The organism is Paenibacillus sp. MAH-35 (assembly GCF_058135425.1).
Genome location: NZ_JBYUPU010000002.1, coordinates 1 through 443,042, shown reverse-complemented (window position 1 = coordinate 443,042; position 443,042 = coordinate 1). Strand labels below are relative to the sequence as shown.

Sequence of the window (443,042 nt, the reverse complement as noted above, 5' to 3'; positions counted from 1 at the left end):
TTGTTTGAGATTCCTTTTTGGGCCGATTACACGCCAAAGTGACTGTAAAAATAAGTTATTAATGTTCTTTGTTTACTAATAAATGAAAACTTAACGTTCTATGTTACTGTTTTTGCAACGCTAGTGCGATTAGGACCTCTTATTTTTCACTTATTAGGTTCTTACTTGGAGATAGAAGCGGTTTTCACCCCTTATTTCAGCGAACTTGTCGGGAAAACGGCTCTATCGGCGGAAATAAAGGATGCAAACCGCTCTTATTTTCATCGTGAGCCTGAAAATCGAGCGGATGAGGGGTACAAACCACCTTTATCTGGTTCCGTACGTCTGGTCGCCTGTCTGGCCTCCCCGTCTTTCCCGATACAGCTGGTCGCGCCTGACTGACCTCTCGCGTCTGTCCCACACATCGGTTCGCACCGACTCCCCTCCTGCCTCTCATCTGTCCTCGCCCGGCTGGTCGCGCCCGACTGCCTCCCGCAAATGAAGATTCGTACGCAAGCCGCTCCGCTTCCACTACAATGCCCTAATGCAAATGGTACGACTTAACGCGATCCGCCTACCTTGCTGAGCACCGGGCGCCTTACCCGGCAGACGCCGCTTGCTCGCGCCACAGCTCCCGGTACATCCCTGGCTGCGACAGCAGATCGGCATGGCGGCCTGCTTGCACGATCCGCCCATCGCACAGCACGATCACCTCGTCCGACCGCTGCGCGATATCGAGACGATGCGTAATGAAGATCAGGGTAGTCCCCTGCATCGTCCGGATCATCCGCTCCAGCAGCCGGCGTTCGGTGCCGGGATCGAGCGCGGAAGTCGCTTCATCGAGGATCAGGATCGCGGGCTTGCGAAGCAGCGCTCTCGCGATGCTGATCCGCTGCCGCTCTCCGCCGGACAGCTGCACCGCTTGCTCGCCAACCGGTGTCCGCAGCCCTTCGGGCAGGCGGGAGAGCCACTCCTCCAGCTCTGCGGTGCGGATAGCCTCCTGCAGAGCGGCCGCGCCGGTTTCTCCGCTACCATAGACGATATTGTCCGCGATCGTCCCGCTTCGAAGCATTATATCCTGCGTGACAACCAAGATATGACGTCTCAGCCAATCCGAATCCAGTGAAGCGAGAGATAGGCCGTTCAGCCGGATCTCCCCCGATTCCGGCGTTTGCAGCCGAAGCAGCAGATCCGCAAGCGTCGATTTGCCCGACCCCCGAGGACCGACGATCGACACGATGGAACCGGGCGCAGCGCGAAAGTTTATATCTTCAAGCGTCGGCTTGCCGTCATAGCGGAACGCAAGCCGCTTTACCTCCAGCTCAACAGGCCCTTGCGGCACAAGGCCCGGCGGTGCCTCCTCCGCTGTAAAGGCAATCTCCTTGACCCGTCCCACGGAAGGCCATATTTTCACGACAGCCATCACCATCTCGATCATCGAGATGCCGAACGGCCGCAGCCAATTATAGACCGCGATAAAAGCGATCAGCGCTCCGACAGTGATCTGACCGTGCAGCGCAAGCTGGCCGCCGGCCGCGTACATCAGAACGAGGATGCATGCGTTCAACGAGGCATGGAACATACGGATGCGGTGGTCGGCGAGAACCGTTCGCCGGGTATGTTCCCATTCCCGATCCAGACCCTTCTGCACGTCTGCCAGCGCCCGCTGTTCTAGCCCGGAAGCTTTGAGGAACGCGGCTCCGGATACGATTTCCCGCAGCTTATCGGAAACGAGCGACTGGTGGCGTGCCGTTTCCGCCGCTTTTCGCTTCACCTGCCGGCTTAGCACGGTCACCAGAATGGCTAGTCCCGCCCATAGCGTCAGCACGAGGGCCGCAAGGCCGGGGGCGATCCCGAATAAAATCGCCGACCCGGAAACGATGGTTACGATATGAAACAGCATGAAGCCCAGGTGTCCGTCCACGATATCCCCGATCGAACGGGTATCGTCCAGCAGGCGGGTCAGCAAATCGCCGGTCCGGTATCCGCGTATTCGGTCCATCGGTTGGTGAATAATGCCGTGAAACAAGTCCGCACGTCCGCGGGAGGCCAACCGGAGTATAAACCTTCCCCATACGACCTCCATAACGACCAGCAAACTTCCAACGATCGGTGCGGCTACCATCGCCGCAGTGACGATTAACAGCAGATTCCAATTGTGTTCAGGCAGCACACGCTCCAGCACGTATTTCGTTAGGAGCGGGGGGATCATATACAGCAGGCTGCCGATTACATTTTTCATCACGATCAGCAGCAGATTCCGCCAATAGGGCAGCAGGTGCTTCCTGGCATATGCCGCAGCGCCGGACATGTTACCGGACCACGGGGGCAAGCCTGTGCTCATGCCGGACACCTCCTTCAGCTTTGGCTTCGGCGGGCTTTGTCTCCGTGCTCCCATCCTCGCCGTCGCCCTGCTCCAGTTCTTCCCGCCACAGCCTGGCATACAGTCCTTGAAGGCGGAGAAGCTGTTCATGCGAGCCTTGCTCCACCAATTGTCCCCGATCCAGCACGAGTATCCGATCGGCAAGGGCCGCTCCCCGCAGCCGGTGTGTGACGCTGACCCTTGTAATGCCGGCGGCATGAATGTCGAGCGCCTGGTAGACGAGGGATTCGCTAATCGGGTCGAGCGAGGAGGTCGCTTCGTCCAGCAGCAGGATGTCGGGCTGCTTGATCATCGTGCGCACGAGACTCATCAGTTGCCGCTGACCGCCGGAGAGCCGTCCGCCGTTCTGGCCGATATCCGTATCGTAGCCGGCTTCAAGCCCTGCCACGATCGAGTCTGCGCCGAACGCCCGAATCCATCTGTCCAGCGTATCGTGATCCGTTTCGCCCAAGTAGGTTAAATTGTTGTACAGGCTATCCTTGAACCAGGTCCCTTCCTGCATGACGTAACCGATCCGGCTTCGCAGACAGGATGCGTCCAGCTCGCTGATCGCGAAGCCGCCGATGCGGATATGACCCGCTGCAGGCTCCTGCAGCCGTAGCAGCAGTCTCAGCAGCGTGCTTTTCCCGGCGCCGGTCGGCCCGACGATCGCGATATGTTCGCCGGGGGCGATCGTGAAGCTTACATTGCGCAGCAAATCGCCGCGGTCTGCCGTAACGGATACGCCCGAGAACGAGACCGGCAGGTGCCGGCAGCCGGAAAGCCGCAGCAAGCCGTCCTGCAAGCCGGGTTCCACAGGCAAGCGCAAATAGTCCAATAATCCATGAATCCGCACCTTGATATCGGTAAAGCTGACATATAATCCAAAAAATGAACGTACTGGAGCGTTAATCGCCGGAATATAGGCGATAATCGTGACGAGCTGGCCGACGGAAGCTTGTCCGTGGATCATCTGCCACCCGGCAAACAGGAAGATAAGAGCCGGCGCCAAGGAATCGGGAATACGCGGAAACATCCGGTACACGTTGTCGAGTATGCCTTCCTGGTATTTCAAATCCCCCCATCGCTCCTGTTCGGCCAAGACGGCTTCATGCTCCTTGCGCTCGGTTCCGTACAGTTTGATTTGCTTGACCGTCTCCAGTTTCTCCAGCAAGTTATGCCTGAGGCGGGCTTCGTGAATCACGAGTTGTTGTCTGGCGGCGCCTCGCTTCTTGCCATATACGTGAACCGGGATGAATAAAAGGAAGTAGGCGGCTAGCAACACAACCGCGAGCGGGCAGTTCCAACTGGCGATAACCCCCACCGCCACCCCGGCGAGTACGAGCTCCTGAACGAAGCCGGGCAAGGTGGACAGGCCGAATTGCTGAACGGCCTTCGTATCTTGGATGCAGCGCTGAAGAAGCTCGCCCCGCGGCGTACTTGTGAAAAAGCCGGATGATGCGCGCAGCACGGCAGCCAATGTTTCGCCGGTCAACTGGTAGGACAGCCGAATCATCGTTTTTGAAGAGACGTAAGCGCGCAGCGTAACGCTAAGCTCGGTCACCAGCAAGGTACCCAGCAGGAGGAGGGAAAGCATGGACGACCCTTCCCCGCCGTACAGAGTAATCCGGTCGATGAGCCGTCCGATCAGCAGTGGAGCCGCTGCTCCGCATACGGCCGCTGTCATCGTCAACAGCGTTACGAGCAGAAGCGCTGCTTTGGAACGGCCAAACTGTTTGACGAAGAAGCGCAGCCAATCCGGAATGTGAAACAAACGATCGATCACCTGCCCGAGAAGAAAGTGAACTAATCGTAGCACTGCAGATTTTGAAGGGTCAAACGGTAAAAACAAATGTTCGCGTTTTAAGATTGTCCGTGGGGAATGGGGACGGCGGCATTTTCTGAAAACGGGCGCTCCCGGTTGCTCCGAATAGCTCGAGTTTACTCAAAAAACGAGGATATAGCCGATTGCCTGATGGGGTGCGGATTTTGCCCCAGAACCAATCTCGAACATCATTTCCGTGTTCCGGTCGGCCGGAGTGCACTCTTTCTACAAGGCTTATTGTAAAGTATTCTAAAATATCCTATTGTTAGGATTGAACTATTTTCCCTGGGGGGTGCCTGATTTGTTATCCGACATCCGAAATGAGTTTGAGGACGATTATACGAATAATCATCTGCATGACCTTCCTTTTTTTATTAAATATTGTTGGACGGATATCCATTTCCAGATGAATTTCCACTCCCATTACGGGTACGAATTGTTTTTCCTGCACGAAGGTTCAGGCAACTATGTGAATGACGGCTACATTTATCCGTTCCAGGGCAATGATCTGATCATCATCGAGCCGCACCAGATCCATAAAGCTTCTCCGGATTTTGGAAAGCGCTTTACTCGCACGGTCGTGAACTTCCTGCCGGAGTTTCTGAACCCCGATTCCAAGCAATTGGTGGCGGATTTATTCGGCAAGGAATGCAAGCCCGAGTACAGACAGATCAGTCTCTGCCAGGAAAAACATGCTCCTATCTACGCCCTGCTCGAACAAATGCATACGGAGTACAAGTCCAGGCATACCCGATTTGATCAAATGTTAAGTATATTGTTAAACCGGCTGTTGCAAGAAATTCACCGGTTGTTCTTCAGCAATTCTCCCTCTGGCGGGAGGCCGCCCGATCGAGCCAACTCGGTCGTCAATCAAGTGATCCACTACTTAACGCACCATTACGCGGACGAGATTCCGCTGGAGGATTTAGCTAAGAAGTTCTATATTTCTCCCTACCATTTGTGCCGCATATTCAAGAAAACGACAGGGGAGACGATCAGTCGATTCATTTTGTACACCCGGATTCATCAGGCCAAACAAGAACTTATTTTTTCCGACAGCTCCATCTTGGAGATTGCGACTAGAGTAGGCTTTAACAGCTATTCTTATTTCGGTCTGGTGTTCAAACAGAACGAAGGGATGACCCCGAAGGAATACAGAAAAAAATTTAAGCAATCGAGGTACCTCTGATGGAAGGCGATGCCTGAAAATAAAGGGCGGAACCCGTCCGAACGACGAATTCCGCTGAAGGGAAACTATGGAGTTACTGTGCTTTTTTCTGCTCCAGATCTTTGTTGATCGCTTCTTCCGCTTCTCTCAAAGCGGTGTTGATATCTTTGTTGTTCAGAACGACTTCTTTGAACTTGCTTCGCACAATGTTGAAAGCGGCCGGGTCGTATTTCGTAATGGAAGGTCGCGCGACGGCGAACTTGTTTTTGATAATGGCGTCTTTGTTTTTGCCTTTCAACAAATCGTTCTCCAGGCCGTATTCCTTCTTGACCCGGTCCGTGCTCAGCACGCTAGGTCTTCCCAGCCTGGCTTCTGCTACCTGTACTTCTTCGGATAAAATATGGGCGATTGCCATAAAAGCCTGATCCTTGTGCTTGCTCGTCTCTGAAATTCCGAGAAAGGGAGCAAACATCTGGATCGTCCTTCCCGGCGCTTCTTGGAAGGAGGGCAGGGTGGCGACATCCCAATTAAGTCCGTTTTTCATCGCATCGGGCAAAGCGCCAAACATAAGCGTAGAAGCAAACATGGCTAAATTTTTGTCTTTGAGAAACAGGGTGCTTGCTCGTCCTCCGTAATCGGCCGGCTGCGGCGTCGCGCCGTCTATCGCATACACTTGCTTCAAGCCTTCGAACAACCTTTTCCACTTCTCCGTATTAACCGCGGCTTTCATCGTCACAGCATCCACAACGGGCAGAGACAACTGGTTATTCGGAATGAGGATATGTTCCGAGAAATCGAGCCCCCGGTATTGAATACCGCCGTCCACCCTCGTTACTTTTCGGGACAGCTCGATCGCTTCCTCCCAGGTCATTCCGTCCTTCGGGTAAGGGACGCCAAATTTGTCGAAGATGTCCTTATTGTAGTAAAGCACCGCTACATTGTGTCCGCGGGGAAGCGCCAATAACCTCGCATCTCCCGTGTACGCCCGCACCTCGTCCATCACCGCCGGGTCGATGCTGCTCAGATTGAAATCCAACTTTTTGACAAGCGGCCTCATATCATGGAGCACCTTCAGTTCGCTGTAGACCGGAATATCCCCGCTGCTGTCGCCCATAATAATGTCCGGTACGGTTCCGGCCGCGATCAGGTCCTCGATGTAGGAGCCTTTCTCCTTTTTGACCACCTTCATCGTAATAAAAGGATATTTGGTCTGGATCGGGTTGATAATAGCCGATTGCATCAGCTCATCACCCATGCTGCTGTTGAAAATAGTCAGTGTTACCGGTTCCGTACTTACGGCCGCTGCCGCCTCTTTCACTGGCTCTTCCTTGCCTCCGCCCGTATTCGAGTTTGTTCCGCCCGCACATCCCAGCACAGTCGCCAACGTCAGCATCACGACCGAGCCTTGCGCCACCCTTTTCGTTGCCTCTCTCACTTAAAACCCTCCTCTACGGTTTGTAGTCCGATTATACATAGGGAGAGTTCTTTCATTCTCTTTCGGTATTGATCCAAACTCTAATAATATTGCTGCTTTCCAGCCGGAACGTTTTATTTTAAACGAAATTTCCTCTATGTCCTTCAAGATGAATGTGCTAAAGTAAAGGTCAAATTGATGTACGGAAGGCGGGTGGGGGATATGAACGGCATGATCAAGTATATGGCGGAGGTCGTACGCACCATTAAATTTACACATGTGCTGAACGGGACGGGTCTGTCCTTTTTTGGATATACGGATCAGCACATCCTTCAGCCTGCAGGTCGAAGCCGTTAGGTCGAGATATCCCTGACGCTCTTCTCATCTGAAGCTATGGAGTGCTGCTCTATAGCTTTTTCATTTTCTTAGGAAAAGGATGAGAATGGTGGAACGGACAAAACTTGCGGCGAATATACCGTTATTTTACGTGTACTCTTTCTTGAATTCGTTTATATTGGACCGTGCGATCTGGATGCTCTTCCTCGTCTCTCAAGGCTTCTCGCTGACGGAAATTGCGCTGATCGAGTCGGCGTACCACTGCACGATTTTCCTGCTTGAAGTGCCGGCCGGTTATGTAGCGGATCGTTACGGCAAACGAGTCAGCTTGCTTATGGCCGAAGTGGCGGGGATCATGTCGTCGGGCCTGCTGCTTGCGGGTGGGCACGCATCCATACTTGTGGCAGGGTTTATCCTGGGCGGTCTGGTCGGCACGTTCCGGTCGGGAGCGACGAGCGCCTTGATCTACGAGACGTTGAAGCAGCTCGGCAAAGAAAAACATTTCAAACGGTACAACTCCCAGCTGTCTGCCGTCATGCTGGTCACTTTGGGGATTAGCGGCGTGGCGGGCGGCGCCTTGTCGGATATCGGATGGGCGTGGGTGTACGCCGGTAAAATCCTTTTAAGCGCATTAACCTTCGCGGTCGTGTACGTTTTGACCGAACCCCTGGATTCCGCCGAAGGTGCGGGAGAGGGAAAAGAAGCCTACTCGTTTATAAAGCAGCTTCGGCTGGCCTACGAGTTCGGGAGGACGAATTTGTCGTTCGCTTCCCTTTGCTTGTACGGGGCCGTCCTTTATTCCATGTCGTGGTCGGTCGCGTTCTACAGCCAGGTTGTCTTCCAGTCGGTCGGTCTGAGCAATCAGCGGATCGGGCTGGTCAACGGGCTGGAAACTTGGCTGTCTGCGGCGGTTGCCGCTGTAGCGTTTATAGGGGAACGCCGGCTTGGCCAAAGGGGGACGATTGTCGTTGCCGGTGTCGGCTTTATAATCTCGTTGTGCTTGTTCTCGATGTCCGGGGATGCGAAGTCGGCGGTTGCTTGCTTTTTCCTAATGGCAGTAGTGATCAGCTACCTGGAGCCTTTGATGGAGGCTTATCTGAATGAGCTGCTCCCTTCCCCGATCCGGGCGACGATGCTGTCGGTATTCAGCATGATGATCTCGGTCGGCATGATGATCACCTTTTCGGTTATCGGGTTTTTGGCGGATCGGACGAATGTGTCGACTGCGCTGCAAGAAGTATTGATCGTATGGGTACCGGTGTGCCTTGTTTGTATCGGTTGGGCGGTTAAACGGACGGGGAAGCGGAGCGGGAGTGAGTGAGGGTCCGGGTGCGGGACGGCGAGGCTGTCGTGATTGAAGGCGGCCTAGTAGCGCGGGTGAGCGAATAGTATGATTTTTACAATTACTCTTAGAAGATGAGGTGATCGTATCCGATGCTGTACCATTTTAGCGAAGACAGGGCGATCGAGCTGTTCATTCCGAGGGAGAAGCAGAACCGTCCCGGCTTCCCAGCCGTCGTCTGGGCGATTGACGAGGAACACGAGTTCAGCTATTACTTTCCCAGAAATTGCCCGAGGATCGTATGCCGCAGGTCGCCCCAGACCAGCCCGGGCAATGTGGAGCGTTTTTTCGGGAGCTCTCCGGCGGAGATCATTGTAACGGTAGAGAGCGACTGGTATGCGAGAATCCGGGACCAGACGATGTACCGGTATGCGTTTGAGGAGGAAGGATTCGAACTGATGGACCGGACGGCCGGGTATTACATTAACCCGCATACGGTGAAGCCGGTCGGCATGAAGCCGATGAATCATCTCATCGAAAAGCTGCTGGAGCGCGGGATCGAATTGAGATTTACGAGCAGCCTCGTTCCTTTGCGAGAAGCGATCCTGGCCTCGGATTTTGAAGGGTTCGGGATTCATCGGTTTCAGTATGCTAAACAATAACGGATCTGGAGTCTTAGATTCAGCCGCGCAGCGTTCTGGATGAGGTGACGGGAAGGCGCGGGCGTACGTTTTTGTTCGTCAGCCGGTATATCGCAAAGAAGTACACGGCGTCCAGCACGAAAATGAACACATACAAAACGCCGAGCAGCACCGATTGCGGATATAAGGAGAAAAACAGCAAAGAAGCCAGCGTCGTCCCCATCCATTTCAAGGCGGCGATTGGAACGGATTGCCCGCGTCTACCTTGATTGGCCAGCATCGCAAGAAAGAGGACGGACATCAGGAAATTAAGGCCGAATGCCGCATACTTTCCTTCCAAGTCGTCGAACTCCACCGTCACGGCCCAGACCAGAATGAAGGCTGCTCCTAACGACAGGCCGATTGCGGAGTAGCTTAGGGCGGGTTTCAAACGGCCGAATAGGTCGGACTGCGGACGGGCGTAGCGGATATACTGGAGCCAGATAATCAAGTCCAAAGCCAGCCAGATCCAGTTGAAAATCAGCTGCACGGGCGGATGCGGATATACGAAAGAAAACAAAAACTCCCACCCGAGATTGCCGCACAAAGCGGCGAAAGGAACACCGCACGTCCGGTCCCGGTACCCCCGATAGATGATGAACAGATAGGCGGCCGTCCAGCAGACGCCGCTCCCTACAAGCAGCAGCAGTTCCACAATCGGCGGCAGCAGATGCGCTTGATCCACAGTTCCGCCTCCTTTCCCTGGCGTTTCGAGAAGTTCCCTCCATTGTATGGGGACAAGACCGCGTTTATTCCAGCCTCTTGTCCTCCGCTATTCCAGAACATACAATTTAACTAAGAGCAGCACTTATGGCTGTATTTTAACTTTGCATCGGATCACTCATCTTGTCTGAAAGGGAGGTCGCTGCCGGAGTGAACAGGCTGACAAAGCCCATAATGCTGGTCCTTCTGACGTTATTGTTCAGCAATGCCTTGCTGTGGCTCCAGAAAGCCATGATTTTGAATCCGAACCCGTATACGAACGGATATACCATCAGTTATACAACGTTAATTGTGGCGTATGGTTTTGCGATCGAATGGATTGGGAATGAAAGAAAGTACATACGGGTCCGTAAAGGTTTACTGGGCTTATCTTTAGGGATGCTGGTATTTAATTATGTTCCTCTTCTGACGCTGCACAGTACGATAGGGGTGCCCGTGATCAGCATCTTTACGGAACCGATGACGTTCCCTGCCGGGAGAGTTATCGTAGGCATTGGGACCGGGATGGTGGCTGCCCGTTCCTTGTTAAGCAGCAGTCCGAGATCCGCTTGATCCTGGAACGGAACCGAACCGTCTATACCGGCTCTAAATGTCCATGTTTTTACTCCTTTTATGGTATAATGGGAGTAGAAAAGTCGTTAGCCGCGGGAGTTGAGACGATGACCGACCTTTTGGAGCCAACCGTAGATTTTGTATTCAAACAAGTCTTTGGAAGCGAAGATAATAAAGACGAGGTTTTGCTCAACTTCCTGAACGAAGTGCTGCGCGAAACCGAGCCCAAGCCGTTTGTCAGCCTGACGCTGCTAAATCCGCAAATGGACAAAGATGCGCTGACCGACAAGCAAGCGATACTGGATGTCCGTGCTCAAAATGAAGACGGCAAGCAAGTGAACTTGGAAATCCAAGTAACCAATAAATATGACATGCCGAAACGAAGTCTCTACTACTCGGCGAAAATGTATGAAGAGCAGCTTTCGGAAGGCCAAATGTACAAGGATTTGAAAAAGGTGATTTCGATTAATATTTTGACGTTTAATCAGGTACCGAATGAACGTTTTCATAATACGTATCACTTACGCGAAGATCATACCGGCGAGCTGCTGATCGATGATATCGAGATTCATTTCATGGAGCTGCCGAAGCTGGGCCTGAGAATTAACAAGATGGATGACCGGCTGGTCAAGTGGCTGATGTTCATCAACGGCGCGCCGAAAGACAGATGGGAGGAACTGGCAATGGATACACCGGGCTTAAAGAAGGCGATGACCACGCTCGAATTTTTGAGCCAGAACAAGGAAGCGCGAATGCTTTACGAGATGCGTAAAAAAGCGCTTCTCGACGAACGGTCCGCGCTGGATTATGCGGAGACGCGAGGCCGGGAGGAAGGCAAACTGGAAGGCAAACTGGAAGGCAAACTGGAAGGCAAACTGGAGATTGCGGCAAGTATGCTGAAGAAAGGTTTGTCGGTGACGCTTATTGCGGAAGTAACAGGCTTGTCCGCAGCGGAGATCGAGACGTTGAACGAGCGGATTCATTAGAATATACTCTTCCGATGAGCGGAAGGGAAGATCAGAGCGGGGGCTCTGGTCTTTTTTATAGCCTTGTATTAGAGACGCGAAGATCATACCGGCGAGCTGCTGATCGATGATATCGAGATTCATTTCATGGAGCTGCCGAAGCTGGGCCTGAGAACTAACAAGATGGATGACCGGCTGGTCAAATGGCTGATGTTCATCAACGGCGCGCCGAAAGACAGATGGGAGGAACTGGCAATGGATACACCGGGCTTAAAGAAGGCGATGACCACGCTCGAATTTTTGAGCCAGAACAAGGAAGCGCGAATGCTTTACGAGATGCGTAAAAAAGCGCTTCTCGACGAACGGTCCGCGCTGGATTATGCGGAGACGCGAGGCCGGGAGGAAGGCAAACTGGAAGGCAAACTGGAAGGCAAACTGGAGATTGCGGCAAGTATGCTGAAGAAAGGTTTGTCGGTGACGCTTATTGCGGAAGTAACAGGCTTGTCCGCAGCGGAGATCGAGACGTTGAACGAGCGGATTCATTAGAATATACTCTTCCGATGAGCGGAAGGGAAGATCAGAGCGGGGGCTCTGGTCTTTTTTTAATATGTTTAAATTCTTCACCGTACGAAAGCGGGTAAAGGGCCCTTACTTGTCGAGTCAGCTAGTGTTGCAAGTTGCTTATCGTTACTTCTCGTGGACGTTCGGCTCTCTGTCCTGCCTAGTTGGGAGGAGGGGGAACCAAATAGGAGCGGTTTGCAGCTTTTATTTGGTCCGAAAACCGGTTTGGGCGCGGAATAAGAGCGGTTTGAAGCTGTTAATATCCTTGAAAAAGGCGCAGACCCCTTCAGGTGGCGGAAATAAGGGGTGCAAATCGCCTCTTTTAGTCTCTTTCATCGCAAGACACTGAAAATAGAATGTGCCAAAGACGCTTATAGGGTTAGGTAGCTCGTATGCCTGTAGTCTCAGCGATCCCCAACCCGATCGGTTTGCAAGAAACGGGTTTACGGGCTTCATTCGGTGTCGGGTTGTTGCGAATTGAGATATTCTGAACCAAGAAAGCTGCCTCTTACGCAGAGTCATGCATCGTGGAAAGGCTTCGTTTAGTCGTTTAGAAGCTGTTCTTACAAGCCGATCGTCCTCTTATGCCCCTTATACGAGCCTGCGCCGGGGAAGCCGGAACGGGCGAGCTCCATGAACGTTGGTGAAAATCCGTATGCAGTCAGCTCGGATATCGGGACCATCCGCATATCGGTAATCGGAGTTGTCTCCAGCTCGTTAGTGGGCATTCGCAGCTCCCCTTCTGCCTCACGCAGCAGAAACGTAATGTGCACGATTGGCGGATCGGCTTCGGGCAAATCGCACAAATACAGCAGCTTGTCCACTTGAACCGACAGCCCCGTTTCTTCCGCCATTTCTCGAACGATGGCATGCTCCAGCGTTTCCCCGGCTTCGGCCTTTCCTCCCGGCAGCGACCAGTCGCGCGATCCGACCTGCTGCTTCACGAGCAGGATCTGTTCATCTTCCATCAGCACACCTGTCACGCGGACACGAAATCCATAACGGTCCATAGGTTCTCCTCCTTAAATTCAACTCCTGTTTGACACTACATCCTATCACAGGGGAGGACGGTGGGCAATGGGTCATGAGGTTGATAAAGCCCAGTCGGAATGTAGAAAGTGGAAAATAAGTATTGCTTTTAAGGGTAATTCGTATTACTATTCAAAGTAACAGAAGTGACTTCGTAAAGTAACAAAAGTTACTTCTTGAAGTAAGAGGAGGAGAGCGACATGATGGATGATTTGCAGCTGAACGTGCCGCTGCTGCGCCGCAGAGTACCGAACTTAACCGCCGCAGCCAAAGCGGTCGGGCTTCGTCCCGCTACCGTATCCAACTTGTGCACGGGCAAAATTCCGGTCGGACGCGCGGAGGTGCGAACCTTGGCCGTTCTGGCGGCGCTGGCGGGTTGTACGCTGGATGAGCTGATTATACGGGGCGCGGGTGCAGGCGTGCTGGAAACCGGGATCAAAGTGCTTGACTTGTTCGCTCCACTTGTGCGGGGGGGAACGATAGGCATCGTGTCCCGGCCGGGTATGGGGCAGTTGGTCATGTTGTCCGAATTGTTCCGCCGGTTTGGCAAGCAGCGCGGATACGCCACCGTATTTTGGCGGCCGAGCGATGACAGCAAAGGAATAAGCGACGTTATCGAGGAAGCGGAGGTTACCGGCGCTACGGCGGATGAAGTGTACGAGGCCGTCTCCACATTTCGGGAAAACCGCGACGTTATCCTGGGAGCGGACCGCTCGGTCGTATTGTCGGGCGAGCTGATGAAGCTGCGAGAACGGCTTCAAGAAGCGGGGGCAAGGCCGGTGACGATCATTTTGGTTGATGCCCGGGGGGATTCCGTAGATGAAGAGGCTCCTTATGGTCCGCTCGATACGCTGTGGAAATTCAATGCGGATATGGCGGCACGCCGGATGTTCCCGGCCGTCGACCCGATTTTCTCGACTTCGACCGTGATGGAGGGAGCGCAGCTTGAGGCTGTACATCTGACGATCCAGCAGCGGGCTCGGAAAATGCTTCGCCGGTACCGGGAGCTGCGCTCTTTGGTCGCGGCATGGGGGGCGGAGAAGCTGCCTGAGGTGGAGCTGGCGACATACCGGCGCGGGGAGCGGCTGGAGACGTTTTTGTCGCAGCCGTTTTATGTGGCAGAGCCCGTTACCAACCGGAGCGGCGAGTGGACTTCGCTGCCGGATACGCTCGACAGTGTCCGGCGCATCCTGGATGGAGAGGCGGATGAGCTGGAGCTTCAGAGCCTAGCTTACATCGGACGGCTGATGCCGGACCCCGGGGTGTCTTCCCGATAGGGTGAACAAACGGATGTTTTGTTTCGGTTAAGCGGTCCTGATAAGGCTGCCGGCAAGAAAGCCGGCAGCCAGAATACGTGCGGATGCGCTGAACAGTTGGCGGTGCCAGCCGGCAACCTGTACCCGTTCAACTCTGATATCCCCTCTCGTAAACGGCATTAAAGGCGTACACGCCGTGCTTCCCCACGGAGCGATCCGATAAACCCGCAGAGGCGGCATGTTAATCCGTGCCGGCATTCCCCGAGCTTTCAGGATAGCGCTTACTCGCCGCCGCTGCCATGCGGTATTGCTGAGGGGTGAGCAGATAACGTTTTTTGAAGCACCGGCAAAAATAAGCCGGGTTCGGAAAGCCTGACTGTTTGCCCGCCTGATCGATCGAGATGGATGTATGGGCAAGCAGCAAGCAAGCCTCGTCCAGTCTTCTGCGCGTTATATATTCGGTGATCGTTACGCCTGCGAAGCTTCGAAACAGATTGGACAAATAGCTGCCGGACAGATGGATGTCGGCGGATAATTTCTCCAGCGAGTAGTGTTCCTTGTAATGCTGCTCGATCCATGCCTTAATTTTCTCCATATGGTGCGATTGACGATTCTGAGCCTTGCAGTCTTCCCCGGGAGGGTGGCGGCCGTCGAACAGACGCGTCTTTAGATAAGACATAAACTGGGTTCCATAAATCAGAAACTGCTCCTTCCTCTCCAGGGCGGGGACGATGGACAACGTATGATCGATCGAGCCGAGCAGGGCGGTAAACTCCCCGTCCTGTTCCGGGCTTAGCTGGACAACCTGCTCCCCCGCCCGCGATTTCTCCAGGTAGGCGACGAAGCTCTCGATAGAAGGATACATCCGGAGGTACGGATACAGCAGCGAAAGGTTAATTTTAAGGACGGAACGAAGCCGGGGACTTTCGAAACGGGTGAGATGAACCTGATACGGCTGGATGTAGACAAGCGTGCGCGGCTTCAGCAGAAACAGCCGGTCGTTCAGTATGATTCTTCCTTCGCCTTCGTGAATGTACAGAAACTCCATGCCTTCATGCGCGTGGTAATATTCGTCCGGACAGCGCCGCATCCACGTTTTGTAGGAGAAAAAGTATAAATTATGATCGAATATCAGATGCGACTGTGTAAAATTGCGATTCATCTTATCATTTCGCCCCTTTGCACAAAGAATCATCTTCCTCTTCATTATAGATTAGGAATATTTTTACTGCAAACGTTTTCATAATCAGAACAATACAGTGCAACTATCCCGTAACCTCGGTCAACCGACGGCGTGATATGATGATTCCGAATTGGTAGTTACCCAAAGGGGGAGAATCATGTGTCCAAAAAGCTGCTGTCCGTATTGCCGCTTGGCGCGATGCTGCTGGCGTCCGCTTGCGGAGCGAAAGACGGAAGTTTGCCGGCAAATAGCGACGTTCCCGCAGTGAGTCAAAAGGAACCTGTGACGCTTTCCGTCTTTTTCCCTTATCCGGCGGATTGGCCCGAAGAAGATTTTATGAGCACCTTCGGCCAGCCCATCATGAAGAAGTTCCCGCATGTCACGATCAAGTATATCGCCGGGGGCAAAATTCCGGAGCTGCTGGCTGCCGGGGAAACGATTGACATTATTTACGCCTCGATCGGCGCCACCCCTCCCTTTCTGCTCGAAAACAAGCTGGAATACGACATCAGTCCCCAGATCAAGAAGTACGGCTATAATCTGAATCATCTGGAACCGACGATGATCGATACGGCGAGGCAGCTGGCCGGAGGCGGCATCTACGGCTTGCCGGTGTACGTCCCTCCCTCGACGATTTACTACAATAAAGACCTCTTCGATAAATTCGGTGTAGCGTACCCGAAGAGCGGCATCACCTGGGACGAATTGTTCGAGCTTAGCAAAAGCTTGACACGATCCGACGGAGGAGTCGACTATACCGGTTTTGCTTCCTCCTACGGCCATCTGGCCATGATGAACCAGATGTCGATCCCGCTGGTCCGTACGGACACGAAAAAATCCGCCTTCGATACCGATGACAGATGGAAAACGTTCTCCGAGAACTTGATCCGTTTCTACAAAATTCCGGGATATGCCCACATCAAATCCAACCAGATTTCCGAACCGCACGAGCGCAACCGCTTTTTCAAAGACCGTACGGCAGCGATGTTCCTGTCGATGACCGCTTTGCACAGCCCGAAGGAGCTGGGAGATCTGAACTGGAACCTGGCCCCGTTCCCCGTGTTCAAGGAAAAGCCCGATACAGGGCCGCAAGCGTACCCCACCTACTTCTATGTGACCTCGATGAGCAAGTCCAAAGACCAGGCGTTTGAAGTCATCGCCTTCCTGACGACCGAGGAATACCAATCCCAGCAGCTAAGAGACGGCAAATTTTTAACAACACTAAACAACAAGGCGTTGCGTCTGCAGTTCGGCCAGAACAATCCCATCTATGCGGGCAAAAACGTTCAAGCTTTTCAACCGGACAAATATGCGCCTGCAGGCTCCGTGAACAAATACAACGGAACGCACCAAGGGGAATACAACAACGTCATCCGGGACGCCGTTCATAACGGCAAGGACATCAATACCGCGCTCCGGGAAGCGGCGGAAAGAATCAACAAAAAAATCGAAGAGACGGAGGCCGCTGCCGCAACTAAGTGACCGCCGTGGACCCGCATTCTACGCAAAAAAGTTTCTGACCTGTATAGATCCGGCCGTATGATACGTTCTATAGGAGGAAGAACAACCTTATACGTGCAGGGAGGATGTCTGACATGCTTAGCCCGTTCATAAACCGCATCGGAAGCGTATTTGTCCCGGTCCAAGATATCGAGAAAGCGCGCGACTGGTATTGCCGCATACTGAACTTGCCGGTGGACGAGGCGCCGATCCACTTCGGTCACCTCTGTCCGCTTCCGATGGATGCCCCGGGACTTATTCTCGATACGATGCCAATGTGGGGCGGCAAGGAGCCCGGCGGCCCGCCGTCGTTTCAGACACCGGCCTTTACGCTGCTGACTGACGATATTGAGGCTGCCTACGGATATATGCACGACCAGGGCGCGGAACGGGTCACCGAGATCATGGATGGCCGCTGGTTCGCTTTCCGCGACCCGGACGGCAACCTGCTGATGGCCTGCAAACGATAAACCGGTTAGCCATTCGGCCGTATGTATTGGAAAAGTTAGCAGAGGGCGGTGTCCCCAAAACGACTCGCATAACATGGAGCCTCCCGATATCCAAACGAAAGGACCTCACTTTCCACTGTACGTGGAGGCGGAGGTCCTTTTTCTCAAGGGAAACCGGCTCTGAACAGGACCCGCCAAAACGCAAAATGACTTCGGAAACAGCCCCCTTCTGTTTTTCGCCTGGAATCGCATCCGTCACCGAAACGATAATCATATTTCATTTCATTGTTGCATAAATATACACTATCATGTATTATTATTTGTGAGGTGAACGGTTATGAAAATAGCTTTCGACAACATGCTTCCCGATCAGGGGAAAGTGGCTGCTCTTATACAAGCTTGCGGACTTGAACAAACATGGGATGCGGGACGGTTCTTCGATACGACCCCGGACCTGTGCCGCTTCGTGTCGGCCTACGACTCCGAAGAACTCGTCGGCATCGGACGAATGGTGCATGACGCGGATGACGGCGGCAACAGCAGGCTCGATATTGTCGTTCTGCCCGATTATCGCAGACGCGACATCGTCGATACGATTTTTAAGCTGCTGAAAACCCGCAGGTCTATGTCGCCAGACAGGTATAGCCGCTTCGTTTCAGGATAGATCCGCCTGCACGGGACCATACGGGCTCCCGTGTTTTTTGCTTTGCTTCGCAGGCGAATTGTTGTATAGTTGTTTTAACGCGAAAGCGGAAAGCCGTTTTCTGCGCAGCAGCAATACCGGCCAGATCAACAGGCAGCCGGATCTACCGCACATCCGCAAATGATGGGGACCCGCAAAAGTTCCGGACTCCGCTTAGGAGCACCTTTACTTTGCCGGGGGTTCGTAGCGGTCGCTCATCCTTGGAAGTACGTCGAAAGACGTTTTTCTTCATTTATAGGATGATTTGCCAATTCGTACAGGAGGTACACTCGGAGATGGATGAACTAAAGCTGAAAGTGCTTGAACTGCTGAAGGAGGACGCGCGTCGTACCCCGGACCTCGTAGCCACAATGCTCGGTGTCGATGTCGAAGAGGTTCAGCGAGCGATTAAGGAGATGGAAGCCGAGCATATTATCGTCAAATACGCTACCGTCGTGAATTGGAGCAAGGTCGACGACGAGAAAGTAACAGCGCTGATCGAGGTGCAAATTACCCCCGAGCGCGGCCGCGGATTTGACGCAATTGCCGAACGCATCTATCTCCACCCCGAAGTGAAATCCGTCTATCTGATGTCGGGCGCGTACGACCTGCTCGTTGAGGTTGAAGGGAAAAATTTGAAGGAAGTGGCGTCGTTCGTTTCCTCCAAATTGTCGCCGATCGAAAGCGTCCTTTCCACGAAAACTCATTTTATACTTAAAAAATATAAGCAGGACGGCATCATCTTCGAGGAGCATGTCGAAGATTACCGGCTGCACATTTCCCCATAAATTCCATAAAGGAAGAGTCCAATGATTAAACAAGAGCAATCCACCATAGAGAAGTACCGGGAATCCGGTTCGGTAAAACGGTTTTTGAATCCGCTGGTCGACGATATGCCGCCTTCGGGCATCCGGAAATATTTCGATCTGGCCAGCGGCAACAAAGAGATTATCTCGCTTGGCGTAGGCGAGCCCGACTTCGTCACCCCTTGGCATGTCAGGGAAGCGGCTGTCGCTTCGCTCGAGAGAGGGCGCACGACGTATACGCCCAATGCCGGCCTGCTGGAGCTGAGAGAAGCGATCGCCGAATATTTGCATACCCAGTTTGCCGTCACTTACGAGCCCAGGAACGAAGTGATGGTGACGATCGGCGGCAGCGAAGCGATCGACCTGGCTCTTCGCTCGTTTATTTGTCCCGGCGACGAGGTGCTTGTACCGGAACCTTGCTACATTCCGTATGCGCCGATTACCGCGATATCGGGCGGAGTCCCGGTCGGAATCGAGACGTTCGCCAAGGACAACTTCAGGCTGACGCCGGAAGCGCTGAAGGCCAAAATTACGCCGCGTTCCAAAGTACTTATTTTATGTTACCCGAGTAATCCGACGGGCGGCATTATGACCTATGAGGATCTGCTGCCGATCGCCAAAATTGTCGAGGAGCACGATCTTCTCGTCATCTCCGACGAAATCTACGCCGAGCTGACTTACGGCTCCAAGCATGTGTCCATCGCCTCGCTGCCCGGGATGAAGGACCGCACCATTCTCGTGAGCGGCTTCTCCAAAGCGTTTGCGATGACCGGCTGGAGGATGGGATACGCTTGCGGACACCAGGATCTGATCTCCGCCATGCTGAAAATTCACCAGTACACCGTGATGTGCGCACCGGTCATGGGTCAGATCGCCGCCTATGAAGCGCTTACCCGCGGCATGGAGGAGAAGGACCGGATGATGGAGTCGTACAATCAGCGGCGCCGCCTGGTCGTCAAAGGATTCCGCGACATCGGACTCGAATGCCATGAACCGCAAGGAGCGTTTTACGTATTTCCGTCGATTACTTCGACCGGACTCTCTTCGGACGAGTTCTGCGAGCGGCTGTTGCGGGAAGGCAAAGTGGCGACCGTAGCCGGGCATGTGTTCGGACTCGGCGGCGAAGGATTCATCCGCTGCTCGTATGCCACGTCCGTCTCTCAATTGCAGGAAGCGATCCATCGGATCGACGGTTTTCTTCGCAAATTAAACGGTTGATGCGTAAGCGGGTACAGCGTCGGGCCAAGCTTGCGTTCCGATGCGGCTCTTACGGGTGCAAAGCCGAAGGCTAAGGTGCAGTCTGACTCCGACTTCCTGCTTAGTGTTGTTCTATTGTTAAAACATTACACTTTCCCTCTTCATTTGGTATAATGGAAATATCTCGCATTCAGCAGGTGACAGGGAGGGTTAGCTGTGATAGCTGCGGACATCGGAACAGACGGGGCGTCGCAGGACGCTCGTGTCATCATCGAGAAGTATCAACCGGCGCGGCGGGCAATCCGAGAAAGACGCAAGTCCCCGTCACAGGCTGCGTCTGCCGCGATTGCGCTGGAAGCCGAAATTACGAGCTTGCGCAGAAGGATGGAGGATGCTTTCGTACGCTGCGAAAGCTTAACCTCCGACGATGTGATGACCGTAAGCCGGATTTTGGACGATAAAATCAACGACTATATGAGAATGATGCAGAAGAACTAGGGAAACCTGGTTCTTTTTTTGTTCGGCGCTTCTAGATGCGGTAAGACTTGCGGAACTCCGACGGGCTAATGCCGTACGTCGCCGTAAAAACCCGGCTTAAGTAAAAGCCGTTCTGGTAGCCGCATTGGATCGCGATCTTCTCCAGCGTTTGCTCGGTTTCGATCAGCAGGCTGCGCGCCCGTTTCATCCGAAGTGCGGTCAGATACGCGATCGGCGACTGGCCGACGGCGGCCTGAAACCGGCGGGAGAATTGAGACTGGCTCAGGCACGCGTGGTCCGCAAGCTCCTTCAGCGAGATCGGCTCGTAAGCGTGATTCTGGATGTACAGGGCGGCCGTCCGAATCGCCAGGTCTTTCGTGTAACGAAGGGACTGCTCATCCTGCCGCTCCGCTGCGTACAGAAACAACATGTCGGTGACCAGATGCTGCCTGTAGGCGAAATTGTCGCGCGTTTCTTTATTGGACATCTCCCGTACACAGTCGAAAGTAGAGGAATATCGGTTAATGCGGTGAAACGATATTTTGCCGTAAGGAAGCTGAGGTCCGGGCTCCATCGGTTGTCCGGCCGCATTTCTCCAGCTGAATTCGGCGAACAGAAACGACAGCGGTTTGTCCGACTTGCGGTGCAGCTTTACATTCGGAGGGCACAAGAGGACATCCCCGAACTTAGCCATCCCCGCCTCGTCCCCGATCCGGTAATGGAAGCTTCCTTCGTCCGCGGCCAAAATCACCCAGTGCTCATAAATATCCTCCGGCATCAAAAAGGGACGCTTGGTCAAGCTGTAGTACCAGCGGACCAGCTCCACCTGAAACGACTGCTCCATCTCCGCTTGCCTCCCTTCCGCACAAAAAAGGATATGAAAGATAAGAAGTTGATGCATGTAAAACAGGAAACCTATCCTTTATTATGATATCAAGAAATGCGAAAATAAGATATGTAAAGGGAGTGCGGAAGATGAGAATGGAGAGCTTTCTTACGTATGAGCAGTTGAACGATTATCGCGAGAACGGGTATCTGGTGCTCCGGTCGGTTTTCTCCGAAAAGGAGACGGCGGTTTGGCGTCAGGAGTGCGAGCGGCTGATCAGTCTGGACGACTACATCTACCCGGACAACCTGCGGGTTGGTTACCGGAAAATGCCGGACGGCACGTCTGTTATCGAGAAATACGATCCGGTGCACGATCTGTCTCCCGTGTTTGGCGATCTGGCGCAGGACGAGAGAATTTTGTCGCCGCTGCGGGACCTGTATCTGGATGAGCCGCTGCTGTTTAAAGATAAGCTGATTTTCAAGCTGCCCGGCGTAGCGGGTTATACGATGCATCAGGATGCCGCGTGGTGGCAAGGTTTTCCGATGGAGGGGCTGATCTCCGTTATGGTGGCGATCGACGGAGCGACGGAAGAGAACGGCGGACTCGAGCTGTTTCCCGGCTATCATGACCGGCTCCGTTCGACTCCGGGCGTGCTGCGCAATATGAATCAGGAAGAAATTGCCGAGATCGACCTGTCCAAAGGCCAAATCGTCGAGACGCATCCGGGCGATCTAATCCTGTTCCATTCGTTCACTCCGCACAGAAGCGGTCCGAATACGGCGAGCGTAAGCCGCCGCCAGCTGTATTTAACGTACTCGCCCTCGAAAAACGGGCAGCTGTACAAAGCGCACTACCAGCACTTTTACCGGTATGCGACGGTCGGCCGGGACGAGAAAAGCCTCAAGAACGTCTATTTCAAATAAACGGATTTCGGTCCGCTCCAGACTTCCGGTTCGCCGGAGGAAGGGGCGGATTTTTTGTCGCAGACGAAGCTTGATGAAGACGTGGCCCCGGCCGGACGGCAGCCGTCCTCCAACTTTCGTTTAGCGGTTCCCCGTGCTATCATAGAACAAGAAGTTTTTTCAGAACGAGTGGAGGGGAAAGAGAGATGAAAGCGAAATTCCGGAGGGCGGGTCTGCTGGCTGCGGCTCTAATGATCGTGGCGGCGCTGATGACCGCATGCGGAGGGCCGAAGGCGGATATTTCCGTCTTTATGATGTTCCCGCAAAATTCGCCGTTTAACAAACAGGACGAGCTCAAAAATGCACTTCAGGCCAAGCTGGGGGAAACTCCGACCGTGACGTTCAGCGTCAGTCCGATCTTCGAGCCGCAGAAGATGATCGTGGAGCTCGCCGCGGGCGATCATGGCATTTTCGTTCTGCCCAAAGATCAATTCGACGCATTCAAACAGGAAGACGGGATGATCGATCTCGGCGATACGCTTAAGAAGGAAGATTTCCCTGAAGGCGTACACAACGGGACGCTGGTCGGCATTCCGCTGAAAGATACGAAACTGTTGAAGGATGCCGGCTACAAAGGCGAAGAAGTGGTCGCGTTCATCACCGTTCGCGTCAAGGACAAGGAAGTGAAAGCGAAGCAGGTTTTGAAAGCGATGGCGGAGAAATAGACGGGACGCGTTGGATGAACCTGGGGGGGAAGGGCTGTCCCGACAGTGTTCGCTTGATATAGCAACATTCTCATTTCCGAACGAGAGGACCTCAATTTCCACACTAAAGTGGAAGCTGGGGTCTTTTTTCTTAAGGAAAATCGATTCTAAGCGGGCTCAAGAAATCGCAAAATGACTTTTGGAACAGCCTCTTTTTGTGGTACCCGCTGATGCAGCGTCATTTTGTCAAAGGTGCGATGCTGGGTTCGTGGAAGGAGTAAGGGCCGGTTCCGGTGAAAGGTATGTAGGAGCAGTCGGCAGATCGGGTTTGTTCTCGGTGCTTCAAGGCTGGAGGACGAGCGTCCCGGAGAGATCGCGGTCTTCCTGCAAGGCGCCGCCGGCGATCTGAAGCCGCGCCATAGTGCGGAGGGCGGCCGCTTCAAGGTATGCTCGACCGCGGAGATGCAAGCCGCAGGCGACGAATTGGCGAGCGAGGTGCGCCGTCTCCTGACGGATGGGACGTTTGCCGGGATCGAAGGTCCGTTCTGTTCGGAGCTGGCCAGCATCGACTTGTCCGCAGGGGCTCCCGACGAGCGGAAGATGGCCCAGTTGCTCAGCGGGGAGGCGGGCGAATTTTATCGCCGCGCGGCGGAGCGGACGATCAAGGCGGAGCAAAGGGGCGTCGTGAAGACGAAGCTTCCGCTGTATGTGCAAACCTGGAAACTGTCGGATCGGGTTGTGCTCGCAGCGCTGGAAAGCGAAATCCCGACCGAATATTCGCTCATGCTGAAGCGCGGCTGCCCGGACCGGAAGCTGATCGTGCTCGGCTACTCCAACGGCGTTTATTCGTACATCCCGACCCGCCGCATTCTCAAGGAGGGCGGATACGAAGCGGATCACCCGTTCACGATCGGCTTCAAGAGCCGCTTTGTACCCGAGACGGAGGAGCTGATTTTGCAGGAAGTGAGCCGGCAGATGAATGCAGGAAGTACGGATCAGCGGCAGTGAGCGATAACAACTAGGCATGGATAGAGTTAAGCGCTTGGGCGACTGGGCGCCTTTTGCCGGTGCGCAGCTAGTCCTTGCGGCCCGGCTCTCAAGGCGAACCGGAATTCCGGAATCGACATATGGAGAGCACATTTTAGGGGGAATCAGGAGGGAGACTCGGCGGGTTCGGTTTTCATAACGAGGATCCGCATATTAGGGTCGTATGGGGGAGCGGAGAAAGGCTGACGGCACGCATGGCATTTGTACGAGATGTATTGTAAACCCGCCGGATATAGCCTATAATCGATCCGTAAGCAAGATGTCCGCAAACGTTTCGCCGCTGCGGAATGAATCGCTGTCAACAGGTGCCCGGAAGCCAGCATGCGACCGGGTTAAAAGGGAAGTCGGTGCAAGTCCGACACGGTCCCGCCACTGTGATATAGAAGCTTCCTCCACTAGGCCACTGTCTGACGCAGACGGGAAGGCGGAAGAAGCGGCGCTTGAGTATCGGGCGCATTCTATGAGTCAGGAGACCTGCCTGTTGCGTTTATGCACTGCTTCCTTCGAGGAAAAGGAGCCGGCAACATTCGGGAATTTCATGTATTCGTGCGGATGCGCGATTACCCGTGTTTGCTGCCCCCCTCCGGTCTAGGACGGGGGGTTTCTGTTGTGAGTCGGGTCGGAGGAATCGGGGGAACGTTCGTGCAAGGAGAGTAACTGTAAAGGAGAGGGAGCAACCATGAAGAAGCTGATCATGCTTCTGCTGTCCGTCACGCTTGCGTTCGCGCTCGCGGCATGCGGTCAAAAGCAAGAAGTGGGCGTCAAGGAGCCGGCACCGGCAACCGGAGGTTCGGCTGCAACCGGCGCGGAAGCCGCAGGCAAAAAGACTTCCTACCCGCTTACGATCAAGGACGACTCCGGCAAGGAGTTTACGTTCGCGAAGGCGCCGGAACGCATCGTATCGCTGTCTCCGACCGAGACGGAGGTGCTGTTCGCGCTGGGGCTCGGCAGCAAGATCGCAGGCGTGTCGAATCTCGACGATTACCCGGAGGAAGCGAAAAGCAAGCCGAAAATGGGCGATCTGCAAGGAAATCCGGAAGCGATAATCGCAGCTAACCCGGATATCGTATTCGCCGGGCTGTCGCTGAACAAAAATTCGGTGGCGAAGCTGAACGAGCTGAAGTTGAATTTGTTCCAGACGAACCCGAAAACGATTGACGCCGCGATCGAGCGCGTTCTTCTGTTCGGACAAATTACAGATACCCAGGCGCAGGCGGAAAAAGTCGCCGAACAGATGAAGAAGGAAAAGCAGCAGGTCGCGGACGCTCTGAAAGGGCTGAAGGAAGACCAGAAGAAGAAAGTATATATCGAATTTTCCCCCGGCTGGACGGTCGGCAAAGGCGAATTCATGGACGACCTGATCACGCTGGCTGGCGGCGTCAACGTCGCTTCCGACCTGCAGGGCTGGAAGCAGATCAGCGAAGAGAAGATCATCCAGTCCAATCCGGACGTCATCTTGTTCGCCAAAGGCGTTCCCGATCTGGAGAAAACGATCCGCAGCCGCGGAGGCTGGGACAAAATCAATGCGATTAAAAACAGTAAGGTGATCGGGCTGGACGACAGTCTGCTGGCGCGCCCGGGACCTCGCATCACGAAGGCGCTTGCGGATGTCGCCAAAGCGATATATCCCGATCTGGTGAAATAAATGAAGAAGAAGCTGCTGTTATGGGGAGGGGCCGGCATCGTGCTCCTTCTTCTTTCCGTCGTAGTCAGCTTGTCGCTTGGCTCTGCGCGGATTCCGATTCCTCATGTGTGGGGAATTTTGCTGAAGCAGGTGCCGTGGCTCGGGGAATCGGTTCCGGTCATCTGGCCTGAATCGTCGGAGCAGATTATTATGAAGGTTCGTCTGCCGCGTATTGTGCTGGGCGTACTTATCGGAGCGGCGCTGTCGATCGCCGGGGCGGGGTTTCAGGGCGTATTGCGCAACCCGCTGGCCGATCCGTATACGCTCGGCGTCGCTTCGGGCTCGTCGGTCGGAGCAGCGTTTCTTATTTTATTCGGGCTTCATTATGCCTTATTCGGCATTTGGACGATTCCAATCGTCGCTTTTATTACCGGCAGCATTACATTAGGGATCGTGTTCCGGCTCGCCGGAATACAAGGGAAGTTCCGCACGGAGACGGTAATTTTGTCAGGTGTGGTCGTTTCGTCCTTTTTAAGCGCGCTCGTTTCCTTTATGGTGGCGATGTCCGCGAACAAGGTCGTCAATGAAATCCTGTTCTGGCTGATGGGCAGTCTCGCTTTGCGGGGCTGGCCATATACGTCAGTCGTTGCGCTATACCTCGTGATCGGCGCCGTTTTCCTGATTCCTTACGGCCGTTCGCTGAATCTGTTCGCGCTTGGCGAGCGGCATGCCGCCCATCTGGGGGTCCAGGTGGACCGGACGAAGCGGAACGTCCTGATCGTCTCGACGATGCTGACGGCCGTAGCCGTATCGGTGTGCGGTGTCATCGGCTTCGTCGGTCTGATTACGCCTCATCTGGTCCGGCTGCTGGTCGGTCCCGATTATCGGCTGCTAATTCCGTTATCGCTCCTGTTCGGGGGGATCTACGTCTTGTGGGCCGATACGCTCGCCCGGATGGTGCTGAGTCCGACGGAAATTCCGCTCGGCGTCGTGACGGCTTTTCTCGGGGCCCCGTTTTTCGCCTATCTGCTCTCCAGACAAAAGAAGACGATGAAAGGTTGATCGTATGATCGAGGTAAAAGGAATATCCAAGTCGTTCGACAGCCGCGCCGTCTTGGAGGAAGTGTCGTTTGCCGTGAAGGAAGGGGAGACGTTCGGTATTATCGGGCCGAATGGGAGCGGGAAATCGACGCTGCTGAAGCTGATATCCGGAGTGGAGCGGGCCGATTCGGGCGAGATCCGGCTGGACGGCAAGCCGCTTGGTTCGTTTGCCCGCAAGGAGCTTGCCCGGTGGCTGGCCGTATTGCAGCAGGATGCGCTGCCTCCGATCGGCTTTTCGGTGCGCGAAGTGCTCGAGATGGGGCGGTTTCCGTTTCAAAATTGGCTCGGGGACGAGCCGGACGATTTTTCCGGCCTGATCGACGCCATTTTGGCGAAGCTGCAGCTGGAGCCTTTCGCCGACCGGTCGCTCGAATATTTGAGCGGCGGCGAACGGCAGCGAGTGGCGCTCGGCAAAGTGATGGCCCAGCAGCCGCGGCTGCTGCTGCTCGACGAGCCGACCACATTTCTGGATATCGGCTACCAGGTGCAGATGATGGACACGGTTCGCCGCTGGCAATCCGAGCAGCCGCTCACCGTCGTGGCCGTTCTGCACGATTTGAATCTGGCCGCTCAATATTGCGACAGGCTGATGCTGATCCATCGCGGCGGCATCGTCAAGATCGGCACGCCCTGGGAAGTGATGGAGCGGGAGCTGATCGCCATGGTGTACGGCACCGAGCCGATCATCACGGCGCATCCGGTGTCCGGATCGCCTCAATTGCTGCTGCAGCCTGGTATGCCGGAAGCGGACATGGAGCAGCAGCGCAAGCACGTTTTGCCATTCCAATAACCGGCAACGGGAGGAGACGAACACACCATGGAATCGCAGCAATTATTGGAACAGACGGTTAGTCGTATACGCGCGGCGGACGAGGCCGCGAAGCAAGCGGCCGCGCATAAGCTGGACCGGCTGACGAAGCCGCCCGGCAGCCTGGGCAAGCTCGAGGAGATCGCCAAGCAGATCGCGGGCATCACGGGAGAGCTGAACCCGGATTTGTCGAAGAAAGCGGTCGTTGTCATGGCCGGAGACCATGGGGTTTGCGCCGAAGGCGTCAGCGCATTTCCGGCCGAGGTCACGCCTCAGATGGTGATGAACTTTCTGAACGGCGGAGCGGCGGTGAATGTGCTGGCCCGCCATACTGGAGCGGACGTCGTCTGTGTGGACATCGGCGTGAACGCCGAGCTGAGCCATCCGGGGCTGGTCAGCCGGAAGGTGAAGATGGGGACGGACAACATGGCAGTTGGGCCGGCCATGAGCCGGGAAGAAGCGGTCCGGGCGGTAGCGGTCGGGATCGACATCGTGAACGGGCTGGCGGAACGCGGCTACCGGATGTTCGCGACGGGCGAGATGGGTATCGGCAACACGACGCCGAGCTCGGCGCTGCTCGTAGCGCTGACCGGCACCGACGTCAAAACCGCTGTAGGCCGCGGTACCGGCATCGGCGACGAAGGGATGCGGCGCAAGCGCGACGTGATCCGGAAGGCGCTGGAGGCGAACCGCCCGGACGCAGGCGATCCGCTTGATGTGCTGGCGAAGGTCGGCGGCTTGGAGATCGCCGGTCTGGTCGGCGTCATTCTCGGCGCGGCGGTGAACCGCTGTCCGGTCGTCGTAGACGGATTTATCTCGTCCGCCGCAGCCCTGGTCGCCTCGCGGCTGGCCCCGTTGGCGGCGCCGTACATGATCCCGTCCCACTTGTCCCAGGAGCAGGGACACCGGGTACTGATGGAGCATATCGGCCTGCGGCCGATACTGCAGATGGATATGAGACTGGGCGAAGGCACCGGCGCGGTGATGGCGTTCCCGGTCGTGGAAGCGGCGATGAAGCTGATGAACGAGATGGCGACGTTCGAGAGCGCCGGCGTGTCGGAGAACTGAGCGGACGGAGACGGAGGATTCGGCATGAAAGTATTGGTTACGGGCGGGGCCCGGAGCGGAAAAAGCTCCTTCGCGGAACGATATGCCGCCCATCTCGGGAATAGCGGCATCTATATCGCGACGGCGCAGCCGTTCGACGAGGAGATGGCGGACCGGCTGGCGCTGCACCGGGAACGCCGGGACGAGTCGGGGTTTGCCTGGCAAACCGTCGAGGAGCCGCTCGAGGTGGCGGACTATTTGCGCCGGTACGAGCCGCGCGGCGGGGAAGTCGTACTGATCGACTGCCTGACGCTGTGGCTGGCGAACTGGCTGTTCCGTTACGAGCAGGAAGCCGACATGGAGAAACGCGTCGGCGAGCGGATCGACGAGCTGGCGGAAGCCGTGCGCCACTGCCCGGGCACCGTGCTGCTCGTGACGAACGAGGTCGGCAGCGGCATCGTGCCGGAGTACAAGCTGGGCCGCGTCTACCGCGATCTCGCGGGGCGGATGAACCAGCGGATCGCCGGGGTCAGCGGCGAAGTATTCCTCGTCACAAGCGGCATCCCGGTCGAGCTGAAGCGGCTGGCCTTCCGGTTCGAGTAACACATTGGGTGCGGAGCGGTTTGCGCCGCGCGGGCGAGAAGTGCGGCACGGTCGTGGAATAAGAGTCTCAAACGAGGCTGGCGATTCATTGTGGACAACCAAGTGGAAAGGGAAAAGATTACCTTCTGGCGAGTTTTGTCGAGAATCCCCTACCTTACAATCCTTATTCAATCAAGGGATTCCGGACAACCTGTCTGAGCAGAAGAAGGTAACTTTTCACTTGGAACGGCCTGCTAACACTTCTATACAATGAATCGACCCTGGCGGACAGACGACAGACAGACGACCGACAGACGACAGACGAACACCCCGATAGTATGATAGACGGACTGATAGTCTGGTAGACCGAAGACGGCGGATTGACGGACTTATAGCGTGACGGATAGACGTATTGGCGGATCGGACCGGCAGGCTGACTGAATGGTTGGATGGTTGTTTGTCAAGGGCGGACGTCGGAGCGATGCGCGGAACAGGGGGAATGAAGGTGCTGCTGTTTTCATGGCAAGAAACGGCTTGGATGGTGATCGCCGCTATCGTGGTGGATTGGATCGTTGGTGATCCGCGCTGGCCTACGCATCCGGTCATATGGATCGGCAGGTTGATTTCCCGGCTGGAGAAACAGCTGAGGCGCGGAGAAATGAAACAGCAAGTATCCGCTCCCAAGAAGTTTGAGGAATCGTCCCAGCACATTCCCACCCCCCAGGGGTCTGAGCAATCCCTACAGCACGCCACCGCCCCACGGGAGTCTGCTGCATCGGAACAGCACGCCAATGCGACCGGGGAGTACGCTGCGCCGGCACCTGCGGCCGTATCCGAGCAAGCGCAGGCCGCTCCTTCGGATCGGCGCCGGCTGCGTCTTCAAGGTGTCGCTTTGACTGTTTTGACGGTCGGGGCGGCTTTTTCCATTATGTTCGTGATCGTGAAGCTATGTTTGCTGATTCATCCCTGGCTCGGGTATGCGGTCAACGTCTGGTTCATCTCGACGACGATCGCCGTCAAAGGGCTGAAGGATGCTGCCATGCTGGTATATCGTCCGCTCAGCGAAGGCAACATGGAGGATGCGCGCAAATATGTCGGCTACATCGTCGGGCGCGATACGACGCGGCTGGACGAGCCGGAAATTGTCCGGGCGACGGTCGAGACCGTATCGGAGAATACGGTGGACGCCTTCGTCTCGCCGATCGTCTTCGCTCTGCTGGGCGGCGCACCGCTTGCGATGCTGTACCGGGCGGCGAACACGCTCGATTCGATGGTCGGCTACAAAAACGCGAAATATTTGTATTTCGGCTGGGCTTCGGCCCGGCTGGACGATGTGCTCAATTACATACCGGCGCGGCTGACCGGCCTGATGATCGTTTGCGTTTGCGCATTCGGCAAAGGTTTGTCGGCGGCCCGAGCGGCCAAATCGGTCGTAACGTTCGCGTCGCGCCACCCGAGCCCGAACAGCGGCATCCCGGAATCGGCCGTAGCCGGAGCGATCGGAATCGAGCTCGGCGGGGTCAACCGCTACGGGGACGTCGTCAGCGACCGTGCCCGCATGGGCTGGCCGCTCCGCGAGCGAAGCCGGGGAGATATTGTGCTCACGATCCGATTATGTTATGGGGTAAGTTATCTGGTTGCAGGAGGGCTGTTATGCGCAGTGGTCGCAACAATGTATGGGTAACGGAGCTGGGAGCTTGCGCGTCGGCGTTTCAGTTTTTGACGCGGCTGCCGGTGCGGATGAAGCTGGATTATACAGACGAGCTGTTCCGGCGGAGCACCGTCTATTACCCGGTAGTCGGCCTCGTGCTCGGTGCAATGCTGGCCGCTGCGGCATGGCTGCTCGAACTGCTGCTCCCTTCGGCGCCAACTGCGGTTATCGTGCTGGGACTATGGGTGGCGGTAACCGGAGCGCTGCACCTGGATGGCTTGATGGATTCCGCCGACGGGTTGCTCAGTCACCGTTCGAGGGAACGGATGCTGGAAATTATGAAGGACAGCCGGGTAGGCGCCATGGGCGTTGTGGCCGGCGTTCTGATGCTGCTTATGAAGTTTTCGCTGCTGGTCACGATGGCGGCGTACTCGGACAAGTGGCTGGCCTTCCTGATCGTTGCCCCGATGTGGGGGCGGTGGTTCATCGTGTGGGCAATTGCCGGCTGGCCTTACGCGAGGGAAGGACAAGGGCTCGGAAGTTTATTTACTTCCGTATCCCGTTCTCAGGCTCAGGTTGCCTCGCTTCCTGCGATCGCGGGGAGCTTGGTCGTGCTGCTCGCCTTCCGTTTCCCCTGGTGGGAAGCGCTGGGGTATACAGCGGGACTCGTCGTAATCGCGGGAGCGCTCGGTTATGCGTTGGCTCGATCGATGGCGCGCAAATTGGGCGGGCTGACCGGCGATACGTACGGAGCATTGGTTGAACTGCTGGAGTGCGCGGTGCTGCTGCTGGCTGTAGCCGCGATGAATTGGTAGAGCAGGGGGAGAGAGTATGCTGGAACGATACGGACACGGGGGAGATTTGACGACGGCGGAATCGCTTTATGGACTGCCGGTGGACGGATTCCTCGATTTTAGCTCCAATATGAACCCGTTTGGCCCTCCGGAAGCGGTCGGGAAACTGCTGGCGGAACGCTGGCGGGAGCTCGCCCGTTATCCCGATCCGGCGGTGCGGGAATTGCGCCGTACGCTTGCGGATAAGTACGGAATACCCGAAGCGAGCATTCTGGTCGGCAATGGGGCCGCCGAACTGATCGACCTGACCGTACGGGCGCTCAAGCCCCGATCTGTCGGTCTCGCACGACCGTCCTTTTCGGAATACGAGGAAGCGGTGCGGAAAATCGGCGGCGGGATTGTCGACATCCCGCTATCCCCGGATAACGGATTCGCTTTAAGCGAGACGGCGATCCGTCAGGCGGCCGCTTCCGCCGACCTGCTCCTGCTGGGTCATCCGAACAATCCGACCGGCAAATTGGCGGACCCGGCTATGCTCCACAGGCTCGTTCAGGACCGGATTCCGCTCGTGCTGGACGAAGCGTTCGTCGATTTCGCGCCGGACGAGCATGCAGTCAGTCTGATCCGGCTGGCCTCGGCAACCAATGGGCTCTATGTACTCCGCTCGATGACGAAATTTTATGCGATACCCGGCATCCGGCTCGGATTTATGGTCGCGCATCCGGAGGAGATCCGGGCGATGAAGGAGCTCCAGGTGCAATGGAGCGTCAATACGATGGCCCAGTGGATCGGTCAGGCCGTGCTTGCCGAGCGCGAGTATGCCGAGCGGACCCGGCGATGGCTGGCGGACGAGCGGACGCGGCTGATGAAGGAGCTGCAATCGCTCGGATTGCACGTGTTTCCTAGCGACGTTAACTTTCTGCTCGTCTCCATTCCGGAAAGCTTGGGGACAGACGTCAAAACGCTCCAGAGCCGTATGGGACAATTAGGGGTGCTGATCCGGGACGCTTCGTTATTCCCGGGTTTGAATGACTCGTACTTTCGCGTGGCGGTCCGTCTCCGGGAGGACAATGAGACGTTAATCAAGCGTCTTGCCCAAGCGCTGCGGATAAACGGAGAGACTGCGGCCCATGAAGCTCCGCCAGCCGAAACGGAACATTCAGGCACTCCCATGTCCGGAGACTCGGCACCGCTTGCGCCTACGATCATGTTCCAGGGCACCTCCTCCGATGCGGGCAAAAGCATTCTGACGACGGCGTTGTGCCGCATCCTGCTGCAGGACGGCTGGCAGGTTGCCCCGTTCAAGTCGCAGAACATGTCGCTGAACTCGTACGTGACCCCGGACGGCAAAGAAATCGGCCGCGCTCAAGGGATGCAGGCCGACGCCTGCCGCATCGCGGCGACGACCGACATGAACCCGATTCTGCTGAAGCCGAAAAAGGACATGGTATCCCAGGTTGTCGTGCACGGCAAGCCGCTGCGCGATTATGACGCTAGGACGTACCGGGAGAAATATTTGGGCGAAGCGCAGGAGATCGTCAAGGAAGCGCTGGGGCGGATGCGCCGCCGCTACGACGTTGTCGTCATCGAAGGGGCAGGGAGCCCGGCGGAAGTGAATTTGAAAGACCGCGATATCGTCAACATGAGACTGGCCGGTTGGGCGGATGCGCCTGTGCTGCTGATCGCCGACATTGACCGGGGCGGCGTATTCGCATCGCTCGTCGGTACGCTGGACATTTTGACGCCGGAAGAGCGGGATCGCGTCAAAGGATTCGTCATTAACAAATTCCGCGGCGACGTCTCCTTGCTGAAGCCGGGACTCGATTGGCTGGAGCGCCGTACCGGCAAGCCGGTGCTGGGTGTAATCCCATACTTGCCGGATCTCGGCCTGGAGGATGAGGACTCGGCCTCGCTCGATGCGAAGCGGCCATCCGGACCGAAGCGGGAAGGGCAGGTCGATGTGGCTGTGCTGCGTCTGCCGCGGTTGTCCAACTTTACCGACTTCGATCCGTTGTTCGAGGAGCCGGATGTTCACATCCGGTACGTCTCCGGCGTATCCGACTGGGGAGAACCGGACGCCGTAATCATACCTGGCAGCAAAAACACGGTGGACGACTTGAAGTATTTGCGGGAAAGCGGCTTGGAGGCGTGCATCCGCCGTCATGTGCAACAGGGAGGCAGGCTGGTCGGCATCTGCGCCGGCTACCAGATGCTCGGCCGCCGTCTGCTCGACCCGGAGCGGATCGAATCGGATACCGGAGAGCTGCCGGGCATCGGGCTATTTCCGTCGGAGACGACGTTTACGCCGGATAAACGAACCGAGCGGGTCAGCGGGTCGGCGAATTGGCCGGGAGCCGGGAGCGGGGCTCTTCCCGTCGAAGGCTACGAGATTCATATGGGCCGGACGGTATTTGTGGAGGATGTCCGGCGTCCGTTCTCCATCCGGATTCACGATGCGCCCGAGCTTGCCGCATCGTACCATGAAGACGGCGCGATGTCGGAGGACGGGAAAGTGTGGGGCACGTACGTCCACGGCATTTTGCACAACGACGAGCTTCGGCGCGCCTGGATCAACGAGATCCGGGCGGACCAAGACTGGCCGCCGCTCGAAGGACAGCTCCGGTTCCACAGCAAGCGCGAGGCCGCCTTTGACCGGCTGGCCGATCATGTCAGGAGCCATTTGGATATGGCCCGAATCTATGCGATGATAGAAGGAAGCGACGAAGGGAGCGGAAACGAATGAGAATTTATACAAGAACAGGCGACAAAGGGCAGACAGGCGTTATCGGAGGACGCGTCGACAAGGACGACGTCCGGGTGGAGGCGTACGGCACGACGGATGAGCTGAACTGCTTCGTCGGGCAGACGATCAGCGTGATGACCAGCGGCACGATGGACGACCTGAAAGCCGACCTCGAGCTGGTCCAGCAGGAGCTGTTCGACTGCGGATCGGACCTCGCTCTGCTCAAGCCGGAGCTGCGTCCTTACAAAGTGAACGCGGAGATGGTCGACCGGCTGGAGACGTGGATCGACAAGTACGATGCGGAGACCCCGGATATTACCCGGTTCATCCTGCCAGGGGGCTCGCAGGCATCGGCGCTGCTGCACGTCTGCCGGACCGTCTGTCGCCGAGCGGAGCGGAGAGTCGTTACCTTGTCCAAGCAGGCGGAGATTAATGAAGAGGTGCGCAGATATTTGAACCGGCTGTCCGATTTCTTCTTCACGGTAGCCCGCACGGCCAATTTCCGGGAAGGCGTGCCGGATGTCGAATACGAACGAAGCCCCGAAGTATTCCGCCGCAAGTCCAAATGAGCTATTACGAGCCGCTTGCCTACATCGTGCCGTCCGAAGAGGACGGCATGATGCTGAAAAACATTCTCCGCAACCGGATGCAGCTGTCCCGCAAGCTGCTGTCCCGTCTGAAGCTGACGCCGGAAGGGATTACGGTCAACGGAGAGCGAAAGTATACGTCGGTGCGCGTCAAGACCGGGGATGTGGTCGAGGTTCGTATGGAGGAAGAAGAGTCTGAGGACATTTTGCCGCAGGATATCGAATTCGGGGTGATCCACGAGGACGAGCATCTGCTGATCGTCAACAAGCCGGCCGGGATGATCGTTCACCCGACACACGGTCACTACATGAATACGCTGGCCAATGCGGTCGTTCATTATTGGCGGCAGCGGGGGGAGAAAGTAAGGTTCCGGCCGGTGCACCGGCTGGACCGCGAGACGTCGGGCGTGCTTGCGATCGCCAAAAACCCGTATGCCCATCAGTTTATTTCCGAGCAGATGCAGCACGGAGCCGTGGACAAATGGTATATGGCCGTCGTGCGCGGCAACGTGCGGGAAAACGGAGGGACGATCGAAGGCCCGATCGACCGCGATCCCGAATCGCCGCATGTCCGGATCGTCACGCCGACCGGTTATCCGTCGGTTACGCATTATGAGGTACTGGAACGGTACGGGGAAGCGGCAACTCTCGTCCGGCTGAAGCTGGAGACGGGGCGCACGCATCAGATCCGCGTCCATATGAATCATATCGGCCATCCGCTTCTTGGAGACGAGATGTACGGGACGGACGAAGAAGGGCGGCGGGTTGCGGCCTATTCCGCAGATTCTAACGAAACAGCCGAGGGAGAGACCCTCGGCCGTCATGCGCTCCATGCTTCCACGCTCGGCTTCGAGCATCCGTCCGGGCGCGGACCGGTACGGTTCGAAGCTGCTCTGCCGCCGGACTTGACCGGGCTTCTCGCCCGGCTAAGGTCCGGTCATTTGGAATGAAGATCGCCTTTGTGCAATTTATTGCCTTTGCCGCCCTGGGTGTCGTCCCTCGAGCCGACATCCTGCTGGCGCACGGTAGAGCCGCCGCATCCGGCTGTAATGGCAGTTAGGAGCAGCAAGGCGGCGGTAGTCGCGGCGATCGTTTTGAAGCCCATTTTCAAGTTCATGGCGTGTCCTCCCCGATTGGATGTCTCTTCCTTCGCATACGTTCCAACATCTGTCGAAAATTATCCGCTGCTTGGCGGGTTTCTTTATGGTTTTTGTGTCAAGCGACTCTTTATTGTTTGTCCGATTCATGTATAATTAGAAAGGCTATTTGAGACTGGAAGGGGAAAACTGATGAGTACACGGATAACCGCCTATTTGTACCCGAAATGCGGAACGTGCCGGGACGCTTTGAAATCGCTCCGGAACAAAGGCGCAGAGCCGGACGAAGTCGTCAATATTTTCGAGACGGCGCCTTCGGCGGAACGGCTGACCGAGATGATCGGCAAAAGCGGGCTTCCTTTAAAGAAGTTTTTTAATACGTCCGGAGAAGTGTACAAGGAAATGAACCTGAAGGACAAGCTGCCGGGAATGAACGAGGAAGAGATGATTGCGCTGCTCGCCTCGAACGGCCGGTTGATTAAACGTCCGATCATTTACGACGGGGAGCATGTAACGGTCGGTTACAAAGAAGACGAATACGAGCGTGTCTGGAACCGCGTATAAGAGAGAGAAAAGGGGGCGGCTCGTTGAAGCGACAGACGAAACAAAATTGGAGTGTACGCCGGGCGCCGGGGGCGGTCGGTACGTTTTTGCTCGCACGAATCAAAGCGCTGCTTCGGTTTTTGCAGCTCGGGAAGAAAAGCGGGGCTTTGCTCAGCATGGCCATCGCTACGGCAATCTACACTTGGTTTTATCAATGGGAGTTTGCGCTGGGCGTGACGATTATGGTGCTCGTCCATGAGCTCGGTCATGTGGTGGCCGCCCGGCAGAAGGGGATTCCGGTGACCGCTCCTTTTTTTATCCCGTTTCTGGGCGCGCTGATCATGCTGAAGCGCAATCCCCGCGATGCGGAGACGGAAGCCTATGTGGCGATGGGAGGCCCTCTGCTCGGTACGATCGGAGCCTTTGTGTCGTTTCTGATCGGACTGGTGTCGGGTCATGCGATGTTTTATGCGATTGCGTATATCGGGTTTACGCTGAACCTGATCAATCTGCTGCCGATCCATCCGCTGGACGGCGGACGCATCGCTTCCACGGTAACCAGGTGGCTTTGGGTAGCAGGTGCGGTCGGCGGCTTGTTTGTCGTTATTTATTTGCGGTCGTATTTGTTTTTTTTCCTGTGGCTGCTGTTCGTATGGGACTTGTTCTCGAAGTATGTGATGTACCGGGGCAGGACGGCGGACTATTCGGTCTGGGGAAAGATCGAAGTGCCGTACGAGGAAATCCCGGGCGAAGATTGGATGCTGAAGCCGTTCCGGGAAAACGTAGAGCTTCCTTACCGCGCCTACTCGGATATGGAGGGGAAGCTGTGGGTCGAGATCGAGTGGGAAGAAGCAGGCGCCGTGAAGCCTGTGAAAATGCTTGAGCAGGGACTGATCCGGTCCGTTACCGGGTTAAAGGTCGAACGGCGCTGGCGGCAGTCGCCCAAGATGGTGGTGCTCCGCTACCAGATCGACTACGAGCCTCACGAGAATGAGAATTACTACAAAGTGCCGAATGCGGTACGCTGGAAATTCGGCCTCGGATATGGTGCTTTGGCGATTGCGTTGTTCTTTATGCTCGATCTGGTGCAAAATTTGATGGCTTCCGAAGGCGGCTTCTTCCAATCGTTAAGAAAGTAAACGGTAAACGTCATAAAGAATTCAGCCGAGCGCTTGTCCGATTTCTTCGGGCTGCCTTATTAATCATTGTAGCGAAGTTTCGCCAAAGAGCGTTTCTTCGATTTGGGACGATCTGCCCGATAGAACGGGGTCAGAATAACAGCAGGCCTGACTGCGGGATGTTGCAACAGCTGCTACGTTAGGGGTTGGGAATATGAAACGAATCGGATCAAGCCGGCTGCAGTTACTCGGGTCGGCTATTTTTTCGGAAGTAGCGGAATGGAAGAGGGAAGCTGCCGACAAAGGACTTGATATTATCGATCTCGGCATCGGCAGCCCGGACCGGCCTCCCTCCGCGCGAGTGATGGAAGCGTTGGCGAAGGCGGCCTCGAATCCCGGCAACTACGGTTATCCGACCTCGGAAGGGTCGCTGGCGTTCCGGAGCGCCGTCTCCCGATGGTACGACTACCGGTTCGGGGTCCGGCTCGATCCCGAGTCGGAAGTGACGACGCTGATGGGGTCCCAGGACGGTTTGGCGCACCTGGCGATGGCTGTCGCCGATCCGGGCGATGTGGCGATTGTGCCGGACCCGGGTTACCCGATCTATTCGGCTTCTCTTGTGCTCGCCGGTGTGACGCCTTATTTGCTGCCGCTTCGCGCGGACAACGGCTTTCTCCCGCGTCTGAACGAGATTCCGGAGGAGACGGCGGCGTGCGCCAAGTTCATTCTGCTTAATTATCCGGGCAATCCGCTGGCGGCGGTGGCGGATTTCGCATTTTTTGAGGAGCTTGTCGAGTATGCGAGACGGCGCGATCTGCTGATCGTGCACGATGCGGCGTATTCCGAGATGGCGTTCGACGGTTTTCGGCCGCGAAGCGTGTTGGAAGTTCCCGGCGCCAAAGATATCGCCGTCGAATTCCATTCGATGTCGAAAAGCTTCAACATGGCCGGCTGCCGGCTCGCTTTTCTTGTTGGCAACAAGGAGGCGGTACAGGCGCTGCGCACGCTGAAGTCGAATATCGATTACGGTGTGTTCGCGGCGGTTCAGGAAGCGGGCATTGCGGCGCTCGACGACCATGCCTCAGGTTCCGGCTGGGAGGTCGCTTCCGTTTACGAGCGGCGACGGGATATTATGGTGGAGGGGCTTCGCTCTGTAGGCTGGGATGTGCCGAAGCCAAAAGCGACAATGTTCATCTGGGCGCCGATTCCGGCAGGCTGGACATCTCGACAAATTTCCCGGGAAATGCTGCTTTCCGCAGGCGTTGTCGTTATTCCGGGAGACGCGTTCGGCGAGCAGGGACAAGGCTTTGTCCGAATTGCGCTCGTGCAGGAAGAGGATCGGCTCGCGGAGGCGGTACGCCGAATCGGTCGTTTTTTGCACGAACGGGGAGGCCGTCCATAATGTGCGAGCGTGAAAAGATGGAGCGAATCGGAACGTGTCGAACGTGAAAAGTAGGCATCGCCAGTACGGATCATCCAAGGATGACTAAGGGCGGATGAACGGGCGCCGTGTGCGGTGCGGGACAAGCCTTGTTCCAGCTGATGCTGGGGCAAGGCTTTGTTGGTGTTGTGCGCAGCAGACGGCAGGCATATTCCGGGAATTTCGCCGGTCGGCGGCAGTCAGGATGTATTCCTTCGTGCGAACCAGGAGCCGAAATTTGAGAGCCGAGAGCCAAGAGCCAAGAGCCAAGAGCCGAGAGCCGAGAGCCGAGAGCCGAGAGCCAAGAGCCAAGAGCCAAGAGCCAAGAGCCAAGAGCCAAGAGCCAAGAGCCAAGAGCCAAGAGCCAAGAGCCAAGAGCCAAACCCAAACTCAAACCCAAACCCAACCCGCAATCTCCAATCTGAACCCCAAACCTCGCACCCCAAACCTTGCACCCCAAACCTTGCACCCCAAACCTTGCACCCCAAACCTTGCACCCCAAACCTTGCACCCCAAACCTCGCACCCCAAACCTCGAACCCCAACCCCAACCCCAACCCCAACCCCAACCCCAAAAAACCAAAGCCAAAAGCACAGTAACCGGCTTCCTTTAAGCCTTTCTTTGCTAACCTCTCGGCGTCAGCGCACACATAGCCGGCCGGGTAGTTGCATAGCAGGATAACGACGATGGCCCGGCAGTTCCATGTAACCACGAAGCGGATAAGGGTGGTTTGTACCCTATTTTGCTCAAAACCTGCTTGGACGGATGAATAAGAGATGTTAGAAGCTCTAATAATCTGCGAAAATGGTGATAACGCGCCCAGTTGGTTGAAATAAGAGGTACAAACCGTTTCTATTCCTATCCATCCTCTTCATAAGCCGAATATAGGGTACTAAAAGCTCTTATTTGGTTGCAGAGCCAGCACGGATACGATTTCAGCGAGGCTGAACATGCCCGGCTCACATAAAAGCAGCCGTTTATGCAGGTTCCATGCGTCCTGCCCCCGCGCATTGGCTTCGTGCAAGCAACTATTATGGCACGCCATCTTGCCTTTCCTTCAACGCTCAGCCTTTTCATATATAAGGTAGGTCTACTTGATATGAGGGACTAGGAGCGATTGGTTGGTTGTATTGTCTATTATGAAGTATCGACCTAGCAGATCGAGCGCGGAACAAGCGTAAATTTGAATCTCACCAGGTGCAAATTATCACGCCCAAGTAAAATGAGGCCCGAACGACAGACTACAGACTACCAGATCACCAGATCACCAGATCGCCAGATTACTAAATCACCAGACTACCAGATCACCTAATCCGCTGCGTGCCGATGCCCGACAACCCGCTTTTTTTAGTCACCCAGCCGCTTTGACCCGCTGCGCTGTCCGCCTCCATCCATCTCCCCTTAGCCCTCAGCTACTGATCAGATGCGTTCCACGAGGACGCGCTCCCTTCATTCCGACACAACAGACGGTTGTCTGCAGCCGGGCATGGTTAGAAATTTGGGATTGATAAACAAATGGAAAAAAGCTAATATAGATTGTGAAGAACGTTGTTCTGTATATGAGAACTCAATCGCCGGATAATGGAGTAACTGTATAGTTTAATCCAGAAGATGAACAGCGAATGGGGACATAGGCTTGGTGACAGGCCCGAATGCAGTCAGGACGGACAGAAGCACCTCTTCGTCGGCAACATTTACGAATTTACGTGAACATTGTTCTTTATACAAGAACATACTAACCCCCGAAGCTGGCGCGATATGCCTCGTATTCAGGACGGGCTGCGGCCTATTATCGGCTGCGGGCGTTCCAAGCTTAACGATATCCAATAAAACGTAGCGGAGATGACGAGATTGAAAGAGATCGCAAACGGAGTATGGCCTACGATGATCACCCCTTTCACGGAAGACAAGCAAGTCGATTACAACGGATTGGAGCAGCTGATCGAATGGTATATCAGCCAAGGCGTAGACGGGCTTTTTGCGGTATGCCAATCGAGCGAGATGTTTTTCCTCAGCTTGGAGGAGCGCGTGAAGATGGCCCGGTTCGTCAAGGAGAAAGCGGGTAACCGGGTTCCGGTAATCGCCTCGGGGCACGTCTCGGACGACCTGGAAGGGCAGATCGAGGAAATCAGGCAAATCGCCGCAACCGGCATCGATGCGTTCGTGATCGTCACGAACCGGTTTGCCAAGGAAGAGGAGTCCGACGAGGTGTGGATCAGCCGCGCCCAGACGATTCTCGAGAACGTTCCGGGTGTCAGCTTTGGCCTTTACGAGTGCCCGTATCCGTACAAACGGCTTCTGAGCCCTCAGGTGCTGAGCTGGTGCGCCTCGACCGGCCGGTTTTTGTTCCTGAAAGATACGTCGTGCAGCGAAACGGAGATCGAAGCGAAGCTGGGAGCCGTCAAAGGCAGCAGCCTGAAACTGTTCAACGCCAATACGGCGACGCTGCTCGCCTCGCTTAGACTGGGAGCGGCCGGATTCAGCGGCGTGATGGCGAATATGCATCCGGACCTGTACGTATGGCTGACACGCAATTGGAGCGCCGAACCGCAAAAAGCCGAAACGCTTCAAGCTTTTCTAAGCACCGCTTCGTTAATCGAGCTGCAGATCTATCCGGTGAACGCGAAATATTACCAGCAGCAGCTCGGCCTGCCGATCGCTTTGACCTGCCGGAGCAAAGACGCGTCAACCTTTACGGCGACACGCAAGCTTGAGGTGAACCAGCTCGCAGCCACGGAACAGGCGATTCGGGAACATGTCTCGTTGCCGCGTCCGGTTTACGCCAAAGCTTAAGACGCACTTATAGTGCGAGTTCAAAAAGTCCGGTTTTCAGCACCGAGAAGATGGGATGAAGCTAGGAAATGAGGAGCGTAGTGACAGCTACGTGAGCACCGGAAGTTCCGGCTGAATTCCATATTCGAGGTCGAGCGGGCTTCCTGATCTGCTTCGTGATCAAAAGTGGACTTTTTGAACAACCACTTATACTCATGCATCATTCATTAACGGTATGAAGGAAGGGGCAGACGCATGAATTTTCACAGCAACGATAAGATCGTCTTTATAGGAGACAGCATTACCGATAAAGGAAGAAAAACCGATCCGCTGAAGCTGGGCGGGGGATACGTGCGGCTGCTCCACGATTACTTCGCAACGAACTGCCCGGAGCTGAACTTGACGGTGATCAACGAGGGGACGAGCGGCAACCGGGTAACCGATCTGCAGAAACGCTGGACGCTGGACGTGCTTGATCATCAACCCGACTGGCTGTCGGTGTCGATCGGCATTAACGACGTGTGGCGGCAGCTCGATTCCCCGGATGCGGAGCAAGTACTGCCGGACCGGTTCGAAGCGGTGTACCGCGAGCTGCTTCGGCAAGTCAAGGAGAAGTGCGATAGTCGGCTTATCCTGATGCAGCCTACGATCATCAAGGAGATTCCCGACTCGACAGGCAACCGGATGCTGCAGCCGTACGTAGCTATTGTGAACCGGTTGGCCGCCGAGTTCGGCGCCGTATTGGTGCCGACCCATGAAGCGTTTATCGGCTTCCTCCGGCGGGGAACGGGCAAGGCGCTGACGACGGACGGCGTGCATATGACGACGTTGGGTGATATGCTGATGGCGACGACGTGGCTGAATACGATGCAGGAAGCGGGAGCCCAGGCAGCGGCACTTGTTTCACAAGGTTAACAAGCGGCAATTCCGATCGTAAAGTGTCTTATCGTCAGAAACAAACCTCCAACTTCATCCCGCTGCAAAGTCCGGGTAAGGTGCGCCTTGGAAGATGCGGGCGCATGCCCAGCCTTCACTTACGTCCGACTTTGCAGAAACGGAGAAGTTGGAGGTTTCGTCATTTAAAGCTTCTTCCCTTACACAAGCTTCGCAAAATAGTCCACGCAAGCGCGGATCGTACGTTCCCGCCCCAGCGGCCCCCAAGCGTCCCATTCGACGCTGTCCGGAATATAGACCTGCCGCTGCTTCATCGCACGCAGTTCCTGCCAGAGCGGATCATCATTCAGCTTCTCCACCGCCTCCGGATCGCTCCATACGACGAGAAGACGCTCCGGGTCCATCCGGGCCAGCTCCTCCAGCGCATGTGGCTTATAGGAGAAGCCGGAAGTGAGCTCGCAAGGTTCGAACCCGAGTCCCCGGTAGAGCAGGTCGGTAAACGAGTGGGACGAGCCGCTGTACAGCCGCAGATCGTCCGGCATGACCCGGATGACCGCCCATTTGCCTTGGCGGGTGAACGGCAGAAGGGCGTCCCGCGCTTTCTCTTCGATCCGCGACATCCGCCGGGAGATCCGCTCAGCTTCGTTTTCCTTGCCGACCATCGACGCGATCTCGTTCATATAGCCGGTCCAGTTTAAAGCGCCGGGGACACGCCTTCGCTTTTTTTGAAGACACGGCTGAAATACAGCTCGTCCTGGAAGCCGACGCTTCGCGCCACCTCTTTAAGCGTACGGTCCGGCCAGGCGAGGAGCTCCTTAGCTTTCCGAACCCGCAGCTGCGACAAATAACCGCCGGGAGTCAGACCGGTCGTCCGCTTGAACGCGCGGCAAAACGAACGGGGCGTCAGTCCCGCGAGCTGCGGAAGCTGGCGAACGTCGATCGCCTACATATAACTGCGCTCCATATAGTCGACCGTGCGCTGAATAGCCGGGCAGTCGGAGCTTACATACCGGTCCATCTCCTCTTGCAGCGTATACAGCAGCTCCTGAAATAACGACTGGCGTTTCATCGCCGCCGACCGCCGGAGGTCGCCGCGGGTGATCGGATAGTCGTGCCGTTTGACGGAAGTCATCGTGCAGGAGACGGTATGTGAGACGTTCATTGCGGGCTCCTTCGCAGGTCCATAGTGAAATCGAAGATTCTCAACCCTAGCCTCGATTGAGAATCATTATCATAAATTATAAAGCGGACGGCTCTGCGAATCAACCGGGAGTTTGTGAGAAGATAGGCTCCGTCACTTGGAGGAACATACACAAAACAAACGCTTTTAACCCGGATCACGCGTGAATCGGAGCTGGAGTATCGATAACAGAACCGTAAAGACACAAAAAAATCGGCTCGTAAAGACCCGAGCCGAAAGGGATTCCTCTAGCAGAATGCAGCATCATTCTCCAACACGTCGATAATCTGGTGCTGCCCGTTCGGCGACCAGCTCATACGGACCCAGTTCGGGATGAAATGGACATGGCTATGTTCAACCTCCACGGCGTTATGCCAGGTTGCTTCCTTAAGCAGCTCGCTGTCCGCCGCCGAATCCTGGTAGACCAGTAAGTAGTCCGTTTCAAAAGGTGTCAAGCTGTCCAGCGTCACGTCCTTGATCCTCTGGTTCCGCGGCACGCAGTTGCCCGGCTGCAATCCCAGATTGGCGTACAGCAGCTCGCTCAAGGGATGGTCCACGCTCCCTTGAATCCGAATGATCCCGTGCTGCAGCCGGATAAAGGAAATTGTTTTATTGCCGACGGAGTGAGCGAGCCGTTCCCTCGCCGTCTTTACCCGGTCGGCAAGCTGACGGCAGATCTGTCTCGCTTCCGTCTCCCTGCCTACCAATTCGGCTAACCGCATATAGACCTTTTGCCAGTCCATACTGGGATGAAGGACGACTGTAGGCGCGATCCGCTTCAACCGTTCATAGAGGGGCAGGTGCCTGGCATCGGCCAGGATGACATCCGGGTGAAATTCCCGCATTTGCTCCAGTTGAACTTCCACCGGCAGCTCGTCTTCGCCTTTTCGCATGCACAGGTACCCGTCCAGCTCAAAGGCGTCCTCGATGCCCAAAGAATGCAAGCAATCCTTGTACAGAAAACAGGAAGCGGATGCAACCTTCAACTGTCTTCTTTTCATATACAGCGTCGGCGATAAGCCCACCGTTTTTTTGAACATCCGGCTGAAATAAAACTCGCTGCCTATGCCGACAGCGCTGGCGGCCGTTTTGACCGAGTAGCCGTTCTGCTCCAGCAGCTGCTTGGCCGAATCGATACGGATTTGGTTCAAATATTCAAAGGGGGACATGTTTCTCGCTTTCTTAAAGCTCCTCGAATACGAGGTAGGCGTAAGGCCTGCGAGGTTCGACAGCGTCTCCAGCTTGATCTTCTCCCCGTAATGCTTATGCATATAGCTTAGCGTCCGGTCAATGGGAACCGCCGCTTTCCCGCTTGCCTCCTGCTTACCAAGCTGCTCATTCCATTCGTACAGCAATCGCTGGAAGTTCAGCTGCAGTTCGGCGTCGGCTCCCCCGCACCGTTTGCTCTCCTCGTACAGGCGCTCCATGTCATCCGGCACCGGCCTCAGCATGACGGAAAACAGCCTGCTCGAAGGTTGTACCGTCGTCCGGGGCGTACAGCTCCATCCCCCTTTGCGCCGGATAAAGGCCATCTCACGGACGGCGAGGAGATACACTTCCAGAACGTCCGATTCTTGCAGCACCTCGAACGTCAGACCGGGTGTCAGCCGGATGCATTGTCCCGGTTTAAGGGGAACGGTTTGAAGCTCGGTATAGAGATGGCCTTCGCCCTGCATCACCACGACCAGCAGCTCGCCGGGACTTGTCTTTGTTTGCAGCGTGTTCCGTTTGTGATACCGGCGTTTGCGGATCGAAGACAAATAGACGGAAGCGAATGCGGAGCCGGAAGCCGGAAGCATGAAAAATTCCCCCTTTGCAACTCGGGAAAGTGAGAATGAGAATTGTTATCACAAATTATAAAGGCTCATTCTCGACTTGAAAAGGGGTTAGGCGATTATTTATCGATAATCGTCAGCAGATTTTCCGCAGGCGTCCGCTTCTGTGCGGCAGGAATGATGGCCGGATATCCGATATGCAGAATCCCGACGATTTTCTCCTCCGGCAAAATGCCGATCGCTTCCCGGAAATTCGTTTCATAGTTATAACGATTCGTTTTCCACACGACGCCGACGCCTTGTTCCCATGCGGCGAGCTGAAAGTTTTGGATGAGCGCGCAGGCGGCCGCGTAGTCTTCATCCCACTGCTTTTGACGCGTATCCTCCTTCAGCACCACGACGAGATGAGCGGGCACCTCCAGAAAATAATCCCGCTTGCGCTTCCCGTATCGTTCCCGGTCTTCGCCCGAGTAGGTTTGCAGCATCGCATCCGCCAAAGCTGCCCGCCCTTCCCCTTTGTACAAGAGAAAACGCCAAGGCTGTCTGTTCTCATGATTCGGCGCCCAAATCGCTACATTCAACAGCTCCAGCAGCAATTCGTCCGGAACCGGGTCGTCCTTAAACAGTCGGATCGTTCTTCTTTCCTTAATGATCTTGGCGATCGGACCGGCTTGAGTCCAGTTACATTCGGATAAGCTCATCTGCAATCTCCCCTCTCGTTTCGCGTTGCGCCCTCTGTGCTTCGTTCGCCTTGAAGGCGTCGGTATGCCGCCCCTTTCCTCTCGGTATGCACAGCGGTGTGCCGTAGAACGGATCGTGCAGCACTTCGCATTCCATGCCGAACACATGCCGGACCAGCTCGGGATGGATCACGTCCTCCGGTTTGCCTTGCGCATAGACGGTCTTATCCTTGACCGCCACCAGATGATGCGCGTAGCGGCAAGCGAGGTTCAAGTCATGCAGCACCATGACGATCGTACGCTGCTCTCTTTCATTCAGCTCAAACAACAGATCCAAAATATCCACTTGATGCGCCATATCCAAATACGTGGTCGGCTCATCCAGCAAAATCGTCTCCGTGCCCTGAGCGAGCGTCATTGCAATCCAGGCCCGCTGCCGCTGGCCGCCCGACAAGGAGTCCACCGCGCTGCCCGCCAGCTCCGCCATTTTGGTTACGCGCATGGCCTCCCGTACATGGCGCTCGTCGTCCTCCGACCACGTCTTCAGCCAGTTCTGGTACGGATACCGCCCTTGTTTCACAAGCTGAAACACCGTCAGTCCCTCCGGCGCAATCGGCCCCTGCGGCAGGATCGACAAGCTTTTGGCAATCTCCTTGGTCGGGATGCGGGAGATCAGCTTGCCGTCCAGAATAATGTCTCCTTTGGCCGGTTTTAACAGGCGGGCCATCGAACGGAGCAGCGTCGACTTGCCGCAGCCGTTCGCGCCGATGAACACGGTAATTTTGCCTTTTGGAATCGACAGGTTCAGCCCTTCAATAATGCTCTTGTCCCCGTAAGTCAAAAGCAGCTCCTTGGTCTCCAGAATATTCACAGCCACCGCTCCCATCATGAATTCCGTTTCGTGTACAGCAAATAAATGAAGAATGGCGCTCCGACGGCAGAGGTGAATACCCCGACCGGAATATCAAGCGGCAGGAACAACGTGCGCCCGACAAGATCCGCCAGCACGACCACCGTACCGCCGAGCAAGGCGGAGACGGGCAGCACGTTTTCAAAGCTGGAGCCGACCAGCTTCCGGGCCATGTGCGGCGCGATCAGACCGACGAAACCGATGCCGCCCGCGACGGAAACGGCCGAACCGGCCAGCGCCACACTGATCAGCAGCAGAAGCAGGCGATTACGTTCCACCGCGCTGCCGGCGTTGGCCGCGAGATCGTCCCCGAGCTGTCCGATGTTGACATGCCGGGCCATCAGGAATACGAGCGGGAGCAGCACCGCCGTCCAGGGCAGCACGGTGAGCACATTTTCCCAGTTCGAGGCATACACCGAGCCCGTCAGCCACAGATACACCTGCGCCGGATCATTCGTCGGACTGAACACGATCATCATGGTGGTCGCGGCCGACATCAAAGCGGCCATCCCGACGCCGACCAGTACGAGCCGAACCGGCGTAACCCCTTTTTTCCAGGCGAGAACGTAGAGGATGACGGACACGACAGCCGCCCCCAGCATCGCCGCAACCGGCAGCCAGCGGATACTGAAGGTGCCAAGGAAATACGTCAGGAACGTCACCGCTCCGACGGAAGCCCCGCCTGTGACGCCGATAATATCCGGCGAAGCCAGCGGATTGCGAATAATGCCTTGCAGAATCGCGCCTGCCGCCGCCAGGGAAGCGCCGACCAGCATCGCTACAATAATGCGGGGAAGACGGATTTTCTGAATCACCATCGTATGGTCTTCCGCCCCCATGCCGAAGAGGCTGCGAATGACATTCAGGGGAGAAATCACCATTTCCCCGAGCCCGGTGCTGATAATCGCTGCGGCGATACAAGCAAGGAGCAGCAAGAGCGTGATACGAAGAGATTTCCGGTGCACCAGAAAAGAGACGGCGCCTCCCTTGAACCGGACGGTGTTATATGGCTTCATGATTGGGCCAGCCCCCTCCGCGCGATGTAGACGAAGAACGGAACGCCGATGATCGCAGTCATCACCCCGACCGGCATCTCCTCCGGAATCGCAATAAACCGTGCGCCGATGTCAGCCAGCATCAGCAGAATCGCGCCGAGCACCCCGCAATACGGAATGACCCACCGGTGATCCAGGCCGCCGAAAAACCGCGAAATATGCGGGATGACAATACCGATAAAACCGATCGGACCCGCAACCGATACCGAGCAGCCCGCTAGTACGACAATGAAGAGGCCTGCCAGGGATTTGACGAGCACGGTCTTTTGCCCCAGGCCTTTGGCGGTTTCTTCCCCCATCTGCAGCACATTCATATCTTTGGAAATCAGCCAGGCGGCCACCCAGGCGGCGGCCATATACGGCAGCACCGTGATGAGGAAATCGGGGGAGCGCCCGGCGATCGTCCCCGTCAGCCAGAAGAGTACGGTACCGATCCCCTGCTGATTCAAGACGAGAACGGCTTGGGTGAAGGAGGAGAACAGCGCCGTCATCGCAGCGCCGGCCAGTACGATCTTAAGCGGCGTCAGACCGTCCCTCCCGATCGAACCCAGCATATAAACCGTGACAGCGCCCAGCGCCGCCCCGATAAAAGCGGTCCACATCAGCACCTGCAGCGACGACACGGAGAAAGTAACCGCCGCCAGCACAACCAGGAAGGAGGCGCCCGCATTCACCCCCAGCACGCTTGGCGAAGCCAGCGGATTGCGGGTGAGTGTCTGCATCAGCGCCCCGGCAATCGCCAGACTGGCTCCGACGGCAGACGCAATGCAAGCCCTCGGCAGTCTGGTCGTGCGCAGTATAATTTGCTCATTCACATTCTCATCATAGTGAACAATCGACGCCCATGCGGCCGACCATTCGTATCGCGTGGAGCCAAAAAGAATGCTCGCGACGAAGCAGCCGAGCAAAATAAGGACGAAAACCGACAGCCAGCCGGCTCTCCATAAGTTGGTTTGATTAAGGTTCATCTTGATGATCTCCCTACGCTCATAAAGGAATGAACGATCCTGCCGCTCATTCCTCTACGTATTTCCTTATTTAATGTCGAAATATGTATACAGGTCGGCCAGCATCGATTGAGCGGCCATCGAGCCTCCCGCCAGGTTCCACGTAATCGTATCGACCTTGAAGTACTTGCCGTTTTTGACGCCCTTCAGATTTTTCCAGAGCGGGTGCGAGGTCCAGTCGTTTTGCGATTTCTCGACCGACGGCTCTTCCGAGTTAAGCCTTGTAATATCGAAAATGTAGTCCCCGTCCAGCTGCGACATCTGCTCCTTGGTCGTCAAATTCAGAACTGCCTTGCCCGGCTCGAGAATTTGCGCTTTCGGACGCCCTATGCCCAATTCTTTGAAGATGGTGCCGGCAAATCCGGTTGCGTAGAAGCGGGCGCTGCCGTCTCTCTCAAAGCGGACGATGGACACTTCCGTCTTCGCCAGCTTGTCGCCTGCTTTCTGTTTAAATTCAGCAACCTTCTTATCCCAATCCGCGAGAATTTTGTCGCCTTCTTCCTTTATGTACAGCGCGTCGGCGGCATATTTCACATTCGCCTTCCAGTCGAAAATCTCTTCGGTCATAATCGTCGGCGCGATGCTGCTCAGCTGCGGGTAAATTTTCTCATGACGGGTTTTCGTCCCGATAATCAGATCCGGCTTCAGCCCAATGATCGCTTCGATGTTCGGCTGCGTTTCTTCCCCGAGATCCTTCACCCCGTCCATTTTGGCTCGGAGATAGTTGTACCATGGCTTTTCTTCCCAGGATTGCACCGAGCCTACCGGTTTTACGCCCAGATGAGCGGTAATATCCGTCATGCCGTTGAAAAGAACGACAACCCGTTCGGGCTTTTTCTTGAGCGTTGCGGTCCCCATCGCATGCTTAATCGTTTTTTCTCCCCCGTCCGTTTGAGGCGCGGCAGCTTCCGGCTGAGCGGAAGGGCCGCTAGCGCTTCCGTTCGTTGTCGTTGACGATGTGCCGCAGGCCGCCAGTGCCAGCGTCATCACCAGGGCAAGCATCAGATGTACAGCTCTCATTCTCTTTCTTCCTCCTTGTTCAGCAAGGCAACCCCAGCTGATGATCGAGTCATCTCTATAGGAATGCGAATGCCAAGCAATATGTAATTGATAATAATAATCAATATCATTATAAACGGCGAAATTTAGATTTGTACATGTCCGCTTTTATCCGTTTCGTTGCCTTATTTTATCCGTATGCGATCGGCAATGGAGGGATTTCCCGCTGCCGGGCTGCGGCTGGACGGGAATGTATCGCTCGGGAACGGCTTGCGTGCGGACCGCTTGGCCGTGATCGGCCGGCACATCGGTCTGTCCCGGGGCGCTCCCTCAGGCTTGGTTCCGGCTTTGCACCAAGGGCGCAACGGGCAATAGCGTCCATGTAAAACGGGCAATCGCGTATATGGCAATGAGGACGGCGCTCCTTTATATTGTTAATGAGATTGATAATCCTTATCATAAATTACTTAGTTGAGCTTGTCCGGGAGACGGAGAGGCGGAATACCGAATGGCGGTTGGAGGGGTTCATCTAGCGTGGCAAGCCTAATCACAAGCCGCAAAGCCAAACTGCTCGTGCTGCTCGCTCTCCTGACGCTTATGCTTGCCGGCATGCTGGCGAGTATGACGCTGGGCATTCAGCGGTTCAGCTTATCTGTATGGTGGGAGGCTTTATTTCATTTTAATGGGACTAACGATCACCTGATGATCCGGACTGTCAAGCTGCCGTCCGCGTTGATCGGCGCGGCAGTCGGAGCCAGTCTCGCCGTGGCGGGAGCGCTTATGCAGGTGCTGACCAAAAACCCGCTCGCTTCGCCGTCCGTGCTTGGTGTTAATGCCGGCGCGGTCCTGTTTATCGTTATGGCGATTACGGTCTGGGGCAGCGGTATGGCTCTCGGCACGCTCATCTGGATCGCTTCCAGCCCCAGGCGGTCCGCATCTACCAGAAAGATACGTTCGCAGGCGTCATCTTGAAAGATATCGGCTTGGCCCGTCCGGCGGCGCAGGACAAGGAGCAGTTCATGGAAGTGATCACGAAGGAACGGATCGCGGATATGGACGGGGACATTATGTACTATTTTAATGCGGACTACACGGATGAGAAGGGCGACACGAAAAATCAGGTAGAGTGGATGAAGGACCCGCTGTACAAAAACCTGAACGTCGCCAAAACCAACATGGCGTTTAAGGTGGAAGAGGTCATATGGAACTTGTCCGGCGGCATCCGCTCGGCGAATTTGCTGATTGACGATCTGACGAAATATGCGGATAAGCTGTAAGGCAGACAAGGGATGAGAGAAACGGACCGCAGCGGGTCCTTTTTTTGGTGTATGGAGATTTAGGATTGGAGTTGCCGGTGGATAAGGGATGCATATGGTTTGGGACCGCGGAATCACCGGTTCATCCATCGTAAAGCGGAAGCGTGACTTCCGTTATTTCCGGAACGCATACAACTTTCACACTATAGCGGAAGTTTAGTTTCCGTTAATTCGGATATTTAGGGGGATAGAGGCGGCTATGCGGCAAATAACGGAACAAAAAGTTCCGCTATGCGTCGATTTTCTGCTGCCAACAGCAAATAACGGAAACAAAACTTCCGGAAGCGGTTTGTTTCACCATACGCTCAGCCCAAGCAGTTGGTCCTTAACCGATCCATGCGTCAAACCTCCCGCTGGGTGACTGGGTGATGCCCCTACTAATTCGCGTGGTTAAGCAGCCGTTTGCAGGGGGGGAAGTATGTGACTCTTACCGGAAGGCGGCTGCTGCCGCTATGACCCGGAAGCGGCAACCGAAACCGGGCGGGCGACCGAAGCGAAGATACCTATTCCCGCTTCCCCCATGCACTAACGTGAGATTTGCCCGCTTCAATTTCCCGTAGGAATTGCTGTTCTTTTTTTCTCTCTTTTCCGAAAATAATCTCCTTTCTCTGCTATAATATAGGGGGTAAACGGCACGGCAGACGAGCAGGTTCGAACATGCCAACCGTTGCCTTCCGAACCTGCCTATCAATTTGCGAAAGGTTGAACGAACTTATGAAAGTGGTAGAGCACAAGGACGTGGCATACGGCCCGTATGAGAGAAACGTGCTGGATGCGTATCTGGTATCGCGCGAAGACGGAAAGCCGACTCCGGTATTGATTTTCTTCCATGGCGGCGGATACGTGCACGGAGACAAGTCGGTTTTTCTATCGACGGCTCTTATGAAGGAATGTCTGGAGGCCGGAATCTCCGTTGTCACGTGCAATTATCGGTTCATTACGACCGATCCGTTCCCGGCTCCGATGGAGGACGGTACGCGGGCGATCCAGTTCGTCCGGAATAAAGCTGCGGAGTGGAAGATCGATCCGGATAAGATTGCTTCGTCCGGTTCGTCGGCCGGGGGGCACATCGCCTTGTGGAATGCGCTGAAAGGAAATCTCGCGAAGCCGGACAGCGAAGATCCGGTGGAGCGGACGTCCTCGGCCGTGTGCGCCTTCATCGGATACGGCACGCAAGTGTCCAAGGACCAGCGGTTTTATGAGGGGATATACGAAGGTCCGCATATTCAGCCGAATATCGCGATGTTTTACGGCATTCCTTCGGTCGACGAGCTGTATCGTCCGGACGTACTGAAGCTGGCGGAGGAAGCGTCGGCGATTAATTTCATGTCAGAGGCGGCGCCCCCGATCGTTATGATTTACGATTTCGTGTTCGATTTGCCGCGCATTCCGGCGGAAGCGCCTGTCGGCGAAGTGATTCACCATCCGATGCACGGTTACGTGCTGAAGCAGCGGTATGACGAGTATGGCATTCCGTTCGTATTTCGCCATACGGCCGATCCGGTGCGCCCCGGCGAACTGGTCGACTTTCTGCTGGAGCATTTCGGGTAACTTTAGGAAGGATCGGGGTCGCGCTTGCGGCTTAGGCAGATTCGTTGGAGCATGGAACCCGGAGCGGAGCGGCAGGTCCGCTCCGACTATGCTCAGGTTGCTGCCGTTCCTGTTCTGGTTCCTATTTTGATTCCTGTTCTGATACCTTGTTCGTGCTCTTGCTCTTGCTCCTGTTACCGAAACCGGTACCGGCTCCGGTTCGTCAGCGCTCTGGCGAAACTTTGCCGGCCGTTCCCGGATTTTCGTATCCGCCGGCTGTATACCTCGCCATCCGATCACCGTATCGTGCCGATCTTGTCAGGACCCCGCAACCTCCGCCGGATTTCCGGACGATTCCGCTCCTCTTGTTGTCCGAGGCGACTTGCCTCAATCTCCTCCCTCACGTACCAATACTCGCCCCCTGCTGCCTAAATTCGCTTGGCGTTAGACCGGTCTCCCGTTTAAAGTGATTGCTCAAATAGTGGACGCTCGTATAGCCGAGCCGATCGGCGAGCGCTTCCAGCTTTTCGCCTCTTAGAAGCGCCTGCTTCGTTTGCCTGAGCCGCTCCTTGATCAGGTACGACTTCGGATTGGTCCCGATTTCCGAGCTGAACAGCTTGGCAAAATGGCTCGGGTGGTAACCGCACAGGCCGGCCAGCTCAGCAACCGACCAGTTTTTGCCGGGCTGGTCTCTCATAGCCCCAAGTGCGGCTTCGATCTTGCCGCTCCGCCTCGGAGTATGGCTGCGGTCGGCGAAATGCCGGATTGTAAAGGCCAGCAGCTCCATCAGCAGCGCCCGGAGCACGTACGGATAGCCAGGCTGCTCCTGCGTATATTCGTTGACGATCCGCTGCAGCAGAGGCTGCATGCCGGGAACGGTGAACCGGTGAGGCACGGTCACATGGCCGAAGCCTTCCGCATATACGCCGTACTCCTGCGCCTTGCCCGACATATCGAGCGCTGCATCGTGCCTCAGACCGCCCGCCGGGTGTACGGGAGAAGGGGAGTCGGCATGCCAGGCGAAGTGCAGGCTGTAATAGTCGGTTCCCGGGTCGGCCCGCAATATATGCGGACTGTCCGTGCCGTAGAACACGCAGTCCCCCGGATGCACCTCATACGGATCAGGTCCCAACTGCAGATCCGCTCGGCCCGACACGACATAATAAAACTGGCAGTCCGGGATCAGGCGCGGTCCCCATTGTTGGGCCGAGTCGGTAACCGATCTGGAGGCGAAATTGACGCTTGGGGTCGTGCCCCACAGATTCCCGATATTCATGCGGTTTCCTCCCCACTAGCGGCTATATGGAATAATTGCAAATAATCGGTGGGACAGTTGCAAATACACCGGAGCTGTTCTGCTATAAGCTTAGCGTGTACGGATATTCGATGTAAAGCGGGTGGGGAAGCGATGTTAACGGAAGCGCAGCTGGCGGAATTTGAAACGAACGGTTATTTGAAAGGAGCCGTCATTCTAAGCGACGACGAGGTGGAGCGGCTTCGAGAGGAATTGGACCTGGTCATCGAGGGGAAAACGGTCAGGCGCCCTGTCCTGAACCACAACATGCTCGGGAAGACGTCCCTGTACGACAACATGAAGATGAGCGTCAATGAAAAGGTTGTCCAGATCGTCAACATCTGGATGGCGAGCGATTTGTTTTTCCGGCATGCCTGTCATCCGGTGCTTACGGAGGAAATCGCCCAGCTGTGCAAAACCGGTACGGTTCGCATCTGGCACGATCAGGTCCAGTATAAGCCGCCGGTATCCGGAGGCCCGACGGGCTGGCATCAGGATCATCCGCTGTGGCCGATCATCCAGCCTGCGGATCTTGTCAGCGCCTGGGTTGCGCTCGACGATGCCGTTATCGAGAACGGCTGCATGTGGATGGTGCCGGGAAGTCACAAGTGGGGCAATCATATGAAGCATCTGGCCAGCACGAAGGAGTTCAAGCCGTCCCATAAGCAGCCGGAGCTGCTGCCCACGGACGCCGTTATCCAAGCCGTTCCGTTCGAGATCAAGAAGGGACAGGTCGGCTACCACCACTGCCTGACCTGGCACGGCAGTCCGCATAACCGCTCGCAGATGAAGCGAAGAGCGATCGCGGTGCACTACATGCCCGGACATACCCGGTATGAGCCCGCTGCGGGTCATGTCATGCACGAGTACGTCGAGGTGAAGCCAGGAGAGATACTGGCCGGGGAGCATTTTCCGGTCGTTTATAGCAAATAAATAGATAGCCGAATATCCCTGAGATCGGGTACATGTCGAACTGCGACTTCGTACCCGGTCATTTTGGGCGTTCTGTAGCTGGAAAGGAGGTGATAACGACAAAATATTGACAATATTATTATTAAAATGACAGTAAAATACCAAAAATTAACTTTAAAAATGGAAGATTCCGGTGGTATAATGAAAGCGAATACACCTTCCGATATATGCGCGCAATGGGAAATGATTCCGATAGGGGCAGTCCATATGGAAGTTATGCGGTTTCTACTTTTTTCATCATTGGAATGGCTTGCTCTGTTTATACTGACATTTGCGATGTTTAAGTTTCCGTACCGCGGATTTTGGGGTCAATTAATTTTATGTTCTTTTTTGTTGTCTTTACTTTCTTATGTTTTGTTCGATGTATTAAATATGAGACCTGTTGCGCCCGCGTTCCAATTACCTCTTGTCATTTTATGCACCTGGCAAATATTCCGCGTACATCTGTTTTATGCGGCAATAGTGACTACCTATGGTTATGTTGCCTATTCTTTTCTACAAAGCTTGTACATATTGGTTTGGAAGATATCCGGATTCACATTTGAAGAGACGCTAGCTTTACCGAACGGCTACTATCTTCAATACCTAACCATCCTATCAGCTTTAATCATTGGATGGGTTATCTATAAACGGAGATTGGGCTTTACATTTGTGCCGGATTTTGAACACGTTCGAGTCGAGTTTCGTGGTATTAATTTATGGCTCTTGGTTTTGGTTATTTTAGGGAATCTTCAAGTAGCGTCATATAGTCTTATTGCCCAAAGAAGTGTGGAGACAGTCTTTTTGTCGGGAGTGGTTTTGTTAGTGCTACTCTACTTCGCACGAAAGAAGGAGTATTCGCATGATTGAGGTTTGGGCCGGAAAGCTTGCACGGACGATTAAAAGCGCCAATGAACAACAAACGGCTCACGAAGCTGTACTCAAATATGCTCTTACAATTGTAATAAATTTTGTAATACCCGTCTGTGCCTCTTTGCTCATTGGCTGGATAACAGGTCAGTTTTTGGGTACGTTACTTTCTTTAACGGCCTTTACTCTGCTTCGTGCGGTATCGGGCGGCTTTCATTTTAAGTCGGCTAATGTTTGCATGATAGTCACAACCTGCATAATATCGATCCCTCCTCACATCACCATCCCGGGACTATGGGTTCCGGTATTTACATCAATTAGTTTTATTCTTGCAGTCTTGCTTGCACCTGCAAATATACGTGGATATGCACGAATGCCTGAGAAGTATTTTCCTATTATGAAAGTACTTTCGCTCCTCATCATTGGGTCTAATTATATATGGAGTTCTTCCCTTTTAGCAGTCGTTTTTTTCATTCAGGGTATTCTGTTGCTGCCACTAAGAAGGGAGGTGAAGTCATGACATCTTATTTGGCTAAAGCAGTATCGTATGTGCTGGAGAGAATCGCGGTCTATTTTGTACAAACGGCATCTCCGCTACACACTCACCGCCCTGAAGTACCAGAGCAATTGAAATAGTAGTCTTCATCGGCTGCCCAACTCCATGTCGGGCAGCCAATTCTCTTAACGGAGCGAATCTATGATCTATCCTGTAACGAAAGATCCCGCGAATGCCGGTGAAATCATATATTTGGATATAAAGGACGTTGTCTTTGTCGAGAGCGACAATCGTAGCGTTATTTTTCATACGATCGACGGGACATTCTATCCGTTAATTCCGAAAATCATTACGCTGGAATCGCATCTGGTTCCGATCGGATTTCGCAAGCTGGACCGGACGAATCTGGTGAATATCCACAAAATACGAGGGTTCGATGAGCATCGGGCGGTCGTTTTTTTTGAGCCTGAATTTACAAATAACAGTAAATTTGCAACAATCTCGAATTTTGAGAAAAATCAAGTCCGCAAACAGCTCCGGGAGTGGATCGACACGAACAACAAGGAAGCTTCTGACCCTTCCTCCTAGGCTGTGCCTACTCCAAACCAGAACCAACCCCTTTGTTCCAATTCTGTTCAAATGTAATAGGAGAGAATTATTTAACATAAAATGTAAAATTGTCATATGACAAAATCGTGACATCTGTCACTATCTATTCGCAAAATACTGCTATACTATGTGAAATAGGTATCAATTCCATCGCTGAATAACTAACTGAGTCAAACGAACCAAGGGGAGAGGACCGCTTCCAACCTGTCGGATTTGAGGAAGTCTTTCCGAACTGCTCCTCGTGAACTCCTTCCAGTGGGACGTTTGGCCGGTAATTGCTGCTTGTGAGACCAACTCATCGGGTAGAGCGAACCGCTCATGCTTCGATGAGTTTTGTTGGGTTCACATTTTTTTTCGTTTCAGAGCGGGGCTGTTCTGTTATCCTCCTTGCTCGGATCAACGGGATTCTCTTGCTCTATTCAGAACTTGGGGGAATGGTATGCGCAACTGCTTTCAGAAAGTATTTGTAGTGGGCCTGGCTTTGCTATTGGTTTTCCATATGATGCCCGGGGCGCTGCCGCTGGCCAATGCGGCAACGCTTGATGCGGAAGCTCCGGTCATTACCACACAGCCGCAGGACCAGTCGGTGAACGAGGGGGGCAGCGTCACCTTAAGCGTGTATGCGACTGTCAGCCAAGGAACGCTAAGTTACCAATGGTACCGGAATACGTCCCCCGTTTATGGCGGATTTGCGGTAAACGGAGCGACGAGTGCAACGCTTACGAAAACGATGGCGGGAGTCGGGGACGATTATTACTACGTCGTCGTGACGAATACGGACTTCAGCGCAACGGTAAACCAAACGTCTGTGGTAACGAGTAGCATCGTAAAAGTTACCGTTAACGCGCTGACGCATGCGGCGGCGCCGACGATTACGACGCAGCCGCAGGACCAGTCGGTGAACGAGGGGGGCAGCGTCACCTTAAGCGTGTATGCGAGTGTCAGCCAAGGAACGCTAAGTTACCAATGGTACCGGAATACGTCCCCCGTTTATGGCGGATTTGCGGTAAACGGAGCGACGAGTGCAACGCTTACGAAAACGATGGCTGGGGTCGGAGACGATTATTACTATGTGGTCGTGACGAATACGGACTCGGCCGCGACGGGCAACAAGACGTCCACAGCAACGAGCGGCCTCGCCAAAGTAACCGTTAACGCGCTGACGCATGCGGCCGCGCCGACGATTACGACGCAGCCGCAGGACCAGTCGGTGAACGAGGGGGGCAGCGTCACCTTAAGCGTGTATGCGACTGTCAGCCAAGGAACGCTAAGTTACCAATGGTACCGGAATACGTCCCCCGTTTATGGCGGATTTGCGGTAAATGGAGCGACGAGTGCAACGCTAACGAAAACGATGGCCGGGGTCGGAGACGATTATTACTATGTGATCGTGACGAATACGGACTCGGCCGCGACGGGCAACAAGATGTCCACAGCAACGAGCGGCCTCGCCAAAGTAACCGTTAACGCGCTGACGCATGCGGCCGCGCCGACGATTACGACGCAGCCGCAAGGCCGGACGTTAAACGAGGGCGACAGCTACTCCTTGAATGCGGCGGCCACCGTCAGCCAAGGGGTGCTCAGCTATCAGTGGTACCGCAATTCCGTGAACGATACGAATGGAGCGGCGCCAGTCCTGGGTGCGACAAGCAGCAGTTACCTCGTCCCGACACCGGGCGGTGCGGAAGGTTACTTCTATGTAATGGTGACGAACACCGACTCGAGCGCTACCGGAAGACAGACGGAAACGGCCGTGAGCGACGTTGTCAAGATCACGGTCATTCCGGTTCCGAAAGCGGCGAATGCCGCCGGGAACAGCTTGACGGCTTCCCGGACGACCGTATGGGCAGGAGAGACGGTTATGCTGCAGGCGACCGGCGATCGTCAGGATATGCCGGGAACGACGGCCGGCGACGAACGTTACATTCCAACGGGCTGGTCCTCGACGGACGGTACGTCCGGAACATTCCATTTGAACGCCAACCGCTATCTGGCTTCCTATACGACCGGATCAGAAGGCAATCATACCGTGACTGCGGCCTTTCAGAAGCAAACGTGGAACGGATCGGCATGGACGAATGCAGCCGGTTCGACCGATTCGAAGACGGCGGGTATCACAGTGAACGCGTTACCGACCTATACGATCGAGGCCATTGGCAACCAGACGGCTGCGGTATTGAAGCAAGGCTATACAGCCGGCACGCAGGAGAGCAAATCGATCGGGATCAAGAACACCGGCAACGCGAATTTGGTCAATCTCCGTGCGGTGTTCAGCGGCGGGAACAGCAGCGATTTTGTACTCACACAGCCTGCATCGACGCTGAATAGCGGAGCGTCCACCAGCTTTACGGTGCAAGCGAAGGACGGTTTGGCGGCAGGCATGTATACGGCAACGGTTACCGTTATGGCGAACAGTATGACGAATGTGACGTTTACCGTCACCCAGCAGGTGAACCCGGATACGCCGGCGGCGCCGACGGGCGTTCAGGCTGTTGCCGGTGACGGGCAAGCCACCCTTACCTTTACTCCTCCAACGGACGACGGGGGCAGTGCCATTACCGGGTATGAGGTAATCGTATCGCCGGGAGGACGTATCGTAACGGGAGCTTCCAGCCCGATTACGATCACGGGTTTGTCCAACGATACGAGCTATACGTTTGCGGTACGGGCATTGAATAGCGCGGGTGAAGGTACGCTTTCGGCCGCATCCAATGCTGTCGTGCCGACTTCGTCTTCTAGTGAAGAAAGTCCGGCTCAGGAGGAGACCGTTACATCCGTTACGCCTCCGGTCGGGGAGCCGAAAGGGAAGGGAGCGACGATCCTTGTCAACGGCAAGCCGGAACAGGCGGGTATCGTAGAGACTACGGTCCGTAACGGTCAGACCGTTCTAACGATAACGCTTGATCCGAAAAGTCTGGAGAACGAGCTGACGACGGAACAACGGCCGATCATCACCCTATCCGTGGACGGGAAACCTGGTGTAGTCATCGGCGAACTGAACGGCCAATTGGTGAGAACGTTGGCGAACCGGCAGGCCGTAATCGAGATCCGAACCGGCCGGACGACGTATATCCTGCCTGTGGAACGTCTCGGTATCGATGCCCTGTCGGCTGAGATCGGGGAGACGGTTGCTATGGAGGATATCCGGATTCAGATCGAAATTTCCGAGCCTGCGGCGGAGATGCTGCAAGTTGTGGAAGCGGCGGCCGCTCAAGGAGGCTTCCACCTGGTACTGCCGCCGATCGACTATACGATCAGAGCCGTACATGGTGACAGTTCGATCCCGGTATCGTCCTTCGACGCGTATGTGGAGCGGCAGATTGCCCTGCCTGACGGCGTCGACCCGAATAAGATCACTACGGCAGTCGTTATCGGCCCGGATGGAAAGGTCCGTCACGTGCCTACCCGAATCGTGGTGAAGGACGGCAAGTATTATGCGGTGATCCGCAGCTTGACCAACAGCACCTATGCGCTGATCTGGAATCCGTTGGAGTTCGAGGATGCGGCCAACCATTGGGCGATAGCCGCGGTCAACGATATGGGGTCGCGGTTGATCGTGAGCGGAGTCGGCGGCAACCGGTTTCGTCCGGATCAAGATATTACGCGTGCGGAGTTTGCCGCCATCATGGTCCGGGGGCTGGGAATAGAGCAAGGAAAGGATGACGCATCCTTTACAGACGTAACTGCAGCTTCGTGGTACAGCGGTGCGGTTCAGACGGCATATGGGCACGATCTGATTAGCGGGTTCGAAGACGGTTCGTTCCGCCCGGATGACAAGATCACCCGGGAACAAGCGATGGTCATAATTGCGAAAGCGATGGAACTTACCGGTCTAGCCGAATCGGTTTCGTCCGCCGATCCGGAGCAGTTGCTGAAGCCATTTATCGATACAGAGGATGTGTCGGAATGGGCGAGAAGCGGGGTAACAGCCGGATTGCAGGCGGGAATCGTGACCGGCAGAGACGGCGGCCTGTTGGCGCCTCAGGCGTTTATCTCCAAAGCGGAGGCGGCTGTTATCGTTCGGCGGCTTCTGCAGAAATCCGAATTAATCGACTAAAGTTCTAAAAGAGGTATCCTGCAACCGACTATGGTTTTAGGGTACCTCTTTTTTCTATCTTATTAACAACAAGCTCCCTCTTACGCAGGGTCATGCAGTCTTTGGTTAAGGCCTGCTTGTCACTCCTATTCGGCCTAATCGGAGATATCAATATGCAGCAAAACCGAATCAATCCGGCAGAAGAAAGCGGCTGAAGAAACAACTATAATGACCCTAGACAGTCGGTTACGCCATAAGCGGCGGCGATGAGCAAAGTCTGGGGCACGTAAAAAGGAGGAGATGCAGTTACAACAATCTCAGCGGTTCATATCTGTTGCTTGTTTCTTCTGTAGACATTGGGGGACATTCCGTATTGCTTGCAAAACAACGTATAGAAGTAGCTCAGGGAGTTGAAGCCGATGTCGAAACAAATCGCGGCGATCTCGTCCGTGCTGACCGTTAGCCTACTCGCTGCAGCCCGAAGCCGTCTTTCATTGATCCACTCCGTTGGCGTCTTACCGAGGTGCTTTTTCATCGTGCGGCACAGATGCTCCGTGCTGACGGGGGACAATCGCTGCATTCTCGTCAGTCCTTCGGCAAGACTGTTCTCGTTGTCCATCTCCTCCAGCAATTCAGAGAGCCATCTCGGCCCTGTCATGTCCGTCTGCTCCATCTGCGGGTAGAAGAAACGGAGCAGCATCTCCATCAGGAAGGCTCGGACCGGAGTCGTATCGGTGGATGGGGAATGGGTGAGCATCGCGACAGTTCGTTTGTACAAGCCGAGCGTCTGCTCTATATCCTCGGGCGACACGGATAGCATCGGAGGCAACGGGGACTCATTAAACCGCTCCGATTTGAAGCCCGAGCCGAGATAATCGAAAGCGTGCATGATGGTGCTCGCACGGAAATTGACGTTCATGTAGCAAATGTCGCCGCTTCCGTTTTTCTCGAAGCTGTGAACGTCATGCGGTCTGACGAAGGCCATGGTCCCCGCCGGAAGCACCTGTCTGATGTTGTTGACGACGTGCGTGACGGTGCCGGCTGCAACCAAGAAAATTTCGTAGAAATCGTGAGTATGCGGAATCGACCAGTAACCGAATCTGGGCGGCAAGGCGAAGCGGGCGTCTTCATAAGGCTCCATAATGTGCTGTGTGTGTAAAGTAAGAATGGACATACGGTCCCCCCTTGTTACAAGATCACGTTCCATTTATTCCGATTATATGGAACGGTTACCTGCAATTCAACTGTTTTTAAAGTGCTCTGTAAGCGTTGTCCTCCGTTGCCGTGCGGCGGAACAGACCGTTCGCACCGTGATCTCTTCATGCAAGGATGGTGCTAACTGAAAAGTAAAGGGGAGAATCTTAACAATGTCTTTTGTAAAAACCATATTCGTTTCCTGCTTTGCCGCCCTGCTGATTCTGGCCGCGACGGGCTGCTCCAGTTCCGGAAAAGGGACGAACGATCCATCCGTCCAGACAAATGAAGCGGCAAAGCCGGTCACCTTGACTATGTATTTCAAATGCTTTGCCGTAAGCGACGACGATTTTGCCCGGGATTTCGCCGGTCCTGTCTCCCGAAAATATCCGCATATTACTCTTCAGAAGATCGACTGTACGGACGCCAACCAGTTCAATCAGATGATCGTCGCGAAGGAGTTGCCGGATATTATCGACGATGGTATTACGAATATGCCGATTCTGCTCGATATGGATGTGCCAACCGATTTGAACGAGCTGGTCCGCAAGTACGAATTCGACCTTGGTGCGATTACGCCGCAAATATTGCAATTTTTCAAGCAGTTTGGACAGAACGGGGAGTTGTACAGTCTGCCGAGAACGCAAAACGTATTCGCCACCTACTATAACAAAGACCTGTTCGACAAGTTCGGCGTGGCCTATCCGGTCGACGGCATGACCTGGGATCAATATATCGAGCTGGCGAAGAGGCTGACCGTCGTTGAGAGGGATAGCCGCTACTACGGCTTGCAGATGGGCTATTTCAACCGGCTGCAAACCCAGCTGTCGCTCCCTTTCACCGATCCGGCTACAGGCAAGGCGCTGATCCAGCAGCATGAGGGCTGGCGCAGCATGTTTAGCGTCTTTCAGACCATCTTCAGCATACCGAACAATCGTCCGCCCTCCGCAGGCGTGCTGTATCATGGGTTGAACCGGTTTACGAAGGACCGTAATGTCGCGATTTTACCCGACATCTTCATCGGTCAGGCGATGGATCAATTCAACAAAGAAGGCATCGGCTGGGATATCGCTTCCTTCCCCGTTTTCGCCGACAAGCCCAAGACGGGCATCGGGGTATTCGCCAACGGCTTCGTCATTCCAAAGACGAGCAAGCACAAGGAAGAAGCGTTCCAGGCAATCGCACACCTGCTGTCGCCGGAGGTTCAGGCCGAAGCGACCCGAAACGGGAATATGACGGTACTGGATCGCAAGGATATCAAGCAGAATTTTCTGGCAAACTCTGCGGTCTACCGCGGCAAAAACATTCCGGCGTTTTATTACAACAACGTAGCCGAGCCGTATATTACTACGAAATATGATCTGGTCGCCTCCAACGCGTACACCGAGGCGCTGCGCCAATTCATCTTCGGTAGTAAAGACCTGAACACCGTACTGCGCGAGGCGGAAGAGGCGGCCAACAAGGCAATCGCATCCGAAAGGGCTAAGTAGGCCGTGAAACGGGGACCGGGCCTTCGACTGGTCGTGCTCGCGGCGCTGGTTGCGTTGATCCTGGTGTATGGCACCGTATGGTTCTACAGGCTGACAGCCAATCCATCCGTCTCCCGGACGGACCCCATTCCCTATCAAAAGGAGGCAAACGATATGAAAGACCGAACGGCTGATTACGCCAACATGCTGGTGTCGGAAGTGAACGAGTTGAAAGCAAGTACCCGCATCTTTCTAAGCTCCCCCAGTCTGCTGCGGCTGGACGATGGCAGCTTGCTCGTTACCCACGATTATTCCGGACCGAATTCGCCTCATCGCAAAACGTCGGTGTATCGTTCGACCGACAACGGCAGAACGTGGGAGCATCTCGTTATGTTGGACGGCATTTACTGGGCCAGCCTGTTTGCGCACGCGGGAAGTGTCTATTTGCTCGGGACGTCCGGCCCGCTCGAATCGATCGTCATCCGCAAAAGCGACGACGGGGGAACGTCCTGGACGACGGCTGACGATGCGAGCAGCGGTCTGCTGTTTCCGGGCGGCAGCACCGGCTCCTCGGCTTACCATACGGCCCCCACGCCTGTCCTGCGGGCGAATGGCCGCCTGTACAAAGCGTTCGAGAGCAACAAACCTTACGTTTGGCCGCAAAATTTCAAGGCGCTGGTCATCTCCGCCCCCGAGCACTCCGACCTGCTTGATGCGGCCAGCTGGACAAAAACGAACGAACTTGCCTTCAATCCGGCCTGGCTGCCGCCAGCTTGGTCGGCCAGCCGGCCCGGATGGCTGGAGGGCAATATGGTGCAAGCGCCGAACGGGGACATCCTGAACGTGATTCGTCTCAATTCCGAACCCGTCGTGGATAAGGCGGCTGTCATCCATCTATCCTCGGACAACGCCAACATCAGCTTCGATCCTGCCGAAGGATTCATCGATTTTCCCGGCGGCATGCACAAATTCACCATACGCTATGATGCGGAGAGCCGCTTGTATGCCGCACTTGTCAACGACAACAGTTACCCGTTCGCCGTTCAGCAGCGAAACCGGCTGTCGCTGTATACGTCGTCCGACCTGCTTCACTGGAACTTCGCCAAGCTGCTGATCCGTGACGATTCGCAGCTGCCGGTCCCCTACTCGATCGCAAAGGTCGGCTTCCAGTACGCGGATTGGCACTGGGACGGCGACGATATTATCTTCGTCGCCCGCACATCCTATGACGGCGCCGACACGTACCATAACGCTAACCGGATCACGTTCCATCGGCTGAAGAATGCGCGGTATGCTTTGGATTTGCCGCACGGCTATTGGAAATTCGACGATATAACGGGCACGGCCGCTACGGACAGCTCGACGTACGAGGCGCACGGAACGGTTCAGGGGGCGGCTTGGACGGATGGCTACCGGAACGGTGGGCTTCATTTCGACGGCGTGGATGACCATGTGCTTTTGCCCAATACGCTGGTGACGAATTTGCAGGGGGCGCCGGCCGTTACGATCGCAGGCTGGTTTCGAAACGACAGTCTGCCCCCGCCCGGGCAAACGGGCAACTGGCTGCTCGGCGTCCCTGTCGGGCAGACATCGGCGGGGGCCGAAGTATGGATGGTCGGAAACCGGATACGCGTAGGAGGAAGGAGCACGCCGAACGAAGACTATAAGTACGCGGACTTTCCGTTCACGATCTCCGGAGAGTGGCATCACGCTGCCGGGGTGATCGATTATGAGCATAACGTTATCCGGCTGTATCTGGACGGAATAGAGCAGAAGCCGCTGTCCGGCAAGACACCGGTATTCGGCAGCCGCTCCTTCGCGCCGCAAATGCCCGGATATGCTTCCACGATAGGCAGCAGCCCATTCGGCGGCGGTTTTTTCGCAGGGGTGCTTGACGAGATGAGCATTTACGGCAGAGCCCTCGACCCGCGCGAAATCCGGCATCTTGTCTATGACGGACTGGCGGGCTATTGGCCGCTGGATGGAGCGTCGACGGGCCTGCATTCCGATCTTTCCAGCTTCGGCAATGACGCTAAGCGAATGGGCGGTGCCGGTATCCCGGGCTACCCGGAACGCGGAGTGAGACTGGACGGCGTCATGGACTACGCCGCTCTCGGCTACAAGCCGTCCGCCGGGCTGAACGGCGCCCCTGCTATTACGATAGCCGGCTGGTTCCGTGACGGAAACGTAGCCGATTCGAACCCGAAGTGGCTGTTCGGCACTCGGATTCACGGCGCAACCGCAGGCGCGGAAATGACCTTGACGGCAACAGCCATCCGCGTTGCCGGCAGAAGCGACAGCGCCGACAGTTTCCAGACGAAATCGTTCCCGTACGTCCGCGATTCGGAATGGCATCATGCCGTCGGCATTCTCGACTTCGCAGGCAATGCGATCCGGCTGTATGTGGACGGCGTCGAGCTGTCGCCGTCAGACGGTGGTTCCGTCTCCTTCCGCAGCCGTTCATACAAGCGACTAGTGCCTTCGCAAGCGGACTCGATCGGCCGTAGCCCCGGCGATAACGGATATTTCGGGGGCGAGTTGGGCCACTTCTTCGTCTTCGGCAAGACACTGTCGCCGAAGGAAATCGAATTTATGTACCAAAGCCAGAAGCGACGGTTCTACGAAGTACCTTGAGGCGTGTACCGTTTTCCAGCGGCATCCTACTATCGGAAATGTCTAAATCCATATCTTTATAGATCGCGCAGTCAATGTTTCCTTTACCCTGCCTGCCAGTATGCTATAATTGGCGAGAGTGCTAGTGGGACAAGGAGAGTTGAGAGAATGACCGATCGTAAAGTGCTGCTGGTCGACGGAATGGCGTTATTGTTTCGGGCCTATTATGCCAGCTCGTACAGCGGCTATATTAAGCGGACAAGTGCCGGATTGCCAACCAATGCCGTGCACGGATTCGTCAAATATTTGATGGATGCCGTCAAGCGGTTCCGCCCGACACATGTCGTCTGCTGCTGGGATATGGGGAGTACTACATTTCGAACTGAACAATATTCCCTTTATATACCCGATTGAAAATGGGATTATTTGAATCGGTAGGTTTCTTAAATGTATTTGATTTAATCCCATTTTCATTTGGGAATATTCGAGCGATTTCAACAAGAAAAAAAAGCTTCTGTTGCATATCGGAGGTGCGAAATGACCAATCTTCCTGTTAGTGGAGATACACATGATCAAGAAAGACGCTCAGTTCTTGCATTTTCTAATCTGGTACCGGCAGACTTATTTTTAATTCGGGAAGAGAATGGTGGGGACTATGGAGTTGATCGTATTCTCGAACTTCGGTTCTCTGGAAAGGCCATAACTAACTTCCGTGCCCATTCACAATTGAAAAGCGTTTTAAATGGCCATCGTAATACAGATGGCTCTTTAAGTTTTCCAGTTCCTATTAAGACTTTGAATTATTTGTTGAATCAACCAAACTCCCTCTTTTTTGTGTATGTCGAGAATGAAAACGTATTTCATTGGGCGTGGGCGACTGACATTGCAAAGGCTGCTGATCATGAGGGTATAGATATAAAAACTACTTCACAGAATACGTTTTCGTACCGGTTTCGTTCAGTTCTTGATCGAAGTGCTTTTGAAAATATACACAGTACCCTTTTCAAGCTCGGGACTGCGTTTCGAAACTTAACTGAGCATATATCGTCTTCTTTGCCCGATTCTACAGTAACTACTTCTTTAGACCTTTCAACAGGAAAACTGAGAACAACTGACGAAACAATTAAATTAATTAAACAATATGGAATCTCTTTGGCGAATACAGGACATTACTACACGATTGACCGAATGTTATTAGAAATTTCGGCATCTGCTAAAAGTGACCCTGAACTAGGTGTGATAGTGAGTTACATCAAGCTCCACAAGGGAGAGTATGCTGATGCTTTTTCTTGGTTACCAAGGGGTAAAAAGTTGGAAAATCTCTCTACCGATATGAGGGCCACTGCTAATTTTATTCACTTAAGCTTAAACTATTTACTAGGCATTACTGATCAAGATTACTATAAGCAAAAGGTGAATGATCTTGAAAATGATACCCAGAACTCAATTCTTGGACTACAACTGCGTTTAGAACGGCAGAGAGAAGCTTTTTTTTGGATAGATAAAACAGATCAAGAAAAATACGAAGCGGCGGAAAGTTCATTACGAGATACAATAGCATCACTAAAAAAATTAAACGAAAATAGCGAAGTGCTAAAATCAAAATTAAACTTAATTGAATGGGAGATTCAAGGCAACAAACTGCTAACAGGACTATCCCATTCTTTCGCTTTAGTAAGCGTCAGGGAGAAGTTGGGATTTCCGATACCAAATGAAGAGCGTGTTCGTATGGCGCGTGAACATATTGAAGCACAAACTAAGTGGATGAAACGATTTTTCGAATTAGATAAAGCCGGATGGCCTAGTGTTTCTTTCCAAGCTACAGCCAAACTTTCATTGGCAAGTCTTCAAATGCAGTTTATGGCTCATTTTAGAGCTTTGATATTGGATGCTGATGATTCATCTAAAACTGTTCTTCAGAAAATGAAGCAGGATCTGGAGGCTAGTATTAATAATCTTGAAGCCGAGGGATTTTTGCATGAAGTATTGCGCGGGAAGTTGTTATTAGCAGAGTGTGTACTTGGTCTTGGGAATTCCGAGGAAGCAATGAAAATAGCGAGCGAAACAAAAGAACAAGCAGAAATGTACGAAGTGACGGATATGACAAAAAGTTTGAGTAATTTTTTAGAAGGAAATGCGTTGTTTAACCTAAGGGAACGAATTGTAGAGAAAGGAACAATAACAGAATATTTGGCTGGCATGAAAGACGATGATGTGCAGGTCTTGCTACGCCAAATATTTGACTTTATGGGTTTGCCACATGACCGTAAAGAGTACGTTGAGCGTGAAATAACGTGGTTGAAAGCAGATGCTGCTGAGAATTTGTCTTGGTGCAAGTATCTGCAGGTTCTACAGGATCTTAGTCATACAAGAAGTATGCAGACACTGTATAGTACTGATCCAGATCGTAAGTATAGCTGTTCACTACTTGGTTTTCGATCAAATGAGTCTGGTAAAGATCGGGAATATCTACTGAGCGAATTTAAACGGCTAAGATGTTCAAGCTGTGAAAAAAGAAAACCTGGAATCAATCAATAGTGTATTACTGGACGTTGAATCAATACTAAATCATCGCAATATCTATAAAGAATGGGAGTGGACCAGGTTGCAATCACAAAATAAAGTGCTATTGGTTGATGGGATGGCTCTTCTTTTTAGAGCCTTTTATGCGACTTCTTATTCCGGCTACATTCGTAAAACAAGTAACGGATTACCTACCAATGCTGTTTATGGATTTATACAATATTTCTTTGATGCAATAAACAATTTTACTCCAACTCACGTAATTTGTTGTTGGGATATGGGCAGTAGTACTTTTCGTACCGAGAGCTATAGCCAATACAAACAAAATAGGTTGGAAGCTCCACTTGAACTTTTACCGCAATTCGACTTAGTTAAAGAAGTAGTAGCCGAAATGGGTGTACCCAATATTGGTATAACTGGGTACGAGGCAGATGATTGCATTGGTACTTTGGCTAATAAACTACAGGGTGACTCTGAAGTGTTTATTTTAACTGGAGACCACGACATGCTTCAGTTAATAACAGAACAGGTCAAAGTTGTAATCATGAATAAGGGTCGATCTAATTATACTGTGTATGATTTAGAGACACTTTTTACTGCAAAGCAACTAACACCCATGCAGGTTATTGATTTAAAGGCGTTTATGGGAGATACGAGTGATAATTATCCTGGGGTTAAAGGTATAGGTGAAAAGACTGCCCTTAAGCTTTTGGCTGAGTATAAATCTGTAGAAGGTTGTCTCGAATGCCTTGAAAAACTTCCGGCAAGTATCAAGAAGAAAATCGAAGAAAATTTGGATATGTTACATCTTTCAAGAGATCTGGCTCGAATCCGAATTGATGTGCCTATTGAATGTAATCTAAGTGATTGTCTATGGGATCTACGCCATGATGCTGCCTCAAGGAAATTTGAAGAATTGGAGTTTGGCGGTCTTGTTAAGATACTCGGTGAGGCAGTTAATATTTGAAGATTGACTATTGATATATTTTATCGACATAAAAGCTCGATGTTTTGTCGTATTAAAGGAGTTCTTATTGTGTTTGTCGAATTGTTCATATAGATAATTGAGTGTGAAAATTGTGCTGTAACTGTAAGAAGGAGGAAGTAAAATGTCAGCAACTAGCCTAAAACAGAAGAAATTATCAAAGCGTACAGTATACGCTGTGGACTTGTTCTGTGGAGCTGGTGGGTTGACGCATGGTCTGGTGAATTCCGGAATAAATGTTAAACTAGGAGTAGATATTGATCCAGCATGTAGCTACCCATATACCTCAAATAATAAAGCTAAATTTGAATTAAAGTCAGTTGAAGAGCTACAGGCAAGTGACATTAAAGCTAATTTCCGTAAGAATGGTATAAATTTACTGGCTGGGTGTGCGCCATGTCAAACATTCTCAACTTACAACCGTAAGGCTGATCAAGATGATGAGAGATGGTGGTTACTTTTACAATTTTCAAGACTAGTAAGAGAAACTGAGCCTGAACTAGTTACTATGGAAAATGTCCCTGAGCTAATAAAACAAGAAGTGTTTGGTAATTTCGTAAAGGAACTACAAGATATAGGCTATTTTGTTAGTTATCAGATTGTTAATTGTGCAGACTATGGTTTACCTCAACAGAGACGGCGTTTGGTACTTTTGGCTTCCAGATTAGGCGATATTCAATTACTTCAACCAGATGATTTTGAGATTACACCAAAAACTGTTCGTGAAGCAATTGGAGACTTGCCTCCGATTAATGCTGGGGAAATTTATGATAAGGACCCTCTGCACCAGTCATCTTCTTTATCAGACAAGAACTTGGAACGCATACAAGCTTCTAGGCCAGGTGGCACTTGGCGGGACTGGGGGGAGCATTTAGTTGCAGAATGTCATAAAAAGGGCTCAGGCAAAAGTTATCCAAGTGTATACGGGCGAATGGTATGGGATGAGCCTGCTCCGACAATGACAACTCAGTTTTTCGGATTCGGGAATGGACGATTCGGGCATCCTGAGCAAGATAGAGCAATTTCACTTAGAGAGGGAGCTGTTTTACAGAGTTTTCCTAAAGAATATAAGTTTGTTTCACCTGGAGAGCCGATAGCAATTAAGACAGTAGGGCGTCTAATAGGTAATGCGGTTCCTGTAAAGCTAGGAGAAATAATAGGTTTCAGTATACGTGCGCATTTGAAAGAAAACGAAATGCAAATTAAAGTGAAACGGAACGAAGAAAAGGACAAAATGAATCAAGGGCGGAGGTAATTATGGTGTCAAATCAATTCAAAATTACTATCAGCCTTAATGTTTTAAACCATCTTGGTATTAATTTGTATAGTAATATTGCATCAGTACTTGCAGAAACTGTTGCCAATGCGTGGGATGCCGATGCTAAGGCAGTAGATATTGATATAGATAAGGAAAGTAATATAATAACCATTTTTGATGATGGTCATGGTATGACGAAAACAGATATTAATCAAAAGTTTCTTAAAGTTGGTTACCCACGTCGGGAAACAGAAGAAGGACGGTTATCACAGGAACTAAAACGACCTGTAATGGGGCGAAAAGGAATTGGTAAGTTATCACTCTTTTCAATTGCTGATACTATAGAAGTGTTTTCTATTCGAGATGGAGAGAAAAGTGCATTGCAGATGTCGTTGCCAGAACTCAAAGAACAGATAAAGGGAACTGGGGAAGCTGGCGGTACATACAATCCTCGCGAACTTAGCACAGATGTAATTGACTGGACTAACGGAACGAAAATAATACTGCGTGATTTGAGACAAAAGCGAGTTTTCGAAACTTCGTTAAGGAAAAAATTAGCAAGAAGATTTAGTGTAATTGGAGAAAAGAATGATTTTTCTGTAATCGTAAATAAAACTCCAATCAGCATAGCGGATAGAGATTACTTTAACAAATTAGAAAACATATGGACATATGGTCATGTTGACCTACCTAGAAGTATTGTTCCAACTGAAAACTTGCCTGATGTTACTACTAAAAATGGTAATAGTATTACTGGATGGATTGGTACGGTTAAAGAAACTTCTGACTTGAAAGATGGCTCTGAAAGTCTAAACCAAATTGTAGTTATGGTGAGAAATAAACTTGCACAGGAAGATATTTTATCAGAAATAAATGAAACAGGCATTTACAGTTCCTACATTATCGGAGAGATACATGCAGATTTTCTGGATGATGATGACCTAGAGGATATAGCTACAAGTAGTCGCCAACACATAATAGAAGATGATCCACGCTATATTGAACTGAGAGAATGGGTGAAAGAACAGCTTAAGAAAATTCAAAGTAGATGGTCTAGTTTAAGAAATCAAAAAGGTAAAGATGAAGCATTAAAGAATCCTGCTTTAAATCAGTGGTTTAAGACATTATCTCCTGATTACAAAGCCTCAGCGACAAAGTTGTTTGGGCGTATCAATCAGATGACTGTTGATTCGAGTGAAGATCGAGGGACATTGTTTAGTCATGCTGTTCTAGCATTTGAAAGTTTAAAGTACCGAGATAATCTTGATGCTTTAGATAAGATATCCGTTGAGAATTTACAAGCTTTAAGTGAAGTTTTTGGCAGGCTTGATGATTTAGAGGCATCTCTCTATTATCAAATTGTTAAAGAACGAATAGAGGTAATACGGGTATTGGAAGAACGTGTTGATGCTAATGATTTGGAAAAAGTTATCCAGGAACATCTCTTTAATCATTTATGGCTGTTAGACCCTTCATGGGAAAGAGCAACGGATTCAGAATATATGGAGCAGCGCATGGACAAAGTCTTTGGAGCTTTGGATGCTGAATTAACCGAGGAAGAAAAAAGGGCAAGGCTGGATATTAGATATAAAAGCGTTTCTGGAAAACATGTGATTATTGAATTAAAACGTCCCGACCGAATCGTGGATTATTGGGAGTTGGGTAGGCAGATTGATAAATATAGGGGTGCAATGCAAAAAATTCTTGATGAAACCAATACCAAGGAACCTCTTGAGTTTATATGTGTACTAGGCAAGCCTCTAAGGGGATGGGAGGACTCACGTAAAAGAGAGGAAGACATCACTAAACTTAAGAGTCAGGATGCTCGAGTAGTCCTTTATCCAGAATTGATTAGTAATGCTATGAAAGCTTATCAAAGCTATTTGAGTAAAAGTAAGGTGGCTGGACAAGTTTTCGATTTGATGAGAAATATTCAGTCGGGATTACGGGCAGACTCAGAAACAGGCTTGACCTCAAAAGATGAACAATCATCAGCAGCAAATTCGGTGTAACCCAACATCCAATATTTCTTGAAAGCTCTACTGAAGGTTACAGAACCATTTTTTGTTCGATGATCACTGTAGGGACAGGTTTCAGGCGGCTGTCCATTGCGCGCAGCTTCTCTCCCTCTACAAAACGCCCCTATAAATGCTTTGTTTTTTGTAGATGGAAACATCTTAATCACTCCGTGTACATATTTTTATTGGGTACTTATAGAATGCCAACATCTTACCAATTTTATGCAATATTTTACGGCTTAGTACAGCACTTTAACTAAACATAATCATCACTCAACGGTGGTAAGATTTTGTACATCCATTGTTCGATTCCATGTAAAAAGCCGACCGCCTGGGTTGGCTTTTTACATAGAGAAATGGGGATTATCCTCAATTTGAAAGGGAAAATTGGGGGGCTTTCCGAAACAGGAATGTGCATATGTAACTTATAAGAGACAAAATTAAGCTGTTCGGAGGCGCGTTAGATGAATGACAGAAATAACAATCAAAATATATACCTTCAGAGTATCCCAGATCCAGGTCAACTTGTTGAGGTTAGGAGACGTCACTGGGTTGTAAGCCAGGTTCAGAAGTCTTCATTCTCAACTGATTTAAGTAGGCATCAGCATTTAATAACCCTCGCTTCTTTGGAAGAAGATTCTCTTGGGGAAGAACTTCAAATCATTTGGCAGGTAGAACCTGGTGCAAAAGTTGTGGAAAAGGCGGGTCTTCCTCAGATTACAGGATGGGATACTAACGAAAGGCTCGAAGCATTCCTTGATGCTGTGAGGTGGGGGGCAGCAACTAGTGCAGATAGGTCCTTTCTACAGGCACCATTTCGTAGTGGGATATCAATAGAAGAGTATCAATTAGATCCTCTTGTAAGGGCTGTTGATATGGCTCGTGTTAACCTATTAATTGCAGATGACGTAGGTTTAGGTAAGACAATTGAAGCTGGATTGGTAATACAAGAGCTTCTAATCCGTCATAGAGCGCGGACTGTTTTTATTGTTTGCCCTGCTTCCCTTCAGGTTAAATGGCAAACTGAAATGCAGGAAAAATTCGGTCTTGAGTTTCGAATTGTTGATACTGAATATATTAAACAACTCCGCCGCGAGCGCGGAATCCATGCGAATCCATGGACTTCCTTTCCGCGACTTATTTCGTCTATGGACTGGATGAAAAGTGGTGAAGGTTTACGTCTGCTCAAGGACATTCTTTCTCCTCAAATAACCTATCCACGCAAATTTGATATTTTGGTTGTGGACGAAGCACATAATATAGTGCCATCGGCTTCAAGTCAGTATGCACTTGAAAGCCAACGAACAAAACTAATACGCACCATATCTCCACATTTTTCACATCACTTATTTCTGAGTGCGACTCCGCATAACGGATACCAAGAGTCCTTTACTTCATTACTTGAGCTATTGGACGATCAACGATTTGCGAGAACAATAATGCCTGATGAAAAGCAACTTCAACGGGTAATGGTTCGCCGTCTTAAAAGTGACATTGTAGATAGTAAAGGTCAGCCTGTTTTTCCTGTTCGAAAGCTAGAGTGTCTTGAAATTGACTACTCGCATGAGGAGAGAAACATTCATCAACTACTGAGAGAATATATGACTAGTAGATCGAATAGTGTTCGTGGTACTCGTTATGAGTATGGGACAGATTTCATTCATACATTACTTAAAAAGAGACTATTTTCTTCTCCTATGGCTTTTGCAACAACACTAGAGAAGCACAGAGACACTCTTAATAAAGGGTGGACAAGCCCTGCTAAAGAATCATTAGATAACCGTATTCTTCGAAAGGCGATCATGCGCACGGAAGAAGAATATTCGGATGACGCACAAGCTGAACAGCTCTACAATGAGGCGATAGAAGTAGCAAGTGAGCTTACAGTTCCCTTAACAGTAAGACAGATTGAAATGTTAGATCGCCTTTCTAGCTGGGCTGATAAATTTAAAAACCGTTTGGATTCTAAAGCAAAAGCAATACTTAGTTGGCTGGATACTCATCTTAAGCATGATGGGAGATTGAATAATAAACGGGTTATACTATTTACAGAGTATCGTGCCACACATTCATGGTTACACCAAATTCTAGCTACTCACGGTTATGGTGGGGATAGGCTTATGTTTCTTCATGGGAGTATGCTCCCCGATGAACGAGAAATTGTTAAGGCAGCCTTCCAAGCGGACCCACATATATCACCCGTTCGGATACTTTTGGCAACCGATGCTGCTTCTGAAGGTATAGACTTGCAAAATCATTGTAATTATCTTATTCATGTCGAGATTCCATGGAATCCGAACGTGATGGAGCAGCGTAACGGGAGAATTGATCGACACGGACAGAAGGAAAAAGAAGTATACATTTGGCATCCAGTTGGAAAGGGCTTTAGATCTGAAGGTTCACATGGAAAGATTAGAGTTGGTGAGGTTACTGGTGACCACGAATATCTAATGCGTGCTGTTCTGAAAATTGATAGGATTCGGGAGGACCTTGGTACAGTTGGTCCAGTTATCGCATCACAAATAGAAGAAGCGATGCTTGGGAGACGCAATTCAATGGATACAAGTATCGCAGAGACTAAAGCAGCTCAAGCCCGTCGTTTTGTTGCTGCTGAAAGAAGGATGGAAGAAAAAATATCTCGCCTTCATGCGCGGCTAATGGAGTCAAAAGAGGAGTATCATCTCTCACCTGAAAATATTGAAAGAGCAGTGGAAATAGCTTTAGAAATTGCTGAAAAGCCTGGACTAAAACCGATTACTCTACCGGGTATTTCGAATGGGAGAACTTTTGAGGTGCCTATATTACCTGGATCGTGGGGGAGGGCGACTATTGGTCTTAACCACCCCCATACAGGTACACGTCGCCCAATAACATTTGACCATAACGTTGCAAAGGGAAGAGACGATGTCGTACTTGCCCATTTGAATCATAAACTCGTCCAGATGAGTCTGCGCCTATTACGTGAGGAATTGTGGAAATTAGATGACGTTAAGCAACTCCATCGTGTATCGTTTCGCTCAGTTCCTGACAGGGATTTTATAACACCAGTTGTCACGGTTTGGTCGCGACTAGTTATAATCGGTGGTAATCATCAGCGGCTCCATGAAGAATTAACATTATCAGGAGGGGAACTAGGAAGAAGTGGATTCTCTAGAATAACACAATTGGGTAAATTAGAATCATTAATTAAACAATCGACTTCTTTGGTACCATCTGAATCGTTATTTAATTTGCTTAAAGAAAAATATGAAAGTCAAGAAAAACCTATTTTATCAACTGTTGAGGCTAGATCGCGTGATAGATTAAAGTATCTAGAAAAAACCTTAAACCGAAGGAAAGATGGAGAAATTAAGGATGTTTTAACAGTTCTTGATGACTTGGAGAAGAGCATAAAAAGTGAATTGAAAGATCAGGGGCCTCAGCAAATTGAGATGCAACTTTGGCCAGAGGATCAAAGAAATCAGCTTCGTCGAGATATAGATGCACTTAAGGAGCGACTCAAACGTATTCCAAATGAGAGAAAAAGTGAAGCTGTTGCAATAGAAAATAGATATAAAAATATAGTTGATCGAACGTTTCCGGTCGCGGTTGTATTTCTTGTGCCAGAATCGGAATTTGGAAGGAATGAAACAGTGTGAGTAGACATACAGAGTGGCTGTCGCTAATAGAAATATCGGGCCCGTTTTTAACGGTCCCTCTTTTAGAAAAAGTATTTCCGCAAGGAATGGAGTCGTTAGAAACACCAAGAAGAGCACGTCTTCGCTCGGCTTATGATGAATGGCGTGAAGCTATTGACGATCAAGATTCGTTGCTAGCCGAGCTTCATAGTGAATGGATATGGACAGTACTTACTGAACTTTTAGAATATGATAGTTATTCTTTGATTTCAAACTCTGAGTTATCTTTGCCTTTTAGCATAAGCTCTCCGGAGAAAATTGGACTATTTATGCCTAAGTGGATTGTTAAGAGTAATCAAGATGAAATCCCTAGGTGCTTTATCACAAGCCTTCCTCCAGAAACCAGTCTCGAGACGATCCAGCATGATGATGGTTGGCCAAATTCTGTTATTGAGAGAATGACTTTATTATGTAGATCCTTTGGTGTTAGACTCGGTCTTGTTACCAACGGTGAGAGATGGGTATTGATAAACGCTCCTGTGGGTGAGACATCTAGTCATGTATCGTGGTATTCACGACTTTGGTTTCAAGAGCCAATAACGTTAAAGGCTTTCCAGTCATTATTAGGAGTACGTCGCTGCTTTGGTCCTCAGGATGAAACGTTAGATGCTCTATTGGAAGAATCGTTGAAATATCAGGATGATGTGACGGATACCTTAGGTGAACAAGTTCGTCGTGCTGTTGAAGTGTTAATACAATGTCTAGATAAAGCTGATCAAGATCGTAACCGAGAGTTGTTACATGAGGTAGCCACGACCGAACTCTATGAAGCTGGACTTACTGTCATGATGAGACTAGTGTTCTTGCTCTGCGCAGAAGAAAGAGGTTTATTGCTATTAGGTGATCACTACTACGATCAACACTATGCAATTTCAACATTACGTAGCCAATTAGTGGAAGAGGCTGATCGTCATGGGCCTGAAATGTTGGAGCGGCGGTATGATGCTTGGGCACGAATACTAGCTGTATTTCGTATGGTCTTTGGAGGGGTTGACCATGAATCTCTTCGAATGCCGGCTCTAGGTAGTTCTTTATTTGACCCAGATAGGTTTCCTTTTTTAGAGGGTAGGCCAAAAGAAACCAAATGGCTTGATTCAGAAGCGAAACCTTTACCGATTGATAACAGAACTGTGCTTCTATTGTTAGAATCATTACAAATACTGCAGCAACATGGTGGAGCGTTACTGTTATCATATCGAGCGTTAGATGTGGAACAAATAGGTCATGTATATGAGGGCTTGCTTGAGCAAACTGTCACACGATTACCAGAAGTGACTTTGGGCTTAATTGGTTCGCAAAAGTCGAAATATCCTAATGTATCGTTGCGTGAACTTGAAATGGAATTAGCAAAAGGAGAACGGAATTTCTTAAGACTAGTTACAGGAGCAACAGGTCGTAGCGAGGCCGCTATTAGGAATGCCATTAACAGGTCGACTGATGAGGCTCTAACAAGTAAACTGCTTGTGGTGTGCGGAGGTGATGTCACACTAGCAAAACGAATTTTACCATTTATGCACTTGATTCGAACAGATGCCTGGAATGATCCTATTGTGTACCTAGCTAATGCTTTTGTAGTTAATATTGGAGTGGATCGCCGAGACTCTGGGACCCACTATACCCCAAACATACTTACAGAAGAAATTGTAGTCAATACATTAGAATCAATAGTTTATACGGGCCCATTGGAAGGTAAACGGAGAGAGGAATGGGAAATAAAATCACCTCAAGACATCCTTAATCTTAAAATATGTGACCCAACAATGGGTTCAGGTGCATTTCTAGTTCAAGCATGTCGATGGCTATCAGAACGATTAGTTGAATCATGGTCTATTGCAGAGAAAAAGGGGCAAGTCATTACAATTGAAGGTGAAATTCGTAATTCATTAGAAATGTTTGATCCTATACCTACACAACCTGACGAGCGATTGATTATCGCTAAACGGTTGATTGCAGAGAAATGTCTATACGGTGTTGATTTAAATCCTATGGCTGTAGAATTAGCAAAACTTTCGATTTGGCTAATTACAATGGCTAAAGGTCGTCCATTTGGTTTTCTAGACCATAATCTTCGGAATGGTGATAGTTTACTGGGGATTCATAACCTGGAACAGTTATTTAACTTAAGTTTGATTCCGACTAACGTACAACAAATCCAAATATTCCAGCAAAAGGTTGAAAAAGCTTTGAAGGAAGCCATTGAACTACGCCAACAGTTACGGAAAGTATCAATCAGAGATATTAGTGATGTTGCATACATGTTTCAAGTTAATCAGGAATCTCGTAAGAAACTTGAAGTGATTCAACTTGTGGCAGATGCAATGGTCGCAGAGGCGTTAAGATGGGGGAATAATGCTACACAATTTGAAGCTGCGATAGGGTCATTTGTAACTAATATAGTAGGATATTTAGATGGAAGTTCTGATTTAGATATGTCAGTTTATAAAGATTTAATAAAAGAATTTACATTTGAGTCAACTGAGGGGACATTCCAAAGAAAACCGTTTCATTGGCCGTTAGAGTTCCCAGAGGTGTTTGTTGCACATAAAGGATTTGATGCAATTGTAGGTAATCCCCCCTTTCTATGGGGAAGTCGTATTAGTTCCCGACTTGGCGAAAGATATCGCGACTGGCTACTCAGTCTCCATGAAGATGTAAATGGTAATGCAGATCTTTGCACTCATTTCTTTAGAAGAATAAACAACTTAATTGGGGTGGGAAGCTTTGGGTTAATTGGGACAAACTCAATTTGCCAAACAGATAATCGTACAGCCGGCTTAGTTCCGATACTTTCGGAAGGAAGTTCTATAATTTGGGCAATTTCAGACATGCCTTGGCCAGGTAGAGCAGTTATTCATATCTCTAAGATAGTAATTTATAAAGGAAAGTACAATGGTGTTTGTAGACTAGATGGAAAAGAAGTGGATTACATTTCTAGTTATCTAGATGATAGGCTGAATAAAGTTGATCCTTTTCGTCTCTCACAACAAAGTAGAAAAGGCTATAAGGGAGTTGACACCGGAGGCCTTGGATTTGTATTAACAGATAATGAATTGTTGGAGTTAAGCCAAAGTAGTCCTTCTTCCCTTGATCACGTTTGGCCTTTATTGAACGGAAATGATTTTTTGAGACATCATGAACAAAAGCCAACACGAATGATAATAAATTTTTCAAATATGACCGAAGTTGAAGCTCGTAAGTATCCCATGTTAATGGAAATAGTAGAGGACAGGGTTTTCCCATACAGACAGACGGTTAAACGAAAAGCGAGAAAACTTAACTGGTGGCTATATAATGAAGCATGTACTGGTTTATATACTTCGATATCAAAATTGGATAAAGTTTTAGTAAACTGTGTTGTTTCAAAGCATATTTGTTTTTCATTCATGCCCACAAGGATAGTTTTTACAAATGCCTTAAATGTTTTCTCAACGAACAAGTTTGAAGATTTTGCTATACTTCAGAGTTCTTTTCATGATTATTGGGCACGATATTACGGGTCTTCTTTACGAATTGATAATAGATATAATCCAACTGATTGTTTTGAAACCTTCCCGTTCCCAGAAATTAATCATACCTTAGGTGATATCGGTTTAAGATATTATGAATACCGAAGTCAACTAATGAAAAAGAGGAAAGAAGGTCTAACAGAAATTTATAACCTATTTCATGATCCTAACAATACCGACAAAGATATAGTATTCTTGCGAGAATTACACATAGAATTGGATACCATAGTTGCTAATGCGTACGGTTGGAATGATGTTAATATAGCTCATGGATTCTTCGAAACAAAACAAGGGATACGCTTTACTATTCCGAGTAAGGTTCGTAGTAGCGTTCATGAACGATTACTTGAACTAAATCATCTGATATATAAAAAAGAAGCAGAGGAGAAATCAAGTATTTCTAAGAAAGGCGTTTTTAAAACAACCAAAAGAAAGAAACTATTGGAGGATCAGCTTGATCTCTTTGACTAATCTGTTCTTTTTGGACTTCATAGCAAGGAACTAATAATTTGGGGGGATGCAGAGTGAGTGAAGAAAGTAGAAAGATATTTAAATCAGAAACCTCACAAATAAAACCAGCTAATGCCTGGGTAGTACAGCTTAGCGAAAGCCAAAATTTACGGGAATTCTCTATTTCTATCAACATAAGTCGGTCTGAAACAAATGGAATAAATCAAGGGGATATGTTTATCGTAATACTGGGGGAAGAAAGAACCATTATTTTCGCAAGAGTTTATCGGAAGCGTTCTACTTCACAGGAAACGATCATTTTCTTTGACGGTGTGATGCGGGCGAATAACAATAATATATCTGCAGAAATAGCTATGAACCTTATAAGAGATGAACTCATCGTCAGATTAGATTGGGGTGTTTTCGAAAAAAACTTAAAAAATTTGTGTGGAATAGAGATTGCTTCTTTTCCGACTATATCTGGTAATTCACCCAAGGAGCAGGCTTATATCCGTGATCTATTGCAAATTGCAGTTATGGATGACTTGCTTGGCCCCGCTGGTGGCCCTGAGGAAGAAATCGTTGGTATGAGCGTTCGTGATCGTTATCTTGTAGGGAGGCTTGCACCCCAAGAAACACGTGTAGAAGAAGCAGACGACTTGTCAAATGCGAGCGGGCGAATCGATAATGAAGATTCAGATGGCGAAATTGATGCCTCAACTAATCAGTCTCTAGTTCCTTCTTCAATTGGGTTCACATTCTGTATTGAGGGGTCTGTTAAGGAAGTTGAACTTATTGCTAGTTGGGGAAGATATGAGCGTGCAGAAAGTAATAAGATTAATGGAAAGACTGGAAAGCCTCTTCGTGCGTGGAAACGGATACCTTCGGGTGGAACTAGGATAATTGAAATAAGGGATAGCACTATTAAGCCATTACAAATAGATGTTGATTGCCCTAATGTTGTTATTCAAGGCATGATAAGTAACCCACTTGAAAATGGGGATAGATTGGTAACGTTATTCCTAATAAACAATCAAATCAGTCCGGCACAAAACCAAGATCAAGCTTGGTTATTTCAACCAGAGTTACTAGTGCGAGAGCCCCAAAATAAAGCTATCTTTAGACGACGGCCGATCCTTCAAGTTGAGGATTTTGACGAAGAACGTGAATCATTGGAAATGGTATACCGTCATCAAGTAGAATTTGCTGTTGGACATGGTATATCAGTACATGCTACTCCTGCAGATGGGGGTAGTGAAAGAGCGGTTCAGATCAGTACCAAAGTTATACCTGACTATGAAGTTCCTATCACTGAAACGCCTGGTCTTGAACCGGAGGATCGATCGGCAATGCGTGAAATGGTGGAGTCTGGGTATCTTGATATGGAGCTTTTGGCTGAATTAGATGGCAAGGACCTAGAAAGTGCCTTGAATATTCTTGCCAATGATTATGGCGTATGGATTCATGAGCAAAGAGAACGAATAGCTAATTCTGTAAAAGGGTACGAAGAATCTGGAGTAGATGCAATGGATCGCTGCGATCTTATTTTAGAGAGATTGCGAGAGGGCATAGCTGTTCTTAAATCAAATTCACTAGCGTTGGATGCGTTTCGTTTTGCTAATCGAGCAATGGCTACTCAACGTATTCATAGCATTTATGCACTTTCAAAGCGGCGCGGCGAGACTACGAATCTAGACGAAATCAATATTCGTAAAAATCGATCTTGGCGCCCATTCCAGTTGGCTTTTATATTATTGTCGATCCCTGCTTTGGCTGACCCTACTCACCGTGATCGTACAGAGCCGCTAGAGGCTTATGCTGATTTGTTATGGTTTCCAACCGGCGGTGGGAAAACGGAGGCTTACCTTGGAGTGGCTGCCTTTACCTTGGCTATACGGAGATTACAAGGTAATCTAGGAGGATTCGATTCAGGCCGTGGACTAGCAGTAATTATGAGGTACACACTTCGACTATTAACCTTGCAGCAGTTTCAACGTGCGACAGCATTAATTTGTGCAATGGAGGTACTCCGACGAAAGGAAACGAAAATGTGGGGGACACAACCTTTTACCATTGGTTTGTGGGTTGGGCAAAAAGTAACCCCAAACACTACAAAGGAAAGCCATGATGCAATAGAAAAGGAACGTGATGGAAAGTTTCGAGGTGGCTCAACTCCTGCTCAACTTACTAGTTGTCCATGGTGCGGATCCGAAATTGCGCCTGGTCGTGATATTCGCGTAGATCTTGATACCGGAAGAACATTAATTTTCTGTGGGGACAAGTATGGTCGATGTGATTTCAGCCAGGTGAAATCTAAAAACTTAGGTCTACCAGTCCTGGTTGTAGATGAGGAGATATATCGCCAACCGCCTTCTATGTTGATCGCTACTGTAGATAAGTTTGCTATGATGGCCTGGAAAGGTCAGGTTCGAACCCTCTTTGGTCGAGTAACTCAGGAATGCCAGCGTCATGGACTATTATGGCCAGATGCTGATTGTAATGGGAATCATAAGAAAAAAGGTTACCTATCAGCTACTTCCGTAAAAAATGTGTTATCAGTTCGACCGCCTGACTTAATCATTCAAGATGAATTTCATCTTATTAGTGGGCCTTTAGGGACAATGGTAGGACTTTATGAAACAGTTGTCGATGAATCATGCACTTGGGAAATGAATGGTAAAAAGGTACGGCCGAAAGTTATTGCATCCACTGCCACAGTAAGAAAAGCTCAAGAACAAATGAATAACGTATTTCTGCGCCAAGTATCAATTTTTCCGCCACATGGCCTAAATGTAGAAGATAATTTCTTCTCCATTCAAAGGTCTGTAGAAAAGAAACCAGGTCGCTGTTATATGGGTATCTGTTCACCGGGAAGTTCGCGTCCAGCCGTATTGATTCGGATTTATGTTGCAATGCTTACCGCGGCGCAATCACTTTATAATCACTTTGATCAAGCTGCGGATCCTTATATGACTGTGGTTGGATATTTTAATTCTCTTAGGGAATTGGGTGGAATGAGAAGGCTTGCTGAAGACGATGTTCAGACCCGTTCCTATCGGGTAGAGATGAGCGATGTCGAAAGGCCTGGCTTGAGTCAAAGATCTGTAAAGAATGTAGATGAGCTTACTTCACGAGTATCAAGTAAAGAGATTCCTAAGAAACTTGATCAATTAGAAGTGAAGTTCAAATCATCATGGGAAAAAGGCGAGACTCGTGCCATAGACATAGTGCTTGCGACTAACATGCTTTCGGTTGGTGTCGACGTAAATCGTCTTGGTTTAATGGTCGTTAATGGCCAACCGAAGAGTACCGCTGAATACATTCAGGCTACCAGCCGGGTAGGTCGTTTGTTCCCTGGTTTAGTTTGTACTGTACTTACATGGTCTCGGCCTCGGGATCTCTCACACTATGAGACATTCGAGCATTATCACGCCACCTTTTATAAACATGTTGAAGCTCAATCAGTTACTCCATTTGCTCCTCGAGCCTTGGATAGAGGATTGACAGGGACTATGGTAAGTCTTTTGCGGATGAATCACAGTGTCCTAAACCCAAATGTGGGAGCACAACATCTCGATAATCACACCAAGCCAGAAGCGGAATATGTAAAACAAATTGTAAAGAATAGGGCATGGAAAGTGAAGAATGAAGAAGCAATGAATAATGCATTTCAGATGTCATCCGAAAGAATTGATATTTGGGCAAGAGAGGCTGCTAGGCCGGGTCGACGACTAGGATACGAGAAAGAATACGGTCAGGGTGACCTTGTGGCTTTGCTGAAGAAACCAGGGGTACTTGCATGGGATAATGTAACTGTTCCTATGTCTTTGCGGGAGGTTGAACCGGGTGTTCAATTAATCATGGATATAGCAAATCTTCCTGACCCACCAAATTGGAGGCTGAAAGAAGGAGATAGTACTGGTGAAGGAGGAAATAGAAGATGAGTACTTATCGAGTGGGAGCAGTCCGACCTTCTCAGCTATTGTGGACCTACGGACCAGGAGCATTAATAGACTTACCTAACTTATCAGTAATAACAATGGGTTTGGATCGTTGGAATGTTGAGAATTGTGCACCTATTGAAGAGGCCAGATTGCTTGCTGCCGTAAGACGCAGACTGGGGCAGCAAGTTGAACGATTGCGTGTCCCGCCATTTCTAAGAGACGAAAACGCAGACCCGATGTCTGCTGAGGGAAAGATTGGTGTACCAGTTAGGCCATTCCCACGCTGGTTAAGATGTGTAAAATGCGGGTTGTTGGCAGAATACGATTCAGGTTTATTTAGAATAAAGCCAAATCCCTATCGCCCAGAGCAAACCCACTTTATTCATGAAAATTGTGAGAAGGGTAAAAAATCGGATGCCGTACCGGCCCGCTTTTTGCTAGCTTGTAGAAATGGACATCTTGATGATTTCCCTTGGCGTTGGTTTGTACATGGTGGTCCATCAGATTGTAGAGGGACATTAAGGTTCTTCGAAACAGGTGCATCGTTACAGACTGAAAACCTTTGGGTAAAATGTGATGGCCCATGTGAATCCTCAAGATCTCTAGTTCATGCCTTTGGTAAAGAAGCACAAGAAAATTTACCAGCTTGTCGTGGACGGCATCCCCATCTTGATACATACGATGAATCATGTGATGAAGATCCGAGGGCTGTATTGCTTGGAGCTACAAATAGCTGGTTCCCCATTACATTGTCAGTGCTAGCGATACCCATTCAAAATAACCTATTAAATCAACTTGTATCTGATGGTTGGGAAGATTTTATCGATGTCGAAAGCCTTGATGAATTAAGAGGGACTATCAGAACGCTCTCCAGAAGGGGGAGCTTACCTGGAATAAGTGAGTATGATCCTCAGGAAGTATGGCAGGAAATTCAAAATAAGAAAAACGGACAATCTCTTGAGGAGGATGTATCGGAACTGGATATAAAGGTTCCAGAGTGGAACGTTTTAACATCAACATCACCTCCAAGTGATTGGCCACAATTCTTAAGTAATAGAACAGACCCTCCAGCGAGATACCGGAATAAAATATCAAATGTATTATTATTAGAGAGACTAAGAGAAGTAAATGCACTTCTTGGATACACAAGAGTGGAAGCTCCGGAGGAAAGCATTGATACTGATGATCAACCGACAATGGCAAGTTTATGTCGCGGACGTCCGGAATGGGTACCAGCAAGTGAAGTACATGGCGAAGGGATATTCATACAGTTTGATGAAAATGAGATTAGAGCTTGGGAAAACCGCGGAACTGTAAAAGAACGAAATAGTAGTTTAGAAATGGGACATCAAGGTTGGCGGAATGCAAGGAAATTAGATCCTGATGCCGGATACCCTGGGATCAGGTACGCGATGTTACATTCTTTCGCGCATCTGTTGATTCGTGAGCTTGCTCTTGAATGCGGATATAATGCAGCCAGTATTAGAGAGCGAATATACGCGAGTGATGATTTGGAAAAGCCAATGGCTGGGGTTCTATTGTATACTGCAGCGGCTGACTCTGACGGCACATTAGGAGGGCTTGTAGAGTTGGGCAAAACAGAAAACCTTGGGAGAATTATTGATCAAGCATTGTCAAGATCTGAGATTTGCTCATCGGATCCATTGTGTTCGGAGCATGACCCAAGTCAAGATAGAACTCTTCATGCTGCATCATGTCATGCATGCGCATTTGTAGCAGAGACTTCTTGTGAACGGGGGAACCGATATCTCGATAGAGCGCTCCTTGTTAATACATTAGAGTGTAGCGAAGCTGCATTCTTTAAAAGGGAAGTACAATAGATGAATGAAATTTTTCGGATTGTTGCAGAGCTAGGGATGAAACTTCATCCAGAGCGGATTGATGCTATTGCGACAAAAATTGAAACATTAGGTTCGTTTAAAGATTTCTCGAAGTCGAAATCTAGCTTTGGACCTAATGTTGACAGCATGTTGATTCAAAGATTTGAACGTGCTTGGCAGAATTCTAGTCATGTCAAGCCTGCTGAGTTATCTATAGCACTACGTAGTTCATCTTACACTTCAAGTATGCACAATATGAAGAGTTCATCAGAATTAGTTTGGACAGGCCCATCCACCGGGATTGTACCTGTTAGACATACTGAGCAAGTATTGTGTCAAGTAATTAGGTCTGCGACAAAGAAACTATATATTGTCAGTTACGTTGCTCATAAAGTCGAATCAATTGTTCGTGAATTAAGTAAGGCAGCTGACAGAGGGGTTAGTATCAATTTTATTTTAGAATCTTCTACTGAGCATGGAGGAACAGTAAGTTTCGATTCCGTGGGAGTTATGAAAAAAACAATCTCGACAGCAAATGTTTATGTATGGAAAAAGAACGATCAAGCAGTAGGGGCAGTCCATGCAAAATGTGGTGTTGCTGATGGCAAGCTCTCATTTATTACTAGTGCTAATTTTACTTCCGCTGCAATGGAAAAAAACATGGAACTAGGGGTTTTAGTGAAAGGGGGGCACATTCCAGAAAATCTAGAGCGACATATAGAGGCACTTATTTATACTGGTGCTGTACAAAAAGTTTAATCAAATGATTTTGCTCAGAAAGAAAAGAGTGCCAAAAGTCCCATAGGACTTAATCGACACTCTAAGGGCCAACTAATAATTGAGTTGGCCCTAGCCCTATCCTCGTTCGCTCCCCGCGGCTTCCTTAAAGCGTATGACAAAATTTCGATTTTCGACGTTGAAACGAGAGTTTTGATTAAAGGATTCTTCCCGATTGTATTTGAAAAAACCGGGTATGCGTAGAATTTCACGTTCCGAAGAATTGACATTAAGAACGATAAATATTTCGTAGGCATCTTTCTTCTCTTCACCGAATGCGACTTCTTCCTTACTAATATGGAATTGCTTATCTAGACCAGTGCTAGCCTTGACCTCTACGTACTTCAACTGACCTTTCTTATTTATGTAACGGATATCATGTTTTTCGCCATCGTTGCCATATTCATTGTTTCTGGCTCTGCGACCGTTTTCAGATACCCATTCCACATTTTCTTTTCCATATTCTTCACAAAGGGCTAGGTAAACGTAAGCTTCTCCGAGAAACCCGATTTCATCGTTTTTAGCATGGTTATGTAGTGGCATCGCACGGCTGCTAGGTTCTCTTTTATTAGAAGGTCCTGTTTGGTTTTTTTCAATTCGATTTGTTTTCACAGTCTTAATAGTACTATTAGGTTTTTCAAGCTGCATTGACTCAAACAGATTAGCATACGTCGGCGTACTTAAAGCACCTTTATTGTCTGAACCAGGTACATCCTGGGTTGAAACGCCGCGATGAGGCGATGAGTTTGACGTGAGATAGTTATTTACGAGCTCCGTTACTTTGCCGAAATACAGAAGGCTAGCCTGCTCCCTTTTCTCTGCAAAAGCTTCAAATTGAACTTGGGTAACGCCGTGTTGACGTAATTGTTCCCATAACCCCTCGCGGTTACGATAATATTCTGCTTGGAGATCCATTTCTTCAATCGATTTAAGCTCGGTTAGATCAATTTGGCACTGTTCTTTTAAGAAATTTTCAAAAGCTGAGTAAGCATCAAAGCTAACTGAGTTATGTATATTGAATGCTCCCCAGTATGAGTAGTGATCTCTTAACTCGATAAAACGTTGCTGCTCTTGAACAGTACCTTGCAAAAGGCGTCTGTGTAATAATGAAAGAAAACCACTGCGATGCTCCATCTTTAAGCTGTCAAGTGTTGTGAGGTAGTAACTCTTCAGATTAGCCTCGGTAGTAGTAAATGTATTAAAGTCGTGAGTGTCAATCCCAACAGTTTGGAACAATCGAATCAATAGTGGTGCACTGTGCACAGAACTTGGCTCCTCATAGTCAATTCCAGTCCAAAATGGATGAATAAACTCAGGGTCAAGCTTCGTTGCGGATGCAATTGAGTAAAAGAAATTTTCCTCTCGTTCGATATCTAAAGTGCTAATATTTACATCAAGTGCCCTAAGTACAGCCAACCAAAAATTACGTGTTGGGTCTGTAGTTATACCTAATAAATTACGCGCTTTGAGAAGTTTCACGAGTTGCTCGTCATCTAATTCCCTTCTTAGCAGTTCTTCTCGTTGCACCGTTTTTTTAGAATACAGTTCTCTATAGTCCTTGCGGTTCTCTTCTACTCTAAGTACGCCAGCGATGATTTCAGCAATAACTTCGTTGAATTTAAAATCATCACGAAGATCTTGCATGTTTTCATGTTCATCAAAGGGTAGTTTTAGGTAAATCTGATAGCTATTATCTGTTGTTATATATTCATAATCCTTAATAAAGAAGGAATGCGCTTGACTATGATGGGTAAAAGAAGCACGGATATCCGTGCACAAAAAAATACTTAATTTCTTAATTCGATCAAGTTCGATATGTTTATTATCCTTGTCGAGGCGGTAGGCGTAAACGAATGGCTTGAACTCTTCAAAGTCCGGCTGAAATTTATCATGTAGTGGGTGGAGTAACGGTTTATCAGCCAACTTAAAGCGAAGTCCAACGAGAGGCTTTACACCTAATACTGATAAGACCTGTTGGTTTCCCGATCTGCGCTCAAGATCTAGTAACGGGAAATGTTTCATGATTTCTTCACAGTAGGTACGATTCTCCACATAATATGCTTCCGAGACAGGGTAGTATAATTTCTTTCCATTCTTCTTTGCTAAAACCTTCCCTTCTTTAACGAATTGAAGATAAGAAGGATTAGTTTTGTCTACTTTTGATTTGTTCATTATGATTTGCTTATATATGCCTCTCGCTTTGGCTCCATTTGGATCAATAACCGGAAGATTTAAAAGTATCGTATATATTGTCTCTGAAGAGAAATGCCGCAGGTCATGACCAACACCGAGCTTCATTAGCAACGCCTCAACTTGTTCAGAAAGAATGTTAGCGGCTGAAAGAAACCCTTGATTTACATCAAATGCCGGCACCTCAATTAAGGGAGAGAACTCAGAACCAATAACCTTTGACAGACAACAGAACCGTGTATCGACCTTAATTCCTTGTGCATTCTCGATCCATTTAGTAGTCTGAAGTTTCCATACAAAGTATGATTTGATTTGGTTAGCATATAAGTACCGAGAGTTAACCTTGCGTTGGATGGGTATTGATGCACGAGCGTTTCGATTCATTTCCCTGCCTTCGTTAATTAATTTAAGAGCTTGGGGATCTTTAAGCAACCATACTAGGATAGAAGCAAAAGGGGCTTTTTCCAATATCTCGTCCAACCTATCGGCGCTTTCTACGTTTATTACAGTTCGCCAAGATTTAACGTTCCATAGATCTTCAAAGTGAGTGAAAAGTTCTCCTTCGAGTGAGATCGGGTAAGGAATATGTCGGAACATATCTCGTTCATAATCCTCATCCGTAATCTGCCTGACTGTAAAGCGCGGGAATTCGGCTACCCCAATCCAACTTAGATAGTATTTTATCTCTGATTTATCATAATGATCCAATCCCAGTTTCTTGGGAGATCCTACAAAAAGGTTGTTGTCTACATTTTCTAATAGCTGCTCAGTAACAAAACAGTTGTAGTCCTTACCGAAGTAAAGTTCACTGGCATTATAGATATTGCCTAAACGGTTCAATAAAGGGACATTAAGGCCAGATGGGAAGTCCTCATTGTTTTTACGAGACTTGTAAATATCATAAAGAAAGAGAAGAAGTTCGCTAATATAGTTCTTTTGATTCGCTTTGTCCTTGGCAGCTAATTCCCGGGTCTGGGTGATGGTTCTACGCAGGACGCTTTCTAAGTTATATTCTTGCACATTAAATATGTTAAGTGCATTTGTTAGTGCTCTTGCGCCTTGAACGTTGCAGACCCGTTGTAAAGCTTTATATAACCCATCATGCATGAATTGGATTGAGACAAAACTGGGCACATTCATATTTCGATTCTCCGGAGGGAGAAAGAGTTCGGCATCAGAGCTAATTTCATCGCCGTTCTGATCGATAAAAATGCAAAGTAACTGCCTATACTCGAGACTTTTTAACTGGTCCCTGTAATCTTGCATTAAATAATAGATGCATCTAGCTCGGTTATTCACATCCCATTGTTTCGAAACTTTGTTTATTGCAGTGAACATAAAATTATGATCATACGTGAATAGTTTTAGTTTTGAAAGGAGCTTGATAACCTTTATTTCTTTGGTGTGTATGGTAAGACCTGGAAAATGGTCGCTTGGGAGGAAATCAGCATACGGATTACGAAAATAAAAGGGCATCTGATCATAAGAATAGTATGTTCCACTGATTACGGGGAATAGCTTATTCTGTTTGATCTTTTCAAGCAGTTTTTGATCAAACTCCATATTTATCAGATTTTGATCCATGTTTTCCTCGAAAGTAAGAAGCTTTAATGCTTCCCAAGAAACGTTTGATGATCTATTGGCGATCTCAAGAGCAGTATCAATCATTAATTGGATTAATTCATCTAAAACATATGCGTTCGCGGGTGACTCTGTTAGATAATTCCGGTTTCCGGTCAATTCAAAAGTCCCATGCATGATTGCAGGAAAGGGTAGTCTGACATTGGTTTTAAAGAACGAATAGAGTAAATGTGTATCATCATCTAACGTGTCGGTAAAGGCGATCTTCACCTCGAAGTTTTTCTGCTCAAATACTCCTGCTCGTTTACGAAGGTTCCATGTTTTTTCGCGGATTACCTTTCCATCTTCCTCTAAGCTAATTTTGACTTGCTGATCACTTTGCACTGTCTTGGACATTACGATCTGGCGACCGGAACTTCTGACAACAATGTGTTCTAAATGTTGTAGGAAAAGCAAGACCTCCATATCTAGTTCATCGATTTGCTCCTGAATATCCTTTTTTGTTTCTTCCTTGATAGACAGCACTATATAAGTATCATACCTATTATAAGTATGATAATAATCCGTTCTCCATTTGGGAGTGAGCAAAGTAGCTATTGGGTGACTCTCATTTGACTTCTCTGTAAGCAGAGTTTGAATCGAAGGGTGATCTTTAATTAGTTGCTCTAAGTACGTTACTGCATTAGTACGTGAGAATTCTATGGATAAACCTTCACTTTTTATGTAAATGCTATTTGCCCAACTGAGTACTGATCGGAAACCAGTGCCTTTGTGGCCAATCTTATTCTGTTGAGTAGATTTCGGACTGAGATATGAATAGAGAAGCGATTGAACGCCGCCCTCAGAAAACGGATTACCGTTATTAGCGATTATAAGTTGAGTGTCTGTCAACTCGATGTATGCTGTCTTATCTATGGCAATTTCCGACTCATCATCGGCATTCTGCAGCATCTCTAAAAATTGCCGCCCGTTATAATCTTTGATTTTTTCCACTTCGTTGTTGTAGTCACTAACAATTCGTGCTGGTGTTTGAATGTAAGTACTTCTAATGTTCTCAAGCTCATGATCAATGAATTGTTTCATTTTCGAAAGTTTATCATTACTAAGTTGATTAATCATTATTCCCTCACCCAAATTCTTCTAACTTATTTTTTTCATAATTATACCAAGGGTTTTGACTACTAGAACAGCATTATTTACTGGCATTAACAAAGACGATCTGCAGATTCTGGGTGTGCTGCGGAAAGCATCCGAGAAACATCCTGATGGGGGATTGATCTTCAACCAGATTTCGATTTAGAACCAATACAACATTCTAAAGGGATTCGTGAACGATTTGAAGAATGTTTACTTCTAGAATGTAGACGGAGGTCAATACGCTCACGGTAAGAATCTGGGGCTCTCACAATAACTAATAGCATTGGGGTGCTAGTATGTCTTTATTGAGTGTATATGTGACTTCTAAATCTCAATTCCAAACCTATTTGTAAAGGAGAATGGGAAATGATTTTCGAAATAACTGAGAAAATGGTCATTAAGATTAGAGAGTGGGACACATGCGTAGCATCTGATGTAACAGGGGGGAAATTTGCTTATACATTTATTCCAACAAGCATTGGGCTGGTTATCAAAGTTCAATGTGATATTTGTAAAAGAGAACTGGATCTTACTGAGGGGTGGGGTTAAGAAAAGGGATAGTATTTCGGGTATTGGAATGAACAGGGTGTATTTTCCAAATAACACATGCTATAATATGGATGTTTCGGGTGAAACAAGTGAACCTTATCAAAAAAAGCGATTCTCGAGAGTATTCAAATCTTACTCGGTGGATCGCTTTTTTGGTTACAATTGGATTAAATGACGGAGACCAAAGAGCTGCTTTTGATAAGGTTGGATACCCTGAAGCACTCGCTGCGGCAAATACCATTCTAAATATATCGGGGTTGAAAGGACATAGCATCGGGGTTGAAAGGACATAGCATCGGGGTTGATAGGACATAGTATCGGGGTTAAAGGCCATTATATTGGTGATGACAGAACATGAATGCAAGAAATCTATTCAAGACCTTTTGTATGAGCTTTCACAGGAGCTCAAAGATAAACCTTACGATCATTTTCTTCAAGCGAAAATAAGGGCGTACAGGATTCTTTGAAAATTTGATTGAATTCATGCTCATATACCAAATGGCCAGTTTATTAATTGCGGAGTAGAATGTATGTTTCGCGACGGAGTAGAATGTATTGAATCGATGAACCATCAGACTATATTCATCCGCCCAAAACTTGTAAATCCCCCTCATTGGCAACTATATAGAGTGTAACAACGATAATTAGGTTGAATAAGGGGGTAATATGGAATGTGAGGTAAGAGAAAATAACAAAGAATATTAAGTTCAAACTAGAAGTATCCTAGGACTTTTCCAATAATCATCCGGAACTTCTATATGGCTGATCCTATATTTAAGCATGGAATTTACTCAACGCGAATTTGTATATACCAGAGATCAGGAGATTGGTAATAAATATGCAGTATTCAGTCACCTATATAAAAATATTGTGACTAAGCGTGATCACTGAAAAAGCGATCGTCGGGAAAGTGGTTAACCTTGTTCTCGATCGCTTTTAATAAAGTATTGATAAAAGTTTCAATGCCGACGGTCAAATCTGGCTGAAGGCTGGGGATAAGATAAGAAACGAGACGCTCTTCTGATTTGGAGTATCTTGCACATACTACTGGCACAGCTATTGAACAACGTGCAAGCCCACCAATTTACTCAAAATCATATATCTCACAATAACCTGTCTTTGCAGACTCCTTTTTATTAACAAATTGTTGTATGGAAGATATATTAGATTGTGCACTGTTTCTTTCGTTATCTATTCTAGAGAAAAACGAACTTGGGTCCCCTGAAAATGCTGTCCTTAGAGCTGCTTCCACATGTTTCATTCTACCTTTACCCGTATTTAGCTGATTTTTAAAAGGAATATCACTAGCGGCGCTCCATTCAAAAAATTTGTGAAGCGAATCTTGAAGTGCGTCATTTTTTTTCTTCAAATCAAGCTTTTCTTCTTTGAGAGACGATGTTAATCTTTCTAGCTCACTGATTTGCCTTTCTAATTTTTCGATCAAGCGAATATGTGACCGTAATTGTTCTTCCAGGGGTTTTAGTTGCAATTTTAGTTGATGTATATTCGACTTGTTAGTTTCAACTAAATAATCAGTGTTCGGAATGATTAATTGACGCTTACTTGGTTTTGCTGCTGTTTTGGACAAAAGTTTGTTTGCTTCATCAATCATTTGTCGACCTTGGTATTGTGGCTTTCTCCAGAAGTCGTCGCTAAGTTTGATATTCTTATAGGTTTTCTCTGAAAGTTCGCCAGTGGAACTGTCTACCAGTTGGTAATACAACTTTTCTGTAAAAATAGGGTGTTTTTTATTATATAACTCCAATGCAAAATCTCTTACATTGCTGTACTCAATTTCGCCGTTTATCTTATATTCATCCAGGTATAACGAGATTATTTCTTGGATAACATCCTTAGCATACATTCTAGTTTTATTTGCCATCTATTTCACCATACTTCTTTCCATGTTAAATAAAAGTGAAGCGCGTTTAAAAATTTCATCGTCGATTTTCTTTTGTGTAGAAAGAATCTTTTCAGCGATCTCTGGATTAAGTTCCTCTTCAAACACGAATCGATTCAAGTCCTTTAGAAACGAGAAGAGTCCTGCAATGGTATGATCACATTCGGATATAAAAGCTTTTAGTTCCTCCGCATTATTTTCAAACTCTTGGACAGTAAGTCTCCAATAGTCACAATGAAAGCAGTGAGTTCTACAAAGTTGCTTCGGATCAGTACAATATCCCAATTTGAGTGGCTTCTTAGTCGACGTAGCTGGCGATCGGAGTATGAATTTTTTCTTAAATGCTGAGTCAAGTCGAACTGATAGTGTGAAGCTATCCTTAAAGGCATCTTCATTAATATTAACTTTAGATATTTTCATTCCTAACATGAAATGTTGCATTAATTTGCGCGTTTCTACCTCAATCCAAAATTCTTGGTGGTTTTGATAATTAGCCTGTGTCTCCAGAAGCAGATGTCCACCAAATCGAGCAATTTCGGGCTTGCTCCAGCCCTGGGCTAGCATATTAATAAATGCAATGTGCCTGGAATCAATGGGTCGTACTCTTATGAGGTCGGCATTTTGATCAGAATAGTCTTTTTCTTTTGATTTCTTACCCACCGGTGGAAGATGAGAATAACTGAGGCCATATTTTCGATGGACAATGTTTGAATAAAACCTCTCTATCAAGTATTGAAGGTCAGGAGAGAGAAATGATTCATTCGACCTCTTTCGTTTATAACTACTTTCGCCAGCCGGTAACGTTAAATCATATACTTTTCGGGAAATTAAGGTCTTTCTGGTCGCATGGTTATATCTTTCGATTAATTCTCCATATTCTACAATTAACCCCTCAATGTCGGGTGGGATTTGTATATTATCGATTATTTGCTTTCTTCTTATATTTCGCTTGTACGAGTTATCTCCTTTGAGTCTGGGAAGCTTAAGATAGCACTTTTCATCTTCATAAATTAAACAATTTGGAGAAATAGCGCAAAACTCAAATGGTCTTAGCGGAATAACTGTTGTAATCCTCCACCATAGTAGCAGAGGGAAGTAATGAAGGTATTCTTTCTGATCAGCGTCTTCTACTTTGAAATAATCATCTACAATGCTTGAAAATCTGAGAATGTCTATTCCGCTGGGAATAATTCTAGTTTTACTCTCAGGCTTCAGATTATTTAATAACCTGTACAGTGCTTCTGTATATTGATCGACTGTGGGGAAGTTATTGTAAAAAGACAAAAAGTTGAGTACAGAAGAAACAATCTGGTGCTTAGAACTATCTGCTAAAGGTAAACTCTTAATATGTTCTGTATAAGATTCGACCTCGCTGATAAGAAAAATATGGGTACGAATTAAAGTATCTCTAACATGAAAAAAGTAAGTCTGCACCGAGGCGGCAGTTAGCCGATCATTTATTAGGCGGTCAAGAGCCCAACATTTTAATGCGATTTTTAGTTCATCTGCTTTGATATGTCTATAAAATCCCATCTCGCTCATAAAGGTGAAGTCGATGTCTTCAGAACTACCACGAATAGGATTAAACAATCCCCAGTAGTCATCCGAAAAGTTAATTTGCTTATGGAGTGTATTTTCTTGAAAAGAACGTTCGTTCAATTCTCGCATCAGAAGTTTTGCTTCTTTAATTGATTGCTGATGATTGAATATATCTGCCGTTTCAAGATCAATGTCAATATTTACTGATTGGGCGGCAGCCAGCTTTGTAAGGTTCATGAATATACCTCTGTCAGTTTTATTGTTTGATAAGCACGTAGAGAACCAATTTCTTGTAGTTTCTTATTGAGACCAATGGCGAACATTGAAACTTCCTGTTTTCCATACTTATCCTGGGCATATCTCAATAAATCCAAATCCAGTTCAAGCCAATTAGCCAAACGTGTTAATTCGGCTTCGGGTAGTTGTTCTGACAATGCATTTTCGATCGACTGTATTTTTCTGAATATTCGTTCGACTAGAGAAGAAATTGCATAAAAGTGGGGGATAGATAGCGGGCATCCTCCACAATCCCTACCCGGAAATTTACACTGTGATTCAGAAACGATACACTGATGATGTTCTTCCTTACTCGGCAATTGGCGAGTAACTATTTTGCGATAAAGTAAGTGGACCTCTTCTGGAGACATTTCTTTAATTAATTTTTCGATAATGTCCTTGTATTCCGCATGTTGCTCAATAAAGTCTCTTGATGCTTGAATGTTAAAATCATGCATCGTGTTTAAGAATCCTGCTGTTTCTTCGAGTTTGTAAATGCTGCCGAGATTATCTTTGACTTCCTTAATGCGGTTTGTCTGAACAGATTCTGAATCGGGTAGTCCAAATAACAGATTAGAAATAACATCAGGTATATGGCCGAACATATCTCTATCAAATAAATGCAGGGCAATTACGTCCATACGCTCTTGAGGAATCTGATTATAAATATCCGTAGTTTCAATGTCTGCGTGACTTCGTAAAATTCTGAGATATTCTGTATCTTTATCGTTACCGTAGAAAGCTTGTACACATTGAACCAAACTGATAACTGTCCGGTTCATAGCTCTATTAGAGAAAGAAAATGTATCCTTATCGCGGTATTCTTGGAAAAATGCATTTAATGCTCTTTGTTTAAGCATCTTTCCGTTCTCATTACATATTCCCGATATGATCGTAAGGGAATCATTGTTGAATGCCGCTGTTCTCAATTCGCATATAGCTAATGCGGTTGCTAAAGGACGCTCAACTTCTGAGGCGCAGAAAAAGTTTCTTTCCACTTGAGTCTTCGAAACAATCATAGGTGTGCATTTTAACCGGAAAATAATCTTCTTGACGTCCACGTCACTCAAATCATTGTCATATAGCCACTGCAAATTTTTTATTTCGGTTCCTTCCAGACTTATTCTTGGAATAAGCTGACAATCACTGTGCCTCCATGCGTTATTCAGGTGTACCAGCATATAAAGCCACATTGAATCGTAGCCGTTATATTGTTTCATATTTTTCTTTTCAGCAAGCTTGAGTGCTTGTGAGACTGCGGATTTCTTGTGGGTGATTAGATCATTGACATATGTAAAGAATGACTCAAATTCAAAATAGTTGTATACTTTCTTCTCTCTGTTCTCACGTTGAAGTTTGCGTGGATTGATCAGAGCTTCAAGCTGAAAAGGGCTTTTTGATTGCCTGAGCATAAAAACTTTGTGGACGAAGAGAAGAAATTGATACATCTCTTCACGTGCTCTTCTCACAATCTGTTTATTATTCAACAGTAATAAATTAAGTTCTTTTGAAGAATATTCAAAGATCTCTTTATCTAATAATTGGGTTAATGCTTCTACAACACGAATTAGACACCATATTTCACCTGCCACATCGTAAGCGAGGCTTTGCCTAGAACGAAGAAACTCGGCAGCATATTCTTTCCATAATTGTTCAGTTATAGTGTTTCTATTTGAAAAAGACAAATCGTTGATTTTTATTCGACGAATATATTCACTAAATGGGTCGCTATGGTTAGCCTCGATATATATGGCATTCTTAACGGTAATAAACTTGTGATATTCTTTTACATCACTTTTGAAATAAAGGTATTTACCCAAACCAAACTGGTCGTTTTCTCCTTTAAATATAGTCGAAAGGAGAGCAGGTAATTCGATCCTTCTAATTCTCTTTGTAACAGGTAATTGGTCAGGATTAAGATCAGGATACTCTGTTAATATTTTCGGATAAGTCATATAATCTTTGCTTAGACGCTTGTATTCTTGTTGCTGTAGTTTTACTAGGGCATTAACTTGTTCTTTCTCAAAAAACAATGCACGCCCAATATTCTTCGAGGGGGCGAGAGTCTTATCCTGAATTAGATTTTTAAAGTATCGACCCGATAATTGTAAGGTGTGCATAGAAACTTTATATGAAAGATACTTCTCCTTGTCGTATTGAGGTCCAGGTCTTCTCGGTTTGAACGTTTGGTGTACTTCCAGAAGTGCACTTTTCTTAACGAACCTTGCGTTCCTTTGAATTTCGCCAAAGCAAAAAATTTGTAGTTGTGGCCTTCTTTGAAGCCAGCTTGAAAAACCGGAATTATCCTTCTGTCCAACAAGTTCTTGAGCTTGGGCAAGGGTTATGTAATCCTGCTGTAGAATCTCCAGATCCTTTCGTTTGAAGAAATAACGTTGATCAGATATTCCATAATAGTTTTCAGGTAGCTCGTGTATTATGAAAAAATCCTCTTCTTGGGTAAAATTCACATTTAATTGCTCACGATTTTCGAGATACTTATAAAAGATAAGGCTTGATAAACCTAGCATGTTGAACATACTTTTGCACAGAATGAAAGTCTTTTCAAAATCAGCTTTTTCATTGATAAAAGATTCTACCGATTCTTCAGACACATAGGTACGAAGAGGTCTATCGGTTGAGCGTGAAACAAGCTTCAATTTTCCTAACTCAATCAGGCGATTAGCCTTTCTTTTTCCGATCCCATGTCTTCTATTCAATTCTCCTAGTGTGATCATTGCCTCAATTCCTTTATTTTCATTTTTTCAATAAACTCTTTGCTTGCTTCTGCATTTATTACAGCATTTGCAAGTTGTCCGATTGCGCGTTCCATCTTTTGTTTAGCGGTTAGTTGATCTAAATAATCAGCAACGGTTGTATCGTCTGCATCTCCACGAGCATTGGCAGTTTCACGCACACTCATGCTAAGATCGTCTAAACAAATATTTGTGAAAACCCCTCGTAATGTGTGTGTGTTAAAGGGCTTAGAGGTTAAATAGGTGTAATCGTCAAAGCGTTCCTGAGCCAATAGTACCTTCAAGTATTTTTCAACTATTCTCTTAAACAAATTTTCATATCCTTTACCAGTTAAGGGTCTTCCCAAGCGATTGATAAATAATGCATCCTTAACAAGTGGATTTACTTCTTTAGTAAACGACTCTAGCCAAGCGAGGTGTTCCCTATAAACATTGATTAAGTACTCACTTGGCAACAAATCCTGTGGTCGTTCCTTTTTAACTTCTTCTTTGGCTGTATTTTTTTTATGTGCAAACAAGTGACTCTGTCGATCCTCGATATTAATAACAAGCGATTTACCAATTTGCATTACACTGCTTGTTGTTAAGTTGACAACTTCTCCTCTCCGCAAACCGCCGAATGCTTGAGTGGCCAAGCCTAGTGAGATAGTTTTACCCCACTTCATACTTCTCGCTGTGTCAATAAATTCTACTAAAATCTGTTGTCTATTTTCACCAAAGTCCCGGAGTCCTTTTCTTGCAGGCCTCTTTTGTTCATTACTTCTTTTTCTTGTAAATGGGGATGCTTCCACCAAATGCCCCTTTTCATTTCGGTAAGTTGGAATAATAAGATTCTGGGAAACAACTCCCTGTCTCTGAAAAAATGAATAAAAATGGGTGAGGATATTTTCCTTTCTGTCGACAGTATCTCTCTTAACGCGTTGGCCTCTGTTGTTTGTTTGGTCATCTTGGTGATCGAGGAATCGCGAACCATGAATAAAGTTAAGTCCAAATAAGCCTTGATCGAAAAGTTCAGAAAAATCCGAATCACGTGAGATAGTCTTTTCACGTACATAGTTTAAAAATTGACAAACTAAACTAGCTGCCTGTCTTTCACGTTCCATGGACATCGTAGTGCTTCGATAATTCTGCAAAAAATCGGTAACAGAATGAGGGATTTCTATCCCGTTTCGGTCAATAGTTGCAATAGTGTACACTCTAGAATTATCTAAATTGGTTTGCCTGTATATAAACTTACCTATTGTAGAAGAAGAATATTTGTTCAATATATTGCTCTCCTTTATTTAATAAAATGAACTGCCAAATTAATTTAGGAGTAAGAGAACAAAAAACGCATGAGGAAAAAAGACGGTCTCTTTCGAGTTCCGTTCTTATTTTCTTCATGCGTCGCGTGACCTGAAGTTGTACCGCTAAAGTCTCCCATAGGGTAAAAATGACCGTAGCTACTTCCATATGAAATTAATTGAAATAATTCAATCTAACTGGTAATGGTATAGATATAGGTCTTAAAATCAAAAGGTCCTCGAACTTCGTTCTGCGGAGTGCTGCCTCGCACCGAGGCTACGCCCTCTACAATATTATACACCATTCATAATCCTTTTCAATATATATTCCCAATTCATAATTTAGTGGGATAAATTCATTCTATTATTCGCTTGATACATATGGTAATTTATTAATAAGTATCGCACTCAAGTGAATTTTCCCTATGAAGGGGTATATAACGAGGCGTACAAAGGCAACCGCGAGGCTCCTCCGGAAGATTTGATTCCGCAATTCGATCTCGTGAAGGAAGTCGTGGACAGCTTCGGCGTACCGAATGTCGGCCTGCACGGTTATGAAGCGGACGATTGCATCGGGACGCTGGCTCAGCATTATGCGGACGACCAGACGCATGTTTTCGTCCTGACCGGCGATCACGACCTGCTGCAGGTCGTCTCCGAACGGGTTCACGTCATCATTATGAAGAAGGGCGCGTCCAACTATGCGGTGTACGATCTGGCCGGGCTTCTCGAAGAGCGGGGCTTGACGCCGCGGCAGATCATCGAGCTGAAAGGCTTGACGGGCGACACCAGCGACAACTACCCGGGCGTCAAAGGGATCGGGGAGAAGACGGCGCTGAAGCTGCTCGCGGAATACGGCGATATTGACGGGATTTTAGCCAATCTCGCGGCTGTATCGGCCAGCATCCGGGGCAAAATCGAAGCATCGCTCGACATGCTGCACCTGTGCCGGGATCTGGCGACGATCCGCTGCGACGTGCCGGTCAGCTGCCCGATCGACTCGTGCCTCTGGGCGCCGGATTTCCACCGGCTGCGCGCCAAGTTCGAGGAGCTGGAGTTTAAAGGACTCGCCCAGCAAATCGGCTAGATGATCTTGCAACGGGCTTCATTCCAAGCTACACTACGATAAGATAGTTTACGAGTTGGCAGAATCGCTATTTTCCATCACACAGGAGGAATAAAACCGATGCCGGATATGCTTGTCAAATTGTACGACCTTCCTGAGAAAACAACGATTATCAATCAGCTGGCCGAGTCCGGAATCGTTATCCGCCGCGGTTTGGCCCCGGAGAAGCATATCGTCAAGGCGTGGGTGCTGAAGACGTTCCGGGCGCATTGGGAGAGCGAAGTCGACGTGGCGTTCTCGCGTTCGCCGGTTTCCTGCTTTATCGCGACGAAGGACGACAAGGTCGTCGGCTTTGGCTGCTACGAAGCGACCTGCAAAAACTACTTCGGCCCGACCGGCGTAGACCCGGAGATGAGAGGCCAAGGCGTAGGCAAAGCGCTGCTGCTGGCGTGCATGCACGCTTTGCATGACGAAGGCTATGCGTATGCGATCATCGGCGGCGCGGGTCCGACCGAATTTTACAACAAGACGATTGGGGCGATCCCGATCGAAGGTTCGGTTCCGGGGGCCTATCGGGGAATGCTTAGGTAAACTCGGAAGCAGAACGGAAAAAAGCAGTTGGGCGATGAGGTTCGCTCAGCTGCTTTTTTTGTTGTATGGGTCTGTCACCCGGACCGGTTTTTACAACCAGAAGTCGAGTTGACTCCTGTATTCGAACTTTTGTGTATGAAAAATCATATAAAATGAATCAATTTGCGTCTGATTCGACGATTCTATATGAAAAATCATATAAACAACTCGGGTTGGCTGGGCGTTGCAGGTCCAATCTACTAGATATCGGTGGTACAGTTAACGACGACCCATTTTTTACAGCTCCAGGGTATCAAAGATTAAGATAGTTGTTATCGCCTTGCAACTTAAGGGGCAACACCCGATCCGCGCATCCTATCATACCAAACTCCGCAAAGTAGACCGATACCAGTTTTGCCGGAACGTGCGGGGAGTTTCGCCGATCTCCCGCTTGAAGATCGTGCAGAACTGCGCATCGTTTGAGAATCCGCACTCCATGGCGACGGAGGTGATCGAAAGCTCCGTATGCCGCAGCAGGCTGCGTGCCTTCTCCAGCCGTTTGCTCATCAAATAATGAACCGGCGAGACGCCGAACTTTTTCTTGAACAGGTGACGGAAGTGGTGGTAGCTGTATCCGGCTATATCGGCGAGCTCCTCCACCGTTATTTTCTGATTGAAATTTTCGTCCATAAAGGTGCGGGCATACAGCAGATTGTCGTCGGGACGGTTCAATTCGCCGGTCGTAACGGACCGGAGATGTTCGATTACGATCTCGCTTGTCCGCAAATTGAGCTTCTGGGCGAAGTAGACGTGCTTCTCCTGCATCTCCCCCCTCATATTGTGCAGTAGACTCAGGAGCGCGCGGTCCGGGTGATCCTGAAACAATCCCTGCTGGAGCGGGGGAAGCTCCCGGCTCTCGGTACTGAAGCCGATATAGATCACTTCGGTTTCCTCGATCCTTCTCTCGTCATGAGGCATACCCGGAGGGATCAGCGTATAGGTGTTCGGCTTGTACCGGTAATCGACCTCGCCCAGACGCGTCGAGCCTGCACCCGACACATCATAGACGAGCTCGTAGCACCGATGCCGATGGATCGGCATGTAGCTGTCCGCCTCCCGCATGCCGTGAAAAATAAAATCCATTTGTGCGAGCATAGGCCGTTCCTCCTTCCGATTCCAGGTGAGATAGCCAAATCGTATAAACAATGCGCCGAATCGTGAAAAACTATGAAGCCGCCGCTGGTGTAAGATGGATGTGGGTTGTAGGGTATAGGCAACACCAAGGGAGGAAAAACATTGATCGATTATCCGAAATTGACTCAAGAGCAGCTGCTGCAGCGGCTGACTCATCCGAAACGCAAGGTGAGGATGGTGCTGGACACCGATACGTATAACGAAATCGATGACCAGTTCGCCGTCGTCTACGCGATGAAATCGCCGAATCAGCTGCAGGTGGAAGCGATGTACGCAGCGCCGTTCCACAACGTATTGTCGGAAGGGCCGGGGGACGGGATGGAGAAAAGCTACCAGGAGCTGCTGAAGATCGCGTCCCATCTCCCCGAGATGACCGGACTCCCGATCTATCGCGGATCGACAGCGTACTTGCCGGGTCCGGAAACTCCGGTGGACAGCGAAGCGGCCCGGGATCTGGTGGCACGGGCGATGGCGAGCTCCGAAGACGACCCGCTGTATGTTGCAGCGATCGGAGCGATCACGAATGTCGCGTCCGCCATCCTGATGGAGCCTCGTATTATCGGTAAAATCGTTGTCGTATGGCTTGGAGGTCATGCCCTGTATTGGCCGAACACCCGGGAGTTTAATATGCACCAGGACTTGCACGCGTCCCGCATCGTCCTGAACAGCGGCGTCCCGCTCGTGCTCGTTCCCTGCAAAGGTGTAGCGTCCCATCTGCAAACGACGCTGTCGGAAGTAAGGGACTACGTGAAGGATCAGGGAGCGATCGGCCAGTACCTGTACGAGACGTTCGAGCACTGCAGTCCGAACCACTTCGGCTACTCCCGCGTCATCTGGGATATCTCGGCCATCGCTTATCTGATCAACGAGACTTGGCTGCCCAGCGATCTGGTGCACAGTCCGCTGTTGTCCGAAGACTGCCGCTGGAGCTTCGACGCGTCCCGGCACTTTATCCGTTACGTCCATTATATTCACAGGGACCGGGTTTTCCAAGATTTGTTTCAGAAGCTGAAGGAATCCCATTAACCACCAGAGGTTATGGAGCCATGTCCAAACTAACCTTTACGAAGATGGCGTGGACGATGGACATCCAGCTCGCTTACAGCCGGGACGAGTGAGTGTGTGCCGTTTACGGGCGACAGCATCGCCGCCAAAGTAGAGTGGAAGGGAAAGCCCGACTTGAGCAAGCTCGAACGCAAGGTTATTCGAGTCAAGGTGCGGGCGCGGAATGCCAAACTGTATTCGTTCTTTTTTCCGAATGGGGCGTATACGGGCGAGTATTGGAAGTTCAAAGAAATCTCTTGTCTCGATCCGCTGCAGTTTGATTTGTAGAAGGCGCGAAGAGCGGATGCAGACCGGGCGAGATCGGGTCGGTAGCTAGCCACTGGTTTGGGAGCGGAACGAGGCACTCAGCGACCAAGCCGACGGCGGTTTATTCGTCCGCCGCCGGGTCGTCATGCGTATCATGCTGGCCGGGATAGCCTCCGCGGTCCACCCCTTCGTGCAGGAGGCGGTTCTCGTACGTGAAGGCGCTTTGCGTACGCTGGTCTCTGCGCCAAGGCGAGCTTTTGCCCAGCGATTCGGTCAGCAGATCGGCCCCGTATGGACCTTCGGGAAACTCCTCGGCGCTCAGATCGTTGCGCTGCGATTCGACAGTGGCCAGATCCCGGTATTGACGCGGACGCTCCGTAACGAATCCGTTCTCGACCGGCTTGTTATCTTCTTCGGACATAACAAATCCCTCCTCGTACACAGGTTACTTCCAGTGTGCCTCGGGAGGGTGCTTTTTATGTGCTTGGGGGACGGGTGGCTCAGGCAGTTGGCTGTCGGCTGGCCGATAGTGCTGCGTATTGTTGGGATAAGAGCGGGAGCGGCTGTCGGCGGGTGGGTCTGCCGCCAAACCCGAATTAGCGGATGTTTGGGAGGCTGTCGATTCAATGTGGACAAAACCAAGTGGAAAGGGAAAAGATTACCTTCTGGCGAGTTTTGTCTGGAATCCCCTACCTTACATCCTTATTAAATCGAGGGATTCCGGACAACCTGTTTGAGCAGAAGAAGGTAACTTTTCACTTGGAACGGCCTGCTAACACTTCTACACAATGAATCGACAGCCTCGTTACTTGGTCAGATGTATCGCAGCGCAAGCCCTGCCGCACATCGCCCCCGCCGCGCCGATCATCAGACGTGCACACCGTGCCCCGCACACCAAGCACCGCCCGCCGCGCACCAAGACCCTGCCCCCTGCACATCCCGTACCGTATCACGCGCACCCAGACCCTGTCCCCGCACATCACACACCGCACGTCGTGCCCCAGCCCCCACCACCGATCACCGGACATACCGCACTCCGCGCATCAGTCACCTCGTCCCACACATCACATCCCGCCTGTCGCGCCCCCAGCGCCCCGCACACCCGGTCTTCGCACCGGATCGCAAAGAAGGCCGGAAGCAGCAACGTTTCCGCTTCTGCCGTCCGGCCTTCTTTATCCAGCATGCCCGGGGGAGGCCCCGGTTCTTTTGCCGAGCTAGTGCCTCTAGGCCAGTTGCTGCGACTTCAACCTAGATATCGGTAAAGTTGATCATCCCGACCACTTCCACGAGGAAATCGCGAAGGTCTTCCGCGTCCTCCTCGGACAGCTTGTAGATATGCTCCAAGTAACCGGGTTCGTCCAGATCGTCGGGGCCGATGATCGCCGTTTTGCCGGACTGGATATCGGTGATGAGCTGTTTGCCGTAGAATCGGCTGGTCGTCGTAATGGCCAGATCGAAGCGCTGCATCGAAGGCGAGATGAAGCAGACGAACCGGGTTTTGGTTTCCTCGGAATGGTCGTATAAGAAATCGAATGAGTTCGCGGACATGCGGACCTCCGTTATCGTATTTGTCGTACTTCGATTATACATGAACCCCCACCTTCCGGCAAAAAAAGACGAGCCGGCCTGTCCCTCCAAGGCTCGTCCCAAAATCCCCGGCAGCGGCAGGATCTCCAACTGCACCGCACCAGGCTCGTCCCGCCAGATTCTGCCGAATGGCTGCCTGCTCCCGCTTGCTGCCTTTTGCTGACGCTTGATTTAGCAAACTGCCGCCCAATCCGCGCACTCCCGCTTGATTGGATTGCGACAAACGGCCGCGCCTTGCCGCGCGGGTTACGCCGTTTCCCGCTCACGCCCTGATTAGCCGATAATGAGATCCTCTTTCGGATACCGGTACTTCTCCTTCGGTTTCTTGGAACGGAACATGTACAGCAGGATGAGGATGCCGATCCGCCCGATAAACATAAGCAGCGCGATCAGCAGCTTGCCCGGATTCGACAATTCCGACGTAATCCCGGTAGACAGACCGGACGTTCCGAAGGCGGAACAGATTTCGAAAATAATTTTGTTCAGCGAAAAATGCTGACGCTCCAGCGCATCGAGAATCATAATACTGCCGATGACGAGCATCGTGCCGGCGCTAAAGACGACGAAGCTTTTCGTCACGTCGTCCTGACCGATCGACCGCTTGAATACCCGCACCTCGTTGCGTCCGAGCGCGTACGTAAACAGCGTAAGCAGGATGACGGCGAACGTCGTCGTCCGAATGCCTCCCCCGACGCTCGAAGGGCTCGCCCCGATGAACATCAGGATGGACAGCAGAAACTGGGTCGGGGTAGCGAATTCAGTCACATCCATCGTAGCGAGACCTCCGCTTCGCGTCGAAACGGAATTAAACAGCGAGTAAAACAGCTTCTCGTGCCAGGCCATGCCGACGAAGGAAACGCTGCTCTCGATAATCCAGATGCCGGCCGCCCCGGCGACGATCAGGATCAGGAACATCGACACGGTCACTTTCGTATACAGCGAGAACCGGAATCCTTTGCGCCGGATCAAATATTCCCGAAACTCGATCAGCACCGGGAAACCGATCGCCCCGAGAAAGAGCAGCAGCATCGTAATCGCTTGTACGAAGTAGTCGTCGCTGAACGATTTCATCGAATCGCCGAACAGATCGAAGCCGGCGTTCGTATACGAGGAGACGGAGTGGAACAATCCTACGTAAAAGGAATGGACCCAGCCCTCGGTATAACCGGCCAGGCGGAAATAGATGCCCAGAATGACCGTGCCCACCGCTTCGAACATCAGAGCCAGCATCAGAACCGCTTGCATAAGCTGGACGAGCCCCGCCAGATTGTACCGGTTCTGGTCGAGCATGATCAGCCTCCGGTGGGTCAGCGTAATGCTCCGGCCCAGGATGATATATAGAAATGTGCCCAGTGTCATGATGCCGATTCCGCCGAACTGCAGGATGGCCATAAGGACGAAGGTGCCGAATGTGCTGAACGTATCGGCTGTGCTTACTACGGTCAGCCCGGTGACGCTGATCCCGCTTGCGGCCGTGAATAAAGCGTCCATGGGCGATAAGCGGACTCCCGGCTTCAAGCTGATCGGCAGCATCAGAAGCAAGGTGGAGACGACCGTCGCAGCCAAGTAACAAACGATGATAAATTGCGCAGGTGTTAAACCGGACAATCGCCGGCCGGCCCATTTTTTCATTGTGCGACCTCCAGTATTTCCAATAACGTTCATTGTACTATATTTGCAGACAAATGCCATCATTTGCCGAATGACACTCTTGTAAAATTAGGGTGAATATGGTAATATGAAAGTGAATCGAATAGACGGCCGGAGGAAGCACCTCTTCTACTTTTACGTGGAAGGGGTGCTTTTTGTTTTGCCGTATAATGAAGGGGGAACTGGGATGAACCTCGTTTTTTTGAACAGCTTTGAGAAAGTAACGGAGCTGGAAGGCATCGTAAGCGCACAAGTGTCGATCGCGGAGGAGTTCGGGGAGTGGCGGGTATGGTGGCATGAGAAGGGAGACCAGACGATCCCGTTCCAGGAAAGCTGGTATACCGGGATGGCATGGGACGAGATGATCGGCGAGTTCCGGAGACGGATCGGGGAGAAGCGGCGCGACGGATACCGTCCGCTGATCGAGCCCGATGAGGGGCGTCAGCAGACGTACGGCGGACGTTCGGTCTTTGTTCGCAAGCTGGAGCTGTACGGAGAGAGACACTCCGACCCTGAACTATACGAGTCGCTTCGCAAGTGGCGGAGCAAGCAGGCGGCCAGCGAAGGGAAATCGGCCTTCATCGTGGCGTCCAACCGGATGCTGGCGATGATCAGCGCGTTCCTTCCGCAGACGGCGGAGGAGCTGCAGCAGATCCCGGGTTTCGGCGAACAAAAGTCGGCCATGTACGGAGAGCACGTGCTTGCGCTGACTGTCGGATTGGCTCGCACTATCTCTTTCCCGTTGGACTGGGTCGATGAGGCGATTGGCGTTCAGGAAGTGGAGCAGTGGATGCAGGAGCGCCAGGAGGAGCGGAGAAAAGGGGAACAAGCGAAGAAGGAATTGAAGCAAACGCTGCTGCAATCCGTAGCCGAAGGGAAAACGTTAAGCGAGCTGGAGCCGCTCGTCTCCTTAAGCCGGAGGGAGCTGATGACCCGGATCGAGGATCTGGATAAGGAAGGGTATGAGCTGGAGCCGCTGATCGAAGCCGAGCTTGCCGCCGTGCCGGTGGACGTCGTGGAACAAGCATGGCAGCTGTTCGATTCTTCGGGCGACCGTTACTTGCGGCCGGTGCTGAAGCGTCTGTACGATGAGAAGTCGCTGGATGACGAAGCGCTCAGCCGGGCTTACGAGTGGCTTCGCCTGCTCCGGCTCCGGTATCGGAAGACGAAGAGCGGCGCTGTCAAGGAGGAGGAAGCCGCAGCCGAACAGACCGCCTGAATGAAAATGAAGCGGCTTACTTATTAAAAAAAACCGTCCGGTCCTCAAAACGGGCCCCGGGCGGTCTTGTTTCCTGCTTTCGCTGCCTGCTGACAGCGGGAAGGACGTTCAGAACCAGTCCTTCTTCTTGAAAATGAAAACCATCGACGAGCCGACGGCCAGCATACCTGCCAGCACGATGTAATAAGCATAAGGCGATTTCAACTCGGGCATGTACTCGAAGTTCATCCCATATATACCGGTAATAATTGTTAACGGCATAAAGATCGTCGTCAGCGCCGTGAAAATCCGCATGATTTCGTTCGCCCGGTTGGACAGGCTCGACTGGTAAGCTTCTCGCAAGTTGCCCATCAGATCGCGGAATGTCTCGAACGTCTCGGTGATTTTTACGGCGTTTTCGTGGATATCCCCGAAATATTTCTGCAGTTGGTCGTCGATCAGGCGAAGCTCTTTGCGGTTCAGCGCCCAGATGACGTCCCTTTGCGGAGCGAGCATTTTTTTGAGCCATAATATTTCGCTTCGCAGTCCGATAATTTCGTTCAGATGCGTTTTTTTCGTATGCATGAGGATATCTTCCTCAAGCGATTCGATCTTCGCTTCGATCCGGTCTCCGACGATAAAATAGTTGTCGACGACCATATCGACCAGATGATACAGGAAGCGGTCGGGCGAATTAACTTCCTCCTCCCATAAGACCGGCTTGATCGAGCGGATTTCGTTTATTTTTTGCCGGGTGACGGTGATGATGGCATGTTTGAACAAGTAGATGTTCAAGGCGCGCAGAAAAATTTCCTCATCGTCATACCGGATGCTGTTTATAACGATAAAATAGTGCGAGTCGTACAATTCGATTTTGGGCCGCTGCTCTTCTTCGATCAAGCTGTCTTCGACGGCCAGATCGTGCAGTTGAAAGAGCGGCTGGAGAATTTCCAGATCCTCGACGTTAGCATCGATCCAATAAAAGCCGTTAGCCGGCGGGATCAAGGCTGTAGCGATATCTTCAATTTGAGTAAACAATCCGTTTTGCACCAGACGTACCTTCATCTGTCTCACCCCATTAGCAGTGTTCCCCGGTTTGCGGGTTGTCACCATGCAGCTTGCCTGAAAACGTCAAAAAGACATCGGTCGCAGGTGCGGGCGGGAGCAGGCTGCAGAAGAAGCAGCACTTTCCGCGTCCGCTGCGGACGCCATGCCAAATAAAGACGATTGCCGGCAATGCAGGCCGTTAATTCTCAGAAATGGCCAACAAGACGCAGCAAACGAACTGCTTTAGCTGCTCGGAAGCGACAGGGGTACGTCCGGAAACGGTCCGGGCGTCTACCGAAGCAATCGACACATCGGCGCAAGAGCCGACTGCCGCTTCGAGCTATTCAGTTGATTCGTTGTCGGTCCGGGTCGGTCCACGTCCATGCGTCGTTCACCCCTTTGGCGGTAATTGGATTCCGTCGGGGAATCCTTGTCTAGTATAACGCTATGGGCGTCCAAGGCACAAGATGCAACGTGCGGGAACGGACGCTTTTTGTGCAAGCCGGCCGGAGGACAGTGATCGAACCGGCTTTCTAAGGCTGGCTCCAGACTTGCCGCCTTGAGCTTTTACAGTGTATGGCGCCGGATCGGAGGCGGTGCTTCGCCGTACCTGGGTGTCAGCTGCTTCCGCGGTTGGGGGATTAGCAAGAACGTCTTGACGAAATGCGTGCGATCGGATACATTAGTACTATGTAACCATAACCAAATAGCTTTGAAACTCTTATCAAGAGTAGGTGGAGGGACCAGCCCTATGAAGCCCGGCAACCGACAGATCCGTCAGCAGACGGGGACGCACGGTGCTAATTCTTGCGGGAACATGTTTGATGTTTCTGGGAGATGAGAGAGGACATGCGAGCACTTGCGAAACGGTGGCCTTTCTTCATCACGAAGAAAGGCCTTTTTATCGTTGCGGGAAAGCAATCTTTGCCAAGCCGGATGGCGAGGAATTACGCTTTTACCGATGATCCGGATCTTTCGCACAGCATCGACCGTTGCTGCTTCGTTCACCCGTCTCTCGATCGGAAGTTACTTACTATTCATGAAGGAGTGATCGGAATGCCCATCAAAATACCTGACCATCTGCCGGCTAAAGAAGTGCTGATCGAGGAGAACATATTCGTGATGGACGAAAGCGTGGCGTTTCAGCAGGACATCCGGCCATTGAAAATAGCGATACTCAATCTGATGCCGACGAAGGAGACGACCGAAACGCAAATCTTGCGGTTGATCGGCAACACGCCGCTCCAGGTCGAATTCGTTCTGCTGCATCCGAAAACCCATACATCCAAAAATACGAGCGCCGAGCATCTCGAGACGTTTTACAAAACGTTCGACGACGTCAAGGGCGACTACTTCGACGGCATGATTATTACCGGCGCACCGGTCGAGCAGCTTGATTTCGAAGACGTGAACTACTGGTCCGAACTGCAGCAAATTATGGAATGGACCAAGACGAACGTCACTTCGACCATGTATATTTGTTGGGCTTCGCAAGCCGGACTGTACCACCATTTCGGGGTGCCGAAATATCCGGTCGACCACAAGGTGTTCGGGGTATTCCCGCACACGACCAGCACGAAACATGTGAAGCTGCTGCGCGGCTTCGACGAGCTGTTTTTCGTCCCCCAATCGCGCCATACGGAAGTGCGCAAGGAAGATATCGAGAAGGTGCCGGAGCTGGATATTTTGTCCGAATCGGAGGAAGCGGGCATTTATCTGGTCGCGACCAAAGACGGCAAACATATTTTTGTAACGGGCCATTCCGAATACGACTCCTGTACGTTAAAATGGGAGTATGACCGCGACGTGGCCAAAGGGCTGGAGATCGAGGTGCCTAGAAACTATTTCCCGAAAGACGATCCGACGCGCGAACCGCTGGTTACTTGGAGAGCTCATGCCAACCTGCTGTTCTCGAACTGGCTCAACTACTACGTGTACCAGGAAACGCCGTATGACCTGAGCGCGCTCCAAGGCCGCCATTCGGACGAGGAACGGATAGCTTCCCGGGCCTAAGCCGAGAGCGGACCGAACGGACTGAACTACCAAGGAAGTAAGCCTCGCCGGCTTGCCATATAGCTATGCCGCAACAGACGGGCGCGAACGAGACGGAACTGGGATCCTCCGGAACCGCCTCTCTTTTGCCCATAATTCCCATTATGCCTAGGAGGATAATAGAGTATGAAAATAGAAAGCGTTTTGGCTCAAATCGGCTCGTTGTCGGAGCCTGGAACCGGTGCCGTCAGCTTCCCGATTTATCAGGCGACCGCGTTCCGCCACCCGCGTCTGGGACAAAGCACGGGCTTTGACTACTCGCGTTCGAAAAACCCGACCCGGGCCGTGCTGGAGCAAGCGATCGCGGAGCTGGAGCAGGGAGACGTCGGCTTTGCCTGTTCCAGCGGGATGGCCGCGCTACAAACCGTATTCGCCTTGTTCAGCCAAGGCGACCATCTGATTGTATCGCTTGACCTGTACGGAGGTACATACCGGCTCATCGAGAAGGTGATGGGACGGTTCGGCGTATCCGCCACCTATGTGGATACGAACGATCTGGATGCGCTGGAAAGCGCCAGCCGGCCGAATACGAAGGCGGTGCTGATCGAGACCCCGACCAATCCGCTTATGATGATTACAGATCTGGAGAAAGTGTGCGGCTGGGCAAAAGCGAAAGGGTATGTCGCGATCGTCGACAATACGCTGCTTACCCCGTTTTTCCAGCGGCCGATCGAGCTTGGGGCGGATATTATCGTGCACAGCGCGACCAAATATTTGGGCGGGCACAATGACGTGCTGGCCGGTCTGATCGTCACCAAGGGCAAGGAGCTGTCCGAGCAAGTGGCGTTCCTGCATAACTCGATCGGGGCGGTGCTCAACCCGCAGGATTCGTGGCTGCTTATGCGCGGCATGAAGACGCTGGCGCTCCGGATGGAGCGTCATCAATACAACGCGACGAAGATCGCCGAGTTTTTGCAGGCTCATCCGATGGTCGAGCAGGTGTACTACCCGGCTTTGCCGTCGCATCCCGGCTATGAAGTTCAAAGCAGACAGTCCAGCGGCAATACCGGCATTTTCTCGTTCCGGATGAAAGATGCCCGGACGATCGAGCCGATTTTGCGCCATATCCAGCTGATCGCTTTCGCGGAAAGTCTGGGCGGAGTCGAGTCGCTGATGACATACCCGGCCGTGCAGACCCATGCGGACATTCCCGAAGAAATCCGCAGACAAGTCGGCGTGGACGACCGGCTTCTCCGTTTCTCCGTGGGTATCGAGCATGTGGACGACTTGATCGGGGATTTGTCGAACGCGTTCGATGCGGCTCAGGCCGAGCTTGTGTAAATTGTAAACCGGAGGGGCCCGTGGATCGGGCTCCTTTTTTGGTCCGGTTACGGCCTGTATTTCGCCGAAATTGTGTGGTAATATGTCAGTATTGTACCCATAGACCGGTATTTTGCGATCAACCATTTGGGGGTTCCCATGGCCTTCGTGCACAATGTTAAGCAGCATCTCAAAGCCGCACTCCGTCTGCCGCTGCCCGACCGGCTGTTGAAATATTTCCCCCCGTCATTCACCGTCAGGGACCCGGTATTGTCGCTGGTAAGCGGAGCCCGCCGCAAAAACAAAAGGTGTGCGCTGATCCTCGTGAAGCTCGAAGGCGCCCTGTCGATTCTGGAGACGGTATCCACCGAGTGGTTCCGCACTTTACAGCAAGCCGTCCAGCACACGATGATTACCGTTCTGCCGCTGTTTTTCCGGGAATCGGATATGATCGGCGCGAAGCATTGGCATGACGAGTTTCTGCTGTTCGTCCAGCTGCCGGATTCGGTTCAGCAAGACAGCTTGCTTAAAACAACCCGGCAGTTCCGGCTGGAACTGGAGCACCGGATCGGTTCGCTGTACGCGGCGGACGGCGCCTGGAACGGACGGATTCGTCTGGTAGCGGGCTGCATGTTACTTTCCCCGGATATCCCCGATACGGAAACGGCTGTGTCGACGGCCTACCAATACGCATCTTCGGCCGCGAGCGGACGTCTGCCGGAAGATTACGGCGCCACCCGTCTGCAACTGATCGCGCTGACCCGCGATGAGAATATTCACGTGCTGGCGCAGCCGATTATGAATTTGGAGAACGGCGAAGTCTCCGGGTGGGAGTTTTTGACGCGCGGACCGCACGATACGCCTTTTCATTCCCCGGGCGATCTGTTTGAGTACGCCCATCAGGCCGGATTTCTTCCCAGGCTGGAGCAGCTTGTGTTCAAAAAGGTGTTTCAGGAACTGACGCGCAGAGCGCTGAAGGAAACGGTTTTTCTGAACATTACGGCCGTCTCGCTGGGCCAGCGCGCCTTTCTGGACGCTCTGCTGCTCACGCTGGAACAGTATCCGGCAGTCCGGCCCGGACAGATCGTGCTGGAGATTACCGAACGGTATAAAGTTCAGGACTACGACCATCTCTCCGGCCTGGTGCGGGAGTACCGGGCGCTCGGATTCCGGTTTGCCGTGGACGACGCGGGAACGGGGTTTTCCAGTTTACAGTCGATTTCTGAGATTATTCCTGATATGATCAAGATCGACCGTTCGCTGATCCGCGACATCGATACGGTGGCTGTCAAGCAAGTGATGCTGCGTACGATCCTGTACATGGCGGAGCATATTAACTGTCAAGTTATAGCGGAGGGCGTAGAGCGGCAGGAAGAAGCTCACGTTCTGTTCAAGCATAGGGTTGGGATGGGACAAGGCTACTATTTTGCCAAGCCGGCTCCGCTTCAGCACGATTCGGAGCAGCTTCACCTGCAGCGGCTGAAGGAGAAAATCATGACCCAGCGTCAAGTGAGCAGCGCCTGACCTTAACGTCCGACAGGGCAACGGCATAGTCCCCGGATTCCATGGGAGGCGTACTCGGCAAGCCTAACTTCATGGAGACGGGGTTTTTCTTTTTAGGATTTATGTAAATAATTGGAAAGGATGGGGTGGGTATGGCGAGTAGGCCTAGCCGGGCCACGCTTTCGAAACGGATGGACGATATGGTGCGAACGATCCGCGACGATATCGTATCCGGCAAACTGAACGTGGGCGATTTTTTGCCGTCGGAGCGGGAGCTCGGCAAAGTGTACTGCATCAGCAACAAATCGGTTCGCCAATGTCTCGACGCTCTCGTGTCCGAAGGCCTGATCGAGAAAATTCCGAAGGTCGGCAACCGGATCGCCGGCGTATCGGACGGCAACTCCGTAACGATTCGTTTCGGCTGCCACCAGACGACGATCGAAGAAGCCGATCTGGGCACCCTGATCTCCAAATTCCACAAGCTGTATCCGCGTATCCGGGTTCAGCCGATGATGCTGGAACATTATGTGAGTATCCGCCAATCGCTTGAGAGCGGGATTATGGACGTCGTCACGGTGAATATTCCGAATTTTAATGAGATGATCGAGCATGACGCCTTGCATTTGCTGGAAGACCAGCGGCCCAGCGGCGACATCTACCCGTATCTGAACAAAGCGTTTACCCATGAAGGACGGCAATCCGTGCAGCCGTTCCTGTTCTCCCCGGTCGTATTGTGCTATAACCGGAAGCATTTTCAGGAAAACCATCTGCACGAGCCCGACAGCAGCTGGACCTGGGACGATTTGAAGCAAGCCGCGGCGAAGCTGTCGGTTCCCAGCGAACGTTACGGATTTTACTTCTTCCTGCTGTCCTGCAACCGTTGGCCGGTATTTCTGCTCCAGAGCGGGATGCGGCTGCCGCCCGAAGACGAACCGATCCGGCTGTACGGCTCGCCTTGGATGGAGGCGCTTCGGCTGTGCCGGGATACGCTGCTCAGTCAGACGAACCTTCCGTTTTTCTACGAGGAGGCAGATGCGGAGAAGCTGTTCCTGCAGCAGAAGGTGTCGATGATCATGACGACCTATTTCGGCTTGAACGAGCTGAGGAAAGCCGACTTCGAATACGACATCGCTCCGGTTCCATCCTTCGAAAATCCGAAAACGCTGCTCGTCTCGATCGGTCTCGGGATCAACGTCAAGTCCGAGCAGAAGGAAGCGGCCCAGACCTTTATCGACTTTATGACCTCTTACCAGGCCCAGCTGTCGATCCGCCAGCGGACTCTCAGCATCCCGGCCTTGAAGCCTGCCGCCGAGTGGATGGGACCGGAGACGATGTACCGGCCGATCAGGTATCCGATGCACCGCGATATTGTGCCGACCTACAGGATGTACACCGATCTGAACGTAACGTTCGAGATGCTGGTGACGATCATCAACGAGATGAAGCTGTACTGGTCGGGACTCGAATCCGAGCAGGCGGCTTGCGCCAAAATTGACGTAGCCCTGGAAGAGCTGCGCCGAAAAAAACGGCAGGAAGCATAAACAACCGGTCCTCGATCAGGCCGGTTTTTTTGCGGGCCAAAAGCGGCGTAAAGCGCCAGGCGACAACGTTCGACAGTCCGCATTCACTAAAACAATCGGAATAATAAGAGACACATTCTAACTTCTAATTCGAATTTTGTGAGTTACGCATAAGTTACAATCAGCACTTGGAAGCGATTTATTTCTTGACAAAGTCGTTTTTGATCCGTTATTATGAAGTTATTCAGAGTTAGTTGTGAGTCAAAAACGACATTAGAAAGCGGGAACAGCATGAATCGAATTGCCTTGTTGCCCGGTGCCGACATCTGGGAAAGTATTGTAACCGACAAATACTTGAACCAGCTTCGCCAAATGGGAGAACTCGTCGTCAATACGCTTCCCGGCGCGCCCTCGAAGGAACGAGTTGCCGAATTGATCCGCGATGCGGACTTTGCGATCACGTCCTGGGGATGCCCCGCCTTTGATGCCGATGTTCTGCGAGACGCTGGACGTCTGAAGCTGGTAGCTCATGCGGCCGGTACCGTGAAAGGAATTGTAACCCCGGAGCTGATCGAACGCGGCATACGTGTTAGCAGCGCCAATGATGCGCTCGGAGTCGGCGTAGCGGAAACCGCGCTCGCGCTTACGATCACATCACTCAAGCGGATGTGGGAGCTATCCCAAAGCACCCGGGAAGGGACTTGGGAGGAAGGCAAGGAGCATATCCGGGAAATGTTCGATATTACGATCGGCGTCGTAGGCGCCGGTAAAGCCGGAAGGCATTATATTCGTCTGCTTCAACAGTTCGAGGTCGATATCGTCCTGTACGATCCGATCGTCTCCGTCCAGGAAGCCGTAGAACTGGGCTGCCGCAAGGTCGAATTCGAAGAGCTGCTGGCAGTATCCGACGTCATCTCAATCCATGCTCCGTCGATCCCGGAGACGAACCATATGTTCAATGCGAAGGCGTTCTCGATTATGAAAGACGATGCGGTTCTGATTAACACCGCACGCGGGAGCCTCGTTCACGAATACGAGTTGGCGGCCGAACTGGCCAAAGGGCGATTCACGGCATGCATCGACGTCACCGAACCGGAGCCGCCGAGTCTGGACCACCCGTTCCGCAAGCTGCCGAACGTCATCTTGATCCCGCATATCGCTGGCGCGGTCAACAATGGCAAGCAGCGTATGGCGAGACACGCCGTCGAAGAAATTCGGCGCTTTATCGCCGATCAGCCGCTCGAAGGCGAAGTGAACCTGCAGAACCTTCACGTCATTGCCTAGTTTTCCCAGCGTGACAGGAATTGATCTTGATCCTGTCATCGCCTTACAATTCAAGTGGAAGCGTTTGCTGGCCGAATGCCAAGGAAACTAGTGGAGAATTCTATTCAGGAGGTGAGGCGAGACCGTCGATCACGGAATGGGCCTAACGGCCGGAAACCGTCTGAATTTGAATGAATGGGCACGATGAAGGGGATCAGTCGCCAACGTTTTTTACAAAATACCGGAGCTGCTGCGGCATCATATCGGAGGAGGAATTCCATTCCATGAAAACTTTGAAAGTATTAGGGGCGGTCGTAATCGCCAGCACGATGGTACTTACCGCTTGCGGTGCGAAAGAAGAGCAGAAGCCTGCTGCCGGCGGGGATAACGCATCGGCTGGCAACGCGACTAACAATCAGAAGCTGGATCTTCGTTGGTTCCTGTTCGCGCCTGCAACGGCGAACTTGCCTTCGGCCGATAAAGACTTCGTCAAGAAGACGATCGAAGAGAAGTTCAATGTCAATTTGAAAGTAGAATATTTGCCGTTCGGTACAGACTATGATACGAAAATCAACGTAATCATGACCGGCGGAGATCATCCGGACATGTTCCTGGCTAACGGTGCAGCGAGCCAAAAGTTCGCGGTTGACGGATTGCTGGCAGATCAGAGCAAATTTGTAACCAAGCAAACGATGCCCAACTATTTCAAATGGATTACGGAAGACGAAATTAAAAACTACCAGTTGAAGGGCATCACGCATTCCCGTTCGCCAATGCCGTTCCAACGCGGGACGTATGGTTCGTTCTATATCCGGAAAGACTGGCTCGACAAGTTCGGCCTGCAGCTTCCAAAGTCGTATGACGAGCTGATGACGGCGATGAAGAAGTTTTCGCACGAAGATCCGGACGGCAACGGCAAGAAGGATACGTACGGATTCAGCGCGGCTGCTGCCGGCAACCGGATTCCGCTTGACTTCCCGGCTTGGATCAAAAACGGACTTGTAGCCGACTTTATGATCGACGAGAAGAACCTGGAATTCGTAGAAGTGCAAAGCGATGCGAAGGTACAGCAGGTTATTACGGATATTAAAGAAATGATCGCAGCAGGCGTAGTCGATCCGGACTGGTTCGTTAACAAAACGCCTCAGCATTTCGACAAAGCGGCTCAAGGCAAAGTCGGCGTAGTGTTCGCAACCGACCGCAATATCGCTCTGGACTCCGTTCCTACAAGCATTCAAGCGCGTACGAAGCTGATCGACCCGAAAGCCGATTGGCAGCCGATCTTCCCGTTCAAGGATCAGCCGTACGGCTGGAAGCAAGGTACCCCAGGGGGAGCAAGCCCGTTCCTGTTCTCGAAAGCTGTAGCCGACAAAAACCCGGAAAAAGTTCAACGCTCCGTTCAAATTCTCGACTGGCTCGCCAGCGAAGAAGGCTACCTGATGACTCACTACGGTCAAGAAGGCAAGCACTATAAGAAAGAAGGCAAGAAAATTACGATCGACCCGGCCGCTTACGAAGCCGACGTTACGAAAAACGGCAACTTCCTGGACATCTGGAGATTCTTCACGAACTTCGACGATCCGACCGTTCATGGCCTCGAGATCATCGATCCGCGCGTATCCGACCGCGACCGTGCCGTACTCAAGTTCGTTCAAGAGATTCCGAAGCATAAGGGAGAGCCTGTAACTCTGGCTCCGCCTCAAGGCATGAATATCGGCGACTATCGTAAAGAAATGGCTCGTCTGCAAATGGTTTCTCTAATGGACGACAAGGACGCATCGAACTGGCCGAAATACCGGGAAGAACTGATGACCAAGTACAAAGGAAAAGAGATCTTCCAAGCGTATGTCGACCAAGTCAACTCAGTAAGACCGGCTGACAAGCAATTGAAGCCGTTCAAATAAAAAAAGTGTGTTTTGATTCGAAACGTGCTTTGCAAAGCTATCCAAACCCATAACCCATGCAAGGAGGCCGTCCCGATCCGGGACGGCTTCTTTGCGTCGTAAGCCGCGTTTTTGCGTCCGCACCTGTCGATGAATTGCCAAGTTTCATTCTGTTTTTCCGGTGGGCGATATGGTACGATAGAATTACATGCGAAGGAGTGATTAGGATGAGCCGGATCGACCGCATATTAGACAAAGTGCTGGCGGGGGGACGACTGGATTTGGAGGATGGGCTCGCGCTGTACGACTCCGACGAGATCGAGAAGATGGGCGCGGCCGCCAACCAGATCATGCTGAGATTTCATCCGGATCCGGTTGCGACGTTTGTGATCGGGCGGAACGTTAACTATACGAACATTTGCGATGTATACTGCCGGTTTTGCGCGTTTTACCGGGCGCCTGGCTCCAAGGAAGGCTACGTCCTGCCGGACGAGACGATCTTCCAGAAAATTCAGGAGACGATCGATGTCGGGGGAACGGAAATATTGATGCAGGGCGGCACGAATCCGAATTTGCCGTTCAGCTATTATACGAATATTTTAAAGGAAATCAAGAAACGGTTTCCGGATATTACGATGCATTCCTTCTCTCCGGCCGAGATCTGGAAGATGAAGGAGGTTTCCGAAGGCTTGTCGCTGGAGGATGTCGTCCGACAAATTCACGAAGCCGGCCTCGACTCGCTGCCGGGCGGCGGAGCGGAGATTCTGGACGACCGGACGCGCCGCAAGATCAGCCGTCTGAAGGGCAGTTGGACCGAATGGATGGACGTCATGAGGACGGCGCACAAGATCGGGATGAACACGACGGCTACGATGGTCATCGGATTCGGGGAATCGATGGAAGAGCGCGTGCTGCACATGCTGCGCGTCCGCGAAGCCCAGGACGAATGCATTAATAATAAATACCCGTCGCCGGGCTTCCTGGCGTTCATCTCGTGGACGTTCCAGCCGGACAACACGAACCTGAAAGCCGAGAAGCTGGGAGCCGACGCGTACTTGAAAAACGTGGCGATCAGCCGCCTGATGCTCGACAACATCCCGAACTTCCAATCGTCGTGGGTAACGATGGGGCCGGAGGTCGGCAAGCAGTCGCTCCATTTCGGCTGCAACGATTTCGGCAGCACGATGATCGAGGAGAACGTCGTATCGGCCGCAGGCACGACGCACAAGGTCAACATCGGCTCGACGCTCGACCTGATCCGCCAAGCAGGCAAAATCCCGGCGCAGCGCAATACGAAGTATGAGATTTTGCGCGTGTTCGACGATGCGAATGCGAAGGTTGAGAACGATTTTGTGATGCAGAACTAGGTTTGGAGTTGAGGTAAATATTTCATACGATTAACGGGCATGTACTAGGCTGTCGATTCAATGTGGACAACCAAGTGGAAAGGGAAAAGATTACCTTCTTAACACTTCTACACAATGAATCGACAGCCTCATGTACTACACTTAATGGTGTATTTACCCTGTAATCTACAATAGTAACTACAACGTTTGTCTATCATTAATCCACTTGCATGGATTAGTATGGATAAGCGGATAATATAGATAAGGATAATAATAAAATCCTTGTTTATATTACGAATATCACACGAATTACCAAATTACACAATGAAATCCACAAAAACTGGACTCCTAAGGAGTCCTTTTCTTGTCCAGTTTCGGATTTTTACTTTCGCTTTAATCAACGGATTTACATAAACGTTGTGCCGATCTTCCCCGACCACATATGGCTGCATAACCTTATAAAAGGCCTTTCGTTGTTTCGGGGTTACCCCCAACTCTACTAATCCTACATGCTGAATCATGCTCTCACCATCGTACACTCCAACAAGCCAACCAAATTCATCTTTACGCCAGCCAGTCAAGACCACATCTACATACGTCCAGTTAATGATCTTCTGCCAGCTCGGGCTTCGCTGCCCAGCTACATATACGGATTCCTTACGTTTAGCGACAATCCCCTCCATTTGCCTCGATACGATCTCCTGGAATAACCTTTCGCCCTCAAGCTCAATGTAAGGCACAACGCTGATTCGTGGATTCCCAAAATCTACTCCAGCGAGCAGTTCCTTGCGCCTCATCAAGGGCCAGCCGTGTAAATCCTCACCCTTGTACCGAAGGATGTCGAACACCATGTAGTTCGCTGGCTGTGTAGCAGTCAAGCGTAGTATCTTATTAGCCTTTTGTGCAGCGAAGCGCTCCATGACCGTTTCGAAGTCGATCAGCCCAGACTCGCGATTCACGCAAGCGACTTCGCCGTCTAGGATAATGTCGTCCTGCACGATGTCGCACAATTCCGGGTATTGTCGCGTACATTCGTTGTTGTGGCGTGTATAGAGCCGAGTCGCATTGTCTTGGCGCGACAAAATAAGCCGGTGACCATCGATCTTCGGCTCATAAATATGATCCGGGCTGTTGAAGGGAGAGCATGCAGTTTCTAAGAGCATGGGGGATATAAACATATAAAGACACCTCTACCTTAATTGTATCAGTGTCTTCACCTAATATAGACCGGAAAGTGTTGGGATAACCAACAATCTCCACAATATAACCTGTAGTCATCCGAATCATTTGAACGTCACTCCATAATACCTAAATTGCACCCGCCCATCCTTTCAATTTTCACTGACTTTTGCTCGTTGTTGTCGAGAAGTTGGTAATTTAACGTGGAAGGACGCACGAGTTCAATAAAATAATCCCCTGGCGATACTTCCTTACCGTCTGTTCCAGTGTGGTCCCATGTAAATGATGCTATAAAAGCAAACGAACTTGGAATTACCCCCGAAAAATGCGGCAAAGTCCGACTATATACAACCTCATTGCTGTCCATTGACCGAACTTGAAAAGTAAGTTCAATTGGACTAACCGATATATCTTCTTTCATATTGTTGTGGATTTGTGCAAAGAAAGATTGATCATTTTGATAACCACCCCCGGGCGAAATAAATAACGGGACACTTGGAGCGCAATTAGATACCAGTTCTCCCATTTTTTTTTAGCTTCCACTCGATCGTAGTCTTTCCTTGATAAATATCGATTTTTTGCATCCAATTCGTCGATTCCGACCCAGGCTCATATTGGATCGATGCACCCATTTCTTCAGTAAAAAGTCTTAGTGGGATATAGGCTTTATTATTGTAATTGATCAGACCATTATCTCCGGTGACATCAATAGATTTTACCTCACTTCCGTTGTGGATTGTAACAATACTCGGAAAAAGAGTTCCTTGGATCGGTGAAGATGGAACCGCCGCCGTTAGAAGTATCAAAATAACTCCACACCATAATCCGGACATCCATTTGCTCATCATTAAGCTCAGTGTCGCCCGGACCGCCATCGTTCTATATCCGGCATGTCGAAATACCGGAGGATGCCGGGCAGGATGATGCCTTCGCTGTCCAACGGATCGTACTCACGCGAACGAACGAAGTCGGCGATGCTGCTTATCCCGTTCACAGTTTCGACCTGCTTCAACCGGTCGTCCAGGATCGCGGCCAATGCTGCGTACATGCCGAACCGTCCGTCCGCATACAGCCGGATGTCGGGATTCTCTCCGCCGCTGAGCGACTCAACAAGATCGAGGGCGCGCACGACGTCGAACGTCCGCAGTGCGGCCAAGCTGTCATCCAGCCAATACAGATCGGTGACAAACTTATGGACCGTGCCGAAAAAATCGTGCATGCCGCCGGCCGCCGTAACGCCGTTCGGCATAACCGCTCCATCGCCGGATACGTCGAGGACGAATACCGCCCGGCCGGCCTTGCACGTTTCGCGAATCCAGCGAAGACGCGGCCCGATGCTTTTCGTACCGCGCGCCCACAGGCCGATCGTGACAGACGATGCCGGCCCCGCGCATTCGCTTGAACGGAATAGCAACCCATGATTGAATAACGACGTCTGGCTCCACCACAGGATACGTTCGACGCTGAGCTCCTCGTCCAGCTTGCCGAGTACGGCTCTTCGCGGATTAAGCGGACAGGGCGAGCGCCCGCCGTATACCCGCTCGCGCAGCCAGACGAGCGCCCGCTCCTTCCTTGCCGGCTCCGGCATCGCGGTTGAAGCTTCTTCCAGAAGGGCAAGCCGGCCGCAGTTCGCCTCATGGATGGCGTGCGCATCGCCTCTGTCGCCGCGCAGTTGCCCGCTTTTCGTGCACCCAAGCAGCTCCGGGGAAATCGGTTGTATCCCTTCCCACGAGCAAACGGGCGGCTTGCCCAACAGATGTTTGCTGAAAAAAACAGCCGCCGCTTTCGCCATAGGAGGCGAATACGTATGGACGCAGGCGTCTTCGAAATATTCCAGACCCGCTTCTCCGCAGCTGCCGTACATGTCCCAAAACCGTCTCGTACGCTCAACCGTCCTGCGGGTTCCTTCGATCGGGAAGAAATCGTACTCCGCCGCCAAGACGAGCGCGGGTCGCGGCGCCATAGCCATCAGCAGGTCTTCGTGATCGAAGCCAAGCTTCGTAAGGCCTGGCCATATTTGCTCCGCGTCTTGCGCCTGTCCCGCGTACATATAGGATTCGCGATTCATAATGAAGGCAGCGGGCGCAGCAGCCGCGATGCGGGGGTCGCACAGCATCATCATGCTTGTCTGCATCCCGCCTCCGGAGCAGCCGGTGACGCCGATTTTCGCCGGATCGACCTCCGGCCGCGTGCAGAGATAATCGACCGCGCGCATCGCGTCGTGAAGGAAGTAGCGGGCCGAGCAGTCGCCGAGCGGCAAGCTTTGCCTGCCGGCGTATTCGTGCTCTCGCGTGGAGGCGGCAACCCTGGTGTCGCTCGTATCGCGGTCGTAATAGCTGAGCCGCTCGCCCTGGCCGATCGGATCGATCGTCAGTACGATCAGACCGGCGCGGACGAGATGCTGCGAGACGATCTGATACACGTCGCCCTGCTTGGCCATAGGGTTGTGCCCGCACAAGTGCAGCACCGCCGCGGAAGGCGCGCCGGTTCCCGCAGGAATGTACAAGTTTGCCGTCACCCAATGGTTAGGCCTCGACTGGAATATTACCTTGTCGATCGTATAGCCGTCGCGCTGTAAAGTACCGGTAAGGATCGGATCGAGCGGGCAATCGCTCGGCGGAAGGCCGCCAAGCGATTGAATAAACGCGCTCCTCATCCTGCTTTTGCGCCGTTCCAGCTGCTCCAGGGTAACAACCTCGTCCCGGGCCCGGTCCCCCGCTGCGAAAGCTTCCGCCGAACGGCTGTAAACATGCCGCTTCAACTGATCTTTGACATCGTAGATGCCCAGCTTACCATGTTCCAAGTCGTTTACGTTCATCGGAATTCCTCCCATGCAGCAATCGGTTCTTTTCTTCCTTGCCACGCGTAACCGAAAATAAGTTTCGATTCATATTGGGGCCTCCCCGCACTTATTTCTTCATCTCGCTCTCCACATATTTCTCCGCTTGCTCCTGGGCGCTGCGAATCGCGCTGTTCAGGTCGGTCTCGCCCGTGACGAGCTTCAGCACATTCGGAGTCAGGAACGACAATATTTTCGTATCGTAGATGCTTTTGTACGCCATCGGAGCCAAGTTGTTGTAATAGACGGCGCCCCAGTTTTTCCCTTTGTGCTGGCTTTCCGTGCCGATTGCTTTTTTGATCGTATCGTCATTCAGTACAGTCATATAACCTTGCTTGGAGAAGTTCATCTGCATCTCGGCCGACGTCATATATTTAATGACTTCCATCGCAGCGTCTTTATTTTTCGACGTTTTCGTGATCGCGAAGGTTTTCGGATTCGCCTGCGAGCCCAGTTTCGGCTTGTCTTTCAGGACCGGAAGCGAGACGAGGTCCCAATCGATGTCCTTGACGTGCTGAGGGCCGTCGAACGGAAACTGCGAGTTGAACACCATCATCGCCAGCTCTTGCGAGGCTGTCATCTCGGTGTAATACGGCACCTTTTTCTTCGCTGTGGCCCATTCCTTGTAGCCGGAAGTCGCCTGATTCAGGAAATACGTCTCCAGCGCCAGCCGCCACCGTTCGTCGGTCAGCATCGGTTTCTTGCTCTGCGGGTCGTAGAGCGGCATCGAATACTGGCTCATATTGAGAATATGGGCGGGGGATGCCGAGTACCCCATATAGGAGACGCCGCCTTCGCTGCGGGTCAGTTTCCGGTTCAGCTCGCCGACCTCGTCCCACGTCATGCCGTCTTTCGGATACGGAATGCCGAACTTGTCGAAGATGCCTTTGTTGTAAAACATCACCTGAACCAGATTCGTCACCGGCAGGAAGTACAGTTTGCCGTCGCCCATCGTCTTGATCCCGTCGATCAGCGTCGAATCGAACTTGGTCAGATCGACGCCGTGTTTCTTGATCAGCTCGGTCATATCGAGCTTCATATCAAGCCCGAACAGCGGGTCCGGCATGCCGTTAATGCCTGCGATAATAATATCCACGTGCTGACCGGCTACGATGAGATCTTGCAGGGTCGTGCCTTTCGCCGCCTGAATGTATTTGATCGTATAGTTGGGGAATTTTTGCTTAATGAAAGCGCCGTACGACTGGTTGAATACTTCCTCCGAAGCTCCGCCCTGATCTTGAATGACAAGCTCGACAGGCTCTTGGCTAACTTGTTCTTCGACAGGCGGTTTGGCCGTCTCCTTGCCGCCGTTCCCGTTGCCTTCGCTCGTCGTATTGCCTCCGCACGCGGTCATCAGACCTGCTCCTACCAGAACGCTGATTGCTGTCGTCCAACCCTTTTTACTCATGACTGGCACCCCTTATCGTTGTCGTCGAATGAATTCGTTCGGGAGGTCCCATTTCAGCCGTTGACCGGCATCGGGCCCGGACCCTATAATAAAATAGAATGGAAATCGATTACTGCATCGCTTGAATACCGCTAGGAGGAACGCTTATGATAAACCTCTTCGTTCCGCTGTCGCTGAAGTGGAATTCCTTATTTGTCAGACTGCTTTCTTCCTTCCTGCTGCTGATCGTGCTGCTGCTTTCGTTTAATCTGTTCTCGTTCACTTTTTTCAAAACGAACGTTCACCGGGATATCGTCAGCTACAATATGCTGGGCTTGGCCAAATCGGTCGACAGCTACGAGAAGCATTTCAACCTGATCGAGTTTAATCTGATGCAGCTCGGCATGAGCCGGCCCGTTACGGCTTTGGGCAAAAGTCCGGACGTCTACGACTACACGCTGGCGGCCCAGGCGATCGAGCAAATGAAAACGCTAACCGGCAATCCGCTGTTGTTTCTGAACAATATTGTCATCTACAATCCCGACCGGTCTTACTTTCTGGAGAAAAACGGGACCGGTGGCATGCCGGATCTGTTCACGAAGCAATACGCGAGCGATCGTTACGGTGCGGATTTCTGGGTGCAACAATGGAAGAGCGGCAGTTCTGCGTTCCGCTTGTACCCTGCGGCCGGCTTTTATTCCACTTCGCCGATCAACGGCATCTCCGATAAAGGGATGCTGTTTCCCATCCTGATGAAATCCGGATCGTATGCGATTGTTGCTTTTCTCGACGCAGGAAAGCTGTTCGAACGGTTCCATGTCTCTCCGAACAATCAGTTCCTCATTCTGGGCCCGGACGGCCAGCCGCTGTTTCAGCACGGTGCGCCGTGGGAGATGAATACGCTTGCGCAGTCTTTCAGCTCCGGAGAAGGGCACGTGAAGAGCGGCGATAACTACTTGTTTTACAGAAAAGGCGCCGATACCGGCTTCACCTATATCAATATCGTTCCGTTCGCTCATATCGCGGGTCAAGTGTCCCGGCTTAACGTAGTGCTCGTTTCCGTTCTGGGGAGCGCGCTTCTTATCGGATTTTTCCTGGCGGTCGTGCTCAGTCTCAAGTTCAACAGTCCGATCCGCAAGATGATCTCCGGCTTTCAGAAATCGGGCTCTCCGCAGCCATCGAAGACCAATATTCGCGAGCTGGATTGGATTAGCGATAAAATATCCGATATCGTGCGCTCCGAGCGTGAAATCCGCACCGATCTCGATCAGAAGAACGATCTGCTCAAATCGTACGGCTACTTGAGCAAGGTGAAAAACATGCATCAGCAAAGCTTGAACGAGCTGATCGACACTGATAAACCGTTCCGGCTGATCCTATTTCGGCTTACATTCACGGACCGGTTCGACGGGCTGTCCGCCGAAGAACGCGAGAAGGCGTTCTATTATATCCGGGAGCTGATCGCTCTGCAGCTCGGCGAAGGCTTCGCGGAATCGACCACGCTGCAAGTGGAACGCGACCAGGTGCTTACCCTCGTGAGCGGCGAAGTGGATACCGGCGAGATTCTGAACGTATTGAACCGCCTCAAGCATATCGCGGACCGGGACCAGACGTTTTTCCTGATGACGATAGCGGTTCCCCCGTTGTCATGCCGTCCCGGTGAATTCGCATCGGCGTATGAGCAGGCCTGCCTCATGCTTCTGGAACGGCGGCTGGCCTGCGAGACGCAGATCGTCACGAAACGTTCGTCTGCCGTCCCCGATTTGCTGATCGCTCCGGCAGACGATCAGGAACTGTCGATCCAACTGCAGGCCGGCGAGCGGGACCGCGTCTTCGAACTGCTCGGCAAATGCATGCGCAGGCTGGAGGAGAAACATGCGAGCGCGCATCGGTTCGCTTTGTTCGCACAAGAAATATCGTCCAAGATCGAGAAAACGCTGCTGTTTTATCAGCTCGATACGAAAATTTTCATGGAGCGTCATTCGCCCTTCGACCGGATCGGGAAGTGTACCGGAATCGGCCAGCTGGAGCGCCTGCTCGCGGATATGACCGAGGAAGCCTGCATGCTGGTCCAGGAAAAGAAAGCGCGCCAGGACCCGGTGAAAGACTTCGTTCTGGAATACATCATGACGCACTACCGTCAGGATCTGTCGCTGGAGACGGTCGCCGATCAGCTGCAAATGTCGCGCAGTTATTTATCCACCTATTTCCGGGACAAAACCGGCATGACCTTCACCGATTACTTGAACGCGCTCCGGATGAGCAAAGCCAAGGAGCTGCTTAGCTCCGGCGAAGACGTCCGGATTGGCGAAGTGGCGGGGGAGATCGGTTACCGGAACGTCAATTCATTTATCCGCATGTTCAAGAAAATATATGGCGTTACGCCGGGCGAATACCGCCGGATCGCGCTGCAAGACCGGATCGGCCAAGGGTAAGCGCCGATGGTACCCGGGCGCGGCTCCCAGCTCGCGGCTGCCGCTTCTGCCTGGAATCGGCAGCCGTCAGCCTGCGGGTCGGGCATTGTCCACGGCGCTTACGGCGCCGGGGCGCCCCTGTAGCGGTCGTACTGCCGCTGCTTCGCCTCCAGAACGCGATCCAGACCCAGTGAGGCAACCGTAGCGTTGAACCGCTCCCAGTCGATCTTCTCCGGTCCGGTAATGAAACGGGCCAAAGCCGATTCGACATAGGCGCGCAGCGGGGCGCCGTACAGCCCGTCCGTCTCTTTCTCCTCGGGAGTGGGAAGCGTCAGCGATATGGCCGGGATCAGATAGGGCTTCACTTTCTTGGCCTGCCCCGCGCCGACCGGATCGGATTCGAGCATCGCCTGCGGCTGAAGCGACAACGGTCCCTTGTCTGCGCGAATCCACGGCAGCGTCGGCATCGCCCCTAACGATCGGAGCAGCCGGGTCAAGTCCAGCCCGCCCGGATGGTTGGTCGCATATTCGGTAAACCGCGGCTTGCCGTCCGCCATCGTATAGCTGAGCCCTTCGACTCCGAAATTAACGATCCGGCTGCCTTCCTCGCTCGCATAGATGTAATCGAGCCAGCGGATCGCGAGTTCCTGATTCGGGCTGCTGCTCGATATGCCGAACCAGGAGCTGACCGGACCGTATATCTCATAAAATCCGCTGCCGTCCTTTGCCTTAGGCGGCGCGGTCATCACCCATTCCGCATGCGGATCGCCCGCCTGGCGATTGCCGAGCTCGTATTTGGGCCGCAGATTCAGGAAGCCGTTAAGCGCGCCTACACGTCCCGCCGATACCTCGGACAGAAACGAATCCATCGATCTCGTCAAAAAGTCCGGCGCCAGCAACCCCTCGGCATATAACTTGCGCCACCATTCCACCAGTTCTTTCGTTTCCGGCTCCAGCCACTCATACTTCACGGTGCCGTCCGCATCCGGGTAGAACCCGTCGCTATAAAACAGATGGCCGCCGACGGCGCTTCCGAACAGCTTCAACCCTTTCAGCCCCAAATCCGGCAGTAGCGGTATTTCGTCCTGAAGACCGTTGCCGTTCGGGTCGTTCTCCTTAAACGCTTTCAAGACGGCGTACCATTCGTCCAGGGTGGACGGTTCCTGCAGCCCAAGCCGGTCCAGCCAATCTTTGCGGATCATCAGTCCGTACGGATCGGTGTAGGCGACACCGGTCACCACGGATGCAAGCGCATACAGTTTTCCGTCCGCAAGCCGCAGCTTTTTGTCGATTTCCGGATTATCCCGCAAGAAGGCGGCTATGTTGGGAGCATGTGCAGCGATCAGATCGTCCAGCGGAACGACCGTCCCCTTGCCGGCCAATGTGACCGGATCGCTATCCGGGATGTAGAAAATATCCGGCAAATCGGTGCCTTTCGACAGCCTCAACCGGATCGAATCGCCGAATTGTTCTCTGGGAAGCACTTCCCAATCAATTTGAACGCCGGTCTGTTTCTCGATTTCCTGCCATACCGGCAACTGATCCGTATAGCTGTTGCCCGTAAAGTAATTGTCGTTGGTCGCCACACGGAGAACGGGTTTTCCGCCGGACACCGGTCCGGGTGAGGTAATAACGTCTTCCAGTTTGACCGGGGACTCTTGCCGGCAGCCTGATCCAACGGTCAGGACAGATGCGATAGCGATCGCTGCCGCGATGTGCCTTCTGCTTCTCATGGAATAAGCCCCTTCCGATCGTTGAATATCCCGAAGGATGCTCAAAATCTGTGCTGCAAAGTCGTTCGCCTGGCTTGTAATTGTCCCTATCGTACAATAACCGGGGACGATTCGCGACTTCTTTTTCCTCCTTTCCCTTTACCGTTTTTGCGAACTTCTTGAGCAGACAGGGCTTTCCGCTACGTCCGTGCAAACGGACGATGCCAGCTACATTGAATGTAACTGGCACCGGTACGGCTGTATATCGCATTTTCGTCTTATTATCGCTGCATTGTCGCTTTTTCCGACGATCCGCATATAATCGAACGATCGGCATAGTCCAGAATACGCCGGCCGGGAGTGACTACCGTCCCGCTCCCATAACCTCGTCCAACGTCGGCATGCCGTCCTGCGCGCCGAACTTCGTAACCGACAGCGAAGCGGATTTGCCCGCAAAGGAGACGGCTTGATGGAGCGTCCATCCGAGAGCGAGTCCGTAGCTTAAGGCGGCGTTAAACGAATCGCCTGCGCCGGTCGTATCGACGACTGGAACAGTTAAAGCCGGAACCGTCACAAGAGAGCCGCTGTCGTCCACATACGAGCTTCCTGCCGCTCCGCGGGTGACAACGAGCTTATGGCCATGACGCCGTTCCCAATCGGTCATGCTTTGCTGCCAGGCGGCTTCCGAATCGGGCTCTACGCCACTCAGAGCGGCAAATTCGGTCTCGTTGGGCGTCAATAGATCGACCAGCCGAAGCAGCTCATCCGGCAGCGGTTTGGCCGGAGCAGGGTTCAGCACCGTCTTTACTCCTGCGGAACGGGCGATCGTGAGTGCTTGACGTACACTCTCCAGTGGAATTTCCAGCTGGACGAGCAGCAGATCGGCTTGCCGGATAAGCGATTCGCAGGAGGAGACTTGATCCGCTGAGCAATGTTCGTTAGCTCCGGCTACGATGGCGATACAATTATCTTGATGGGTATGGAAAATAGTGGCCGTACCCGTAGATACGCCTTCCAATACAGAGATATGCTCCGTATTCACTCCATGGCGTTTCATTTGACCGATAATCTGATCGCCGAACGGATCGCCGCCTACGGCACCGATCATGTCGATCTGAGCGCCCAGGCGGGAACAACCGACGGCTTGATTGGCGCCTTTGCCCCCGGGAATATAGTGAATACTTTGGGCTTGAACGGTTTCCCCGACCTTCGGCATTTGTTCCATAGAAATGACGAGGTCCATATTTAAGCTTCCGACGATAACGATACGCGGAGTTTTGACCGGCATCGGGCTTCCCCCTTGTGTAGGTTCTATTAGGTCCTAATCGATAGCAATTCCCTAATCAGAATAACGAATCGTCCCGCTTCGTGATATCTCGATGTGGGGGATTTTTTTATACGATCCGGCTATATTGAATCATTCTGCAAGGCATTTACCCGCAAAAAAGAGCCCCGGCCCGGAACGTAATTCCGTTAGCCGGAGCTTGCAGGTATACTTAACCGCCGAATCCGTAGGTAGGCAAACCTTTAACAGCGGACCGGTAGACGAAAAGTCCGCCAGCGAGCGGCTGAGTCGCCAGACTTGTCTCTGAAATGCCGGTTCTTGCGGAGGTGATGTACAGCTCATCCAGATCGGGACCGGCGAACGAACACGAGCTGGATTGCTCGGCCGGGACGTCCACTTTCAGCAAAAGCTCGCCTGTGGCGGGGTTCCATCTGCGGATGCCGTATCCTCCCCACAGGGCGACCCAGATCATCCCTTCCTCGTCGCAGGTCATCCCGTCCGGGACGGCGCCCGGTTCCGTTACTTCCACGACTACCCGGGGATTGCTGATCTCTCCGGTGGCCAGGTCATAGTCGTAGGCCATCACTTTTTTCGTAGGGGAGTCGATATAATACATCGTGCGGTTGTCCGGGCTCCAGGCAAGTCCGTTCGAGCACGATACGTTTTCCAGTACGGTACGGATCGTCAGATCCGGTTCCAGGCAATACAGGGCGCCTTGTCCGGGCGTTCCGTCCAACGACATCGTGCCGGCCCAGAATCGTCCGGCGGCGTCGCATTTCCCGTCGTTGAACCGGGTGTTCGGCTTGCGACCTTCCGGATTGCCGAGAAAAATCAGTTCTCCGGTTGCCGGATCGCAGGCGTAAAATCCGTCCTCCAAAACGATGACCGTCCCGCCCGATCTGCGCGGCACGACCGCACCGATTCTGGAAGGAACCGATATGGATGCGACCGTTTTTTGCGCGGCTACATCGTATGTATGCAACGTTTTTTCTTCGATATTGACCCAGTACAGGCAGCCGTTACGCTCGTCCCAGCTCGGTCCTTCTCCCAACGCCGCTTTGGCGTCCACTGCGAGTTCCGCTTGCGACATCCTGATATCCTCCCTAAGGCATATTTCCTACATTATACACTGTTTCGTCCGCTTGTGGTCATCAATTCGTCGGATCATCAGATAACCGCTGTTCAGGTGCCAAATTGTTGTTTGTATATCTCCTTTGCTCCAGCCATATACTTTTAGAAAGCCGTATTGGATCGGCCGCTGTATGTAAGGCTTCGGGTACGAAGCTGTTCGTATTACCGGTCGCAAGAAGGGAGTGAGTCAGGTGGAGCTGTTTGCCGTTACGCTATCGAAAGATTGGGCGTCCTACATCGACAAGCTGTACGTCAAGCTGTCGTTTGCCGCCCGGGATTTACATAGGAAGGGTCATCCGGTGCGGATCGAATGCGATACGTTCAAGACGCATACGACGCTGCGGTGCGTGGCGGAGCTGCCCGAATTCTGCCTCGACGAGTCGGGAACGGCGGTATTCCGGATGGCAGCCGATACGCTGGCCTCCTATATTTTGGACGAGATGGAGCCGCGTCTGCTGCGCGAGATCATCACGGGACCGTACCGATATACCGAAGAGGAAGAAATAACGTCCATCGAGCAATATTGCAAGCAGCTGCTGGGCGAGCCCGAGCCAAGCGAAAGTCTGCCCAAGCCGCGGCAGCGGACGCAGCATAAAATAGCCGATGCTTTGTTCGCCTATCTGGAAGAGCATAACCGGCTGCATCTGCTCGGCTTCATCCGGTTCCGGCTGGCCGACTATACCAGCGAGCTCCGCGAGGTGGCGGAGTACGCGATTGACGAATACATTATGGATATGCAGTATCAGGAGTTTATTTCGCTGCTGAAATATTTTGTATACATTCAGGAAACGAAAATTCCGGTCGCTCATCTGATGCATCACGGCGGCAGCGACTTTACGATGTACAACGAGCAGATGAAACCGATCAATACTTCCGAGTTCGAAGGGTTCACCATGGAACTCATCGACAAGGAGATTAATTTCGAGGATATGATCGTGAGCACGCTCATCTCGGTATCGCCACAAAAAATCGTCATTCATACCCGGGAGCCGGAAGAGCAGATTGTCAAGACGATTATGCAAATCTTTGAGAACCGGGCGATGGTGTGCACGTATTGCAAAGTGTGCGGAACTGTCCTGAGCGGAATGAACAAAGACCAGTCTTATCCGTAACCGGGACGCGGAGCGTTCCGGATTGGCGGCCATTGACACACCGGTACAGATCTTGTATCATGAGTGCATATAAAACCGATAGAAGCAATGACCAAAGACATGAATCCCTGCAAGACTGTCCAGAGAGAGGAGACTCGCGCTGCAATCTCCTTCTGTTCGACCAGCGGATTTACCCCTTTGCAGCTTTGGCTCGAACCCGCGACAGGCGCGGCAGTAGAATCCAGCGTCTCATCCCCGTTACCGGATGCCATAAGGTTTCGTCTGCCAAGACCGGCAGCGAAGCGAATTAGGGTGGAACCACGAGAACAAACACGCTCGTCCCTTGCGGGATCAGCGTGTTTTTTGTTGTTTCGCCAAGTCCAACAACCGGTCCCTAACCGGGCACAAGCAGGAGGAAAACGAAAATGTCGATCAAGATCACCTTGCCGGACGGAGCGGTCCGGGAATACGCAGCCGGGAGCACCATCGAAGACGTAGCGGGATCGATCAGCTCTGGACTGAAAAAAAACGCGGTAGCCGGTAAAGTGGACGGCAAAGTCGTCGACTTGAACCACAAGCTGGAAGGCGATGCGAAAATAGAAATCGTGACGCTCGATTCCGACGACGGACTCGAAGTGTACCGCCACAGTACGGCGCACTTGATGGCGCAGGCGCTTAAGCGGATATACGGCGATAAGGGCGTGAAGCTCGGCATCGGTCCGGTTATCGAAGACGGCTTTTACTACGATATCGATCTGGAGCAGCCGGTCTCCTCGGAAGATCTGGAGAAGATCGAGAAGGAAATGGAGAAGATCACCCAGGAGAACTTGCCGATCGTCCGCCGCGAAGTAAGCCGCGAAGAAGCGATCCGCATCTTCGAAGAGATGGAAGACCCGCTGAAGCTGGAGCTTATCCGCGATCTGCCCCAGGATTCGGTCATTACGATTTACGATCAGGGCGAGTTTTTCGATTTGTGTCGGGGGCCGCACTTACCTTCGACCGGACGGATCAAGGCGTTTAAGCTGCTCAGCGTAGCAGGCGCTTACTGGCGCGGAGATTCCAAAAACAAAATGCTTCAGCGCATCTACGGGACCGCATTTCCGAAAAAGGCGCAGCTGGACGAGCATCTCGTATTGCTCGAGGAAGCGAAGAAACGCGACCATCGCCGGATCGGCAAAGATTTGAAGATGTTTACGTTCTCCAAGGAAGTCGGCCAAGGATTGCCGCTGTGGCTGCCCAAAGGCGCGAAGCTCCGCCGTCTGATCGAACGGTACATCGTCGATCTGGAAGAGTCGCTTGGTTACGACCATGTGTATACGCCGGTGCTCGGCAGCGTCGAATTGTACAAAATATCGGGCCACTGGGAGCACTATCAGGAAGATATGTTCCCGAAAATGGAGCTGGACAACGAGGAGCTCGTCCTTCGTCCGATGAACTGCCCGCACCATATGATGATTTACAAAAGCGATCTGAGAAGCTACCGCGATCTGCCGATCCGCGTAGCCGAGCTGGGCACGATGCACCGCTACGAGATGTCGGGCGCCCTGACCGGTCTTCACCGCGTACGCGCCATGACGCTGAACGACGCCCACATCTTCTGCCGTCCGGATCAGATCAAGGAAGAGTTTGCGCGCGTCATCGGCCTGATCCGTCAAGTGTACGAAGACTTCGGCATCAAAGACTACCGCTTCCGTCTGTCGTACCGAGATCCGAACGACACCGAGAAATATTTCCCGGACGACGCGATGTGGGAAATGTCCCAGCGCATGCTGAAGGAAGTCGTCGAGGAGATGAACCTTCCTTACTTCGAAGCGGAAGGCGAAGCGGCGTTTTACGGACCGAAGCTCGACGTGCAGATCCGCACCGCGCTTAAAAAGGAAGAAACGCTGTCGACCGCGCAGCTTGATTTCCTGCTGCCGGAGCGGTTCGGCCTCGAATATGTCGGCGAAGACGGCAACAAGCACCGTCCGGTTGTCATTCACCGCGGGATCGTGAGCACGATGGAGCGAATGACGGCGTTCCTCCTGGAAAACTTCGTAGGCGCACTGCCGACCTGGCTGTCCCCGGTTCAGGCCGTGGTCATCCCGGTATCCGACAAATTCGACGACTACGCGAAGCAAACGGTTGAGCGTCTGCTTGCCGCCGGCGTCCGCGCCGAAGCGGATCTGCGCAACGAGAAGCTCGGTTACAAAATCCGCGAGGCGCAGCTCGAGAAGACGCCTTATATGCTCGTTGTCGGCGAGAATGAAGTGAACAACGGAACGCTCTCCGTACGCAAGCGCGGCGAAGGCGATATCGGGGCTCATGCGACCGATGCCGTAGTCGCTATGATCACCGAAGAAATTCGCAGCAAAAAAGCTTAATGAGGTTGTTCACGCACTTAATAATACAGGCAATGACCAAAGACATGAATGCCGGCAAAGCTTCCCAGAGAGAGGGGAACAGGTGAGAGCCCCTCAAGCCGCAGCCGGACATTTACCGCTTTGCAGCCGCTATGGCCAACGGACGGACCGCTCTTTAGGGCCCCGTCTCATTAGCTGCAGCCGCCTCATCCCCGTTACCGGATGCCGTAAGGTAACGCACGCTTGCCGGTGAAGGAAGCGGCGGTACGAACTTAGGGTGGAACCACGAGACACGCGCTCGTCCCTTTCCGAGGGATGGGCGTGTTTTTTTGTTCTCATAAACCAATAGGAGGAATATCAAATGTCGATTCAAGTGGAATTGCCGGACGGGTCTGTAAGGGAGTATGCGCCCGGTACGACTGTCGCTGAAGTGGCCGGGTCGATCAGCTCTTCCTTAAAGAAGCTTGCAGTTGCCGGTAAAGTAGACGGCAAATTAGTGGATTTGAGCTGCAGGCTTGAAAGCAGCGCGAAGGTTGAGATTATTGCGCTGGATAGTGCCGAAGGACTCGAGGTCTATCGTCACAGTACGGCGCATCTGATGGCGCAGGCGCTCAAGCGGATCTACGGGAACAAGGAAGTCAAGCTGGGGATCGGCCCGGTTATCCAGGACGGCTTTTATTACGATGTCGATCTGGCCGAACCGTTGTCCTCAGACGCTCTCGGGAAGATCGAAGCGGAGATGGCGAGCATCGTCCGGGAAAACTTGCCGATCGAGCGCAGGGAAGTAAGCCGGGAAGAAGCGCTGCGAATATTCGGCGAGCTGGAGGACCAGCTGAAGCTGGAGCTGATCCGCGATCTTCCGGAAGACGCGGTCATCACGGTGTATGCCCAAGGGGAGTTTATCGACCTGTGCCGGGGGCCGCACTTGCCATCTACGGGGCGGATCAAGGCGTTCAAGCTGCAAAGCGTGGCGGGCGCATACTGGCGCGGAGACGCGAACAACAAGATGCTGCAGCGTATTTACGGAACGTCGTTCCCGAAACAGGAACAATTGGATGAGCACCTTGCGATGCTCGAAGAGGCGAAGAAGCGGGATCACCGCAAGCTTGGCAAAGAGCTCGGTCTGTTTATGTTTTCCGAGGAAGCTCCGGGCATGCCGTTTTATATGCCGAAGGGGGCGGTGATCCGCAACGAGCTGGAGCAGTATTCGCGGCGCCTGCAGGCGGAGCACGGTTATGAAGAGGTGCGCACTCCGTTTATGATGAACCGGCGGATGTGGGAAGAGTCGGGACACTGGGACCATTACCGCGACAATATGTACTTCTGCGAAGTTGACGATACGACGTTCGCCTTGAAGCCGATGAACTGCCCGGGTCATATGATCATCTACAAAGGCGCGATGCATTCGTACCGGGATTTGCCGATCCGGATGTCCGAGTTCGGCCAAGTGCACCGGCACGAGTTTTCCGGCAGTTTGAGCGGTATGATGCGGGTGAGAACGTTTTGTCAAGACGATGCCCATATTTTCGCCCGGCCGGACCAGATCGAAGACGAGATCGGGAAGGTGATCGATCTGATCGGCCATATGTATCAAGCGTTCGGTTTTGAATATACGATGGAGCTGTCCACGAGACCCGAGCAGTCCATGGGCTCGGAGGAACTCTGGGAGCAGGCGGAGTCGGCGCTCCGCAGCGTTCTGGATAAGCGGAACGTCCCATACCGGCTGAATGAAGGCGACGGCGCTTTTTACGGGCCGAAGATCGATTTCCATGTCCGCGACGCGATTAAGCGGAGCTGGCAGTGTGCGACGATCCAGCTCGATTTTCAAATGCCGGAGAAGTTCGACCTCACTTATGTGGACGAATCGAACCGCAAGATTCGCCCTGTCGTCATTCACCGTGCGGTGTACGGCTCGATGGACCGGTTCATTGGCATATTGACGGAGCATTACGCCGGAGCTTTCCCGGTGTGGCTGTCGCCGGTGCAGGCGGTCGTTATTCCGGTGTCGGATAAATATAACGATTATGCTGGGGAGACGGTGCAGCGGATGCGGTCGGCGGGCATTCGGGCCGAGTCGGACTTGCGCGGCGAGAAGTTGGGTTACAAGATCCGGGAGGCCCAGCTTCAGAAAATCCCTTACATGCTCGTCGTAGGCGAGAACGAGGAACGCGACGTTACAGTCTCGGTCCGCAAGCGGGACGGAAGCGACCTCGGCTGCTTCCCGGCTGATGTTGTTCCCGGCATGATCCAGGAGGATGTGCTGCACAAAAGATAACGGAAACGGATTTTTCGCATAGGCTGATCCGGATCGGGGCATCCTCTTCTTTGTAAGGGGAGGTAACCCATATCATGTTATCATCGAAAGTACGACTGTCCAGACGATTTTGGGCGGCGCTGCTGATGGCGCTGCTGCTGGCAGTAGGAGGGACGATGGAAAGCCGGTCGGACGGCGGATACGCCCGGTCCGCAGCAGCCCGGGCCAGCTTATCAGCCGGCATCGGCGCCGCAGCGCCGCCGGAGGAACAGACCGGCCAGCCGGATGACCCGGCGCAAACAGCGGCGGCTTCCGCTTCCGCGTCTTCCAGCGACACGGTTATCGAACGATTGTCGAAGCTCAAGTCCCGGCAAGAGCTGATCGAAAAAAATAAACAGTTCCCGATGCTTCACGCCGATCCGTCCCAGTTTCTGGAGACGGTTGAGGTTGTAGCTACCGGCTATTACGCCGGAGTCGAATCGACCGGCAAACGTCCCGGACATCCGCAATACGGCATTACGTACTCCGGCGTCAAGGTGCAGCAGGGCGTGCTGTCGACGATCGCCGCCGATCCGAAGGTGTTCCCCTTGGGAACGATTCTGTACATCCCCGGATACGGATATGGCATCGTAGCCGACACCGGCTCTGCGATCAAAGGCTTTAAGATCGACTTGTATTACAAGACGAAAGATCAGATTTACAAAGAATGGGGCAAAAAAACGGTTAACGTATTTGTCGTCAAACGGGGCGAAGGACGCGTCCGGGAAGAAACTTTACAGCAATGGAACGACATCTGGTCCGAGGTTTCCACTCGAAAAGTGAGTTCTATTGCCTTATAATGCAAGATTTAGAAGAAACGGATACTCCGCGTGTCGAAAACGGGATATTCGTTTCTTTTATTTTTACCTATAATATGCTAAAATGTTCCATACGGAAAGCGCATTCATCGCTGCTGGACTATTCCTTTTTTTCTATAGGAGATGATCCTGATGTGGACGAGCTTGATTCAAACGGACCAAAGCAGCAAGGAGCAGCAAGATGCATTGCTGATGGATGTTTACAAGCAGATGTTCATCGTAACGTATTCGATTATGCGCAACAAGTCAGAAGCGATGGATGCCGTTCAGGAATCTTGGGTCAAAATTTTGCGCAAGCTCGACACGCTGCGCGACCGGGATAAGCTGATGCAGTGGGCCAAAGTAATCGCAACCAACACCGCCTATAACATGATCAAGCGTAAAGTTGCCGTTTCGCTTTGTTCGCCGGAGGAGGACGGGATGGTCCTGGCTTCATCCGAAGGGGTTGAAGACCGGGTGCTGCGCAACATTATTTTCGAGGAAATTGCCAAGCTGGAGGAGAAGACGAGACAAATTTTAACATACAAATTTTATTACGATTTGAAAGACAAGGAGATCGCGGAGCGGATGGATTTGCCGCTCGGCACCGTCAAAGCCCGCATCCACCGCGGCAAGGAGCAGCTGAGGGCGATGCTGAACGACCCGATGCTGAAGCCGGACTGAGGTTTAGGACTTCGGCTGATCCCTTACATAATTTCTGCCCCTCCATCAAATAATACAATACGTGGAGGTGAGTGGACATGGCGAAAAACAACAGAAACAACCAACAAAACCAGCAAAATCAGCAAAACAATAACGCTGAGTTTGCTGAAGAAGTAACTGCGCGCGCTAACAACAAAAACGCAAAAAACAACGCGAACGCAAACGCAAACCGCGAGTAAACATACGACAGCAAAAGGTTGTCCCCGAGATCTAGCGATCCGGGGACGGCCTTTTTTTGTTTCTTATTCCAGATCGACGTTAGCCATCAATCCCCCGCCGCAACACGACCTTCGCCAAGTATCATATCCGTCTCGAGACCGAGAACGATTTCAATCCGCCGACTCTATATTTCCCGCTCGAATTCTCATACAATGAAAGTACGGAAAAGGGTGACAAACCCAAAGCATGGAGGAATGTATCATGAGAAGCGACTTTTGGAGCAAGGCGATCGGCGGTTTCGTGCTGATCGGGATCGGCGTTTTGTTTCTGCTGAACCAGATCGACATTATCGATATGGACCTGGGATACATCATTTCGCATTTCTGGCCGTTGGTGCTGATCTTTATCGGACTGAGTGGCATTCTTTCGCAGCGCAGCCTCCATCGGGGCGGCGGAGGAGGGTTCATATGGGGACTGTTCATGATCGCCCTGGGACTCGTATTCCTGAACAACAATTTCGGATGGATTCCCGGCTTCGGCATCTCCGATCTGATCAAGTTTGCGATTCCCGTCATTCTGATTCTGGTGGGACTCCGGATCTTGTTCCGCAGACGCGAGCCGCAGCAGGAGCCGCCCTACACGCCCAAAGACTGGCAGCCGTACTCCAGTCTGGATCAACAGGATGCTCCCGATCCCCGGATGAACGAGCCGCGCGAACATGCCGATCCGTCGTTCGCCCCTCCGCCCCCGCCTCCTCCGCCGGCCTGGTCCGACGACCGCGATGAGCGGCGCAGAGCCAGACGGGACTGGAGACAGCAGAAGCGGGATTGGAAGCATGAGTGGAAACACGAGTGGAAAGAAAACTTCGGCCACCACGACTACAGCTGCTCCGGCAAAGGGGTCGACAACCGTCACAATTTTATCGGCGACATCCATATCGGAAGCGATTATTGGCAACTGAAGCCGCTTAACATCTCCCATTTCGTAGGAGATACCGTGATCGACCTGACGCGTGCGGACATTCCGTTCGGCGATACGACGATCAACATATCCGCCTTTGTCGGCGACGTAAAAGTGTTCGTGCCCAATGACGTGCAGGTGGGCGTCAGCGTCCGGATCTCGGCCTTTATCGGGGATATGAGCGTGTTCAACCGCCGCGAAGGCGGGCTGTTCCGCAATATGAACGAAGAAACGGTCCAATATCGGGATGCCGAGAAGCGGATTCGGATCAACGTCAGCACATTCGTCGGAGATGTGAGGGTGAAGCGGGTCGGATGAATCGGTTAAGCAGATCGAGCAATATCAAATGGCAGTTGTTAAGTTATTTTCTGGCGGCGCTCGCGATCGTAACGGGCGGAATGGGCGCAGGCTGGCTCCTGTGGCGCGATGCGCTCTCGGACAACAATATTTGGGTTGAATACGTGTTATTGCTGGTAGCGTCGGGCATAGCGATCTGTTATATGATCGTCACCCGGTATCAGCGCAAAATCGATACGCTGCATCTGGCCATCCTGCAACTGGCCAGCGGCAACTTGGGAGAAAGGATCCGTCCTCTGGGCATGGATCCGTTCGACCGTATATACAATGATTTTAACGTGATGGCTTCATCGCTCGAGAAGAGGGTCAAGCTGCTGCAGAAGGTCGGAGAAGAAAACGTGATGCTCCAGGCGGAGTCGAACGAGGCGGCGGTGATCGAGGAACGGAAGCGGCTTGCCCGGGATTTGCACGATACGGTCAGCCAGCAAATGTTCGCGATCCATATGTCCGCCTCTTCGCTCGCCAAGATGGTGCAGCGCGGGCAGACCGAATCGGTGGCGCCAATTCTGGAGCAGCTGGTTACGATGTCGAATTTGACGCAGAAGCAGCTCCGGGGGATGATCGCCCAGCTGAGGCCGATCGAGCTGGAGGGCAAACGGCTGTCCGAAGCGCTCGACAAATGGTTTCCCGATTATTGCAGGCAAAACGGGCTGCAGGGCAGCATCGATATCCGGCTGGACGGGCCGCTCTCCGACGGCATCGAGCACCAGCTGTTCCTGATCGTCCAGGAAGGGATGGCCAATGTGGTCAAGCACGCGTCGGCGCGCCACGTCGAGCTGGCGCTTCACGATAACGGCAATCAGTACGTGCTGCAGATGAACGATGACGGCCAAGGTTTCTCCAGCGATTCGATCCGCATGAACTCCTACGGACTGTCGACGATGCGGGAGCGGGCGCAGAAGCTGGGAGGAGAGATGGACATCTGGAGCAAGAGCGGGGCCGGAACCCGGATCAAGATCAGCATCCCTAAATTTATGGATGAGGATGAATCCGGCGGCGGGCAATCTGAAACGGAACAGGAGCAATCGGAATGACGGACCAGATGAAAATTATGATTGTCGACGATCACGATATGGTAAGGCTCGGATTGAAGACGTATTTATCGCTGGAGGGCGATTTCGTTATTACCGGCGAAGCGGCGAACGGCAGAGACGCACTGACGAGGCTGAAGGAGACAAGCGAGGAAAATCTGCCCGATCTGATCCTGATGGATCTGATGATGCCGATTATGGACGGAGTTGAAACGACACGGGAAGTCACCCGGCTTTATCCGGCGATTAAAGTTATCTTGCTGACCAGCTTCCTGGAGGATGAGAAAGTGCTTCAGGCCGTAGAAGCCGGTGCGGTTACCTACGTGCTGAAGACCGTTTCCTCCGACGAGCTCGCACACGTCGTCCGCAGTTCGCTGCGCGGCCTGCAAGTGATGAATGCCGAGGTGTCCCAGGCGCTGACCCGGGGATTGCGCCAAAGATCGACCCAGTCCGGACAAGACAACGGCGAAGGGCTGACCAGCCGGGAGAAGGAAGTGTTGCTGCTCATCGCGGACGGCAAGTCGAACAAAGATATTTCCGAGGAGCTGCACATCAGCATCAAAACGGTAAAAACGCATGTCAGCAACCTCCTTATGAAGTGCGAGGTGGAGGACCGTACGCAGCTGGCCATCTATGCCCACCGGAAAGGATGGAGCGGCAATCCCGACGCTTAGATGGAAGAAGGGATAAATTTTGCCGGTTTGGCCCAAGCTATTGGAAAAAGCGAAGGAGCCAGCCATGAAGCCGATACCATCCGCTCTTGAGAGCCGTACGGACCATTTCGATCATGTCAGGGACCATGTCCAGCAGTTTCAATTTACGCTCGGAGGCAACTGGGATTACACGCAGGGATGCTTCGACCGGGCGCTGGACGAAGAGCACAAAGTATGGCTGCGCTTGCCGTTCGAGGTGACCCGCGGCCGTCTGGAAGGCGCAGAGACCTCCAATCCGGGGACGATGATTTTGATGGGCACGCCGTTTGTGCTGAAACATATTTACAACGAAGGACTCGATTCGGAAGCGGTCCCGCGTACATACGGGGCGCTGATCGACCAGTTTCAGGACCCGGTCGACAAGGACGCGAGCGTGGAAGAACATTGGGTGACTCAAGCGAAGGAGCTGCTTCGCGAGGTGGAACAGGGGCTGGTATAGCCCCTTTTCGGCGTTTTCAGGTTTATCGTTTCTCGTTGTGACAAGATCCCTAGGGTACACGGCTTTTTTAGATTCCTTTTAGTTTGTTTTAAGGTTCGTTTAAGGTTGCGGGTGCAATATATAGACATAAGGAACAGCACCACACGTTAACCGCCAGGGAGAACGAATCCGGAGGAGGAGATCTACAATGGACAACAACAAACGCGATTACAGCGACTTCTTCAAGCCGCAGGACGATACCCCTAACCGCAGCGCCCATGACGACGGGCAGAACGATCATAAAACCGAGAAGCCTTCGTACTACTATTCGTACGGACCTTTCAAATCGATTCCCGAAGAGCAGGGAGAGACGACGACCGCTTCATCCGAGCGGGGAACGTCGCAGGTGGAGATAACGGCGCCGCGCCCGGTGCGTCCGTACTTCGGTTATTCGCCCGAACAGGACCGCCACATGCAGTCCGTCGCTCCGTCGCAAAACCAGTGGGAGTACAATAACGCCAAGAAAAAATCTTCCTTCAAGTCGTACTTCTCGGCTTTTATGGCTGGAGCCGTACTTGTAGGGGGTCTGATGTTCGCATCCGACAAAATGGATCTGTTCGGCGGCTCCGGGGCGATCCCGACCGTGAATGGCAGTGGTTCTGGTATCGTGAACAAAGCGAACGGAAGCGGCGGCAACGGAGGAGCGACTACCGCAGCGCTCGATTCGGTCGTACGGCCGGGGAACATCTCCGAGATCGTCAACTATGCGAGCCCGGCTGTCGTTAAGATCAACACGTACGTCAAAGCGAGCAATCGTTCGAGAAGCAGCACGAACAACGATATTTTCAACTTCTTCTTCGGGGATGGCCAGCGTCAACAGCAGCCTAATAATAACGGCAATCAGCGCCAGTCCGCAGGAATGGGCTCCGGCTTTATTTTCGACAAGGAAGGCTATATTTTGACGAACGAGCATGTCCTGAACGGGGCCGACGAAATCGAAGTCGAGGTTCAAGGCTACAGCGAGCCGTTTAAAGCGAAGCTGCTCGGGTCGGAATACAGTCTGGACCTGGCCGTGCTCAAGATCGAGAAGAAGGACGGCAAAGACTTCAGCTTCCTGGAAATGGGCAGCTCCGATGATATCGCCGTAGGCGAATGGGTCGTGGCGATCGGCAACCCGTACGGCTTCGACCATACGGTAACCGTAGGCGTGCTGAGCGCGAAGGAACGCCCGATCGATATCCCGGACAGCCAGGGTACGCGCGAATACAAACATTTGCTGCAAACCGACGCTTCGATCAACCCGGGCAACTCCGGTGGCCCTCTGCTCAATCTGAAAGGGCAAGTTGTCGGGATCAACACGGCGGTCAGCGCCCAGGCGCAAGGAATCGGCTTCGCCATTCCGACCAGCACGGTCACCTCGGTGCTGGAGAACTTGAAAAACAACGTGAAAATTCCGATTCCTTATGTCGGCGTCGGCATCCAGGACATTCAGCCGAACTGGGTGCAGGAATTCAAGCTTGAAAATACGGACGGCGTCATCGTAGGCTCCATTACGCAAGGCGGACCTGCCGAGAAAGCGGATATTCAACCGGGCGACGTCATTATCGACATCAACGGCGAGAAGGTTCAAAACGTCGAGAAATTCCGGGAGAAAATCAAAAGCATGAAAGTCGGCGATAAAGTGACGATGACGATCGTGCGGAGCGGATCGAAACTGACGACCGCCGTGACGCTCGGCGACATGAACAAATAATCCCGGATACGCGGGCGATGCGAGGGGAAGCAGGTCGGGACGAACGAACGTTCCGCTGCTTTCCTTTTTTTGATGCGGCCGTTTGCGTTCGTATTCGGGCGTATTATACGATAGAAGGATAAGAAGCTATTGGATGGGCAGGAGGGTGAGCCGCTTGAGAGAGCATATTTTGGTTATAGACGATGACGATAAAATTACATCGATGCTGCGCCGGTCGCTTGCGTTCGAAGGGTATTCGGTCGTAACGGCGAACAACGGGGCGGAAGGACTGAAGCAGATGCTGGCTCTGGAGCCGAATCTGCTCATCCTGGACGTGATGATGCCGCATATGGACGGATGGGAAGTATGCCGCCGCGTACGCGAGGGCGGGAGTCAGGTGCCGATTCTGATGCTGACGGCGAAGGACGAGATTGCCGACCGGGTGAAGGGGCTCGATCTCGGCGCCGATGATTATCTGGTGAAGCCGTTTGCCCTGGAGGAGCTGCTGGCCCGGGTCCGTTCCTTGCTGCGCCGCCGCGGAGGGGCTGAGGAACAGCGGACGAATCGAATCCAGTACGATGATATTTTGCTGGATCTGGACACCCGGGAGGTATTCCGCGCGGAGCGGCTCGTCGAGCTGACGACCAAGGAGTTCGAGCTGCTGCATCTGTTCATGCAAAATCCGAAGCGGGTGCTGTCGCGGGATACGATTATGGAGAAAATATGGGGCTACGACTACAGCGGCGAGTCGAACGTGCTTGAGGTATACATCGCCCTGCTGCGCCAAAAGCTGGAGGAGCACGGGGAGAAGCGGATCATTCAGACGGTTCGGGGAGCGGGCTACGTGCTGAGAGGGGAATGACGGATGTCGATACGTCTGCGGTTGACGCTTTGGTATTCGGGTATATTGGCTGCTACTATTCTCGTATTCGGGGTTGCCCTGTATACGTTTTTGTCCTATAAAATGCGAACCGACTTGCGAAACGAATTGGTCATTCAGGCCCAAGAAGTGAATCGGGAAATCCGTGGATTCGGTTTCCTTTACAGCTTGCCGGATCTTCGCGAATTCAAGTCTTCCGGTATTTACATGCAGAGCATATCTATCCAGGGCCAAGTCAAACGATCGAGCAATTTGAACAGCAACTTGCCTTATTCAGAAGAAAACATCAATTTGGCACTGCAAGGCAAAGGGTCGTACCAGATGATCCAAATCGGCCAATTCAAGTTGCTAATGTATTATAGTCCGCTTGTGCTCGAAGGCTCTTTGGTAGGTGTTTTGCAGGTGGCGACCCAAGTCGATGATGTGGAGCAGTTTTTGAATAATCTGAAGCTTATCCTTATTTTTGTTGGGTTAATGGCCATTTTTCTCGCTGCTTCGGCCGGCTGGTTTTTGTCCCGCAAGGCGCTGAAGCCGATCGAAAACGTCATCACCGCCGCGAACGCGATCGAGAAAAGCGCCGACTTGGACAAGCGGATCGACTATAACGGGCCGAAGGATGAGATCGGCCGGCTGACGGATACGATTAACGGCATGTTGTCGCGTATCCAGATTATGTATTCGGAGCTGGATGACGCTTACCGGGCGCAGCGGCGGTTCGTGTCGGACGCTTCGCATGAGCTGCGTACGCCGCTTACGACGATTCGCGGCAATGTCGATTTTCTTGAGAAAATGTGGAAGGCGTTGCCGGCGATTGAGGGCAGGAGACCGGATGGCGATCTTCCGGCCCGACCGGCCGGAGAGGAAAGCGTGGAGCTTTCGCTGGAAGCGATGCACGACATCGCCTCAGAGGCGGAGCGGATGAGCCGGCTCGTCAACGATATGCTGTCCCTGGCGCGGGCCGATGCGGGGTTTTCGATGAACCGGGAAACGGTCGAGCTAAAGCCGCTAGTGGACGAGGTCATCCGCCGGGCGCAGTTTTTGCCGCGCACCGCGGAGTGGGTGATCGGCGATCTGGAGCCGCTGGAGGGCGCCGCCGTAAGCGGCAACAAAGATTATTTGCAGCAGCTGATGTTTATCCTGATTGAGAATGCGTTCAAATATACTGATGAAGGCAAGGTCGAACTTGATGCTTTGCGGATGGGCGGGCAAGTCGGACTCCGGATCAGCGATACGGGAATCGGAATGGATAAGGACGAGATCCCGCATATTTTCGAACGGTTTTACCGGGCCGATCCGTCCCGCGGCAAGAAGGCCGGCACCGGCCTCGGCCTCTCGATCGCCAAATGGATTATCGATCAACACGGCGGGTCGATCGAGGTGAAGACGCGCAAGGACGAAGGGACCACATTTGTCGTCTGGCTGCCGCTGCTCGGTTCACTTCCCTCTACGGAATGAATGCGATATAATAGATGGAATATTTGACTTCCCGGACTATCCGGTGCGAAAGCAGGCGATGACTGATGGAAGTGTTGAAAATATCTCCGAGAGGCTATTGTTACGGTGTCGTAGACGCCATGGTGCTGGCCCGTCAGACGGCCCGCAACCTCGATTTGCCCCGGCCGATCTATATATTGGGTATGATTGTGCATAATAGTCATGTAACCGAAGCTTTTGAGGACGACGGTATCATTACGCTTGATGGGGAGAACCGTCTTGAAATATTGGACCAAATCGATAAAGGTACGGTTATTTTTACCGCTCACGGAGTATCGCCCGAAGTACGCCGCCGCGCTAGAGAGAAAGGATTAACCGTCGTCGATGCGACTTGTCCCGACGTCACGAAGACGCATGACCTGATTCGCGAGAAGACGGAGCAGGGGTACAAGATTATTTATATCGGCAAAAAAGGGCATCCCGAGCCGGAAGGCGCGATCGGCATCGCTCCGGAGCATGTGCATCTGATCGAGAAGGAAGAGGAAATCGACCGGCTTGAGCTTAGCGCCGACCGGATCATCATTACGAACCAGACGACGATGAGCCAGTGGGACATCCGTCACATCATGAGCCGGCTGATCGGGAAATTTCCGCAGGCCGAGATTCACAACGAAATTTGTCTCGCTACCCAGGTTCGCCAGGAGGCGGTCGCGGAGCAGGCGAAGGAGGCCGACCTCGTCATCGTCGTCGGCGACCCGCGCAGCAACAACTCCAACCGGCTCGCGCAAGTATCGGAGGAAATTGCCGGAACGAAAGCGTACCGGGTATCCGACGTATCGGAGATCCAGAAGGAATGGCTGCTCGGCATTCGCAAAGTCGGCGTAACCTCGGGCGCTTCGACGCCAACCCCGATTACGAAGGAAGTCATTACGTATCTGGAACAGTTCGATCCGGAAGCTCCCGAGACATGGGAAATCAAGCGGACGATCAATAAGAGCAAGCTGCTGCCGCCGGTCAAAGTAAACACCAAAGAATAGGATGATGAGCCGTGCCGGAGCAAGTCAAGCGTCGAACAACAACCGATAACAATACGTTTCTGCGCAAGTATGTTCGGGGACTGGGCCGCTGGTTCAAGTACCAGTACTTGCTGCTGACGCGCGCAAAAGGCGGGGCCGCGATCGTGGCCATGGGGTTCTCGATCGGCCTCGCGATAGAGATGTTCACGCTGCCTACGTTCGGGCTTGCGTTTTTCCTCATCTTCCCGCTCGTTTACTTGCTTCGGGCTAGTCTCGCCGCAGCTTTGATCGGCTTTGTATTCGGTAAAATCATCTACATTCCGGTCGCTTTCCTGAATGCGAAGGTCGGCGGACTTCTGGTACCGGACCGGTTCGACGAATGGCTTGCCGTGCTGCCACATTGGATCGGCAAGGCGCTGGCCGTCAACGCGAAGCTGATCGCCGGGGGGATCGTCGACGGGGCGATATTGGCGGCAGTGCTGTATATGCCGCTCAAATATGTGCTGGAGTTATTCGCCAGGAAGCGTACCGAGCGGCGTAAGATGCGCCGGGATCAGCTTGCGCTGGTGTTGAAGGAAACGAATCGTTAACTTGTTTTGGATAGAATTGAATGCAAAAACGCCGAAGACTTGTGCTGACGGCGTTTTTTTGATGAGATCAGAATATTATGTTCTTCACCGTATTAAAGCGAAGATGAGCCCCTAATGTAAGCTAAACCATGCTCTGACGGACATGGTGAGGCTGTCGATTCAATGTGGACAACCAAGTGGAAAGGGAAAAGATTACCTTCTGGCGAGTTTTGTCTGGAATCCCCTACCTTACAATCCTTATTCAATCAAGGGATTCCGGACAACCTGTCTGAGCAGAAGAAGGTAACTTTTCACTTGGAACGGCCTTTCTAACACCTCTACTCAATGAATCGACAGCCTCATGGTGGAGGTTATTTCGCTAAAAAACAGTTTTTTTAAATGTAACGGTCACCACAGCGCTTATTTACTCCGAACCGCCTCTAAAAGTAACATTTCCCAGCAAATAGTTGCATCCATGTCCGTTAGAAAACAAATGGATCGAAATTCACCGTAATAACGACCGGTGTGTCCGTTAGAGTTCTTGTTCTCTGCCAGAAAGTTTAAGTTCTTTACCGCGCTAATTATGAAGGGGAAGGGGTTTCCTCACTTGGCGTTAGATTAGAGAACGTATACTACTCAGGTTCGATGACTAACGAATCGGATCGTGCTTATGGCTGAAAAACGACGTTATTCCAGACGTAACGAATCTGGGCATCGTTATCGAACCGAAAGTGGAAAACCATACAAGAGTTCGAATACGCTGCGTTTAGAAGCTTTTCTTATTGAGAATCCGTTCTGATTCCGATACCGATTCTTTCGTGCGATGGTGGCTGCGCAGAGACCCTGCCGTTACTCCCTTCTGCGTAAGACGACGACGATAGTTGCTAGAAGGTGAAGATGAAACGACGGATTCTGTGGATAAATGAAGTGAAAACTGTGGACGTAATGTGGACAAGTGAATAATTCCGGGGATAAGTGGCCGATTCGCTCCATTTTTCAACAAAAATCCATTCACATGTTGATAAGTTTTTTGAATTTGTGCGCAATTATATGAATTCGTCTCTACCTTCGCGGAAGCGGCATTCCTAACATGCTTCAGACCGGTTGAAAGTAAGCGGTCGGAGAAGTCTCGTTTCCGTTTGGCGTAAAGGAAACAACCTCTTTCAAGTAGTCCATCGGTAGAATGTGCAAGAGGAAGAAGGGAGCTCTTGAAGTGAATAGCTGAGCTGGGATGCGAATTCTGCGCACAAAGTCATTTACCCTTTGAAGAATAAACGCTCCGGGAAAAAGGGGGTTGACGGAAAGCCTGTTTATCTTGTATAGTTGCTTTAACGATTAAAAGCATAAAAGCTTAAAAGCGAATACGCGTTGAAGCGTCTAAGTGCGAATAAGCTTGCCGAATCCGGCATTTCGGACGGACACAAAGACAACCAGGGGAGAGGGATTTATTATGATCGCAATTGCATCCAACAAAGTTTCCGACGAGCGCATCGCCGAGATTGTCCAGCATATCGAGAAGCACGGCGTGCAAGCACACGTATCCAAAGGAACGGACCAGACCGTTATCGGCATTATCGGCAAAGCCGACCCGAAGCTCGCTGAACAGCTCCGCCAAATGTCCGGAATCGACAACGTCATCAAGATCTCCAAGTCCTACAAGCTGGCGAGCCGCGATTTCCATCCGGACAATACGGTCATCGAGATGAAAGGCGTACGCATCGGCGGCGGCGAGCTCGTCGTGATGGGCGGACCTTGCGCGGTGGAGACGCCGGAGCAGATCGACGAGATCGCCCGTCTCGTGAAGGCGGCAGGCGGTCAAGTGCTGCGCGGCGGCGCGTTCAAGCCGAGAACCGGTCCTTACAGCTTCCAAGGCGTGGGCGTGGAAGGACTCGAGATGATGGCGGAAGCAGGACGGAAGCACGGGCTGCTGACGATCACCGAGGTAATGACTCCCGAATATGTCGATGTATGCGCAGAACACGCGGACATTCTCCAGGTCGGAACACGCAATATGCAAAACTTCGACTTGCTTCGCAAGCTGGGCACGATCCAGACGCCGGTGCTGCTGAAGCGCGGATTCAGCGCCACTTACGACGAGTTCCTGAACGCAGCGGAATACATTCTCGCAGGCGGCAACCCGAACGTGATGCTTTGCGAGCGCGGCATCCGCACGTTTGAGACGTACACCCGGAACACGCTCGATCTGACCGCGATTCCGGTATTGCAGCAGCTCAGCCATCTTCCGGTCATTTCCGACCCGAGCCACGGCACCGGACGCCGCGAGCTGGTCGAGACGATGTGCAAAGCTTCGGTAGCGGCAGGCGCAGACGGCTTGATCGTCGAGATGCATACCGATCCGGACAATTCGATGACAGGAGACGGCGTACAGTCGCTGTTCCCGGATCAATTCGCGAAACTGCTTCAGGATCTTGAGAAGCTGGCACCGCTGTGCGGCAAAACGTTCGAAACGAAAAAAGAACCGATTCACGCTTAATAGCGGCCCGAATAACAAGAAACCTCCAATACCACGGTACGACTGTGGATTGGAGGTTTTTTCTGCGCTGCCTGCATACGGAAGCAATCACGTATTGACCGTAATAATTGGAGCGGAGGCGGTCGGCGGCGTCAGAGTGGAATCGGCCGCAGAAGCTACGAATTGAACGACGACCGGAGAGGTGGAACTGATCTGGTCTCCGTCCGCAATCTCGATCTGGCTGGTCGTAATCGTCGAGAGTCCGTTTTGCTGCAGCACACCGTTGATATACAAGTTGTAGTAGCCGAGGTTGTCGGGGAAGGCAGTAACCGACGTACCGGTGTCATCCACAAAAGCGGTGGCAAGTATGGTCAAGGTCGTATCGTCCAGCGTTCCGGCGGAAGCCAGGGCGACATATTGGGAGGAGGAGGCGGTGACAGTCGTGTCGACATCGCCTCCGGATAACGTCGGCTGGCTGGAAGTGGCGGTAATTGACAGTTTGATCAGGCTGGCTGGCATAGGTTCACCCCCTTTCCGAAGTTTACGTTTGCGTATGGGGCTGCGCTTTGATGTGCGGCGTTTTCTTTTTTTGCTTGATTTGCCCGTTATCCGTATGAACTGAAGCACGATCGGGGCGCCTTCCGGAGGAAGCTCCTTGCTTAGAAACGTAAGCTTGCCGTCCCGGACCGTATACATGCAATCCGGCTGGATGACCCCGTTCACGTATAAACTGATGTAAGAGACCCGCCTCGGGTCGCGAATCCGGTTCGCCTGGAACGAAGGGCTTGCATCCTTGTTCGTATACACTCTCCGGCAGCCGTCCGATACAGCGCAATAATAACAGCTTCTGGCTGTCCATCTCCGCTTCAGCGTTGTCACCCCCACTCGGTTCAAACCGTATGTAAGCAGCGTCACTACCATTCATATAGTGGATGCAAAAGCTGCTCAAACGGTATGGACGCTAATCCGGCCCCGTTAAACATTTTTGGAGTTTGACGAAAATGTGAACGGAAACGCTTTCGATGTAAACATACCTGACATGAGATTAAAAAATACCTTACATAAGTATTGACGCTGTTTTTGTCGAGTCGTATAATAAGGACCATAAACAATCCAAAACTTGAACAATGACCGGTGGAAATGCGGAGAATGTTCGGAAATAGGGAGGCTTTTAACATGTCTGTCCAAAATGTGCTCCATCTGATTAAGGAAAAAAATATCGAATGGGTCGATTTCCGGTTTATCGGATTGTCGGGAAAAGCTCAACACATCAGCTTGCCGGCGAGCGAGGTGGACGAAGCTACTTTCCAAAACGGAGTCGCTTTTGACGGTTCTTCCATCCCGGGTTTCCGCGGAATCGCAGAATCTGACATGGTTATGATGCCGGATACCGAGACGGCTTACGTAGATCCTTTCACCGCACATCCTACGTTGATCATTATGTGTGACATCCATACGCCGGACGGCGAACGTTATGACCGCGACCCGCGTTCGATCGCCCAGAAGGCTGAAGAATATTTGCAGAAGTCCGGTGTAGGCACGACGGCGTTTTTCGCACCGGAATCCGAATTCTTTATTTTTGACGATGTCCGTTTCGAAAACGGCATGAACAAATCGTACTTCGAGGTGGATTCCGAGGAAGCGGCATGGAACTCCGGCCGCAAGGAAGAAGGCGGCAACCTGGGCTTCAAAGTGCCGGTCAAAGGCGGATACGTTCCGGTCGCACCGATGGATAAGCAGCAAGATATCCGCAGTGAAATGTGCCGGTTGATGGCAGAAGCGGGCCTTCGCATCGAGCGCCATCATCACGAAGTGGCGACTGCCGGCCAAGCCGAGATCAACTTCCGTTTCGATACGCTGACCAAGACGGCAGACAATCTGCTTAAATATAAATATATCGTGCACAACACCGCTCACCAGTACGGCAAAGTGGCAACGTTTATGCCGAAGCCGCTGTTCGGCGACAATGGGTCCGGCATGCACGTTCATATGTCGATTTTTGACGGCGATACTCCTTTGTTCTATGAAAAAGGCGCTTATGCTAACCTGAGCGAAATGGCGATGTATTACATCGGCGGCGTGCTGCACCATGCTCCGGCTCTGATCGCCCTGACGAACCCGAGCACCAACTCGTTCAAACGTCTCGTTCCTGGCTACGAAGCTCCGGTTAACCTTGTATTCTCCAAAGGCAACCGTTCCGCAGCGGTCCGGATTCCGATCGCAGCCGTTACGCCGAAAGGATGCCGCATCGAGTTCCGTACGCCGGACTCCACAGCGAACCCGTACCTGGCTTTCGCCGCTATGCTGCTGGCCGGTCTGGACGGCATTCAGAACAAGATCGACCCTCGCAAGCTGGGTTACGGTCCGTTCGATACGAACATTTACGAGCTGTCGGATGCAGAGAAAAACGAAATCCGCAGCGTACCGGCAACGCTCGACGACGCGCTGGACGCGCTCGAAGCCGACAATGAGTTTTTGACGCAAGGCGGCGTATTCTCCAAGGACTTCATCAATAACTATATCGAATACAAGCGCGGCGAAGCCAAATCGGTCAACATCCGCATTCATCCTCAAGAATATTCGTTGTACTTCGACTGCTAATCGTATTGTCGCTTTTTGCCTCCGGCGGGTTTCCGCCGGGGGTTTTCGCTTTTTGTGCTTCACGGTGAAGCAGGAGCAAGCGGCAAGCGATGTTGCGGCAGAAAGGCCGCATATTTCCAGCCCGGCCGGCTAACAATAACGGGAGCAGCTGTGAGCGAAGGAGGGGATTGGCTTGTTCGAACCGCAAAACGATCGGGCGCAGCGTACCGAAAAGTTCGCCACCGACGATGGGTGGATGGAGGACCTGGATGCATCCGAAGATAGAGATGTTATATCGGATAACGAGGCTTACGATAATGCCGAGACGTTTGGCGAGGTGCTGCGGCAATATGCGGATACGGTAGCTTTCGTGAATGTGCTGTATCCGGATCAGATGGACGTCGGCGAAGCCGAAGAAGCGTTCGAGGACGGATTGGCCGGGGAAGACGACGAAGGCGGCGAAAACGGGACGGAACGAGGCTGATGCAGCTGGAAGATGCGTTCCGAATCCGAAATGACTGGAGAAACAAGCGAAAGCCGGGCGGAGATAACGGCCAGTACCGTTATTCGTCCGGTTTTTTTGGTGTTTTGGAATGAAACCGTTTGCCGTTGCCAGACTGCCAAAACACACCCTGCTGACCAGAGACCCGAGTCGTATCCGTTACTGGACTAAGGTCCTGCTGGAAAAACAATCCCTGGTCCGATTTTCCGGAAGCCGTAATTCTCTAAGATAAAGAAGGAGAGAGACAACATACAAAAAGATAAAAAAATAAAAGAAGGATAGGGTGGAGTTGTTATGAAAGCATTAAAGATGGTAAAGAAAACGGTAGTAGTCGGAGGATTGGCGGCGGCGATGATGTTCGGCACAGCGGTGTCCGGCTTCGGAGGTTCGGCATTTGCGGCCGAAGTGAAGTCGCAAGTAAACTATCAACAAGTAGTCGATCAAAACTTATCGTTTGTGATCGGTCATGTCGCTTCGATCGCCGACCGGGAAGATTATTCGATTCGCGATGCGCTTAGCCAGGGGCAAAGCCTCGTTCAAGCTTCCGGACTGACCAGTCAGGAACTGCTGAACCGGCTCGTAGAGTCGATGAACCAGTCGATTGATTTTGCGGCACGCAACGACAAGGACATCGAGAAGGACGACTTGAACCGGATCAAGTCCGAAGCGGCCGGCAAGCTGTCCACGATCATTAATACGAACGGATACGACGATACGAAATATAGCAAGGTAGATTACGATAAAATAGTAAAAAGAGAGCTGTCGTCCGTCGTTATCCTCGTCTCGGCTTATGCCGACAAGCAGGACAGTGTGATCCGCGATGCGCTGCAGGAAGGCAAAACACTCGTAGAAGCTTCGGGCCTGAAGCACGGGGAACTGCTCGACAAGCTGAAAGCTTCGATCAGCCAGTCGATTGATTTTGCAGCCAAAAACGACAAGACGACAACGAAGGAACAGCTGAATGAAATCAAGTCGAAAGCGGCCTCCGAATTGTCCAAAATCATCTCGACGAACGGTTATGACGATTCGACGTATGACGCTGTCGAGACCGATTATACCAAGCTGGCGGAGAAGGAGCTGTCCTATACGGTTATCCGCGTATCCGCTTATGCCGACAAGAAGGACAGCGAGATCCGCGATGCGCTGCGGCAAGGTAAAACGCTCGTCGAGGCATCGGGCCTGAAGCACGGGGAATTGCTTGACAAGCTGACCGCATCGCTGAACCAATCGATCGATTTTGCAGCCAAAAACGATAAATCGGTTGAAGCGGAAGAGATAAGCCGAATCAAATCCGAAGCGGCGGGCAAGCTGTCGAAAATCATTACAACGAACGGATACGACGATCGTGCGGCGGCCGCCAAGGTCGATTACAAGAAGCTGGTGGAAAAAGAGCTGTCATATACAGCCATTCGCGTGTCGGCTCAAGCCGATAAGGATTACAGCACAATCGTCGATGCGCTGCAAAATGGCAAAACGCTCGTAGAAGCATCCGGACTGAAGCATGAAGACTTGCTGAAGCAGCTGATCGAGTCGCTGAATCAATCGATCGATTTCGCAGCCAAAAACGATAAGACGGTCACAGCCGAAGAGCTGAACCGGATCAAATCCGAGGCAACGGGCAAGCTGTCGACGATCCTGTCGACGAGCGGCGGCTACACAGGTTAATCGCAACGATATAACAGACGTCAAAGACGCTGCCAAAACCACCATAGGGGTGGGGATGGAGGCGTCTTTTTCTGTGCTGCTCTTATTCCGGATCAATGCATAAAGGCAGAAGGGAATTGCTGGAGAATTCCTCTTGTCATCACGTCGGCCATGTCGAGCGCCTGCGCCTGAATCGAATCGCCCAAGGCGACATTTTCCGCATAGTTTTTGGCTAAACGGGAGGACACTTCTTGGGTAAGCAGCTTCAAATGCTCATTCATCATGGTTTGCCATTCCGCTTTGGACCAATACGGATTAATGTGGCTTAAGAAGATTGCGATCTCGTCTGCGTTGGCGAACCAGCGCTTGTTTGCATCGGCGGCCGCCTCGGTATTGCCGGCTTGAAGTGCCTTTACGAGCTCGGCGGCTATCGTGAGATGGGCCCGTAGCAGTTCGGCGAACCGGGACGCTATAGCCGGTCCGTACAAAGGTTGAAGCGCGGCTCCGAAATCGTCGGCGTTTCTAAGAAGCCGCTTCGTCGTCTCGGCTTCGTCCGGAAGGCGGTCAATGATGCTGTTGATCGTAAGTCGCGTCCAGAACACATGCTGTTCCCACAAAGCCCGGAGGTTCTGGTTAAGCTCGACCGCCGCCGGTGTCCAGACCAGCGCAGGGGCCTGCCTGAAAGCGTAAGGATAATAGATTGGGGAATAATCGTACCTATTCACGCCGTATCTCCTTTGCATATTCTTCTGCAGTATATAGCCGATCACCCATTTTCGTGCATGCGCATTGCCTTGTTTCTTATCCGTATAAAAATAGTAATCGGGAAAGGTTTGACAAAAGAAAATTCCGTGTATATACTGTGTATATTAATATATAGAGTATACACATTCATTTGAACCTAAGAAAGAGGGATAACCGTGAAGAAAAAGCTCGTGTCCGCCGCTTTATGCGCCGTAATGGCTGTATCGATCTCCGTATCGGCCTATGCAAACGAAGGAGACCCGGCTGCCGTCTGGTACGAAAGCAGCTCGCAAAGTCTCGTCCAAAAAGGAATTTATAAAGCGGATGCCGATTATGAAGCAACCGTACCGGTTAAGCAATTTATCGATTACGCTCTATCGGCGATTACTTATCAGCACGGCTCGGAATCGATGAGACGGCAAATTGCGGAGAGCTGGGTCCGCGAGGATGAGCTTGCTAATCAAGAAGCCCCGATCAAGCGCGGGGAAATTGCCCGCATCCTGGTCCGCGCTCTCGGCAAGGAAGACGGAGAGAACAGCTTGACCGACTATACGGCGTCGGCTTATAAGCTCGGCCTGTTGACTGGGTATCCGGACGGAAGTTTACGGGAGAACCGGGAAGCTACCCTGGCGGAAGTTTCCGTGATGCTGGACAACTACAAGAAGGTGAGCGGAGCAAGTATCACTAACACGGGCGTCGCTCCGATCTCCGTCAAAGATTTTATGAGAAACCCCGGCAGTTTCGGCTACGAGATGTCCCCTGACGGCAACTATATTTCTTACAAAGCCGAATGGGAGAAGCGCTCCAATGTGTTCGTCAGGAAGATGGACGGAAGCAGCGAGCCGGTCCGGGTAACGAGCTCGTCGGACCGCGATATCGCCGCGTTTTTCTGGAAAGGCGATCAAGTGTTGTATATGAAAGATCAAGGCGGGGACGAGAACTTCCATATCTATTCCTCCAGCTTCGGAGGAAGCGAGGAGAAGGACCTGACTCCGTACAAAGGTGTCAAGGTCACGCCGCTTAGCATGCTGTCGAACGTCAAGGATGAGATCCTGATCATGATGAATAAAGAAGAGCCGACCCGGATGGACGTGTATAAGCTTCATGTGAAGACCGGGGAAACGAAGCTGGTCGCCAAAAACCCGGGAGCGGTTCAGACGTGGATCGCCGATCATAGCGGCGCGATCCGGCTTGCGGTAGCGACGGACGGCGTAGTCGGCGCGGTTCTGTACCGTGATACGGAGGAGGAAGAGTTTAAGCCTTTCATCTCGCTTGAAGCGGGAGAAACGATATTTCCGATCGCCTTCACGAAAGACAATCAATCGATCTACGCGTTGTCCAACAAAGGCCGGGATAAGATCGAGCTGGTGAAACTGGATTTGAAGGCAAACGAAAACGTGCTGTTCTCGAATCCGGATGTCGATATTACGGGCGCCTACTACGATTCGAAGCGCGATCAGCTGCTTTACACCGCTTATATGACGGATAAGCTGTACTATCAATTTTTCGATGAGGCGTTCGAAGCACAGTTCAGGAAGGTTCAATCGAAGCTGAAAGTTAGCGAAAGCGAAGTTGGAATTACGGATTACAATGAGGATATGACCAAGTTTATCGTGGCGATGTCGAGCGACAAAACTTACGGAACTTATTATTACTACGATTCCGTCACGGATCAGCTGACCGAACTTGCGAACCTGAGTCCATGGCTCAAGCCGGACCAGCTTGCCGACATGCACCCGATCTCGTATACCAGCCGGGACGGGCTGACGATTAACGGCTATTTGACGCTGCCCCGCAACAAAAAGGCGGAGAACCTTCCATTGATCGTCAATCCGCACGGAGGACCGTGGCTGCGCGACGTATGGGGCTACAATCCGGAAGTACAGCTGCTGGCCAACCGCGGATATGCCGTGCTTCAAGTGAACTTCAGATCGTCGACCGGGTATGGCAAAGCGTTTTTGGATGCGGGAGATAAAGAATGGGGCCTGAAAATTCAGGACGATATCACCGACGGCGTACAATGGGCGATTCAACAAGGAATTGCCGATCCGGAGCGTATCGGAATATATGGCGCTTCCTTTGGCGGATATGCAACCTTGGCAGGAATTACGTTTACGCCGGACCTGTATGCGGCGGCTGTAGATTATGTGGGCGTATCTAATATTTTCACGCTGCTGGAGACGCTGCCTCCTTACTGGGAGTCGATGCGCAATATGTTTTACGAAAGAGTCGGGCATCCGGAGAAGGACAAGGAGCTGCTTAAGGCCGCATCGCCGGTATTCCATGCCGACCGTATCGTCACTCCGCTGTTCGTGGCCCAAGGCGCTAACGACCCTCGCGTCAATAAAGCCGAGTCCGACCAGATCGTGGAAGCGCTCCGGAACCGGGGCGTGGAAGTGGAATACATGGTGAAGGAAAACGAAGGCCACGGCTTCTACAACGAGGAAAACAAAATTGATTTTTACAGCGCGATGGTCCGTTTTTTTGACAGCCACCTGAAGGCGGAGTAAGGCTGGCGGGATTGAACCGAATTACGGCGGCGGCTTTCGGGCGGCGGACGTTGTGCGTACGATTTATATAGAAAGGGCGGTTCCTTACGGGGGACCGCCTTTTTCGGTTCCTTTTTGCCTAAAGAATCGTTGAAAGTCATTTTTTTGTAACAATTTGGTTGTAATCTAAAGGGTAAGTGTGTGGAGGAGGGAGCTTATGGGAGAACTTTGGGCGGAAAACGAGGCGGTGCACTTGCTGAGCAGGGCAACCTTCCACGTATCGCCGGAAGATGTGCAGGCGGCACTTGCTCTCGGAAAAGAAGAAACGGTGCGTCGGCTGATCGCAGGGGAACCCATTCACGGTGAAAAGGTTCAACTGCCGCCGATCGAAGAAGTTATGGCGGACGGTAAAGAACTGAAGGCGGACAACATCACCGATCAGCAAACGTACTGGCTGTACCGGATGACGGTAAGCGGAGAGCCGCTCGTGGAAAAAATGACGCTGTTTTGGCACAACCATTTTGCCACGTCGTACCGGAAGGTGGACTACACGGAGCTTATACGAAACCAAAACGATCTGTTCCGCTCGCTGGCGCTGGGCAACTTCCGCAAATTGGTGCTTCAGATCGGACAAGACCCGGCGATGATGCTTTGGCTCGATTCCAACAGTAATAAGAAAGGCACGCCGAACGAAAATTACGCCCGCGAAGTGATGGAGTTGTTCACGCTTGGGATCGGCAATTATACAGAGGAAGATGTTCGGGAAGCGGCGCGTGCCTTTACTGGCTGGCATTTTGAACGTAAGGACGCGAAAGTGCAATTTTACAAGAAAAATCATGATGACGGTTTGAAGAAGGTTCTAGGCGAGACAGGCAACTTCAATGAACAAACGGTTGTAGATGTTTTGTTCCGGCAGGAGGCGCTTGCTCCTTATATGGCGCGTAAGCTGCTCGAATATTTCGGCACCGCGAGCCCGCCCGAAGCATGGGTGAACGAGGTGGCAGCAGACTTTGCCGCGAAGGAAACGATAGGAGAAGTGCTTCAATCGCTTTTTCTGTCGGACGAGTTCTATAAACCGGAATATCGGCTCACGATTGTAAAGTCGCCCGCGGAGTACGTAGCCGGTATTATCAAGGCGCTTGATCTCCCGATCTCCAAAAGCTTCATTAATACGATGCGCAAAATGGGGCAGGAGCTTTATATGCCGCCTGATGTGAACGGTTGGGAAGGCGGCGCAGACTGGCTGATCGCGAGTTCGCTGCTGGCGCGTTCCCAATTTGCCGAATCGATCGCCAGCCGCGTCAAAAACGCCATGTACCAATCGGAAGCATATACGCCCGTACGTAAAGATCAGGCTGAAGCTTGGGTAGACCTGTGGAGCCGCAATACCGGACTGTGGGGACTCGGAGAACGAAGCCGGGGCGTGCTGGCCAAATATGCGGACGATACATTCGTACATGCTTCCACCAATACAAGCGGAATGCGCGGACTGCTTCAATTGATACTGGTTTGTCCGGAAGCCCAGATGAAGTGAAACGGGCGGTTAGCCTTGTTGCAAATCCGAAGGGGAGCCTAAGAAGGAGGCGATATTCATGAAAATGTCCAGAAGGGAGTTTATCGTGAGAGGATCGGCTCTGTTCGCCACGCTCGGGCTGGGAGGACCGCTGCTGTTCTCTCCGTCCGGCGAAGCGCAGGTCCTTGAACCTAATAAAGAAGAGGGCGGCGAATCTACCGTGCTGGTCGTTATTCAGTTGTCCGGCGGCAACGACGGGATCAATACGCTTATCCCGTACGGTCAGGGCGTATACTACGATTCCCGCTCGACGCTCGCTCTGAAGGAGAGCGAGGTGCTGCATCTCGACGGGAAGTCCGGGCTTCATCCGAGTCTGCAAGGACTGCACCGGATGTACGAGGCCGGGAAGCTGGCGATCGTCCAGGGCGTCGGATATCCGAATCCCGACCGGTCGCATTTCCGTTCGATGGATATCTGGCAAACGGCTGAGCCGGACAAGTTCATTAAGGAAGGCTGGCTCGGCCGTTACGTCGAATCGTCGCTCGGCGGCAACCGCAATCCGCTGAAGGCGATTCAGATCGGAAATATCGCCAATAAGGCGTTCGAGTCGGCTACCGTGAACGCGCCGGTCATCCAATCGATCGAATCGTACCAATTGCTGCTCGACCCCAAAGCGCCGAAGATTGAATTTAACCGGCTCGCCCAGTCGTTTCTCGATATGTACGATCCGAAGCGCCAAGGGGTTCATCTGCAGGTCGCCTGCAGGAGGGGCGCGGAAGCTTACGAAAGCGTAGTGGCGATCCAAGAACTCGCATCGGCTTACAAACACAAAGTGGAGTATCCGAAAACGGCAATCGCCAAAGATTTGAAGGTGGCCGCCCAACTGCTCGCCGGAGGGTCCGGCACCCGCGTCTTCTACACGCAGCTAGGCGGCTTCGATGATCACGCGGACGAGAAGGAGCAGCATGCCAAGCTGCTCCAGGAGCTGGACGAGGCGGTTACCGCCTTTTACTCCGATCTGGAGGAGCAAGGTCTCGCGGGCAAGGTGGTTACACTCGCGTTCTCCGAGTTCGGGCGCCGGGTGAAGGAGAACGGAAGCGGCGGCACCGATCATGGCACGGCCGGACCGGTATTCGTCATGGGAGGCGGGGTGAAGGGCGGGATGTACGGCGTATATCCGAGCCTGGAACGACTCGATGCCCACGGGGATTTGAAGCATGAGGTCGATTTCCGCTCGGTGTATTATACGCTCGTAGACCGCTGGCTGCAGGGAGATGCGAAAAGCACGCTTGGCAAGTCGTACGAGACGCTCGGATTTTTGGCGTAAGCAGCGGACAAGCAAAAGGAGCACCGGCGAGAAAGGTGCTCCTTTTTTGTGTATGCAAATGGTTAACACTCCATGGTACAGCGCAGTAGCGAAACGATTGCGTCTTGCAATCTTACAGCCAGTCCTCGCATTCCTCGGTCCAATTGCCGGGGGTCAGGACAGGCTTGCGAAGAAATACGCTCGGCACATGCTTGTTATAATCGCTGATCCGGTTATTAATCGTGTTGAGCCGTTCGGCGAAATCTTCGGGGAGCGCATGTGCGGTCTCGGCCAGCAGTTGCTCCAGTCCGGCGCGAATGTCATGCTGCAGCTTCAGCCATAGCGGAAAATCGCAGGCATTTTTGCATTCGGTATAAAACGGATCGAAATCGTTCGTATCGGCTGTACGGTGCGGTTGATATTGAAGATCGGTTAAGGCTTCCATCCGGTTCCCTCCTCATACACATAAGAACTTCCGCGGTTGATTTCATTATAACCCGCCGGCTGCCGTCCGAACGATTCCCGGTATGGCGAATTAAAGACAACTTTATGTCCGATTTATGAAATGAAGGATATGCGGCTTTAGAGTGATTTATGCCCTGAACGTCCAGCCCTGACCGCCGACTGTGTATAGCACCGCCTCCGGCAGTGCATCCTAACGGTTGGAACGGCAGGAGGTGAATTCCATTGGCGAGCGAACATGTCAAGCAGCAGGCGCAGAAAATTGTCGAGAGCTGCGGCAAGCTGCAAAATATGACGACCGATGAAGCGATCCGCAACGAGTTATCGAAAATCAAGCAATGCTGCCAGTCGATCGAAAGCCAGATCTGACAGCAGAGGCGGTTTGACGACGATCAGTCGGAGGATGGCAGACGGCGACGGAAGATGACTGACGGAAGACGAAAGAGCAAGGACGAAAGACGAAAGAGCAAGGACGGATGACGAAAGACGAAGAAGCCCGCGGGACATGTGTCCCCCGGGTTTTTTCGTAATATAATTGCATCCTCTGCATAAAGGTGGTGGGAAAGTAACAAATAAGGGTGGTTTGACACGCTAACACGAAGCTTGCCAACCAGAAGCTTGCCAACCAGAAGCCCGCGCCAACCGAAGCTCGCCACATGACGGCCCGTCTAACCGAAAGTGACCCGGAACTCCACGCCTTCCGCCGTATTAACGGCCGTAACGGAAGCTTGATGCAGATCGGCGATCCTTTTCACGATGGCGAGTCCAAGTCCGAATTCGCCGTGTTGGCCCTTGCGGAATTCTCCGAACAATCCGGCCAGCAAGTCCGGCTCGATGGGAGGGCCGTCGTTGCGGACCTTGAACAAACCTCCCCCGCCCCCCGGTCCGACGGCTTCGGTCGATACCGAGATGCCGGAAGCGGCATAGCGGATCTGATTATCCAACATATTTTCCAGCGCGATCGTCCACTGCTCCCGGTCCCCCCGCACGGTAAGCGGATCAAGCCGCAGCGACCATTCCAGCTCCGGCCGCTTCCAGCGAAGACGTTCGACGACCTCCTCCGCCAAACGGTCGAGGCGGACCGTTTCCAGCCGCACCTGTTTTTGAGTCGACAAGTAGTCCAGCTTGGTCAGATAAAGCAGTGAGCGAATCCGCTTCTCCAGCCGTTCCGCCTCCTGATCGATCACGTCGACGGACGTCTGCAGGTCGCCCTTCGGGTAGATGCCGTCCTGAATCGACTGCGCATAGCTGCGAATGACCATGACCGGCGTTTTCAGCTCATGAGAAATATGCTGTAAAAACGACTGCTTCGTCTCGTCCTGCCGGAGAAGCTGCCGGCGGGTTTGCTCCATGGAGACCGCGAGCCGGCCGATCTCGTCCTTGCGGTCCAGTTCGATCGGCTCTTTCCAGTTCCGGTCGGCGATATGTTTGACGTAGCTTTCGAGCTTTACGAGCGGGCGCGACAAATATTTGGCCAGCCACAAAGCCGGAATCCAGCTGAACAGCATAATCAGCCCGAGGATGAGAAAAAGCCGGAACGACAGCTCGCGGACAAGCTTGTTGCGGTGAGCGTCCCACATGTACGACATGACGTATAGCTTCGTTCCCCTGTACGATTCGGAACGGATGACATAAAACAAATTCTCGTTATTCAGCGCATGCGAGTAACGCTGGATCTGCGACGTCTGCGACCGGGCTTCGGCAATCAGCTGCTGGCGGAAATCGGCGGTCAACGTCGCGAGGTTCGGCGCCATCTTGCCGTCGTCGGTGATTAGCACATGCCGGACGGTGCGGATATTGAGCTGCTGCTGGTCGCGCTCGACCGTATTCGAGCCTTCGAGCCACCGGTCCGCCAAGCGGTCCTGCTGCCTTCCCGCAAACAAAGAATTTTGAGCGTCTTCGATCGTATTGTAAATTTCTCTTGTAAAAAAATCGCCGAGAAACAGCGGGATCACGACCAGAATGAGCAGCGTAATTCCCGACGTAATGCCGGCGATGACGAGCCAGATTTGTACAAACAGCGGTTTGTTTTTCAAGTTCACAGCTGCACCATCCTGTACCCGTAACCGTATATCGTCTCGAGGCGAAGCTCGGGCAGCTTCTTGCGGATTCGGCGGACGAGATCGTCGACGACCCGGTCGGTGCCGAAATAGTCCTCGCCCCATACCTGGTTCAGCAGCTGTTCGCGGGCAAACGCTTGTCCCGGGTTGCGGGCCATGAACAGGACGAAGTCGAACTCTTTGGACGTCAGCTCGATATTCTCGTCCCGGAGGTAGACCAGTCTTCTGCTCTCGTCGATCCGGTAAGGGGCGATCTCGATTGCGCTTCCGATAACCGGCTGCCCACGGGATCGGGGTAGAGGCAGACTGTAAATGCGCTCAAGCAGCTTGCGCGTCCGGATCACCAGTTCCCTCGGCAAAAACGGCTTCGCCAAATAGTCGTCGCTGCCCATCTCCAGCCCGATGACCCGATCGAGATCCGCGTCCCTCGCCGATATAAAAATAACGGGAATACCCGGAGAATCGGCCTTAATCGCGCGTATAAGCTGGAACCCGTCCAGATCGGGGAGCATGATATCCAAAATCCACAGGTGAGGTCTCAGGGAAATGGCGGCAAGAGCGTCTTCCCCGTTGTAGAAGCTGTGTACGTGCCAGCCTTCCTTTTGCAAATAGGTGGTGAGCACCTGGTTCAAGTTCTGTTCGTCCTCTACGAGATGGATGCGGAACGACATAGGGAACCTTCTCCTTCCGGGCGTTGGCTGCTTTCATTATAACATGGAAAAGGGACGCTTTCGGGCGTCCCCACTCCTAATCGAATTTACAGCAATGAGACCGACGCTCCGCCGGATTTAGGCGCTTTCCAGCTTTGCGTCTGAGCTTCGCTTTGGCTGCCGCTGTCGTTTTGCGAGCCGGCTTTGCCGCGTTCCTTCATTTTTGGCGCTTGCGGCTGAACCTGCTGGCCGGTTGCTTTCGTTTTCAACTCCGCCACCTTGGCGGCAAGCTGTGTATTGGACTGCTTCACATCTTCGAGAAGCTTCGCCAGAGCGGCGCGGATGCCGTCGGCATTATCCGCCTTGATCGCGTCGGTCAGCTCCTGGCGGTTAGCCCGCGATGCTTGCGCAGCGGCGGGGTCTCCCTCAAGCGCCGTGCCCGGAACGATTTTTTTGATGTCTTTGCCCAAAGACATCGCTCCGTCCTTCATCTGCTCGCGAAGCTGCTCCTTGGTTAATTCGCCGCTTTCGAGCTTTTGTTTGAGCTCGTCCTGCTTGGCTTTCATCTGCTCTTTCAGTTCGTCCCTTTGCGCTTGCAAAGCGTCGTGTACGCCTTGATCCTGAAGCAGCGTTTGCAGCTCCTGATTGAGCGTTCCCTGCTCCGTCAAAGCCGCCTTCCAGCTGTCCAGCGTATCCGGCGCATATTTCTCTGCCAGCAGCTCCATATATTTATGCTGATTAACGGAATCGCCGCCGATCAAATGTTTGCCGCCTTTCTGGATTGCGAAACCTTCGTGACCGAAGCCGCCGCGTCCTTTGCCGAAGCTTTTAGGGTCCTTACCGCCCGGCTTGGCCGGTGCCGTGCTGTTCGTTCCTGACGTTGAGCCGGAAGAATCGGATTGGCCGTTCTGCTCGGCGGCGTATGCGGCTGCCGGAATAAGCAAGGCTAGTGCCAGTGTGGCGGGAAGTATCGTCTTTTTCCAGTTCGTCAACAGTTTCATTGTCGTTCCTCCTTGTAGTTCGTATAGGTGTTCCGTAGACTACACTCACAGCATACAGGCAAATTGAGGGAGAAAAATGAAAAGATTGTGGGAAATTGTGAAAAGAAAAAAACGAGCCGGGCTGGCCGGTTTTGCTTGCGTCATTTGCTTATTTTCTACCTTATTAGCATTTTCCACTTCCTGAAATGCCTACTGCTGCAACGGTTTTGAGGTTTTCGCAAGGAGAGTGGCGAAAAAACGAACGATGTTGAAAACGCTTTATTTACTACCGGCGAAAGCGCTCTATAATGGGGGATATGCGACCGAAGTTGCATACAGGGGGAAGCAGGAACTACCGATAACGGGTTCCGAAGCCATGTTAAAAAGGAGGAGTCGGGTATATGGCGGGAATGAAAAAAGCTCCGCTTGTGCTGGCGATGTCGCTGGCCGCATCGATCGTAGCGGGGTGCGGAGGCAAAACCGAGGAAGTTAAGCAGCCGGCGGCAGGGGGAACGGCGGAGCCGAAGCCAAACGCGGCGGCAGCCGATTACGGGGATACCGGGGGAATCAAGCTGCCGATCGTCAGTACGCCAACTACGCTGACGTGGATGCTGGTCAGCGATAATCCGAACTTGGGCGATTCGATGGTCGTGAAAGAAATCGAGAAACGTACGGGCATTAAATTGGATATTCAGGCGTATTCAGCCCAGACGTTTAAAGACAAGCTGAAGGTCGTGGTCGCTTCCGGCAAGCTTCCGGATATTTTCCACGGACAGACGCAGGCGGAAATTAATAAGATGGGCGGTCAGGGAGCGCTGACGCCGATCAACTCCTACTTGAATCAGCTGCCTAACTTCAAGAAGCTGTATGTCGATACGGCGGAGAACAACTGGATCATGAAATCGTGGTCGGACGAGAAAAACAATATGTATTCTTGGCCGATCTACGGGCTCAACCGTGACGTCAACCACGGCTTCCTGTACCGCAAAGATATTTTCGACAAGATCAACATTAAAGAGTGGACGAATACGGACGAGTTTTACGCAGCGCTTAAGCAGTTGAAGGCGGCTTATCCGCAGTCTTACCCGTACGCCTCGAAGACGAAGGAAAACATATTCCGCGACTGGGCCTACGGCTGGGGCATCGGCGGCTCGGGCAGCCCGGCCTATTACGACGAGAAGGCGAAAACATGGAAGCTTGCGTTCACGTCGCCCGAATACAAAAATATGATCGACTTCATGAAGAAGCTGTACGACGAAGGACTGATGGACCCTGAATTTATAACCGATACCGACGCTTCCTGGACGGCCAAAATGACGACGAATAACAAATCGTTCGTAACGTTCGACTGGATCGGACGTCTGGATGCGTTCGCGAACCAGGTGAAGTCGCAAATTCCGGAATACAACCTGCGTTACGGCAATCCGGTCGGACCTACAGGCAATATCCGCAGCCTGCCGAAAATAAGCAACTTCGGCATCGTCGTGCCAAACGGCAAAAACAAAGAAATCGCCCTGAAGCTGCTCGACTATTTGACCAGCCCGTCGGGATCGTCGCTTGTCACAATGGGCATCGAGGGCCAAACGTTTAATCTGGCGAACGGCAAGCCGGTATATCCCGAGCTGAAAGATGTGGCCAATGTCGACATCAAGGCGCTCGAATCGAAATACGGCATGTGGCTGGAAGGGATGTACCTGCGTCCGGACAAACGGAGCGTATACTACAACTTCACGGAGAAGGAGCAGGAAGCGCAGGACAAAATCGTCAAGGCGAAAAAATTCGAAGCGGCCGATCCGGAGCTGAAGTTTACGGACGAGGAAACGAAAACGCTCGCAGAGCTCCGGGTTGCCATCGACAAGGCGGCGAACGAGTTCAGCACGAAATACGTCATGAAAAAAGAATTCGGCGAGGCGCAATGGAACGAATGGCTGCAAACGGCCGAAAAGCTCGGCGCGAAAAAGTTTATCGACGCCTACAATGCTGCGCAGAAACGGTACGACGAGACGAAGTAAGAGCAATTCTGCTGCGCTGACCGTTCGAAGGATTTCAAGGTCGAGACGTTTCGGTCCGAAGCGGCGGCTTGCGCTTAGCAGAACGGCATGCTTTTCAATGAAATCAGATACAGTCGGTCAGCGGCACCCGGATGGCGGCAATCGCCGGTTATAAGGTCAGACTTCGATCATGTTTCTTTTTCCATGCTCTGACTTTGTACGAATCCGGGTGTCCTGTTCTTGACCTGGGAGGAAGCCCATGCAAACGACACAGCCCGAGCTGGCTAGAGGGCGGAAGCAGAGCGCCCGGCACTCCCGGCTCGTTTCGGCTTGGCGGCATATGAAACGGGACCGGCAGCTCCTGATCTTATTTATTCCTTGCATCGTGTTTTACGCGTTGTTCCGGTACGGCCCGCTGTACGGACTTATCATCGCTTTTAAAGATTACAACGTCTATCAGGGCATACTCGGCAGCGAGTGGGTGGGACTGGAGCATTTCCGGAAGTTTTTTCACAGCCCCGACTTCTGGCTCTTGTTCAAAAACACGTTCCTGCTTGGCGTGTTCACGCTTTTCTGGGCATTTCCGTTCCCGATCCTGTTCGCGGTGATGCTGAACGAGGTGCGGAGCGTCAAATTCAAAAAGACAGTGCAAACGTTCAGCTATTTGCCGGCGTTTCTGTCCGTCGTCATTGTCAGCTCGATGATTATCGACTTTTTGTCCCCGACGCACGGCCTCGTTAACGAAGCACTAAAGGCGCTGGGATTGGAAGCGAAATATTTCCTCGCCGCTCCCGAATGGTTCCGGAGCATCTACGTCTCGTCCGAAATCTGGCAGCATATGGGCTACGAAGCGATCATCTACCTCGCGGCCATCGCCAGCATCGATCCGACGCTGTACGAAGCGGCGCGGGTGGATGGAGCAAGCCGGTTCCAGATGATGCGCTACATTACGATTCCGAGCATCATGCCGACCATACTGATCATGTTCATTATCAAATCGGGCTCGATGTTCCGGATCGGCTACGAGAAGGTGCTGCTGCTGTATAATCCGATGACCTACGAGGTGGCGGACGTATTCTCTACCTACGTCTACCGCAAAGGGCTGCTCGAGACGAACTACAGCTACGCGGCGGCGGTAGGGCTGTTCGAATCGGTGATCGCCCTGATCATGCTGCTGCTGTCGAATCGGATCAGCAAGCGGGCGGGAGGTCGGGGATTATGGTAAAAGGGGGAGCGCTAAGGCAGCGGTTTACGCCGTTTGATGCGGTGCTGGTCGTTGTATTAAGTCTTGTGGCGATCGTTACGGTATACCCGGTGCTGTTCATCGTGGCCGTCTCCTTTAGCGATACGGCGTACATCGTGCAAAACAAAGTGTTTTTGTGGCCGAAAGGGTTTAATATCGAGGCGTATAAGCAAATACTGGAAAACCCGAAAATCCCTCGCGCGTATTGGAATACGATCGTGTATACGGGGCTCGGGACGCTGATCAATCTGCTAATGACAGCCATCGCGGCATATCCTTTATCGAGACCCACCTTTTTCGGCAGAAAATGGTTTATGATCGCGATCGTGTTGACGATGTTTTTGACCGGGGGGATTATTCCGACTTATCTGATCGTGCAGAAGCTGCATCTGATCGATACGATGTGGGCGATCCTGCTGCCGAACGCCATTTGGACGATCGAGCTGTTGATCCTCAAAAGCTTCTTCGAATCGATGTCTCCGAGCTTGCGGGAATCGGCGGTTATCGACGGAGCCTCGGAATACCGCATTTTGGGCAGCATTATGATTCCGCTTTCGAAGCCGGCGCTTGCTTCCATCGGTTTGTTTTATTTTATGGGTCACTGGAACAGCTTCTTTATCCCGATGATTTATTTGAACGACACGTCGCTGTATCCGCTCCAGGTTGTGCTGCGCGACATGCTGTTTTTCGATACGGCACGCGAGACGGGGTTGATCGACCAGGCGACGCTCACGCCCCAGGCGTTAAAAAACGCGACGATTTTTATCTCCATGATTCCGGTGCTCCTCATCTATCCGTTCGCCCAGCGATATTTTGCCAAAGGGATCATGCTCGGCTCGGAGAAGGGATAACCGAGCTGCTGTCGAATATAGCGGAGAAGACGACGACTCGGGTTATCCCCGCGTAGGAATGGGGTGGCGCTTTGACCAAGCTCAGGATGATGAGAGTCAACAAAGGGCTTCTGCAAATCTTCTTAGCGCTGCTGCTTGTAGGGACGATCATGTTCGTATCCAACTATCTGGTATACAAAAATTCGCTCTCCGGAATCTATAATCAGGTCAGTGAAAACAACAAGCTGGTTGTTAAAAATATGATCCGCGTGTTCGACGACAGCTTCAAAGATATTAACGAACTTATATATGCGATCCAGTTGCTCCCGTACAACGCCTGGGAGGCGGAAGGCGAAGGCGCGCTGTCCATGCCGGATGCGTATATGACCTATACGAATATTAGGCTGCTGCTCTCCCCGATCGAATATATCGAGGAAGTGATCGTTTACCATCCAAGCTCGGATCTCGCGATCACGGCCGCCGGCACGATCCGGCTGTCGGAGTTGATCCGCAACGCCTACGGCAATTCGACTTACAGCGCCGACTACTGGAAGCTCCAGGCGAACGCCAAACATCCGCTGCGGGTATATCCGGCCGGCTGGTACGAGGATTCCGGACAATTCGGAGGAATGCGGCAGAAGCTCATTCCGGTGCTCGGCAGCAATCAGACGTCCAATATGAACGTCCTGATTTTTCTGAACAACGAGAAGCTGATGCAGCATGTCAACCAGCAGGCGATGATGCAGGGCACGTCGCTGATCGTAATGGATCAGGACCGCAATATCGTGCTGAATACAGAGGACAATTGGGATCTGGTCGACATGCTGGGCGAGCTTAGCATCGGAACCAAGCCGGAGGAGACGCTGACAAAGAAAGATTACGAGTACAACTTGTTCAAGTCCGACTATAACGGGTTTTTGTACATTAATAAATCGCCGTACCGGTTTGCCAATATGGAAGCGGTCACGGAAGTGAACCGGAACATTATGGCCGTGGCAATCGCCTGCGCGATTGTGCTGTCGGTGCTGCTCAGCTTTTATTTGTACCGGCCGGTGCGCAGCATCGTCAAGCTGGTCGGTCTGAGGGACCAGCGCGAAGCAGGCGCCGATTATCGGATTATCCGCAGCGGGATTGCGAAAATTCAGGAGGAAAACGTCCTGATCAAATCGCAGATGGATGTGTTTCTTGCAGAAATGCGCAAATCCGCCTTTTACAGCGCGCTTCTGGACGATTCTCCTTCCCGGGAAACCGAGCTGAGAATGCAGCAATATTTTGCGGAGTTTTATAAGGAGCCGAGTTTTGTGCTTGCCGTTATCGATCTTCGGAGGATAGGAGAGCGGGGGCAGGCGGAATCGATGAGACTGGAGGAGAAAGCGAAACGTTTGGAAAACGGGCTGCGCTTAGCTTTACGGAGGAGCGTTTGCGTATTCCCGATGACTGGACGCAGGCTGGTGGCGGTAATCGGACTCGCAGACGGAGCATCCCGCGATGCAGCGGTGAGGCAGTTGTCCAGCTTCGCTACGAAGGCGCAGCCGGATTGGTTGGGGGAAGATACAGCCGAGGCGGCGGTTTGTTGTGTCAGCCGCTTGTACGTTTCGGAGGCAGGCAACGTGCATAAAGCGTATCGCGAAGCGGAGGATGGCTTTTTATACCGCAACGTCCATTTGGACCGTCCGGTAATTGACGTTCAGACGATTCGTTATACGTGGAGGGTGCACGTCCCGTTATACGATATCGAGAAGGCGGCGCATTATCTTGTGACAGGAAATGAGACCGAATGCTGCCGGATGCTGAGCGACATTTTTGCGTGCAACGCGGAAAAGGAAATCCACTACCATCAGCTCGTGCCCGTTGCCAAAACGATGTTTTACAGGATGCTAAAATTGATGGAGACGGGGGAGGCGGAAACGTCCGAGATCATCGCCCTGGAGGCCGACTTTAACCGCAAGCTGCAATACTCCTATCGGCAGGAAGACATCCAAAAGGCGCTAATCGGAGCGGTTAAATTCATAGCGTCCAAAGCGAACCACGGCCCCAAAAGCAAACTCGACGCCGCATCCGTCGCCCAATATATCGAGCAGCATTACAGCGAAAACCTCCATCTCGACCATATGGCGGAGAAGCTGGAGACGACCCCGAAATATTTTTCCAACTACTTCAAAAAAACGTTCGGCATCAATTTTGTCGAATACGTAAACAAAGTTCGCCTGTCCCATGCGAAAGAGATGTTGAAGCACACCGATCTGCCCGTAGCCGACATTGGAGAGAAAACCGGCTATCTGAACTCCTCCACGTTTACGAGCACGTTCAAAAAGTATTACGGCATCTCTCCGAGCGAATACCGCCGCAACAAGCAGACTGATCCAGTCCCTTTGCAAAAAGCGAAGCAATGAACACTAATGTATACGACCACGAGGCCGGAGTTCGTTCCGGTCTTTAATTAAAACACCCATTGCATAGGGTCAACTTGTGATTTGTAAATTGTAAAAACGTGCTCACAAAGGAGATATCCATGCCAGCCTTCCAGCATGAAGAAGTAACAATGAAAGAGATGCAAGACGCTATGGCCTCAGGCGCCGGGAATGCCACGGTTGAAAGCAGTGGTAAAATAAAAAGTCCGGCCCCTGGCAGCCGAATTGGTACACCCGAACAGCTCCGACATAGCCGACGCTTCTTCGAGGCCGATCCGGTCCGCCAGTTCGCGGCCGAACAAAAAATGAGTGCAGATGTTGGCGTCGGGCTTTCGGCTCCTTTAACCTGATGAGGCGTTTACCCGTATCGTATCAGGATAACGGAACGAGCTTCAAGGCGTTGCCTGAGTATATTTTGGCAAGAACGTCATCCGGCAGATTGAGCGACCCAAGCACTTCCTGATGAACGTTATCGAAATAGTCGCGGCCGTACAAGATGCGGTCCTGGAATTCAAGTATAAACTCTCTCGCGAATTCCGGATCACGGCTGAACGCTCTCGCTCCCGAGCCTGCAGATATATCGCAGTACAGGTTCGGGTATTTGCGCAGCATTTCGCCAACCTTGCCGCCCGGCTGGACTTTTCCCGTCGGATAGGCGACTTTGTCGTACTGGTCGTCGCCGGATATGTGTGCCCAGAAACCGGGAGCATGGCCAAGGAAATACGTGTCCGGACAAGCCTTGACAGCGCGCTCGAAGGTGTCGATGCCGCCGCCGTACCACCAGTTCGGACGGGGGTACGTTGACCCTGTAGCGAACTCGTAGTCGATATGTACCGTAACCGGCAGCCCTTTCTCCCCGCAGAAACGGAATAGCCGGATCGCGTCCGGATTGTCGTACATCATGCGCAGCTTGATCTCGCCATATACGCGGACGCCGTACAGCCGGATCGCATGATCGAGTTTGTCGATCGCATCAGGACGGCGCGGATCGGGCGCGTAGCCTAAAATGAATTTGTCCGGATACTGCTCCGCATACCGGACGCAGCGGCGGAACGATATCGGGCCGTCTGGCAGCGATGCGTCGGGGACCTGTTTTTTGTATGTCGGGCTGTATTCGTCATCCGGGCATTCCCAGCTAAGCAGCCAGGTTTTGTCGATGTTGTATTGCTTCATATTGTCCAAATACCGTTCGATATCATACCCATACCAGTCCGGATGATTATGGCAGTCGATAATCATGGATCGTAACCTCGCTTTATCGGTGGTGGTGTTGGCATTTTACTAATCCTGATTAAGCAACAAAAATCTTGTTAGCTACTATGAAGTTTGCAGCATCAACGTTGTTGTTAGAAGCTTCATTGCTTTTAACAGTCGCACTTCTGTTCGTTGTTAATACTGCAACATTAAAGAACCCGTAGCTGCTAGTAGAGTATAAATATTTGCCCGTCCAAGACGCCATATTGACGCTAGACTCAACAAATAGATTTACATTGCCAAACATGGAGTCGCCCCGAACAATGGCCGATGACCCAGACACAGTTACATTCGACAATCTAATATTTACAGCTGGCGAATATGTTGCGAACTTTGGCTCAACTAAAGGTGAATTAACTACTATACTGCCGCCACCGTTAAAGGTAATGTTATTGCAACCAACCATAAATCTATTGCTTATAGTTAAAGTGACACCGGCGTTAATAGTGAAAATAATGTTCTGAATATTATTCAGTACCGAGAAATCATAACTTGCTGAAATAGTTAAGTTGCTGGTTAAGTTAATTACACCATTCCAGTTAGAACCAAGTATCCGAATAGCCTCTACCAAATCAGATAAACTCTGCACAGCGTTATTGGCACCAAAAGCGTTACTGGCACCCAAACCTATACCCTTATTTCCTGGACGTGATGTGTCCATATAGATTGGTAGCTTAACAACATTCTCACCTTGCAATCCTACTTGCTTAATATTTCGTAAGTCAGACACATAGAATCCATTTATTGCTTTATATGTTGGCACATTAGATATTTTGAGAAACGCTGTGTTAGTGTACTGGTCGTAAGGAACACCATCTAATAGATTAAACAGTGAATTATCTCTATAGTACGATGAACCCTGTAAGTGTACATAATGACCCTTATCGCTAGACATACCGCAACTGTAAATAACTGACGTACCTGAACGTAATTGCATGCTGCGGATGTTACCCCAGTTGTATACATCTAACTTACAGTTGTAGACAATCCAATCATGCATCATAATATCATTCGGGCCTTCGATATGTGGTGTAAATATCGAAATGCGGCCGCCAAATAGCATATACGGTGCACCCCACCCCTCTGTTACTGTGTCATAGATAGATACGTCAGCATTTACTGCTGTGAGCGCTGAAGTTAAACCCTGCTTAGATACCGGTAATGCACTATGACTGTAAACTAAACCGTCTGTTACAGAACTAGCTGCTGTAGATACTTGTCTATTAATATAACCTTCTCTAATAACTACTGAACCAGTTGATCCACCCAAGTAAAGTCCTTGATTGTGCGCTAAGATACGTGGTCTGTTGAATACTAAATTCCAAGCTGTGCAGCAAGTAATGCCTACTTTTGGAGACAGATCGTCTGGATTATAGTCACCCCACGACGCTTGATTCTGAGGCCTAGCCCATGATCCAAGCGTTCCGATCGCTACATTAATATTTCCAGACTCAGTACCAAATGCGTTAAGGCCGATCCTTGTTTTGCGTCTGGTAACTAAGTTAAATCTGTACTCACAGCCACGTACCATAGAGTGCGTGTTAATATTTGCTGAGTAGTCGAAGAACTCTGTACTGTCTGAAATCAACACCCAACTATTGTTTACATACTTGAACATCGGTGTGTACAGTGCAGCTACCTCTAAGTTATCGCCATCGTAGAATAATGTGGCTCTATTTTTTTGAGTCATCACCTCTGGTCTTGCAAAATAATTCAAGTTACCTTCACAGGTTATAGTGCCTTTACACGGTAGACGCAGCGGGTTTGTATAGCGGTAGCATCCGCGAGGAAAGTGAAATGTCAATGATGGTATTGCATGTTGTAAGGCATTAGGGTCTGTTGTTCCGACTTCTGGATTGAAGTGGTGATTAAAACAGTTGTATAAAGCTTGGTAATCATCTTTAACACCATCACCTACAGCTCCAAACCATTTAACATTAATAGCAGCGTTGTCAGTTACCCTTACCCAGCCATTAAAGCAAATGCCACCATCATTTTTGTTAGATTTAGTTGAGTCGTATACAAACTCACCGCCACCTTCTAAAATACCTTGCGCAACATCATAATGCTTTACGAAAACCCTAGAGCCGTTAGCTGGATTAGAAATAGCTAGCATCTCGCTAATATCTAGTAATCCACTATTGATTTCTTGTTGGTTTATACCTGTTGAATCTTTAATGGCACTCGCTGGATGCGCTCCAGCCGTATCACGACCTGTCAGCTCGTTATGGGTTACAAGCTCAAGCTTCGCCGCTATTCCTGGGGGAATTTTGCCCTTGCTGTTAGACCCTTCGTATACGGCACCAGCAACCGATAAACCCTCTTCCCCGTAAGCCGTTAACGATCCCGGGAGTATGCTGCCCGCCGCTAAGGCCGCCCCAGCTATGCCGAGCGACGACAGCATTGCTCTTCTCGTGAGCAATGGCGGTTTGCCGCTGGAATCCAAACCCTTATCTTCTTGTATTTCATCCATTTCTCGCCGTTCCATCAAGTATGCCGCCTCCCATTTTCAATTGGATTTTTATACCTGTATGCGAAATGTATGCGATTACAGTCATTGTAGACGGTTCTTTTTAGAATAACTCGCCAAAATCGATCGTTTGATGAGACAAAAATGTTTTTCTCCGCCGCTAAACAGGCATCGCGTGCAGCCTACGGAACTTCGAGGGATTCATCCGCTCATATTTCGTAAACACGCCGACGCCGACTTGATCTCGCTCTTTTTCAAATGGCGTCGTCCAACCTTTCAGGGAAAGCTCCATCTGGAATGAATCCGACGTAGTACGCGGAGCCCAATCCCAAACACATTGCCAATGTCCGTTCTTCAAAAAAACAGCATATCTCCATACGGGGGTCGGATGGACAAATTCCAGCGAATGCGGATTTCTTCGAAAGAAGGTCGGATGAATGCGGACGCCATATTACTGGACACTGCCTTCCATTCGGGTCAGTTTGTTGGTCATCTCGAACATCTCATCCCACATCCATCTGTCGCAGGCTGCACGCGATGCCCGTTTAGCGGTGGCAAAAAACATTTTTTTTGACGCATCAAACGAGCATTTTTGGCGAGTTATTCTGAAAAGATCCGTCTACAATGGCTGTAATCGCATACATTCGCATACCGGTATAGAAGCGATTACCAACTTGAAAGTGCTTTTTAAACTAAATAACGAAAAGGGTGTCATTCATGCTAAAGCCATCGATTGCGCTCGGAACGGCGGGACTGCTGCTTGTACTCACCGCCTGCTCCGGATCGGGCACGCCGGATGCCAGCAAAGAGGCGGGGGGGACTCCTGCCCAGCACGAGAAAAAAGAACCGATCACGCTTTACTTTTACAACGTCGGCGACAACTTCAACCCCGAAGGCTACTTCGAGGAAAAGTTCGGCAAAACGATCAAGGAGAAATTCCCTCACATTACTCCAGTGCTGATCCCTACCACGACCGGAGCGCTTGACAAGCAGATCGCGACGAACCAGTCGATCGACGTCATTTTCGGCTCTGTCGGCCTCGTCTACAACAGCATCTTTTTGAACGAAATGCAGTACGATATCGAACCGCTCGTCAAAAAATACAGGACGGATTTAAGCCGCTTCGAGCCGCAGGCGCTCGAGATGATCCGGCAAATGAGCGGCGGTAAGCTGTACGCGCTGCCTTTCGACACCGCAGCTTCCGTCATTTACTACAACAAAAACTTATTCGACAAGTTTGGCGTCCCCTACCCGAAGGACGGCATGACCTGGGACGAGCTGTACAACATGTCGGTCAAGCTGACGCGCAACGAAGGCGGCGTCCAATATTACGGCTTCACGATTTCGCCGAATCATTACTTTTTGCGCAACCAAATGTCGCTCAACTTCGTCGATCCGCAAACACTGCAAGTGTCGCTGACGAACGACAACGTCAAAAGCCTTATGGACAACATCGCCCGCTTTTATCAAATTCCCGGCTTCAATCCGGATAAGGCAAAGATGGACAGCTTGACCAAAATGTTTTTCAAGGATCAAGTGTCGGCGATGTGGACGCCGGTGGCCGGTCTGCATGTCGAGGATGCCCTGGCCCCACTCAACTGGGATATCGTCTCGTACCCGAAGATGAACGGCTTTGGGCCACAGCCTTATCCGGTCTTCATGTTCCTGAACGTCGGCAGCAAATACAAGGATGACGCGTACCAGGTGATGGACTTTTTGTCCTCCGAGACGTTTCTAACAGAGAAGGCGAAGGCGGCGACGTTCATCCCGTCGCTGAACAGCGCTAACATTTCGAAAGTATTCGGCCAGGACGCCCCTCTGTACAAAGGGCGCAATGTCGCCGCGATCCCGCTGAAAGATATGGCGAAGCCGTCTCCCCAGAGCAAATATTACTCTGCTGCGACGGCGCAGCTAACGAACGCCTTGCGCGGCATTTTGTACGAGAGCAAAGACGTCAATACGGCGCTTCGGGATGCCGAAGAAGCGGTGAAGAAAACGATCGAGGCGGACAAAAAGAAGTAGCTGCGGAGGCCGAAGGTCGGCGGAAGCGGTTTGAACGGAAAGCGGAAAACAAACATGCCGGAATGGTACCCGGAAACGGGCTCCGGCCGGTATGTTTGTTCTTTCGGGAGAAAAGCGCGGCCAATTGTACCCATTTGCATCCGAAAAAGAGGAAATCCGGCGCTAGCGTCGAACATATTGGCTTTGGCTTTGGAGAATTCTCCACCATTACGTAGATAACACGTTTCTTCGATTGTCGGTCCATGCAGCATCGCGCCATTGGCCATTTATTTGAACGATAATGAGTGTCGCTACACTACTCATGGACATTCAAATTGGTCTATTATTTTTTGAACGCGCTTACATATCATTATGCTGCATCGTAACTCGAACGACGTGTCATGCGCCACGTTCCAGTAGAATCGTTTTCAAAGCACGGCTGCCCTGTATGACAGTCTCGCCTGGAGTACATGTTCAATCGCATGCCTGTGAAGGAAAGCGTTTCGCTTAGATGGCAGGTACTTTGGCAAAATGATTCACGACTTTGCGGACGCCGCGGATCATCTCGTCGATAAATTGATGCAATACGGTCACAGGAGTATCTCATCGGAAGATGCGGAGGAATGTGTATGACCACGTTTCCTTTTCTTTGGGAGGACCACTTGCGCCTCGTCTCGTTTCGCAAAGGCGGACTGCCGTTATTTATCCGGCACTATCATAACGCCATAGGCTACTCGAACCATCATCATGAATTTGTGGAAATTTCGCTGATTACTCGCGGACATGGAACCGAGATCATCAATGGGGTCAAGCACCCCCTGAAGCAAGGAAGCATCTCTTTGCTGCTCCCGTATCAATTGCACGCGCTGGAATTCGATGAGAACCAACCAGACGGTCTGCACAAGATCAGCGTCATGTTCGATATGCAGTTGCTATTCCAGACTGATTTCGCTGAAGTCGGCAGATGGATTGTCCAGTTGTCGGACAACATGACTCCGTTTTATGAGCTGGCGCCCGCCGCCTATGAAGCGATTGCCGCTGTGTTGACTGTATTGAACAACGAGTACAACGCCGATCCCGAACCGATGGGCAAGCAGGGGTTTATGCGTCTCCAGCTGTTGGTAGCGATCTACTTGTACTTTCGCCACCATCCCGGCTTCGCCTCGATGGAGCAGCCTTCTCCCGCGCAGCCGACTGAATGGGATTATGTCAAATACGTCCATACGCATTTCCTGGAGGAACAGTTGTCGCTGGAAAACGTTGCACAGCATTTTGGCGTCAACGTGAATGTGTTTCGCCATGCGTTCAAACGTCTCGTCGGCAAAAATTTTCTGGAATATTTGCACGAGTTGCGCGTACGCCGAGCAACCGGCCTGCTCAGCGCCACAAATATGTCGGTGGTGGAAATTGCCTACGAAGTCGGCTTCTCTTCCTTGCGCTCGTTTATCCGTGTCTTCAAAGAAACAACCGGCTTGAGCGCAACCGACTACCGCAAACAGCACACACGTGTGGACGAATAGCACAAAAAAGATGGTGGAACATTCTACTTGGATTACCCCGACAAGAATCTGGCAATTATCCCTGTCGAGGATTGGAGCAACAGACATTTCGACGGATTTTCCATTGACGTCAGCAAACTTATGATCGATAACTAAAATGATTTTGGTTCCTGCTTTTTCACCGATAATCGTTTGGCTGGCCTCATCCCAACGGATGCTAAGTCCTAGCTTCTCGAAAATCGGGCGGAAAGGGACGACCAGCGTACCTTCATCCGTAATAAAAGGCGATATCTCAAAAGTAACAGGTACAGCATCGAGTATAACTTTTATTTGATTCTGGGTTTGCTCTTTTTGAACCTCTTTCGTGATGACGCCTTTTTTCGCGAGGTTATCCAGAATGACAGTCGCTTCCTCGTTAAGTGGATTATTGTCAACGATTACGGTTTTTAAGTTTCGGATCGTTTCCAATACGGCAATATCCTGAATATTATTGTTATCCAGATACAAATGCTCCAACGTCGGATGGTTTCTCAATGGTTCCAATTCTTGAATCTGATTGCTGCTCACTAGCAGCCACTTCAGTTTTGCCCCCGTCACCGGCGATAAATCTATAATTTGATTATCGCTTGCAAGGAGGTCTATTAGCTTTGTTAAATTAGCTATTGGGTCTTGTTATTATCAATCACAAGCTTCTGAAGATTATGTAAGCTGCTTATCGGAGAGAGGTCGTGTATCTGATTTTTCGGCTGCTTGCTTTAACTCTGCATGAATAGCTTTTTCCAGTATTCCATCCTTAATAATCGATTCCGCAAATAATGGTTTTGGCGTTAAAATAATCAACATGATACTAAATGCCAATAATCCACTGAAAATTTTCCGCATATTGATTCTCTCCCAATTTTTAAATCTCCTTCAACTACACTAATATACCAATTAATAGCAAAACTATAGATGAATTATTACTAAAAGGGTCTATTGGGAGTGAATTAACAAAGTCCGGTCCCAGGGAAATCGGCGCAGAGCTTTTTGAACAATCTGGGGGATAAGTTTTTATTTTATCTCTCATAGAGACGGGGTCTAATGGCGCGGTTTCCGCCGATTGCAAAGAAGGTCAATATATATAACAAGGTTTTGATTATATTGTCATTGGTGCAGGAACAACAGTTATGCGCCAAAGAGGCTGTCTGTCGGAGTACTCCGTCGGAGGTCTTTTTTCCGTTATGCTTTCCTTTTATCAGTATTCCTGATGAATCCTATAAGATCACTCTAATTGACCGATACCGCCTGTAGTGGTAGGGTTCAAGAGGGAAGTATAATTTAGATAAGAATACTTGGAATTTATTTCAGTGGATGTTAGGCGAGGTGTATACGTTTGGAACTTCGAGTCACGAACAGTCCCTTTAGTCAGGAGCAGGCCGAACTGCTTAACCGGCTGCTGCCGACGCTGACGGAAGCGCAGCGCAATTGGTTGAGCGGCTACCTCACGGCCTTTCAGGCGGCAGGTTCATCGGCCGTATCGAGTACGGCAGTGTCTGCGGCTGCAACCGGCAGCGGAGCGGCTGTTTCCAAAGAAGCGACCGTGATCTACGGATCGCAGACCGGCAACTGCGCGGGGCTAGCCAAGAAATTCGCCAAAAGGCTGGAGGAGCAAGGCTTCCGGGCTTCGCTCTCCTCGATGAGCGATTTTAAGACGAACGGCTTAAAGAAGGTTGAAAACCTGTTCATTCTGGTCAGCACTCATGGGGAAGGAGACGCTCCGGACAACGCCGTTACCTTTTACGAATTTCTTCATAGCAAAAGAGCGCCGCGGCTGGAAGGTCTCCGCTTCTCCGTGCTGGCGCTTGGGGATACGTCCTACGAGTTTTTTTGCCAGACGGGCAAAGACTTTGACAAACAACTGGAAGAGCTGGGCGGCCAGCGGCTTGTTCCGCGTGTCGATTGCGACGTCGATTTCGGCGAGAGCGCAGCAGAATGGATGAATGCCGTCCTCGCGAAGCTCGGCGAGTCGGCGGCTGCGCCGATTCAGTCCAGCGCAGGTTCGGTGGTTGCCGATACGGAATCGGAATATTCGCGATCGAATCCATTCCAATCGGAAGTGCTCGATAATCTGAACTTAAACGGCCGTGGATCGCAGCGCGAGACCCGCCATATCGAGTTGTCGCTGGAAGGCTCGAATCTGCGGTACGAGCCGGGCGACAGCCTGGGCGTCTATCCGGAGAACAATCCTAAGCTCGTCGACGACTTGATCGAAGCGATGGGCTGGAACGCGGACGAAGCCGTACCCGTAAACAAAAACGGCGAAACACGGCCGCTGCGCGATGCGCTGCTTCGTCATTACGAAATTACCGTGTTGACGAAACCGCTGCTGGCGCAGGCACTGCAGCTTACCGCAAATGACGGGCTGAAGGAACTGCTGGAGGCGGGACGAGAGCAGGAGCTTAAGGCGTATATCGCTGATCGGGATTTGCTCGACCTGGTGCAAGATCATTCGCTGAAAGGCGTGCCGGCCGGCGAGTTCGTTTCCATTTTGCGCAAAATTCCGCCGCGGCTGTACTCGATCGCCAGCAGCCAAGCCGCAACTCCGGACGAAGTGCACGTTACGGTCCGAGCGGTGCGTTACGAAGCGCATGGGCGCGTCCGCCACGGCGTCTGCTCCGTTCAGCTTGCCGATCGGGTAGAGCCGGGCGATACGCTGCCGGTATTTATTCAGCACAACCCGAATTTCAAGCTTCCTGAAAATCCGGATACGCCGATCATTATGATCGGTCCGGGAACCGGCGTCGCGCCGTTCCGGGCGTTTATGGCTGAGCGCCAGGAAACGGGCGCGGCAGGAAAATCGTGGCTGTTCTACGGCGACCAGCGGTTCTCCACCGACTTTCTGTACCAGACCGAATGGCAGCGTCTGCTGAAGGATGGCGTGCTGACACGGATGGATGTGGCGTTCTCCCGCGATACCGAACGCAAAGTGTATGTGCAGCACCGGATGATGGAGAAGAGCCGGGAGCTGTACGCATGGCTGCAGGAAGGCGCGCATGTATACGTATGCGGCGATGAGAAGAAGATGGCCCACGACGTCCATGCCGCTTTGGCGACGATCCTTGAGCAGCACGGGGATTTGAGCCCGGAGGAAGCCGAATCGTATTTGATCCGTATGCAGCAGCAGAAACGTTACCAGCGGGACGTTTATTAAAATAGGCTGGGGGTAGTCGCAGCCTCGTTATAGAACAATTGCGAGAGGAGATGGCATGTCATGTCGGACAACAATTTGCTTTCGCCAAAAAGTGCGCCGCACAGCGAAGTAGAGCATATTAAACGGGAAAGCAATTATTTGCGCGGAAGCCTCGAAGAGACGCTTCAAGACGTCATCACGGGATCGATTCCCGAAGACGACAATCGATTGATGAAATTCCACGGCAGTTACATGCAGGACGATCGGGACTTGCGGAACGAGCGGCAGAAGCAAAAGCTGGAGCCGGCTTATCAGTTCATGCTGCGCGTACGCGCGGCAGGGGGCGTCGTTACGCCGGAACAATGGCTCATGCTGGATCGTCTGGCGGAGGAGGTTGCCGGCTCGACGATTCGCTTGACGACGCGTCAATCGTTCCAGCTGCACGGTATTATTAAATGGAACCTGAAAAAAACGATCCGCGAAGTGAACGACGCCCTGCTAAGCACGTTGGCCGCCTGCGGCGACGTGAACCGCAACGTGATGTGCAACCCGAACCCGTACCAGTCGGACGTTCATGCTGAGGTGTACGAGTGCGCGCGGCAAGTGAGTGAACATTTAAACCCGCGGACGAGAGCTTATTACGAAATTTGGCTCGACGGCGAGAAAGTGGTGGACAGCCAGGATACCGAGGCCGAACAGGAGCCGATCTACGGACCGGTTTACTTGCCGCGCAAGTTTAAAATCGGCGTAGCGGTTCCGCCGTCCAACGACGTGGACGTCTTCTCGCAAGATTTGGGCTTTGTCGCCATTGTCGAGGACGGACAGCTGCAAGGCTTCAACGTCTCGGTAGGCGGCGGGATGGGGATGACGCACGGCGATCCGAAAACGTATCCGCAGGTCGGTCAAGTGATCGGATTTTGCAAGCCGGAGCAGATTGTCGACGTGGCCGAGAAAACCGTGACGATTCAGCGCGATTACGGCGACCGCGCGGTGCGGAAGCATGCCCGGTTCAAATATACGATCGACGACCGCGGCATCGACTGGTTTATCCAGGAATTGACGAATCGTCTTGGATGGAAGCTCGAAGAGGCGCGCCCGTACCGGTTCGACCATAGCGGCGACCGTTACGGCTGGGTGAAGGGCAGCAATGGCAAATGGCATTACACATTGTTCATCCAGAACGGACGGATCAAGGACGAGGAAGGCTACCCGCTCATGACCGGTTTGCGGGAAATCGCCAAAGTGCATTCGGGGGATTACCGGCTCACGGCGAACCAGAACCTCATTATCGGCAACGTATCGGCCCAGAAAAAGAAAAAGATCGAGGAAATGATCAAGGAATATGGGCTGAACGACGGCAAACAGCATTCGGCGCTGCGAAGAAATTCAATGGCATGCGTAGCCCTACCGACTTGCGGGCTGGCGATGGCTGAGTCGGAACGTTACCTGCCTTCCCTGATCGACAAGATCGAGCCGATGCTGGACGAAGCCGGCTTGCGCGAAGAGGAGATCGTCATCCGGATGACCGGCTGCCCGAACGGCTGCGCCCGGCCGATGCTGGCGGAGATCGCCTTTATCGGCAAAGCGCCGGGCAAGTACAATATGTACTTGGGCGGCGGATTCGCAGGCAACCGGCTGAACAAGCTGTATAAGGAAAATATCGGTGAGGCGGACATCTTGGATTCGCTGCAGCCGATCGTGCACCGTTACGCGAAGGAGCGAAACGAAGGCGAGCATTTCGGCGATTTCGTCATACGTACCGGGTACGTGAAAGAAGTCAGCTGCGGGCAAGAGTTCCATTCGTGACCGCCCGGTTGTGTTGTAAACCATACTCAGACCGTTTCGAGTTTATGTGAGCTTCACTCAGAACCGATTATCCTCGAGAAAAAGGACCTCGGCCTCCCACTTTGCTGTGGAAGCCTGAGGTCCTTTCGTTTAATTTATCGGAAAGTGTATCGCGGAAGTGGCTCTAAATCTCGGTAAACGCCAGCGTCAAAGACGCCGGTAGGCGTTTATCCTTGTAATATCAGAATCTTCAAGTGCTCCACCGTACAAAAGTAAAATGGGGGTTCCCTTACTTGCGTTGTTGCCGTTTATGAGCTTAGAGCGGTTAAGCGGCTTATGCGGTGAGGCCCGGTGGTCGTTCACTCAGATGGGGTTGTTCTGGGTTTCGTCAGCGCCAGGGCCACCCCCGGTCTTTCCGTTCTCTCCCCCGCAGCATCGTAACGGACATCACAGCAGCTTACAACCGGAAAAAGCGCAAGTTGGAAGCGTAACGGACATCAGAGCCGCTTACGATGGCCGTAGTCCCCTTTTTTAGCAGAATGACTGCCCGATACGTGCCGTGGTGACCGTTACAATGAAAAAAGTGCGCCGATTTGACGAATAAGCGGCCGTGATGTCCGTTAGAAAGTCATGTGGTGCTTCTGGTGGGGCTCGGCTCCATCGTCGCTACGATGAGGGCTTGCTCCAGGTTAACACCTCGAAGCTGCCAACTAAACGTGGTTGACCACCGTCATGCGACGCCGAGCACCGCGTGCTGGGAGCTTCGTGCGGTGGTTCCCTTGCGGCTTTGAATATGCGAGGATTTCCCCATGCGACTTCAAACTCCTGTGGTAGGGTAGGTATAGATTGAAGCTCTCTGTCAGGTGCTTCTTCTTCTTCGATAGTCGCTGGGGATTTCCTTTTCTAAGAGGATGATAGGCGAATTCACCGGTATCCAAGAAACGAAAGCCGTAAAAAAGAAGAAAAAGCTAACGATCGGAAGCAAACGCACGATGACGTCGGAGATGTGTCAACTATATTTGTTTGACCTGCAAAGAGAACGAGGAAATTCCGCTCAGCGTAGTGCGTGACTTTGATGCCATGGATGATGGAGATCCGGAAGTTCCGCCGCAATTTGCTTGCGAAGGTTGTGGAGGGGAGATGTACCCTGAACATTACAAAGGGGTGCACAGTTACGATTACCGGATCGAAGAACGGTTGAGGTTGAATCAAGTGGAAGGCAGCTCGTAAGAGATCAAAGGGAATGGGTACTGGAGCGGAAAGTTTGGGTGTGAATATGGCATGAATCTTGCCAAAATCACACTCGGGCCGCATTTGAAGTCGTGTTGTAACCGCCAAACCTAAACAAGACAACACGACTGAGGGCGAGCGGCTGGAGCCCGGTCCCCATTCCCTCCCACGCGCTAATGTATGGGTTTGCACGTCAAAGGACCGTCAGGGTGCTTTCCCCCTGACGGTTTTTCTTGACATTGGGACGTTCCCACGTCTTCAAAATTGGAAGTAAATAAACGTGTTCTGCTCGCCCTTCAGGAACAGGATGAGGAACGCCGCCACGGCGGTGTACAGGATCGCGCGTACCGGTGCCGGAAAATATTTGTGCCACCACACTCCCAGCCCGGTGCGATGCTTGTGAAGGAAATACTCAAGGATATGGAGCACGAACAATCCGATAACGATGCCGAGGAACAAGTAGTGACCGTCGAAGTTGAACGCCTGAGGCGTCAGCATCCGCTTGATCAGCGACAGCGCGGTTCTTAGCCCTTCGGCGCGGAACAGCACCCAAGCGATACAGGTGATATGGAAAAAGACGATGATGGCTATAAACTGGTAGATCCGGCTTTTGTCCAGAAAGCTGAGCCCCAGCTTTTCCTTCAGCATCATGTACAGCTTGTGCACCGTGGCCAATGCGCCGTAGAACATCCCCCAGGCGACGAACGTCCAGGACGCCCCGTGCCAGATGCCGGAGATCGTCATGGCGATGAACAGGTTCGTGAACTGCCGTACCTCGCCATTGCGCGAGCCGCCGAGCGGAATATAGATGTAGTCCTTGATCCAGTTGGACAGCGTAATATGCCAGCGGCGCCAAAACTCCGTCGGATTTTTGCTCAAATACGGGGTTCGAAAGTTGACGGCCAGTTCCAGGCCGAAGAAATACGCGATCCCGAGCGCCATCTCGCTGTAGGCCGAGAAGTCGAAGAAGATCTGGAACGCGAACAAGTAAGCGGCGATCCAGCCTTCGGCTCCGGTCAAGTTGGCGGTGTTCTGAAAAAACGAATCGACGTGCGGTGTCAAATAGTCGGCGAGTACGACTTTTTTGAATATGCCGAGCGACAAAAAGAACGCCCCTAGCCGCCAATTGTCCGCGCTAAAGCGGATTTTGCGCAAGTTGTCGATCTGGGGCATAAATTCGCTCCCCCGCATAATCGGTCCGGCGACCAAGTGGGCGTAAAACGAGATGAATACCCAGAAATGGAACACCGACTGGGCGGGCTCCCACCGTTTTTTATAGACGTCGACAAGGTAAGCGATCATCTGGAACGTGTAGAACGAAATCCCGATCGGAAGTACGATTTTGAGCAGAAACGAGTTCTCCGTCAGCAGGGATACGCCCAGCCCCTTTTCCACCGAGCGGATGAGAAACGTCGTATATTTAAAGAATAGCAGATTCGCTACGTTGACGATAATCGAAAACCAAAGGAAAAAGCGGCTGTACGATCCGCGCAGCGCTTTGGAGCAATAATACGTGAAGGCGGTCATCGCCAAAAACAAAATCAGGTTGCCGACCCCGGCCACGATATAAAAGACGATGTTCGCTACCGTCAGCATCGGAATCCGCCAGCGCGGAAACGCATAAAACAGCACCAGCGAGACGATCATCAGCGAGAAAAACTCGGGAGTATGGAAGAGCATGGTCGTTCTCCTATCCGATCATAATGTCTATTGGTTCAAATACGGCCACAGCACGTCGGCCAGCTTGGCGTTGCCTTCCGGAGTAAAGTGCGTGTGATCGGAAAAAAAGTCGCCTTCGATGACGCCCTCCAGGTTTATATACGTAACCGGCTTGTCCGCCATCATCCGGCCGATCGCGTCCAGGTTTGCCTTGTACCCTGGTTTTTCGACCGAGCTTCCCATCAGATCGTGATTCGTCCCGCTAAGCACTATCCAAGTTTTTTTGCCTTGCTGACGTTCAATGATTTTGTTCAGGAAATAAGCGTCAATGTTGTTATCGGTCAAATCGAACGGCTTGTCCGTAAAGCTTGCAACGAGGAGCGGATCCTGCAGAAACTCGTTGTAATTCAGCCCTTGCGACTCCTGCCACTCCTTCTTAATATACCAGGCGCGGGAATCGTCGAGAGCATCGTCGGGAATCGGCCGGTTCGTAAAGTTCAGCCAGGCGTGATTCAGGTTTTGCCGGAAATAATCTTTGTACCTCATCAGCGACAACTGCGGCAGCCATTCTTCGTGCAGAGCGCGCTGAAAAAACTTGTACGGATCGTCGGGCGTTTTGAAGTCCGAGCTTTTGAGCTGTGGCAGCACACGTTCATAGGCGGCGCGGTCTAGTACGCGAAGATGCTCGCCCAGCCAAAATACCGAGCGCGGATAAGGATCCCTCGGAATGAAGGAGGCGTATCGGATGTTGAACAGCAGCTTGTCGGTAGAGATGCCGAACTTGTCCAGCTTCAGCAGCATCGTGTAGAAATCCCCGATCTGCATGGCGGGGAACGACAGGTTGTAGATCGTAGGAGCTCCCGGCTTTTGCTGAAGAAATACGTTGACAGCCTGATTGGAGCTGCCAGGACTTCCGTAGAAGACCGAGTCTCCGAGCATGACGATATAATCGCTGCGGTCGTTCCGGTCGATATCCCGTTTGACCTGTTGAAGCACGGCGTCAATGTCGTGCATGTTGTTGTTGTCCAGCATCAGCTTGTAATCCATCCGATTGCTATAAACGTCGGAAAGCGAGAAAGCGTATGGCAGCAACAGCTGTACGGCGATGAAGTAGACAATGAAGTATTTGACGGCTTTCATATCAATTGGTTTCACCCGTTTCCGAAGTCAATATACCTATTTTGTCCGAACATCGATTAGACGTCAACTGTCGACGAAAAGTTTCCTTTTTCATGCAAAAAATAGCCGAAATATGCGAAATGTTCGAGATGCGGCGAATGAAAGCGCAGCGGGATCGCCGAGCGGCTTTCGACAAAGGGAACAAGCGGTTTCTGGAGAGAGGGGATTGCGTAAGAGGTCCCATCGAATGTATAATAATATCCATTCGTAAGTATAACACGCGCGATGAAGAAGAGAAGTAAGCACGACGAAAACGTCAGAGAGCCGGTGGAAGGTGCGAACCGGTGTGGACGTCTTGCCGAATGGACTTCTGAGCGTCCGGACCGAACCGTTGCGGGGATTCCCCCTGAACGTTTAGGCTCCGGCGGGACGCCTACCCGATATCCAGGGGCACGGTATCGACAATGCATGACGCTTGGCAGACTATGGCGCCGGCGCTCTCCGACATTGCTCCGTACCGCTAAAGTGAGTTTGCTCATGAGGCAAACTAATTAAAGGTGGCACCGCGGGCTTTCCGTCCTTTTTATGGGGATGGAAGGCTCTTTTTGTTTTTTAAATAAGCGGTCAAATCGACTTCGGGAGTCGTTTGCTGTATAAAAAAGCAGCGGGACGGCTGCCGGAGAAACCGGAAGGGAGTGTGATCGCAAATGAGCGATGGTTGGTGGCGGATGGTTCCGGACAAACGGAACGGACGGAAGAGATATGCAAGACCAGGCGCAAAGCGGCTAAGCCGCCATATCGGAAGAGGCATATACAAATGGAGGGATTTCAATGACTAGAACGAGTATGATATCGGGCATTCGTCCGACGGGAGAGCTGCATGTAGGGAACTATTACGGGGCGCTGAAAGGGCTTGTGGAGGCGCAGGAGCGGTATGAGGCGCGTTATTTTATCGCCGATCTGCATTCGCTGACGACGCATCCGAAGCCGGACCAGCTGCGCTCCTATGTGATCGAGACGGCGCGCAACTATGTCGCAGGAGGCGTCGATCCGCAGCGGTGCACGTTGTATGTGCAATCGTCGCTGGCGGCGGAAATATGCGAGCTGCACACGTATTTGAGTATGGTGATGCCGCTTGGCGAGCTGATGAGAGTGCCGACGTTTAAGGAGAAGGCGAAGCGGCATCCGGACAATATCAATTACGGGCTCGTCGGATACCCGGTCCTGATGGCGGCGGACATCCTGCTGTTCAAGACGGAGCGGGTCATGGTCGGAGAAGACCAGCTCGTCCATCTGGAGATTGCGCGGACGATCGCCCGGCGGTTCAATCAACTGTATGGGGACGTATTCCCGGAAGCGCAGCCGATATTTGAAAATGCGGGCCGGGTTCCGTCGCTTGCCGGAAGCGGGAAAATGAGCAAATCGGACGGCGCTGCGACTTACATCAGTCTGAAGGACGACGGGACGGCGATCGGGGAGAAGGTGCGCAGGACGGTATCCGATCCGTTGCGCGTTTACCGCGAGGAGCCGGGGCATCCGACCGTAGAAGGCTGCAACGTGTTTCACCTGCACTCGTACTTTACCGGCGAGGCGGAGCGGGAGACGATTGCGGAGCAGTGCCGGCGCGCCGAGATCGGCTGTGTCGCCTGCAAAAGGCAGTTGGCCGCCAATCTGAACGCGGTCGTCGAGCCGTTCCGGCTCCGGCACGCCCGTTTAAGCGAAGCGGACGCTATCGAGGTGCTTCGGATCGGACGCGATAAAGCGAGAGAGAAGGCGCAAAGCGTGATCGCCGAGGTGCGCCAGGCGATTGGATTGCTGATGGTGTAGGCATGTGGAGGTTGACTTCCGTTATGCGGCGCGCTCCCCACAGTTTTCACGCGGTGCGGAAAGCGGCGGTGATCCAGCGGTAATCGTACGCCGTTAAGCCTAGGGGAGCTGGCGCTGCGCGGGCAGCAGCAACAGTGATGGGGCCGGGCAAACGGGGCAGATGCCGCCTGTCCGCTGCATACCCGCCTCTGTCCGCTGCCGGGCTGTACCAGGCTAGGCTGCGCTGCGCGTCGGGGAAGCGGTGTCAGCCGCCCGCGTGGAAGACGACGGTGCGGACCGGCTCGTACATCGGCGTGCGGCCTAGATGGCTGCGGTACAGGACGATCCGGTCGGCGATCCATGCGAGCGCGGAGCCGTCCGCGTCGTCCGGGCGGAACAGTGCCGCCGGCGCCTCTTCCAGTGCCGGAGCATCGCCGGTATATTGCCGCGCCAACGTAATATGTGGCGAGTAGGGACGTTTTTCCGGAGGGTAGCCGAGCGCGGCCATCTGCCCTTCAACGTCTGCCTGAAGCCGCCGCAGCTGCTCCATTCCGCCGTCCAGACCGGCCCACAGCACACGGGGGGAATGCGGGAGTCCGAACGTGCCGGCGCCGTGCAGACGAAGCGGGAACGGGTTGCTGCGCGCAGCAACCTTCTCCAGCTCCGTCTCGATGGCGGGGATGGAGGCCGGAGGGACGTCGCCGATAAACGTCAGCGTCAGATGCAAATCTTCAGGGTGCACCCATTTCTTGTACGACTGAACCTGTCTCAGCCGGTCCATCGCGTCTGCCGCCTTGTTTTGAAGAGCGGCAGGCAGCGGAACGGCGATAAACAGCCTGTGCATTTCGGATGCTGCGATGATGCTCACCTCTTTTTCTGGCATAGTAGCCCTAGTTTGGCGTACGTTCATAAGGAGTATACCCTCAAGTGCCCGGGAGTGCATCAGACGCCCGGACGGAGAACAAATTTTTTCATTTTAAGACAACTTTCGGACAATTTCGCCCGGCTGTATTGAACGGCTTCGCGAATACTGCTATCATAGCCATATTACACAAACGGAAAAGGTGTGGTAACTGTGACGAAACGGGCATACAACTTTAACGCCGGACCGGCTGCGCTGCCTCTGGACGTACTCCAGCAAGCGCAAGCGGAGTTCGTCGATTATCGCGGAATCGGCATGTCGATTATGGAAATCTCCCACAGGAGCAAAGAATACGAGCAAGTCAACGATGAAGCTCAATCGCTCATGAAGGAACTGCTTGGCGTACCGAACGGGTATGAAGTGCTGTTTCTCCAAGGAGGAGCCAGCACGCAATTCGCCATGATCCCGATGAACTACTTGCAGCAAGGCCAAGCGGCCGGTTATGTACTGACCGGAAGCTGGGCGGACAAAGCGCTGAAGGAAGCGAAAGGCATCGGCGAGACGTATGTGGCCGGTACCGGCGAAGCAAGCGGATTCCGCCGAATCCCGGCTCCGAATGAGATTGAGGTTCGCCCGAACGCCGCCTACATTCATATTACGTCGAACGAGACGATTGCCGGCTCCCAATACGCGGAATACCCGGATATCGGCAGCGTGCCGCTGATCGCGGACTTGTCGAGCGATATTTTGTGCCGTCCGGTGGACGTGTCGAAGTTCGACTTTCTGTATGCCGGCGCCCAGAAAAACCTGGGACCGTCCGGGGTTACGGTCGTCATCGCGAAGGAAGACATGCTGAAGGATTCGCCCAAGGGGCTGCCTACGATGCTTCGTTACGATACGCACGCCAAAAGCAAGTCGCTGTATAACACGCCGCCGGTTTACTCCGTCTATATCGTAAGCCTCGTATTGAAGTGGATTAAAGGGCTCGGTGGACTGGAAGCGATGGAGCGGTTGAATCACGACAAAACGAAGCTGATCTACGACGCAATCGATGGCAGCGGCGGCTTCTTCGAGGGGCTTGTCGATCCGGGCAATCGTTCGCTCATGAACATCACGTTCGCGCTCGGCAGCGACGAGCTGGAGAAGAAGTTTATCCAGGAAGCGGAAGCGGCCGGATTCGTCGGCCTGAAGGGTCACCGCGACGTCGGCCATATGCGCGCCTCCACATACAACGCGGTACCGTACGAAAGCTGCAAGGCGCTGGCCGAGTTTATGCAGGAGTTCCAGCGTCAACACGGATAAAGGATGGCCGGGTAAGCCGGACAGCCGGGCTGTAGAACGCAAAAAAGCCTGCGAGGATGCGCAGGCTTTTTGCGTTTTTGGTTTTTGGCCACCCATGTAATAGCTTCTTTATTTTCTGAAGAGGTGCCCCAAAGGGTTTGCATGACACGATAACGTAGATGTAAGACCCTACGAAAAGAGATAAGAGTCTTTGGCGAGACTGTCGATTCATTATGAACAACCGAGTGGAAAGTGAAAAGATTGCCTTCTGGCGAGTTTTGTCTGGAACCCCAAACCTTAAAATCCTTTAAAATCAAGGGATTCCGGACAACCTGTCTGAGCAGAAGAAGGAAACTTTTTACTTGGAACGGCCAGTTAACAATTCTACACATTTAATCGACAGTCTCTTTGGCAGCTTCTATTTTCAGTCCATTCGCGAAACAGGAGTGAATAAGGGCGGTTTGTACCCCTTATTTCAACCAACTGATGGGGTGTACAGCCTTTTCGCGGATTTTAGAAGCTTCAAACCGCTCTTATTTCGTATCCAAGCAGGTTTTTGAACAAAATAAAGGGTACAGACCACTCCTATTTGGTTCCCTCTCGCCCATTAACGAAAGGCCCTCAAATTCCACTGGTAAGTGGAGGATGAGGGCCTTTTCTCGAAGAAGCCAGTTCTAAGTGAGGCTCGAAAATACGACTCTGCTGAAAATATAGGAGTTGTTGCAGTGGCACCCGAAAACGTAAAAAAGGAGCGGTCTCAAAAGTCATGTTGCCACTAGCTTTTCTTATATCAAATAGTATACCCGATCATGGAACGAATGGATACGACCGCGAACGCACAGACGAGCCTTATGGTGGACTCCTCATTTCCCGCCGCCGTCCCTCGTCCCGGAGGCGAGCACTTGCTGCTTGTATTCGCTCGGGGTGTATCCCGTATGTTTTTTGAACTGCGTGCAGAAGTGCGGATAGCTGGCGAAGCCGATTTCTTCACAGAGCATATAGTTTTTCAGCTCCGGTCTCTGCAGCAGCTGCTTGGCCCGCTCGATCCGCAGGCCGGTCAGATGGTCGATAAACGTCGTGCCTGTGTTGACCTTGAACAGATGGCTGAAATAGCTCGGATTCATATGAATATGTTCGGCTACTTTGGCGAGCGTCAAGTTATCGTGCAGATGGCTTCGCATGTAGTCGAGCGCCTTGCCGATATCCTCATGCATCGCCGGGACCGCAGGGGAGATCAGCGCAGGCGAGGTGTCGCGGCCGAGCACTTTGTCCAGACCGTCGAGCCAGGCGTTTAGCGTCCCGTTGTCGCTCAGCTCGTTCCAGTCGCTGCGGGTCAGCGGCACACCGGACGTCTCCAGCAGGGCGAGCGTCTGACGGCGAAGCTTGCCCGGCTCGGGCCGATCGCTCTCCGCATAGTGGCGGAGCACCTGCAAGCTGCCCGGGACGTCCGCCCGGTGAGGCTGGCGCCACTTCGCGAGCAGCTCGGCTTCCACCTTCGGCCATGCGGCCCCCGACGATCGGACAGCCGGCTTGCTTTCGTAAGCATAATACGGAGCTTCCCTGCCGGGCATATAAAAGGAAAGCTCCGAGGCGGCTTCGGCCTCGTGCAGCATCTCCCGCAAGCTCTCGCGCGACGAACGGGAAGAGCTGATCCCGACTACGGCTTCGGCAGAGTAATATTTGGCGAAAAACCGGCTCAGCCGGGTGACGATATGCTGGACGTCCGACTCCGATTGGGATCTGCTGCCGGAGACGGCGAGCGTGCGGATCAGGTAAACGCCGCCGGTGGCGTCAGGGAGCGCCGTCCCTCCGCCGCAATCGGCCGCTACTTCCTGAACGGCTTGGAATAAAGAATATTTGACCAAGGGAACATCGGTTTCGGGGTATCGGGCCAAAAGACGCTTCATATGGAGCGCTGTTACATACATCACCTGAAGCTGGCTCGGCTGACCAGACGGAGCGCCCGAAGCGCCCGAAGCCGAAGCGGCTTGATCCCGCCCTTCCGTGGTTCCCGGCCCCGGCCCCGGCTTGGCGTACGGAAACAAATACGCCCAATGCGATTCCGCGATATGGCTGCCCCGCTGCAAATCAAGCAGAAGCGCATGCCGGATGTCCCAAGCGTGCCGGCTCAGCACCTGATCGGCGAACCGGACCCGGAGGCGGCTCTCGCGCTCCGCCCGGATCGTGTCCCGGCAATTCGCCAGCATCCGCTCCACATCCTGGACGAGCACCGGCGTCTTGAGCACATAAGCGAGCGCGCCCGCATTCAGCGCCTCCTGAGCGTAAGCGAAGTCTGGATGCGCAGTCAGAATCGCGAAGCGGAGTCCCGGGAAATCCTGCTTGGCCGAAACGATCATCTCCAGCCCGCTCATCACCGGCATCGAGATGTCGATCAATGCCAGATCGGGGCTGTAGGCGGCGCACTTCTCCAGAGCCTGCCTGCCGTTCGACGCCTCCGCCACAACCTTCATGCCGAGCCGCTCCCAGCCGATCTCCTCGCGCAGCGTGCTCAGCACCATATACTCATCGTCTACGATTAATACCCGAATGTCCGGCGACGGTTCGGTCCGGTCAAGCTGCATGCTGCGTCCCCTCCTCATACGGAATGATGATTTCTACCGTCGTTCCTCCGCTGTCGACACTATGAATACGCAGTCCGTAGCCTTCGCCGTAATACAGCCGCAGTCTTTCGTGAATGCTGAACAGTCCGAGATGGTAATACCCGGCGCGAGCGCCGTCCGGTTTCGTTTGCAGGAGCAGACTGCGCCGGTTTTCCGGTATGCCGATTCCGTCGTCGGAGACGCGCAGCACGAGCCGCTCGCCGTCCCGTTCCCCGGTCACGACGATGGAACCGAGGTCGCCTTTGGGTAAAATTCCGTGGAAAATCGCATTCTCCACAAGTGGCTGGAGCGTAAACTTCGGAATCGGGACATACCTCATCATCTCGTCGATATCGAAGTCGAGGATGAATTGGCCGGGATACCGGAACTCCATAATCGAAGCGTACCGCTTCACCCCTTCCAGCTCCTCGTCGAACGGAACGAACTCTTCGACCTTATCCAGATGAAAATGCAGCAGCGAGGACAAATTCGTAATCATCGTATCCACTTCCTGCGTCCGTCCGCGCTTGGCGAGGTAGCTGATCGAATTGAGCGTATTGTACAGGAAATGCGGCTGGATTTGCGTCTGCAGCACCTTCAGCTCGTACATCTTTTTCTTGATCTCGGCTTGGACGACCGAGTCCATAAGCTGGCTGATTTTGGCGACCATCCGGTTAAAGGCGACGGCCAGTATGCCGAATTCGTCGTTCCGCCGACTATCGATCTGCGTCTGAAAATCGCCCGCGCTTACCTTTTTCATCTGAGGGACGAGCTGTTTAAGCGGTTTGATCATATAACGGGCCAAATAATACGACACGACGATCGACAACACGAGCCCGGCGAGGCCGATCAGTATCGAAAACGCCTTCATAAAAGCTAGCGATTTGGCCAAAAAGCTGTCGTTCAAAATAAGGATGACCTGCCAGCCCCAGATGTTGCCGTTCGCCCGGGAGATGTGCAGCGGGTTCCTTTGCTCGTCCTCCGCCTGCCACGCGTTCACGTTATGTTCGAGCGAATCGGCGGGGAGCCCGGACAGCGAATACGATTTGGCGAACACATCGTACTTTACGTAAGGAGACCGGACCGAGATCGGACGGTTCGCCCGGCTTAGCAGCAGAAGCGATTCCTTGGAGCCCAAGTATTCGTCCTCGTAAGGGGCAAGAATCGATTCCAGATCCAGATCGGCAGCGAGGATCGCCGGAGACTCGCCTTCCGCCATCGGGATTTTGACCGCGACTGTGACGGTATAATCCGATACCGGGGAGAAATAAGGTTCGGTCCACACGACCGGCGAATCGCCAGCCGTCAGGCCGAGATGCACGCTGCGGATATTTTCCGAGGAGGCGATATCCCATAGCGCCCCGGACGTGCCGAGCACTTGTCCGTCCGAGCTGAACACGTACAAATTTTTAATATCCTTCCACTGCAGCCGGTACTGCTCCAGCAGCTGTACCGTCCCATCGGGCTCCAGTCCCGCCAGCCGCCGGTCCCGGGCGATGAACTGCAAATCTTTTTGCAAATTTTTCATGAATTGATTGAGGAAATAATCGGTCCGCTTGAGCGCATGGGTGACGTAGGACGTCTGCTGGCTCGCGAACTGGCCGGATACGTAATGCTGGGAGACGGCGACGAGCAGCAGCACGAGCAGCGATATGGAGATGAAGCAAAACGTAAACAATTTAACCGACAAGCTGCCGAACAGACCGCGGATCATGGGCATCCCCCCGTCTCGATTCTATTAAAAATTATAGCACGCTCCGCTGAACCCGTTATTCCGATCCTCCCAAAAAAAACGAAAGTTTCGCCAAACAATCCGAAAGCTCCGGCAAGCCGGCATGCGGTACAATCCAATCATCGCAACCAAAGATGGAGGACAATACGATGAAGACGATTGCGGAAAGCGGACGCGGTGCGGCGATAGCCGGGCGCTCGGTGCCACGCCTGCTTCGCGTCATATGGAAGTACAAGTACCGGTATTTGCTCATCGCCCCGGGACTGCTGTACATTCTGATTTTCAAATACGGCTCCTTGTACGGCGTATCGATCGCGTTTCTCGATTACTCGCCGTTTCTGGGCATAACCGGCAGCGATTGGGTCGGGCTCAAATGGTTCCGGGTATTTTGGGAAAGTCCGGATTTCTGGAAGGTGACGGGCAATACGATCGTCATCAGCCTGATGAAAATCGCGTTCGGAATGACGCCCGACATTATACTCGCCCTGCTGCTTAACGAAGTGGGACGCTCCTGGTTTAAGCGCACGATCCAGACACTCACGTACATGCCGCACTTCTTATCGTGGGTGATCATTTACGGAATCTTGATCGCGTTTCTGTCCCCGACGTCGGGGCTGATCAACTTTACGCTCAAGGAATGGGGATATCAGCCGGTTCAATTTTTGACCTCGAACGACTGGTTTCGCTGGATTATCATTTTCTCCGACATCTGGAAAGACATCGGTTGGGGCGCTATCATTTACTTGGCTGCGCTGACGGCGATCGATCAGCAGCTGTACGAAGCGGCAAAGATCGACGGAGCCGGGAGATGGAAACAAACGTGGCACATTACGCTGCCGGGCATCCGCAATGTCATCGTTCTGCTGCTGATCCTGAAAATGGGCACGATTCTGGACGCGGGCTTCACGCAAATATACGCGATGTACAACCCGCTCGTGTACGACACGGCCGATATTATCGATACGTGGGTGTACCGCAAAGGCATTATCGACAACAACTTCAGTCTGGCTACGGCGGTTGGGCTGTTCAAATCGGTAATCGGGCTGCTGCTGGTGCTGGGGGCGAACAGGCTGGCCAAAAAATTCGGAGATTCCGGAATCTGGTGAGGAGGAGTGCAGATGAGACGTTCTGCCGGAGAAATCGGCTTTCAAACCTTTAACTATATCGTGCTTACGCTGCTCGGCCTTGTCGCGCTGTTTCCGGTATTTTACGTATTAGTCGTCTCCTTGACTCCTTATATCGAATTAGTGCGCAACGGCGGGTTCGTCGTGTTCCCGAAAGTGGTGACGTTCCAGGCGTACGCAGAGCTGCTTCAGGATACGAAAATCATGAGGGCGCTCGCCAATTCGGCGTATGTGACGATCGTTTCGACCGCGATCGGAGTCGCGCTGTCGATGATGCTCGCTTACGGGCTGTCGAGCAGGTCGATGCCGGGGCGAAACGCCATCCTGCTGCTGCTGCTCATCACCATGATGTTCCAGGGCGGCATGATTCCGCAATATATGCTGGTCAAATCACTGGGGCTGTTGAACAGCTATTGGGCGCTTATTTTTTCGGGCACCGTAAGCGTCTTCAACGTGCTCGTCATGAAAAGCTTTATCGAAAATTTGCCGCAAAATCTCGAGGAGGCGGCTCTGATCGACGGTTCGACGGAAATCGGCTACTTGTTTAAAATCGTGCTGCCGTTATCCATGCCGATTATCGCCACCATCTCTTTGTTTTATGCGGTCAGTCACTGGAATTCGTTTTTCGAGGCGATTCTGTACATCTCCGATACGGGCAAGCATCCGCTGCAGGCCGTGCTGCGCTCGATGCTGAACACGCCGGACCCTTCGGAGATGGGCGATATGACGATTGTCGTGCCGACGGAGTCGGTCAAGATGGCGGCGGTGATCATCTCGATTATCCCGGTGCTCGTCATCTATCCGTTTCTGCAAAATTACTTTACAAAAGGGGTGCTGCTCGGCTCGGTCAAAGGGTAGTCGCCCAATTAACGGCCCTATGGCCGGTAGGCAATGAGCAATGCGGGAAAGCACGGAGCAAAGCGATAACAGGGAGGATTCCAGATGAAAAAGTGGGGTTACGGAGTATTGGCGCTCGCTCTTGCCGGAGCGACGGCCGCTTGCGGGAAGGAAGAAAACGCGGCGCAGCAGTCTGCGGGGGAAGCGGGGAAGCCGGTAGCGATCGAGGTTGAGCGGTGGGTATCGGTATCGGTGGACGTGCCACCGCCCGAACAGGACGTAGTGCTGCAGACGATCCGGAAGGATCTCGGCATCGACTTGAAGTATGCGTTCTCGAGCGGAAAGTCGGACGAGTGGAGGGCGAAGCTCGGGGCAAGGATCGCCGCGAACGATTTGCCGGAAGCGATATTGTTTTTCAACATGGCGGATTACCGGAAAGCCCAGGAGCAGGGGTATCTGCTGCCGATGAACGAGGTGCTGAAGCCGAATGCGCTGCCGCCCAACCTGAAGTATGCAACCAAGGAAATGCTGTACACCATCTCCGATAAAAACGGCGTCTATCATGGCATTCCGGCGCGTCCGCCGACGATGACGAACAGCTTGTTCATCCGTAAAGACTGGCTCGACCGGCTGAACCTGAAGATGCCCACGACGACGGATGAGCTGAAGGCGGTTATGCAGGCGTTTGCAGGCAACGACCCTGACGGGAACGGCAAAAAAGATACGTTCGGCTTCTCCGCCTCCGGCTCCTCCATGAACGGCCAGCCGTTCTGGCAGTTGTTGTCGGCTTTTACGGGCGACGTGCGCGGCTCATTTTGGGTCGATCAGGCCGGCAAGCTGAAGGGCGGTCCGGTCAGCGGCGAATTCCGCCACTATTTGCAATATATGAACGAGCTGATGAAATCGGGTGCGATCGATCCGGATCTGGCGACGAACAATCTCGACCGGGTGACGCAGAAGGCGGAGCAGGGACAGATCGGTATTTTCCATAATACGGGCTACCCGAACGCCATCGTGCAAAATATGAAAAAGCTGAACCCGCAGGCGGAGGTTGTGCTGCTGCCTCCGATAACCGGTCCTGCCGGAAAAGCGTCGAACAACGGCAAAACGAACTCGCCGAACGGTATATTGAGCCTGACCGTGAAGTTGAAGGACCAGCCGGAGAAAGTGAACAAAATGATCGAGCTGGCGAATTGGATGAACGGGCAACAGGGAGCGAGGCTGCTTACGTTCGGCATCGAAGGGTTGAATCATAAGAAGACGAATGGGGTTATTACGGAGTTCATCGCCGGCAGCCAGAGCAACTACTTGTCCGCCTATTCGATTATGGGCGAGCCTGCAATCAAGACGGCTCCCGAGACGGTCAAGGTGTTTTACCCCGACGCGTTCTTGTACGAGCAGCAGATGAAGCTGATCGGGGACAACCCGGAGATCGGCGGCATTTTCGCGATGGGGCAGGCGAAGGAGCCGACGCAATACGCGGCAGACCTGTCCAAATATGTGACGGAAATGATGTTGAAGTTCATCTACGGCAACGTGCCGCTGGACGACAAAAACTGGGATGAATACGTGAACGCGTATTTGACGAAATACAAAGGCCAGCAGTATCTGGATGAGATCAAACGGGAGCTGACCGCAAACGGTTATTTGAAGTAGTTCAGCTGATCGAGGCGTCACGGACCGGCGCCGCTTTCTCCGGCGGCAGCCGGTTGTGCCATAGGCCCTTTGACGGGCCAATTTAAATCGAAGAGGTGGATGCTGTTGGACAAGAAGGAGCAAGCCGTTAACCCGTTGGTGCGCAAGGAACGAGAGGAGCCGGGAGGCCTTGCGGGGATAGCCCGCGTCAATCGCCGGCAAGTGCTGACGACGCTGGGCGCGGCGGGTGTGCTGACCGTGGCGGGAGGGCTGCTGTCCGGTGGAATTGCAAGCGCGCTGGAAGCCGGCGCATCGGCTGGAGCTATGGGGAACGGAGCGGCAGGAAAAAAGCCGGGAAACGGTAACGGTAACGGGAGCCCTCATGCAGCGATTGAGGAGCTGCGGGAAGAGCTGGAGGCGCGTATGCGCAGCGAAGCGATCTTGACGGCCGTTAACTTAAGCTGGTACGGAGCGGCAGGCGACGGCATAACCGACGACACGGCGGCATGGAACGCCGCTATGGCGGACGTCCCGGCTGGAGGAGCGCTCTACGTACCTCCCGGCACGTACTACAGCGCTTCCGGATTTCTCTGCGGGCGGGGAGATATTACGATATTCGGAGCGGGCCCGTCGTCCCATTTGACTACCGAAGCCCAGACGAACACGCTGCTGATCGGCAAGAGCGACCGGACTACGCGGGTCCGGAACGTCAACGTCCATTCCTTGAAGTTCTCCCAGAAGCCGGGGCCGAGCGGCAGCGGAGGGGCGAACAACTTTGCCGGCGTCAAGGTATGGTTCGTGGACAGAGCCGTCGTGCACAATAACGATTTTGAAGAGTGCGACGTCTGCATCAGCTTTGGCGGGGGCAACTCCTCGTTAGGGTTCCCGGGCCGGGTGACTTACCGGAATGCGGCGGTTCTGAACCGGATGTTGAATACGAACAAGATGGGAGTCGAAGTCTTCTTCCAGAACCATGCGATCGTGTACGCCAATCAGATGATCAACGAGGACGACTACAAAGTGGCGGAGAGCCATGCGGTCCGATTGATCGGCTCGCATCATTCGATGTGCTGCGACAATGACGTATACCGGTTTCGGACCGGGGTATCGACTCAGGGCGGGAATTCGCTCGGCTACCGGGAAAGCGACCATTTCCTGATCTCGGGCAACAAGTTTCGTCAATGCGTCAAAGGTGTACAAGGTTTCGAAGGCGCTTACAACGGGCAAGTTCTGATGAACGTGATCGAGCATGTGCGCGAGTTCGGCATCGAGTTCCGGCAGGAGAAAAACGGGGGCTGGGACCATCTGATCGTAGAGGGCAACCTGATCTCGGCCGACCCGAATTCGACGTCGGGAGGGCAGCGCGGAGCTACGTTTACCGCAGGCCAAAGGCTCGTATTCCGCGGCAACCAGTCGGTCGGCTTCGGCAATAGCCAGACATCGGGAACCGCCTACCACGTGTACGTGTCGGCGATCGGGCGTATTGCCGTGATCGAGGGCAACTATTTCGAAGACAGCTTCTATCTCTCGTCCGGTTCGCGGAATTTGGGCGTCCGTGTTCTCAACAACGAGAAGACGGTCATTTCGCGCAACAACGTATTCGTCTCGCCTTCCCCGAACCCGGCGGAACAGAACGCGCAATCGTCCGGTAGCGGCCAGCTGGTGAAGGGTTTCCCGGGGCTGGATGATATGAACGATTATTTTCAGGGGTAACCTGCCTGCCAGAGTAGAAATAATTATTGGATATTTGTGCCATTGTCTCTGGGATCAAGGTATAATCGAATGTGAAGCTTGTATCGTTAGTCTAGAAGGCTGGGTGGAGGAGAGACGTATGCAATATTTTAATACGGCCGGCTACAGGGACAATCTGGCCCGCGCCTCGGGCCGCACCTTCGATTACCGTACGCCGCTATCGGACGGAAGCTGGGATGCCTGGCGCGCCGACTTTCGAGCCGCTCTCCGCGAGCGGCTCGGTCTGAACCGGATCGGGACGGAGCCGATCGGGCTGAACCCCCGCCGCACGGAAAGCGTGGAATGCGACGGTTACACGCGCGAGAAATGGTATGTGACAAGCGAGCCCGGCGTCGAGATTCCGTTTTATTTGCTGCTCCCGGGTACCGGAGAAGGGCCTTATCCGCTGGTCGTCACTCCGCACGGACACGGAGCGCGCGGCAAAGAAACTTATGTCGCGAACTACGCTTCCGAAGAGGATCGGACCAGCAGCGAGCAGGGCGAGAGGGATGTGGCGGTGCAGGCCGTCAAGGAAGGCTACGCGGTGATCGCTCCGGACGTCCGCGGGTTTTACGAGATGGGCGGGGAAGAGGAATGGCTGAAATCGGATGGGAAAGGGAATTCCTGCGTCAATTTTCAAAAAGTGGCGCTGATGTACGGGCGGACGCTGATCGGAGAGCGCGTGCATGATATGGGACGGCTGATCGATTATGCGGCCACGCGGCCGGAGATCGATACGAGCCGGATCGTGATGACCGGCAACTCCGGCGGAGGTACGGTCACCCTATTCACGGCGGCGCTCGACGACCGGATCTCCGTCGCTGTGCCGGGGTCGTATGTATGCACGTTCGAGAAATCGATCATTCCGATCGGCCATTGCCCATGCAATATCGTTCCCGGCATACTGGAGCTTGGGGAGATGTACGATGTGGCGGCATTGATCGCGCCGAGACCGCTGCTTATCGTCCACGGCGTTCACGATGAGATTTATCCGATCGAGGGGACGCGCGAGACTTACGGCCATCTGCGGAACGTTTACGCTGCGATGGATGCCGAATCGAGCTGCGAGCTGTATGAAGGCAGCGGCGGTCACCGGTATTATAAGGAGCGGGTGTGGCCTTTCGTCCGCACTCATTTGCGGCGGTAGTCCTCGATGTGGCCCCGCTTAGAACCGTTTTTTCTTGAGAAAAGGACCTCAGCCCACGCGTTACAGTGGGATTTGAGGTCCTTTCGTATGGAAATCGGGACATTCCATGTTATGGGAATGCTTTTGACCGTGCCGAGCGAAGCGGAGGCTCCCTGTCCTACAAAGCTTTCGCCCGGCTGGCGGCATGCGACATCCGGTACTCCGACGGAGACATGCCGTGATGCTCGCGGAAGACGCGCGCAAAGGTGCGGTAGTTGTCGTAGCCGACCTCCATACAGATGTCCGAGATCGACATCTCGCTTGCCACGAGCAGCGTGGCGGCCCGGGTGATGCGCAGCGTATGCATGTAATCATTGACCGTTTTGCCGGTGTGCTCCTTAAACATCCGGCTGATATACGAAGCATGCAGGTCGAAATGCTCGGATACGGAATTCAACGAGATCGGCTCGTTGAAGTGAAGATGAATATAGCGCAAAATGCTCCATACGCGAGACCCTGGCTGGTTTTTGCTCACGGTTCCGGACTGGTTCGGATCGGTCAGCGCCCTCAGCATCAACGTGACGGCTTCGATCAGCTTGCCCCGCAAGACGGCGTCCCGGCCCAGGCGGGATTCCTTATATTCGAGCACGAGCTGCTCGATCAGGGACGTCACGGACGCGAGCCGTTCGCCTTCGAAATGGTAATGCGACGGGAGCTCCGAACCGATTTTGTGAATCCACTGATTCATATACGATTCGTAAGCGTTGCCAAACAAGACGTTGATATCGAACATGCAGCTGTATAATTTAAGCGGATCGTCGGGGTTGCTGTACAGCTCGTGAATATGATGGGGCAGCAGCAGCGACATCGTGCCCCGGCGCAGCTCGTGGGCCAGCCCGTTGATTGATTCGGTGCCCGAGCCCTCTACGACGAACGACAGCTCGGCGAAGTCGTGATGGTGCATCGGGTAGTGAGAGTACGGCTGGTTGCACGAAATGTAAAAGGGCAGCTGGCCCTTCTGCTGACCGGACAAAAAACGGTCGTCGGTTTTGGCGTCCTCGTACTCGGGAAAGATCGCCATGCGGATTCCTCCTTTTTGAACGATTCAGAATTTTGATGTTCGCTAATGCGTTAGACGAACCGGGACATTCTGAACTAAGAAAAGCTCCCGCTTGCGCAGGATCACTCATCGTGGTAAGCGTTTCGGTTACATGCTTTTCTTATCGTGCAAGCAAGCGCCGCAAGCCGTTCATTATGGCAGCTCGACCTTGTGCCCCCGCTTGTGGACAGGAGGGAACCGGAACGGAATAAGATTGGTTTGTACCCTTTATTTTGTCCGAAAACCCGCTTGAACATGGAATAAGAGCGGTTTGCAGCTGCTAAAATCCGCTAAAACGGTGCGGACCCGATCAGTTGGTTGAAATAAGGGGTGCAAATCGCCTTTATTCGTCTCTGTTATCCCCTTATGCTGAAATTAAGGGTGCCAGAGACCCTTATTTTTATATAGTCATACGTATTAATAACCAAGACAAGACAACTTCGTATCAGGTCTATTACTTGTATATTAGTTTAGCATATTTTTTTCGTTGTGCGGGCGAAAAATTTTCGACTTTATCTCTGCGGTTTCGCCAGCGGCGAAGCGGGATACAGGGGCTTATGTCCGGTTGCAGCAGACAGGTCTCGTTTACAAATAACGACAATATTCGCTATATACAAGAGGGTTGGAACATTATAAACTATTTATTATATTTTCGGAGAAACATTATTACATCGAATGAAATCGCTCCCGAAAAGTGAACATTGTTTCTCGGAGATCTCCCAGACAGGTTCACGCTTCGGGCAGGCGGATATATCCATACGAATCAGCGAACAGTCAGGTGGTATCGATGAACATGAAGGCAGCGTACGGGAACGAAAATGCGAAGGCGGAGCCGGAGGCCGTCAGAAGTGACGGCAAACCGCCGGCCTTACTGGAAGAATTTGCGGCTATCGGCCATATAACAGTAACGTCTTTGCGGGCGAATGCCGCACAGGTCGATCTGGCGAGTGCGCCGGACCCGGACCCGGTCCGATATGGCCTCCATGCCGCGAAGCTGATCTACGACTTTACCGGAACGGACGGGACGTCGGCAGCCTACTTGAACTTCAAGGAAGCGGATGGAACGGCCGGCAAACCGGTCGAAGGTTATCCGCTGAGAATCGGGTTATGGGTATACGGCGACGGAGGCAAGCATTGGCTACGCGGACAACTGCTGGACGGCACGGGAACGAAGAAGCCGGTTGATTTTACCGGAGCCGGCGAGCTGAACTGGATCGGCTGGAAATACGTCGCGGCTGATATTCCGCCCGGTATGCAGATGCCGCTTCGGTTCACGCAGCTGTACGTGGCTGAGACGAGTAATGCGAACAAAGGGGCGGGAGCCGTCTATTTTTCTCCGCTGCACGCGATTTACACCGACACGGGCGAAGATCTGGAGGGGCCGAAGTTCAGCGGCATGAAGCCGGAGCCGGAAGAGACCGTATACAGGAGCGATCCGGAGATAACCGTCCGAATCTTTGACGAAGGACAGGGAGTCGACCCGGATACGATCGTATTTACGCTGAACGGGATCGTAGTGCCTCACCGGTACGACGAAGCGACTGGCGAGACTGCGCACGTACCGGCTGCAGCACTGGCAGACGGCGCATATACAGTAACGGTGGACGCCGCCGACAAGGCGGGTAATCCGGCGCTGCCCGGAGCGGTTTGGAGCTTTGTCGTGTACACGGGACCGGATACCGAGGCGCCCGCGCTGCGCGTCATCAGCCCGATGGACGGCATCCGGACGCAGACGAATCGGCCGAGGCTTGCGATCCATGTGGCGGACCGCTATACAGGAGTGAATGCCGCTTCGATCCGGCTCGGGCTGGACGGGGAAACGGTCGGGCACACATACGACGAGGCCAGCGGCACTTTGTTTTACACGCCTCCAGTTCCCCTCGAGCCCGATTCGAAGCATACGGCGAGCGTTACGGCGGCGGACCTCGCGGGGAACGTTTCGTCGGTCCGGTGGAGCTTCACAGTCGGCGCTCCGCTCGGGCAGCCGGCGAACCCGGACAAGTTCAAGATGTGCGTGATCGGTGACGGCGGGTATTACACGGCCGATCAGGGCCGGACGGCGTCGGACATTTTGCTGCGGGAACAAATCTTGCGGATCAACGGGGAGAAGCCGGAGCTTGTCGGCTACACCGGCGACATCGTCGAGAACGACACGGCGGCCAATTACGAAGCGGCGCTTGCGAATATGGGCTTGTTTGAAGCGCCTTATACGGTGAGCATCGGCAACCATGAAGTATCCGGTACGGGGTCCCGGCGCAATTACCAGCAGACGTTCGGCGACCCGACCTACTTGTACGATTACGGACATACCCGGATCATCGGTCTCGATTCCGCGAACAACTCGATTACCGGCTCCGACGCCTCCCAGTGGACTTGGCTCAGGCAAGTGCTCGAGCAGACGAGTCAGCGCCATGTCATCGTATTTATGCACGTTCCGCCGGACGAGATTTCCGCGGACGGGGAACATTTCCAGACCGGACACGGCTTCAGCGACCCGGACGATACGGCGCGCTTGTACGATCTGATGGGTGCGTTCAAGACCAGACGCCCCGATACGAACGTAGTCGTTTTCAGCGGCGATCTTCACGCTTATCTGTACAAAAACGTTCAGGGTGTCGACTATGTCATATCGGGCGGCGGCGGCAAATATACGCATATTCCGCCGGATAAAGGCGGCTTTTACCATTATTTGAACGTATACGTGGATGAAGCTTCTATCCGCTGGGACGTCGTGCCGCTGCTCGACGAGATTACGTTCGGCGCTCTTGCGGTCAGGTTGGGTGTGAATCAGGAAATGACGCTGACAGCGAACGGAACGTTTCAGACCAGCACCAATCATCCGATCACGATGCCGGTGGCACCGCCCTTTAAAGTGGAATGGTCGTCCGATAACCCGGATGCAGCCGAGGTGGACGATCTGGGCAAGGTTACAGGCAAAGCGCCGGGAACGGCGGCGATCACAGTAACGTGCGGCAACCGCCACGCATCGGCGATGATCGAGGTGACGGACGAGCCGTGTGCGATGGAATAAGCCTCTTCGAGCCCCGGCTCGTCAGGGGCTTTTTGCTGACTGAAAGCGACGGCATTCAGCATAATGTTACCGGTGGTCCTGTCATAAAGAAGGGAAATCGACGCCGAATGTCCAATATATTCAAAAACCGCCATAGTCAGAATGAACCTTTTGCCGGGTTGAACCGTCAATACGGAAGGCGACTACTTGCCGTAATACGACGGCATCCGACTGGAGGATACGAGGATGAAGCCGATTCCGAGATCCCGGCTGCGCATCTGGCTGGGTGCCCGGTATTATACGTGGCGGAGGCGGATGAATTGGTGGTTTGGCGCCCGGCGATATGCGGCTTTACGGGGAAATGAGCCCGGGCAGCCCTATCCGGTGTTCCGTCATCAGACCCCGCTGTACCGTTCGCTGAAAAACGTGGACATGTGGATGCAGCGCAATAAGGCGCATAACTTGTCCATCGCTCTCCGGCGGCTGAGCGGCATCGTCATTCGCCCGGGCGAGACGTTGTCCTACTGGAAGCTGATTGGCAAACCGACGCGGAGGAAAGGCTACCGGGAGGGGATGGTTCTCTTTTATGGCTCGTTTCGTTCCGGAGTAGGAGGCGGCCTGTGCCAGCTATCGAACCTGATCTACTGGATTACGCTGCATACGCCTCTGCAAGTAGTCGAAAGGCACCGACACAGCTATGACGTGTTTCCCGACTCCTCCCGGACGCAGCCGTTCGGAAGCGGAGCCACGTGCGCATACAATTACATCGATTTGCAAATTTATAATCCTACCGACCGGCCTTATCAGCTGCATCTGGAGCTGGACGATGCGTTTCTGAGCGGAGAGTGGAGAACGGACCGGGCTCCTCTTCACCGCTACGAGGTGTATGAGCGCGATCATGCCATCACCCTGGAAACTTGGGGCCGCTACGTCCGGCACAACACGATATACCGCAAAGTGTACGACCTGCAAGGAACCTGTATAGGCGACGAGTACATTACCGAGAACCATGCGATTATGATGTACGAGCCGCTGCTGAAGGAAGCCGGCAAAGGCTGAGCGCACGGCGGGATGTTCATCCGGTTTAGCCGTCTGGCTTCGGACCGGCAGGCCCGGCACTCTGGAAGGCAGCCGGAGAGTCCGGGCTATAGGGGAAACAGGGTACTGAAATCCGGGAGGGATTGTCATTTATTACTTACTTGCCTTTATCGTTGCATTCGCGATCGTGTACGTCTTGATTCCGCCGCTGCGCAAACTGGCGTTCCGGATCGATTTTGTGGACAAGCCCCGGGAAGACAGCGAACGGAAAATACATCGGGAGCCGATTCCGCTCACGGCGGGCATCGCCATTTTTATCGGCTTCGCCGTCGCCTTCCTGCTGTTCGTCCGCGAGGAGCCGGGACAGACGACCGCCATCCTGGTCGGAGCTTTCATGGTGCTGGTCATCGGTACGATCGACGATTGGTACAAGACACACCGCAAAGAGTTTCCGGCGATGCCGAAATTTCTCGTGCAGGTGGCAGCCGCTTATCTGGTCTACGAATCCGGCATTGTCTTCTATGGATTTACGAATCCGTTTACCGGGCAGGAGGTCCTGCTGCCGGGTTGGCTGCAGCTCGTTCTGACGGTGACGTGGATATTCGGCGTTACGACGGTGATCAATTTCTCGGACGGCATGGACGGTCTGGCCGGGGGCTTATCGGCCATATCGGGGGGCACGCTGTTCATCGTAGCGCTGGCCAAAGGCCAATCCAGTTCGGCGATGATCGCGATGATCGTCGTGGCGATTGCGATCGCGTACCTTCGTTACAACAAGCCGCCGGCCAAAGTGTTTATGGGCGATGCCGGCGCGACGCTGTTCGGCTTTATACTCGCCGTTGTCGCCCTTGACGGGGCGTTCAAACAGGCGACGGTGCTGTCGCTGTTCATCCCGATTTTGGCGCTGGGCGTGCCGATCTTCGACAATCTGTTCGTCGTCTTCCGGCGGATGCGCCACGGCAAGCCGATCTACCAGGCTGACGCCAGCCAGGCGCACTATAGGCTGTTGTCGACCGGCATGAAGCCCAAGCAGGTCGTCGCGTTTCTGTGGCTCGTCAACGTCTGCTTCAGCATGATGTCGATCATTCTGCTGTTGCTGAACGTATAGCCGATCCGTGCAAAATATAAACAAGCGGCATCCCAAGGACAATCCGCTTGTTTACCTGATCATTATTTTCATTTTTCGGGATGGGAGCAGAGCTTCCACCCCGTTTTTGTTTTCTTAGCGGGATTCCTGTCAGTATTATATGTGATGGCTTTGCCGGTACTGGGAAGGACTGATGTTCATTTTTTGGGAAAATACACGGCTTAAGTACAGACCGTTTTCATAACCGCACTGGCTCGCAATTTCATTCAACGTCAGTTGGGTTTCCAGCAGCAGTGTCCGTACTTTGCATAGCCGTAAGCTGGTGACGTAGTCGGTTGGCGACGAGCCGTATACCGCTTTGAAGCGTCGCGTAAACTGCACGGCACTAAGACCGAGCTCGCTGGATATCGATTTGAGCGACAAACGTCCCATCGCATGATGGCGCAGCAGTTGCTCCGCGCGCTTCATCAGCGGGTCGATTGCCTGCTCCCGCAAATCCCGCCGGGCGCAGTCCCACTCCCACGTATAAAGCTGCCACAAGTCTTGCAGCAAAAAATCGCGCCGTTCCAATGCAAACGAATCGATTCGGTCAAGCAGTTTCTGAAAATGGAGATGAGTTGAGGCGAGCCGCTGCATATCTTGAATAACAAATTTTCCGACCGGATTGGGCATCAGCTGACGGTCCGAATCGATCCGCTCTCCTAGCGGGGAAAACCAGTTAAAGTTAACGAGCAGGAACGTCGAAGGCAATGTCATGTGACGACGAAATAGGGTGTGCGGCGGGCAAAGCAGCAGGTCGTCCGGGCCGGCCACGCCTTCGTGCTTCCCGATTTGATACTGGAACTGCCCTTGCAGCACATAGAATAAAATCCACCAGGGAACATTGACCGAGTGATGCTGAAACGTTTCCTTCTGCACCCATTCCGCCAGAAGAACTAGTTGGGGTCTTAATTGCGCCGGTGTATACGGTTCCATTTTCAAGTCGACTCCTCATACAACCGTCTATTGCGCCTCATTATATCGCCTTGTGAAGGGTGAAATCAAGTGTATGGGCAGTGCATCATTCCTGTATAGGAAAAGGACTGGGGTTTCCTTTATGATGAATGTGTGCACATGGTAAGTGGGATCCCATACGAGCAAGTGAGAATGTCATGCAATAGAAAGAAATGTTGTCCCTATACGACGCAGCTGCGTATCGACGAGGGAGTTTCCGGGACTGCGGCATAATCGATGCTGCGCGCATCGTACGCAGGTGGTGTCGCATCAAGGTAACAAGCCCTTTTTGAAAGCGCTTCCTTATAAGAAATTAATCCTTAATGCTATCGGATTATAACAATCCGCATCGGATAACAAACGCTTGCCATCATTTTCAAACAGGGGGATTTTTCGTATGAAACGATTTAAAGTACGCACAATTGCACTGTTCACCGCTGCAATGGCCGTTGTACTGTCCGGATGTGGCGGCAAAGAAGGCAGCGCTGTAGAAACGAAAGTCAATCAGCCGTCGCCGGTCACGCTTCGTATTGCCAGCCAAGCGGTCGGGACCTTGCTTGACGAAGAGTTTCAACAAGTTGTCGGGGAGCGTCTCAAGGCAAAATACCCACACATTACGCTCGAATATGTGCCGGACGCAAAGGGAACGACATTAAATGAACTGATGGCGTCCGGCAGTACGCCGGATTTGATTGTCACCTTTACAGGCGCCTTAGCGTCGTACCGGGATTTGGAACTGGTGATCGACATGGAGCCGTTGTTCAAAGCGCGGAACATGTCCTTGAACCGCTTTGAAACTAACTACATTACAGACGTCCGCAATGCGTCGGACAAAAACGAATTGTACGGTTTGCCGATTAATGTCAACTACCATGCGCTGTATTACAATAAAGACATTTTTGATAAAGCCGGTGCCCCCTACCCGACCGATGGTATGTATTGGGATGACGTGCTGAAGCTGGCGAAAAAAGTGACACGCACCGATGGCGGCGTGCAGATCCGCGGTCTCGACCCGGGTTACACGATCATTTGGATGTCGCAGCCGCTTGGCGTAGCAGCGCTTGACGCGAACAATCAAGTGGTCATCAACAACGACAAGTGGAAACGCGTGTTCGAGTTGTCGAAGGAGATTTTCTCGATTCCAGGCAACGAGCTGCTTGCGGAATCGCCGAAGGATCAGTTTATGAAAAGCAAGAAGCTCGGCATGCTACTCGATCTAAACATCCTCAACCAGCTCGTTGCAGCCGAAAAGGATGGGCTTAGCTGGGACGTAGCGCAGTATCCGAGCTATCCGGAAAAGCCGAACACGTACGGCAATGCAAGCGTGTACACGGTCATTGCGACCAAAACGACAAAACATTTGCAAGATGCAATCAGCGTTATCGAGACGATGAGCTCGGATGAGGTGCAGTTGGAATTGTCCAAGCGCGGCCGTCTGTCGCCGCTCACCAGCGATGCGATCAAGCAAGCGCTCGGATCATCTAACCCCGGCTTGAAAGACAAACATTTACCAAGCATTTTCAAAAGTAAGCCCGTTCCATATCCGGTTGCCTCGCAATACCGAAGTCAGGGAGAAAGCATTGCCATCAACAAATTCAAAGAGTATTTGCAAGGGACGATCGACGTCAATCAGGCGCTGTCGCAAGCCGAGGAAGCAATCAAGCTGAAGCTGGCCGAGCTCCAAGGCGCTAAGTAATGTAAATCGATTCGATCCTCACGGTAAACCTATCAGCCCCCCTTCGATGCATCGAAAGGGGGAGTCATTTCAAGATCAGGGGTGAATGTCAAGATGGACGATCAAAGAATTGATAGCGAAAAACAAAATCAGACGGTGGAACGAGGGGAATCAGAGAAACGTACACACGATAAATGGAGTCGGAGAGATTTGCTGGCGGCTATCGGCGTAACGGGTGTTACTTTCGCTGCAACCGGCGGGGTTTCCCAGGCATTTGGTCAAGCTAATCCGGCAGCAACTGCAGCTTTATCCACATACGGAAAAGGCGGGGGTAATCCCCATGAACAAATTGGAGATTTATCTTCCTTAAAAACGGCGGATAAATCCAGTCTTGTCGGTGCGATCAATGAAACGTTTTTACAATTGGAAGCGGTTTCTACGGCCGGCATCGATGCACAAGCGGCAATAACTCGAACGGTTGCAGATCTTGCTGAAATGATTGCGCTTGATGCTGAAGACGGTGATCGAGTATTTGTTCGCTCCATTGAAAAATTTTATACGTATACACCCGGCACAACTGAAGAAGAGAACGGTGTAACTGTAACTTCATGTTGGGTAATGGACATACAGCCCGCTTATTATGCTTCGTGGTTTGCAACTCCAAATATAGAGGAAGATCAAAAATCACAATTACGTATCGGGTATGCGTACGCAGCGTCCAAGGGCAGACCCTTTGTCATCGATGCCGTATTCTACGGCGCAGTGGATTCGGGAGATGCTTGCCTACTAAGCGTTTTATCTAATTCCGTTTTAAGTTTTACTGAGAACGGCTGGTTAAAATTATTAGGTTCATCCAATACCGTGTATCAGCTAATAAAAACGTATCAAATAGAAAATGCCGTTGTAATTAACGCTAAGGTAGAGGGAGACAGACGGCGACATACAGGGACAACCGGCGAGTGGGGACATGGAATTCAAATTCTTGATTGTAAACATATTTATTTCTACAAGCCTAGAATAGTGGATTGTTGGGGCGACGGTATAGACATCGGAAGACTGGCAAACGTTCAGGGCGGTTATGAGCCAACGAATGTAACGATCTTTGAGCCCTACATTTCTGGTGCGAGACGTAACGGGATCTCACCACGTTCATTTGTCAATGTATCCATTATTCGACCCTATATCGAAAAAGTTGGTGATTATGATGGTGTGAAAGGCACTTTTCCGAAAGCGGGAATTGATATAGAGCCCAATAACGCGATAGGTGGTGAAATGCCGGAATGTATCAATCTGCTCATTGAATCCCCGACCATTCAAGATGTTTACGCAGGACTGTATTGCGTTAACTATCAAGAACGCAGATATGAAGTTCGTATTACAGGAACAATGAAACTATACAACACTACAAATACATGCTTAGGTTTTTTTAGCACTCAAACCGGGTCTACCGGGTTTGTAGATATTGACAATGTTATGGTCAGCGGCACGTTCTACATGGGTTTGCAAAACGGTTGGGTTAAAAGCGGATGCAGGTGCCGAATAAAAAATGTTGAGATTGCCAGATCCGTTACAGCATTCCCAATGCGTCATACTTATAACGGCACCGTTGGTAATGAAACAATCGGAGCATTTGAGGTTACTTTAAATGTTCATGAGAATTGCAATGCTATCTTGGCTTGGTATGCGGGCGATTTGCCGTATCGTCAAGAGTCGCGTTACTTATGCGCACCGAATTCAGAAAGAAAATTAAGCTTATACGCGGCAGGCTTGACCACACTTGCACAGTTTCCGTTTTTTGGTTCTACATTTAAACTAGACGGTGAGACCGTATTAGATCAATCATCACCAAAAATTACGGTTCGCGCGTGTTCAACTGTTCGATATAAAGCCACTACTGACATAGTGCCAGGTGAAATACGGACGGATCGGGACTTTTCTGTAAGAAAAGTTGTGTTTGACCCTGAATCCACTCATACAACGTATGGAGTCTCTGTGAATGGCTTGAAAATAACACTCGATGGTGCTATTAAGACAATAGCATCAACAACGCAGCGCGGAGCCTCTATAACGTTCCGTAACATGAATGGCGCAGAAACCAAAATACTGGAGCTTGTGGGTGACTGGACTTTTAGTTAAAACGAATCGATTAGCGACTAGAGATAACCAACCTTCGCAGCTGTATGCTGAATAAAGACACGATATGTCTGTTGCAAGTATCCCCGTTTGATGCCATCCTAGAGCAAGGACGGCGCTGCTGCGCCTGGAAGACAAGGGGGGCAAGCCATGAACGTGATCGATATAACCGGCGTTATCCGACAAGGGATGTGGAATTACGAGAAACCGTTTCCGGAATTCCGGATGCGGCCGCTGGACCGCGTTCCTTGGGTGGAGGCTGTCGTATATGCCGAAGTGTTCGAAGGACTGCATTCGCAAACCGGAACGTATCTGGAGACGCCGGCCCATTATTTTGGGGGAGAGAGCAGCTACTACGTCGCCGATATTCCGATAGGCAAACTGGTGAACATGCGGTGTGTCGTGCTGATGCTGAACGAAGCGGAGCTGGACGTACCCGGCAGGCGTGTTGCGATCGACGCGGCCATGCTGAAGAAAAGCGCGGGAAGCGACCGGATTCGCCCCGGCGACGCGATTCTCGTCGGCACCGGCTGGGGCAAGTATTGGATGGACGATAGCTACCTGGAGCGTTCGCCTTATTTTACATACGATGCGATGAAATGGCTGATCGGCCAAAAGCCGTATTTGCTCGGGTCGGATTTTCCGAGGTGGGACAACTTGACCAAGTCGGAGCAGTTTTTTGCGGAATTTTACGAAGCGGATATTCTGATGCTCGCGCCATGCGTGAATCTGGAATCGGTAAGGCAGAGCGAGGTCCGGCTGACGGCGCTTCCCCTGAACATTCCGGGAACGAGCGCGGTTCCGTGCCGGGCGGTCATCACCCAAGGAGGTTGCGGAGATGGTAAATAAAGAAGAAATGAAAACCGCGCTGGGGCTGATGGATATCCAGGCCGGAGATATCGTTCTCGTGCACAGCTCCTTGACCAGCATCGGCTATGTGGACGGCGGAGCCGAGGCCGTGATCGATGCCTTGCTGGAGGCGGTTGGCGAAGAAGGTACGATCGTCATGTCGACACTTACCGGCTGGTCCGAGCCGTTCGATGCGGCGACCACCCCGTCGGCGGTAGGCAAAATATCCGAAGTATTCCGCAGACGGGCGGACGCGCACCGGAGTCTGCATCCCGTTCATTCGGTTGCCGCGGTTGGGAAACAGGCCGAATGGATCACATCCGGCCACGAGCATTGCGAGACGGGCTGCGGACCGGGGACCCCTTATTACAAAATCCGCGATCTCGACGGCAAAGTGATGATGCTCGGCGTCGATATGGACCGCAATACGATCATGCACTCCCTGGAGGAAGCGATCGATGCCCGCTATCTGCTGACCGTCGATATTCCCGCTCCTACCTATATGGAAGATTACAAGAACCGGACCTTTACCCTGAACAAATTTCCTCCGGGCCACCGGGACTTTCTGCGTCTCACTCCCGTCCTGAGGAAGCACGGCGCCTTGATCGAAGGCCGGATCGGCAACGCGGCCGTGCTCGTCATGGAGGTCCAAAACGTGTTCGAGATCGGGCTAAAGCTGCTTCGGGACGATCCGCTGTTTTTTATATGCCATAACCCGAACTGCAACTCGTGCCATTGGTCGAGACGGCTGTATTCGGAAGAGCCGGTCGATCTGTCCGTGTATAAGGAAAACGGCTGCGCCGACCGTACATGCGAAATATGTGTCGTTGCAAATTGACATTGATCGAAGAAAAGGGTGTGCGCCATGTTTAACTTTAGTATGCTGGCGGCGGACAAGGCGGCAGCCGGTCTGGATCAGAAAATCCGGTTGTGCAGCGAGCTGCAAATTTCGAATATGGAGCTGAACGACAAGCTCGAAGGCAAATCGATCGCGGATTGGAGCGGCGAGGAGGTCGAGTACGGCCGAAACCAATTGATTGCCAACCACAAAAAAATCGTGCTGCTGAACGGCAGCCGTCCGGTAACCGACTACGATTACTATAAGAAATTGCTTACGAAAGCGCTGCTTCTGCAAGTGGAGCATGTCAAGGTGACGATACGCGGCACAGGAGACGCGGCAGAGGAAGGGGCGAGAGCAGACGGTGGCGGAGAGGTTGGCGGGGAACCGTCCCGGTCGGCAGGATCGTCGGCGGACCCCGGAGAGGGCGAGATCGAGGCGCTCCGCAAGCTGGTTGCGGCCGCGAGGGTGCAGGGGATCGGCCTGGTTGTCGAAAACGATTCGTTGTCGTGCTTATCGGACGACCGCAAGCTGGCCGCGTTGTACAATCGGATCAAGGACGAGAACACCGCTGTCATCTATAACCCGCTGGAATTTGTCCGGGTGAAGGCTCATCCGTTTTTCCATGCGTTTTATAACAGCAAGCTGAAGGGGAAGATCCGGTTTTTGCGGGTCAACGACGGATTATTCGCGGACGGGAGACCGGTGCTGCCCGGCGAAGGCAACGCCGAGGTAAAGGAACTCGCTTCGATTTTGCTGAAGCGTTCCTACAAAGGTTATTTCTCGTTTACTCCGTATATGCCGGATTCCGACCCCGCTATGTACCGGAGCATGCTGGATCGTTTCCATAAGATGCTGATGGAGCTGTAGGCTGAACGGGAACCTTGATTCTCTTCTTGACCGGCGATCCGTGCCGGCATACTTCTGAGATCCTGGAGGCAGCATCTCTTCTCCTGTCCGGTGTAATTGGTTGTTTCTTGAAAAGCCCGCTCACCGGCAAGAGGGAAGTGAGAATAAGAGCGGTTTGCAGCTTTTATTTTGTCCGAATTCCACGTAGCAGGGGGAATAAGAGCGGTTTGAAAGTATAGAGGTTTGCACGCAAAAAAAACCGTCCGGACGCCGGACGGTTCTTCTTCATAAATTGGTTCGCTTGGAAGGATCAGGCTAACGATTCCTTGGCAACCGACTCGGTCAGCTTATAGCCGACATTGCGGATTGTGACGATATATTCGGGATTGCGGGCGTTTTTCTCGATTTTATCGCGCAGATGGCTGATGTGAACGTCGACGATCCGCGTGTCGCCGATGAAGTGGTAATCCCACACGCCGTGAAGCAGCTGCTGGCGGCTCAATACTTTGCCCCGGTGTTTGCACAGAAACAGCAGCAGTTCGAACTCCTTCGGCGTCAGCTCGATCGGCGTATCGTGCAGCGTCACTTCCCGCTGATCCGGCTGAATCCGGATCGGTCCGATATGCAGCGTCTCCATCTCGGCCGCAGGTAAGGCGCTCGTCCGGCGGAAGATCGCCTGAATCCGCGATATGAGCTCTTGCGGGCTAAACGGCTTCGTCATATAGTCGTCCGCTCCGTTGTCGAGTCCTGCGATTTTGTCCGACAAATCCTGCAGGGCCGTTAACATAATAATCGGTACGAGGTTGTTTTGCTCGCGCAGTCTTTTGCATACTTCGATGCCGTTTGCTTTCGGCAGCATCAGATCGAGCACGATCAAATCGGGACGAAATTGCGGAATCACTTCAAAGACGGCTTCCCCGTCGAATACGCACAGCACTTCATAACCGACCAGCTTCAAATTAAAATCGATAAGCATGGAGATCGAGGGCTCGTCATCAACCACCAGTATTTTCTTCTTCGTCATCATCGTCTCCCTTTCTTGCAAGTTTTCGGTATGTATCTCCATTATCGCCCCGTTAGATCATGCCAAGATTAAGGATTCGTAAAATCAATGTAAAATTTTATGTGAGGACAATAAAATACACGCTTCAAATGATGGCTCGCCCAGGTTTACTTTCGATCGTTTATTCATTAAAATAACCGTATGTTTTTGTAAATTCAGTGAGGTGACGGTAGTCTTGGCTTTTCATATTGTACTCGTCGAACCCGAAATTCCCGCGAATACAGGAAACATCTCCCGGACATGCGCCGCAACGGGGACGTCTTTGCACCTGATTCGGCCGCTCGGTTTTTTGACCGACGACAAAACGCTGAAGCGGGCGGGTCTCGATTATTGGCATTCGGTGGACATTCACTACTACGATTCGTTCGGGGAGCTTCAGGAGAAGCTCGGCAGCCGCCGCCGTTATTACTACGCCACGACGAAAGCGCAGCGGCTGTATACGGAGTTTGACTATAAGGACGGGGACGTCTTTGTCTTCGGCAAAGAAACGAAAGGACTGCCGCCGGAACTGATCGAAGCCAACGCCGAAACGTGCATGAGGATGCCGATGACGGACAGCGTCCGTTCACTTAATTTGTCTAACGCCGCGGCGATCGTTTTATTCGAAGGATTGAGGCAGAACGCGTTTCTGGGACTGAAGTAAACGTTCTGTAAAGCGGGTGCCAGAACTTTTTGTAAAAAGAAGGAATTTATCCTTGTTTGGCGAATCCCTATTGATGAAAGCGGAATGAAGCGAGGTGAGACGAGATGAGACCGGCAGGCGTAGTACGGAAAGTAGACCAGTTGGGCCGAATCGTATTGCCCAAATCGTTAAGGAAAAGATACAAGATGAACGAAGGGGATCCAGTGGAAATACTGGTTTCCGGCGATCACATACTGCTCGAGCGCTACCGCCCGAAATGTGTGTTTTGCGGAGACATGAACGGAGTTACGGAGTACAGAGAGAAGCATATCTGCACCAACTGTATGCGAGAGATGATTCAAGTGCGACCGTAGCTAGTTTCCCGGCATAAGGATTCCGATTACCATAACCGATATGGGAGTCGTACAGATAGCATCACGGCAGCACGCCGTCGGTGCTTTTTTTCGTGTGAAGCCCGTCTGTCTCGTTATTCTGCCAGGCTGCGGAGGGCCGCATCGAATGGCCGGATACCGTGTCGGATCAATGCGATATCTGTCGGCACCAAAAAGGGGACGCAGTTCAACGAGGACTGCGGACTCCTGGCTCTTATCATCTAATTTTCACATAAATTAGGACTTTCTCCATGTGGAGAAAAAGGAAGGGGATGGTAAGATAGTCCATGTAAAGGAAAGGAGCTGACAACAAGATGAGAAGTAAAATCTGGAAATCTGCCGGTATATCCATTATGGCCGCTATGCTGGCCGGTGCATGCAGCCAAACGGCTCTCACCGATCCAACTCTTAGCCAGCAAAGCCGTGAAACCTCGAAGCCAAGTTCGGTCCAGGCTTCTGGCAAGGAGAACAAGCCGGAATATTTGCCGGCCGATTTCCCGCTGCCGAAAGATGCGGAAATCGAGACGTCCCATTCCGGGATCAACGACGGCAAAAAGTCCGCCTTGCTTGTATTCACGACCAAAGAAAGCATGAGCTCGGTCACGCAGCTGTACAAGGATTACTTCAAAACGCAAAACTTGGCTGACGCCGCTCAGACCATTGACGATAAAAATATAATCATTCAAGGCGAAACGAAAAAGCAGTCCTGGTCGATGATTGGTGGCGTACTGGCTTCCAAGGACGGAGTCATTGAGCTGACCGTCACCTGGTCCGAGCTATAGAGCGCGGCTGAACCGTCAGGCTTATCAGGAATGCCAGTTGCATATTGCGTCCCTTCAAGATATAATGAGAACCATTCATTAGGAACATGAGGGAGGCGGACGCCATGACTGTAGTCTTGTTCGCACAACTTCATCATCACAAGAAGCGTTAGCACGCCCTAAGCTTGATTCCAGGGTGGGCTAACGCTGTTCGCGTTGGCCTCCCTGCCGCATACTGAGCGCGCAGGACCAAGAGGTCCGGCGCGTTTTTTTGTTCCTAAAAACGATGAAGGGAGTGCAGATTCATGCAAAATGTAAAAGGAACATTCGATTACCGCGGGGAGGAACAGCGTCTGCGAAACCGGATTCGCAGCGTGCTGGAGGACCGTTTCGCCTTGTACGACTTCGAGCCGATGGAGACGGCGATCGTGAACGAGCGTTCGCTGCTGGCTTCGAAATATGCGGGCGGCGACGAGATTTTAAAGGAAATGTATACGTTGTCCGATCAAGGGGGCCGCGAGCTCGGATTGCGCTACGACCTGACCGTTCCTTTCGCCAAATTCGTCGCGGGCAGTCCCGGCCTGGAACTGCCGTTCAAACGATACGAGATCGGCAAAGTATTCCGCGACGGGCCGGTGAAGCGCGGCAGACTGCGCGAGTTTGTGCAGTGCGACGCCGATATAGCCGGGATAACCGGCCCGGAAGCGGAAGCGGAGCTGATGCAGCTGGCCGCAGACGCATTTCGCGAGCTCGGGATTGCGATCGTGATCAAGTGGAACAACCGGCGGTTTCTGGGGGAACTGCTGGGAAGGCTGGGGGTTGGAGCGGACTGGATGTCCCCGGTCATGCTGACGCTCGACAAGCTGGAGAAGATCGGTGCCACAGGCGTCGAGCAAGAGCTGGCGGATAAAAAGCTGGAACCGGACGTATACGGTCCGGTGGTGCGGCTGATTGAAGCGGAGCTTCCGGATTTTGAGGAGCTGGTGACGTTGTTCGGGCTGTCGGAAAAGGAAGGAACGGCGGAGGTCCGCAGGCTCGGCTCGCTGCTCGAAGGGACCGGCTTGAACGGAATCTGCAAGTTCGACCCTTTTTTGTCCAGAGGATTGTCTTTCTATACCGGTACGGTGTACGAGTGCTTCATAGCAGACGGATCGTTTGGCTCCAGTCTGGCTAGCGGGGGCCGCTACGATGCGATTATCGGCAAGCTCGCCGGCAAGGAGCAGTTCAACTGCCCGGCGGTCGGTCTTTCCTTCGGCCTCGATTCGATTCTGGAATGCTGCCGGGACCGGGGGCTGGAGCTGGGGATGGAACCGGTATGGCTCGTGCCGATCGGCGATACGATGATCGAGACGCTCCGCGCTGCGTCGATGCTGCGGGACGCTAGAATCCGGGCGAAGCTTGCGCCGTCCGGCCGGAAGCTGAAGCGGACGCTGGCTGCCGCCTCCGCGGAAGGGGTGCGTTACGTCATTTTGGTCGGAGAAGAGGAGGCAGCTGCGGGCCAATTAAGGCTGAAAGATATGCGTGCCGGTGAGGAGATGACTGCGCCATTGCAGCAACTAGTATGCATGCTTGAAAAAACGGTGACGAAACGAAAGTGAAACGCAGCTGAAGGGTTAGGGCCAGCGCTACCAGCTAAGTTTGGGAGTGGGAAGAACGACCTTAGCTAGGTGAAGCCGGGGGATTATGCTGGCTCTGGCTGCAGGTGGGGTATAGAAGCTGTTAGAGCCTCTTAATTGGCGCAGGAACGACGATTTTGCGCAAATAGAGGTGGTTGGCAGCTCTTATTCGAGAGCCGAAGGGGGAAATGGAGGCGGAACGGCGGAAATAAGAGCCGCCAGCAGCTCTTAATTGACGCGGAAACGACAATTTTGCGCAAATAGAAGCTCCTATCGTCTCTTATCGCCGATCCCGCCCGCTTTCCGTCTGCATCCCAGCCACATCCCGCTTGCTTCCCGTCCGCACCCGCACCCTCACCCTTCCTCCTCCCTTCCCGCCATACCCGCTCCGTCCGCGAGCGCGAATCAAAGCGCGCAGCCAACAGCAAAAAACCGCTCTACATCCGCGCTATCGGAAGCGCGGGCGTAAGCGGCTGATGGACAACGAAGCGATTACAAGCCCTTGGTTTTGTCTTCGTTATAAGAAGAAGTCAATATCGCAACGACAAACATCGTTAATACGATCATGACAATCCAGAACGTAGATGAAGCGAAAATAGACATGCCGGGTCGCACCTCCCAGATGGAATACCGTGACAAACTACCCCTATTATACCCAATGGATCAATAAAAGAAAACGGCCCAAATGTGAACATTATGGCACAATTGGCTGAAATCACTTGAAAAATAAAAAGTGCGTAGGAAGCGAGCGTAGCTGTCCGTCCGACGGCTTATTGACGACTTTGCCCTCGAATACGAGCGACGTCGAACCGCCCCCGTCCAGATTGTAAGCGTCGATGACGCGCAGTCTAGCCAGCTTGTCCTGGAGCTCGGCCAGCGTAGCGCCGGAGCTGCCCCGCTCGTTGTAGCCGTCGGCGACGACGAACAGCAGCTGGTTGTTGCCGAAATTCCCGACTACGGTGCGCGGAGCGCGGCGCGGGGAATTGAGCCATTTGGAAGGGATAGCCTGCTTCTGCCCGCCCTTCAGCAAGACCGGGACGAACGTGGCCCCGAAGGAAGGATTCAGCTTGTCCAGATCGGACTGACGCGCAAATTTGCCGCCGATCAGCTTCCGGTCTTTGCTGAGCCCGATGAAAGCCAAGTCATCAAAGGTCGGTTCGAAGCCGTATACGTATTTGCCATTCAGCATCGTCGTGCTGAGCGGATACCGTTTGCCGTCCTCACTGTCCGCGAATCCGCCGGCGTTGATGCCGGCGATTGCGCCGTAACGGTTCGCGGCGGCCAGCGTCGTCTCGGAACCGCCGACTTTGTCTTTGCCGAGCGTCATCTTAACCGCATGGTCCGACTTCATCTCAACCTTCAAAGCGTATCCCTTATAGTTCGGATCGGAGAACTGGTACAAGCGCAGGTCGATGTTGCCCGACGTGACGGTACGAATCGGCTTGCCGAGCTCGCCTGCGAGCCGGTTGTCGAAGATTTGCGCGGGCCTGCCCGCTTGGGCGACAGCCTGCTTGACCATAGCGTTCATCTCTTTGTTGCTTTCCTCATACAGCTGAAAAAACTTCTCGATCGTCCCCCGCGTAGCGATTGCATTGCCCTTGGCAACTTCCAGGTTTTGATCGATCCTGACCGCCTGCTCGGATACGGAAAACGGCTGAAGCGCAGACGGAAAGACCAGCTCGGGCATTTCCAAGGCGAAGCCGAAAGAGAACAGCCACACCAGCATGCCGATAAACGGGGCGCATGCAAGCAGAAAAAAACGGTTGATCTCGCGTGCCGTCATTTCAACACGTCCAGGTTTTGCTTTAATTCGTCCAGCTTTTTCTTCACTTCCGCGAGCTGGGTATACAGCTGGTTGCTGTTGTCGGTTTTGCTGTTCGCGTTGTCCTTCGTAAAGGCGAGCAGCTCGTTAAACGAATCGATCTTCGTCTGCAAAGTCGTCATATCCGCATTGACGGACACTTTGAGCTGTTCGAGCTGTTCCTGATACTGGGCCTGCATCGCTTGAAGCTGCAGCTCGGTTTGGCTGGCAAGCTCGGCGCTCAACTGCTTTTTCAACTGCTCGGTGTACAGCATCGTTCCCAGTACGCCGGTTGCGATCAGCAGAACCCAGCTGGAGAAAAAGATCAGGTACGTTTTTTTAGAAGATTTGGCTGCTTTAGCCGACTTGGCGCTTCTTGCAGCGGCAACGGAAGAACCTGCTTTCGCTTCGATCGGCGTGCTCATACGGATCACCTCAGTTTCGACATTTTGCGGAATGCGTTCGGGGACATTCCGGTCTGCTTTTTGAACACTTTGCTGAAATATTTCTCATCCGGATACCCGACCATCCGGGCGATTTCGGTTATTTTCAGCTGCGGGTTGGCCAGCAGCGCACGGGCTTTGTCCATTCGGATTCGACATAAGTATTCGACGAGATTCTCGCCGAAATGTTGCTTAAATTTTCTAGAAATATATTCGCGGCTTAAATAAAACCGGTCCGCCACATCCTGAAGCGTCAACTGCCGATCGTAATGCCGGATCAGATAAGCTTCGATCTGAGGCATCGTTCCGCCGCCTTTATTTCTCCGCTTCTTCAGCCGCCCTGCCAGACGGAGCAAGCTTTCCGTCAGTTCGCTGCGCCACAGCTCGATCGACAGCTTGCCCTGCTCGTCCAGCGGGACCAGGAAGGTGGAGCTTTCCGAAGGCAGCTTCAGCTCCGGGGGCAGTCCGTCGTGGAAAAAATAACGAATCCACCGTTCCTTGATGACGTTGTATTCATGCCGCCATAATTCGACCTGATCCACCGTAATCCGCTCGAGCTGTCCGACCTCCTGAAGAAAGGCATCAATGGAAGCGCGGATTTTGTCGGTTTCACCGCTGCGAAGGGCGAGGCGGATATCTTCCTCGAAGTCGGCAAAATGCACTTTGTTCGGATAGGGCCGTTCGTCGCCGTCATACTTATGAATCCAGCCGCCTTCGTCGAGCAGATTGCGGCGGCGCAGCGCTTGGGATGCCTGGTTGTACGACTGATGCAGCCTGTGAGGATGCGATACCGCATCGCCGAGACCGAAGTCGCTCCGGGTCTGTATCGTCCTGGAGATGGACTGCAGGATGCGCGATAGAAGGATAACCGCATGCTCCAGGTTGTCCCACAGCAGCAGAACGATTTCCTTGTCACTGTTCCGCGGCCGGAACGCTATGCCGATATCGTCCGGAATCAAATATGCATTGCATATATCCAGCAGCGAGAAGAAGAGCAGATCCGGATGCAGCGCATATTTGGCGCGGACGCTGCGGCTGATCGTGTCCAGACTGAGAATCGCGACCCGGCACGCTTCGGCGTTCTGCAGCGACGGAAGCTCCCGCTCCAGTTGTTCGCGGATTAGTCCGAATCCGACGGAATCCGATAAAAGATCCGACAGCAGCTTATCCAAATATAGCGGCTTGAGCCGGTCGACCTCAAGCGACCGGGTTCGTTCTTTTTCGCGAATCTGTTCGTCGCGGCTCCATTGGTCGGCGGCGGCCAGCACCGCATCCTGCAGTTGATACGGCTCGGGCGGCTTTAGCAGCAGATCGCTCACGCCCCATTTGATAGCTTGACGGAGCCGGTGCGTATCGTTGAAATCGGTCAAAACGATGATTTTGCTGAAAGGCGCGGAGGCTTGCAGGCGGCCGAGCAGCTCAGGCCCATCTGTGCCCGCAATGCTCCAGTCGAGCAGCAGCAGCTCGGGGCGATCCTGGCCCATCAGGTCCAGGGCGGAAAGCTCGTCTTCCGCTTCCCGTACGGAACCGATTCCGGCTTCCGGCCAGTTGACGCTTATCCGGATCATATTTCTCAGAAGTTTGTCGGGGGAGGCAATGAGTGCTTTCATGGTGCTGTTCCGTCCTTTACAAATTTTGTCGCTCGTGTTGTTAGGATTAGACGGCGAAGTCATTTTATCACACAAATTCGACAATAGGAACCGCAGTAGGTCCGTCGGGCATGATCCGTCCTTCGCTGGACACACTATACGAGGAACGAATCGGAGCGGAGGGAACGCAATGACGGTATACGACTGCCTGATTGTCGGCGGAGGGATCGCCGGTCTGCAGGCGGCTATTCAGATCGGCCGTTACGGGCACGCGGCGCTCGTGGTCGATAAGGGCGACGGGCGCTCGACGTTGTGCCGCAGCTATCACAATCTGCTCGGGTGGCCGGACGGCGTGTCGGGCAGCGAGCTGAGGCGGCTGGGGAGAGTTCAGGCGGAAAGCACCGGGGTGCGTTTCGTCAAGGATGAAATTACGGATGCGGTACGTCAGGAGGAATGGCTGGAGCTGGCGGGGGCGGAGAGGACCTATAAAGCGAGAACCGTACTGCTTGCAACCGGTATCGTCGACCGGTTTCCCGATCTGCCGGGACTGGTGCCGTGTCTGGGCAAAACGGTGTATGTCTGCCCCGATTGCGACGCTCATGAGGTGCGCAACCGCAAGACGATCGTCATGGGCTCGGGAGATACCGGTGCGGCGATGGCGATCACTTTGTCCGGGTGGACCGGCGATTTGCTATACGTGAACCATGAGCGCAAGCCGATCAAGCAGGAGCTGGCAAATCAGCTGAAGGAGGCGGGGATTGCGGTGATCCCGGAGAGGATCGTCGCAGTGCTGGAGAAGGATGACGGAGTATTCGGCGGCATTACACTTCGCGACGGGGGCGATATATGGGCAGAACGCGGGTTTATCGCCTTCGGGGGAAATGAGGTTCGTTCCGGACTGGCCGAGAAGTTAGGGGCGGAGCGGCACGAGAACGGCCATATTATGACCGATGCCCGAACGAAGATGACGACGGTGCCGAACGTATGGGCGGCCGGAGACATCGGCGTACATTCGGAACAGGTGGCCATAGCGATGGGCGAAGGAAGCCAGGCGGCGATCTGGATGCACAAGGCGCTCAGCCGTATGGGCAAAGGGGTGGAGCTGCCGGTTTCAACTGCCGGGCGGAAGTAGCGGGGCTGGCTGCAGGAAGCTTTTCTTTTCCCGACTGTGCTCCAAGTCGCAGAGAGCGGGAGAAAGGGTTCCCGCGAACATCGCAGGATTTGCCGTCTTTGCCGTCGCCGATGCAAGCCGGGATCGGATTACCTGTTAACGTCAGTGCTTCGCGCACTGGCGTTTTTGGGCTTCAGCGTTATCACCCCCCTTGTTTCCCGACTGTGAATAATTGTAGTTGGATAACAGGATAGCTATAGAAGAAAAGTGTCGTTGACAACAATTACTGGTAAAACTATTATATATAATATAGCATATAAATAACATAACATTATAAAATGGGCCTATTATGAAAGGAGCAGATCGAATGAAACTCGAACTGTTTGCGGAAACCGATCAGCGGACACCGCTGTCGTTTCCCCATTTTCCTACACGAATGCAAGCCGTCGTTTGGCGCAACTGGGGACTTATTGCCGAGGATAAGCTGGCTTTTACGCTTCGGGCTACCGTCACCGAATTGGAGGAGATTGCGCAAGGACTCGGATTGCCCGTTCCCGAAGCAGCCGATCCACTTTGGCTATCGCGCGGCTACATTACGATACTGCGCGCCAACTGGCATCTGCTGCCTTACGAGCAGCTGCTTGTTTTGCTGGATTGGACGGAAGAGCAGATGGCGTTCGCGCTCAAAGAGGACGATTTCCTATGGATCAAGATGGGCAGCCTGAAGCCGGCCATCGAGCCGGTCTATTACCGTCCGCTAACCGACGAGGAGCGGGAGAAGACGGAGCTGCTTCGCGCAACGATAACCCGTTATTTCCCAGAGGACGGTACGGCCGCGCCGAATGAATGGGGGATCGGGCTTGCCTCGGCGCCGGAGAAGCCGTTTGCCTTCCTTGACGGTTTCCGTTATGCCGGAGCGTCTCAGCGGAAGCGTGAAGCGTCCAGCACCGGCGGGGGAACCGTTCCGGCAGACGGCGAAGACAGGGTGGCGCTGGACGGCAGCACTTCCATCGTTTTGCCGGAAAACGCTTCCGGCCGTGTCCGGACATTCGCTGAGCGGTTTGCGAGTAAACTCGAACGTGATTGGGGGTTACGGCTCCGGGTGGCGGACGGCGGCAAGCCGGTCGGTCCGAACTCGAGCGTTGTACAGCTGAAGCTCGCACCGGACGCCGGCAAGCTGCGCGAAAGTCATCGTATCGCCGCAGAAGGCAACCGCGTTACCGTAGAGGCAGTAGATGAGAACGGGCTGCTGCGCGGTTTGCAGTGTATCGCGTCGGGGATGAACGAACAGGGAGGACCTTTCGTGGCCAGGGGCGTGACGAACCGGTCGACCCGTTACGATTTCCGGCTGCTGTATTCTTATTTTGCCGTGTATGGAGATCCGCTGCTCGATCCCGAGCTTGATCCGTATCCCGAACACTTGCTCGAAAGTTTGTCGGAGACCGGGGTAAATGCGGTTTGGCTGCAATGCGTGCTGTACCAGCTAGTACCTTTCGCCGAAGCGCCCGAGATGTCGACAGGCTGGGAACGCCGGGTGGAAGGGCTGCGCAGGCTGGCGGCACGGGCAGCCGATTATGGGATCGGAATTTATTTGTACTTTAACGAGCCGCGCTCCATGCCTCTGGAATTTTTCGAGGCGAGACCGGACTGGAAGGGGCATACGATCGGCACTCACGCTTCGATGTGCACGTCGCATCCGGAAGTTCAGCGGTATCTGAAGGAAGGGACAGCGGCGTTGTTCCGGTCGGTTCCGCAGCTGGCGGGGCTGTTCACCATCACGATGTCGGAAAATATGACCAACTGTTACTCTGTGTCCGGCCGGTCGAAGCTGACTTGCCCGCGCTGCTCGGAGCGTTCGCCTGCTGAAGTGGTGGCCGAGGTGAACCGTCTGATCGCCGAGGGCGCACACAGCGCCAAGCCGGATGCCCGGATCGTGTGCTGGACGTGGGGCTGGCGCGAGTCGAACGGATTCGATCTGGAGCGCTGCATCTCGCTGCTGCCGAAAGGGGTCAGCGTCATGAGCGTAAGCGAAGACGAGAAGCCGACGAAAGTGGGCGGGGTTCCAGGCCAAGTCGTAGACTACTCGATCTCGCAAGTCGGTCCGGGCGACAAGTCGCGGAACGTCTGGAAGGCTGCGCGCCGGCACGGATTGCAGGCGTACGCCAAGGTGCAGTTCAATAACACCTGGGAATGCTCGGCCGTCCCGTTCCTGCCGGTATTCGACCTGGTTAACGAACATATCGGCAACTTGAACGAGGAGGGAGTCAGCGGACTGATGCTGAGCTGGACGCTTGGCGGGTATCCGTCCCCGACTCTGGAGATGGCGTCCAGACACTATTGGACGACCGGGACAGACGAGGAGCGGCAAGACGCTTCGGAGGCTGAGCCCGCTCGGCTCCGCTGGTTGAGAGGCAAATTTGGCGAGGAGACCGGCAGCGATATAGCGAGGGCGACGACCGCTTTCAGCGAAGCGTTCCGCCATTTTCCGTTCCATGTCTCGGTCGTGTACACCGCTCCGATGAACTACGGTCCCGGGAATTTGCTGCATCTGACGCCGACCGGCTACAACGCGACGATGGTAGGTTTTCCATACGACGATGTGCACCGGTGGCGGGCGATCTACCCGCCGGAGACGTTCGAGGAGCAGTTCCGTTTATTGACCGAAGGCTGGAAGCAAGGGCTCAGCCAGTTGATCGAGGCGGGCCGTCAGCTCACGGATTCTCACAAGCAGGACGCTTACACGAATTTGCTGCATAATGCGCTGGGAGCTTATTACCATTTCCGCAGCACGTACCACCAGATCGCTTTTGTTCTGGAGCGGGAGCGGCTTGCCGGGGCGGATGACCCGACTGCTGCTGCAAGCTCCCGGCAGCGGATGAAAGAGCTGGCCGAACGGGAGATCGGCATTACCCGGCAGTTGTACGACTTGATGAGACGCGACTCGCGGATCGGTTATGAAGCGAGCAACCATTATTATTACACCGCCCGGATGCTGCAGGAAAAAGTAGTAAACTGCCACGACCTGTGCGAGAAGCTGAGCGCCGCCGAGGTTCCCGTTCAGGAGGAAGCAAGCGGGCAGTAGGCCTAAAATTCAGCAGGTGCAACAAGATCGCCCTTCCGGCCGGAGGGGCGATCATTAATGTATATGCGACGTTTTCCGGTAATGGGAGGGAGGCTGTCCGGTGCAGCGCTTGAACGATTTGGAGAAGTGATACAGGTCGGAGAAGCCGCAGTAGTCGGCAATTTCCTGATGGCTTAGCGTCGTGGTGGCGAGCAGTTCCTCGGCGTGCCGGACCCGCAGATGCAGCAAATACTGATAAGGGGACATGCCGAAGTGTTCGCGAAACACAACGGTAAACCGCGAGGGAGACAAGTTCGCCCGGCGCGCCATCTCGCTCACCGTAAGCGGCTCGGATAACCGGAACGACATGTACGAGGTGATCCAGTTCATCATCTGTTTTGAATCTGCAGGCTGAACCTGCTCCTTCAGATGATCCTTCAGCATCATCAGCACGAGTTCGGACGCCGCATTTTGCGCTTCCAGCCGGGTCAGAGGGTCCATATGCTGACAGAGCTGGACGAGCCGGAGCATCTTCTCGCGGAACTGCACAGGCTGACTTGGGGTGAACCGGACCGGAATCTCGATCCCTTGCAGATCGTTCAGACGGGGCTGGATCAGATGCCGGTATTCGTCCAGGTCGGATTGGCCGGGACGGGTCGTGAAGCTTTGCTCGCGCAGCGGGTTGTAGAATATATCCATATGGACAAAAGGAGTGATCGTATCGGTAACGCCCTCCAGCGTCAACGCCCAGTCCGGCTGGATCAGACAAACGTCCCCTGCTTCGAACCGGTATTCCAGCCCGTTGACGGTCGCGATAAACGTTCCTTCCTGCACATAAATCAGCAAGTAATCCAAAAGCTTGCGTTCCGGGACGAACCAAGGTTTGCGGATAGCGAAATCGGCCTGCCGGATATAAGGAACGATCGGAGCTTTAGCTATCCATTCACTCAGCTGCATGAGCTGCATCCTCCTCGAATCGGACAGGCCCTGTCCGCGCTTTCTAACCGAAGCTTACCAAATCTTTTTCCGTCATGACAGTCCTTTTTGACAAATAGGATAAAGCGAATAGACATTCAGGCCGAAAGCCGCGTGTTTTATGATGAAGAGGTTCGACACCATTCATCCGAAAGGCGGATTGTTTATGGATTCCAAGTCTAATCCCGCTCCTTTTCCCGATCTTGGCGGAGATTATCCTGTCGATGAAGCGTTGCGCCAGTCGTATCTCGAGCAAGGCCATATCGTGCTCCGGGCGGTAGCGAAGCCGGAGGAAGTTGCGGTGTACCGCAGCGAGATCGGCGGGCTTGTCTGCAAGTTGAACCCGCACAAGAAAGACTTGAACGACCGCGATACGTATGGAAAAGCGTTTATTCAGGTCGGCAACTTGTGGCGCCATAGCCAGGCGGTGGAGAAGTTCGTGCTGGCGCGCCGGTTCGCCAAAATCGCCGCCGATTTGATGGGGGTGGAAGGGGTGCGGATCTATCACGATCAGGCGCTGTACAAGGAGCCCGGCGGCGGGCATACGCCGTGGCACCAGGACCAGATCTACTGGCCTTTGGACACCGAGCATACCGTTACGATGTGGATGCCGCTGGTCGACATTCCGGAGGAAGTAGGCTCGATGACGTTCGCTTCCGGAACGCACAAGGAAGGTTTTATCACCCGGCAGGTCATCTCGGACGAGTCCCACAAGACGCTGCAGCAATTCGTCACGGCCAAAGGGTACGAGCAGGTGAATTACGGAGCGCTCGCCGCAGGCGACGCCACCTTTCATTCGGGATGGACGGCGCACTGCGCCCCCGGGAATCCGACAGATCGCATGAGAGAAGTCATGACGGTCATCTATATGGCCGACGGCGTCCGTATAGCCGATCCTGACAGCGCGGCCCGGCAAAACGAATTGCCGCAGGTGTTCCCGGGACTGAAGCCGGGCGACGTTGCGGCAAGCCCGATTAATCCGCTTGTTTATCATAGGGACTGGGACAGGAGGAACTAAAGATGGGGATGGGATCGGGAACGTTTCGGTATGAACCCGTCCGCGGCAATAACCGGGTCCTGGTGTTTACGCCTGACGGCGAATTCATTAGAATGTTCGATAACGACATGGACTACCCTTGCAGCTTCTACTTCTCGGGAAATGATGGCGTTTCCGGATTTGCACAGCCGCGTCACCCTCTTTGACAAAAACGACCGGCTGATCACGCATCTGGGCGAGGACCAGCAGGCCTATAAGCGGAAGGACTGGCCGAACCTGGAGAAGTCGTATTACCGTCCGGACAAGTTCAGTTCCCCGCACGGCGTATGCATCGATTCGAGAGGGAACCTTTATGTGGCGGAATGGATCATCGACGGCCGGATTACGAAGCTTGTAAGGGTGAAGGATTAATCAGGATGTGTGAAAAGGTCCTACCCAGTGCAGAACGTCCGCTGCGGGGAACAGCGGCACCCTGCGCCCAGACACTTCCTAAACCTCCTATACCGCAGGTTGAAGCGGAAGGAGGTTTTTTTGCGCTCGTGGAGAAGGATGGGCGCCAAATATGGAACCGGCCCGGGATGAAGCCGTAACATAAAGAAATAACGAAGAAGGAGTGAAGTATATGAGATACGCTGCAGGAAACGCCAAAATTGTTTGCCCGTGCTGCCAAAACGATACGTTTCAGAAGGATTACCGCCAGTTGAACTCCCGGGGAGCGACTTTTTTCGGATTGGACTGGGCGAATCGCAATGCGACGATCCTCGTATGCGATCGATGCACACACATCTCCTGGTTCATGAATGAAGTGGACGACTACGAGTGACGGTTTCCCTCCATAACCGGCTTATTCGGAAAGGATGCCTGGCAGGAGAAAGGAGACGAGGGGATGACGGAAGCCGAAGATTGGAAAAACGGCGCGAACGGGCGTAAATTCATCGCTTCTTTCAGCGGAGGGAAGGATAGCACGCTGGCTTTGTATAAAGCTATGAACGCAGGAGATGCAGTAGGTCTCATCGTCATGCTGGAGGAGGAGGGCAAACGTTCCAGATCCCACGGCATGCCTCCCGGTCTAATCCGGGCCCAGGCCGAGTCGATCGGCTTGCCGGTATGGACCGGGGCCGCCAGTTGGACGGATTACGAGCGCGTTTTTATGGAATTGCTGGCCGAAGCGAAGCATCAGGGAGCCGAAGTGTTGGTCACGGGAGATTTGGATGTGCCTGTTCAAGATTGCTGGCATGACCGGGTTACCCGCAACGCCGGCTTACAGCTGGGGATGCCGCTTTGGGAGATGAACCACCGGGAAGCCGTCGAAGAGTTCATTCGTCTCGGGTTCATCACGATCGTCGTAACGGTAAATACATCGCTCGGCATGACGGAAGACGATCTGGGGCGAATTTTGACGATCGGGTACATCCGAGAGCTGGAGGCCCGCGGCATCGACCCTTGTGGAGAAGGCGGGGAGTTTCATACGACCGTTTTGGGCGGTCCGATTTTCCGCTACCGGATTCCCGTCCGCCAAGGCGAGATCGTAAGGGACGGGGTGTACGCTTTTTTGCCGCTGGAGCTGGATGAGCGGAGCTGGAGCGAGAGGGAAACGAAGGACCTCTAAACCGAGCGGTTCGAGGTCCTTTCTCCTGCCGGGACTCTGATAGGGATTAATCCAGTTCGGCCCGGGCAAACAAGTCCCGGATCAGCGCATCGTCTTCGCACGCTTGCTTAAACCCGGTAGCGAAACGGTACATCGCTTCTCTCTCGCTGGAGTAGGCACAGAACATACTCGCTTCCGGGTCAAACCGGATAACGCCGGTTAGCTCCGGCATCTTCTCCTCCAGGAAAACGGCCGCAAGCGAACCCCAGACGTAGCCGTTACCTTCAAACCCCTCGTCCGCCCTCAACTCGAATAGCTCGGCTTTGTACTCACCGACGTTCAAAATCATGGACACATTGCCGCCGTCATGTTGGACCAGCACGAACGGCCGGATCTGATCGGCAACTGTTTCAAACGACTCCTCGTCCTGTTCGGGCGATCCCGGAATATCAACAGCTTTCAGCCGGTCGATCAAATCATCCGTCGCCGCCGCTGTTAGCTGCAATGTGCCGTCGTTCTCCACAATCAGCCCTTGCTGCAAGCGGTTATCCAGCCAATCGGTAATAAAACCGGGGGCATACCCTCCAGTGCTGAACTTGCCGCCGAAAGCGATCATCTGTTCATAGACGCCCAGATACCGGTCGCGGGTTGTTTGCGGATACGATTTCGTATACAGCCAAAACTGCAGATCGTACATCAGCATCGAGCGTTCGTCCGCATGCAGCGCGAAAACCCCTTTCTCCTCTACGATTTGGGTGCAGATCGTACGGATGACGTGTTCGATCCGCTCCACTTCGTCCACCTTGGCGCATAACTCCGCAAGCAGGGGCGAGAATTTGCCGGCAGCGACTTTCCGGAAATCCTCCTGCTTGTCCTCTTCGGACGTATCGTACACGTCCTCATGGACCAATCCTTGGATGAAAGCGGCGAAATTAGGGGCCAGGAACGTAATGTTGTAGTCCGCTTCCTGGTCGACATGAACGACGGCCGGTTCCCCGTCCCTGCCGCATTCGCGGTAATCCAGCATGACCACATCATGTCCGGCGGACGGACAGTCGCAAATAACGACGCCGATGTCGGGATAGCCCCATTCCTCAATCATAAAAGGACTGCCGAACTCTCCGCACAACGAATAGGCTTTCTCCCGTCCGATTGCCATAATTCCGGATATGGAGATATGATCCTCGGCCCAAGAGGTGGCATCGTCGGTAGGGAAACACGTATGGACGGGAATTCCGCCGTTATGTATTTTCATCATGGCGATATAAGAGGCGGGCAGCTTATAGCCCAGCTCCTCTTCGATGGAAGCGATCAGCTCGTCTGTCGGCGGTTCCGACACGTATTCCTTTCGTGCATAGTCCGAATCGTCCCAGAACCGGGTGAAATCGATCTGGCCGAAGAAGTCCCCGTCTACGGGTGTTCCGGTGCCGCTTGCGTTGTCCGGTTTCACTCGCTTGCTTCGGGTAACTTGACTGTGCTGCTTCCCGGCTTCCTGACGGCTCGAAGTCAAAAAGTTTAACGTATCGGGATCTCCGGGATCGAGCTTGTCCGCATCCCCAAACGCGTGAACGGCTTCGTCGTAGCGTTTCAGATAATAGTAAGCGTAGCCGAGGCGGAAATGCCACAGCGGGTCTTGCCTGCCCTGCCCCTCGACGATCAGCAGCTGCTGGACGGCTTCTTCGTAACGATCCAGATTGTTGAACGCCCGGGCGAGAAGGCAGACGGCGTCGTAGTCGCGTTCCGTTTCAGGAATCTCCACTAACGCGCTGACGATTTTCTGGTGCTCGCTGTGCTTGTGCCAGCGGGTGAGCTGCTTCAAGAGCGATTGGTCCATGATGTCACCTCTGATTCGAATGTAAATCTTTGACACAGGTATTAGACGCTAAAATAGCAGGTTAGGTTGCTGTAACCACGGATGCGGGACCCAATCAGGAGGAAAGCGGTGCAAAAAACGCCGCAGCGTTGAGGCTGTGGCGTCGGTGCGTTCTATTGGTTGCAGTAAACGGCCAGAATGCCGTCACTTCAGCTTTTTCAAAAACGTCGCCATACTTTCCTTGCCTCCGATGAAAATCCGTTTAAGTTCAAGCGGAGACTGCGACGGTTCGGTGCGCCCCTGATCGATCGTGAAGGCGAAGCGGACGCCGTGCTTCTCCAGCAGCTTCAGCGTAGTCGCATTGCGATTCCCGTACGGATAACAAAAGGCGAGCGTATCGACTCCCGTATGCTCCTTGAGCTGCTTGATCGATTCGGCAATCTCCAGCTCCTGTTCCTCCGCGCTCAGCTTGTTCAAGTACGGGTGGGTCGCGCCGTGGGGCTGGATGTCCCATCCAGCGTCACGCATCGCGCGGATCTGATCCCAGTCCGCGAAGTAGCCGTCCTGGCCGGTCATGCCGACGGAGACGAATATCGTGGCGCGGAAGTCGTATTTCTTTAATATAGGCATCGCGTTGGTATAGTTGTCGGTGTAGCCGTCGTCGAACGTAAGCAAGACGGCCTTGTCCGGGGCTTCCCGTTTGCCGTCCCAGATGTCGATAAATTCCCGGAGCGTCAGCGTCTTGTAACCTTCGTTCGCAAGGTGGGCCATCTGTTCATCGAGCTTCTTCGGATCGAGAACGGCATTGTTGTCCGGATTCACATCGATGCTGTGATAGTTCAGCACCGGAATGGAAAACTTCTTCTTCACGGCCGGCTTATCAGCCGCAGCAGGCGGCGTTCCGCCGTTCTGCGCGCCCGGGCCGGCGGTCGCCGCAGAGGCGTCTCCGGCTAGGGAGATGCTGCCTGCCGCAGCCGGGGATGAGGTCGCGGCTGCTGCTGAACCATTCGGGTCAACGGAACCGTCTCTCTGTGATTTTATGGAATCGCTTCCATGTCCGGGCAGCGTGCCAGCCGGGCCGGCGCTTTCGGAGATGGCCGGCGTATGATCTGCCGGAGCCGGCGCGGACGGGGCAAGCGGCGGCAGCGATTCGGAGGAGCTCAGTCCCTCATGCGTGCGGTCCTGCGATATCGTCAGGATGTCCCGCTCCGCTCCCGCGCAGCCCGCGCACAGCAGAGCCGCGGCTACCCACAGCGGCGCGGTTTTTTGCCGCAAAAGCCTTGTTCTCGAAACCACATGACCAACCATTCATCCCAACCCCCGCAGCGATAATCAATCCGGTTCATCTATTCTGTTACATCGTATCTTCGGATGCAGGATTCCATGCTTGATCCCGCGACCGCGCACTGACGCATGTCCGGCAGTCCGGTCCTGCAGGCGGTCTCCCGTTACTCGGAAGGAACGGCTTTGTGCAGGACATGACTGTACTGCTGCAGCGCCTGCTCGCCGAGAGGCGTGAGGCGGTAGATGCCGCGCCCGGTCCGCTGGAACCAGCGGTAATAATTTTTTTGTAAAAGAAGCGCCACTTTCGGGTTCCCGGTTAATTCCCGCAGCCGCTTGGGCGTCAGGTCGCCATGCAGCTGCAGCGCTTGTGCGCAGGCGAGCGCCTTCTCCCGGTAGGCGGTCATCAGCTTGCGCTTCGTGCTGCCGCCGACGTTGTAATCTCCGCTGCGTTCGCGGAATTCGTGTACGAGCCGGGACGCCTTCACCTTGCTTTTCCGCGGCATGTATGGCTCCGGATCGCATACGACGTTAACGGCAGGCTTGCGGGTTTTATAAAACCGTACCGTAATCAGGCCCAGGCCGAGACGGCGGCACAGACGGGACAGATCGGACCAGGACGCGCCGTGGGGGGCTTTCCCGGACTCGGGCATTTCGACGGCGACATATACGTGGTCGGACTGCTGCAGCCTGTCGATCCCCTGAATGAGCAGCGGAATGTTGAACGTCTTCTTCAGCTCCACGATGACCGGAGGTTCGTCGCCGCGCAGCGCGACCAGATCGCAGTGGTGCACTTCGCCGCGCACTTCGTAGCCAAGCGCCTCCATGTAGCGTTTGACCGGTTCGTACAGTTCGGTTTCGCTTCGGATCGGCACGTGTACAGGTCTCCTTGTTTTCAGTAGTTACATTATAGCATATACGTACGTCGCAGGAACTTGTATCCAGCCGTTTTCATTGATTTTCAAGGGGCGGAACCGGTCCGGAAGTAAAATTTTCGGGCAATTAATGCCGGGCAGGCGCATACGTATTTAATACGCTGCAAAATCAAATAGCCCAAGCATGGAAGCTGGAGCGTGCGAGTTAACATTCGGAAGGGTGAACCGTCTTGACGCGTGCAGATGAAAGGAGGTTACCATGGATATTTTCAAACGGATAACAGAACACCGACAAGAGCAGGAGAAATCGTCCTGGACCGGTACGTTTGCCGAATATGTCGAAATCGTTAAGGACAATCCGAGCGTAGCCAAGACCGCGCATGCGCGTGTGTACGATATGATCGCATGGCACGGCATCACGGAAGACAACGGTCAAAGGAGGTACCAATTTTTCGAGAACGAAATGTTCGGTCTGGACCGGACGCTGGAGAAGCTGGTCGAGGAATATTTCCATTCGGCGGCAAGGCGTCTCGATGTGCGCAAGCGGATCTTGCTGCTGATGGGCCCGGTCAGCGGCGGAAAATCCACGATCGTAACGATGCTCAAGCGCGGGTTGGAGCGCTACTCGCGTTCGGAGGAAGGTGCGCTGTACGGCATCAAAGGCTGCCCGATGCACGAGGAGCCGCTGCATCTCGTCCCGCTGGAGCTTCGTCCCGAGGTCGAGAGGGCCCTCGGCGTGCGGATCGAGGGCAGTTTGTGTCCCGCGTGCCAGATGCGGCTGAAGACGGAATACGATGGGCGGATCGAAGACGTGCTCGTCGAACGGGTGCTGCTGTCCGAGGAGGATAGGACCGGGATCGGCACCTTTAGCCCGTCCGACCCGAAGTCGCAGGATATCGCCGACCTGACCGGCAGCATCGACTTCTCCACGATTACGGAGTTCGGCTCCGAGTCGGACCCGCGCGCTTACCGGTTCGACGGAGAGCTGAACAAGGCGAACCGCGGTCTGATGGAATTCCAGGAAATGCTCAAGTGTGACGAGAAGTTTTTGTGGAACCTGCTATCGCTAACTCAGGAGGGCAATTTCAAGGCGGGCCGGTTCGCGCTCATCTCGGCGGATGAATTGATCGTCGCCCATACGAACGAATCGGAGTACAAATCGTTTATTTCGAATAAGAAAAACGAAGCGCTCCAGTCGCGTATTATCGTCATGCCCGTCCCTTACAACCTGAAAGTATCCGAGGAGGAGAAAATTTACCGCAAGCTGATCGGCCAGAGCGACATGAAGCATATTCATATCGCCCCGCATACGCTCCGGACGTCCGCTATCTTCACGATACTGACCCGGCTCAAGGAAACGAAAAAGCAAGGCGTCGATCTGATTAAAAAGATGAAGATGTACGACGGGGAATCGATCGAAGGGCTGAAGGAAGCCGATCTGAAGGAAATGCAAAGCGAGTTCGCCGAGGAAGGCATGTCGGGTATCGATCCGCGCTACATCATCAACCGGATCTCAAGCGCGCTCATCCGTCACGATCTGAAATGCATGAATGCGCTCGACGTGCTGCGGGCGATCAAGGACGGGCTCGATCAGCATCCGTCGATTACGAAGGAGGAACGCGAGCGGTTTCTGAATTACATAGGGGTCGCGCGCAAGGAGTACGACGAGCTGGCGAAGAAGGAAATCCAGAAGGCGTTCGTCTACTCGTACGAGGAGTCGGCCAAGACGCTGTTCGACAACTACCTCGACAACGTCGAAGCGTACTGCAACTGGCAAAAAATCCGTGATCCGCTGACCGGCGAGGAGATGGACCCCGATGAGCGGCTGATGCGCTCGATCGAGGAGCAGATCGGCATATCCGAGAACGCCAAAAAAGCGTTCCGCGAAGAAATCCTGATCCGGATGTCGACGTACTCACGTAAGGGCAAGCGGTTCGATTATAACAGCCACGAGCGGCTGCGCGAAGCGATCGAGAAAAAGCTGTTCGCCGATTTGAAAGATATCGTCAAAATTACGACATCGACCAAAACGCCGGACGAGAATCAGCTGAAAAAAATAAACGAGGTAACGAAGCGGCTCATCGACGAGCACGGTTACTGCCCGGTATGCGCCAATGAAATGCTGCGTTACGTCGGCAGTTTGTTAAACCGGTAATTCGAGCGTCTGCGGTACGGTCAACAGGCACAAGGGTCCGGCGGAGCCACCGCCGGCGTTGTGCCTGTTCGTTATGCTAAGATGCGCACAAGTGCCGCAGGCCGTCATCGATGCAGCTTGACCCTGTGTGCCCGCTTATGAGCAAGGGGAAACCAAATGAGAGCGGTTTGTACCTCCTATTTTCTCCAAAACCCGCTTGAATGAGAAAATACGGGCGGTTTGGAGCTGCTAAATTTCGCGAAAAGGGTACACATCGCATCAGCTGGTTGAAATAAGGGGTGTAAACCGCCTTTATTTTCTTCAGTTTCCCGAAAAGGCTGAAAATAGAGGGGGTCAGAGACTTTTATGCCGTTCGGGATTTGGAATTTCACTCCTTATTGTAAGCGTATACAATCCAAATACGAAGCCGTTCTCCTTCCAACCATTTTCCATAGGATGCGGAAGGATATTGGCGTATTTTTCTATTTCTCCGGGGTAACCTCCCCTGAGCCCCGGTCAGCCCGGATAACGCCCGATTCTCGAAGCTGTGCCCGTTTCCCCTCCCCGGCCGATTACGGTAAACTGGATACCATGTCGTCATAGACGCCGACATCAATTCGGTAAGGAGGAATGCGCATGGCACAGCCGAGGTACGTAACCGACATCGACAAGCTTACGCAAATCCCTGAAAAAGAGAGAGGGCGCCTGAAAGCGGTCACGGAACAATTCGTATTCCGGATAAACGCGATCGAGGGCGGCAAGACGAATTTGAACGATCACCAGTCGCAGGACGAGAGATACGGCGAGCACCCGATGCTCGGCGGTCCGGCGGATGCGTCCTGGTTTGACAATTTATCCGGAAGTAAGAAGCGCACGGTTCAACCGGCAAAACAAACGAGCGCCGTCGTATCGGCGACTAGGCTTCCCGATATGCCCAGCGGCGGCAGAGAGAAGGTACGCTCATGAGCGCGGCGGGCGCGCCGGCCGCGCTTAGCGGGAACGAACAGATCCGGGAAAAGCTGATCAGCCGGAAAATCGAGTTTATCGGGCTGCAGTTTACCGATCTGCTCGGCTCTGTCAAAACCGTTTACGCCCATATGGATGAGTTCGAGACGATTATGGCGGGCAAGACGATGTTTGACGGCTCGTCGGTGAAGGGCTTTGCCCGTGTCGAGCAGTCCGAGCTGAGGCTGATGCCGGACTTGTCCACGCTGAGAGTCGATGCGTTCGAGGCCGAGCGGGGCCGTGTCGCGTACGTGTACTGCGATGTGCTCCGGCCCGGCGGAGAGACGGCCGAATGCTGTTCGCGCTCGATCCTGAAGCGGGCGCTGAAGGAAGCCGCGCGGCTCGGCTGCAGGCTGAATGTCGGCCTGGAGGGAGAGTTTTTCCTATTCGAGACGAACGAGCTCGGAGAGCCGATCCGGAAGGCGCATGACGAGGTGGGCTACTTCGACGGGGGCCCGGCCGACCGCGGAGAGCGGACCCGGATGGAGATCGCCTCGGAGATGAAGCGGCAAGGCTTTATGCTGGAGGCGGTCCATCACGAAGTTGCCCACGGCCAACACGAGATCGACTTCAAATACGGGGAAGCGCTCGCGGCTGCCGACCGGTGGATGACGTTCCGTCAGATCGTCAAGCATGTCGCCCACCGCAACGGCCAGCACGCGTCCTTTATGCCGAAGCCGTTCGCCGGGCAAAACGGCAATGCGATGCACTGCAACCAGTCGCTGCAGTCGCTGGACGGAGTCAACGTCTTCTTCGACAACGGCAGTCCGGACGGATTGAGCGATACGGCGCGTTATTATATCGGAGGTCTGCTGAAGCATGCCAAAGGGATGGCCGCGATCTCCAACCCGATCGTGAACTCCTACAAGCGGCTGCTTCCCGGCTACGAAGCGCCGACCCATATCGCCTGGTCGTCGAGCAACCGAACGGCGCTCGTCCGGATTCCGTCCGCACGCGGGAGCGGGACGCGGGTCGAACTGCGGACGCCGGACCCGGCTGCCAATCCGTATCTCGTCTTCGCGGTTATGCTGAGAGCCGGACTGGAAGGCGTCGCTTCCCGGCTCGAGCCGCCGGAGGAGGCGGCAGGCAATATTCACCGGATGAGCGCCGAGGAGCGCGACAAAGCCCGGATCGGCCGCTACCCGCGCGACTTGCACGAGGCGCTGGACGAGATGCGCAGCGACGAGCTTATCCGGGAGACGCTTGGACCCGCCGCATTCGAGATGTATATCAGCCTGAAACAGCAGGAAGCGGATGAATATGCCGCAGTCGTTCATGCGTGGGAGACGGACCGGTATTTGGGACGGCTCTAGATTCGGAACAAGCCTGCCGGTTTGCAGGCATCGGCAAGTTCGGCGCCGTGCACGGAGAAGCAAGCTCTCCTGCGCGGCGTCTGGCGTTTTAGGCCGTTTATGCCCGTCAGGATCGTGTCCGAATATACCCGCCCCGGTTTTTCCGATTTTTACTTCGGCCTGCCGCTTTTTATATGAACGGAACCCGTAGTATAATAGGGAAGAAAATAGGATCGGACTCGTGCCGGAGTTAAGGATTAGGGGCGTACACCACCAATGCATGTCATCTTGTTTCTATCGTTCTCCTCGCTGGAGTGGCTCGCGCTTGTCGTATTAATGTTCACTATGTTTCGATTCCAGCTGCGGGATTACGCGGGACAGCTGCTGTTTACGGCGTTTTTGTTGTCTTTGTTTTCCTACGTCGTGTTTCACACGCTGCAGATCAAACTGGCCTTTACGCTGCTGCAGCCGCCCGTCGTATTTCTCTTCTTATGGCAAATTTATCGGATTCAGCCCTTTTACGCAGGTTTAATGACGACCTACGGCTACTTGGCGTATCTTCTTGTACAGAAGTCCGTCCTCTTCGGGCTGTACCGGCTCGGGCTGTCGCCGGCCGAGGTGCTTTATGTCACCTGGAAAGGGACGGCCGTTCAATGCGCCACGGCGGCCATCGCCTTCCTGGCCGCTTATCTGTTCGGCAAATACCGGCTGGGCTACACGTTCGTTCCGGATTCGGTATTCGCTCCGGTGCACTGGAATCGGCTGAACGTCACCCTGCTTGTCCTGAGCCTGATCGGTTACGGAATCGTGGCCGTTTCCGGTCACGACATGTATGAGAGCGGCTCGATGCCGCTGCTGCTTCTGTTTATGACAGGCGGGATTATGGGCGTTCTGCTCCGATTGGCGCTCAAAAAAGAAGAGTCCAGCGCCCGAAGAGCGTTCGGCATGCACAAGATGATGCGGGAACACGGGCGGACGGAGAAGAAGCCGCCTGCTTGAACGAAACGGCATACACCGCAGGGAAAGAGACGTTTTCCTCCCGCTTCGACGGCGGGGTTGGAAGCGTCTTTGCGCATGTCTGCGGGACATCATCCGGGACGGCGGCAGCGACGGGTTGCCGAGATAAGTCTTGAGGAATAATTTCCTTTTTTAATTGGAAGATATTGCTGTATAATGGAAGCGGATGCAACATCGATTTCGATTCACAAAGCGGCTCCTGTGCGTTACACGTTAGCAAAGGATGATGAACATGATCGAAGTGTGGGCGGAGAAAATGGCAATTGCCATCTTTTATTCGATTCCGCTTCACTGGCCGTCCTCTTCCTGATCCAGGGCCTGTCGTTGTCCGATGGAAGCAGGTGTAGAACTGTAACGACGGCGGGCGGTCCTTACTGAAGGAACAACGATTGACAAGTACAAGCCCGTCCCTCTATAATTCATAACAACCGAATAGAACGGTCTGGTTCGAGAACAGGAGTAACCTATACCCGTAAACACAGCCTTCGTTAATGCGAAAGCGTGTTTACTGTGGTGTAGGTTTTTTGTTTTTCCGGCCGGCCGTTCCGTCGGGCATAAGGGGAAAGCGAGGGTTTTTCTCATGAAGGGATATATCTTTGATCTGGACGGCACGGTATATTTGGGAAGCCGGATGATAGAAGGGGCGGCGGATGCGATCCGCACCTTGAGGGAGCGGGGCGACAAGGTTGTTTTTTTGACGAATAAGCCGATAGCGACCCGCGCTTCCTACGCACAGAAGCTGACCCGGATGGGGATACCTACGGAGATTGGCGATGTGCTGAACTCATCTCTTATCGTAGCGAGATATTTGCAGAGAACGTTGAAGCCGGGCCAGCGCGTCTACGTCATCGGCGAAGAGCCGATCCGTCAAGAGCTGGAGGCGCACGGGGTCGAGTACACGGAGGACGCCGGGAAAGCGGATATCGTCGTCTTGTCGTGGGACCGCAGCTTTACGTACGACAAGCTGAACGCGCTGTATCAAGCTTCGCTGAGGGGGGCGGCCGTGATCGCCTCCAATCCCGACGTTACTTGTCCGCTGGAGGACGGTCAGCTGCCGGATACCGGCACCTTTATCGCCGCGCTTGAGAGCGCGCTCGGCAAGTCCGCCGTCGTCGTAGCGGGTAAACCGTCCCGGATCGCAGCTGAGGAAGCGCTGCAGCATATGGGGCTGGAATCAACGAGCTGCTTCGTGGTGGGGGACCGGCTGGAAACCGACGTCCGCATGGCGAACGACGCCGGGATGCATTCGGTGCTTGTGCTCACGGGAGTCGGGACGAGAGAGCAGGCCGAAGCGGGGCCGGACCGGCCGCGCACCATTTTGCCCAGCATAGTTAAAATTGTGGACTTATAGGCCGGGATCGTCCGTTCCGTGTTATAATGGGGATAGTCTGTTACAGGAGGACCTTACATGTACCCGATAGTCGATCTCGTCGATCATCAGACGATCGCCGCCGTTCAGAAAGAATCCGATCTCGATGCTGCGCTTCAAGGGAAAGTCAACGTCATTTTTTTATTGACCGGGTCGCTGCTGAACATCCATGAGCTCACCGAGCGGGTCACGCAAGCGGGCAAGCATGTGTTTCTGCATATGGAATTCATTGAAGGGATCGCCGCAGACAAGGGCGGGCTGGCTTATATCGCCAAACATGTCAGGCCGACCGGCATCATCTCCACCAAAAGCATGCTGATCAAAGCCGCCAAGGATCACGGTCTGCTCGCGATCCAGCGCATCTTCCTGATCGACCGCAACGCCGTCGTGCGCGGCATTAAAGCGGTGGAGCAAAGTTCTCCCGACGCGATCGAAGTGATGCCGGGCATCATGCCCCGTATTATCCGGGAGATGACGACGATGACCCCGCTGCCGATTATTGCCGGCGGACTTGTCGGGAATCAGCAAGAAATCGACGAAGGGCTGAGGGCCGGCGCGCTCGCCGTATCCGTAGGCGCCAACGAACTGTGGTAAGCCGTCCGCCAGTCGGACTTATACATACCTGAACTGATATGAAGTACGACCTGTCTGGGTGAGGAGACCGAGAGATTGCCCGAATAGGCCGGAGCGGCGTTTTTTCGTCATGCGAAAAGATTAGCTTTTCCGGCTCGTTCGTGCGATCGGCCCGGTCTTTTTTCATTCCGAAAGCTTCGCTCCGCAGGTCTACTATTCGAACACGGGAGGAAACGACAATGAGTTCCAAAAGCAATGTAATGGTCATCGCACACCGGGGGGCGGCAGGCGAAGCCCCGGAAAATACGCTCGGCGCATTCGCGCTCGGTCTCGAGCAAGGCTGCACCGGTATTGAGCTGGACGTCCACTTGTCGAAGGACGGGGAAATTATCGTATGCCATGACGCCACCTTGGACCGCACGACCGACCTGAAGGGCGAAATCCGCAAGATGACGGTGGAGGAGCTGAAGCGGGCCGATGCCGGCAGCTGGTATAACGAGAAATTTGCCGGAGAGCGCATCCCGCTTCTGGAGGAAGTGCTCGACCTGGTGCCTTCCGACGTTCAGATCAATGTCGAGGTCAAAGGAGCCGCAGACGGCCAATTGGAGCCTGCGCTCCTCTCTCTGCTGAAGCGGAAGCAGCGGCTGGACAGCGTCTTCGTCTCCTCGTTCGACTTCGTCTGCCTGGAGCGGCTGAAGGCGCTCGAGCCGGAGATCCGCATCGGTCTCTTGTACAGCTTCAACATCTCGAAGCATTACCGGATGGCCGGTCTGCTCGACGGTCCGGTTTATTCGCTGCATCCTTACTGGGCGCGGCTTGACAAACAAGCGGTCCAGGATGCCGTGGAAAAAGGGCTGCAAGTATACCCGTGGACGATCAATGAAGAAGAGAAGATGAAGCAAATGATCGATCTGGGCGTCTCCGGCATCATTACCGATTATCCGGGCAGACTGAAACGGCTGCTGGAGAGCTGAGACGAAGCGGAGGCCGAAGTCAAGTCAGATCAAGGCTTAGCTAGACCAAGCTGAGCTAGACTAGGCTTAGCTAGACCAAGCCGAGCTAGACTAAGCCAAGCCAGACCAGGCTTACCTAGACTAAGCCTTGATAGACCAAGCCAGCTTAGGATGTAGCGGAAGACTCCCGCATCATCGCGATAAACCCTTCGAGCGCGCGGGATACCCAGCGCCCGGCCGGGTAGACGAGCAGGACGTACAGCCGCAGCTCGGGCTGCGAGAACGGCAGCGCCCGCAATTGGCCGCCCGCGAGCTCGGCTTCGACCGCGCAGCGGGGCAGCAGCGCTATGCCGAGGCCGTGCAGGACGCAGCGCTTGATCGCCTCGACGCTGCCGAGCTCGCAGGATATTTGCGGCCGTACGCCGCAGTCGGCGAGCAGCCCGGCGAGGGCGCCGCGGTACGCGCAGCTGCGCTCCGGGGCGACCCAGGCGTGTCCGGCGAAATCGCCGGGCACCACTTCCGGGGCGTCCGCCAGCGGATGGTCCGGTCTTGCGACCAGCACGAGCGGCTCTTCCCATAGCGGGATGGTGACGAGCTCCGGGTCGGAGCATTTGCGTTCCAGGAACAGGGCGGCGTCGTATTCGCCCTGCAATACGCCCTGAAGCAGCTCGTCTTCGCCGGATGTTTGCAGCAGCAGCTCGGTTTGCGGAAACGACGCCTTCATCCGCCGCACGTAAGGCGGCAGCACGAACGCCGCCATCGATTCGATCGTGCCGATCCGCAGCGATCCGGCCGACTCTGCGGACACGGCCTGCTTGGATTCCTCGGCGAGATCGAGAAACCGGTCTGCAAAGGCGAGCAGCTGCCGTCCTCCGGGGGTAAGCCGGATGCCGCGTCCGCTGCGCTCGAACAGCGGTACGCCATACTCCGCCTCGAGCTTGCGGATTTGCGCGGTTACACTGGATTGAGCATACCCGAGCGCTTCTGCCGCTCGGGTTATATTTAATAGGCGAGCCGTTTCCCGAAACGTCCGCATTAAAGTTTCATCCACACCTCTCACCCTCCTTATCTCATCGACAAATCCGATTGTTTCTATCCTTTATTATAGCTAAAATCGATTCATTTTGGATATTAATCACGAAGAAATAGAAGAAATCAGCCTTGGGAACTCGTAGGGCAGGGTGTATTCCTCCGGGTTCTATGACTAATCAACCTACGATTTCGCAGCTGCTTTCATCGGAGGGCAGCTTTTTTCTTTCGGCCGCCATCCCTTCTTCCATTTTACCATTCATCGTTAAAGCCGATTGGATTAATCGATTATTATAGCTAACTCCGATCGTATTGAATGTGCTACATTGTTGTCAGAGCCGGAACGATGCGGCCGACGTCAATCGCAGACGAGGAGTGATCCGACATGTTGACTGAGCAATTAAAAGGCGTTATCGTTCCGGTCGTAACCCCTTTTACGGAGGAAGGCGAGCTGGATACGGGCAGCTTCCGCCGAGTCGTGCAGACTCTTATGGATCAGCGCGCGAATGGAATCGTCATTAACGGAACGACCGGGGAATGCCCGACCGTCCGCCCCGAAGAGGTGCGTCTCTTGATGGAGGTTGCGCTGGAGGCAAGGGGAGAGCGAACGTTTCCGATTCTGATCGGTACGGGCTCGAACGATACGGCGGAAGCGGTAAGCCTGACGAAGCAGGCTCAGACGCTGGGAGCGGACGGCGCGCTCGTCGTGACGCCGTATTACAACCGTCCGTCGAAGCAGGGAGTGATGGAGCATTACCGGCGGGTCGCCGATGTCGGACTCCCGGTCGTCGCCTACCATATCCCGCACCGGACCGGCCTGGAGCTGACCTCCGGCGACATCGCCGCGATTCTCGGGATCGAAGGTGTGGCGGGAATCAAAGAGAGCACCGGCGGAGTCCGCAACTTCATCGAGCTGTCCGGCCATACGGACAAGGCGCTGCTGTGCGGGGACGACCTATACTTCTTCGCAGCTTTATGCTGCGGTGCGAGCGGAGCGATGATGGCTTCCGCGAATATGTATACCGGCCGTTTTGTCGAGGTGTATGAGCAGTTCTCTCTAGGCCGCTGGCTGGAAGCGAGAGCGAAGTTCGACGAGCTTGTGCCGCTAATCGGCCTGCTGTTCGCCGAACCGAACCCTTCGCCGGTAAAATGGATGATGAAGCAAACCGGGTTGCTGCTTTCGGATCGGGTAAGGCTTCCGATGACGCCGGTCAGCGAAGAACTGGAGCGGAAGCTGGCAGAGTTGCTTTCTTGTGATAGGTGAAAACTATAAATATTATCCATTTCATATATTGGACCAATAACGAAACATCCTTCACAATTACTATTAAGTAGAAGGAAGGATGTGCGTGAAAATGAGAATGGAACCCTATGGTCAGAAAGACGGAGACGGCGTGAGCGCCGCAACAGGTGGTACGGGTGCCGGTAGACGTCCGGAGTCGTCAAGCGGCTGGAATGCCGCCTTGTACGATTCGAGACTCGGTTTTGTGTCCGAGTTCGGCAAATCGCTTGTCGATCTGCTGGATGTACAACCGGGCGAAGCGGTGCTTGACGTCGGCTGCGGAACCGGCGATTTGTGCCGGGTGCTGGCGGACCGGGGAGCGGCGGTACAAGGGATCGATTTTTCGGCGGAGATGATCGAAGCGGCCCGGACGAAATATCCGGAGCTGGTCTTCGAGGTGGCGGACGGCCAATCGTACGAGACGGACCGGAGGTTCGACGCCGTAATGTCCAACGCCGCCCTGCACTGGATGAAGCGCCCGGAGGGCGTCGTCCGGGCCGTCCGGAACGTCCTTGTCCCAGGCGGACGTTTCGTAGCCGAGTTCGGCGGGAAAGACAATGTGGGCGCGATCGTTGCGGCGATTTACCGGACGCTGGAGAACTTCGGCGTCGATCCGGAGCCGCGTAATCCGTGGTATTTCCCATCGGTCGGACAATATGCGGCACTGCTTGAAGCTTCCGGCTTCCGTGTCGGATATGCGCTGCACTATTCGCGGCCTACTCCGCTGGAGGACGGCGAGAGGGGACTGGACCATTGGCTGGATATGTTCGGCGGCGTCTTTTTCACCGGACTGACCGATGCCCGGAAAGAAGAAGCGTACGAGGAAGTGAAACGTCTGGCGCGCCCGGCCTTGTTCCGGGACGGACGCTGGGTGGCCGATTACTGGAGGCTGCGGATTTTGGCATTTGCGCCTTAAGTCTCAAAATAGTCCAAAATGCCTATTAATGACTTCGGGAATATGTGGTACTATGGGCATAGTTGATAGGAATTATCGGATAAAGGCAAACCTGGGCGAAAGCCAGGGGCGCAAAGCCACGGGTCTACAGCGAACTTCGCCATGACAGCCGGGTTGCCCATAAGCTGATGCATGTCGTCATCAAACCGGACGGACGTCGCTTTAGGGCGTCGTCTTTTTTTGTGTTGGAGGCTTAGGAACGCTTGGAGAGAAGCGGTGCCTGACGTCATTCGTGACCTTAATCTGGGGGTGATGCGCGTATGAACGATGAAGTGATGCAGTTGAAAAGCGATTTGCACCGGTTAACGGTCGAACTGATCGGCAATTGCAAATATTGCTCCTTAATTTCCTCGAATGTGGAGTACAAAACCCCCATTTATTGCACCAAGTTTACCGGTCCCATCCATCCGACCTGCGTCAATGTGACGACCTGCTTGTCATGCCAGGAATACAAAGGAAACTAAGTCCGAATCGAGCCGAATACGAACAAAGGAAGCCTTCCGGACGCCGGGAGGTTTTTTTGATAGTTCAGAGCCTCTTTCCCGGTCGAGTCAGCAAGTGTCGCATCGACACGGAATAGGAGCGGTGGAAGGTAACTTTTCCCTTTCCACTTGGTTGTCCATAATGAATCGACAGCCTCGCCGAAGCCTCCTATTTTGTTCAGAGCCGCGTGCATACATTTCCCCGCGGGGCGTACGGTTCAGCGAAGAGGAACACTCTTGCCCGCAAGAACGAGGTTTACGGTTTCGAGCCTCATTGAAGACGAGTATGTTGCCGTCAACCCCCATCAACGAGCGGCTCCCGACCGAAGGTGCCCACTGTCTCCCGCGCACCTAACGTATAGCTCGTACATCAAAGGATCGCCCGGACGTTTTTATCGAAAGGTTTTTCTCAAATCATGCGAGGCTTAATTGTGGCTTCTCCCGGAAAAATACAATCTTGCGCGCACCTTTTCCTTGCTGCTGAATATCGGTAGTACTAGGCGAAGATCCGCGAGGAGGAGGTGTACCGGCGCTATGATGGAATTCCGCAATTTATCGGCCCAAATATCGAAAAAAGTGATGATCAAGCCGCGGCTGCAAATCCGCTATCCGCAGCTGACCGGGCTGCCGAACCGGAAAGCGCAGCATGAGATCAACGACCGGATTCTGAAGCTCGTCTACCAGATGATTCGCGATCAGGGTTATGTCGAGGACAAAAACAAGGAAATGACCGGCATTTATGAGGTCATGCTGAACGAAAACGGGCTGATCAGCATTGTGTTCCAAAACTACGCCTATGCAAAAGGAGCGGCTCACGGCATCACGCTGCAAAAGTCGCTGACGATGGACTTGTGGGACGGGGACGATTATGATTTCGATGATCTGTTCCGCGATGGGAGCGGGTATAAGGCGCATATTGACGCGATTCTAAAGCGACAAATCGAGGAGAACGACATGCCGATCCTGGAAGGCAAAACGTTCAAGGGAGTCGGACCGGATCAGGACTATTATTTAACTCCAAGCGAGCTTGTCGTGTATTTCCAATTGTACGAATATACGCCCTACGCTTACGGATTCCCGACTTTCCCGATTCCGTATACGGAAATCGCGGATATAGCCGATCCCGAAGGACCGATCGGCAAGCTTCAGCACGCCGTGGTCTGAAGATTCGGCGCACGTGATTTGGGGTACACAAAGTACAGAATCGTTTTTGAGCGGTTTGCCGCTCTTTTTTTATACACGGCTTTGGACGAGCGAGCAAATGCGCCTTCTGTCCTCCGGCGTAAAGAACGCAAGCCCGCAGGCCGAGCTTATGAGCTTATGAGCTTATGAGCTTATGACCTTGAGCTAACGAACCATATCGTACTTATAGCCGTAACAAGACTTCATAACAGATCTAACGAATCCCAGCTACCTTATGGAGTCGAACATGGGCGGGAGTGCGAACTTATGCAGGAAATAATGTCTCTGGAGTTCGTAACAATTCCAAATCGCTGCACTTTAGCCAATAAGGGGTTCTAGGTTCGTAAGCCCCGTAAGCTGATTATTTTGCAGCTTTGAAACCAAGTCCCATTTTCTGCGTAATAACAACCAAAAGGCGAAGGAGGATACGCCAATGTTAAAACGAATGCTACAAGATTTATTGCATAAGAAGCTGAGCTCCAAAAGACACTATTCGAGATATTCCAGCAGCGACTACTATAAGAGACAAGGCGGTTACCCGCCGCATTATCCGAACCATCCGAACCAGCACCCGAATCAGTATTCGAACCAATACCCAAACCAATATCCGAACCAGAACCCGAACCAGTACCCAAACCAGCATCCGAACCAATATCCAAACCAATATCCGAACCAGCATCCGAACCAGTATCACCATAATCAGGGTTACAAGTACTACAGGCGCAAGCATAAAAGCTATTCCAGCTCGTAGGAACGGGCGGCCCCCGGCGCGGACTAGGCACACTATGCAGAGTTCCATGCACGAGGGGCTGTCCCCAAATGCCCGGCAGTACTGGAGCGAGCTCCAAACCGAGCTCCGAAACCGAAAGGACCTCAATTCCACGGCCAAGTGGAGGATGAGGTCCTTTTTGCAGGGAAATACCGATTGAACAATTTCTCCGGCCCTTACGTTTTGCTTCGAATCTCCCCATCGACAATGGAAAAGTGCGTCATCCGTCCGTTCGTGGCGAATGCGTCAAATACAATTGTTTGATGACCCGATCGATCGTCAGCTCCTGAACGGACATATCGAGCAGCGTGCACATGCCGTTCATCGTCGCGATAAATTCGCTGATATTCAGAACGCCCGTGTTCAGCTCGATTTCGGCCTCCTGCTCGGACAGCATCCGTACCACGGTAACGCCGGGTATTTGCAGCTCGGGGAAAGGCTCCGCGGTCAGCAGACGGATCATTTTCCCGCCGCCGACATGGCCCCGCATCGCTTGAATCGTATCGTCGAAGACAACTTCGCCGTGATTGACTACGATGACGCGCTCGGCCAGATGCTCGACATCGTCGAGATCGTGGGTCGTCAGGATGAAGGTGACGCCTTTGCGGTTCATCTTCAGAATGAACTCGCGGATTTTGTCCTTGGCGATCACATCGAGGCCGATCGTCGGCTCGTCCAGAAAGACGATTTGCGGGCGGTGCAGCATCGCCATCATAAATTCGCATTTCATCCGTTCCCCGAGCGACAGCTGCCGCGTCGGCTTGCGCATCACGTCTCGGACGTCGAGCAATTCCGTCAGTTCTTCGAGCGTTTCTTCGAACTCGGACTGCGGAATCGAGTAGATCGCTTTGTTCATATAAAAGGCGTCGAGCGGCGGAATATCCCACAGCAGCTGGGATTTCTGGCCGAATACGGCGCCTATGCGGGCGACGTAGCTTTTGCGCTGCTTCCAGGGGACGTATCCCATCACTCGGACTTCGCCTGCGGTCGGATGAAGCACGCCGGTTAATATTTTGAGCGTCGTTGATTTGCCGGCTCCGTTCGGGCCGAGAAATCCGACGATTTCGCCTTGCCGCACCTGGAACGAGATGCCTTTCACGGCGGGCACCTCGACCGTTTTGCGGAAAACCAGGCTTTTCAGAGCTTCCTTGAACGTATGGCCGCGTTGATGCGTCGTATACGTTTTGCACAGCTCGCGTACTTCGATCAGCATGTTCATGTTAAACTTAACCACCCGCACTCGTATAGTTGCCCAGCATCCGGTGCCAGAACGCCAGACTGAGCAGGAAAAAGGCGAAGCTGACGGCAGCGGCGATCCATACGTCTTGCGGCAGCTTGCCGAGCAGCGCGGACGCCGGGATAAAGCCGATCATCATGACCGGAACGGCGTGGAGCACGAGGCCGACGAACGATTTCGAGAAGACGGTCCGGGGATACAGCCCGAACGATGTGACCGAATCGAATATGTCGTATACCCGGCTGCTGCCGACCCAGCGGAACAGCAGGCCGGACATGAACAGCGCGAACGAGAACAGCACCATGACCGACAGCAGCATCAGCGCCGCAAACAACAGCCAGCCGGCGATTCCTGCGGCCGGAACGATCCAAGCGGCCGCCCCGAGCAGCAGCACGCCGCCTAGCAGACGCCCTAAGCCGTCAGGCTGAAAGCCGGTGACCAGCGCCATGTACAGTGCGGAGCGCGGCTTGATGAGCAGCAGATCGAACGTTCCTTCCCGGACCCTGTCGAGCGTATTCCAGACGATCCCGAAGAAGAACGGAAAGGCGATGCCTTTGGACAGCAGGAACACCGCTTGAATGAGCAGCACCTCATTCAGGCTCCACCCGGGGAAGGAAGCACCCGAGCGATAGATGAGAAACGTAAGGAGCGGCACGATCAGTTCCCCGGCGATCGTCATCAGGGAGCTGATCCAGAAATCGCCGCGGTAGGCCATTCGGCTCGCGATTGATGTTTTGACGATTTCCGCATAGGCGACAAGCCCGTTCGTCATGCGCCCACCCCCGTAAAATGCCGGATTCCGAGCCGCCACAAGCATTCGGAGACGAGCCACATGACGATAACGGCAGCCGCCTGAACGGCTACGATTTGCGGGATCGACATCGTGATGCCCCCTAACTCGTAAGAACCGATGACCACCCGGGTCGGCACGTACACGATAAATTGGAACGGCAGCACGAACAAGATTTTTTGCAGCGTATCCGGCAACAAGGTGAGCGGGATCAAGACGCCCGCCGATAAGTCGCGAAGCAGATGGAACATCCCGCGAATCCCGTGCGCGTTCGTCAGCCAGAAGGCGGTGAGGCCGATGCAGTAATTAACGAGAAACATCATCAGAAAGCTTAAGCCTATAGATAGGACGGCCCACACCGGATACTCGGGTATCAGATCGATACGAAAACCGAAGTACAGAATAAGGGCGACAGGGACGAGCTCGAGCCAAAAGCCGAGAAGACGGTGGCCCGCTTTCTGCGATAAAGCGAACCAGCGGTGCGACACCGGTCTGAGCAGGAAGGTGAGAAATTTGCCGGTGCGGATCAGCATCTGCAAATTCCAGTCGGCGAAGTCGAAGATGGCATAATGGATGACCGTTATGATGCCGTAATAGGTCAGCATTTGCGTAAGATTCAATCCGCCGACCGTATCCCTCGAAGAGAACACCGCCTGCCAGATGAGCAGCTGTACGAGAAACAGAACGGGCCCCACGAAGAGGGAGACGGCCATATGCGAACGATAAGCCGCCCACTCCTTGTAGGTGACGAAAGCGACGGATTTTAATACCCGCAGCATGTCAACGCAAGCCCGACCAAATGATATTGCTCGGATGGATAATCGATTCGGGCAAAAATCCGTCGTGCGCGGTCGGCACGAAATAGACGGCGACCAGCTGCTCGACGGGATCGATATGCAGCGCGCAGCGGCCCGCCCCTTCGTGGGAGAACGTCGCCGGCGTCTTCAGCTCGCCTCTCTCCAGAAACAAATTGAGCCCCAGCCCGTAGTTTTTGGACGGAATTTGCACGCCCCAGGCGTATGCCGGTACCTTGAACAGATGGTTGCGGGTCATCGCCTCCACCGTTTTTCGGCTGACGACGCGGCTGCCGCGAAACGCTCCTTTGTCCAGCATCATTTGTCCGAACTTCCACAAGTCCGTCAGCGTGGAATGCAGTCCGCCGCCGGCACGCGGCATTTTGCCCGGCTGCTTCGTACTCGTCGTCAAACGTTCCGCGTCGAACGGCACGACAAGGCATACTTCGTCGCGGAACTGTTCCGGCACATCGAAAAAGGTCCGGTCCATCCCGAGCGGCTCGATAATCGACTGCTCGACGTAGTCGTTGTAATGCATGCCGGTTACGCGGCCGATCAATTCGCCGAGAATGCCGTAGCCCGAGCTGGAATAGTTGTAAAACTCCCCGGGCTTGCTTCGCGGAGGACCGGACAAGACGCCCTTGATCCAATTATCTTGCTCGCTCGCGTTCCACCAGCCCCGCGGATACGGCTCCAAGTAATAGCCCGGGTCCGGGCAAATGCCCGCCGTGTGCGTGAGGAGGTGAAACACGGTGATCGTTTTATGCAAGGGGGTGTCGAATTCCGGCAAAATCGTGGATACGGGCTGCTCGAGATACAGCTTTCCGTCTTCGACGAGCTTCATGACGGCGACCGCTGTAAACGCTTTCGTCGTGGAGGCGATTCGGCGCAGCGAATCCGGCTGCAGATCGCCGCCATCCTCGAACCCGACTCTTGGGCCCATCGATTTATGGGCGAATATTTTGCCGTGGCGGGCAAGCAAATATGAGGCGGCTTGGAGCTTTCCGTCCCCGATCAACTGTTGGAAATGCCGGTCCAGCACCTCAAGCCGTCCGCCGTCGAAGCCTACCTCGGACGGGCTTGCGTCCGTATGCCCCAGATGGATGGAGCTTGCATGCTGCTGTTCGATTGCCATTAGCGATCCCTCTTTTCGTCGTCGATTCGTGATTACAGCAAGCCCGACCAGATAACGGCTTTCGTTCCGATGACCGATTCGGGGGCCCATTGAATCCCGGTCGGTACGATAAATACGGCTACGAACCGCTCCTCCGGGTCGACCTTGATACCGCACCGGCCGAAGCCCTCGTGTCCGTACGTTCCCGGCGTCTCGATCGTAGGCGTGGTCAGGAATAAGCCGAGCCCGAACTGGTAGTCGGTAATATTACTTCCCCATACGTGGGTTTTGACTCCGGACAGCTTATTCTTGGTCATCGCTTCGACCGATTTCCGGCTCAGGATGCGGACACCGCCGAACGTTCCGCCGTCCAGCATCATTTGACCGAGCTTCCATATATCCTCGAGCGTCGAATACAAGCCGCCTCCGGCCGGGGGAGGACCGTCCGTGCGTTCTTCACTCCACTCCAGCTCCTCGACCTGCCAGTCGCTCGTCACGCATACTTCACCGCGCAAATGGACCGGCACCTTGAAAAACGTTCGCGTCATGCCGAGCGGCTCTATGATGTGCTGGAGTATGTATTGCTCGTACGGGATGCCCGATACTTTGGCGATGATCTCGCCCAAAATGGCGTAGCCGCAGCTGGAGTAAGCGTATTGTTCGCCTGGCTTGAAGGAGAGCGGGCCCGAGATCGCATTCGTAACCCAATCGTCATACCCCTTCAAACCGCCGAACCAGGCGGTCGGATACGGCTCCATCATGCAGCCGGGGTCCGGATATACACCCGATGTATGCGTAAGCAGGTGAAACACGGTAATCGATCGGTGCAGTGGCGTATCGAACGGCTTCAGCACGGTGGACACCGCTTGTTCCAAATACAGCTTGCCTTCCTCGATCAGCTGCATGACGGCGACCGCGGTGAAAAACTTGGTGACCGAATACGTCTTGCGGATGCTGTCCGGCATCAAGTCCGGGCCGCCTTCCCGGTAAGTCAGCTTGCCCATCGCCCGGTGCGCGAAAATACGCCCGTCTCGCGCCAGCAAATAGCTGCCGCATTGCAGCTTATTGTGACTGATCAGCTCCGACAAATGCTCGTCGAGCCTGGCTAACCGCGCCGGATCGTAGGCGGCTTGTTCAGGGGTCGCGTCTGTCCGTCCGTCATGATACAGCGGCACTTCCGTTCCTCGGATCATACCGATTCCTCACTTCCTGGATCTAGGATGAATTCCTGAAATGACCAGATGTTTATCCATTATATGACAGAACGTACGTTCCGTCTATGGGGCATTTTAGTTTATCCGTTTTTTCCGAAATAGTAAGGACTACAAGAAAACCGTCCCGGGAAAAAGGGGAAACCTTTTCGAGAACAGCTTGAAGGTGCAGTCGACAGTTTGTATATGATTTGAAAATAGAAAATGCATTTTTATCGGTATGGATTAATTCTATAATGCAAATGAAGAATAGGTTTGAGGAGGCGCCTCCTAAATACCGATTTTTCGCGGATGCGGACGATAGATAGTGAAACGCGGAATTTGCTTAAAGAAATAGATAGCGAATGTTGCGAACGTTTGTAGCGTAGTTATGATGCTGTCCAAAAAGTTGCGAAGAAGAGGGAGTCGATGGAAAAGATGAAAAGATTCTGGAAGGTTTCTTTGGTAAGCGCTTTCGTCATATGCTCGTTGGCCGCTTGCGGCAAGCCAAGTGATCCGTCAGCAACAGGAGCGCCTGTCCCGGGTGCTGCAAAACCGAAAAGCAATGATCCGGTCACGCTCGTTTTCGGAATGACGGGGACGGAAGAGCAATTTAAGCTGAAAATATCGGAAAATCCGCAGGTGAAGGCGAAATTCCCGCACGTCACGTTTGAATACAAAAGCGTGAATGTGGGACTGGAAAAGCTGCTGGCTTCCAACGATATGCCGGATTTGATTAATGTGGTGTACCGAAAGCTTCCCGAAGTGCAGGAGTTGAAGCTTGGCACCGACTTAAGTCCGATGGTCTCTGCGAACCAATTCGACCTGAACAAGTTTCGTCCGGAAAACTTGGAATCGATCCGACGCTACAGCGGCAACGGACAACTGATTGCTCTGCCCGATTCCACGAACAAAACGTACTCGACCTATGCGCTCGCCTACAATAAAGATCGATTCGATCAATTCGGTGTAGCGTACCCGAAAGACGGAATGACGTGGGATGATGCGATCGATCTTGGCAAAAAACTGACGCGGATGGATGGCGGCCAAGCCTATTACGGGCTGCATGTGAACAATCCGTCCGGCGTCCTGACCTGGCAGCAGGGACTCAATTACGTCAACCAGCAGGGAAAGGTCGACTTGTCCGGGCAGAAATGGGTGGACCTCTTTCGCGTGAATAAACGACTCTATGACGAACAAAACAGAGTGGCGCCGCCAAACGGCATCACGACGTTCACGAATGACAAAAATTTTGCCATGTGGGCGGGTTCGGTGCGGGAGCTGTTCTTGAACGCAGAGAAATACGACAAGGAATTCCGCTGGGATATCGCGACCTTTCCGTCCTTTCCGGATGCACCGGGAGTAGTACCGCCCGAAGGCGGCGTATTCGTTCTCACATCGACCAGCAAGAAGAAGGAAGCGGCGTTTGAGGTGCTCTCTTATTTGCTCAGCGGCGAGCTGCAGGAGGATACGGTGGCTATCTTCGAGAAAGGAGAGAAACTCGGCAAGCATGTGGACGCAGTGAAGAACCGCAAGACGTCGATTTATGTCGCGGACAAAATTACGGAGCAAGGGGACGCCGTGCTTGCCGCCCAGATCAAGGGAATGAACACCAATCAGCTGGACGTCAATACCGCAAATCGCAATGCACAGGAAGCGATTCAGAAAAAATACGACGAAGTGCAAGAACAATCAGCCCGAAACAAATGAAAGGATGATCCATTCGATGACTGCCAAAGAACCGCAATCCGCCAGGGAAGGTCTTGCCGCGGAAAGCCGGATGCATCGTTTTTTCCGCAAGCGTCCGTTACATGAAAAGATCCTGTGGGATCGTCGAACGTCGATCATCTGGCATCCGTCCGAGGTCGAGACGTATTACGAGCAGCCTAAAAATTCGTTTTGCCGGTTCCGTCACGAATTCGAACTGCCCGGGACCGCCAAACGAAGCGAGCTTCGGATTTTTGCCGACTCCCGGTACATGCTGTACATCAACGGCCATTACGTGGGCCGGGGACCGTGCCGGAGCGATCCGCGCTGGCAATATTACGACGTATGGGAGATTAGCGCCCTGCTTGTACCCGGGCCCAATACGATTGCCGTTCTCGCTCTCCACTACGGTTACGGCACGGGACAATCCGTTCACCGGATTCCGGCGCTGCTGGTGGAATGTACGGTCGATCAGGAGGACGGGGGCTGCACGCGGATCGCCAGCGACGCCAGCTGGAAATGCAGCCTGCATCCCGCCTATGAACGGAATGCCCCGCGTATTAACGGCTGTCAAGGACCGGTGGAAGTTTACGATGCGCGGCTTGAGGACGGGCAGTGGCAGCAGCCCGGATACGACGATGGGAATTGGATGTCGGCCAAAGCGCGGAACCGCCAATTGTCGCCGTTCTGGAACCTCGTCCCGCGGGACATTCCGCTGCTCGAAGAAGATGAGGTTACTGCTTGCCGTATCGCAGGGATCGGCGAGCTGGTCGAACGGCCGGAGGCGGTGGATCGGCTGCATAAGCAGATTATGGAAGAGGAAGCCGGACTGACCGTTTCTTCTGTGGACAGTGTCGGAACGGCCGAACATACCGTACAGCGGACAGAGCAAGGAAAGGCATCCGTTGTCACCTTTGATTTCGGCCGCATGGAAGTGGGTTTCCTGCAGTTGGACGTGACCGGGGCGGAAGGAGATATTCTCGATGTGGTTTATGCCGAAGAATTATGGGAAGGTAAAGCGCTGCTGAATGCGAACAACAACCGCTCCTTCGACCGGTTCGTTCTCGCCGGCGGACGCAACGGATTGGAGCTGGCCTTCGGCTGGAAGGCGTTCCGCTACGTGCAGATTCGCGTGCGGAATCATAAGGGGCCGCTTACGTTCCATCGTGTCGGCATCCGGACGAGGTATTACCCCGCATCCCGAACCTCGGGTTTTGCGTGTCCGGATCACGAGCTGGAGCGCATATGGACGATATCGGCGCATACGCTGCGCTGCTGCATGCAGGACGGTTTTCTGGACTCGTCCAGCCGCGAACAGCAGCAGTGGATGGGGGACGGGCGCGTACAGTCGATTTACAACTATTACTTTACCGGCGACAGCCGGCTGCACGCGAAGCTGCTCATGCAGATCGGGCAATCCCAGGATGAATCGGGGATGACGAAATCGCGGTATCCGGACGGCCATCATAACTTTCCCCCCATCCCGTCTTTTTGCCTGCAGTGGATTTGTTCATTCAGCGACTACGAGTTCTATACGGCCGACAACAGCAAGGTCGCCGAGTGGTGGCCGAACATCGTCCTGGCGCTTCGCTGGTTTACTGCGTATATCAACGAGGAAGGCGCGCTGGAGGATGTTCCGTACTGGTCGTTTATCGATTGGGGGGAGCTGCCGGCGGGATCGGCCCCGGATGTAGCGAGGGGCGGTATTATCGGCGCGCTTAACCTGCAATATGTGGAGGCTTTGCGTGTCGCCGTCCATTTCGCCTATCAAGAAAACGATACGGAAGCGGCGGCCGTCTTCGGAGGTTTGGCTGATCGGGTGGAGGACGGCATCAAACGGCTTTTATGGAACGAAGCCGCAGGGGGTTACGCCGATTGCGTCGTGAACGGCAAAAAAAGCGAAAAGATCAGCGAGATTACGAACAGTCTCGCGCTGCTTCATCTGCACCGCCCGGGAGAGGAACGGGCGGACTGCATCGTCCGGAACGTATTTTTCCGGGAAGCGGGCTACCCGGTTCTTAAAGCCAGTCCCTACTTTATGCTGAGCGTATACCAGGCGCTTTCCGCGCACGGGCAATCCGGTCTCGTCCTGCAGATGATTCGCGAAAGATACGGCGCCATGGTGGAGGCGGGGGCTACGACGACATGGGAAAACTGGGAAGTATTTTACCGGACGGCACAAGGGGACGTGCGGTATCAAAGCGCGAGCCATGCCTGGGCAGCGATGCCGATCGTGTTTATGGCCGAACAGATTCTTGGGGTAAGTCCGGCGGCCCCGGGCTTCAAGCGGGTGCATGTAGCTCCCCGGTTGTTCGGCATGGCGCATGCCAAGGGGACGGTCGCCACTCCTGCCGGGGAATTTCATATCGATGTGCACAGGCGGGAGGATCGGGTCAGCTTGGAGCTGGTTGTACCTGAGGGCAGCGAAGCGATCGTCAGAGGACGGATTTGTCCCCCGGGCAGACATGCTCTCGAATGGACGGAGCAAGAAACGTAGAGGACAATACGCAGCTGCGGATACACAAAATGGCGCCGTTCCTGGCGCCTAAAGTTCATCGGGCAGACAGCTGAAGCGCGGTGAAATACGATGGCGGAGTTTTCCCCACCTTCAGGTTAGAGGAAGTTCTCTTATCCGGAATCAAATCTGATGCATTTTTCTGTATTTTCCCGGCGTTATGCCCATTTCTTTGGTGAACACCCGATTCAGATAATACCCGTTCTGGTAGCCGCAACACTCCGAAATCTGGTTCAGATTCATCTGTGTTTCCAGCAGCAGGGTGCAGGCTTTCTCCAGTCTTAATGACGTCATGTAGGTATGGGGTGTGGTAGAGAAGACCTTTTTGAATCGGATTGTAAATTGGGTAGGCGTCAGTCCGAGCGCTGCGGCAAGCTGCTTGATTTGCAGCTCTTCGAAAGCATGCCGTTTCAATTCCTGCACTGCCCAGGCCATATCGGGATCATGCACGGTATGCGGCATCTCATGCGCAACTGTTTGATGATCAATCCCCCATTCGTCGCAGATCAAGTACCAGATATCGAGAATATAATGGCTTATTTTTCGGCGTCCGGATGGTGTCGCTCTTAACTTGGGCACTTTCAGACGGTCAAAGTTGAGTCGCAGGCGTTCCAAATCGGCGATGCTGACTTTTCGTCTCGGAAACAATGGAGCTTCGTGCGATTCCGGCTGTGTCTCCTGTTCGGGAAGACGCAACGCGACTTTTATATTATGAAAGGACAGCGGGGAAACAACGACACGCCTAAAAGGAGTTCGGGGAGGACAAATCACGATGTCGCCCAAAGAAGCGGTTCCCTGCTCTTCCCCGATTTCAAAGTAAAACGACCCGTTCTCAACAGCATATATCGTCCAGTTCTCGTCGATATCTTCATACAGCAGAAATTTTTCCTTTCGTTCCCAGTACATGTAATACATATCGTGCGGGACGTAAGCGGATTGGCTCGACAAGGGGGTTCCCTCGCTTTTTTTGTAATATTTCGTATATTAGATCAGAAATAATCTTCATTTCTCCTTAATCATATCATCGATCTGTGATGATAAAAAGTATATTGCTGCAGCTGAGGGTGCCAAAAATGAGACAACGGTTGATCCATATAACTGTGTTGCTGCTGCTCCTGCTGGCCTCCCGCACCCGCACCCCGCACCTCAAACCCAAACCCAAACCCAAACCCAAACCCAAACCCAAACCCAAACCCAAACCCAAACCCAAACCCAAACCCAAACCCAAACCCAAACCCAAACCCAAACCCGCAACCCGTACCCGGCCCTCCGCCCTCCGAACTAACCCCGCACCCCAAGCTCCCCTCCAGCCGGTCTAGTAAAAAGAGGTTGAAACGAACGGTTGAAGGCGATATAATTCTATTGCATGCATTATATATAATATATAAAAGTTAGCGCGATACTAAAGGAGCGAATACACGGATGAGCAAAGTGAGAGTGGGGATTATCGGGCTGGGCAGCTGGGGCAGCTGTCACTTGGAAGCGTTTCATGCGATGCCGCAGGTGGAGGTCGTCGCATTATGCGACCGTAACGGGGAGCGGGTAAAGGAACTGTGCGACAAATATTCCGTGCCGAACGTGTACACGAAAAGCGAGGAGCTGCTGGAGCGTACGGACATCGATCTGGTCAGCATCGCGACGTTCGAGCACGAGCATTGCGGTCCTGCGGTCGCGGCGCTTAATTCCGGCAAGCATGTGCTGGTCGAGAAGCCGGTGTCCACCAAGCTGGAGGAGGCGGCGGAGATGGCTGCGGCCGCGGAGCGTAACGGCAAATTTATATTCGCCGGGCATCTGCTCCGGTTCGAGCCGCGCTACGCGGATATCAAAAACGCGATCGTATCGGGCCGGATCGGCGAGCCGCAGAGCATGTACTTGAAGCGGGGCCGGACGAAGGGGATGTTCCGCACGTACAAACGGACGCATACCGTGTTCGAGCTGACGGTGCACGATCTGGATATCGCCATCTGGTATGCGGGCAGCCGGGTCAAAACGGTAAAGGCTTACGGCAAGGCGGTTAACGACGAGGTCGTCCCGGATATTTTATGGTCTTGTCTCGAGTTCGAGAACGGGACGATGGCGTTTTTGCACAGCAACTGGATGACGCCGGATGAAGCGGGCATCGTGATGAACGACGCGGCGGAAGTGATCGGACTGAACGGAACGGCCCAATTTGCCAACAGCGGCTCCAATTTGCAGCTGTGGGACGGGGCGGGACGGACGTCGCCGGACTATTTTATTCACCATACGCTGAACGGGAGCGCATTCGGCGTGCTGCGGGAGCAGCTTACTTATATATGTAATTGCGTGGCGGCCGGCACGAAGCCCGAGTATACGTCGTTCGACGATGCGGTGCACGGGATCGCGGTAGCCGAGGCGATCATCCGTTCGTGCGCAAGCGGCCGGGAGGAATATCCGCAAGCTTAGCCGCGGCCGGCAACTGGCAGGAAGCAAGAGCAGAGGAGGAGAACCCGTGAGACTGCGAGAGAAAGTATGTCTGATCACTGGAGCGGGGTCCGGCATCGGACAAAGTACGGCGCTGCTGTTCGCCGCCGAGGGAGCCGCAGTTGTCGTAAACGATCTGGATGCGGACAAAGGCGCCGAGACGGTGAGACGGATCGGGGAAGCGGGCGGAACGGCCGTGTTTCTGCAGGCGGACGTCACGAATCCGGAGGAAGTCCGGCTGATGGCGGAGCGGGCGCTGGAGCGGTTCGGCCGGATCGACGTGTTGTTCAACAACGCGGGGATCAGCGGCGTCGGCCGATTGCACGAGATCGAACCGGACGTCTGGGACCGGATCATGAGCATCAATATTAAAGGCGTTTATTTGCCCAGCAAATATATAATCCCCCATATGATGGAACGAAAGCGGGGAGCAATCATCAACATGTCGTCCTGCGTGGCCGAGATCGGACTTGCGCGCCGGGCTTCCTATGCCGCGACGAAGGGAGCGGTGCTTGCACTGACCAAATCGATGCAGGTCGACTACGCCCCGTTCGGTATCCGGGTGAACGCTCTGCTGCCCGGGACGATTTTCACCCCGTTCGTGGAACAGTACTTGCGCAAGTCGTACGACGACCCCGAGGAGGCGATCGCCTCCATCAAGAAACGCCAGCTGAGCGAAGAGCTCGGGCTGCCCGAAGATGTCGCCAAAGCCGCCTTGTTCCTGGCCTCCGACGAGTCTTCCTTTGTGATGGGGGCGCCGCTTTATGTGGACGGCGGGGCTGTCTTCGGCAAAAACGCCTGAGTTTATTTTCGCGGAACGACGGAGGGATTATCTGTGAGAAAAGAAATCGTATATACCGATAAAGCGCCGGCACCGGGAGGGACGTATTCGCAAGCCGTCAAGACCGGCGATATGGTATACGTCGCGGGCACCTGCCCGTTCGAGCTGGGCACCGGCAAAGTGTTGTACCCGGACGATATCGTCCGGCAGACGCGTCTCGTGCTTCAGTATATGGCGCGAATCTTGGAGGCGGCGGGCACGTCGCTGGAGCATGTTGTGAAAGTGACGTCGTTTCTGCGGAATCTGGACGATTTCAAAGCTTATGATCAAGTGTACGCGGAGACGTTCGCGCACGAGCCGCCCGCCAGGAGCACGGTGGAGATCGGCCAATTTCCGCCGGGGATGACGGTGGAGATCGAATGTGTCGCCATGCTTCCGTCTTCGCGGGAGACGGCTGGACAATGACGCTTTCGGAAGATGATGAAACGGGGAATGTCTGCAAGCCGGGAGCCGTGCCGTATCAAGATCATGTAAACGCTTTTGGCGGGATTGACAACTTTTTTACGGCTATGCTATAACTAGTACAATGTCAGACGGTAACAACCGAATAGGCAGTACCGTTTAGGGTGGAGTCAGGAGAGAAAACTCTAAATAGTAGACAGCTTGCTGGGCTGTTTATTATTTGGTTTTTCTCTTTTTTGTTTCACGAAAGCAGTCAAGCGGACTATAAAAAAGTAGAGGTGACGCACATTGGCGGACAACAGACGGGAATTTTCGATCGTCATTATTCCGGATACGCAAATACTGGCGGCGAAATATCCTTCCATCTACCCGGTGAAGGCGCAGTGGATCGTAGACAATGCAGCAGAATTGAACGTTCAGATCATTCTCCATCTTGGGGACGTCGTGAATGACGGAGCGGACGACGAAGAACAGTTCCGGATCGCCGCGCAGGCGTTCGAGAAGTTTGATCAGGCCGGAATCCCGTTCCTGGCCACGCCCGGCAACCATGACTACGATAACCAATTGAAGACGGACCGGAGTCTGACGATGTTCAACCGCTATTTTGGAACGCACCGCTACGCGAACCGTCCGTGGTTCAAGGGCACTTATGAAGAGGGGAAAATCGAAAACAGCTATGCCGTGCTGGAGATCGAAGGCGAGCCGTATTTGTTTCTGTCGCTGGAATTCGGGGCGAGGGACGAGGTGCTGGCCTGGGCGGACAGCGTGATGGAGGCGCACAGCTCCCATAAAGTTATCATCATTACGCATACTTACATGTACCAGCATGGGGAGAGAACGAAGCCCGGCGATAACCATAACCCGAAGCTGTACAAGGGCGCAGCCGGAGCGAATGACGGAGAGGATATGTGGCAGAAGTCGTTCCGCAAGCACGGCAATCTGATCGCGGTGTTTTCCGGCCATCACGACCGGGAACTGGTCAGCTACCGGACCGATTTCGGCGACTGCGGCAACCCGGTATTCCAGTCTTTTCAGAACTGGCAGTGCACGGACAACGGGGGAGAAGGGCGCATCCGGATTTTGAAAATGAAGCCGTCCGACTTCCCCTCCTTCAGCCTGGACGTGTACAATCCGCATACCGGATCGTATGAGACGAATCCGGGGTACTCCGTCGAGGTGCCGCTGAAGCGGGAAGACGCTGTGCTGAATATTCGCCATCCGCGCTAGGAAGGGGATTTGAACCGGCTATGAACGAGAAACGATTCCGCAACGGACGATATGCGGTCCGCCTGCTGCTGGCGGTTTGTATCGCGCTGCCTGCAGGGGCCTGCTCTGGCGGTACGGATAACGCTGGCCGTTCTGCGGTCTCGCAGACCGTGTCTGCGGAAGAGAGCGGCCCGGCAGCTGCAAGTGTGCCGGTACAATACGAGCAGCTTCAATACAGGAAATACTCCGAAACGTATGGCTGGAAAGCGGCCGGTTCGGCGGCGGAATCCGGCCGGGATGTGCCGGACCGGTACGAGCTGTACCGACAGGCGGTTCCCGGAGGTTTTCTCGTCAGCGAAAACGAGGACGATTATTATATCTGTGTAAGCGTCGGCAAGAAACCGTCCGCTAACGAAGGATTCCGGGTGAAAAAGGTAACCGTCTCCGGCGGCGGAGAAGGCCAGACGTCTCCCGCTCGACCGTTTCTGACGATTTCGGTCCGGCCGACGGCTGACGACCCGGTTCCCGAGGGGATGAAGGGTGAGGCGTTCGTCACTTCGCTGCTCCGCATCCCCAAGCAACAGCTGCCGTCCGGCACGGTGATCCGCGATATCCTTATGGTGGAATCGTAACCGGCCGGCCGGCACGTGCGACGGACGGTTGATAACGTCCGCATATTTCTCCACCTCAACTCCTTATTGGAATCGGCTGATTCCGGTAAGGAGTTTTTGGTTGGGCCGGCTCTGATCCGGTTGGCGCTTATGTCCGATTGGGGTATAGTAGGAGGGAGTAAATAATATTTCTCCATGGAGGATTATTTATGGAAACAAACTACATACTCCCTATTGAGGGCGTATCGGATCATATGACGGGTGAGGCGCGGGAAAGGCTGCTCAATTGGCGTCTTCGCGCCGCGGAGCTGGCGGCGGCGAGCCGAGAACGCGTCTATTTGAACGGCCCCGATGTCCGTCAAGTTGCGCTGACGTTTGACGACGGCCCTGATGAGCGGATTACGCCAATGATCGCCGATACGTTAACCGAACACGGTGTAAAAGGGAACTTTTTTTTCGTCGGCAGCAAGGTGGAGCAGTACCCGGACATCGTGCGGCGAATCTATAAGGCCGGTCATCTGATACTCGGCCACAGTTACGCACATGACCGTCTGACGACATTAACCGATACGGAGCTTGCGGACAATTTCAACCGGACGCAGGCCGCGATCCGTTGCGTCATCGGCGCGGAGCCGGCGATGTACCGCCCTCCGTTCGGCGACGCCGACGAACGGGTCGTGCGCGCGGCGGACCGGGTGGGCTGCGCCACCATCCTCTGGTCGCTGGATACGCTCGATTGGTCGCAGAAGGAAGCGGACCATATCCGGCGGAACGTGGACACCTTCGCGCGGCGCGGCGAGATCGTGTTGATGCACTCCGGTCCCGGATGTTTGGAGACGGCGAAGGCGCTGCCGGAGATGATCCGCGATTTGCAGCGGAGACGGCTTGAGATCGTGAGCCTTAGTGAGCTGCTGCCTATTCCGGCTTACCTCGGCTAGTTCGATCGGCCGAAGTTATGCAGTTTCCCGCCTGCGGGCCCGGCGGGAATTGTCTGATTGCAGCGAAGCTTGTCAATGGGTCTTTTTTGATGCATAGTTTTCGCAAACTCATGACTTCAGTCATGAGTTAGAAAACATCGGATAGGGCGTGGCTTATGCCACGTTAACTATCCGATACATGTTTAGGTGACTATTACAACATTCCCTTTAATGTCAAGGTTTCTATAGGTGAACAACACTGACATATGTTATCCTGTAATCAGAGGTGATTATGTGTCAGAAATAAAGCGTGGTCGTGGTTACGTCTATGCCATTCAGTAGCAATTATGCTCCTGCTGTAGCTATAAGCACAAAGATGTAAAAGATTTGAAGTTGCGTGAATGGGACTGCCCGGAATGTGGAGCGCATCACGACCGAGACTTTAACGCAAGCCTGAATATACTTGCCGAAGGCAAAAGACTTCTTGCTGTGTAATCCTTACACGAACTGTCGGAACGACAGGGTTAGCTTGGTGAACTTCTCTTCGTTAGAAGGGACTACCCAAGAATCTCGTGTCTTTAGTCATGAGAGGTTCAAGATAGTCTAGCTCATGTACTACATAATCGCGGAAGCGCTGGAAAAAGTGCAAGCAAAAGTCGGTCATGTAACGATTTCCGTAGGAGTGATGTAGCATGAATAAAGCGATGGCAACAGGGGAGCAGCCGGCTGCTCCGCGGCGGATCGTAATCGCCGGCACGGGGAGCGGCGCGGGCAAGACGACGCTGACGATCGGCATCATGGCGGCGCTGCAGGCGAGAGGGCTGGTCGTGCAGGGCTTCAAGTGCGGCCCGGATTATATCGATCCGACGTACCATACGGCGGTGACGGGCAGGCCGTCGCGCAATCTCGACAGCTGGATGGTCGGGACGGAAGCGGTCAAGGAAATATTCGTCCGGGCAAGCGAGGGGGCGGACATATCCGTCATCGAAGGCGTCATGGGGATGTACGACGGCAAAAGCCCACTGTCCGACGAAGGAAGCACCGCCCATATCAGCGGACTGCTCGAGGCTCCGGTGCTGCTGGTGATCAACGTGCAGAGCATGGCCCGCAGCGCGGCGGCCATCGTCAAAGGCTTTCAATGTCTGTCCCCCGGCTCGCGGATCGTCGGCGTTATTGCCAACAAAGCGGGCAGCGAAGGGCACTACCGGATCGTGAAGGAAGCGATCGAGCAGGAATGCGGCGTTCCGGTGATCGGTTATTTGAAGCGGGAAGAGCAGATCGAAATTCCGGAGCGCCATCTCGGACTCGTGCCTTCGGTGGAACGCGGGGAGCTGGACCCGTTTTTTGCGAAACTCGGAGAGCTCATAGCCGGACATCTCGATCTCGACCGGCTGCTGCAGCTGGCCGAAAGCGCACCGGTCTCGTGCGAACCGGTTCTGTTCAAGCCAAGCACCGTCATAACACGCACCCGGCGTATCCGGATTGCGGTCGCTAAAGATCCGGCGTTTCATTTCTACTACCCGGAAAATCTCGGGCTGATCGAGCATTATGGCGGCGAGATCGTCCCTTTTTCACCGCTTGCGGGAGAGAAAGTGCCGGACGACGCCGACGGGTTATATATCGGGGGAGGTTTCCCCGAGGAGTTCGCGGAGCGGCTGGCCGGGCTGGAGGACGTAAAAGCTTCGGTCCGGGAGAGGGTGCAGGCCGGGCTTCCGACTTTGGCCGAGTGCGGCGGCTTTATGTATTTGACGGAGGCGATTGTCGACCGCCAGGGGAACGAATACCCGATGGTCGGCCTTATTCCGGGTAAGGTAAGGATGCAGGCGAAGCTGGCGGCGCTTGGCTACCGGGACATCACCGGGACGGAGGCGAACTTTATGCTCGGCAGCGGCCAAACCGCGAGGGGACACGAGTTCCACTACTCCGTCTTTGAGCCGGGCGAGCGCGGCGGCGAGGCGACAGAGCAGATTGCCTACGCGTACGAAGCGAAAGGGCGGCTGGGCACGAAGCCGGAAGGTTTTGCGGCAGGCCATCTGGTCGCAGGATATACGCACGTGCATTTCGCCTCCAATCCGGGTATGGTGCTGGGGTGGCTGGAAGCTTGCGAAGCGACAAGAAGTGATCGCGGATGGCCGGCCGTTATAGAAACTGCTTAAAAGCCGCCGGTGGTACGCAGTTGCGGTCTTGCGAGGTGGAAACGCACGGTGCGGCAAGGCAGCTTGGACGGTAGACAGTTGGATAGATGGGGAGTTGGCTAGTCTAGGGATTGAGGGTTATCGTTACGAGCTTCGCTGCCTGTTGGTGGCGGAGCTTGTTTTGTGTCCAGAAAAGTAGGGACAGCCAAACGTCGAAATGTGTTTGTGTGTACCCGGATGCAGCAGTGTGAACCGTGCATCGTACGAGGTTACCCGGTGTCTGTTGACGGTAGCGGTGAGCCCAAGTGATGAATAGCAAGCTGTGCCTCATACGGCATAGCGGTATTACCGAGGCTGTCGATTCAATGTGGACAACCAAGTGGAAAGGGAAAAGATTACCTTCTGGCGAGTTTTGTCTGGAATCCCCTACCTTACAATCCTTATTCAATCAAGGGATACCGGACAACCTGTTTGAGCAGAAGAAGGTAACTTTTCACTTGGAACGGCCTGCTATCACTTCTACATAATGAATCGACAGCCTCTCACCAGCGGTTAATATTCCTGCCGGTCAATCGTCCGTCCCTCTCCGCCTCCGCTTACCGGCAGTCATCAGAAGAGCCGAGCCTAAGTAAAGCAAGGGCAGACTGCCGATTTTGTTTTATGATTGCCCGGGCTCCAACGCGCCTAACAGCGGGGCGGAAAGGAGGAACGCTATAAACAGGGGCAGCGGTTTCCGAATGAGGATAGCAACGAGTACCAGCAGCACAGAGGGAATCAGAAACGCGGATAACGATTGAGATTCCTCGCGGCTTAACAACGTGATCGAAAAATAAAGGGTAGCAGCAAGAGAAATGGAGGCTGATGCCAAGCCTACGTAACTGAATACTGATTTAGAATGCAGCGGATTCATTACAATTCCCCTTTCATTTCTATACTTACAAAGACACTGCAGGCAGGAGTTATGTTGCAGATTCGGAATTGGCATTTGTCAGTTTCAATGCTAGCGGAAGTTTAACTTCCTTTAATCCGATAATCCGTCGTTCATTTGGCGGATAGAGGAAGTTTGGTTTCCTTTATTGCAGTAAACAGTACGGAATCGATGCGGAATCAGCGAAATAAAGGAAGTAAAAGTTCCGGTTCGCGCCCTGGGAAGGCTGAGATCGCCATATAACGGAAATAAGTCTTCCGCTAGAGTTCGAGTCAGCCGATGGACTACTGAAGCCGGGATGCACTGCTGGGGCTTGATCGCCGGATCTTGATTGAACCTGGAGCAGAGAGAACCGCTGGAGGCTGGAACGAACCGAGAGAGGGGTGATCGAGAGAATATTGGATTGAATAAATATACGTTAATATGTATAATTACACATTATCTTGGGAGGTGGAAAAGGATGCAAGAAAAAGAGAAGTCCCCGATCACGCAGCAGTTGCTTACTGATGCCGGGCAGTCGGTATTGTTTACGGCGAAGCGGCCGGAGCTCGTTATGGAGCGCGGGGAAGGCATGTATTTGTGGGATACGGACGGCAACCGGTATTTGGACTTTGTCGGGGGATGGGCGGTTACGTGTCTCGGACACTCGCCGGCCGTGATCCGAGAAGCTTTGGCACGGCAAGCCTCCATGCTCGTGAACGCGAGTCCGGCTTACTTCAACAAGCCGATGATCGAATTTGCCAAGCAGTTGACCGGACTGTCGGGGCTGGATAAAGCGTTTTTCGCGAGCAGCGGGGCGGAGGCGAACGAGGGGGCGATCAAGCTGGCCCGAAAGCATGGCGCGGTCCGTCTGGACGGCGCTTACGAGATCATCGCGACGACGAACAGCTTCCACGGGCGCACGCTGGCTACGATGTCGGCGACGGGCAAGGTGCATTGGCGGCCGCTGTTCGCTCCGAAGGTGCCCGGCTTCAAGCATGTGCCGCTCAACGATTTCGATGCGCTGCTCGCAGCCGTCGACCGGAACACATGCGCGATCATGCTGGAGCTTGTACAAGGCGAGGGCGGGGTGCATCCGGCGGAAGCGGATTATGTGGCCAAACTGCGGAAGTTATGCGACGAACGCGGGATTATGCTTATTTTTGACGAGATCCAAACCGGAATCGGCCGGACCGGCAAGCTGTTCGCCTGCGAGCATTACGGCATCAAGCCGGATGTGATGACGCTCGGCAAAGGGATCGGCGGGGGCTTTCCGCTATCGGCGCTGCTGGCGGCGAGTTCGTTCGATCTGTTCGAGCCCGGGGATCAGGGAGGAACCTACTCCGGCCAACCGCTGGCGATGGCGGCCGGGCAAGCGGTTGTCGAAGAGGTCGTTCGCCGGCGACTGCCCGAACATGCCGGGCGCATGGGCGCTTATATGACCGGGCGGCTGCACGAGCTGGCGCGGCAGTATCCGATCCGGCAAGTCCGGGGCCAAGGACTGCTGCAAGCGTTCGAGCTTGAGCGGGGCGACGGCGCTTCGCTGGTGGAGACGTGCCGGGAGAGCGGACTGCTGATCAACTCGCCGAATCCTTCCACGATCCGGCTGATGCCCCCGCTCATCGTTACGGAGGCTGAGATCGACGAGATGATCGGGCTGCTGTCCAAAGCTATGGACGCGATCGAGTGAGCGCAAGTGGTTGTACGGCGCGTGACGCGGCAGCCTGCATCGGACGGCGGCCTCCGGCCGCGTTTACTTCCTCCACGAGATCGCGCCCCGCATGCCGCCAAAGCGGAACGGTTCTTTCCTTCCGGCTGCTCCCGTCAGCAGCAGCGCCAGGCCGAACACGGCCAGCGACAGGATAATGGAGCCAATCAGACTCCACACCGGCAGGAGGCCTTCGTGCTGCAGGAACGAATAGGCCGACTGCCCGGCGATTGCCATGACGGCCATGCTGATCGCCACCTTCACCATGCGGCGCAGGTCGAAATAAAAGCCGATAATGCTGGAGATGGAGAAAAAGTTAAGCATCGTAATGAAGCAGATCCCGAAATTTAGTCCCAGCACCACCCCGGTAATGCCGTAATTCATACCGAGAAAATAAATCGCGGCCGCCTTCATAATCGTCGTGGCGATGAAGTTCCACATCGCCGTAGAGGCTCTACCGAGGCCAAGCAGGACGGCGTGGAGCGGCGCCTCGAAATAATGCAGAAAGAAAATCGGCGCAATAAGCCTGAGCAGCGGCCCCGCTTCCGGCGCGTTGTAGATCAAGGTTGTCAGCGGAGTTGCCCATAGGATCAGGATGACGGTGGCGGGAGCGCCGACGAATAGCGCGATGCGCATCGCCTGGTCCATCCGCCGGTGAACGTCCAGCCCTTTGCGCTCCGCCATCGCTTCGCTGACGGCCGGTATGAGCGCGGTGGACAGCGAATGGGTGATAAAGCTCGGGAAGACAAGCAGCGGAAATACATAACCCATCAGCAGGCCGTACTGCTTGGTCGCCAGGGCGGTGCCGAGCCCGAAGAGCATAAGGCTTTTCGTGACGAGCATCGGCTGAAAGGCGCTGTAAATCGATTGAATGAAGCCGAGCCCTGTCGTAGGCAGGCCGATGTGCAGCAGCTCGGCGAGCGTTCGTCTGCCTTTGCGCAGATGCTCGGCGAAAGGCTCGCCGGGATTGCTCCGGTCGCGCTGAAGCCGGTAGTTGGTCAGCAGGATGATCAGTCCGACCGCTTCGCTCGCGACGGAGCCGACCATAGCGCCGGCGGCCGCGTATTCGATGCCGTAAGGCAGCAGCAGATGAACGAGTGCGACGATGCAGGCGATATGGGCCAGATGCTCGCTTACGTCGGAGAAGGCGATCGTTTTCATATTTTGCTTGCCCCGGAAATAACCTTTCAGCACGGCGGAGATCGCGACGATCGGGGCGATCGGCGTAATGGCGAGCATCGCGTAATACGCACGCGGGTCTGTCAGGAAAATGCCGGCGATCAGCTTCGAGCCGAACAGGGCGAGCGCGGTCAAAATAATGCTGAGTGTCCCTGTAACCGCGAGCGATACCGCCAATATCCGTCTTTGCTTCGCCGCATCCCCCCGCACGTCCGCTTCCGCCACCAGCTTCGAGATCGCTACCGGCAAACCGAGCTCGGTCAAGGTGATGACCAGCGGGACGAGCGGATGCGCCATCATCAGCAGTCCGATTCCTTCCGCTCCCAGCATGCGAGCCAAATAAATGCCGCTTATAAACCCGAGCAGTCTCGTAATCAGGGCCGCCCCCGAAAGAATGAACGTCCCCCGGATAAACGATTGTTTCTGCATAAGCCGCCTCTTTCGAAAAATCCGTTTTTATCCATATATATTCGGGCATGGACCAATACATGCGAACAAGCTTCGGTCCGATCCGAACAAGGCCGGATGGAAGCGGGTTTGCAGAAGTTGTGGTGATCCCCGCCGCCAGTAGTTTGGAGTAGTTTTGAAAAATTACAAATTCCGTGAACGATTGTATACCCTCAGGTGTAAAAAAGAAGAGGCATTGTCTAAAGAACGGACGCCTTATTCACGATATGATGAAGACGGAATTGCCCGAATTGCCCGCGCGGAGGAAAGACGCAGGATAGGGCAGGAAAACGGGAGTGCGGCGACACCGCAAATGGGAAGCGCTTACGGCTAAAGGGAAGCCATGAACGGCAAGCCGGCAAGACCAGCGGGCTGCGGTGTCTCTGTACGAACCCGGATGCCATGCCGTTGCGCCGATTCATCGATGGGAGGGAAAGAGATGTCGAACTTGTTTCGGCTCGCCGCAGCCGGAATCGCCCTATGTCTGGCTTATGTGCTGACGGTACGGGGATTGGCCGCGATTCAGAAAGCCGATGCGCCGCCGCCCGGTTTCGCCGTGAACGAAGGCTTTGACACCGGAGAAGGAGAAAGCAAGCCGGACGGATCGGATACCGTTTCACCGATAACCGGCAAGACCGCCTTAGGTTCTATAACGCCGTCCGACACGGAGCGGTACGATTTCGTCCAATCGCTGCAGGAGCATAACGAGACAGCCGGTCCGCTGTACGCGAGAGTGACCGGGGACCGCAGGATCGAGGTGCTGATCCCGTTTAACGGGGGACATTACGCCCATTACTCGTTTCTGAAGGACGACAAAGACGATTTTATCAAGCTGCAAAACGGCGCCGTATCCGTGCTTGAACAGGGAAGCATCGTGAAGCTGTTCGACACGCTGCAGCCTTGGAGCAACAAGGAATTTGCCCTCAACGTCTTGCCGGAGGGTGCGGCACGCAAGGCCGAATGGATACCGGAGCACAGCGGCGTCGGTACGGCGTTCGCCGAATCGCAGCGCATTTCTTTCGACGGTACGGAAATAACTGATTGGACGCCGGGCAAGCCGCTGCAGGCAGTCGGGGCGGTTAAGATCGAGCAGCGGCTGAAGGCGATTTTCCCGGACGATCCGGTACATCCGGTCGCTGATATCGAAAGCTTGTTCACAGCTGACAAGGACGGCGTGTCGATCCAAGCCAAAATCACGTGGCTGCAAAACGCGACGGTCACGGCCGGGTACGGGATGATGTTTCCCGTATTGAGCTCTTTTGCCGGCAAGCTCGTTACCAGTTACGGGAATGTGTACGACGCCACGGCAACCGACGGCAGCGTAACGAATCTGATCGAAGACGACCGTGCGTCCAGCTACGCCTTCGTTCATACTTCCGGAGGCGGGAACGGAGAATCCGGCGTTATGGTGGCGATGAATGTGGACGATATCGCCAAAACGTTCCGCTACGGGGAGGCGGGCAGAAGAGCGGCCGGCCCGATCGTCTGGCTGCAGCACCGGGACCAAATGATGCAGAAGCTGTATCCGCATGTGTACCACAATCATCCGGTGAAGCCGGGGGATACGTATGAGGTGGCCGGGCGTTTCTTCATCGGCGAAATGCCGCCGGTGTTCACGGCCAGGTAAGTGCGCGGCTCAGATGGCCCGACAGAGGCCGTCGGCCTGATCGGCGAAAAGGACCTCAGCTTCCACGACGCAGTGGAGATTGGGTCCTAACGCTTGGGAGGGGGCGTCTCCAGTGTATGCGCACACGTATGGGACGCCTCTGTTTGTTCCAGCTCTTATTCACCAGACGCTTGGCAAAACTTTAATATCGCGGTCCAGCCGGGACAGGAACGAATAGTTCGGGTTAAAGGTGAAGATCCGCCGAATTCGATAGTGCAGCAGCACAACCGCAGTGAGCGCCTCGTTCAGCGAGAACCGGCAATCCTGATACTCCGTCAGCAGCCGCCTCGCTTCCCGCTCCAGCTCGGGGCCTCCGGGGATGATCGTAAGAATGCCCATCTGTTCGGCTTTGTCCACCGTGTTCAGAAACATTTGCGCATCCGAGAAGTCGAAATGGTTGCGCAGCCACTGATGCGTCTCGAAGACGACGTAGTTGGTCGTGGACAGCGGCCGGTCCAAGTCGTGAAGTTCGTAGAACAGCGAACGGGCCTTCAGATAATAAGGGTCCTCCGGGTTCATAAATGCCATCCAGGCGGACTGATCGAGAAAGACGGAATAGGCCGGGGACGATTGATCATGCGAATTCATCGATCTCCACCTCCGTTTCCGCGTCCCGGCTTTGTCTGCGGCCGGTCAGTCCGTCCAAGGCGAGCAGCGGATTGTTTTCGATCTGCAGCGAATTAACCTTGGCGATCCGCTCTTGTCCTCGAAGCAGCAGCTGCTGCTTCAGCAAGTAATGAACGACGGCGCTAACGGACGTATTCTGGGCTTCGGCGAGCTGCCGGCACTTTTCGTAGTATTCGGGCTGAAGCTCTACGGCTGTGCTCGCATCATCGGGCATTTCCCGGGTGCCGTCCTGATCGTGTCCGATGAACTGATTGGCGGCATCCTTCCATTTTTTTAGCTGATTGTGCATAAAATCTTTCGAGCTGCTCATGAGGTTTCACCTTCCGCTTACTTGGAATAGTCGAATAATGACGACGATATGTATGTCGATACAGAGTCAATTTCCTATTCAAAAATCAATCCCACGAACGAACAAACTGGAGAAACGGGTACGGATCTGTAACGGATTATGAAAGGGACTCTCTACTCTAGTATATAAAATCCGACAGGCGTCTGCCAGACTTCGACTCGCAGCTTCCTACAGCATTCGGGACAAGACGACATTTTCTGGGCGCGGCAAAGCAAGCGGGCGCCTTTTTTTGCCGGCATCCCGCATCTTTGGCCTGCTCGAATTCGGCATAATCCGCTATTACCCAAAAAATCGACAGTTGAAACACCGCTATTTTCAAAAAGCTGCGCTTGCCCGGCAGGCTGGACAAAAATGTTTCCGCTTTACTTCTTACTGACCGGCAGTCTCCTGTTCCTCCGCTTGCCGGGGAGTCGCCTGATCTCTGACAATCGTCTCCTGCAATTCCCTCAGCTGCATCTTGACCAGCTTTAATTCGGCTATGATTTTGTCCGGTTTGGCGGCTCTTTTGACGATTGCGGCTACGATTGCGAAAAAAATAACATTGATTAGCAGAAACATAATAATCGGTCCGAATGCTATGATTGACATAGAATTCTCCATGAATCTCATCCTCCCCTTAACATAAGTGGTATATAGTCCCATCGACCATACTCGTTATACCATATTCCGGCAGGAGAGTCTATTATTCGACCTATCGGAAGAGTAAGGGATTCTGCTGTTCATTGCCGGCATTTCGTCCGGTGTTCGCAGGGAGGCTATCCGATCTATGCGTCGCAGCGGGGCACTGCGCCGGATGGCGGATGGACATTCGCGGGTAAAAGAAACACCGGCATATGGCCCACGTGGGGGCGATACCGGTGCTTCTTTGTGGAAGGCTGACGGAAATGGCGGTTAGGCCGCCGGTTCAGCCGGTGATCCAGTTACTCCGCTGCAGCGGCATTCAAGACGGTGATACGTCCTTCCAGCTGCGGAGAAACAGTCGGGTGTTTTTGCAAATATTCGTAGAAAGCGTCCCGCAAGTAGCTTTTCGTCTTCGACAGCAGCTTCGTTTCGTCCTTCAGCATCGTGAACTTGTCGCCGCCTCCGGTCAGGAAGTCGTTGGCTACGACTTTGTATATTTTCGTCGGGTCGATCGGCTTGCCGTCAACCGTCACTTCGACGAGGCGCGAGCCGGCTTCCTTCGAGGCGTCGAACGTATAGCTCAAGCCGGATACTTGCAAAAATCCGCCGGCTGCGCCAGGGTACCACGACACGCCGTGCTCCAGCGCGTCCCACACCGTCTGGCCGCTGGCTTCGACCATGACGACGGTATTGTCGAACGGCAGAGCCGCGTACACGTTCTCCAGCGTAATGTCGCCTTCATTGATACTCGCGCGGATGCCGCCGCCGTTCTGCAAGGCGATGTCCGCCCCCGTCATCTCACGCAGGCTGTCGGCGACCGCATTGCCCAGATTCGATTCCTTCAGGCGTACCGTCTGCCGTTCGCCGTCCAGCGCCACACGGGTCTTGCCGACGACTTCCTGCATCTTGCCATCCAATTGCCCGCGATACTCATCGATAATCGAGGCAACCGCCGCATCCTCCTCCAAATTTTCCGTCAAGAAAATATGAGCGAAGTTCAAGCCGAGCATGCTGCCGTTCATCATGTTCAGGTTGATCTGATTCAGCACCTCGGCATGTTTGCCTGGAGAGATCAGCCACGTATCGCCGATAATCTGCGGAAATTCGACCACGTCTTGTCCCCCGCCGATCTCTACGTCGATGCCGCCGACCTTGGCCGGCAGTACCGGGTTGTCGCCGTGCATATGTGCCAGCGCAATGACGACGTCGGTCCGGTCTTTCACAGCGTCCACCGTTTGACGGGCCGCTTCGAATTCATTTTGAAAGCTGACGCCTTCGACATTTTTCGGATGTGTGTAGTAGTGGCTCTCGTCATCGGTAATACCGACGATTCCGATCTTGATGCCGTCGAGCTCTTTGATCACATAAGACTGCAAAAATTCGGGATTTGCCCCTTTGTACAGCGTATTGGCCGATAAGAACGGAAAGTCGGCGCGCTTCGCGTTGCTCTCCAGAACATGAAACGGAAAGTCGAAGTCGTGATTGCCGAGCACCATCGCATCGTATTTCATCGCATTCATGACGTCGATCGTAGATCTGCCCTCGAACAGATTGCCGATGTTCGTATTGTACGGGGCGTCACCGCCGTCTACGAGAAGCGTGTTCGGCTGGATCGCGCGCGTATCGTTAATGATTTTGCTCATATGCGCCAGTCCGCCGATTTCGCGCTTCGCGTCCTTCGGCTTGTAAGGCTCGAGATGGGAATGGATGTCCGAGGTGGCGAATACGGTAATAACCTTGAAATTCGGGTTGGCGACCAGCTTGGCCAGTATGGCTGCGGCTTCTTCCCGCGAGATCAAGTCCGCGCTTGCCGCGTCTTCCTTCGTTGCGATGCCCAGCTCTTCGGCTTTATCCGCGATATTCACTTGCTGTTCGGCTCCATATACGGTGCGGACGATCATCCCGATCCATTTGGACTTGGAGATGGCTTGATCGGGCATGTACATCCCGCCGTCGGATTCGTCGGCGCGCACTTTCAGGGCGCCCTCGATATAGGCCGAGCCCCAATGACTATGAATATCGGGCGCCGAAGGCATCGTGAACGAATCGTCAATCACGCCGAGCGGATCTTCGTAACGGAACGATTTTTTGAGGGTCGGGTCCTCGGCCGGCAGGGAATGAATTTGCGGTAGCTTCAAGGCGCGTACGAGCATCGCCGCCGCCTCCGCCTTGGTCAGAAGCCGCTGCGGATGGAAGCTGTCACTGCGTTCCACGACACCCTTCTCCTGCAGGGCAAGGATCGCTTGCCGGTACGGGGAAGCCTGAATATCTTCGAACCCGACTGCGGGCGCAGGCGCAGCGTATAAGGTTGCTCCCAGAGTGGCGGCAAGTACGAATCCGGTCATACAGCTTGCGAGTTTTTTCTTCATGTCTGTAACAGCAGCTCCTTGTATGTAGTGATCAGAAGTTCATAAACCGATCGTCCCATAACTGTGTTAGGCGGGTGTTAACGTCATGTTAAGATTTGGATAACCCCGGGACGGAGGGCAATCGGAATTCGGATGGTTTTACCAGCGGTCCGGAAACATTGAAGCTTTGCAGCCGGTAATATACAATGAGCGAATAGACATCTTTGCGAAATGAGGGATCCCATTGACCGAACAATTACGAAGCTGCTGCGGTTCGACAAGCCGGGCGGCGATGACACCTTCGGCACATGCCGAAGAGACGGCAAATGTTTCGTCAACTGTTGAAGCCGAGGCCGGCAGCGGAGCGCAAACGTCCGAAAACCTGCATGCCGCTGGCCCGGACAAGGCTCGGGAAGGGATGATTTTGCTTCCCGGAGGCGTGTTCTGGATGGGCAATACAGGCAAGGACGGCTTCCCGGCGGACGGAGAAGGGCCGGTTCGGGAAGTGAGTCTGGATCCGTTTTATATAGATGCCTGCACGGTAACGAACCGGCAGTTTGCGGAGTTTGCCGAGGCTACGGGATACCGGACGGAAGCGGAGAAGTTCGGCTGGTCGTATGTGTTCGAGATGTTTGTGACGCCGCGGCTTGCTCCGCATTTGATGGGACGGGTTCAGGGAACGCCGTGGTGGTTCGCGGTGAAGGGCGCTTATTGGTTCCAGCCGGAAGGGCCGGGCTCGGCGATCTCGGACCGGATGGATCACCCGGTCATCCATGTCACGTGGAACGATGCCGCCGCCTACAGCAGCTGGGCCGGCAAGCGGCTGCCCACCGAAGCGGAGTGGGAGTACGCCGCACGCGGCGGCCTGGACCGGAACACCTACCCGTGGGGCAACGAGCTTACGCCGGACGGAAAGCATATGTGCAATATCTGGCAAGGAACGTTCCCGGAGAAAAATACGGCCAGAGACGGCTACGTCGGAACGGCTCCAGCCAAGTCTTTCGAGCCGAACGGCTACGGCTTGTACAACGTGTCGGGCAACGTCTGGGAGTGGGTGTCCGACTGGTTCAGCCCGAGCTACTACAAGGAAGGTCCCGCGGACAATCCGCAAGGGCCGGCTAAAGGCGACCGGCGCAGTATGCGGGGCGGGTCGTATTTGTGCCACAAATCGTATTGCAACCGGTACCGCGTAGCGGCGCGTAATGCGAATACGCCCGACAGCTCGTCGGGAAATATCGGCTTCCGGTGCGCGGCGGATGTGAAGCGGTAAGGGGAAATAGGGGCATGAGAATGCTTGGTAATGCTTGGTAATGCTTGGGGATACTAGGGAAGGTCATGACGTAGGTCGGACATCGGCCGGTTGCGGCGTTCTCACAGGCGGGGTATTACTTGTGCAGGGTGACATCTGAGCGAAGCGGAGAAGTCTGAACGCTGGGGAGCGATTGGAAGATGTCCATGTCTGGGAAAAGGATCAATGGGGCACGATCGCAGAAGCAGAAGGCAGCCGGTATGGTGGCGGCGGATCGTGTTGCCGGGGACGGGATGCGGCTATGATGACGAGTCTGCTGATCGTTTGTTTGCTGACGGTGCTGATTCATGCGGCGGAGACGCTGTCGTACGCGGTCCGGTTCGCCGGGGTGCGGATGGGCAAGCTTGCCGTCGCGTTGTCGCTTACGGGAGTGATCGTGCTTGTAGCCCGAACCGCCAATCTGGCGCAAGCGCCGCTGACCGGGAAGATGGTCGATCAGGCGTTAAAGGACCCGGGCTTCGATCTGGAGACGGTGCTGCGGCTGATTATCGCCGCGTCCACGCTGGGTACGCTGATTGCGATTACGCTGTTTCCGTCGTTTGTGCGGCTGTTTTCGCGGGCCGTCGTTCATCTGGAGGCGGCAGGCTCGATCCCGAAGCTGGTCAGCAGCGTTACGGTGGACAAGCTCCGGTCCGCCAGAACTCATTTTCGCAAGCCGACCTGGTCGATGCTGCGCAGCCTGAGGCTGTACGGCATCCCGAAGCGGTTTCTGCTGCTGAATATGACGGTTACCGCGATCTATACGATCGGTGTGTTGTCCACGTTGTATGCTTCCTATATGGACCCGGATCATCTTGTCGCGATCTCGCAATCGTCGGGGCTGATTAACGGAATGGCTACGATTCTGCTGACTTTGTTTATCGATCCCCAGGTCGCCATCCATACCGACCGGGCGCTGTCCGATCCGAAAGAAAAACCGAAGCTCGGCCGGATGTTCGGCCTGATGATGTTCTCGCGGCTGTGCGGCACGATGCTGGCGCAGGCGATATTTTGGCCCGCCGCCTGGTGGGTCGGCGTGCTTGCTAGGTGGCTGCTGGTGTAAACGGGCGGGGGAGGAGGAACATTGGTCCTCGGAGAATCGTGGGGACGGAAGAGGAAAGTGGAAGAGGAAAGACGAAAGTTCAAAGACGAAAGAGGAAAGACGAAAGACCGTTTGCAGCCTGTAAAAAGGCCTGAACGGTCTTTTCGTTGAGTCTTTTAAGGAACGGAGCCGACCGACCGCGTGTCATGTAACGGATAAGAGTGGTTTGTAGCCTTTATTTTGTCCAAAATCCCCTTGGAGGAGGAAATAAGAGCGATTTGGGACTCTAAAAATCGGCAAAAAGGGAGCAGACACCATAAGTTGGTTGAAATAAGGGGTGCAAACCGCCTTTATTTGCCCCGATTTTTTCGATTAGGTTGAAAATAGGTTGCCAAAGACTCTTATTTTGTGATGGGGCTACCGACACATTGGACAATACCGCTGTTTCTATTGCGACTGCCACGGTTATTATCACTGTTACTGCCACTGCTACTGTTACTGTTTACGTCACGGTTACTGTTATGGTTACTGATATAGTTACGGTTACTGTTACTGCACCTGCTGCTGGACCTGCAACTGTTACTCTTACTGCAACTGCTACCGCCACCGCTACTGGTACTACTAATAAACTATTACTGCTGTTACTCCCGCTCCGGCTTCAATTCCTCGCTGCGAATCAGTTCGTCAAGCTCGCGCCGCAGCGGCTCCAGATCAGGAAACGGCCGCTCGATTTGCAGCAGACGCCGGATAAACAGGCGCACCCCGTCAGGGAGCGTCAGTTCCTCCTCCCAGCCCCGTTCCGGCTGGCCGGGCTGCTCCTCGAAGTCGGCATACAGCATAAACAGCAGACAATGTCCTAGCGCATAAAAATCGCTGGCAAATACAGGCTCGCGGCGTATCCGTTTCTCCTCAGGATAGTCGTCGCCCTCTTCCATGTCGGAAGCGGCGGTTGGTACGGAGGCCCCGGTCGCTACCGGACAGGCAAGGCCGAAGTCGATCAAGGCGAGCTGCCCGTCCAGCCGGATCATAATGTTCGGGATGCGGACGTCGCGGTGGACGAAGCCCTTGCTGTGAACGTAACGGAGAATATCCGTAATGCCTCGCACGACGCGCAGAGCGTCCAGCAGTGTGAATGTACGTCCGTCCGCGAACAAAGCGTCCTCCAGATTGCGGCCCCGCATATATTCCATACACAGAAACAGGTTGCGGCGCTCGGAAAACCGGTTCAGCAGCTTCGGCACGCCGGGATGATCGAGCGACGCCAGTACGGCCGCCTCGCGTTCGAACACCGGGAGCCCTTTCCTCCCTTTTCTGCGGCTGGGTCTCACTTGTTTGACTACGCACTTTTGCCCGATCCGCCTATCTTTGCACAAATAGCTGATTCCGTAGCTGCCGATCCCGAGCACCCGTTCGATCGCATAACGCCCGTCGAGTACGGTTCCGGCCCGCAGCGGGCGGTCCAGCACCGCTTCGCGCACCCGCCGCCACATCTCTTCCGCGAGCGCTTTCCACCTGCCATATCGTCGTGACCCGTGTTCGCTATGCATCGTTCCCGCTCCTTCCGGCCGCCTTCATGTTCATGTCGATTTTAACAAAAATCATGGCGTATTTCGAACGGGAGCTGCTGAACCTGTAGGCGGGCAGTTGTCAAATCAGCCGCAAATATATGGATTGTCCGGTCTGAAAGGAAATGATATGATCGATTTCGAGGACAAGGACAAGTCGGATGCAACGGGAGGATGGCATATGAGCGGTATATCTTTAAATTCCGCGTATTCGCAGTTCAGCAGCAGCGGTCTTCCGCAAGCGATCGGCATTATGATGCTCAGCAAAGCCAAGGAGTCGGCCGAGCTGCAAGGAGCGCAGATGGTTCAGATGATGCAGCAGAGCGTTCAGCCTCATCTGGGCGGCATTCTCGATATCCGCGCATAAGTTGGCAAAACGGAATAAGCAGTCGGTCCACAAAACCGATCCTGATCCGGATACCGGATTCATGGGCGGAAAGCGCCAGTTCCTACCGTGAGGAGGGGGCGGCGCTTTTTCTTATAGATCAGAAAGTTTAAGTTCTTTACCGTGCTAAAGTGAAGGGGGAGGGTTTCCTTACTTGGCGTTAGTGAACATATACTCAGGTTTGATGACTAACGAATCGTATCGTGCTTATGGCTGAAAAACGACATTATTCCAGACTTAACGAATCCGGGAATCGTTATTGAATCGATAGTGGAAAAAAACGATCCGATTTGCGAGGAATAACAATACAAGAGTTCGTTACAAATTCAAACGCCCGCATTCGGCTCTTATAACGGTTGCTGGGTTCGTTAGCGATACCACCGCATGAAGACAACACGACTGAGGGCCAGCGGCTGGAGCGAAGGTACCCATTCCCTTCCAAGTGCAACGTATGGGTTTTCACGTGGAAGGGCCGTCCGGACGCTTTTCCGGACGGTTTTTCTTAAAAGTGTTGATTAGGGTGATAAGTTCTTCACCATACTCAGGCAGATAAGAGATCCCCTGACTTGTCGAGTCAGCTGTGTCGCAAGCTTCTCATCGTGAGGCCGATTGGCTCTCTGCCATGCTTCTAGTGGGGAAGGAAGTGTTTTCAGCAAAGCCAAATCTGTTTTGTTCGCAAGAAAAGCTACCCTTACGAAGTGCCTTACGCGTGGCAAAAGGCTTCGTATGGTCGTATGGAAGCTTTCCTACAAGGAAGCGGCTGTTTCGGGATATGGCGGCTGTTCTTCTCTATATGTAACGGGTCGAACCGAAACGCCGCTTCAGGCAGCCGGTCCAAACAATTTCGCACTCCGGTGTTTCAGCAATCTTCGATCGGGGTAATAAGAATCAAGTGGGAAGTGGTGATTTTACAAATCAAACGGCGGAAAACAAATCCGAATGGATTCAGCTATCCGAAAGGTTGATGGTAACCATGCTATCCCAAGTAAGAAGGAAGCGCTCGAAATGGTTTCGAGTCGTTACCGGTAAAGTGCCCTAGCATATGGAAGACGGCTTCTTAACGTAAGCAAGTCCTAGATCATCACGCGATCCCACTCTGAAGGCCCTTCGACAAGAGCGAAGGGCCTTCTCCAGTTTTGGTGAAGATACGCTGCTCCCGCACAAGTCCGCTTCTGCGCTTGACCATCGTCACCCGCAGCCGCCGCACCGCGCGCCGGGAGCTTCGCACGAGCATTCGGCGTTTTCCCCGCCCGTTCAAGCCTTTTCCCCCTCGAATGTAAAGATCCGTGCACCCGATCATAAACTGCAAACCGCCGTTGTAACCGGGCGTACATGGAAAACGCCAACCGGTTATTTCGCGATTCCTCCGCATCCTGTAGCGTTAGAGCCGTGATAGGCGCCGGGCGCGGTTTTGCTCCGGGAAGCTCGCCGTGCCTGATGCGCCTTACGCACAATTGATCAGAATCAAGGGGGATACGCAACATGAATCCAAATCCGAAATGGTTAACAACGGTCGGCGCCGCTGTTCTGCTAGCGCCAATGCTCGCCGCTTGCGGCAGCGACGCGGGAAATTCCGGCGCCCAGCCGGGCGGCACCGAGGCGGCCGGCACGAAGGCGCCTGCCGCAGCCGAAACGGTGTCCGCGAACCCGTTCGCATCCGACGAGAAGGCCGAGATCGTGATCCGGACCGGGATATCGGACGAGCTGTTCGAGCAGAAGTATCGCAGCCTGCTGAAGAAAAACTTCCCGAACGTGACGTTTACGAAAGCCGGCACGAATATCAAGCTGCAGGATCAGCTTGCCTCGACGCCTCCGGATCTGTTCGATCAGGGGTACACGAACTTGCAGGAGCTGACGAACCTCGACCTGGCGTTGAACCTCGATCCGCTTGTGGCGAAGTATAAGGTCGATCTGAGCCGTTTCGACCCGCATGTCCTTAAAGATGTGCGTTCGTATTCGGTGAACAAAAATGAACTGCTGCTCATCCCGTTCTCGATCCAGCCGTTCGTGCTTCATTACAATAAGGATTTGTTCGACAAATTCGGCGTTCCTTATCCGAAGGCGAACAGCACGTGGCAGGATCTGATCGAGCTGTCCAAAAAGCTGTCGCGTACCGATCAAGGCGTCGCTTATCGCGGACTGGATGCCGGTCTTAACGTGAACCGGATGCAGAAGCAGCTGTCGCTTCCGTTCATCGACAAGGCCGGAAAGTCGGTCGTAGGCTCGCTGCCGGGCTGGAAGACGCTGTATGAGACGTATGGAAACATTTACGGCGTTTCCGGCAACTTCCCGGAAGGGGCGAAGCACGGGGACGGACGCAAGGCGTTTCTGGAGACGAGGTCGCTCGCGATGTATCCGCATATCGTCATGCTGACCGACACCGATTTCGTGCAGGCGGCGCAAAGCGGGTTCAACGTCGGTATTACCACATACCCGGTATTTCCGGATAAGCCGGGCGTCGGTACGGGGCTGTTCGGCGGCGGTCTGGCGGTTAACAAGCTGTCGAAGCAGCAGGAGCTGGCGTTTAAGGTCGCGATGCACTACGCGTCCGACGACGTGCAGAAAGCGCTCAGCAAGATGGGCTTCGTTACGCCGCTTGTCAGCAAGGACGTACGCAACGCGTTGTTCGAAGGCAATCCGCTTGCAGCGGGGATCGATCTGAACGCCATCTACGCGACGCGTGTCGCCGATCCGTACGATCGCACCGACTGGGACCAGCTTGCCTTTAACATCGTCAATGCGAGCATGCAGCCTTATTTTACGGGACAAGTGGACTTGAACTCGACGCTGCGGGACGTGGACGAGAAAATTAACAAGATGGTCCAGGAGCAAAAGAGCAAGTAACCGCAAGCATGAAGCTACAGCATATCTTCCGCGCCCGTCCGGCCGCCTCGCGCAGGCTGGCCGGCGGCGCATCCGCACGTCTTCTTTCTTTCGAACTGCCGGCAATCCGGTCCTTGCTGCCATGCGATTACGGAACGCGGAACTTCTTCCGGTCAACTCCGGGATATTCCAAGCCCGCACCGTTCTGGTATAATGGCGTAAAGCGACCATGCCTCGCATAGAAAAGGGGGACGTCATGGCAAGGGGGAAGCTGAACTCCAAGCTGCTGTACCGGTATATCGTCTCGTATTCGATCGTATTGCTGCTTCCCGTGCTGATCATCGGGCTCGTCGCGTACAACTTCTTCATCCAGCTGCTGGAACGGGAAGTGACGAAGAGTAACATGAATGCGCTGACGCAGGTAAGGGATGCGGTGGACGTCAATATGACGGAGCTGAACAACATCGCCTTTCATATCGCGGGCAATACGAATCTGACGCCTTACAACGTAACGAAAAGTCCGTTCGCCGAGCTGAATACGATCGCCCAGCTCCGCAACTATGTAAGCGCCAACCAGTTTATCGACCAACTGCTCCTGTACTTTCACGGACACGATACGCTGTATACGCCTTACAGCACGTATGACGTTCATACGTTTACCGATAAAATCGTCGGTTATGACAAATGGAGTCCGCCCAGCTTCGTCCGGGATCTGCAGACGGCAACCTATCCGTATATGCGCGGAGCGGAAGACGTCACCAGCTTCAGCGGAATCCGGGAGCGAATCGTGACGTACGTGATGCCGCTGCCGCCGAATCATCCGACGCCCTACGGAACGGTTGTGTTCCAGCTTAAAGAAAGCGCTTTCCAAAGTTTGCTGGAGAAAAAATTCGGGGACGACCCGGGCGACACGTTCATCCTGAACGAAAAAAACGAGCTGATCGTATCTACACATGGCTTCCCGGCCGAAGATGCGAAACGGCTGGCGGAAGCCGGCTACGGCGAGCCGGCTGCGGATCAGGCGAAGACGGTCCGGCTGCACGACCGCGACTATTTCGTCTACGACGTCCGCTCGGAGCGGCTTGGCTGGACGTACGTCTCGCTGGTCGATCAAGAAGCGGTGCTCCACAATGTGAAGCTCGCCCAGCGAAGGACGCTGTACGCGATATCGGTCGTATTCGTGCTGGGCGGCGTCCTGATCTTCTTCGCGACTCAGCTCAGCTACAAGCCGATCCGCAGGCTGCAGCGGTTTGCCGAGAGCAAGGCGAAGCGCGAATTCGACGGCCTCGGCGAGATCGAATCGATCCAGTCGGCGCTGTCGCTGATGTCCGATAGTAACGAGGAGCTGAACCGGAACATCTCAAGCAGCAGACCGGCGATGAAGCATTACACGCTGCTGACGCTTCTTCGCGGCCGGTTGCCGGAACAGGCCGAGCTGAACCGCCGGCTGGAGCTTGCGCATATGCAGCTGACGAAGCCTTATCATCTGGTAGCCGTGCTGCAGTTTCCGAGAAGCTTCGCGGTGCAGCCCTCCGCTCGTTCCACATTGCTGGACGATCTGGAGGCGAGCTTTCCGGAGGGGGCGGAAGCGTACGGGATGGAGAGCGTCGAAGGTGCAAGCCTGATCTTCATCCTCGGAACCGACGACCCGGGCGGAGTCGAGCATAAGCGGCTGCTGATCGATGCGCACCGTACCTTAAGCGACAAATGGCAGACCGGCCTGACGATCGGCGCCGGGACCGCCTACGGCTCATGGAGCGAGCTCGGGAAGTCGTACATTGAGGCGTGCGGTGCGGCCGATTACCGTCTGATCGCGGGTTACGGCCAAGTGCTCTTTTTCTCCGACATCGTCCCGAAAACGGAGCTTCCGCACGAGGATTATTCCAAAGGCGACTGGAATCAGCTCCGGCTGTATATGTACCAAGGGGATGCGGGGCGGATCGAGCAGTACCTGGAAGCGATGATCGGCACGATCCGGGAGCGTCAGCTGCCGCTGTTTCTGGTAAAATGCATGTGCTTCGACCTGATTCATGTCATTTTGTCGATGCTGAGTGAGCTCCGGTGGGCGGATGGAGAACTGGCGGAGCAGTATCCCGACGTCTGGTCGCTGTCCGAGTTCGAGACGGTCGAAGAGCTGATCGCGCTCGTGAAGCATATATCCGAGGACATCTGCCGGATCGTGGCGGAGCGCAAGGAGAGCGGCAATACGGATCTGGCGGGCAAAATGATGGCTTATCTGAGCGAGCATTACGGCTCGAGCCAGCTGTCGCTGCAGCAGGTCGCGGATGAGTTCGGCATGTCCGCCTCGTACCTCAGCCGGTATTTCAAAGACCAGACGGGCCAGACCGTGTCCCAATACATTCAGACGCTGCGCATGGAGAAGGCCAAGGAGCTGCTGCGCGCGGGGGCGGACAGTCTGCAGGAAGTGGTCGAACGGATCGGCTACGGAAGCGTGTCCGGCTTTATCCGCAAATTCAAAGAATCCGAAGGCGTCACTCCCGGGGAATTCCGTACGATGCATCAGAAATAACCGGGGAGCTGCATACAGGAATTCCAGACAAAAGGGGGAGCGGCGCATGGAGCGGACATGGAGAAAAGCGGCGGGGCTTGGGCTTGGAGTGCTGGCGGCGGTCTGGATCGCAGCCGGCTGCAGCGAAGAGGAGAAGCCGGAGCTGCTATCCGCCGATTCGGGCTTGAATCCGGGCTTTAACGAGACGGGCCTGCCGGTGGTCGACCGGCCGATCAAGCTCAAAATTCCGGTATACCGGCAGCATTATCAGAAGGACTACTACGAGATGGTTACGCTGCAGGCGCTGACGGACAAAACGAATATTCAAGTGGAGTGGGAGCAGATCCCGGCCGAAGGCTGGAAAGAGAAAAAAAACTTGATGCTTGCGAGCGGCAATTACCCGGACGCTTTCTTTACCGGGCTCAACCTGGTCGACGTGGTCAACTACGGCTCCCAAGGGATCATTATCCCGCTTGAAGATTTGATCGACCGTTACGCCCCGAACATCAAGCGGATCATGGAGCAGCATCCGATGCTCCGCCGGATGGCTACCGCGCCGGACGGCCATATTTATTCGATTCCGTGGTTCGAGGATCAGCAGCATTTTCAATACCGCAATACGTTTTTGATCAACAAGAAATGGCTCGACAAGCTCGGGCTGCCGATCCCGCAGACGACCGAGGAGCTATACCGGACGCTGAAGGCGTTTAAGGAAAACGATCCGAACGGCAACGGCATCGCCGACGAGATTCCGGCCACGTTCCGCCACGGCACGACGACCAACGGTTATTACGAGCTGTACGGCTCGTTCGGGCTGATCGACGCCTTAACCGGATTTTCCGTCGACCCGGGCGGCAAGGTCGTCTTCGAGCCGGTGCTGGACGCCTACAAGGATGCGGTCCACTATCTGCACCGGCTGTTCGCGGAAGGACTGCTGGACCGGGAGACGTTCACGCAGGACGTCAAGCAGCTGCTGTCCAAGACGAGGAGCGAGCGGGACGTCGTAGGGGTGATCGCTTCCTTCAACGGCGTATACGAGCTCGGCTACGAGCGGCTGGAGGACTATGAAGCGATCCCGGCCTTGATCGGGCCGTACGGAGACCGGATCTGGAGACGGCAGGACAACCGGATCATTTTGAACTATTTCTCCATTACGAACAAAAATAAACATCCGGAAGCGACGATGCGTTTCGTGGATACGATGAACGAGCCGAGGAGCGTGCTGGAATTCAAATACGGACCGTTCGGCACCCATCTGCTGGAGAAGCCGGACGGCCGGATCGAGATCGTAAACCCGCCGAAGGGGCAGGATACGAGCAGCTGGATCGGCGCCACGACGCCCTCCACCTCGATCCCTCTGCTGGCTTCGAAGGAGTGGCTGCAGAAGCTGGAGCCGAGCGCAAGCGACTTGTACCGCAACCGGTTCTACGAGCTATACAAGCCTTACATTGCTCCGGAGGAGCGGGTCTTTCCGACGATGTACATGACCGAAAACGAGAACAAGCGGCTGAGCGTGCTGGAGACCGAGGTGATGACCTACGTGCGCAGGATGGAAGCCAAATGGATCGTGGAAGGCGGTATTGACGCCGAATGGGACTCTTATGTACAGGAGCTGAGGAAAATGGGGCTTGGCGAGCTGCTGGAGATCAAGCAGATCGGGTATGACCGGTTTAAGCGGTAGAGGCGAAGGCTGCAAGACGCGGTTGAAGGAGCATCTCGACCGACAGCGAAAAGCGAATCCCGATCGCCGCCGTACCAATCGCCGTTAACGCGCAACGCATCGGAGCTTCCGAATCCGATAGGATGAGGTGAAGCCCTATGGCTCAAACGATATTCCCTAACCCGGTCCGGCCGGCTGCTGACGACTACGTCACAGTGTACGAATCACCCGACCCGCAAAACGTATACGCATATTCGCCTGCTGTCATCGCGCTTCCTTCGGGAAGACTCGTGCTGACGATGGACATCGGGGGCAAAGGAGTCGCGGACCTGCCGGGCCCGAAAGGTTCGCGCCACGGTTATATCGCGCAAGGCAAAGTATACGTCTCCGACGATAAAGGGCGCACGTGGAAGCATACGCACGACTTCCCGTTTCTGCATGCGCGGCCTTTCGTCGCAGGCGGCACGCTGTACGTGCTGGGCCATTGCGTCCAGATGATGATCATCCGTTCCGAGGACGGGGGCGAGACCTGGTCGGAGCCTTCGCTGCTTACTTCGGAGGGAGACTGGCATCAAGCGCCGTGCAACGTCCATTATGCGAATGGCAATGTGTATCTGGTCATGGAAAATATACGCGAGAACGATCTGACCGTCTGGCCGGTCAGTCAGATGGAGCCGGTGCTTATGCGGGCGCGGACCGATGCGGACCTGACCGATCCCGCCAGTTGGACGTACGCGTCCAGGCTGTCCGCGATCGAGGCGTTTCCGTCAAGCGGGCTCGACAACTTCGGCGTCCCTTTTTTCACGGAAACGCCTTATTACGAGAAGGGGCAGCTCCATTGCGCGCTGGTCGGCTGGCTGGAGACGAACGTCGTCCAGTTCACCGATCCGGACCATTACTGGCACGATCCGGCGGGCAAGACGTTCCATCTGTGGGCGAGAGCCCATACCGGCGGGACCGGTTATGCCGCGATCGCCAAAGTGGTGGAGCACGAGGACGGCTCGATGACGACACAGCTCGAGACGACTCCGTCCGGCAAAAAGGCGGTTTTCGTCCCGTGTCCGGGCGGGCAGATGAAGTTCCACATCCTGTACGACGAGGAGACGAGGCTGTACTGGCTGCTCAGCTCGCAATCGACTGACAGCATGACCCGCAAGGAGCGGCTGCCGAAGGAACGGTTCGATCTGCCAAACAACGAGCGTCATCGGCTGCAGCTGCATTTCTCCAAAAACTGCATCGACTGGTGCTTCGCCGCGCTTGTAACGGCAGGCGCTTCGCCGAAGCAGTCGCGCCATTACGCGAGCATGGCGATCGACGGCGACGACCTCCATATCGCGAGCCGCTCCGGGGACGCACGGGCGCGCGACGCGCACAACGGCAACCTGATCACGTTCCATACGGTGCGGAACTTCCGCTCGCTCGTTTATTAGGCCGGCGGAGCGTCAGCCCGGAGCCGGCCGGGAGTTAGCTTGCTTTGCTTGGGGCGGTTCCGCCGGGTCCGCCCGGCCTGCCGGTCCGTTCGCGCTCCGGGGCGGGAGCATGCACGCAAGAAAATGGGCGATCCCAAAAGGTTCGGATGACAGAGAAAGGTGCCCATTTCAAACGAAAGGACCTCAAATTCTGCGGTAACGTGGAAGCTGAGGTCCTTTTTCTCGAGGAAAACCAGTTCTGGCTGGGACTTGTAACATCACAGAATGACTTTTGAGACAGCATATGTACGCGGGGAACGTGACACACGGGCTCTGAACAAATAGGAGTCTTTGGCGAGCCTGTCGATTCATTGTGTAGAAGTGTTAGCAGACCGTTCCAAGTGAAAAGTTACCTTCTTCTGCTCAGACAGGTTGTCCGGAATCCCTTGATTGAATAAGGAGTGTAAGGAAACAGATTGACTTGTTTGCCGCCGTACTCGGCCTCGAGCTCGCGCATGAAATCGAAAATTCTGTGCAGGAAGCCGCGAACGTCTTCAACGCCTGCATATACGGCGGGGTCCGGCACCAGTCCGGCCATCCGGACGTCGCTTCTCTTTAGCAGGTCCGCTTCTCCCAGATCAAACACGTCGAGTCTGGCATCCACAACCGCTTGCTTGCCGGTGGCGATCTCTGCGGTCTGGACAGCCCTTTCCCGGGGAGAGGAAAAGACATGGTCGAAGGTAACGCCCTGCAGCCGTTCCTTGAGCGCTTCCGCTTGCCGGACGCCGGTTTCGTTTAAAGGCAACCCTCGTCGGCCTTGCAGCCGGCCTTCCTTGTTCAAATCCGTCTGGCCATGTCGCAGGACGTAAATCATCGCTGCAGCCTCCTTCATCACTATACGCGGCGGATTCCTTTCACCTGACCTGAACCTCATTGTTACGATGCCGCCGCCATTCTGATCGGCTTCGCACGACAACCGCGAGCGGCGCCCTTTCTTCCCGTTTGCCGCCTCGTTATGGAATTCACCGTATCCTCCCCGCGTTCCTGCTTATCCCGGCATCCCGTCCGGCCTGCAATCTGCATCGTGGGTCGTTACCCGGGCGGGTTCTATGCGGGCAGTTCCCTTTATCTTTCGGGTTCTTTTGGCTGCAGCCAGCCGTTCAGGCTGCTTTTTCACCGTGGACAGGACGATGCTGAGCAGGACAAGAGCGGCGCCTATGTATCCTTTGGGCGACAGCTGTTCGCCCGCAAACCAATACCCGATGACAGCGGCGAAAACCGGCTCCAAGGCGAACAGCAGCCCCGTACGGGTGGGGGAGATGTATTTCTGGGCAACGGTCTGCAGGATGTACCCCAAGGCGCTGCATACGACGCTGAGCATGAGGATGGCCGCCCAACCGCCGGGCGACCCCGGAAGCGACGGCGTTTCAAAAAGCAGAGAGAAGACGAGGCCGTACAAGCCCGCAAAGCCAAGCTGCAAAATGCCGAGGTTCAGCGTATCGACTTTCTGCGCGGCGATGCTGACGACCATAATATGGATCGCATACATAAAGGCCGCCGCCATGCATAAGAGGTCGCCGCTCGTCATCGCAAAAGGCGGCTGAACGGTAAGCAAGGCAATTCCGGTTATGGCGACTACAACGCTGAGGATCAGGCTCAGCTCGATTTTTTTTCTGAATACGACAGTGCTGATCAATGGAACGAATACGACGGTCAGGCTGACCAGAAAGCCCGCGTTGGACGTTGTGGTCGTATGTAAGCCAAACATAATCGGGGTGAACACAAGAAATAATAAGAACCCTAGCAGCATGGCATAACGTACGGTTTGCATATTAACTGTCAGCAATCGTCGGCCAAAGATCGCCGCCGCCAGGAGAAAGGCGATTCCGAAACGAAGGGCGATCAAATTAAACTCTCCCAGCGAATCGAGCCCCATCTTCATAAACAAATAAGACGCCCCCCAACAAACGGTGACGAATACGATCAACAATTCGGCTTTTAGCGGTTTCATGGTGCCCCTCCTTCAATTCCAAAAACAAATCCAGTATACTAATCGAAAATAAACAAGTAAAACGAATGTTTCTTATTCATATCATGAGAAAAATTCATGTAAAGTAGTGACGGGAGGCGTACGCATGAGCATTAACAAATACAAAATCTTGGTGAAAGCGGTCGAGCTCGGAAGCTTGACCAAAGCGGCGGATGTGTTGGGGTTCACCCAATCCGGGGTCAGCCACGCGATTAACAGTCTCGAAGACGAGTTCGGCTTTATGCTCGTCACCCGAAGCCGTTCAGGTGTCAAGCTGACGACGAATGGAGAACGGATCTTCCAAACGTTGCGCGAAGTGTTGAGGTGGAACGAACATCTGGAGCAGGAAGTCGCCTCGATTCAAGGGATCGAGCTGGGCACGATTCACATCGGCACGTTTACGAGCGTGGCGGTTCACTGGCTGCCGGGCATTATTAAAGATTTTCAGCTGGACTATCCGAATATCGAGTTTAATCTGGTCGAAGGGGATTATCGTCAGATTGAGGAGTGGATTCAGGAGGGGAAGGTGGATTGCGGTTTTTTGTCGCTGCCGACCTGGGACAGCTTTGACGTCATCCCGCTGCAGCAGGACCAGATGCTCGTCTTGCTGCCGGCGGATCATCCGCTGAGCGGCCAGACGGCCGTAAAGTTTGCCCAGCTCGGGCAGGAGCCGTTCATTATGCCGAGCCGAGGCTCGGACGACGATGTCAACCGGGTGCTGGCAAAAGCATCCGTGCAGCCGAATATCAAATATACGGTAGGCGACGATTACGCGATCATGGCGATGGTCGAGAAAGGACTCGGGATCAGCATCCGTCCCGAGCTTGTGCTCCGGGGGCAAAGCCGCAATATTCGGCTGCTTCCGCTCGAGGAGCCCAGCTACCGTACGCTCGGCATCGCGGTCAGCTCCATGAAACACGCATCCCCTGCCGCCAAGCGGTTTCTGAGTTATGTCCGGAGCTATCCGGGACTGGGCGAGTAGTGCGGATTTTGCAGATTGCGAGCTTGCGGCAGCGGCCGCTGGGGTATTCGCTGCCGCAGAAGCCTTTTTTGCACCCCATATAGCATACAGGCATGATCTTTTAAGCTAATGTATACACCTGATACAACGCATACTGCTGGTTTGCATGAATCGCGGTCCGGACCTTGGTTAGTCCTGAAGCAGGCGCCGAATGCACGTAATCGCGAATAATCTGCCGCGACAAGCCGACCACCTCCGGATCGTCCAGCACCTCGTCTATAGGGCGATACCGTGCTTCGGTTATTTCCAAGCCGTCTGCTTCGGGGGTGCCGGAAATCGGCTCCATTTCATAGACGAGATAGACGCCATGCTCGCTTTGCCCGTGGCGCAGGGAGTCACATGCGGCAGGATCAGGCGGAGCGGACCGGACTGCCGTTTCTTTGATGCCGGATCTGACGGCTATCAGTCTTCGCGGCTGAGCTGTAATCCCGGTTTCCTCGTACACTTCCCGAATGGCGGCCATCTCGAACGTCTCTCCGGGCTCGACCAATCCCCCGGGAATCATCCATAATCCCCGGTTAGCGCCATACGTTGTTTTTACAAGCAGAACGTTATGGTTCCGGACAATCAGTCCTCCAGCGGCACAAACGACATTCATGGTTTGCTCCCCTTCCCTTTTTCTGGATCGTACCATAGAGAGGTTTATAATTGGAAATTCTAATATCTTATTTTTACTATAGGAAAAGCCTATAATCAGTTCGATACTTTGCCTTACCTCCAGTCCGGTTGCTGCCTTTGGGGGATACAGCATCGTTTGCCCGGTCAATCCCATTTTCCCCAAACGCAAGGAAAACTAGTAAAAGGTACATTCTGCCCGGCATATCAGTTATAATCGAGAGAAATGGAAGAGTCCGTATGCAGAGAGAATAATTAACATGGATTCCTGGGGGGATACCTGGGCTTATGCCAAGTAAAATAAGTCTTTTGCTTACCTGTAATTACGACGCGCTGACCGCCGAAGCCCAAAAGGAAGTGTACATGGAGTTTTATAAACTGATGTACGGGGCGATCTTGTTCATGGTCAAAGAACATGCCGGTACGGAAGATGTCATCCAGGAAGCGTTCCTGAAAGTGATTAAACATGTACCGGATTTTGACGAAGAGGACCGGTTGAAAGCATGGATTCGGGTCGTTGTCAAAAATTGTACGTTTAATTATTTGCGAAAACATAAAAAAGTTCGTAACGAAGTCGATGTTGAAAGTGTATTTATTCATGACAGCATCAGTTATGCTACCGTCGCGGGGACGATCGAACAAGAGGTGGAACTGAAAGCGATGACGGAAGCCGTAGATAAATGCCTGCAAGAGCTGAAGCCGGAGTATCGCGTTCTGATCGAGCTCAGGTGGAAGCAGTCGATGAGTTACAAGGAAATTGCCGATGTCCTGGCTACCAATGAGCAGACGGTCAAATATAAGCTGCACCGGGCAAGAGAGCTGATCAAGAAACGATTTTCCAAGGATTGGGGTGTCTGAGGTGAACCAGAACGAATTTGACAAAATGTTTGATCAAGCCTTCGATGCAGCCGCCAGCACGCATACCGCCATACCGGACCCGACGCCGTCGTGGGAGAAGGTCGAGCGTTTACTGCAACGCCGTCGCCGAAGAATCCAACGATTGAAAGTCGTCCCTTACGTAGCGGCTTCGTTTGTGCTGGGAGCGATGATTTTCGGTTCGCCTCCGGTCACCAATGCGTTTAATCCTTTTTTTCAGTCGATCAAAACGATCCAGTCGGATGTCGTGAGCCTCATTTTCGGGGTAAAGCCGATCGAGACGACGAAGCCGAAAACAAGTCCGCCCCAAACGGTGGCCGGCCCGGCGGGAGCCGATCTTTCTTCGGAAGTGAAAACAAGCAAAAAACTGGACGATTGGGAAGAGGCGGCGCCGCTTCTTGCCTTTCCCCACGTTAAGTTCGATCACGTTCCGGACGGATTTGTACTGACGGAGAGCCGTTTGCTTTTTAAAGCCGCTCAATCCCAATCGACGGAAGCCGTATTATTGTATGTGGATGGCGCTAGTAAACGATTTCGAGTCATGCTTCGCCTCCTGGAGTCGAATGAGACGATGACTTCGGTTGCCGGTAAAGATACCAATACGGTAGAAGAGGTAGAGGTAAACGGATCTAAGGCTTTCCTGGTTGCAACGGAAACGGGTAAAAGCAGTTTGGAGTATTTGTACAGGAACTTGTATATTTCCATATCCGGCGATTTGACGAAAGATGAAATTTTGGAGATCGCCAGAAAGATGAAGTAGACAAAAGAGGAGGGGCGGCTGCCCCTCCTTTGATTTTAAGAAACAAGTCTGCTGTCGCTAGTCGTTTCCCCTTGCTCGTACACGCCGTTGTGGTTAATCCAATGCACGACCCGCGCTCTGAAGTAATACCCCTGCTCGGCGGGTTTCACAACCTCGCCCGAGAAATACCAGTCGTTGGAAGCGCTGATTGTCGAAGCGGAGCCTACATTGATCCACTGGGTGCCTGTCCATTTCTGCAAATAGACGGTTCCGCCAATAGAGGCAACGCTGGACTTGGCTTCGGTGATGACGCTAATCTTTACCGTCTGATTGCCATTGTCGCTGATCGTAGCCGTGCCCTGATCGAGATAGGTGTTGGAAGAGTCGAACAGTCCCTGAATCTGAAATTCGGCAGGCGGCGGAGCTGTGCGAGCAAACGGCTCCATCTTCACGGAAGCCATCGATGTGCCGGGTGTTATAACGACCGCAACTACCAGCATGATACAAATCACTAGTGCATGTCTCCAAACTCTCACAGAATACACCCTTCCCTCTTAAATGAAATGGTTTACATAGATAATAACGCCTGAGCACGACTTCAGGTTGTAGGAGGATTCGAAATTTTTATAGTTTTGTGTGCCCAGAAGGGCACGCATCTTCTAGCCAAAGTCCGGTTGCGGCAGGAGTTGGGGTGCTTGCGCACGTCGAAATCCGTGCACAGAAGCGCATCGACGAAAGTGCTTGTCGGAGATAGGGCGAGCATTACCAGGCCGGAACATAAAGTGAATCCTGCTGCTTCGTCAAAAAGGCCTCGCAAGTGGGAGAAGAGGAAGTCGAACCTCGAGACTATGGGTGAAGACCACGGAAACTGCTTGGAGCTTGGAGCGGCAGTGATCCAGAGTATAGGTATCGGCATGGTATGAAAGAAGATACAGTGGACTGGTGAAGCTACTCCTGTACGTAAAAAGTAAATTTATTTTTTGAAGCTGTAGTGAGATACTCTATAAGCCTGAGGAGTGAAGTGAGCGATCTGAAGGGAGGGAGTCCGTGAGCCGCATTGTATCGATGAACGCAGACAACGCAACCTGCGGGAGGGGAGGTGCCTTGCTTTGTTCATGTTTTCTTAGGGAGGTCAAGTCAGTGAATATAGAAGCCTTTTGGAAGGTCGACATCCAAAGCTACTTCGGTATACCTAGGTAAGTTGGGTGCAATCCCCCCGGACAAAGGTAACGAGCCGACTACCCGGAATCGAGTCCTTGAGCAAGCAAAGGTAACAATGCAGGTTAAGCGTAGAAAGAGCGACGTCCAGGCTATAACGAAAGTGAAGCTATGGAGTCCCGTGAGACAATCGGGGCCGATAAGGTCAAAAACTCGGAAGGCTAGAATTTGAAAATGGCTGGGAGCCGGGGTTATGCAACACGGCGTTGTGATACGGAACGAGTAAGGAAAGTCACAGGGTATTACGTAATGTGGCCTTTGGCGGAGGAAAAGATGCGCCTGATGATCTTTGGACAATTTGCAAGAGAACGCAAAGCAGAATACGGTGAAAAGCCGGATACCTTCGATTTTGGGGCTTAAACATGTCTGTGGCGTAGGACAAAGGCGAATTAGTCCTGAACGCGTGTCTGTCTGGCGTTTGATGCAGTTTTTGTATCCGATGACAAATTGGTTTTTCGCTCATTTTGCACGTTGTAGCCGGCCTTGAGCTCACTGTTTCGCATTTGATCTTCTTTATCCGGGCCTGTAGGTTCGCTTCCTATTGCTGAATGGCGACTCGCGTCAAGGTGGACGCCTAGCCAAGTTCAGCGAAGTCTCGTCCGACCTGTTCATTTTCTCACTGCTTCTCGGCCTTTTCAATTGTTGCCAACATCACCTCACTTTCTCTTGCAGTTTTTCCTTTTATTTCACGGCCGCTGGGCCCCAGACAAACGTGTACCATCGGAGTTCACTTCGTGTCATGATCCCTCGGGATATGAAATTTTTATATACACAACAATTGGTGGTACTGCGGGATACATTCGGCCGCTTTGGGGCTTAGAGTTTAACTATCAAAAAGCCTCGGCCTGCGATCTGCAATTCCAGTATGGAACATGCAGATGTCGCAGGCCAAGGCATTTTCATATAGGCGGTGGCTGTCAAGCCATATTAGTTTGGGACAACTCCTTTACTCTAGAGCTTGGCTATGAAACGGACTTGTTGGATTTGTTCGTATAGCTTTCCGGAGGTGTAAGATCAAACGCCTCATTCCGGTCTGCCTCGTCGATTTCAATGTCCAGCACTTTTATCTCCATGGCCGGTTTGGAGGAATCGCTATTAACAAGAAAGTGGAGCAATATACCTGTTTTGGAGTCAACCCACATTTTAAACGTTTTACCGGCACTTCGCTTCTCTGGCAATACATCCCCCTCAATGACGGTCGCGTCCCTGTTTAAATACGTCTCATGGCCGACAATTTTATACTTGCCATCCTTAAGCCAAAAAGCAAGAGCCTGAGGGAATGTAACATTGCCGGCATCAATGGGGGCAGCGGGATCGTTGCGGTAAATATAATAAGCTTTTCCGTCCTTATTCTGTTCTCTTTCAGCTGTAGGCGGATTTGGATTTTGGGAGATGGATGCCAGTTTGTAACTTTTGTCTTTTTCGCTCGTAATTAGAATTTGTCCTCCGCTAGCTGTCCCGGTTTTATGAACGATACCTTGTTCATTGCTGATCTGTATATGGCTACCCGGATTACTGCCCTGTCTAACATCGAAGTTGATCTGTTCGATGCTCCCAGCCGAAGACCGATAAAGGTAGGTTCCCTTGGCGGTGGTGTAGTGATCGATTGCATTCAACATTTTATCTTTAATAACAAGATGTTCAGATGTAGAAGATGTCTGTTCAGCTTCGGCTGAGCTTCGGCTTATCGTATATGAGCTAATGGCAATTATTGCAACTATACAGGATGAAACAATCCATTTTTTATTAATCATTCAGAATCCTCCGTTCCATTCAAAAGTTTTTAGATAACTGTCTACCATTTGGCCTCTATTCCGTCTGCCATCGTATTCTTATCACTATTCGGTCCATTATCTGCATCAACCCGGACATATGTTACACTATCGTTGTAAATTGAGCCTAGTGAACTCCATCCTGCCGGGGCTGTATCTTGATTTAAGGTGGTTAGAAGACTATTGTCAGCGTAATATTGAACAGTTGCATTGGCAGACCCATAATTTAAATATACATTGTACGTATATGTGGTGTTACTGGTTGCGCTCGTTGCAATTCTCCATTCATAATCATCACCTGATACAAAATTATTTGCTAACAGTATTCGGGCGTTATTCAGATAAAATAAATGACTCGAAATTGAAGTCCAACTTCCATTATATTTTGCTGAACAATTCGTGGTTGTTAGATCGTTATCACAAGTTTCTGTAGCTGCAATGGCCGCTGAAGTAAACATAAAAAAACAGAGAAGAAGGGCTAGTAATAAACTACTAATCGTTTTTTTTGAATAAATAGGTTTCATTTTCTTTCTCCTTCCAATAGATTATTATCTTGCAATATCCTCTTCAAACAAATAAATCAAATTATTCATCACCTCCCTTCAAAGTAATTTTTTTGAATTCACATTCATTCATAGACTCTATCCTTGCAGACAGGTCTATAAATGTTGTCTCTTCCCGAAAAGGGAAATAACAATATTGAATCTCAATACTTTCAGTTACTCCTTTTGTCTTTCAATAAGATAACACCTGAAACACTCTCTAGGTTGTTGAAGAAATTGAAAAAATTTCATGTTACATAATTGGAATTTGGGAGAGAGGACCCGTTTTTTCTGTTGACTTGATCTGCGATCGTGCTATAATCGCATAATCTCAGTAGTCGATATGAAATCGATTCGGCAGTGAAGAACAACTTGGGAGATGAACAGCATGGCAAGACCGGCGGATCAGGCAGCACCCGTCTCAAAAACCGTATTTCCGATTCTGTTCGCCATCAGTATCGTCCATCTGCTGAACGATACGATGCAGTCGACGGTATCTGCACTTTTCCCTATATTGAAAGAATCGCTCAGCCTGTCTTACAGTCAGATCGGCTGGATCGCCTTCGCGATGAATATTACGGCGTCGATTTTGCAGCCGATCGTCGGCTCGTATGCGGATATTCGGCCGCGCCCTTACATTTTGCCCGCTGGGGTCGTCTTTACGCTGGCCGGTATCGTCTCGCTGGCGATGGCCCCGAACTTTACGACTATTTTGCTGGCGGTTATTCTGATGGGGATCGGATCGGCCATCTTCCACCCGGAATCGTCCCGGGTCGCTTATCTTGCGGCGGGAGGAAAGAGAGGCCTCGCCCAGTCGATCTTTCAGGTAGGGGGCAACATCGGCAGCTCGCTCGGACCGATTATGACGGCCGTGCTGTTCGTTCCGCTCGGCCAGTTCGGCGTGATCTGGTTCGCCTTTGCGGCGCTGGCGGGAATCGCCATCCAGTATTATGTGGCAGGATGGTACAAACAGATACAGGCGGCTCCCAGGCCATCATCGAAGCATAGAGCTTCAGGCGAGCGGAGCATCGAGCTGAGCCGGTTTCAGGTCGTGTCCGCGGTCCTGATTTTAGTTTTTCTCGTATTTTCGAAGTATGTGTACATGTCGAGCATTACGAGCTTTTTCTCGTTTTATTTGATCGACGGCTTCGGGGTTACGGTTGAACATGCGCAGCTGTTTCTGTTCGCCTTTTTGTTTGCGGCTGCGGCCGGAACGTTTTTTGGCGGACCGCTCGCCGACCGGTACGGGAGAAGGAACATGATCTGGCTGTCGATTTTCGGCACGGCGCCGTTTTCGATTTTGCTGCCTTATGCGGATCTGTTCTGGGCGTGCATCCTGGTGGCTTGCGCTGGATTCGTCCTGTCGTCGGCATTTTCGATCATCGTCGTGTATGCGCAGGAGCTGCTTCCCGGCAATGTGGGACTCGTATCGGGGCTGTTTTTTGGCCTCGCCTTCGGTCTTGGCGGACTCGGTTCGGTCGTGCTCGGCTGGATCGCCGATGCCACCAGCATCGCTTATATTATGAAGCTGTGCGCATATTTGCCTTTGCTCGGCGTACTGGCCGTTTTTCTTCCGAAGGATCGGAAGGGTTGAGCTGGTCTAGAGCCGGTAAGGGGAAAAAGAGAAGGAAAGGACCGGTCAAGGGCCGGTCCTCATGGTGGAAGGGGAAGGGTTGTTCCGGGCTGGCCGGGGCAGCCCTTCTGACGGTTTCGCCGACAGCAGCACGGTGGAGGCTACGATGAGCACCGCTCCCGCCGTTTGCCACAAGCCGAACGGCTTCATCAGCCACAGGACGGTCGTAATCACGGCCGCCAGCGGCTCTATGCCGGAGAGGATGCCCGCCTCGGTCGGGCTTAAATATTTTAGACTGGCTGCACATAACGTAAAGGCGCAAGCCGTTCCGAATACGATGACACATCCGATCAAGACGATCGAGAAGGCGTCGTACTCGCCCGCCGGAAGCCAAGCAGTACCCGGAAGCAGCATCGAGATGCCGCCGTACACCACACCTCCGATCAGCATCCCCCAGCCGCTGCACAACAGCGCTCCCCAGCGGTCCAACAGGCGGACGGGGTAAACCGTATAGAAAGCAAAAGCAAATGCGGTCCCAATCCCCCACAGCACCCCGGCTTTTGAGAAAACGGCTTCTCCGAAGACGCCGTTCGTCAAGACGAGGACGATCCCCGCGAGTGCGATCAGAAACGACGACCATTCCGTCAAGAAGGGCGGCCGCCTGTTTTTCCACGCGAGATAAACTGCGATGAGGGCGGGACCTAAAAATTGAAATAAAGTCGCCGTTACGGCGCTCCCGTTCTCCACCGTCTGCATAAAAGAATACTGCATGCCGAGTATGCCGCCGATCCCGTACGCTACGATGCCGCCCCGCGAGGAGCGGTCCTTCCAGATCGCCCATAGATCGTGTCCCCGCAGCCGCAGATAGAGAAGGAGCAGCAGACCGGACGGGATGAGCCTTAGCGGGACGAGTCCCCCCAGGTCGAAGCTGCGATACGTATGTAACCACTCCAGCACCGTGCCCCCGATTCCGAAAAAAGCCGAACCGAGCAAGATAGCCGCGAGTCCGAATGCGCGTTTATTAGTCATTGCCGCCGACATGAAATGTTCCACGCTTTCTGCTTGATTTCCTGGTTCCATCCGAGTATAACGGAAAGTGATACCGTAGATAAGCACCAGAATTTGACCGATTAATGGTATCAGATGGAGGGATGGGCGATGATCGGACTAACTCCCGTTTTCATAACGAAAGGGGCCGGTCCGCTTCACCGGCAGCTGTACCGGTATATCCGGAGCGAGATCGAATCCGGCGCGATCCGGCCTCATGCGAAGCTGCCGTCCAAGCGCAGCTTGTCCGCTCATTTGAAAATCAGCCAAAATACCGTACATGCCGCCTATCAGCAGCTTGTCGCGGAAGGATATATCGTCGCGCGCCCGCGCAGCGGTTATTATGCCGGCGAGATCGGGATGTCGGGGGGCGGTGGAGCGCCGGCGGTAGAGCGCCGTCCTGCCGCCCCGCCGGAGGAAGCCGGGAAGAAGCAGGCGGCGCCGGATCTATCGTTCGATCACGCGGCGGTGGATATTGCGGCTTTCCCGTTCGGCGCCTGGCGGAGACTGTATCGGGAAGTGCTGTCGGCCGACCGTTCCGATCTGGCGACTTTGGGCGATTCGCGAGGAGAGCCCGGGCTGCGGGGCGAGCTGTCGCGGTATTTGTATCAAGCGCGGGGCGTTGTCTGCTCGCCGGAGCAAATCGTCGTAGGCGCCGGCACGCAAACGCTGCTGATGCTTCTCGTCCAGTTGCTCGGACTCAGGAGCAGCTATGCGATGGAGAATCCGGGTTATTCTCGGGTACGCCATCTGTTCGAAGCGATGGGCATCGAGCCGGCCTTCGTGCCGCTCGACCGGTACGGGTTATCCGTCGACGCGTTAAGGGAGTCGGATGCGGATATCGTGTACGTAACGCCTTCGCACCAGTTTCCGATGGGCATGGTGATGCCGATAGCGCGAAGAACGGAGCTGCTGCGGTGGGCGGAGGAGAAGGATGGCCGGTATGTGATCGAGGACGACTACGACAGCGAGTTTCGTTATGTAGGCATGCCGATTCCCGCGCTGCAGGGGCTCGATGGCGGCGGCAAGGTCGTGTATGTGGGGACGTTGTCGAAGGCGCTGATGCCATCGCTTCGGCTCAGCTATATGGTGCTGCCGCACGCTCTGCTTGAGAGATACAAGGAACGGCTGACTTTTTATCCGCAGACGGTGTCGCGGGTGGATCAGCTGGTGATGGAGCGGTTTATCCGGGACGGACATTGGGCGAAACATCTCCAGAAGATGCGAATCGTCTACGGCCGAAAAAAGGAAGCGCTGGTCGCGGCGCTGAAAACGACCTTCGCGGAGGACGTCCGCTTCGTCGGAGAGGAAGCGGGACTGCACGTCGCAGCCGCGTTTGCCGGCAAGCTGCGGGAGGCGGAGCGGATCGAGCTGGCGCGCCGGGCCGGGGTCGTCGTGCACCCGGCGTCGGTTCATTATGCGCCGGGAACGGATGTAAGTGCGAGCATGGGTGCGGATGCGGAGATTGCGGTTACGGGGGCGAGTACGAGGATGGGTGGCAGTGCGGATGCGGGTGGGAGTACGGGTGCGGATGCGAATACGGGTGCGGGTGCGAGTACGGATAAGGTTGTGAGTATGAGTACGGCACCGAATATCGGCGCTTCCGTGCTGCTGCTTGGCTTCGCCAATTTGAGCGAAGAGCAGATTGCGGCGGGCGTCTCCCGGTTGAAGGAAGCGTGGGGAGCCGCGGGCGTTGAGTAGGCCGGCAGAATGAACGAGATGAGAGGGCAAGAGCAGGAAGGGAAGGAGAGGGAAGTCAAGGGCGGAGAGGCAATAGCGGAAAAGACAAGAGCGGTCAAGTGGTGGGATCGCGGTGCGATCAAAGTGGAATCGCAGTACGCGGGCCGGCCCAGTTGAGGCCAGCTTAGCCCGGCTGGACTGGGTTGGGAACGGACAGGCCGGGTCCCTAGGGTGACTTAAAGACAAGTGTGCCCCCACCACTCCTGCGGAACCATACCAAGGGCCGCCGGCCCGTTTCTTCCAAGTGGAAGAGACAGGCCGGCGGCCCTCACTGGTACGGCGGCTAAAAACCCAGATTACCGCGACGTCCTGCCCCCGGCTAGTCTCACGAGCCGGTAAACGATCCACAGCACGCTGGAGGCGAACATGATATCGAAGCAGACGTTAAACAGGAACAGATGCTTGCTCAGATCGGCTTCCCCATCGCCGATAATCGGGATGAGGAACGAGATCAGGCCGATGAGGCCGACGAGAGCGAACGTTTCCGTATATATTTTGCCCCCGAGCGAGGCCGCCCTTCGGCGCTCCAGCGCGATAACGGCGTAATAGACCAGGCAGAACGGGATCAGAAACCACAGCGTGTTCGGCAGCACGTTTTTTTTCCATTCGCTCCACCAGTCGAACTTGGCCGATACGGCACCTCTCGACATGCCTTCGCCTTTCTCGTACGTGCCGAGGTAATACGGCCGGATCGTCATCCCGTTTTGCGCGGCCACCTCCAGCTTGGCTATCAGCCGGCCGGGATGCTTCAAGTAAAACAACGCGATTTTCCCATGGCTGATCCGATCGTAAAACTTCTCGTACATCACCGGGTCGCGCTGCGGAATCGACGTCTCCTCAAAAAAGTTCGTCCCGGCCAAAACGGCCAGCTCCTGCGGAATGCCGAGCTCCTCCAGATCCTGCTCGGGCGTAGGCGAATCTTTCAGAACGCCGTAAAACACCGTCTGGTACATATTGATTTCTTTAAGCTGCTTCGGCGCCAGTACGTACATCGCCAGCGAGCCGACGGCCAGAAAAGCGGAGAAGCCGATGACCGTCTTGCGCCAAGCCCCGTCGCTGCGCATCCGCAGGAAACGCAGGCCGAGCAGGGCGATCAGTACGCCTACCGGAGCGTTTTGCACCTTTGAGCCGGTCAGCAATATCGCACAGACGAAAAACAAGATCAGCAGCCTTCGCGTGGGGTGTTCGCTTGAAGAGAGGCCGAGCGCCAGCCCGACGGTCAGCAGCAGAAAAACGTACGAGATCGGCTCGCCGAACAGCGAGTTAAAGTAGCCGATATAGCCGACGTCTGCGAATATGAACACGAGTACCAGGCCAAGCGCGATGCGGGCAATGAGCGGCCAGGCGCGGTGATAGCGCAGCATCACCCAGAACGCGGCAAGCAGCAGCACCGAGTACACGACCGCCATCGAGCGCATGTCGAACACGGTTGTACTGAAAATGAGCCGGTTCAGCCAGGTCGCCAGAATGACGAATGGAACCTGAGTCGAAGCGTAACCGCCGATCCCGAGAGGAACAAGTTTGAACTCCCGGATAAAATGGCCGAAATATTTATCCTCGTAGGACAGATTCGGATCTAAATAATCCAATCCGACGGACGTCATAATGCGCAAAAAATCCCCGTTGTCGGCGATGCCCACGATTGGTTTCACGAACAGAACATAAATGAACACGGCGACAGCGGCCGCCATCGTTCCAAGCGATACAGGCGATATGCCGGATGCCCGCCTCATGACGATTCACCTGCCCGCCGCGCAACCGTCCCGGACGGACGAAACGTAAAAAATTTATGTCCCAGGTAGTTCATGATGGTATACAGCCCTGTGCCGAACAAAGCGGACAAGTTTTCCAGCAGCTTGGCCGAGAACCCCGGAAATACGGCCGCCAGCAGCCGGCCGCCGGCGAGCCCGGCCCCGTAGGATAGACCGTAACAGATGAATGTGATTAGGAAAAACTTCCACAGGCTGCTGCGTATGCTCGTATTCGAACGGAAAGTAAACCGTTTATTCAAAAAGTAGCTGACCACCGCTCCGATCGTATTGCCGAGAAAGGTCGAAGCCCAATAGCCGGCATGGACCACATTCAGAAAAAAGGCGATGGAGGACAGGCCGACAATCGTATTCAGCACGCCTACGAGCAGGAAACGGAGAAACGTGCGATCCACAAGCGCCGTCAGCTTCATGACCGCATCCCCAGCCCGTGCCCGAGATCGGAAGGACGGGGCTCGTCCGACGCCGCCAACGGCGAAGTCCGGTTATCCGACTCTGACTCTGACTCCGACGCGGCGTGCAGGTCTTTATCGACGATGTAGAGCGGCCGGCGCTTGACTTCTTTGTAGATTTTGCCGATATATTCGCCGATCAGCCCGAGACTGATGAGCTGGATGCCGCCGATAAACCAGAGCGACAGCATCAGCGAGGTCCAGCCGGTGACGGTATTGCCGGCCAGCTTCTGGATGACGGAATACAGTGCGGCGACGACGCTGATCAGGAACAGGATGAAGCCCGCAGCCGTCACGAGACGGATCGGCGTCACGCTGAGCGACGTAATGCCGTCCCAGGCGAAGGCGAGCATCTTTTTCAGCGGATATTTGGATTCCCCGGCGAACCGTTCCTTCCGGTCGAAATAAACCCGCGTCGCGTTGAAGCCGATCATCGGCACGATGCCGCGCAGAAACAGATTAACTTCCTTGAACCGCTCGAGCTGCTCGAGCGCCCGCTTGCTCATCAGCCGGTAGTCGGCATGGTTGTATTCGATGTCGGCGCCCATTTTGCGCATCAGCTTGTAAAACGTCTGAGCGGTGCTGCGCTTGAAGGCGGTGTCGGTTTCGCGGCTTTGCCGGATGCCGTAGACGATGTCGAACCCTTCATGGTACTTGATCATAAACTCGCGGATCACTTCCGGATCGTCCTGCAGGTCCGCATCGATCGAGACGGCGCAGTCGACCCGGCTTCGGGCCCGGTTCAGTCCGGCGAGCAGCGCGTTCTGGTGACCGGCGTTGCGGGCAAGCTTCAGGCCGGATACTCTCGGATTCGAGCTCCGGTACTTTTCGATCAGCTCCCAGGTCCGGTCCCGGCTTCCGTCGTCGACGAACAGCATAAAGCTTCCGTCCGCGATCAGTTTCTCGCGTACCAGCCGCTCCAGCATCCGGGTAAGCTGCGATACGGTCTCGGGCAGCACTTCTTCTTCGTTATAGCAAGGTACGACGATGCCAAGTACGGGTAAATGCCCTTGCTTCTCCATACGTATTTCCTCCAGCCATCCAATTTTTACTATTCTCTCTATGTAGGGGGACGCTCATACCTTCGGGACAAATCACCCCTATTATTGACGCCGAAAGGGGGATGAAAGTTCCAAGGCGACATGTATACATTACAACATTTGGCGTTTTTGCGAAACAGGTTGCCGGTGTGAAACATTCGGAAAAGCTTAGAAACCGGAGGAAGCTATCGGGAACAAATACCGCTCTTCGCAGAAGGAGGGAGGCCGCTTGGAACGAGGGCTTACGGCGAAATACGTGAAAGGAGGATCGGCGAAAGGAGAAACAAAAAAAACGGGTTCATCCGCCCTACCGGCTGCAGTCGGGGAGATGCAGACGGATGGATGGCTGCCAGTTGTCTGTCGCGGAAGTGATGAAGCGATTACACAGATGCTGGACGCTGGTCGAGATCGCCTCGTATTTCGCGGTATAGGGAGATAAATAGCAATTTAAATAGTAGGAGGCTGCCGTCGTCACGAGATGCGTCATCTTCGTCCGCATCGACTCGAATTGCTTCATCAGGCAGACGTTCTCGTCGGGAAGTTGCTCGATATGGTGACGGAGAAGCTCGGACAGCTCGATCAATTCTTCTTTCAGCCGGTTCTTGATCCAGGAAGAGCTGCAGTCGGGCTGAGTCATGTCGGGATGGATACCTCGATTCGCAGGTTGCTGAAACGGACAACGATCGACGCATTTTTCTAGTCGTTACCAGTTCGGTCCCTAGTGTTTGCGTTCCTTGAATCTTTTATCCGAATGGGCGGCTGCTTGAGCGAATTTCGGGTTCCCAAGCAACTTTCGCCCGATTTCGGCGTATTTACATAAGCTGGAAAACGAATGAAAAGGGGAATGTCTTCCATGTTCGAACGATTTGCCGCCGTCATCCTGGTAGTTGGATTGCTGCTTCTGTTCACGCCCGTGCATGCGGAGCAACAGGCGCCGCCCAAGCTGATGCTGAACGGATATACGATCGAATTCGAGGTTCAGCCGGTGACTGTCGAAGGGATTACGCTCGTTCCGCTTCGCCACCTGTTGGAGGAGCTTGGAGCCACGGTCGAGTGGAATCAAGAGATGAAAGCCTTTAAAGCGACCCGGGGAGATCGCGTCCTCCAGTACAAAATCGGAGATACGGCGGCGTACCGGGATGAGCAGCTGATCGTGCTGCCCGTTCCGGGGCAAGTAGTCGGGGGCCATACGCTGATGCCGGTTCGCTTCGTAGCGGAATCGCTTGGCGCGGAGGTGGGATGGGAAAGCTACACCCGGACGATTCTCATCAGTTCGCGTTCCAAACGGGCCGGGGTCGTAAGCAAAGCGGCGGATGGCGCTGCTGTAGAGGTCCTGCCGATCGGAGAGCAGCACCCGGCAGCGGAAACGGTCCGGCTCATCGGCGTGAACATTCCGGCGCCCGGCGGAGAAGGCGGCGAGCAGAGCTTGCAGCTCGGCAAGGCGGCCGCCGGCTCCATCCTGGAACAGCTTGAAGGGAAAACGGTCGGTATCGAGATCGATACGAAAAAGCGAGATTCGGAAGACCGCGTCTCAGCCTACCTATATCTCGACGACGGGACGATGGTTAACGCCATGCTGATCGCCGAAGGTTACGCGCTAGCGGAAGCCGTCCCGCCGGACTTGCGCTGGAGGGAGCTGTTCCAATCGCTGCAATCGGACGCCCGGGTGAACGGACGCGGCATCTGGAAGCAAGAGGCGGCTTTACCGGTATCGCCGATGTGAAGCGGCCGTCCGCTTTTTTAGGCTCCGATGAGAGTATAAGTAGGCTTCAACGAAGCTGATCCTTCTGCTCGCGAGAACAGCCTGCCTCTCTTACTCCGAGCACTAGATATGCGGAAAAGGCTTCGAATAGTCGATTAACAGCTTTTCTTAACCCGAATATACTGCTGCTTCCATTCGAATTCTTCCCCCAGCTCGAACGTATTCAGCTCCAGCACGAGGTCCAGCTCCGGGTTTCGGGGCTCGGGGAACCGGCCGCTGTTATCCGCCCAGCAGGCGAACAGCTCCGCTTCTTCGCCGGGTTCCAGATGCCGGTTCCAAATAGGCAAACAGCTCGGTTAAACATTTTTTACTCTTAGCATAAGAGGTCGGAGCGCGTTCCCGAAGCTCCCTGCCGATCCGGTAAGAACCCAAGTCCGGGTCGGCCTGATAGCTGTCGCGGGATCGATCGTATTTTGCGAATTATGTTGATAGCGACTTGGTTTACTTTTATAATATTTATAGAACTTAGTTCTCTATAAAAGAACTTCGCCCGCCGAATCAAGCTGGCCGGCAGAATGGAGATGCTCCTATGAAGCAGCGCATCGGATTTATCGGATCGGGTAATTTTACCGATAAGCATCAGAAGCTGTTAGCCCGTATGGACGGTGTAGAGGTCGTAGGCTTTTGCGGCAAAAGCATGGAACGGGCGGAGCAAGCGGCGCGCAATTGGCCGAACGCCAAGGCTTACCGGACCGCCGAACAGATGATGGACTCGGCGGAACTGGATGCGCTGTATATCTGTGTTCCTCCTATGGCGCACGGGGAGGTGGAACGCAGTGCGGCCGAACGCGGAATTCCTTTTCTGGTCGAAAAACCGCTCGGAATCGAACCTGCTCCGCTCCGACCGGTACGGGATCTCGTCGTCCGCAGCCAGCTCGTAACGTCCGTCGGCTACAACTGGCGTTATCTCGATTCCGTTACCAGAGCGCGCGAGCTGCTGCAGCAAGCGACGACAGGTCTGGCTCTCGGCTACTGGATGGGGACGATGCCGAAGACGCCTTGGTGGAGACGGATGCAAGGCTCGGGCGGCCAGTTCATGGAGCAGAGCACGCATGTGGTCGACCTGGTCCGTTATTTGTGCGGCGAGATTACCGAAGTGTATGCGGTCTACGGGAACGTGCATGTCCATCGTACACTGGAGGATATGGATGTGCCGGATGTCGGATCCGTCACGATGAAGCTTGCGGGCGGCATAGCGGCGACGATCTCCAACACGTGCATGCTCCCCAGGGGACATACGAACGGGCTGGATGTGTACACAAGCGAAGGCGTACTGGAAATCCGCTTCACCGGGCTGAAGGAAATCGGCCGGGACCGTACGACCGAATACCGGAACTTGACGGACCCTTACGTTCAGGAGAACACCGCGTTCCTGCACGCGGTGCGGACCGGAGACCGGTCGCTGATTCGTTCCGATTACGCGGATGCGTTCCGCACGTTCGAAGCGACGGCCGCCGCCAACGTGTCTGTGAGGGAGGGGCGTCCTGTCCGGTTGAACGGATCGGATGGCGATCCGCAGCTTGATTCCTGATTCAGAGGGGCAGGGCCACCCCCTAAGCAGCGGTCCTCATGAAGACTGCCGAGCCCATCGGCAGTCTTTTTTCAACGTCTCGGAGGAAAAGAAAAGGTCCATGGAGCGCGGTGGTTATTCGGCCTTCTGGCTGGATTCAAATGGGGAAAGACCGAGTAAGAGCGGTTTGTAACCTTTATTTTGTCCGAACACTCGCTTGAACAAGAAATAAGAGCGTTGTAACTGCTAATATCCGCAAGAAGGTAGACGACCCTACCAGCGGGCTGAACATAACCCATACGGGAATGAAGGAAGAGCATAAGGAAGGTACCTCCTTAGACGGCGCAGCGGCGGGCGTTTGAACGGAAGCGAGTTAACTGGAGAGATTGCCGGGTCGTTCGCCCAAAAATGGGCTTTTTCATCAGGAACAAGAGCGGACGTTTCCCCATAAATTGAATCATCACTCACAAGCGATCCCCAAACGTTTCGCATCAGCAATCGGAATTCAACATAACGGAGGTACTGACACAATGAATGAATTCAAAAACGAGCTTGAGCAGCTAAGCGTTTCCCAGTTTCAGACCGGTCAGGTGACACCCTGGAATCAGCAATACCCGTATCAGCCGGGGCAACCTTATCAAGCGGGACATCCGTATCAGCAGGGGTCATATCCGGCCGATCCGTCCCGGCTGTGCGTCGGGTTCGGCGGGTTTTGCGTCGGGTTTTGCGTCGGCTTTTGCGGTGGTTTCTGCGGGGGCTTTTGCGGCGGTTTCTGCAATAATTGCGGAGGCTTCTGTCATAACTGCGTCGGAAACTGCCATCACCGCTGCCGTTAATTCCACCAAGTCATCACACCCGCAGGAATTTGCTCCAAACCAGGGGAAAGACCGTTTTATAGCCATTTACAGGCTAAAGCGGTCTTTTTTTTAATGATTACACGCCTGAATATGAGGTTCTGCGGGCGGGCGGCCGTCTGTGCCTTCAATCTGCTCGCAAGCAAGATGTTATAGCGCGGCGTCCAGAGTCAAGCTGGTTCCCTTCGTGAAATCAGGTAATTTACGGTACTAGGAGGAGGGACTTGTTCAGCGGCCGCCTCTTCCGCTTACCCAAGCCCTGTTTGCATAATTCAACTCATGAGGGACAAAGAGGTCTACATAAGATGACAAAGAACGGGTATTACCGCCTAATCGGATAGCTGGGGGGAATGGAATGAACCAATTGACGCAAGCGGCGCGACTGAAAATAAAGGGAGATACGTTTTATCTCCCTGATCCAGACGGGGGCGTTTATTTCCGCAATAACGTCGGCACCTTCCGTATGGAGGGCGAGATGATGGACCGATGGATCGAGAAGCTATTCCCGATGTTTAACGGAGAGCATACGCTTGAGGAACTGACGGACGGGCTGTCCGCTCCTTACCGGGAACGGGTATATGCGATCGCCGAGACGTTGTTCCGTAATGGCTTCGCCCGGGATGTCAGCCAGGACCGGCCCTGTCTGCTGCCGGAGACGATTATGGAGCGATACGGCTCGCAGATTGCCTTTTTGGACAGCTTCGGCCCTTCCGGGGCGTACCGCTTCGAGCGTTACCGCGAGGCCCGGGTATTGGCGGTGGGCTCGGGTCCTTTTGTCTTATCGCTCGTGTCCGCCTTGCTCGAGTCCGGGCTTCCCAAGTTTGACGTGGTCCTTACGGATGCGGTCCCGACGAACCGGAGCCGGTTGAACGAGCTGGTGCGGCACGCCTATCAAGCGGATGCGGAGGTGGAGGTGAAGGAGCTCGCTTGGCCGGGCGGCGGGGAAGCCGCTTGGCGGGAGCTGGTGCGGCCGTTCCAAACCGTCATGTACGTGTCTCCGGACGGCGACATCGGGGAAGTGCGAACGCTTCAATCGGTTTGCAGAGAGGAGGGGAAACGGCTGTTCCCGGCGATGTTCCTGCACCAGGCGGGGGTGGCGGGGCCGCTCGTCGCGCCGGGTGCCGAGGTGACCTGGGAGTCGGCCTGGCGCCGCCTGCACCGGACGGAAATTCACAAAGATCCGGAGCTGCACGCGTTCTCGCCTACGGCAGCGGCGATGCTGGCGAACGTGCTCGTGTTCGAGCATTTGAAGACCGTTACGGAAACCGGGGAATCCGGACTGAGAAATGGGTTGTATATGCTCAATCTGGAGACGCTTGAAGGCAGCTGGCATCAAGTGCTGCCGCATCCTTCGGCGGACGCGGGCTCACCAATAACGCCCGAATGGATTCCGGACGCAGAGGCGCGGCTGGAGGATGCATTTGCAGGAGGCGGAACGAACGGGCTGCTCCATTATTTCAATCAGCTGACTTCGAAGCAGACGGGGATCTTCCACGCTTGGGAGGAAGCGGATCTGCGCCAGCTCCCGCTCTCGCAATGTCTCGTTCAAGCGGCCGATCCGCTGGGCGATGGACCTGCCGGACTGCTGCCGGAGACGGTATGCAGCGGATTTACTCATGAGGAAGCGCGGAGGGAGGCGGGATTGGCCGGGCTTGAGACGTATGTGTCGAGGCGGACAAACGGCCGTCTGGGCGAGGTCGCCGGCGTCGGAGCGGGTGCGACGGCTGCGGAGGCTGCTGCCCGGGGAATCCAGTCGTGTCTGGACGGACAGCTGGCCAAGCGGCATGCCGGGGCGGCACCTGTTATATCTCCGCTGGAGCTGGGCGCAATGGAGGATGAGCGGTGCCGGTTTTACTTGCAGGCTCTGACGATCATGCGGGGGATACCGATTGTCGGTTTGGGAGAAGAGTTGTTCGGATTACCTGTCGTATGGGTCGGCACAGGCGGCCGCTGGTACGGCAGCGCGGGATTGAATCTGACCCGGGCGTTGCGAAAAGCGCTGCAGGGGGCGCTGATGAACGGGCAAAATGAAGCCGGCAGGGGGGCTGCCCAAACGGTGGAAGCTTCGGCGATTGTGCAGGGCGGAGGAACGTACGGCCCCGTGGCGATCCCGGCAAGCGGGGAAGTCGCTACGCCGGCCGATGTGCGGGACGCTCTGCATGTGCTGCGAAGGAACGGCAAGCAGCTCCATCTGGCGGATCTGGCGGCGGAGCCTTTTCTGAAACAAATGCCGGGAGTTGTGCTGGGCGTTGCGCTGCGGGAGGTGATGCCTTGATGAACCGGGTCGTTGCTGTTGTAGGGAAAGGGTTATTAGCCGATATGGCGGGCAGGGAGCTGGCGGACGTATGCGAGCTTGTACGGCTGCCGGGGCTCGGCGCGGGGGTGCCGGCGGAAACGAGCTTTGCGCTGGTGCTGCACGACGCCTGGTCTCCTTCCGTCCATCGCGAGGCGGAACAGGTTATGCAGGCGGCGGGCATTCCGTGGCTGCGGGGGTTCGTCGCCTTCGGCGAAGGCCGGATCGGGCCGCTCGTCCGGCCGGGAACCGCCGGCTGCTCCGGATGTGCGGACACCCGCATCCTGATGGCGGGACGCGACCGGAAGGAGACGTGGAGGCTGCAGCAGCTTCTCGACAAGTCCGGCGGCATCGCTCGCGATAGTTGGGCTTCGCGAACAGGGCTGCACCAGATGGCGCAGCTGATTGCCGCGGAAACCCGGAGCGTGCTGGAGGGTGCATGTTCCCGGCTGGAAGAACGGGTGTTCGTTATCAACATGAAGTCGCTGGGCGTCTCCGGCCACGTCATCCTGCCGGACCCGGAATGTCCGGTTTGCGGCAACGTGCCGGACGACACGGAAGAGGGGGCCCGGATCGTACTGCGGCCCAGTCCGAAGACAAGTCCGAACAGCTACCGCAGCCGTTCGCTGGCCGACCTGAGGCAGGTTTTGACGACCGATTATCTGGATTACACGACCGGCCTTCTGAACAGCAAACGGATGGACTTCCTGTCGCCGTTCGCCGATGCGAGCGTCACCTTGCCGATGTTCGGCCACGATGAGGCGACTGCGGGGCGGACGCATTCGTATGCGGACAGCGAGCTGGCGGCTATTTTGGAAGGCCTGGAGCGCTACTGCGGGATGGCTCCCCGCGGCAAGCGGACCGTGATCCGGGACAGCTACCGCAATTTGGCGGATCAGGCGCTGAATCCTGCCGCCGTCGGATTGTATGGCAAGGAGCAATACGGGCAGCCCGGTTTCCCGTTTACTCCGTTTGATCCGGACCAGCCGATCGATTGGGTTTGGGGGTATTCGTTTTCGCAGGAAAGACCGGTTCGCGTGCCGCAGCAGCTTGCCTATTACAGCTCGAGCTGCGGACAAGGATTCGTCTACGAGACGTCCAACGGCTGCGCATTGGGCGGAAGCCTCGAAGAAGCTGTTTTTTACGGCATTATGGAGGTGGTGGAGCGCGATTCGTTTCTGCTGACCTGGTATGCGCAGCTGCCGCTTCCGCGCCTGGACCCTTACTCCGCCGGTGACCGGGAGCTCGAGCTGATGATAGGCCGGCTGCAGGCAGTGGCGGGCTTTGAGCTGCATCTGTACAATGCGACGATGGAGAACGGAATACCCGGCATCTGGGCTATCGCGAAAAACCAAAAACCGAAAGGGATTCATATGATTTGTGCGGCGGCGGCCCATCCGGATCCGGTGCGGGCGGTGAAGGGTGCCCTCCATGAGCTGTCCGGGATGATGCTGACGCTGGATGAGAAGATCGAAGCGAACCGTTCGGCGTACGAGAACATGCTGCACGATTCGGCGCTCGTGCGGACGATGGATGACCATTCGATGGTATACAGTTTGCCGGAGGCCGAGAAGCGGCTTCACTTCCTGCTCGGAGGCGACCGGCCGCTGCGCACGTTCGCGGAGGAATTCAGGCGTCCCCCTGCCCGCGCCGACCTGACCGACGATCTGAAGGACGTGCTTCATACGTTTCGCGAGCTGGGTATGGATGTGATCGTGGTGGACCAGACGGCTCCGGAGCTGGGACGCAACGGACTGCACTGTGTCAAGGTGCTTATACCGGGGATGCTGCCGATGACGTTCGGCCACCATCTGATCCGCGTGGAGGGGCTGAAGAGGGTGCTGAACGTTCCGGCGAAGCTCGGTTATGCCAAGCAGCCGCTCCGCAAAGAGCAGCTCAACGTGCATCCGCATCCATTCCCGTAGCCGGTCCGATGAGGGAGGAGGGATAGGGATGAGTCTGGAAGCTTATCTGCGCAATCTCCATGCGAGTCCTCGCGAGTCCGGACCGTCCGGCTGGCAAGTGGACTGGGAGGATGCCCCGCTCAAATATAAGCTGTACCGGGGCTTGCCGGCCGTGCCGTTATGTGCGGAAGCGCCTCTTGCTCTCGCCGGACGGAGCGCGCCCGCCTCTCCCGATCTGACGAGCGTCGGGCATATGCTGTGGTACATGTACGGATTGACGCAGCTCAGTCAGGTGTGCGTTCCCGGATCGATGAATCCGGGCTTGAATTCCATGCACCTGCACCGCCGGTTCGTTCCTTCGGGCGGCGGGTTGTATCCGAACGAGCTTTATGTGTATTTGAAAATCGACGGCGCTCCGGAGGGGATCTATCATTACGACGCCGCTCATCATCGGCTGCTCCTGCTTCGCCAGGGCAACTTTGATCCGTATATGGAGCGTGCTTTGGGCAACCGCTGCAGGATGCGCTCCTGCTTTGCCGCAATTTTCATATCGACCGTGTTTTGGAAAAATTATTACAAGTACAATCAATTGGCCTACCGGCTGCAAGGACTGGACACCGGCGCGCTGATCGGGCAAACGCTCGAGGTGGCGGACCGGTTCGGCTACACATGCGGGCTGTATTATCAGTTTCTGGACCGGGCGGTTCATCGTCTGCTCGGGTTAGCCGGCGAGGAAGAGAGTGTGTATGCGATCATTCCGCTCTCCGCGGAGCCGGCGGATGACTGGTTTCTGGACGGAGGGCGGGACGAAAGCAATGTCCGGGCGGCGGAACTAGGCCGGGAGCTGGACCCCATCCGCCCGGTTGTTTTGGAGCGATCGCGTAATAAAAAGCCTTACCCGATGCTGGTCCGCATGAACGAAGCGTCCATGCTGGATCATTCGGGCGTTTTCCGGCAGGTTGCGCCGGAGCCGCAGGCGGACAGCGCATTGCGGGCGGTTTATTTGCCCCGTACCGGCGTTCCGGAAGGCGATCTGGCCGACAAGTGCCGCCGCCGGCAGTCGCCGGAAGCCGGCTTCGTGATGAGCCGCCAGCCGATGGCGAGGATTGGAGGGATGCTGCAGGAAGCCGCCGCCCGCCGGTTCCGCAGCGATCTGGATGCAGCTCCCGGCGTTCCCGCTTCGCGCGTTCAACTGTACGGCTGTTTCACCCATGTCGAGGGCGTGCCGGACGGAGCTTACCGTTACGATCCGGCCGTACACGCGCTGCAGCGGCTCAATCCCGGAGATCACCGGGCTGATCTGCAGCGGGGTATGTATCTGGATAACGTCAATTTATTTCAAGTACCGATCTGTCTGCACGTGGCGGGTCCGCAACATTTCTACAAGGCTGAGTTAGGCTACCGCGGCTACCGGATTCAGCAGATGGAGGCGGGCTTGCTCATACAGCGGCTGCTGCTGGCGGCGTCTTCGCTCGGCATGGGCGGGCGCCCGCTGCTCGGATTCGACAGCGCTACCTGCGATGCCCTCTACCGGTTCGATCCGCAAGGCAAGACGTGTCTCATTCAGCTCCCTGTCGGATCCTATCGCCCCAGCGCCCGTCTGGAGGGAGGGCTGCGCGCTTGAGCGGGCGGGCGCCCGTACCCCTGTCTTCCGTCGCCGAAAAGCAAAGCAAGCTGACGCCGCACGAGCGCCAGCTTGCCGCTTTGGGCACCCTCGGGTGCCGATCGAGACTAGATGAACGCTCTCGATACGATAACGAGCAGGATGAACAGGACGAGGATCACACCCGTGCTGGTAAAGCCGCCTCCACAGCTAAAGCCTCCGATACCGGACATATTAGTTTCACCGCCTTTCTCTTTTTGATTACTACAACGACATAGTATGTGTGCAAATCCATATGGTTTGGACGTATGCCCTATACGATCGGTGCAGCCCATTGCATCCGTCCCGTTTTTCTTCCGGATTCGGATCGCTCTTCATCTTCGGCGCAGGCCGCTGCAACAGGAGGATTTCGCTTGAAACATACCGTGCCGGTTGTCGGCAAAGGGACATTAGCGGATTTGGTAGGCAGAGAATTATCGGGCTCCGGCCCATTCGAGGTGATCCGGCGGACCGGTTTATCCGCGGACATCCCGGGTGCGGCGAAGCTCGCAGTAGTGGTGTACGACGGCGAATACGCCGCCGATTATGTGGATGCGGAGGAAGTGCTGGGGCGGACCGGCGTTCCTTGGCTGCGCGGATTTACGGCGGATGACGAAGGATTCGCAGGACCGCTGGTGCGCCCTGGAACGGCGGGCTGCTCCAGGTGCGCCGATCAGCGGCGGCTCTTGATCGGACGCGGGCCTGAACGGCGGGACTATGCAGCGTTGATCGAAGACGCTGCTTCCGGAGGCGGCATGCTGGCTGCGGGACCGCCGCCGCTGGCCGGGTTATGGCAGACCGCCCATATCCTTGCCGGGGAGATCCGGAACGTGCTGCTGGGCCAGCGCTCCCGCTTGCAGGAGCATATGGCGATCGTTAACCTGAATACGCTCGAGGGCTCGCTTCACCGCTTCCTGCCGGACCCGCTATGTCCGGCCTGCGGTCAACTGCCCGCCGATTCGAAGGAGGCTGCCGCTCTTGTACTGCAGCCCAGACCGAAAGCTCATGCGGACAGCTATCGAAGCCGCAGGCTGGAGGATATGCGGGATCTGCTCCTTTCCTATGTGGATTCGCGGCTCGGACTGATTAACGAGAAAGTGTATGACACCGACTCGGTGTTTGCCTCGGTACGAATGAGCCTTCCGTCGTTTGCGCTCGGGAGCGAGATATCCGCCGGGCGAAGCCATTCCTTCGCTTCCAGCGAATTAACCGCCGTGCTGGAAGGTTTGGAGCGGAACTGCGGCCAAGGACCGCGCGGCAAACGGACGGTCGTGCGCGACAGCTACAACCATCTGGCCGGTCAGGCGCTGAACCCGGTCCGGGTCGGCTTGTTTTCGGCGGAGCAGTACGCACTGCCCGATTTTCCGTTCGAGCCGTATGAAGCGGATGCCCCGATGGACTGGGTATGGGGGTATTCCTTTCTGCTGGAACGTCCGATTCTTGTCCCGGAATCACTCGCCTACTACAGCTTGAACTACGGGGGCGGGTTCGTCTACGAAGGGTCCAACGGCTGCGCGATCGGGGGGAGTCTGGAGGAAGCGATCCTGCATGGTGTATTGGAGGTCGTGGAGCGCGACTCGTTTCTGCTGGCCTGGTATGCCAGGCTGCCGCTTCCCCGGCTGGACCCCGGCTCCGGCGATGCGGAGCTGCAACTGATGGTAGCCCGGCTGCGTGCGGTGGCCGGTTACGAAGTATCGCTCTACAACATGACGATGGAGAACGGCATTCCTTCGATTTGGGCGGTGGCGAGAACCATCACTTCGGGGGACGCGAAGCTGAACCTTCTGTGCGCGGCCGGAGCGCACCCGGACCCGTTGCGGGCTGCGAAAAGCGCCGTACACGAGCTGGCGGGCATGCTGTTTCAACTGCAGGACGTTTTGACAGAGGCTCGCGAGGAAGCGGAGCGGATGGTGGGGGACCCGTCGCTAGTCACGCATATGATGCACCATGTCCTGCTGTACGGATTGCCCCAAGCGGAGGAGCGTCTGCATTTTCTGCTCGCCCCGGATCGTCCCCTGCAGACGTTTCGGGAACAGTTCGGCGATGGTGCGACAGCCTCCCGCGCCGATTTGACCGGCGATCTGCTGGATCTGGTCCGGCGGTTTCGCCGCTTGGGGCTCGATGTCATCGTGATCGACCAGACTTCGCCGGAAACGGAGCGCAGCGGATTGTTTTGCGTCAAGGTGCTCATCCCCGGGATGCTGCCGATGACGTTCGGCTATCAGCAGAGCCGGGTAGCCGGGCTGGAGCGGGTCTATCAGGTGCCGGTCCGGCTGGGGTACGCGGAGCGGCCGCTTACGAAAGAACAGCTGAACCCGCATCCGCACCCGTTTATATGAGTGCAAAGGGAAGCAGGGAGGGAGCCGTTTCCGGCGACGGTTTCTTTCCTTTTGGGTTCGTCAGCAGCGAGGCTGGTCATAAGCCAATTTTATGAATCGCGAGGCAGGAACCCAGCAGGCGTCCGGTAAATAGTAGAAGGAACGCCGGGGATAAGCAAAAGGAGCTCCGCCCTCCCCCCTACTTCGGCAATAGGAGTGGAGAGCGGCAGCTGCGGAAGCCGTATGGACAAGCTTGTCTCGCAGACGATACCAACCCGCTGAAGGGGGAAGCATGTTCTTGGCAGCACGCGCAGCTGCGGGCGGCAGACGTATTCACTCCGGCCGCAAAATCCTTTGCAGGCTGGCAGCCGATGTTTTTCTTAATTTGTAGATGGTTCCGGATTCTCTCACCTTGGCAATTTCGCCGAACGATTGCTTCGGGAGCAGCCATAAATAGTACTCCTCGTGATCGAGAACGAATTTGTACGCAGGAGGCGCCATCTTGGCTACGCCCGGCTGTTTGTTGGCGAATCGGACGGCGTAGGTGAAGGCGCGTATCGTTTGTTTATCTTTGAAAATGATTTCGTTGTTCAACTGTTCCGGGTTCATTTGCTCCAGAGAGTAGACGACAACTTCGCTGCCCGTTACCCGAAACATATACAGCAAAGCGCCGATGAGAACAACGACAGCGGCACACCCAGTGATGATTCTGGCCTTCCGGCTCATGGCACCCCTCCTGTTATTGAGATCGCTTACTCTTAGACGCAGGTAAACTTCCGGAAGTTGCAGAATTGGAGTTTTGTGGATGGTGTCGTGCTGCCGAAGGAGAGGTGTTGGAGGAAACAGGGGGACAGGGGGGACGCGCGCACGGGAAACATGGAAAACACGGAAAACGGACACGGAAGCAGGTTCAAGCTCCGCCCGCCTCCGTCTACCGTATCCGGTTAGTTCGATTGCGCCTTATGTTTCTCCGAGATACCGTAGGGGCTTCGGAGAAGAATATCGGTCCGTCTGGAGGCGCGCTCCAATAAGTCCAGCAGTGATTGCCTTGATTTGTCGCCCATGCCTTTTATTTTGTTCAGTTGGATTTCGTTCATGTCGAGAACGTCGCCGAGCGATTGGTAACCGCTGGAATGAAGCGTATGGACAATTTTCAGAAGCAAAGGCCGGTAATCGTCTTCGCGGGCCAGCGATAAGAGGCAGTACAAGTCGAGCTTCCGGCATTCTTCCGCTACAACAGGGATAAATTGCTTCAGTGGCACACGTCTGGTGGCGATCGTGTTCATATCCGTTCACTCCGTAGTAAGATTTTAGGTATGCCCCGGGACAACCGACAATGCTTGTGTAACTCATTGTACCGCCGATACCAGGGTGTTAATGTGATATTTGTCACTACGGGGTTTTTAAAAGTTTTCCAGAATAAAAGGCTGAAATCAGACCCGCCATCCGGCGATGACGGGTCCTGGACTTAAACCTTTTTTCAGTTTCCGGCCCAAAATGAATTCAACAGCTGCAGCAATTTTCCGGTCATAATTTCCCCTGCGTTCTCGGGCAGCTTGCTGCCGTTTGTAAGACGAGGCTCATATCCGCCCTGAGTATAAGCTTCTCGGGTGCAAACGTACCCGTTCGCGCCATTGCATAATTCATTTATAAAAACGGCTCTGAAAGGGGCGATTGCCTTGATTTCCAAGCCGAATTCTACAAAGATTTCGGCAGGAAGACCAACCACCGCTCTGTCGCCCAGTCTCACTGCCTGAATTTCTAGCTCGGAATGAGTTTCTTTGCTCTCTTCTACCTTCATTAGCTGCCTGGCAAAGGCTTTTTCGACAATGCCGGATGATTCGTTCAGCAAAGCCTCCTGCGCGAGCTTGCATTGCTGATTCGTGGGTTTTCGGTTTTCCAAGCGCAGCAGCTCTGATTTTACACGGACGGTCAACTGATCGGTGGTTTCCGATTTTTCCCTGACCTTTAAAGCTTCATAAGCCAAAATCCTCCCCATTTTCTTATAGTAAAATGGCTCATAGTGGGTTTGACCGCTGACATCGGTGTGATTAATATTACCGCATGCACCAAGCATAAAAAGACTAACCGCGTGTTCTCCGAGCATTTTCTTAATCGTTTTGCTGAGCTCGCCCGGATAATCGGCGCTGTACTCCGTGCCCGACACACAATCGGTATGGCAGGCGAAGTTCGAAACCATCCCGATCGGTTCGCCGTCCAACGCATCGATTCTCATGACGGAAACCTCAGGATCGATTGGACCCGCGGGCTTCTCGATCAAAGGGTTTCGTTTTCCCGGATTCGTTTTTACGCTTCCATCCTTCATGAAAAATCTTCGATTAAACGAGATATGGTCAACGATCCCCGTTCCGAACCCGATTCTAGCGTGTTTACGGTTGTTGTAAGCTAGTTTGGCTGCATCCGCTGCCTTATCAACGAGATCCGACAGATAGTCTGGGTTGACGCTGCTATTGAATCCCGGTCTGACCGGAGGTCCGGTATGCGTATGAGTGGTCGAGATCATAACTTGGCTTTGTGCAATACCGGTGAGTTCGTATACCCTATCGCGTATTTTGCGCACTTCAGGATAAGCGAGGGCCAGGCAGTCAATTACAATAAATACGACAAACTCGTTACTTTCAATGAGAAGGGCTTTTGCATACAAATCATCTTTGACCCCAGTAGATCTTCTGTCTTCGAAGTAACCTGGCATCGAATTTCCTAACGGAGGCGTAATAATAACCTCGCTCATACCGCATTTGATCATAACTTTTCACCAATCCTTCCAGAAGAGATCGCTATGCTAAGCGCTAACATTTTTATTCGAGGCAGGAAAGATTCCAATACCATATATTCATCGACACTGTGATACTTTCCCCCGACAGGTCCCATACCGCAAATCGTAGGTATCCCTAACGAGGCTGGAAAGCCGGCATCGGCAGCGCCTCTTGTCCTCATTTCGGATAACGGAATATCCAGCAGCTCCGCGGCCTGTTTCACGATTTCATACATTTTCGATACTCCTCCGGTTTTCTCCATTGGAAGCATTCCGATATTTCCCGTCAATTTGCTGACCGTACCTGGTACATAGCTGTTGTTGATGATCGTAGTAATTTGACTCAACGTGGTATTGTAGGCTTCTAATGAACCGAATCCGACATGGATAGTGCCTGACGCTTGAGGCGCCACAACATTCGTATGTATACCGCCTTTTACGACGCCTACATTTACGGATATATCCTTTTCCGGAGCCGATAGTTTTTTAAGCTCTATAATTTTGTATCCAAGTTCTTCGATTGCACTGACACCTTCTTCGATGCATAAGCCCGAATGGGCTGCTTTTCCCGCAATCTCGAAGGCGAAATGAGCAGACCCATTCCTGCCTGTAACGACGGCGCCGTTCGGTCTGCCGGCCTCCAAGTTAAAGACCGCAGAAGCATCCTTTGCTTTTTCCTCAATTATAGCCCGGGAAACCGGAGACCCTATTTCTTCATCGGGAGTTAGTAGAATTTCTATATCGCTGGTCTCGACTCCGGATTGCTGCAACGCGGCGACAGCATAGATCATACTGACGAGACCGGATTTCATATCGGCTACTCCGGGGCCGTAGGCATAGATTCCATCTTCCGTAAAAGGCCGTTTTTGTACCGTTCCCGGAGGATGCGGAGTATCCATGTGACCCATTAGCAATATCTTTCCGGGCTTCGATCCTTTCCTGTAGGCCACAATATGATCGCCATACTTCTCATTTTTCTTTGAATGGCAGGCAATGTCGAACCTGCTCAGACAGTCGGTGAGCGCCTTTCCGACTCGGTTCACTCCCTCCCTGTCATGAGTAAAACTATCGATATTAACTATATGTTCCAACAGATGGATCATTTCTTTATGTCTAGTATCTAAAAAACTCTCAATCGCTTTGAACCGGGAATCGTTCACTCGTATGCACTCCCCATTGTTTATTCCGGTCTGAATCCGCAACCTTATTTTTAAGCCACCAGCCGTCATTTTCCCGTTTTCACTTGGATATTCAAGTGATATTATAGTCAAGTATTGATACTCTGTTTAGTCCCACATAATACATAGTGAATGGTATCAGATTGGAGGAATTCATTTGATTGAACTACTGCCAATTTTATCAGCTAGCAGCCACGAACCGTTATACCTCCAACTGTATAAATTCATTAGAAAGGAAATTGAGTCCGGGGGTATTCCGCCATATACCAAGCTCCCCTCTAAAAGAAAATTGGCGGCCTCGTTTCAAATCAGTCAAAATACAGTGAATGCCGCGTATCAGCAATTGGTGGCAGAGGGTTACCTGGAAGCCAGGACAAGGAGCGGTCATTATGTGGGAAAAGTACTGGAGGACTGTTCTTACGCGGGTATATCCAGGCCGAAACAGACTATTAAGGAATGGACTGATGAACGCGAAGAGTACGACTACGTCTTTGATCACGCGAACGTAGATCCAGGTGCTTTCCCATTTGATACATGGAAAAGGTTATATAAAGACGTTATTTCTGAAACAGAAAATCTTCTGCCGCTTGGCGATCCTCAAGGTGACTACAAGTTGAGGCATGAAATTGCAGAATACTTGTATGGCTCGCGAGGAGTTCAATGTTCGCCAGGTCAAATCGTTATCGGATCCGGAACTCAAGCGCTGCTCCTGCTGCTCGTCCAAGTAATCGGATGGAATCGTAAATATGCAATGGAAAATCCGGGATACTCCAAAGTAAGAAAGGTTTTGGAACATAATGGAGTCGAAGTGAAACCGGTGCCGTTAGATAAAGACGGGTTAGATATTCTGGCACTACGGGATCAAGAAACTGAGATTGTTTATGTAACCCCATCCCATCAATTTCCGACAGGAATCGTCATGCCTATCTCGAGAAGATACGAATTGCTTCAGTGGGCTGCGGAAAAAAAGGCGAGGTATATTATTGAAGATGACTACGATAGCGAGTTTAGATATTCGAGTAGACCGATTCCCTCACTGCAGGGCTTAGACGCTAATGGAAAAGTGATCTATTTGGGTACATTCTCAAAAGCGCTTATGCCATCTCTGCGACTCGGTTATATGGTATTACCGACCGAGCTGCTGGATGTATACCGGGATCGTTTTTCATTTTATTCCCAAACGGTGTCCAGGATTGACCAGAAAGTCATGGAGCGGTTTATATGTGAAGGTTTTTGGAGCAGTCACATACAAAAAATGCGAAATATATATGGCCGAAAAAAAGAAGTATTGGTGTCCTCGCTGCGCAAATCCTTCGGAAGTGATTTGCAAATTTTTGGGCAAGATGGAGGATTGCACATACTGGTGGGATTTGAACGGAAATTTACAGAACAGGAACTTATTCGAAGAGCCAAAAATGAAAAGGTTCTTGTCCACTCTGTATCTATGCATTATGCGCCCAATACTCAACCGGTATCATGTAACAAGGTTCTGCTGGGATTCGCGAATCTTACCGAAGATGAAATTCAAGAAGGAGTGCTTTGTTTAGAGAGAGCGTGGTCAACGATTCCTTCTTCCGAAGTGACCGAACGGAGGTTGGAGGAATAGTTTTACGAGAACCCCCCATACGATTGGCAGCAAGCAGCTCACCGAACCGCGAGGATACCGGGAAGGGCTGTTTTTTTATTGCTATGGAAATATATGGGCCGAAGGAAGCAATTACAGTTCATAGTTTCGGAAAAGGCGGCATGCAGAATGGAGCAGACGAAAAAACGACTATGTTATAAATATTGGTGTAGCCGGGTACCGAAAACTGTTGCAGGGGGTAGGGGAATGATTGAATCTGCGTTGTCGCGTAGAAAATTGCTGATGGCAATGGGATCGGCAGGCGTCGCTTTGGCGGCGGGCGGAGTAACAGGATCAGGCGAGCCGCGTAATGTCCGGGACACCGTGTTAGGGGCAGTGTATGGAGGCGTGAACCCCGCGCTGGGGTGTAATTGTCCGGAGTACGTCGATCCGTTTCAATTCGGAGCGGTCGGAGATGGAGTAGCAGACGACACAGCGGCCATTCAGTTAGCGGCTGACGAAGCTAGGGCTAGAGAAGGCATCTTGTATCTGGCTGCAAAGGGATCATTCAAAATTACGATGCCGGTTAATCTTCGTTATATCAGGCATATCGTAAGTTTGGGTACGATTGTTTCGTATGTTGACCATGAACCGGCGGTAGTTGCCGGAGACGATTCTCGCCATGCCCGTCCGTTATACCTGCATTTCGCCTCGATTGTGAAAGGAACTGCGCGGCATGAAGATGATATCGGTCTTCGGCTGGTCGGGATTAAAAACGGCAAGATCACGGTAACCAATTGTTACTCCCTGCAGCTATTCGCCGATGCACGCGACCCTTCGATGAGCAGCATCGCTTACAGCGAGTTTTACCTGGGACGATTTATCCGGACGCTGGAACTATACGGCGAGTACGGGATGAGCTGGATCAACGAAAATACGTTTTATGGAGGGAGCATCACAAAGCTCATTATCGGCGCCTCCTACAGTCATAACAATAACATCTTTATTAAGCCGTCTGTAGAAGGCGCCGCGTCGACTCTTGCAATCAACAATGGCGTGCGCAACAAATTTTACGATCTTCGCACCGAAGGAGGCACCACCGTAACCCTCGGGCCGAAAACATATTATAACGTGCTTATCGATAATTTCATTTCGAATTCCGGCAATTTGCGGGGCGGAGCCAATGTTGTCGACCAAGGGTTCGAAAACATGCATTTGAATAGCATCGAAGAGCACTATCGCACGGCGGATGTTTTGACGCTTGACCCGAATAGCGTTGTTTTTGACGGATGCGCCGAGCAGGCCGGGTGGACCGCAATTGAGCGACCCGGCTTCGATAAAATGGTAGCAAAAAACAATTCGCTGCTTTTTGAAACGGGTATGGTCTCGGTTGAGGACATCCGAAGGTTTAGAATGTTGTCTGACACGAAACTATTTCGCATCCGGGTATACAGCTACGATGAAAATAAGCAAATTCTGAACGACCGCTTGTATATTAGCGGGATTGGCGGTTGGAAGCAGTTGGGCGATTACGCCGGGTTTCAAACGAATATTTCGGAGGCTTGGATTGCTTTCACGGATTCTGCGGTCAAATATGCTAACATTGCGGTTTATCATGTTGGGCCGGGAAGCTTTCAGATGTTGAGACTTGTTGCGTATTTAAAACCAAGTGTAAGCGACTGGTTGCCTGCCTCCATCATCCGTTCCCGCGAACGGCCGCTTATTCAATCTTCAGTTCCGGCACGAGGGTTTGCCCAGCCCGGAAAAACGATCGCCAAGGCTGACGGAAGCGGGTTATGGATGTGTGTATGGCGAAAAGACACAAGGATTGCCTCGCCGGCTGCAAACAACAGCGGCAGCGTGCAGGTGACGGAGGCTGACGAAGTATTGCCGGGAGACGTTGCGGCCGTTTTGTTAGACGATCGAACAACGCATTGGACGAAGGTTGATTCGGTAACCGGAACAACGATCGGCTTGACTGTCCCACTGCCAGAGGGGGCGTCGGCGAATAGGGCGGTTGCATTTCTAAGGTGGGTATAATTGTTGCCACTATGAGAGCGATTTCATATACTGGTTTCAAATCATGATGATTGAAACCAGGAGGCGGCACTATGAACCAAAACCTGCTAGATATGTTTTATTACAAGTCGAAACGTTCGCAAAAACCGACCTTTCATTCGCACCCGGAGCATGAAATGCTCTACTTTCATGAAGGAGAATGCAAGTATTTGGTTGGTGACGAATGTTATGCAATCGCTTCCGGAAGTTTGGTGATGATGAACGGAATGAGCCGCCACGGTCCGATTATGCCGACCCCTTGCATGCGCACCATTTTACGCTTTAACAGAATGGCTGTGTTGCCGCTTCTGCAAATGCCCGATTCCGTTGATCTGCTCCGGCCCTTTGGCCAACTGAGGCACTATCACTGGCGGCTCGAAGGCGATCAAAAGGCCGAAATCGAGCATATTCTTGCGAGGATGAACCAATATTGCAGTTCTCCGGGAGCGATTTCCTTTAACCGGCTGAGGGCGGTGTTTCTCGATCTTCTTTTGTTTGTCTGCGAAAACAGCGAGAAGCCATTGGCGCTTGATCAGGATCAGCCAAACGGAATCCATGACGTGTTGGCCTACATCGAAAAGCACTATATGCGCGATTTCAGCCTTGACGAACTTGCGGCGAATGTCAACTTCAGCAAGTACTACATGAGCCGGTTGTTTAAGGAACAAACGGGAATGACCGTATTCGATTATATAAACCGACGCCGTATTCAAGAAGCCAAGCTATTGTTTCATATCGACCGGACCCGTGCGGTAACCGATGTGTGCTTTCACGTGGGGTACAAGCATTTGACTCATTTCTCACGCACATTTAAAAAGATTGTAGGTTTGACACCGGAACAGTTCCGTAAAATGGTATAGGGAGATGCAAGCGAATGACTAGAGTAAGCAAATGGAAGGCAGCTGTAGGCGCGGGGGCGATGTTGCTTGCTGCCGCTTGCGGCAGTTCCTCCGAAAACGCCGGAGGCGCAGACAAAGCGGGGAACGATGCACCGTCTCCGATTGAACTCGTATTTTATCATACGGGCGGCGATTGGAACGAGGAAGGCTATTTTATGAAGCACTACGGCGACATAATCCGGAGCAAATTTCCCCACGTTACGCCGAAGTTTCTGCCCACAACCAGCGGTAAGCTGGATCAGTTGGTAGCAGGCAAACAGCCGCTCGATATTATCGTTAGTTCAATCGGCAGCTCCTTCACGAGCGTGTTCGCGAACGGTCTTCATACCGACCTGGGCCCATTTATCGCCAAAGCGAAATTTGATTTGAACCGGTTTGAGCCCGGGAGCATTACGATGGCGAAGCAAATGGGAGGCGGATCCTTATACGGCTTGCCTTTATACACCGCTGTCGCACCCATCTATTATAACAAGGATATATTCAATAGATTTGGCGTAGCGTATCCGAAAGATAAAGGAACTTGGGACGATTTGTACGACATTGCCAAACGACTGACACGCGAAGAGGGCGGCGTGCAATATTATGGTTTGACCGTTTCGCCAAATCATTATATGCTGCGCAATCAGCTGTCGCTCAAACTGATTGACCCGGAAAACCTTCAGGTTACAGTTCACTCGGAGCAATCGAAACAATTGGTAGAGAATCTAGCCCGGTTTTATCAGCTACCGGGGTACAATCCCACCAAATCGAAGCTATCCGTCTCCGGTCAACGGGCGTTGTTCACCAAGGATAAAACGGCCGCGATGTGGCTTCCGGTCAGTACGATGCATACGGAACAGGAATTACAGGGCATTAATTGGGACTTGGCAGCGTATCCGGAATGGGGCGGTTCGCCCGGTATCGGACCGCAGACGTACCCTTACTATATGTATATATCGCAGACCGCCAAAAATAAGGATGCGGCCTTTGATGTTCTGCAGTACTTGCTGTCAGACGAATTTCAGATGGAAAAATCTCGAAAAGCTTTATTTATGTCGCCGCTAACCAATCCGGATATTCGTCAGTCTTTCGGCAAGGACGCTCCGATGTACAACGGTAAAAATGTAAAGGCGATGCTGCCGGACAAACTGGCGGCGCCAGCTCCCATGAGCCAGTATTATTCAACGGCTGCCGGAAGTCTGGGTGTGAGCATGATGGAGAAGCTGCTGCTCGACAAGAAAGATTTGAATACTGCCTTGCGCGAGGCTCAGGAAGACGTAACAAAAGCCATTGAGACAGACAAGGCGAAATAAGAAAGGAAGAAGTCGTTCATGTGGAGTAAAATACTGAAAATAGGCATTATCGGGCAAGGACGGAGCGGACGAGGCATTCACGGCAAATTGCTGCTCAGATTAGCTGAAAGGTACAAAATCGCAGCCATCGCCGACGGCATCGAAGAGCGTCGCACCCGCGCAGAGCAGGAATACGGCTGCAGGGCGTATGCCACATATGAGGAAATGATTACAAACGAAGAGCTCGATCTGGTCGTTAATGCGTCGCCTAGCGATCTGCATTTCCCGATATCACTCGATTTGCTCAACAAAGGGTTCAACGTTTTGTGCGAAAAGCCGCTGGCAAAATCACCGGAGGAAGTTGACCGGCTGATTGAAGCGTCCAGGAAGTCGGGGAAGGTATTGGCTGTCTTTCAGCAATCCCGTTATATGCCGGCGTTTGTGAAAATTCGCGAGGTGATCGAGTCCGGGGTGTTAGGCCGAATCGTGCAGGTCGATTTTACGAGCAACGGATTTGCACGCCGTTGGGATTGGCAAACGCTGCAAGCGAACAACGGCGGGAACCTGCTCAATACAGGCCCGCATCCGGTTGATCAGGCGCTGCAGCTTTTTGGAACGGACGTAATGCCCGACATTACATGTGTAATGGACAGGGCAAATACATTCGGAGACGCGGAGGACTATGTCAAAATCATAATGCGTGGTCCAGGCAGGCCCACGATTGATCTGGAGATATCGTCCTGCTCCGTCTATGCGAGACCGCAATTCACAGTACAAGGTACGAATGGCGGACTGACCGGCAATATCAAGAGTTTGCAATGGAAACATTTCAAGCCCGAGGAAGCGCCGCATCAGGAGCTGGTCCGTACGCCTCTGTTTAATGAGAACGGCGAACCGGCTTACTGCAGCGAGAAGTTGAATTGGTATGAGGAAAGCTGGGAATATGAGCAAACAGGCGGGTTCGCCATGTCCGGGAGCAACACGAAATCCGTTTATGAAATGCTGTATCGCACCATTACCACCGGCGCGCCGCTTGAAATCACACCGGAACAAGTACGCCAACAAATGGCAGTCATGGCGGAATGCCGCCGCCAAAATCCACATATTTACCCGAACGGCTAAGCCGTTTGAACATAAGTTGCGGACAGCCCCTAAAAACAGGATGTCTTGTAGGAGAAGGAGCCGCCGTCGTGATTACAGACAACAATAAACTGATTACGGGGAAAAGCATCATATTGCGTCTGGAAGTCAACACGAACCAGATTCGATTCAGTGATATAGTATCGGCAATCGCCGATGAAGGCGGAGATCTAGTAGCCATCGATGTCATTCAAGCCAAACAAGAGCATTCCATTCGCGACTTGACAGTCACTGTGGCAGATACATGGTCTGTGTCCAGTATTACCGAGAAAATAAAAAAGCTGCAAGGGGTCGTTGTCGTTAACGTTTCCGACCGAACTTTTCTGCTGCATTTGGGTGGAAAAATTGAAACCAAGCTGAAAATCCCGATCCAAAACAGGGAAGACTTGTCCCGGGTCTATACACCGGACGTAGCCCGCGTATGCGAAGCGATCAGAGAAGATCCGCGCAAGGCTTATTCGCTGACGATCAAGCGCAACACGGTCGCCGTCATCTCAGACGGTACTGCGGTGCTGGGACTAGGTAATATCGGGCCTTACGCGGCCATGCCGGTTATGGAAGGCAAAGCGATGCTGTTCAAGCAGTTTGCCGATGTGGACGCTTTTCCGATATGCCTCGATACACAGGACACGGAAGAAATTATACGCACAATAAAAACGGTCGCGCCTGCCTTTGGAGGAATCAATCTTGAGGATATCGCCTCCCCCCGCTGTTTCGAAATCGAAGAGAGGCTCAAGCGGGAGCTGGACATCCCCGTATTTCATGACGACCAGCACGGCACGGCCGTTGTGGTGTATGCGGGCCTGATTAGTGCTCTCAAGCTGGTCGGCAAACCGATCCATTCTATCAAAGTTGTCGTCTGCGGTATTGGGGCAGCAGGAATCGCCTGCAGCAAAATACTGCTCTCGGCAGGCGTCAAAGAACTGATCGGGGTAGACCGCGACGGCGCACTGCTGGCGTGCCGGAATTATGACAATCCGATGTGGAACTGGTACGCAAGGCATACGAACCCCAATCATCAGGAAGGCCCGCTGCGGGATGTGCTTGTAGGCGCTGACGTATTTATTGGAGTGTCTGCGGAAGGCATACTCAAACGCGAAGATGTTCGAAACATGGCGTCCGATCCAATTGTGTTTGCCATGGCTAACCCGAATCCAGAAATTAATCCGGAGGAGATTGAAGATATTGCCGCCGTCATAGCAACAGGCCGATCGGATTACCCGAACCAGATCAACAACGTTCTCTGCTTCCCGGGTATCTTTCGCGGAGTCCTTGACTGCAGGGCGTCGGATATCAATGAGGAGATGAAAAAAGCTGCGGCGGAAGCAATCGCATCCGTGATACCTGATGACGAGCGCAACAAGCAGTATATTATTCCCAGCGTATTCAACCAGAAAGTGTCTGGACTGATCCGCGATCGTGTCGTAGAGGCGGCGATTCGCACCGGTGTCGCGCGCCGCATCCCGCGGGAATATCGCCAATCGTTGCAATAGTTGCTAGTAGCTTCATTAAAAGCCGCATCGTGCGGCTTTTTACTTCCGGAACGCGATAGCGACAGGAAGAAGCGGTGTCCGCTCCCGGCAGCCGCTTCTTCCTGTTCGATTGCAGATCAAGTAGATCGTAAGCGGTCCTTCCGGATACGGTACAGCGATGTCTTGACCGAGAAATAGATGTCGCCAGGCGAAGTAGCCGCCGCCGCGCGAATAGGGCCCGGCAACGAAGTTACGACTGAAAACGCGCCCGATTCCATATCGATCTCAAACAGCGATTCTCCGCAAAACGCGCCTACCTTCATGTCCGCCACTTCAGTATCCACGAGCACCGGGCTCCGGTTGCAATCGTATGTACAAAGGTTCGGTCACGTGTATTATAAATGCGGACCTGATTGCCGACACCGAGCGCGACGAGTCCGTCCACGGCCGCTATTCCGAAGCCTACCGGCTCCTCCGGACGTATTTGGCCGACCATCCATTCCAGATGCCGCCGTCCGGACCTAACACGCTTCTTCCTTCCGACCGAGCGCAGCGTTTTGGCATTGAGATTTTATCATCCGTCTTCGAGGCGGGCGCATCGACGATTACATAATCTTGGCCGCGGAATCCGGCCAGCTTTCCGTTTTTCAGCGGTATTACGGGCGTTTTTTGGTCGTTCGGCAAAACGACCGATTTCGAGCTGAGCCGTTCGGCCAGTCCGCCGCTTTCAAGCGGCTCCAGCGTTTTCGGATCATAGAAGGCAAGTTCTCCGTTATCTTCCGTACAAGGGAGGGTCCTCCTTTGGCTGCACACACATTGTAAACACTTGTATAAGATAGGTATACGGATCCAGTTTAAGCTCTATGCGCCATGGCGTTAATCGGGATTATGGATGCCGGGATCGGATATAGCCAAAGTACCTATAAATGATTTGCCAAACCTCAGCGGCTCCCTTATGATAGATTAATCAAATAAATTTATAAACTAAATTGATTATATAAAATCATCGAAAACCGATTGAGGGATGAATGAGATGAATCAAGCGCGGAATGTACGGGAATGGGTCGTCAAGCAGGAGGAGACTTACCGGGTGGCGCCGGGCGTTTATCATACGAGCCGCGAGCTGAGAGGACGGGACCTGCAGCTGTCCGTGCAAATGACGGAGGCGGACGTGTCCGATCCTTATCTGCGTGTGGAGACATATTCGTCAGGAGGCGGGGTCACCGGTCTCGAAACGGTCGGGGAGATGCTGCGTCAGCTGGAAGCCGGGGGCAAACGGATTGTCGCCGGATACAACGGGGATTTTTTCAGCTATGCGGGCGTTCCGTCCGGGCTGCAGATAACGAACGGAGAGGTGGTTACGTCGCCGCAGACGACGAAAGTGCTGATGGCTGTCAAGAGGGACGGCACGGCTAGTCTTCATGAAGCGGTCCCGATGAAGATGACAGTAGCCGGGGAGGACGGGGAGGCCGTACGCGTAGACATGCTGAACCGGGCTTGGGGTTCTTCCAACCGGGAACAGGCGGTGCTGTATAATTTCCGGTACGGCAAATCGACCCGAACGTCCGGCGATCAAGTGGAAGCGGTTATTGCCGTCGAAGAAGGAAATGCCGCGATTTTGCCGGGCAGGACGATATCCGGTACGGTCGTACAGGTTGCGGCAGCGCCCGATACGGCGATCGGGGAAGGGCAACTGGTGCTCTCGGCCGCCGGAGTGAAGGCGGAGTGGGTGGGCAGACACCTTGTTCCGGGTATGAGGGTGCGGCTCGATGTGTCGTTCGGTTCGGACATCGACGGAGCGATCCAGGTCGTATCGGGAAGCTCGACGCTGGGCTGCGTTCTACTGAGGGACGGCGAAGTGCCTTCCGGGCTGCTCGACCCGGCGATCCGTCATAACAGCGACCGCCACCCCCGGACGATGATTGCGGTGAAGCGGGGGAAGCTGTATCTGATCTCGGCGGACGGGCGGCAGGCCGGACATTCCGACGGGATTACGCTGGCGGAGAGCGGCTATTATATGCAATCGCTCGGCATGGAGCAGGCCATTAATGTGGACGGCGGCGGCTCGACCACTTGTTATGTGCGCAGGCCCGGTGAGGAGCGTGCCGCTTTGTGCAACCGGCCGTCCGACGGATTCGAAAGAGCGGTAGGCAATGCGGTCGCCATCGCAAGCACGGCTCCGGCCGGTGAACTGAAGGAGCTCGTGCTGCTGCCGGGGCGGCAAGTGCGCGTTTTGGCGGGCGGCACGATTTCGTTCGCCGTTAAAGGCCGGGACGCTTACGGCAATGCGGTTGCAATCCGGCAGGAGCAGCTGCTATGGAAGCTGGGCGGGGAGATCGGCCGTCTGGGCGAGGCGGGGGTGTTCACGGCGGGATACGCGGACACTAGCGGCTGGGTCTCGGTCAGCTGCGGGGATATCGGGCAGAGGACCGACATTTCCGTGTTACGCGCGGTCTCCCGGCTGCAGCTGGAACCGTCTCCGCTTGTGGTAGAGCCGGGCGGCGTCCGGCCGTTACGGGCGTATGCTTACGACGTGATGGACGAGCGGATCTGGCTCTCGCCGGAGCAGCTCGTCTGGACGGTGGATGGCGGAGCCGGTTACGTGACGGCGGAAGGGATCTTTCACGCAGCAGGGCAGCTCGGGCAAGGAGTCGTCTCGGCCGCATATAAGGAAGCCAAGGTCGAGGCCGCGATCCGGGTCGGGCTTCTGCCTGATATAATCGCCGATTTTGAACAGTTGGACGGTATAACCGCAGGCGGGGTGAACGCCGTTGAAGGTTCGGTTTCGCTCGTTCGCGCCGCTCGTCCCCAGCCGGTGCGGTACGGCACTTTTTCCGGGAAGCTGACCTATGATTTCACGGACTGCAAGGGTGTATCGGAAGCGGTCATCCGGTGGACCGGTGAAGACAGTGAAGACGGCGGTGACGGGGATGGCGGCGTTGGCAGAGAAGGACGCCGTATCGGCGGCGCTCCCTGGCGGTTCGGCGTCTGGGTGTGCGGGGACGCGAAGGGGCATATGCTGCGGCTTAACATGACCGATGCCGAGGGGCGCCTATATCGCCTGAACATGACCGGAGACGAAGGAGTGTACTGGAAAGGGTGGAAGTACGTGCATGCCGGCGTTCCCGGGACGGTCGTATTTCCCGTGAGGGTACGCTCGTTGTCCTTCGTCCAGGCGGAAGCCGCGCGGAAGACGGCGGGCACGATTTACCTGGATCATTTTAGAGCGGAGTATATGGACTTGAACGAAGACGTGGAAGGCCCGCTTATCGAACCGCTGTCTCCCGCTCCGGAGGAGACGTGTCTGGAACGCAGGCCGGCAATCTGCGCGGCGGTCGCGGACGAAGGAAGCGGCGTTCATCCGTCGACGATCCGGATGTGGCTGGACGGCATGGTTGTGGATCACCGGTACGATCCCCTGGCGGGGCGTGTCCGGTTCGTACCGGACACGGACTTGGCCGAGGGCGAGCACCGGGTCGTCGTCGAAGCGGCCGACAATAACGGGACCGCAGCCGTGCCGCCCGTCTCCTGGACGTTTAGGATCGGGCGGGACGCGTAGCGGGGCGTTTCGCGCTAGCGAACAGGCAGGGGCGTTTAGGCGGGTTGACTGAGCCGGGAGATCGGAGTGACTGGACGGAGCAGTTGCGCCTGGCGCCCGGCAAGTTGGTCTCGGATTTCCACGAAGGGTGCGGCCGTTAAAGCGACAGTTTGGGACGTTACTGTTTCAGACTGCCGCTTGTTTCGTTGGAGCAGGAAGAAGTTATGAGCGGGTTCGCACCGCTCAGCTCAGTGCTAAGCGCCTAGCGCAAGGTGTTTTGCTGCTTGACGGCGGCCGGTTGCTCGAACGCAGACTTTCGCCAACAGATAAGAGTCTCTGGGAGCTCTTAATTTGGCGAAAAGGCCTTCCCTGCACGAAATAGGAGCGATTGGGACTCTTAATTCTTTGGTTATTGCTTCCGGGCGCCGTTACTGCAGCAAATAAGGGTCCCTGGAAGCTTTTATTTCGGCGAAACCGCTAATTTTTTGGAGAATAAGAGTCTCTACTGAGGCTGTCGATTCATTGAGTAGAAGTGTTAGCAGTCCGTTCCAAGTGAAAAGTTACCTTCTTCTGCTCAAACAGGTTGTCCGGAATCCCTTGATTTCATAAGGATTGTAAGGTAGGGGATTCCAGACAAAACTCGCCAGAAGGTAATCTTTTCCCTTTCCACTCCCTCCACCTCCCCTTTCCCCCCTGTGCCCAGACTCCCGGCGAACGGCGATCTCCCGCCGCCCCTGGGCGTTAGAGCAATCTCATGAATATATTTGTGCAAATGAATATGGATTGCGCGTTTGTGTTTGAATGCGTGCAGAGGGTGCAACTCCCTGCGCCATATGGCCATTTGTCGTAGGGACTACTAATGCCAAGCGATAGTTATGAAGTTTATGTAATTGTATTGACTACACGCTATGGCAAATATATACTGTAAACGAGTGTATATGAACATTTATAGTAGGAAATCGAGTTAATTCGTGCACAAAAAGAGGGGGGTTCTCATGTTGCCTGCAGAAAGGAAATTGCGCATCGTAGAGTTTGTGAAGGAGAAGCGGGTAGGAACCGTTGCCGAGCTGGCCAAGGAATTCCAGGTGCACGAGGCGACGATTCGCCGCGATCTGGCGGAGATTGAGCAGGAAGGGTTGCTGCGCCGAACGCACGGCGGGGTAGTCGTAGACCGGGGAGCCAATATCGAGCCTTCGTTTTCGGAGCGGGCGGGCGATCAGCTCGAGCAGAAGAAGCGGATTGGCAAGAAGGCGGCTGAGCTGGTCGAGGACGGGGATCATATCATTTTGGATTCGGGGACGACAACGCTTCATATCGCCCAAAACTTGATCAACCGGTCCAATCTGACAGTTGTGACCAACGATATGAACGTGGCTGCCGAGCTGCGCGACGCTTCCGGCGTAACCGTCATCGTGACCGGGGGGCAGCTGTACCGCTCCAGCTATATGCTGAACGGCATGTTCACCGATCATGTTCTCGGTTCGCTGCACGTCCAGAAAGCGTTTATCGGGACGCCGGCGATCCATCCGAAGTTCGGGTTGACCCATCCGGAGGCGCAGCTGATTCCGGCCAAGCAAGGAATGATCCGGGCGGCGCAGGCGATTATTGTCGTAGCGGACGATACGAAGATCGGCAAAGTATCGCTGCATAACGTAGCGCCGCTCCATGCCATCCACACGTTCGTGACGGGAGCCGAAGCTTCCGATCTGCAGTTGAAGCCTTTCCGGGAGTCCGGCGTAGACGTCATCACGGTATAACGGTATAACGATACGGTACGCGACCCGCTTTCCCGGCCCTTCTCTTGGCGGGCGGAGAAACGCTCGAACGATTTTGGCAATTAGGAGTAAACGTTCATATCGCTCAAAACTGGAAGAGGGGGCTGTGCATGAAAGAGCAGACAACAACAACCATCGTTCCATCCCGAGCTTATCGTCTGCTTCAACCGAAACTGATCCGTGAAGTCGTTCTAGAGCACACCGTTCCTGACGGTTATGTCGTCGTCGAACCTACGCTTGCGAGTATCTGCCATGCGGATTTGCGCTATTACACCGGGCAAAGAAGGCCGGAAGCGCTCGCTCGGAAGCTGCCGATGTCGCTCCTTCATGAAGGAATCGGCAAAGTGGTAGTCAGCAGGGATGCAGGATGCAAGGAAGGGCAGAACGTAGTCATCGTTCCGAATATGCCGGGGTATATGCTGGACGGAACGAAGCGTGAGGATTGCTGCCCGGCATGCCGGGGAGCCGCGGGAGACAATTATTGCTACCGGGGACGTTTTCTCGGAAGCGGCATAGACGGAATCGCCCAGCGGCGAATCGTCGTTCCGGCCGGCTGCGCCATTCCGGTGCCGGAAGAAGTACCGGATGAGATCGCGGTGCTCACGGAGCTATGTTCCGTGTCGTATCAAGCGATCACCCGCGTCAAGGAACGCTGGGGGAATATGAGCGCGGCAGTATTCGGCGACGGGCCGGTAGGGTATTTGACGGCGGCGATGCTGCATCATGCGGCCGGACTCGGCCAGGATCGGCTGCTCGCGTTTGGCGCGATCGAAGAAAAGCTGGAGCAGTTCCAGTTTGCCAGAAGAGAGCTCGTTCAGCAATTCGATTTCGGCGCAGCCGAGCCGGTTGATGTGGCGGTCGAGTGTACGGGAGGACGTTTCAGCGAAAGCGCGGTGAACCAGGCGATCGACCTGCTGAGGCCGGGAGGCGTATTGATCCTCATGGGCGTGACGGAGGAACGGGTGCCGATCAACACGAGGGACATTTTGGAGAAGGGCATAACGGTCATCGGGAGCAGCCGCAGCATGAGCAGGGACTTTCAGGCGGTTATGGAGCTGATGAGACGCCCGTCGTGCCAGGATACGCTGAGAAGATTGCTGCCGGAGCGGACGAAGCCGGTCCGCAAGGTGGAAGATTATATCGAAGCGATGGAAGAAGCGGCGGCCCATCGCGATTGGAAAAAAACAGTGCTGGAATTCCACTGGTGACCAGACCGTGAAATTCAACAGCACCGCACTAAGAAAACAAACATAACCATAACCAGTATAAGGCAAATCCGCACGGATTGCCAATGAAACGAAGAAAACGGAGTGATCGGACGATGACGGAGACGAATCAAGTATACTGGCAAGCGCACCGGGGCGGCGGAGCTTACGAAGCGCCCGACAATACGATGGGAGCGAACCGTTACGCGTGGTCGCTTGGGGGGATTCCGGAAGCGGATATCCGAACGACCAAGGACGGGGTTATCGTATGCCTGCATGACGCCACCCCTGCCCGGACGACGACGGCGCCTGCGGACGTGAGTCATCTCCCGATCTCCGAGTTTACTTTCGAGGAAATCAGCGCTTGGGATGCCGGCGTCAAGTTCGACGAGAAATTTCGCGGGGAGACCATTCCCGCTCTCCGCGAAATGTTCGAGGAGATGAAAGGCAGGCCGGAACGCCTCGTTTATTTGGATCTCAAGCAAGTCGATTTGGAGCAACTCGGTAAACTGATCGACGAATACGGCATTAATAAACAGGTGATTTTCACTCATAATATTCAGGAAAATTGCAAAGCGATGAAACGCATCGCATCCGGTGTGCGGACGATGCTGTGGATCGGCGGCGGCCCCGAGCGGATTATGGAGACGTACCGTCAGGCGCGCGATTCCGGATTCGACGGATTGGATCAGATCCAGTTCCACATCAAAGCCGGCGGAGACGAAGGATGGCCGTTCCAGCTGGAGGAAACGTTTTTGCGGGAGGCATTGTCCGAAACGAAGGCGGCAGGAGTAGACTTGGAAGCGCTACCATTTACATTCGACGACAAATCGATGGATTTGCTGCTGAACTTGGGAATCCGCTGGTACGCGACGGACGAGCCGGCACGTTTTCTGGAATGCGTTCAAAGCTGGCAAAGCCGGCAAACCGAGTAAGCATGAAAGGTGAGAGGGGAACCAACGAATGAGTTATAGGAAGTCTTTATAACTTAGGGATCGCCGCGATGCTTCTAGTTTTAACCGCTTGCGGACAAAATGGCGGAGGTTCGGCAAACTCGGCCGGAGAAAATCCGAAAAAGCCTGATGAGCCGCCGCAGCCCGTAAAATTAACCCTCGTCAACAACGGGGCCGGCATTACCCCGGATAATCTGGAAGAATTCGTTTTAAAACCGGTTCGCGCCAAATATCCGCATATCACCGTCGAGCTGCTGACGGGCCGGTCGCTGGATCAGCTGATAACGGCCGGCGATACGCCCGACTTGGTGGCGACAAGCAACTATTACATGCACGATATGATTGACCGAGGACTTGCCAGCGACCTGAACGAGTTCGTCAATAAGGAAAAGACCGATCTGACCAAGTTCGAGCCGGAGGCGATCAACGTCCTGAAGTCGTTCGGAGACAAGGGCGAGCTGTACGGAATGCCGTTCGCGATGAACTACGGAATTCTTGCGTACAACAAAGACCTGTTCGACAAGTTCGGCGTGCCGTATCCGAAAGACGGGATGACCTGGAGCGAGACGATCGAGCTGGCTAAGAAAATGACTCGCAAGGACGGCGATACGCAAATTATCGGCCTCGACTTCACGTCGGCAACCGCGCTTACCCGCGCCTACTCGCTGCCGACGGTCGATGCGAAGATGGAGAAGCCGATTCTGGACTCGGAAGAATACAAGAAAGTGTTTTCGGTCATTCGGCAAATCTATGACATTCCCGGCCAGTTCGATCCGAAAACGAATTATGCCAAAGACAACATCGACTTTTTCCTGAAGGACCAGAAGGTAGCCATGCAAGGGTATTGGCTCGCGGCGCTCGCCTCGCGTGTAAAGCCGCTCAAAGACTCGGGCAAAGATTTCAACTGGGATCTGGTCTCGTTCCCGTCCTTTGACGACCGTAAAGGCGTCGGCCGCGAAGTCGACTTCCACCTGATGACCATCACCCCGGCCAGCAAAAACAAGGCGGCGGCGTACCAGGTCATTCAGGCGATGATTACCGACGAAGCGCAGAAGGAAATGAACAAGGGCAGCCGGATGACCGCCTTTAAGGACGAGGAGCTTCGCAAGCAGTTTGCCAGCAGCATGGATATTTTCAAAAACAAAAACCTGGCCGGCATATTCAAAGTGAAGCCTGCCGTGCCGCCAATGGGCACGAAATATGACGCCAAAAACTATACATACGTCAACGATGCGATGAAAGCGGTGCTGGGCGGTACGGATATCAATACGGCGCTACGGGAGGCCAACGAGAAGGCAGTCAAGGCGATGGAGGAAGAGAAGCAGAAGGCCAAATAAAGCTAAAGCGTCAAACAAGGCACGGAAGCGGCGAGCGGACAAGCCCCCCGGTTACGGCACGCAGCAGTACCCCAGCATGAGCAGCCCGGGGGCTCCCATTGCCGTATGCTCAACCGACAGGAGGAATGGGTAACGTGAGCGGCTAGGAGCGACAATCTGTAGTGCGCCGTGATCGCCCAAGTCAGACTAACGGTGGGGCTCAAGGCACCATAGCTCATCCGACCTTCCTCTCCCAGCCATGGTAGCAGTATTGCCGGATTCTTTGACGCATTTTCATCATCTGTGATGGGGGCGCTTGCGCTGCATGTATGGCTAACGGGCATCATAGTTACAACCTAACGAAAGATTCCGTTTGTATAAACTACAGTCATGTACTTTCCGATACATTCTATAGAAATAAAAATGAATCCGGTGGGGGCAGCTAAGGATGAGTGAATTTAGTAATAGCTTTCATCTGAAGACTTTTGATCAAGCGAAGGCAGTGACTCTTTTAAGAGATGCCGAGATGACGGGGTACGTTTATGGTGAGGAGAATGGCTGGGTTACGTTTGTAGTTGAACATAGAGGAAAGCATGCAGACAAAATAATAAGCAAATTAAATCCTGGTATACTCGTACATCATGTCTATCTTGAAGATCATATGTGGGCACTAAAAGTATACAAGAAAGATGAACTTATGTTTGATTATGAAGCAGACTGGGCTGGAGAAGGCCTGGTTATTGAGAAGAGGCTGTTTGATCTTGAGTTTTTGGATGAATTGGTTATGCAGCAAGGCAACTCCACAGACGGTCTTGAGCAAATCTTTGATTTTAAGGATAGCAAAATAAGTTACGATAACCCACCGGCATATCTAATAGCTAAAAAACTTGGTTTATCTAATTTCGAATGGATTTCGTCAGATAATCTAAGCAGTTTTAATGACAAAGAATTACAAGAGATGAGTATCATTTACGTTGGATCGGAATAAATCGTCATATTTACCCGCAATTCGTCGAATTCTTTATTAAATCTAAAGGGTAACCTAGATCGTTTCCCGAGGAGTGGGATCGTGGGTGTAGATTTTTCTGCAATGTTTCAACATTCGTTTGATTTAAGGTCAATAGAGCAGTTTAAAGAAGAGCTGATCAAAGGGACGAAATTTCCGAAAGTAGTACAATGTATATCCGAAGTTAACCAACATAATCTTCACTTGGTTCGACCATGGTCTCTATGCCGTGAACGAATAATCGAATCACGTAACTATGGCCCGTTCGATCCTGATCGTTTCGCTGATGATGAATATATTGAGATAGACGGCCCTGGAGGCTTCAGCTTTACCTTTAATAAAAATATTTGTGAATTCAGACCTTGTTTTAGATGGTACAGCTTTATTGAAAACAAGGAACTACAATTCGAAATTCGAACGATATGCAAAGAGATCTCGAATTACTTCGGTTACAACTTTGCAATATACATGGGCGATAATTACTGTGCATCCGATTATGTTTTTGAAGGTCGCGATATGGAATATTACAAAGCGGCTTTAATGAGACGATTCGGTAAATCAAAAAACACAATTAGCGAATTAATACAAAGATTTTCTGAAGGTTGGAAATCTGAGGGCTATTTCATAGACACCTTTAGTGACTTATCAGTAGATAACGGCAGGGAAGAATTTAACTAACGGAGCACGATAGTTCAATAATCGATAAAGACGTGACTGCCAGATTGATTGGGTGGACTAGCTTTGTTAACGGGCAGAATTCGATGATATATACAGGCTGACCGGCCCATAGGGCCGTTTTTTCTATACAGATAGCAAGGGACCGTACTCCCGACTGACAAAGGATGGTTCTATCTCTCTTGTAGGCGAAAGATTGTCGATCTTCACATGGACCAGAGATAGACCAAGGAATTCTGTATGAAGGCGCTGGATCCATCTTTACCTATAAACAAACGTTTCCATCTTCTGTTTGATGGCTTCGAAAGAATTGCGAGTGACGTGTTCACCCGCTTGAACTGCACATTTGCTAAGTCATTCCGCAAGACGAGAGTTTAATAATCAGCTAAGACGAGGCTATCGGCATAGGGTGTTGGCCTCGTTGAATGGCAGGATACCACCCTCAGGGAAATAGTGTTAGTATACTTTATATGACACATATTGGTTTTCGAAGAAAAGATCAGGTCGCTAAGAACAGCACATGGCGTCATTGGTTTTCCACAAATCTTCGAGGTGAGGTATTGTGAAAAATTATCGTCCTAAAATGGCGATATCCCTTATAAGCATATTTTTAATAATATTTGTCGTAGATTCTTTCGTTCTCAACGGACTATTATTACAATGGGGTACATTTAATAAAGAGAAGTTCTTTTTGAATAATCAATGGTGGAGAGTAATAACTTCACCGTTTTTCCACGCAGGAGTCATACATATTTTGGCTAACAGTTTAGCAGTTTATTGTACAGGAGTACTTATAGAATCAAAAATCAGAAGCATTTGGTTTTTGTTGGTCTTTTTGATAAGTAACGTTCTAGAACGAATTATTTTTGCCTTTGTTTTTTCGCCTACCTCATCTATTGGCAGCTCACCGGGGATATTTGGATTAATCGCCATATTAGTAATATACTGTTTTAGAAATAGAGATTTTTTTGTGAAACATGTGAAGAGTCGGGAAATGGAGTATCTGATAGGATATAGTGTTCTTGGAAATGTTATTGGTTTTGAATTTAGCAAGCTTTTTGTACATGCAGTGGGCTTTATTATCGGGATTGTTCTAGGTATTGTCGCAAAACCGATTTTGAACTTAGTATCCGATGATAGAACAACAAACTCAGTATAAGCACTTCTTATAGTTATGAAAAAGATTTTATCCTGAATTTCGAAAGCGCGTAGTTTATAACAAACTCATTAGTGCCTGTAGTGATTTTACTGGTAATAGCAGGAGAATTACAGCGGAAATAGGGCGAGTTGACGAATTGCGACGGCCGATCCATGGAAAACCCGCGTTTGGCTTCCTTGATGTAGTTTTCCGCCGAGGAGTTCAAAAGTTTCGTTAGGAAGGGAACAACATCTGTGGAAGAATGCGTGTTGCCCGCCCGGAGAACGGCATTCAAACAGAGGCGGGATTATCCCTCAAAAGCCAAAAGTGGATGATAGCACCGTGGAGTCCAGGTCCAAGATCAGATCCGAAGGCAGACAAGGTTGAACGACTTCATGGTTTAATTTCCGCAAGTCCAGTCGAAGATTCGGACACGTTTTGTGTAAGCGAACTAATTCTTTGTACAGTAGCGAATGGTGCGGACAGCGCCCGCCCAGAAATCGCTTGATGAGCGGGTCGTGCTGCAACCTCCGAAAATGAAAGAGTCGCTCGCAGCCGAGAATCACCTAAAAGGTGCTCCTCTCTTTGGGTGTAGTGTTCTCGACAAACACCATTCTACCAAAGGTTCGAGCACTTTTTTCTGTTTTCAGAGAAAGTTACTTTCGAAATTTAGGATCACCTCTTCAGGAGGGATGTCACAGTGCAAACTTTGAGATACTGGGACTACTACGGAATGACGGAACGCTTTACGGATTTGTACGACCGATCAGCAAAGCAGGAAACCTTTCGGAACTTGTACGACGTCATCACTTCCCGAGAAAACATCCTGCTGGCGTACCGTTCGATGGAATCTAACAAAGGGTCAATTACACCAGGAACCGATGGAAAAACCATCGCTGACATACAAGGGCTATCCGACGAGGAACTCGTTTTCGAAATTCAGACTCAACTGCAGAATTATCGCCCGAAGAAGGTTAGACGGAAACTTGTCGAAAAAGATAACGGCAAATTAAGACCGCTCGGCATTCCTTGTATCTTGGACCGCATCATCCAGCAGAGCTTCAAGCAAGTGCTCGAACCCATTGCACAAGCAAAGAGACGATTGACGTAATTCTAAACAGGCTTTGAATTGCGGAGTCTACGATGGATAAGATCAACCAGTACCGCAAAAAGTGCGAATTGGAACCGATTTAAAGATCCCATTCCCGAAGTAACAAGGAACTGAACGAGTACTTTCGTTAGATGGTGCGCGGAGTGCTTTGGAAACTGGCATGCTCCGTGCGAAGCAGGGGAAAAGCTGGAGATCACTTCAAACGCTTACCTATTGCTACTTGAGTTGAAATAGAAGAACGTTCCCCAGGAAAAAACCTCCATCCAGCATTCGCAAGAATGCATAGATAGAGGTTTTGGTCATTCTGTCAACCCATATCGCTGCCAGTTATGGTTTGTCTTGAAGCATGCGGACCAGCACTGCAACGGCTTCCGCCCTTGTGGCCGTACTTGACGGTTCGAATCGGTTATTGGAGCGGCCTTGGATAATGCCTTCTCGTTCCGCTTTCGCGACATACCCTTTCGCCCAGTCCGGAATGTCCGCATCGTCCAAGAACGAGGTCGCCCCGTTCGAAGCCGTTATTTTCCAGCCTCGGATCAGCATGGTGACCATCTCCGCCCGGTTGATCTTCTCGTTCGGACGCAGCGTCTCATCTTCATAGCCTTCGATAATGCCTGCCCGGACAACTGCGGACAATTCGGCCGTCGCCCATGCAGGGATGTCTGCCTGATCCGCGAAAGTGTCCAAGACAGCTGTGTTCCCCGAATCTTGCAGCTTCATTGCACGTGCTACCATCAAGGCGAATTGCAGCCTCGTCACCTCATCGTCCGGCAAAAATGTGTCGATGGAAGGGCCTTGAACTATACACAGCTGCGAAGCCGATTCGATGTCCGACTTCGCCCAATGGTTCTGGATATCCGACCAGGTGAGCTTTGTACAAGCAGCCCCACCCGACTGTTCCGGCGGCTTTTCCGTATCCGGCTTGTCTACAGGAGGATTTTCCGGATTAACGGGGGTCGTTGGCGTCGATACGCCCCCGCCACTACCGTCACCGGAATCCGAGTCTCCATCATCTGTTGGCGTCGAAGCTTCAGCTTCGCGGGCAATCATGATCGTATACGTCTTCTCTGTCACTTGGTCCTGAGCCGTAACCGTTACTTTGACCTCGTTGTCCCCGACATTCAGCGGGATTGCTTGCGACGGCATACCACTCGCTACCGGCGCCCCGTTCACCGTCACCGCCGCATTCGGATCGTATACGGACGGCGTAACCGTCAGGCTGTTCACACTGCCCAACACCGCAGCCGTATAGTTCGATGTTTCACTGTTGAACGTCGGCGACAGCTCACCTTCCGAGATTACCAGGCCGCTCAGGTTTGCACTGGAAACCGTCACTGTACTCGAATCGGTAAAGTTCCCTTCTTCCGTCGTCGCGGTTATGGTCGCTGTGCCGAGGCCGACCGGTGTGACACGCCCGCTTGCGTCTACCGTCGCGATGGTGGTATCGGACGACGCCCACTGCAAGTTTTTGTTTGAAGCATCATCGGGCTGCACATTGGCACTCAGTTGGCCGGTGCTTCCACCCACCACAAGCGACAGGGTAGCCGGCGTCACAACCACGCCCGTTGTGGGTACATACGTGTAGGAGATGGTCAATTTCGGTCGGCTGGTCTGCGTGGTTGATTCATCCGAATGAAAGCCTCTGTGCCACGCGGCTTCAGAGTCCAATTCCGTAACCTGCAACATGAACCCATGATTATCCGCAGTGCCGTCAACCCATTGCTGCAAAAGAGTGGTTAGATCCAGACTGCTTTTGGAATTGGCTAGATAGCCGTTGATCGATTGTACAGTGACTGGAGTCGGGTCATAAACCGCCGCGCCGACCGAGTTATTCCATGTAATCGTTGCTTCATCCCAAGGAGCTGTGACTCTATGGACAGCCACTTTTGCGCCCGTATTTGAAATTCCGGTATTAGTGGTCAATTCCAGTGTCGCGCTGTCAATCGTTGCATGTTGCGGTATGGATGAAAGATTGAATTGAATAAAAGAAGCCTGAGAGGCTGAAAGGCTTTTGGTGAGGGCAATTACATTTTCTGTACCGTTACTATTATCAGGGAAAGCTGAATAGACACGAGCACTCTGATTGCCCGCATACCCGTCAAGACCCTCCTGAAACACTTTTGTCTCCGAAGCCGCCGAAGCCGGAGCCGGAAAAAGTAACAATCCCATCAAAGTAGAAAGAATCAGGGCTGCGCTAAGCGCAACCGAAAGAAATGGCCGCAACGACCGCAGTCGAGGACGAGTCCGCATTTTACATACCTCCTGTTGTGAATAAGATGCAAATGGAGATTGAGAAAAGAAAGAGTCTGCATGATCCGAAGTCTTCTCCGCCTGTTCCGAAACTTCTTTTCCAACTCAAGTCTCTTCGAGTTCGTAGATGATCCTTATACCCCTGGAGAAGGCGAGATTTTTAAGATAAAACTCCAACGTTAATTTCACCTCCTTTCAGTATCCCATCGGGTATACCCGTTAACAAATACAAAAAAACCCCCGTCTGGTCAGCACAAAGCAAACAGACGGGGGTCATTCCTCCGTATCGGGCAGCTGGCTGGCATCGCGGACGCGCAAGTCCGTTTTAGCCCCTGTAGCTTTGCGTCTCCGCTTTTCAGCGGGTTTGCCTTTATTCCAATGTTCGATTAAACTCTATAAATCTTTACAAGGAAAAATATATCAATAAGTATAGATGGTTTGTATAGGTCTGCAGTTACAATATCGGAAGTTTTTTCTATCCATTTAGCCCTATGCGGTGGACTTATCCGTATTAAATCCAAGAAAGACCGCCATTGTTCGGCTGCCGCTGTTGTGCTCCCAAGAAAATGCAACTAATAGCTTGTATTGGGCGTCATAAATAACAAACATCACTTCGTTTTGAAGAGGAGGCAATGTATGAATAAGATACTTGTTATACTTGTTCTTATGATAACTACATCATTACCAATTGGATGTAGCAAACAGGACATTGATGTTCAAGTAAGCCCCACTTTTAAGAGCGGAGTATATTATGACAACCATTAATTTTAACATTGTACCCCCTCCTCAAGCTTTATTTCGGGATATTGAATGTATTCGAGTCGCGACCTATTCGGGAGATCAGCCTCTCGAGGTTAAGGTTTGTCCGGGCGGTTATCCGGGTATCGTCTTCCAGATTGCTGCTGATGGAAGGGCAGCGATTGAAAGTATCGCCATTCGCACCGCACGTACATCCAATATTCCTTTTTTGTTTCTTCATGGACAAGGCGCGCAACCGAGTATCATGCGCTTTAGAGGCACACCATATACGACAATCCAGATTGTGTTTAAAGCACATGCACTATACAGCTTGTTTGGTTGGGACGCGGTTTTTCATAGCCAAGGATTACTAGAGCCTGAACATTTTGAAGCTTTGGAGCTTGAGAGACAGCTTATGACAGCGAACTCGATGAACGAACGGGTTGATATGCTCAATCGGTTTTTGTTGTCAAAATTGATGCATACAAACAAAAGGGACAAGCTCATCGAGTCAAGTTTGGACTATATTCGAGAACATATCTCGAGTATCTCGGTAAATGAATTGTTAGCTGTTTTTCATATTTCGGAGCGGCATTTCCAGAAACGCTTCTCCCGTGTCGTAGGTATGTCACCGCACTTATTCATAAGGATAAGACGAATCAATGAAGCTTTACGGATGATGCATTCAGGGCAGTATGAACGATTATCTGATATCGCATATGCATTGACTTATTACGATCAGTCTCATTTTATACGCGATATGAAGTTGTTCTCATGGGTTAGCCCGAAACATATAGCGATGAAGGTTAACGAATTTCATAATGACCTGGCAGGATCCTCATACTTGTAGAATGGACGGTTTTGTCCAATTTTTTTTTGTTCATTTCGGGTATGGTTAAGTTAATCCGTTAGGAAAATAACTGCCACTTACCAGGGGGGATAAAGCATGGGGAAACTGAAAATGTTGAACCGAATATCAATCGATGGTTACTTTGCCAGCGTTAATGAAGCTAGTTTTGGGATGGAGTGGTTTATCCATGATCCGGAGGTTGACAAAGCAGCGCATGAAATAGGCGGTAAGATGGACACGCTTATTTTGGGAGGTTCAACATACCGCCTCTTTGAACGCTATTGGGTGCCGGTCCTTAAGGATCCGCACGCTCCGAAACATTTGAAGGATGTCGCTCAGGAATTAACTGATATGACTAAGGTTGTCTTCTCCAGAAGAATCAAAGAGTCATATTGGGAAAATACTCAAATATACGAAGATAATCCGATAGAAATCGTACGGCTAATGAAACAACGCTCCAATCCCGACATTCTTATGTTGGGTAGCGGCTCCATCGTTCAACAGCTTGCCAGGGAAAGTCTCATAGATGAGTATATCTTCATTATCACTCCGATTGTGGCGGGTGAAGGTAAACCTTTGTTTCAATTTGTCAAACAGTTTGAACTCAATCTGAGGGGGGCGCAAGCGTTCGAATCTGGAAACGTTGTGCTTCATTACCTGATAAAGAAGTAAACCAAGGATACAAGAGGTCCGAGAATGAACGACAACTAGTGGGGCAGTGAGACCGAGCATCGAGTGAGAGCGCTTATATGACATGCAAGAGGTAAGGGTCGTCTATTGCTTCGACGGCCTTTTTAGCGTTCAAACTGTGTCAGAAAGCATGCTTTTCGGTGCGCTCAAAAAGAGCATTATCATTGTGTTAAAATGCCTTCAAATAAGTTAGTCACGTGCCGTGTTTTGATATCGCTAGCAATAAATCCTGATATTAAAAAAAGGAAATGGCGATGCCCACCCTTTACCTGCAAACGAACGTCTCCATTTTCTGTTTGATGGCTTCGAGAGACTCGCGAGTGACGTGTTCACCCGCTTGAATATAGGATGCGGATGCTTTGAATGTGATTTGGTTGTTTTTCAGCCGTGGAGATAATACGACGTCGGCCAGCTGCAATTCGTCCTGAATCATACGCTTGCTCATGATATCCATCGTGTTGAGGATCGTTGCCACGAAATTTTTCGGTTCTTTCTTCATGTCGTCCGGCGTGCTGACATCCACCGCAATCACGATGTCCGCCCCCATGCTTTTGGCCAGGGCCACGGGCACCGGATGAGCGACAGCGCCATCCAGAAGCAGTTTATCCCCATATTTGACTGGTCTCATCACGCCGGGAATTGCGGTGGAAGCGCAGATGGCGCGAGATACTTTGCCTTGATTGAGAATGCAGGCTTCCCCGTTAACGGCATCGGATGCAACTGCGGCAAAAGGAATGGACAAATCCTTAAAATCGACGGGACCGATATATTTTTCCACGAATCGAACCATCGGGGAGTTGTCGACAATTCCATTCAGCGGTAGTGTCGGGAGTACAAGCTGACCCCAACGTACCGTGGGCAGCACTTTTTCAAAGGCAGATACAGGCTGCCCGCCTGCGTATAGAGCGCCGATAAAAGCGCCCACACTCGTACCGGCGATCAGATCGATCGGAATGCCGGCCTGCTCCAACACTTTGATTACACCGACATGCGCCGCTCCCCGCACGGATCCGCTTCCTAGGGCCAGACCGATTTTCGGACGGGCTCCGGGTTCGTGCACACTCCCGAACCTGAGGTGCGAATTGCGGATCTCTTTCCCGCTGCTCCGCACCATTGCATCGTGCACCACGCGCTTCAGTTCTTGAATATTCCCCCCAAGAAAAGGAAAGTCGCTTAACCGGTTCATCGCTTCTTGTGAAATCAAGGATTCGGGGTTCTGGAAGCCCGCTTCGGCAATAAAGGAGTAAACAAGCGCCGGAAGATCTTCCTGCCGATCGGATATCGAAATAGTTCGTCATTCAAGCGGAGACATCCTTTCATCACTTGTCATTGGCTGTGCTTGGAATGCCGGGACGTCCGGATTGTTGAAAAGAAACGTCACCGCACAGCAACGATGCGGCAATAAACCTCACGTCATTCGCCCGACGCTTTCGGCCGGTACCTGATGTATACCGCCATTGATTTGATTATGGATACCTGTCCTTGGTAGATTTCTGTATGTTTGAAAGCGCATTAAAATGGTATAGTTAGGATACATATTGAATTTTCATTGGATACGGTTGGGAAGTCAAGCGAATCCGGAGATAAAGGACATTTGGGGGGAATATGTACCACATTAGACGCCGGAGGATATGTACAAATTTTTCGAGACGCAATCCGAAGGACTTAGGCTGCATACGTAAATGTCGAAGCTTCGATCCAGGGAGAAGTCACCTTCGAAGCGACTTTACACCTAAACGAAAATAACCCGCTCAGGTTAACGGTTTGCGGGTTATTTTTTCTGGTTGTGTGGAGGTGTCGATTTAGACGGAGGGAGAAGTATAGTCCCATTCATGACTTAAGGAGAGTTGTTCTTGTCTCCAGAATTTTCAAGTTCCTTTTTATGAGATCTGTCGTTGAGGGCCGCCCCGATTAAAATCCCAATAAAAAGGATCACAAGGGTATAGAAAAGAATAGCTGCAAGCCCGACGTATCCTGCTTTTTCGAAAAATGCCTCGACCCATCTATCCGCTACATACATAAAATCCCTCCTAACGAACAAAAAGTAAACAGAAGCTTATATTTTCCATATAATACCATATAGTGACTGATAGGAAACTAAATTAAAAAATATAGAGGATAAAATATGAGGAGAGTATTAATTAGTATTGCAGTTTCAGTGTCGATTGTTGGCATCATGATCAGCTATCTTATTTATTACTTTTTTTTCTCATTATGTCACTTACCTGAAGGAGAGTTAGTCGAACAGATAAACTCCGCTAACAAAAGCTATACGATAAATATGTATCAGGTAAACGGAGGAGCTACAACTAGTTATTCGATTCGGGGGGAACTGGTTGACCATATAAAAGGATCAAAGAAAAATATTTATTGGGGGTATCGTGAAAATCAAACCCGTGTAAAGTGGTTAGACGACTACACCGTTACAATTAATGACCGCAAGCTCGATGTTAGGAAAGATACGTACGATTGGAGACGGAACAAAGACATTAATTCGTTGCAACGTTAATGACGCGGATTCACGAGCCCAAATGGTTCATCGGACAACCTCCTGGCAAAGCAAGAAGTCTTCCCGCCCGCTGCAGCAGTGGTTTTGAAGGCTTTTTGCTGTTCGCATATGAATCTGGAAAGCGAAGCGGCAGCATCTGGGAACAGCTCATTGGCCGCAAGGAAATTATGGATAGAATGCGGCACAAGAATGTGCATGTTTTCCTGAATGCGCTTTTTTTATGATGAAAGGGAATCAATCAATCGAAAAAAAAGGGGGACCGCGGATGGGGAACGGGAAGTTTGTTCTGGAGGGCGTGTACCCGATTCTCGCGACGCCGTTTACCGAAGCGGGCGAGGTTGATGAACAAAGCCTGCGCGAGCTGGTCCGGTTTCAACTGGCGGCTCAGGTGGACGGGATCGCGCTGTTCGGGAATGCGAGCGAGGCTTATACGCTGCTGGACCGGGAGCGTGAGCGGATCGCCGGTATTGTCAAGGAGGAAGTGAGAGGGCGGGTTCCGCTCGTATTCGGCAGCGGCCATACGGGGCTGGAAGGCGCCGTCAGCCTGAGCCGATGGGCGCAGCAGGCGGGGGCCGACGCGCTGATGGTGATGCCGCCGCATATGGTCAAGCCGGACGGCCAGCGCATGGTCGAATACTTTACCGCGATCGCCAAAGCGGTAGACATCCCGATCATGCTGCAGGATGCGCCGATCGCCAGCGGCGTCGCGATTCCCGTCCCGATCATGGCCAGATTGGCCAAGGACTGTGACAACATTTGCTATGTCAAGGTGGAGGCGCCGCCGACGACGGTGAAAATTACCGAGGTGCTGGAGCAGACGGAAGGACGCCTTGCGGTGTTTGGAGGGCTGAATGGCATTTATTACTGCGAAGAGCTGAGCCGCGGCGCGATCGGCACGATGCCGGCGTGCGAATTCCCCGAGGTGTGCGTTCGCATTTACCGTATCTGGCGGGAGGGGAAGCAGTCGGAAGCCCGGGCGCTGTTTTACCGGTACTTGCCGTTTATCCGCATTGGTACGATTGCGGGCTTCGCTACAGCCGTGCATAAGGAAGTGCTGAAGGCGGGCGGGGTAATCGCTTCAGCCCGTGTACGCAATCCGAATGCGCCGATCGACGAAGCGCTTCGCCGCGAGGTGATGGAGACGCTGGAAGGACTGGATTTGCTGGCGCTGCGCTGGCAAGGGCAGGATGTGCGGGCTTGACCACAGCTTCATATCAGACTCTCCTGTCGCCGGCCGGCAGGGAATGAGGGGCGGAGGTGAGCTAACATGCTGTTAAGCGGCAGAACGGCGCTCATTACGGGAGCTGCGGGCTCAATCGGCGCGGCGATTGCGAGGCGCTTTGCAGCCGAGGGTTGCAGGCTGCAACTGACGGATGTGCAAGAAGAGCGTGTCGAAGCTGTGACGGAGGCGCTTCGCCGCGTTGGGGCGGATGCGACGGCGCATCGGATGGATGTCTCGGATGAAGGCGCGGTGCGCCAAGTATTTGCCGGGCTGGATCGACTCGACATTTTGGTCAACAATGCGGGCCGGACGGGAAGCGGTCTGATCGCCGCAGGCACGTTGGAGGAATGGAGACGATTGCTCGACGTTAACTTGACCTCCGTATTCCTCTGCACCCGGTACGCATGGCCGCTGCTCGTACAATCGCAGACGCCGGCGATCGTCAATATGTCGTCGGTGAATGCGAATCGCGCCAATCCGGGCCTGTCCGCCTACGCGTCGGCGAAATGCGCTATTGCGGCGTTTACGCGACAGACTGCTCTTGAGGGGGCGGCGAGCCGCATCCGGGCGAACTGTGTCTCGCCGGGGCTTACGGTGAGCGAGGAGAAGCAGAAGCAGCTGGCGGCCCAAGCCCGCTTTCGAATCGATACGGATTGCTACCCGCTCGGTCGGCTCGGCAAGCCGGAGGACGTGGCCGATGCCGTGCTGTTTCTGGCCTCTGACATGGCCGCCTTTGTCAATGGCGTCGATCTGGCGGTGGACGGCGGCATGTCGATCCAGTCGGTCAGCGCGCTGGTTCGGCCCGAATTGCGCCGTCGCTGGAAGAGCGGGAGCTACAAGCTGATAGACGAGGAGGAGAAGGGCAGTGAAGATTACAGCCGTTGATATCTACATCGTGAAAGTACCGCCGGCCCGTCCGGTCCAGCCGGGCGGCAAGCGTTTCCTTGGCGCCGACTATTACGTCAGCGACAGCAACCGCCGTTCTTGCGTCTACTCGGTTAATGCGGAGACGGTGTTCGTCAAGCTGTCTACCGACGAGGGCGTGAACGGCTGGGGCGAACTGCTGGCGCCGACGCACCCGGAGATTGCCGCTACGGTGCTCAAGACTCATTTGGCTCCGCTATTGCTCGGCGCGCGTCCGCTCGACCAGCAGGTGCTGTGGGACCGCATGCTGGATACGCTCCGCGAGCGCGGCTATACCGGCGGCTATCTGGTCGATGCGATGGCCGGACTGGATATTGCCTGCTGGGATCTGAAGGGCAAAGCGCTCGGGCTGCCGGTGTATGCGCTGCTCGGAGGTAAGTACCGGGATAAGCTGCGCTGCTACTGCTCCAGCGTGCCGGGAGAGTCGGTCGGGGAGAAGCTGGAGCATATCGCACGGCTGCGGGGGGAAGGCTTCCAGGGCGTCAAGATTCATACGTTCGGCAAAGGCAAAGCGTCCGATCTGAAGCTGCTCCAGGCGATTCGCGAGCGGTACGGCCCGGATGAGCTGGATCTGATGTACGACGCTCACGGCAAATGCACCCATTCTGAGGCGTTCGGGATCGGCCGGGCGCTGGGAGAACTGGATGCGCTGTTTTTCGAATCGCCGCTGACGTTCGAGGACCGGGCCGGGCACAGCAGGCTGGCGGAAGCGATCGATACCGCCGTGGCCGTCGGAGAACCGCTGCGGACGATTTATACGTTCAAGGAATGGATCGCCTCGGGCGCGGTCGAGGTGGTGCAGCCGGATATGGGGCGCAACGGCATAACGGAGATGATGCGCATCGGGCATCTGGCGGAGGCGTTTCACCTTCCGTTCGCCCCGCACTTAAGCGCACATCAGGGCATCGGCCACGCCGCCTCCGTTCATGTATCCGCCGCGCTGTCCAATTTTATGATCTACGAGTACCAGCCGAATGCGCTGCGGGTCAGCGCGGATTATGCCCAGGTGTTATTCCGGCTGGAGAACGGGCACCTAACCGTACCGGATGCTCCAGGTCTCGGCGTGACGATGGATGAAACGGCGATGCGCCGTTTTGTGACCGCTCATGAACGGGTAGGCGGATAAAGGAAATTTCGGATAAATTTTGTTATAAAAATGTGTATGTTGCTTGCCGGGAGAATTCTTTATCTTAATAGTAAGGGGCAATTATGGATAGATTGACCCGGCAAGCTTAAACGAGCCGTCAGTATTTCGGGAAAGGAGGTCCGCCTCTGCGGCAGATGTCATACCGAAGGGGAAAGCGCTTGAGCTCAGGATGCGACACTATTATGAATGCGCTTACTTTTGAATAATTTTAAAAATTAAGAACTTTATCCTTTTCATTCAAGGTAATAACTTTACAGGGGGGATTTCAAATGAAACGTAAACCGATCATTTGGCCGGCTGCGCTGGCTATGCTCGCCATCGTGACCGCGGCTTGCGGACAAGGCGGAGGAAGCGGCAGTCCGGTGGATGAAAAGCCGTCGGTCAAGGAAGAAGCGCCGCCGCAGCCGGTGACGCTCAAGCTGTATGCGGGGTGGAAAATTACGGATGAGGATTACGAGCAAATCTTTTTCAAGCCGCTGCGGGCGAAATATCCGCATATCAAGGTGGAGACGATCACTGCGTCCGGCGACATTAATATTCGCAACATGGTCGCCGCCGGCGATGTACCCGACCTGCTCATTACCGGCGTCGAAGGGATGCAGAGCCTGCTCGATCTTGGGGTAGCGCTTGACCTGCGCGAGCAGATCAAGCTGCAAAACTTCGACCTGAACCGGCTGGACCCGAGCATTTTACAGACGGTCAAAAGCTTTGGCAAAAACGGAGAAATTGTCGCGCTGCCTTATGGGATGAACTACAATGCGCTGTATTACAACAAAACGCTGTTCGACCGGTTCGGCGTCGCTTATCCGAAGGACGGAATGACATGGGATGAAGTGATTGAGCTGGGCCGGAAAGTGAGCCGCACCGACGCCGGCGTCCAATACCGGGGCCTTGCTTCCAGCAACATCGTGCGCGTCGCGTCTCCCTTTTCCCTGAACCGGTTTGATCCGGTCACCGGGAAGGCCAGCATCAACACGGAGGCATGGAAGCGGGCGTTCCAGACGTACCAAGCGATCTTGTCGATTCCAGGCAATACGACGGCGAAGAAAAACTCGGATGAGCTGAACGCGTTCCTGTACGAAAAAACGATTGCCATGTATCCGTTCATCGGGCTGTTCCACCGGATGGCCGAAGCGGCCAAGGGCGGCCTGGACTGGGATCTGGCGACCTATCCGCAGTATCCGGACAAAAAGGGATTGTACGGCGAGGCGGACGGGTACTTCCTGCTCATTTCGCCGACGAGCAAGCATCAGAAAGAGGCGTTCCAGCTGATCAGCGCCGTGCTGGACGAAAGCGCGCAGCTCGATTCCGCCAAAAAGGGCGCAAGCGTGCCGCCGCTCAGCAAAAAGGAAATTACCGACCAATTCGGCATCGAATCCGAAGTGCTGAAAGGCAAAAATGTGCAGGCGATTTTCAAACACCGTCCGGTTCCGTATCATAACAACCCGACGAAATACGACGCCATTGCCGACAGCGCGCTTAATGCCGCAGGCGTCCAATTGTTTACCAATGCGAAGGACATCAACACGCTTATTCGTGAAACGGAAGAGTCGATCAACGCAAAGGTGGCTGCGGAAGCCGGCAAGTAAGGGGCAAGCAGGCCGGCCGCCGCGCAGGCGTGTCCCGGGTACAGGCGGACGACCAAATGGGGAGAAGGCTGGCAGCAGTTCTGTCTGCCTCCTCGAAGTCGTCTGCGTATAGAGATTGAAAGCGGGAAAGGAGGGGATGCGACCCGGCGGGCACAGGCAGCCGCAGCGATCGGCATCCTGAACGAGCAGCGTTGAAGCATAGGCGGCTATTAGCGGCCGGATACAAGTCCAATAGGCTTCACGAGATGCGTAAGGGGAAGGAGCAGACAGCGGATAGATGCGCCCGGAAATAGGGGAAGCAGACGCGGGCGTCCATAAGGAGGGAGTGTAATGATGAAGATGCGCTTGAAGAAGACGGCGGCCCTGGTGCTGTCGGCAGCGCTGCTGATGACGGGGATGGGCTTAGGCCCAGACTCGGCGCGGGCGGATTCCGGACCGCTGCCCGACATCAAGCCGGGCAAACATTATATCGTGCTGACGGCGGAAAGCTTTGCGGACCGGATGGGCAGCTGGACGCACCCGGCGGATCGAAGCGGCAGCCCGCTTTCCAATATTATGATGGGCAAGACGGACGGTCAGAACCACAGCTCTACGCCGGCGCTGGCCAAATACGGCATTCCGACGGACGGCTTTTACAAGATGATGGTCCATTCCCGGGACTTTTCGGTCAGTCCAGGCGTGCGGCCGTTTCACCTGAAGCTGGACTCGCGGGAACCGGCCGTATATGGCGCGCACGGCAATAACGGATGGTACTGGGAGTCCAGCGGACCGCTGGCGATGATTCGCGGGGAATACGATCTGGAGGCGCTCGATTATCGCGGCAACTATGCCCGCTTCGATATGGTCGTCCTGACCGATGATCTGGACTTTACTGCCGAAGAAAGCGCGTCCGCGCTGCAGTGGTTGGCCGCCAATCATCGGTATGTGCCCGGCAGCGTCTCGAACGGCGATCCCGATCCGAATCGCCCGCCTGTCGACATTGCGCTGCGTCTGAACGGCAGCTATGTCAACTTGAACGAGGAGCCGGTGATCCGGCAGGGAACGGTGATGGTGCCGTTCGGCGAAGTGTTCGCCGCTTTGGGCGCGGATGTGTCGGTGGACGCGGCGACATATCAAGAGACGGCCATGCGCAACGGCCAGCGCTTTCAGGTGCGGCCCGGGGAGGATATGGCCAGCGTGAACGGAAAAAACGTCTCGCTTGCGCATCCGGTTATCCGGGAGCAAGGAGCGGCGTTTGTGCCGCTGGAATTTGTGCGCCATTATTTCGGGGCGCTAACGGCTTGGGACGAAGGGGGGCAAACGGCCGTGATTGTGGCGAACATACCGGCGAACGCGTATTTGTTCCGGCCGGGCAGCTTTGACGAGTTGGGTACGTGGACGATGGAAAGCGGCGTGGACGGCGCTTTCGAAGGCATGCTGCTGCGGGGCGTCAACCCGAGCGGCGCGGGATCTACGCCGGAGGACGGCGATCCGGAATCGACGGAGCCGGCTGTCGCTTCGTTTCAGGTCCATCAGGCCGGGACGTACAACGTATGGGTGCGCTCGCGGGATTTCGCGACCAACCAGCCGGGAACGCGCTCCTTCCATGTCGGGCTGGACGGACAGATGTTGCCTCAAACGTTCGGCACCCACGGCTACGAAGGCTTCAGATGGGCGTCAGGCGGAACCGTGGCGCTTGCGGCGGGCGCGCATACGCTGGAGCTGCACGATACGTCTGGCTTCTACGCCCGCGCGGATGCGGTGCTGCTGACGGCGGATTTGCAGGCGACCCCGCCTGAATCGTACCATTCCCTGCTGCAGCTGGCTGTGCCGCTCGGAGGAGAAGCAGAGCGTTTTCCGGCCTGGGCGCTGAGCGACGCCGCGCCGACTGCCAGTACGACGATACAAAACGACCATACCAAGGTCGTCTTCTATAAGGTGCCGACGGCAAACGGCCAAGTGGTGCAAAATGAAGTGTATGCCAAGTCGGAGGGCGTGTGGATCAAGACGAAGGACCGCTCGGAGGAGCTGGGTTATGTCGTGCTGGCGGCAGATGCGGCTTCGACGGTTTCCACATCACAGGACATGTATATGTTTAGGAGCCGCTACAGTACGGCTGCCGCTCAGCAGAAAGGGTATGCGGGCACCGATCTGTATAAGTCCGGCCGGATCAACTGGTTCATTCCGGTCGACTACACGACGACGCCGGAGGGCGGAGTGGAGCTGCTGTTCGACCAGCCTTTGGCGGATTTCAGCGCGAACTGGCAGCTGGAGGGCAACCATCCGGCGCCCAAAGTAACGGTGGACGCGACCTTCCACGAGGCGGGGAGCTATTCGATCGGCGCTTGGGAAGGCAGGGAATTTACGGATGACCGCTATTCGTTCGCCCTGGCGCCTTACCGGGTGCTCGGCAAGCGAATTGCGCCTGAGGCGGGGCTGATGACTGAGCAGCATTTGTTTACGCCGATGGGCACGATTACCCTTGGCCCGGACAACAGCTATGCGCCTGGCCGCGCGGTAACGAAGGGAATCGCCGCCGAGCCGTCCTGGATTCCGCTGCGCTGGGTGTACGGCAATAACGGCGCGTTCGGGATCACGATGCGCGGCACCGGCTACAGCCCGCGCGGGTCGATCTTCGCTCCGGTGCTCGGCTCGCCGGAGGCGAACTTTGCCGCTGAGCAAAGCTATACGCTCCAGTACCGCGTGATCAGCCAGGTGGCGGACTGGTACGATACGTACAAAATCGTGGCCCAGGATCTGTTCGGCGTCCACGATTACCGTCAAAACGTCACGAGCACGCTGAACGACGCGATCTTCAATACCCGGCAGCTGATGCTGGACGATCATTTCGGCGGCTGGGACCCGTATGACAAAGCCCACTATAATATGGAAGGCAAAAATACGACTTCGTCGGCGAACCCGATGCAGGCACTTCAGGACTATTTGCTGACTGAGGACAAGGAGATGCTGACCCGCCGGGCGATTCCGACTCTGGCGAATTTGCTGACCCGCAAAGGGCTGCACTTCAACCGGACGAACGATGAGGGCGGGGTTCATCAGGTCGGCGATGTGCCGAAGCCGATCGGCGATCCGATCAGCGGGTACAATCTGAATGTCGTCGGCGGCTTGTACGAAATGACGCGCGGCGCCGTGCCGTATTTGTACGAATACGGTCTGCAGAAGGGGATGTCGTCGGTCACGAACTCGTACGGCTCGATCCCTGCCTTCGCCAACAATTTGGCGCTGTACAAATATACCGGCGATCCGGCGTATTTGACGCAGGCCCGTCAGCAGGCGCAGCAGTATGTGACCAATGTCGTCTACCAGCCGCAAACCGAGCCGGTGAACTGGTCCAGCTTTATCTATATCTCCTACTACCCGAACCTCGCGTCCTTGCTGGATTTGTATGAAACAACCGGCGATCTGCAGGATCTGGCGGTGGCGGAGCAGGTAGCCCGCTGGCTGGTAACGACGCTGTGGGTGCCGGGAATCGACGGCGCGAAGCTGAACCAGCCGGTTACGGTCAATGATATCAATCAGATGAAAAGCGTTTTCCATTATGGCAATGAAGGCAATCCGAATTTCTGGTGGCATGGCGATCAGCAGGAGCGGATCGGCCGGCCGACGGGCGATCCCGGCAATTTGGCAAGCAATGTGCGGATCGAGCAGCAGATGACGCAGGAGCCGGCATGGATTCCGTCACGCGTCGGACTTGGTCTGGAGCAGGCGTCTACCTTCGGCCGCAGCTCCAACATTATTATGTCGAGCTGGGTCGGCGATTTGCTGCGGCTGTCCGGATATACGGGCGATACGTATTTTGCCGACACGGCGCGCAACGCGATTGTCGGCCGGTTCGCCAACTATTCCGGCTACTACCAGAATACGTTCTCCACGTTCCAGCAGCAGGCGGATTACCCGCTGCTTGGGCCGGACTACACGGGCATCTACTGGCATCATTTGCCGCCGTTCCTGGCGATGCTGGAGGACTTCCTGTTCAATCAGACCCATCTCTGGTCGGAAGGACGTATCGCCTTCCCTTCGCTGCGCCAGCAGGGATACGCTTACTTTAATTCGAATCAGTACGGTCATGAACCGGGGCAGTTTTTCGGAGAGCAGGGCATGTGGCCCTGGCTGGACGAGGGCATTATCACGACGGACAGCATCCAGATCGACTGGCTGGCGGCGCGCAAAAATGGCGTGCTCGGCGTCGCGCTGCTCAACGAAAGCGCGGACAGCGTCACAGCCCAGGTGTATCTGGGCAGCAAAGTGCCCGGAGGCGGCAGCTATTCCGGCAAGGCGGAGCTGTATGAGCCGAACGGCGGCATGACGGAAGTGGATGTGGTTCAGGGCAGCTTTGCAGTGACGATCCCGGGCAAGAGCCTGCGCGCGGCGATATTGCGCATCCCTGGCGTCCAGGAGCCTGCCTTTGCCCAGATGAGCTATGTGCTGGACGGAAACCCCGACCTCGGGCAGACCGTATCCGAGCACGCGTACGGCAAAGCGATGGTGCTCCAGATGAGCCCGGAATCGTATTATGCCTATGTGTATATGACGGATAAGCCGGATCAGACGCAGAGCGTATCTTTCTACTACAGGATCGGCGACGGACCGGAGCAGGTGGAGACGACAACCGTGTATCCGTACGAGGCTATTATCGAAGTGCCTGACAGCTCGAAGAGCTTCACGTACAGGCTGGAGGCGACGACTGTGACCGGCATCCGCAGCATCGCAGGAGGCACGATTGCGCCGCTGGTGACGGCTGGCGGAGGCTCGGAGTAAGCGAACAGCAGAAGCCCCCGATTCTCCGCGATCGCGAAGGAGTTCGGGGGCCTTGCTCGTTGCGTGCGCCTACAGGCGGCTCGCTTTTCGATACTGTGACGGGGTCGTTTTCTCATTTTTGACGAAAACGCGGTTCAAGTAAAAGCCGTTTTGGTAGCCGCAGCATTCGGAGATGCTGTCGATCGTCATGCGCGTTTCGAGCAACAGTGTTTTCGCTTTTTCCAGACGCAGCGAGGTCAAGTAGCGCAGCGGCGTTATCCCGTAGCAAGCGCTGAACCGCTTGGTCAGCTGCGCCGGAGAAATGCCGAGATCGGCCGCGACCGTTCTCAGGTTCAATTGCGAGAACGCATGCTGCTGAATCAGCGACTGCGCTTCCTGCATCAGCGGGTCAGTTTGGATGCTTTTGGACGAAATGCTCTGCATAAAGCCTTCTCCAAGCTCATCGCAGTAAAGCAGCCATATATCCAGACAATAGTGCGAGTACTGCGGCAAGCTGATATCGGAAGGCCAAGATTGCCACTTGCGCATCAAATTGTAGTTATGGGTAAGGCGACTCGTATCAAACAGGCTAATTTTTCCGATCGGCAGCATGCTTTCATCATGGGGCGGCCCTTCGTCTGAGGGACGCCAGGTCAGTTCGAAGTAGTAGAACGTAAGGGGCGTATTGATCACCCGGCGAAAGGGGACGCCCGGCGGACAAAGCACCAGATCGCCGAATGTCGCGGAGCCTTTTTGGTCGCCGATCTCATAATAAAACGAGCCCGACTCGATCGCGAACATGACCCAAATGTCGTATGTATCCTCATATAGCAAAAAACGTTCTTTCTCAAGCCAGTAGATGCTGAGTTTCACACGCGGATGCAGGCCAGAGAGCATCGTTTTTCCCATCTGCTCGCTCCTCCTCTGTCCATGTTGTGCAGCGAAGTGAAATCCCTTTCATTATAAAGCAAAACGCGGGCTCCTCCAATGCTAAATTTGGGATCGCTTGGAAGGAGTCCGCGTTTTGCTATGACGAATTTCATTTCAAAGAACGTTGTGATGTGTCCCGGAGCTGGCGAGCAAACGATGAACGAATTAATCCAATAACTTCATCAACATAATTGTTGGTGCCGACCTTAGAGCATACACAGGTCAGGGCACTGGCCCTTTTAAGCATCCGCCCATCCTGTCACTGCTGCGCCTCCGACACGGCTACGATCATCGCGCTGACCGTCCATTCCCCCCGTTTGATGTCCTCGCTGCCCGTCCAGCTGCCGGTAATCGTCGCCTGACCGGGCTTCAGCTTCATCCCGGTAAGCACGATCGTTTGCCCGCCCTGCACGACGAACGCTTTATCGTTGTCGACCGTTGAGATCGTGCAGCGGAAACGAACCTTCACGTTTTTGTAGCTGCCCAGCTCGGCCAAGTTAATCTCCGTAAAGTCGGGCTTGATCCGGCTGAACGCGAATTGGCCGCTGCGGTATTCGTACAGCGATATCCGTCCCGCTCCTTTGCCGGTATCGTTGTCGACGGCCAGGACGCCCGGGCGCTCCTCTTGGTAGCCGTCGGCTTCGAAATCGAACAGCTTGCGCAGCCCGGACGACGTGTAGTCGTAGGCGATGTACCGGGAGGCGCGGTCCGCCGAGGCCGCTTGCAGCAGCAGTGCCTGCGCTCCTTGCTGGGCGGGGCTCTCCGCCGCTCGCAGCTCCTTGATCTTCGTGTTTTTGTCCAAGGACGCTTCCAGCGTGTCCACGGTTTTATCGCCCTTCATTCGGACGAGCACGAGCTTGTTATCGGCGGTAATCCCGGCGGCGTACACAAGCGCGCCGAACTGGGACTGGCCCGTTACGATGCTCGAGAAGGAGGCGTCCGGCAGCGCCTTTTGCAGCAGATGCTTCGGATCGGCCGTCGCCCAAGCGAGCTCGGCGTCCTTCAGCTTTGCGGACGTATCGCGGTAAGTGCCGAGCGTCTCGTACAGAGCCGTAGCCTCGGCAAATTTGCCGGCGCTAACGAGCTGATCGGCGGCCGCAAGCTGACTTTTGTAGCTGTCCTGAATCAGCTTTAACGATTTGGAGCTGGATACGGCCCAATCCTTGGCTACTTCGAATTGTTTGGCCGTCTGGAAGAATGTAGCCCAATCTTTGGCCGCCAGTTGGGCGGACAACCGGCCAAACACGACCTGCTCGATTTTCGGAAGCAGCCAGTCCGCCTTCCTGCCGTATTGCTCGTACAGCTTCTTCAGCCGGCCGCCCTCGTTGAATAAATCGGCGAGTCCTTTTTGGGCGTTCCACGTGTCGAGGCGGGCCGCATCGTAGGGCGTCAGCAGGGTGCGGATCTTCTCGTTTTTTTGCCGTTCTCCGCCGTAAAAATCCGCGGGCAGCAGCATCAGGGCGATGGCGGGCTCGTCCGAAAACGACTTGCCCGCGATCCCGGTCCGGATCTCGTTCTCCGCCTTCTCCGCGGCGCGTGCCAGCGCACTCGCCAGCTCGGCCTCGATGCTGTCTGCGGCGGCAAACTCCGCGAAGCTTTGGGCGACGAAGCCCCCTTCGGCGAGCGCTTCCTTCCGTCTCTCCCCGTATTCGGAATAGACGCCGATCAGTGCCTGGAGGTCGCCGTTCCGATCCGCACTTTGGATTCGCCCGGATAGTTGGCTGAGCTGCTCCCGTACAGCGGTCACCGGCTTCAATTCTTCCGCCTTTTGCGAGATATCGTCGTCCATGTAGGAGATCCAGCGGTTTTGCACGACTTTGGCCGCGTATGATTCCGCCTGCACCCAGTCCTGTTCCGCGTACAGCAGGAGCGCCCGCTCATAGTCTTTCACCTTCATGTAGCCGTTGTACAGCTTGCAGGCCGCAACGCCGAGCAGAACAAGCATGAGGACGAATGCGGCTGCCCGCAGACGTAAGGCGTTCCTATAGGATAGGGTAAGTTGCATCGGTCATTCCTTTCTATTAAGTTGAACGAATGATAAGTCCATTCCATTCCGAAAAAAATTGCTTGAAGCTTCAGACATCTTGTTTGGAGTGTCTCGGTTTGAATAGGCCTTCGGTTGGTAGACACTCCAAGCCAAAACTCGCTTTCAAGCTAATTTCTTTTCTCCATTCCATTTAGCTTATCATCGAGGTGACTAATTCAACTTAATTAAAACATTCCTTGAAAATCGGGATCGGAGGCGTAGCGGGTCTGGGCTTTTTCTTTACATTTCGCGTACAGCTCGTTGCGCTGCTGGACCGGCGTATCCGCTAGGAGCTTGCACAACCGATGAAACCTTTCCCTTGGCAATTCGTCTAAGTAATCAATGATGAAGCGAGGGTACATCTGTACATATTTTTTCATGCGCAGAGCGCTGCCGGCCATCGAGACGAGGAATTCCCGGCCGCCCTCCATCGCTTCGATTTGCGGACGGAAGGCGACGACGTAGTCGAGCGCGCTGTGCCGGACCAGCTGCCTGTTCACTTTGACCGCATCGCGCATGTACAGGACGAATTCCGGATCGAACTTTTTCGGGACGAGCGGATCGAGCTCCAGTTCCATGTCTTTACGGATGTAGAAGCGGCGCAGGCAGGCGATTTTACGCTGTTTGATGGACTCGTTGTTTAACAAATATCCGATCTCCCGGAGCTTCTCATACGCCTCCTTCGGATGGTTAGCGCTCATATCGCCGTCGGCCTCCTGCAGGTCGGCCCGGATTCCCTTGAGGATAGCCGGGGTATGATCGACGAGCACTTCATGGAACCGATACAGGTCGGCGTAAGGTTTGTATCGTTTGCGGAGAAGGAAGAGCAGGGCAAGGAACGCGGCTCCTCCGATCCCGGCGGCGGCGATCTGCATCCAATCGTTCGCCAGAACGACGGCCAGCGCCACAAGAGCTACCGCGCCGAATGCTTCCGCCATCGGCAGCACCCGGTTCAGGGAGGCGATATAGCGGGCGACGGGGATAAACTTCCCGGTTGCACCGCATTCCTTGCAGCGATCGTCGAACAGGACCGAGTAGGCTCCGCATTTTTTGCAAGTTTTTAAACGCTCGAAGGCGCAGGACGTGTTCCTGCTCGGGCGGAATTGGACGGCGAGCTTAGTCTGCATGGGTGCTGTCCCCCATCTTCAATCGGTTGATCAGGGAGGAATCGATCTGCTCGCGGGTTATCGCTTTTTTCTTATAGGCGTGATAAAACGCCCATTTTACTAGAAGGTATATCGCTGCGGCGATCAACAGGATGTAAGTCAGCATAGTCGGTCTACTCTCCCATTCTTTCAAATTGTGCGTTTATCCGCCCGCAAGCGGGCCGGATTGGCAGAAAACGATGGAAATTGTCGCTTCTAGAGGGTATCATAAACTTGTCAATTCTAGCATTCCGACCCATTTCGACACACATTCATTGTACTATCTGTCCGCACGTTTGACCACTTCTTTGCCGGACCGCCATGATTGCGATACATTTATAGAGGTAGAAATGAGTTTCAAAACCTTACAACCAGCTCTGCAACTAGCGAAGACTTACACGGGGGTGCGAATCGTGAACAAATTAACCAAACACGGCATCGGGTCGGCTCTTGCCTCCATCCTCATCGTTCTCCTGATCCTGGGGACAAGCCCGGCAGCCGTATACGCGGCGGACGCCGATCAGAAGATGGACGCGGTGCTCGCCATGGACGCAAGCACTTCGATGAACGATAGCGACAGGAACAAAGTGGCCAACGAAGCGATGAAGCTGTTCGTCGATATGGCCTCGATCAGCGGCGACAAAATCGGGGTGCTTTCCTATACCGACCAGATCATGAGGGAAAAAGCGCCGCTTACGATCAACTCGGCCAAAGATAAAGAGGAGCTCAAATCGTTTATCGATCAGCTGTCGAGAGGTCCTTATACCGATATCGCCGTCGGGGTAGCCGAAGCGGTCAAAATATTGGAGCGGGGCAAAGATCCCGGCCGTCATCCGCTGATCGTGCTGCTCTCGGACGGGAACAACTCCTTGAACAAGGGACGTACGCAGCAGCAATCCGATCAGGAGCTTCAGGCCGCTGTGAAAAAAGCCAAGGATCTCGGCATCCCGATCTATACGATCGGTCTGAACGCGGACGGGCAGCTCAATAAGGACGTGCTGGAGGGCATCTCGAAGGAAACCGGAGGCAAGTCGTTCGTTACGAGCACGGCGGACACGCTGCCGCAAATTTTAAGCGAAATATTCGCCAACCATCTGAAGCTGAAAGTCGTGCCGCTCACCGGTTTTACCGCAAACGGCGATTATCAGGACGTCATCGTCACGATCCCGAACGCCAATGTGATGGAAGCGAACATCTCGATCATGTCGGGCAAGCCGGTCGAGGTGAAGCTGTTCGACCCTTCGGGGCAAGAGCGAAAGGTGCCGTCGGACGGCGTCGTTTATTCCAAGTCGGCCGCTTACTCGCTCGTGAAGCTGCTGAAACCGGCGCAAGGCGACTGGAAGCTGCAAATTAAAGGGGTCAGCCAGGACAAAATCAACATCAATCTCGTCTACAACTACGACCTGGAGCTGGTAGTGAACGGGCTGCCTCAGACAGCGAAGAAAGGCGATTCGATCCAGGTGAACGCACTGCTTCAGTCGAACGGACAGCCGGTGGCGGATGCGGAATTGTACAAAAACTTGAAATCGGTCCTGCAGCTCACCGATCTGGATACGAAGCAGACGAAAGAAGTGCCGCTGACGAACAGCGGCAAAGATTTCACGGGATCGTTCACGATCGCTGATAGGCACAACTACGAAGCGAAAGTGCGTGTAGAGGATTCGAGCTTTTTCCGGGAAACCGCGCCGGTAACGATCAACGCGAAAGGAGCATCGGGCCAGCAACCGGCCCCGACCCCTACGACTCCTGTGGAGCCGGCCGAACCGGCCAAGCCGTTTCCATGGGTTATGGTGATCGGCGGAGCGGTTCTCCTGATCGTGCTGCTTGCGCTGGGCCTGTTCATTTTGAGCAAGGTGAAGCAGGCGAACAAAGGCTTTTACGGCCAGTTGGTCATCGAGATTATCGACGAGGATACGGGGGAGCGCTCCAGTCCGCAATACAGGAAGCTAAACGCCTTCAAGGGCAAAGTGAAGCTGCATCAACTGCTTCAGCTCGCGCCCGAATTCGCGGAGACGGACAAAATTGTATTTACCCCGGGCAGCGACTCGGTGTTTATAATAAGCCAGACGGATTGCTTGGTCGAGAAGTCGGGCAGAGCGTTCGACGTCACGAAGCCGAAGGAGCTCAAAAACAACGACCGGATCAAAATTACGCTGCAAAACGTTCATAAGTCGATTTGGCTCGACTATATTCATTAATTCGGATTATGAGACTGTCGATTCATTATGAACAACCGAGTGGAAAGTGAAAAGATTGCCTTCTGGCGAGTTTTGTCTGGAACCCCAAACCTTAAAATCCTTTAAAATCAAGGGATTCCGGACAACCTGTCTGAGCAGAAGAAGGCAACTTTTCACTTGGAACGACCAGTTAACAATTCTACACATTTAATCGACAGTCTCATTACACCCATTAGGAGGAACCTACCATGAAGGCAGTCGTCAAAGAGCATATCGAGCAGTTGGACGTATCCAAGGGCGGCGGGATCGTCAGCGACAAGATCCGGGTCGACACGATCGACAACCCGATGCTGGTCATCGGACTCGGCGGGACGGGCATCGACGCGCTGCTCCGCTTGAAATACCAGATCAACCGCAGATTCAAGCTGCCGGAAGATCCGATCTCGAAGAAAAAGCAGGACAAGCCGGACAACGTCGAATTTCTCGCGTTCGAGACGAACGAGCACGACCGGAACAAAAAATACCGCGGCATCGGGCTTGACCCGCTGACCGAATACGTGCTGCTGTCCAACCCCGAGGTGGGTGGCCTGCTTCAGAACCGGAGCCTGCTTGAGCCTCACGTCAAAGACTGGCTGTCGCCGGAGCTGCTGATCACCGACGGCATCAATGGAGCGTCGGGCATCCGGCAAGCCGGAAGACTGCTGCTGTTTACGAAGATCGTTCAGGTCGTGCAGGCGATCGAGAAGAAAATCAAAGCGCTGTCCGTCGGCACGAACAAAAAACTGATCGTCTTCCTGCTGACAGGGCTGTCGGGCGGCACCGGAAGCGGCTGCTTCCTCGACATCGCCTACATTACGAGAGGGCTCATCGAGCGCGACTACGGCGACTCCGGGGTGGACAAGATCAATATGTTCGGCTATCTGTTCATGCCGGACGTCAACCTGTCGAACAAGAGCATCTCCGACCATACGCGGGAGTACATCAAGAAAAACGGCTACGCCGCCCTCAAAGAGCTCGACTACTGGATGAACGTCAACGAGCGCAACGAAAGGTTCAAGCAGCAGTACGGCAGCATTTTGTCGGTGAATTCTCCGGTCGCACCGTTCAACTTCGCGCATCTGATCTCGGCGACCAATCTCGAAGGAACGCTGCTCGAGAACGGTTACGACTATTGCATGAACGTGACGGCGGAGAAGATCACGACCTTTATGGCCAGCGAAGAGAAGCAATCGGGCGAAGAATTCGCCATTCACGACTATATGAGCAACATTCATACGAACATCGCCCAGATGCCGAAGCAGTATGCGGCCAACTATCAGTACAACGTCATCGGGGCTTCGTCGGCCGTACTGCCGATCGAGGAGATGACGACGTTTCTCGCCTACCGGCTGTTCAAAAAGATGGAGAGCATGTTCGACGCCGCTCCTTCCCAGGAAGATGTGGAGAAGCTGGCGCGCAAGCTCGAGATCGACCCGGACTCCGTGCACCGGGAGTTCAACAAGCGGGTGCCGGAGCCGATTCCCGGCTACCAGAACAGCGAGCGGCTGAGCTACAACAACGTCATTAAGCAGCAGGTCGTCAGCATCGATACCGAGCTGGAGCAAAGCTTCCTGTCCCGCGCGCGGGAAGAGTATATCAAGTCCAAGAAGCAGCTTCCCGGAGCGTGCCTCGAACGGTTCATCGAGCAGATCAACCGGATGTTTTTGAATCCGGAGCAAGGGCCGTTTTACGCGTCGCGGGCCATTTTCTCCAATAAAGGATACAGCCTGCTGAACCTGATCAGCTCGTATATCGAGGCGCTGAAGGAGAACGTGTACCGGATTCCCCAGGACGTCGAGGCGGCCAAGACGAGCGCCGGCCAGAAGCTGGGCGACGCCCGGAGCGCCTTCATCTCGCGCGACAAAAAGAAGGACGCCTACATCGAGGCGAAAATCCAGGAGTATCTCCTATACGCGGACCGCGAGCGGATGGAGCAGATGATCGAGTTTTACGAGGATCTGTACAACCTGCTGAACGACCAGAACTCGCGGATTTATTCGATTTTTACGGAAATCTTGAACGCCCTCAACCGGATCTTCGAGAAAAACGGCGACATCCTGATCAACGGGGACGAGCAGGTCGACCACAAAGGCAATAAAACGTACTTTTGGAACGTCGTTAACGTGCCGGACATCGAGAAGCTGATCGGACGGATGATGGACGACAAAAATGCGGGCGATCTGATCCGCGACTTCACCGGCGAGCTGCTGCGCAAGACGAACCAGTGGATCCGGGAGCAGGATATTGACATCGTCGGCTCGATCTCGGAATTTTTGACTGACCAGTTCGGCGAGCTGATTACCCGTTCGATGGAGGATTTCCTGGCGATCAAGTACGGGCAGGATGAATCGATCGAGAAGGTGATCGAGCGGATTATCGCCAAGCGGCTCGACGACGAGGCGATTCCCGTCTTCCACCTGAGCAACAGCGCGGGCAGCTTCCATTTCCCGGAATGCGGATTCGTATCCGTACCGGCCGATGCTCCGAACATTTTCAAGGGCGTGAACGGCTTCAAGGAGTTGGCGCTCGGCAAGACGAAATTTACGATCAAGGAAAGCCGGGTCAAAAACCGGATCTTCTGGCTGAATACGAAAAACGGCGTTCCTCTGTTCGCCTATTCCCCGCTGAAAGTGCTGGAGGAAAGCTACGAGAAGACGATTCTCGAGCCGGAAGGCGTCGGACGCCACCTTGTGCAGACGGAGAAGACGAACTGGACGTATCTGCCTTCGCCGATCCCGGAGAAGTCGTGGGGAGACGTGTACGTCAACTCCCGCGTCCGAACATATAACCACGATGTCCGGACGTTGTTCGGCAAGGCGGTATCGTTCGGCTGCATCGCGGAGAAGTCCGGCACCGCCAATACGAGCAGCCGGTTCGAATGCTACATGACGAAACCGTTCGATATTCAGGCGTACACCGCGCAGTACCCGATGCAGCTGGAAGGCGGGAAGATCAACTTCGGCGAGCTGAAGCGATGCATCGCGGGACTCAAGGAGCTGCTCCAAAACGGAATCGAACGCGTGGAGACGAAGGACATCTTCAACAGCACCTCGGAGGAGATGGCCAAGGAAAACCTGGTCCGTTCGCCGGAGATGATTGAGCGTCTGCGCAAGGAAGTGGCGAAGTACGAGCAGATCCGCGCCAAAATCGCTGAGCTGGAGACGTTGCTGAATTCGCATCAGGACGAGGAGAAGCTGCTGGACCGGTTTATCGAGGCGATGTATACGAAGACGATTATGAAGCGGGGCGCCCAGTACGTCTACGATCACGACGCGGATGAAGAAACGTGGGAACCGTTCGTTAATTTGATGAAGGTGAACAAGTTTTACGAGTTCGTCATCTTCGAGCAGATGCGGGGGCTTGATGCCAAGCGGCAGGCGCTCTTGCAGCGCAAGGCGTCCAAACGGAGCGAGCAGATGACGGCTTCGGACGATATATCGGGGCTGGTCGCAGCCCTGAAGGAAATGGCGGCCGCATACCAGGAGTCGAAGTCGGCGCTTGACTACGACCGGGGCGATTACGCTAACGGAGAAGAGATGTACCGGTTCTACAAGCAGGTTGCGGCGAAAGTGAGCGATATGCTGAGAACGGTGCAGTAACGGCGGCACAACTTACAGCGAGTGGAGGTAGCGCGCGTGAAGGAGAGACTATGGGCATTCGCCGGCGAATTCGACGCCCGGGCCGACAAGCTGGCGTATGAGAACGACGGACAGCGAGGCATTCATCACCCGCTCGTCTTTGCCTTTATCGGGGACAAGAGTCTGGATGCGCTGACCGCTGTGTACGAGTGGAACGAAACGAAGTGGAGCAACAGCAGAGGCGTCGTTTATTTGCATCTGTATACGGATAAGACGCTGGAGCGGGACAATGTGTTCGGCTTCCGCCTCGATGCCCCGATTGCGGACCGCAAGACGGTCAGGCCGGAGCTTCACCGCCGGTTTCACGACGATTCGGCAAAGCTGGCGGAGCTGAACCGCACCGTCCGGCAGCTCGGTACCCGGCTCGCGGAGTTCGGCCGTGTCTACGCCTCATTCCAGCAGGTGAATATCGCGGTCGTGACGATGGCGGACGATCCGTGCAATGTCGTCTTGCCGGAAGTCGCGCTGCTGCTTAAAGCGGTGCTTGGCGAGTCGTTCCAGCAAATCCAGACCGATCTGCACGGATTGATCCGGGAGAAGCAGGGGAACGGGGATTTTGCTTACTCCGCTTCGGTTAGCGTAGCTTTTATGCGGGAGCTGGAGCGGATTCAGGACCGCCGTTACAGCTTCAGCGCGCCGCTGCAGGTGACGGAGGACGGCATCCGGCTGCTGGTTGAGCACAAGGAGGCGCCGCTGTTCGATCTCGTTTATCTGCTCAGCGACAAAAACGAACAAGGTCTCTTCGTCGAAGGCAGCATGGAGGCGAACTACGAAATCATTTGCAGCCTGTGCCTCTTGAAAAACCGGAAGACGGCCGCTGAAACGGACCGCAGGCTGGAGACGTATAACAATCAGCATTACAAGCAGCATATCGGTTCCGGCAGCGGGGGCGGCGTCTACTCCACGGCGGGCTTCTCCAAAGTAAAGCGTCCGAACAAGGCGATCGCGCTGACGGTGCTGCATCATCTGACTCAATCGGTTACCGGGCTGCTGAAGGAGCGGAGCAAGGTCGACCGCAAGACGGCCGTAGAGCTGCTTCAGACCGATTCCGCTTCGATCGAGCGGAGAACGGAGACGCTTATGCCGGAACGCGGCAAGCTCGAGGAGATGAACGCGCTGCTGGCTTCGCCGGTCTCCTTCGACGAAGTGAAGTCGATGACGCTTGCGGAAGCGGAAGAGGCCATGTACGGCCGGCATGCGGGGAATTTTTTCCGAGAGCAGTTCGCGGATAAGGCGCAGCGGAAGCTGGAGCAGCTCGATCTGGAGCGGGAAGGCTGGGAAGCGCTCGAGCGGAACATCATCGGCAACCCGCGTTTCGGCGTATACGCCGCCTATGCCTGGACGAACGAGAAGGAAGATGCGGCCGTGTACCAGGAACTGCGGCAAACGGTCAAGGAAACGGCGAAGCAGCTGGAGGAAGGGCGGCACAGGCTCGAGGCGCTGCTCGGGGAATCGGTCGATATGCAGCCGTTCCGCCGCGTGCCTTTTATGAAGAAAAGCACGCTAAAGCATTTCAGCCGGTACTTGTTCGAGCACGTCTACGGCGAGCGGCTGGAGCTGCTGTATCTGGAAATGAAGCTGGCGCTGCTGAGACGGTACGAGGCGGTGCTGGTCCGGCTGCATGAGCGGGTAAGACCGAGAATCGAGCAGCTTCACGAGCTGGAAAACCGGATCCGCGAGGTTAGCCGGCAAAGCGTATCGGAAGCCGACGATTATCTCGGACGCAACATATCGGAATATTACGCTTCGGTCGTCCAAGGTGTCATCAAAGATTTGCAAGGCAAACGCGGCGACGAGTTCTGGTTCGAGGACCGGTATATCGGCGGGGAAGCGATCCAGTTCAAGGAAGGCGCGGAGCCTTTCCTGGAGAGGCTGATCGAGCTGTGCCGCAGAGAGGTGTTTCTGTACGAGCCGTTCCGCGAGTCGTTCGAGGACGAGCTGATCCGCAGGGCGAACGTCACCGTCCGGTTCGACGACCGAGATCAGGTGTTGTCCAAGGAGCAGCTGTTCCGGGATTTGTACGATACGCTGAGGCAGCGGGCGACCGTTCATCTCGACGTATACAACTATACGCAAAAGCACCGGTACGAGGAGCATTACTTTTTCGGCGATGCCGACAGCGAGTTTATCCGGTACGCGTTCGAGGTGGACCGGGACAGCCGGACGCACAAGCTGGGCTGCGTGCACGAGAACCGCAACAGCGGCATCGAGAAGCTGATTCTGATGGGCGGCTTCCGGATCGAGGACCTGCTCGTGTTCCGGAACGGCAGGAAGTATTATGACAGCTACCGCGAGAACGGGTATCAGTTCCACGCCGTGCAGTTGGACTAGAACAGGTTGTGCGGCTGGGGGTTGGCTGTTGGCGGGGGAACGTTCCGGCCGATTGAAGAGACTGGCCGGTTTGCCGGACGGCTTTTGCGGCGATACCCGCTGGAGATAGCGTCCAGTCGCCCGTGCTGCGAATGCCCGGCAGACAGCCGCCAGCCGCCGGTTGCTCCCCGGGTTCTGGGGCCAAGAGCCAAGAGCCAAGAGCCAAAAGCCAAAAGCCAAAAGCCAGGTGCGCAGATAACAGTCTCTAGCAGCTCTTATTTTAGGTAAAATAACTCGTCCTTCCCGAATACGAGTCTTTAGCAGCTCTTATTGTGGGGTGTTTCTGCCGGATAGGGGGATTTTGCCTAAAATAAGAGTCGCAAACGTCCGCTAATTGGCGCGTGTTCGAGGAAATCGCGATAATAAGAGTCGCAAACTAGGCTGTCGATTCACTGTGGACAACCAAGTGGAAAGGGAAAAGATTACCTTCTGGCGAGTTTTGTCTGGAATCCCCTACCTTACAATCCTTATTCAATCAAGGGATTCCGGACAACCTGTTTGAGCAAAGGTAACTTTTCACTTGGAACGGTCTGCTAACACTTCTACACAATGAATCGACAGGCTCGCAAACGTCCACTAATTAGCTTGTGGTCCCGGGTTGTGAAATTTCGCCAAAGGGGGGAGTCGGCGGTGTACCAACGAAAAGTGAATATACTGCTGCTCGTATGCAGTCTGATCGGCGGGCTGGCCGGATTCGCGGTTGGAGAAGTCATACTCGCCGAGTGGGAGGGCCGGATTCCAAACGCGCTGCTGATGGGCGCTTATTTCGGCCAGCTGGCGCTGTGGATCGGCCTCATGTGCCTGATCGCCGAGCTGGTGTCTCCGAAGCTGAACGGCAAAGGCTGGCGGCTGCGGTATGCGAAGGACGGCTGGAAGCTGCTCGTTCCCGCGACGCTTGTGCTGCTGCTCGTCTCGGGCGCTTTGCTCCAGCTGGTGTACGGTCTGCATCTGGGCGGCTTCAAGCCCGCACAAAATATTGTCGTCGCGATCGATGTGTCGGAGAGCATGAAAGAAACCGACCCGAACCGCGAAAGTTTTCGCGCAGCCAAAGAGCTCGTACAGACGATGAAGCCGAGCAAACGCGTCGGCGTACTGACGTTCAGCGATCAGGCCGAGCTGCTTCATCCGCTTACGTCCGTCTCGAGCCAAGCCGCGAAGGATGCGGTCATCGGCAAGCTGGACAGCTACGGTCCGCCGATCGGCGGCACGAATATCGAAGCAGCGCTGGCCATGGCGATGCAGCAGATCGAAGCCGATCAGACCGATAAGCGAAGAAGCATGGTGATCCTCATCTCGGACGGATACAGCGACGTCGATCTGAATCGGGCGCTTCATCCGTATACGAGCAACCAGATCATCGTGAATACGGTTGGCGTCAAATCGCAGGACGTCCAAGGCAACGAACTGTTAAGGAATATTGCATCGAGGACGGGCGGCGAGTACCACAGCGTCGATGACGTCCAGAAGCTGACGAACGTATTTGAGCAAATATACAGGGCGAATCAGAGCTGGCATCTGGTCGGCGAACGGACCGGACCGGCCGCGGGCAGTCTCCTGTACGCATTAGAACGGATCGTCATCGTGGCTGTAATCGGACTGCTGATCGGCTTGTCGCTCGGCATTATATTCGATAACCGCTTTCTGGCGCGTTCCTTCTCCGCCGGCGGGGCGTTAGCCGGACTGTTGGCCGGGCTGATTCTCGAGCAAGGGCTGCAGAGCGGCGATTTCCCTTTCTGGGCCGTACGGGCTGCCGCCGATCTGACGCTGGCCGCCGTGCTGTCGCTGGCTACGCTGCTTATCCCGTTCAAGGAGAGCCGGGGAGCCGAAGAATCGGGAAATGGCCCGTTCAGCCGCTTCCGGAAAAACACAGCCACCACTTTCGGGCAGCAGCAAGGGAACGTGAATAAGAGGTTCAGATAAACAGCTGACTGACTATACAAGTTGAACTCACTGTACTCCATGGATAAGCAGCATGTATTTAGGAACCTACTTAGTTAAAAAGCGAGTTATATAAAGTCATCTCTCCAAGAAGGAGGAACGCGCGGATGCAATGGAGCGACGAGCTGTCCGGGACAAGCCGGATCACCGAGATGCGTCACCGGGTACAAGGCAACGAGAGTGTGTTGACGTGGAAATGGCCGGCGGGTATTGACTTCGTCTATGTGTACCTGTTCCCGGCCGAGGCGGAGCAACCTCCGGAACAGCGGCTGCCGGCTGCGATGAAGCTGTATACGCGCGAGGAGTACAAAGCGAAGGCGGGGTACCGTGGACGCCTCGATGGGATCGGACATTATGCATATCGCGTCTACCCGTGTGTGCGCAAACCGGAAGGCATTGTCGTGCTGCGTCAGGAAGACGGGGACAACCTCATCCGGTTCGCTGCCGCCAAAGCCAGAATCCGGTATTCGATCAAAACCGGCATGGCTCTGTTCCGCAAATACCAGCCGGTCCGGATCGAGCTGACGAGCGAGGTTGCCGTTCCGAAGGAAGCGTTGTGTTACGTCCTGAAAGAAGGCGGGATGCCGCTACATCCGGAGGACGGAACGGTGTATCCGTTCATCGACGATATTCAGCCGGGACGAAACGTGCTGCCGGACATCGAAATTCCGAAAAACAGCCGGATCAAATTGTTTTTTACAGACGGTAAAAAGTACGGCGAGCTGTTCGAACTCATACCGGAATAAGGAGTGGACGAAGCATGCTGCAGTTTTTGAAAGGAATGTTTGAGAAGAAGCCGCCGGAGAAAGTAAAACCCGAGTTTTATCCGATCGTATGCCCGTTTTGCTTCAGCAAATTTAATCCCGATGCTGTAGTGTTCCGGGCGGCGCACCACGTAGAGGACGATCAGGATTACGCGCTGCAGGAAGACGAAGCGTTGAACAAATACCGCGGGCGGTTCAATCTGTCCCCGATCGATGAGATCGAAGCGGTTATCGAGCCGTTCTCCATCCCGGACGAATCCAAAATTTATTCCGGCAAAGTGCTGGTCGGCGTAAACGACCGTTATGGCCGGGTAACCCGAAAGCGGCTGTGCCCCAATTGTCATAACGAGCTTCCGATCACGTCGGGGAAAGTCGCCAGCAACATCATCTCAATCGTCGGGGCTTCCCAGGTCGGCAAATCGGTGTACATGACCTCGCTCATTCATACGCTGCAGCACGCCACCGCCTCGAATTTCAATGCGGCCTGCATCCCGCTTAACGCCGAGATCAGCCGCCGGTTCCGGCAAAACTACGAGGAGCCGATATTCGAACGGGGCACGATGCTGGAAATGACCCAGAAGGAAGAGAAGCAGGAGCCGTTTATTTTCCAGTTCGTCTTCAAAGGGGAAGACGTAGCTCCGCTCACGCTCGTCTTCTTTGATGTCGCCGGCGAGATTATGACCGACCGCGATTTGCTCGACCTGTACGCGGCCCATATCAAAAACTCGTCGGGCATTCTGTTCATGGTCGATCCGCTGCAAATTAAAACGATCCGCGACAGGCTGCTGCTGAACGTCGGCAATCAGGCCGGCGAATTCGCAAGCCGTTACGACGAGCCCCGCGAGGTCGCTATTACGATGTTTGAAAATTTTATCGGGCATCAGGACAAAGCCAAAACCGACATCCCGACCGCCGTTGTTTTGACCAAAAGCGATATGCTGCAGCATCTGAAGGAGGAAGACGGGGAGTACATCCGCTCGAACAGCAACGTATTCCGCGACGTGATTCATCGGCAGCATTTGAATATGACCGAATTTGAAAACATCAACGGCGAAATACGCCGGTTTCTGGAGAAGGTCGACCGGCCGTTCAAAGACGCGTTGGACGTCTACTTTACAGATACCGCCTACTTTGCCGTATCGGCGCTCGGGTCCAACCCGGTGGACCGGAAAATTACCGGGGTCGTGAATCCGTGGCGCGTTGACGAGCCCTTCGTATGGCTGCTCTACAAGCTGAATTATATCGAGGGGAGAGAAGGGGGCGAAGGCAGTTGAGCCAGAGCGGGAAAATCCAGCAGCAATACTATACGCGCGGCCGGTCAGGCGTGTTCCGGACGAACGAAGGGCTCGATACGGTGGCCAAATCCCCCTCTCTAGACAACAACTTCATTAAGAAGACGCTTCATCCGTTTTGCCTGTATCATGCTCCGCAGGAGCTGCGGCAGCGGGGCGAAGAGGACGTGTCGAAGTATCCCGAATCGCTGACCGTATTTACGGCGGAAACCGGGGAGCTCGTCATCGGACGGGGCGTATTTGCGGGGGCGGATTTTACAGGGCAGCGGGATACCGTGTTTCTGCACCATTACATCGTCCCGCAGGAGCTAGCTGAGTCGGTGTACCGGCTGCCGAACTCGATTTTCCGGATCACCGGCTTTGCAAGCAAATATAACGAAGAGATCAAGGAGCTCCCCGAGCTGGACGAGCTGGAGTACGACAAGCAATCCTACGTAACAGGCCAGCAGCATATGCTGGACCGGCTCGGAATCGACGAAGCGTTGTTTAAACAGCTGCTCTGGTCGGTATGCATGTCCATCTCCAGCAACAAAAAGGTGTACATTGCGCTCGACGTAGACGTCACCGAAAGTTCGCTGTATGCGAATCAGCTGCTTGAGCTTTTGTATCATTGCCTGCCGTATGGAATGCGCCGCAAGTTCGGCTTTACGACGTATTCGCACGAGCCGCAGGGCAAGAAGTATATCGACGTGATGGTAGTGGAGAAAAGCAGCATCCGGGCCGGCGACCGCCAGATCGACAAGGATTACTTGTTCGATTTTCCGAATCGCAGGTTCGTCAATACGGAGCCTCCCGGGGCGGAGATGCCTTATCTGGATTTTGCCTGGGCGTACCGGGGACAGCCTGCGGAGCTGGAAGCTTTTTTCGATTTCGCCGAAGAAGCGCTTCAAGACGTGGACGCTCAGACGGCGGCATCGCTGCCGGCCTATCATCAGTTGAACGTGCTGTACCAGATCGAGCAGGGCGGCGAAGATATTTATGAATCGAAGAAGGAAGCGATCGTTACTAGCATCCTGACCTATCTGAACGATCGGAATGTCGAGAGCAAGCCGCGGCTGGACGAGCTGTTCTGGCAACTGGCGGAGCGCGAAATCTCGCTGTTCGGCAAAGGCCATATCTTGTCGCTCGGTTACGTGGAAGCGATGATCGACTATTACCGGATCGGCGGCTTAAAGGAAAACCTGGTGTTTTCGCTGATCAAGCTGCTCTATAACGGCTGGAACTTCCACGAAGACAGCGGTTATCCGAACCGGGTATTCGACGCCGTCCTCAAGCACGAGGAGCTGTTTCAGGCCGTTGCCCATAAAATGCTTGCCACCGAGCAGTTCGCGCCTGTGCTGCAGGCGTATATGCTCGACCGGATTCAGCAGGCGGGCACGATGCAGGCTTTGCAGGAAGAAATCTCGTTTTGGCTCAAACATATCGAAGATGCGGTCGGCTCCGCTTATTTCCAGGAACAGCTGATGCGCAGAACGAAGGAGCTGCTCGAGAAGGACCGCGAACGGATCGCGTCGGGCGGTAGTCTGAACGTGTTTTTGGATATGCTGTACAAAAGCGATACCGGCAACACGAAGCGGCTGCAGCGTTTTTATAACGATCTGGACGTGCACGCGCAGAAAACGATTATCGGCAAGATCGATCTGGACCAAGTCACGCTGCAGCAGCTGGAAAGCATGAAATATATGCTGGGCAATCATTCTCACGTGTTGACCGAAAGTCTGGGTCCGAGAGATCAGGCCGTATTCCATACGCTGCAATGCGCTTCCTATTTGCTGCGCAACGTCAATTCGAAGGAAGCCGAGAGCTACATGGTGCTGAGCCGGCTTATGCCCAAGGAGCTCGATCAGCTTCAAGCGCTGCTGCAGCGAGTGTTGAAGGGACGGGCCCGCCCGGAAAACTACGAGAAGATCGCGTACGCCTTCTATGAGAACGGGCTGGAGCCAGGCGAATGCTCCTTCGCCTTTATGCAGATGCTTGCGTACATCCGGCAGGAGGCGGACCACGCCGATGAGATTTATGATTTTATCCACTGGTCGGCCGGATACGCTTATTTTCACCTTCCGAACATGGCGATGACGAAGGAATACGAAGCGGCGCTTCGCGGTTATTTTCTCAGGTCGGACCGCGGAGCCTTGAATAAGAAAAACGTCTGGCTGAAGCTGAAAAGCATCCCGAACGCCTCCATGCGGAAAGTGCTGGCTGATATCCGGCTGGCGCAGGCGAATCCGCTCATCCGGTTCATGAAGGGGAACCGGAAAATGCTCATTCAATTCGGAAGCATATTCGCTGGAGTGGCCGTGCTGGTGACGATCGGAATCGTCGGGTACCAGACGTGGTTCCAGCCCGTCCAGCCGGTGCAGCAGGTGCCGGGCGGAGACACCGGGCAGAACGATCCGCTGCTTGGCCCTCCCGCTCCCGGGACGGAGTCGGGTACCGGCGCGTCAACAGGCACTTCGCCGGGCAGCCAGCCCGGAAGCGGAACGCCGTCCGGCAGCGGCACTTCGCCGGGAGGCACGACCATCGTGCCGCCGCTGAGCGGCCAGCCGCCAATCGGCAATGGCAGCGGCACCGGAAGCAATGGTGGAGCTGACGCCGGCACCGGCGCGGGTTCCGGAACCGGAAGCAACACGGGGACGGGAACGGGCTCAACAGGCGCAGGTGGCGGCGGCGGAATCGGATCAGGTGCAACAGGTATGGGCCCAACTGGGACCGGGGCAAGTACCGGTACCGGCAGGCCTTAACCGGTTTTCGTCTTAACTGGCTTCCGCCGTTTCCGGTCGAATGCAGCTAACGTACCGCTGCAGCTGGCGATGGTAGATTGGCAGGCGGTACATGACTTTTGCGCCGGGGCGTAACGTGATAGACGGAATCCGTTGGTGCTTCTCGCACAATTCGGACCATGGCGTTGTTACAGAATAGACTGCTTGGGCATTCGTTGCTCAAGCAGTTTTTTTATCATTAAAAAGTTTTACTAAAGCATTAAAGTGGTGGAGTGAAACATTCTTTATTAAGAAAAGTCTCTGCTTAAACGCAGACTCATTCCTCGCGACGCGGCAAAGACTTCGTTAGAAGCTTTCATAATAGGCACCAAGCGCCGTAGGGCCGTTTATCGCGGAAGCCGATCAACGTTAGGAGGCGTCTGCTTTTTATACTTCGTCCTGCACAAAGACTCTTATCTCTAAGTTGTGGCAGGCTAACACATTTCCGAATGAATGCAAAACCGACGATTTTTTGCCGTAATGTGAGGTGCCTATCGTAAAAAGTCCTTCGCACATGTCGAGCGATTCCCCGCACAGGCAGGCGCAGCCTAATAATAAAACCGGCAACCGGCATGCCCCTCAAATTTTATTCCAACCCCGGAAGGACTTCGTTTCGGCGGAGCGAACCTATATGTACGCAAACAAGTAAAATACAGCAATGTGCCGGATGGCTTTTCACGCTACGAAAAGAGTTGGGATGGGAGATGAGATCATGCCGAATGACGAAACGGCATCGCGGGCGGCGTGGACGCCGATCGATTGGGGAAGGGCGGGGGAGAACGAATATACGCGCCGGTTGTCCCGGGTGCTGCTGAAGTGGACCCGGTATGCCAACGAACAATACGCGGATTGGCCGGACCGGGAGAATTGCGGACATTTCTTCGGGGGCTCTTACTGGTACGGTATCGAGAGCGCTTACACAGCTGCGGTATTCGCGGCGGTCGGCACGATGCCCGAATACGACGAAGCGGTTACCGGCATGCCGCAGCAGGAGGTGCGAAGCAAAGCGATCCGGGCCATCCGCTATTTAGGCTTTACGCATGATACGGGTCCGGAGGAATGTGTTCGAGTAGAAGGGCCGAATCCGCATTGCAGCCGAAAAAAGTGGGGAGGACGGGGGGATACGTTCTTCCGGGCGAGCCAGACCGGGACGGTCGTACACGCGATGGCTTGCGCAGCCTGGCTCCTTCACGACGAGCTGGACGAGGAAACCAAGCGGCTCATGGAGACAGTTCTGGAATATTACGCCGACTGCTATAGCGCGATGAAACCCGGCACCGGCGTCTACTTCGACACGCAGTGCGAGGAGAACGGCTGGACGTCGTCGGGAATCGGCGCCGCCGCCGCCCTGCTGCCCGACCATCCGCGCGGCGGAGAGTGGAGACAAGCGGCGCTTCGCTGGGCGCGCAATTCGGTGACGACACCGGGCGATAACGTGAAGCGGACCGAAGGAGTGTCCACGGTTACGTTTCATCCGGACTATACGACGGAAAACCATGCATTCGTCCATCCTTCCTATATGATGGCAGGGATCTCGCTGCGCGGGTTGTATGCGCTGCTGGAGATGATGGCGGGAAGTCCGGTCCCCGAACAGTTGACCGTGGGCAACGTGCCGATGTACGAGCGGACGATCAAGCTGTGGAGCTATACGGACGGAATCCCGGTGCCGATCCAAGGGCAGGACTGGTGGTATAATCTTCATCACGCTTCGATGATGTGCCATGCGTTTATCCATGTCCTGCACGGCAACCCGGACGCCGCCGCCCTTGAACGTACGGCGCTTGAATTCGTCGAGAAGCTGCAGATCAGCAATACGAGAGGCTGCCTGCTGGAGCAGAACGGGGAAGCATGCATCGTGACCGAAGGCCATCAGACGGCCAAGGAGATGGAATTCGGTTGCGCGCATAGTGTGCTGATCGCATACTTGCTGCACCGTTTCGGCGGAGCGGGGACGGAGCCGTCGGGAGAGAGCGACTTAAGCGAGGCTGTCAACGGAGTTCACTACTACCCGTACGGCAGCTCGATCGTTCACCGGACGGATGCATCGTTTTCCGCCTTCAGCTGGCGCAATCACGTCATGGCGATCACCCTGCCGCGGAACGGAGTGTGGAGCGTCACGCCCGCATATTCGAGCTTCATCGGCGAGGTCGAGTTCGAAGGGGAACAACCGGGTGTGGCGTACAATGAGACGACGCCGGTCGAATGCGACGAGCAGCATCTGCACCGGTTCAGCGACGGCTTCGGGGCTGTCGCCGAGCTTCAGCGCGGCAAGGGAGGCAAGCTGCTCCAGCGTATCGGCTTCGTGTCGCTTCCGGACGGGAGAAGCTTCTATGCCGAACGCATTCGCGTCCAGCGGCCCTGCACGATCAAGAGGCTGTCGACGGGCCTGATCGGCATCCGCAACGAGCGTTACTCCGCGCTTCCCGGTTATGCGGACGGCTCGAAAACGGTGACCGTTCCCGGCAGAACGAAGCAGTTTGAAGGCTATTACGGACAGGACCCCGACATCGTCGAATCGTTCGGACCGGTCCCTTACATCAACGTTAACGGGGAGATCGGATACGTCGTAATCGGCTCGGACAACGTTACGTATTGGAATCGTCACCAGTATGCGAAGTGGAAAGGCGTGGAGGACGTTCTGACGCTGAATGCCAGAAGCGGGCTTCTCTTCGATGGACCGGCCGAGCTTCCCGTATTTGCCGTACTGGCCCTTCCGAACGCCTCGGCCGAGCTGACCCGCGAGTCGGCTAACGCCACCCGCCTTTTGTCGGCACGAATGGACGATTGCATCGTAGCGGAGACGGATGCCTACATGATCTTCGTCAATTTAAGCGGACGACGGACGGAATATCGAGTGACAGCCGCGCGAGCCGGCCGCAGCGTCCAACTGTTCGAAGGGGAACAACGCGTGGACGCCGGTCATGTCGTTCGCACCGGAACGGTCGAGGCCGGTTATGCCGGCTATGCCGCGAGCCGGTTCCGGCTTGAGCTGCCGGAGTCTTTACCGGCTCCATACAATTTGACGGTGACCGTGTCCGGCGCCCGGGTTTATGTGACGAATGAAGCCCGCAGCGTCTCGAACTGCACCATAACCGTAACCGATACCGGATCATCCGGTTTACGGCGCGAGGTAAGCATAGAGGGGCTTTGCACATCGGTGTTCACATTTGACCGCTAAGATCGCGCTCTTGCCATAATACGGATTGCAGCACCGCCGGATGAGGACGGAACGGGGACGGACGAACAATCGATCGTTTTGATCGAGCCCCCGGTTACCCGCGCCTTGTCCGGCTTTTCTTAAGCGGCACTGCTACCGGGCTTCCGGCTTCATCTTGCCTGCGGCTCCGCCGGGTCCGCTGTTTTCGGCTTTTCGCAACGCATGGGCGCCTATAACCACTAATGGAAACACAATCGCGTACAAAAAGTCGAGATACGGCCAGTAGCGGGTGATCAACGTCTGGAAATGGACGATATTCGGGGCGATGGCGATGGACAGGGACACGAGCAGCATGCCCCCGGGCAGCAGAAGCGGCTTGTAGCCGTTCAGCTTGAACGTTTGCGCGATCCCCAGATGAAGCGCATAGACGTATATCGTAATTTTAAAATACGCGCTGATAAACCACATGATCGCCATAATCGCTTCCAGCCTCTCCAGAAACAAGCCAACGCTTATTTTCTTGGCAAGCGTATACGTGGGATACAGCTGGCTGCCGGATACATAATGTCCGAGAACACAGATGCATAACGAGACGACCGTGATCAGCACCAACCCTCCAAGCACGGCGCCGACGATCAGGCTTTTGCCTGCCTTCTCGCGGTTGGTCACGTAGGGGGCGATCATGAGCAGAATCACAAGCTCCGTGTAAGGAAACGCGGCAGCTGTGAGAGCTCCGCGCAGCACAGGCTTGACTCCTTCCCCCAAAACCGGCTGGATGTTCCTGAAGTCGATTTGCGGGAATAGAAAAAGAACGAATGTGGTAAACAGCAGCAGAAACCAGGGAAACAATATTTCCGCCGTACGTGCGATCGGCTCAAGGCCCTGTGCGGCGCCGAACAAAATGACGGCAATAAACAGCAGATGAATCGCTTGAATCGGCGTCTCCGGCAAAATATGCGTGATCATAAAATCTCCGATTTCGCGGATTTGAACGGCCGAGCAGGTGAGCGGAAAGATGAGGAACAGAAGTCCCAACACTGTTCCAAACGTTCGGCCAAACCGTTCATGGACATATTCGATCAGGCTGAGTCCTTGAAAACGCCGGTTCGCGACCCCGAACAGCCAAAGGATCGGCAAGCTGAAAGCGAGGCCGGCCAGCGCCGATATCCATGCATCATGCTTCGCTTCGGATGCCGGAATAGCCGGCAGAACGAGAAGGGAGTCGCCCACGGTCATAAGCAGGACAAGCACGGTGAACTGCCGCAGGCTGATCGCGTTTTTGTTCGGCATAAGCCCCTCCCTTCTTGGTGCCAGCGTTATTCGGACTGAGGTCTGTCTGCGCTCACGATAATAATCGGGTTACAACCTCGCTGGCCGGCTTGAATATAATAGTGATCCAGCCGACCGGGTTCGGAATCGGCATATGCAGCGCCTGCGCGACGCTTAATAAGGTTCCGGCCGACAGCAGAACGCAGACGGTCCACAGCTCTTTCCAAGACTGCTTGCGCCATAACGCCGGAGCTTCGAGCAAAGCGATCAGGACGGCGGAAGCGATGATGGAAGCGACAATCATCCGGGGTCCCCCTTCAGCTTGTTCAGAAACGAGTTGTTCGTCGTACCGACGCGACGTACTTTGGATATGACTTTCACATGGATTTGCATGTTCGAGAAATGCCGGTCCCAATCCGGCTCCAGCTGTCTCCACACCTTCGGATCGGCGCGGTGAACGGCCTCGCCAAATCCGAAAATATCGACCTTCAGCTGTTTTTGGGCTTGTTGAAGAGCGGCCGCAATGAACGACTTGACCATTTGATTGGAGCGTTTCTCCAGGTCGAGTATCGATTCTTCCTTCGTCAAATCGATTTTGCACATCACTTCGCCGACGTTGGTCTCCATTCTGACGACTACATCCGCGACTGGCTTTCCGTCTACGATACGTGCTTTTAATGTCGAGTTGGTCCGGATGACCTCCATCGCCGTTTTCCCGCCGCCCGGGCAGTTTACGAATCCGACGGTGCTTTTCACATTGCCGAGCATGTAATTGAGCCCTTTGCTCTCATTTTCGTTTAGCCAGCCGACCAGTTTATCCCCCCTCAGCGCGGCCAGACCCGTGTACTTCAGATAGGCCGCCTGCTCGATCCGCTCCAGGTTCGCCGTTTGGTTGCCGATTTCTTTGTCGCCTGTTAATTGAATCGCGCTTAAAACCGGCTGCCGGCCTGTGCTTGCAAATGCGGTAACCAGCTTGTCGAGCGTCACCTTCGCCGTAGGGGCCCATACCTTCTCAGATATTTCCAAGGAATTGAACATTTTGACCGAAGGGATGGTGTCCAGCGGAGTCAGCGCCTTCAGCACATCTTCGGCCTTGCCGCCCTTGGCGACTACGATGAAGAAATCGGTTCTCAGCTCCTGATCCCTGGACACCAGGTCCAGCGCTTCTCCGATTCCTTTCCGGGCCAGCTTCTCTCCGATGACGAGTATGCGCAGATGCGCCAAATATATTTTTCGCGGACTGGAGATCGTCATCTTGCGGATCGCTTCAAATACAGTGCTTCCGGTTTCGCTGTACAGAAGCACCGGCGAGCTCAGGCTGCTGCCCTTGCTCTTCGTAATTTCGCCGGGTTTGACGACCTGAGCCGAGACGCGGTACTCCCCGTTATCCGTCAAATCGATCCCGAGTCCGGCGGTAATCGCCAGATCGTTCAATTCTTTGCGGTTCCAGCAGCCAGTCGTGACCGACAGCAGGACGACCGTCAACAATACGGCTATAACCGTAGCAGGCTTCATCCGCGGTACTCCTTTCCCGGCATCGGCCACCGAGTTAATGCTGGGGCTACGGCCTGGATTTCGGGGCAGGCGCCGGTTGCTGCCGGACGGCGTTTCCCGGGCGGATGGACCGGGGGCGTTTGTGCATCATCCAGAGCGGCAGCCGGAATATCGTATCTTTTTGTTCCTCCAGATGGAAGGGGGCGAACGGCGACATGTAAGGCACGCCGAACGAACGAAGGCTGCACAGATGAAGCACAAGCGCAAGCAGCCCGAAGATCGTGCCGAACAAGCCGAATGTAGCGGCCAAAATCATCAGCGGAAAGCGCAGCATCCGAATCGAGATCGACATATTAACAGCCGGAAAGACGAAGCTCGAGATCGCCGTTATCGATACGACGATAACCATCGCTGCGGAGACGATGCCGGCTTCTACCGCCGCTTGCCCGATGACCAGCGTGCCTACGACCGAGACGGCCTGACCGATCGCCCGGGGCATCCTCAGTCCGGCCTCGCGCAAGATCTCGAACGTAATCTCCATCATCAGCGCTTCGATGAACGCCGGAAACGGGATACCCTCGCGCTGGGCGGCTAGACTGATCAGCAGTTGGGTCGGCAGCATCTCCTGATGAAACGTAGTAATCGCGATATAAAGCGACGGGGCGAGCAAAGCGGTAAAAAAACCGACATACCGGATCATCCGCAGCAAGGTGCTAATATCGGCACGCTGATAGTAATCCTCGGCGGAATGAAGAAACGAGACGAACAGGGCGGGGACGATCAGCACGAACGGAGTGCCGTCGACGAAGATGGCAACCTTGCCTTCCAGCAGCTCCGCAGCGATTACGTCAGGCCGTTCCGTATTGTAGATGGTCGGAAAAGGCGTAAACGTCTCGTCCTGAATCAGCTCCTCGATATATCCGCTCTCCAGGATGCCGTCGATATCGATCCGGTCCAGCCTTGCCCGAACCTCTTCCACGATCTGCCCGTTCACGATTCCGCGGATGTACATGACGGCGACTTCGGTTTTCGTCACGGTGCCGATCGTCCGGTTCTCCATCCATAAATTCCGGTCTTTGATCTTCCGGCGGACAAGCGCCGTGTTGATTCGCAAATTTTCCGTAAAGCCTTCCCGCGGCCCCCGCACGACCGATTCTACGGCCGGTTCGGAAACTTGCCGATGCTCGTGCTTGCTCAAATCGATGGCAAAGCCTTCGTCGTAGCCGTCCAGTAAAAAGATGACACTGCCGGACAATAAAGCGTTAAACAGCTTGTCGCAGTCAAGCAGCGGTTGAATTCCGCTTACGGTAAGCGCATGATCCTTCAAGTAGTGCAGCACGTTACGTCCCGTGCGAATCGCTTTCTCCAGCTCCGCCTTGTCCAGATCGGTCATAAGAGACTCGAGGATAAAGCTTTGTACCGAAGGCGCGTCCACAAGACCGTCCGTATATAAAATCGCGGCGTGCAGCCGGGCGTCCGGTCCGACCGGAAATTCCCGGATGATCAGGTCGCCGCTGTTTCCGAGAACTTGCCGGATATACCGAAGATTCGGCTGTAGCCTCCGATGCAAACGGCTGGCGGGCATGGATGGCTCCGTTTGCTGGCGGGACGGGGAGGGTGATTTATGGAAGAGACGTTTGAGCTTGTGAAGCAAACGCATAAACCGGCTCTCCTCCTGCTAGTCCAAGTTAGGGGTTGGCATGATTGCCTTGCGCCGTTATTTTTATCCAAACAGGCGGTTTTGATACGCGGCGGCGGCATCGGCCAAGCAGCTTGATTTGCGGGCGTTTTGCTGCAGGTGCCCATGTCCCGCTTGTTCAGCTTAGCTTTGTGAGAAAAATCACTTCCGTGCATACTAGTGCTGTAGTACCATGGTGTCCTAACCAAAACAAACAACCAGAGAGGTGTAATCCATGAAAGCAGCACTGTGGCAAAGCGTTCGCAACATTCAAGTAAAAGATATTCCGGTCCCCCAAGTGCAAGCGGGACAAGTGAAGATCAAGGTCGCGTATTGCGGCATTTGTGGCTCCGACCTGCACGAATATTTGGCGGGACCTATCTTTATTCCGGTCGATCAGCCTCATCCGATCTCTAAAGACAAAGCGCCGGTCGTGATGGGCCACGAATTCGCAGGGGAAGTCGTCGAGGTGGGCGAAGGCGTCACGAATGTGAAGCCGGGCGACCGCGTATGCATCGAGCCGATCTATCATTGCGGGGAGTGCGCTTCTTGCAAAAGAGGTCATTATAACGTTTGCGAAAAGCTGGGTTTTGTCGGACTGTCGGGCGGCTACGGCGGCTTTGCGGAATATAGCGTCGTTCCGGCAAGCATGATTCACCTGATTCCCGATCATATGACATGGGAGCAGGCGGCGCTGGTCGAACCCGCGGCCGTAGCCGTACATGCGGTGCGCGAAAGCGATCTGCGGATCGGCGGTACGGTAGCCGTATTCGGCACCGGTCCGATCGGTCTTCTGGTGATTCAGGCGGCCCGGGCGGCAGGCGCGAGCCAAATAATCGCCGTGGAAGTGTCTCCGGAGCGTCAGGAGTTTGCGCGCAAGGTAGGCGCGGACGTAATCGTCAACCCGAAGGAATGCGACACCGTCGAGACGATCCGTTCGCATACCGGCGGGCTGGGGGTTGACGTGGCGTACGAAGTTGCGGGGATCGAGCAGACAATCAACGCGGCTATTTTATCGACGCGCTCCGAGGGCAATATCGTCAACATCAGCATTTGGGAGAAGCCGGCCAGCATTCCGCTGAACGGTCTTATTCTGACGGAACGGAAGATGACGAGCATTATCGCGTATCGCAACATTTTCCCGCAAGTGATCCAACTGATCGCGAACGGACAAATTCAGGCGCTGGAGCTCGTTACGAAAAAAATCGCCATCGACGATATCGTAACCGAAGGGTTCGAGGCGCTGACGAAAAACAAAAGTCAAATCAAAATTTTGGTGAATCCTCAGCCGTAAGGCGGATTTACTTGCGGAAAGCCCCGCTCCTTAAGTGTGAAGGAGCGGGGCTTTTTTGTCTGGTCACTAACTTTGGATAGGGTACTCGGCAGCCACTAGGAACTAAAAAAACCAAAAATAAGCTTTGCAAGCTTGTTCTTGGTTTTTTATTCATCATCGGGATCAATTCCCCAGAAGATATGATGGGCAGATCCGGAATTCGCGAACAAACAAGCGTCCACATAAACTTCTCGCAAAGAATGAGCAATTTTGTAGACGACAACGTTACCGACAACAGTCCATGAGTACCCGTTAAATGAAAAACCGGGGAACTCAGATATTCCATAAGCTTTGTGATCAGGCTGGGAAGCTAAGATAGCTTTCGTTCTTCGAATTCATCGGATCACTCTGAATGGCTGCATCCGCGCGAGTGCTGCACGGGCATAACTTGTCCAGAGAACCTTGTAACGATTATTATAAGTCATGCTTGACCTCAGATAGTAATCGCGAAAACTCCTCTTCATCGTCACTGTAGGTCGAAACGCCATTTTGTCGATCTTTTTCAGCTTGAGCCAGCTGGTTAATCACGTTTGGATCATTGAAAATGATGGACGTCAGCCTCTTTTTTTGTGTATCAGTCAACACTTTCGGTTCTTCCTTAGGTGTTAATTGAACTTGATATCCAATGTGGTTCTCAATAAGATGGACGAGATCTTCAAGCTCCACAACGGATTTTCCTTTAAAGCTTAGCTCCAATGTTTGCTTGGATAACGACATATTATCACCGTCCTTTTTGTATTCCCGAATTTTGGTTTCGAGGTGTTCGGATCTAAGCCATATTTTGCACGCTACTAGCTGAAAAATTTTGAAAATATCATCTGCCAAACAATTTATAAAGCGCATACGTCTCCCGATCCGGACTGCATCCTTTCAAAGTAAATTCGGTATACGGCTTGCCGTATAATTCTCCATTCGAACTAACGATGGACGAACATTCAGCTTCCATAACCGCATCGCTGCCAAATGAATCGCGTAACCTTCCCGTGAATAAGGAGTGTTACGGGGAACCGAACGGCTTCCAGCAAGTTGGACGCATTGACTCGGCTCACCGAAAATAGCACGGCACCTGCCAGGAAGCCTAATAGAAACTTTCTCATAAACTCACTCCATTCCACGGTAAAATAATAGTTAAAAAAACGCTTCGTTCAGTAACAGTTTTATAGGTTTTCCGAAAGTGATAAAGTAGTTGAAATTCCAAATAAACACAAAATGCAGGGTCCACAGCCGTCAGCGAACCTGAAGATTCCAAAACAAAAAGCCCGCCCAGGCACAAATCCCAGACAGGCATTCCCATGACCATCACATAAACTTCCGGTGCTGCTTCTTCCCGTCATACGTGAACAGCACGCTCTTATCTTCGATAATCGTCTCCAGATGGACGGTTCGCCCCCACAGCTTCTGCACGTAAGGCAGCGTCTTCTCCAAATATTTGATGTCCAGCTCGATGCCCTCGTACGAATGTTTCATATACAGCTCCCCGTTGTTCGTATGGTTGCCGTCAACCACATGCAGGACGGGGAAGCCGCCGTTGATCCGGGAGTAGACGAGCGTATCGCGCACCGATTCCCACGTTTTCTCGGTAATTTTCCACTCCGGCCCTTTTTTCTCGAACACGTACAGATCCAGCTCGTCGACCAGCTCTTTGGTCAAATAGTTGCGGACGAACGACGTGTCGGAGTCGAATTCGCGCACTTCGAATATTTTTTCGCGCCCGCGCCCGGGCTTGTAGCCGTAACGATCCCGTGCTTCCTCGGAGGGGGATTCCCAGCGCTTCTCGATATCCTCGAATATTTTCAGTCCCAAATAATACGGGTTCAGGCTGTGCCGAGACGGCTGCACGACCCCGCTGTTCAGCTTGGCGTATTCGATCGTCTCCTCGCTCGTCAGATCGAGCTCCCGGACGATGCGCTGGTGCCAGTAAGACGCCCAGCCTTCGTTCATAATTTTGGTCTCCATCTGCGGCCAGAAGTACAACATCTCGTCGCGCAGCATCGTCACGATATCCCGCTGCCACTCTTCCAGGATGGGGGAGTGCTCCTCGAGGAAATAAAGCAGATCTTTTTCCGGCTTGGGCGGAAATCGCTTCGGCTGCTCCTGGCGTTCGCGCTCCGCCTTCGCTTTCTCCTCGGGATCGTCGGTCAGCTCCCACAAATCCTCGTAACCCGTCTTGCCTCGGTGCTGATGGGGCTTCAGCTTCGCTTTCGCTTCCGCATCGCGCCGCTCTTTGTCGCCATAATACGGCTTGACGAGCGTCGGATCGACGTGCTCCTGGATCGCCAGCACCGAGTCGAGGAACGTCTCGACCGCTTCCGTCCCGTGGATCATCTCATATTCGCGAACCCGTTCGGCCGTCGCCGACATGCTCTCGACCATGTTGCGGTTCGTCTTCGAGAACCGGGCGTTGTTTTTGAAAAAATCGCAGTGGGCGAGCACGTGCGCTACGATCAGCTTGTTCTGGATCAAGGAGTTGCCGTCGAGCAGAAAGGCGTAACACGGATTCGAGTTGATGACGAGCTCGTAGATTTTGCTGAGCCCGAAGTCGTACTGCATCTTCATTTTATTGAACGTTTTTCCGAAGCTCCAATGGCTGAACCGGGTCGGCATGCCGTAGGCGCCAAACGTATAAATAATATCGGAAGGGCATATTTCGTACCGCATCGGGTAAAAGTCGAGCCCGAATCCTTGCGCGATTTCGGTAATTTCGTCGATCGCCCGCTCCAGCTGTTTGATTTCGTCCGGATGCATCGCTTTCGCTCACCCCTCTTTGCCTTTCGTGAAAAACGTCTTCAGCGCCTTGTACACTTCGCCCTTCTCGCGGATGACGCAGTGCTGGAAGCGGGGATATTGAATGTGCCGGTACGCGGACATCAGCGTGCTGCTCCGATTGTACTGGTTAACCTCCCCGTAGCCGAACATGTTGCTCCGCTCGAGCAGCTTCTCGATCAGCTTGACGCACCGCTCGTTGTCGCTCGTCAAATTGTCGCCGTCGGAGAAATGGAACGGGTATATGTTATAGTGGGACGACGGATAGCGGCGGTCGATAATCTCAAGCGCTTTCTGATAAGCGGACGAGCAGATCGTCCCGCCGCTTTCGCCTTTGGTGAAAAACTCTTCCTCGCTGACTTCCTTCGCTTCGGTATGATGGGCGATGAAGACGATCTCGACCTTCTCGTATTTCGTCCGCAAAAAACGCGTCATCCAGAAAAAGAAGCTGCGCGCGATATATTTCTCGAAGCTGCCCATCGAGCCCGACGTGTCCATCATCGCGAGAATGAGCGCGTTCGAGTGAGGGACGACGACTTCGTCCCAGGTTTTAAACCGCAGGTCGTCGGGGGAGATATGGTGGATGCCCGGCGAGCCGGAACCGGCGTTGCGGCGCAAATTTTCAAGGATGGTCCGCTTTTTGTCGATATTGGACATGATCCCCTTTTTGCGGATGTCGTTAAATTGAATTTCCTGTGTCTGCAAATTGTCTTTTTGCTTCTGTTCCATGTAGGGCAGCTCCAGCTCCTCGAACAGCATCGACTGGAGTTCTTCCATGCTGATCTCCGCCTCGAAGTAGTCTTCGCCCGGCTGGTCGCCGGCCCCTTCGCCTTTCCCAGGATTCGCTGCGGACGGATCGACGCCGAGCACATCGCCGACCTGGCTGTCACCGTCGCCCTGTCCGACGTGCTTGCTCTTGTTGTAGTTATAGCGGAACCGATACTCGTCGAGACTGCGGATCGGCACTTTAATAATTTGCTTATTGTGCGAGGTGACGATGTTTTCTTCAGTGACGAGGTCGGGCAAATTTTGCTTGATCGCTTCGCGTACTTTTTGCTGGTGGCGGGTTTGGTCCTGGTAGCCTTTGCGGTGGAGTGACCAGTCTTCCCGGGAAACGATAAACAGCGGATTGGTCATGTTGCGGCACCTCCTGTTGGGTTGTTTCGCTCCCGCGCTTCCTCGCGCATGGATGGAGTGCAGTACGGCGGCTTGCCTTTGGAAAAGATAGCTTGTTATCAATATATTCACGGACCGGGGGGATATGTGAATGGGACGAGGACTGTTTTTTCGGATTCGGGGACGGGTAAGAGAAAAGCAGACACGGCATGTTCGTCCTTTAAGCCGTTGACCTGCGGCGTTCCGAACCGGAAATCGGCCCTCTTGCGTAGGGTCTCTCAACGTGGAGAAGGCTTCAGAAGAACCTATAACTATTATAAAATCGTTGCTTCGTATAGGGATAAAGACGGTAAACCCAAGCACCGTTTGACTCAAAACCTTGGCGTGTTGTCGGAAGAAGATGCTGCACGTTTGGAAATGATTTTGCAAGCCCAACAAGATGCGGAGCTTATCGTAGCGAAGAGCTCCTACGTTGTAGTGGCAAGGCAGTCGACGATTACTCGCGGTATATGGTGCACGGACAATTTTATTTGGAAGAACGATAGCTCGGCTGGAAGATTGCTTGAAGAAGGCAATCCTCGAGCACGGCATACCCGAAACGATTTACGTCGATAACGGATTATCCCAACGCTTCTCGAGTCCTCTAATATTGTAAATCCCTCTCGCTAAGAAAACGTAGAGGGATGTGTTATAATTCTGGTACACGCAGCCGGATTTTCACAAGTATATCGAGGGAGGTTGCGACATTGGATAATAAACCGAGCGCGTTAGGAAGGGTCATTCATGTACTCGATTCTGACCCAGACTTTCATCAAATGATCGAGCAATCCGAAGAGGATCTTAAGCAAGGCAAGATCTATACGACAGGTGAAATCATTGAACAGATTAAGCAAGGTAAGTTATAGATAAGCAGTAACAAGTAAAAAAATCCGAAGGAGGGAGATCCACAATGTCCAATCCGGATGAGCAGCAGCAGCACACGTATCAAGATTGGTTGTCTTGGGATGGAGCATGGGAATTAATTAACGGAAAGGCATATAACATGTCACCGGCACCGACTGCTCTTCACCAGTTTATTGTAGGAGAGTTACATTTTGCGCTGCGAACGCACTTTCAGGATAAGAGCTGTTTAGTGTTTGTCGCTCCGTTCGACGTATTCTTCAGTGAGAGCGATCAATATGATACGCCTGATCATGTGACGCAGCCGGATCTATCGGTGGTGTGCTCCAAGAATCAGATCTCCAAGAACGGTTGTCAAGGCGCGCCAACTATGATTATCGAGGTATTGTCGCCTTCTACGGCGCTGAAAGACTTCAATGAGAAGTTTAATCTTTATCAGAAATATGGCGTTTTGGAATATTGGATCGTCGATCCTGGCAATCGCACGGTTCATGTATATGCGCTGCAGAATGGCGTGTATCAGGTACGCGACTTATATATGGAGCAAGATAACGTGCGGTCGAACGTGTTCAAGGATTTTCAAATATCGCTGGGCAAGCTGTTTAACTTGGAAGCCTAATACGATAAAGCCGATTCCCGCGCGAATCGGTTTTTTTCTGTTCTTAATATTAAAATATTAAGCATCTTATGCGTCAGATCGACATGTACCTGAATCGCCAGCACCGAGTCGAGGAACGTCTCAACCGCCTCTGTCCCGTGAATCATCTCATTATTGCGAACCCGCTCCGCCTCGCCGACATGCTCTCGACTATGTTGCGGGCTTCGTTTAGCAGTTTTCTGCTATAATAGACACATCCTTCTACTAACAGGAGCTTATGTTCATGGATCCCAAGACGCAGATCATGCGATATATGCAAACTTTAAAGAAACAGCATGCTTCCCTTCAGGAATTGGAACAGTTGTTTGTGGGACAGCCTTGCACCTACGAGCAATTTTCCCGCGCGGTGCTGGAGCTCGAAGCCGCAGGGATGCTGCAGATGGTTCAACGCCAGGGGAGAACCGGCAAGCTGCCGTCTCTCGCCTATCAATATAAAGTGCACAGAAGCCGGCTGAAAGAAGAGCTGCATCAAGAGATTCATCAAGCGAGACTGAAGCTGCACCCCTTAATCAGCCTGGATGCCTACTATGCGATGGAGCTTGACGACTGGCAGCGGGACTGGCCGTATCTCGAACGGATCGACGCTTACCTGAGGCAAAGCGCTTTGCCGGAGACCGTCGTCCCTGCGCCTGAGCGAAGCTTCGAGCTGGTCGGCGACGAGAAATGGATCACCGAGAAACGCGGGAAAGAGCTGCTCACCCGGATCGGGTTATGGGAGCGGCTGCGGATTATTCCCGCCTGGGACCCTTTGATGATGGCGGTGAATCCCCGTTGTTTGTGCCCGGCAAGTCCGATTCACAGACACCTTATCGTTGAAAATAAAACGACGTACCAGGCGCTGCTGCAAGCTTTGCCGGACGTCCCCTTTACGACGCTGATTTTCGGCGGAGGCAAGCGGATCGCTAAAAGCATCGAACTGCTTCCGCTTCAGCTGCCGCTTGGCGACGTTGCTCACCGGTTTTACTATTTCGGCGATATCGATCCGGAAGGGATCACGATCTGGCATACGCTGAACGAACGCGTGCTGGAGAAGTTCGGCTGCCCGGCGCTGCCGGCGCTCCCTTTTTACCGGGCATGTCTGGTCAAAAGTTTCGTATACGGTAAGGAGAATCAGCGGAGCAACGACGAAGCGATCCGGACGTTCGGTGGTTTTTTCACGCGGGAAGAGCAGGCAAGGATCAGCACGCTTCTCGCGGAGGGCGGCTACTACCCCCAGGAAATATTGCGGACGGAAGAGCTTGGCGCCATATGGAGGAACGCTTCATGGAATACGTAGAAATCGGTCAGATCGTATCCGGGTTCAGGGAACGGATGGCCAAGCTGGCGCTGTTCGATCCGCTGTACGAGCTGCAGCGGAAACGGCAGACGGACCGGCAAAACAAGCCGATCGACTTGATGGAGCTCGGCCTGCTAACGCTGCTGTTTTTTTTCGAGCAAAAGCTGATGCGCAACCACAAGGCCGGCGTCAAAGACTTGGCCCAGTTTTTGTGGAAAGTTACTGGTATCTTCATCGACCTGGACGAAGCGGGCTACGAGGACTTGGCGCGGCAGATCATCCAGACGTTCCGGCCAACGACCGGGAAGAAGCGGGACTTTGCCTTTATGAACTGGGAGAGCGGACAGCCGGACCGGATTTACATATCGATTTTGAAAGCCAACGCCTTCGATCTGAAGACCAATACGCAATACTACACGCTCGACGAAGATGGGCTCGAGCTTGTTTTTGCGACTAAGGAATTTTATTCGGAGTTTCAGCTGTCGATCCATCAGCTGGTGCTGCGCAAGCAGCTGGAGAAGGGCGAGTTCGAAGGCGCGCTGCGTCAGATCAACGAAATGCGCATCGACGTAGAAGCGCTGCAGGAGCGGATGGTCAAGCTGGAGCACGAGCTGAAGCGAAACATCGTATCGGAAGAAACGTTCGGACGGTACAAGGAGCTGCTCGAAGATATTTATATGCGGCTGCAGATGGAAAACGAGGAGTTCGAGGAATTGCGGCAGTTCGTGAAGGAGACGAAGGACCGCGTGCACGCCGAGACGATCCGGCAGGCGGATCAGCGGCCTTACGAGCTGATTCTGCGCATCTCGGGCGAGCTGGAGAAAGTACACGGGGATCATTCGATCCTGTTCCACCAAAGCATGGTGCTGAAATCCCACGCCTTAAGCGCCGCCCAAGAATCGCTGTATTACACAGGGCTTGATTCGTTTAATTTCGATCAGGACATCGGCTCTCTCCTGTTCAGTACGCCGCTGCCGCCGGAAGCGATGAAAGGGGTGCTTGCGCCGTTCCTTCCCGTGGAAGAGACGAAAACGTGGTCGCTGCTGACGGTATGGGCCGAACAAAATATAATGGAGGACGGCACCGGAGAGGAGCGGGACGACAAGTTTCTGGAGATCGGCGGCGACAGCGACGAACTGCGGTACCAGACGGTTCAGCAGAAGCTGTACAAGCTGCTGATGGAGCAGCTGCTCCTGACGATGGAAGAGAGCGGGAGGGCCGAGCTGAAGCCGTTTATCGGCCGGTTTGAAACCTCCGAATATTCGAGGCTGCTCCGCGAACGGTCGTTTTACGACTTCTGGATTTATTTGCATCAGCGCAGTCCGCTCCGGGCGGACGACAGCGAGGGAGGTCAGGGCGAAACGCAAGGCGCATGGCTGGACGCCATGTACGCGCTCCTCGGAAATCGCTGTCTGATCGTTACGGAGCTGCCGGATTCAATTCGCGTCAACGAGAGGTTTACGATTCAGAATATGCAGATAGTATGGGGAGATACGGATCAAGATGGGGCTTGAGAACGAAACGGTAATGAAAGCATTTCGCCTTTATACGCTGCTGGCCCGCGACAGCACGGCGGGGAAAGAATGGCTGCAGCAATACATGTCGGACGATGCGGTGCGCGGTCTGGTCGATCAATTCGCCCGCGAGGTCGATTGCGCGGTGCTGATCGCCGGTGAACAGCTGTATATGATTGCGGAGACAAGGTTATCGCCTTTTCATATAAGCAATGAGACGCTTAAACGGACTTATTTGCGGGCCAATGCCGTAAATGCCGATTTGTATTTGATGTATGTCAGCATCATTGTGCTGATCGGTGCTTTTTACGACAGCTATCAGACGATGGAGCCGACCCGCAGCTTTCTGGGGCTTGACGAATGGACGGAGCTCGTCAATGAGCGTATCACACTGCTGAAGTCGCATCCCGAAGCCGAGCTGAAGGAGATGGAGAAGGAATTTTCCTACAACTGGACAGCTTTGATCGAGAAATGGAGCGCGATGGACGACATTAAAGAAACGGCCTCCCGGCAAAGCGGCAATACGATCAGCCGGGTCAGCTTCATGGACACGGTGCGCAAATTTCTGATCGCTCAAGAGCTCGCCGCGGATATCGGCAATCAGGAAATCGCCTTGACCGAGAAAACGAAGGTCATCGTCCAGCGTTATTTCATGGAGCTGGAGTACAATCGCGGTATTTTGGAATTTCTGTACCAATTTGGCGTAAGCGAGGGGGAGGGGAGCACGCATGCCGGCGATCTCTAAAATCCGGTTTACGAATGTCGTCTATGAGGACGGCAACAAACGTTACAACGACGAGCTGTTTCATTTCGACGGCCATAACGGAGCGATTTTGCTGGAGAACGGCGGGGGCAAAACGGTGTTTATCCAGACGGCGATCCAGGCGGTGCTCCCGCATACCGACCTCGCCGGACGGAAGATGAAGGATACGTTAAGTCTGGAGAACGGCCCCGCCCATGTGGCGATCGAGTGGATTTTAAGCGACAGGCCGCGCCGGTATGCCGTCACATGCGTCAGTTTGTTTTTGACGGCTACCGGGCTCGATTCTTACCGGTATGTGTACGATTATCCGACCCTGGACCCCGATGCGATCGACCGGATTCCGTTCGTGAGAGAAAGCGCAGGCAAGATGAGGGCTGCGGATAAAGGCGAGATGTACGACTATTACCAGGGGATGGCGTCCAAACGAATGAACGCCAAGCTGCCGCCCACGATTAAGGAATACAAGCAGGTGCTGGAGAACGACTACCACATTATCGCAACGGAATGGGAGCGGATCGCCAAGATCAACGGCTCGGAGGGCGGCGTGGAAAGCTTCTTCGACGAATGCAAGACAACGACCCAACTGTTCGACCGGCTGCTGATCCCGACGGTGGAAGACGCGATGGCGGGTTATGTCCAGGGCGAGTTTGCCGATACGTTCGAATCCCACCGGGACAGCTTCAAGCGGTACAAGGAACTGAAAGAAAAGATCGAGGAAAACCAGAAAATATTGGCCGAGCTGGACAAGTACGTTCTCATATTCGCCAAAATGGACGCCAGGCAGCAGGAGTATGCGGCCGCACAAGCGGAAGCGAAAGCTTACTGGACGCTCGCGGGCGAGCAGAAGGAAGAGGAGTCCGCGAAGCTGTCGCGGCTGCGTGACCAGATGGCGGAAAGCGAACGGCAGCTGCAGCTTCTGGAACGGAGACGGGCGTCGCTCCATATCGCCAAAAACAAGCAGGAGCAGGCCGCCCTGGAAACGAAGCTTAACTTGGCCGAAGCCGATATGGAGCGGATCGGGCAGCAGGTAAGAGCGGCTAAGCGTCACTATTATTCCTTGCGTCTGGCCGACTACAAGCAGCAATGGAAACAAGCGGAAGAGCGGATGAATTATTTGCAGCGGGAGCTGGAGCAGCTCGGAAGCACGCGGGAGGAAGAAGAGCTCCGGGCGGCTTGGGAGAGCAACGGCGGGCAGATTCGCAGCTTGTATATGAGCCTGGAGCGGGAATGGCAGGCGGAGGAAGAGAAGCTTCAGCAGGAGCTGGCGGAAGGCCGCGACTGGATGAATCTGGAGGAGACTGTGCTGCAGGAGCTGTCCGGGCAACTGGAGGAGTTGAACAGACGAATCATCGAGCACCGGTCGATCGTGGAGGCGCGCCACAAAGACCGGGACAGTTTGCGAAGCGGCGTGCTGGCCAACCCGGATGTTGAAAGTATGGAAGGCAGCATGAAGGGATGGGCCGAGCGTTATCAGAAGCTGGACGACGGCAACGTGCTGCTCGTCCGGAAAAATAAAGAACTGGCGTCCGCCAAGGAGGAGAACGGCAAGGAGCTGGTGCGGACCGGCGAAGCGCTCAAGCAAGCGTTCGGGGATCGTACCGGTGCCGAGCGGAATCTGGAAGTGTTCCGCAAGGAGCACCAGTCTCTGATTTCCAAACTAGGCCGGTACCGGTCTTCCTGGGAGAGGCTCACGTCCGTCTACGATAAGCTGAGCTCCATCGAGGAGCAGCTTGGGGAGGACCGGGAAAAGCTGCGGCTGGAGAAGGAAGCCTGTCTGCTCAAGGAACGTCTCGCTTTCCGTTATATCGATGACTATAGCGGCCAGAATACTTTTTTCGCGGACGTGTATGTGGCGGAGCTGGCGGCGAGATGGAGCAACCAGTTCACGTTGCTGGAGACCGGCATCCAGTATTTGCAGGGGATCGGCTTTACGCAGCGGGCTTCGGTCCATCCTCTCTGGTCGATCACCTTAATTACGACGGAGCAGGAAGTCCCTTTATTGGCCAGCAAGTTAAGACAGCATGCAGAGGATATGCAGTATCCGATCCAAGTCCTTTCTTCGCAGGAAGCATCGCGGCTCGTGAATACGGAAGCGCCGATCGCCGCCGCGGAGCAGGCCTGGATCGAACCGCAGCATTGGCGGGAGAACGCGGATGCGGATGCTTTCGCAGACTGGAAGACGAGCATCGCCCAGAAGGGCGAAGAGGTTCTTAAGGCGCGGCAAGCGAAGGAGGAGGAGCTGCAGCGTGCTTCGGAGCTGCAAGCGGCGTTTCTGCGCTTCATCGAGACATATCCACTTGAGGCCGTCCAAGAGATGGAGAGGCAAGTCGGCTTCACGCGCGACCGGGTCCGGGAACTGGAGGGCCGGGAGGAGGAGCTCCAGAAATCGATCCGGCAAACGGAGCAGACGATCGACCAGCACCAGAAGATGATGATCGACCAGCAGGCCGAGATGGTTCAGCTACAGCAGTGGATCGAGAAGGGGCATAAATATGCCGAGCTGGGCAAAGAGATCGGCGCGCTGAATCTGGCTATCGACCAATATACGGAGCAGGCCGAAGGGCTGCAAAGCAAAGTGACCGGCAGACAAAGCACGATCCGGCATGTCAGACAGAAGATGGATTCCGCGAGCGACCGATTGGGCTATTTGAAGGTGGAACAAGCAAGCCTCCACAATCAGGAGCTGTATAGAGAGGTTCTGGACTCGCAGCCGGTTCCCGCGGAGCAAAGTCTGGAGTGGCTGAAAAACGAACGAAAAGATCTGCACCTGAAGCTGCACCGCATCTCTCAAGGACGACAGCAGCTCGAGGCCGACCAGAACCATGCGAGAAGCAGTAAACTGTCGCTGGAGAAGGAGATGAGCAAGCTCCGGCTGGAGCAGGCGGAGCTGGAGTTGGACGAAGAGGTCGCATTTATGGCGACGGGCGAGGAGCAGATGTCGGCGCTATTGAAGGAGCTGAGGGAGCAGGAAGCCCGTCTTGCGCGGGTGAAGAGCGAGTGCAAGCGGAGCGAAGATTCCTATAAGGAACAGGCGACCAAGGTTAGGCTGCTGGTCGAGCAGTATTCCGGCGCTTTTTCCGGTCAGCAGCCTGAAGTGTTCCATGAACCGCTGTATGAGGTCGAGGAGCAGGTTCAGGGGGAAGAACGGCGATTGAAGGAGCAGCAGGAAGGGCTGTTGCGGCTCCAAGGGCACATTCAAGGGCAGCTAGGCAAGCTGGAAGACGTGATCCAATTTCTGAATCAGTACAAAATTATTCACGGATTTGAAAACCCGCTTATTCCGTCGGCTCTGCTGACGCAGGAGCGGAAAGCGGAATTTCCGTACGACCGGATGAAGATCGCCAAAGCCGCGCTGAACGTTTTGTCCGCTGCTATGGAAGCTCTGGAGAACGAGAATAAAGCGGTGAAAAAGGCGAGAGCCCACTTCAACGATTTTTGCCGGAAACATATTCAAGATGTGAAGCTCCGGGAAATGGCCGAGCAGGGCGTCGAACAGAAGGACAGCTACGCGGAGATCGCCTTGTTCCAGCAGAAGATGCACAGCCGGATCGAACGCGTCAATCATGTAGCCGAAGAGACGATGAGCACCCATAATCAGCAATTGGAGCAATATATCGTTCACGTACACAGCCATCTCAGGCAAATCGCTTCCGAGCTGCGGGATATTCCGACCAAAACGAAGGTGAAGGTGGAGGATCAGTGGAAGCTGATATACTCGTTCCATATCCCCGAGTGGGAGGAGCTGGAGGCGAAGGAACGTCTGCGCAAACATCTGGAATGGATTTTGACGGAGCTGGAGAAGGGCCCGTACAGGGACGACAACGGGGTGGAGGTCAAGCCGGCGGTTCGCAAGGAGATTGAGAAATGGCTCGATACGAAGCAGCTTCTGCAAATCGTCCTGCAGGAGAAGCCGATGAAAGTCACTTGCCGGAAAGTGACGAATGAGAACAACGTGACGAAGGCGTCCTTCTCCTGGGAGCAGTCGAACAACTGGTCCGGCGGCGAGAAATGGAGCAAAAATATGACCCTGTTCCTCGGGCTGCTTAACTATGTCGCCGAGAAGCGCCAGCATATCCAGGCAAATATGAAGAGGCACCGCACTGTCATTCTCGATAATCCGTTCGGCAAAGCTTCGAGCGATCATGTGCTCAGTCCCGTGTTTTTTATCGCCGAGCAGCTCGGCTTCCAGATCATCGCGCTGACGGCGCATGCCGAAGGCAAGTTTCTGAAAGATTACTTCCCGGTCGTCTTCAGTTGCAGGCTTCGGCAAGCCGCCGGTGGAGGCAAGCTGGTCATGACCAAGGAAAAAGAGATCAACCAGGCTTACTTCCGCGACCATGAGCCGTTTTCTCTGGAGAGACTGGGGGATGTCAAGCAGATGGAGCTGTTTATGTAACATGGTTCATAACGAGGTCTGTTAATCTTCCGTTCCCGCAGCGGAGATTAAACGGACTTTTTTCTTTTATATGGCATTTCATCATCCGCTCCGCTTCATGCAATTCGAACGTGCCGTCGCATTCAGAGTCGCATATTCTCTCGTACGGCCGTGGGATAGGAAGCGGCGTAAAAGCATAGTTATGAATAATAGAAAGTCCGGAATCGTTCTTCGCACCTGTGAGCTTAACGCGGAAAGAGAAGCTTGCATGATGAATACTTAAATGATACACTTTGTATCTAAACAAAAAAACTGCCGCCAGAGCGGACTTTTCGCGGCTGCATCCTAAATAATAAGGCGGGATTGCATATGAAAAGGTGGCGTCTCCGGATCTATTCGGGCGGAATTTTGATTGCGTTATTAGTAGTATGCGGGTTTTATGTATACGAAACGTATCAGCCATCCAATCATTTTCATCCGTTTCATCTTCCTGTATTGGCGGTTCCTTCTTATTCGGACGAACCTGCCGCGCTTCCTCCTGCCAGCGTTGCCGCCGAATTAAGCGATAGGGTCACCGAGCGGCCCGAACCCGTTCAAGAACCGGGAGAAGCAGTTGCAGTGAACCGGTCGGAACATACTGTGGCGAAGGACAGGCAGGAAGAGCTCCCGAATCCGGGCAAGCCGAATCAAGTGGAGGAGTCTACCGGCTTCAACGTGCTTGTACTCGGTCTGGACAGCCGCGAGAAGGAAGCGTCCCGCTCGGATGCGCTTATGGTCGCCCATGTCGACCCGGATCAGAAGTCGGTTCATGTGTTGTCGATTCCAAGAGATACGCGCGTATACTTGCCCGGAGTCGGGTTAACGAAGGTGAATCATGCTTATTTTCTAGGCGCGGTCAAAGGGGGAAGCGAGAAGGCAACGGGGGCGGCGATCCAGGCCGTCAGCAATCTGCTGCGCATTCCGGTTCATTATTATGTCAAGACGGATCTGAAAGGTTTCGTCGAGCTGATCGATGCGATCGGCGGCATCGAGGTGGAGTTGTCGAAAGAGGTGCGGATTAGCGCGTCGCGGAAAGTGTTGCCGGCGGGAGTCGTTCAGATGGACGGAGAGACTGCGCTTGGTTTCGCCCGGGAGCGGTATTCGCTTGCCGATGGCGATTTCGGCCGTCAGGCCGGGCAGGTGGACGTCTTGAAGGCGGCGGTTAAAAAGATGCTGTCGCGCGAACGGATCGCCAAGCTGCCGGAACTGATCGGGAAGCTGCGCAAGGAGGCGGTCGAGACGAATATGACGGACGGCGATCTGCTGAGCCTGGCCTGGCTGTTTAAAGATACCGATCCGAAAAATATCCGACGTTCGTCGGTACCCGGGCGTTCCGTGACGGAGGAAGACCCGCTGGTCGGTTCGAAGTTGTGGTATTGGGAACCCGACCGGGCCGCGCTCGATTCGATCGTCAGCTCGTATATGAGGTAGCGGACGGAGAGAGGAATCGGACACCGTTACTGAAAACTCTTCGCCATGATTGCTTATGAAAAAGGTTGCGCAGCCTAGTCAGACGATGTCACGAGCCTGTTTCCCTCCCAGCCGGGAGGAGCAGGCTCTTTTGATTTTTTTGAGCCTTTCTGGGTGGAAGAGAGACCCAGTTCTTCCCCACTTGGCAGGTAGGGAGGGAGGCAGGCAGGGAGGGAGAAGCCGAATAAAGGTGATTTGCACCCTTTATTTTGTCCGAAACCGGCTTGGACAGAGAAATAAGAGCAGCTCCTAAAACAAGCGAAAAGGGTGTTGCCCCCCACGGTTGGTTGAAATAAGGGGTACAAACGAGGCTGTCGATTCACTGTGGACAACCAAGTGGAAAGGGAAAAGATTACCTTCTGGCGAGTTTTGTCTGGAATCCCCTACCTTACAATTCTTATTCAATCAAGGGATTCCGGACAACCTGTTTGAGCAGAAGAAGGTAACTTTTCACTTGGAACGGTCTGCTAACACTTCTACACAATGAATTGACAGTCTCACAAACAGCCTCTAGTTGCTTCCAGTTTTCGAATAGCCCGAAAATAAAGGACGCTGAAGACTTTTATTTCTATGCAATCGACATCTTAGAACATACAGCCGTGAGCGAGCTGCCGTACGAAGGTACGGTCCCCTCTCACATGTTCAGCGTACGGGGTTGCTCATCAAAGAACCGCTCGATAGTTTTCCGGGAAGGAGTGAATAAAAGTTGGCAGGTGGGTAAAAAGACACTGGGTACGGGACTTTCGGCTTATAAATGTTTAGACAAGAGATCTCGGCGAGTGCTATAATTTGGTACGAAATTACGAGTTTTATGCAGCTGATGTGCATCTGCGGTTAGGCAGGAGGGACGGGAGAAAGTGAAACGCGTACTAATAATCGTGCTGGGGGTTGTCATGCTGGCACTAGGGGGATGCTCAAGCCCTGGAGATACGAAAGAACGGGAAGTCCGGATCGGAATTATGCTTTCTGACGTTGGGCTTGGCGACCAATCGTTCAGCGATTCCGCTTTTCAAGGATTGATCAAAGCCCGGGACGGTCTGGGGGTCCGCTTCGATTATCGGGAAATATCGGAAACGCAGACGTACGAGATCGGGATCGAGGAGCTTGTCCGGGCGGGCAACGATCTGGTCGTCGGACTCGGCTTCATGTCGCAGGAAAGTCTCGAAAGCGTAGCCAAGAGGTATCCGAAGCAGAAGTTTCTGCTGATCGACAGCGTGTCCGAGCTCGAAAACGTCCATTCGCTTACATTTAAGGAGGACGAGGGGAGCTTTCTGATTGGCGTGCTGGCAGCGCTTAAGAGCAGATCCGGTCATGTCGGATTTATCGGGGGCGTCGATGCCCCCGTCATCCGTAACTTCTATAACGGATACGTTCAAGGCGTTCATGCGGTCAAGCCCGACGCGAAAATATCGCTGGCGTTCGCCGAAGATTTCGGAAACCCGGATAAAGGAGCGGAGCTCGCCAGGCAGATGATCGCCCAAGGGGCGGACGTGCTGTACCCGGCCGCCGGCCTGACCGGTGTCGGGGCCTTGAAGGAAGCGCAGGCGAAAGGCGTACTGGCCTTCGGCGTAGACAGCGATCAGTTCGCCGTAGCGGAGAAAGCGGTAGTCAGCTCGATGCTGAAGCATATTGACGAAGGCATGTACCAGGTAGCGAAAATGTTGACTGATCAAGGGGCTCTGCCGGACCGGCAGTTGTCGCTCGGTCTAAAGGATAACGGAGTCGGCATCGCTCCGGTGAGGGTCGTAACGCTCTCCGAGCAGGAGTCGGCCAAGCTGGAGTCGCTCAAGCGAGATTTGATCGAGCAGAAGATTCAGATCGGTTCGAGATGAATCGCAAGGACGGATAAGGACGGAAGGTAGAGATGATGACACTAAGCCGAAAACTGATCTTAAACGCCATGCTCCCGCTGCTGCTTGCGGTGTGCATGCTGCTCGTCGTTATTGTGCAGTCCAGGCAGCTTCAAGAGTCGAGCTCCGCAAGCGTCGATTCGCTGCTGAAAGCGGAACGGCTGGAAGGAGCGCTGCTGGCGTCACAGCTCGCTCTAAGCAACGCTTCCTATAATATGGGCGCGGGCAACGCCGCCGACGCGCTGGAGAAGGCGGCCGCGATTGCCTTGGAGATCGAAGGGTTGCAAACGAGGCTCGATTCGCCGGAGATGAAGGAACGATTGCAGCGGCTGGAGTCCAAATATGAGGGCTTTATTGCGGACGTAAAAAAAGCGGTGGAGAAATCGGACGACACCGAGCTGAAGCGCCAATCGATCCGTACGCTCGGCATGGCCAACGACGTGCATTTGCTTGGACGAGACATCGAATCTCTCTATGAAGCGAATCGGACACGGAATAAAACCGTGTTGAATGTGACAACGGCCGCAGCGGCCGTCATCTTTGCACTGACCGGGTGGATCACCTGGAGAATGACGCGGAGAGTCGTATTGCCGATTCAGAGACTGACAGCCACGACAGCCGCGATCGCCGGCGGCGACTTGACCGTATCGGTAGAGGATGCCGGGACCCGGGATGAGGTCGGTCAATTAACCGGCTCCGTCCGTCATGTCGCGAACAACTTGCGGCAGCTTATCGAGGAAGTGATGAAGCTGTCTCAGCAGGTGGTCGCTTCCTCCGGGGAGCTGAAGAGCAGCGTGGACCAGACCGGCAGCGCAAGCCGGCAAATTACGTCGAGCATCGAACAGGTGGCTGCCGGCGCCGAGGAGCAGGTCCGCATCGTGGAAGCGGCTTCGCTTGTGCTGGACGATATGACGGAGACGGTCGGACATATGAAGCAGCGGGCAAACGATGCAGAGAGAGCGGCCGGAGGCGCTTCGGAGCGTGCGGTAGACGGCAGCGCGGCGATCGGCAAGGCGCGGGGGCAGATGCATTCGATCCGGGAGACGGTCAACGGACTGGACGAATCGATCCGGCAGCTCGGCGAACTGTCCGGAGAGATCGGGCGGATCGTGGAAGCGATCTCGGCCATATCCGGCCAGACGAACCTGCTTGCGCTGAATGCATCGATCGAAGCGGCAAGAGCAGGCGAGCAGGGACGCGGCTTCGCCGTGGTGGCCGGCGAGGTGCGCAAGCTTGCCGAGCAGTCGGCCCAAGCGACCGGGGAGATCGCCGGATACATCGATCAGATCCGCGGCGGAATCGCGCAGGCCGTGAAGCAAATGGAAGCCGCCTCGAGAGAAGTGGCGCAAGGGATCGGCGTCGTCGATCAAGCGGGCCAATCGTTCGAGCAGATCGAGCTTGCGGTGACCGCTGCAGCCAGCGAGCTGCATCAAGTAGCGGTTCTGATTGCCCGTACGGCGGAAGGGGCCGGGCAGGTCGTCCGCTCTGTCGACAGCATCGCCGGGCTGGCCGGGCAGTCGGCGCAAGGGACGCAGCACGTCTCAGCCGCTTCCGAGGAGCAGCTCGCTTCGACGGAAGAGGTAGCGGCCGCCTCCGATACGCTGCTGCAACTGGCACAGAACTTGCGAGAGCATATCGGGAAGTTCAAGGTCTAATCGGATTTGACGGATTTTTGTCTATAATTTGAACAAAAAATGAAGAAATGATGAACATTTTGCGAAAACTATGTTACAATAGAGGTAACAATGATTTCGGCAAGGGGTGTTCATGATGACAACCAAAACGATGGCAATGGAGCAACAAACTGTGCAGGACGGCAATAAACTGGCGTCCGTCATGACCGTAGCGGCTTGGATTGCTTTGACGATCGGCGTAATCACATGTCTGGTAAATGTAACCGAATTCAGCGACCGTAACCTTGGACTGATGATTGGAGTCGGTTTCCTGATCGGCAGTGTCCAGATCTATATGATCGGAGCGGCGATTCGTCTGTTCCACAGAGACAAGTCGAGCCGCGGCAGTATCTAAGATGCGCCGCCAATAAGTTTACCCTTGAATAGGAACGTTCCGAAGAAGGCCCGGAGGGTCTTCTTTTTTTTGCGTTTCAGATAAGGACGCCGGATTCAGAAAACGTTCAGCAAGCATTCAACGTGGGTTCAGCTTCGTCCTTTATACTCCGAATCATACCCAATCAAGGGACTGGAGAGGAGGTCCAGCATGAAGCCGGATACGACGACCGCCGATATGAGATACCCTCATCTGAAATACCGGCACGAGCTGAAATACTTTGTGAACGTCCATCAGTACCACATCATCCGGCAAAGACTCAGAGGACTGATGCAGCCGGACAAACATGCGGGTCCGGGCGGCGAGTACCACATTCGGAGCTTATACTTCGACGATATAAACAACAAAGCTTTGCATGAGAAATTGACGGGCGCGCGCGACCGTGAGAAATACCGCATCCGGATCTACAACCTGCAGGACGGCATCATTCATCTGGAGAAGAAAATCAAATTCAAGGACTCTATATCCAAAGTCAAGGAAGCGCTTTCCAGAGAAACGGCGGACGCGATCGTGTCGGGACGGTTCGAGGTGTTGAACGAACCGGCGAAACCGCTGCAATTTCATATGTATATGGAGATGAAAAACCGGCTGCTGCGTCCCAAAGTCATCGTCGACTATACGCGGGAGGCTTACATTTGCCATACCGGGAACGTCCGGATTACGTTCGACAAAAACTTGCGGACCGGTCTGAACGCCATCCGCTTGTTCGACTCGAATCTGCCGACGATTCGCGCCTTAGACGAACATGTATATGTGCTCGAGGTCAAGTATGACGAATACATTCCGGAGTATATCCGGACCGCGCTTCAACTGGAAGGGCTGGTCCGCCAATCAAGCTCCAAATATGTGATCTGCCGCAAATTTCTCAAATTCAATAGCTGGGAGGATCAATAAGTATGAATACAAACACGAATGAAACGGTTAATTTCGCGGACCTGCTAAAAAAGTCGGTGCTCGAAAACTTCAGCGCCGGGATCGATATCTGGAAAATCGCCTTGACCCTTGCGGTCTCATTTATGCTGGGCTGGTTTATTTACGTTTTGTACAAACGGATCTTTAGCGGCGTCCTGTACTCCAAAAGCTTTAATGTCGCATTGATCGGCATGTGCCTGATCACGTCGCTTGTCATCATGGCGATCAACTCCAACCTGATCCTGTCGCTCGGGATGGTCGGCGCTCTCAGTATCGTCCGGTTCCGGACCCCGATCAAAGATCCGACCGATCTGATCTTTCTGTTCTGGTCCGCCGCAGCGGGTATCGTAACCGGTGCCGGATTTTATACGCTGGCCATTCTCGGTTCTATCGTCATCGGTTTGGTGTTGTTTATTTTTATCAAAAAATCTACGTTCGATACGCCTTACTTGTTAGTGATTAACTGCGACGACGGTTCGAGCGAGCAGAACCTGTACCAGATCTTAAACCGTCTTGTGAAACGGTACAACGTCAAGCAAAAAACGGTAACGCCTGACAACATCGAGATGACGGTCGAAGTGCGGCTGCGGGGCAATGAACCCGGCTTCGTCAATGAGCTTACCGCTGTAGGCGGAGTGAAAAACGCGGTCCTGATCAGCTATAGCGGCGATTACGTATCTTAAAAACTGGCGGTGATTCTACATGAAGGGAAAGGTTGCAGGGGCGCTGCTGCTAGGCTTGTGCCTCGTCTGCTTAAGCTGGAACACGACGGCTTCGCTGGCAGCGGATGTTCAAGGGCAGAACCGGGAGGCGAACGAATACGTATTTCCCCCAAATAAAGTCATCGATGTGAAAATAACGATCGACGAAGCGGACTTTCAGGATATGCTGGATAACCCGCTTCAGGAAGAATACAAGCCGGCGGATATTGAATATAACGGCACGACGATCCGCAATGTCGGCATCCGCACGAAAGGCAACCTCACGCTGCGGAGCGTGGCCAACACGGATTCGGACCGGTACAGCTGGAAAATCCAGTTTGACAAATATATCGACGGACAGACGCTGCATGGATTAACCAAAATCAACCTGAACAATAATTACGCCGACCCTACCTTTATGAGGGAATATTTGACTTATGAACTGCTGGAGGAGATGGGAGTGCCGACACCCGGCCGCTCCTACGTCAACGTATACGTCAACGGCGAGCTTCGCGGATTTTATTTAGCGGTCGAGCAGATTAACGAACCATACTTGACCCGTCATTTCGGCGATGCGTACGGAGCTTTGTACAAGCCGGACGGAGAAGGCAGCGACCTGGTATGGAAAGGGGACGACATCAGCCTGTACAGCGGGTTGAATCTGAAGTCCGAGACGTCGAACGGCGATGTGATTTTGGATATGCTGGATGAGCTGAACAACGGCACCGATTATGAGAAAGTGATCGATGTGGACAGCTTCTTGAGATACTTGGCCGTCAGCACCGTACTCGTCAATATGGACAGCTACCAGGGGAACCTGAAGCACAATTATTACTTGTATGAGCAGAACGGCGTATTCACGATGCTGCCCTGGGATTTCAATATGTCGTTTGCAGGACTAACGATGGGCGGAATGGGTAACACCCAGCAAAATGCCGGCGTGCTGATCGACGAGCCGACGATGGGCCGGGTCGCGGAACGGCCGATGATTGCGAAGCTGCTCCAGAACGAGACGTACAAACAAACGTATCGGGGTTATGTAAAGCAAATCGTCGACGGTTATTTGTCGGACAGCCGGTTCGAAGCGCGGGTTCAATCGCTGGCGGAGCTGATCTCGCCTTATGTCGAAAGGGACCCGAGCAAATTTTATACGTATGAGGAGTACCGGGCTTCCTTGAACCAGGACGTGCAAAACATCCCGGGCCTGTTGTCCTTTACGAAAGCTCGCGTCGATAACGTGTTGCAGCAGCTTGCCGGAACGATTCCCGCCTCCAATAATGGAGAAGGCTCCGGAGGCGGGATGGGGGGCGGACGCGGCAATCCGAACGGTCAGGGCGGCATGGGAGGCGGTATGCCAAACGGCGGCGGACAGCCAGGCAACTTTGGAGCGAATCCCGGAGCTAATGCTAACGGCCAAGGGCAGCAAGGTCAACGGGGGCAGGGACAGCAGGGCCAAGGGCAGCAAGGGCAGCAAGGCGGCCCGTTCGGTCCGGGCGGAGGTATGGGAGGTCCGATGGGAGAAGGCGGGCAAAGACCCGGCGGCGGAGCACCCGGCATGCCCGGCACGGAAGGCTGGATGAACGGGACAGACCCCGCAGCGGGGCAAAAGGAAGCGATCCTAACCGGCAGTGCGGTCGCCTTGCTTCTGCTGTCGGCTCTCTTCATTCATTTTTATAGAAGGAAAACGTGGTAAGTCTGCATAAAGCGGAAGTCAGAGGACGCCCGCTTGTCCCACGTCCAAACTTGAAGGATAGCCAGCCTCGCCAAGCATGGAACCACACGCGCTTGGAAAACTCGTAACAACCGTCAGGGTGTCGATGATGCCTTGGCGGTTGTTCCTGTTTGGTGTGCACCCACCAAGACAGCGATACCGCCGCCCCGCTCGTTTCCGCGAAATTGATGAAAAATCCCTGTTGCACGAAAGACCCCGGCAGTGTCTCGATCCCATTTGCACCGTTCAACCGAAAAGTCAAGCTTCGCTATTCCGTTACTGCTTCGCTACCTGCCATTGAGGGTAATGGAGGGTAAAGATTCGGTCCGAGGTGGTATTTTACCACCGTTTTTTCAAATGTAAATATAAGGAATAGTTATAAAATATGGAATTTGATAAAGAAGTTTTGTTTCCGAATTTCCTCTTTTTATGTGACTTCTCTCACAGCATTTTGTGAAAATGTCGAAACGTTGAACGATCTATTACGGAATTTCAACGTTTGTTTGACGCCTTTGTTAACAGGGCTTACGGGGACTGTCGTTTCTGTTATGTTAGTCACAGGAAGTATTAAAGGCGAGTCGTAAGGAGATGGGAAAGATGAGGCATAACCGGGTGTTCAAACGCTTGATCGGAGCGCTGACGCTTGTGCTGCTGACCGTGATGGCGTCCGGCTGCGGCGAAAGGCTGATCGTGCTTGATCCGAAAGGGCCGGTCGGCGAGCAGCAGCGTGATTTGATTTACATTTCTACCCTACTTTGTCTTGTAATCATCGTGCCGGTTCTAATTATGACGTTTGTAATCGCATGGAGATACCGGGAAAGAAAAAACAGCAAGGCCAAGTATGCGCCGGAGTGGGAGCATAACAACAAGCTGGAGATGACATGGTGGGGCATCCCGATTCTGATTATCGCGATTCTGGGTGTCATTACGGTGAGATATACGTATGCGTTGGAGCCTTCCAAACCGCTTGCGTCGCAAGGGGAGAAGGAAGCGATGACGATCCAGGTCACGTCGCTCGACTGGAAGTGGCTGTTCTACTATCCGGAGGAAGGAATCGCTACCGTAAACTACATCCGGTTCCCGGAAGACGTCCCTGTCAAGTTTTTGCTGACTTCCGATGCGCCGATGAACTCGTTCTGGATTCCGCAGCTCGGCGGTCAAATTTATACGATGTCGGGGATGGCGATGACGCTTCATCTGCAAGCCGACGAGCCGGGTAAATATATGGGCTCGGGCGCCAACTTCAGCGGCAAGGACTTCGCCAAAATGCAATTTACGGCGGAAGCCACCTCGAAGGCCGAGTTCGATCAATGGGTCGCAGGCATTAAGAGCAAAGATCCCGCACTAACCGAAGAAGGCTACAAAAAACTCGCGACGCCGGGTGTGTCGGACGTAGTCAGCTTCTCCTCATTCCCGAAAGGGATATTCGATCAAACCGTTACGAAATACGGAGCTTCCCATAACCACGGCAACGAGCCGGCCGGCAGCGGGAACTCCAAAGAAGGGAGCAGCCGCTAAATGTGGGATTCAATTAAACAGTTCGCTTCCGAATTTTTCGTGACAGGCGATCCACTCATTTATGGGGCGGATGTAGCGATCGTGCTGACGCTCGCTGCGGTTATATTTGTACTGACGTATTTCAAAAAATGGACATGGCTGTGGCGCGAATGGCTGACGACGGTGGATCATAAGCGGATCGGGATTATGTACGTCATCGCTGCGCTGCTAATGATGTTCCGGGGGGGCGTCGACGCCCTTCTGATGCGTACTCAGCTTGTCATGCCGGAAATGGAGTTTTTGAGTCCGGAGCATTATAACGCGATCTTTACAACACATGGCGTCATTATGATTTTGTTCATGGCGATGCCGCTCATGTTCGGTTTGTTTAACCTTGTTGTTCCGCTGCAGATCGGCGCGCGCGACGTTGCTTTCCCGTTTTTGAATTCGCTCAGCTTCTGGCTCTTTTTCTGGGGCGCGATGCTGTTCAACGTATCGTTCGTGATTGGCGGTTCGCCGGATACGGGCTGGCTCGCTTATCCGCCGCTGTCGCAAATTTCCCATAGTCCGGGCGTCGGTCAGGACTTCTATATATGGGGTATTCAAATATCCGGGATCGGTAGCTTGATGACCGGGATCAACTTTATCGCGACGATTCTGAAAATGCGTGCGCCTGGTATGAAGCTGATGCAGATGCCGATGTTCTCCTGGTCGGTGCTGTCCAGCAGCTTGACGATCATCCTTGCGTTCCCGATCTTGACCGTGACGCTGGCGCTGCTGTTCCTGGACCGTTACCTCGGTGCTCACTTCTTCACGCTGGACGGCGGCGGCAACCCGATGATGTATATCAACCTGATCTGGATGTGGGGGCACCCCGAGGTTTATATCGTCGTTCTGCCGGCATTCGGGATTTTCTCGGAAATTGTGGCTACGTTCTCGAAGAAACGGCTGTTCGGCTACAAGTCGATGGTGTTCGCTCTGATGAGCATCAGCGTCGTATCCTTTTTCACTTGGGCGCATCATTTCTTTACGATGGGCTCGGGAGCGGATGTCAATGCGTTTTTCGCCATATCGACAATGGTTATCGCCATACCGACCGGGGTCAAAGTGTTCAACTGGCTCTTTACGATGTTCCGCGGGCGTATCTCGTTTAAAACGCCGATGCTGTGGACAATGGGCTTCATTCCCTGCTTCGTTATCGGCGGTATGACCGGCGTACTGCTGTCCGTCGCTCCGGCCGACTTCCAGTTCCACAACAGCTACTTCCTGATCGCACACTTCCATCAGGTGCTGATCGGAGGCGTAACGTTCGGATATTTCGCAGGTCTGTATTACTGGTGGCCGAAAGTGACCGGCTTCATGCTGGACGAAAAATTAGGAAAATGGGCCTTCTGGCTTTGGAATATCGGTTTTTATCTCTGCTTCATGCCGCAGTACTTCCTCGGTCTGATGGGGATGACGCGCCGTCTGAATACGTACAGTTGGGACAAAGGCTGGTGGGATTTGAACCTGGTCTCGACGATCGGCGCATTCTTGATGGGTGCAGCCTTTATCGTCCAGGTGTGGCAGATCGTTCACGGCATGAAGGTCATGAAGCGGGACACGACCGGAGACCCATGGGGCGGACGTACGCTGGAATGGTCGATTCCTTCCCCGGCGCCTGCTTACAACTTCGCTACCGTTCCTGTCGTTCATTCCCGGGATGCATGGTGGGAGGAGAAGCTAGCCAAGGAGCAAGGAAAACCGCTTCCGCCGAAGCCTCCAATCGAGCCGATTCATATGCCTGGCAATTCGGGCGTGGCGTTTATCAAGTCGTTCTGCTGGTTTCTGGCGGGCTTCGGGTTCGTATTTAACTGGCTGTGGCTCGCTATACCGGGTATGATCGGAGTATTTGCTTGTATGTTGTGGCACTCGTTTACGTACGATAACGAATATTACATTCCGGCGGAAGAAGTGAAAGCAACGGAAGCCGAGATAAGGGGGACGGTCTGATGGGCAACGCAATCGGACATTCGCAGCAGCATGGGGCCAGCGGACATCACGATCATCACGACGGCCATCACGATCTGGAATCGGTCCGCACGTTCGGGTTTTGGCTGTTTCTGATCACGGACTGTATCCTGTTCGGCACGCTGTTCGCTACTTACGTCGTCTTGCAGGGCAATACGAACGGAGGCCCTACGGGGGCGGAGCTGTTCCAAATGCCGGGCATTATCGCATCCACGTTCATCTTGCTGACGAGCAGCTTTACGAGCGGACTCGCGGTATTGTCGATGAACCGTGGCAACAAAAAAGGGCTGATCGGCTGGCTGGCCGTCACCGCCCTGCTCGGACTGTCGTTTCTTGTGCTCGAGATCAACGAGTTCATTCATTTGGTTCATGAAGGAGCGACCATCGGAACGAGCGCGTTTCTGTCCGCCTTCTATACGCTGGTCGGCACACACGGCTTGCACGTCTCGATCGGCTTCGTCTGGATGATCGCGATTATGCTGCAGCTCGCGAAACGGGGCATTACTCCGGTAACGCGGCGCAAAGTGAACGTCATCAGCCTGTATTGGCACTTTCTGGACGCCATCTGGATTTTCGTCTTTACGATCGTTTACTTGATGGGGGTGATGTAAGATGGCGCAGCAGCATTCGGCTCACAGTCAGAACGGGCATGGCGGCCACGGTCATGAAGGCCACCATGAGGAAAGCCACGGCTCCCTTAAATCTTACATTATCGGTTTCCTGCTTTCGATCGTACTAACGATTATCCCGATCGTCGTCGTCATGAACGATTTGATGGAGAGAACGGGAACGATGCTGGTCCTTCTGGTGACGGCCGTGCTTCAATTCCTCGTTCAGCTCGTGTTCTTCATGCACCTGAAGGAAGAGAACAAGCCTCGCTTTAACTTGATGGCGCTCATACTCGGGTTGCTTATCGTACTTGTCATTGTGGTCGGTTCGATCTGGATCATGACTTACAATAAAGTGGCCGTGTAACAGGTTTCACGAGCGACTTCATCTGTCTGACTAAGTAGGAAGCCCTTATTCGAACTTCGGATAGGGGCTTTCGTATTGGCTGGCCGCTTACAGGTTGGTATAATGGAACTAATAGTAAATCGGCAGGAGGGGAAAAGGGTGGCTGTTCGGCGTCTGAAACCGAAAAATGACTTTATTTTTCAAAGATTATTTGGAGAACAGGATACGAAAGAGAGTCTGATCTCCCTTCTTAATGCGATTTTACAGTTACAAGGGACTGAAAGCATTGCCGATATCACGGTAATTGAAAACAAGCAGCTGGACAAACTGTTTATTGATGATAAGACAGGGCGGCTGGGCTTGAAAAAAACAGTTGCGATCAATCTGCTCGATTTTCATCTATTTAGCTTCGAACGATTTCACAGCACGTTTCATTTTTATGAAGATCATGAAGAGCGATTTATGCTGACAGATGCGATGGAGCTCCATTTTATTGAATATCCGAAGTTTGCGAATATGAAGAAAAACTTGAATAACCCGCTGCACCGATGGCTGTTGTTTTTGGATGAGAAGCTGCCCGAAAAGCAATTAGAGGAGTTGATCCGGATGGACCCTGTGATCAAAAAAGCGGAGGAACGGCTGGAATGGTTGAGCAGTGATGAAGAAACCTTGCGGTTGTACGAAGCCCGGGAGCATTCCCTGATTGAAAGGAATAGCTTGATAGCCGAGGGGAAGGCCCAGGGAAGAGCCGAAGGAAGAGCCGAAGGAAAAAAAGAAATCGCCAAGCAAATGCTGGCGAAAGGATTGGAACCGGCGCTTATAGCGGAGCTTACCGGCTTGCCGCTTGATGAAATTCGGGAAATGGCGAAAAACGGCGGATAAGTCGTCCGTTTCTTTGAATCCTTCTGTAAAAGTGGCTCTCTCCAATGGTGCCACAAGTGAGACGATCACAATCCTGGAGTCGAAAGAATAAAAGCCTCTAAAACCACTTTGGAAGTGGGGTAGAGGTTTTTTTGTGTCAGAAAGCAGATCGAAGCGGATACCGGATACAATCCAATCAAAATTCCGCTCGAAGATACGGCTCCCTTTTCATCTTCGGGCTTTTGCCATGGCATAGTTATCGAAAAATAAGCGGCAGCCGGCATATGCGTAAACTATACTTAGTGGGAAATATATACATAGAAGTGGCTTGACAGAAGTCGAATTCACATTATAAACTTAAGTTGTAATACATTTAGATATGACGTAACACAATAAGAGACGTAAGGTAGGTTTGGGAAGTTTTGTTATTGTTGCACAAAAAATCGCAGATGATTACATACCAGGGGGCCAGTTTGGACACTGCAAGATCCATTTGCTTCAATGAAAGGGAGATGTCTGTCGACATCTGCGACTTGATCGGCTTTCCTCTTTTGAGAAAACGCTTACGAACAATGGGACGTAACCAAAGACAGGAAGAGAAGGTGGAAACGGATGAAAAAGCTAAGTGTAGTGGAGCATCGGATTTTATGCAAGGACGATCAGTACAACTCGTTCCCGAGTATAACGATGCGCCGGGACGGGACATACATCATGACCTTTCGCCGGGCGCCCGACTGGCAGAAAACGTTCGGGCATGTGAGCCATATCGACCCGGCTTCGTTCGCGGCCAAGCTGGAATCGCCTGACGGAAACGGCTGGGACTCGGCTCCGTCGGTCCTGTACGACGATTTCTTCTGCGGAGTTCAGGACCCGCGGCTGCACGTGATGCGGGACGGTACGCTGCTGTGCACGTTCTTCAAGTGGAAAGTGACGGAGAAGGGAGATCCCGTACCGGAAGGCAGCTTCTCGCATAACGTATACGGCAAATGGACGGGGACGCTGGTCGGTTCGTTCTCGATCCGGTCGACGGATGGCGGGAATACGTGGGATGAACCCGTGCAGCTGCCCGGCACCAATGTAGCCATTCAAGGAGACTGCGTGGAGATGGAGGACGGCTCCGTACTGGCGCTGACGTACGGGCAAGACAACGGCGTGTCCAACGTTTATGTGCTGCAATCGCCCGACCGCGGCTTAACATGGACACAAATATCCGATATCCCGGGCTGCGACGGCTACCATTTTCACGAGCCGAACTTGCGCCTCACGCCTTCCGGCAAGCTGGTCGCTTTTATCCGGACGGCCAAAGTGTCCAAGGGCGCCAACCCAGGCTTGCCCAACTCGCCGCTGTATACAGCGGAGTCGCTGGACGGAGGATTGACATGGAGCCGGCCGGTTCCGCGCGCCCACTATTCGCCAAGTCCATTCCATGTGCTGGACCTCGGCGATGACGGCGTATTCGTTTCTTACGGATACCGGTATGAGCCGTTCGGCATACGCGCATTTCTGCTGAATCCGGAATGCGACAACTGGGAGGAGGCCGAGGAGCTGATCGTTCGCGAGGACGGCGGCGGTAGCGACATCGGTTATACGAGCGCGGCGCGGCTTCACGACGGTACGATCCTGCTGACCTATTATTATTTTGATAAAACGGGTGGAATCCGGTATATCGCCGGAACCGTGTGCAGCTTGCAATAATAGACGGAACAACTGGCGAGGGCGGAACCAATCATTTATGATCAGGGGGTCTCATCAATATGAAAAGCAAATTAACCGGATTGACGGCACTGCTTGCCGCGATTGCGCTTCTCGTCTCCGCCTGCGGCGGAAAAGACGGACAGCCCGGAAAGACAGGAGAACCGCAGCGGGCACCGGAAGTCAAAAAAGATCCGATCACGTTGTCCGTCTTCGGGCTCGGCGTGAAGGAGGAGGAGTTCAACGACCGGTTCCGGACGCACCTGGAGAAAAAGTTCCCTTACATTACGTTCAAATATATATCCCCCGACAAGGGCAACTCGCTGCCCGAACTTGTGGCGCGCGGCGAAACGCCCGACCTCATCCGGACCGACGTGCCGAACCTGAAAAACAACTACCTCGACCTCAAGCTGGGAACCGACCTGAACGAATATGTGAAGAAGTACAATTACGACTTGAAGCGATTCAACGGCCCGTTCGTTCAGGAGATGATCGATGCGGGACAGACCGGAGCGTTATATGGACTCCCTTATCCCCCCTACTTCCCGATGGTGCTGACCTACAACAAAAACTTGTTCGACCAGTTCGGCGTCCCTTACCCGAAAGACGGCATGACTTGGGATGAAGCGTACGATATCGCCAAAAAGATGAGCCGGGTTGAAGGGGGCAACGTCTACCGCGGCTTTGCGGCCAACATTATGGCGATGCTCCGGGACAATCCGTTCGGCTATCCGATTCTGGATCCAAATGCGGACCAGTTGTTCGATACAGAGAAATGGAAGCTGCACTTCAGCAACTTCCTGCGTTTTTACGAGCTGCCGAACAACAAAATCGCGCCGACGAGCGGTGATGAGATTACAAACGTTTTCAACAAGGGCAACGTGGCCATGCAGATTAACCAACACAGCCAGTACGCCCCGTTTCCGAAAGAAATCGAATGGGATATCGTCTCGTATCCCGCCTATGCGAACGGACCGAAAAGCATGGCGTGGAGGGGACCCGCTTACTGGTCCATCTCCGCAACCAGCAAACATAAAGACGACGCCTTCCAGGTTATCGTCGAGATGGTATCGGACGAAGTGCAAATGGCGGATTCCCGCAAGGGCATGCTGCCGACAGTTGTCAAAAAAGAGATTCAGGACGCATTCGCCAAAGACCGTTCCGATTTGCAAAGCAAAAACATGAAAGCGCTGTTTTATTACACGGAATGGGCCCCGTACTCGCCGAAGCGGAAAGCCGGCGCCGCGAACGTCGCTACGGTTAGCCAGCAAAACTTGATGGCCCAGACGTTCCACGATGTCGCTTCCGGCAAGGTTGATATGAACACCGGCCTCAGACAGCTCGACGAGAAGCTGAAGCAGGAGCTGGCGAAGGATAAGAGCAAGTAACCAAGTAATCAGGCAACATGCCCTTTACAATTTCTTAGCGTACAGAAAACATTCCGTAAACAATTAACCGATATGATGTAGGTAATATCATACGGGTTGAGACGTGGAGAAAGCCCGATCAGAACGCAAGCGGATTCCGTCAGGAACGCTTCTTCTCATCCGGCTTTTTTTGCGTTTCTTTTGTTTTGTACCGACATGAAAATCAACTGAAAAAACGGAGGCAGCAAGTTGAACCAGACACCTGCACAAGCACCGGCGCAAGCCCGCGGACTAATGTCCGCAGCTCCAGCCAAGAAGCAAGGCGCAGTAAGAAAGGCACTGCGCAAACATTGGCAGCTGTATTTGCTCCTGACGCCGGTCGTCCTATATTTCGCGATTTTCCATTACTGGCCGATGTACGGCGTTCAGATCGCCTTCAAGGATTTTATCGCGACGAAAGGTATTTGGGGCAGCCCTTGGGTCGGGTTCAAACATTTCGAGCGATTTTTCGACAGTTACTTTTTCTGGAGGCTGATCAAAAACACGCTCGGCATCAGCTTGTACGAGCTGGCCGTCGGTTTTCCGATTCCGATTCTTCTCGCCCTGATGATCAACGAGGTACGGATGAAAGGGTTCAGCCGATTCGTGCAGACCGTAACGTATGCGCCGCACTTTTTGTCCACCGTCGTCGTTGTCGGCATGCTGATGATGTTTTTGTCCCCGTCCAGCGGGCTCGTGAACATGGTGATCCGGGCGTTCGGCGGAGAACCGGTCTTCTTTATGACCGAACCGGCATGGTTTAAGACGATATACGTATTTTCCGGCGTCTGGCAGCAGATGGGCTGGAGCTCGATTATTTATTTGGCGGCGCTCGCCGGCATCGACCCGCAGCTGCACGAAGCGGCCAAGGTGGACGGGGCTTCGCGGCTGCAGCGGATCTGGCACGTCAACTTGCCCGGCATCCGGCCGACTATCGTGATCCTGCTGATCCTCAATTTCGGCTCGCTGATGGGAGTCGGTTTCGAGAAAGTGTTTCTGATGCAAAACTCGCTGAATATGGAAGGCTCCGACGTCATCTCGACCTATGTATACCGGAGCGGCATCCTCGGGGCTCAGTACAGCTTCTCCGCCGCTGTCGGGCTGTTCAACTCGGTCGTGAACTTCATTCTGCTCCTTACGGTCAACCGGATCGCGAGGAAGGTCAACCAGGTCAGCCTTTGGTAAAGGGCACACAGCATCAAGAAGCTTAACAAGGGGGAACTACCGATGGAAGCCCGAAGTTACGGGGATAAATGGTTCGGAGCGGTGAATGCGACTTTGCTTGCGTTCGTATCGCTGATCGTGCTGTATCCGCTGATTTACGTCCTGAGCGCCTCGATCAGCAATCCCGCAGCCGTCCTGAACGGGGACATGTGGCTGGTGCCCAAGGAGGTTACGTTCGCGGGATACAGCAAAGTGTTTGAAAATAAAGAGCTGCTGAACAGCTACGGCAATACGATTTTTTATACGGTGCTCGGTACGGCGATCAACCTGGTCATGACGGTGATGGCCGCGTATCCGATGTCGAAGCGGGATTTGAAGGGACGCAACCTGCTGATGGCGGTTATGGTGTTCACGATGTTTTTCAGCGGCGGCCTCGTCCCGACCTATATGCTCGTCAAGCAGCTCGGTATGACCAATTCGTTCTGGGCGCTCGTGATTCCGAACGCGGTATCGGTGTACAACATCATCATTATGCGGACGTTTTTCCAATCGAGCATACCGGGTGAGATTCAGGAGGCGGCTGCGATCGACGGCTGCTCGGAGATGAGGATTTTACGGTCGGTCGTGCTCCCGCTGTCGATGCCGATTATCGCGGTGATGATTTTGTTTTACAGCGTCGGACATTGGAACGCGTACTTCAACGCCTTGATTTATTTGACCGCTCGCGAAGATTACCCGCTTCAGCTGATTCTACGGGAAATTTTGATTCAGGGTCAGATGGAGGAGATGGTGAATGCGGGAGACAGCTCGCACGCCAAGACGCTTCTCGATCAAGAGGCGGTCAAATATGCGGTCGTCGTCGTGGCGAACCTGCCGATCCTGCTGCTGTACCCGTTTTTGCAGAAATATTTTGTCAAGGGTGTTTTGATTGGGGCTATAAAAGGCTGACCGCCTTTTTGGCAATAGATATGGAACATAGGAAGCACAACACAGGGAGGAACTTGAATCATGAGATGGAAAAAATGGACGGCGTTGACCGTGTCTTCGGTTATGACAGCCAGCCTGATCGCTGGCTGCGGAGAGGCTAAAGAAACCGCAAGCGGAACGAGCGGCGCATCCGGAAACAAAGAAACCGAAGTCACGCAAAATGTAAATAAAGCGGGCATGCCGATCGTGAAGCAGCCGATCGAGCTGACCTTCTTCACCGGTCTGGCGGCAACGAACGGAAGCAACAAGTTCGAGGAACGGCTCGTCTGGAGCGAATATGCGAAAATGTCGAACGTGAAAGTTAATTTCCAGACGGTACCGTTCGAGAATTTGACGGAGAAACGCAATCTCGCGCTCGCGAACGGCGACTATCCGGACGTCTTGTATTCGGCGCGGGTGCCCGCTTCGGATCTGATGAAATACGGCGGCCAGGGCGTCTTCGTCAAGCTGAACGATTACATCGACAGCTACGCGCCTAACCTGAAGAAGCTGATGGACAAATACCCCGACCTGCGTAAGGCGCTGACGATGCCGGACGGCAATATTTATTCGTTCCCGTCGTTTTACAGCCCGGAATTTCTGCCGATGCTGATCGGCACTCCGCTGTGGGTGAAGAAGGATTGGCTGGACAAGCTGAATATGAAGGAGCCGCAGACGATCGACGATTTGTACGCCTACCTGAAGGCAGTCAAAACGACCGACTTGAACGGCAACGGACAAGCCGACGAAATTCCGTACAGCGGCACGGGGATTAACCCGCTCATGGAGCAGATCATGGGAGCGTGGGGCGTCGGAACGCGCGGCCTTGGGCATAAGCATGTCGACATCGATCCGAAAACGAACGATTTGCGCTTTTTCCGGACGACGGACAATTTCAAAGAGCTGCTTCAATTTATGAACAAACTGTACAGCGAAGGGCTGATCGACAAAGACGTCTTCACCCAAACCGGCAACCAGCTGTATGCCAAAGGCGGCAAAGACGTGCTCGGCGCGACGATCAACCCGAACCCGAAAACGCAATTTAACGGCGAAGGGTATTTCGGTCTCGGCGCTTTGAAGGGACCTCACGGCGACCAGCTGTATACGCATATCAAAGTACCGATGGTATGGCCAGGCGCGTTCGTCATTACGGACAAAAACAAACATATCGAAGCGACCGTCAGATGGATGGACCATTTCTACGGCGACGAAGGCGCTACGTTTTACTTTATGGGTCAGGAAGGCGTCAGCTACACGAAGGCGGCGGACGGCAAGCTGGAATTCGTCGATGAAATCAAGAAAAATCCGAACGGCTTGACGATGGACCAGGCGCTGACCAAATACGTTACCTGGATGGGCGGAAGTTACCCGGGGTATGTGCAGGAGAAATATTTCAAAGGCTCCGAGACGCTGCCGGAATCGGTTGAAGCCGGGAAGAAGGCCCAGCCGCACGCGATCAAGGAGCTGTGGTACAACTTCAACTTTACGGATGAAGAGACAGAGTTCATGAAGACGAAAGGAAGCGACATCCAGACGTACATCACCGAGATGGAAGCGAAATTCATTACCGGCGCCGTCTCGTTCTCCGAGTGGGACAAGTACGTAACGACCGTTAAAAACATGGGCGTGGCCGATTATTTGAAAGTGTACAAAGCTGCTTACGACCGGTACAACAAAAGCAAGTGATGCGTGAAGAGGAAGAGGTTATACTGCCTCGAAAAAAATAATGCCGAACGCCGCCGATGGGCGGCGTTTTCGGTTGGTGTGGCTACCCTCGCACCTTGCGCCTTGAACGCTGAACGCTGCACCCCGCACCCCGACTCCAACCCCAAGCCCAAACCTCAAACCTCAAACCTCAAACCTCAAACCTCAAACCTCAAACCTCAAACCTCGAAACTCGAACCCTCGCTCCGCACGCCAGACCACCAATCCCTGCACCACTCAACCGCCGGCTTCCCGGCTACGGCACGTCAACTAAATAGAGGTCTTTCGCAGCTCTTATTTCCTCAAAATGAGCCGTCCGAACGGTATTAGGAGCTGTTTGCGGGACTTTCCTAGTTAGTGTTCCAAAACGCCGAAATCCCTTGTCGCACAAGGAAAAAAGCGTATTACCTAACAAATTATTAGAGCCTAAAAAACTATTTCCATATTGAAATCCCAGAGAACCTTGATTTTAAAGGGAAGTTAGAAATTTAACAAGGAAAATAATGTAATATTATGGGAGTGAATTCAGGAAATTAAGTATATATTTTGGGAATATTAGTTAAATTTGACCGTGTATTACACAATAACTAGGAAAGTCCCGTTTGAGACTCTTATTCTCCAAGTCCGCTTTTTCTCCAAAATAACGTGTACAAACGAGACTGTCGATTCATTGTGTAGAAGTGATAGCAGGCCGTTCCAAGTGAAAAGTTACCTTCTTCTGCTCAGACAGATTGTCCGGAATCCCTTGATTTCATAAGGATTGTAAGGTAGGGGATTCCAGACAAAACTCGCCAGAAGGTAATCTTTTCCCTTTCCACTTGGTTGTCCACAATGAATCGACAGCCTCACAAACATCACTTATCCCAAATATGCAACAATTGGCGATACCCAATTTGGCCCGTCCGGACAGGAATCTTCCGGTTTATCCCGAATTTAGTAAGGAGATCAAGGTAAGCAGGCAAGGGGGAAACGATTCGTGAAATTGATACATACCGCCGACTGGCACCTGGGCAAGCTGGTGCAGGGCGTATATATGACAGAAGACCAGAGACACGTGCTCCGGCAGCTCGTGGATACGGTAGAGCGCGAGAAGCCGGATGCGGTCATCATCGCAGGCGATCTGTACGACCGGGCCGTGCCGCCGACCGAGGCGGTCGACCTGCTGGACGAGCTGCTGGAGCGGATCGTCATCGGCCTGAATACGCCGGTGCTGGCCATATCCGGCAATCACGACAGTCCGGACCGGCTGAACTTCGGGACCCGGATCATGGAAGGACGCGGCCTGCACCTGGCCGGTCAGCTGCGGGCGGAACCGCGTCCCGTCGTGCTGCGGGACGAATACGGGGACGTGCACGTTCATCTCGTTCCGTACGCCGACCCGGCTCAGGTCCGGCACCTGTACGGGGACGAGTCGATTCGTTCCCATGACGAGGCGATGCGGGCGATTGTTACACGGATCGAGGCGTCGATGGACCCAGCAGCGCGCCACGTGCTGGTCGGACACGCCTTCGTCACGCCCGGCGGCGAGCCGCAGGACAATACGAGCGATTCCGAGCGTCCTCTCTCGATCGGCGGGGCGGAGCATGTGCGGGCGGAATATTTCCGGCCTTTCCACTATACGGCGCTCGGCCATTTGCATCAGGCGCACTACGTGCTGCAGGACAATATCCGGTACGCAGGATCGCCCTTGAAATATTCGATCTCCGAGGAGTCGCACCGCAAATGCTTTTACGTAGTCGAGCTGGACGCGCAAGGCACGGCGGCGATCGACCGGCGCGAGCTGGTCCCGCTTAGGGATATGCGTCGGATAACGGGAACGATTCAGGACATCGAGACTCATTCCGTCTGCGACGATTACGTATTTGTAACACTGACGAACGACAACCCGGTTTTGTTTCCGATGGAGAAAGTACGGGCGGTTTATCCGAATGCGCTGCACGTCGAGCGAAGGCCCGAGGGAGTCAGAGTCAGGGATGCGGCTGAAACGGCCGAAGGGACGGGCAATACGCCGGAGCGGCGGCGGGAAGCCGATCCGGTCGCGCTGTTTGCGGCCTTTTACGAGGAAGTGAAAGGCAAGCCGCTCGAAGAGGAGAAGCGGCTGCTGTTTGCCGATACATATGGAGAAGTGTTCAAAGAGGAAGGGGACGCCGTATGAGACCGATCAAGCTGACGATGCAGGCGTTCGGTCCGTACCGCGATTCAGAGACGGTCGATTTCCATAGGCTGGAGGATCGGCGGTTGTTCGTTATATCCGGTAATACCGGCGCCGGGAAAACGTCGATTTTCGATGCGATCTGTTTTGCGCTGTACGGTTATGCGAGCGGAGAGGACCGCGCGGAGCCGCGGATGCTGCGCAGCCATTTTGCCGACGATGAAACGCATACCGCCGTTGATTTCGAGTTTGCCGCGGGCGCGCGGACGTACCGGATCTTTAGACAATTGCCTCACCGGAAAGGGGCGAACAAAAGCGAAACGGGCGGCAAAGCGGAGCTGTACGAAACGACAGAGGGCCAAGAAACGCCGTGCGTCGACCGGTTCACCGTCGGGGAAGTGAATGCGAGGCTGGAGACGATCCTGGGGCTGACGAGGGAGCAATTCAGTCAGATCGTCATGCTGCCGCAAGGAGAATTCCGCAAGCTGCTCACTTCCGATACCGACAACAAGGAGGATATACTCCGGCGCATTTTCCGGACCGGTCTGTACCAGAGACTGGAGGAGCGGTTCCAGCAGAAGCACCGGGAGCTGAAGGACGCTTATAAAGAAGCGGCGTCGAAGGCCGACGTGTACTTGAAGCAGACGCAGGAGACGATGCCGCTTCGCGAGGGCAGCGGGCTTGCCGCGACGTTCGGCCAGCCGACCTGCAACGCGTCGCAGGTGATGGACGGTCTGGCGGAGGAAGCCGCGTATTATGACGGCCTTGCCCGCACAGGCGCCGAGCGCAAAGGCGAATTGACGGCCCGCCTCGAGAAGCGGGAGGACGAGCTCCGCGAGGCGCTGCTGCTGAACGGCCGGTTCGCCGAGCTCGGGCAGAAGCGCGCAAGGCGCGAGGAGCTGGAGCGTCAGCGCGAGGATGTGGCTGAGCGCGAGCGGCGGCTTGCGCTCGCCGAGCGGGCGGCGCGGCTCGAGCCGTACGCGGAGCAGGCGGCGAAGGCGGTGCGGGACGCCGAGGCGAAGCGCCGCCAGCTCGCCGCGAAGCAGCAGGACGCGGCCGCGGCGGCAAGCGCGCTCGCGGAAGCGGAGGCGCGCTACCGCGGCGAGGAGGCGCGCGAGCCGGAGCGCAAGGACGCGGAGCGCGAGCTGCAGCGGCTCGCGGACCTAACGCCGGCGGTGCGCCAGCTCGACGCGCTGCGGCGCGAAGCGGAGCGGCTCGCCGGCGAGGAGCGGGCCGGCCGCGCGAAGCTGGCGGCGGCCGAGGAGGCGCTGGCCGGCGTCCGCGAAGCGAAGCGGGCGTGCGCCGAGCGGCGCCACGCGGCCGAAGCCGAGACGGCGGCGCTGCCGGAGCGGCTCGAGGCGCTCGATCGCATGCGGCAGCAGGCGCGGCTGCTGAAGGAGCTGAGCGAGCTCGAGAAGCGGCTCGGCGAGCTCGGCCGGCTCGAAGCCGAGCAGGAGCGCGAGCTTCGGCGGATGCGGGCGGAGCACGACCGGCTCGAGACGCTCTGGATCGAAGGGCAGGCGAGCTTGCTGGCGGCGCATTTGCACGACGGCAAGCCTTGCCCGGTATGCGGAAGCGCCGATCATCCGAGCAAAGCGGCCGCCGGGGAGGTGATTCCGTCGCGCGAAGCGCTGCAGCAGGCGAAAGAGTCGCTGCGCCATGCGGAGCAGGAGTTCAGCGCGGCGAAGGCGCAAGCGGCGGCGGCGCGGACCGGCTGGGACGCCGGGGCGAAGGAGGCGTCCGAGCACGGCATCGAGCCGGCAGCCCTGGCAGAGCAATATGCACGGCTGGAAGCCGAGGGCAAAAAGCTTCGTGCGGAGACGGACAAGCTGAAGCAGCTTGCCGCTTCGCTGCCGGCGCTGCGGCAGGAAGAAGCCCTGCTGGACCGGAAGCTGGATGAGCAGCAAAAGGGCAAGGACGATCTTCAGCAGCGCCAGCAGCAGCTTGCGGTGGAGAGCGGCTCGAAGCAGTCGCTGCTCGCGAAAGAGCTGGAGCGCATTCCGGAGGAGCTGCGGTCGCCGGATCTGCTGGAGCGGCGGATGAAAGCGCAAAGCGCGTTCGTCGCCAAGCTCGAAGCAGCCTGGAAGGAAGCGCAGCAGCGGCTGCAAGCGGCGCAGACGAAGCTCGCCGCCGAGAAGGCGGGCGAAGTCCAGATGGCCGCGCAGCTGGAAGAAGCGGAGAGCAACCTGCGGCAGGCCGGGGAGCGGTTCCGGCTGGAGCTGGCGGAGAGCGGCTTCGCTTCGCCGGCCGAATATGTGGAGGCGAGGCTGGCGGAGGCGGAGCGCCTGGCGCTGCGCGAACGGATCGAGGCATTCCGCCAATCGGTCGCGGCGCTGGCGGATCAGATCGCCGAGCTGGAGCGGGAGCTTGCCGGGCGCGAACCGGCCGACACCGGCGCGATGAGCGCAGCGCTGGCGGAGCAGAAGCGCGAGCTGGAGCAGGTGCTGGCCGAGATTCAGACGGCCGAGCGGTACCGCCAGGAGGCCGAGCGGCTGAGACGGTCGATCGAGGCGGCGCAAGGCAAAGCCCGCGAGCTCGAAGAGCGTCTCGAGCAGGTGATGGACCTGTACCAGATGATCAAAGGCGACAACCCGCTTAAGATATCGTTTGAGCGATACATACTGATCGAATATTTGGAGCAGATCTTGCAGGCGGCAAATGCCCGGCTATCGAACTTGTCCAACGGACAGTTTATGCTGCAGCGCAGCGACCGCTTGGAGAAGGGCGGCAAGCAAAGCGGCCTTGGACTCGACGTTTACGATGCTTATACGGGGCAAAACCGCGATGTCAAAACGTTGTCCGGCGGCGAGAAGTTTAACGCTTCCCTATGTCTGGCGCTGGGGATGACCGATGTCATCCAGTCTCATCAGGGCGGTGTCACGATCGAAATGATGTTTATCGACGAAGGCTTCGGCTCGCTGGACGAGGAATCGCTCGGCAAAGCGGTCGCCACACTGGTCGACCTGCAAAAGGCGGGCCGGACGATCGGCGTGATCTCTCACGTGCAGGAGCTGAAGGACGCGTTCCCCGCCGTACTCGAAGTGCGCAAGACGAGGGAAGGGTATAGCCGCACGGAGTTTGTGTTAAAATAACCGGCTCGCCGTTACCCGGGAAACCGGAACATCAAAGATCGCCCCCGCTGTGATGGCAGCGGGGGCGATTTTTGGCTTACCGTTCAGGTTACGCGTTCAGTGGTGTGTGAGTGCCGCCGAGCGTTCCGCCTTTCGTTTTTTTGTCTTTTTTGAAGTGAGCAGCGGCTTTGTGAAGTAGCGGCATCAGGTAGTAGTCGACTCCGTATTTGCCGGCGTTCGTTCCGCCGACCAGGACGATCGTACCGATCAGAACCATCCAAGGGTTGGTGCTTACCGTTCCGGCGAAGAGGAACATGAAGTTCATCATCAGTCCGAAGAAGGCGGCGGCTGTCGTCAGGGCCCCTACGATAAGGCCGAGTCCGACCAGGAACTCACCGAGCGGGATCAGGAAGTTGATCAGTTTCACGTTCGGCATCGCAAAGTTGTCAAGGAACGCGGTGAAGGTCGGGTACATCGCGCCGCCTGTCGCTTTATCGACTACCGGCTTGGCAATGGCGTTTTTCAGGAACCCTCCGGCGTCGAACCCTCCGGTCAATTTCCCCCAGCCGGCTGTCATCCAATCCCAGCCAAGGTACAACCGGATGATAAGCAGCATGGCAGCGGCGTAACGATTTTCTCTCCAAAATTTGAACAACATGGTAATCAGCTCCTCATGGGATTATAATGTGAACTTTTTCACAATCTAGGGTGTAAAAAAGGTTTTGGATCGATGTTGATGTTGAATGAATTGCTGTTATACTCTTGCACCGTTGGCGTGAACCTTTCTAGTTCCGAGAAGATTCACTTATCGGTCGGTTTTCGCTGTCGGCTGGATCGGGATCGAAGCATGGCCGGTTTCAAGTGCCGCATGACGCATCTTCCTTTCTTGTGCGCTCTTCTCGCCGGTGATAGGCTTGCTGTTTGCTTTGTGGGTATCACCTGCTTGTTTTTTCGCTTTCTTTGGTTTTCCTTTCCACGTCTTTAATGTACCACATGTTTTGCGAATAACATGTGATTTAAATCACAAGGGTAAACCTTTTTTGAAAATAATTTTGAACTCCGCTTCAGCGAGGCTTTGGGATACGAAACGGGCCCGGCGGCTTAAAAAACTGGGGAAAATAAAAGATGTCGGAGGTGAGTCTTGCATAGGTTTAATTATTTGGGCCCCCTTACCCGATCGCTTCCCCATCCGCTTCACTGGCGGAAACTAATCGCATAATGGCCTATTGGTCCTATTGAACAGAGGCTTTATAACCAAAAACAGCCAAAGAAAGGATAGATTTTCTTGGCCGAATGGATTATGATGGGGAATATAGTCGAAAAGGCAAACTTATCGAAAGGTAGGGACGCAAAGCTGCAGGCCTTCCGGTTGTAAACCGATGGCGGCTGGGCTGCCGAAGCATAGGGAAATTTTATAATTCACGTTATAAAACCGGTCCTGGCTTCTTTGAAGTTGGGATTCTTTTATGCGTCTGTCATTTGGCGACTGTAGCTTCCGCAATGTAAGCGATTTCTTCACTATTTTCGAGGAGGAGTATCCGGATATGCGGTACGACCGATATGAAGACTTGATCGGAAAAAAACTGCTACATAATGTGATAAGCGCCAAGGGAATGATGCTCATTCCTGTGGATACGCTTCTTACCGAAGGACATATCGAGAAGCTGCAAAACTTCCAAATCGATTTGTTTGATATTCGCGCCGTACCCGTCGAGCCGAAGGAAGATTCCAGACTGGTATGGAAGGAAGATCAGCCTGCTGCGGAGTTGGCCAAGCAAGCTGCCGAGGTCAGGCCAGCGGCGGACAATACGGTCGAGTTTGTAAAACGGGCGGATGCCAAAATGCAGGAAATTGAGAAATGCGTTTTGCATACCGGAACTATTCCTGTTTCCGAAATGGAGTCCAACTTACTGCCGGCGATTATGGGAGCGACGCAAAACCGAAACATCTACAAGCTGTTCGCCGAGCTGAAGGCGGAGGGCGATTTTCGCTTCAAGCATAGTATCGGCACTGCGTTTATCGCCGCGATGCTGGGACGCTGGCTGCAGCTGGAAGAGAAGGAAGTGTCGACTCTGGCGATGGCCGCCAGCCTGTGCGACATCGGTACGGTCAAGCTTCCCAGCGCTCTGCTGAACAAAACGACGGAACTGGCGCCGCACGAATTCGAGATTATGAAACAGCATACCGTCATCGGATACGAGCTGCTCAAAGAGTCGGAACTCGATCCCCGCGTGGCGCTTGTCGCCTTGCAGCATCATGAGCGTGAGGACGGCAGCGGTTACCCGTCCAAGCTCAAAAGCGCGGATATCCACCTGTTCAGCAAAATCGTCGCTTTAGCGGACGTATACTTAACGATGACGACCGATCGCCCGGGGTGCCCTGCACTTCCTTTTTATGAGGTTATTCAGAAGCTGCATGCGGATATATTACAGAACCGGTTCGATTCGAAGATCGGCATGACGTTCCTGAATCGGCTGATGTCCGCCCAGGTCGGAAGCGAGATCATTTTAACCGATGAACGGCGGGGGAAGATCGTGCTGATCAACGCCAATTATCCGACCAGTCCGCTCGTATCGCTGGATACCGAATTTATCGATCTGAGCAAAACAAGCGCGCTGAAAATTAAAGAAATCGTAGGCTAGCCGGGACTCTGCCTATCTAGAACCGTTCGTTCCGTCCCGTCTCCGGTCTGGCTATGGTATAATAGCAGCATTCTGCTCGGAAGATAAGAAAAGGAACGGGGGATCTGCGATGCTGCCACTTGTATCCGTATTAACGCCGACTTATAACCGGCTTGGCGAGCTAGGGGAACTGCTGGAGGCGGTCAGCCGCCAAACCTATAAACGGCTGCAGGTAGTCGTCGTGAACGACAACGGCGTCCCGGTCGAGCCGGTTTGCAGCTTGTATCCGGAGCTGGACATTCGGATCGTAAACCTGGAGACGAACCGGAAGCATGTGCGGGCACGCAATATCGGGCTCCAATACGCGGATGGGGAGTATATCATGCCTTGCGATGACGACGACCTTCTTGTCCCTTCCCATATCGAGACGATGATGAAGCATATAGTGGGCGCCGATATGGTGTTCTCCGATGCCGAGATCGTCAATTTGGTATGGCAGGACGGTGCGCGGGTTCCTGCGCATCGTATGGAATTTGCGTACGAACACGATTTGGCCGCTATGCGTTTGTTCTCCACCTTCGTCCCGTCAGGCAGTCTGTACCGCAAAATAGTGCATGAGTCTGTCGGTTCGTTCGACGAGCAAGTGTATCATTACTGGGACTGGGATTTTTTCCTGCGCGTCTCCGAGAAGCATCGTGTCAAGCGGGTGCCGATCGCCGGCGTGTTGTACGCTTTCTCGCAGGATGGCGGCAACTTGTCCGGTCAGCTTGAGGATATGAAGCCCTACTTAAACCAACTGTCGGCCAAACACGGACTGGGCGAGCTGCCAACGAAAAACTTTTTCCTGCTCCTTGAGGAACCGGAGGTTCAAAGCCGGCGTACCGGTACGACCGTCTTGTGGGACGGTAAGCCGTTCCGCTCGAGATACGCGGCTATCGGCAAAAGATAGAGAATATAGGCGGGATCGAAAGTTAAGGCGGAGATCAAGCTGTTCCTGAAAAGGTGACGGCTGTCTCCGCTTTTTTGCGCACAATCGGGTCAATCAACGAAAGCTAGACAAACGGTTCGATCACTTGTGGCCTGACAGCCGGATTAAGCCGAGAATAACCGTCTGTCAGCATCCGCCTGCAGCTTTGTACACGGACCAGCGTTCCGATTACGTAGGTATACCCGGTGTGATCCGTACGAATCGTTTCTTCCCAAGCCGGAGGCAGCGTATCGATTGTGGTGCCATCCGCTCTCGTCTGTACGGCCGGTTCGGAATCAAGAACCCGTTCTATCCGGATTCCTTGAAGCAGCGCCTCGTGAAGCAGTCGTTCGGCGAACTCGCCTTTGCCCAGCAGCATCACGCTCTGAATCCCTTCCCGTCGCAGCTTGTTCATCGTGTTAAATGCGATAACGGCGCTGCCATAGGCGTCCCGCAACCGCAAAAACGATACGTACAGCCGGTACGGCTCGCTCCGCGTTACGAGGCCTTGAGGCCAAAATACGTTGGTCGTATCCGGTCCGAAGCTGCTCAGATCGATCAGGTAATCCCCGCCTCGCGTCTCCCATTCGACCGATAGCGGCTCGCATAGCCGGATCGTCTGCACCCCGCCGAAGTTATCCTGATGGACCAGATCGCCAAGTCTGGACGCTTCCTCCGGTGTCGGCATATCCAGCACGCGGTGCAGCGGCAGGCTCCACTCGAGCGGATTGCCGGCAGCGGCTGTCAAGCCGGGCTTTGCTTGTTGCCAGACGCTGTACCAGCTCTGGAACGCCATCACGCCCGCTTGGCAAGCGCGCTTATATTCCAGCTGTTCGGCAGGAATGTTCAGCTTGGCCGTCACGGGGACGATCGAGCCGTCATCGTTTCTCTCGTAACGGACGGTCGAGCCGAAATCCCCCATCATCAGCTCTTCGATCAGTCCCGGACTGCGCGCGAACCGCCGGGCGATACCGCCTTCCGTGTCGGGGCCGATCCAGCAGCGTATATCTGTCCCGCGAAATAATTGCAGCGCGGCGCGCTCCGTGCCCACGGCGAGCAGATGGATGGAATCGCCTTTTCGGCGTTCAAGCGTATAAGCCGCATCGATGGCGGCCTGAATCGTCCCGTTAAAGCCGAGATCGACGGTAATTAACCGGTCCGGGCTGCCGCATTGCTGCCGGATATGCTCCAGCAGCCGTTCCCGCTGCGTACGGATGGACCGGAGCGCAAGCTGTCTGGCGTAAGGCTGCAGCAGCAGACGCCGGAGAGTGTCATGCCAAGAACGATCGTTAGTTTCTCCGGACCGTACGGAGTGCAGTTCCTCCACCGGCGTGGACAGCAAGTCCGCGAGTACGGGAAATTCGGCGGTCAGCGAAGCCGCTTCGACTCCGAGCATATGGAATACTTCACCAACCGTTATATGGCCGAGCCCCAGTACTTGATCAAGCTCCCGGTCGGTAAAATCGTTCATGGAAGCGAGCAGCGTAGCTTGTCTCGAGACATACAGCGGCTGGACGCTTATGGACAGTCCCCGTCTGCGTACCGCCCTCTCCAGCGCCGGCCCCAGCAGGTGCGCTTCTCTCATAAGCGGATGGATCTCCCGCCGTCCCGCTGCGACGCACTGGTCGATCACCCAGTCGCAGAAGCCTTGAACGAACGGCCCGAGTATCTCTGCGCCGAAGCGGTAAAAAAACGAACGAGCACCAGCCTCCAACGAATCAAGCGCGGGCTCTTCCACGCTGTTTCTATCTTCTTCGGTATGAAAAACCGATGCGGGCATTGTCGCCCCAGCCAGCTTCCGGACCGCGGCGATCGCCGGAAGGACGGGGCCGTGCCGCACCGACTCCCAATGGAACGGGCTTTCGATCGTCTCCGGAATAAGCGTGTAGTGAATGGCGGCGATTCCCCGTCTGGCCGCACCTTGAACGTCGGCAGCCTCGTTATCTCCGATATGAACGATCTCTGTGCGGTTTATGTCCGGGAACACGCTCATCAGCGAATCGTACAGACGGCCCGAACGTTTCCCGAATCCTTCCTCGGAAGAGACGAGTACGGCATCCAGCAGCGAGACGTCCATACCGTTAGCGGTCAGGAAGGACGCGATCTGTTTGCCTGATAAATACATATCGCTTAATAGGGCGACGCCGATGCCGCTGTCCTTGCAGAAACGGATCAGCGAAGCGGCATACGGATTGACGAAGATCAGCTCGCGTTCCGTTTCGAGCTCAAGCTGCAGGAGCCGGGTCCGGTCGCCGAGCTGTACGGGCATATGATCGTAGATCCGTTCCAGCGTCGTTTCTCCGAACCCGGAGACGTCCTGTTCGCGGGCGAGCTTTTCGGCGGACATCCGAAGTGCGCGAAACTGTGCGGCGGTTGTCGGCCGGGTGAACAGTCCGAGTTGCGCCGCCTTCAGAGCGGTACGATCGAATACGTCCGCCGGCCTGGAGCAGCATCGAAACAGCAGCGTATCGAAAACATCGAAGCTGATTAGACGCAAACCGCCGATTAGAGGCTCCAGGCGGCGTAAAACGATATCCCTTTTCCACAAATGCTGCTCGGGAATGTCCCCGAGTTCGGCCGATCCCATGGCCTGTTTCCTCCCCCGGTTGAAGCTTCTTTATCATTAAGTCTAGACTTGCGGGGGACCGGAAGCAAGCCGTATTTTGCCGGGTTAAAGCCGTCCGCCTAATCCCTCCTATTCGTTCAAAGTTTGGATAATTGTGTTTTCGCTTTATTGATAATAACCGTCGTCTCCGCCTCCAGATCGTATAAGCTCCGCTTATGATCGGATATTTGGCGCAGCCGGGTCAGCAAGGCGGATAGCGCTTCCGACGAAGCTTTGGCGTCCTGCTGCTTCACATGCGGTGTGAACGTCTTCCAGTCGGCGGCGACCTGTTTGTTTAGACGGGTGACAGCTTCGCGGTGCGTCCGCATTTTGACATCGACGGGTTCGAGAGCTGCCAGCGTCTCCCGTATTTTTTTCTGCTTGGCGGATGTTTGTCCTTTGGCGGCGGTTAACTGAGCTTCTTTGTTCCGGATATCCTGCTTGGCGAGCTGAACGGCGGCTTTCATGCCGTTTGCCTGAATTTGCAGGATAGCCGCCCACTCTTTGCTGTGCAGCTTCTTGGCCGTCGTGATTTGCTGATTGATCGACGTGTACATGTCCAGCATCGGCTTGTACCGCGCCTTCGTGTCGTCGACGCGGCGTTTTAATTCCACGAGATGGCTCTCGTCGAGCTGTTTGATTTGCTGCCGGAGGACCTTCAGCGCTTGATCGTTGCGGATTCGCAGCTCTTTGCTGTCCGCATCGCGCTTCCGATGCTCCTGCTGCAGGGCGGTCAGCTCGCCGTACTGGGCGCCGAGATTTCGTTGGAGCGTACCTCCGGCGGCATCCGCCATTTTGTCAAACGATTTTTTCATTGTAGCCGACAGCTCATAACCAGCAGCCGCCACGGTTACCGGAAACGAATGCATAATCAGAACCGCGGCGATCAGGGCGGCCAACAGCCTGAGCTTGCTTCCCTTTCGTATTCCTCGCACGTTACATGCCTCCTTGTTCCCCAAAGTCCGCAGGCGAACGGCAAAAAAGCACCGGAAAGCAAGGCATCTCTGCCTCACTTCACCGGTGCTTCCGTCGTAAGCGTCCCAATAGGAAATTCATATTTTTGTAAAATATATCTCAAAGATGAAAGGCTGTCAAGGGTACTGGCCCAATGTTTGTCCGGGGAAGGAATGAGGTTGGTTTCATCGCCGGGGTAGCCCTTTTGCACTTTCCATTCAACGGTCCGACCGAGATGTGGTATAGTGGAAGTCGGAGAATTTCAACAGGAAGCGGAGGGAATCTGACGTGACCGCGCAACAGATGGCGAGAGCGGTATTAAAAACGCATTTTGGCTACGATACGTTCAAAAAGGGCCAGGAGACTCTCATTTCCGGCATTCTCGAAGGCCGTGACGCTCTTGGCGTCATGCCTACGGGAGCGGGGAAGTCCGTCTGCTACCAGGTGCCGGCGGCCGTGATGGACGGAGTGACGCTTGTCGTATCGCCGCTGATCTCGCTTATGAAAGACCAGGTCGATACGCTCAATCAGTCGGGCATCCCGACTACCTTTATCAACAGCACGCTGACGGTGCATGAGCTGAACGCACGGTTCCGGGACATTGCGGGCGGGCGGTACAAACTCGTCTACGTGGCGCCGGAGCGGTTGGAATCCGACCGGTTCGTCCGGCTGCTAGCGGAGCTGAAAATCCCGTTCGTCGCCGTCGATGAAGCGCACTGCGTATCCCAGTGGGGCCATGACTTCCGGCCGAGCTACATGGCGATCAGCCGGCTGCTCGACGTGATCAAGCCGAGGCCGATCATCGCCGCCTTTACGGCGACCGCTACGGACAAGGTGAAGGCGGACATCGTCCGGCATTTGCGGCTGAACGATCCGCTCCGGGTAACGACCGGGTATGCCCGGGACAACCTGAGCTTTTTCGTGATGAAGGGAATCGACAAAAAGGCGTACTTGGCCGACTATGTACGGGGGCGTTCCGGCGATTGCGGTATTATCTACGCTTCCACCCGCCGAGAGGTGGAGGAATGCTGCAACTACCTCGTCAAGCTCGGGATCCGGGCGGGGCGATACCATGCCGGCCTGCCGGACGAGGAGCGGGTCCGCAACCAGGAGCTGTTCCTGTACGACGAGCTGAAAGTGATGGTCGCTACCAACGCGTTCGGCATGGGGATCGACAAATCAAACGTCAGGTACGTCATTCACTACAATATCCCGAAAAATGTGGAATCGTATTACCAGGAAGCGGGACGGGCCGGCCGCGACGGCGAGCCGGGGGAATGCATCCTGTTGTACGCGCCGCAGGACGTGATGACGCAGAAGTTTCTGATCGAGCAGGGCGAAAGCGATGAGGACCGGAAAGCGATCGAATACGGCAACCTGCACGGGATGGTGGAATACTGCCATACGACGGAATGTCTGCAGCGGTACATCGTCCGCTATTTCGGCGATTCCGACGGGCAAAGCTGTGGCAGATGCGGCAGTTGTACGGACGACCGGGAGGTCGAGGACGTGACGCTGGAAGCGCAAAAAATATTTTCATGCGTCGCCCGGATGAAGCAGCGGTTCGGCATTACGCTCACGGCCAAAGTGCTACGCGGGGCTAACGACGCCAAGGTGCGCCAATTCGGCTTCGAACGTTTGCCTACTTACGGAGCGTTAAGCGCGCGCAAGGAGAAAGATATTGTCAACCTGATCAACGTGCTTGTAGCGGACGGTTATATGCGGCTGACCGACAGCCAGTATCCGGTCTTGACGCTGACGAACGAAGCGAGAGGGGTGCTGGAAGGGAAGGAGCAGGTGTTCCAGAGGGTGACCCCTGTCGCGCGTTCCGCCTCCCGTTCGGCCGATACCGGGGACGAAGCGCTGTTCGAGAAGCTGCGCCAGCTGCGCAAAACGTTCGCCGACCGGGAGCGGGTACCCCCGTTTACGATATTCCACGACGCTACCTTGCGGGAGCTGTGCATCGTAATGCCGGCAACGGAAGAAGAGATGCTAACCGTTAAAGGGATCGGCAAGGTCAAGTACGACAAGTACGGCCATGCATTCCTCTCCTGCATAAGCGAACATTCGGGTGCCGGGAACGGTTAGTCTTCAGTAAATGATGGCAGATTGGGGAAACGGCGTGTCGGCGGCTTAGGCATGAATCCATCCTATGATCCTTACTCTCAAGAGCGGAAAACACTCTCGAACGGTCGCCCTGGCTGGGGCCGATGCGGAGCGAGTCGTTTTTCGCTCTTTTTGCTGCCATTTGTACAGAGAATGGCAGGATTTGCGCAGTATCCGCCTTTTTTACCGGGGAAAATCGGAAATCTACTACTTCTGCTTTCCTCTTTTTTCCTATATGATGGAGACGAAACTATCTATCAAACGGAAGGGATGAGGCTGGACGTGAAGAATGGTGCCGGGGAAAGAATAGAAGGGGACAAAAGATATTCGTTCCGGCTGGACGATACGGATATAGTGCTCGGAGCAGACAAAGGCAAACACGGGCTCGTATCTTGCCGGGTGCCTGGAATCGGGTATGATCTGGTCCGGGAGCCGTATTACGTGCTGAATCTGTACCGGATTATGAATGAAGGCCGTCTTCGCGCGATTGCCCGGAACGAGCCGTTCGTCGTAAGCGAGGAAACCGCAAGCGGCATTCGTCTGCAATGGGAGCCGACGGAGGCGAACCCGTGCCGGATGGAAGCGGTTTATACGATCGCGGACGCTTCTACGATCGATCTGAGCATAACGATTGAAGCGGTTAAGCCGTTGTCCGGGCACGAGCTTACGATATCGTCTTATTTCGACTTCCTGCTCGAGCCTTACGCCGTATTGCCGAACTGGCCGGGCAAAAAGGACGATTCGGATCTGCATCTGCTGAAAGTGGAAGATCATCCTTACATCAAAGGACACTACGTTTATTTTCCGCGGGATAACGAAGCGGCGCATACTCATCTGGACGGCAGATGGCTTGACGAGAAAAGCGGGAAGCCGATTGCCCACTTCGTCACAGGTCCGTATTATGGAAGGCCGATTGCCGTCATGGGCAACGAAGACGTGCACGTCGTGCAGATGGCGGACCCGGCGGAGTGCGGAGCGATCGGCATCACCTATTCCAGCCCGGAGGAAAACGACAGCATCAGACGGCACAACGCCCTTTATTTCACTTTGTTCGGCGGCCAGTTGCAGGCGGGGGACCGGCGGGAGGCCCGGATGCGGCAAGTTATTCTGAGCGGCAAACCGAGTCTCGACCGGCTGCTGGAGCTTTACAAGCAATTTGTGTGAACACGCCCTTCATTCTCGCAACATTTTGGACGAGATAAAGACGATTCCAAGCCTTGCTGCCGGAAAGTCCGTTCCCTTACAATGAAGTAAACGATTGCTGGCGACGGCCGGCTCCTCTTGCGAATGGAGAAGGCCGAAGCGGAATCGGCAGAGGGACTGGAGGTACGTGCGATGAAATGGAGTCTATGCTCTACAGGAAACCGGGATAAGCCGGTGGAGTATGTATTAAACCGCGTCCGCGAGCTCGGACTGGACGGCGTCGAGCTGTGGACAGGGCATATAGACGAATATGCGGAACGTTGCGGAGCCGTCGACGGGCTGGTGGACGAGATTCGCAGCAGCGGCTGGCAGGTGCCGGCGATTAGTCCGTATACGCATTTTACAAAAAGTGACGAAGAACGTGCGGAAAGTTTGGCGGCGGTCGAGAAAGCGGCTCAATATGCCGTCCGGTTCGGCAGTCCGCTGGTCCGGATATTTCTGGGCCATCTTCCGTCGGCCGAAGCTTCGGAGGAGTTGTGGGATCGTGCGATTCAGACACTGAAGCAGGCGCTGGACCTTGCAGACCGGTACGGAGTGAACTTGGGGCTGGAGATGCATAACAATACGTTTGCGGACAGCATCGAGTCGATCCGGCGCATTATTGTAGATGCGGACCACCCAAGACTGCGTCTGTTGTTCGACGGCTTCAATTTATATCTGGAACGGACCGATCAGGCGGAAGCGCTGGAAGCGTTTTACGATTATACCGACCACGTTCATATCAAAAACTACTTCTGGAAGCTGGACGCTCCGGAAAGCCGCAAGCCTTCGACGGTGTTGGTCGGCGACGTGGACAACGTCAAGCTGTGCGAGATGCTGCGCAGCAAAGGTTATGAAGGTTTTCTCTCCTTCGAATATTTCGGAGCGGAAGGCGAGCTGTGCGTCAAGGAATCGGTCGCCGAGCTTCGGAGCGGCGGATGGATGAACGGTACGGTACGCGGATAGAGGACCGAAGAAATGGGAGAAGAGCCAGCTGGAACCGGCGGCAGCCGTGAACAGCTAAGGCTCTTTTTTCGACATATAACAGAATTTATAAAATTTCGTGGACTAACGAATCGGATCGTGCTAATGGCTGAAAAACGACGTTATTCCAGACGTAACGAATCGAAGCATCGTTATTGAACCGCAAGTGGAAAAAAACGATTCGATTTGTTGAAATAACAATACATGAGTTCTTTAGATATTCAAACGCCCGCATTCGGCTCTGATAACGGTTGCTAGGTTCGTTAGCCATACCACCGCATGGAAGAAAACACGACTGAGGGAGAGCTGCAGGAGCGATAGTACCCATTCCCTTCCACGTGCAACGATTTGCACGTCAAAGAACCGTCCGGACGCTTTTCCGGACGGTTTTTCTTATTTGGACTCTGGAAAGAATGAGGATTGTAAGTTCCTTCTTTATATACCGGATATCCTGAGTGAATGAGTGAATGAGTGAATGAGTGAATGAGTGAGTGAGTGAGTGAGTGAACGAATTTTGTGAACCGCCCGCAACAAGCAGCATGCCTTCTGGCCCGGCCGTGGGGTATGCAGGATAAGGCTAAAGCTGCGGCTATGTAGTGGTCGTAGTGTTCCCCATCTTTTTCCGCTGCCGCCACCTGCGCAAATATTCCCGGTTATACTCGCTGTAATATTCCCAGTTTTCCGCTTTCCATTTCTTATTGTAAGCGCTAACTTTCTCTAAATTGGCTTCCCGGTATTTTCGGCTTGCTTCGCAATGCCGTTTGCGCCTTTCTTCATCCGAGTATACTCTTTTTCTAGGCATTACTGTCCCTCCCTAGTGCTTCGGTTCTATATTACGATACGTATCGTATCACATAATGAAGGATTTGCCAATAATAATGATTCGTATTGTATCGAAAAATAATAGATTTTTACTTTCTTTGTGAATGTTATCCAAGAGAATCATAGAAGGATGTTTGTTAATTATAAT

338 protein-coding genes, 11 pseudogenes, 5 riboswitches and 1 other annotated feature are annotated in these 443,042 nt (G+C 53.5%); of the genes and pseudogenes, 231 read left to right on the top strand and 118 right to left on the bottom strand.

Features of this window, described 5'->3' with window-relative positions; genetic code table 11:
- Window positions 1–577 precede the first annotated feature (577 nt).
- Both AC3Y2E_RS03585 and AC3Y2E_RS03580 read right to left on the bottom strand, forming a co-directional pair.
- Complete coding sequence (locus tag AC3Y2E_RS03585; protein WP_379207205.1) at window positions 578–2,323, bottom strand: ABC transporter ATP-binding protein; 1,746 nt, start codon at window positions 2,321–2,323, stop codon at window positions 578–580.
- A complete protein-coding gene (locus AC3Y2E_RS03580; protein ID WP_379207202.1) occupies window positions 2,292–4,115 on the bottom strand; it encodes an ABC transporter ATP-binding protein in 1,824 nt (607 codons plus the stop codon). Before AC3Y2E_RS03580 ends, AC3Y2E_RS03585 begins: the two co-directional genes overlap by 32 nt.
- A gap of 352 nt (window positions 4,116–4,467) precedes the next feature.
- Between AC3Y2E_RS03580 and AC3Y2E_RS03575 the strand changes: the two genes are divergently transcribed.
- On the top strand, window positions 4,468–5,355 hold the full coding sequence (locus AC3Y2E_RS03575) for an AraC family transcriptional regulator (protein WP_379207200.1): 888 nt from the start codon (window positions 4,468–4,470) through the stop codon (window positions 5,353–5,355).
- 73 nt (window positions 5,356–5,428) lie between these two features.
- On the opposite strand, the gene AC3Y2E_RS03570 is transcribed toward AC3Y2E_RS03575, so the two are convergent.
- Window positions 5,429–6,769 (bottom strand): ABC transporter substrate-binding protein, encoded by a 1,341-nt coding sequence (locus AC3Y2E_RS03570; RefSeq protein WP_379207198.1) that lies wholly within the window; start codon window positions 6,767–6,769, stop codon window positions 5,429–5,431.
- Between the two features lie 201 nt (window positions 6,770–6,970).
- On the opposite strand from AC3Y2E_RS03570, the gene AC3Y2E_RS03565 reads away from it, so the two are divergent.
- The 3 genes from AC3Y2E_RS03565 to AC3Y2E_RS03555 all read left to right on the top strand — a co-directional run bounded on the left by AC3Y2E_RS03565 (window position 6,971) and on the right by AC3Y2E_RS03555 (window position 9,028).
- Window positions 6,971–7,105 (top strand): hypothetical protein, encoded by a 135-nt coding sequence (locus tag AC3Y2E_RS03565; RefSeq protein WP_379207196.1) that lies wholly within the window; start codon window positions 6,971–6,973, stop codon window positions 7,103–7,105.
- A gap of 85 nt (window positions 7,106–7,190) precedes the next feature.
- Entirely contained in the window at window positions 7,191–8,405 is a 1,215-nt protein-coding gene (locus AC3Y2E_RS03560; RefSeq protein WP_379207194.1) for an MFS transporter, read from the top strand.
- A gap of 113 nt (window positions 8,406–8,518) precedes the next feature.
- Entirely contained in the window at window positions 8,519–9,028 is a 510-nt protein-coding gene (locus tag AC3Y2E_RS03555; RefSeq protein ID WP_379207192.1) for a DUF6886 family protein, read from the top strand.
- A 19-nt stretch (window positions 9,029–9,047) separates the two neighbouring features.
- On the opposite strand, the gene AC3Y2E_RS03550 is transcribed toward AC3Y2E_RS03555, so the two are convergent.
- A complete protein-coding gene (locus tag AC3Y2E_RS03550; RefSeq protein ID WP_379207189.1) occupies window positions 9,048–9,731 on the bottom strand; it encodes a transmembrane-type terpene cyclase in 684 nt (227 codons plus the stop codon).
- A gap of 188 nt (window positions 9,732–9,919) precedes the next feature.
- Between AC3Y2E_RS03550 and AC3Y2E_RS03545 the strand changes: the two genes are divergently transcribed.
- The 3 genes and pseudogenes from AC3Y2E_RS03545 to AC3Y2E_RS03535 all read left to right on the top strand — a co-directional run.
- Window positions 9,920–10,321 (top strand): hypothetical protein, encoded by a 402-nt coding sequence (locus tag AC3Y2E_RS03545; protein WP_379207187.1) that lies wholly within the window; start codon window positions 9,920–9,922, stop codon window positions 10,319–10,321.
- 107 nt (window positions 10,322–10,428) lie between these two features.
- On the top strand, window positions 10,429–11,307 hold the full coding sequence (locus AC3Y2E_RS03540; protein ID WP_379207185.1) for an Rpn family recombination-promoting nuclease/putative transposase: 879 nt from the start codon (window positions 10,429–10,431) through the stop codon (window positions 11,305–11,307).
- Window positions 11,308–11,397: 90 nt separating this feature from the next.
- Window positions 11,398–11,832 (top strand): annotated as a pseudogene (locus tag AC3Y2E_RS03535) (Rpn family recombination-promoting nuclease/putative transposase); the annotation flags it as partial.
- A gap of 578 nt (window positions 11,833–12,410) precedes the next feature.
- Here AC3Y2E_RS03535 and AC3Y2E_RS03530 read toward each other — a convergent pair.
- A complete protein-coding gene (locus AC3Y2E_RS03530) occupies window positions 12,411–12,857 on the bottom strand; it encodes an NUDIX domain-containing protein (protein ID WP_379207182.1) in 447 nt (148 codons plus the stop codon).
- Between the two features lie 219 nt (window positions 12,858–13,076).
- Here AC3Y2E_RS03530 and AC3Y2E_RS03525 point away from each other — a divergent pair, with 219 nt between their 5' ends.
- Window positions 13,077–14,153 (top strand): ATP synthase beta subunit C-terminal domain-containing protein, encoded by a 1,077-nt coding sequence (locus tag AC3Y2E_RS03525; protein ID WP_379207180.1) that lies wholly within the window; start codon window positions 13,077–13,079, stop codon window positions 14,151–14,153.
- Window positions 14,154–14,373: 220 nt separating this feature from the next.
- Here AC3Y2E_RS03525 and AC3Y2E_RS03520 read toward each other — a convergent pair whose 3' ends face one another.
- Window positions 14,374–15,294, bottom strand: a complete 921-nt coding sequence (locus tag AC3Y2E_RS03520) for an AraC family transcriptional regulator (RefSeq protein ID WP_379207178.1) — start codon at window positions 15,292–15,294, stop codon at window positions 14,374–14,376.
- Window positions 15,295–15,474: 180 nt separating this feature from the next.
- On the opposite strand from AC3Y2E_RS03520, the gene AC3Y2E_RS03515 reads away from it, so the two are divergent.
- The 6 genes from AC3Y2E_RS03515 (at window position 15,475) to AC3Y2E_RS03490 (ending at window position 20,447) form a co-directional block, all read left to right on the top strand.
- A complete protein-coding gene (locus AC3Y2E_RS03515) occupies window positions 15,475–16,797 on the top strand; it encodes an ABC transporter substrate-binding protein (protein ID WP_379207176.1) in 1,323 nt (440 codons plus the stop codon).
- A 113-nt stretch (window positions 16,798–16,910) separates the two neighbouring features.
- Window positions 16,911–17,285, top strand: a complete 375-nt coding sequence (locus AC3Y2E_RS03510; RefSeq protein ID WP_379207173.1) for a VOC family protein — start codon at window positions 16,911–16,913, stop codon at window positions 17,283–17,285.
- 316 nt (window positions 17,286–17,601) lie between these two features.
- A complete protein-coding gene (locus tag AC3Y2E_RS03505; RefSeq protein ID WP_379207171.1) occupies window positions 17,602–17,928 on the top strand; it encodes a GNAT family N-acetyltransferase in 327 nt (108 codons plus the stop codon).
- A gap of 314 nt (window positions 17,929–18,242) precedes the next feature.
- Entirely contained in the window at window positions 18,243–18,734 is a 492-nt protein-coding gene (locus tag AC3Y2E_RS03500) for an Lrp/AsnC family transcriptional regulator (RefSeq protein ID WP_190929179.1), read from the top strand.
- Between the two features lie 21 nt (window positions 18,735–18,755).
- Window positions 18,756–19,970, top strand: a complete 1,215-nt coding sequence (locus AC3Y2E_RS03495; RefSeq protein ID WP_332071253.1) for an aminotransferase class I/II-fold pyridoxal phosphate-dependent enzyme — start codon at window positions 18,756–18,758, stop codon at window positions 19,968–19,970.
- A 195-nt stretch (window positions 19,971–20,165) separates the two neighbouring features.
- Window positions 20,166–20,447: a Spo0E family sporulation regulatory protein-aspartic acid phosphatase gene (locus AC3Y2E_RS03490; RefSeq protein ID WP_317891219.1), complete on the top strand. Its 282-nt coding sequence runs from the start codon at window positions 20,166–20,168 to the stop codon at window positions 20,445–20,447.
- Between the two features lie 31 nt (window positions 20,448–20,478).
- On the opposite strand, the gene AC3Y2E_RS03485 is transcribed toward AC3Y2E_RS03490, so the two are convergent.
- Window positions 20,479–21,270, bottom strand: coding sequence for an AraC family transcriptional regulator (locus AC3Y2E_RS03485; RefSeq protein ID WP_379207167.1), 792 nt, complete (start codon window positions 21,268–21,270; stop codon window positions 20,479–20,481).
- Between the two features lie 131 nt (window positions 21,271–21,401).
- Here AC3Y2E_RS03485 and AC3Y2E_RS03480 point away from each other — a divergent pair, with 131 nt between their 5' ends.
- From AC3Y2E_RS03480 to AC3Y2E_RS03420, 13 genes are all read left to right on the top strand, one after another.
- Window positions 21,402–22,178, top strand: a complete 777-nt coding sequence (locus AC3Y2E_RS03480) for a phytanoyl-CoA dioxygenase family protein (protein ID WP_379207165.1) — start codon at window positions 21,402–21,404, stop codon at window positions 22,176–22,178.
- Between the two features lie 185 nt (window positions 22,179–22,363).
- Window positions 22,364–22,882 (top strand): hypothetical protein, encoded by a 519-nt coding sequence (locus AC3Y2E_RS03475; protein WP_379207163.1) that lies wholly within the window; start codon window positions 22,364–22,366, stop codon window positions 22,880–22,882.
- Between the two features lie 441 nt (window positions 22,883–23,323).
- Complete coding sequence (locus AC3Y2E_RS03470; protein ID WP_379207161.1) at window positions 23,324–23,869, top strand: hypothetical protein; 546 nt, start codon at window positions 23,324–23,326, stop codon at window positions 23,867–23,869.
- 325 nt (window positions 23,870–24,194) lie between these two features.
- Window positions 24,195–24,404: riboswitch (cobalamin riboswitch) on the top strand.
- Window positions 24,405–24,587: 183 nt separating this feature from the next.
- Complete coding sequence (locus AC3Y2E_RS03465) at window positions 24,588–25,553, top strand: ABC transporter substrate-binding protein (RefSeq protein WP_379207159.1); 966 nt, start codon at window positions 24,588–24,590, stop codon at window positions 25,551–25,553.
- Window positions 25,554–26,594: a FecCD family ABC transporter permease gene (locus tag AC3Y2E_RS03460; protein ID WP_190931438.1), complete on the top strand. Its 1,041-nt coding sequence runs from the start codon at window positions 25,554–25,556 to the stop codon at window positions 26,592–26,594.
- A 4-nt stretch (window positions 26,595–26,598) separates the two neighbouring features.
- A complete protein-coding gene (locus AC3Y2E_RS03455) occupies window positions 26,599–27,423 on the top strand; it encodes an ABC transporter ATP-binding protein (protein WP_379207156.1) in 825 nt (274 codons plus the stop codon).
- 27 nt (window positions 27,424–27,450) lie between these two features.
- The gene (cobT, locus tag AC3Y2E_RS03450; RefSeq protein WP_379207154.1) at window positions 27,451–28,509 is read left to right on the top strand and encodes a nicotinate-nucleotide--dimethylbenzimidazole phosphoribosyltransferase; all 1,059 of its coding nucleotides are present in this window, start codon (window positions 27,451–27,453) and stop codon (window positions 28,507–28,509) included.
- A gap of 24 nt (window positions 28,510–28,533) precedes the next feature.
- Window positions 28,534–29,091 carry a bifunctional adenosylcobinamide kinase/adenosylcobinamide-phosphate guanylyltransferase gene (gene cobU, locus AC3Y2E_RS03445; RefSeq protein ID WP_379207152.1) on the top strand — a complete coding sequence of 186 codons (558 nt, stop codon included), beginning with the start codon at window positions 28,534–28,536 and terminating at the stop codon, window positions 29,089–29,091.
- Window positions 29,092–29,575: 484 nt separating this feature from the next.
- A complete protein-coding gene (gene cbiB / locus AC3Y2E_RS03440) occupies window positions 29,576–30,754 on the top strand; it encodes an adenosylcobinamide-phosphate synthase CbiB (RefSeq protein WP_379207150.1) in 1,179 nt (392 codons plus the stop codon).
- The gene (cobS, locus tag AC3Y2E_RS03435) at window positions 30,724–31,536 is read left to right on the top strand and encodes an adenosylcobinamide-GDP ribazoletransferase (protein WP_379207148.1); all 813 of its coding nucleotides are present in this window, start codon (window positions 30,724–30,726) and stop codon (window positions 31,534–31,536) included. Before cbiB ends, cobS begins: the two co-directional genes overlap by 31 nt.
- A 16-nt stretch (window positions 31,537–31,552) precedes the next feature.
- Entirely contained in the window at window positions 31,553–34,258 is a 2,706-nt protein-coding gene (locus AC3Y2E_RS03430) for a cobyric acid synthase (protein ID WP_379207146.1), read from the top strand.
- Window positions 34,255–34,827, top strand: coding sequence for a cob(I)yrinic acid a,c-diamide adenosyltransferase (locus AC3Y2E_RS03425; protein ID WP_379207144.1), 573 nt, complete (start codon window positions 34,255–34,257; stop codon window positions 34,825–34,827). The genes AC3Y2E_RS03430 and AC3Y2E_RS03425 overlap by 4 nt, the downstream gene beginning before the upstream one ends.
- Complete coding sequence (locus AC3Y2E_RS03420) at window positions 34,824–35,795, top strand: RluA family pseudouridine synthase (RefSeq protein ID WP_379207138.1); 972 nt, start codon at window positions 34,824–34,826, stop codon at window positions 35,793–35,795. Before AC3Y2E_RS03425 ends, AC3Y2E_RS03420 begins: the two co-directional genes overlap by 4 nt.
- Here AC3Y2E_RS03420 and AC3Y2E_RS03415 read toward each other — a convergent pair.
- Window positions 35,783–35,962, bottom strand: a complete 180-nt coding sequence (locus AC3Y2E_RS03415) for a hypothetical protein (protein WP_379207136.1) — start codon at window positions 35,960–35,962, stop codon at window positions 35,783–35,785. The two genes, AC3Y2E_RS03420 and AC3Y2E_RS03415, sit on opposite strands and share 13 nt — an antisense overlap.
- 172 nt (window positions 35,963–36,134) lie before the next feature.
- On the opposite strand from AC3Y2E_RS03415, the gene AC3Y2E_RS03410 reads away from it, so the two are divergent.
- The 5 genes from AC3Y2E_RS03410 (at window position 36,135) to AC3Y2E_RS03390 (ending at window position 42,710) form a co-directional block, all read left to right on the top strand.
- On the top strand, window positions 36,135–36,506 hold the full coding sequence (locus AC3Y2E_RS03410; RefSeq protein WP_190931429.1) for an arsenate reductase family protein: 372 nt from the start codon (window positions 36,135–36,137) through the stop codon (window positions 36,504–36,506).
- Window positions 36,507–36,529: 23 nt separating this feature from the next.
- A complete protein-coding gene (locus AC3Y2E_RS03405; RefSeq protein ID WP_379207133.1) occupies window positions 36,530–37,624 on the top strand; it encodes a site-2 protease family protein in 1,095 nt (364 codons plus the stop codon).
- Window positions 37,625–37,817: 193 nt separating this feature from the next.
- Window positions 37,818–39,005, top strand: a complete 1,188-nt coding sequence (locus tag AC3Y2E_RS03400) for an aminotransferase class I/II-fold pyridoxal phosphate-dependent enzyme (RefSeq protein ID WP_379207131.1) — start codon at window positions 37,818–37,820, stop codon at window positions 39,003–39,005.
- A gap of 1,869 nt (window positions 39,006–40,874) precedes the next feature.
- Window positions 40,875–41,816 carry a dihydrodipicolinate synthase family protein gene (locus AC3Y2E_RS03395; RefSeq protein ID WP_379207129.1) on the top strand — a complete coding sequence of 314 codons (942 nt, stop codon included), beginning with the start codon at window positions 40,875–40,877 and terminating at the stop codon, window positions 41,814–41,816.
- A 234-nt stretch (window positions 41,817–42,050) separates the two neighbouring features.
- On the top strand, window positions 42,051–42,710 hold the full coding sequence (locus AC3Y2E_RS03390) for an SGNH/GDSL hydrolase family protein (protein WP_379207127.1): 660 nt from the start codon (window positions 42,051–42,053) through the stop codon (window positions 42,708–42,710).
- 179 nt (window positions 42,711–42,889) lie between these two features.
- Here AC3Y2E_RS03390 and AC3Y2E_RS03385 read toward each other — a convergent pair whose 3' ends face one another.
- The 9 genes from AC3Y2E_RS03385 to AC3Y2E_RS03345 form a co-directional block, all read right to left on the bottom strand.
- The gene (locus AC3Y2E_RS03385; protein ID WP_483875091.1) at window positions 42,890–43,369 is read right to left on the bottom strand and encodes an ABC transporter substrate-binding protein; all 480 of its coding nucleotides are present in this window, start codon (window positions 43,367–43,369) and stop codon (window positions 42,890–42,892) included.
- Window positions 43,370–43,383: 14 nt separating this feature from the next.
- Window positions 43,384–43,596, bottom strand: a complete 213-nt coding sequence (locus AC3Y2E_RS03380; protein WP_379207226.1) for a helix-turn-helix domain-containing protein — start codon at window positions 43,594–43,596, stop codon at window positions 43,384–43,386.
- 36 nt (window positions 43,597–43,632) lie between these two features.
- Window positions 43,633–43,851: a hypothetical protein gene (locus tag AC3Y2E_RS03375; RefSeq protein ID WP_379207125.1), complete on the bottom strand. Its 219-nt coding sequence runs from the start codon at window positions 43,849–43,851 to the stop codon at window positions 43,633–43,635.
- Window positions 43,852–44,117: 266 nt separating this feature from the next.
- Complete coding sequence (locus AC3Y2E_RS03370; protein WP_379207123.1) at window positions 44,118–45,668, bottom strand: helix-turn-helix domain-containing protein; 1,551 nt, start codon at window positions 45,666–45,668, stop codon at window positions 44,118–44,120.
- 95 nt (window positions 45,669–45,763) lie between these two features.
- Complete coding sequence (locus AC3Y2E_RS03365) at window positions 45,764–46,345, bottom strand: nitroreductase family protein (RefSeq protein WP_379207121.1); 582 nt, start codon at window positions 46,343–46,345, stop codon at window positions 45,764–45,766.
- Window positions 46,326–47,195, bottom strand: a complete 870-nt coding sequence (locus tag AC3Y2E_RS03360; RefSeq protein WP_379207119.1) for an ABC transporter ATP-binding protein — start codon at window positions 47,193–47,195, stop codon at window positions 46,326–46,328. The genes AC3Y2E_RS03365 and AC3Y2E_RS03360 overlap by 20 nt, the downstream gene beginning before the upstream one ends.
- Before the next feature lie 14 nt (window positions 47,196–47,209).
- Window positions 47,210–48,250, bottom strand: a complete 1,041-nt coding sequence (locus AC3Y2E_RS03355) for a FecCD family ABC transporter permease (RefSeq protein WP_379207117.1) — start codon at window positions 48,248–48,250, stop codon at window positions 47,210–47,212.
- Window positions 48,247–49,257 (bottom strand): FecCD family ABC transporter permease, encoded by a 1,011-nt coding sequence (locus AC3Y2E_RS03350; protein WP_379207114.1) that lies wholly within the window; start codon window positions 49,255–49,257, stop codon window positions 48,247–48,249. Before AC3Y2E_RS03350 ends, AC3Y2E_RS03355 begins: the two co-directional genes overlap by 4 nt.
- A gap of 66 nt (window positions 49,258–49,323) precedes the next feature.
- Window positions 49,324–50,316 (bottom strand): ABC transporter substrate-binding protein, encoded by a 993-nt coding sequence (locus tag AC3Y2E_RS03345; protein ID WP_379207112.1) that lies wholly within the window; start codon window positions 50,314–50,316, stop codon window positions 49,324–49,326.
- A gap of 189 nt (window positions 50,317–50,505) precedes the next feature.
- Between AC3Y2E_RS03345 and AC3Y2E_RS03340 the strand changes: the two genes are divergently transcribed.
- The 4 genes and pseudogenes from AC3Y2E_RS03340 (at window position 50,506) to AC3Y2E_RS03325 (ending at window position 53,162) form a co-directional block, all read left to right on the top strand.
- Window positions 50,506–50,670 carry a hypothetical protein gene (locus AC3Y2E_RS03340; RefSeq protein WP_379207110.1) on the top strand — a complete coding sequence of 55 codons (165 nt, stop codon included), beginning with the start codon at window positions 50,506–50,508 and terminating at the stop codon, window positions 50,668–50,670.
- Between the two features lie 222 nt (window positions 50,671–50,892).
- The gene (locus AC3Y2E_RS03335; protein WP_379207224.1) at window positions 50,893–51,267 is read left to right on the top strand and encodes an iron chelate uptake ABC transporter family permease subunit; all 375 of its coding nucleotides are present in this window, start codon (window positions 50,893–50,895) and stop codon (window positions 51,265–51,267) included.
- Window positions 51,207–51,572: pseudogene (locus AC3Y2E_RS03330) on the top strand (ABC transporter substrate-binding protein); the annotation flags it as partial. The gene AC3Y2E_RS03335 and the pseudogene AC3Y2E_RS03330, both read left to right, overlap by 61 nt.
- A 753-nt stretch (window positions 51,573–52,325) precedes the next feature.
- A complete protein-coding gene (locus AC3Y2E_RS03325) occupies window positions 52,326–53,162 on the top strand; it encodes an alpha/beta hydrolase fold domain-containing protein (RefSeq protein ID WP_379207108.1) in 837 nt (278 codons plus the stop codon).
- A gap of 379 nt (window positions 53,163–53,541) precedes the next feature.
- On the opposite strand, the gene AC3Y2E_RS03320 is transcribed toward AC3Y2E_RS03325, so the two are convergent.
- A complete protein-coding gene (locus AC3Y2E_RS03320) occupies window positions 53,542–54,417 on the bottom strand; it encodes a helix-turn-helix transcriptional regulator (RefSeq protein ID WP_379207106.1) in 876 nt (291 codons plus the stop codon).
- Between the two features lie 132 nt (window positions 54,418–54,549).
- Between AC3Y2E_RS03320 and AC3Y2E_RS03315 the strand changes: the two genes are divergently transcribed.
- The 5 genes from AC3Y2E_RS03315 to AC3Y2E_RS03295 all read left to right on the top strand — a co-directional run bounded on the left by AC3Y2E_RS03315 (window position 54,550) and on the right by AC3Y2E_RS03295 (window position 61,418).
- Window positions 54,550–55,368 carry a phytanoyl-CoA dioxygenase family protein gene (locus tag AC3Y2E_RS03315; RefSeq protein ID WP_379207104.1) on the top strand — a complete coding sequence of 273 codons (819 nt, stop codon included), beginning with the start codon at window positions 54,550–54,552 and terminating at the stop codon, window positions 55,366–55,368.
- A gap of 880 nt (window positions 55,369–56,248) precedes the next feature.
- Window positions 56,249–56,776, top strand: coding sequence for an accessory gene regulator ArgB-like protein (locus AC3Y2E_RS03310; RefSeq protein WP_379207101.1), 528 nt, complete (start codon window positions 56,249–56,251; stop codon window positions 56,774–56,776).
- Window positions 56,695–56,892: a cyclic lactone autoinducer peptide gene (locus AC3Y2E_RS03305; RefSeq protein WP_379207099.1), complete on the top strand. Its 198-nt coding sequence runs from the start codon at window positions 56,695–56,697 to the stop codon at window positions 56,890–56,892. The genes AC3Y2E_RS03310 and AC3Y2E_RS03305 overlap by 82 nt, the downstream gene beginning before the upstream one ends.
- Window positions 56,893–56,953: 61 nt before the next feature.
- Window positions 56,954–57,340: a LytTR family transcriptional regulator DNA-binding domain-containing protein gene (locus AC3Y2E_RS03300; RefSeq protein ID WP_379207096.1), complete on the top strand. Its 387-nt coding sequence runs from the start codon at window positions 56,954–56,956 to the stop codon at window positions 57,338–57,340.
- A gap of 460 nt (window positions 57,341–57,800) precedes the next feature.
- Window positions 57,801–61,418: an S-layer homology domain-containing protein gene (locus AC3Y2E_RS03295; RefSeq protein WP_379207094.1), complete on the top strand. Its 3,618-nt coding sequence runs from the start codon at window positions 57,801–57,803 to the stop codon at window positions 61,416–61,418.
- Between the two features lie 304 nt (window positions 61,419–61,722).
- Here AC3Y2E_RS03295 and AC3Y2E_RS03290 read toward each other — a convergent pair whose 3' ends face one another.
- Window positions 61,723–62,571, bottom strand: coding sequence for a helix-turn-helix domain-containing protein (locus tag AC3Y2E_RS03290; RefSeq protein ID WP_379207092.1), 849 nt, complete (start codon window positions 62,569–62,571; stop codon window positions 61,723–61,725).
- A gap of 193 nt (window positions 62,572–62,764) precedes the next feature.
- On the opposite strand from AC3Y2E_RS03290, the gene AC3Y2E_RS03285 reads away from it, so the two are divergent.
- The 7 genes and pseudogenes from AC3Y2E_RS03285 to AC3Y2E_RS03255 all read left to right on the top strand — a co-directional run bounded on the left by AC3Y2E_RS03285 (window position 62,765) and on the right by AC3Y2E_RS03255 (window position 73,451).
- Window positions 62,765–64,081 (top strand): ABC transporter substrate-binding protein, encoded by a 1,317-nt coding sequence (locus AC3Y2E_RS03285; RefSeq protein ID WP_379207090.1) that lies wholly within the window; start codon window positions 62,765–62,767, stop codon window positions 64,079–64,081.
- Window positions 64,082–64,234: 153 nt separating this feature from the next.
- Window positions 64,235–66,694 carry a sialidase family protein gene (locus tag AC3Y2E_RS03280; RefSeq protein ID WP_379207087.1) on the top strand — a complete coding sequence of 820 codons (2,460 nt, stop codon included), beginning with the start codon at window positions 64,235–64,237 and terminating at the stop codon, window positions 66,692–66,694.
- Between the two features lie 147 nt (window positions 66,695–66,841).
- Window positions 66,842–67,075, top strand: a pseudogene (locus tag AC3Y2E_RS03275) (5'-3' exonuclease); the annotation flags it as partial.
- 135 nt (window positions 67,076–67,210) lie between these two features.
- Window positions 67,211–69,211 carry a DUF4365 domain-containing protein gene (locus tag AC3Y2E_RS03270; RefSeq protein ID WP_379207085.1) on the top strand — a complete coding sequence of 667 codons (2,001 nt, stop codon included), beginning with the start codon at window positions 67,211–67,213 and terminating at the stop codon, window positions 69,209–69,211.
- A 67-nt stretch (window positions 69,212–69,278) separates the two neighbouring features.
- The gene (locus AC3Y2E_RS03265; protein WP_379207222.1) at window positions 69,279–70,163 is read left to right on the top strand and encodes a 5'-3' exonuclease; all 885 of its coding nucleotides are present in this window, start codon (window positions 69,279–69,281) and stop codon (window positions 70,161–70,163) included.
- A 142-nt stretch (window positions 70,164–70,305) separates the two neighbouring features.
- Window positions 70,306–71,436 (top strand): DNA cytosine methyltransferase, encoded by a 1,131-nt coding sequence (locus AC3Y2E_RS03260; protein ID WP_379207083.1) that lies wholly within the window; start codon window positions 70,306–70,308, stop codon window positions 71,434–71,436.
- A 2-nt stretch (window positions 71,437–71,438) separates the two neighbouring features.
- Window positions 71,439–73,451 (top strand): BbrUII/HgiDII family restriction enzyme, encoded by a 2,013-nt coding sequence (locus AC3Y2E_RS03255; RefSeq protein WP_379207081.1) that lies wholly within the window; start codon window positions 71,439–71,441, stop codon window positions 73,449–73,451.
- Here the strand turns inward: AC3Y2E_RS03255 and AC3Y2E_RS03250 are convergent.
- Window positions 73,373–73,615 carry an Rmf/CrpP family protein gene (locus tag AC3Y2E_RS03250; protein ID WP_379207079.1) on the bottom strand — a complete coding sequence of 81 codons (243 nt, stop codon included), beginning with the start codon at window positions 73,613–73,615 and terminating at the stop codon, window positions 73,373–73,375. The two genes, AC3Y2E_RS03255 and AC3Y2E_RS03250, sit on opposite strands and share 79 nt — an antisense overlap.
- Window positions 73,616–73,921: 306 nt before the next feature.
- Between AC3Y2E_RS03250 and drmD the strand changes: the two genes are divergently transcribed.
- The 5 genes from drmD to drmC are packed head-to-tail and all read left to right on the top strand — an operon-like array spanning window position 73,922 to window position 87,634.
- A complete protein-coding gene (drmD, locus tag AC3Y2E_RS03245) occupies window positions 73,922–77,095 on the top strand; it encodes a DISARM system SNF2-like helicase DrmD (RefSeq protein ID WP_379207077.1) in 3,174 nt (1,057 codons plus the stop codon).
- On the top strand, window positions 77,092–81,111 hold the full coding sequence (locus AC3Y2E_RS03240) for an Eco57I restriction-modification methylase domain-containing protein (protein WP_379207075.1): 4,020 nt from the start codon (window positions 77,092–77,094) through the stop codon (window positions 81,109–81,111). The genes drmD and AC3Y2E_RS03240 overlap by 4 nt, the downstream gene beginning before the upstream one ends.
- Window positions 81,112–81,164: 53 nt before the next feature.
- Complete coding sequence (gene drmA / locus AC3Y2E_RS03235) at window positions 81,165–85,034, top strand: DISARM system helicase DrmA (protein WP_379207073.1); 3,870 nt, start codon at window positions 81,165–81,167, stop codon at window positions 85,032–85,034.
- Entirely contained in the window at window positions 85,031–86,875 is a 1,845-nt protein-coding gene (gene drmB, locus AC3Y2E_RS03230) for a DrmB family protein (protein ID WP_379207071.1), read from the top strand. The genes drmA and drmB overlap by 4 nt, the downstream gene beginning before the upstream one ends.
- Window positions 86,876–87,634 carry a DISARM system phospholipase D-like protein DrmC gene (gene drmC / locus AC3Y2E_RS03225; RefSeq protein ID WP_379207069.1) on the top strand — a complete coding sequence of 253 codons (759 nt, stop codon included), beginning with the start codon at window positions 86,876–86,878 and terminating at the stop codon, window positions 87,632–87,634.
- A gap of 96 nt (window positions 87,635–87,730) precedes the next feature.
- Here drmC and AC3Y2E_RS03220 read toward each other — a convergent pair whose 3' ends face one another.
- The 5 genes from AC3Y2E_RS03220 to AC3Y2E_RS03200 form a co-directional block, all read right to left on the bottom strand.
- Window positions 87,731–92,542 (bottom strand): protein NO VEIN domain-containing protein, encoded by a 4,812-nt coding sequence (locus AC3Y2E_RS03220; protein ID WP_379207067.1) that lies wholly within the window; start codon window positions 92,540–92,542, stop codon window positions 87,731–87,733.
- Between the two features lie 1,651 nt (window positions 92,543–94,193).
- Entirely contained in the window at window positions 94,194–94,991 is a 798-nt protein-coding gene (locus AC3Y2E_RS03215) for a hypothetical protein (RefSeq protein WP_379207065.1), read from the bottom strand.
- A complete protein-coding gene (locus AC3Y2E_RS03210) occupies window positions 94,992–96,785 on the bottom strand; it encodes a glycosyltransferase family 10 fucosyltransferase (protein WP_379207063.1) in 1,794 nt (597 codons plus the stop codon).
- Window positions 96,782–99,559: a hypothetical protein gene (locus AC3Y2E_RS03205; protein WP_379207061.1), complete on the bottom strand. Its 2,778-nt coding sequence runs from the start codon at window positions 99,557–99,559 to the stop codon at window positions 96,782–96,784. The genes AC3Y2E_RS03210 and AC3Y2E_RS03205 overlap by 4 nt, the downstream gene beginning before the upstream one ends.
- A complete protein-coding gene (locus AC3Y2E_RS03200) occupies window positions 99,556–100,842 on the bottom strand; it encodes a hypothetical protein (protein ID WP_379207058.1) in 1,287 nt (428 codons plus the stop codon). Before AC3Y2E_RS03200 ends, AC3Y2E_RS03205 begins: the two co-directional genes overlap by 4 nt.
- A gap of 466 nt (window positions 100,843–101,308) precedes the next feature.
- Between AC3Y2E_RS03200 and AC3Y2E_RS03195 the strand changes: the two are divergent.
- Both AC3Y2E_RS03195 and AC3Y2E_RS03190 read left to right on the top strand, forming a co-directional pair.
- Window positions 101,309–101,947 (top strand): annotated as a pseudogene (locus tag AC3Y2E_RS03195) (5'-3' exonuclease); the annotation flags it as partial.
- 99 nt (window positions 101,948–102,046) lie between these two features.
- Window positions 102,047–102,517: a GNAT family N-acetyltransferase gene (locus AC3Y2E_RS03190; protein WP_190931412.1), complete on the top strand. Its 471-nt coding sequence runs from the start codon at window positions 102,047–102,049 to the stop codon at window positions 102,515–102,517.
- Window positions 102,518–102,874: 357 nt separating this feature from the next.
- Here the strand turns inward: AC3Y2E_RS03190 and AC3Y2E_RS03185 are convergent, their stop codons facing one another.
- Window positions 102,875–103,651, bottom strand: coding sequence for a helix-turn-helix transcriptional regulator (locus AC3Y2E_RS03185; RefSeq protein ID WP_379207055.1), 777 nt, complete (start codon window positions 103,649–103,651; stop codon window positions 102,875–102,877).
- A 141-nt stretch (window positions 103,652–103,792) separates the two neighbouring features.
- On the opposite strand from AC3Y2E_RS03185, the gene AC3Y2E_RS03180 reads away from it, so the two are divergent.
- Window positions 103,793–104,716 (top strand): nucleoside hydrolase, encoded by a 924-nt coding sequence (locus AC3Y2E_RS03180; protein WP_379207053.1) that lies wholly within the window; start codon window positions 103,793–103,795, stop codon window positions 104,714–104,716.
- A 96-nt stretch (window positions 104,717–104,812) separates the two neighbouring features.
- Complete coding sequence (locus AC3Y2E_RS03175; RefSeq protein WP_379207051.1) at window positions 104,813–105,022, top strand: hypothetical protein; 210 nt, start codon at window positions 104,813–104,815, stop codon at window positions 105,020–105,022.
- A gap of 100 nt (window positions 105,023–105,122) precedes the next feature.
- Here AC3Y2E_RS03175 and AC3Y2E_RS03170 read toward each other — a convergent pair whose 3' ends face one another.
- The 4 genes from AC3Y2E_RS03170 to AC3Y2E_RS03155 form a co-directional block, all read right to left on the bottom strand.
- A complete protein-coding gene (locus AC3Y2E_RS03170; protein WP_190931410.1) occupies window positions 105,123–105,422 on the bottom strand; it encodes a hypothetical protein in 300 nt (99 codons plus the stop codon).
- A gap of 558 nt (window positions 105,423–105,980) precedes the next feature.
- Complete coding sequence (locus AC3Y2E_RS03165; protein WP_379207049.1) at window positions 105,981–106,184, bottom strand: hypothetical protein; 204 nt, start codon at window positions 106,182–106,184, stop codon at window positions 105,981–105,983.
- Window positions 106,185–106,249: 65 nt separating this feature from the next.
- On the bottom strand, window positions 106,250–106,549 hold the full coding sequence (locus AC3Y2E_RS03160) for a DUF3055 domain-containing protein (protein WP_379207046.1): 300 nt from the start codon (window positions 106,547–106,549) through the stop codon (window positions 106,250–106,252).
- A 312-nt stretch (window positions 106,550–106,861) separates the two neighbouring features.
- On the bottom strand, window positions 106,862–108,220 hold the full coding sequence (locus AC3Y2E_RS03155; protein ID WP_379207044.1) for a TrkH family potassium uptake protein: 1,359 nt from the start codon (window positions 108,218–108,220) through the stop codon (window positions 106,862–106,864).
- Between the two features lie 205 nt (window positions 108,221–108,425).
- On the opposite strand from AC3Y2E_RS03155, the gene AC3Y2E_RS03150 reads away from it, so the two are divergent.
- Window positions 108,426–109,457: an HRDC domain-containing protein gene (locus tag AC3Y2E_RS03150; protein WP_379207042.1), complete on the top strand. Its 1,032-nt coding sequence runs from the start codon at window positions 108,426–108,428 to the stop codon at window positions 109,455–109,457.
- 108 nt (window positions 109,458–109,565) lie between these two features.
- Here the strand turns inward: AC3Y2E_RS03150 and corA are convergent, their stop codons facing one another.
- A complete protein-coding gene (gene corA, locus AC3Y2E_RS03145) occupies window positions 109,566–110,501 on the bottom strand; it encodes a magnesium/cobalt transporter CorA (protein WP_190931406.1) in 936 nt (311 codons plus the stop codon).
- A gap of 700 nt (window positions 110,502–111,201) precedes the next feature.
- Window positions 111,202–111,327: riboswitch (SAM riboswitch) on the top strand.
- 212 nt (window positions 111,328–111,539) lie between these two features.
- Between corA and metA the strand changes: the two genes are divergently transcribed.
- From metA to mqnC, 7 genes are all read left to right on the top strand, one after another.
- Window positions 111,540–112,496 (top strand): homoserine O-acetyltransferase MetA, encoded by a 957-nt coding sequence (gene metA / locus AC3Y2E_RS03140; protein WP_379207039.1) that lies wholly within the window; start codon window positions 111,540–111,542, stop codon window positions 112,494–112,496.
- A 165-nt stretch (window positions 112,497–112,661) separates the two neighbouring features.
- Window positions 112,662–113,816: an aminotransferase class I/II-fold pyridoxal phosphate-dependent enzyme gene (locus AC3Y2E_RS03135; protein ID WP_379207037.1), complete on the top strand. Its 1,155-nt coding sequence runs from the start codon at window positions 112,662–112,664 to the stop codon at window positions 113,814–113,816.
- Between the two features lie 138 nt (window positions 113,817–113,954).
- Window positions 113,955–115,319, top strand: coding sequence for an EAL domain-containing protein (locus AC3Y2E_RS03130; protein WP_379207034.1), 1,365 nt, complete (start codon window positions 113,955–113,957; stop codon window positions 115,317–115,319).
- A gap of 131 nt (window positions 115,320–115,450) precedes the next feature.
- Window positions 115,451–116,839: an extracellular solute-binding protein gene (locus tag AC3Y2E_RS03125; protein ID WP_379207032.1), complete on the top strand. Its 1,389-nt coding sequence runs from the start codon at window positions 115,451–115,453 to the stop codon at window positions 116,837–116,839.
- Between the two features lie 270 nt (window positions 116,840–117,109).
- A complete protein-coding gene (locus tag AC3Y2E_RS03120) occupies window positions 117,110–118,102 on the top strand; it encodes a hydroxyacid dehydrogenase (protein WP_379207030.1) in 993 nt (330 codons plus the stop codon).
- 263 nt (window positions 118,103–118,365) lie between these two features.
- Window positions 118,366–119,985 carry a type 2 periplasmic-binding domain-containing protein gene (locus AC3Y2E_RS03115; protein WP_332075145.1) on the top strand — a complete coding sequence of 540 codons (1,620 nt, stop codon included), beginning with the start codon at window positions 118,366–118,368 and terminating at the stop codon, window positions 119,983–119,985.
- A 206-nt stretch (window positions 119,986–120,191) separates the two neighbouring features.
- Window positions 120,192–121,331: a cyclic dehypoxanthinyl futalosine synthase gene (mqnC, locus tag AC3Y2E_RS03110; protein WP_379207027.1), complete on the top strand. Its 1,140-nt coding sequence runs from the start codon at window positions 120,192–120,194 to the stop codon at window positions 121,329–121,331.
- Window positions 121,332–121,627: 296 nt separating this feature from the next.
- On the opposite strand, the gene AC3Y2E_RS03105 is transcribed toward mqnC, so the two are convergent.
- The 5 genes from AC3Y2E_RS03105 to AC3Y2E_RS03085 form a co-directional block, all read right to left on the bottom strand.
- Complete coding sequence (locus AC3Y2E_RS03105; protein WP_379207025.1) at window positions 121,628–122,488, bottom strand: ATP-dependent DNA ligase; 861 nt, start codon at window positions 122,486–122,488, stop codon at window positions 121,628–121,630.
- A 116-nt stretch (window positions 122,489–122,604) separates the two neighbouring features.
- The gene (locus tag AC3Y2E_RS03100; RefSeq protein ID WP_379207022.1) at window positions 122,605–123,015 is read right to left on the bottom strand and encodes a hypothetical protein; all 411 of its coding nucleotides are present in this window, start codon (window positions 123,013–123,015) and stop codon (window positions 122,605–122,607) included.
- Complete coding sequence (locus tag AC3Y2E_RS03095; protein ID WP_379207020.1) at window positions 122,996–123,337, bottom strand: stalk domain-containing protein; 342 nt, start codon at window positions 123,335–123,337, stop codon at window positions 122,996–122,998. Before AC3Y2E_RS03095 ends, AC3Y2E_RS03100 begins: the two co-directional genes overlap by 20 nt.
- 5 nt (window positions 123,338–123,342) lie before the next feature.
- On the bottom strand, window positions 123,343–125,307 hold the full coding sequence (locus tag AC3Y2E_RS03090; RefSeq protein ID WP_379207018.1) for an alpha/beta hydrolase: 1,965 nt from the start codon (window positions 125,305–125,307) through the stop codon (window positions 123,343–123,345).
- A 91-nt stretch (window positions 125,308–125,398) separates the two neighbouring features.
- The gene (locus tag AC3Y2E_RS03085; RefSeq protein WP_379207015.1) at window positions 125,399–126,736 is read right to left on the bottom strand and encodes an ABC transporter substrate-binding protein; all 1,338 of its coding nucleotides are present in this window, start codon (window positions 126,734–126,736) and stop codon (window positions 125,399–125,401) included.
- 146 nt (window positions 126,737–126,882) lie between these two features.
- Here AC3Y2E_RS03085 and AC3Y2E_RS03080 point away from each other — a divergent pair, with 146 nt between their 5' ends.
- On the top strand, window positions 126,883–129,150 hold the full coding sequence (locus AC3Y2E_RS03080; RefSeq protein ID WP_379207013.1) for a helix-turn-helix domain-containing protein: 2,268 nt from the start codon (window positions 126,883–126,885) through the stop codon (window positions 129,148–129,150).
- Window positions 129,151–129,248: 98 nt separating this feature from the next.
- Here the strand turns inward: AC3Y2E_RS03080 and AC3Y2E_RS03075 are convergent, their stop codons facing one another.
- The 3 genes from AC3Y2E_RS03075 to AC3Y2E_RS03065 form a co-directional block, all read right to left on the bottom strand.
- Window positions 129,249–130,862, bottom strand: coding sequence for an extracellular solute-binding protein (locus tag AC3Y2E_RS03075; RefSeq protein ID WP_379207010.1), 1,614 nt, complete (start codon window positions 130,860–130,862; stop codon window positions 129,249–129,251).
- Window positions 130,863–131,205: 343 nt separating this feature from the next.
- Window positions 131,206–132,129: a ribokinase gene (gene rbsK, locus AC3Y2E_RS03070; RefSeq protein WP_379207008.1), complete on the bottom strand. Its 924-nt coding sequence runs from the start codon at window positions 132,127–132,129 to the stop codon at window positions 131,206–131,208.
- 208 nt (window positions 132,130–132,337) lie between these two features.
- Window positions 132,338–133,216 carry an SMP-30/gluconolactonase/LRE family protein gene (locus AC3Y2E_RS03065; RefSeq protein ID WP_379207006.1) on the bottom strand — a complete coding sequence of 293 codons (879 nt, stop codon included), beginning with the start codon at window positions 133,214–133,216 and terminating at the stop codon, window positions 132,338–132,340.
- 232 nt (window positions 133,217–133,448) lie between these two features.
- On the opposite strand from AC3Y2E_RS03065, the gene ytxC reads away from it, so the two are divergent.
- The 16 genes from ytxC to aroF all read left to right on the top strand — a co-directional run bounded on the left by ytxC (window position 133,449) and on the right by aroF (window position 152,266).
- Window positions 133,449–134,369, top strand: coding sequence for a sporulation protein YtxC (gene ytxC / locus AC3Y2E_RS03060; RefSeq protein WP_379207004.1), 921 nt, complete (start codon window positions 133,449–133,451; stop codon window positions 134,367–134,369).
- Window positions 134,370–134,773: 404 nt separating this feature from the next.
- A complete protein-coding gene (gene thrS / locus AC3Y2E_RS03055) occupies window positions 134,774–136,711 on the top strand; it encodes a threonine--tRNA ligase (protein WP_379207002.1) in 1,938 nt (645 codons plus the stop codon).
- 340 nt (window positions 136,712–137,051) lie between these two features.
- Window positions 137,052–138,965, top strand: coding sequence for a threonine--tRNA ligase (thrS, locus tag AC3Y2E_RS03050; protein WP_379207000.1), 1,914 nt, complete (start codon window positions 137,052–137,054; stop codon window positions 138,963–138,965).
- Between the two features lie 74 nt (window positions 138,966–139,039).
- Window positions 139,040–139,783 carry a 3D domain-containing protein gene (locus tag AC3Y2E_RS03045; protein WP_379206998.1) on the top strand — a complete coding sequence of 248 codons (744 nt, stop codon included), beginning with the start codon at window positions 139,040–139,042 and terminating at the stop codon, window positions 139,781–139,783.
- A 150-nt stretch (window positions 139,784–139,933) separates the two neighbouring features.
- A complete protein-coding gene (locus AC3Y2E_RS03040) occupies window positions 139,934–140,464 on the top strand; it encodes an RNA polymerase sigma factor (protein ID WP_332075132.1) in 531 nt (176 codons plus the stop codon).
- A gap of 77 nt (window positions 140,465–140,541) precedes the next feature.
- Window positions 140,542–140,682 (top strand): hypothetical protein, encoded by a 141-nt coding sequence (locus AC3Y2E_RS03035; RefSeq protein ID WP_379206995.1) that lies wholly within the window; start codon window positions 140,542–140,544, stop codon window positions 140,680–140,682.
- A gap of 241 nt (window positions 140,683–140,923) precedes the next feature.
- Window positions 140,924–141,940 carry a cell wall-active antibiotics response protein LiaF gene (gene liaF, locus AC3Y2E_RS03030; RefSeq protein WP_379206993.1) on the top strand — a complete coding sequence of 339 codons (1,017 nt, stop codon included), beginning with the start codon at window positions 140,924–140,926 and terminating at the stop codon, window positions 141,938–141,940.
- Window positions 141,937–143,013 carry a HAMP domain-containing sensor histidine kinase gene (locus AC3Y2E_RS03025; protein ID WP_379206991.1) on the top strand — a complete coding sequence of 359 codons (1,077 nt, stop codon included), beginning with the start codon at window positions 141,937–141,939 and terminating at the stop codon, window positions 143,011–143,013. Before liaF ends, AC3Y2E_RS03025 begins: the two co-directional genes overlap by 4 nt.
- A complete protein-coding gene (locus AC3Y2E_RS03020; protein ID WP_379206989.1) occupies window positions 143,010–143,684 on the top strand; it encodes a response regulator in 675 nt (224 codons plus the stop codon). The genes AC3Y2E_RS03025 and AC3Y2E_RS03020 overlap by 4 nt, the downstream gene beginning before the upstream one ends.
- A 64-nt stretch (window positions 143,685–143,748) precedes the next feature.
- Entirely contained in the window at window positions 143,749–144,162 is a 414-nt protein-coding gene (locus AC3Y2E_RS03015) for a YugN family protein (RefSeq protein WP_379206987.1), read from the top strand.
- A 187-nt stretch (window positions 144,163–144,349) separates the two neighbouring features.
- Window positions 144,350–145,894 carry a S1C family serine protease gene (locus AC3Y2E_RS03010; RefSeq protein WP_379206985.1) on the top strand — a complete coding sequence of 515 codons (1,545 nt, stop codon included), beginning with the start codon at window positions 144,350–144,352 and terminating at the stop codon, window positions 145,892–145,894.
- A 154-nt stretch (window positions 145,895–146,048) separates the two neighbouring features.
- Window positions 146,049–146,735 (top strand): response regulator transcription factor, encoded by a 687-nt coding sequence (locus AC3Y2E_RS03005; protein ID WP_332075125.1) that lies wholly within the window; start codon window positions 146,049–146,051, stop codon window positions 146,733–146,735.
- Window positions 146,736–146,738: 3 nt separating this feature from the next.
- The gene (locus tag AC3Y2E_RS03000) at window positions 146,739–148,208 is read left to right on the top strand and encodes a sensor histidine kinase (RefSeq protein ID WP_379206982.1); all 1,470 of its coding nucleotides are present in this window, start codon (window positions 146,739–146,741) and stop codon (window positions 148,206–148,208) included.
- 65 nt (window positions 148,209–148,273) lie between these two features.
- Window positions 148,274–149,224 carry a 4-hydroxy-3-methylbut-2-enyl diphosphate reductase gene (locus AC3Y2E_RS02995; RefSeq protein WP_379206980.1) on the top strand — a complete coding sequence of 317 codons (951 nt, stop codon included), beginning with the start codon at window positions 148,274–148,276 and terminating at the stop codon, window positions 149,222–149,224.
- A gap of 11 nt (window positions 149,225–149,235) precedes the next feature.
- A complete protein-coding gene (locus tag AC3Y2E_RS02990) occupies window positions 149,236–149,793 on the top strand; it encodes a DUF2062 domain-containing protein (RefSeq protein WP_379206978.1) in 558 nt (185 codons plus the stop codon).
- 1,429 nt (window positions 149,794–151,222) lie between these two features.
- A complete protein-coding gene (aroF, locus tag AC3Y2E_RS02985) occupies window positions 151,223–152,266 on the top strand; it encodes a 3-deoxy-7-phosphoheptulonate synthase (RefSeq protein ID WP_379206976.1) in 1,044 nt (347 codons plus the stop codon).
- A gap of 87 nt (window positions 152,267–152,353) precedes the next feature.
- On the opposite strand, the gene AC3Y2E_RS02980 is transcribed toward aroF, so the two are convergent.
- Window positions 152,354–153,130, bottom strand: coding sequence for a DUF4183 domain-containing protein (locus tag AC3Y2E_RS02980; RefSeq protein WP_379206974.1), 777 nt, complete (start codon window positions 153,128–153,130; stop codon window positions 152,354–152,356).
- 291 nt (window positions 153,131–153,421) lie between these two features.
- On the opposite strand from AC3Y2E_RS02980, the gene glnA (AC3Y2E_RS02975) reads away from it, so the two are divergent.
- The 3 genes from glnA (AC3Y2E_RS02975) (at window position 153,422) to AC3Y2E_RS02965 (ending at window position 156,992) form a co-directional block, all read left to right on the top strand.
- The gene (glnA, locus tag AC3Y2E_RS02975) at window positions 153,422–154,846 is read left to right on the top strand and encodes a type I glutamate--ammonia ligase (protein ID WP_190931372.1); all 1,425 of its coding nucleotides are present in this window, start codon (window positions 153,422–153,424) and stop codon (window positions 154,844–154,846) included.
- A 172-nt stretch (window positions 154,847–155,018) separates the two neighbouring features.
- The gene (locus AC3Y2E_RS02970) at window positions 155,019–155,309 is read left to right on the top strand and encodes a hypothetical protein (RefSeq protein ID WP_379206971.1); all 291 of its coding nucleotides are present in this window, start codon (window positions 155,019–155,021) and stop codon (window positions 155,307–155,309) included.
- Between the two features lie 312 nt (window positions 155,310–155,621).
- Complete coding sequence (locus AC3Y2E_RS02965) at window positions 155,622–156,992, top strand: hypothetical protein (protein WP_379206969.1); 1,371 nt, start codon at window positions 155,622–155,624, stop codon at window positions 156,990–156,992.
- Window positions 156,993–157,084: 92 nt separating this feature from the next.
- Here the strand turns inward: AC3Y2E_RS02965 and AC3Y2E_RS02960 are convergent, their stop codons facing one another.
- On the bottom strand, window positions 157,085–157,696 hold the full coding sequence (locus tag AC3Y2E_RS02960) for an acetylglutamate kinase (protein WP_379206966.1): 612 nt from the start codon (window positions 157,694–157,696) through the stop codon (window positions 157,085–157,087).
- A gap of 195 nt (window positions 157,697–157,891) precedes the next feature.
- Between AC3Y2E_RS02960 and AC3Y2E_RS02955 the strand changes: the two genes are divergently transcribed.
- The 3 genes from AC3Y2E_RS02955 (at window position 157,892) to AC3Y2E_RS02945 (ending at window position 163,044) form a co-directional block, all read left to right on the top strand.
- Window positions 157,892–160,225, top strand: coding sequence for a S9 family peptidase (locus AC3Y2E_RS02955; RefSeq protein WP_379206964.1), 2,334 nt, complete (start codon window positions 157,892–157,894; stop codon window positions 160,223–160,225).
- A gap of 196 nt (window positions 160,226–160,421) precedes the next feature.
- Complete coding sequence (locus AC3Y2E_RS02950) at window positions 160,422–161,738, top strand: DUF1800 domain-containing protein (protein WP_379206962.1); 1,317 nt, start codon at window positions 160,422–160,424, stop codon at window positions 161,736–161,738.
- A gap of 58 nt (window positions 161,739–161,796) precedes the next feature.
- On the top strand, window positions 161,797–163,044 hold the full coding sequence (locus tag AC3Y2E_RS02945) for a DUF1501 domain-containing protein (protein WP_379206960.1): 1,248 nt from the start codon (window positions 161,797–161,799) through the stop codon (window positions 163,042–163,044).
- A gap of 112 nt (window positions 163,045–163,156) precedes the next feature.
- Here the strand turns inward: AC3Y2E_RS02945 and AC3Y2E_RS02940 are convergent, their stop codons facing one another.
- Window positions 163,157–163,468, bottom strand: a complete 312-nt coding sequence (locus AC3Y2E_RS02940) for a hypothetical protein (RefSeq protein WP_379206958.1) — start codon at window positions 163,466–163,468, stop codon at window positions 163,157–163,159.
- A gap of 242 nt (window positions 163,469–163,710) precedes the next feature.
- On the opposite strand from AC3Y2E_RS02940, the gene AC3Y2E_RS02935 reads away from it, so the two are divergent.
- Window positions 163,711–163,854, top strand: coding sequence for a hypothetical protein (locus AC3Y2E_RS02935; protein WP_190931366.1), 144 nt, complete (start codon window positions 163,711–163,713; stop codon window positions 163,852–163,854).
- A 299-nt stretch (window positions 163,855–164,153) separates the two neighbouring features.
- On the opposite strand, the gene AC3Y2E_RS02930 is transcribed toward AC3Y2E_RS02935, so the two are convergent.
- The 3 genes from AC3Y2E_RS02930 to AC3Y2E_RS02920 all read right to left on the bottom strand — a co-directional run bounded on the left by AC3Y2E_RS02930 (window position 164,154) and on the right by AC3Y2E_RS02920 (window position 167,196).
- Entirely contained in the window at window positions 164,154–165,527 is a 1,374-nt protein-coding gene (locus tag AC3Y2E_RS02930) for a sensor histidine kinase (protein ID WP_379206955.1), read from the bottom strand.
- The gene (locus AC3Y2E_RS02925) at window positions 165,524–166,216 is read right to left on the bottom strand and encodes a response regulator transcription factor (RefSeq protein WP_379206953.1); all 693 of its coding nucleotides are present in this window, start codon (window positions 166,214–166,216) and stop codon (window positions 165,524–165,526) included. Before AC3Y2E_RS02925 ends, AC3Y2E_RS02930 begins: the two co-directional genes overlap by 4 nt.
- 86 nt (window positions 166,217–166,302) lie before the next feature.
- Window positions 166,303–167,196 (bottom strand): hypothetical protein, encoded by an 894-nt coding sequence (locus AC3Y2E_RS02920; protein ID WP_379206951.1) that lies wholly within the window; start codon window positions 167,194–167,196, stop codon window positions 166,303–166,305.
- 380 nt (window positions 167,197–167,576) lie between these two features.
- On the opposite strand from AC3Y2E_RS02920, the gene AC3Y2E_RS02915 reads away from it, so the two are divergent.
- From AC3Y2E_RS02915 to AC3Y2E_RS02895, 5 genes are all read left to right on the top strand, one after another.
- Window positions 167,577–169,187, top strand: a complete 1,611-nt coding sequence (locus AC3Y2E_RS02915; RefSeq protein WP_379206949.1) for an extracellular solute-binding protein — start codon at window positions 167,577–167,579, stop codon at window positions 169,185–169,187.
- 238 nt (window positions 169,188–169,425) lie between these two features.
- Entirely contained in the window at window positions 169,426–170,391 is a 966-nt protein-coding gene (locus AC3Y2E_RS02910; protein ID WP_379206947.1) for an ABC transporter permease, read from the top strand.
- Window positions 170,385–171,260, top strand: coding sequence for a carbohydrate ABC transporter permease (locus tag AC3Y2E_RS02905; RefSeq protein WP_190931362.1), 876 nt, complete (start codon window positions 170,385–170,387; stop codon window positions 171,258–171,260). The genes AC3Y2E_RS02910 and AC3Y2E_RS02905 overlap by 7 nt, the downstream gene beginning before the upstream one ends.
- A gap of 71 nt (window positions 171,261–171,331) precedes the next feature.
- Window positions 171,332–173,632, top strand: a complete 2,301-nt coding sequence (locus AC3Y2E_RS02900) for a helix-turn-helix domain-containing protein (RefSeq protein ID WP_379206944.1) — start codon at window positions 171,332–171,334, stop codon at window positions 173,630–173,632.
- A gap of 119 nt (window positions 173,633–173,751) precedes the next feature.
- Window positions 173,752–174,000: a hypothetical protein gene (locus AC3Y2E_RS02895; RefSeq protein ID WP_379206942.1), complete on the top strand. Its 249-nt coding sequence runs from the start codon at window positions 173,752–173,754 to the stop codon at window positions 173,998–174,000.
- 22 nt (window positions 174,001–174,022) lie between these two features.
- Here AC3Y2E_RS02895 and AC3Y2E_RS02890 read toward each other — a convergent pair whose 3' ends face one another.
- Together AC3Y2E_RS02890 and AC3Y2E_RS02885 are read right to left on the bottom strand one after the other, a co-directional pair.
- Window positions 174,023–174,889 carry an amidohydrolase family protein gene (locus AC3Y2E_RS02890; protein WP_379206940.1) on the bottom strand — a complete coding sequence of 289 codons (867 nt, stop codon included), beginning with the start codon at window positions 174,887–174,889 and terminating at the stop codon, window positions 174,023–174,025.
- 52 nt (window positions 174,890–174,941) lie between these two features.
- Window positions 174,942–177,392 carry a hypothetical protein gene (locus tag AC3Y2E_RS02885; protein WP_489957166.1) on the bottom strand — a complete coding sequence of 817 codons (2,451 nt, stop codon included), beginning with the start codon at window positions 177,390–177,392 and terminating at the stop codon, window positions 174,942–174,944.
- A 699-nt stretch (window positions 177,393–178,091) separates the two neighbouring features.
- On the opposite strand from AC3Y2E_RS02885, the gene AC3Y2E_RS02880 reads away from it, so the two are divergent.
- A complete protein-coding gene (locus tag AC3Y2E_RS02880; RefSeq protein WP_379206936.1) occupies window positions 178,092–179,396 on the top strand; it encodes an ABC transporter substrate-binding protein in 1,305 nt (434 codons plus the stop codon).
- 608 nt (window positions 179,397–180,004) lie between these two features.
- Window positions 180,005–180,895 carry an AraC family transcriptional regulator gene (locus AC3Y2E_RS02875; protein ID WP_379206934.1) on the top strand — a complete coding sequence of 297 codons (891 nt, stop codon included), beginning with the start codon at window positions 180,005–180,007 and terminating at the stop codon, window positions 180,893–180,895.
- A 57-nt stretch (window positions 180,896–180,952) separates the two neighbouring features.
- Here the strand turns inward: AC3Y2E_RS02875 and AC3Y2E_RS02870 are convergent.
- A pseudogene (locus AC3Y2E_RS02870) lies at window positions 180,953–181,471 on the bottom strand (stalk domain-containing protein); the annotation flags it as partial.
- A gap of 102 nt (window positions 181,472–181,573) precedes the next feature.
- A complete protein-coding gene (locus AC3Y2E_RS02865) occupies window positions 181,574–181,756 on the bottom strand; it encodes a hypothetical protein (protein WP_332074798.1) in 183 nt (60 codons plus the stop codon).
- A 490-nt stretch (window positions 181,757–182,246) separates the two neighbouring features.
- Here AC3Y2E_RS02865 and AC3Y2E_RS02860 point away from each other — a divergent pair, with 490 nt between their 5' ends.
- Complete coding sequence (locus AC3Y2E_RS02860; RefSeq protein ID WP_379206931.1) at window positions 182,247–184,064, top strand: assimilatory sulfite reductase (NADPH) flavoprotein subunit; 1,818 nt, start codon at window positions 182,247–182,249, stop codon at window positions 184,062–184,064.
- A gap of 60 nt (window positions 184,065–184,124) precedes the next feature.
- On the top strand, window positions 184,125–185,849 hold the full coding sequence (gene cysI, locus AC3Y2E_RS02855) for an assimilatory sulfite reductase (NADPH) hemoprotein subunit (RefSeq protein ID WP_379206929.1): 1,725 nt from the start codon (window positions 184,125–184,127) through the stop codon (window positions 185,847–185,849).
- Window positions 185,850–187,316: 1,467 nt separating this feature from the next.
- On the opposite strand, the gene AC3Y2E_RS02850 is transcribed toward cysI, so the two are convergent.
- Entirely contained in the window at window positions 187,317–188,738 is a 1,422-nt protein-coding gene (locus AC3Y2E_RS02850) for an MBOAT family O-acyltransferase (RefSeq protein WP_332074801.1), read from the bottom strand.
- A gap of 27 nt (window positions 188,739–188,765) precedes the next feature.
- Window positions 188,766–189,857 carry an SGNH/GDSL hydrolase family protein gene (locus AC3Y2E_RS02845; RefSeq protein WP_379206926.1) on the bottom strand — a complete coding sequence of 364 codons (1,092 nt, stop codon included), beginning with the start codon at window positions 189,855–189,857 and terminating at the stop codon, window positions 188,766–188,768.
- Window positions 189,858–190,112: 255 nt separating this feature from the next.
- Window positions 190,113–190,421, top strand: a binding site (T-box leader).
- Window positions 190,422–190,667: 246 nt separating this feature from the next.
- Here AC3Y2E_RS02845 and trpS point away from each other — a divergent pair.
- Window positions 190,668–191,663 carry a tryptophan--tRNA ligase gene (gene trpS / locus AC3Y2E_RS02840; RefSeq protein WP_379206924.1) on the top strand — a complete coding sequence of 332 codons (996 nt, stop codon included), beginning with the start codon at window positions 190,668–190,670 and terminating at the stop codon, window positions 191,661–191,663.
- A gap of 244 nt (window positions 191,664–191,907) precedes the next feature.
- Here trpS and thpR read toward each other — a convergent pair whose 3' ends face one another.
- The gene (gene thpR / locus AC3Y2E_RS02835; protein ID WP_379206922.1) at window positions 191,908–192,552 is read right to left on the bottom strand and encodes an RNA 2',3'-cyclic phosphodiesterase; all 645 of its coding nucleotides are present in this window, start codon (window positions 192,550–192,552) and stop codon (window positions 191,908–191,910) included.
- 165 nt (window positions 192,553–192,717) lie between these two features.
- Between thpR and serC the strand changes: the two genes are divergently transcribed.
- The gene (gene serC, locus AC3Y2E_RS02830) at window positions 192,718–193,806 is read left to right on the top strand and encodes a 3-phosphoserine/phosphohydroxythreonine transaminase (RefSeq protein WP_379206919.1); all 1,089 of its coding nucleotides are present in this window, start codon (window positions 192,718–192,720) and stop codon (window positions 193,804–193,806) included.
- 842 nt (window positions 193,807–194,648) lie between these two features.
- Here serC and AC3Y2E_RS02825 read toward each other — a convergent pair.
- Complete coding sequence (locus AC3Y2E_RS02825; protein WP_379206917.1) at window positions 194,649–196,367, bottom strand: response regulator transcription factor; 1,719 nt, start codon at window positions 196,365–196,367, stop codon at window positions 194,649–194,651.
- Entirely contained in the window at window positions 196,357–198,099 is a 1,743-nt protein-coding gene (locus AC3Y2E_RS02820; protein WP_379206915.1) for a sensor histidine kinase, read from the bottom strand. The genes AC3Y2E_RS02825 and AC3Y2E_RS02820 overlap by 11 nt, the downstream gene beginning before the upstream one ends.
- A 167-nt stretch (window positions 198,100–198,266) precedes the next feature.
- On the opposite strand from AC3Y2E_RS02820, the gene AC3Y2E_RS02815 reads away from it, so the two are divergent.
- The 5 genes from AC3Y2E_RS02815 to AC3Y2E_RS02795 all read left to right on the top strand — a co-directional run bounded on the left by AC3Y2E_RS02815 (window position 198,267) and on the right by AC3Y2E_RS02795 (window position 204,591).
- Window positions 198,267–199,223: an ABC transporter permease gene (locus tag AC3Y2E_RS02815; RefSeq protein ID WP_379206913.1), complete on the top strand. Its 957-nt coding sequence runs from the start codon at window positions 198,267–198,269 to the stop codon at window positions 199,221–199,223.
- A gap of 12 nt (window positions 199,224–199,235) precedes the next feature.
- Window positions 199,236–200,099, top strand: coding sequence for a carbohydrate ABC transporter permease (locus tag AC3Y2E_RS02810; RefSeq protein WP_379206911.1), 864 nt, complete (start codon window positions 199,236–199,238; stop codon window positions 200,097–200,099).
- Between the two features lie 84 nt (window positions 200,100–200,183).
- Window positions 200,184–201,734, top strand: coding sequence for an extracellular solute-binding protein (locus AC3Y2E_RS02805; RefSeq protein ID WP_379206909.1), 1,551 nt, complete (start codon window positions 200,184–200,186; stop codon window positions 201,732–201,734).
- Between the two features lie 105 nt (window positions 201,735–201,839).
- Entirely contained in the window at window positions 201,840–203,426 is a 1,587-nt protein-coding gene (locus AC3Y2E_RS02800; protein WP_379206907.1) for a glycosyl hydrolase family 28-related protein, read from the top strand.
- A 118-nt stretch (window positions 203,427–203,544) separates the two neighbouring features.
- A complete protein-coding gene (locus AC3Y2E_RS02795) occupies window positions 203,545–204,591 on the top strand; it encodes an alpha/beta hydrolase family protein (RefSeq protein ID WP_379206905.1) in 1,047 nt (348 codons plus the stop codon).
- Window positions 204,592–204,748: 157 nt separating this feature from the next.
- On the opposite strand, the gene AC3Y2E_RS02790 is transcribed toward AC3Y2E_RS02795, so the two are convergent.
- Window positions 204,749–205,651 (bottom strand): helix-turn-helix transcriptional regulator, encoded by a 903-nt coding sequence (locus AC3Y2E_RS02790; RefSeq protein ID WP_379206903.1) that lies wholly within the window; start codon window positions 205,649–205,651, stop codon window positions 204,749–204,751.
- A gap of 805 nt (window positions 205,652–206,456) precedes the next feature.
- Between AC3Y2E_RS02790 and AC3Y2E_RS02785 the strand changes: the two genes are divergently transcribed.
- The 3 genes from AC3Y2E_RS02785 (at window position 206,457) to AC3Y2E_RS02775 (ending at window position 210,825) form a co-directional block, all read left to right on the top strand.
- Window positions 206,457–208,700: an Ig-like domain-containing protein gene (locus AC3Y2E_RS02785; protein ID WP_379206900.1), complete on the top strand. Its 2,244-nt coding sequence runs from the start codon at window positions 206,457–206,459 to the stop codon at window positions 208,698–208,700.
- A gap of 225 nt (window positions 208,701–208,925) precedes the next feature.
- The gene (locus AC3Y2E_RS02780; RefSeq protein WP_379206898.1) at window positions 208,926–209,738 is read left to right on the top strand and encodes a VanW family protein; all 813 of its coding nucleotides are present in this window, start codon (window positions 208,926–208,928) and stop codon (window positions 209,736–209,738) included.
- A 121-nt stretch (window positions 209,739–209,859) separates the two neighbouring features.
- The gene (locus AC3Y2E_RS02775; RefSeq protein ID WP_379207219.1) at window positions 209,860–210,825 is read left to right on the top strand and encodes an MraY family glycosyltransferase; all 966 of its coding nucleotides are present in this window, start codon (window positions 209,860–209,862) and stop codon (window positions 210,823–210,825) included.
- 135 nt (window positions 210,826–210,960) lie between these two features.
- On the opposite strand, the gene AC3Y2E_RS02770 is transcribed toward AC3Y2E_RS02775, so the two are convergent.
- Window positions 210,961–211,779, bottom strand: a complete 819-nt coding sequence (locus AC3Y2E_RS02770) for an AraC family transcriptional regulator (protein WP_379206896.1) — start codon at window positions 211,777–211,779, stop codon at window positions 210,961–210,963.
- Between the two features lie 415 nt (window positions 211,780–212,194).
- On the opposite strand from AC3Y2E_RS02770, the gene AC3Y2E_RS02765 reads away from it, so the two are divergent.
- From AC3Y2E_RS02765 to AC3Y2E_RS02745, 5 genes are all read left to right on the top strand, one after another.
- Entirely contained in the window at window positions 212,195–213,493 is a 1,299-nt protein-coding gene (locus AC3Y2E_RS02765; RefSeq protein WP_379206893.1) for an ABC transporter substrate-binding protein, read from the top strand.
- Window positions 213,494–213,586: 93 nt separating this feature from the next.
- Window positions 213,587–215,608 carry a hypothetical protein gene (locus AC3Y2E_RS02760; protein WP_379206891.1) on the top strand — a complete coding sequence of 674 codons (2,022 nt, stop codon included), beginning with the start codon at window positions 213,587–213,589 and terminating at the stop codon, window positions 215,606–215,608.
- 147 nt (window positions 215,609–215,755) lie between these two features.
- Window positions 215,756–216,454, top strand: a complete 699-nt coding sequence (locus AC3Y2E_RS02755) for a cyclase family protein (protein ID WP_379206889.1) — start codon at window positions 215,756–215,758, stop codon at window positions 216,452–216,454.
- On the top strand, window positions 216,444–217,292 hold the full coding sequence (locus AC3Y2E_RS02750) for an AAC(3) family N-acetyltransferase (protein ID WP_379206887.1): 849 nt from the start codon (window positions 216,444–216,446) through the stop codon (window positions 217,290–217,292). The genes AC3Y2E_RS02755 and AC3Y2E_RS02750 overlap by 11 nt, the downstream gene beginning before the upstream one ends.
- Before the next feature lie 27 nt (window positions 217,293–217,319).
- The gene (locus AC3Y2E_RS02745) at window positions 217,320–218,162 is read left to right on the top strand and encodes a hypothetical protein (protein ID WP_379206885.1); all 843 of its coding nucleotides are present in this window, start codon (window positions 217,320–217,322) and stop codon (window positions 218,160–218,162) included.
- 289 nt (window positions 218,163–218,451) lie between these two features.
- Here the strand turns inward: AC3Y2E_RS02745 and AC3Y2E_RS02740 are convergent, their stop codons facing one another.
- Complete coding sequence (locus AC3Y2E_RS02740; RefSeq protein ID WP_190931321.1) at window positions 218,452–219,165, bottom strand: response regulator transcription factor; 714 nt, start codon at window positions 219,163–219,165, stop codon at window positions 218,452–218,454.
- 214 nt (window positions 219,166–219,379) lie between these two features.
- Here AC3Y2E_RS02740 and trmL point away from each other — a divergent pair, with 214 nt between their 5' ends.
- From trmL to hisS, 4 genes are all read left to right on the top strand, one after another.
- Window positions 219,380–219,847: a tRNA (uridine(34)/cytosine(34)/5-carboxymethylaminomethyluridine(34)-2'-O)-methyltransferase TrmL gene (trmL, locus tag AC3Y2E_RS02735; protein WP_190931320.1), complete on the top strand. Its 468-nt coding sequence runs from the start codon at window positions 219,380–219,382 to the stop codon at window positions 219,845–219,847.
- Window positions 219,848–219,951: 104 nt separating this feature from the next.
- On the top strand, window positions 219,952–220,200 hold the full coding sequence (locus AC3Y2E_RS02730; protein ID WP_190931319.1) for an AbrB/MazE/SpoVT family DNA-binding domain-containing protein: 249 nt from the start codon (window positions 219,952–219,954) through the stop codon (window positions 220,198–220,200).
- Between the two features lie 332 nt (window positions 220,201–220,532).
- Window positions 220,533–221,000: a hypothetical protein gene (locus tag AC3Y2E_RS02725; protein ID WP_379206881.1), complete on the top strand. Its 468-nt coding sequence runs from the start codon at window positions 220,533–220,535 to the stop codon at window positions 220,998–221,000.
- A gap of 284 nt (window positions 221,001–221,284) precedes the next feature.
- Complete coding sequence (hisS, locus tag AC3Y2E_RS02720) at window positions 221,285–222,577, top strand: histidine--tRNA ligase (protein ID WP_379206879.1); 1,293 nt, start codon at window positions 221,285–221,287, stop codon at window positions 222,575–222,577.
- 733 nt (window positions 222,578–223,310) lie between these two features.
- Here hisS and AC3Y2E_RS02715 read toward each other — a convergent pair.
- The 3 genes from AC3Y2E_RS02715 to AC3Y2E_RS02705 are packed head-to-tail and all read right to left on the bottom strand — an operon-like array spanning window position 223,311 to window position 226,449.
- Window positions 223,311–224,378, bottom strand: a complete 1,068-nt coding sequence (locus AC3Y2E_RS02715; protein WP_379206877.1) for a phosphodiester glycosidase family protein — start codon at window positions 224,376–224,378, stop codon at window positions 223,311–223,313.
- A complete protein-coding gene (locus AC3Y2E_RS02710) occupies window positions 224,375–224,821 on the bottom strand; it encodes a hypothetical protein (RefSeq protein ID WP_332074829.1) in 447 nt (148 codons plus the stop codon). The genes AC3Y2E_RS02715 and AC3Y2E_RS02710 overlap by 4 nt, the downstream gene beginning before the upstream one ends.
- A gap of 5 nt (window positions 224,822–224,826) precedes the next feature.
- On the bottom strand, window positions 224,827–226,449 hold the full coding sequence (locus tag AC3Y2E_RS02705; RefSeq protein WP_379206874.1) for a response regulator transcription factor: 1,623 nt from the start codon (window positions 226,447–226,449) through the stop codon (window positions 224,827–224,829).
- 169 nt (window positions 226,450–226,618) lie between these two features.
- On the opposite strand from AC3Y2E_RS02705, the gene AC3Y2E_RS02700 reads away from it, so the two are divergent.
- Together AC3Y2E_RS02700 and AC3Y2E_RS02695 are read left to right on the top strand one after the other, a co-directional pair.
- Entirely contained in the window at window positions 226,619–227,560 is a 942-nt protein-coding gene (locus tag AC3Y2E_RS02700; protein WP_379206871.1) for an NAD(P)/FAD-dependent oxidoreductase, read from the top strand.
- Between the two features lie 346 nt (window positions 227,561–227,906).
- Window positions 227,907–230,621, top strand: coding sequence for a beta-N-acetylhexosaminidase family protein (locus tag AC3Y2E_RS02695; protein ID WP_379206869.1), 2,715 nt, complete (start codon window positions 227,907–227,909; stop codon window positions 230,619–230,621).
- A gap of 54 nt (window positions 230,622–230,675) precedes the next feature.
- Here the strand turns inward: AC3Y2E_RS02695 and AC3Y2E_RS02690 are convergent, their stop codons facing one another.
- Window positions 230,676–231,557, bottom strand: coding sequence for an AraC family transcriptional regulator (locus AC3Y2E_RS02690; protein WP_379206866.1), 882 nt, complete (start codon window positions 231,555–231,557; stop codon window positions 230,676–230,678).
- Window positions 231,558–231,741: 184 nt separating this feature from the next.
- On the opposite strand from AC3Y2E_RS02690, the gene AC3Y2E_RS02685 reads away from it, so the two are divergent.
- The 4 genes from AC3Y2E_RS02685 to AC3Y2E_RS02670 all read left to right on the top strand — a co-directional run bounded on the left by AC3Y2E_RS02685 (window position 231,742) and on the right by AC3Y2E_RS02670 (window position 234,181).
- Complete coding sequence (locus tag AC3Y2E_RS02685; protein WP_379206864.1) at window positions 231,742–232,593, top strand: phytanoyl-CoA dioxygenase family protein; 852 nt, start codon at window positions 231,742–231,744, stop codon at window positions 232,591–232,593.
- 141 nt (window positions 232,594–232,734) lie between these two features.
- Window positions 232,735–232,983 (top strand): hypothetical protein, encoded by a 249-nt coding sequence (locus AC3Y2E_RS02680; protein WP_379206862.1) that lies wholly within the window; start codon window positions 232,735–232,737, stop codon window positions 232,981–232,983.
- 211 nt (window positions 232,984–233,194) lie between these two features.
- Window positions 233,195–233,395, top strand: coding sequence for a hypothetical protein (locus tag AC3Y2E_RS02675; protein ID WP_190931575.1), 201 nt, complete (start codon window positions 233,195–233,197; stop codon window positions 233,393–233,395).
- Between the two features lie 63 nt (window positions 233,396–233,458).
- On the top strand, window positions 233,459–234,181 hold the full coding sequence (locus AC3Y2E_RS02670) for a Dph6-related ATP pyrophosphatase (protein WP_379206859.1): 723 nt from the start codon (window positions 233,459–233,461) through the stop codon (window positions 234,179–234,181).
- A gap of 46 nt (window positions 234,182–234,227) precedes the next feature.
- Here AC3Y2E_RS02670 and AC3Y2E_RS02665 read toward each other — a convergent pair.
- The 4 genes and pseudogenes from AC3Y2E_RS02665 to AC3Y2E_RS02650 form a co-directional block, all read right to left on the bottom strand.
- A pseudogene (locus tag AC3Y2E_RS02665) lies at window positions 234,228–234,533 on the bottom strand (Imm51 family immunity protein); the annotation flags it as partial.
- 84 nt (window positions 234,534–234,617) lie between these two features.
- Window positions 234,618–235,994, bottom strand: a pseudogene (locus AC3Y2E_RS02660) (SMI1/KNR4 family protein); the annotation flags it as partial.
- Between the two features lie 183 nt (window positions 235,995–236,177).
- On the bottom strand, window positions 236,178–237,281 hold the full coding sequence (locus AC3Y2E_RS02655; protein ID WP_379206857.1) for a polysaccharide deacetylase family protein: 1,104 nt from the start codon (window positions 237,279–237,281) through the stop codon (window positions 236,178–236,180).
- A 140-nt stretch (window positions 237,282–237,421) separates the two neighbouring features.
- A complete protein-coding gene (locus tag AC3Y2E_RS02650) occupies window positions 237,422–238,129 on the bottom strand; it encodes a DUF2161 domain-containing phosphodiesterase (protein ID WP_379206854.1) in 708 nt (235 codons plus the stop codon).
- 259 nt (window positions 238,130–238,388) lie between these two features.
- On the opposite strand from AC3Y2E_RS02650, the gene AC3Y2E_RS02645 reads away from it, so the two are divergent.
- The 7 genes from AC3Y2E_RS02645 to AC3Y2E_RS02615 all read left to right on the top strand — a co-directional run bounded on the left by AC3Y2E_RS02645 (window position 238,389) and on the right by AC3Y2E_RS02615 (window position 246,493).
- On the top strand, window positions 238,389–240,284 hold the full coding sequence (locus AC3Y2E_RS02645) for a PrkA family serine protein kinase (protein WP_379206852.1): 1,896 nt from the start codon (window positions 238,389–238,391) through the stop codon (window positions 240,282–240,284).
- A gap of 615 nt (window positions 240,285–240,899) precedes the next feature.
- Entirely contained in the window at window positions 240,900–241,229 is a 330-nt protein-coding gene (locus AC3Y2E_RS02640) for a hypothetical protein (RefSeq protein ID WP_379206849.1), read from the top strand.
- Window positions 241,226–242,581: a type I glutamate--ammonia ligase gene (gene glnA, locus AC3Y2E_RS02635; protein ID WP_379206847.1), complete on the top strand. Its 1,356-nt coding sequence runs from the start codon at window positions 241,226–241,228 to the stop codon at window positions 242,579–242,581. Before AC3Y2E_RS02640 ends, glnA (AC3Y2E_RS02635) begins: the two co-directional genes overlap by 4 nt.
- Window positions 242,582–242,836: 255 nt before the next feature.
- Window positions 242,837–243,559, top strand: coding sequence for a hypothetical protein (locus AC3Y2E_RS02630; protein WP_379206845.1), 723 nt, complete (start codon window positions 242,837–242,839; stop codon window positions 243,557–243,559).
- A 598-nt stretch (window positions 243,560–244,157) separates the two neighbouring features.
- Complete coding sequence (locus AC3Y2E_RS02625; protein ID WP_190931583.1) at window positions 244,158–244,928, top strand: HAD-IIA family hydrolase; 771 nt, start codon at window positions 244,158–244,160, stop codon at window positions 244,926–244,928.
- A gap of 57 nt (window positions 244,929–244,985) precedes the next feature.
- Window positions 244,986–245,540 carry a glycerol-3-phosphate responsive antiterminator gene (locus AC3Y2E_RS02620; protein WP_379206842.1) on the top strand — a complete coding sequence of 185 codons (555 nt, stop codon included), beginning with the start codon at window positions 244,986–244,988 and terminating at the stop codon, window positions 245,538–245,540.
- 218 nt (window positions 245,541–245,758) lie between these two features.
- Window positions 245,759–246,493 (top strand): glycerophosphodiester phosphodiesterase, encoded by a 735-nt coding sequence (locus AC3Y2E_RS02615; protein WP_332074845.1) that lies wholly within the window; start codon window positions 245,759–245,761, stop codon window positions 246,491–246,493.
- A 145-nt stretch (window positions 246,494–246,638) separates the two neighbouring features.
- Here AC3Y2E_RS02615 and AC3Y2E_RS02610 read toward each other — a convergent pair whose 3' ends face one another.
- A complete protein-coding gene (locus tag AC3Y2E_RS02610) occupies window positions 246,639–247,523 on the bottom strand; it encodes a LysR family transcriptional regulator (protein WP_379206839.1) in 885 nt (294 codons plus the stop codon).
- A 363-nt stretch (window positions 247,524–247,886) separates the two neighbouring features.
- Here AC3Y2E_RS02610 and dapA point away from each other — a divergent pair, with 363 nt between their 5' ends.
- The 5 genes from dapA (at window position 247,887) to AC3Y2E_RS02585 (ending at window position 252,153) form a co-directional block, all read left to right on the top strand.
- Window positions 247,887–248,765, top strand: coding sequence for a 4-hydroxy-tetrahydrodipicolinate synthase (gene dapA / locus AC3Y2E_RS02605; RefSeq protein ID WP_379206837.1), 879 nt, complete (start codon window positions 247,887–247,889; stop codon window positions 248,763–248,765).
- Window positions 248,766–248,856: 91 nt separating this feature from the next.
- Window positions 248,857–249,699, top strand: coding sequence for a class I SAM-dependent methyltransferase (locus tag AC3Y2E_RS02600; protein ID WP_379206835.1), 843 nt, complete (start codon window positions 248,857–248,859; stop codon window positions 249,697–249,699).
- Window positions 249,700–249,773: 74 nt separating this feature from the next.
- Window positions 249,774–249,860: riboswitch (cyclic di-GMP riboswitch) on the top strand.
- 138 nt (window positions 249,861–249,998) lie between these two features.
- Entirely contained in the window at window positions 249,999–250,202 is a 204-nt protein-coding gene (locus AC3Y2E_RS02595) for a hypothetical protein (protein WP_379206833.1), read from the top strand.
- A 552-nt stretch (window positions 250,203–250,754) separates the two neighbouring features.
- Window positions 250,755–251,384 carry a DUF3298 and DUF4163 domain-containing protein gene (locus tag AC3Y2E_RS02590; protein ID WP_379206831.1) on the top strand — a complete coding sequence of 210 codons (630 nt, stop codon included), beginning with the start codon at window positions 250,755–250,757 and terminating at the stop codon, window positions 251,382–251,384.
- A gap of 451 nt (window positions 251,385–251,835) precedes the next feature.
- On the top strand, window positions 251,836–252,153 hold the full coding sequence (locus AC3Y2E_RS02585) for a hypothetical protein (RefSeq protein ID WP_379206828.1): 318 nt from the start codon (window positions 251,836–251,838) through the stop codon (window positions 252,151–252,153).
- A gap of 238 nt (window positions 252,154–252,391) precedes the next feature.
- Here AC3Y2E_RS02585 and AC3Y2E_RS02580 read toward each other — a convergent pair whose 3' ends face one another.
- Genes AC3Y2E_RS02580 through AC3Y2E_RS02560 form a run of 5 tightly spaced genes read right to left on the bottom strand, consistent with a single transcriptional unit; the run spans window position 252,392 to window position 257,299 of the window.
- Complete coding sequence (locus tag AC3Y2E_RS02580; protein WP_379206826.1) at window positions 252,392–253,390, bottom strand: ABC transporter ATP-binding protein; 999 nt, start codon at window positions 253,388–253,390, stop codon at window positions 252,392–252,394.
- Between the two features lie 7 nt (window positions 253,391–253,397).
- Complete coding sequence (locus AC3Y2E_RS02575) at window positions 253,398–254,180, bottom strand: ABC transporter permease (protein WP_379206824.1); 783 nt, start codon at window positions 254,178–254,180, stop codon at window positions 253,398–253,400.
- Window positions 254,177–254,977, bottom strand: coding sequence for an ABC transporter permease (locus tag AC3Y2E_RS02570; protein WP_379206822.1), 801 nt, complete (start codon window positions 254,975–254,977; stop codon window positions 254,177–254,179). Before AC3Y2E_RS02570 ends, AC3Y2E_RS02575 begins: the two co-directional genes overlap by 4 nt.
- 1 nt (window position 254,978) lies before the next feature.
- The gene (locus AC3Y2E_RS02565) at window positions 254,979–256,127 is read right to left on the bottom strand and encodes a serine hydrolase domain-containing protein (protein WP_379206820.1); all 1,149 of its coding nucleotides are present in this window, start codon (window positions 256,125–256,127) and stop codon (window positions 254,979–254,981) included.
- A 32-nt stretch (window positions 256,128–256,159) separates the two neighbouring features.
- Window positions 256,160–257,299 (bottom strand): serine hydrolase domain-containing protein, encoded by a 1,140-nt coding sequence (locus AC3Y2E_RS02560; protein WP_379206818.1) that lies wholly within the window; start codon window positions 257,297–257,299, stop codon window positions 256,160–256,162.
- A gap of 426 nt (window positions 257,300–257,725) precedes the next feature.
- On the opposite strand from AC3Y2E_RS02560, the gene AC3Y2E_RS02555 reads away from it, so the two are divergent.
- Both AC3Y2E_RS02555 and AC3Y2E_RS02550 read left to right on the top strand, forming a co-directional pair.
- Entirely contained in the window at window positions 257,726–259,006 is a 1,281-nt protein-coding gene (locus AC3Y2E_RS02555) for an ABC transporter substrate-binding protein (protein ID WP_379206815.1), read from the top strand.
- Window positions 259,007–259,022: 16 nt separating this feature from the next.
- Entirely contained in the window at window positions 259,023–261,500 is a 2,478-nt protein-coding gene (locus AC3Y2E_RS02550) for a family 78 glycoside hydrolase catalytic domain (RefSeq protein WP_379206813.1), read from the top strand.
- Between the two features lie 141 nt (window positions 261,501–261,641).
- Here the strand turns inward: AC3Y2E_RS02550 and AC3Y2E_RS02545 are convergent, their stop codons facing one another.
- A complete protein-coding gene (locus AC3Y2E_RS02545) occupies window positions 261,642–262,301 on the bottom strand; it encodes a helix-turn-helix domain-containing protein (protein WP_379206811.1) in 660 nt (219 codons plus the stop codon).
- Between the two features lie 639 nt (window positions 262,302–262,940).
- Here AC3Y2E_RS02545 and AC3Y2E_RS02540 point away from each other — a divergent pair.
- From AC3Y2E_RS02540 to AC3Y2E_RS02505, 8 genes and pseudogenes are all read left to right on the top strand, one after another.
- Entirely contained in the window at window positions 262,941–263,942 is a 1,002-nt protein-coding gene (locus AC3Y2E_RS02540; protein ID WP_379206809.1) for a Gfo/Idh/MocA family protein, read from the top strand.
- 46 nt (window positions 263,943–263,988) lie between these two features.
- Window positions 263,989–264,762, top strand: a complete 774-nt coding sequence (locus AC3Y2E_RS02535) for an SDR family NAD(P)-dependent oxidoreductase (protein WP_379206807.1) — start codon at window positions 263,989–263,991, stop codon at window positions 264,760–264,762.
- A gap of 33 nt (window positions 264,763–264,795) precedes the next feature.
- Window positions 264,796–265,206, top strand: coding sequence for a RidA family protein (locus AC3Y2E_RS02530; RefSeq protein WP_379206804.1), 411 nt, complete (start codon window positions 264,796–264,798; stop codon window positions 265,204–265,206).
- Between the two features lie 285 nt (window positions 265,207–265,491).
- The gene (locus AC3Y2E_RS02525) at window positions 265,492–266,430 is read left to right on the top strand and encodes a metallophosphoesterase (protein WP_379206802.1); all 939 of its coding nucleotides are present in this window, start codon (window positions 265,492–265,494) and stop codon (window positions 266,428–266,430) included.
- A 20-nt stretch (window positions 266,431–266,450) separates the two neighbouring features.
- Complete coding sequence (locus AC3Y2E_RS02520) at window positions 266,451–267,041, top strand: hypothetical protein (protein ID WP_379206800.1); 591 nt, start codon at window positions 266,451–266,453, stop codon at window positions 267,039–267,041.
- Window positions 267,042–267,229: 188 nt separating this feature from the next.
- Window positions 267,230–267,958: a polysaccharide deacetylase family protein gene (locus AC3Y2E_RS02515; RefSeq protein WP_379206797.1), complete on the top strand. Its 729-nt coding sequence runs from the start codon at window positions 267,230–267,232 to the stop codon at window positions 267,956–267,958.
- A gap of 321 nt (window positions 267,959–268,279) precedes the next feature.
- A pseudogene (locus AC3Y2E_RS02510) lies at window positions 268,280–268,432 on the top strand (zinc ribbon domain-containing protein); the annotation flags it as partial.
- 197 nt (window positions 268,433–268,629) lie between these two features.
- Entirely contained in the window at window positions 268,630–270,093 is a 1,464-nt protein-coding gene (locus AC3Y2E_RS02505; protein ID WP_379206795.1) for a cobyrinic acid a,c-diamide synthase CobB, read from the top strand.
- Between the two features lie 637 nt (window positions 270,094–270,730).
- Here the strand turns inward: AC3Y2E_RS02505 and AC3Y2E_RS02500 are convergent.
- Window positions 270,731–270,982, bottom strand: coding sequence for a hypothetical protein (locus tag AC3Y2E_RS02500; RefSeq protein ID WP_379206793.1), 252 nt, complete (start codon window positions 270,980–270,982; stop codon window positions 270,731–270,733).
- A 478-nt stretch (window positions 270,983–271,460) separates the two neighbouring features.
- Between AC3Y2E_RS02500 and AC3Y2E_RS02495 the strand changes: the two genes are divergently transcribed.
- Complete coding sequence (locus AC3Y2E_RS02495; RefSeq protein WP_379206791.1) at window positions 271,461–272,669, top strand: aspartate aminotransferase family protein; 1,209 nt, start codon at window positions 271,461–271,463, stop codon at window positions 272,667–272,669.
- Window positions 272,670–272,732: 63 nt separating this feature from the next.
- Here AC3Y2E_RS02495 and spoVB read toward each other — a convergent pair whose 3' ends face one another.
- Complete coding sequence (spoVB, locus tag AC3Y2E_RS02490; RefSeq protein WP_379206789.1) at window positions 272,733–274,295, bottom strand: stage V sporulation protein B; 1,563 nt, start codon at window positions 274,293–274,295, stop codon at window positions 272,733–272,735.
- A 457-nt stretch (window positions 274,296–274,752) separates the two neighbouring features.
- Here spoVB and AC3Y2E_RS02485 point away from each other — a divergent pair, with 457 nt between their 5' ends.
- Window positions 274,753–275,940 (top strand): hypothetical protein, encoded by a 1,188-nt coding sequence (locus AC3Y2E_RS02485; RefSeq protein WP_379206787.1) that lies wholly within the window; start codon window positions 274,753–274,755, stop codon window positions 275,938–275,940.
- 159 nt (window positions 275,941–276,099) lie between these two features.
- Here the strand turns inward: AC3Y2E_RS02485 and AC3Y2E_RS02480 are convergent, their stop codons facing one another.
- From AC3Y2E_RS02480 to AC3Y2E_RS02465, 4 genes are all read right to left on the bottom strand, one after another.
- Window positions 276,100–276,567: a type II toxin-antitoxin system VapC family toxin gene (locus AC3Y2E_RS02480; protein ID WP_190931607.1), complete on the bottom strand. Its 468-nt coding sequence runs from the start codon at window positions 276,565–276,567 to the stop codon at window positions 276,100–276,102.
- Window positions 276,554–276,916, bottom strand: a complete 363-nt coding sequence (locus AC3Y2E_RS02475) for a hypothetical protein (RefSeq protein WP_190931608.1) — start codon at window positions 276,914–276,916, stop codon at window positions 276,554–276,556. The genes AC3Y2E_RS02480 and AC3Y2E_RS02475 overlap by 14 nt, the downstream gene beginning before the upstream one ends.
- A 408-nt stretch (window positions 276,917–277,324) precedes the next feature.
- Complete coding sequence (locus AC3Y2E_RS02470) at window positions 277,325–277,555, bottom strand: hypothetical protein (RefSeq protein WP_379206784.1); 231 nt, start codon at window positions 277,553–277,555, stop codon at window positions 277,325–277,327.
- 320 nt (window positions 277,556–277,875) lie between these two features.
- Entirely contained in the window at window positions 277,876–279,945 is a 2,070-nt protein-coding gene (locus AC3Y2E_RS02465) for a bifunctional metallophosphatase/5'-nucleotidase (RefSeq protein WP_379206782.1), read from the bottom strand.
- Between the two features lie 223 nt (window positions 279,946–280,168).
- On the opposite strand from AC3Y2E_RS02465, the gene AC3Y2E_RS02460 reads away from it, so the two are divergent.
- A complete protein-coding gene (locus AC3Y2E_RS02460; RefSeq protein ID WP_379206779.1) occupies window positions 280,169–281,194 on the top strand; it encodes a formylglycine-generating enzyme family protein in 1,026 nt (341 codons plus the stop codon).
- A gap of 172 nt (window positions 281,195–281,366) precedes the next feature.
- Window positions 281,367–282,275 (top strand): lipid II flippase Amj family protein, encoded by a 909-nt coding sequence (locus AC3Y2E_RS02455; RefSeq protein WP_379206777.1) that lies wholly within the window; start codon window positions 281,367–281,369, stop codon window positions 282,273–282,275.
- A 620-nt stretch (window positions 282,276–282,895) separates the two neighbouring features.
- Here AC3Y2E_RS02455 and AC3Y2E_RS02450 read toward each other — a convergent pair.
- Window positions 282,896–283,801, bottom strand: a complete 906-nt coding sequence (locus tag AC3Y2E_RS02450) for a serine/threonine protein kinase (RefSeq protein WP_379206775.1) — start codon at window positions 283,799–283,801, stop codon at window positions 282,896–282,898.
- A gap of 199 nt (window positions 283,802–284,000) precedes the next feature.
- On the opposite strand from AC3Y2E_RS02450, the gene AC3Y2E_RS02445 reads away from it, so the two are divergent.
- Window positions 284,001–284,186, top strand: coding sequence for a YjfB family protein (locus AC3Y2E_RS02445; protein WP_379206773.1), 186 nt, complete (start codon window positions 284,001–284,003; stop codon window positions 284,184–284,186).
- A gap of 1,099 nt (window positions 284,187–285,285) precedes the next feature.
- Here the strand turns inward: AC3Y2E_RS02445 and AC3Y2E_RS02440 are convergent.
- Window positions 285,286–285,462 carry a hypothetical protein gene (locus AC3Y2E_RS02440; RefSeq protein ID WP_379206771.1) on the bottom strand — a complete coding sequence of 59 codons (177 nt, stop codon included), beginning with the start codon at window positions 285,460–285,462 and terminating at the stop codon, window positions 285,286–285,288.
- Between the two features lie 224 nt (window positions 285,463–285,686).
- Here AC3Y2E_RS02440 and AC3Y2E_RS02435 point away from each other — a divergent pair, with 224 nt between their 5' ends.
- The 4 genes from AC3Y2E_RS02435 to AC3Y2E_RS02420 all read left to right on the top strand — a co-directional run bounded on the left by AC3Y2E_RS02435 (window position 285,687) and on the right by AC3Y2E_RS02420 (window position 292,626).
- The gene (locus tag AC3Y2E_RS02435) at window positions 285,687–287,048 is read left to right on the top strand and encodes an ABC transporter substrate-binding protein (protein WP_379206768.1); all 1,362 of its coding nucleotides are present in this window, start codon (window positions 285,687–285,689) and stop codon (window positions 287,046–287,048) included.
- Between the two features lie 235 nt (window positions 287,049–287,283).
- A complete protein-coding gene (locus tag AC3Y2E_RS02430; RefSeq protein ID WP_379206766.1) occupies window positions 287,284–289,557 on the top strand; it encodes a helix-turn-helix domain-containing protein in 2,274 nt (757 codons plus the stop codon).
- A gap of 46 nt (window positions 289,558–289,603) precedes the next feature.
- The gene (locus tag AC3Y2E_RS02425) at window positions 289,604–291,217 is read left to right on the top strand and encodes an extracellular solute-binding protein (RefSeq protein WP_379206763.1); all 1,614 of its coding nucleotides are present in this window, start codon (window positions 289,604–289,606) and stop codon (window positions 291,215–291,217) included.
- A gap of 137 nt (window positions 291,218–291,354) precedes the next feature.
- Window positions 291,355–292,626, top strand: a complete 1,272-nt coding sequence (locus AC3Y2E_RS02420; RefSeq protein WP_379206761.1) for a sialidase family protein — start codon at window positions 291,355–291,357, stop codon at window positions 292,624–292,626.
- Between the two features lie 388 nt (window positions 292,627–293,014).
- On the opposite strand, the gene AC3Y2E_RS02415 is transcribed toward AC3Y2E_RS02420, so the two are convergent.
- Window positions 293,015–293,479, bottom strand: coding sequence for a histidine phosphatase family protein (locus tag AC3Y2E_RS02415; protein ID WP_379206759.1), 465 nt, complete (start codon window positions 293,477–293,479; stop codon window positions 293,015–293,017).
- A gap of 174 nt (window positions 293,480–293,653) precedes the next feature.
- Entirely contained in the window at window positions 293,654–294,616 is a 963-nt protein-coding gene (locus tag AC3Y2E_RS02410) for a DMT family transporter (protein ID WP_379206757.1), read from the bottom strand.
- 124 nt (window positions 294,617–294,740) lie between these two features.
- Between AC3Y2E_RS02410 and AC3Y2E_RS02405 the strand changes: the two genes are divergently transcribed.
- A complete protein-coding gene (locus tag AC3Y2E_RS02405; RefSeq protein WP_379206754.1) occupies window positions 294,741–295,616 on the top strand; it encodes a LysR family transcriptional regulator in 876 nt (291 codons plus the stop codon).
- A 100-nt stretch (window positions 295,617–295,716) separates the two neighbouring features.
- Here AC3Y2E_RS02405 and AC3Y2E_RS02400 read toward each other — a convergent pair whose 3' ends face one another.
- Complete coding sequence (locus tag AC3Y2E_RS02400) at window positions 295,717–296,253, bottom strand: NUDIX domain-containing protein (RefSeq protein ID WP_379206752.1); 537 nt, start codon at window positions 296,251–296,253, stop codon at window positions 295,717–295,719.
- 305 nt (window positions 296,254–296,558) lie between these two features.
- On the opposite strand from AC3Y2E_RS02400, the gene AC3Y2E_RS02395 reads away from it, so the two are divergent.
- Together AC3Y2E_RS02395 and AC3Y2E_RS02390 are read left to right on the top strand one after the other, a co-directional pair.
- Entirely contained in the window at window positions 296,559–297,128 is a 570-nt protein-coding gene (locus AC3Y2E_RS02395) for an RNA polymerase sigma factor (protein ID WP_379206749.1), read from the top strand.
- Between the two features lies 1 nt (window position 297,129).
- The gene (locus tag AC3Y2E_RS02390; RefSeq protein WP_379206747.1) at window positions 297,130–297,906 is read left to right on the top strand and encodes a DUF4367 domain-containing protein; all 777 of its coding nucleotides are present in this window, start codon (window positions 297,130–297,132) and stop codon (window positions 297,904–297,906) included.
- Window positions 297,907–297,941: 35 nt separating this feature from the next.
- Here the strand turns inward: AC3Y2E_RS02390 and AC3Y2E_RS02385 are convergent, their stop codons facing one another.
- The 3 genes from AC3Y2E_RS02385 to AC3Y2E_RS02375 all read right to left on the bottom strand — a co-directional run bounded on the left by AC3Y2E_RS02385 (window position 297,942) and on the right by AC3Y2E_RS02375 (window position 301,399).
- Window positions 297,942–298,397, bottom strand: coding sequence for a hypothetical protein (locus tag AC3Y2E_RS02385; RefSeq protein WP_379206745.1), 456 nt, complete (start codon window positions 298,395–298,397; stop codon window positions 297,942–297,944).
- A 1,668-nt stretch (window positions 298,398–300,065) separates the two neighbouring features.
- Window positions 300,066–300,857 carry a hypothetical protein gene (locus AC3Y2E_RS02380; protein ID WP_379206743.1) on the bottom strand — a complete coding sequence of 264 codons (792 nt, stop codon included), beginning with the start codon at window positions 300,855–300,857 and terminating at the stop codon, window positions 300,066–300,068.
- Window positions 300,858–300,898: 41 nt separating this feature from the next.
- Window positions 300,899–301,399 (bottom strand): hypothetical protein, encoded by a 501-nt coding sequence (locus tag AC3Y2E_RS02375; protein WP_379206741.1) that lies wholly within the window; start codon window positions 301,397–301,399, stop codon window positions 300,899–300,901.
- A 406-nt stretch (window positions 301,400–301,805) separates the two neighbouring features.
- Here AC3Y2E_RS02375 and AC3Y2E_RS02370 point away from each other — a divergent pair, with 406 nt between their 5' ends.
- Window positions 301,806–303,011 carry an MFS transporter gene (locus AC3Y2E_RS02370; RefSeq protein WP_379206739.1) on the top strand — a complete coding sequence of 402 codons (1,206 nt, stop codon included), beginning with the start codon at window positions 301,806–301,808 and terminating at the stop codon, window positions 303,009–303,011.
- 45 nt (window positions 303,012–303,056) lie between these two features.
- Here the strand turns inward: AC3Y2E_RS02370 and AC3Y2E_RS02365 are convergent, their stop codons facing one another.
- Window positions 303,057–304,019 (bottom strand): DMT family transporter, encoded by a 963-nt coding sequence (locus AC3Y2E_RS02365; protein ID WP_379206737.1) that lies wholly within the window; start codon window positions 304,017–304,019, stop codon window positions 303,057–303,059.
- Window positions 304,020–304,148: 129 nt separating this feature from the next.
- Here AC3Y2E_RS02365 and pdxR (AC3Y2E_RS02360) point away from each other — a divergent pair, with 129 nt between their 5' ends.
- Together pdxR (AC3Y2E_RS02360) and AC3Y2E_RS02355 are read left to right on the top strand one after the other, a co-directional pair.
- Window positions 304,149–305,738 carry a MocR-like pyridoxine biosynthesis transcription factor PdxR gene (gene pdxR, locus AC3Y2E_RS02360; RefSeq protein ID WP_379206735.1) on the top strand — a complete coding sequence of 530 codons (1,590 nt, stop codon included), beginning with the start codon at window positions 304,149–304,151 and terminating at the stop codon, window positions 305,736–305,738.
- A gap of 9 nt (window positions 305,739–305,747) precedes the next feature.
- Window positions 305,748–305,894, top strand: a complete 147-nt coding sequence (locus AC3Y2E_RS02355) for a hypothetical protein (RefSeq protein ID WP_379206733.1) — start codon at window positions 305,748–305,750, stop codon at window positions 305,892–305,894.
- A gap of 179 nt (window positions 305,895–306,073) precedes the next feature.
- Here AC3Y2E_RS02355 and wsfD read toward each other — a convergent pair whose 3' ends face one another.
- The 4 genes from wsfD to AC3Y2E_RS02335 all read right to left on the bottom strand — a co-directional run bounded on the left by wsfD (window position 306,074) and on the right by AC3Y2E_RS02335 (window position 309,675).
- A complete protein-coding gene (gene wsfD / locus AC3Y2E_RS02350) occupies window positions 306,074–307,510 on the bottom strand; it encodes a glycan biosynthesis hexose transferase WsfD (RefSeq protein WP_379206731.1) in 1,437 nt (478 codons plus the stop codon).
- On the bottom strand, window positions 307,507–307,959 hold the full coding sequence (locus AC3Y2E_RS02345) for a GtrA family protein (protein WP_332074903.1): 453 nt from the start codon (window positions 307,957–307,959) through the stop codon (window positions 307,507–307,509). Before AC3Y2E_RS02345 ends, wsfD begins: the two co-directional genes overlap by 4 nt.
- Window positions 307,956–309,020 (bottom strand): glycosyltransferase family 2 protein, encoded by a 1,065-nt coding sequence (locus tag AC3Y2E_RS02340; protein ID WP_379206728.1) that lies wholly within the window; start codon window positions 309,018–309,020, stop codon window positions 307,956–307,958. The genes AC3Y2E_RS02345 and AC3Y2E_RS02340 overlap by 4 nt, the downstream gene beginning before the upstream one ends.
- Before the next feature lie 325 nt (window positions 309,021–309,345).
- On the bottom strand, window positions 309,346–309,675 hold the full coding sequence (locus AC3Y2E_RS02335; protein ID WP_379206725.1) for a diadenylate cyclase domain-containing protein: 330 nt from the start codon (window positions 309,673–309,675) through the stop codon (window positions 309,346–309,348).
- Between the two features lie 216 nt (window positions 309,676–309,891).
- Here AC3Y2E_RS02335 and AC3Y2E_RS02330 point away from each other — a divergent pair, with 216 nt between their 5' ends.
- The gene (locus tag AC3Y2E_RS02330; protein WP_379206723.1) at window positions 309,892–310,761 is read left to right on the top strand and encodes a stalk domain-containing protein; all 870 of its coding nucleotides are present in this window, start codon (window positions 309,892–309,894) and stop codon (window positions 310,759–310,761) included.
- A gap of 134 nt (window positions 310,762–310,895) precedes the next feature.
- Here the strand turns inward: AC3Y2E_RS02330 and AC3Y2E_RS02325 are convergent, their stop codons facing one another.
- A complete protein-coding gene (locus AC3Y2E_RS02325; RefSeq protein WP_379206721.1) occupies window positions 310,896–311,087 on the bottom strand; it encodes a hypothetical protein in 192 nt (63 codons plus the stop codon).
- A gap of 242 nt (window positions 311,088–311,329) precedes the next feature.
- Between AC3Y2E_RS02325 and AC3Y2E_RS02320 the strand changes: the two genes are divergently transcribed.
- The 5 genes from AC3Y2E_RS02320 (at window position 311,330) to AC3Y2E_RS02300 (ending at window position 318,985) form a co-directional block, all read left to right on the top strand.
- Window positions 311,330–312,331: a Gfo/Idh/MocA family protein gene (locus tag AC3Y2E_RS02320; protein WP_379206719.1), complete on the top strand. Its 1,002-nt coding sequence runs from the start codon at window positions 311,330–311,332 to the stop codon at window positions 312,329–312,331.
- A 509-nt stretch (window positions 312,332–312,840) separates the two neighbouring features.
- The gene (locus AC3Y2E_RS02315) at window positions 312,841–313,146 is read left to right on the top strand and encodes a heterocycloanthracin/sonorensin family bacteriocin (RefSeq protein WP_489957165.1); all 306 of its coding nucleotides are present in this window, start codon (window positions 312,841–312,843) and stop codon (window positions 313,144–313,146) included.
- A gap of 373 nt (window positions 313,147–313,519) precedes the next feature.
- Window positions 313,520–315,439: a putative thiazole-containing bacteriocin maturation protein gene (locus AC3Y2E_RS02310; protein ID WP_379206716.1), complete on the top strand. Its 1,920-nt coding sequence runs from the start codon at window positions 313,520–313,522 to the stop codon at window positions 315,437–315,439.
- Complete coding sequence (locus AC3Y2E_RS02305; RefSeq protein WP_379206713.1) at window positions 315,439–317,382, top strand: TOMM precursor leader peptide-binding protein; 1,944 nt, start codon at window positions 315,439–315,441, stop codon at window positions 317,380–317,382. The genes AC3Y2E_RS02310 and AC3Y2E_RS02305 overlap by 1 nt, the downstream gene beginning before the upstream one ends.
- Before the next feature lie 28 nt (window positions 317,383–317,410).
- A complete protein-coding gene (locus tag AC3Y2E_RS02300; RefSeq protein WP_379206711.1) occupies window positions 317,411–318,985 on the top strand; it encodes a SagB family peptide dehydrogenase in 1,575 nt (524 codons plus the stop codon).
- A 107-nt stretch (window positions 318,986–319,092) separates the two neighbouring features.
- Here AC3Y2E_RS02300 and AC3Y2E_RS02295 read toward each other — a convergent pair whose 3' ends face one another.
- Complete coding sequence (locus AC3Y2E_RS02295; protein WP_190932408.1) at window positions 319,093–319,197, bottom strand: sporulation protein YjcZ; 105 nt, start codon at window positions 319,195–319,197, stop codon at window positions 319,093–319,095.
- A gap of 180 nt (window positions 319,198–319,377) precedes the next feature.
- Here AC3Y2E_RS02295 and AC3Y2E_RS02290 point away from each other — a divergent pair, with 180 nt between their 5' ends.
- Complete coding sequence (locus AC3Y2E_RS02290; RefSeq protein ID WP_379206707.1) at window positions 319,378–321,342, top strand: TOMM precursor leader peptide-binding protein; 1,965 nt, start codon at window positions 319,378–319,380, stop codon at window positions 321,340–321,342.
- Between the two features lie 312 nt (window positions 321,343–321,654).
- On the opposite strand, the gene AC3Y2E_RS02285 is transcribed toward AC3Y2E_RS02290, so the two are convergent.
- From AC3Y2E_RS02285 to AC3Y2E_RS02270, 4 genes are all read right to left on the bottom strand, one after another.
- The gene (locus AC3Y2E_RS02285; RefSeq protein WP_379206705.1) at window positions 321,655–322,047 is read right to left on the bottom strand and encodes a YhfM domain-containing protein; all 393 of its coding nucleotides are present in this window, start codon (window positions 322,045–322,047) and stop codon (window positions 321,655–321,657) included.
- Window positions 322,048–322,265: 218 nt separating this feature from the next.
- A complete protein-coding gene (locus AC3Y2E_RS02280) occupies window positions 322,266–322,607 on the bottom strand; it encodes a DNA-directed RNA polymerase subunit alpha C-terminal domain-containing protein (protein WP_379206703.1) in 342 nt (113 codons plus the stop codon).
- A gap of 194 nt (window positions 322,608–322,801) precedes the next feature.
- Window positions 322,802–324,088, bottom strand: coding sequence for a neutral/alkaline non-lysosomal ceramidase N-terminal domain-containing protein (locus AC3Y2E_RS02275; RefSeq protein WP_379206700.1), 1,287 nt, complete (start codon window positions 324,086–324,088; stop codon window positions 322,802–322,804).
- Window positions 324,085–325,368 (bottom strand): M20 family metallopeptidase, encoded by a 1,284-nt coding sequence (locus AC3Y2E_RS02270; RefSeq protein ID WP_379206698.1) that lies wholly within the window; start codon window positions 325,366–325,368, stop codon window positions 324,085–324,087. Before AC3Y2E_RS02270 ends, AC3Y2E_RS02275 begins: the two co-directional genes overlap by 4 nt.
- A 64-nt stretch (window positions 325,369–325,432) precedes the next feature.
- Between AC3Y2E_RS02270 and pdxR (AC3Y2E_RS02265) the strand changes: the two genes are divergently transcribed.
- The 6 genes from pdxR (AC3Y2E_RS02265) (at window position 325,433) to AC3Y2E_RS02240 (ending at window position 333,700) form a co-directional block, all read left to right on the top strand.
- Window positions 325,433–326,881, top strand: coding sequence for a MocR-like pyridoxine biosynthesis transcription factor PdxR (gene pdxR / locus AC3Y2E_RS02265; RefSeq protein ID WP_379206695.1), 1,449 nt, complete (start codon window positions 325,433–325,435; stop codon window positions 326,879–326,881).
- A gap of 147 nt (window positions 326,882–327,028) precedes the next feature.
- Entirely contained in the window at window positions 327,029–328,879 is a 1,851-nt protein-coding gene (locus AC3Y2E_RS02260; RefSeq protein ID WP_379206692.1) for a pectate lyase family protein, read from the top strand.
- Window positions 328,880–328,950: 71 nt separating this feature from the next.
- Window positions 328,951–329,757 (top strand): helix-turn-helix transcriptional regulator, encoded by an 807-nt coding sequence (locus tag AC3Y2E_RS02255; protein ID WP_379206690.1) that lies wholly within the window; start codon window positions 328,951–328,953, stop codon window positions 329,755–329,757.
- 14 nt (window positions 329,758–329,771) lie between these two features.
- A complete protein-coding gene (locus AC3Y2E_RS02250; RefSeq protein ID WP_379206688.1) occupies window positions 329,772–331,088 on the top strand; it encodes an ABC transporter substrate-binding protein in 1,317 nt (438 codons plus the stop codon).
- Window positions 331,089–331,106: 18 nt separating this feature from the next.
- Complete coding sequence (locus AC3Y2E_RS02245; RefSeq protein WP_379206686.1) at window positions 331,107–332,189, top strand: Gfo/Idh/MocA family protein; 1,083 nt, start codon at window positions 331,107–331,109, stop codon at window positions 332,187–332,189.
- Between the two features lie 68 nt (window positions 332,190–332,257).
- Entirely contained in the window at window positions 332,258–333,700 is a 1,443-nt protein-coding gene (locus AC3Y2E_RS02240) for an NAD-dependent malic enzyme (RefSeq protein WP_379206683.1), read from the top strand.
- A 116-nt stretch (window positions 333,701–333,816) separates the two neighbouring features.
- Here AC3Y2E_RS02240 and AC3Y2E_RS02235 read toward each other — a convergent pair whose 3' ends face one another.
- Window positions 333,817–334,023, bottom strand: a complete 207-nt coding sequence (locus AC3Y2E_RS02235) for a hypothetical protein (protein WP_379206681.1) — start codon at window positions 334,021–334,023, stop codon at window positions 333,817–333,819.
- Between the two features lie 118 nt (window positions 334,024–334,141).
- On the bottom strand, window positions 334,142–334,492 hold the full coding sequence (locus tag AC3Y2E_RS02230; protein ID WP_379206679.1) for a hypothetical protein: 351 nt from the start codon (window positions 334,490–334,492) through the stop codon (window positions 334,142–334,144).
- Window positions 334,493–334,712: 220 nt separating this feature from the next.
- On the opposite strand from AC3Y2E_RS02230, the gene AC3Y2E_RS02225 reads away from it, so the two are divergent.
- The 8 genes from AC3Y2E_RS02225 (at window position 334,713) to AC3Y2E_RS02190 (ending at window position 345,306) form a co-directional block, all read left to right on the top strand.
- Window positions 334,713–337,238 (top strand): phosphodiester glycosidase family protein, encoded by a 2,526-nt coding sequence (locus AC3Y2E_RS02225; protein ID WP_379206677.1) that lies wholly within the window; start codon window positions 334,713–334,715, stop codon window positions 337,236–337,238.
- Between the two features lie 974 nt (window positions 337,239–338,212).
- The gene (locus tag AC3Y2E_RS02220; protein ID WP_190932526.1) at window positions 338,213–338,974 is read left to right on the top strand and encodes a DeoR/GlpR family DNA-binding transcription regulator; all 762 of its coding nucleotides are present in this window, start codon (window positions 338,213–338,215) and stop codon (window positions 338,972–338,974) included.
- Window positions 338,975–339,102: 128 nt separating this feature from the next.
- Window positions 339,103–340,200 (top strand): zinc-binding dehydrogenase, encoded by a 1,098-nt coding sequence (locus tag AC3Y2E_RS02215; RefSeq protein WP_379206674.1) that lies wholly within the window; start codon window positions 339,103–339,105, stop codon window positions 340,198–340,200.
- A gap of 113 nt (window positions 340,201–340,313) precedes the next feature.
- A complete protein-coding gene (locus AC3Y2E_RS02210; RefSeq protein WP_379206671.1) occupies window positions 340,314–341,132 on the top strand; it encodes a glycerophosphodiester phosphodiesterase in 819 nt (272 codons plus the stop codon).
- Window positions 341,133–341,200: 68 nt separating this feature from the next.
- Window positions 341,201–342,487, top strand: a complete 1,287-nt coding sequence (locus AC3Y2E_RS02205; RefSeq protein ID WP_379206669.1) for an ABC transporter substrate-binding protein — start codon at window positions 341,201–341,203, stop codon at window positions 342,485–342,487.
- A 427-nt stretch (window positions 342,488–342,914) separates the two neighbouring features.
- Window positions 342,915–343,454: a hypothetical protein gene (locus tag AC3Y2E_RS02200; RefSeq protein WP_379206666.1), complete on the top strand. Its 540-nt coding sequence runs from the start codon at window positions 342,915–342,917 to the stop codon at window positions 343,452–343,454.
- An 81-nt stretch (window positions 343,455–343,535) separates the two neighbouring features.
- The gene (locus AC3Y2E_RS02195) at window positions 343,536–344,150 is read left to right on the top strand and encodes a hypothetical protein (RefSeq protein WP_379206664.1); all 615 of its coding nucleotides are present in this window, start codon (window positions 343,536–343,538) and stop codon (window positions 344,148–344,150) included.
- 559 nt (window positions 344,151–344,709) lie between these two features.
- Window positions 344,710–345,306, top strand: coding sequence for a rhomboid family intramembrane serine protease (locus tag AC3Y2E_RS02190; protein WP_379206662.1), 597 nt, complete (start codon window positions 344,710–344,712; stop codon window positions 345,304–345,306).
- A 157-nt stretch (window positions 345,307–345,463) separates the two neighbouring features.
- On the opposite strand, the pseudogene AC3Y2E_RS02185 reads toward AC3Y2E_RS02190, so the two are convergent.
- Window positions 345,464–345,848: pseudogene (locus AC3Y2E_RS02185) on the bottom strand (IS1380 family transposase); the annotation flags it as partial.
- A gap of 137 nt (window positions 345,849–345,985) precedes the next feature.
- Here AC3Y2E_RS02185 and AC3Y2E_RS02180 point away from each other — a divergent pair.
- The gene (locus tag AC3Y2E_RS02180) at window positions 345,986–346,396 is read left to right on the top strand and encodes a hypothetical protein (RefSeq protein ID WP_379206660.1); all 411 of its coding nucleotides are present in this window, start codon (window positions 345,986–345,988) and stop codon (window positions 346,394–346,396) included.
- A gap of 327 nt (window positions 346,397–346,723) precedes the next feature.
- Here AC3Y2E_RS02180 and AC3Y2E_RS02175 read toward each other — a convergent pair whose 3' ends face one another.
- Window positions 346,724–348,565 (bottom strand): S-layer homology domain-containing protein, encoded by a 1,842-nt coding sequence (locus AC3Y2E_RS02175; RefSeq protein WP_379207217.1) that lies wholly within the window; start codon window positions 348,563–348,565, stop codon window positions 346,724–346,726.
- A 367-nt stretch (window positions 348,566–348,932) separates the two neighbouring features.
- Window positions 348,933–349,025: riboswitch (cyclic di-GMP riboswitch) on the bottom strand.
- A gap of 372 nt (window positions 349,026–349,397) precedes the next feature.
- Here AC3Y2E_RS02175 and AC3Y2E_RS02170 point away from each other — a divergent pair.
- Together AC3Y2E_RS02170 and AC3Y2E_RS02165 are read left to right on the top strand one after the other, a co-directional pair.
- Window positions 349,398–350,234: a helix-turn-helix domain-containing protein gene (locus tag AC3Y2E_RS02170; RefSeq protein ID WP_379206658.1), complete on the top strand. Its 837-nt coding sequence runs from the start codon at window positions 349,398–349,400 to the stop codon at window positions 350,232–350,234.
- Window positions 350,235–350,330: 96 nt separating this feature from the next.
- On the top strand, window positions 350,331–350,906 hold the full coding sequence (locus AC3Y2E_RS02165) for a dihydrofolate reductase family protein (RefSeq protein WP_379206655.1): 576 nt from the start codon (window positions 350,331–350,333) through the stop codon (window positions 350,904–350,906).
- Window positions 350,907–351,189: 283 nt separating this feature from the next.
- On the opposite strand, the gene AC3Y2E_RS02160 is transcribed toward AC3Y2E_RS02165, so the two are convergent.
- Both AC3Y2E_RS02160 and AC3Y2E_RS02155 read right to left on the bottom strand, forming a co-directional pair.
- Window positions 351,190–352,206 (bottom strand): patatin-like phospholipase family protein, encoded by a 1,017-nt coding sequence (locus AC3Y2E_RS02160; RefSeq protein WP_483875092.1) that lies wholly within the window; start codon window positions 352,204–352,206, stop codon window positions 351,190–351,192.
- 555 nt (window positions 352,207–352,761) lie between these two features.
- Window positions 352,762–352,944 (bottom strand): hypothetical protein, encoded by a 183-nt coding sequence (locus AC3Y2E_RS02155; protein ID WP_379206653.1) that lies wholly within the window; start codon window positions 352,942–352,944, stop codon window positions 352,762–352,764.
- A 105-nt stretch (window positions 352,945–353,049) separates the two neighbouring features.
- On the opposite strand from AC3Y2E_RS02155, the gene AC3Y2E_RS02150 reads away from it, so the two are divergent.
- The 6 genes from AC3Y2E_RS02150 to AC3Y2E_RS02125 all read left to right on the top strand — a co-directional run bounded on the left by AC3Y2E_RS02150 (window position 353,050) and on the right by AC3Y2E_RS02125 (window position 363,073).
- Window positions 353,050–353,433 carry a DUF5412 domain-containing protein gene (locus AC3Y2E_RS02150; protein ID WP_379206651.1) on the top strand — a complete coding sequence of 128 codons (384 nt, stop codon included), beginning with the start codon at window positions 353,050–353,052 and terminating at the stop codon, window positions 353,431–353,433.
- 265 nt (window positions 353,434–353,698) lie between these two features.
- Window positions 353,699–354,634, top strand: coding sequence for a dihydrodipicolinate synthase family protein (locus AC3Y2E_RS02145; protein WP_379206649.1), 936 nt, complete (start codon window positions 353,699–353,701; stop codon window positions 354,632–354,634).
- A gap of 66 nt (window positions 354,635–354,700) precedes the next feature.
- On the top strand, window positions 354,701–355,540 hold the full coding sequence (locus AC3Y2E_RS02140; protein ID WP_379206646.1) for an SDR family NAD(P)-dependent oxidoreductase: 840 nt from the start codon (window positions 354,701–354,703) through the stop codon (window positions 355,538–355,540).
- Window positions 355,521–356,705, top strand: coding sequence for a mandelate racemase/muconate lactonizing enzyme family protein (locus AC3Y2E_RS02135; protein WP_379206644.1), 1,185 nt, complete (start codon window positions 355,521–355,523; stop codon window positions 356,703–356,705). Before AC3Y2E_RS02140 ends, AC3Y2E_RS02135 begins: the two co-directional genes overlap by 20 nt.
- A 290-nt stretch (window positions 356,706–356,995) precedes the next feature.
- Window positions 356,996–358,315, top strand: a complete 1,320-nt coding sequence (locus tag AC3Y2E_RS02130) for an ABC transporter substrate-binding protein (protein ID WP_379206641.1) — start codon at window positions 356,996–356,998, stop codon at window positions 358,313–358,315.
- A gap of 330 nt (window positions 358,316–358,645) precedes the next feature.
- Entirely contained in the window at window positions 358,646–363,073 is a 4,428-nt protein-coding gene (locus tag AC3Y2E_RS02125; RefSeq protein WP_379206639.1) for a stalk domain-containing protein, read from the top strand.
- 69 nt (window positions 363,074–363,142) lie between these two features.
- Here the strand turns inward: AC3Y2E_RS02125 and AC3Y2E_RS02120 are convergent, their stop codons facing one another.
- The 4 genes from AC3Y2E_RS02120 to AC3Y2E_RS02105 all read right to left on the bottom strand — a co-directional run bounded on the left by AC3Y2E_RS02120 (window position 363,143) and on the right by AC3Y2E_RS02105 (window position 367,280).
- The gene (locus AC3Y2E_RS02120) at window positions 363,143–363,961 is read right to left on the bottom strand and encodes a helix-turn-helix domain-containing protein (protein WP_379206637.1); all 819 of its coding nucleotides are present in this window, start codon (window positions 363,959–363,961) and stop codon (window positions 363,143–363,145) included.
- A 280-nt stretch (window positions 363,962–364,241) separates the two neighbouring features.
- The gene (locus AC3Y2E_RS02115) at window positions 364,242–365,987 is read right to left on the bottom strand and encodes a hypothetical protein (RefSeq protein ID WP_379206635.1); all 1,746 of its coding nucleotides are present in this window, start codon (window positions 365,985–365,987) and stop codon (window positions 364,242–364,244) included.
- Between the two features lie 206 nt (window positions 365,988–366,193).
- Window positions 366,194–367,135 (bottom strand): hypothetical protein, encoded by a 942-nt coding sequence (locus AC3Y2E_RS02110; RefSeq protein ID WP_379206633.1) that lies wholly within the window; start codon window positions 367,133–367,135, stop codon window positions 366,194–366,196.
- Window positions 367,125–367,280: a hypothetical protein gene (locus tag AC3Y2E_RS02105; RefSeq protein WP_379206631.1), complete on the bottom strand. Its 156-nt coding sequence runs from the start codon at window positions 367,278–367,280 to the stop codon at window positions 367,125–367,127. The genes AC3Y2E_RS02110 and AC3Y2E_RS02105 overlap by 11 nt, the downstream gene beginning before the upstream one ends.
- A 286-nt stretch (window positions 367,281–367,566) precedes the next feature.
- Here AC3Y2E_RS02105 and AC3Y2E_RS02100 point away from each other — a divergent pair, with 286 nt between their 5' ends.
- The 8 genes from AC3Y2E_RS02100 to AC3Y2E_RS02065 all read left to right on the top strand — a co-directional run bounded on the left by AC3Y2E_RS02100 (window position 367,567) and on the right by AC3Y2E_RS02065 (window position 385,308).
- Window positions 367,567–369,351 (top strand): vWA domain-containing protein, encoded by a 1,785-nt coding sequence (locus AC3Y2E_RS02100; RefSeq protein WP_379206629.1) that lies wholly within the window; start codon window positions 367,567–367,569, stop codon window positions 369,349–369,351.
- Window positions 369,352–369,578: 227 nt separating this feature from the next.
- The gene (locus AC3Y2E_RS02095) at window positions 369,579–372,968 is read left to right on the top strand and encodes a tubulin-like doman-containing protein (protein ID WP_379206627.1); all 3,390 of its coding nucleotides are present in this window, start codon (window positions 369,579–369,581) and stop codon (window positions 372,966–372,968) included.
- 36 nt (window positions 372,969–373,004) lie between these two features.
- Window positions 373,005–375,338: a hypothetical protein gene (locus AC3Y2E_RS02090; protein ID WP_379206625.1), complete on the top strand. Its 2,334-nt coding sequence runs from the start codon at window positions 373,005–373,007 to the stop codon at window positions 375,336–375,338.
- A gap of 669 nt (window positions 375,339–376,007) precedes the next feature.
- The gene (locus AC3Y2E_RS02085; RefSeq protein WP_379206623.1) at window positions 376,008–377,297 is read left to right on the top strand and encodes a vWA domain-containing protein; all 1,290 of its coding nucleotides are present in this window, start codon (window positions 376,008–376,010) and stop codon (window positions 377,295–377,297) included.
- A 125-nt stretch (window positions 377,298–377,422) separates the two neighbouring features.
- The gene (locus tag AC3Y2E_RS02080; protein ID WP_379206621.1) at window positions 377,423–378,061 is read left to right on the top strand and encodes a hypothetical protein; all 639 of its coding nucleotides are present in this window, start codon (window positions 377,423–377,425) and stop codon (window positions 378,059–378,061) included.
- Window positions 378,062–378,075: 14 nt separating this feature from the next.
- On the top strand, window positions 378,076–379,353 hold the full coding sequence (locus tag AC3Y2E_RS02075) for a TRAFAC clade GTPase domain-containing protein (RefSeq protein WP_379206619.1): 1,278 nt from the start codon (window positions 378,076–378,078) through the stop codon (window positions 379,351–379,353).
- Window positions 379,350–382,112, top strand: coding sequence for a GAP1-N2 domain-containing protein (locus AC3Y2E_RS02070; RefSeq protein ID WP_379206617.1), 2,763 nt, complete (start codon window positions 379,350–379,352; stop codon window positions 382,110–382,112). The genes AC3Y2E_RS02075 and AC3Y2E_RS02070 overlap by 4 nt, the downstream gene beginning before the upstream one ends.
- Window positions 382,113–382,842: 730 nt before the next feature.
- Window positions 382,843–385,308 (top strand): FtsZ/tubulin family protein, encoded by a 2,466-nt coding sequence (locus AC3Y2E_RS02065; RefSeq protein ID WP_379206615.1) that lies wholly within the window; start codon window positions 382,843–382,845, stop codon window positions 385,306–385,308.
- Between the two features lie 132 nt (window positions 385,309–385,440).
- Here AC3Y2E_RS02065 and AC3Y2E_RS02060 read toward each other — a convergent pair whose 3' ends face one another.
- Genes AC3Y2E_RS02060 through AC3Y2E_RS02045 form a run of 4 tightly spaced genes read right to left on the bottom strand, consistent with a single transcriptional unit; the run spans window position 385,441 to window position 389,710 of the window.
- A complete protein-coding gene (locus tag AC3Y2E_RS02060; protein ID WP_379206613.1) occupies window positions 385,441–386,577 on the bottom strand; it encodes a GerAB/ArcD/ProY family transporter in 1,137 nt (378 codons plus the stop codon).
- Between the two features lie 52 nt (window positions 386,578–386,629).
- On the bottom strand, window positions 386,630–386,860 hold the full coding sequence (locus AC3Y2E_RS02055) for a hypothetical protein (protein WP_379206611.1): 231 nt from the start codon (window positions 386,858–386,860) through the stop codon (window positions 386,630–386,632).
- Window positions 386,857–388,071: a Ger(x)C family spore germination protein gene (locus tag AC3Y2E_RS02050; protein ID WP_379206609.1), complete on the bottom strand. Its 1,215-nt coding sequence runs from the start codon at window positions 388,069–388,071 to the stop codon at window positions 386,857–386,859. Before AC3Y2E_RS02050 ends, AC3Y2E_RS02055 begins: the two co-directional genes overlap by 4 nt.
- A 46-nt stretch (window positions 388,072–388,117) precedes the next feature.
- A complete protein-coding gene (locus AC3Y2E_RS02045; protein ID WP_379206607.1) occupies window positions 388,118–389,710 on the bottom strand; it encodes a spore germination protein in 1,593 nt (530 codons plus the stop codon).
- 253 nt (window positions 389,711–389,963) lie between these two features.
- Here AC3Y2E_RS02045 and AC3Y2E_RS02040 point away from each other — a divergent pair, with 253 nt between their 5' ends.
- Window positions 389,964–391,022 (top strand): 2,3-butanediol dehydrogenase, encoded by a 1,059-nt coding sequence (locus AC3Y2E_RS02040; protein WP_379206605.1) that lies wholly within the window; start codon window positions 389,964–389,966, stop codon window positions 391,020–391,022.
- A gap of 453 nt (window positions 391,023–391,475) precedes the next feature.
- Here AC3Y2E_RS02040 and AC3Y2E_RS02035 read toward each other — a convergent pair whose 3' ends face one another.
- The 3 genes from AC3Y2E_RS02035 to yhbH all read right to left on the bottom strand — a co-directional run bounded on the left by AC3Y2E_RS02035 (window position 391,476) and on the right by yhbH (window position 394,961).
- A complete protein-coding gene (locus AC3Y2E_RS02035; protein WP_379206603.1) occupies window positions 391,476–391,778 on the bottom strand; it encodes a hypothetical protein in 303 nt (100 codons plus the stop codon).
- 582 nt (window positions 391,779–392,360) lie between these two features.
- Window positions 392,361–393,806, bottom strand: coding sequence for a SpoVR family protein (locus AC3Y2E_RS02030; RefSeq protein WP_379206601.1), 1,446 nt, complete (start codon window positions 393,804–393,806; stop codon window positions 392,361–392,363).
- Between the two features lie 9 nt (window positions 393,807–393,815).
- Window positions 393,816–394,961 (bottom strand): sporulation protein YhbH, encoded by a 1,146-nt coding sequence (yhbH, locus tag AC3Y2E_RS02025; protein WP_332072836.1) that lies wholly within the window; start codon window positions 394,959–394,961, stop codon window positions 393,816–393,818.
- A gap of 48 nt (window positions 394,962–395,009) precedes the next feature.
- Between yhbH and AC3Y2E_RS02020 the strand changes: the two are divergent.
- The 27 genes and pseudogenes from AC3Y2E_RS02020 to AC3Y2E_RS01890 form a co-directional block, all read left to right on the top strand.
- Window positions 395,010–395,369 (top strand): annotated as a pseudogene (locus tag AC3Y2E_RS02020) (hypothetical protein); the annotation flags it as partial.
- Window positions 395,370–395,428: 59 nt separating this feature from the next.
- Window positions 395,429–395,559, top strand: a pseudogene (locus tag AC3Y2E_RS02015) (IS481-like element ISGur11 family transposase); the annotation flags it as partial.
- Between the two features lie 127 nt (window positions 395,560–395,686).
- Entirely contained in the window at window positions 395,687–395,845 is a 159-nt protein-coding gene (locus AC3Y2E_RS02010; RefSeq protein WP_379206599.1) for a hypothetical protein, read from the top strand.
- A 44-nt stretch (window positions 395,846–395,889) separates the two neighbouring features.
- A complete protein-coding gene (locus AC3Y2E_RS02005) occupies window positions 395,890–396,459 on the top strand; it encodes a Uma2 family endonuclease (protein ID WP_379206597.1) in 570 nt (189 codons plus the stop codon).
- Window positions 396,460–396,721: 262 nt separating this feature from the next.
- Window positions 396,722–397,774: a Wadjet anti-phage system protein JetD domain-containing protein gene (locus AC3Y2E_RS02000; protein ID WP_379206595.1), complete on the top strand. Its 1,053-nt coding sequence runs from the start codon at window positions 396,722–396,724 to the stop codon at window positions 397,772–397,774.
- Window positions 397,762–399,288, top strand: coding sequence for a replicative DNA helicase (locus AC3Y2E_RS01995; RefSeq protein ID WP_379206593.1), 1,527 nt, complete (start codon window positions 397,762–397,764; stop codon window positions 399,286–399,288). The genes AC3Y2E_RS02000 and AC3Y2E_RS01995 overlap by 13 nt, the downstream gene beginning before the upstream one ends.
- Window positions 399,278–400,033 carry a DUF6063 family protein gene (locus AC3Y2E_RS01990; protein WP_379206591.1) on the top strand — a complete coding sequence of 252 codons (756 nt, stop codon included), beginning with the start codon at window positions 399,278–399,280 and terminating at the stop codon, window positions 400,031–400,033. The genes AC3Y2E_RS01995 and AC3Y2E_RS01990 overlap by 11 nt, the downstream gene beginning before the upstream one ends.
- Window positions 400,017–404,447, top strand: a complete 4,431-nt coding sequence (locus AC3Y2E_RS01985; protein ID WP_379206589.1) for a coiled-coil domain-containing protein — start codon at window positions 400,017–400,019, stop codon at window positions 404,445–404,447. The genes AC3Y2E_RS01990 and AC3Y2E_RS01985 overlap by 17 nt, the downstream gene beginning before the upstream one ends.
- A 348-nt stretch (window positions 404,448–404,795) precedes the next feature.
- A complete protein-coding gene (locus AC3Y2E_RS01980) occupies window positions 404,796–405,896 on the top strand; it encodes an LCP family protein (protein WP_379206587.1) in 1,101 nt (366 codons plus the stop codon).
- Between the two features lie 896 nt (window positions 405,897–406,792).
- Window positions 406,793–407,767: a BMP family lipoprotein gene (locus AC3Y2E_RS01975; RefSeq protein WP_379206585.1), complete on the top strand. Its 975-nt coding sequence runs from the start codon at window positions 406,793–406,795 to the stop codon at window positions 407,765–407,767.
- A gap of 32 nt (window positions 407,768–407,799) precedes the next feature.
- Window positions 407,800–409,440, top strand: coding sequence for a methyl-accepting chemotaxis protein (locus AC3Y2E_RS01970; RefSeq protein ID WP_379206583.1), 1,641 nt, complete (start codon window positions 407,800–407,802; stop codon window positions 409,438–409,440).
- Window positions 409,441–409,552: 112 nt separating this feature from the next.
- Window positions 409,553–409,813 carry a hypothetical protein gene (locus tag AC3Y2E_RS01965; protein WP_223837223.1) on the top strand — a complete coding sequence of 87 codons (261 nt, stop codon included), beginning with the start codon at window positions 409,553–409,555 and terminating at the stop codon, window positions 409,811–409,813.
- 189 nt (window positions 409,814–410,002) lie between these two features.
- On the top strand, window positions 410,003–410,746 hold the full coding sequence (locus tag AC3Y2E_RS01960; RefSeq protein ID WP_379206581.1) for a polyphosphate polymerase domain-containing protein: 744 nt from the start codon (window positions 410,003–410,005) through the stop codon (window positions 410,744–410,746).
- 2 nt (window positions 410,747–410,748) lie between these two features.
- Window positions 410,749–411,447, top strand: a complete 699-nt coding sequence (locus AC3Y2E_RS01955) for a DUF4956 domain-containing protein (RefSeq protein WP_379206579.1) — start codon at window positions 410,749–410,751, stop codon at window positions 411,445–411,447.
- 19 nt (window positions 411,448–411,466) lie between these two features.
- On the top strand, window positions 411,467–413,158 hold the full coding sequence (locus AC3Y2E_RS01950; RefSeq protein ID WP_379206577.1) for a CotH kinase family protein: 1,692 nt from the start codon (window positions 411,467–411,469) through the stop codon (window positions 413,156–413,158).
- Between the two features lie 678 nt (window positions 413,159–413,836).
- Window positions 413,837–414,694 carry a ubiquinol oxidase subunit II gene (cyoA, locus tag AC3Y2E_RS01945; protein WP_379207212.1) on the top strand — a complete coding sequence of 286 codons (858 nt, stop codon included), beginning with the start codon at window positions 413,837–413,839 and terminating at the stop codon, window positions 414,692–414,694.
- Window positions 414,695–416,665 carry a cbb3-type cytochrome c oxidase subunit I gene (locus tag AC3Y2E_RS01940; RefSeq protein ID WP_190932318.1) on the top strand — a complete coding sequence of 657 codons (1,971 nt, stop codon included), beginning with the start codon at window positions 414,695–414,697 and terminating at the stop codon, window positions 416,663–416,665. It abuts the gene before it with no gap.
- Entirely contained in the window at window positions 416,665–417,294 is a 630-nt protein-coding gene (cyoC, locus tag AC3Y2E_RS01935; RefSeq protein ID WP_190932317.1) for a cytochrome o ubiquinol oxidase subunit III, read from the top strand. The genes AC3Y2E_RS01940 and cyoC overlap by 1 nt, the downstream gene beginning before the upstream one ends.
- 1 nt (window position 417,295) lies before the next feature.
- Window positions 417,296–417,658 carry a cytochrome o ubiquinol oxidase subunit IV gene (cyoD, locus tag AC3Y2E_RS01930; protein WP_190932316.1) on the top strand — a complete coding sequence of 121 codons (363 nt, stop codon included), beginning with the start codon at window positions 417,296–417,298 and terminating at the stop codon, window positions 417,656–417,658.
- Window positions 417,659–417,796: 138 nt separating this feature from the next.
- A complete protein-coding gene (locus tag AC3Y2E_RS01925) occupies window positions 417,797–418,519 on the top strand; it encodes an Rpn family recombination-promoting nuclease/putative transposase (protein ID WP_379206573.1) in 723 nt (240 codons plus the stop codon).
- A gap of 591 nt (window positions 418,520–419,110) precedes the next feature.
- Window positions 419,111–420,193, top strand: a complete 1,083-nt coding sequence (locus tag AC3Y2E_RS01920) for a sialidase family protein (RefSeq protein ID WP_379206571.1) — start codon at window positions 419,111–419,113, stop codon at window positions 420,191–420,193.
- A 59-nt stretch (window positions 420,194–420,252) separates the two neighbouring features.
- Window positions 420,253–421,578, top strand: a complete 1,326-nt coding sequence (locus AC3Y2E_RS01915) for an ABC transporter substrate-binding protein (RefSeq protein WP_379206569.1) — start codon at window positions 420,253–420,255, stop codon at window positions 421,576–421,578.
- 273 nt (window positions 421,579–421,851) lie between these two features.
- Window positions 421,852–422,781 carry an ABC transporter permease gene (locus AC3Y2E_RS01910; RefSeq protein ID WP_379207209.1) on the top strand — a complete coding sequence of 310 codons (930 nt, stop codon included), beginning with the start codon at window positions 421,852–421,854 and terminating at the stop codon, window positions 422,779–422,781.
- A 42-nt stretch (window positions 422,782–422,823) separates the two neighbouring features.
- Window positions 422,824–423,708, top strand: coding sequence for a carbohydrate ABC transporter permease (locus tag AC3Y2E_RS01905; protein WP_379206566.1), 885 nt, complete (start codon window positions 422,824–422,826; stop codon window positions 423,706–423,708).
- A gap of 60 nt (window positions 423,709–423,768) precedes the next feature.
- Window positions 423,769–425,412 carry an extracellular solute-binding protein gene (locus tag AC3Y2E_RS01900; RefSeq protein WP_379206564.1) on the top strand — a complete coding sequence of 548 codons (1,644 nt, stop codon included), beginning with the start codon at window positions 423,769–423,771 and terminating at the stop codon, window positions 425,410–425,412.
- Window positions 425,413–426,406: 994 nt separating this feature from the next.
- Window positions 426,407–427,585, top strand: a complete 1,179-nt coding sequence (locus AC3Y2E_RS01895; protein ID WP_190932310.1) for an exonuclease SbcCD subunit D — start codon at window positions 426,407–426,409, stop codon at window positions 427,583–427,585.
- Window positions 427,582–430,674, top strand: a complete 3,093-nt coding sequence (locus tag AC3Y2E_RS01890) for an AAA family ATPase (protein ID WP_379206561.1) — start codon at window positions 427,582–427,584, stop codon at window positions 430,672–430,674. The genes AC3Y2E_RS01895 and AC3Y2E_RS01890 overlap by 4 nt, the downstream gene beginning before the upstream one ends.
- A gap of 88 nt (window positions 430,675–430,762) precedes the next feature.
- Here AC3Y2E_RS01890 and AC3Y2E_RS01885 read toward each other — a convergent pair whose 3' ends face one another.
- Window positions 430,763–431,311: a DoxX family membrane protein gene (locus AC3Y2E_RS01885; RefSeq protein WP_379206559.1), complete on the bottom strand. Its 549-nt coding sequence runs from the start codon at window positions 431,309–431,311 to the stop codon at window positions 430,763–430,765.
- Between the two features lie 655 nt (window positions 431,312–431,966).
- A riboswitch (cyclic di-GMP riboswitch) is annotated at window positions 431,967–432,052 on the top strand.
- Between the two features lie 145 nt (window positions 432,053–432,197).
- Here AC3Y2E_RS01885 and AC3Y2E_RS01880 point away from each other — a divergent pair.
- Both AC3Y2E_RS01880 and AC3Y2E_RS01875 read left to right on the top strand, forming a co-directional pair.
- Window positions 432,198–433,295 carry an HD-GYP domain-containing protein gene (locus AC3Y2E_RS01880; RefSeq protein ID WP_379206557.1) on the top strand — a complete coding sequence of 366 codons (1,098 nt, stop codon included), beginning with the start codon at window positions 432,198–432,200 and terminating at the stop codon, window positions 433,293–433,295.
- A 109-nt stretch (window positions 433,296–433,404) separates the two neighbouring features.
- A complete protein-coding gene (locus AC3Y2E_RS01875) occupies window positions 433,405–434,223 on the top strand; it encodes a glycosyltransferase family 2 protein (protein WP_379206555.1) in 819 nt (272 codons plus the stop codon).
- A 103-nt stretch (window positions 434,224–434,326) separates the two neighbouring features.
- On the opposite strand, the gene AC3Y2E_RS01870 is transcribed toward AC3Y2E_RS01875, so the two are convergent.
- The gene (locus AC3Y2E_RS01870) at window positions 434,327–436,828 is read right to left on the bottom strand and encodes an HAD family hydrolase (protein WP_379206553.1); all 2,502 of its coding nucleotides are present in this window, start codon (window positions 436,826–436,828) and stop codon (window positions 434,327–434,329) included.
- Between the two features lie 116 nt (window positions 436,829–436,944).
- The gene (locus tag AC3Y2E_RS01865; protein WP_379206551.1) at window positions 436,945–437,781 is read right to left on the bottom strand and encodes an ATP-binding protein; all 837 of its coding nucleotides are present in this window, start codon (window positions 437,779–437,781) and stop codon (window positions 436,945–436,947) included.
- Between the two features lie 322 nt (window positions 437,782–438,103).
- Here AC3Y2E_RS01865 and recQ point away from each other — a divergent pair, with 322 nt between their 5' ends.
- The 3 genes from recQ to AC3Y2E_RS01850 all read left to right on the top strand — a co-directional run bounded on the left by recQ (window position 438,104) and on the right by AC3Y2E_RS01850 (window position 442,054).
- Window positions 438,104–439,888 (top strand): DNA helicase RecQ, encoded by a 1,785-nt coding sequence (gene recQ, locus AC3Y2E_RS01860; RefSeq protein WP_379207207.1) that lies wholly within the window; start codon window positions 438,104–438,106, stop codon window positions 439,886–439,888.
- 300 nt (window positions 439,889–440,188) lie between these two features.
- Window positions 440,189–441,070: a hypothetical protein gene (locus tag AC3Y2E_RS01855; RefSeq protein WP_379206549.1), complete on the top strand. Its 882-nt coding sequence runs from the start codon at window positions 440,189–440,191 to the stop codon at window positions 441,068–441,070.
- 171 nt (window positions 441,071–441,241) lie between these two features.
- Window positions 441,242–442,054, top strand: coding sequence for a sugar phosphate isomerase/epimerase family protein (locus tag AC3Y2E_RS01850; protein WP_379206547.1), 813 nt, complete (start codon window positions 441,242–441,244; stop codon window positions 442,052–442,054).
- 607 nt (window positions 442,055–442,661) lie between these two features.
- Here the strand turns inward: AC3Y2E_RS01850 and AC3Y2E_RS01845 are convergent.
- Window positions 442,662–442,874: a hypothetical protein gene (locus AC3Y2E_RS01845; RefSeq protein ID WP_190932143.1), complete on the bottom strand. Its 213-nt coding sequence runs from the start codon at window positions 442,872–442,874 to the stop codon at window positions 442,662–442,664.
- Window positions 442,875–443,042: the final 168 nt, after the last annotated feature.

What these genes read in the sequence shown, in the direction of transcription:
- AC3Y2E_RS02795 (WP_379206905.1), top strand. Translation starts at nt 203,545, where the DNA reads ATGCAATATTTTAATACGGCCGGCTACAGGGACAATCTGGCCCGCGCC.
- AC3Y2E_RS02450 (WP_379206775.1), bottom strand. Translation starts at nt 283,801, where the DNA reads ATGCATAGCGAACACGGGTCACGACGATATGGCAGGTGGAAAGCGCTC.
- AC3Y2E_RS02770 (WP_379206896.1), bottom strand. Translation starts at nt 211,779, where the DNA reads ATGGAACCGTATACACCGGCGCAATTAAGACCCCAACTAGTTCTTCTG.
- thrS (WP_379207002.1), top strand. Translation starts at nt 134,774, where the DNA reads ATGTCGATCAAGATCACCTTGCCGGACGGAGCGGTCCGGGAATACGCA.
- AC3Y2E_RS02560 (WP_379206818.1), bottom strand. Translation starts at nt 257,299, where the DNA reads ATGATCCGAGGAACGGAAGTGCCGCTGTATCATGACGGACGGACAGAC.
- cobU (WP_379207152.1), top strand. Translation starts at nt 28,534, where the DNA reads ATGAAAGTATTGGTTACGGGCGGGGCCCGGAGCGGAAAAAGCTCCTTC.
- recQ (WP_379207207.1), top strand. Translation starts at nt 438,104, where the DNA reads ATGGCGAGAGCGGTATTAAAAACGCATTTTGGCTACGATACGTTCAAA.
- AC3Y2E_RS03340 (WP_379207110.1), top strand. Translation starts at nt 50,506, where the DNA reads ATGGAGGGATTTCCCGCTGCCGGGCTGCGGCTGGACGGGAATGTATCG.
- AC3Y2E_RS03300 (WP_379207096.1), top strand. Translation starts at nt 56,954, where the DNA reads ATGATCTATCCTGTAACGAAAGATCCCGCGAATGCCGGTGAAATCATA.
- AC3Y2E_RS03205 (WP_379207061.1), bottom strand. Translation starts at nt 99,559, where the DNA reads ATGATCACACTAGGAGAATTGAATAGAAGACATGGGATCGGAAAAAGA.
- AC3Y2E_RS03035 (WP_379206995.1), top strand. Translation starts at nt 140,542, where the DNA reads ATGGCGAAAAACAACAGAAACAACCAACAAAACCAGCAAAATCAGCAA.
- drmC (WP_379207069.1), top strand. Translation starts at nt 86,876, where the DNA reads ATGAATGAAATTTTTCGGATTGTTGCAGAGCTAGGGATGAAACTTCAT.
- AC3Y2E_RS02675 (WP_190931575.1), top strand. Translation starts at nt 233,195, where the DNA reads ATGAGATACGCTGCAGGAAACGCCAAAATTGTTTGCCCGTGCTGCCAA.
- AC3Y2E_RS02375 (WP_379206741.1), bottom strand. Translation starts at nt 301,399, where the DNA reads ATGAAACCTATTTATTCAAAAAAAACGATTAGTAGTTTATTACTAGCC.
- hisS (WP_379206879.1), top strand. Translation starts at nt 221,285, where the DNA reads ATGCAAAATGTAAAAGGAACATTCGATTACCGCGGGGAGGAACAGCGT.
- dapA (WP_379206837.1), top strand. Translation starts at nt 247,887, where the DNA reads ATGTTGACTGAGCAATTAAAAGGCGTTATCGTTCCGGTCGTAACCCCT.
- AC3Y2E_RS02780 (WP_379206898.1), top strand. Translation starts at nt 208,926, where the DNA reads ATGAAGCCGATTCCGAGATCCCGGCTGCGCATCTGGCTGGGTGCCCGG.
- AC3Y2E_RS03315 (WP_379207104.1), top strand. Translation starts at nt 54,550, where the DNA reads ATGTTAACGGAAGCGCAGCTGGCGGAATTTGAAACGAACGGTTATTTG.
- AC3Y2E_RS02890 (WP_379206940.1), bottom strand. Translation starts at nt 174,889, where the DNA reads ATGATTATCGACTGCCATAATCATCCGGACTGGTATGGGTATGATATC.
- AC3Y2E_RS02155 (WP_379206653.1), bottom strand. Translation starts at nt 352,944, where the DNA reads ATGTATGTAGCGGATAGATGGGTCGAGGCATTTTTCGAAAAAGCAGGA.
- AC3Y2E_RS02575 (WP_379206824.1), bottom strand. Translation starts at nt 254,180, where the DNA reads ATGACGAACGGGCTTGTCGCCTATGCGGAAATCGTCAAAACATCAATC.
- AC3Y2E_RS02705 (WP_379206874.1), bottom strand. Translation starts at nt 226,449, where the DNA reads ATGAAAGCACTCATTGCCTCCCCCGACAAACTTCTGAGAAATATGATC.
- AC3Y2E_RS02120 (WP_379206637.1), bottom strand. Translation starts at nt 363,961, where the DNA reads ATGGGAAAAACGATGCTCTCTGGCCTGCATCCGCGTGTGAAACTCAGC.
- AC3Y2E_RS03305 (WP_379207099.1), top strand. Translation starts at nt 56,695, where the DNA reads ATGGAGTTCTTCCCTTTTAGCAGTCGTTTTTTTCATTCAGGGTATTCT.
- AC3Y2E_RS02420 (WP_379206761.1), top strand. Translation starts at nt 291,355, where the DNA reads ATGGCTCAAACGATATTCCCTAACCCGGTCCGGCCGGCTGCTGACGAC.
- AC3Y2E_RS02895 (WP_379206942.1), top strand. Translation starts at nt 173,752, where the DNA reads ATGCCAGCCTTCCAGCATGAAGAAGTAACAATGAAAGAGATGCAAGAC.
- AC3Y2E_RS02030 (WP_379206601.1), bottom strand. Translation starts at nt 393,806, where the DNA reads ATGCATCCGGACGAAATCAAACAGCTGGAGCGGGCGATCGACGAAATT.
- AC3Y2E_RS02585 (WP_379206828.1), top strand. Translation starts at nt 251,836, where the DNA reads ATGTTAAAACGAATGCTACAAGATTTATTGCATAAGAAGCTGAGCTCC.
- AC3Y2E_RS03150 (WP_379207042.1), top strand. Translation starts at nt 108,426, where the DNA reads ATGAACCTCGTTTTTTTGAACAGCTTTGAGAAAGTAACGGAGCTGGAA.
- AC3Y2E_RS02260 (WP_379206692.1), top strand. Translation starts at nt 327,029, where the DNA reads ATGGAGCAGACGAAAAAACGACTATGTTATAAATATTGGTGTAGCCGG.
- AC3Y2E_RS03560 (WP_379207194.1), top strand. Translation starts at nt 7,191, where the DNA reads ATGGTGGAACGGACAAAACTTGCGGCGAATATACCGTTATTTTACGTG.
- AC3Y2E_RS03160 (WP_379207046.1), bottom strand. Translation starts at nt 106,549, where the DNA reads ATGTCCGCGAACTCATTCGATTTCTTATACGACCATTCCGAGGAAACC.
- AC3Y2E_RS03510 (WP_379207173.1), top strand. Translation starts at nt 16,911, where the DNA reads ATGCTTAGCCCGTTCATAAACCGCATCGGAAGCGTATTTGTCCCGGTC.
- AC3Y2E_RS02215 (WP_379206674.1), top strand. Translation starts at nt 339,103, where the DNA reads ATGAAAGAGCAGACAACAACAACCATCGTTCCATCCCGAGCTTATCGT.
- AC3Y2E_RS02595 (WP_379206833.1), top strand. Translation starts at nt 249,999, where the DNA reads ATGAACGATGAAGTGATGCAGTTGAAAAGCGATTTGCACCGGTTAACG.
- AC3Y2E_RS02570 (WP_379206822.1), bottom strand. Translation starts at nt 254,977, where the DNA reads ATGCTGCGGGTATTAAAATCCGTCGCTTTCGTCACCTACAAGGAGTGG.
- AC3Y2E_RS02655 (WP_379206857.1), bottom strand. Translation starts at nt 237,281, where the DNA reads ATGGTTGGTCATGTGGTTTCGAGAACAAGGCTTTTGCGGCAAAAAACC.
- AC3Y2E_RS03185 (WP_379207055.1), bottom strand. Translation starts at nt 103,651, where the DNA reads ATGCTCGCACAAATGGATTTTATTTTTCACGGCATGCGGGAGGCGGAC.
- AC3Y2E_RS02940 (WP_379206958.1), bottom strand. Translation starts at nt 163,468, where the DNA reads ATGGAAGCCTTAACCGATCTTCAATATCAACCGCACCGTACAGCCGAT.
- AC3Y2E_RS02485 (WP_379206787.1), top strand. Translation starts at nt 274,753, where the DNA reads ATGTCGAACTTGTTTCGGCTCGCCGCAGCCGGAATCGCCCTATGTCTG.
- AC3Y2E_RS03400 (WP_379207131.1), top strand. Translation starts at nt 37,818, where the DNA reads ATGAAACGAATCGGATCAAGCCGGCTGCAGTTACTCGGGTCGGCTATT.
- AC3Y2E_RS02310 (WP_379206716.1), top strand. Translation starts at nt 313,520, where the DNA reads ATGAACCAATTGACGCAAGCGGCGCGACTGAAAATAAAGGGAGATACG.
- AC3Y2E_RS03155 (WP_379207044.1), bottom strand. Translation starts at nt 108,220, where the DNA reads ATGAAAAAATGGGCCGGCCGGCGATTGTCCGGTTTAACACCTGCGCAA.
- AC3Y2E_RS03505 (WP_379207171.1), top strand. Translation starts at nt 17,602, where the DNA reads ATGAAAATAGCTTTCGACAACATGCTTCCCGATCAGGGGAAAGTGGCT.
- AC3Y2E_RS02370 (WP_379206739.1), top strand. Translation starts at nt 301,806, where the DNA reads ATGGCAAGACCGGCGGATCAGGCAGCACCCGTCTCAAAAACCGTATTT.
- AC3Y2E_RS02495 (WP_379206791.1), top strand. Translation starts at nt 271,461, where the DNA reads ATGCAAGAAAAAGAGAAGTCCCCGATCACGCAGCAGTTGCTTACTGAT.
- AC3Y2E_RS02730 (WP_190931319.1), top strand. Translation starts at nt 219,952, where the DNA reads ATGAGACCGGCAGGCGTAGTACGGAAAGTAGACCAGTTGGGCCGAATC.
- AC3Y2E_RS03190 (WP_190931412.1), top strand. Translation starts at nt 102,047, where the DNA reads ATGCCGGATATGCTTGTCAAATTGTACGACCTTCCTGAGAAAACAACG.
- AC3Y2E_RS02355 (WP_379206733.1), top strand. Translation starts at nt 305,748, where the DNA reads ATGAACGAGATGAGAGGGCAAGAGCAGGAAGGGAAGGAGAGGGAAGTC.
- AC3Y2E_RS03020 (WP_379206989.1), top strand. Translation starts at nt 143,010, where the DNA reads ATGACGGACCAGATGAAAATTATGATTGTCGACGATCACGATATGGTA.
- AC3Y2E_RS02695 (WP_379206869.1), top strand. Translation starts at nt 227,907, where the DNA reads ATGAAACTCGAACTGTTTGCGGAAACCGATCAGCGGACACCGCTGTCG.
- AC3Y2E_RS02590 (WP_379206831.1), top strand. Translation starts at nt 250,755, where the DNA reads ATGATGGAATTCCGCAATTTATCGGCCCAAATATCGAAAAAAGTGATG.
- AC3Y2E_RS03295 (WP_379207094.1), top strand. Translation starts at nt 57,801, where the DNA reads ATGCGCAACTGCTTTCAGAAAGTATTTGTAGTGGGCCTGGCTTTGCTA.
- thrS (WP_379207000.1), top strand. Translation starts at nt 137,052, where the DNA reads ATGTCGATTCAAGTGGAATTGCCGGACGGGTCTGTAAGGGAGTATGCG.
- aroF (WP_379206976.1), top strand. Translation starts at nt 151,223, where the DNA reads ATGATCGCAATTGCATCCAACAAAGTTTCCGACGAGCGCATCGCCGAG.
- cyoD (WP_190932316.1), top strand. Translation starts at nt 417,296, where the DNA reads ATGGCGCAGCAGCATTCGGCTCACAGTCAGAACGGGCATGGCGGCCAC.
- AC3Y2E_RS01875 (WP_379206555.1), top strand. Translation starts at nt 433,405, where the DNA reads ATGCTGCCACTTGTATCCGTATTAACGCCGACTTATAACCGGCTTGGC.
- metA (WP_379207039.1), top strand. Translation starts at nt 111,540, where the DNA reads ATGCCCATCAAAATACCTGACCATCTGCCGGCTAAAGAAGTGCTGATC.
- AC3Y2E_RS02945 (WP_379206960.1), top strand. Translation starts at nt 161,797, where the DNA reads ATGAAAATGTCCAGAAGGGAGTTTATCGTGAGAGGATCGGCTCTGTTC.
- AC3Y2E_RS02175 (WP_379207217.1), bottom strand. Translation starts at nt 348,565, where the DNA reads ATGGGATTGTTACTTTTTCCGGCTCCGGCTTCGGCGGCTTCGGAGACA.
- AC3Y2E_RS03585 (WP_379207205.1), bottom strand. Translation starts at nt 2,323, where the DNA reads ATGAGCACAGGCTTGCCCCCGTGGTCCGGTAACATGTCCGGCGCTGCG.
- AC3Y2E_RS02685 (WP_379206864.1), top strand. Translation starts at nt 231,742, where the DNA reads ATGGATTCCAAGTCTAATCCCGCTCCTTTTCCCGATCTTGGCGGAGAT.
- AC3Y2E_RS03130 (WP_379207034.1), top strand. Translation starts at nt 113,955, where the DNA reads ATGGCCTTCGTGCACAATGTTAAGCAGCATCTCAAAGCCGCACTCCGT.
- AC3Y2E_RS01950 (WP_379206577.1), top strand. Translation starts at nt 411,467, where the DNA reads ATGAAGGGAAAGGTTGCAGGGGCGCTGCTGCTAGGCTTGTGCCTCGTC.
- AC3Y2E_RS03015 (WP_379206987.1), top strand. Translation starts at nt 143,749, where the DNA reads ATGAAGCCGATACCATCCGCTCTTGAGAGCCGTACGGACCATTTCGAT.
- AC3Y2E_RS02645 (WP_379206852.1), top strand. Translation starts at nt 238,389, where the DNA reads ATGGATATTTTCAAACGGATAACAGAACACCGACAAGAGCAGGAGAAA.
- thpR (WP_379206922.1), bottom strand. Translation starts at nt 192,552, where the DNA reads ATGAACGTACGCCAAACTAGGGCTACTATGCCAGAAAAAGAGGTGAGC.
- AC3Y2E_RS02710 (WP_332074829.1), bottom strand. Translation starts at nt 224,821, where the DNA reads ATGAGCACGCCGATCGAAGCGAAAGCAGGTTCTTCCGTTGCCGCTGCA.
- AC3Y2E_RS03310 (WP_379207101.1), top strand. Translation starts at nt 56,249, where the DNA reads ATGATTGAGGTTTGGGCCGGAAAGCTTGCACGGACGATTAAAAGCGCC.
- AC3Y2E_RS02110 (WP_379206633.1), bottom strand. Translation starts at nt 367,135, where the DNA reads ATGCAGACTAAGCTCGCCGTCCAATTCCGCCCGAGCAGGAACACGTCC.
- AC3Y2E_RS02715 (WP_379206877.1), bottom strand. Translation starts at nt 224,378, where the DNA reads ATGACGGCACGCGAGATCAACCGTTTTTTTCTGCTTGCATGCGCCCCG.
- AC3Y2E_RS03415 (WP_379207136.1), bottom strand. Translation starts at nt 35,962, where the DNA reads ATGAACTTGAAAATGGGCTTCAAAACGATCGCCGCGACTACCGCCGCC.
- AC3Y2E_RS01845 (WP_190932143.1), bottom strand. Translation starts at nt 442,874, where the DNA reads ATGCCTAGAAAAAGAGTATACTCGGATGAAGAAAGGCGCAAACGGCAT.
- AC3Y2E_RS02920 (WP_379206951.1), bottom strand. Translation starts at nt 167,196, where the DNA reads ATGAAACTGTTGACGAACTGGAAAAAGACGATACTTCCCGCCACACTG.
- AC3Y2E_RS03355 (WP_379207117.1), bottom strand. Translation starts at nt 48,250, where the DNA reads ATGAAGCCATATAACACCGTCCGGTTCAAGGGAGGCGCCGTCTCTTTT.
- AC3Y2E_RS02845 (WP_379206926.1), bottom strand. Translation starts at nt 189,857, where the DNA reads ATGAAAGCCGTCAAATACTTCATTGTCTACTTCATCGCCGTACAGCTG.
- AC3Y2E_RS02640 (WP_379206849.1), top strand. Translation starts at nt 240,900, where the DNA reads ATGGCACAGCCGAGGTACGTAACCGACATCGACAAGCTTACGCAAATC.
- drmB (WP_379207071.1), top strand. Translation starts at nt 85,031, where the DNA reads ATGAGTACTTATCGAGTGGGAGCAGTCCGACCTTCTCAGCTATTGTGG.
- AC3Y2E_RS02080 (WP_379206621.1), top strand. Translation starts at nt 377,423, where the DNA reads ATGCAATGGAGCGACGAGCTGTCCGGGACAAGCCGGATCACCGAGATG.
- AC3Y2E_RS01920 (WP_379206571.1), top strand. Translation starts at nt 419,111, where the DNA reads ATGAAAAAGCTAAGTGTAGTGGAGCATCGGATTTTATGCAAGGACGAT.
- AC3Y2E_RS03115 (WP_332075145.1), top strand. Translation starts at nt 118,366, where the DNA reads ATGAAAACTTTGAAAGTATTAGGGGCGGTCGTAATCGCCAGCACGATG.
- AC3Y2E_RS02765 (WP_379206893.1), top strand. Translation starts at nt 212,195, where the DNA reads ATGAAACGATTTAAAGTACGCACAATTGCACTGTTCACCGCTGCAATG.
- AC3Y2E_RS02315 (WP_489957165.1), top strand. Translation starts at nt 312,841, where the DNA reads ATGAATGAATTCAAAAACGAGCTTGAGCAGCTAAGCGTTTCCCAGTTT.
- AC3Y2E_RS02145 (WP_379206649.1), top strand. Translation starts at nt 353,699, where the DNA reads ATGGGGAACGGGAAGTTTGTTCTGGAGGGCGTGTACCCGATTCTCGCG.
- AC3Y2E_RS02740 (WP_190931321.1), bottom strand. Translation starts at nt 219,165, where the DNA reads ATGACGAAGAAGAAAATACTGGTGGTTGATGACGAGCCCTCGATCTCC.
- AC3Y2E_RS02165 (WP_379206655.1), top strand. Translation starts at nt 350,331, where the DNA reads ATGGGGAAACTGAAAATGTTGAACCGAATATCAATCGATGGTTACTTT.
- rbsK (WP_379207008.1), bottom strand. Translation starts at nt 132,129, where the DNA reads ATGCCGGTCAAAACTCCGCGTATCGTTATCGTCGGAAGCTTAAATATG.
- AC3Y2E_RS03420 (WP_379207138.1), top strand. Translation starts at nt 34,824, where the DNA reads ATGAGCTATTACGAGCCGCTTGCCTACATCGTGCCGTCCGAAGAGGAC.
- AC3Y2E_RS01955 (WP_379206579.1), top strand. Translation starts at nt 410,749, where the DNA reads ATGAATACAAACACGAATGAAACGGTTAATTTCGCGGACCTGCTAAAA.
- AC3Y2E_RS01880 (WP_379206557.1), top strand. Translation starts at nt 432,198, where the DNA reads ATGCGGTACGACCGATATGAAGACTTGATCGGAAAAAAACTGCTACAT.
- AC3Y2E_RS03135 (WP_379207037.1), top strand. Translation starts at nt 112,662, where the DNA reads ATGAAAATAGAAAGCGTTTTGGCTCAAATCGGCTCGTTGTCGGAGCCT.
- cobS (WP_379207148.1), top strand. Translation starts at nt 30,724, where the DNA reads ATGCGCAGTGGTCGCAACAATGTATGGGTAACGGAGCTGGGAGCTTGC.
- AC3Y2E_RS03365 (WP_379207121.1), bottom strand. Translation starts at nt 46,345, where the DNA reads ATGAGCTTATCCGAATGTAACTGGACTCAAGCCGGTCCGATCGCCAAG.
- AC3Y2E_RS03350 (WP_379207114.1), bottom strand. Translation starts at nt 49,257, where the DNA reads ATGAACCTTAATCAAACCAACTTATGGAGAGCCGGCTGGCTGTCGGTT.
- AC3Y2E_RS01940 (WP_190932318.1), top strand. Translation starts at nt 414,695, where the DNA reads ATGTGGGATTCAATTAAACAGTTCGCTTCCGAATTTTTCGTGACAGGC.
- AC3Y2E_RS03485 (WP_379207167.1), bottom strand. Translation starts at nt 21,270, where the DNA reads ATGGAGCAGTCGTTTCAGGTGGAGCTGGTCCGCTGGTACTACAGCTTG.
- AC3Y2E_RS02875 (WP_379206934.1), top strand. Translation starts at nt 180,005, where the DNA reads ATGACCACGTTTCCTTTTCTTTGGGAGGACCACTTGCGCCTCGTCTCG.
- AC3Y2E_RS03525 (WP_379207180.1), top strand. Translation starts at nt 13,077, where the DNA reads ATGATGGATGATTTGCAGCTGAACGTGCCGCTGCTGCGCCGCAGAGTA.
- AC3Y2E_RS02285 (WP_379206705.1), bottom strand. Translation starts at nt 322,047, where the DNA reads ATGAGCCGGAAGGCCAGAATCATCACTGGGTGTGCCGCTGTCGTTGTT.
- AC3Y2E_RS02395 (WP_379206749.1), top strand. Translation starts at nt 296,559, where the DNA reads ATGCCAAGTAAAATAAGTCTTTTGCTTACCTGTAATTACGACGCGCTG.
- AC3Y2E_RS03425 (WP_379207144.1), top strand. Translation starts at nt 34,255, where the DNA reads ATGAGAATTTATACAAGAACAGGCGACAAAGGGCAGACAGGCGTTATC.
- AC3Y2E_RS02445 (WP_379206773.1), top strand. Translation starts at nt 284,001, where the DNA reads ATGAGCGGTATATCTTTAAATTCCGCGTATTCGCAGTTCAGCAGCAGC.
- AC3Y2E_RS03215 (WP_379207065.1), bottom strand. Translation starts at nt 94,991, where the DNA reads ATGGCAAATAAAACTAGAATGTATGCTAAGGATGTTATCCAAGAAATA.
- AC3Y2E_RS03095 (WP_379207020.1), bottom strand. Translation starts at nt 123,337, where the DNA reads ATGATGAGCAAATGGATGTCCGGATTATGGTGTGGAGTTATTTTGATA.
- glnA (WP_190931372.1), top strand. Translation starts at nt 153,422, where the DNA reads ATGTCTGTCCAAAATGTGCTCCATCTGATTAAGGAAAAAAATATCGAA.
- AC3Y2E_RS02045 (WP_379206607.1), bottom strand. Translation starts at nt 389,710, where the DNA reads ATGCGTTTGCTTCACAAGCTCAAACGTCTCTTCCATAAATCACCCTCC.
- AC3Y2E_RS02690 (WP_379206866.1), bottom strand. Translation starts at nt 231,557, where the DNA reads ATGCAGCTGAGTGAATGGATAGCTAAAGCTCCGATCGTTCCTTATATC.
- AC3Y2E_RS01960 (WP_379206581.1), top strand. Translation starts at nt 410,003, where the DNA reads ATGAAGCCGGATACGACGACCGCCGATATGAGATACCCTCATCTGAAA.
- AC3Y2E_RS02630 (WP_379206845.1), top strand. Translation starts at nt 242,837, where the DNA reads ATGCATGTCATCTTGTTTCTATCGTTCTCCTCGCTGGAGTGGCTCGCG.
- AC3Y2E_RS02430 (WP_379206766.1), top strand. Translation starts at nt 287,284, where the DNA reads ATGGCAAGGGGGAAGCTGAACTCCAAGCTGCTGTACCGGTATATCGTC.
- AC3Y2E_RS01980 (WP_379206587.1), top strand. Translation starts at nt 404,796, where the DNA reads ATGAAAAGGTGGCGTCTCCGGATCTATTCGGGCGGAATTTTGATTGCG.
- AC3Y2E_RS02550 (WP_379206813.1), top strand. Translation starts at nt 259,023, where the DNA reads ATGACTGCCAAAGAACCGCAATCCGCCAGGGAAGGTCTTGCCGCGGAA.
- yhbH (WP_332072836.1), bottom strand. Translation starts at nt 394,961, where the DNA reads ATGACCAATCCGCTGTTTATCGTTTCCCGGGAAGACTGGTCACTCCAC.
- AC3Y2E_RS02345 (WP_332074903.1), bottom strand. Translation starts at nt 307,959, where the DNA reads ATGAAGCTGACGGCGCTTGTGGATCGCACGTTTCTCCGTTTCCTGCTC.
- AC3Y2E_RS02210 (WP_379206671.1), top strand. Translation starts at nt 340,314, where the DNA reads ATGACGGAGACGAATCAAGTATACTGGCAAGCGCACCGGGGCGGCGGA.
- AC3Y2E_RS03105 (WP_379207025.1), bottom strand. Translation starts at nt 122,488, where the DNA reads ATGTTTATATCCCCCATGCTCTTAGAAACTGCATGCTCTCCCTTCAAC.
- AC3Y2E_RS03335 (WP_379207224.1), top strand. Translation starts at nt 50,893, where the DNA reads ATGCTTGCCGGCATGCTGGCGAGTATGACGCTGGGCATTCAGCGGTTC.
- AC3Y2E_RS02280 (WP_379206703.1), bottom strand. Translation starts at nt 322,607, where the DNA reads ATGAACACGATCGCCACCAGACGTGTGCCACTGAAGCAATTTATCCCT.
- spoVB (WP_379206789.1), bottom strand. Translation starts at nt 274,295, where the DNA reads ATGCAGAAACAATCGTTTATCCGGGGGACGTTCATTCTTTCGGGGGCG.
- AC3Y2E_RS01900 (WP_379206564.1), top strand. Translation starts at nt 423,769, where the DNA reads ATGAGATGGAAAAAATGGACGGCGTTGACCGTGTCTTCGGTTATGACA.
- AC3Y2E_RS02035 (WP_379206603.1), bottom strand. Translation starts at nt 391,778, where the DNA reads ATGTCGTTATCCAAGCAAACATTGGAGCTAAGCTTTAAAGGAAAATCC.
- AC3Y2E_RS02295 (WP_190932408.1), bottom strand. Translation starts at nt 319,197, where the DNA reads ATGTCCGGTATCGGAGGCTTTAGCTGTGGAGGCGGCTTTACCAGCACG.
- AC3Y2E_RS02790 (WP_379206903.1), bottom strand. Translation starts at nt 205,651, where the DNA reads ATGGCGATCTTTCCCGAGTACGAGGACGCCAAAACCGACGACCGTTTT.
- AC3Y2E_RS02815 (WP_379206913.1), top strand. Translation starts at nt 198,267, where the DNA reads ATGAAGACGATTGCGGAAAGCGGACGCGGTGCGGCGATAGCCGGGCGC.
- AC3Y2E_RS02330 (WP_379206723.1), top strand. Translation starts at nt 309,892, where the DNA reads ATGTTCGAACGATTTGCCGCCGTCATCCTGGTAGTTGGATTGCTGCTT.
- AC3Y2E_RS03100 (WP_379207022.1), bottom strand. Translation starts at nt 123,015, where the DNA reads ATGGGAGAACTGGTATCTAATTGCGCTCCAAGTGTCCCGTTATTTATT.
- AC3Y2E_RS03260 (WP_379207083.1), top strand. Translation starts at nt 70,306, where the DNA reads ATGTCAGCAACTAGCCTAAAACAGAAGAAATTATCAAAGCGTACAGTA.
- AC3Y2E_RS02200 (WP_379206666.1), top strand. Translation starts at nt 342,915, where the DNA reads ATGAGTGAATTTAGTAATAGCTTTCATCTGAAGACTTTTGATCAAGCG.
- AC3Y2E_RS03085 (WP_379207015.1), bottom strand. Translation starts at nt 126,736, where the DNA reads ATGAGTAAAAAGGGTTGGACGACAGCAATCAGCGTTCTGGTAGGAGCA.
- AC3Y2E_RS02410 (WP_379206757.1), bottom strand. Translation starts at nt 294,616, where the DNA reads ATGAAACCGCTAAAAGCCGAATTGTTGATCGTATTCGTCACCGTTTGT.
- AC3Y2E_RS02065 (WP_379206615.1), top strand. Translation starts at nt 382,843, where the DNA reads ATGCCGAATGACGAAACGGCATCGCGGGCGGCGTGGACGCCGATCGAT.
- AC3Y2E_RS03210 (WP_379207063.1), bottom strand. Translation starts at nt 96,785, where the DNA reads ATGAACCTTACAAAGCTGGCTGCCGCCCAATCAGTAAATATTGACATT.
- AC3Y2E_RS02565 (WP_379206820.1), bottom strand. Translation starts at nt 256,127, where the DNA reads ATGGCAATCGAACAGCAGCATGCAAGCTCCATCCATCTGGGGCATACG.
- AC3Y2E_RS02600 (WP_379206835.1), top strand. Translation starts at nt 248,857, where the DNA reads ATGAGAATGGAACCCTATGGTCAGAAAGACGGAGACGGCGTGAGCGCC.
- AC3Y2E_RS02965 (WP_379206969.1), top strand. Translation starts at nt 155,622, where the DNA reads ATGAAAGCATTAAAGATGGTAAAGAAAACGGTAGTAGTCGGAGGATTG.
- AC3Y2E_RS02700 (WP_379206871.1), top strand. Translation starts at nt 226,619, where the DNA reads ATGACGGTATACGACTGCCTGATTGTCGGCGGAGGGATCGCCGGTCTG.
- AC3Y2E_RS03285 (WP_379207090.1), top strand. Translation starts at nt 62,765, where the DNA reads ATGTCTTTTGTAAAAACCATATTCGTTTCCTGCTTTGCCGCCCTGCTG.
- AC3Y2E_RS03345 (WP_379207112.1), bottom strand. Translation starts at nt 50,316, where the DNA reads ATGAGAGCTGTACATCTGATGCTTGCCCTGGTGATGACGCTGGCACTG.
- AC3Y2E_RS01990 (WP_379206591.1), top strand. Translation starts at nt 399,278, where the DNA reads ATGGGGCTTGAGAACGAAACGGTAATGAAAGCATTTCGCCTTTATACG.
- AC3Y2E_RS01910 (WP_379207209.1), top strand. Translation starts at nt 421,852, where the DNA reads ATGTCCGCAGCTCCAGCCAAGAAGCAAGGCGCAGTAAGAAAGGCACTG.
- AC3Y2E_RS02060 (WP_379206613.1), bottom strand. Translation starts at nt 386,577, where the DNA reads ATGCCGAACAAAAACGCGATCAGCCTGCGGCAGTTCACCGTGCTTGTC.
- AC3Y2E_RS02950 (WP_379206962.1), top strand. Translation starts at nt 160,422, where the DNA reads ATGGGAGAACTTTGGGCGGAAAACGAGGCGGTGCACTTGCTGAGCAGG.
- AC3Y2E_RS03255 (WP_379207081.1), top strand. Translation starts at nt 71,439, where the DNA reads ATGGTGTCAAATCAATTCAAAATTACTATCAGCCTTAATGTTTTAAAC.
- AC3Y2E_RS01965 (WP_223837223.1), top strand. Translation starts at nt 409,553, where the DNA reads ATGATGACAACCAAAACGATGGCAATGGAGCAACAAACTGTGCAGGAC.
- AC3Y2E_RS02820 (WP_379206915.1), bottom strand. Translation starts at nt 198,099, where the DNA reads ATGATCCGCGGTCTGTTCGGCAGCTTGTCGGTTAAATTGTTTACGTTT.
- AC3Y2E_RS02465 (WP_379206782.1), bottom strand. Translation starts at nt 279,945, where the DNA reads ATGAAGAAAAAACTCGCAAGCTGTATGACCGGATTCGTACTTGCCGCC.
- AC3Y2E_RS03495 (WP_332071253.1), top strand. Translation starts at nt 18,756, where the DNA reads ATGATTAAACAAGAGCAATCCACCATAGAGAAGTACCGGGAATCCGGT.
- cyoC (WP_190932317.1), top strand. Translation starts at nt 416,665, where the DNA reads ATGGGCAACGCAATCGGACATTCGCAGCAGCATGGGGCCAGCGGACAT.
- AC3Y2E_RS03375 (WP_379207125.1), bottom strand. Translation starts at nt 43,851, where the DNA reads ATGAACGTCTCACATACCGTCTCCTGCACGATGACTTCCGTCAAACGG.
- AC3Y2E_RS02480 (WP_190931607.1), bottom strand. Translation starts at nt 276,567, where the DNA reads ATGAATTCGCATGATCAATCGTCCCCGGCCTATTCCGTCTTTCTCGAT.
- AC3Y2E_RS03090 (WP_379207018.1), bottom strand. Translation starts at nt 125,307, where the DNA reads ATGAACGTAAACGACTTGGAACATGGTAAGCTGGGCATCTACGATGTC.
- AC3Y2E_RS03390 (WP_379207127.1), top strand. Translation starts at nt 42,051, where the DNA reads ATGAATTTTCACAGCAACGATAAGATCGTCTTTATAGGAGACAGCATT.
- AC3Y2E_RS02615 (WP_332074845.1), top strand. Translation starts at nt 245,759, where the DNA reads ATGAGTTCCAAAAGCAATGTAATGGTCATCGCACACCGGGGGGCGGCA.
- AC3Y2E_RS02380 (WP_379206743.1), bottom strand. Translation starts at nt 300,857, where the DNA reads ATGATTAATAAAAAATGGATTGTTTCATCCTGTATAGTTGCAATAATT.
- AC3Y2E_RS02925 (WP_379206953.1), bottom strand. Translation starts at nt 166,216, where the DNA reads ATGTCGTTCCGCATCCATCTCGTAGAGGACGAACAGAACTTGAACCAG.
- AC3Y2E_RS02170 (WP_379206658.1), top strand. Translation starts at nt 349,398, where the DNA reads ATGACAACCATTAATTTTAACATTGTACCCCCTCCTCAAGCTTTATTT.
- cyoA (WP_379207212.1), top strand. Translation starts at nt 413,837, where the DNA reads ATGGCGTCCGGCTGCGGCGAAAGGCTGATCGTGCTTGATCCGAAAGGG.
- AC3Y2E_RS02760 (WP_379206891.1), top strand. Translation starts at nt 213,587, where the DNA reads ATGGACGATCAAAGAATTGATAGCGAAAAACAAAATCAGACGGTGGAA.
- AC3Y2E_RS02725 (WP_379206881.1), top strand. Translation starts at nt 220,533, where the DNA reads ATGAGAAGTAAAATCTGGAAATCTGCCGGTATATCCATTATGGCCGCT.
- AC3Y2E_RS02745 (WP_379206885.1), top strand. Translation starts at nt 217,320, where the DNA reads ATGTTTAACTTTAGTATGCTGGCGGCGGACAAGGCGGCAGCCGGTCTG.
- AC3Y2E_RS03325 (WP_379207108.1), top strand. Translation starts at nt 52,326, where the DNA reads ATGAAAGTGGTAGAGCACAAGGACGTGGCATACGGCCCGTATGAGAGA.
- AC3Y2E_RS02825 (WP_379206917.1), bottom strand. Translation starts at nt 196,367, where the DNA reads ATGCAGCTTGACCGGACCGAACCGTCGCCGGACATTCGGGTATTAATC.
- AC3Y2E_RS03025 (WP_379206991.1), top strand. Translation starts at nt 141,937, where the DNA reads ATGAATCGGTTAAGCAGATCGAGCAATATCAAATGGCAGTTGTTAAGT.
- AC3Y2E_RS02670 (WP_379206859.1), top strand. Translation starts at nt 233,459, where the DNA reads ATGACGGAAGCCGAAGATTGGAAAAACGGCGCGAACGGGCGTAAATTC.
- AC3Y2E_RS02255 (WP_379206690.1), top strand. Translation starts at nt 328,951, where the DNA reads ATGAACCAAAACCTGCTAGATATGTTTTATTACAAGTCGAAACGTTCG.
- AC3Y2E_RS02340 (WP_379206728.1), bottom strand. Translation starts at nt 309,020, where the DNA reads ATGGAGAAGCAAGGGCATTTACCCGTACTTGGCATCGTCGTACCTTGC.
- AC3Y2E_RS01890 (WP_379206561.1), top strand. Translation starts at nt 427,582, where the DNA reads ATGAGACCGATCAAGCTGACGATGCAGGCGTTCGGTCCGTACCGCGAT.
- AC3Y2E_RS02140 (WP_379206646.1), top strand. Translation starts at nt 354,701, where the DNA reads ATGCTGTTAAGCGGCAGAACGGCGCTCATTACGGGAGCTGCGGGCTCA.
- AC3Y2E_RS02050 (WP_379206609.1), bottom strand. Translation starts at nt 388,071, where the DNA reads ATGAAGCCTGCTACGGTTATAGCCGTATTGTTGACGGTCGTCCTGCTG.
- AC3Y2E_RS02905 (WP_190931362.1), top strand. Translation starts at nt 170,385, where the DNA reads ATGGTAAAAGGGGGAGCGCTAAGGCAGCGGTTTACGCCGTTTGATGCG.
- AC3Y2E_RS02250 (WP_379206688.1), top strand. Translation starts at nt 329,772, where the DNA reads ATGACTAGAGTAAGCAAATGGAAGGCAGCTGTAGGCGCGGGGGCGATG.
- AC3Y2E_RS03320 (WP_379207106.1), bottom strand. Translation starts at nt 54,417, where the DNA reads ATGAATATCGGGAATCTGTGGGGCACGACCCCAAGCGTCAATTTCGCC.
- pdxR (WP_379206735.1), top strand. Translation starts at nt 304,149, where the DNA reads ATGATCGGACTAACTCCCGTTTTCATAACGAAAGGGGCCGGTCCGCTT.
- AC3Y2E_RS02995 (WP_379206980.1), top strand. Translation starts at nt 148,274, where the DNA reads ATGGAAGTGTTGAAAATATCTCCGAGAGGCTATTGTTACGGTGTCGTA.
- AC3Y2E_RS03045 (WP_379206998.1), top strand. Translation starts at nt 139,040, where the DNA reads ATGTTATCATCGAAAGTACGACTGTCCAGACGATTTTGGGCGGCGCTG.
- AC3Y2E_RS02755 (WP_379206889.1), top strand. Translation starts at nt 215,756, where the DNA reads ATGAACGTGATCGATATAACCGGCGTTATCCGACAAGGGATGTGGAAT.
- AC3Y2E_RS02915 (WP_379206949.1), top strand. Translation starts at nt 167,577, where the DNA reads ATGGCGGGAATGAAAAAAGCTCCGCTTGTGCTGGCGATGTCGCTGGCC.
- AC3Y2E_RS02580 (WP_379206826.1), bottom strand. Translation starts at nt 253,390, where the DNA reads ATGAACATGCTGATCGAAGTACGCGAGCTGTGCAAAACGTATACGACG.
- AC3Y2E_RS03065 (WP_379207006.1), bottom strand. Translation starts at nt 133,216, where the DNA reads ATGTCGCAAGCGGAACTCGCAGTGGACGCCAAAGCGGCGTTGGGAGAA.
- AC3Y2E_RS03370 (WP_379207123.1), bottom strand. Translation starts at nt 45,668, where the DNA reads ATGCTTCCGGCTTCCGGCTCCGCATTCGCTTCCGTCTATTTGTCTTCG.
- AC3Y2E_RS02075 (WP_379206619.1), top strand. Translation starts at nt 378,076, where the DNA reads ATGCTGCAGTTTTTGAAAGGAATGTTTGAGAAGAAGCCGCCGGAGAAA.
- AC3Y2E_RS03475 (WP_379207163.1), top strand. Translation starts at nt 22,364, where the DNA reads ATGAAAGCGAAATTCCGGAGGGCGGGTCTGCTGGCTGCGGCTCTAATG.
- AC3Y2E_RS02750 (WP_379206887.1), top strand. Translation starts at nt 216,444, where the DNA reads ATGGTAAATAAAGAAGAAATGAAAACCGCGCTGGGGCTGATGGATATC.
- AC3Y2E_RS03500 (WP_190929179.1), top strand. Translation starts at nt 18,243, where the DNA reads ATGGATGAACTAAAGCTGAAAGTGCTTGAACTGCTGAAGGAGGACGCG.
- AC3Y2E_RS03480 (WP_379207165.1), top strand. Translation starts at nt 21,402, where the DNA reads ATGAGAATGGAGAGCTTTCTTACGTATGAGCAGTTGAACGATTATCGC.
- AC3Y2E_RS02435 (WP_379206768.1), top strand. Translation starts at nt 285,687, where the DNA reads ATGAATCCAAATCCGAAATGGTTAACAACGGTCGGCGCCGCTGTTCTG.
- AC3Y2E_RS03565 (WP_379207196.1), top strand. Translation starts at nt 6,971, where the DNA reads ATGAACGGCATGATCAAGTATATGGCGGAGGTCGTACGCACCATTAAA.
- AC3Y2E_RS03165 (WP_379207049.1), bottom strand. Translation starts at nt 106,184, where the DNA reads ATGCTGGATAAAGAAGGCCGGACGGCAGAAGCGGAAACGTTGCTGCTT.
- AC3Y2E_RS03470 (WP_379207161.1), top strand. Translation starts at nt 23,324, where the DNA reads ATGCAAGCCGCAGGCGACGAATTGGCGAGCGAGGTGCGCCGTCTCCTG.
- AC3Y2E_RS02850 (WP_332074801.1), bottom strand. Translation starts at nt 188,738, where the DNA reads ATGCTCTTCCATACTCCCGAGTTTTTCTCGCTGATGATCGTCTCGCTG.
- AC3Y2E_RS02515 (WP_379206797.1), top strand. Translation starts at nt 267,230, where the DNA reads ATGGAAACAAACTACATACTCCCTATTGAGGGCGTATCGGATCATATG.
- AC3Y2E_RS03075 (WP_379207010.1), bottom strand. Translation starts at nt 130,862, where the DNA reads ATGAGAAGCAGAAGGCACATCGCGGCAGCGATCGCTATCGCATCTGTC.
- AC3Y2E_RS02335 (WP_379206725.1), bottom strand. Translation starts at nt 309,675, where the DNA reads ATGACTCAGCCCGACTGCAGCTCTTCCTGGATCAAGAACCGGCTGAAA.
- AC3Y2E_RS02880 (WP_379206936.1), top strand. Translation starts at nt 178,092, where the DNA reads ATGCTAAAGCCATCGATTGCGCTCGGAACGGCGGGACTGCTGCTTGTA.
- wsfD (WP_379206731.1), bottom strand. Translation starts at nt 307,510, where the DNA reads ATGAGGCGGGCATCCGGCATATCGCCTGTATCGCTTGGAACGATGGCG.
- AC3Y2E_RS02520 (WP_379206800.1), top strand. Translation starts at nt 266,451, where the DNA reads ATGAACGAGAAACGATTCCGCAACGGACGATATGCGGTCCGCCTGCTG.
- AC3Y2E_RS03455 (WP_379207156.1), top strand. Translation starts at nt 26,599, where the DNA reads ATGATCGAGGTAAAAGGAATATCCAAGTCGTTCGACAGCCGCGCCGTC.
- AC3Y2E_RS02400 (WP_379206752.1), bottom strand. Translation starts at nt 296,253, where the DNA reads ATGAATGTCGTTTGTGCCGCTGGAGGACTGATTGTCCGGAACCATAAC.
- AC3Y2E_RS01885 (WP_379206559.1), bottom strand. Translation starts at nt 431,311, where the DNA reads ATGTTGTTCAAATTTTGGAGAGAAAATCGTTACGCCGCTGCCATGCTG.
- AC3Y2E_RS02405 (WP_379206754.1), top strand. Translation starts at nt 294,741, where the DNA reads ATGAGCATTAACAAATACAAAATCTTGGTGAAAGCGGTCGAGCTCGGA.
- AC3Y2E_RS03280 (WP_379207087.1), top strand. Translation starts at nt 64,235, where the DNA reads ATGAAAGACCGAACGGCTGATTACGCCAACATGCTGGTGTCGGAAGTG.
- AC3Y2E_RS01870 (WP_379206553.1), bottom strand. Translation starts at nt 436,828, where the DNA reads ATGGGATCGGCCGAACTCGGGGACATTCCCGAGCAGCATTTGTGGAAA.
- AC3Y2E_RS03410 (WP_190931429.1), top strand. Translation starts at nt 36,135, where the DNA reads ATGAGTACACGGATAACCGCCTATTTGTACCCGAAATGCGGAACGTGC.
- AC3Y2E_RS03270 (WP_379207085.1), top strand. Translation starts at nt 67,211, where the DNA reads ATGACCAATCTTCCTGTTAGTGGAGATACACATGATCAAGAAAGACGC.
- AC3Y2E_RS02225 (WP_379206677.1), top strand. Translation starts at nt 334,713, where the DNA reads ATGAATCAAGCGCGGAATGTACGGGAATGGGTCGTCAAGCAGGAGGAG.
- AC3Y2E_RS02150 (WP_379206651.1), top strand. Translation starts at nt 353,050, where the DNA reads ATGAGGAGAGTATTAATTAGTATTGCAGTTTCAGTGTCGATTGTTGGC.
- liaF (WP_379206993.1), top strand. Translation starts at nt 140,924, where the DNA reads ATGAGAAGCGACTTTTGGAGCAAGGCGATCGGCGGTTTCGTGCTGATC.
- AC3Y2E_RS02885 (WP_489957166.1), bottom strand. Translation starts at nt 177,392, where the DNA reads ATGGAACGGCGAGAAATGGATGAAATACAAGAAGATAAGGGTTTGGAT.
- AC3Y2E_RS02540 (WP_379206809.1), top strand. Translation starts at nt 262,941, where the DNA reads ATGAGCAAAGTGAGAGTGGGGATTATCGGGCTGGGCAGCTGGGGCAGC.
- AC3Y2E_RS02205 (WP_379206669.1), top strand. Translation starts at nt 341,201, where the DNA reads ATGCTTCTAGTTTTAACCGCTTGCGGACAAAATGGCGGAGGTTCGGCA.
- AC3Y2E_RS03465 (WP_379207159.1), top strand. Translation starts at nt 24,588, where the DNA reads ATGAAGAAGCTGATCATGCTTCTGCTGTCCGTCACGCTTGCGTTCGCG.
- AC3Y2E_RS03430 (WP_379207146.1), top strand. Translation starts at nt 31,553, where the DNA reads ATGCTGGAACGATACGGACACGGGGGAGATTTGACGACGGCGGAATCG.
- AC3Y2E_RS02305 (WP_379206713.1), top strand. Translation starts at nt 315,439, where the DNA reads ATGAACCGGGTCGTTGCTGTTGTAGGGAAAGGGTTATTAGCCGATATG.
- AC3Y2E_RS03385 (WP_483875091.1), bottom strand. Translation starts at nt 43,369, where the DNA reads ATGAACGAGATCGCGTCGATGGTCGGCAAGGAAAACGAAGCTGAGCGG.
- AC3Y2E_RS02005 (WP_379206597.1), top strand. Translation starts at nt 395,890, where the DNA reads ATGTCCAATCCGGATGAGCAGCAGCAGCACACGTATCAAGATTGGTTG.
- AC3Y2E_RS03290 (WP_379207092.1), bottom strand. Translation starts at nt 62,571, where the DNA reads ATGTCCATTCTTACTTTACACACACAGCACATTATGGAGCCTTATGAA.
- AC3Y2E_RS02300 (WP_379206711.1), top strand. Translation starts at nt 317,411, where the DNA reads ATGAGTCTGGAAGCTTATCTGCGCAATCTCCATGCGAGTCCTCGCGAG.
- AC3Y2E_RS02365 (WP_379206737.1), bottom strand. Translation starts at nt 304,019, where the DNA reads ATGACTAATAAACGCGCATTCGGACTCGCGGCTATCTTGCTCGGTTCG.
- AC3Y2E_RS02275 (WP_379206700.1), bottom strand. Translation starts at nt 324,088, where the DNA reads ATGATCAAATGCGGTATGAGCGAGGTTATTATTACGCCTCCGTTAGGA.
- corA (WP_190931406.1), bottom strand. Translation starts at nt 110,501, where the DNA reads ATGAAGGTACGTCTGGTGCAAAACGGATTGTTTACTCAAATTGAAGAT.
- AC3Y2E_RS03530 (WP_379207182.1), bottom strand. Translation starts at nt 12,857, where the DNA reads ATGGACCGTTATGGATTTCGTGTCCGCGTGACAGGTGTGCTGATGGAA.
- AC3Y2E_RS02425 (WP_379206763.1), top strand. Translation starts at nt 289,604, where the DNA reads ATGGAGCGGACATGGAGAAAAGCGGCGGGGCTTGGGCTTGGAGTGCTG.
- cobT (WP_379207154.1), top strand. Translation starts at nt 27,451, where the DNA reads ATGGAATCGCAGCAATTATTGGAACAGACGGTTAGTCGTATACGCGCG.
- AC3Y2E_RS03555 (WP_379207192.1), top strand. Translation starts at nt 8,519, where the DNA reads ATGCTGTACCATTTTAGCGAAGACAGGGCGATCGAGCTGTTCATTCCG.
- AC3Y2E_RS03080 (WP_379207013.1), top strand. Translation starts at nt 126,883, where the DNA reads ATGATAAACCTCTTCGTTCCGCTGTCGCTGAAGTGGAATTCCTTATTT.
- AC3Y2E_RS02680 (WP_379206862.1), top strand. Translation starts at nt 232,735, where the DNA reads ATGATGGCGTTTCCGGATTTGCACAGCCGCGTCACCCTCTTTGACAAA.
- mqnC (WP_379207027.1), top strand. Translation starts at nt 120,192, where the DNA reads ATGAGCCGGATCGACCGCATATTAGACAAAGTGCTGGCGGGGGGACGA.
- AC3Y2E_RS02910 (WP_379206947.1), top strand. Translation starts at nt 169,426, where the DNA reads ATGCAAACGACACAGCCCGAGCTGGCTAGAGGGCGGAAGCAGAGCGCC.
- AC3Y2E_RS02415 (WP_379206759.1), bottom strand. Translation starts at nt 293,479, where the DNA reads ATGATTTACGTCCTGCGACATGGCCAGACGGATTTGAACAAGGAAGGC.
- AC3Y2E_RS02245 (WP_379206686.1), top strand. Translation starts at nt 331,107, where the DNA reads ATGTGGAGTAAAATACTGAAAATAGGCATTATCGGGCAAGGACGGAGC.
- drmD (WP_379207077.1), top strand. Translation starts at nt 73,922, where the DNA reads ATGAATGACAGAAATAACAATCAAAATATATACCTTCAGAGTATCCCA.
- AC3Y2E_RS03220 (WP_379207067.1), bottom strand. Translation starts at nt 92,542, where the DNA reads ATGATTAATCAACTTAGTAATGATAAACTTTCGAAAATGAAACAATTC.
- AC3Y2E_RS03125 (WP_379207032.1), top strand. Translation starts at nt 115,451, where the DNA reads ATGGCGAGTAGGCCTAGCCGGGCCACGCTTTCGAAACGGATGGACGAT.
- AC3Y2E_RS02620 (WP_379206842.1), top strand. Translation starts at nt 244,986, where the DNA reads ATGTACCCGATAGTCGATCTCGTCGATCATCAGACGATCGCCGCCGTT.
- AC3Y2E_RS01970 (WP_379206583.1), top strand. Translation starts at nt 407,800, where the DNA reads ATGATGACACTAAGCCGAAAACTGATCTTAAACGCCATGCTCCCGCTG.
- AC3Y2E_RS02555 (WP_379206815.1), top strand. Translation starts at nt 257,726, where the DNA reads ATGGAAAAGATGAAAAGATTCTGGAAGGTTTCTTTGGTAAGCGCTTTC.
- AC3Y2E_RS02320 (WP_379206719.1), top strand. Translation starts at nt 311,330, where the DNA reads ATGAAGCAGCGCATCGGATTTATCGGATCGGGTAATTTTACCGATAAG.
- AC3Y2E_RS02625 (WP_190931583.1), top strand. Translation starts at nt 244,158, where the DNA reads ATGAAGGGATATATCTTTGATCTGGACGGCACGGTATATTTGGGAAGC.
- AC3Y2E_RS02055 (WP_379206611.1), bottom strand. Translation starts at nt 386,860, where the DNA reads ATGATTGTCGCTTCCATCATCGCTTCCGCCGTCCTGATCGCTTTGCTC.
- AC3Y2E_RS02500 (WP_379206793.1), bottom strand. Translation starts at nt 270,982, where the DNA reads ATGAATCCGCTGCATTCTAAATCAGTATTCAGTTACGTAGGCTTGGCA.
- AC3Y2E_RS03540 (WP_379207185.1), top strand. Translation starts at nt 10,429, where the DNA reads ATGACCGACCTTTTGGAGCCAACCGTAGATTTTGTATTCAAACAAGTC.
- AC3Y2E_RS02220 (WP_190932526.1), top strand. Translation starts at nt 338,213, where the DNA reads ATGTTGCCTGCAGAAAGGAAATTGCGCATCGTAGAGTTTGTGAAGGAG.
- AC3Y2E_RS02040 (WP_379206605.1), top strand. Translation starts at nt 389,964, where the DNA reads ATGAAAGCAGCACTGTGGCAAAGCGTTCGCAACATTCAAGTAAAAGAT.
- AC3Y2E_RS02125 (WP_379206639.1), top strand. Translation starts at nt 358,646, where the DNA reads ATGATGAAGATGCGCTTGAAGAAGACGGCGGCCCTGGTGCTGTCGGCA.
- AC3Y2E_RS02505 (WP_379206795.1), top strand. Translation starts at nt 268,630, where the DNA reads ATGAATAAAGCGATGGCAACAGGGGAGCAGCCGGCTGCTCCGCGGCGG.
- AC3Y2E_RS02810 (WP_379206911.1), top strand. Translation starts at nt 199,236, where the DNA reads ATGAGACGTTCTGCCGGAGAAATCGGCTTTCAAACCTTTAACTATATC.
- AC3Y2E_RS01995 (WP_379206593.1), top strand. Translation starts at nt 397,762, where the DNA reads ATGGAATACGTAGAAATCGGTCAGATCGTATCCGGGTTCAGGGAACGG.
- AC3Y2E_RS01985 (WP_379206589.1), top strand. Translation starts at nt 400,017, where the DNA reads ATGCCGGCGATCTCTAAAATCCGGTTTACGAATGTCGTCTATGAGGAC.
- AC3Y2E_RS03120 (WP_379207030.1), top strand. Translation starts at nt 117,110, where the DNA reads ATGAATCGAATTGCCTTGTTGCCCGGTGCCGACATCTGGGAAAGTATT.
- AC3Y2E_RS03520 (WP_379207178.1), bottom strand. Translation starts at nt 15,294, where the DNA reads ATGAATCGCAATTTTACACAGTCGCATCTGATATTCGATCATAATTTA.
- AC3Y2E_RS02105 (WP_379206631.1), bottom strand. Translation starts at nt 367,280, where the DNA reads ATGCTGACTTACATCCTGTTGATCGCCGCAGCGATATACCTTCTAGTA.
- trpS (WP_379206924.1), top strand. Translation starts at nt 190,668, where the DNA reads ATGACTAGAACGAGTATGATATCGGGCATTCGTCCGACGGGAGAGCTG.
- AC3Y2E_RS01850 (WP_379206547.1), top strand. Translation starts at nt 441,242, where the DNA reads ATGAAATGGAGTCTATGCTCTACAGGAAACCGGGATAAGCCGGTGGAG.
- AC3Y2E_RS02470 (WP_379206784.1), bottom strand. Translation starts at nt 277,555, where the DNA reads ATGGAGAATTCTATGTCAATCATAGCATTCGGACCGATTATTATGTTT.
- AC3Y2E_RS02115 (WP_379206635.1), bottom strand. Translation starts at nt 365,987, where the DNA reads ATGCAACTTACCCTATCCTATAGGAACGCCTTACGTCTGCGGGCAGCC.
- AC3Y2E_RS03460 (WP_190931438.1), top strand. Translation starts at nt 25,554, where the DNA reads ATGAAGAAGAAGCTGCTGTTATGGGGAGGGGCCGGCATCGTGCTCCTT.
- AC3Y2E_RS02095 (WP_379206627.1), top strand. Translation starts at nt 369,579, where the DNA reads ATGAAGGCAGTCGTCAAAGAGCATATCGAGCAGTTGGACGTATCCAAG.
- AC3Y2E_RS03000 (WP_379206982.1), top strand. Translation starts at nt 146,739, where the DNA reads ATGTCGATACGTCTGCGGTTGACGCTTTGGTATTCGGGTATATTGGCT.
- AC3Y2E_RS02000 (WP_379206595.1), top strand. Translation starts at nt 396,722, where the DNA reads ATGGATCCCAAGACGCAGATCATGCGATATATGCAAACTTTAAAGAAA.
- AC3Y2E_RS03040 (WP_332075132.1), top strand. Translation starts at nt 139,934, where the DNA reads ATGTGGACGAGCTTGATTCAAACGGACCAAAGCAGCAAGGAGCAGCAA.
- AC3Y2E_RS03010 (WP_379206985.1), top strand. Translation starts at nt 144,350, where the DNA reads ATGGACAACAACAAACGCGATTACAGCGACTTCTTCAAGCCGCAGGAC.
- AC3Y2E_RS02865 (WP_332074798.1), bottom strand. Translation starts at nt 181,756, where the DNA reads ATGCGGAAAATTTTCAGTGGATTATTGGCATTTAGTATCATGTTGATT.
- AC3Y2E_RS02130 (WP_379206641.1), top strand. Translation starts at nt 356,996, where the DNA reads ATGAAACGTAAACCGATCATTTGGCCGGCTGCGCTGGCTATGCTCGCC.
- AC3Y2E_RS02785 (WP_379206900.1), top strand. Translation starts at nt 206,457, where the DNA reads ATGAACATGAAGGCAGCGTACGGGAACGAAAATGCGAAGGCGGAGCCG.
- glnA (WP_379206847.1), top strand. Translation starts at nt 241,226, where the DNA reads ATGAGCGCGGCGGGCGCGCCGGCCGCGCTTAGCGGGAACGAACAGATC.
- AC3Y2E_RS02805 (WP_379206909.1), top strand. Translation starts at nt 200,184, where the DNA reads ATGAAAAAGTGGGGTTACGGAGTATTGGCGCTCGCTCTTGCCGGAGCG.
- cysI (WP_379206929.1), top strand. Translation starts at nt 184,125, where the DNA reads ATGTCGGACAACAATTTGCTTTCGCCAAAAAGTGCGCCGCACAGCGAA.
- AC3Y2E_RS01905 (WP_379206566.1), top strand. Translation starts at nt 422,824, where the DNA reads ATGGAAGCCCGAAGTTACGGGGATAAATGGTTCGGAGCGGTGAATGCG.
- AC3Y2E_RS01915 (WP_379206569.1), top strand. Translation starts at nt 420,253, where the DNA reads ATGAAAAGCAAATTAACCGGATTGACGGCACTGCTTGCCGCGATTGCG.
- AC3Y2E_RS02475 (WP_190931608.1), bottom strand. Translation starts at nt 276,916, where the DNA reads ATGAGCAGCTCGAAAGATTTTATGCACAATCAGCTAAAAAAATGGAAG.
- AC3Y2E_RS03170 (WP_190931410.1), bottom strand. Translation starts at nt 105,422, where the DNA reads ATGTCCGAAGAAGATAACAAGCCGGTCGAGAACGGATTCGTTACGGAG.
- AC3Y2E_RS03250 (WP_379207079.1), bottom strand. Translation starts at nt 73,615, where the DNA reads ATGTTTCCATCTACAAAAAACAAAGCATTTATAGGGGCGTTTTGTAGA.